The organism is Aliirhizobium sp. YIM B11859 (assembly GCF_057163345.1).
On record NZ_JBXHAY010000003.1, the window covers coordinates 273,715 to 729,226 of the forward strand.

The window sequence follows — 455,512 nt, forward strand, 5'->3', positions numbered from 1 at the left end:
ATGATGTCTGGCGTCGACGCGTTCGAATAGCCGGTATCGCATCAAACCGAAATCCCCAAATTCCTCGCCGCCAATGAGGATGTAACGCGAACACCAGCTTCATAGGCCCCGGTGTTCGTGAAAGCGAACCCCTGTGCGTTACCGGGCTTGGCGGGCCGGGCGCCTATGGAGAACCATCATGGCCATCGCCAAAAAGGAAGAAGTAGGAATAACTCTGCCGCGTCTCGATCTGCGGCTCATGGAAGTCACTGTCATGGGCGACAGCCCGTTGATCGTTCACGCTTGGTCGGCAAAGGCTAAGCGTGAAATGCTCGACAAGCAGATGAAGAAGGCAAAGCCGGCCAAGGAGGCGAAAGACCCTAAGGCCGATTTCGAAAGTTCGCTCTACCGCCTCGGCGACGGTTTTGGTTTCCCGTCAATCGGCTTCAAGGCTGCGGCTGTCACGGCCTGCACGTCCGTTGCCGGGATCACGAAGGTTGCCGCCCGTCAAGCCTTTCACATCCTTGGCGAGGATATCGACGTGAACGGCGCCTTTGAAGGAACCAAGGCTCGCGTCAACCTCGTCCGCATCGAGGGTGGCCAGCCTTCAATGCGCGAGGATATGGTGCGCGTCGGCATGGGCACTGCTGATCTTCGGTATCGCGGTGAATTCGCTGACTGGCACGCCAAGCTTCTGGTTCGGTTCAACGCCAACGTCTTGTCGGAGGAGCAGCTCCTCAACATCATCAACGTCGCCGGCTTTGCGGTCGGCGTGGGTGAGTGGCGCCCCGAGAAGGACGGCATGAGCGGCATGTTTCACGTCGCCGACGAAAGCGACATGAAGAAACTGGAGGCTGCGTGATGCGGATCGCGGGTTTTGAATTTGCCGATGGCGCCCGCTTCCAGGCTGGCGCAAACGCTGACGCAAACCTTGTCGGCAACCATATCGAGATGCTGCGCAAGAAGTTCAAAGGCGAACTGACACCGCAAGACATCCTCGATGATGCCCGCAACAACAATTCGCCGCTGCATTCCTTTTTCGAATGGGATGACAGCGCGGCGGCCGAACATTACCGGCTGCAGCAGGCGAGGGGACTGATAAGGGCTGTCGTTGCGATCTACACGCAGCCGGAAAAGCCGGCGGTGAGGACAAGGGCATATGTCCATGTTCCTGAACCATCAGCCCCGCATTATCGCGAGGCGTCGCATGCCATGTCGCAAACCAAGACCAGAAAGTTGGTCTTGGACCGCGCGATGAACGAACTGAAGGCGTGGCGCTCTCGGTATCGGGATCTCGAAGAGTTTGCGTCCTTTATTGAGATCATCGACAAGATCGATGCGAACTTCCCCCGATCACTCCAGAAGATCGGGGACTAAGTGCGGAGCCGGATGCCCGTCCGGCTGGCAGGGATCATGGTAGGGCAGGCGAGGCTAGGTACGGCTTGGCGAGGCTTGTTGCGGTGAGGTGCGTTTCGGCAGGCACGGCGCGGCTAGGCAAGTTCAGGTCTGGCGAGCTGCGGTTCTCTCTGGCTGGCGAGGCTAGGCGAGTTCTGGCACGTTTTGGCTCGGTCTGGCTGGTTAATTTATCTGAAAAAGCTCGCTTCGGCGGGCTTTTTCTATGGGTACAACTTTACGGCAGTACCTGTCGTGGCGACAAACAGAATGCTTCCACCAGACCCGCCAGAAGTGCTGACTTGATTATAATCGATATCGATTGATACCACCGCATCAGCTCCGACAAGGAAAGCTTCGCGCTTAAGTTCTCTCATCGCTATCTCGCGCGCGTCTTTGATCATCTTTTGAACTGAACCACTTCGGCCACCTAGCGTGTCCACCCAATTGTTCGCGATATCGCGGAAAACGTTCATGCCAACGGCGGCTTCTGCTCCAATAATAGAGATGATGGAGCTCACTTCACGTCCAGGAACACCAAGTCCGGTGGTCAAAATCACATGAGCGGATTTTTCATCCAAAATTCGAGGTGAGACGCCTGCAGTAAGCCCAGCGTCCACCAGCCGACGTTCTTTATCATCCTCGTCACGCTTTATGCGGTCTTGCGCCTCATCCCGACAAGGACGGCACATACCGTCTCTCAATTCAATTAGGCCGAACCGGCCGTTGCAAACTTTACATGTTGGCATCGTTGATCCTCGCGAAACATCGCGAAGATAGCTGCCACTTCCATCAAAGGTAAAGCCCTTGACCATCGCAAAGCTCGGCTATGAGATAGATAGCTCGCCTATGGCGGCTGCGACCGAAAGCCATGAGAAATTCGTCTCTTCAGGTGCGAAGGTCGAGCAAGCGGCTAGCCGCATTAGCGGCGCAGCAACGCGTGCTCAGCGAGGCTTTGCCGATCTCAACCCGGCGTTGGACAAAATCATTGGCTCGCTCGGTCGTCTCGAAGGTATCGCAACCTCGATCGACAAACGCCTCGACATGATGTCCTCAGCGGCTACTCGTGCTGCGAAAGCGAACGGTGTTCTCGACCAATCGGCCGTAGAAGCCAGCGCTTCGTACAAGCAGTTGGAAGCAAGCTTGAATGCTGTAACGGCAGCTCAAAAGAAGGCTGACGCAGCACAAGCTGGCTCACTGGCAATGATCCAAAAGCAAAAAGACGCGATTGCGCAGTTGAACGCCGAGATGGCGAAACTGCGCAATAATCCGATGCATGGCCAACCCAGCAACCCGGGACGCCCGGCACCAGCGAACAGCAACTTCCAGACATCAAACGTTGCTGCTCAGTTGTTTGATACGTTCTCGACGGCTCCGTTTATGAGCCCAACCACTGTTGGCCTCCAGCAGGGACCACAGCTTGCACAGGCGTTCGCCGGCCAGTCAGGGAAGCAGGCATTAACAGGCCTAGCCGCCGGCTTCGCAGCTATTCTGAGCCCGGTCTCGCTCGCTGCGATTGGTCTCACCACAGCCGCAGCCGCAGCCATTCAGTTCGGATCGGGCTTGATATCGGCTGCCACCCAGACAGTGAAGTTGGATGATGCACTTGAACGCCACGATGCTTTGCTTAAGCGGATCGATGATCGCTATGGGTCGCTGACGGAAAAGGCTCGCGGGTTCGCGATCGAAAGTGCAAGCGTTCTGGGATACCAATCTTCTTCTGACAGCCGCGCTCTCAGAAAGGCGACTAGCCAAGCTCAGTATGATTTGTTCGACCAGACCGGCTCCGTCTTGAGCCGCGTGCGTGGCGGCACGGACGGTGGCAACGATATCTCTGTGGACAGCGCTTATAGGCCGATCGAGGATGCGTTGCGCCGCCTTCGGGCCGAAGCGAAAAAGGGCAAGCCAGATTTCGATGCTTTCTACAAGAGCCTTGATCAAGCTGCCGATCTCGATTTGAAGTTTGCCAAAAAGGCAGATGACCTAGCGCCCTTCGTAGAGAAGTTTCGTCAAGGTACACTGGCGATCCAAGAGCGGGATCGCATCGAAAGAGCGATCTTCAATGATCGAGGTCCGGGCGATAATGGAAGATTGCTGTCGCAGGGGCCGTCGTCGCGGGCCGATCAAGCCAACCTGACGCTGTTCGAATCGCAGCAGCGCGTTGCAGCCCAGCGCCAGCGTCAGAGCTTCGATGCGCAGGTAACAGGCATCAATTCACGGTCGCCACAGGAACGCGCAGCCGCCGCGCGTGCTTCCGCAGCCGCTCAGTATAACAATGATGAGACCGCGCCTCAGCGCCGCACCCGAATAGAGCAGGCTGGCTTGCTAGCTTTGGCGCAGGCTGAAAAGCAGCTTTCTGACGCCCGTCGTGATCGGGCGATGAACCTTGACAAGACCTTGCAGGATCAGCAGTCGGAAATCGACCTGATCGGCAAGACCGGCGGCGCTGCCGCTGCCCTCCGCAAAGAATATGAGTTGAGCAGCGCTTTGCGTCTCGACGCTGCTCGTCAGGGCATCGATGTCGACCAGAAGGAACTCGATCTCATCCACCAGCGGGCTGAGGCCCTTGGCCAGCTTACCGACCAATACAATCAGGCTCGGTTCAGTTTCGAGATGGGGCAGCAGTCATCTGACGCGCGCCTTTCGCCTCGCGATCGGCAGATCACCACCACGCTTCGCCAGTATGGCCTGCCCGAAGATCTCGGCGGCGCCAATGCCCAGCGGATCGGCCAGCAGTATGACTGGCAGCAGGCGAAAGACATGGCCAAGGGTTTTGGCTCGGCTTTCAGCAATGAGCTTGTCTCCGGGAGCCATGACATCGGGAAATCGTTCCTGAAGGGCTTCCAGTCGTCGTTTGAGAACGAAGCCAACAAGCTGTGGGAGAAATTCTTCGACGGCTTCGGCAATCTGTTTGCGGATTGGCTCACCGGCAAGTCTGGATCTGGCTCGGGTGGCATCGTCAGTTCTATCGCTTCAGCGATCGGCGGAAAGGCTGCGAACGATAACTCTGCGGGCGCGTTCTCGGGCCTTGGTAAAGTCGCATCTGTCGCGAGGTCTTCCATCCCGAATGTGTCGGCGACCGGGGATATCGCGTCTTACATCCGAGACGCAGCGGTAAAGCGGGGTATCGACCCGAATACCGCCCTCAAGGTTGCTCAGTCCGAAGGCGGCTTGAATAGCTGGAACCTGCAATCCAGCTTCGTTAAGAACGGCGTGCGCGAGCAGTCATACGGCCCGTTCCAGCTCTATAAGGGTGGCGGTCTCGGCAACTCGTTCATGGATAAGACCGGTCTCGACCCGGCTCTCGCTGCCAATGGACCGGCCGCAACCGACTTCGCCCTCGATCATGCCGCAAAGAACGGCTGGGGTGCTTGGTACGGGGCTGCAAAGGTTGGCGTCGGCAAGTGGGACGGCATAGGAACCGGTGGTGGAGCCACAGCGACTGATGCGGTCAATAAACTGGCGGATGCGGCTGGATCGGCAACCAAGGGCCTCGATACGTTCGGCGGCGGTCTCGGCAAGATCGGAGAGGGTCTGTCGACGAGCTTCTTCCCGTCTGCGCCATCGTCTCCATCGGGGGGTGGCGGTGGTGGGTTGTTTTCGTGGATCGGCGGTCTCTTCGGGCCGAACCTTTCTAAGTATCAGGGTCTAACCGGTCTCTTCGCTGATGGAACGAACTATGCACCGGGCGGCATGGCGATCGTTGGCGAGAAGGGGCCGGAGCTGGTCAACCTTCCTCAAGGCTCGCAGGTCTTCGACACGAACCGTAGCGCCCGCATGATGGGCGGCAGTGGCGGCGGTGGTGGCAATCAAAGGCCACAACTGCACGTCAACGTCTATGGCGGCAGTGGCGACGATCATATCCGTGAACTGTCCAGGCAGGGCGCTCAAGAAGCCATTCACCAGTACAACGATCAGCAGATCAACGGTGGCTTTGGCGACAACCAGAAGCAATACACATCGCGGGTGGCTTAAGCATGGGCGATCTTACCAATCAGCCGGATTTTCCGGTCGATTTCCTTCGGCCTACACGCACCCGCTTCGACAATGTCGGGAACTCCATCGACGGCGGCGTGAACGGGGTAGGCGAGGCCATAAGCATCGAGACATCTGGCGGCGGCATGATGACGGCAACCATGGAAAACATGGTGCTGGAAGGGCCTGATGAGCGCTTCGAGGTGCTCTCATGGTTGGGGGCTCGCCTGAATGGCGGGTTTCGCAACATCGTCGTGCCTTTGGTCAATGACAAGGTAGGCCCGTTCCCTGTCATCGGCGGTGCTGTTCGGCCAATCATCAAAGGTATCCCGCATTCGGATGGCTCGCTGTTCACCGATGGCTCTGGCTACTCGCAGGCAACGGTTTATGGCGAATTGTCGGCTGATGCTGGTCTGAACGCCGGCGTCATCAATGTCCGGGTCTACGGCGGGGCGCGTAAAGTTTTCCGATGGTCAGATTGGTTCTCGATCTACCACGAGACGAAGGGTTGGCGGATTTATCGGTCGTGGGAACTGATCAGTCAGACGGATGAAGAAAACCCGATCTCGCAAATCGCTATATCGCCGCCTTTGCGTGAACCGGTGACATCTGGAACAAGGATCGAACTTGCACGCCCGCGCTGCGTCATGAAGATTGCCAGAGGCCAGACGGTGCCTTTCGAATATTCAGGCTGGTATTCTTCCCGTCCTTCGATCTCATTCGTAGAGGCTTTCTGATATGGCCTATTCGGCGCAGTACGTGCCGCAAGCCGTCACGGAATCCCTTCGGACCAGCACGAGCCTGGCCATATTCCTCCGGGTCGAGACAGACCCAGCGCTGCATCTCTATTTCGGTGTCAACGATATGCCGATCGGTTTTGACAGCATCGACCCCGATGGAACGGTCTACATGGGTGGAGGAAGGCTGCAGGGAATTCCTTCGCTTGAAGTTCTGGTAAACGGCAAGTCGAGTGCCATCAACTTTTCTGTCTCCGGCATTGAGCCGGGTACGGGGGCGAAGGTCATCGACAGCATCCCGGCCGTGCGCGGCAAGCTGGTTCAGGTCGGGTTGACCACTCTCGATAAGTATCACCAGCCGGTGAGCAATATTATCCCGATTTGGACCGGTACTGCATCACACCTTGAAGATGCCCAAGCGCCGGTCAAGGAAGGCGAAAGCGCGACGATCTCTCTCAGCCTGGCAGTTGTCGGTGGGGAGAATACGCGATCACGACCGTCTCGATCCCTTTGGTCCGATGCGATGCAGAGATCGATTTATCCGACGGATGCCTTCTGTGGAAATACAGGCGCCTACGCCCGCGGCATCCAGCCGAAATGGCCAATCTACTGAGGCTTCATGAACATCTTCGAATTTCTCGCACTCCCGCACCGCTTCCGGTGGGGCGGGGTGGGTGGCGATGACTGCATGACCTTCCCTGCATCGTGGGCAGAGCGGAGCATCGGCATCGATCCCGCGGAAGAGCTTCGCGGAACCTATCGCGACCGTGAAGGGGCAGAGGCGATCATTGCTCGCTTCGGTGGCATGATACCTATGATGAGCCACCAACTTACCCAGATCGGCGCCAAGCGGGTTCAGCAGTTGCAGGACGGCGATATCGGTCTAGTCCGCGCCATGACGGCGGAAACACCTACGGAAGCAGTCAAAGCAGAGATCGGAGCGGTTCGCTTCGGTCCTCTTTGGGCTGCCATCCATCCAGGCGGGGTTCGTGCTGTGAAAGCCGAAGTCATCGCCGCATGGAGAATGCCTGCATGAGCCTCAAGGCGATCTATGAGAACGTGCCAAGCGATGCGCAGCACTATTTCCGTGACGCCAACCGGGATTGGCTGCTTCGCTCGACGACCGCTCTCTATGACCCGATCTTCACGCCGCTTCTCACTGCTGCCTTCGGCGCATCTTTTGCAGCCACGCAGATCGGGGGGCTCGTAATCGCTGGCCTGTCAGCGATCGCGACAACCGCCATTTCTATCGGCATACAGATGCTTCTGGCCCCAAAACCGCCAAAGCCAGAAGACGGAAAAGTCCCGAAGGTTCAGTCCATCCCGTACCGTCAGTGGTGCGTCGGGCGCAACCGCCTTGGCGGCGCATTCATGCTCTGGGAGGCCAAAGGCAAGACGCTGTTCTCGGTTCAGGCGCTTGCTGGCCACAAGATCAAGTCGTTCAATAGGTACTGGCTGCATGACGACGAGGTGACGCTTGATTCCGGCGGGGTTATCCAGTCGGGGACCAATTACGGCAACCAAGTCCAGATCTATAGTCGTCGCGGGCTTGTTCCTGAGACGGCATACTCTCAGATTGTTTCAGTTTTGTCGGCTGAAGGCGTCTGGACCAACAATCACCGCGGCGATGGGCAGGCTTCCGTTGCCATGGTGTGCCAAAGCACCAAAGCCGAAAAGCAGAACAAGACCTTCCCATACGGCCCCCCACAGTTGTCTGTGGAAGTCGATGGCGCCCTATGCTGGGATTTCCGTGATCCGTTGCAGGACCCAGAAGACCCGACGACATGGGCATGGACGCGAAACTCGGCCGTCATCATGGCTTGGCACCAGTGTTTCAATGAATTCGGCCACAAGCGCGACTATCGCAAGGCGATCCTTCCTGTCCTTGATATGTGGCAGGAAGAGGCTGACGTCTGCGATGAGCTTGTTCCGCTCAAAGGCGGCGGCTTGGAGCGGCGCTACGAATGCAACGGATTCGACACGACCGAGAACGATCCGAAGGCGGCCACGAATGCCATCCTTGCCTCCTGCGACGGCTGGATATGTGAGCGGGGCGACGGCGCGCTGCTCTACATCGTCGGCAAGTTCCGCGAGAAATATGTCACTACACTGACCGACAGCGACATCGCGGGCCGCAACATCAAATATGATGTTCTGCCGGAGGACGAGGTCAACAGGCTAGTCCCAAAGTTCTGCTATCCAGAAATCGGCTATGCCACCTCTGACACGGATTTCTTCGAAGATACGGGGGCTCAGATCACCGCCGGCCGTGTCCTGGCGCAGGACGCAAATTACCAGTGGGTCCAGCAATGGAGACAGGCACGCCGGCTCGGAAAGCGTGACTGGCTTCGTCTTCAGGAGAAGGTTAGCGGGCAGATCAACGTACGGCTTTCCGGCATAAACTCGGTCTACAGCCGATGGGTACGCATCAATGCACCGATCATGCTGCCGAAGCTTAATGGCAAGCTGATCGAAAATCGAAAGTCAGTGCTATCTCTTCTGGCTGGCGGCTTCACCATGGATATCATGAGGCACCCGGAAAACATCGACGCATGGACGCCTGCGACCGATGAAGGACAGATGCCGCCCGTCCCGCCGAAAACCGGGAAGGGTGATGTGGTTGTGCCCGTTATCAACCTTGTGCAGGCGAAGGCTAGGGGCGATAGCGTCTACATCAGGGTCGTCATCATCGATCCCGTCGACGACTCTCTCATCCCTGTCGTCAGATATCGCGTCACCGATGACGGGTCTGGAAACCCTGGCGCATGGGTGGAACAAAGGTTCCCGAACGCAACCCCGTCTGCGGGCTTCATCAACATGAGCACGAATGTCGTGCCATCCGATGCACAACTTGACCTGCAGGTAGCATTCATCGCGTCTGACGGAGACTATGGCGACTGGTCAGTCACAGCAAACATCACTGCTACGGTTGACGGCACGGCTCCGGCTTCCCCGCAGGCCCTCGCATTCTCGGCTCCGACATTCAGCGCACGGGCCGCGAATACGACTTCGACCGTGGGGCGCACCGCTTATCTGACGTTCAAGATCGGCACCACGGCGCAAAGCTTCGCTGCCGCAACGCTGATCGACAAGCTGGCAGCATCGCCGGGCGACGTTCGCTATGTCACTCCTCCATCTGCCGCCGGTGCAACCATGAGGCTGTGGGCTCAGGCTGAGAATATCTCAGGTCTCACGAGCGCCGCAGTCTATATCGATGTGGCGGTGCCATGACGCAGACCGATGAAAGAGGCCTGATATCTGCCGCAAACGCTATCGCGCAGACGGCGTCCAACGGCGTCATCGCATCCGCCATCGCATGGATCGCTGACGTTCAAATCAGCTACAGCGGTTTGTTGGCACTCAATCTGGCTCCTAGGACGGCAACGTTCTCGATCACCGGTTCAAAGGTCGGAGACCGCATCTATGCTCATCGTCGCGCATATCCGACCCTCGCTGGCGTGAATGTCCTTGCCGGCATCATGATCGAAGGGACCGGATACGTCCCAACCAATGGTTCTGTTGAGATTTATCACGTCATCCCGGCGATCGGCGTCGGGCAAACCCTGCTGATCCCACTTCGCCTCGTGGCTTACCGCGCGGCAACTTAATCGAAACAAACGAAACTATACCCGCCTCTGGCTGCTGCCGGAGCGCTTTCGCATGGAGACACCATGGTAGAAACCGCCGCAATCATCTGGGCTGACGGTCCTTCCGGCACCCCTTACGAGCCGTCAAAGAGCCTTATTCGGGCCTGGGGTACATGGCTTGAAAACATCTCCAGCGCGCTCGGTATCGCCGTCACCGCAGCTTATGTCCGCGGATCGAAGGCCCAATTAGATTCCGTGACAGGAGCGGAAGAAGGAGAAGTGGGGATTGTCGTCGCTGACGATGATGACGAACAACGTGGCATCTATGTATACAGCGGGTCAATCTGGGTGAAGAAACTCGATCTTCCCGTGGATGCTGCTCAGGTCGTCCTGAAGATGGCAGAAGATGCTCGCGATCTGGCGCTGGATTATCGTAACCAGTCGAGAGATGCGCGCGACACGGCGCTCAACTATCGCGACCAGGCTGCCGGATACGTCAATGACATTGCCTCTGAAAAGGAGGTGCCGATCTATGGGACGGTAGAGGGCATGTCCCTTGTCGCCGTGCCTTCGGGTGTTCTGACGATCAATGTCCTCGGGCGATCGGCCATGCTGGACAGCGCTATGTCCACTTGGCAACGCGTAGTCTCCGATCCCGATGTAGCCCCTAAGCTGAAGTTTCGGACGACTGATCGGTATCTGCCGGATGGCTCAACGAGCTCGGCTAACGGAGGATGGTGGCAATTTGTCGTTTCCCGTCCCAGTACAGACCAGCTTACCGGCCAGTTTTCTATCCAGGAGCGACTTGAATATCTTCAGGCGCGCATGAGCGCCGGGGAAGTCGTCAATGTGGCTTGCTTTGGCGACAGCACCACCGATGGGCGGGGCACAACTGGGTGGACTGCAAACCCCACGGCTGGCGGCGCCGCCGTGGGGACCATTGATCATGAAGCAACTGCACCAAATGCTTGGCCGGCAAAGCTCAAGGCAATCCTGCGGGCGATGCATAGCAACAATAACATAAACGTTTGGAATGCTGGCTACACCGGCCAGAAACTCACTGATGGATGGGCCTACGAAAACTTCGAGGCAGCAATCGTCAATAACCCCGAATATGGCGTCCCTGATGTTGTGATCATCGGGTTTGGTCTAAACGACCAGCCGGAAAGTGGTTCTGAGAATGCGGCTATGTTGTACGAGTTACGGCGTCTCATGCTCAAGGTCATGGCTTATGGCGCAGTTCCGCTCATCCTAACATGTGATCCGGCGCCCTTGCGGACCGGCGGCAGAGACAATCGTGAGGTCTCCCGTCAAATCGACGCTGTGAAGGTTGCGCTCACCGCAGAATTGAGCGTTCCCGTTCTCGATGTAGATAAGGCAATTCGGGATTGGCTGTCACTGAACACTGACGGCTATAGGTGGGTTGGGCAGCAACCTGACTATCTCCACCTCGGTGATGCCGGCCATGCATTCAAGGCTGGATTTATTGCAAAATTTTTCTTTCGAGACATTGTCGAGGTAAAGTCGGGGAGACGATCGATTGCGTCGCCGTTCTCGGCAGAATCTGGAACTGGCCATGGCTTAGTCTCGGCTTTCGCTGGTTCGAATGGAAAGTTCGGCGGCAACTGGGTCTACGATTATGGGGCGTATGCGTATACCGACAGGATCATTGACATATGGGCCTGGAACGAAGCGTCGGAAGCCGCGGTCGTTTATCGATCGATTGACGGCGACGCATCGGCCGCCTTTGCCAACGGTCTGTCGGACGGATCTCTTGTGCAGATCTACTCGACTGTGTCCGAGCAGACCGTGGCGAGGGTTCCGTCGTCAGCGGGGTTCAACTTCCCTTCATCTGGCTATCGCAGATCCGATATGCCTTCGGTGATTGGAAAATTGCCGTGGGGATTGTCGCGTGTACAATATCGGGTTGGACTCGTTCAGGCTTCCGGCGCGCAAGATGGGTATATCGGATGGATGGAATTCATGCCCTTCGACCCGTCCGTCCCGAGGTCGGCATTGAAAAACCATGGGCGGGCTGCCAAACAAGCGTCCGCAGGGTCGGGCTTCAGCATTAGCCTCCTCGGTGAGGACAGCGATGGAAGCAACCTTTGGGGGTTGGCGGGTTCGGACGCGATTGACATCTTGGCGAACGTAGTCTTGCCCGTAGGATCTGGTTTCATATACGGATGGACCGCTGGCTGGGGCGATGCCGGTCAGGTCAAGGGTGATAAGTCGTTTTCATTCCTGTATCGCCACGCCAACAATACTCTGCGCCTCATAAACGGCAGGACGATTAATGGCGTAGTATCCTTCGCCACTCAGGCCGGGACCGGGACGGTGACGACCTCGGACGATCTCAAGCTCCGCATCAACATGCGGAGAAGTGGAGACAACCAAATCATCACCGTGTACGAAGGCTTTGCTTCGACCACGCCGGTGATGACAGTAACGATACCTTACACGGGCATACCGATGCTCTTCGGGGGGTACTGCGGTGGTTTCTTCTTCAATAACTCGGTCCTGACCGGTACAATCGCTGCCGAGATCATATCTGCGACGATAGCGCCTGCTTAACTCGTTGATCTATAAGTCGTTGGAGGAGCGCGCCGAGCTCGTCGGCGGATTCGTTCAGATCATGCTCATCCAGCCCTGAAAGCTCATCGTGCAAACAGTTGTGCCTTACCTCTTGCGCCTCATCTATCACACGCAAAAGCACTTGCTGTAAGCGTGGGAGGATATCTGGCTCCACTGACGTAGTTGGAGCCGGCCTATCCCATCCCGGATTGTCGGTTATCCGATCAATTATGTATGTGCGGAGAAATTCCTGGCTTGAGGCTTGGGCCAATCGCCCCGAAGCGGTTTCCATCGCTGTGAACACCTGCTGCTTCGACAGCACTCCGCCTCCGTATAGGATGGCAATAAGGGACAGCGTCATCTCGGTAATCGCTTCGATTCCGTCACGTTCGTTCATGGCTGTTCTCACCTCAGATCTCTATTCGGATGAGCTTTAAACCCTGCCCTCATCCTGCGCGCAAGTGCGAGTCGTAACCTGCCCACCATCACAATCGGAGAAACCCATGAACCGGGAAGAACCCGCGCCTGTAAAGGCAGCGGTGAAGCGGAGCTTTGTCTCCTCACTGGATGTGTTCGGTTTGGAGCCCGTCGAACACTTTGGCCGCGTCTTCAAGCGAGCGTGGTCATAACCTAGCGAACTCACCGTGGAGCTCTCTAGCCCTTTGGCAATAAGCCTCGTATGCGGACTCTTTTGTCGCGTAAGAACCAAGGTTGAAGGCCTTATCCTTGATATAGATCGTGGCTCTCCACTTTCGTCTAGAAGGAACATACCTGACCCCTTTCAGTCCGCACTTATTGGTGCTGAGGGGCCGTGTATTAGCCATGTTCTGAGAGCGTGAAGCCTGCCGTAAATTGTCCCAACGGTTGTCCATCGGGCACATGTTTATGTGATCAATCTGATGCTCAGGCCAAGAACCAGTCATATAAAAGTGCGCTAGCCGGTGGGCCAAATAGTTTCGCCGGTGAATCCTCACCTCAACGTACTTTTTTCCATGGAAGCCTGCCATTTTTCCGATTAGCTGCCTGCTTCGGCAAAGGTTGACAAGCCAGTAAAAATGGCCGCTCGCGGGCTCGTACCGCAATAGACTCAACAGTTCACTGTGGGTAATTGTAGCTTCAGCCATCTGACACCTCATTCGTGTTGGCTTGGTTAGAGCGCGTCGTCGGCCTGCCAGCCTTCGGCGCGTTCGCATTTTGTACCACAAAATCAAAACAGCTCATAGGATTTCTATCATGCTCGTCACAAACTGGCGCGCCGTGCTTCGTCACGCTTGGAGCGTCCGACTGATCCTGCTGGCAGGCCTGTTCTCGGGGTTGGAGATCGCGCTGCCGATCCTTGACCAGTGGCTGTACCTCCCACGCGGGCTTTTCGCCGGCCTGTCCGGCTTCACGTCGATGGCGGCTCTCGTCTCGCGCCTTGTTGCCCAGCAATCCGTATCGACCTCATCGAAGGACAATCCGAATGCCGATCAATAAAATCACCAGCAGCAAGCGGGGCAAGGCGGCGATCGTCGCGGCATTCATCGCGGCGGCGGGCGGGACGTGGGGCGCCTATCAGGCCACCCAGCCGCCGGTCTCAGTCGTCCTTGCCGTCGACAGCCTGATCAAGCCATGGGAGGGGCTGGTGCTCAAGTCCCATTGGGATCCGTTCGCGAAGATATGGGACATCTGCTACGGCGAAACCCGGATCAACGGCAAGCCCGTCCCGGCTGGGCTGACCCGCACACCTGAGCAGTGCGAAAGCATGCTCATCGAGCGCGTCCAGCGCGACTATTACGCCCCGCTCACCCGATGCATCGCAGACTTCGACAAGAAGCCGGTGAGCGTGCAGGCCTCGGCCATCAGTGGCGCCTATAACTTCGGCGTCAACGGCATGTGCAACTCGACGGCAGCTCGCTTCATCCGCATCGGCAAGTACCGTGAGGCCTGCGAGGCCCAGACGGCTTGGAACCGTGCAGGTGGTCAAGTGGTCACCGGTCTGGTTCGCCGCCGCGAGATGGGCGATGCCCAGCGCATGGGTGAAGCTGAGCTTTGCGTGTCCGGTATCTGACCATGGCCAATCTCTCCGACATCATCAAAATCCCGCTGGCGGTATTCGCCGGCATCATCATCTCTGTCCTGCTCTATGAGGGCATCCGCCTTCCATGGGTGGGGCAGATCGTACCGGGCATTGTCTGGTACCGAGTGGACGCCGCTACCTCCAACATGGTCACGACGTTCGAACGCGACGCTCTCGCAGCACAGTTGGCCAAGGAGCGCCGCGACAGACAGAGCGCGGAGATTGCAGCAACAGAGGCAAAGAAGCGCGCTGACGCCACGCAGCGGGCGAAAGACGTGGCTGACGCGAAGGTCGAAGCGCTCGAGGCGGAAGCTCGTAAAGCAAATCTCCCCGGATGGACGCAGGAGGAACTGGAATGGTTCGGAAAGCACTGATGCTTTTCCCGCTGGCCTTGATGCTGATGAGCAACAAGGGATGTCAGACAATCGAGGAGCGATCCCAAGCCGCGGCGGTGGTTCAAGGTGAGGCGAAAGCTCAGACACCCTTGCCGGCGCTGGACGCCTCCTGCGATGCCAAGATGGGCCGCGTCGTGCCGAAGGCCGATGAACCTCGCGTGGTCACACTGAAGCGTTGGGAAGTGGTTGCCGATAATCGAGATCGCCAGTCTGTCGATTGCGATGCTTGGTGGGCGGATCTCAGGGCGGGGAGGGCACAATGAAATTCCTCCATTTGCATCCGGTCGTCGTTATCGCGGCCGTCGTTGTCGGCGCCATCGTCGGCTTCACGGTTATTTCATATTGGATGCTCGGCTGAGGCCCCAACGATGCGCATACTTATTGCAGGAGCAGAATGAATGTCACCAGAGCGCATAGATCTGCTCGAGCGAGATGTGCAATCGCATTCCAAAACCATATCGGAATTCACTCTCGTGCTTGCCGGGGTGAAGGATGACCTCAACGATTTCGAGAAGGCGCAAGCCGTTCAGGAGATCAAGGATGGATACCTCGATAAAAGACTTACTGGCATCGATGCACGAATCGATGCCATCTATAAGCTCGGTCTTTGGATCCTCGCAGCCTTCGGAAGCACCGCCGTGGCTCTCATCGCCAACTTCATGTTCAAGGGAGGGTTCTCCGTTGGGCCATAAGTTCGGACATTACCTTGCTGTTCTGGTGAAGATGTTTTGTGGCGTCGTGGCGTTCTTCGGTATGGTCTTCACCGTCTATGCGATCGGGCCAACCATCGAGACAAAGTTCTTCCCGGTCGTAAGTAAGCTCGAGATATTGTCGATCACGCCAACCGATAATGGGCAGACGGAAGTGAGGGCCGCGTTCAGAAAGCTTCGGGAATGCGAATACGTCGGCATAGCATGGTATGTCGGCAGGGCGCCGGATGATATGGAGCGGGTGACTATTCAGACGATGCGCGATCCAAACGACACATCCAGCCCCAACCGGCCGGTCGGCTACCAAAGGGCCGGGCCGTGGGTGATAGGACTCCCCCCGTACGAGGTGAGAAGCAACAGCTTCGCCAGGCTAACTCACCGCTGCCATCCGTTCTGGACGACAACGACGGACTTCTTCCCTTAGCCGATACCCACGAACCCCAGCACCTCCCGCGCCACGCTTGCCACCCCGAGAACCAGCGCCGCGAACATCATGGCGAGGAAGATATAGCCGCCTATCTCGAAGTCCCAGCGCTTCATCTTGGATCCAACCCGTTCCGCTCCCTCATCGCATCATACCAGTCTTCGACTGCCTTCGCAGCTTGCCAGTGCTCCGGCTGCCAACCGTTGTGAGGCATGACGGTATGTCTGAAATCTCTACCGCGCGGGCCCCTGACCAGAGGAACGATCCGGCCCTACCGTGGGTGGTCTTATCTCGCATGATCCGGCCGATGTAGAGATCGCCGTCATAGCCGCTCCAGTCCTCATGCCCTTCACCGGGCCACGTGACCGCCCAGCGGTATTTCTTCTGCCATGTCATGGGCGAAATCCTGAACGCAGCGCCACACCTGATCCTAGTGTGGCGGAACGGTTCAAGCCCAGACTGCCACACCTGAAAAATAATCTAGGCATTGCAGGTGGTTAAAAAGAGCTTTGGAAAGGGATGGAGGCCTCGCCCGGAATTGAACCGGGGTACGAGGATTTGCAGTCCTCTGCGTCACCACTCCGCCACGAGGCCATCCGTGCAGTAAATTGCGGTGTGTGGAGGCGCGTTTAGAACGAATCGAATTGCTGCGCAAGCACCTTGATCGCTAACGCGCGGATTTTTCTTGTCGCATGCCTTGTCGCGAAAAAATCACACGGGTGCCAAAGCATGGCCGTTCAACATGGTTAATTTTTAACTTCTTTCGGTCAGCCTGGAACCGAAAGGCGCTTCGGGCGCTTTAAGCGTCGCAATACCGTGAATGGAGGTTCGCAATCGTGCTCAGCAAATTCGTCAATGCTCTTCGCCCGTCCGTCGTCGACTTCGATGGAACAGGGACTTATCCCGACGGTCTGTTTGCCGCTGCCGCCCGCCAGGCCGATCTGCAGGCGAGCGGAAGTCTTCGTACATCCTACGGCCAGGATTACCTTGTGGCGAAGAAATCCAACGAACCGCAGCGTTCGCATTCCTGATATCCGGCAACCTGCCATCGAGTTTCGTGGTCACCAGGACCAATAGAAAAAGGCCACCCGAAAGGTGGCCTTTTCCGTATCCGTTCCATGCCTGGCCGGAGCGCTCAGAGCGCCTGCAGCAGCGCCAGGGTCGGCCAGCCATCTGCAGGCATGCCGAGGCGCAGCTGTTCGGCCTGTACGGCTTGGCGGGTGCCTGAGCCGAGAATGCCGTCGATCTTGCCGACATCATGGCCGTGCGCGTCGAGCTTTTCCTGCAGCTGCTTCATCGCATCGACATCCAGGCCCGGCTCCGGGTTGCCCTTCTGATAAGGCGGTGCGCCGGAGAGGCGCGTGGCGAAATAGGCGGCCGACGTCGTGTAGATGAACGACTGGTTCCATTGCAGATAGATGTTGAAATTCGGATAGGTGAGGAAGGCCGGCCCCTTGCGGCCCTGTGGCAGGATGAGAGCCGCCTGCAGGTTGCCGAAGTTCTGATTGCCGTCACGCGGCGTCACGCCCCAGGAAAACCACTGGCTGGCAGGGATTTCATTGCCGAGCCCCGATTTTTCGAACGGCAGGCTTTCCGGCAGCGTTACTTCCTGGATCCACGGCTGGCCGGGCTTGAAGCCCATGCTCTGGATGAATTTTGCAGCGGTCAGGATCGCGTCGGGCGAACTGCTCTTGACGTCGATATGGCCGCTATTGTCGCCATCGACGCCATGCGCGATGATGTCTTCCGGCAGCATCTGCACCTGGCCGATTTCACCGGCCCAGGCGCCGGTATTGGTCGCCGGATTGAGGTCGCCGTGCTGCACCATCTCGATCAGCGCGGTCAGCTGCGGCTGGAAGAGCTGCGGACGGCGGCAGTCATGCGACAGGGTGACGAGGGCGTTGCGGGTATTGAAATCGCCCTGCACGGCGCCGAAATCGGTTTCCATCGCCCAGAAGGCGGTGATCACCCCGGCCGGCACACCGAATTCGCTCTCCGCACGGGAAAACACGTCCGCATACTGCTTCAGCTTCTGGCGGCCGATATCGAGCCTGGCCTGGCTGACGGTGCGCTGCGAAAATTCGAGGAAAGTCTGGCGGAAGACGCCCTGGGCGCGGTCGCGGGAAAGCACCTTGGGGTCGATCTGGGCACCGGCCAGCGCTTCGTCGACAGCATTTGCCGGAATACCCTTGGAAATGGCCTCCTTCTTCACTCCGTCGAGGAATGTCGAAAGCTCACCACCGCAAGCGACGGCGGGAGGCGTTGCGGCCGGTGCCGTCGGGGAGGTTTGGGCAAGGGCAGGGGCCGTCAGGCCCCCGGCGATAAGTGCTGCAATGGCAAGGCGGCTGTCGAGGAATGGCATAGGCGATCCTGAGGTGATCTGGCGACAATCTGGGCGTGATGTCGATCTGCGTGATGTCGATTGAAAATGAGCAAGACCCGCGCCTTTCCAGCGACCCATTGGCCCGCCGGAACGCCGCGACTGGCGGTTATTTAGCGCACTATAATTGACTTTGCCAGAATTGAGTTTGCCAGCGCCGCGGCGCCAGCACGCTCATTCGTTTGCGGCCGCGATAAAGGCGTTCCAGCTCTTCGTGGTGCCGGCAAACACGTTGAGGTCCGTCTCGCCCTTGATGCCGGGCACGATGCCGGTTGCGGTATATTGCCAGAAGGCCCATTTGCGGTCGGCGTAGATCTCCGTCGGATGGGCGGCGACCGAACGGACCCAGAATTGGTGGTCCTTGAAGGCACCGACGAGATTGTCGCGATGGAAATCGACAGACGTGTAGATGATCGGCCTCTTGCCGTAATGCGCCTCGATGCGATCCATGAAGCGGCGCATGACGTCGCGCACCGTCGCCTGATCGGGCTTCAGCTTGCAGGTCGGCGAGGCGGGGTTCCATTCCATGTCGACCACCGGCGGCAGCATGTTTGCTTCCTTCGGCACATTGGCGATGAACCAGTCGGCCTGATCCTCCGGCGTCGAGCAGAAATAGTAGAAATGATAAGCCGCATGCGGAATGCCGGCATTGGCGGCGTTGCGCCAATGGGTCATGAATGCCGGGTCGATCCTGTCCTTGCCTTCGGTACCCTTGATGAAGACGAAGGCGACGCCGGATTTTTTCACCGTCTGCCAGTCGATATCGGTGCCGTTCCACTTGGACACGTCGATGCCGTGCACGTCATGGCGGCCGGGATTGTTGCGGCCGAAATCCTGCGGGTCATTGTCGCGGAACTTGGTCTTGCCGATCGAGGCGGTGTCCATCAGATCGTAGCTGGTCGAGGTGCAACCGGTTGCCAAAAGGGCCGTCGCGACAAGAACAAGAAGAATGCGGTGCATGGACGATCCGAATTTGCCACGAACGGCATCGCAGTCTGTACGCGATGCACGGGAGATGTCTGAACATCCCGTTTACCATAACGCCGTAAACAATGCGTTAGGCAAGTCCGCGCGTCGTGATGCGCTTTTTCAGCTCTTCCTGACGATGATCGCGTGCCAGGCATAACCGCGGCCGATCGCTTCGAACACCATGTCGGCATTCGCTGCTTCAAGGCGGCTGTCCAGCGTTGCGCGAAGATCGGCCCGTGGCGTGACGTGAAAGCGGCGCAGCCAGGCCTGCAGCATCGTGCGAAACCAGGTCGGCAGCCTTTCCTGCTGGCCGAAATCGACGATATGCAGCGAACCGCCCGGCTTGAGCGCCGCAAGTGCTGCCGTCACGGCCTCATCCCAGGCCGGGATCATCGACAGCGCGTAGGAGATCATGATCCGGTCGAAACCATCGGTACCAAAGGCGCTGGCCGCAAAATTCGTCGCATCGGCCACCATCAGTACCGGCACGTCTCCATCGCCTGAAAGCTTGGCGCGCGCCGTCTGCAGCATCTCCTGGGAAATATCGAGGCCGTAAAGTTTCGCTGCCGGATACCGGCGACGGGTCAGTTCCAGATTGCGGCCGGTGCCGCAGCCGACTTCCAGAATGCTGGCGCCGGCTGGTGCTTCCAGCCGGGCAATCATCCGGTCCCGACCGAGGAGGTAATATTTGCGCGTCAGGTCATAGATGTGCCGCTGGTAGCGATACATCCGGTCCATATCGGCGGCATGGCCGTTTGCAGCGGTATCGGCGCTCACGGCGCGGCCTTCGCATAGATGTGGAAGCCGCCATAAATCGCCGAGCGATCCTGCAGGTTGAGCTCGCTGGAGCGCGCTTCGAGATAAGTCCATTCGCGCCGTACCGGGTCCGAAAGACGGCCCTCGATGACGCTCTTTTCAGCGGCGGTGCGGAAGATCACCCGCGCGCCGGCCGCGGCGGTGCGGTTGATCTCGCTCCACAATGCGTTCAGCTGTTCGTCCGTCATCCAGTCCTGGGCGTCGAGCAGCACGAAGCGGTCGACCGATCCGGCCGGCTTGCGTGCCAGCAACCCGGTGAAGCTCTCGTGATGGACCGTGACACGATCGGCATTCTGGCGGATCGCCTTGTAGTGTTCTGCGCGCAGATAGACCGGCAGATTGCCCTCTTCCGGGCGCGGATAACGGCGGGCGAAGGCCTGCCAGGCGAAATAGTTGTCGCGCAGCGGAAAATGGCAGGCGAGCTTTTCCAGCCGTTCGCGCAGGACCGGCGCGATCGAGCCGTTGGGCGCAAGGCTTGCCAGTTCGTCATATTGCTGCGGCGGGATGCCGAGGCCGAAAAGCGAACTCTTGCGGCTGGTGACGAAGCGGATCAGCGGACGATCGAAAAGCGGCGCGATATTGGTATCGAAATACTGGCGCTGTTCGCGGATCGACCGGGTCTTGGCAAATTCCTTCAGGTCGACCCCGTGCAGGCGCGCCACGACATGGCCGATCGTGATGAAGCGGCCAAGCAGGCCAGTGCGGTAGATATTGCGCTTGAACACGTCGACCCGGCGGCGCCCGGTGATCGAGCGTTTCTGCCAGTAGCTTTCTGTCGCCTCGTCGAGATTGCCGGCGATATGCTGGTCAAAAGTCCGGCTGTTGGTCTTCACCCCATCCATGCCGAAATAGCGCACGACATCCGCATGCGAAGGGAGATGTCTGAAGGCTGCAAGCTTCAGGCGGTTGAGCGCGACGTGATGACGGTTGAGGTCGACGACGTCGATCCGGCTCGGCGAACGCGACAGGTAGGCGAGCATGTTACAGCCGCCGGAACCTATGGTGACGATCGAGTGGCCTTCGGCAAGCTCCATCGCCTCCATGTCGACTGCCGGATCTTCCCAGATCTGCGGATAGACGAGACCGGAGAAAAGCAGCCCGAAAAGCCGCTCGGAAAACCCGTGGGCCGACAGCGCCTTGTGCTGCAGGAGGGCGTCTTTCAGCTTGCGGTTTTTCTGCAAGCCACGTTCTTCGACGATATCTGCCATGACTGAAATCCTGCCTCATCAAGAGTTCGAAGGCGTTTAGCCGCTTCGTGCAACAGCTTCGTGACGCGGGATGTGGGTTGCCGGCAATCCGGCAGGCTTGCCAGAAAGGAGCTTTCATTCATCGGTGGATTTTGCTTGCATGGCGAGCATGGCCCAAGGGGCCGGGTGGTCAGGATCGCAGATGACCGAGAGGATGAAGGTGTTCAAGCGGATAGTTCGTGGCCTTGCCACCCTGATCGTGGCGGGTATCGCCGTCATCGCCTTCTGGCTTTATTTTTCTCCTCCAGACCTTCTTCGGGTCGGCAGCGGTTATGCGGCCAAAATCGTCTGCTCCAATGTTTTTCTGGCCGGACGCGATGCCGATCAGGTCTTCGCGCAGGATGTCCAGGCGCCGGGCAATCCGCTTCTCCAGCTGATGCGGATCAAGGTCGACCGCAATGAAAACCGCGTCGATGCTGCGTTCCTGGGGAGGCTTGCGCCAAGCACCGCAGTTTATCGCGATGGAATAGGCTGTGCCACCGTGCCGCTGGGTGCAAAGCTTGCCGACGCCGCGCCGCCCGTTTCGGCAAAGTCGCAGCCTGTGGATGCTTTATGGCCGAAAGGTGAAAAGGTTGAGTTGGAAAGCCCTGTTGCAGATATTGTTTCAGACAAGGCTTTAACCGGACCCGGTATGCGCGGCATCGTCGTCGTCAGGGATGGCCGGCTCGTTGCCGAGACTTACGGTGACGGGTTTTCTTCCGGTACGCCGCTTCTCGGATGGTCGATGAGCAAGACCGTCACCGCCTCCCTGATCGGCCGACTGATCGCCGAGGGACGGCTCTCGCTCGAGGACAAGAACCTTTTCCCGCCATGGCGAAATGACGCTCGCCGGGACATCCGAATCGCCGATCTTCTGGCCATGGAAAGCGGCCTTGCCTTTAACGAGAATTACGGTGCGGTCGCCGACGTGACGCGCATGCTGTTTCTTGAACCGGACATGGCAGGCTTCGTCGAAACCCTGCCGCTCGAAGCAGCCATTGGCAGCCGCTTCAGCTATTCCTCCGGCACATCGGTTCTTCTGTCGAAAATCTGGATGCAGCATGCGGGCGATACGACAGTGGCGCTCGCTTATCCGCGACAGGCGCTGTTTGACCCGCTGGGCATGGGGTCTGCCGTCCTCGAGGTTGATGCCGCCGGCACCTATGTCGGAAGTTCCTACATGTATGCAACGGCGCGCGACTGGGCACGTTTCGGACTGTTCCTTGCGCAGGACGGAGTGTGGCACGGTGAGCGGTTGTTGCCCGACGGTTTCGTCCGCCTGATGCAGCAGGAAAACCACGCGTCTGGGGGGCGATATTCCAGGATGCAGACCTGGCTGCCGAAGCCGGAGGCGGGCCTTCCTCGCGACACGTTCATCCTCAGCGGCCACGACGGACAGAATATCTTCGTCATTCCATCGATGAATCTGGTGATCGTCAGATTGGGACTCACTCCGCGCGCCATGGGATATGACGCAACGCCGCTTGCGTCAGCGATAGTCAGACGGGTGAGGGGAGGCTGATATGCCGCCTACTTTTCGAGGACGTGCAGCATGTCCTTGCGCTTGGCATCGTAATAATAGCCGCGCGCATAAAGCCGGATGGCATTGTCGTTCTGGTTATCGGCCACCAGCCAGGCGCCGCGCAGATATTTGATCGCGTATTTGAGATTGGTTTCCGCATCGAGCAGGCCTTCCGGCGGCCCGTCGTAACCCATTGACTTCGCGGTCGAATATTTGATCTGCATGAGGCCCCAATAGCCGTTCTTGTGATAGGCGCGGGGATCATATTTGCTCTCGCGATGCACGACGCGGTGCACCAGCGATTCCGGCACGCCGTAAAGCCCGGCATAACGGTGAATCAGCTTCTTGAGATCGGCCGGAGCTTCCGCAGCGCTGCCGGGCATCGGTTCGCCGGGTGCCGGCGGAAACTCCATGCGGCTGTCGATCGCCGAAACTGCGGCGACGGCCTTCGGCTGGGCGGCATAGGCAAGCGTAGTTGTCGCAATCTGCGGCCGCGGGATCGGAATGACCGATTGCAGCGCCACCATGTCCGGTGTCGGTTCGGGTTCGTCGAGCGCGATCGCCTGGGCGGCGGCCGGCTGGATCTGTCCGGATTGAACGGCGGGTGCGACAGAGGGCGAAACCAGGCGGCTGCCCTTGGCAAGCCCGTGTGCCGGCTGTGCGGATGCAAGGAGCGCCGCTGACGAAGACGGAAGCGGCTGCGTATCCAGCGATGCGGGCGTGATCGGTTGCATGGCGACGAACGGTGCCATGGTCGGCGATGCCATCGCGGCATTCTGCACGGTTACGGCTTCCGAAACGGTCGGCACAGGCACCGGCAGGCGGCTGGTCTTGACGATGGTGACGTCGGTTTGCTGTGCGGTCTGGCCGGCGATAGTAATAACGCCGTTTGTCTGCTGGGCATCGGCGGTCTGCTGGACGGATTGATCCTGCGCCTCACCGGACGCGACTTTGCCGTCATGATCGACGCTGGAACATGCGGCCAGAGCAGAGGACATGGCAAGAACCATGGCCGCCTTCCGGCACACAAATCGCATTACCGCCATTGGGTCGCTTTCACCAAATCGTTGCCCAGAACGTTAACAAAAGCGCTCGCGCGCCGCTTAACGTGGATTCCAATTAACCTATTCGTAAGGGGTCGGCAAGCCGCCAGCGGATCGTTGAGGCTTATGCGGCAATCCGTCGGTATCCGGCGGTGACGGCGCGGCGTGCGATAAACAGCGTTCCGGGCTTGTAGAGAGCCTGGCGGGCGGCCGCGATACGGCGGCGTTTGCGGGTGAGGCGACGCGGGAAAAGCGCGTAGGCGAACATCGCAAGGCCGGCGGCGATAGCCAGCGCTGCAACGATCTGCACATATTGTTTTCCCGCCGGAAGCGCCGGATCGACGACCTGGATGGTCATCGCTGCAGCCAGAAGGAAATAGCGAAGTCTCTTGAACACGCCGAGAATGAAATATCCGAGAACGCGCATCGGCCGCGTCTCGGGCAGATTGTCGTTATCGGCAAGCCCGACCCGGATCTGTGGATCCTGATAGGCGTAGAGAACGTAGAGCATCAGATAGGCAAGGCCTGCCCAGGAGAATGCCTCGACCGAACTTGGCCAGTAGAAGGAAATCGCAAAGGCGATGGCGGTCGCAGGGATGGCGCCGACGACAATTGCCGTAATCGCTGCCGGCAAGGTGACGAACGCGCTTTTCCTCCCCCAGGACGCCGAGAACGCGGCCGTGATCGAGGCAAGCGGGTTCGGCACGAGGAGGAACGCCGTCGCGGTCGCGGCAAAAGCGAGCCATGCCTCTAAGGTCATCATCACCCTCCCAGACGCCACAGCGCCGGTCATTTTCCCATCACGCAGCCGAGAAAGGCTGGCCGATGAGGTCCATTACATCTGTGAACCATCTTGCCGACATATCGAAAGGTTTTCCACCCTTGATACGAGGAAATTCTATCGTCCTGAGCTTGCCGTTCTGGCCCTCGTCATGGCCGGTGACGCCAGAGACTTTGGCGAGAGCGCTCTCCACCGCCAGATCGACCATTCCCTGGATCAGTCTCAGGTCGTCGCCATTGGCCGGAGCCGACCGGGCGAAATAGCCGGATTTCTGCACAAGCGAACGTTCCGTCTCGAGAAGCGCCGCAAATTGCTTCTGGAACCAGCCGCCGACATTGATCGTGTCGAGTTTGACATGGCCGAAGGCATCGCGCTTGATATTGTCACCAGCGGCTTCCCGTTCGGCGACGATCGCATCGAGGCAGGCACCTTCCGAAACGAACAGCGTGACGAAACCGCGCTTGTCCATGATCGTTTTCAGCCGCGCGGCTTCCTTTTCCGCATCGAAGGTCATTTCGGGTAGATAAAGCCCGTCTATGCCCTTCATCTCGGCATTTGTCATGAAGCCGTCGACATACTCGTTGTCCCGGCTTTTCTGGATATAGGCGCGTGCGGTCGCAGCCGTCAGCCAGCCGCAATGGCGGCCCATCACCTCGTGGATGACCAGTGTCCTTGGAGCGGCCGTCTGTTCGTTCGAGACATTGTCGAAGAATGTGGCGCCCGCTTCCGCAGCCGTCCAGGCCCCGAGCGACTGGCGGATGGGAACGACATCGTTGTCGACCGTCTTCGGCAGGCCGACGACGGTGAGGTCGTAGCCGTTTGCGCCAAGATAGGCGGCAAGGTCCGCCGCCGTGATGTTGGTGTCGTCGCCACCGATCGTGTGGAGAATGGTCACCCCATCGGCCGCCAGTCTTTCGGCGGCAACCGCAAGCGGGTTCTGGCCTTCCTTGACGAGGCCCCGCTTGACGCAATCTGCGGCATTGGTCAGCTTGACGCGGCTGTTGCCGATCGGCGAGCCACCATAACGATGAAGGAGATGAGCTTTTTCCCGCATCGCCTGGCTGATCTCGATACGGTCACCTTGAAGCACGCCCTGGTAACCGGAGCGGTAAGCAATGATTTCGATCTCGGGAGCGACGTCCGTATAGCGTTGTATCAGTCCGCCGACGGCAGACGACAGGCATGGGGCAAGTCCCCCCGCGGTCAGCAACGCCACTTTCTGCTTGGCCATGGATCCTCCATCGCGTGTCTCACGCGTATCCTCGACAAACCGCGCAAATGGATGCGCCAGCAGACGATTCATGTAAAGTCATTTTCCTGTGCTGTTTTGTGTGTAGTTGAGCGTTTCCAGACGATGAAGAGGCAATATTGTCTCTCCATATCAATGCCTTGTGTAGTTCGCATTGTGCCGGTGCTAAATCCGGGCGGGACATTTTGCAGCGCAAATCTCCCAGGCGGTGCATCGCGTCCTGACCAGAGACATTGGTGTCTGATAGCGCCATGACGAAGCCGATCCGGCCGATTGTTCCAATAACATGAACATAGTTTAATCCGGCGGTGAACGCTGCCCGCGTTGCAATTTCCGGCATAATCTGGTCATTTAGCATCCATGATATTCGATTTTTCATGTCTGCAGATTGCCTCGCTCTGGGAGCGTCTGGTCAGCGCCGTTGGCGACGCTGCCGGAAATGCGCTGAACCGTTTCGTCGAGGCTATCCGCACGCTGTTCGAAGGCGATCCGGAAACCCGCCGTCAGGTTTCTTTCTCGGTCGCCATCATTGCGCTTTCGGCGAAGATGGCAAAGGCCGACGGGATCGTCAGCGAAGCCGAGGTCAAGGCCTTCCAGCAGATCTTCGATTTTCCCGACGAGGAAGCGCGCAACGTCGCGCGGCTCTATAATCTCGCCCGCCAGGACGTTGCCGGCTACGAGGCCTATGCGATGAAGCTCGCCGGTCTCTGCAGTTCCGGTGCGGCGGAAAACTGCCCGATGCTGGAAAGCGTCATCGACGGGCTGTTCCATATCGCCAAGGCGGATGGTCTGGTCCACGAAAAGGAACTTTCGTTCCTCGGCCGGATTGCCGAGATCTTCCGCATCGACGACGAACATTTCCGTCGGATCATGGCGCGCCATGTGCATCTCGATGGCCGCGATCCCTATCTTGTGCTCGGGGTTTCCCGCGAGGACGATTTCTCCGCGATACGTAAGCAATACCGCCTGCTGGTTTCCGAGCATCATCCCGATCGCCTGATTGCACGTGGTGTTCCAGCCACGTTGCATGCGGTGGCCAACGAGCGGATGGCGGCTCTCAATGCCGCCTATGAGGCAATCGAGAAAGAGCGCCGCGCAGCATGACCGATCTCGTTGCGGATTATGCGGCTGCATCGGTTCGTCCGTCGCCCAATCACGGCGAACGTGTGGGCGGACGCCGGCCCGATATGATCATCCTTCATTACACCGGCATGCCCGACGCCGATCAGGCGTTGAACTGGCTGTGCAATGTGGAAAGCCAGGTTTCCAGCCATTACTTCGTCCACCAGGATGGGCGGGTGCTTCAGCTTGTGCCGGAGGAGCGCCGCGCCTGGCATGCCGGCAAGAGCGCCTGGGCCGGCGAGGCGGATATCAATTCCTGTTCCATCGGCATCGAGATAGCCAATCCCGGCCATCCCGGCGGCCTGCCGCCATTCGCGCCGGCACAGATCGACGCGGTGGTTCAATTGTGTCGGGATTGCGGCGAACGGTGGTCGATTCGCCCCGAAAGGGTGCTCGGGCACTCGGATGTTGCCCCCATTCGGAAGGTTGATCCGGGTGAAAATTTCCCCTGGGCCATTCTGTCGCAGAACGGTGTTGGCCACTGGGTCGAGGCAGCCCCCGTCGCGGGTGGTCGTTTTTTTCAGCTGGGCGAGAACGGCCAGCCGATCGAGGCGCTTCAGTCGATGCTTTCGCTCTACGGCTACGATCTTGAGATCACAGGCGATTTCTGCGAGCGTACCAAGGGCGTCGTCGAAGCCTTCCAGCGGCATTTCAGGCCGGCCCTGGTGGACGGTATCGCCGATTTTTCGACCATAGATACCCTGCACCGGTTGTTAACTTCGCTGCCGAAATACAGCCAGGAAAATGCCTGAGCCTACCTCTCGTGCAGCGATTAAATATTAGACAATGCTGCATTGCCACATGTTTTCCGCAATATCCGGTTTTAACCAGTGGCTCGCGCAATCACCTTGTAGGCGGGGGTTGCAGAGAAAAACGATCAGGTTTCGTCAATAGACGCCCCGTCCTTCCGGCGGGCGTTCCAGTGATGCTGCGGCATCCGCGCGCCTGACAGGTCCTCGAGTTCCAGGACCTTATCCGGAGACTGAACTAATCCAATGAGAAGACTGGCTGTTGCAGCCGCAGCAAGCATTGCCATGCTCGCTGCGGGGACTGATTTCGTGCGCGCCGAAGACGGCGGAGAAACGACCACCTACGTAAAGAAACAGGCTGTTACCCCCTGGGAAAGCCGCGAAACAGACGCTGCAGCCGACACGCCGCAAGAAAAACTCTCCATCCGTCGGGCGCATTACGAAGGCCTGATCCGCCAATACGCCGCGGAATACGACGTGCCCGAGGAACTGGCGCTGGCGGTGGTGCAGATCGAAAGCAATTTCCGCCCGACTGCCAAGGGCAGTGCCGGCGAGATCGGCCTGATGCAGATCAAGCCGGCCACGGCGAAGCTGATGGGTTTCAAGGGCGCGCCCTTCGGCCTTTATGACCCCGAGACCAATATCCGCTACGGCATGAAATATCTGGCCGGTGCCCATGATCTCGGTGACGGCAAGCTGTGTCGCACCATCCTCAAATACAATGCCGGTCATGGTGCAAGACGGATGAATCCGGTATCGCAGCACTATTGCAACAGGGTCCAGACGGTGATCGCCTCCATCGAACTCCACAAGCCCCTTCTGGCCAAGCCCGTCCTCGCCGAGGCGCAGGCCGACACGCCGGTCATAGCAACGGTGGCGCTCGATTACGGCCGGACGTTCCCGCTGGCCTTTTGAGCCGAGCCTGCCGATAGTGCGATTCTGGAATCGGCCGGTTTGCCTCGTTTGACACAGGGCCGCCGGCCGCGAATCGAAAGGGCAGGGCATGGAACGGCGCTACAGATATATCGTCATTGGGCGGGGGATGATGGGGGCCGCCGCCGCCCGTCACCTGTCGCAATGGACCGATGGAGTGGCACTGATCGGCCCGGATGAACCCAAGGATCCGACACGCCACGAGGGCGTTTTTGCCAGCCATTACGATGAGGCCCGTATCACCAGGACCATCGATCCCGACCCCGTCTGGGCGCGCCTCGCCAATCGCTCGATCGCCCGATATCTCGATATCGAGGCCGAGAGCGGAATTCGTTTCTATCATCCTGTCGGCTGCCTGATGGTCGGTCCGGCCCGCGCAAGCGGTCACAGCTATATCGGCGGCATCTGCGATGCGGCGGCAGAGCTCGGCGTGACGATCGAGATGAAGGATGACGAAGACCTCACGGCTGCATTTCCCTATTTCGGCTTCGAGCCGGGCTGCGAGGGCGTCTACGAGGCGGACAATGCCGGCCACGTCAATCCACGGGCTCTGGTCGCGGCCCAATCCACGCTTGCACACCGCCAGGGCGTCGACCTGATCGACGAGATCGCGGTCTCGATCCGTGACAGCGATGGATATGCCGTGGTGACGACCTCTGCCGGCAATACCTATCATGCCGACAGGGTTCTTCTCGCCGCCGGCGGCTTTTCGATCGCCAGGGATCTGCTGCCGCAGCCCGTCGAAATGTCCGTTTACGGGCGTACGATTACGTTTTTCGAGATCCCGCAAGACGATCTGCCGAAATTCGCCGGCATGCCGTCCTTGATCTACGAGCCGCATGACCCTCGCGACCACATCTACATGCTGCCGCCGGTCCGTTATCCGGACGGCAGGACCTATCTCAAGATCGGTGGTGATCCGGACGATCTGCCGATCACCTCGGACCCCGATATGCGGGCATGGTTCCGGACCGGTGGGCGTCAGGTGGCACGCGACCATCACGCCCGCATCATCGCGACACTGGTGCCCGAGATCGACCGCAGCCGGATTTCCACAAGCGCCTGCGTCGTTTCCAAGACACCGACCGGATATCCGGCAATCGGGTTCACCCAGTCGTCGCGGATCGGCGTGCTGACCGGAGGATGTGGCGCTGCCGCCAAGTCATCCGACGAGATCGGACGTCTCGGTGCCGAGCTGATCTATCACGGGCAGATTGAGGACGATGCTTATGACGTGCAGTTCTCGGTGAGCTTTGCCTGACGGAATCTTTGCCGCGGGCAGTGGCCTTTGCTTTTCAAACCGTCTATGGAGCCGGTGCCAGTTGGCCGGGCAGCCGCGCTTTACCAATGCCGAAAGGCGGTAGGGTGAGGAAAGTCCGGGCTCCACGGAAATACGGTGCCGGATAACGTCCGGCGGGGGCGACCCTAGGGAAAGTGCCACAGAAAGCAGACCGCCTCGCATTTGCGGGGTAAGGGTGAAAGGGTGGGGTAAGAGCCCACCGCGCCTCTGGCAACAGAGGTGGCAAGGTAAACCCCACCGGGAGCAAGACCGAATAGGGATAACGCGGGGCGCCAAAAGCGCCTACAGCCCGTTTCCGGGCCAGTTATCCGGGTGGGTTGCGCGAGGCGATGTGCAAGCATCGTCCCAGATGAATGGCTGCCACGTTCCGGTGTTCGCGCCGGAGCCTTACAGAACCCGGCTTACAGGCCAACTGGCGAATCTCTTCAGGTTGCATTTCGGTTGCAATCTGTTTTTTGGAGTTGAAAAGTGTGCCGCTCTCCACGCTTGAAGGGGCCGGCATATTCTCTCGTGAAATCACCTCGTTTTCAACGGGTTGTGATCATCTCGAAGGCGCCTGACAGGCGGTCTTCGCGAGGTCTCGCAATGCTCTTGGTAACGCTTTGTTAAACTTAACCGCTCATAAATAAACGTTGACTGGGAAGGGCTAGCGGGGCTCGTCCCGCCGATATTCCTATGGTTCGATGTTGTTCCATTATCACTCTGCTTATGAGCGAGTTTTCGCCTCTCAATCGGACGTTTCGGTCGAACGGCGGTCCGTTCGGTCGGCGCTCCGGTTTTTGCTGGGTGATTTGAGGTTTGGAGGCGTCGCAGTCGACGGAACGGGGCGAGCGGTTTTGTGCTCCAAGGGTAGCAGGAGTGCGGTATGGTCATGAAGTCGGACAATGCTGAGGTTGAGGCCGAAGGCGGCGCGGCTCGTCATGTTCCGGTTCTGCTGGCCGAGGTTCTCGACGCGCTCCAGCCGGCAGCCGGAAAAGTCATTCTCGATGGCACTTTTGGTGCTGGCGGTTATACCTCCGCTATTCTTTCGGCTGGAAGCGCTGTCATTGCTCTCGATCGTGATCCGACCGCGATTTCGGCCGGTCAGGACATGGCCGAACGGCACAAGGGTCGCCTGACGCTTGTTCATTCCGAATTTTCCCGTCTCGCCGATCATGTTCCCGAAGGCGGGCTTGATGGTGTCGTCTTCGATATCGGTGTCTCCTCGATGCAGATCGACCAGGCCGAGCGCGGCTTCTCCTTCCAGAGAAATGGGCCGCTCGACATGCGCATGTCGGTCGCCGGTGTTTCCGCCGCAGATGTCGTCAATCGCGCCAAGGTCGGCGATCTGATCCGGATTTTCGGCTTTCTTGGCGAAGAAAAGCATCCCGGCCGTATTGCCCGCGCCATCGAAAAGCGCCGCGCCACACAGCCGTTCGAGACGACGCGTGATCTTGCCAATCTGATCGAGACGGTCAATCCGCGCCGTGCCAAGGACAAGATCCATCCCGCCACGCGCGTCTTCCAGGCGCTCAGGATTTTCGTCAATGACGAGTTGGGTGAACTTGCACGCGCGCTTTTCGCCGCCGAGCAGGCCCTGAAACCGGGCGGCCGCCTCGTGGTTGTTACCTTTCATTCGCTGGAAGACCGGATCGTCAAGCAGTTCTTCTCCGACCGTTCCGGCAAGGCGTCCGGCTCGCGGCACATGCCGGTTGTCGAGGTGCGCCAGGCCGCCTTCGATTTTCCCGGCAAGCAGATGGTCGCGGCAAGCGAAGCCGAGGCGGAAATCAATCCGCGGGCACGTTCCGCCAAGCTGCGCATGGGTGTGCGCACGACCGCTGCTCCCGGTGCCGCCGACATGTCGATTTTTGCATTGCCCGATCTTGCCAGCCTCAAGACGATGGGAGCCTGACGATGCTGAGAAGTTTCGATCTCGTCCTGATCGGGGTGATGACCACGATGGCGGTCGTCACCTACACCATCAAGCATCGCGCCGACGAGAAGCTGACGCAGGTGCGTCACCTCGAATCGGAAATCAAGCTTGAGCGCGACACGATCGACCTCCTTAAGGCTGACTGGGCCCTGGTAACTCAGCCGAATCGCCTACAACCGCTGATCAAGGTCTACGATACCGAGCTTGGTCTGGTGCCGACCGAGCCGACGCAGCTCTCCATGCCGCGTGAACTGCCGATGCAAAGGTCGAAACTGCCGCAGGCCGATACGACGATCGAGGACATCATCGCCGGCAAGAGCGGCGAAGTGGCTGCCGCCCTCAAGGGGGTCGCACAGGCAAAGGCGACGCCCGCTCCGAAAATCCCGTTGCCGCTGCCGCGCGGCTTCACTCCCGATGCAATCTCCACTGGTTCGGTGAAACGCTGATGAGCTTCTTGTCTCGGATAATGATGGTCAAGCGCCGGGCACATTTCTCGTCCGACCGAAAAGGGCGCTCGATTGCCCGTGGACCGGCATTCGAGGGCACGCGCAAACGCAAATCATCACAGGCCCGCAACCGTGTCGGTCTGTTGATCGCGGGCTTTGCGATGTTCTACGTGATGATCGGCGGACGCCTCGTCCAATACGGCGTGGCCCATCCAGAGACGACATCGAGCATTCTGCCGGCAGACCGCCTGATGGCGTCGCGCCCGGACATCGTCGACCGCAACGGCGCCGTGCTGGCGACCGACATCCGCACGGTTTCGCTGTTTGCCGAGCCGCACAAGGTCGTCGACGCCGATGAGGTGGTCGAGAAACTCTCCACCGTGCTGACCGATCTCGACGTCAAGTCGACCTATTCCAGGCTCAAGTCCAATTCGCGCTTCCAGTGGCTGCGCCGTCAGTTGACTCCGAAGCAGCAGAGCCAAATTCTGGCACTCGGTATTCCGGGCATCGGGTTTCGCCCCGAAAAGCGTCGCTTCTATCCTGGTGGGCGCACGGCAGCGCATATCGTCGGTTACGTGAATATCGACAACCGCGGCGTGGCCGGCATGGAGCGTTATATCGACAGCCAAGGTCTTGCCGATCTGGCATCCGTCGGCATGACCTCGAACCAGCCTCTGGAACCGGTCAAGCTGTCCATCGACCTTCGCGTCCAGGCGATCGTACAGGATGTCGTGTCGCAGTCGATCGGCAAATACAGCGCTATCGGTGCCGGCGCCGTGGTGCTCGATATTCATACGGGCGAGGTTCTCGGCATGGCGTCTGCTCCGGATTTCGATCCGAACGATCCCAATGCCGATGGCGACAAGGGCTGGTTCAACCGCATGTCGAACGGCACGTTCGAGATGGGCTCGACCTTCAAGTCCTTCACGCTTGCCATGGGCCTCGACGACGGCAAGATGAACCTCAACAGCACATTTGATGCGCGTTTCCCGATCCGCATCGGCGGCTTCACCATCAAGGACTTTCACGGCAAGGGCCGCTTCCTCAGCGTGCCGGAAATCTTCCAGTATTCGTCCAACATCGGCACCGCGAAGATCGCCGATGCGGTCGGCATCGAGAACCACAAGGACTTTTTGACGCGGCTTGGGCTGCTGTCGAAGATGAAGACCGAGTTGCCCGAAGTCGCCCAGCCGAGCCAGCCGCGCGAATGGAAGAAGATCAACTCGATCACCATTTCCTTCGGTCACGGTGTCTCGACGACGCCGCTGCAGACGGCGGTCGCCGGTGCGGCTCTGGTCAATGGCGGCGAACTGATCCAGCCGACCTTCCTGCCTCGAACCCGCGAACAGGCCGATTCGGTCGCCACCCAGGTCCTCAAGCCGTCGACCAGCAAGGACATGCGTTATCTGTTTGAGTGGAACGGCGCCAACGGCTCCGGCCGCAACGCCCGCGTCGCAGGCTTCGATGTCGGCGGCAAGACCGGTACGGCGGACAAGGTTGTCAACGGCCGTTATGCCCACGACAAGAACTTCAATGCCTTCCTTTCGGCCTTCCCGATGAGCAATCCGCAATATGTGGTCTTGAGCTTCAGCGACGAGCCGAAGACCGACAAAGGCAACGGTGCGGCCCTTGCTGCCATGTCGGCCGCCCCGATGGTCAAGGAGATCATCAGCCGCGCTGCGCCCATTCTCGGTGTGAAGCCGAAATTCGGCAATGACGGTTCTGCCCTGCTTGTGTCTTATTGAGCGACAACAACTCGGACGGCGATTCGTAAACGCCACTCGAAAGATGGAATGCAATCGATGAAACTGCGCGATCTTGTCGGCCCGGATGTTCCGGCCATCAACGACCTTCTTTCCGGCTCCTTCACGGATGCGGTGGGGGATATCGAGATTGGCGGCCTTTCCGCCGATAGCCGCAGGATAACGCCGGGCATGTTGTTCGTTGCACTTGCCGGCAACAAGGCTGACGGATCGGGTTTTGTCGGTGACGCGACCTCGCGTGGAGCGGCCGCGATCGTTGCCGGCCATCCGGTCGAAGCCGAGATCCCTGTCATCACCGTTTCCGATCCGAGACGGTTTCTTGCCCTTGCCGCAGCCCGTTTCTTCGGTCGGCAGCCGGAAACGATGGTCGCCGTGACAGGCACCGCCGGCAAGACCTCCGTCGCGTCATTCACCCGGCAGATCTGGGCCAAGGCCGGCCTCGATGCCGCCCAGGTCGGCACCACGGGCGTCATCTCGCCCAAGCGCAATGATTATGGTTCGCTGACGACGCCGGATCCGGTCGAACTGCAAAAGCTGCTCGCCGAACTTGCCGACGAGGGCGTGACACATGCCGTCATGGAAGCCTCCAGTCACGGTCTCGACCAGTCGCGCCTCGATGGCGTCAGGCTTGTCGCCGCCGCCTTCACCAATCTCGGGCGCGATCACATGGACTACCACCCGACGGTGGAGGACTATATGGCGGCCAAGATGCGCCTGTTCGACACGCTGATGCCGAAGGGCGCGCCGGCCGTGATCTTTGCCGACGACGAATGGTCGCAAGAGGCGATCCGCGTTGCCACGGCATCCGGCCTCGATGTCAGGACGGTGGGCCGTAGCGGCGACTATATCTGCATCAAGCGCGTCGAGCATTTCCGCCACAAGCAGATGGCCGAAATTCATCACGCTGGCCGCATCTACGAGATCGACATTCCGCTTGCGGGCGATTTCCAGCTCGCCAACGCGCTGGTAGCCGCCGGCCTTGCGATTTCCACCGGCGTTGCTGCAGGGACGGCCTTTGAAGCGCTCGAGACGCTGCAGGGCGCCTCGGGGCGCCTCGAGCTTGTCGGCCACACAAAGGACGGCGCGCTCGCTTATGTCGATTATGCGCACAAGCCGGATGCGCTGGAAAAGGTTCTGTCGGCCGTACGTCCCTTTACCAGCGGCAAGGTTCTGGTCGTGTTCGGCTGCGGCGGCGATCGTGACAGGGGCAAGCGGCCGATCATGGGCGAGATCGCCACCCGGCTGGCCGACGTCGTTGTCGTAACCGACGACAATCCGCGCTCAGAAGTGCCGGAAGTCATCCGCTCCGAGATCATGGCCACGGCATCGGGCGCGATCGAGATCGGCGACCGGGCAAAGGCGATCCGCCATGCCGTCAATATGCTTGGCTCGGGCGATACGCTGATCGTTGCCGGCAAGGGACATGAGGAAGGCCAGACGGTCGGGACGACGGTCCTGCCTTTCTCCGATCATGTGGAACTGCGCAAGGCGCTGGAGGAGCGGGCATCGTGAGCTTTCTTTGGACATCGGAAGAAATGACGGCCGTGATGGGCGGGCGCCCGGTCGGCGTGCTTCCTGAAGGCATCACGGGTATTTCCATCGACAGCCGTTCGATCGGTGCAGGTGAAGCCTTTTTCGCCATCAAGGGCGACCGCGTCGATGGTCATGACTATGCGAATATCGCCGTTGCCAATGGTGCGCCGCTGATCGTTGTCAGCGAAAGCAAGATCCCGGCGCTCGGCCGGCTGACCGTGCCGATGATCGTTGTCGAGGACGTGCTCGTCGCGCTCGGCAGGTTGGCGGTCGCCGCGCGTGCGCGCAGCCGCGCCCGCATCGTCGCGGTCACGGGCTCCGTCGGCAAGACCACCACCAAGGAGATGCTGCGTCACGTTCTGGCGCCTTCCGGCAAGGTGCATGCCGCCGTCGCCTCATTCAACAATCACTGGGGCGTGCCGCTGACGCTTGCCCGCATGCCGGCCGATACCGATTACGGCGTCTTCGAGATCGGCATGAACCATGCGGGCGAGATCACGCCGCTGGTGAAGATGGTCAAACCGCATGTGGCGATCATCACCACGATTGCGGCTGCCCATCTCGGTCATTTCAAGGATCTGGAAGAGATCGCGGCAGCCAAGGCCGAGATTTTCGACGGTGTCGTCGAAGGCGGTGTTGCGGTGGTCAACCGGGACATCAAACAATATGAATTCCTCGCCGAGCGCGCGCAGGAAGCCGGCGTTACTCGGATCTGCAGCTTCGGCCAGCATGCCAAGGCGGATTTCCGTCTTGCCGATTTCGAGGGCGACGGTGAAGGTTCGACGATCTGGGCCCTGCTCGACGGCGAGACCCGTGAAGTCAGGATCGGTGCACCCGGCCGCCATATTGCCGAAAATGCCATGGCGGCACTCGGCGCCTGCGATCTCCTCGGCGCCGATATCGAGCTTGGCATTGCAGCACTTGCCCAATTGCGGCCGGTCAAGGGCAGGGGTGAGCGTCATCGGCTCGGCATCGGCGAGGGGCATCTGACTCTGATCGACGAAAGCTACAACGCCAATCCGGCCTCCATGCGTGCCGCGATCGCACTGCTTGCCTCGACTGCGCCGGAACTCTCCGGCCGGCGGATCGCCGTTCTTGGCGACATGCTGGAAATGGGCGAGTTTTCTGAAACTGTGCATGAAGAGCTTGTCGGCCCGCTGCTGGCTGCCGGCATCGAACATGTCTGGCTGGCCGGCAAGGAAATGGCCGTGCTTCGCGACGCGCTGCCCGACAGCGTCGAGGTCGCCTACCACGAACAGACATCCGATCTGGTGGACCATGTTGTCCGCTCCGTCAGGCCCGGCGACGTGGTCATGGTGAAATCGTCACTTGGTCTCGGCTTCGGCAAGATCGTTTCGGCTTTGCTTGACAACTATCCGGCATTACCCGACACGGACCACCAACTTTGAATTTTAGCGGCTTCGCGAAAGGGCCCTCATGCTGATCTGGCTTGTCGAACTGTCGGACAAACTGCAGTTTTTCAATTTGTTCCGATACATCACCTTCCGGACTGGCGCAGCCCTGTTCACCTCGGCGCTAATCGTCTTCCTGTTCGGTCCGCGGATGATCGATTCGCTGCGCGTCCGGCAGGGCAAGGGTCAACCGATCCGCGCCGACGGTCCGCAGACCCATTTCAAGAAGGCCGGCACGCCGACCATGGGCGGACTGATGATTCTCGCCGGCATTGTCGGCGGATCGCTGCTCTGGGCAGACCTCTCCAACGTCTATGTCGTGGCCACACTGCTGGTGACGCTCGGTTTCGGTGCGATCGGCTTTTATGACGACTATCTCAAGGTCACCAAACAGTCGGACAAGGGTTTTTCCGGCAAGGCGCGCCTCGGCATCGAGTTTCTCGTTGCTGGCGTCGCGGTGTTTTTCATGATGCGCATGGCGATGCATTCGCAGACCGCCAATCCGGGGCTTGCCACCTCGATCGCCTTTCCCTTCGTCAAGGAATATGTCCTCAACGTCGGGATATTCTTCATCCTCTTCGGCGGTTTCGTCATCGTCGCGGCCGGCAACGCGGTGAACCTCACCGATGGTCTCGATGGTCTTGCCATCGTGCCGGTGATGATCGCGGCCGCATCCTTCGGCGTCATCGCCTATCTCGCCGGTAACGCCGTTTTCGCCAACTACCTGCAGATCAACTTCGTACCCGGTACCGGCGAACTCGCCGTCATTCTCGGCGCGGTGATCGGCGCGGGCCTTGGCTTCCTGTGGTTCAATGCGCCACCGGCCGCCATCTTCATGGGCGATACCGGATCGCTGGCGCTCGGGGGCCTGATCGGTTCGGTCGCGGTTGCCACCAAGCACGAGATCGTCATGGCGATCATCGGTGGGCTTTTTGTCATCGAGACGCTGTCGGTGATCATCCAGGTCGGTTTCTTCAAGATGACCGGCAAGCGGGTGTTCCTGATGGCGCCGATCCACCACCATTTCGAAAAACTCGGCTGGACGGAGAGCCAGGTGGTGATCCGTTTCTGGATCATAGCCGTTGGCCTGGCCATGCTCGGCCTATCCACCCTGAAACTTCGGTAATAGACAATGATCCCGGTCACGACCTTCAAAGGCAAAGACGTTGCGCTGTTCGGGCTCGGCGGCTCCGGACTTGCGACCGCTCAGGCGCTGGTTGCCGGCGGAGCGAGGGTGACGGCCTGGGATGACAATCCCGACAGCGTGGCGAAGGCGGCGCAGGCTGGCATCGAGGTCGCCGACCTGAGGGGGATCGACTGGGGCAGACAGGCAGCCTTCGTGTTGTCGCCGGGCGTGCCGCTCACTCATCCGAAACCGCACTGGACGGTCGATCTGGCGGGAGCCGCCGGTGTCGAGATCATTGGCGACGTCGAGCTTTTCGTCCGAGAACGCCGCGCGCATGCGCCGGACTGCCCGTTTATCGCCATCACCGGCACCAACGGCAAATCGACGACGACCGCACTGATTGCTCATATCCTCAGGGAAAATGGCCGCGATACCCAACTCGGCGGCAATATCGGCACGGCGGTGCTGACGCTTGATGCGCCGCAGGACGGTCGTTTCTACGTCGTTGAATGCTCGTCCTACCAGATTGATCTCGCCCCGACGCTCAACCCGACGGCCGGCATCCTGCTCAACCTGACACCCGACCATCTCGACCGGCACGGCACGATGCAGCATTATGCCGACGTCAAGGAACGTCTTGTTGCCGGCAGCGATACCGCCATTATCGGCGTCGACGACAGCTATTGCGCCCTGATCGCCGATCGTGTCGAGCGGGCTGGCGTCACGGTCAAGAGGATATCCAAGCGTAGCCCGGTTACCGACGGCATTTATGCCGATCGTGGCCGGCTGGTGCAGGTATGCGGTGGCGTGGCAGAAGAGATCGCCGATCTCGACGGCATCGAGACGCTGAAGGGTGCGCATAACGCCCAGAACGCTGCCGCCGCCGTTTCGGCCTGCCTCGCGGTTGGCCTTTCCGCCGATGAAATCCGCGGGGGCCTGAAGTCCTTCCCTGGGCTGAAACATCGGATGCAGCCTGTCGGGCGTCGCGGCCAGGTAGTTTTTGTCAACGATTCCAAGGCGACTAACGCGGAAGCGGCAGCTCCCGCTCTTTCGAGTTATGACCGAATCTACTGGATTGCCGGTGGTCTGCCGAAGCAGGGCGGCATCGCAAGCCTCGCACCACTCTTCTCGCATATCGTCAAAGCCTATCTGATCGGAGAGGCCGCGCCGGCATTTGCGGCCACCCTGGGCGACAGCGTGCGTTACGAGATCTCCGGCACGCTGGATCAAGCACTCGCCCATGCTGCAGCAGACGCCGATGGCGATGCCATCGCATCGGCGGTGATGCTCTCGCCGGCATGCGCAAGCTTCGATCAGTTCAGGAATTTCGAGGTCCGCGGCGATGCTTTTGTCGAGCTCGTGGCAGGCCTGGATGCCGTGACGATGCTGGTCGAGACCGGGAAAAGGAACTGAGACGATGGTAAGCCGCGCAGACCGAGGACCGCTCGCAGACTGGTTCTGGACCATTGACCGCTTTTTCCTGGCGGCCTTCATCCTGTTGATGGGGATCGGCTTCATGCTGTCCTTCGCCGCATCGCCGGCGGTGGCCGAGCGTATCGGCCTGCAGCCCTTCCACTTCGTCGAACGACATGCGCTGTTCATCATTCCCTCGCTGATCGTCATGTTCGGCCTGTCCTTCCTCTCGCCGAGGCAGGTGCGGCGCACCGCGATCGTCATCCTTGCCGTCTCGCTGATCCTGATGGTGCTGGCGCTGTTTTTCGGTGTCGAGGTCAAGGGCGCGCGGCGCTGGATCGGGGTCGGCGTCCTCTCCATCCAGCCGTCGGAATTCATGAAACCGGCTTTCGTCGTCGTCTGCGCCTGGCTGTTTTCCGAGCATGCGCGGCAACCGGAAATTCCCGGCAACCTCTTTGCGATCATCCTCTTCGGCATCGTCGGAGCGTTGCTGATCGCCCAGCCTGACCTTGGCCAGACGATCCTGACAAGCGTCGTGTGGGGCGGCATGTTTTTCATGGCCGGCATGCCGTGGCTGTGGATCGTGCTTCTCGGCGGCTTTGGTGTCGGCGGCCTGGTCGCGGCCTATTACATGCTGCCGCACGTGACGGCGCGTTTCGACAAGTTCCTCACCGGCGAAGGTGACCGTTTCCAGGTGGAGACTGCCCATGAGGCTATCGTCCGCGGCGGCTGGTTCGGCCAGGGCCCGGGCGAGGGGATCGTCAAGCGCATCCTGCCCGACAGCCATACCGACTTCGTTTTTTCCGTCGCGGCGGAAGAGTTCGGCATCGTCTTCTGCATGGCGCTGGTCCTGATCTTTGCCTTCATCGTGCTGCGCGGTCTGAACCATGCGTTCAAGGAGCGCAACGACTTCAACCGTTTTGCCGTCGCGGGCCTCGTTCTGCAGATCGGCATCCAGTCGATGATCAATATCGGCGTCAATCTCGAACTGATGCCTGCCAAGGGCATGACGTTGCCATTGATCTCCTACGGCGGCTCCTCGCAGGTCGCGATCTGCATCACCGCCGGGTTTATCCTTGCATTGACGCGTCACCGGCCCGAAAAGAGGGCGCAGGAGCGCAGCCTGTTCAGGGTCGCGCAGGGCGTGCCAGCCGAGTGACGGGCGGAGTATTCGAATGAGCAAGGGTATCATCGTGCTGGCCGCCGGAGGAACCGGTGGTCACCTGTTTCCGGCCGAAGCGCTTGGTCACGAATTGCGCCGGCAGGGCTACTCGGTACATCTGGTCACCGACAGCCGGGCAGAGCGCTTTGCCGGAAAGTTTCCGGCCGACGATGTCCATGTCGTGCCGTCCGCGACTTTCGCATCGAAGAACCCGTTTGCCATGGCAAAGACTGCGCTGACCCTGTGGAAGGGTCTTCGCACCGCCCGCAGGTTGATGACACGTCTGAGGCCCGTCGCAGTCGTCGGGTTTGGCGGTTATCCGACCGTGCCGCCGCTCCTGGCATCGACCGGGCTCGGCATTCCGACACTTATCCACGAACAGAATGCCGTCATGGGCCGCGCCAACAAGGCGCTTGCCAGACGGGTCGCGGCGATAGCCGGCGGTTTCCTGCCCGAAGGCAAGGGCGAATACGCTGCCAAGACGGTCGTCACCGGAAATCCGGTCCGCCCGCCGGTGCTCGACGCCGCCAGGATCCCCTATATCGCCTCCCGCGGCGATGCCCCATTCCGGCTGGTCGTGTTCGGCGGCAGCCAGGGCGCGCAGTTCTTTTCGTCCGCCGTGCCGACCGCCATCAGTCTTCTGGAGCCGGCTCTTCGAGAACGGCTCATCGTTACCCAGCAGGCCCGGCCCGAAGACAAGGATCGCGTCACCTCCTGTTTCGCCAAGTTGAAGGCGCCGGCCGACATCGCGCCATTCTTCTCCGATATGGCCGATCGACTGGCTGAGGCGCATCTCGTCATCTGCCGTTCCGGCGCATCGACGGTGAGCGAAATCGCCGTTATCGGCCGCCCGGCGATCCTTGTGCCTTACCCTTATGCGCTCGATCACGATCAGGCAGCCAATGCTGCAGCGCTGCTTGCCGAAGGCGGCGCTGAGGTCGTCCAGCAGTCGGACCTTTCGCCCGAAAAGCTTTCCGGCCTGATCGCTGCGGCGATGAACGAACCCGACAGGCTGGAGGCCGTAGCGGCGGCGGCCAGGAAGGCCGGCAGGCCGGACGCCACCGAGCGGCTGGCCGATCTCGTGATCGCTATTGCAGAAAAGCGTTCGATCGCCGAATACAAGAACAATAAGAATAAGAGTGGAGTTCAGGCATGAAGATGCCCCAGGCCATCGGCCTCGTACATTTCATCGGCATCGGCGGCATCGGCATGAGCGGCATTGCGGAAGTGCTGCACAATCTCGGCCATCGTGTTCAGGGTTCGGATCAGTCGGACAGCGCCAACGTCCAGCGCCTGCGCGACAAGGGCATCGAGGTGTTTGTCGGCCATCAGGCGGATAATCTCGGTGATGCCGAAGTGGTGGTTGTCTCGACCGCGATCAAGAAGACCAATCCGGAATTGATCGCCGCGCGCGAAAAATCGCTGCCGGTGGTGCGCCGCGCCGAGATGCTGGCCGAGCTGATGCGCTTCCGCAATGCGATCGCCATCGGCGGCACCCATGGCAAGACGACGACGACCTCGATGGTCGCGACGCTTCTCGATGCCGGCGGGCTCGATCCGACCGTCATCAATGGCGGCATCATCAACGCCTACGGCACCAATGCCCGCATGGGTGAGGGCGAGTGGATGGTGGTCGAGGCCGACGAATCGGACGGCACATTCCTGAAGCTTCCGGCCGAAGTCGCGGTCGTCACCAATATCGATCCCGAACATCTCGATCATTACGGCAATTTCGACGCGGTGCGGGCGGCCTTCCGCCAGTTCGTCGAGAACGTGCCGTTCTACGGTTTCGGCGTGCTCTGCATCGACCATCCGGAAGTCCAGGCGCTGGTCGGCAAGATCGAGGACCGCAAGATCGTCACCTATGGCGAGAACCCGCAAGCAGACGCACGTTTCTCCAATATCCGCATGGACGGTACAAGGGCGACCTTCGACGTCGAGATCCGCCGTCGTCGCACCGGCCGGGTCTTCAATTTCAAGGATCTGACCCTGCCCATGCCGGGTCGCCACAACATTTCCAACGCAACGGCGGCAATCGCGGTTGCCAACCGCCTGGGTATTTCCGAAGCCGATATCCGCAAGGGGCTTGCCGCCTTCGCTGGTGTCAAGCGGCGCTTCACCCTGACAGGCACCTGGAACGGCGTGTCGGTCTTCGATGACTACGGCCATCATCCGGTCGAGATCAAGGCCGTGCTGAAGGCGGCGCGCGAGGCCTGCAAGGGCCGGATCGTCGCCGTCCACCAGCCGCATCGCTTTTCGCGCCTGTCGAGCCTGTTCGAGGATTTCGCCACCTGCTTCAATGATGCCGACAGCATCATCCTGGCTCCGGTCTATGCCGCCGGCGAGGATCCGATCGAAGGAGCCAATTCCGAGGCGCTGGTTTCGCGCATCCGCGCCGGCGGACATCGCGACGCGCGCTTCATCGCTTCGCCGGGCGAACTGGCACCCATCGTTTCAGGCATTGCGAAACCGGGTGATTTCGTGGTTCTTCTGGGAGCAGGTAACATTACACAGTGGGCGGCATCCTTGCCGAAGGAACTGGAAAGCATAGCAGGACTGTAAGAATGAAGCAGGTAGATGGGGAAAAGCTGCTGGCCTCGCTCGGGGAGGGGGTCAACCAACTGCGCGGGCGTCTGACGCCGGACGCGCCGATGGATCGCGTGACCTGGTTCCAGGCGGGTGGTCTGGCGGAACTGATGTTCCAGCCGCATGACGTCGATGATCTTGTGGCGTTTTTGAAAATGCTGCCGCAGGAAATACCGCTGACGGTGATCGGCGTCGGTTCCAACCTGCTGGTCCGCGACGGCGGCATTCCGGGCGTCGTCGTGCGCCTGTCGGCCAAGGGGTTTGGACAGGTCGAGCTCGTCGGCGAAAACCGCATCAAGGCCGGCGCGATCTGCCCGGACAAGCACATTGCCGCCATGGCAATGGATAACGGTATCGGCGGCTTCGCTTTCTATTACGGCATCCCGGGCTCGATAGGCGGTGCGTTGCGGATGAATGCCGGCGCCAATGGCGGCGAGACGGCCGAACGTGTCGTCGAGGTCCATGCCGTCGACCGGCAGGGCAACAAGCACGTCCTCACCCGCGAAGAGATGGGCTACAGCTATCGCCATTCGGCCGTCTCCAGGGACATGATCTTCACCCATGCGGTTTTCGAAGGTTATCCCGAAGACCGAGCCAAGATCCGTGCCGACATGGATGCCGTTCGCCAGCATCGCGAGACCGTCCAGCCGATCAAGGAAAAGACCGGCGGTTCGACCTTCAAGAACCCACCTGGCCATTCAGCCTGGAAGGTGATCGACGATGCCGGTTGCCGCGGCCTGATGAATGGCGGCGCCCAGATGTCGTCGCTTCACTGCAACTTCATGATCAATATCGGCCACGCAACCGGATATGATCTCGAATATCTCGGCGAAATGGTGCGTCAGCGCGTCTTCGACGACAGCGGCATCAAGCTGGAATGGGAGATCAAGCGCCTCGGCATCTTCATGCCGGGACGTGAGGTAAAGCCGTTCCAGGGCGCCACGACCGAATAGGTCGATGGCTTGGTCCGCTTCGATTTATGGGGACCGTCTCGGCACTTCGGTGATACGCTCGGATAAATGAGCTGCACCGGAGGGCTGGATTGCCGTTATGCTCAACGAGCGCAGCTGTCGCCGCAGCGCAAAGGCCGGCGACGGCAAATAGCCGTTCGCATCTGCGAAAAGGCCGAGACATCGGGCTTCTCGCATGACATAAGGCAGGCCGAATTCGTCACGAGACCCGGCCGCCATGATCCGCATCGAAAATATCAGCAAGTCGAACAGCCATCGCATTCTCTATATCGAGGCATCGGCTGCGCTTAACCGGGGCGAAAAGATCGGCCTCGTTGGTCCGAACGGATCCGGCAAGACGACCCTGTTTCGCATGATCACCGGCCAGGAAATGCCGGATGAAGGCCAGGTCGGTGTCGAAAAACACGTCACCATCGGTTATTTCAATCAGGATGTCGGTGAAATGTCCGGCGTCAGCGCCGTCACCGAAGTGATGGATGGTGCCGGGCCGGTCAGCACGGTTGCCGCCGAACTGCGCGAACTCGAAGCCGCCATGGTCGATCCCGACCGTATGGACGAGATGGATCAGATCATCGAGCGTTACGGCGAGGTTCAGGCCCGTTACGAGGAACTCGACGGTTACGGTCTGGAAAGCCGCGCCCGCGAGGTTCTCGCGGGCCTCTCCTTCAGCCAGGAAATGATGGACGGCGATGTCGGCAAACTGTCGGGCGGCTGGAAGATGCGTGTGGCGCTTGCCCGCATCCTGCTGATGCGCCCCGACGTGATGCTGCTCGACGAACCGTCCAACCATCTCGATCTCGAAAGCCTGATCTGGCTTGAACAGTTCCTCAAAGGTTATGACGGCGCGCTGCTCATGACCTCGCACGACCGCGAGTTCATGAACCGGATCGTCAACAAGATCATCGAAATCGACGCCGGTTCGCTCAATACCTATGCCGGCGACTATGGCTTCTACGAGGGACAGCGCGCCCAGAACGAAAAGCAGCAGCAGGCGCAGTTCGAACGCCAGCAGGCCATGCTTGCCAAGGAAATCAAGTTCATCGAGCGTTTCAAGGCGCGCGCTTCCCATGCTGCCCAGGTGCAGAGCCGGGTGAAGAAACTCGACAAGATCGAGCGCGTCGAGCCGCCGAAGCGTCGCCAGTCGGTCGCTTTCGAATTCCAGTCGCCGCCGCGTTCCGGCGAAGACGTCGCCAACCTCAAGGGCATCCACAAGGCCTATGGCAGCCGCATCATCTACGAAGGGCTGGACTTTTCGATCCGCCGCAAGGAGCGCTGGTGCATCATGGGCGTCAACGGCGCCGGCAAGTCGACGTTGCTGAAGCTGATCGCCGGATCGGCCGAGCCGGATCAGGGGTCTGTCGCGATCGGCGCAAGCGTCAAGATGGGCTATTTCGCCCAGCATGCCATGGATCTTCTCGATGGCGAGCAGACCGTGTTCGAATGGCTGGAATCGGAATTCCCGCGCGCCGGCCAGGGCGCGCTTCGCACGCTCGCCGGCTGTTTCGGTTTCTCCGGTGATGACGTCGAGAAGAAGTGCCGTGTCCTGTCGGGTGGCGAAAAGGCCCGCCTCGTCATGGCGGCGATGTTGTTCGATCCGCCGAATTTCCTCGTTCTCGACGAGCCGACCAACCATCTCGACCTCGACACCAAGGAAATGCTGATCAACGCATTGTCCGAATACGAGGGCACGATGCTTTTCGTCAGCCACGATCGCCATTTCCTCTCCGAGCTTTCCAACCGCGTGCTGGAAGTTTCCGCAGACGGCGTCCATCGCTACGATGGTGGTTACCGCGAATATGTCGAGCGCACCGGCTACGAAGCGCCCGGCCTTGTTGCCTGATAGGAAACGTCTCTGAGACAGCACGTCTCTTGCGATGACCGGCGGTCGTTCACGATCCGCCGTCATCCGCAGTTTTTGCCTTGATCAAGAAGGCGTCGCCCCTAGCTAGACCCATTGGGTTTTGGGGCGGCTTTCTGAAGGCAGATAGGACGATGTTGATTTATGGCTTTTCAGACACTGGTTTTGCGGACGTTAGCCCGCTTGTCGATCATGGGCGTCACTCTGGCCGCCTGCTCCATCCCGCCGGATACATCGCGCGTCATTGGCGAAAATTCCACCGTCGCTGAGGCCCGCAAGGAACTGGTCGGCCTCGACGAGGATGATCTGCGCATGTGTGCCGGATTTCCGACCGCGACCAGCACCACCGCCGATGGCGGCTCGATCTGGGCCTACCGGCGCGACATGCCGCGTGGAAACTGGAATGTCGTCAATCCGTCCTTCACCCTGTTTGGTGCCATACCCGCGGTCAACACGTCGAGAAGCGGCTCTTCCGGCGGCAATTGCAGCACCCAGTTCCGCTTTGCCAAGAGTGGAAAGCTTGAGCAGGTGGAATATGCCGGCGACAACAACACCGCGACCGATATCAACGGCCTCTGCGTCAGCATGGTCGACAATTGCCTTGTTTATGCGCGCAAGAAGGCGTCGAGGTGACAGGCTCCCAACACCTGCGATGCGAACAAGCCGGCAGCCACGAAAAAAGCCGCGCAGGGCGCGGCTTTAAAGGGTGTCCACCGGGTTCGGGTGATTACTGGCAGATGCGGACGGTTTCCGTATGCCAGCCGCCGTCATAGGCATTGCCGACGCGACGGTCTTCGTACCAGCAACGCGGCGGCGGTGGTGGTGGCTCCACGTAACGCGGGCCGCCGCCATTGGCCAGGGCGCCGCCGATCAGGCCGCCGACCACGCCGGCTGCAAGACCTCCGGCAATCACGCCGCCGGTATTGTTGTGATGATGGTGCCGCGGCGGCGGAGGCGGCGGTCCGCGATGATCCCAGCGCGGCCGTCCGTCGTAATACTGCGCCATGGCACCGCTGGCGGGCAGCAATGCGCCGCTGACTGCGATTGCTGCAGAAAGTGCGGAAACAACGATCTTCTTCATAGACATAGTCCTCAAACGCCGATTTGTCCGGGCGCTTCGATACAAGACAATGCGCCCGTCAGCCTTAACGTATCTTGAACGAACCTATTCCCGTTCGGGCGAAAGGTTTGCCGCTCACCGCAGCCTATCTGCCGACAATATGTCCTATTGATGGATCGTATAGGAACCCATGGCGCAGAGATCCTGGGTGTCTTCCATGTCCTCGAAATTGGACTCTTCCGTGAACTCGAAGCGCATGTCGTATTTGCAGGTGCGGCGGCCGTCGGCGATGGTGATCTTCATGCTCTCTCCCGGCTCGAGCACGTCGTCGCCAAAGACATCATCTTCCCAATTGTCGACGCCGGTCGGCGATGTGTAGAAACGCTCGAGCGTGCCCTTGGTCTTGTTGATCAGCGTGAAGACGAGATCGTCTGCTGCCTGCGTTGCGCCGACAGAGAGCAGAAGTGTAGCAAAAGCACCGGCTGCGATGGAGGTGAACCTGGTCATTGAAGTAATCCCTGCCCATGATTGGGTGGTAGGTGATTACCATGTCCATATGGGCCCGCAACGGGACCTCGGATTCATGATGAATTTTGGATTTTTAATATTAGGATTATTGCATATTTACTGCTGCCAGATCGTCCTTTTCGGTGGCGCGCTGATAGGCGTCGCGCAATGCAAGTCGGCCGAAATACTGCTCGAAGGCGGGTCGTTTCTCGATCGAACCGAACTGCAGCCCCCAGCCGATCTGCGAACCGACATAGACGTCGGCAGCACTGAATTTTTCGCCGGCTATATAGGGATTTGTCCTGACCGCGGCCTCCAGGGCATCCATGACGTCGGCATGGCTGCCATAACCGATCATCCGCTCGCGATCCGCGGGAACCTCGAAGCCGAGCGCCCTGTTGCTGGCGGCGGCTTCCAGCGGACCGGCGGCAAAGAACATCCAGCGGTAATAATCGGCCCGATCAGCGGGCGAGGGCGCCAGTCCCGCGTCCGGAAAGGCATCGGCAAGATAGGCACAGATCGCGGCGCATTCCGTCACGGTTTTTTTGCCGTGAACGATCGTCGGCACCTTGCCCATCGGATTGACTGACCTGTAGCGTTCGTCCTTCATCGTGGCGCCGAACTGCAGGATTTCCGCCCGATAAGGCACGCCGACCTCCTCCAGCATCCAGCGGGCGATCCGCCCGCGCGACAAGGGGTTGGTGTAGAGCACCAGATCATCGGTCATGCGTTATCCTCCGGTCGTTCCCCATTGTTTGTGGGGCGGATGACGACACAATCAAGAGGTGGTCATGGGGGCGGGCAGGATGGCGGACGAGTATGCGGGCCTGGTTACAGCGGCTTGCGGTACTGGATGAAGCCGGGTGCCACAGCGACGCGATCATACAGACGACGGGCTGAATCATTGTGTTCCTGCGTCAGCCAGTAGAGCCGCCCGGCATTCTTGTCGCGTGCCAGAAGCGCCACCTTTTCGATCAGCGCCTCGCCAACGCCACGGCCGCGCTGGCTGCTGTCGACATAGAGATCCTGCAGGTAGCAGGTCATATCCGGCAGCCAGGTGGAGCGGTGAAAGAGCGCATGCACGATACCGACCAGCCTGCCGTCGTCGAATGCGCCGAGCGCGTGCATTGGTTCCGCTGGATCAAGGAAACGCGACCATGTCATGTCGTATTGTTCCTTCGGCAGTTCCGATTCGTAGAAGCGGATATAGGCCTCGAACAGCGGCTGCCACGCCTCGCGGTCGGATGGCGCCAGAGGACGGATTTCGACGGGACGGTGAACGGACATGCTTGAGCCTCCCAGCGCAAAAGAAAACGGCGGGGAAAACCCCGCCGCTCAAGTCTAATCCGAAGGTAAAGGCTTACGCCATCGCCTTCTGCAGGTTTTCGTCGATCTTGTCGAGGAAGGCGGTGGTCGACAGCCAGGGCTGATCCGGACCGATCAGAAGCGCCAGGTCCTTTGTCATGAAACCGGCTTCGACGGTGTCGATGCAAACCTTCTCGAGCGTCAGGGCGAATTTCGACAGTTCGGCATTGTCGTCGAGCTTGGCGCGGTGCGCGAGGCCACGGGTCCAGGCGAAGATCGAGGCGATCGAGTTGGTCGAGGTTTCCTGGCCCTTCTGGTGCTGGCGGTAGTGACGGGTCACGGTGCCATGGGCGGCTTCGGCTTCGACCGTCTTGCCGTCCGGCGTCATCAGAACCGAGGTCATCAGGCCGAGCGAACCAAAGCCCTGCGCGACGATATCCGACTGCACGTCGCCGTCGTAGTTCTTGCAGGCCCAGACGTAACCGCCGGACCACTTCAGAGCGGATGCGACCATGTCGTCGATCAGGCGGTGTTCGTACCAGATCTTGGCTTCGTCATACTGCGCCTTGAATTCGGCGTCGAAGATTTCCTGGAACAGGTCCTTGAAGCGGCCGTCATAGGCTTTCAGGATGGTGTTCTTGGTCGACAGGTAGCAGGGAACGCCGCGCTGCAGGGCGTAGTTGAACGAGGCGCGGGCGAAATCGCGGATCGAGTCGTCAAGATTGTACATCGCCATGGCAACGCCGGAGGACGGTGCGTTGAACACTTCGTGCTCGATTTCCTGGCCGTCGTCACCGACGAACTTGATCGACAGCTTGCCCTTGCCCGGGAACTTGAAGTCGGTTGCGCGATACTGGTCGCCGAAAGCGTGGCGGCCGACGATGATCGGCTTGGTCCAGCCGGGAACCAGACGTGGCACGTTCTGCATGATGATCGGTTCGCGGAAGATGACGCCGCCGAGAATGTTGCGGATCGTGCCGTTCGGGCTCTTCCACATCTTCTTCAGCTTGAATTCCTCGACGCGGGCTTCATCCGGCGTGATGGTGGCGCACTTGATGCCGACGCCGTGCTTATTGATGGCGTTGGCCGCATCGATCGTCACCTGGTCGTCGGTAGCGTCGCGGTTCTCGACGGACAGATCGTAATATTCGATGTCGAGATCCAGATAGGGCAGGATAAGCTTGTCCTTGATCAGCTGCCAGATGATGCGTGTCATCTCGTCGCCGTCGAGATCGACGACCGGGTTGGCTACCTTGATCTTCTGCATGGACTTCCTCTTGTCGTAAGCGGGCCGTGGGGCGGCCCCTGATTGATCAACGGGTTGCGCTATAGCATCGCAGTGCGGGAGTGCAAAGGCATGAGACCGGGATTCCGGGCTTGCGGGCGAGATTTCAGGAGCCGGCCGGCATGTCGCGCAAAAGCAGCAAGATTGGTCATTGCCAAATATCCGCTCAGGGGTAATGTCCGCGCAATATCGCCTCGAATCTGGATTGCCATCATGCGAACTCTGCCGCTCGCGCTTGCCTTCTCGCTCCTGTCCACGGCCTGCTTGTCCACGGTGTCGATGGCGGCCGACGTGCCCGCGCCGGTCAAGGAGGTGATGAAGATCACCGAAGACAACTGGAACAGTGCCGACAGCGACTGGAAGTTCATCTTCGACCCCGAGCCGCTGGCGCGTCTGTTCAGCAAGCATTTCCAGTCGGTCTATGCCGAAGCCGCAAAACATCCGGCCTACGACACGGAGAACAACCAGCCGGGTGACCCGTTCGGGTATGACGTGGTGACCGCCTCGCAGGATGGTTGCCCGCTGAAGGAGATCACCATGGTTCCGGCCGCGCCTGCCAACGGCAAGACGGACGTCAAGGTCACCTTCAAGCAATGGACCTGCGTCGACGATACCAATCTGAAGGACAGCGTTTCGGAAGTGCATTTCGATGTCATCGACGAAGCCGGCAACCCGGTGATCGACGACATCCACCGCGTCGCCGATGGCGAGAGCGATTCCGTCATCGAGGAAATGCAGTCTATCGCCAAGGGCGAATGATGCCGGACGCGAGCCTGACGGTCCCGGTGTTTCACTCGTCCCGCACCGGGAGCGTTCATGCCGGCCTTTAAGCCACCGGAATTTTTCATCCACAGTATGGCGACCTTTGCCGATCGGCTGCTGGCCCATGACCCGGCGCTGTCGCGGGTGAAGATGGGCGCGCGGGTGACGCTGACCATCGCCGCCTCGATCCTCTCGCTGATCGCCATCCACCTGCTTGTTTCGCCGCTGCCGCCGATATCCTATGCGCTTGCCATCGTGCTTTCGATCGAAGGCGGGGTGGCGGTCAAGGATCGCACGGCGAGCGAACAATTGAGGACGCGGCTGATCGGCTGCGCCGCCAGCCTTTTCTGCATCGCTCTTGCCGCGACGCTCGAGCCATACCGCCTGGTGGCAGATCTTGCCTTCCTGGCTGTCATTCTGGCGGCAAGTCTGGCGCGTGTTCTTGGGCCTCGCGGTTTTGCCGTCGGCATGTTCGCCTTCATCTCCTATTTCATCGGCGCCTACCTGAAGCCGACCATTGCCGAGCTTCCGCTGGCCGCACTCGGGCCGCTGTTTGCCGTCGCCTACGGGCACCTGATCCGCAAATATTTCCTCCGAGACGATTGGCGCGGCGATCTGGTCAAGACGCTGCGGGCAGTCCAGCGTCGCGTCTCGAATGTGCTTGTCCGTCTCGCATCCGTGTCTCTTGCCGGTGATGTGACGGATCGAGACCGGCTTGAATTGCGGCAGTTGGAAGAGCAGCTGAAGGATGTCGTGCTGATGGCGGAAGGCCTTCTGCCACGCAATCCCGATGGTACCCTGCCGTCGGATGGCCGGCCCGTCCAGGCTTTGTCGATGACCATATTCGACGTCCATCTGGCAGCCGAGAGCGTCATCATCCAGTCGCTGCAGGCACCTGTTCCGCTCGGCCTTGTCCGCGCCGTCCTCGAAGGCGATCCGGCCCGGGCAAAGACGCTTGTGGACACCATGGAGCACGCGGCAGACAGTACCGGGAGCGAGGCGGCGGCGGAGGGTGATCATGCCAGACGTCAGACCGCGCAGGCCTTTCTCTGGCTGCAGCGCTCGCTGGCGGATCTTGCCGCAGGCGTCGATGCGGTTGCCGCCGGCGATTTTCACGAGCTGGACGAACCGCCGCGTATGCCGGCGCCGACAAAACCCGATTTTTCCTGGAAGAACCCGCTTGTCCGGGCAGCGGTGCAGATCACCATCGCCTCGGGCATAGCGATGATCTTCGGCCTTGCTCTGTCGCGCGAGCGGTGGTTCTGGGCGGTGCTGACCGCTTTTCTGGTGTTCAGCAACACGCGCTCGCGCGGCGATCAGGCCATTCGCGCCGTCCAGCGTTCGGTCGGCACGCTGCTCGGGGTCGTGATCGGCCTCGCAGCGGCGACGCTGCTTGCAGGGCATGAGGCGGCAACCGTCATGCTTGCCGCGGTCTGTGTTTTCCTTGCCTTCTACTATCTGCAGGTGTCCTACGCGCTGTTGAGCTTCTTCGTCACCATCGTGCTGTGTCTCGTCTATGGCCTGATCGGCCAGCTGACACTGGACGTGCTGTTGTTGCGCCTGGAGGAGACGGTGATCGGCTCGGTCGCCGGCATGTTCGTCGCCTTCGTCATCTTTCCCTCGTCGACGCGTTCGACCGTCGAGCTGGCGCTCGCCCGCTGGTATGACAATCTCGGGCAGCTGCTGGATGCAGTCGGCGCCGGTGAAAGCCGTTACCGGTTGATCGAACTGTCGAACAAGCTTGATGAATCCTACCGCGACCTGACCGTCGCCGCCCGCCCTTTGGGAAGCCCCTGGTCGCTGGTGACCCGCCCGGGACCGATCCGCCAGACGCTGGCGGTGTTTCTCGCCTCGTCCTACTGGGCGCGCATATTTGCCCGCGATTTTTCGTCGACGGACAATCGCGGCGATCCGCAGATCGCACGCGCCATCGGCGACGCCCAAAAGGCACTCCGGAAGGCGGCGGCAAAAGGAGCGCAGTGCTTTTCCGCAAAGAGGCCGAGCCATGTCGCGACAGGCACGACGGCGCCGGCACCGGGGCAGGGCGTTGCAAAGGGGGCGGATATGGTCGCCAATCTGCTCACCCGGCTTTATCCGGCAGAGCCGGATGGCACAGCCCATCAGGCCTCCAGGCAGACGGTAAAACAATAAGCGGCTTGCCGTCGCCGGCTGACGGGTCTATTTCGCGCCTTCAAGAACAAGCGGAAACGAATATGTCGGGCACGAACAGCGAACGCGAACTCATTGCCGAAGGGCCAGCCATCATTCTGGTCGAGCCGCAGCTCGGCGAAAATATCGGCATGGTGGCGCGCGCCATGGCCAATTTCGGTCTGGCCGAGCTTCGTCTCGTCAACCCGCGCGACGGCTGGCCGAGCGAGAAGGCGCGCTCCGCCGCCTCCAAGGCCGATCATGTCATCGACGGCACGAAAGTCTACGAGACGCTGGAGGAGGCGATCGCCGACCTGAATTTCGTCTACGCCACCACGGCGCGCGAGCGTTACGGTTTCAAGCCGGTCCGCTCACCGGTCTTTGCCGCCACCACCTTGCGCGAAAAATTCAAGGCGGGTGAAAAGACCGGCATCCTTTTCGGCCGCGAACGCTGGGGCCTGAATAATGAGGAAGTGGCGCTTGCCGATGAGATCGTTACCTTCCCGGTCAATCCCGCCTTTGCCTCGCTGAACATCGCCCAGGCCGTGCTGCTGATGTCCTATGACTGGATGAAGTCGGGCATGGACGATCTCGAGGAAACGCGTTTCCAGCCGATCGAACAGCGTCCTTCGACCAAGGAGCAGGTTCTCGGCATGTTCGAACATGTCGAGGAGGCGCTCGATGCCCGTGGTTATTTTCATCCACCTGAAAAAAAGCCCAAAATGATCGACAATCTGCGTGCAGTCCTGTCGCGACGGGCGTTTTCGGAGCAGGAGATCAGCGTGTTTCGCGGTGTGATCCGTTCGCTCGACCGCTTTCAGCGGCAATGGCCGGAGAAGATTGTCCCAAGGCAGAAGAAGGCCGGCGAGGCAGGGGAGACAGAGGGGCATGACCTCGACGACTGAGCTGAAACCGGTCCTGGTGTTCGATTCGGGCATCGGTGGATTGACGGTGCTGCGCGAGGCCCGCGTCCTGATGCCGGAGCGCGGTTTTATCTATGTCGCCGACGACGCTGCCTTTCCTTATGGCGGATGGGAGGAGGGCGCTCTGCAGGAGCGTATCCTCTCGCTGTTTGAAAAGCTGCTCGCCGAATACCGGCCGGAAGTCTGCGTCATCGCCTGCAACACGGCTTTTACACTGGCCGGTGCTGCCCTTCGCGAAAAATTCCCTGCCATGACGTTTGTCGGCACCGTGCCGGCGATCAAGCCTGCTGCCGAGCGAACCCGCTCCGGCCTCGTTTCGGTGCTGGCGACGCCTGGCACCGTCAAGCGTGCCTATACGCGCGATCTCATCCAGTCCTTTGCCAGTCAATGCCATGTCCGGCTGGTGGGGTCGGAGAACCTTGCACGCATGGCGGAAAGCTACATCCGCGGTCAGTCGATATCGGATGAGGCGGTGCTGGCCGAAATCACCCCCTGCTTCGTCGAGAAGGATAACGACAAGACCGATATCGTCGTGCTGGCCTGCACCCATTATCCGTTCATGGCGAATGTCTTTCGGCGGCTGGCGCCATGGCCGGTCGACTGGCTCGATCCGGCCGAGGCGATTGCCAGACAGGCACGTCGCAAGGTGCCGCTGATCGACGGTGCCGAACATCCGGACGGTTATGATTTCGCCGTCTTCACCTCCGGCAATCCGGATTTCGCCACCCGCCGCCTGATGCAGGGTTTTGGCCTTCAGACCAACTAAACTGGCCGCAGGGCAGTGATTGTGGCGATTGCGCAACAGTCCCATCCTTGAATGCAATTTTCGATTGTGAGCGCTTGCGCCTCTTTGAAGCCCGTGTAATGTTCCAGCTGTCCGCAACTCCTAGAAAGGGAGCGCATTCATGACTGCATTTTTTGCCTATACGCGCCTTTCTGGCGGATCCGTCCGAACCATGCGAGTGAATAACCCGCGACATCTTCTCGGATTGGCTTTCTGCGGCTGATAACGCCCGGAGTCCGCCTTTTGGCATCTTTTTCTATCTAAACTCAATCTTGACGTAACCGGCTCGGCCGCCTGACGACCCTTGTCGTCTGCCTGTCCGCGCGCGTCTCCCCGAACCTTGAAAGGACCCGGCCGCTGTCGCGCGCCGGGGCGGAAAAGCTATGCGTGAAATGCACGTAATGGTTGCCGATGTTCTGTCGGCGGAATTGGACGCTCTGCATCGTCGTCATGGCCCCTGGCGTTTGCTGTGGGCGCTCGTCACCATCACTGTCCGGCGCTCTTTCTCCGGCAATCATATTGCCGATCTCAACGACCATATGCGCCGCGATATGGGTTTGCCGGATGTTCGCGATTTTGAGGATTTGCGTTTCCGCCAGCAGATGGAATGGAAGCGTTATCTCTAAAATCCTGAAGTAGGGCCCTGAGTCCATGGGATACCTCAGGCTCCACGATCCGGCGGTATGTCCCTCATGCCGCCGGACGAACTCCATCTCGCCGGCGGCTGGCAGGTTGCCGGAACGCCTCTCGCCCTGAAAACACCACTTGCCAGCCGTCTGAAACGGTGGCTTCGTCGTCTCCGACCGGAGGAAAACATCATGTCTATCGAACACTGGCTTGCATTCGCCGCCGCTTCTGCGGTGCTCCTGGCTATTCCGGGTCCAACGATCCTGCTCGTCATCTCCTATGCGCTGAGCCACGGCCGCAAGGTGGCAAGTGCCACCGTCGCCGGCGTGGCGCTCGGCGATTTTACCGCCATGACCGCATCGATGCTCGGCCTCGGTGCCTTGCTCGCAACTTCGGCCATGCTGTTCACCGTGCTGAAATGGATCGGCGCCGCTTATCTGATCTATCTCGGCATAAAGCTCTGGCGCGCTCCGGTGGGCAGCCAGCAGATCGCAGCCGAAGAGGCCGAGCAGCCGGTGATCAAGCCGGTCCGCATCTTCTTCCACACCTATGCGGTAACCGCGCTGAACCCGAAAAGCATGGTATTTTTTGTCGCCTTCCTGCCGCAGTTCCTCGACCTGACCAAGCCGCTCTTTTTCCAGATGGCGGTGTTCGAGATGACGTTCCTCGTGCTGGCGACGCTGAATGCCGCGCTTTACGGGCTTCTGGCCTCTATGGCGCGCGACACGATTCGCAAGCCGAAGGTCCAGAAGGTCGTCAACCGTACCGGCGGCACGCTGATGATCGGTGCCGGACTTCTGTCGCTCGGTTTCAAGCGCGCTGCGGCCTGATGCCGTGCTGATCGTAAAGCCTGTTGATTTTTCGCACTTGCCGGGCGAAACGAATCTCGATCTCTGTTAAAGGGAGGGGTCGGCGTCATGCGGTACCGCAAGCGACCGCCGATCGATCACCAAATTGCGGCATACGAGGTAGGACATTGCAGGTCGGCATCGATATGGGAACTGTGACCGGCGGCGAGCCGGCCAAGCTCGATATCGAGGAGCTTCTGGCAACGCGTCTGCTCGTGCAGGGCAATTCCGGTTCAGGAAAATCGCATCTTCTGCGCCGCCTTCTGGAACAGTCGGCCCCTTGGGTGCAGCAGGTCGTCATCGATCCCGAAGGTGATTTCGTCACGCTGTCCGACAAATACGGCCACGTCGTCGTTGATGGCGAACGCACCGAGGCGGAACTTGCCGGCATTGCCAACCGCATCCGCAAGAATCGCGTCTCCTGCGTTCTGACGCTCGAGGGCCTTGATCTCGAAGAGCAGATGCGCGCTGCGGCGGCCTTCCTCAATGGCATGTTCGATGCCGATCGCGATTACTGGTATCCGGTCCTCGTCGTTGTCGACGAAGCTCAGATGTTTGCCCCGTCGGTCGCCGGCGAGGTCTCCGAAGACGCCCGCAAAATGTCGCTCGGCGCGATGACCAACCTGATGTGCCGTGGCCGTAAGCGTGGCTTGGCCGGCGTCATCGCCACCCAGCGCCTGGCAAAGCTTGCCAAGAATGTTGCAGCCGAAGCCTCGAACTTCCTGATGGGCCGCACCTTTCTCGATATCGATATGGCGCGCGCTGCCGATCTTCTCGGCATGGACCGCCGCCAGGCGGAAATGTTCCGTGATCTCAAGCGCGGTAATTTTGTCGCCCTTGGTCCGGCTTTGTCACGCCGTCCGCTGCCGATCGTGATTGGCAATGTGGAAACTTCGGCCCGCTCGTCGAGCCCCAAGCTGATGCCGCTGCCGAATGCGCCGCAGGATGTCGAAGACCTTATCTTCACGCCCGATCCGGAAGAATTCGCCCGGCCGCTCACCGCCGTGCGCCGTCCGACCCAGGCGCCGCGCCCGACAACGGATATTCTTACAGAGCTTTCCCGCTCGACGCCTGCCGCAACGCAGTCGTCTTCGTCCGAGGCCCGCGTGCCGGTTCCGGAACTCTCTCCGGAAGAACGCGAGGAGCGGCTGATGGTCGTTCTCTCCGAAATTCTCGACGATCCGCAGTCGGCCTATCGTACCGACAGCGTCCTCTATCAGGACTTCCTGGTACGGGCGCGCATGCGCCGTCTCGCCGGGCCGCCGCTGTCTCTCGGCGATTTCCGCCGTCGCACGGCGATCGCCAGATCCGGTGTCGATGCGGCAACCGCTGCAAGCGATGCATGGGCGACCGTCCTCAGTCTTTCGAACGGTGTTTCGGATGATCTTCAGGGCGTTTTCCTGATGATGGCAAAGGCGGCGCTCGGGAGCGAACCTTGCCCGTCTGATGCCCGCATCGCCCGCGCTTACGGCACCCATTCGGCGCGCCGTGCGCGTCGTCTTCTCGGTTATTTCGAAGAGCAGGGGCTGATCGTCGTGCACGCCGATTTTTCCGGAAAACGCATCGTTGCCTTTCCCGATCTGCAGGCGGAGACGGCTCCGGGCAGTGCCGAAGCACAGGATGAAGGCGAGGCCCGCCACGCGGCCGAATAGCCTCATCACGAACGCGTGTTCGTGTCACATAAGCTACATGCCGTGGGCGTAGACCGGTCTCCGAAAACTTAGCCGTAAAGGAGATATGGTATGTTCAAGGTTCTTTTCCGCACCGGTCCGGCCGTTTTGGCCGCTCTGATCGCGACCTCGACCGTCATTCCGGCCCACGCGCAGGACAGCGCCGAGAAGCTGTTGCAGCGCGCAGCCCAGGGCGATCTCAGCCAGCCGGGCGGCGCCCGCCGCCTGACAGGCGACATTACCGAAGCCTTCAAAGCCTCGATCGTCGACGGCACGCCGAAAAACGTGATTCTCCTGATCGGCGATGGCATGGGTGATTCCGAAATCACCATTGCCCGCAACTATGCGCTCGGCGCCGGCCAGTTCTTCAAGGGCATCGACGCCCTGCCGATCACCGGCCAGTATACCCATTATTCGCTCGACAAGAAGACCGGCAAGCCGACCTACGTGACAGACTCAGCCGCCTCCGGCACCGCCTGGGCAACCGGCGTGAAGAGCTATAACGGCGCGATCGGCGTCGATATCCGCGAGCAGCCGCACCAGTCCCTGCTGGAAATGGCCAAGGCCGCAGGCCTTGCCACCGGCAATGTCTCCACCGCCGAGTTGCAGGATGCGACGCCGGCCGTGCAGATCGCCCATGTGACCGGCCGCAAATGCTATGCGCCATCCTCCACCACCGAAAAATGCCCGACCAACGCGCTTGAGAATGGCGGCCTCGGCTCGATCACCGAGCAGCTGATCAACGCCCGTGCCGACGTTACGCTCGGCGGCGGCGCCAAGAGTTTTGCCGAAACCGCCAAGGCCGGCGAGTGGAAGGACAAGACGCTGATGGACCAGGCCAAGGCCCGCGGCTACACGGTCGCCACCAATCTCGACGAGATGCAGGCCGTCACCAAGGCCGATGATTCGGCGCCGCTGCTCGGCCTGTTCTCGGAAGGCAATATGCCGGTTCGCTGGCAGGGTCCGCAGGCCAGCCATTACGGCAATATCGAAAAGGAACCGGTCACCTGCAAGCCGAACGAGAAGCGCAATGCTTCCGTGCCGACGCTCGCGCAGATGACCACCAAGGCGATCGATTTGTTGAAGACCAAGGAAAAGGGCTTTTTCCTGCAGGTTGAAGGCGCCTCCATCGACAAGCAGGACCATGCCGCCAACCCTTGCGGCCAGATCGGCGAAACGGTCGACCTCGACGAGGCCGTGCAGGAAGCGTTGAAATTTGCCATGGCCGATGGCCATACGCTGGTCATCGTCACTGCCGACCACGCCCATGCCAGCCAGATCATCGACGCAGCCGAAAAGGCTCCGGGCCTCACCGAAGCACTGATGACCAAGGACGGTGCCGTCATGGCGGTCAGCTACGGCAATTCGGACAATGCCGACGATCAGGGCCATACCGGTACGCAGCTGCGTATTGCCGCCTACGGCCCGCGTGCCGCAAACGTCACCGGCCTGACCGACCAGACGGACATGTTTTACACGATCAGCGACGCGCTCGGCCTCAAGCCGCAGAAAGCGGCCATGAAGTAAGGTCGCCATGGAGTAGGGCGGCCAGGATAAGCCGCTTTTACTCGCGTGATTGTCGTTGACTTTCATGCCGCGTGCCCCTAATGACCCCAGCAAGCACCGGGTGGCAACGCCCGGTGTTTCATTTGACATGTCCCGTGGCTTTCTCCGGTCGCTATCGTGAGAAGCCTGTCAGAGCTCTTAAATCAGGGTTCAGAGGAGGGCGTGTTTCCTTGATCCGGTTTGGCAACAAACCGGTGAAACCGTTTGAAAGGAAATGCGATGAGCAAGCGCGAATCGTCCAAGTACAAAATTGACCGCCGTATGGGCGAAAACATCTGGGGCCGTCCGAAGTCCCCGGTTAACCGCCGCGAATACGGCCCGGGCCAGCACGGCCAGCGCCGCAAGGGCAAGCTTTCCGACTTCGGTGTGCAGCTGCGCGCCAAGCAGAAGCTGAAGGGCTACTACGGCGACATCCGCGAGAAGCAGTTCCGCGCCACCTACGAAGAAGCAAACCGCCGCAAGGGCGACACCGGTGAAAACCTGATCGGTCTCTTGGAATCGCGTCTGGACGCCATCGTCTACCGCGCCAAGTTCGTACCGACGGTCTTTGCTGCCCGTCAGTTCGTCAACCACGGCCACGTCACGGTCAACGGCGTTCGCGTCAACATCGGTTCCTACCGTTGCAAGGCCGGCGACGTCATCGAAGTTCGTCAGAAGTCGAAGCAGATGGTTACGGTTCTCGAAGCCGTGTCGCTCGCTGAACGCGACGTTCCCGATTACATCGAAGCCGACCACAACAAGATGGTTGCAACCTTCGTTCGCATCCCGAACCTTGCTGACGTGCCTTACGCCGTCATCATGGAACCGTCGCTGGTCGTCGAATTCTACTCGCGTTAATCGCGACGAAAGTTCCGCAAATACGAATGGCCCCGCAAGGGGCCATTTTTGTATCTGCCGGTCACTCCGCAAATACAAAAAAAGCCGCTCCTTCCGGGGCGGCTTTTTCGTTTTAGATTGGTGTCTCGGTTTATTGGGCCGTCGTCTTCTTGGTGGACTTTGCGACGGTCGTCGGCGTCGCGTTATCCGTTTGCTCGACGATCTCGGGAGATGCCTCGTCCTTCGGCTTTTCGCCCATCCTGTTCCAGGCGTCGAGGCCGGCGATCTTGTAGGCTTCGGCAAGCGTCGGGTAGTTGAACGTGTTTTCGACGAAATACTCGACCGTGCCCTTGAGGTTGAGCACCGCCTGGCCGATGTGGACAAGTTCGGTCGCACCTTCGCCGACGACATGGACGCCGAGCAGGCGCCGTGTCTTCAGCGAGAAGATCAGTTTCAGAAGGCCGCTGTCGAGGCCCATGATATGGCCGCGCGAGGTCTCGCGGAAACGCGCGATGCCGCATTCATAAGGAATGCCGCGTTCCTTCATCTCTTCTTCGGTCAGGCCGCAGGTGGAAATTTCCGGCACGGCATAGATGCCGTAGGGGAAGTATTTCTGCGGCTCCATGGCGATTGCACCGACAGCGACGCGCGCAGCGATACGGCCCTGTTCCATCGAGGTCGAGGCAAGGCTCGGGAAGCCGACAACGTCGCCTGCGGCAAAAATGCCGGTAACCGCCGTCTCGAACGTCTCCGGGTTGACGCGAAGCCGCCCGCGGCTGTCAGCCTCAAGGCCGGCCGCGGCCAGATTGAGCGTATCGGTGGCGCCGACGCGGCCGGCTGCATAAAGCACCATGTCGGTGATGATCTTGCGGCCGGTGTCGACCAGCACGGAGATCTTGCCGTCCGGCAGCTTTTCCACCTTCTCGGCCTTCTGGCCGAGCAAGAGCTTCATGTTGCGGTCGCGCAGCTGGTAGGTGAAATCCTCGACGATCTCCTTGTCGATGAAGTCGAGCAGCGCCGGTTTGGGGTCGATCACCGTCACCGCCGCATCGAGCGCGGAAAAGATCGTCGCATATTCGATGCCGATGACGCCGGCGCCGATCACCACGATCGACCGGGGCAGGTTATGGACCTCAAGCAGCTCGTCGCTGTCGAGAACACTCTTGCCATCGAATGGAATGGAGCTTGGCCGATAGGGGCGGGTGCCGACAGCAAGCAGGATGCTTTTCCCGGTGACATGCAGAATGTCGTCATCATCCTTGACGATCTCGATCGTATCCTTCGACACGAAACTCGCCTTGCCACGGATATGCTGGACGCGGTTACGGGCAAACTGGTGTTCCAGCACGTCGACTTCATGGTCGAGCGTGATCAGCAGGCGCCGGCGCAGGTCTTCGGCGCTGATTTCCTGCTTGACCCTGTAGGAGCGGCCGTAAAAGCCGCGCTCGCGCCAGCCGGACAGATTGAGTGCCGTCTCGCGCAGCGTCTTGGACGGGATCGTGCCGGTATGCACGGAAACGCCACCGACCCTTCGCCCCTGTTCGACGACAAGAACCTTTTTGTCGAGCTTGGCTGCCTGAATGGCCGCGCGGCGCCCGGCCGGCCCGCTGCCAACCACTATGAGGTCGAACTGGTGCATGAAATTCTCCGCGTGAATGTCGCTGGCCCCGCCTGCGAGACAACCAGACCTGATCATAGATGGCTATTCTAAAATTTTGATTGCATGGAACAATGCATCAGAAAAAATCGCAAGTGGTCAAAACCTGGGCAAACGCAGGTGCTGCTGAAAAAATGACTTGACCTGACGTCTCTAATCGCTTTTTTGTTACCAATCACCAATTGGTTCAAGAATGGTACGCCACGAAGTGACGCCTGATAACTCCACTTATGCCCTCAGTCGTCTTAGGGCGATGATTGCCGCCAGCGAGTTCGGCAGTGAAGGCCGTTTGCCGACCGAGCGTGCCTTGACGGAAACGCTGGGCGTCAGCCGTCGTGCGGTTCGGCGGGCACTCGAAGTGCTGGAATCCGAAGGGCTGATCTGGCGTCGTCAGGGTGCTGGAACCTTTGTCGGCGAAAAGCCGGACAGTTGGGGCAACCATGTCGAGGCGCTGGTCGCCGGCACCGACATCATGGAGATCATGGAGGTCCGGCTGCGGATCGAGCCGCAACTGGCTCAACTGGCGGCCATGCGGGCCAAGCCGGCGGAGATCGAGCGCATGCGCGCGCTGGCCGACAAGACCGGCCAGAGTACCGACGCCGACAGCAAGGAACTCTGGGACGGTGCGCTGCACCGGCAGATCGCCCAGAGCGCCGGCAATCAGCTTTTCCTGTCGATCTTCGATGTCATCAACCGCATCCGCCAGGACGAAGCCTGGCAGTCGATCCGCGAGCGCGCCCGCCGCACCGGAACCAATGGCAGGACATCCTACGAGCAGCATATCGCCATCGTTGATGCCATCGCCGCCCGCGATCCGGGGCAGGCGGGGGAGGCGATGCGGCAGCATCTTCTCATGCATCAGGAACGGCTGATCCGCGCAACCTCGCTCGAATTCGTCGACGACATCGCAACTTCAGCACCGCGATCGGACAGGGCGGAAACCGACGATGACGCATTGAGCGCTGCGTCGTGATCCACCGCTTGAGACCGCCGGCCCGTTGGGTCGGCCAATAAGAATAATGCCCACCAGAGATAGTCAGACCAGAGGAACGCAAATGAAGAGATTTTCCACCCTGAGCGCCGCGCTGCTCGCCAGTGCCCTGATGGCCACTTCGGCCATGGCCAGCGAATTGCGCATCGGCCTGAACGACGATGCCGACGTGCTGGATCCGGCCCAGTCGCGCACCTTCGTCGGCCGCATCGTTTATACCGCGATGTGCGACAAGCTCGTCGACATCGACCAGAACATGAAGGTCGTCCCGCAGCTCGCCACCGAATGGGCCTGGTCCGAAGAGGGCAAGGTTCTGACGATGAAGATCCGTGATGGCGTCAAGTTCCATGACGGCGAGGTGCTCGATGCAGCCGCTGTTGTCGCCACCATCGTGCGCAACCAGACCCTGCCGGAATCACGCCGCAAGAGCGAATTGTCATCGGTCGAAAAGGTCGAGGCGACCGGTCCGCTCGAAGTCAAGTTCACGCTGAAGTCGCCGGATGTAACGCTTCTGGCACAGCTTTCCGACCGCGCCGGCATGATCGTCGCACCGAAGGCAGCCAAGGAACTCGGCGCCAATTTCGGCAGCCATCCGGTCTGCGCCGGTCCGTTCAAATTCGTCGAGCGCATCCAGCAGGATCGTATCGTTCTGGAGAAATTCGCCGACTATTGGGATAAGGACAAGGTGCTTCTCGACAAGGTGACCTTCCTGCCGATCCCCGATACGACGGTGAAGCTTGCCAACCTGCGTTCCGGCGATCTTGATATGGCCGAGCGCATTTCGGCCTCCGACGCCGAATCGGTGAAGAACGACCCGAAGCTGACTTATGCCGACGTCATCGGACCGGGCTACATGGCCATGTATGTCAATGTCGGAAACGGCGCGCGTGCCGACAACCCGCTCGGCAAGGACAAGCGCCTGCGCCAGGCGTTTTCGCTCGCCATCGACCGCGAAGCGATCGGCCAGATCGTTTTCGAAGGCACGTCCAAGGCCGGCAACCAGCCGTTCCCGCCGTCGAGCCCGTGGTTCGACAAGGATATCCCGGTTCCGGCCCGTGACATCGAAAAGGCCAAGCAGCTGATGAAGGAAGCGGGCTACGAAAAGCTCGACGTCGAACTTCAGCATGCCAACAACACCACCCAGACGCAGATGATGCAGGTCATCCAGTCGATGGTTGCCGAGGCCGGCTTCAACGTCACGCTGAAGGCGACCGAATTCGCCACGCTTCTCTCCGAACAGACCGCCGGCAACTACCAGCTGTCGCGTTCCGACTGGTCCGGCCGTATCGATCCGGACGGCAATATTCACCAGTTCGTCACCTGCAAGGGCGGCATCAACGACGTGAAATATTGCAACCCGGAAGTCGACAAGCTGCTTAATGCAGCCCGCGCCTCGACTGACGATGCCGTTCGCAAGGAAAAGTATGACGCCGCAATGGCGATCCTCAACGACGACATGCCGATCATCTATCTCGGCCACCAGCCTTATGCCTATGCCATCTCCAAGAAGGTCAAGGGCTGGGCTCCGTCGCCGGACGGCATGATCCGCCTGCTGGGCGTCTCCAAGGGCTGATCCTCGCATGAATGAAGGCCGTACGGGGGAAAACCTCGTGCGGCCCGCCAGAACGACCAGACCAAGCCTGATCCAAAACCAAGACTGACCCACAACGAGGGCAATGCCATGCCTGTCTATATCGGCAAGCGACTGCTGGTCGCGATCCCGACCCTGTTGATCATTTCGATCTTCGTCTTTTCGCTGCAGAAGCTTCTGCCCGGTGACCCCGTTCTGGCCATGGCCGGTGAGGAGCGCGACCAGGCAACCATCGAGTTCCTGCGCGAAAAGTACCATCTCAACGATCCCATGCCGGTCCAGTATCTCAACTGGGTGGGCGGTGTCGTGACAGGCGATTTCGGCGTCTCGCTGAGAACCAACCAGCCGGTATTGGAACTGATCGGCCAGAAGCTGCCGGTGACGATCCAGCTTGCCGTCATGGCGATGTTTTTTGCGATGATCATCGGCATTCCGATCGGCATCCTCGCCGCGGTCAAGAAGAACACCTGGATCGACTATACCGCCAATATCGTGGCGCTGTCGGGCCTGTCGATCCCGAATTTCTGGCTCGGCATCATGCTGATCCTGCTCGTCTCGGTGCAGCTCGGCTGGTTGCCGGCCTCCGGTTACGAATCGATCTTCGTCGATCCGGTCCGTTCCATCCAGACGATGATCATGCCGGCCTTCGTACTCGGCAACGCGCTTGCGGCAACCCTGATGCGCCATACCCGCTCGGCGATGGTCGCCGTGCTGAGCTCGGATTATATCCGCACCGCCCGTGCAAAGGGCCTGTCGCCGCGCGAGGTCGTGTTGTCGCACAGTTTCCGCAATGCGCTTCTGCCGGTGATCACGCTGCTGGCCCTGCTGTTCGGCGAGTTGCTCGCCGGCGCGGTCCTGACCGAACAGATCTTCACCATTCCGGGCTTCGGCAAGATGACCGTCGATGCCGTGTTCACCCGTGATTATGCCGTCGTCCAGGGCATCGTGCTCTGCACCGCCGTCGGCTTCATCCTGATGAACCTCATCGCCGATATCGCCTATGTCCTGCTCAATCCGCGCCTCAGGGCGACCATCTGAGGCCGATCATATGACCGCCATCAATTCCACCGTCCCTGTCCCGGTCAAGCGACAGGAAAACCGTGCCTGGAAGAAGATGAAGCGCAACAGGTCGGCCCTTGCCGGTCTGATCATTGTGCTGTTCTTCGCCATCCTCGCCATTGCTGCCCCGATCCTGCCGATCGCCGATCCGATCGCAACAAGCTGGGGCGCCATTCGCAAGGCGCCGTCCGCCGCCCACTGGCTCGGCACCGATGATCTCGGCCGCGACATCCTTTCGCGCATGATCTACGGCGCCCAGGCCTCGCTGATGGCCGGCGTGGTCTCGGTTATGATCGCCGTCGTGATCGGTGTGCCTTTCGGCCTGGTCGCCGGTTATTTCGGTGGTTGGGCGGATATGATCATCTCCCGTGTCACCGAAGCACTGCTCGCCATGCCGTTCCTCATCATGGCCATCGCGCTTGCCGCTTTCCTCGGCCCGAGCCTCACCAACGCGATGATCGCGATCGGGGTGTCCGCCACGCCGGCCTTCGTGCGGCTCACCCGTGGCCAGGTGCTGTCGGTCAAGACCGAGGATTATGTCGAGGGCGCCCGGTCGATCGGCCTCAACCACGTCGACATCATGACCCGCTACATCCTGCCGAATGTCTTTGCGCCGATCATCGTCCAGGCGACGCTGACGGTGGCGACCGCCATCATCGCCGAAGCGAGCCTGTCCTTCCTCGGCCTCGGCCAGCAGGCACCGGCGCCGAGCTGGGGTTCGATGCTCAACACCGCCAAGAACTTCCTCAGCCAGGCACCGTGGATGACCATGTGGCCGGGGATCGCCATCTTTCTCGTCGTCATCGGTTTCAATCTTCTCGGCGACGGCCTGCGCGATGCGCTCGACCCCCGCGAAGCCTAAGATTTCATAGGGAATTCCATTATGTCCGATTTTACCACACGCCCCGAAATTCTCGGCACATTCGGCGTCGTCACCTCCACCCACTGGATCGCGTCCGCCGTCGGCATGGCAATCCTCGAAAAGGGCGGCAATGCCTTTGACGCAGCGGTCGCCACCGGCTTCGTGCTGCAGATCGTCGAGCCGCATCTCTGCGGACCGGGCGGTGACATGCCGGCCGTCTTTTATTCGAAAAAGACCGACAAGGTCGAAGTCATCTGTGCCCAGGGTCCGGCGCCTGCCGGCGCCACGATCGAGCATTACACGTCCGAAGGCCTGAAGCTGATCCCCGGCGACGGTCTGCTGGCGACCGTCATCCCCGGCGCCTTCGACGGCTGGATGCTGATGCTGCGCGACTACGGCACGATGACGGTTCGCGAAGTGCTGGAGCCGGCGATCTACTACGCCGAATACGGCCATCCGACGCTGCCGCGTGTGTCCAACACCATCAAGGGTCTTGCCGACTTCTTCAAGAAGGAATGGCCGACCTCCTACGAGACGTGGCTGCCGGGCGGCGCGGCACCCGAACCGCATGCGAGTTTCAAGAACCCGGTTCTGGCCGAAACCTACAAGCGCATCATCGCCGAATCGGAAGCAAGATCCGGCCGCGAAAACCAGGTCGAGGCTGCCCGCGATGCCTTCTATCGCGGCTTCGTCGCCGAGACGATCGACACCTATCTGAAGACCGCCGAAGTCATGGATGCCAGCGGCTCGAAGCACAAGGGCGTGCTGACGGCCGAGGACATGGCGGGCTGGAGCGCCACCATCGAAGCGCCGCAGACGATGGACTATCAGGACTGGACGATCGCCAAGACGCCCGCATGGGGGCAGGGACCGGTACTGCTGCAGTCGCTGGCGCTGTTGAAGGGTTTCGATCTCGCCGCCATGGATCCGACCGGGCCGGATTTCGTCCACACCATCGTCGAAGCCATGAAGCTCGCCTATGCCGACCGCGAGGTCTATTACGGCGATCCGGAGTTCGGCCAGATCCCGGCCGAATATCTCCTTTCGGAAGGCTACAATTCCGAGCGCCGCAAGCTGATCGGCCAGACCGCTTCGATGGAGCTGCGCCCGGGCGTCGTGCCGGGTTATGAGCGGCAGGTCGATGCGACCATGGCCATGCTCGCCGAAGTGAGCGGCAAGGGCACTGTCTATGAACCGACCATGTCGCACCTGACCGAAAAGCGCGGCGACACCGTCCATATCGACGTCATCGACCGCTGGGGCAACATGGTCTCGACCACGCCGTCGGGCGGCTGGCTGCAATCGTCACCGATCGTGCCGGGCCTCGGTTTTGCACTGAATTCCCGCGCCCAGATGTTCTGGCTGAAGGACGGCCTGCCGACTTCGCTTGCACCGGGCAAACGTCCGCGCACGACGCTCACGCCTTCGCTGGCATTGCATCACGGCAAGCCGTCGATGGTATTCGGCACGCCGGGCGGCGACCAGCAGGACCAGTGGCAGCTGCCGTTCTTCCTGCGATATGCCCATCACGGCAAGAACCTGCAGGCGGCGATCGATATGCCGCTGTTTCACACGTCGCATTTCCCCGGCTCGTTTTACCCACGCACCAGCTCGCCGGGCGAGATCATGGTCGAAAGCACCATCGGCGAGGCAACGCTCGAAGAGCTTCGCCGCCGTGGCCATAAGGTCAAGGTTGCCGATGCATGGTCTGTCGGCCGTCTGACGGCCGCCCGCCGCGATGCCGATGGCCTGCTGCGTGCTGCTGCAACCCCGCGCCTGATGCAGGCCTACGCGATCGGACGATGATGCCATGACCACCCATCCCGTCCTGTCCGTCAAGAACCTCTCCACCTCCTTCATGGTCGATGGCGAATGGAAGAGCGTCGTGCGCAACATGTCCTTCGACGTTGCGCCGGGTGAAACCGTTGCCATCGTCGGCGAAAGCGGCTCCGGCAAGAGCGTTACCTCGCTGTCGCTGATGCGGCTGCTCGCACCGGCCACCAGCCGCATCGAGGGCGAAGTCATGCTCAACGGCCGCAACCTGCTGGCACTCTCCGAAAAGGGGATGCGGGCGGTGCGCGGCAACGAGGTCTCGATGATCTTCCAGGAGCCGATGACCTCGCTCAACCCGATCTTCACCATCGGGCGGCAGATTTCCGAAGTGCTGATCCGCCACAAGGGCTTGTCGAAGCAGGATGCGCGGGCGGAAACCGTCCGTCTGCTCGAAAAGGTCCGCATCCCGAATGCGTCCGGGCGTTTCGACGAGTACCCCCATCAATTCTCCGGCGGTATGCGCCAGCGCGTGATGATCGCCATGGCGCTCGCCTCGCGGCCAAAACTTCTGATCGCTGACGAACCGACCACCGCACTCGATGTCACTATCCAGGGACAGATCCTCGACCTGATCAAGATCCTGCAGGAAGAGGAGGGCATGTCGGTCCTGTTCATCACCCATGACATGGGTGTCGTCGCTGAAATTGCCGACCGCACCATCGTCATGTTCCGCGGCGACGAGGTGGAGACCGGTCCGACCGAAGAGATATTCCATCGCGGCAAGCACCCCTATACGCGGGCGCTTCTCTCCGCCGTGCCGAAACTCGGCTCGATGCAGGGGCATGCCTGGCCGACACGCTTCCCGGTTCTTGATGCAAATACCGGGCAACCCGCCGAACCGGTGGAAGTGGCAGATACCGTCGTGCTGTCGAAGCGGCCGGTTCTGGAAGTGAAGAACCTCGTCACCCGCTTTCCGATTCGCTCAGGCCTCTGGTCGCGCCAGACCGGTGCTGTCCACGCGGTGGAAAACGTCTCCTTCGATCTGTTTCAGGGGGAGACCCTGGCGCTGGTCGGCGAGTCCGGCTGCGGCAAGTCCACGACCGGTCGTTCGATCATGCGCCTTGTGGAGCCGACTGCCGGTGACGTGGCGCTTGACGGCTACGACGTCATGCGGCTGGATACGATCGGCCTTCGCCAGATGCGCAAATCCGTCCAGATGATATTCCAGGACCCTTTCTCCTCGCTCAACCCGCGCATGACGGTCGGTACCGCGATTTCGGAACCCTTCGTCAAACATCGCCTCGGCACGGCGAAGCAGGCGAGGGAAAAGACCGCCGACCTGCTCGAAAAGGTCGGCCTTTCGGCCGATATGGCGCGCCGCTATCCGCACGAATTTTCCGGTGGCCAGCGCCAGCGTATCGCCATTGCCCGCGCACTTGCCCTCGACCCGAAGGTTATCGTTGCCGATGAAAGCGTCTCGGCGCTCGACGTCTCGATCAAAGCGCAGGTCTGCAACCTGCTTCTCGACCTGCAGCAGAGCCTGAACCTCGCCTTCCTGTTCATTTCTCACGACATGGCGGTGGTCGAGCGTGTCAGCCATCGCGTCGCCGTTATGTATCTCGGGGAGATCGTCGAGATCGGCCCGCGTGCTGCCGTCTTCGACAACCCTCAGCATCCCTATACGAAAAAGCTGATGTCAGCCGTGCCGGTTCCCGATCCGGCCCGCCGTGGTATTCGCCGCGGCATTTCCAACGACGAGCTGAAAAGCCCGGTGCGTGGGATGGATTACGTGCCGCCGAAGCGTGAATATAGCGAGGTCTCTCCGGGGCATCTGGTGCAGTTGGGCTAGATTTCGTTTTCCGAAGCTGCTCGATATGACGGGAATTTCCGATCCCGAATCGACCCTCGGTTGTTTTTCTGCTAGCGTGCGGAAAGAGGTCGGGGGGCTTTTCCGTGGCAGCGATGACGCGTCAGTTGCAGGAGGCGGTTCGCAAGGCGAGATCGCGTGAGAGCGATCTCGGCGAGGATCTCGCATCGCTTTCCGCGACCATGCGAACCGCACCGCCGCAAGACGTGGCCAACGCCACCGAGAAGCGCCAGAGGCGCGACTTTCTCGATGCGCTTTACGATTCGCCGGTCGAGGCCGAAAAGGCTTTCGAGCGGATCGTCGCCGGAAACGAACTGCAGGATATCAACTATCTCGTTCGTGGCGCAGTTGCTGCCCGGGCAGTCCTGCGCATCGAGATCGGCAGGCAGGGCGGCGGGCTGGAAGGGTATGGTACCGGCTTCATGGTCGGTGCCGGTGTGCTGCTCACCAACAACCACGTTCTACCGAATGCACAGACTGCCGGCGCCTCTCAGGCCCATGCGTTTTTCGAGCGCTCGGCGCTTGGCGTCGATCTGAAGTTCTGGCGTTTTTCACTGCGCCCCGATCGGCTGTTCTATACATCGAAGGAACTGGATTTCACCCTTGTCGGCATAGCCGAGCGCGACCTGACCGGCGCATTCGAGGCCGCCTCGCTCGGATGGCTGCCGCTGATCGATGGCCCGGGTAAGGCACTGGAAGGGGAGTGGCTGTCGATCATCCAGCACCCCGAGGGCAATCGCAAGCAGGTGTGCGTACGCGAAAACCAGCTGTTGAAGCGTGACAAGGATGTGCTCTGGTATTCGACCGACACGCTCGGTGGCGCCTCCGGCTCACCGGTGATGAACAACGACTGGCTCGTCGTCGCACTCCATCACATGGGTGTCCCCGAGACGCGCGATGGCAAGTGGCAGACGGTCGACGGTCGCGATTACGATCCGGCGACCGATGGCGAGGACCGGATCAAATGGATTGCCAATGAAGGCATCCGCACCTCCCGTATCGTCGAGACGCTGATGGCCGATCCGAAGATCGCCTCTCATCCGCGTGTTGCACCGATCCTTGCGACCAATGTCCATGACGTCGACATACGCCTGCCGGTACGTTTTGCGGCAGGAGAGCCGCTGCCGGACCTGCTGATGGCATCGTCCTCGGATACTATCGCCGCCGGTCAGGCTGCCGGTGCGGCGATCGCAAAATTGCAGAACGCGCCATTGAAGCGCGGGCCGGGTATATCCTTCACGTCTTCCTCACCAGACCAGTTCCAGCACCGGGAGTTCAGTCCTATGGCAAGGCATCTCACGCTCAACCTTCTCGTTGAAGACGACGGCACCGTCTCGCTCCTGCAGGGCGGCGCAACGGAATCTGCACTGGTGGCGCTGGAACGCGCGACCACCAAACCGGAGAAGAAGCCGGTGATCGAGGCGCCCACCGACCCGACGCGCGACTGGGTAAGGGGATATGATGCGAATTTCCTCGGTACCAATGATCTGCGCGTCAATCTCCCAATTGTGACGCAGACAAATCTGATCGCCCCGTTAAAGCCCGCCTACGGACAGACCTTTACCGCACAGGAGAGCAAGGGCGGTGTTCTCAACTACGATGGTTATAGCGTGGTGATGAACAAGGAGCGGCGTTTCGCATTTTTCTCCGCGGCAAATGTCAGTGGTGGCATGCGCAGCAAAATCAGCGGGCGAACGGATGATTGGCTCTTCGATGACCGCATCGACCGCAGCTACCAGGTCGACAACAGCTATTATAGCTATAATCGCAATAAATTCGATCGCGGCCATCTGACAAGGCGGGAAGATATGGAATGGGGAACTGATCCCATCGATGCGGTCAGACGCGCCAACAGCACCTGCACTTGGACAAATTGCACGCCGCAGCACGCGATTTTCAATCGGGATCAGGATCCTGACAAGACCTTGCACCTCTGGCATGGATTGGAACTGTACGTACTGGAGGAGCGCGCCCGAGACAATTTCAACGTCCAGGTGATGACCGGCCCGATCTTCGGCGTGGCCGACCCGGTCTATCGCAATATTGCTTATCCGCTGGACTTCTGGAAGCTCGTTGTCGCGGTGGCGGAAAACGGTAAGCTTTTCGCCACCGCCTACATTCTCAGCCAGAAACGCACAATCGATACGCATGGTTTGGAAGCAGCACCCGCGGTACCATTCGGCGGTGGCATCTATGCCGCCTATCAGCGTTCGATCAAAGTGTTGGAGGACCTGACCGCCCTAAAATTTACCTACGGCCTACAAGGCCGGAGCCTAAGTGAATTCGATCCGCTGGCTGGACCGAAAGATCGCGCCTTGGGTACGCGTCGCCGACCAAGCACTTCCGAGAGCTTCGGTGGCGGTGGTGATGACGCTTTGTCCAGTCTCGATGATGTTGTCTTGTTCTAGATCAGCCTCAGCCCCTTGAGGCTGGCATGGCCGTCCTTGCCGATGATGATATGATCGTGCACGGTGATGCCGAGCGGCTTGGCCGTATCGACGATCGTCTTCGTCATGTCGATATCTGCCCGCGACGGCGTCGGGTCGCCGCTTGGATGGTTGTGGACGAGGATGATCGCGGTCGCCGAAAGCTCGAGCGCCCGCCGCACCACCTCGCGTGGATAGACCGGTGTGTGATCCACCGTTCCCTTGCCCTGGATTTCGTCGGCAATCAGCGCATTGCGCTTGTCGAGAAACAGGATGCGAAACTGCTCGCGGGCCTCATAGGCCATCACCGCGTGGCAATAGTCGATGACGGAGGACCAGGAGGAGAGAACCTGCTTTTCGCGGAGCTCGCTTTTCAGGCTGCGCTGCCCGACGGTCGCCACCAGTTTGAGGTCGAGCGCGACGCTCTCGCCGATCCCCTTCACCTCCTGCAGCAGCGCCAAGGGCGCACCGAAGACCCCGGCGAGTGTGCCGAACCGGGCAAGCAGTGATTTGGCAAGCGGTTTGGTATCGCGTCGCGGGATGGAGCGGAATAGGACGAGTTCGAGGATTTCGTAATCGGCAAGCGATGTATCGCCATGGTCGCGATATTTGTCCCGCAGCCGGTCGCGATGGCCGTGATAATGCTCGGCTGTCGCCGGTTCGGCCTTGAGCGGCGAACGCTTGGCCGCCTGTTCGGCAAAATGGCCGCGTTCGTCGGGGAACAGGTCGTCGCGCCCCAGATCATTGCGCTCCGCATCCTCGGCCGGTTCATTCGGTTCTTGCGAGGATGGGGAGCGCTTTGTCATGTATCAGCCCTGGAGCGGCGGCAGGCCCGGACGGTCGAACCCGCCCGGCGACAGGGTGAACACCTCGCAGCCCGTGGCGGTCACGCCGACCGCATGTTCGTATTGTGCCGAAAGCGAGCGGTCACGGGTTACTGCCGTCCAGCCGTCGGCCAGCACCTTCACATGCGGCTTGCCGAGATTGATCATCGGCTCGATGGTGAAGATCATCCCTTCCTTCATTTCTGGACCTTCGTCGGCCCGGCCGTAATGCAGGATGTTGGGCGAATCATGGAACAGCCGCCCGACGCCATGGCCGCAGAAGTCGCGGACCACCGAGCAGCGTTCTGCTTCGGCATAGGTCTGGATCGCTTCGCCGATGGCACCTGTACGGACACCGGGTTTGACCACCGCGATACCCCGCAACAGGCATTCATAGGTCACTTCCATCAGCCGTTCGGCAGCCCGCTTGATCTGGCCGACGGGATACATGCGGCTGGAATCGCCGTGCCATCCGTCAAGGATATAGGTCACGTCGATATTGACGATGTCTCCGTCACGCAGCGGCTTGTCGTCGGGCATGCCGTGGCAGACGACATGGTTGATCGAGGTGCAGACGGAATATTTGTAGCCGCGATAGTTCAGCGTCGCCGGCAGGGCGCCGTGATCCATGCCGAATTCGAATACGAAGCGGTCGATCGCGCTGGTGGTGACGCCCGGCTTGATGATCGATGCCAGTTCGTCGAGGCAGCGTGCCGTCAGAAGGCATGCCTTGCGCATCCCGGCGAAATCCTCGGTCGTGTTATACAGCCGGATTGCACCCGTGTTTTTAGGGGGGGCGGAAACCGCCTCGATGTAATTGACCATCATATTTCTCTCTCAACTCCCCCGTTCATAATGCACGGCCCCCGCCTTCGTCCATGCCGAACAGCGGTTTGCCGGTGCTTTCCTCACGTCAGATTTTCAATATTGACGAGGCTTGAAGGCTCGATCCCCTCGCTCGTAACCCTGCATCTGACGGCATAGGCTTCGACGCCGCGCCGTCTCGCACGGGCAAATGAGATCGCATAGAATGGGTCGAGATCGCCGCAGATCGAGAACCGGTCGCAATCCGCCCGCTGGATCAGATAGAGCATCACTGCCCGGTGACCGGCCTCGGCCATGTCGCCGAGTTCCTCCAGATGTTTGGCGCCGCGTTTCGTCACCGTGTCGGGAAATTCCGCAAGGCCGGAACTGCGACTGAAGTGGACGTTCTTCACCTCGACATAGGCATCGGGCAGAGCGTCGCCTTTCAGCAGAAAATCTATCCGTGAATTGCGGCCGTATTTTTGCTCCCGCAGGATCGTCGTGTAGCCGGAAAGGCTCGGCAATAGTCCGGCGCGGATCGCTTCCTCGGTCAGCCGGTTGGGCAGGCCGGTATTGACGCCGACCATTTCTCCCTCCGCTTCGATCATCTCGAAGGCATGACGGTATTTGCGGGTAGGGCTGTCGTGTTGGGAAAGCCAGATGCGCGATCCCGGTGTCGTCAGCCCGCGCATCGAGCCGGTATTGGGGCAGGAGCCGGTGATCGTCCTGCCATCCTCCAGAACGGCGTCGAACAGGAAGCGCTTGTAGCGCTGCAGCAGAGTTGCGGGAATGAGCGGGGGATCGAAACGCATGGCCAGTCCGTCAGGCGCGCGCCAGAACATAGGTGCCGGGAGCGTCTCCGAGCGGTGACAGACTTCCGCTGCCGGGCATCCGGGCAGGGACCAGCTGCGGATCTTTCTCCGTCACCCATTGCTGCCAGTTCTGCCACCAGGAGCCGGCGGTCTCTTCGGCCCCTTCCAGCCAACGGTCCAGCGTCGCAGCCTTGTGTCCCCCAGCCCAGTAACGGTATTTCCGGCGGCTTGGCGGATTGATCACCCCGGCGATGTGCCCCGAACCGGACAGCACGAATTGCACCGGCCCGCCAAAGAAGGCACTTCCCCGATAGACCGAAGGGGCGGGAGCGATATGGTCTTCCCGTGTTGCGAGATTGTAGATCGGAATGGTGATGTCCCCGAGACTGATCGTCCTGCCGTCGAGCTGCATCCGGCCGGCGCTGAGCGCGTTGTCCAGATAGCAGTTGCGCAGGTAATAGGCGTGGTTGGCGGCTGCCACACGTGTCGAATCGGCATTCCAGTAGAGAAGGTCGAAGGGCAGGGGCTCCTTGCCTCTCAGGTAATTGTTGACGACATAAGGCCAGATCAGCTCCGACGCGCGCAGCAGGTTGAAGGCCGCCGCCATCTGCGACGCCGCCAGATAACCGCTGACCTCCATCTGCTTTTCGATCACCGCAAGCTGGTCCTCGTCGACGAAGACCTTGAGGTCGCCGGCTTCGACGAAATCGACCTGCGCGGTCAAAAGGGTGGCGGATGCAATCCGCTCGTCGCCGGTCTGGGCATGCCACGCCATCGCCGCGGCAAGCAGCGTGCCGCCGACGCAATAGCCGATCGCGTTGACCTCTTTTTCGCCGGTTGCCTTCTCGGCAGTCTCGAGCGCGAAATCGATGCCTTCGCGAATATAGGCTTCCCAGTTCTTCCCGGCCTGAGCGCTGTCAGGATTGACCCAGGAGATGACGAACACCGTGTGACCCTGATCGACGCACCATTTGATGAAGCTTTTTTCCGGCGTCAGGTCGAGAATGTAGAACTTGTTGATCCACGGGGGCACGATGACCAGCGGCCGTTTCAGCACCGTCTCGGTCGACGGCTGATATTGAAGGATTTCGCAAAGCTCGTTGCGCGCCACGACCTTGCCGGGCGTCAGCGCCAGATTGCGGCCGACGGAGAACTGGCTGGCATCCGTCTGCCGCAATCTCAGATGCCCGCCGCCGGCGATCACGTCCTCGGCCAGCATCCGCATGCCGGTCACGAGGTTCATGCCATGGCTCTCGACCGTCTCGCGATAGACTTGCGGATTGGTGACGGCGAAATTTGCTGGCGAAATTGCCGCCATGATCTGCCTGACATAGAAGCGCGCTTTGTATTTGGTGATCTCGTCGAGGTCTTCGGCCTCGCTGACCAGCCTGTCGGCCCAGGACGCGCTGGCCTGGTAGACCTGCCGCAGGAACGAGAAGAACGGGGTCTTGAACCAGTCCTCGTCGGCAAAACGCCGGTCCTTGTTGGCGGCCCTGTCGGCCGTCATGTCGGCTTGCCCGCTTTTCTCACCATCCGCGCCGGCTTTCTGCAGGCTGCGCATCCAGATCTCGAAATAGGTGGACATCAGCATTGTCTGCGCCTCGAGCGATCGGCTCGGGTCGGACATCCAGTATTCGGCAAGCGCCGACATGGTCTTGATGAAATCGCCGATCGGTCCGGCGAACAGATCGTCCGAAGTCTCGCCGCGTTCGCGTGGACCAAGCCACTCGGACGCCGCGCGGCCGAGATTTTCCAGCGCGCGCGCTGCGTTCATCATCAGGGACTGGGGATCCTTGATCGCATAGGCTTCGAAAAAGCTGGCGTCGAAGCCCGGTATCTCCTCCCTGGCCGGCCCGTGATCGTCGGACTTGTGGGCCAATCGCAGCCTCCCGTGCATGACCATTGTTTTCGTTTGTACATCGTGCCCGAAACCGAATACAAGTGCCGCAAAGCATAGCGAGGGCGGACGGCCGCCTTCGACGAGGATCAGGCATATCCGCTGACGGGTATCGGTCCGGTCATGGTATCGATGGAGATGGGGCAGGCTTATGGGGATTGTAGGGCACGGGATCAGATGCTTTTCCGTCTTGGCGCTGTTGCCGCTGCTTGCCTCCTGCAACAGCAAGAGCTTCGCGCTCGATGACGGCATTCCGAACACGGCGCCGCCGGCGGTGATTGCGCAGGCGAATGCCGCACCGGCCCCGGGGCCTGTCACCAAGAAGGATACCGGCACCTATCCGACCTTCGACAGGACGCTCGTTGCCGCCAACGAACAGATTGAGGATGCCGACTACCAGAAGACCGAGCCGAGGATGGCCGCGCTTGCCCGCGCCCGCAAGTCCGGCTCGATCTCGGAAGCCGAATATCAAAGGCGTGTCACCGAATACCGCAAGCTTGCCGCCGATCACGGCAACGATGCTCTGGGCGCCATAACCAAGCAGCCCTGAAGGGGCTGACGAGGCCCCGAGGGGCATTCGGCTGCTTGGCGAATTTGCACTTGCCTTTCGTCCTTTTTGGTCGCAAAGCAGGCGGATGTATGTGACGCAACTGCGTCATGATGCCTGAGCCCCTGCGCCCGCGCAGCGCCCCAATGGGAAGAGAGATGGAAGAGTTTCATAAAGTCCGCCGACTGCCGCCCTATGTTTTCGAACAGGTCAACCGTTTGAAGGCCAGCGCGCGAGCGGGTGGTGCGGACATTATCGATCTCGGCATGGGCAATCCCGATCTTCCGACGCCGAAGTCGATCGTCGACAAGCTCTGCGAAGCGGTCCAGGACCCGCGCACTCACCGTTATTCCTCGTCCAAGGGCATTCCCGGTCTTCGCCGCGCCCAGGCCGGATATTACGCCCGTCGTTTCGGCGTGAAGCTCAATCCCGATACCCAGGTCGTTGCGACGCTCGGATCGAAGGAAGGTTTCGCCAACATGGCGCAGGCGATCACCGCGCCGGGCGACGTCATCCTCTGCCCGAACCCGACCTATCCGATCCACGCCTTCGGCTTCCTGATGGCAGGTGGCGTGATCCGCTCCATGTCGGTGGAACCGGACGAAAGTTTCTTCCCGCCGCTTGAACGCGCGGTGAAACATTCGATCCCCAAGCCTCTGGCACTGATCATCAACTATCCGTCCAATCCGACGGCGCATGTCGCCTCGCTGGATTTCTACAAGGACATCATCGCTTTCGCCAAGAAGCACGACCTGATCGTGCTGTCGGATCTGGCCTATTCCGAGATCTATTTCGACGACAACAGCCCGCCGCCGTCGGTCCTCGAAGTGCCGGGCGCGATGGATGTTTGCGTCGAGTTCACCTCCATGTCGAAGACATTTTCCATGCCCGGCTGGCGCATGGGCTTTGCCGTCGGCAACGAGCGGCTGATCGCGGCCCTGACGCGGGTGAAGTCCTATCTCGATTACGGCGCCTTCACGCCGATCCAGGTCGCCGCGACCCACGCGCTGAACGGCGACGGTTCCGACATCGCGGAAGTCCGCAATGTCTACAAGCGCCGCCGCGATGTCATGGTCGACACATTTGGCAAGGCCGGTTTTGAAGTGCCGCCACCGGCTGCCACCATGTTCGCCTGGGCAAAGATCCCGGAAAAGTTCCGCCATCTTGGCTCGCTCGAATTTTCCAAGCTGCTGGTCGAAAAGGCCGATGTCGCGGTTGCTCCGGGTATCGGCTTTGGCGAGATGGGCGACGATTACGTGCGTCTGGCACTTGTCGAAAACGAGCACCGGATCCGCCAGGCGGCCCGCAACATCAAGAAGTTCTTCTCGACTGCCGACGACACGATGCACAACGTTATCTCGTTGAACACGCGCCGCTGACGTCAGGCTTCGACCGTCAAGATCCTTTAAAGCGGCCCGTTCGCGGCCGCCCTTTCAAACATCGGGAATGCGAAATGGCAGACGCCCTCAAAGTCGGCATTGCGGGTCTTGGAACCGTGGGTGCTTCGCTGGTCAAGATCATCCACGCACGCGCCAACGAACTGGCGGTCACATGCGGCCGGGCGATCGAGATCACCGCCGTCACCGCTCGTGACCGCAACCGCGATCGCGGTTTCGACATGGCCGGCATGGCATGGTTCGACACGCCTGAAAAGCTTGCGGCAGAAGCCGATATCGACGTTTTCGTCGAGCTGATGGGCGGTGCCACCGGTTCTGCTGCCGATTCGGTGAGGCTCGCGCTCAAGCGTGGCCTGCATGTGGTGACCGCCAACAAGGCGCTTCTGGCGGCTTCCGGCGTCGAACTGGCGACGATCGCCGAGGAAAAGGGCGCGCTTCTGAATTTCGAGGCAGCCGTTGCCGGTGGCATCCCGGTCATCAAGGCATTGCGCGAAAGCCTGACGGGCAACACCGTCTCGCGCGTCTACGGCATCATGAACGGTACCTGCAACTACATCCTCACCAAGATGGAGAAGGAAGGCCTTTCCTTCGCAGACTGCCTCAAGGAAGCCCAGCGTCTCGGTTATGCCGAGGCCGACCCGGCCTTCGACATCGAGGGCAACGATACCGCCCACAAGCTTTCGATCCTGACGACGCTTGCCTTCGGCACCCAGATTGCTGCCGACGAGATCTATCTCGAAGGTATTACCAACATATCGATCGACGACATCCACGCCGCCTCTGATCTCGGTTACCGCATCAAGCTCCTGGGCGTTGCCCAGCGCACCGAAAGCGGCATCGAGCAGCGCGTTCACCCGACCATGGTGCCGCATGACAGCGTCATCGCCCAGGTCGATGGCGTCACCAATGCGGTGGCGATCGAATCCGATATTCTCGGCGAATTGCTGATGGTCGGCCCCGGCGCCGGCGGCAATGCGACGGCCTCTGCCGTGCTCGGCGACATCGCCGATATCGCCAAGAGCCGCCCGGGCGCCCAGCAGGTTCCGGTACTCGGAACGCCAGCTGTAGCGCTCGCGCCTTATAAGCGTGCCCGCATGAAGAGCCACGAGGGCGGCTATTTCATCCGCCTGACGGTTGCCGATCGCGCCGGCGTATTCGCCAGCGTTGCCACCCGCATGGCCGAAAACAGCATTTCGCTCGAATCGATCGTCCAGCGGCCGAAACCTGCCCAGACCGATAGTTCCAAGACGATCATCCTCGTCACCCATGCGACGACCGAAGCGTCGATTCGCAAGGCGGTCGAAGGGATCAAGCAGGAAACCTATCTTGTCGGCGAACCGCAGGTGATCCGTATCGAGCGCCCGAAGGCACTCTGAGGCAACGTTTTCGACGATATATCAGCAATCGCGCAGAAAAGTTGTTATGCGACGATTCGATGACTGGTCGGCGCCGGCAAATCACCCTACACTTCCTCCTGTTGGTCACCATCGCAGGAGGAGGCGTTTGCGTGATGTCTATTGAACTGACGGATGAAATCTACCGGGATCCCGAACGGCGGCATAACCGGTCCCATAGTGTGCCCTATCTGAAGCTTGTCTATTCTGCCAATGACGACTTGATTGACGATGATGGCGAACCGGAGAGCGCGGGCTCTTTTGTCGTCGCCATACTCGCCGTCGCATCGGTCTCGATGTTTGCGGCGATCTGGATGCTGATCTGAAACGTCCATAGATCGTCTTCCGTTTGAAAGCATTTCCGGTTCTGCCTGTCGTCGGTTATGGATAGCCGATGACAAGCAAGACCTTTACCGCCCTGACCCCTCCGGAACCCGCAGATCCCGTTCAGCGGGCGTTTTTGGGCGTAGAGCGGTCGGCGTCAGGACAGCGCTGGGTCTCGCGGCTCGATCAGGCGGCGCAGAACCGCGCGCTCGCCATGGCGCAGATCCACGGCATTCCGGAAATCGTTGCGCGGGTGCTCGCCGGCCGCGGGGTGCCGCTGGATGATGCGCCGGCCTTCCTCGATCCGACCATCCGTTCGCTGATGCCCGATCCGTTGACGCTGACCGATTGCGACAAGGCGGCAGCGCGCATCATGAGCGCCATTCGCAAGCGCGAGCGCGTCGCAATCTTCGGTGACTATGATGTCGACGGAGCATCCTCCTCGGCGCTGCTTTACCGTTTCCTCAAGCATTTCGATATCGACGCCGAAATCTATATTCCCGACCGCATTTTCGAAGGTTACGGCCCGAATGTCGCGGCCATGGAACAGTTGATCGAGCGCGGCGCCAACCTGATCGTAACCGTCGACTGCGGCTCCACCAGCCACGAATCGCTCAGTGCCGCAGCGGCGAGGGGTTGCGACGTGGTGGTCATCGACCATCACCAGATCGGAACGGAACTGCCGAAGGCGGTCGCCCTGGTCAATCCCAACCGCGAGGATGATCTCTCGGGCCAGGGGCATCTCTGTGCCGCCGGTGTGGTTTTCCTCGTGCTGGTCGCCACGGCGCGTGTTCTGCGCGAATCGGGAGATCGGCGTGCGGCAAATTTGGATCTGCTCTCCTGGATCGATCTCGTGGCGCTCGCCACCGTCTGTGATGTCGTGCCGCTCAAGGGGTTGAACCGTGCCTATGTGGTCAAGGGGCTGATTGCGGCCCGCCACATGACCAATGTCGGCCTTGCGGCGCTGTTCAGAAAGGCCGGCCTTTCGGGCCCGGTCACCCCCTATCATTTCGGCTTCCTCATCGGCCCGCGCATCAATGCCGGCGGACGCATTAGCGACGCGGCACTCGGCAGCCGGCTGCTGACGCTCGAGGACGACGTCAAGGCCGAGGAGATCGCAGCGAGGCTCGACGAACTCAACCGTGATCGGCAGACGATGGAAGCAGCGATGCTCGCCGAGGCAGAATCCGAGGTTCTCGCCGAATACGGCGACGGGGAGGGCGCCAGTGTCATCGTCACCGCCCGCGAAAGCTGGCATCCGGGTATTGTCGGCCTGATCGCGGCCCGGCTGAAGGAAAAGTTCAAGCGCCCAGCCTTCGCCATTGCTTTCGATTCGTCCGGCAAGGGAACCGGCTCGGGTCGTTCGATCAACGGTTTCGACATGGGCCACATGGTGCGTGCCGCTGTGGAGACAGGCCTGCTCGTCAAGGGCGGCGGCCATGCCATGGCGGCCGGCCTTACCGTCGAACGCGCCAGGCTCGGGGCGCTGAGAACCTTCTTTGAGGAAAGCGCATCGGCGCGTGTGCCGCAGCTCGTGTCGAATCACGCCCTCAAGATCGACGGTGCGCTTTCGGCTTCCGGCGCAACGCTCGACCTGTTCGATCAACTGGAAAAGGCCGGCCCCTATGGCTCGGGCCATCCGCAGCCGGTCTTTGCCATCCCCGCTCATCGTTTGAAGGATGTCAGGCCGGTTGGTACCGCCCATATCAAGATCACGCTGGAAGCGGTCGATGGCTCGCGCCTGGATGGCATCGCCTTCCGCGCCGCCGACACGCCTCTTGGAAACCTGCTCATGAATTCCCGCGGCACACAGATCCACGCGGCAGGCACGCTCAGCGCCGATTACTGGCAGGGAAACCGGCGCATGCAGATAAGGCTGCTCGATGCCGTAAAGGCGTCTTGATCGCTCGTTGGTGAGGAGAGAGAAGTGGTACGCCCTAGGGGAGTCGAACCCCTCTTACCAGAATGAAAATCTGGTGTCCTAACCGATAGACGAAGGGCGCATACGCTTCGTGGCGCCCTTATAGTCAGGGGTATCCCGACCCGCAAGCGCAAAATGCAATTTTTCCTGCCGTTTTCCGCGCAAAAAACGGTCGAAAAAATCCTATGNGTACGCCCTAGGGGAGTCGAACCCCTCTTACCAGAATGAAAATCTGGTGTCCTAACCGATAGACGAAGGGCGCATACGCTTCGTGGCGCCCTTATAGTCAGGGCCATTCCGACCCGCAAGCGCAAAATGCAATTTTTCTGTCATTTTTATTGCAGGAATCAGCCGCGGACCTGCTCTGGCAGAAACCCGAATACGGAAATGAAAACAGAGACTTGTGGGGAGAGAGAAGTGGTACGCCCTAGGGGAGTCGAACCCCTCTTACCAGAATGAAAATCTGGTGTCCTAACCGATAGACGAAGGGCGCATACGCTTCGTGGCGCCCTTATAGAGACGGGATTTATTTCCCGCAAGCTGCAAAACCACTTTTCTTGCAAAAAGATGACAGACCCGCGACACCTGTGGAAATCTCGCAAAATACGATCGTAATCAGCAGCTTATCATATTGCCGTTGGCGTCGTTTCCGCAGGCAACCGGGGTCCCGGTGCTGAAGACGCTGCGCGCCATGGCGTTGACGCCGGGAGCGGAAACCGTTGCCGCAGGCGCTGCGGGTGCGACCGGATAAGGCGAATCGAGTGCCGTGGTCGACCCGCTTCCGGCCGGCATTGGCGGAAGCGCCGGCGCGGGACCGGTGTTCGAAGAAAAGATGCTCGTGTTGCCCGCGCGAACCCCCGTCGGTTCGGTCACGACGCCTGCCATGGAGGCGGCCGTGGGGGAATATGTCTGGGTCAGCGCATTCTGCGCCAGTTTCCCGCCGGCCATCGTTTTGGCGGGCATGCCGTTCTGTGCGAGTTTGCGGCCATGGGCTGTCGTCACTGTCGGGTCGACATAACCTGTTGCGGCACCGGTCGTCGGGACAGCGGGGAAGCCGGCGAGCAGGCTCGTCGCATCCTCGGCAGTCTCTGCCTCGCCCGCCTTGTCCACTGACGCGACCTTCTTGAAGGTCGCGCAGCCACCAAGCAGCGCCATGCACATGCAGCCGATGGCAATCTGTCTGGCAATCATCACGGATTGAGGACGGGAAAGATGAAGGGAAATGGTCGTCAACGCTCTGGCCTTTCCGGCTGATGCTGCAGATTGAAGCCGCGATTCGCGTGGGCCTCAGCATCGTCCCGAAAGCTTGCGCGGAGCGGGACAGGTCGCCGGAAGGCGCAAGGCGGCGCGCGAGGCGCCGCCTTGAGAAGAAATTACCAGCTGCCGATATTCGGCATTGATGCCCAGGGCTCGGCGATCGGAAGATTGTCGCCCTTCTGCAGTATTTCGAACGAGATACCGTCGGGCGAGCGGACAAAGGCCATGCGCCCTTCGCGCGGCGGCCGGTTGATGGTCACGCCGTTCTTCTGCAGGTGTTCGCAATAGTCGTAGATATTGTCGACTTCATAGGCGAGGTGGCCGAAATTGCGCCCGCCGGTATAGTCTTCGGTATCCCAGTTATAGGTTAGTTCGAGGCAGGGAGCCTGGGTTCTCTCGGCCTGATCGCTATCCTCGCCGGCCGCGAGGAAGACGAGAGTGAATCGGCCCTTTTCGTTGTCGATCCGGCGGATCTCCTTGAGGCCCAACAGTGTTGTGTAGAAATGCAGCGATGCATCCAGGTCTTTCACCCGGACCATGGTATGGAGGTAACGCATATGAAGCCTCTGATCTAACCGGTTTTTCCACCGTCGATATGGGACAGGCGCCAGCTTGGAGCAAGCCTGCACGAATAGAAAAAGGCCGTGAATAAGAAGATGAACACGAGACTTGCGCTGGACGGTTGGCGCGATGTTAATCTATCTTCTAAGAATCAGTTAACCGTCATGTGCGACGCGTAACCGAGGGGCCGGTTGATATGGCAGACAGAATGTCATCGAAGGACATTGCCAGTTTCGAAGAGCTGGTGGGCGAACCGGTCGACCTGATCGAGATCACGGGCGTGGTCAAGTGGTTCGACGTCGCCAAGGGCTTTGGCTTCATCGTGCCGGATAATGGCATGCAGGACGTGCTTTTGCATGTCACCTGCCTGCGCCGCGATGGATACCAGACCATCCTCGAAGGCACCCGCATCGTTGCGATGATACAGCGGCGCGACCGCGGATATCAGGCTTTCCGAATCCTCTCGATGGACCAGTCGACGGCGGTCCATCCCTCGCAGCTGCCGCCGATCCGCACCCATGTGCAGGTCACCGCAACGAGCGGGCTGGAACGGGCGCTGGTCAAATGGTTCAACCGCACCAAGGGCTTCGGCTTCCTGACCCGCGGTGAGGGAACCGAAGACATCTTTGTCCATATGGAAACGCTGCGCCGTTTCGGTCTGACCGAGCTTCGTCCGGGCCAGGTCGTTCTGGTTCGCTTCGGACCCGGCGAGAAGGGCTTGATGGCAGCCGAGATTCACCCCGACAACGTCGCTCCGGCAAGCCGGTCGCACTGATGTCCGGCATGGTGTCGTCAATGGTCAGGATGAGTATGAGAGGCGCCGTCATGGCGCTTTTTGTTTTGTTCACCGCCGCCGCCGCACCGGCACAACAGCCTTCGGACAACATCGTCTTTCCGAAATCGGAACTGACCATCCGAACCGCTGCCGGCAAGGATTATCCCTTCACCATCGAACTCGCGCTCGACGATCCCCAGCGCGAATACGGCTTGATGTTCCGCAAGCAGATGGATCCGGATCACGGCATGCTGTTTGATTTCGGCGTTGCGCGACGTGTCTCGATGTGGATGGAAAATACCGTCCTGGCACTCGACATGGTCTTCATCCAGGCCGATGGCACGATTTCGCATATCAAGGAGAACGCCGTTCCCTTTTCCCGCGACATCATCGATTCGCACGGCGCGGTGAATTATGTGCTGGAGCTGAACGCCGGCCGCACCAAGGCGCTTGGCATCAAAGTCGGCGACAAGGTGATCGGCAAGCCCATCCACAACGGCGGCTGATAGGCCAACACCCGCGGATGCTCTGCATGCCGCGTGTCAAACTCACATTTTCAGGGAAAACAATGGTCGGAGTGGAGAGATTCGAACTCCCGACCCTCTGGTCCCAAACCAGATGCGCTACCAGACTGCGCTACACTCCGTGCCAAGGTGAAGGCGAGATACACGGTTCCCGTCTGTGCCGCAACAGCAAAAATCGACAATCGGCAAGACTGTTCATTCAGGATGGGGATAAGCCCGACTTTGCCGTGATTTGCGCCATTGATGATGTGGCACGTGTCTGCTGCGTGGTGACGGCGCCGTTACGGTGGATTTAACGTCCAGTCGCGATCTGGTCGGGGAAACGCAGGATTTGAAGGAAGTGACAGAATTCGCCTCGCCAGTCCCGGTCCGCCGCCTCGGTCCGGTGGGTGGTGAAGCGAATTCTGTTAGATAAAGCTAATATAAAATGCGACCAAATCCAAGCCGGTCCCTGGCAAAAATCTCGTCTATGAGATTTGGCTGACAGATCGGACTTGAAAATCGGACGGGCCTGACGCGGGGATGCGCAGAGAGGCCGTCAGATGAAAAATCTTGATGGCAGTCATATCTTGCGATTGGTGGCCTTCGCTTGCCGCATAATCTAAGAAGGACACGTCCTTACATCAGCGGATGCCCGTCATGCCCACCTTGCTTTCCGTCAATATCAATGCCGTCGCGATGCTGCGCAATCGCCGTGACCTGCCTTGGCCTAATCTCGAGGCGCTCGGGCGCATAGCGCTTGCCGCCGGCGCCTCGGGCCTGACCGTGCATCCACGGCCCGACCAGCGACATATCCGCTTTGCCGACCTGCCGGTGATCCGTGCTTTGATCGACGACGAGTTTCCGCAAGCGGAATTCAACATCGAAGGTTATCCGAGCGAGGACTTTCTTAAGCTTTGCGAGCGGATCGAGCCGGAACAGGTCACGCTGGTGCCGGACGATCCCTCCCAGGCGACCTCCGATCATGGCTTTGATTTCCGCCGTGATGGCGACATGCTGAAACCCGTCGTCGCACGCCTCAAGAAGGCCGGCATGCGGGTGTCGCTGTTTGCCGATGGCGACGGTGATGCCGAGGCGGTGGCGCTTGCAGGGGCGACAGGCGCCGACCGTATCGAACTTTATACGGGTCCCTATGGCGGTTGCTTCGACGATACGGTCAAAGGGGCTGAGATCCTCGAAAACCTCGGCAAGACCGCCGATGCGGCTTTGGCCGCGGGTCTCGGCGTCAATGCCGGTCACGACCTGACGGTCGCCAATCTGCCGGCTCTGGTGAAGCGCATTCCGCGGCTGGCCGAAGTCTCGATCGGCCATGGGTTGACGGCCGATGCCCTGGAATTCGGCATGGCCGAAACCGTGCGCCGTTTTCGTCGCGCCTGCGGCCAGCCCGTGTGAAGCCTGCTGATGCTTGCGACGAAACGTCCCGGTAATTGGAGCACTCCTATGCGCGCGGCGCATTTGTTCTTGACGATTATCAACTTATGTCACTGTCGACGCCGGCCCGCTATCTGAGGGCCGCGCCGGACCATCCCGTCTTTCAGGATGGTTTTGTCAGCTGCCAGCAGAAAGGGCGCCTAAGTGACCAAGCACAGGATCGTCGTCGTCGGGGGAGGTTTTGGAGGCATTCAGGCCGTTCACGGACTGAAGGGTGCGGGAGCGGACATAACGCTGATCGACCGGCGCAATCATCATCTTTTCCAGCCGCTCCTTTATCAGGTCGCAACCACAGTCCTTGCCACATCGGAAATTGCCTGGCCGATCCGCCGGCTCTATCGTGATCGGGAGGATGTCACCACCCTGCTCGACGAGGTGCTGGACGTCGATACCGAGACCCGGATCGTCAGGCTCAGCTCGGGTCACACCGTGCCCTACGACACGCTGATTCTTGCCACCGGTGCGCGGCATGCCTATTTCGGGCGCGACGAATGGGAAAGCGTGGCCCCCGGACTGAAGACGCTGGAGGACGCGACAACCCTGCGCCGGCGTATCCTTCTGGCCTTCGAACATGCCGAAATGGCCGAGATTGCCGGCGATACCGCCAATCTGGATGCGCAGCTCACGTTCGCCATCATCGGTGCCGGCCCGACGGGCGTCGAAATGGCCGGCATGATTGCCGAACTTGCACACAAGGTCCTGCCGAAGGAATTTCGCCGAATCAATACCACCCGCACTAGGGTGCTGCTGATTGAGGCCGGCCCGAGAGTTCTGCCGGCCTTCACCGACGATCTCTCCTCCTATGCGAAACAGGCGCTGGAAAAGCTCGGTGTCGAGGTGCGCACCGGCCAGCCGGTCACGGCGATCACCCAGGATGGCGTCACGGTCGGCGAGACCTTCATTCCCTGCAGGACGGTTGTCTGGGCAGCCGGCGTGCAGGCATCACCGGCCGCCCGCTGGGTCGGTGCGGCAGCCGACCGGGCAGGGCGGGCGATTGTCGGGCCGGATCTTTCGGTCGAAAGTCACCCCGAGATTTTCGTCGTCGGTGATACTGCCGCGGTCACTCAGCGGGATGGCAAACCGGTACCCGGTATCGCTCCCGCCGCCAAGCAGCAGGGCACCTATGTCGCAAAAGTCATCAAGGCGCGGCTGCAGGGCCGGCCGGCACCGGTGTCATTCCGCTATCTTCACCAGGGAAGCCTGGCGACGATCGGCAAGAGCGCGGCGGTCATCGATTTCGGCAGGTTCAAGCTGAAGGGCGGGCTTGCCTGGTGGATCTGGGGCCTTGCCCATATCTACTTCCTGATCGGCACCCGCTCGCGTTTTGCCGTCGCCTGGAGCTGGCTGTGGATCTTTTTGTCCGGCCAGCACAGCGCCCGGCTGATCACCCAGAAGGAAACGCTGAAGGACGAATCATAAACTGCGATGTGCCGTCATGCTCGGGCATCTACGACGTCTTGATCAATGGCTCTGGAATAGATCCTCGGGACAAGCCCGAGGATGACGGCGAGCGGCACCTGATGCCGCTCAGCCCTTAAACAACCACGCCGGTGCGGGACGTGTTGAGCGTCAGCTTGCGCTCTGCGCGTTCCTGCTGCGGCGAGCGATTATAGACCTCGCGGTAACATTTGGAAAAATGCGACGCCGAGACGAAGCCGCAGGCGACCGCCACCTCGACCACCGGCATCGACGACTGCACCAGAAGATGCCGCGCCCGATCCAGCCGGATTTCCAGATAATAGCGGGCAGGGGAACGACCCATTTCCTGGCGGAACAGTCGCTCGATCTGTCGGCGCGATAGCCCCGCATCGTCGGCGATCTCGATCAGCGACAGCGGCTCGGAGAGATTGTTCTCCATCAGTTCGATGATCGAGAGAACCTTGGAATTCTGCACGCCGAGACGAGCGCGTAGCGGCAGTCGCTGGCGATCATGCGGATTGCGTACCCGGTCGGTCAACTGCTGTTCGCAGACCCGGTTGACCAGGTTGTCGCCAAAATCCTGGCCGATCAGGTTGAGCATCATGTCGAGTGATGCGGTGCCGCCGGCACAGGTATAGAGATTGCCGTCGACCTCGTAGAGATCCGCATAAACCTCTGCCTGCGGAAAGGCTTCGGCAAAACCGGGCAGGTTTTCCCAATGGATGGCGCAGCGTTTGCCGTTCAGCAGTCCGGCCTGGGCCAGAACATGCGCGCCGGTGCACAGGCTGCCGACGGCGATGCCGCGATTATAGGTCTCGCGCAGCCAGGCATTGACGGATTTGTTGTTGAACTCTTCCACATAGACACCGGAGCAGACCAGCACCATGTTCGGCCGGTTCTCGCCGCCGAGATGGCGCCGCTCGTCGGCCAGCGACGAATTGACCTCTATGCCGATGCCGCTGGACGAATATACCTTCTGCCCGTCGGCGGAACAGAGCCGCCATGTATAGGCCGAATAGCCCAGCATGCGATTGGCGATCCTGAGCGTCTCGATCGCGGCCGAAAAAGGCAGCATGGTAAAATGCGGCACCAGGAAGAAGACGAGTGAGCGCTTCAGTCCAGGTGGCTTGCTGGTCAGATCCATTGTCGTCGTTCCCCTTGCTGCCGCTTGTTGCGGTCTTGCATTGCTTCAAAAGCGACACTCGCATGGACACAGGCGATTACAAGAGCCTTTGACGACAGGGGAATGGCATTTTTGCGACATCGATGCGTCGCTGCCGTGATAAATTCTCTCTTTTCTTGATATTTGGCAATTGCTCGAAATGCGACACGGCCCGGGACGATGACGCCTGCGGGCCGTGCCTATGATGTCGATAGTGTTATTGCCGGGTCGGCCTCGTTCCCGGATGGAGCGCGGGACGTGGTTGCCGTCACTTGCCGGCCGTCGTTGGCCAACCGATATCCTTGCGGATTTCCTGCGGCAGACCTTCGAGCATCCGCTCAGTCTTGCGCCGGTTCCAGCCGGCCGTGACCCGTTCGGTCAAGGTGGAAATCCAGCCCTGGCCGGCAGTCGGGGCGGAAGAGGAAGCCGGTATTCGGCTCTGGTCGAGATAGGTGATCGTGCTCATGTCGGGTTCTCCTTGGGTGTTGTGCTCTTGGTTCACGGGCAATTTCCGCGGGGAAGGCGGAAAATACCAATTCATCAATCGATCGAATGCCTTGTCAGCGTCTCATTCGTTTATGTGTTCTATAGATGCCTGCATTTGACGATTTGCAGTATCCTCCCGGTTTGACATTCAATCAAACGAAATGATATGGTGCTTAAGTTCAGAAAATTTGATAGGTGTCCCGATGACCGCACCCTTCCGCACACCGCTTCCGCTGCTCGACAATGATGTCCTGCGCACGTTTGTCGCCATTGCCGAGACGGGCAATTTTTCCACTGCCGCCGAGGTCGTCCTCAGGACGCCATCGGCGGTATCCATGCAGATCAAGAAACTGGAAGAGCAGCTGAAGACCGTGCTTTTTCTGCGCGACGCGCGCTCGGTGACGCTCACCCAGAGCGGCGAGATGCTGCTCTCCTATGCGCGGCGCATGCTGGCACTCTCCAACGAGGCCGTATCGCGCTTCGTTATGCCGGAGCTTTCCGGCGTCGTGCGCCTCGGCGCCCCGGATGATATCGCCGAAAGACTGCTGCCGAAGCTGCTGAAGGATTTCGGCGAGCATTTTCCCGGCATCATGGTCGATGTCACGGTCGACCAGAGCCTGCTCTTGCGCAAGCGCATGGAGGAGCAGCGGCTCGATCTCGCTCTGATCAACTGCGCCACACGGCCCTTCCCGACCGGTGGTGAGATCATCCATACCGAAAGGCTGGTCTGGGCCGGCGCCAAATGCGGCACCGCCTATCTGCGCGATCCGCTGCCGATCTCGGTCTGGGAAGAAGGCTGCGTCTGGCGCCAGGATGCGATTTCGCAACTGGACAAGCAGAAGCGGCCCTATCGTATCGCTTATGCCAGTGCCCACACGATGGCGCAGCGCGCAGCCGTCGTCTCCGATCTGGCAATCGCGCCGTTCCCGCTTTCCTATATTACCGAGGACATGCAGATCCTTGGGCCCAAGGAAGGCATGCCGGACCTGATCACCTTCGACATAAGGATCCTGACGGCGCCGAACCTCTCTGTCCCGGCTAAGGCCGTGGCTGAAGGGATACGCGACGCATTCAGTTCGCTGGATGCGGTCGCCGCCTGATCAAATGACGGGACGATGTTCGAAGGGCGTCGCTCACTCGCGTGAGCGGCGCCTTCTGCGTCCGCCGTCACCGCCGGCATCGGTCAGTGCTTTGCGCTCGGGCAGCGTCACGACATGGGCGAGATTGGGAAAGGCATCGACCTTGTTGGGCAATGCCATGGCGGCGACGAAATGATCCTGGAACTTCGGCTCCAGCGCCGTTTCGATCTTCTCGATCTGCTGCACGGTCTCTTCGATCTCGCGCCGATAGTCGCGGTTCAAGAGGCACATGCGCGCACCGGTCCCCGCCGCATTGCCGACTGCCTTCACATGATCGAGGTCGCAATCGGGAATGAGGCCGAGCACCATCGCGTATTTCGGATCGATGAACGTGCCGAAGGCGCCGGCAAGCCCGATCCTGTCCACATGCTTGACGCCCTGTTTGTCCATCAACAGCTTGACGCCGGCATAAAGCGCGGCCTTGGCAAGCTGGATGGCGCGCACGTCGTTCTGTGTCACCGTGATCCGCGGCGTGCCGTCATGCAAAAGATAGGAGAAGGTGCGGCCGTTTTCGAGAATGCGCGGGCTGCGGGCGGCCATCGCGCCATCCACCACGCCATCCTCGGAAATGATGCCGCAGAGATACATCTCGGCGATGACCTCGATAATCGCCGAGCCGCAAATACCCGTAACGCCGACCTGTGCTGCGGCCTCGGCAAAACCGGCCTCATCCGACCAAGGTTCGATGCCGATCACCCGGAAGCGCGGCTCCAGCGTGACCGGATCGATCCGCACCCGCTCGATGGCGCCGGGTGCCGCCCGCTGGCCCGACGAAATCTCGGCACCCTCGAAGGCAGGCCCGGTCGGCGACGATGCGGCGACGACCCGTGCACGATTGCCGAGTACGATTTCCGCATTGGTGCCGATATCGACCATCAGCATCATCTCGTCCTGCCGGTGCGGCCCTTCAGAAAGTGTCGCCGCCGCCGCATCCGCCCCGACATGCCCGGCAATGCAGGGCAGAAGATAGGTGCGCGTACCGGCATTCATCGGCAGACCGATCTCGGATGATTTCACCTCGACCGCGCCGGAAACGGCAAGCGCGAACGGCGCCCCGCCAAGCTCGGTCGGATCGATGCCGAGGAACAGGTGGTGCATGATCGGATTGCCGACGAAAACGCTGTCGAGAATGTCTTCGCGGGCAATCTCGCCATCCGTGCAGACCTTGTCGATCAGCCCGTTCAGCGCCTCGCGCACGGCATCCGTCATAGCCGCACGCCCATCCGGGTTCATCATCACATAGGAAACCCGGCTCATCAGGTCTTCGCCGAAGCGAATCTGCGGATTGGACGTGCCGGCGGATGCAACGGTACGCCCGGACAAGAGCGACGACAGATGCATGGCGATCGTCGTCGAGCCGATATCGCAGGCAATCCCGTAGGCCTCGTTTTTCAGCCCCGGATAAAGCGCGATCAGGCGAGGGCGCTCGTCGTCGCGGTCCTTGTGGATCGCCGCCGTCACCTTCCACTCGCCCTTGCGCAGGATCTGCTGAACCTGCGGAATGATATGGAAATCGACCTCGACATCATCGAAATGCCAGTCGGTCGACAGTGCAACCTTCAGCCGGTCGAGGTCACCGAGCGGTTTTTCCATGTCGGGTTCCTCGACCTCGACATAACACATGCGCACCGCCGGATTGCGGTCGAACACCCGCTCGTCGACCGCCTTGCGCACCACTTGCGCATTGATCACCGTATCCTGCGGCACGTCGATGACGAGATCGCCGAGGATCTGGGCGGAACAGGAAAGCCTGCGCCCCTCCGGCAGCCCGCGCACCCGATCGTAACGCTCCTCCTTCGGCCCCACCTGCGACAGGTGGCCGACCGACGAGGTAATCCCGTGTTTGGCGAAATTGCCTTCCTGCACCGAGACCTGACAGCGCCCGCAGGTCGCCCGCCCGCCGCACACGCTCTCGACATAAACCCCAAGCTGGCGCGCAGCCTCAAGCACCGGCGTACCCACCGCAAACCGGCCACGCTTGCCGGACGGCATGAACAGGACGAGGGGATCTTTTGACGACAAGTCAGCCACTTTGCACTCAGCGATTTCTTTCGAACAGGAATTTAAATGGCTGAAACTGCGATAGATCGTAGTGTGACAGATCAGCTGTTTCGACGAAACGCTCTGCTTCGTCATCCGATGTAATGACGGGCATGGGCAACAATATCGCATTCTTTTTCCGCACGGTTCTTTTATTCCGTACGGAGAGTGTCGTTAGCGGAATAGTTTGATGCGGCAGTTGAAGTTCCTTGAGCAGCAGTTCAGCCAAAACACCAACAAGCGTTTCGTATCTCTTGAACTTCGAGACAGGAATATCACGGTGCATGCTTCTCGACGGCTTTTTGCCATCGGCATCGGGCGTAGTACGCTTGGTTACTTTGAAGGCCGAGATATCGGGAAGGGGAAATCCCTCCTCCGAGGAAAATAGATAATACGGTCCAATCTCCAAACGATCATTGAGTTGGATGAAAAGGACGCAACCACTTGGCTTGTCGGCAAGAAGCATAGAAGCGGATACGGGTTTTAATTTTGTCCCAGACTTGAGTTGTACGTGACGGATGAGCTTGTCTGAGGTGATGACAAGATCGTAACCGTAAGCGTCAAATTCGGATCTCGAGATTTCAACGTTTGTAATCCCATTTTGCCAGAGCAATCGCAGAGCCGCCCCCACAAATAGATGCTCGACGATGTTTTCTCTCAGCGACGAATTAATATGGTGCTGATCTGACTTGAACATCGCCTACTCCGTCGCCGCCCCTGCGCCCGCCCGCGCGGCACGTCCGCCACGGCGACCACCGCTGGCCGATGGGGCAGGGATAGCCGTTGCTGCAGTACCGCCTTCGGTTGGTTTATAGTCGCGATAGGTCATGATCCAGTTGCCGCAATTCTGGTCGGTGCCGTTGAGCACATTGGCGGCGCGCACCGCTTCCATTTCCTGCGGCCTGCAGGGGTTCATGATCGCGCTCGTCATGCCAGCTCCGATCACCATCGGAATGAAGCCGGCATTGATGCCGTGGCGATGCGGCAGGCCGAAGGAGATGTTGGAAAGCCCGCAGGTCGTGTTGACCTTCAATTCCTCGCGCAGCCGGCGCAGAAGCGCAAACACCTGCAGCCCGGCCGAGCCCAGCGCCCCGATCGGCATCACCAGTGGGTCGACGACGATGTCATGCGGCTTGATGCCGTAATCGGCGGCGCGCTCAACGATCTTCTTGGCAACGGCGAAACGCACGTCCGGGTCCATCGAAATCCCGGTCTCGTCATTGGAGATCGCCACGACCGGCACGTCGTATTTCTTGCAGAGCGGCAGGATCGCCTCGAGCTTCTCTTCCTCGCCGGTCACCGAATTGACCAGCGGCCGGCCCTTGGCGACCTTGAGCGCCGCCTCGATCGCCGCCGTCACCGAACTGTCGATCGACAGCGGCACATCGACCAGCCCCTGGACGATCTCCAGCGTTTTCAACAGAAGGCCCGGTTCCGTCTCGTTTGGATTGACCGAGGTGACGCCGGCATTGACGTCGAGCATTGTCGCGCCCGCCGCCACTTGTTCCAGCGCATCCTTGATGACGGTATCGAAGTTGCCCTCGATCATCTCCGCCGCGAGCTTCTTGCGGCCGGTCGGGTTGATCCGCTCGCCGATGACGCAGAAAGGCTGGTCGAAGCCGATCACGACTTCCCTTGTGGCGGATGCGACGATGGTGCGTGTCATTGCGATCTCCGGCTATGAGGGGAGGTGGCGAGAATAAGGGATTTTCAGCTGTTGTCCCGGCCGCCGGCCTTCACCAGCGCCACGAGCTTTTCCTTGTCATAGGCAGCTTCCAGCTCGGCGGCGGCCTTGTCCGCCTCCATCTCCAGATCGTCGGAAACAGCAACGGGATCGGCCTTGCGCCATTCGGCGAGATAGTCGTTGGTTTCGGCCGCACCCGTGCGCATCGCACACATGTCGATTGCCTCTGTAAAGCGCAAGGAGAGTTCGCGCTTGGCCGTCTGTCGGCCCTTCTTGATGATGACCTGGGCGGGAATGTCCCGCCAGTAGACGACGATGCGATCCGCCATGAACTCCTCCAAAGACCAAGCCGAGCATGCACCGGCAAAGCGGCGCGGACTGCGCTTGGCACGACGTCGCAAGTGACCAAAAGCGACGTGTTACCAGATGTTTTTGGTCAGGCCGTGATAGAGCCAGGTCCAGACCGGCGGTGGAAACCGCAGGATGGACCGCCCGGCTGGCCGAAATGGCTGCAATTGGCCGGCGAGCGCGTCCCCGATCGCCTTGACGGCGATCCCGGTCGATGCCGCGGTGATCAGCAGCGGATAGGTGGCGATCGTATCCACCTTCTCTGGCCGGACGCGCTGTTCGTAAAGCGTCTCGCCGGTATCGACACCGGCATCGACCAGATGCACAGTGCCGCCGAAATTTTCATCGTCCCGTTCGACGCGTGCCCAGTAGCCGCCCATTTGCCCGCGATAGATCGGGTTGATGCCAGCATGGAAATTGATCACCGGGCAGCGGATCGTGGCAAGCGTCGACCTGGAAAGAATACGGCAGGAAATGCTGAAGACAACGGCCGGGTTCAAGGCAGTCACCGCCGTGTGACATTGGGAGCTGTTCAGCGAAGTAACCCGTGTCACCGGTATCGAAGCATTGTGCTCGCTGGAAAGTCCATAGTCGCGGATGATGTCTGCACCGCGTTTGGCCGAAACACGCTTGCCGAGCCGTGAGGCGATCATCGTCGCAAGCTGGCCCGCAGCATTCAGCCATCCAAGCCGGCGCGCCCGGCGTTTGAGGATTTCGCCCTTCGTCTCCGGTTCTTCCTCGATCACATGAAGATCGGGAAAATGTGTGGCAAGCGCATTGATCATCACCTGTGGGTTCTGCCCGCCGGCGGTCATCACGACGATTGTTGGGGAAGGCACTGGCTGCATCTGCCGCTCCGGGTCAGGCTGTTATTGGCGGCAACCCTTGCCGAAAAGCGAAGAAAAAACCGTTAAGCCGAATGCAGTGCCGCCCCAAGATCGCCATAACCGGTGAACCGGTATTCGTATTCCAGCCCGAGATACTCAGCCGCCTCGCGCGCCTTGTTCTGAAGCCCTTCGTCCTCCTCCTGGCTGAGATAGACGAGCTTGCGGTAATTGCCGAAATACATGTCCCTCAATTGTGGATGCCGGTCGAGCCCCAGCGGTTCGATGACGAACGCACGAAACTGCCGGGCGAGAAAATCCGTCAGGAAAAAGGACAGCAGATCCTCGTCCGCCCTCGCATTGAAGGCGTCATTGCCGGAAAAGAACGAATAACAATGCGGGCCTTCGATCCGGGCAATGCCTTCGCGTTCGCACAACCGATCGATCCCGCCGCCGGTGCCACAATCCGCATAGGCAAAGAAGATCCGCTCAAAACCGTTTTTTCGCGCCTCGGCGACAGCCGCTTCCAATCCGGGAACGATCTTTTGCGGATAGGCGTGCCAGATCGCCGGCAGGCAATTGAGGTCGATATGCTCAAGGCCCTGTTGCCGGGAAACCACAATGACTTCCCGTGCGATCGCTCCGCACGCAATTACGTGAACCTTTTCGGCTTTGGAACGTTCCATAGCCGGAAAATCACTTTCCGACACAATTTGATCCTTACCCATCGGAGTATTCTATCATGACGGCCAAGACAGTCACGGTTATCGCCGCACTTTTCGCTGCAACGGTTTCGCTTTCTTCCTGCGGCAACACGATCCGCGGAATGGGTCAGGACACGGCCAATACCGTCAATGCAACGCAGGACGCCGGCCATCGTGTAGGCAAGGCGGCTCAGTAATCGCCCATTAGTCAGAGCGGCGCTCGCGCCGGATCAGATGACATCACCGCGCGCCATCCATAGTGCGCGGTGATGAGATAAGAAATCAGGCCCCGGCAGCCAGCCTGTTGTGCCTGCGCGCCATATAATCCTTCGCGGTTTCGACCGCGACAGCCGCATCACGGCAATAGGCATCGGCACCAACGGCCTTGCCGAATTCTTCGTTGAGCGGCGCGCCGCCGACCAGCACGACATAATCGTCGCGAATGCCTTTTTCCTTCATCGTGTCGATCACGACCTTCATATAGGGCATGGTCGTTGTCAAAAGTGCCGACATGCCTAGAATATCCGGCTGTTCGCGCTCGATCGCATCGAGATAGTTCTCGACCGGATTGTTGATGCCGAGGTCGACGACGTCGAAACCGGCGCCTTCCATCATCATGCCGACAAGGTTCTTGCCGATGTCGTGGATATCGCCCTTCACCGTGCCGATCACCACCTTGCCGAGCTTCGGTGCGCCGGTTTCGGCCAGAAGCGGACGCAGGATGAACATGCCCGCCTTCATCGCATTGGCGGAAAGCAGCACTTCCGGCACGAAGAGAATGCCGTCGCGAAAATCAATGCCGACGATGCGCATGCCCTCGACAAGCGCCTGGGTCAGGACGTCATAGGGCGTCCAGCCGCGCTCGAGCAGGATATTCGTCGCTTCCTCGATCTCCTCCTTCAGACCGTCATAGAGATCGTCATGCATCTGTTGAACGAGTTCTTCGTCGGAAAGCTCCGAAAGAATGATATCGTCGTCGGACATGAATTCTCTTCCCTGGTTGGTTGCGATGTTTTCAGATCGTCCAAGTCGCCCAAATCGGATTGACATCTGCAACTATGTCTAGCGTCAATTTGTTTCGCAATTTCTTTCGTAAGCGACAGGAACGCGTCGGAAAGAGAATGGTCGTCGCAGATGTCTTGAAATGTCTGTCTCGTGCAAATGCGTGACGCAGAAAGGCAGGAGAGGGCGTCAACGCAGGCCTAGCATGGACATCAGCGAATAAGCCAACAAGCGGCAATGGGTGAGGAAAACATGGACGATATCAGTCAGCAGACGGATATGGGCGGCGGGGCCGGTCGGCGTGGTCGTGGCGAACGGGGGGCGGCCGGCAGGCGCGCGGCCCGCACCGGTGGCGGCCCCGGTGTTTCCTTGCCCTACATCACCCGCAAGATCGGTACCTATGAAGTGCTGGACGAGGCAGGCCTTCAACTGATCGAGCGTAATGCCGACCTCATCCTCGAAGAGATCGGCATCGAGTTCCGCGACGATGAAGAAGCGCTGGAACTCTGGGCCAAGGCCGGAGCCGATGTCCGCGGCAGCCGCGTGCATTTCCCCAAAGGTCTTTGCCGCGAACTGTTGAAGACGGCGCCAAAGGAGTTCACCTGGCATGCCCGCAATCCGGCCCGCAGCGTCCATATGGGCGGCAATGCGACGGTCTTTGCCCCGGTCTATGGTCCTCCCTTCGTCCGCGATCTGGAAGGCAATCGCCGTTATGCGACGATCGAGGATTTCCGCAATTTCGTCAAACTGTCCTACATGGCGCCGTCGATGCATTCGTCCGGCGGCACGGTGTGCGAGCCGGTCGACGTGCCGGTCAACAAGCGCCATCTCGACATGGTCTACAGCCATATCAAATATTCCGACAAGCCGTTCATGGGCTCGGTCACCGCGCCGGAACGCGCCGAAGATACGATCGCCATGGCCAAGCTCGTTTTCGGCGACGAATTCGTCGAGAACAATTGCGTCACACTCAACCTCATCAACGCCAATTCGCCGATGGTCTTCGACGGCACCATGCTCGGTGCGCTAAAAGTCTATGCGCGCCACAACCAGGCCTCGGTCGTTTCGCCCTTCATCCTGTCGGGCGCCATGAGCCCGGTCACCGTCGCCGGAACACTGACGCAGATCCTCGCCGAAGTGCTGGCGGGGGCCGCGACCACCCAGCTCATCCGTCCAGGCTCGCCGGTCCTGTTCGGCACGTTTGCCGCCTCGATCTCGATGCAGTCGGGTGCGCCCACGTTTGGCACGCCGGAACCTTCGCTCGTTTCCTATGGTGCCGCCCAGCTCGCCCGTCGTCTCGGCCTGCCGTTCCGTACCGGCGGCTCGCTTTGCGGCTCCAAGGTGCCGGACGCACAGGCGGCGCATGAATCGGCCAATACGCTGAACACGACACTGCTTGCCGGCACCAACTTCGTCCTGCATGCGGCCGGCTGGCTCGAAGGCGGACTGGTCTCCTCCTATGAAAAATTCATGATCGACCAGGATCAGCTTGGCATGATGCAGAAAATGGCCGAGGGCGTCGATCTCTCCGAGGAAGGCCAGGCGCTGGATGCGATCCGCGAAGTCGGCCCCGGTAGCCACTATCTTGGTTGCGCCCACACCCAGGCGCATTTCCAGACCGCCTTCTACCGCTCGGCGCTGATGGACAACAACTCCTTCGAACAATGGGAGATCGAGGGCGAAAAACGCATCGAGCAGCGCGCCAACGCATTGTGCCGATCCTGGCTCGACGCGTACGAAGCCCCGCCGCTGGATGCCGCGATCGACGAGGCGCTTCTCGCCCTCATCAAGGATCGCAAGGACAGCATGCCCGACGCCTTCACTTGAAGAGAGCCCGAGGCCGCCAGGGAGCAAGGCGGCGCAAAGCAGGTCGCCGACTTTATCCAGGGTAGCGTCTGGCGACCGCATTACGAGTACAAGGGGCCGCGCTGAGACGATGAGCGGCCCGTCATCCCTCTGTCGGCAGATCGGCGATGCCCTTTATCCAAGCGGCATCCTACTGCGTGGTGCCGTGAATTTCGTCGCGGGCGAGGGGCCTTTGCTGGCAGACGGCATCAAAGCCATTTCGATCGTTCTTCTCGGCAATGCCGGAGGTTCGATCTGGCCGGCGTTTTCCGCATGGAAACGGAATTACGACGGCCCGGATCCGCTCGACACATGGTCGAAGGAAATTATCCGTCCGCTGGCCGAAAAGTTCGGCGGTACGGCCTATTTCCCCTCCGATCCGCCATGGCAGCCGTTCCAGCAATGGGCAATGCGCGCCGAAGGCTTGAAGCCGTCACCCCTCGGCATTCTCATCCATCCGCAATATGGCCTCTGGCATGGCTATCGCGGCGCGATTGGCTTTGCTTCCGAGATCGGCCACGACCTCACCAAGGAGGTCACCGTAGAGAGACACGCCTGCGAAGACTGCGCCACGAAACCTTGTCTGACCACCTGTCCCGTCGCCGCCATCGATCCTGATCCGCGACGGTTCGCGGTCGCGGCCTGCCGCAGCCATCTCGAAACGCCGGCGGGGCAGGGCGGCTGCATGCTCTACGGCTGTCTCGCGCGCAATGCCTGTCCGGTTGGCACCGCCTTCCGCTACCCGCCGGAGCAGCTGAAATTCCACATGCGAGCGCTGGGAAAAGCCGCGTCATAATGGACGTTGCGTCTGGATAAGGACGCGCTACATTCATTAGGCAGACCTATAACACTACCTGGGAGGAGTGATTACATGAAACGCATGTGGCCCGAAGAGTATGACTACGTTCTGAGCGATGCCGAGGAGGTAACGCTGGATGCTCCGGCATCGGTGAACGAGGAAGGCCTGCAGCTTGACGCCATCCACCGGCAGGCTCTCAAAGTCCGCATGTCGCAACAGGATTTCGAGAGAATCTGGCCATTGGCCGAGGCACGTTATCGTCTGGATGGACGCATGGTCGGCAAGGCGATCACGCTGATCACCAACAATCCCCATTATCACAGCTGGCACCCGGCAGATGGCGGTTTCGTCGAAACCATCTCCGATAGCGGCGTAAAGCATTTGACGAAATACGTCACCGTTCACTTCCTGCTGGATGACGTGCGGGAAGATGCCGTTGCGGCCTGATGGGTGCGTGAGGCGTCAATACACTGCGAAGGTGCATGGCACCTTCGCTTTGTCGCCGCGTTCGAGGCGGGCTAAAATTTAAACCGGCGCCTTGGGATAGGCCCGTTCCAGACCGCCGGAGCGGGTCAAGCCGTCTTTGAACGCCAGATAGGCGGGATGCTGGCTGGATTTTGCCGCTTCCGTCAGCCGGATCTGCAGCCGGTCGGGGGCTGCATCTCCCAGCCACTCACCGCATTTCTGCAGCTTAAGTGTATTGAGGAAGCGCGCATCTGACGCCTGGTCCAGATAAAGATGGATGCCGGCAAGCAGCAGGTCGTCGCTTGCCGGATTTGCCATGATCAGCGTCAGCCAGTTCTGCTTGTCTTCCGACAGGCTGGTGAGCCCTTCGGCGACAGTCTCCCGGCTTCCGATCGGCGATACGCTGCTCATGCTTTTTCCCTCTTGGCCCTTACCCCCGGCGGCGACGGCGTTCCCGCCCTGAATCTCCACCGGACTCGTTGGCCGTCTTATTGCGGAGAGGGCCGCTCTTGTCGACGATTTCCTCGACAGTCGGGCGAGGACGCGGTGTATAACCGTCGAGTGCGGCGCGCATTGCCGCCAGATGCTCGCAGGACGTGCCGCAGCAGCCGCCGATGATCCTGGCGCCGGCATCGCGGGCCAACCGCGCATATTCGGCCATCAGCGGCGGCGTGCCGGAATAGTAGATCTCGGCACCGCGAAATTCCGGAATGCCGCAATTGCCCTTGACGATGGTGATCGCATTCGGATCGGCTTCCGTCATGTCGAGCAGCGAGGCGAGGATGTCGGATGCACCGACACCGCAATTGGCGCCAACCGCTTCCGGACCGCTGCCGATATCGCCTGCGACCTGATGGATGTCCTTCGGGCTGAGCCCCATCATCGTCCTGCCGGCCGTGTCGAACGATCCGGTATAGGTATAGGGCAGGCCGACCTTCGTGGCCGCCTCCGCCGCCGCACGAATTTCGTCGGTGGCCGACATGGTCTCGATCCAGGCAACATCGACGCCGCCGGCCTTCAGCCCTTCCATTTGTTCGACGAAGGCGGCGACCGCGTCCTCATAGCTCAGCGCACCGAGCGGGATCAAAAGCTCGCCCGTGGGGCCGACGGAACCCGCGACGATGACCTTGCGGCCGGCGCCGTCCGCTACCGCCCTGGCGATTTCGGCAGCCCGCTTGTTGAGCGCAAACACCCGGTCCTGCGCATGATGCAGCTTGAGGCGGTGGCGCGTGCCGCCGAACGTGTTGGTCAGGATGATGTCGGCGCCCGCATCGACGAAGTCCTGATGCAGCTTGGTGATCCGCTCCGGATGCGCCTCGTTCCACATTTCCGGCGCTTCGCCGGCTTCCAGCCCCGCGGAAAACAGATTGGTTCCCGTCGCGCCATCGGCCAGCAACACGCCTTTTTCGGCAAGCAGGTCGGTCAAGGGATTGGTCGTCGGCATGGCATCCTCCTGAAAACTGTAAGCTGGATATAAAGCTTCCTTTATATGCTTTCAACATCGCAGGATGCGCGCCGGCTGCGACGCCGGCACCTCATTTTCCGTCGCGAATCGCTCCAGCTTTATTCCGCCGCCATTTTCGAGGCGTCCGATCCGGCCGGCGTCACCATCGCGGCGACCATCGTCTGCAGGTCGATCGTGCCGATCGGTGCCCCAGTCGTGTCAACGATTGTCGCTTTCGGCTGGCCCGTCTCGGTCATTACCTTGGCGGCGCCCTCGAGCGTGGTGCTTGCCTCGATCCGGGCGCCGTCGGCCTGTCCGTCGAACGGTTTCATCACGGTTTTCGCCTGGATCACCCGACCCCGGTTCACTTCCTTGACGAAGGCGGTGATGTAGTCATCGGCCGGTGACAGCACGATTTCCTGACCGGTTCCCTGCTGCACCACCTGGCCATCGCGCAGGATGGTGATCTTGTCGCCGAGCCTCAGCGCCTCGTCGAGATCGTGGGTGATGAAGACGACGGTTTTCTTCAGCTCCGCCTGCAGATCGAGCAGCACGCTTTGCATATCGACGCGGATCAGCGGATCGAGCGCCGAATAGGCTTCGTCCATCAGCAGGATATCGGCATCGTTGGTGAGCGCTCTTGCAAGGCCGACGCGTTGCTGCATGCCGCCGGAAAGCTGGTTGGGATAATGGTTCTCGAAGCCCGCAAGCCCGACACGCTCGATCCAGTATTGGCCTTTTTTGGTGCTTTCCGAGCGCGAAATTCCCTGGATGTCGAGCCCGTAGACTGTATTTTCGATCACCGTGCGATGCGGTAGCAGCGCGAATTTCTGGAATACCATCGCCGTCTTGTGGCGACGGAATTCCCTCAGGTCCCGTTCGTTCATGCCGCAGACATTGACGCCGTCATAAACGACCTCGCCATAGGTCGGCTCGATCAACCGGTTGATATGGCGGATCAGCGTCGACTTGCCGGAGCCCGACAGCCCCATCACGACGGTAATGCCGCCCGCCGGCATTGAGATGTTGATGTCCTTCAATCCGAGCACATGCCCGTATCGCTCGTTGAGTTCGGCCTTGGACAGACCGTTCTTGACAGCCTCGACGTGCTCGCGGCCATTCGGGCCGAAGATCTTGTAGAGCCCTTTGATCTCGATGCCGTGACTAGCCATGGACCACCTCCGAATGGCGCTGGAGCCGTTTGCCGAAGGCCTGGCTGGTTCGGTCGAAGATGATGGCGATCGCCACCAATGCAAAACCGTTGAGGAAGCCGAAGGTGAAGAACTGGTTGGCAATCGCCTGCAGCGTGTTCTTGCCGAGTCCGCCGACGCCGACCATCGAGGCGACCACCACCATGGCAAGCGACATCATGATCGTCTGGTTGATGCCGGCCATGATCGTCGGCAAGGCGAGCGGCATCTGCACGTTCCACAATTTCTGGCTGGCCGAGGAGCCGAAGGCGTCGGCCGCTTCCAGCACTTCCTTGTCGACGAGCCGGATGCCGAGATTGGTGAGGCGGATCATCGGCGGCACCGCATAGATGACCACCGCGATCAGCCCGGGCACCTTGCCGATGCCGAAGATCACCACAACCGGGATCAGGTAGACGAAGCTCGGCATCGTCTGCATCACGTCGAGGATCGGGTTGATGACGCCCTGGATGCGGTCCGACCGCGCCATCAGAATGCCGATCGGCAGGCCGATGATGATGGCGATCAGCGTCGAGACCGTGACGATCGCAAGCGTCGTCATCGTATCTTCCCACAATCCGACCATGCCGATCAGCGTCATGCCGATCGCCGTGCCGACGGTGATACGGATACTGCGGCTGCCGAGATAGACGACCAGCATCATGACGATCAGCACGACAACCCAGGGAGAGGTGGTGAATAGCCTTTCGAGGTAGTTCAGGAACCATTGCAACGGCGCCTTCAGCGCGTCGATAATGTAGCCATATTCCCGCACAAGGCCCTTGAAGCCTTCGTCGATCACCTGGCGTGCCTGACGGATATAGCTGTCGCTGATCGCCGGAAACCTACAGAGGGCTCGCGGCAGGAACTCGCAGATCGCCATGCTTTTCCCCTTTTTTAGCTGTTCTTGTCTTGGCTGTCCGGGTGCCGCGCAATGACATGGCTTTCGGTCGCGCTTTTATTGTCCCGGGCAGGCATTGTTGCGTGGGATCATCGTCTCCACGCGGCTTGATGCGACATGCTTCGCGACGCGAAGAGAGGCGGTGGATGATCACCGCCTCCGTTTTCAGCGCGACATCAGAGCGATGCCTTGATCTTTTCCGCGACATCCGGAGCAACCCACTTGGTCCATACTTCCGGCATGGTTTCGAGGAAATGCTTGGCGGCATCCGCATTGGTGCCCTGGTTGTCGATCTGCCAGGCCAGAATGCTGTTGACCGTCGCATTGCCCCATTTGCGGGCCTTTATATAGTCCATCGCCACGCCGGCCTTGTCGGCGAACTGCTTGGTGACGACCGTGAAGGCCTGCGAGGTCGGATAGGAGTTGACCTTGGGATTGGCGCAATCGGGAACGGCCGTGCAGGCATCCCAGTCGGCCTTGTTATGCGGCACGTCGAAGGACAACTTCACCATTTCGTATTTGCCGAGAATGGCGGTCGGTGCCCAGTAATAACCGAGCCAGCCTGTCTTCTTTTCGAATGCGCTGGCAATCGAGCCGTCGAGGCCAGCAGCGGAACCGGTATCGACCAGATCGAAGCCCTTTTCCTTCGCGCCGATCGCTCTGTAGAGATTGGCGGTCGAAACCTGGCAGTTCCAGCCTGCCGGGCAGTTGGTCACCGCGGCCTTGGAAGGATCTTCCGGAGCCGGGAACAGGTCGGGATGCTTGAGTGCTTCCTGCACCGTCTTGATCTCGGGATGGGCATCGGCGAGGAATTTCGGGATCCACCAGCCTTCGACCGCGCCATCGGCGAGGATTTCGGCAGCTTCGATCAGCCGGCCTTCCTTGACCGCGGCATCGAGCGGCGTGCGAACGGCATTGATCCAGAATTCCGGCGCCATGTCCGGCTGCGCCTTTTCGTTCATCGAGGTGAATGTCGGCATCGTATCGCCGGTCACAAGCTCGACGGAGCAGCCGTAGCCTTCCTCGAGAATGATCTTGTCGACATTGGCAGCGACACCCGCCGAAGCCCAGTTCATTTCGGCAATCGAGACCGAACCGCAATCGGCATGAGCGGCACCGGCAAAGGCATAAAGACCGGCCGCGAAGGCAGCGGAAGCAAGGAGTTTTTTCATCGTAAGACCTCCCAGTCTTGTTTGTTGACAATCAATACATGGAGCCGGTGCAACCGAGATCCGTTGATGAAGCGCCTGGGAGCAGCAAGAGGCCGCGCCCTTGAGTATGGTCGCTGTCTGCATGCGTCTTTTTGCTACCTGAGCAATTGCCGCAGATAGGGCGCATTTTTTTGTCAGCAGGGATAGCGTACGGCCTAAATCAAATAAATCAACAGCTGCTGTCAGTGCGGCTTATCCGAGCAGTTCTCGTAACTTGTTGGAAAACTGTGATTTGTGCCTGACGCAAGGCCTAAAAACGATCAAATGCCGCCTATCTGCGCTGTCGGGCGTCCTGCAACCTCGGCGCGATCAGAAACAACGCGAAAGTCATCCCCGAAATTTGACGTTTTATAGCTGATTAGCGCCGCCTGCTGTGTCGCGCTTTTTTTCTCATTCCGTTGAAAAACATCATCGGCAGGCGAAAAATGCCGTCAGGCAGCCGATAATGCGGGGGCGACGAGGTGGTTACCGAACCTGTCGCACAGGGCTTTGGGACATCGACGCCGTTTTTGCGGGGAGGCGCTAACCATCCGGTAAGGATGTGACGCTAATGATCTGGGCGCGGACAGATCGTCTGCCTGTGGCGCCGGATCAGGTAATGCGTACCGGTTGCCCCATTGTTGTTGTTTTCCCCAAATACCCGCAAACGAAGAAGGGCCCTTCAGGCCCTGGCAAAAATCCTCGTCGCCGGTTTCTGGCGTCAGCCGGAATTCGACGTTCTGATGAAGCCGAACAGCGACGAACGCTTCTGGTTGTCGGAGGGACGGGCGTTGCGGAAAGCGCGCGGAGTTTCGGAATTCCAGGCGATCTGGACGCCGCTGTTGTTCCTGAAAATATAGAGCATCTGGGTGTTTCCTCGGTGGCCGCGACGACCTTCGCAAAGCCTTATGTTTTGTCGATCCAATACGCTTAGCCGGGGCGTCGCGCCACTCGTTAAATCGTCACGCGATGTCGCAAAAAGAATAGTGCGTCGAAATGCGCCGGGGCTGACGTGTCCGGGCGGTCAACTGCTGCCTGTTGACTTCATCGGCGTCCTGTCCGACCATGAAGCTGCAATGCGAATCCAGACAAACACCAACACGGGCCGGACGCCTCCGATATCTACGAATCGTCCGGTCTCGTCTGGCCTCGACGCGATGTTTTTCCCATGAACCTTTCCGGCAGGACGGGCCTTGTGCTCGGCGGCGCGCGCTCCGGCAAGTCGGCTTTTGCCGAACGGCTTGCCACGCAGACGGGGCTGGACCGGCACTACATTGCCACCGGCCGCGCCTATGACGACGAGATGCGCGAGCGCATAATCCGCCACCGCGACGACCGCGGTCCTTCCTGGATTACCCACGAGGAGCCGCTGAAGCTCGCTGAAACGCTTCAAGCACTTGATACGCCCGGCCACGTCGTGCTCGTCGATTGCCTGACGCTCTGGGTTACCAATCTGATGATGGAGGAGGCCGACATTCCGGCACAGGCGGCAGATCTTGTCGCCCGGATTTCGGCGTCCCGGTCCACCGTGATCCTCGTGTCGAACGAGGTCGGTCTTGGAATAGTGCCTGAGAACCGCATGGCCCGCGAATTTCGCGACCACGCCGGGCGGCTGCACCAGCAGATTGCCGCAGTCGCCGACGAGGTGTTTTTCATTGCCGCCGGCCTGCCTCTCAGGATGAAGGGCTGAAACCCCTCACAGCGCAAGCCCGAAGCGGTTTACGACAGACCGCAGGAGCCCGATCACCAGCCAAGCCAGAGGCGGGCAGGGTGGTTGGGATCGGCAAGCAGCTTCGTCGCCAGCGCCAGGCATGAAATCACCAGCAGCGGCTTGATCAGCCTTGCGCCCTTCTTCATCGCCAGACCGGAGCCGATCTGGGCGCCGATGAACTGGCCGACACCCATCATCAGCCCGACCTTCCAGAGAATGGAACCGGTCAGGGCAAACACCAGGAACGAGCCGAAATTCGAGCCGAAATTGATGAGCTTGGTATTTGCCGTCGCCTTCAGCAGGCCGAAGCCCGCCAGAAGCACGAAGCCCAGCATGTAGAACGAACCGGCACCCGGTCCGAAAACCCCGTCATAAAGGCCAACCAGCGGTACGACCGTGACGCCGAAAACGAAAGGTGTCACGCGCCGGTGACCGTCGACATCGGCAAGATTGGGTTTTAGCGCGAAGAACAGCGCGATCGCGATCAGCAGGAACGGGATCGCGGTGGCAAGCGCTGTCGCCGGAACAACGGAGGCGAGCAATGCCCCGCAGGCGCCGCCCGCCATCCCCATCAATGCCATCGGCATCTGGTCGCGCAGGTTGATATGACCCTTGCGGGCATAGGCGATTGTCGCCGAGGCCGAGGCGAATTGCGATTGCAGCTTGTTCGTCGCGATCGCCTCGAGCGGCGGAATGCCGGCAATCAGCAGCACCGGAATGGTGATCAGCCCGCCGCCCCCCGCAATCGAATCGACGAAACCGGCAAAGCAGGCGGCAAGGAACAGGATGAGGAGAAACTGGAAGGCGATATCGGGCACGGGATGAACTCGAAGGCAGCGGCGTGGAGGCACGCGGGGCAGGGTGGATTGGTCGTTTGGGCGGGAACAGCCTTGTGGCACCGAAGCCCTGTTCGGGCAAGACCTGCCGTGATCCCGGCGATCGGCCGGACGCAAACGGGATTGCGCCGCATCTCAATGCCGTTATGGTGCGCCGCTTCGCGCATATGAGCGCCAGAGAACAAGACATCACCAGAGAACAAGACATCAGCAGAAACGGACAACCGCATGCACAAGGTCATATTCGATACCGATCCCGGCGTGGATGACGCCATGGCGCTCCTTTATCTCCATCGCCATCCGGATATCGATCTTGTCGGCGTCACCACGGTGTTCGGCAATGCGCCGGTCGAGATCACCACGCGTAATGCACAATTCCTCCACAAGGCCTGGAACATCGCGGCTCCGATCGCCCGGGGAGCCGAGCGGCCCTATGACGATCGCCGTGGCTCCGGCCATTTCGCCACCACCGTTCATGGCGAGGACGGGCTCGGCAATATCGGCGTGCCGCTGGAAATCGAGCACCCGCTCGATACCCGCTCCGCCGCACAGTTCATCATCGACACGGTGAAGAGCGATCCGGGCAATGTGACGCTCGTTGCGGTCGGCCCGATGACCAATCTGGCGCTGGCGCTGAAATCCGACCCGCATATCGCTTCACTGGTCAAGGAAGTGGTGATCATGGGCGGCGCGTTCGATATCAACGGCAATGTCACGCCGGCCGCCGAAGCCAATATCTACAACGATCCGGAAGCAGCCGACGCGGTTTTCACCGCGTCGTGGAAAGTGACGCTGATCGGTCTCGACGTGACGATGAAGACCACCATGTCCTCGGATTATATGGCGGCCATGGTCCAGGCCGGTCCGCCGGAACTGAAGCTGCTGTCCGATCTTTCGCAGTTCTATATCGATTTCTATCGCCAGAGGGTCGGTCTTGATGGCATGGCGCTGCATGACAGCTGCGCCTGCGTCTATCTCACCGAGCCGCATCTCTTCGACATCAGGACCGGTCCGGTGCGTGTTGTCTGCGGCGGCATTGCCGATGGCGAGACCATTCAGGCACCCGATCAGGGCCGGAAATTTACCGGCAGCGCCTGGGACGGCGTGCCGAGCCAGGTCGTCTGCACCGGCATACGTGCCGATGGCGTGCTGGAGGCTATCCGGACCGTTCTCGTTGAAGCCCGCGCGCCGCAAAGCAGCAAGGATTAAAGATCCGTCACGCGGATCGGCCAACGGGGGCAGGCAAGGGGGATCGGTCAGGCGGCTCAGTCGCCGCCGGCGGCCATTCCCAGCCGGTCGAGATCCGGCACATAGACCTGCCGGTTGTTCTCGACATGGATGAGCCCGTCCTTGCGCAGCTTCGTCATTTGCCGGCTCACCGTCTCGATCGTCAGCCCGAGGAAATCGGCGATGTCTGCGCGCGACAGCGGAAGTTCGAAGGCGCAGGCGCCCAGCCGGTCGGTTTCGGCATGGGCGGCAACCAGCATGATCAGGCTCGCCACCTTCTCGCGCGCCGACTTGCGGCCAAGCGTCAGCATCCAGTCGCGCGCCTCGTCCAGTTCCGTCAGCGCCTGATTGTGCAGCCGGCTGCCGAGCTCGGCCGATTCGCAGATCATCCGTTCGAGGATCTTGCGCGGCAGGATACAGAGTTCGGCATCGGTCGCGGCTTCTGCCGCCATCAGGCTTTCGCCGAGGAAGGGGCGCCCCATGAAATCCGGGGCAAATTGCAGGCCGACGATCTGCTGGCGGCCGTCGGCCATGATCTTCGACAGTTTCACCACACCCTTCAGGATGTTGGAATAGGACGACACCTGTTCGCCCTGGCCGATCAGTTCTGTGCCTGCTTCCACCGCCCGGCGTTGGGAATGTTTGTTCAGTTCGGAAAGCTGCTGTGGCGTCAGCGTCGAACAGACGCCGCCATGACGAGCCTCGCAGGCCCGACAAACCAGCGGTATCTCGTGAATATCCACGATCTTCAGCTGTGCATCCATCCTCATACCCCCTCGCTGGCTCACCGCCCCGAAAACCGGACAGGATTTCCGGATGTCGCGATGCGCAGGTCTAAAAGCTGCAGCACTCTTCGCGCGCCTTGAGTGGCGGGCGGCGCTGCAGACGGCAATCATCGGCCAGACCTTGGTTCAGCAGAGGTTCTCGTGCTTGATCCAGGTCAAAGTCGCCTAAATATTCCGCAGGTAGCTCTAGATGCGCATGAAATGAGGTGCGCGATGAACGAAAGATTGCTTACGAAATATTCAGGCGCGGTGCCACGTTACACTAGCTATCCGACTGCGCCGCATTTTCACACTGGTGTAAATTGCGACATCTATTCGCAGTGGCTGTCTGAACTGGGTTCCAAGAGCAGCCTGTCGCTTTACCTTCACATTCCCTATTGCGACCGTCTCTGTTGGTTCTGTGCGTGCCACACCAAGCAGACGCTGCGGTATGAACCGATCACCGCCTATCTCGCAGCCCTGCGCCGCGAGATCGCAGCCGTTGGCGCAAGGCTGCCAGCCGGCGCAAGGGTCACCGCCATCCATTTCGGCGGCGGTTCGCCGACCATGCTGAGGCCTAAGCACATGATCGACCTGATGGCCTGTCTGCGTGCCTCGTTCGATGTCGCGGACGAGGCCGAGATCAGTGTCGAGATGGACCCCAATGATCTCGACGAACCGCGTTACGATGCGCTGGCCGAAATCGGCCTGACGCGCGCGAGCCTCGGTGTCCAGGATTTCGATCCGACCGTGCAGAAGGCGATCAACCGCATCCAGACTTTCGAACAGACCAGATCCGTCGTCGATGCGGTGCGGGCACGTGGTGTCGGCTCGGTCAATTGCGACGTCCTCTACGGCTTGCCGCATCAGACGCTTGCGGGCGTCGAGCGTACGTTGTCCGATATCCTCTCGCTGTCGCCGGACCGTGTGGCGCTTTTCGGTTACGCCCATGTACCGTGGATGAAGAAACATCAGACGATGATCCCCGACAGCGCCCTGCCGGATATCCCCGAGCGTTTCCGCCAAAGCGCCTTTGCCAGCCAGATGCTGGTCGACGCGGGTTACCAGTCGATCGGTATCGATCATTTCGCCAAACCGTCTGATTCGATGGCCGTTGCCGCAAGAACCGGGTGCCTGCGCCGCAATTTTCAGGGCTACACCACCGACAGCGCCGATGCGCTGATCGGGCTTGGGGCCTCGTCGATCAGCCAGTTGCCGCAAGGTTATGTGCAGAATATGCCGGCGACCGGCGAATACCAGCGCATGGTCGAAGGCGAGGGGCTGGCCGCCGTAAGAGGTGTGGAGCTCTCCGAAGACGACCGTATGCGCGCCTATGTCATTGAGCGGCTGATGTGCGATTTCGGCTTCGAGTTCATGCCCTTGCTGGCACGTTTTCCGACGGGCGCCCACGAACTGATTTCGGAGGCTCGCGCCTTTGCCCGCCGCAACCCGGACGACATCTGTCGTGTCGGCAACGCGTCCTTCACCATCACCCCGGAAGGCCGGCCTTTCACCCGCACCATCGCCGCGGTTTTCGACAGATATCTCGAGACCGGCCTTGGCCGGCACTCTATTGCGGTCTAGGTTTCAAGCCTCCATGATTGCAGTCCGGTCGATTGCTGTTTAGGCAACAGTTTCGGTGCAAATTTCGACCCCGAAAAACGAAGCCATTGGCATTTGGAACCGTTTTCCCTATGTGGGGCTCTGAATTACCTATTCTAAAAGGACATGGGCGTGACTGCTACATTCGACAAAGTTGCTGATATCATTGCTGAAACCAGCGAAATCGACCGGGAAACCATCACCCCGGAAAGCCACACGATCGACGATCTCGGCATCGACAGCCTCGATTTCCTCGACATCGTCTTCGCGATCGACAAGGAATTCAGCATCAAGATCCCGCTCGAGCAGTGGACCCAGGAAGTCAACGAGGGCAAGGCTTCGACGGAAGAATATTTCGTTCTGAAGAACCTCTGTGCCAAGATCGACGAGCTGAGGGCGGCAAAGGCCTGATCTGCCATGCTGCTTGAATATTTCCAGATGATCGATCGGGTGGAAACGCTCGATCTCCAGGCCAAAACGCTCACGGCGCGCTCCACCGTGCCGGCGAATAGCCCCGTATTCGAGGGCCATTTCCCCGGCATGCCGCTCGTGCCGGGCGTGCTTCTCATCGAAACCATGGCGCAGGCCTCCGGCATGCTGGTGCTTGCCGCGACCGACTTTGCCGCCATGCCGTTCCTGATGACCGTCGATGGCGCCAAGATGCGCACTTTCGTCGAGCCGGAAGCCGTGCTCGACATCGAGGCGTTTCTGGAGCATGAGGGCTCGGGTTATGCCGTCACCAAGGCGAAGATCACCTGCGGTGGCAAGAAGGTTTGCGACGCACAGTTGAAGCTGCGCACCATGCCGTTTTCCGAAATCCCGCTGGCGCCGATCGTGCGCAAGCGCGCCGAGGAAGTGGGCCTGGTCGCGGCGATGAAGGCCGGCGCCTGATCGTTTCTCCCGAACGCGAGAAGCGCCGCCCAAACGCGCAGGGTCCGCAAAGAGGACGAAGATGAAGTCTGACAATGATGTTGTGATCACCGGTATCGGTATCGTCACCGGCCAGGGCGTCGGCAAGGAAGCGCATGTCGCTCTCCTGTTGCAGCCATCGGCGGGTGAGCCGAAGGTGGAAACCGAACGGTTCGCGCCCTATCCGGTGCATCCCATGCCGGAGATCGACTGGTCGACGCAGATCGCCAAGCGTGGCGACCAGCGGCAGATGGAAAACTGGCAGCGGCTCGGCGTGTTTTCCGCCGGTCTCGCTCTCGATGATGCCGGCCTCAAGGACGATGCGGAAGCCTGTGCCTCGATGGACATGATCGTCGCGGCCGGCGGCGGCGAACGCGATATCAAGGTCGATTCGCTGATCGTCGAGGAAGCGCTGAAGCGCAACGACCGCGAGATCGTGCTCAACGAGAAGCTGACGACCGAGCTTCGTCCGACGCTTTTCCTCGCCCAGCTCTCCAACTTGATGGCCGGCAATATCTCGATCGTCCACAAGGTCACCGGTTCGTCGCGCACGTTCATGGGCGAGGAATCGGCCGGCATTTCCGCCGTCGAGACCGCTTTCCACCGCATCAAGGCCGGTCAGTCGACCCATAGCCTGGTCGGCGGCGCCTTCATCGCCGAGCGGGCGGACATCCTGCTTCTGGTCGAGGGCATCCGCGCCCATGCAACCGGCGAATGGCATCCTCTCTGGTCGCGTTCGACCGAAAATGGCGGCGGCATGATCATGGGCACGGTGGGTGCCTTCCTCGTTCTCGAATCCCGCAGCCGGGCGCAAGCCCGCGGGGCTCACATCTATGCCGTCATCGATGCCGTCGAAGGCGATCGCGGTGCCCGCGACGAAAGCCGGCTGGAAAAGCGCCTCTCGCGCCTCTCCGGCCTCGGTTCCGCTGCCAAGGGCGACGAGACGGTGGTCTTTTCCGGCGCAAGCGGCATGGTCGATCTTGCCGCGCGCGAAAAATCCGTTCTGGAAGAGCAGTTTCCAGGTGCGGCGATCCGCGGTTTCGGTGGCGTCACCGGACACGGCATGGAAGCCCAGTTCCCGCTTGGTCTGGCGCTTGCGGCCCTGTCGCTCGACGGCAAAAGCGTTGTTCCGGCTTTCGACAAAGACAATGAAACCGCCATGTCGAAGCCCGCGAAGCACGCAGTGGTGACGACGGTCGGTTATACGCGCGGCGAGGGCGTTGCCGTCCTCTCGGCCGACGCCTGAAGGAGTGTTGAAGATGAGTGACAATCGCTTCACCGATCATCTAGGACGCCCGCTCGTGGCTGTCACCGGCATGGGCGTCATCACCTCGCTGGGGCAGGGGCTGACCGATAATTGGTCGGCGCTGACCTCCGGCACCTCCGGCATCCACAAGATCACCCGTTTCCCGACCGATGGTCTCTCGACCCGCATCAGCGGCACGGTGGATTTCATCGCCGTGCCGGCAGCAAATTCCGTCGAACGCTCCTTCGCGTTTGCCCGCGAGACGACACGGGAAGCTTTGGCCCAGGCCGGGCTTTCGGGCGATTTCGACGGTCCGCTGTTCCTGGCCGCCCCTCCGGTCGAGCCCGAATGGCATGATCGTTTCGCACTTGCCGATCGTTCGCCGCCATCCAAGGCCGAAGGCGATGCCTATGAACGTTTTCTGACGGCCATGCGCGAAAGGCCGGATCCGGTCTTCCTCGAAGCCGTGCAGTTCGGTTCAATCTCGGAACGCCTGTCCGACATGTTCGGCACCCGCGGTCTGCCGGTGACCTTGTCGACCGCCTGCGCATCGGGTGCAACGGCGATCCAGCTCGGCGTCGAAGCGATCCGCCAGGGCCGCACCGACCGAGCCCTGGTCGCCGCGACCGACGGTTCCGTCAGCGTCGAGGCACTGGTGCGTTTCTCGCTTCTGTCGGCGCTGTCGACCCAGAACGACCCGCCGGAAAAGGCATCCAAGCCTTTCAGCAAGGACCGCGACGGTTTCGTCATCGCCGAAGGGGCCGCAACACTCGTGCTCGAATCGGTCGAGTCGGCGCTTGCCCGCGGCGCCAAAGTGCTCGGCATCATCAAGGGCCTTGGCGAAAAGGCCGACCATTTCCACCGCACCCGCTCGTCTCCGGACGGCGGGCCGGCGATCGCGACCATCCGCGCAGCGCTGGAAGATGCCGGTATGGACGAAAGCGGCATCGGCTATATCAATGCCCACGGCACATCGACGCCGGAAAACGACAAGATGGAATATGGCGCCATGCTTGCCGTCTTTGGTGAGCGCATGAAGAACATTCCGGCTTCGTCGAACAAGTCGATGATCGGTCACACGCTGACCGCGGCCGGTGCCGTCGAGGCGGTGTTCTCGATCCAGACCATGCTGACCGAGACCTTGCCGCCGACCATCAACCACACCAATCCCGATCCGACCATCGAGCTCGATGTGGTGCCGAATGTGAAGCGCAACGGTTCGCCCAGGGCGGTGCTGTCCAACTCCTTCGGTTTTGGCGGCCAGAACGCCAGCCTTGTCATGACGCTGGAACCGGTCTAAGGCCTGCGCCACAGAAAAATGACGTCATCCTCGAGTTTGTCCCGAGGACTAAAGGGCGTCGATACATAAATGAGTGCTGGCACATGCTCGGGACAAACCCGAGCATGACGCATATTTGAGCGTCGGTGTTCGCCTCATGCATCCGGAAGGAAACGAAAAACATGCGCGCGCTGCAACTGATCGATGACCGCAAGCTCGAAGCCGTCGACATTCCCGAGCCGGAAGCACCTGGTCCGGGCGAGGTGACGCTGCGCGTCAAGGCCGTCGCCTTGAACCATATCGACGTCTGGGGCTGGCGCGGCATGGCATTTGCCAAGCGCAAGATGCCGCTCACTATCGGCGCGGAAGCCGCCGGCGTCGTCGAGGCCATCGGACCGGGCGTAGCCAACGTTCTTCCCGGCCAGCTCGTGTCCATCTACGGTGCGCGCACCTGCGGTCTCTGCAAGCCTTGCCGTGAGAAGCGTGACAATCTCTGCGAAAACGTCTCCGGCGTTCACGGTTTCCATCTCGATGGTTTTGCCCAGGAAAAGGCGAACCTTCCCGCCCGCCTTCTGGTTCCGGCCCCTCCGGGCGTCGATGCGGTCGCGGCCGCTCTTGCCCCGGTCACCTTCGGTACCGTCGAACACATGCTGTTCGACAATGCCAAGCTGCAGCCGGGCGAAACCATCCTTGTCCACGCCGGCGGCTCCGGCATCGGTTCGGCAGCCATCCAGCTGGCCAAGAAGACCGGTTGCACCGTCATCACCACGGTCGGCTCAGACGACAAGATCGAGAAGGCCAAGGCGCTCGGCGCCGATCACGTCATCAACTACCGCACCGACCGCTTTGAAGGTGTTGTCCGCAAGCTCACCAAGAAGAAGGGCGTCGACGTCGTTTTCGAACATGTCGGCAAGGATACCTGGGCCGGCTCCATGCTCTGCATGAAGCGCGGCGGCCGCCTTGTCACCTGCGGATCGACCTCCGGTGTCTCGACCGACCTCAACCTGATGATGCTGTTCCAGCAGCAGCTCAAGCTGCTCGGCTCCTTCGGTTGCCGCATGGAGAACATGGCCGATGCCATGCAGAAGATGGCGCGCGGCATCGTCCATCCGGTGATCGACACCGAGGTGACCTTCGACGAGATCGACAAGGCGCTGGAGCGCATGGAAGGTCGCCAGATCTTCGGCAAGATCGTCCTGAGGATGGACTGAGGCCGATATCCATGAAAATGGCCATCACCCGGATCGTCCTGGCGCTGATGCACTTCCGGCAATGGCTGGTGGCGCAGGCGACGTTTGGCATGCTCAATGTACTGAAGATCCTGCCGGCCGATCCGGCCATCCGCTTTGCCGATCGCGCCGCTCGTTTCATCGGCCCGAAGATGTGGCGTCACAAGCTGATGATGACCAATCTGCGCAATGCCTTCCCAGAAAAGCCTAAGGAAGAGCTTGAACAGATCGCTGTCGCCAGCTGGGGACATATGGGCCGCATGGCCGCCGAATATGTCTTTCTCGACCGCCTGTTCGATTTCGATCCGCAACAGACCGAGCCGGGCAGGGTGGAAGTCTCGGGTATCCCGATCTTCCTCGACCTGCGTGACAATCCGCGACCGTTCATCGTTTTCACCGCCCATACCGGCAACTTCGAAATCCTGCCGGTCGCCGGCAAGTCGTTCGGCCTGGAAGTGATGGTTCTCTTCCGTCCGCCGAACAATCCCTATATCGCCGAAAAGGTGTTTTCCTTCCGCGCGGCCCGCATGGGCCAGCTGGTGCCGTCGCATGCCGGCTCATCATTCGCGCTTGCAAGGCGACTGGATGCCGGTGGTGGTGTGGGTGTTCTGGTCGACCAGAAATTCAAGAAGGGTCTTTCGACCTCCTTCTTCGACCAGCCGGTCAAGACCAATCCGCTGCTTGCCAAGCTGGTGCGCCAGTTCGATGCGGAAGTTTATCCGGCCCGTTGCATCCGCCTGCCTGACAACCGTTTCCGGCTCGAGATCGAACCGCGTATCGATCTGCCACGCGACGAAAAGGGCAATCTCGATGTCCAGGGCACGGCGCAGGTATTGAACGACAAGGTCGAAAGCTGGGTGCGCGAATATCCCGAGCAATGGCTCTGGTATCACGACCGCTGGGCGATCAAGAAGTCGGTCGAGCGCTGATATGCTCTTTGCTGTGACCTGACGCTTCTCAGGCCGCGTGATTCTATGGTAATTTGCGGGCCATTATTGGGGGGCTGCGCGGAATGAAAACATTAATTAGAATCATATCTTATCCGGGCTAATATAGCCTGAGGAAGAAACTGCCACTTCTCGCGTTGGTGGGAGAGGGGTTGAGTTGAAAGCATTGATTGATCTGTTCTGGTCGAAATATTCCGATCTTCGCCAGGCAGTTGAGAAAGAAGACGACGACGCGGTATCCCGGCTTGATCGGGAGATCGATCCGCTCGTCAAGGCGATCCTCGGAAGCCAGGGGCGGGATCAGGCTGCGATCGGCGTTCAGTTCCGCTTCGCCCTCGACCTGTTGAACGAGGAAGCAGATGATGGCGGCTGCGTAAGGCGCAACGGCCACCTGTTGCAGATGCTGGTCGAGCGCTACCTGGTCAGCGAGCAGTCGCTTCCGTCCAGTTCCGATCCCGTCGAAGACACGCAGCCACCTGTCGATGTCGCCCAGGCGATTGCCGACGGTTATCTCGACGACGCCCTGTTGAGCAAGCTCGCCGAGCGCGTCGTCGTGGTGGCGCCGGGCTACCGCATCTTCTACAGCAACGAAACGAATGCGCTGCGCATGGACATGCCGCGCGATACGCTGATCGGTCGCCATTTCGCCGAATTCGTCGGCCTTCACCATTTCCGCCATGACCTGCAACCCTGCCTCGATCGCTGTTTCGCCGGCGAAAGCCTCACCTTGACCTATGCCGAGAAGATGGACGGCCGCACGATGGTCATCCATTGCCGCATGTCGCCGATCAGTCGCTCGGGAACGCTGATCGGGGCGTTGGTGGTGATCCAGGAAACCGAAGACAGGCGCCGTCGCCCCGCCGGCTGATCACCAGTCGGTGGCGGCCGTGTTGAACAGCGGCTTATGCTGGATGATATGCGCCCTCTCGAAGGCGATGTGGCGGCGCAGGCCCTCAAAAAAGCCGCGGAGCATGTAACCGACAGCCTCGTTGTTCACCGGCTCGTCGCGACCGAGCCGCATCAGCGTCTCGCTCAATTCCTCGGCGTAACATTCGTCTTCCAGATGCTCGTATTTCAGCCGGTCCAGCGTCGTCGAAAGCGGCGTGTCGCCTGTCTGCAGGTCTACCAGATGCGGAAACAGCATCGTTTCCTCGTCGTGATGGGCGCGGCGGATCAGCGGACAGAGAACCTTGCCGGCATAAAGACATTTCTGCCGGTTGACGCTGGCCGGAAGTGAATCGGCAATCGTCTCCAGCGCATCACACAGGGCGAGCTTTTCGTCCTGGACCCGCCTTATCCGCGATATCGTTGCATCCTGACCCGACTGGCGGTCGGGCAGGTCGAAGAGAAGCGCGTTTCTCAAATCCGTATCGTGTCTCAAGTCCGACCTCCGGAACCTGTTCTCGCCCCCGCTTGGGCTCGCGTTTCTTGGCCCGTTCGGGCATCGACCCGCTGACGTTCCTTCATCGCGGGCTCGGTTGCGTTGATCCAAATCAAGGCATCCGGTCGGTCCTGCTGCCATCTGTCGCGGTGGTCGCGACGGAAAGTGGCAGGGGATTCGCTTCAGGGAACCGCTGTTCCTCCACCCTCGCGACGGCCAATCACGCCGTTGGGGGATACCAACAATGAACTACCCTTTAGAAACTGCAGCGCTGGTGGTGGGGACGTTCCTCGCACTGCTCGGCGCAGCCTTTGCGCATGACCAGCTGTTCGCCGCCCATATGTGGGTGCTGTTCGTCGTCCTCGGATTAAGCAGCATCGTCATGCTGCGTCGCGTTTATTTTGCTCCGGCCGGCGCGCCGCGCGCAGTGCCCGCCAAGACGGAATATTTCGACGAGGTCATCAAATACGGCACGATCGCGACGGTGTTCTGGGGCGTCGTCGGCTTTCTCGTCGGTGTCGTCATCGCGCTCCAGCTGGCATTCCCCGACCTGAATATCGAACCGTGGTTCAACTTCGGCCGGATGCGGCCGTTGCACACCTCCGCAGTCGTCTTCGCCTTCGGTGGCAACGCGCTTCTCTGTACCTCCTTTTATGTCGTGCAGCGGACCTCGCGGGCCCGGCTGTTCGGCGGCAATCTCGGCTGGTTCGTCTTCTGGGGCTATCAGCTGTTCATCATCATGGCCGCCACCGGCTACCTGCTCGGCATCACCCAGGGCAAGGAATATGCGGAACCGGAATGGTATGTCGACCTGTGGCTGACTGTCGTCTGGGTCGCCTATCTCATCGCCTTCCTCGGCACGATCATGACCCGCAAGGAGCCGCATATCTATGTGGCCAACTGGTTCTATCTGGCCTTCATCGTCACCATTGCCATGCTCCACATCGTCAACAATCTGGCGATGCCGGTCTCCTTCCTGGGCTACAAGAGCTATTCTGCCTTTTCCGGCGTACAGGATGCGCTGACCCAGTGGTGGTACGGCCATAACGCGGTCGGCTTCTTCCTGACCGCCGGCTTCCTCGGCATGATGTATTATTTCGTGCCCAAGCAGGCAGGCCGCCCGGTCTATTCCTACCGCCTGTCGATCATCCACTTCTGGGCGCTGATCTTCATGTATATCTGGGCCGGCCCCCATCATCTTCACTACACGGCTCTGCCCGACTGGGCGCAGACGCTCGGCATGGTCTTTTCGATCATGCTGTGGATGCCTTCCTGGGGCGGCATGATCAACGGCCTGATGACGCTTTCGGGCGCCTGGGACAAGATCCGTACCGACCCGATCATCCGCATGATGGTCATCGCGATCGCCTTTTACGGCATGTCGACCTTCGAAGGTCCGATGATGTCGATCAAGACGGTCAACTCGCTCAGCCACTATACCGACTGGACGATCGGCCATGTCCATTCCGGCGCACTCGGCTGGGTCGGCATGATTTCTTTCGGCGCCATCTATTTCCTCGTCCCGAAACTGTGGCATCGCAACCGGCTCTACAGCCTTGCCATGGTCAACTGGCACTTCTGGCTCGCAACCCTCGGCATCGTTGTTTACGCCGCCGTCATGTGGGTTGCCGGCGTCCAGCAGGGCCTGATGTGGCGCGAATATGATGACCAGGGTTTCCTCGTCTATTCCTTCGCCGAAACCGTGGCGGCCATGTTCCCCTACTACCTTCTGCGTGCAGTCGGTGGCGGCATGTATCTCCTGGGTGGCCTCATCATGGCCTTCAACATCACCATGACCATTCTCGGCCACGAGCGGCAGGAACGCACCCCCGGTGTCGCGCCCGCCAATCTTCAGCCTGCCGAATAAGGAGCTGACTTATGTCTCTTCTCGATAAACACCAATTCATCGAGCGCAATGCCACGCTCCTGCTGGTCGGCTCGCTGCTTGTCGTCTCCATCGGCGGCATCGTGGAAATCGCACCGCTTTTCTATCTCCAGAACACCATCGAGAAAGTCGAGGGGATGCGGCCCTATTCGCCGCTGGAGCTTGCCGGCCGCAATATCTACCTGCGGGAAGGCTGTTACGTCTGTCATAGCCAGATGATCCGCCCGTTCCGCGACGAGGTGGAGCGTTACGGTCATTACAGTCTTGCGGCGGAATCGATGTATGACCATCCGTTCCAGTGGGGATCGAAGCGGACCGGGCCGGATCTTGCCCGTGTCGGCGACCGTTATTCCAACGAATGGCATGTCCAGCATCTGAGCGAACCGCGCGACGTCGTGCCGGAATCGATCATGCCGAGCTATTCCTTCCTCAAGCAGACGCCGCTCAGGATCAACGAAGTCTCGATGGACCTGAAGGCCAACCGTGCCGTCGGCGTTCCCTATACGGACGAGATGATCGATCAGGCGGATGCCGACCTGAAGGCCCAGGCCGATCCGAATGCGGATACCAGCGCTCTGCTTGCCCGCTATCCCAAGGCCAAGGTTGGCGATTTCGACGGAAATCCGAAAGAGGTGACCGAGATGGATGCGCTCATCGCCTATCTCCAGATGCTCGGCACGCTTGTCGACTTCTCCACCTATGACGACACAACCGGTTATCGCTGAGGAGGCCTCCGATGGAACTCTATACGGCAATGCGCCACTTCGCCGACAGCTGGGGTCTTCTGGCGATGACCCTGTTCTTCATCGGCGTGCTGCTCTTCACGCTGCGGCCCGGCGGCAAAAGATCCGCCGACAGCGCCGCGCAAATCCCTCTGAAGGACGATTGAAATGGCTGACAAACATATCGATGAGTTGAGCGGCGTCGAAACAACCGGCCATGAATGGGATGGCATCCGCGAGCTGAACAACCCGCTGCCGCGCTGGTGGCTGTGGACCTTCTATGCCTGTATCGTCTGGGCGCTCGGTTATAGCGTGCTCTATCCGGCATGGCCGCTGATCAACAGCGCAACGCCCGGCCTGCTCGGGTATTCGACCCGTGGCGAGTTCGCCGCCGAAGTCGAGATTGCCAAGGCCGCCCAGGGTGCCATGCTGGAAAGGATCGCCGCCGCCACGCCCGACGAGATCATCGCCAGTCCCGAACTCAACCAGTTCGCCACGGCAGGCGGCGCCGCCGCCTTCCGCGTCAACTGCACGCCCTGCCACGGCACGGGTGCGGCGGGCGGGCAGGGGTATCCGAACCTCAACGACGACGACTGGTTGTGGGGCGGCAGCGCCGAGGCAATCTATGAAACGGTGTCGCACGGCATCCGCGATACGGTCGATCCGGAAACCCGCGTGTCGGAAATGCCGGCCTTCGGTGAAATCCTCCAGCCCGACGAGATCCGTCAGGTGGCAAGCTACGTGATCAGCCTCACCGGCAAGCCGCGCGATCCGTCGCTCGTCGAGTCCGGAAAACAGGTCTTTGCCGACAACTGTGCGTCCTGTCATGGCGAAAATGCCGAGGGCAATCGCGATATGGGCGCGCCCGATCTCGCCGATGCGATCTGGCTGAAGGTTCATGGCGAGGACGAGATCGCCGGCCAGGTTCGCCAGCCGAAACACGGCGTGATGCCCGCCTGGACTGCACGTCTCGGTGACGTCACGGTCAAGCAGCTCGCCGTTTATGTCCATTCCCTGGGAGGCGGGGAATAGAGCGTGGTCGCTGTTTTCAGGCCTCGGCCGAAAGATAGCGAAGCTCTAATCCGGCCGGGGCGCGAATGCCCCGGTCATTCGTCATGAAGGCACTGCATTCGAGTGCCTCGGCAGTCGCGACATGGATCGCATCGATGAGCCTCATGTTGAGCTGTGCACCGAGAATTGCGGCGCGTTCGATGATTGGGTGGGTGACGTCGGCCACGGATATGAAGTCTCTATCTCTGAATGCAGAATGGTAAGTTTCCTCAGTTGAGGGAACTTTCTTGTGAGCACCTATGAGGCATTCGCCAACCGCCAGCGCGCTTGTCCAAAACTGCGCGCCGTCTGATGTGTATCGCGTCAAAAGTCTGCGGACCTTCATCATGAGGTCCGGTTCTCCCTCGGCGCGATAGATGATTATATTGCTGTCTAGATAGACTCTAGCGGTCATAGGTGCGATCGGCACGGAATTCACGAACCTGACGATCTATATCTTCCTGCGACCGGCCTTCGCCTCTGACCGAATCGGCCAGTTTGAAAACTCGATCAAGTGCAGCTAACCTCCGGGCGATGGATGCCTCGCTGGTGTCATCGACTGTGGGCAAGTGGTTTCTGAGTGTCGAAACGATCACCTCCGATGGCGATGACTTCTGCTCAAGCGATAACCTGTCGATTTTTTCCATCAACTCATCACTCAGTTCGATTTCCAGCTTGTGTACGCCCATCGCCGTTCTCCATCGCGCAGGCGGAGAATAACATCTTCCGTCACGACCCGCCAGAATCGCCTTCCAGCAAGCCCTTCAGGGTTTCGAGATCCTGGGCGATTGCCGCCGCATCCGCTTCAAAGGCCGCGTCGTCAGTGCCCGGATGCCGCAGCAGCACGAACATCACTTCCGCGCCGTCGCCGTTCGGCACCACCCGCAGGGCGTTTTCGAAACTGGCACCGGTTTCCAGCGTGACGGAATGGTCGATCACGCCGAAATCATTCTCAGGGGCAAATTTGACCCTGATCTTGCCGATCGCCCCTCCATCGCCGATCCAGTCCGGTCCATCCGGTTTTAGTCCGGCGGCAAGCCCGGCCGCCCAGTGCGGCATGTTTTCGGGCCTGGAGGCGAAGGTGTAGACATCACGCCATGGCCTGTCGATCGTCGTGTGGATGATCTGTGCTGGCATCGTTTTCATGGCATCCTCACTTGTCGTTTCCGTTGGTTTCCTGCGAATTTGACACAGGCTCCGCGACCCTGCGCCACAGCGCTTGACTTAAGTCAAGGAAGCCCGGATCGCGTGGTGGGACAAGGCATCGGACAAAGGAAATGTTCCGATGAATCTCTACACCGCCGAAAGCGTCGCCCCGGGCGAGGCATCTGTCGAACGTATCGATGTCAAGGCGGTCCATGCGCCGGGCGAGAGTGGCAAGCCGCTTTACGAGAAGCGGAAGAAGATTTTTCCGAAACGGGCCGAGGGACGTTTTCGCAATCTCAAATGGTTCATCATGCTCGTCACCCTCGGCGTCTATTACCTGACGCCCTGGATCCGCTGGGACCGTGGCCCCTTCGCCCCGGATCAGGCGGTGCTGATCGACCTCTCCAGCCGCCGCTTCTATTTCTTCTTCATCGAGATCTGGCCGCAGGAGTTCTTCTTCGTCGCCGGCCTGCTGGTCATGGCGGGTTTCGGTCTCTTCCTGCTCACCTCCGCAGTCGGCCGTGCCTGGTGCGGTTATGCCTGTCCTCAGACGGTCTGGGTCGATCTCTTTCTCGCCGTCGAGCGGTTTATCGAAGGGGATCGCAATGCCCGCATCAAGCTCGATGCCGGTCCCTGGACCGCTGACAAGATTGGCAGGCGGGTGATCAAGCATACGGTCTGGATCGTCATTGCGGTCGCGACCGGCGGCGCCTGGATCTTCTATTTCGCCGATGCGCCGTCGCTCGCCTTTGATTTCGTCACCGGCCAGGCAGCCGTCGTTGCCTATTCCACCGTCGCCATCCTGACCGCCACGACCTATCTGCTCGGCGGCCTGATGCGCGAACAGGTCTGTATCTACATGTGCCCCTGGCCCCGTATCCAGGGCGCCATGCTCGACGAACATTCGCTCGTCGTCACCTATAACGACTGGCGCGGGGAACCTCGCAGCCGGCATGCGAAAAAGGCGGCGGCAAGCGGCCAGCAGGTCGGCGATTGTGTCGATTGCAATGCCTGTGTCGCAGTCTGTCCCATGGGCATAGACATTCGCGACGGCCAGCAGATGGCGTGTATCACCTGTGCGCTCTGCATCGACGCCTGCGACGGTGTGATGGACAAGGTCGGCCGTGAGCGCGGGCTGATCGCCTATGCGACGCTGGATGAATATGATGCCAACATGGCGCTTGCCACGGCCGGCGGGACGGCGCCGATCAGCCCTGTGAGAGTGCGAAAAGCCGAGGGCGGTTTCGTCGACGACGTCCGGCATTTCGACTGGACCATCCTGGCCCGGCCCCGCACGCTGCTCTACATGGGCATCTGGACGGCGGTCGGCCTCTGTCTTGTCTACGCGCTTCTGGCGCGTGACCGGCTGGAGATCAACGTGCTTCACGACCGCAACCCGCAATTCGTCATGGAATCCGACGGCTCGATCCGTAACGGCTACACCATCCGCCTGCTCAACATGATCCCCGAGCCGCGCACCATAATGCTGTCGCTCGATGGCGTGCCCGACGCGACGATGAAGATCATCGGCGTCAGCGACGTGCCCGGCCGGACATTCGCAATCGAGGTTCCGCCGGACAGGGCAACCGCGCTGAAGGTCTATGTGACCCTGCCGCGCGATGCTGCCCGAGGCGAAACATCCTTCCATTTCCTCGCCGAGGACCGCTCCAGCCACGAGCGCGACAGTTATTCGGCCAATTTCTTCACGCCGGGAGGCAATCGATGACGACCACTGCGCAAAAGGGCTTCGTATTTACCGGTTGGCATATGGCGGGCGTTGTCGTCCTGTTTTTCGGCACGATCATCACGGTGAATTTCTACATGGCCTATCAGGCCGTCACAAGCTGGAGCGGGCTGGTGGTCGAAAACACCTATGTCGCCAGCCAGCAGTTCAACGGCAAGGTTGCGCAGGCCAAGGCTCTGGCGGCATCCGGCATTCATGGCAGCTTCGCAATCACTGCCGACACGATCCGCTACGAACTTCTGGGGCCCGCCGGGCAACCCGTTGCGGCAGACCACTTGGTCGTCAATTTCAAACGGCCCGTCGGCGAACATCAGGATTTCTCCGTCGAATTGTCGCCGCAAGGTGAGGGCGTTTTTGTCGCCGCCCATCAGGTCCTGCCGGGCCACTGGATCGTCGAGGCGATCGCCGAGCGTAATGGCGCCCGCATCCTGCATCATGCAGAACGCATCGCCGTGCATGGAGCCCCGGTCAAATGAGCTGCTGCGCACCCGGATCTGAAGGCGAGATCGTCACCGCGGCACCGTCTTCGGAAGAATTGATGCTCGCCAGCCGGGATCTCGGCGAGGGCAGGCGGCAGATCGATCTCAGCGTTCCAGGCGTCCATTGCGGCGCCTGCATCGTCTCGATAGAAAATGCGCTGAAATCCATGCCGGCGGTCGAAAAAGCCCGCGTCAATCTCTCCACAAGGCGCGTCTCCGTGGTCTGGCGGCAGAAACCCGCAGCGGTCGTCGATCCGGCCGGTTTCGTCGAGGCGATCACCAAAGCGACCGGATATGACGCTTATCTCTTCGATACCTCGCTTGACGACGGCGACCGGCTGCAGCGCGATCTCCTGCGCGCCGTTGCCCTTTGCGGTTTTGCCGCCGCCAACATCATGCTGCTCTCGGTCTCCGTCTGGTCGGGAGCCGATGATGCGACGCGCGACCTGTTTCACTGGATTTCGGCTTTCATCGCCGCACCGGCGCTGATCTTCGGGGGGCGCTTTTTCTACATCTCCGCCTGGAATGTATTGAAACGCGGCCGCACCAACATGGATGTGCCGATCGCGCTGGCCATTACGCTTTCCTACGTGGTTTCATTGTGGGAGACGATGCATCACGGCGAACACGCCTGGTTCGATGCAACGGTCTCGCTTTTGTTCTTCCTTCTGATCGGCCGCACGCTCGACCATATCATGCGCGACCGGGCGAGGGCGGCGATCAGCGGTCTTGCACGCCTGTCACCGCGCGGCGCGATGGTTGTGTCGGATGACGGTTCCCGCGAATACCGTCCCGTCGGGGATGTCAGGCCCGGAGATCGGGTCGTGGTCGCCATGGGTGAACGCATCCCCGTTGACGGCGTGGTGGAATGGGGCACGAGCGATCTCGACGTCTCGATCGTCACCGGCGAAAGCCTGCCGCAGGCCGTCAGCCCCGGCGCCACCGTCCATGCCGGCACGCTCAGCCTTACCGGCGCGCTCACCATCAATGTCACGGCCACGGCAAGGGAATCCTTCCTCGCCGAAGTCATCTCGCTGATGGAAGTGGCCGAAGGCGCCAAGGCCGGTTATCGCCGCATCGCCGACCGCGCGGCGCAATATTATTCGCCGGCCGTCCATCTGCTCGCGCTGACCGCCTTTTTCTCATGGGGGCTTGCCGGCGGCGACTGGAAGCGCGCCATGCTGATTGCGATCGCGGTGCTGATCATCACTTGCCCCTGCGCGCTCGGTCTTGCCGTGCCGGTCGTGCAGGTGGTCGCCGCCGGTCGCCTGTTTAAAAACGGCATCATGGTCAAGGACGGGTCGGCGATGGAACGCCTCGCCCAGATCGACAGCGTGTTGTTCGACAAGACCGGCACGCTGACGCTTGGCCGCCCGCGCCTCATCAACGGTGACGATATTCCAGGACCCGTCCTGTCGCTTGCCGCAGGCCTCGCCGCTTATTCCCGTCATCCGCTGTCGCGGGCAATCTGCGCCGTTGCCGCCGGTCCGTTCCCCGTCTTCGACGATGTCATCGAAATTCCCGGAAGCGGGCTCGAGGCACGCCGGCCCGACGGGCTCTACAGACTGGGCAATCGTCGTTTTGCCTGCGGCAATCAGCGGTCAGGCGATGACACCGGTCTGGAAGTGGCTCTCTCCCGTGACGGCACCGAAATCGCCTGTATCCGCTTCGAGGATGCACTGCGTCAGGATGCCGCCGCAACGATTGGAGCGCTGCAGGGCGACGGCATGCATGTCGGCCTCGTCTCCGGCGATCGTATGGCTCCGGTCCAGGCGCTTGCCATGCAGCTCGGCATCACCCTCTGGAAGGCGGAGACCTCGCCCAGAGGCAAGGCCGATCATTGCACAGCGCTTGCAGAGGAGGGATACACGGTCCTGATGGTCGGCGACGGTATCAATGATGCGCCCGCACTCGCTGCAGCCCATGTCTCCATGGCGCCGGCAACTGCCGCCGATATCGGCCGTCAGGCCGCCGATTTCGTCTTCATGCATGAAAGCCTCAATTCCGTGCCGCTGGCGATGGAGATCTCGCGCCGCGCCGGCCGACTGATCCGCCAGAATTTCGCCCTCGCCATCGGCTACAACATCATTGCCGTGCCGATCGCCTTAGCCGGCTATGCAACGCCGCTGATTGCTGCCGTCGCGATGTCGACCTCGTCGATCATCGTCGTCGTCAACGCGCTCCGCCTGAACCGCCTGCGGACCGAAGGCTGGACGGTGGAGGTCCCTGTGGCCGTGCTCGACCCGGCCGAAGAGGTGCGCGCCGCATGAACATGCTGATCTATCTCATCCCGGTCGCGCTTTTTCTCGGCGGCCTCGGCCTTGCCGCCTTCCTCTGGTCGCTGAAGAACGGCCAGTACGAGGATCTCGATGGCGCCGCCTGGCGGATCATCGATGATGGCGACGACCGCCCGGGCTAGGCGCTTCGTTTCGCCGATGCGGAATTACAATGATTCGGACAATCGATCGCTTGCTCCCTGGCCGCTCGGATGCCAAAAGAAGGCGCAACAAAAATCGGAGGTTATCCCCGTGGAACAGGCAGAAATCGGCCTTATCGGTCTTGGCGTCATGGGCGCCAACCTTTCCCTCAATATCGCCGAAAAGGGCAACAAGATTGCGGTTTTCAACCGTACGCCCGAGGTGACCAAGAAATTTTACGCCGAAGCCGGCGACCTGCAGGGCCAGATCATCCCTTGCGAAACACTCGATGACTTCATCAAGTCGATCCGCCCGCCGCGCCCGATCATCATCATGATCAAGGCCGGTGATCCGGTCGACCAGCAGATGGAACTGCTGAAGCCCTACCTGTCGTCGGGCGACATCATGATCGACGCCGGCAATGCCAATTTCCGCGACACGATGCGCCGTTTCGAAAGCCTCGAAGGCAGCGACCTGACGTTTATCGGCATGGGCGTTTCGGGGGGCGAAGAAGGTGCACGTCACGGTCCGTCGATCATGGTCGGCGGCAAGGAAGAAAGCTGGAAGCGCGTCGAGAAGGTATTGACCTCCATCTCGGCCAAGTTCAACGGCGAGCCCTGCGTCGATTGGCTCGGCGAAAACGGCGCCGGCCACTTCGTCAAGACCATCCATAACGGCATCGAATATGCCGACATGCAGATGATCGCCGAAATCTACGGCATTCTGCGCGACGGCATGGGCATGAGCGCATCGGAGATCAGCGGCGTCTTCGGTCGCTGGAACGAGGGTCGCCTCAATTCCTACCTGATCGAGATTTCCGAAAAGGTGCTGAAGGCGATCGACCCGATCAGCCACAAGCCGATGGTCGACATGATCGTCGATTCCGCCGGCCAGAAGGGCACCGGAAAATGGTCGGTGATCGAGGCCCAGAACATGGGCGTCGCGGCGACCGCGATCGAGGCAGCCGTTGCCGGCCGGGTGATTTCCTCGCTGAAATCCGAGCGTGAAGCCGCCGAAAAGATCCTCGGCAAGCCGGCTCTGGTCGACCGGCCGAAGGACGGCATGGCCTTCCTCGCCGACCTGGAACTGGCACTGCTGGCCGCAAAGATCGGCGCCTATGCGCAAGGGTTCGCGGTCATGGCCGCAGCCTCGAAGGAATACGGCTGGAACCTGCCGATGCCGACGATCGCAAAGATCTGGCGCGCCGGCTGCATCATCCGCTCGGGCTTCCTCGACGAGATCACCTCGGCCTTCAGCAAGGACCCGAATGTCGCCAACCTGATCGTCACTCCGGCCTTTGCCCAGATGGTCAAGGAAACCGACGGGCCGCTGCGCCGCATCGTCTCCTATGCGGCACTGAACGGCCTGCCGGCTCCGGCGCTGACCTCGGCCCTGACCTATTTCGACGCCTATCGTCGGGGCAGGGGCACGGCCAACCTGATCCAGGCCCAGCGCGATTTCTTCGGCGCCCACGGTTTCGACCGCCTCGACGGCGTCGACAAGCACCACGGCCCTTGGGGCAGCGGTCTCGCCGACTTCGCCTGATAAAAGCTGATAAACGACATGAAAAAGCCCGGCCAAGCGCCGGGCTTTTTTCTATTTCAGTCCTTCGGTCCCATCATCGACCATGACGGGCCGTCCATGCTCTGCAACAGCTCCGGCGCCACGCCGTCGATCCGCGCCAGCACTGCCTTGGCAAGCTCCTGGCCTGCATGGCGGACATCCTCGGTGACCGTCAGGATTTCCGGCCTAATCCAGTTGAGAAAATCGGCCGACTGTTTCGACACCACATCGATATCGGTGCCGAGCTTGCGACCGCCCGCCTCGATACCGGCGATCAGCGCGATCGATGAGGAACCGCTCAGCGATACGATCCCGTCCGGCGGTTCGGGCAGCCGCGACAGGCGCTCGGCATAGGCGCGGATTTCATTGAGCGGCGTTTCGGTGGTCATCCGCCCCATGGAAACCTCGCTCAACTGGAAATCGGTCAGCCCCCGTTCGAAGCCGATCCGGCTATGGATGTGATAGGAGAACCGGCTGAGCGGCGCCAGCAGCGCGATGCGTCGGCGTCCGCGCTGCACCAGCCGTTCCACCGCCTGATAGGCATAGGCCTCGTTGTCGAAATCATGAAACGGATGGACGATGCCCATATCGGTGCGGCCATGGGTGACGAAGGGCAGGTTATGCTCCGCCATCAGCCGCACGCGCGGATCATCCGGTTCGATGCGGGAAATGATCACCCCGTCGGCCGATCCCGTGTCGAGAATATAGCGCACCGGCACCATCGGGTCCTTCTCGAAGGAATGCGGCGTCACCACGAGGTGATATTGCGTGCCGCCAAGCACTTCCGAAATGCCCTGGACCATCTGGTTGGTAAAACCCATCAACTCCTGCTCGATGCTCAGCACCAACGCAATGACATTGGTCTTGCCGGTTCTCAGCCGCACGCCGGCACGGTTGGGTTGGTAACCGAGCTGTCGGGCGACGAGCCGTACCCGTTCCTTGGTGTCGGCACCGATATCCGGCGCATCTTTCAGCGCCCGCGAAACGGTGGTGATGCCAAGCCCGGTCATATAGGCGATCGTCTTCAGCGTCGGGCGCTCGCCAGCCGCGGGACCAGTCATGGGTTTTTTCGTCTGTTCGTCCATCGCGCCACTCGCACCGGAAAGGCACCCGTCAGGGCAGCTACATTTTCAGAACCCCTAATACGGCAAAATACTGCAACGTTACAGGTAAATTTCAAGCCTCCTGTTCGAAGCCGATGTAATTTATGCAACCATACGGATGCACAACGCAACTGCACATCGATTTTGTGCAAATGCGAACGATTTTCGCTCTGGATCGATCCAATGTCTGAAATCGAGGGGAGATAGCGTTCGTCTCAGGTGGGCGTTATGGGTATTTTTGGTTGTGGTTTGCTCGTGTCGATCATTTATATTTCTATTCGGGGTTGCCACCCGTTGGCGATTGCCTTAGCTTTTTACTGCAACGTTTCAGTGAGGGAGGAGACTCATGCGTATTCGTGCATTCGCGGCCTTATTGGCTGCCACAGCTGCACTGCCATGCCTGGCCCAGGCGGCCGATCTTGAAGTGACCCATTGGTGGACATCGGGCGGCGAAGCCGCAGCCGTCAAGGAACTTGCCAAGGCATTCGATGCCACAGGCAACAAATGGGTGGATGGTGCCATTGCCGGGTCCGGCAGCACTGCCCGGCCGATCATGATCAGCCGCATCACCGGCGGCGACCCGATGGGCGCCACCCAGTTCAATCACGGGCGCCAGGCGGAGGAACTGGTCCAGGCCGGCCTGATGCGCGACCTCGACGATGTCGCCGAAAAGGGCAAGTGGAAGGACGTCATCAAGCCGGCAAGCCTGCTCGCCAGCTGCACATTCGAGGGCAAGATCTATTGTGCCCCGGTCAATATCCATTCCTGGCAATGGCTGTGGCTGTCCAATGCCGCTTTCGAAAAGGCCAGTGTGCCGGTTCCGAAGGACTGGAATGAATTTGTCGCAGCCGCTCCAGCTTTGAAGAAGGCCGGTATCCAGCCGCTGGCGCTCGGCGGTCAGCCCTGGCAGGCCAACGGTCTGTTCGATACGCTGGTCCTGTCTGTCGGCGGCACCGATCTCTACAACAAGGTCTACAAGGACAAGGACGAGGAAGCTGCGGCCGGTCCCGACATGGCGAAGATCTTCGCCGCCGCCGATACCGCCCGCCAGCTTGCCAAGGGTTCTAACGTCCAGGACTGGAACCAGGCGACCAATCTGGTCCTTACCGGCAAGGCCGGCGGCCAGGTCATGGGCGACTGGGCGCAGGGCGAGTTCCAGATCGCCAACAAGACGGCCGGCAAGGACTATTCCTGCTTGCCCGGCCTCGGTCTCAACCCGGTTCTGGCAACCGGCGGCGACGCCATCTATTTCCCGCTGCTGAAGGATGAGGCAAAGTCCAAGGCGCAGGAAGTGCTGGCCGAGACCATCGTTGACCCCAAGACCCAGGTTGCGTTCAACCTCAAGAAGGGTTCGGTGCCGATCCGCGGCGACGTTGATCTCGCAGCCGCCAACGACTGCATGAAGAAGGGCATCGACATCATCGCCAAGGGCGGTGTCGCGACCAGCACCGACCAGCTCGTTTCTGCCGACACGCAAAAGCAGAAGGAGGACCTGATGGCCGAATTCTTCGCCAATGCATCCATGACGCCGGCTGCCGCGCAGGAACGCTTCGCCGAGATCATCGGTTCGGCGGACTGAGACGTCCCATCACCGTCTTGACGCGCACCGGCCCCGCCCAGAACCACCTGGAGCGGGGCCGGGAGAGACGCTGCGCCCGGCATCGGCCCGAGGATCAGAATCGAGATCGATCTTCGACAACACGATGCCCGGATTGAAGAGCCTGGAGCGCCCGTTGTGCATCCGCAAGGATGTGCGGCGCCCCAGTGCATGCCGATCGAGGAGGAAACATGCCCCGCACCGTGCCGTCTGCCGCGCCGACAAGGCCGCTGCCAAAGCCGTCCGGCCGTCCCAACCAGCTCTTGCGCAATCTCAATTCCAAGATTGCCCTGACCCCGATGATATTGGTCGCCACCGTGATCTTTTTCGGCGGCACGATCTGGACCGTCGTTTATTCCTTCACCAATTCCAGGCTTCTGCCGCGCGCAAGCTTCGTCGGCCTCGATCAGTATGAGCGGCTCTGGGCCTCGTCCCGCTGGCTCGTCTCGATCCAGAATCTGGCGATCTACGGCATCCTGTCTTTGATCTTCTCGCTGGTCATCGGTTTTGTCCTGGCGGCCTTGATGGACCAGAAGATCCGTTTTGAAAGCGCCTTCCGCACCATCTTCCTTTATCCTTTCGCGCTGTCCTTCATCGTCACCGGCCTTGTCTGGCAATGGATCCTCAATCCGGAATTCGGCGTGCAGGGCATCGTCCGTTCGCTCGGCTGGGAAAGCTTCACCTTCGACCCGCTCTACAATCCCGACATCGTCATCTACGGCATCCTGATCGCCGGTCTCTGGCAGGGGACGGGGCTTGTCATGTGCCTGATGCTTGCCGGCCTGCGCGGCATCGACGAGGACATCTGGAAAGCCGCCCGTGTCGACGGCATCCCGATGTGGCGCACCTATATTTTCGTCGTCATCCCGATGATGCGCCCGGTCTTCATCACCACGCTGGTGATTATCGGCAGCGGCATCGTAAAACTCTACGACCTCGTTGTCGCCCAGACCTCAGGCGGCCCTGGCAATGCATCGGAAGTGCCGGCCAAATATGTCTATGACTACATGTTTCAGGCGCAGAACCTGGGGCAGGGCTTTGCCGCCTCCACGATGATGCTGCTCACTATCGGCATCATCATCATCCCCTGGGCCTATCTCGAATTCGGAGGGAAGAAGCGTGGCTGATATTTCTACTCTCAACACGACAGGCATCGGCGGTGGTTTTGTCGAAGGTTCACGCAGCCAGCCTCTCCAGTCCGGCCCGCGTGGAAAAAAGCCGAAACCGGCGATCTCCCGTCGCAATATTATCGTCTACGGCATTCTTGGCCTTGCGGCACTCTATTACCTTCTGCCGCTTTACGTGATGGTCGTCACCTCGCTCAAGGGCATGCCGGAAGTGCGCCTCGGCAACATCTTCTCGCCACCGATGGAAATAACCTTTGAACCCTGGGTGAAGGCATGGGCCGAGGCCTGCACCGGGCTGAATTGTGACGGTCTTTCGCGCGGCTTTTGGAATTCGGTGCGCATCCTCGTGCCCTCGGTGATTGTCTCGATCGCGGTCGCCTCGGTCAGCGGTTATGCGCTTGCCAACTGGCGCTTCAAGGGCTCCGAACTGTTTTTCGCCGTCCTCATCGTCGGCGCCTTCATCCCCTATCAGGTGATGATCTACCCGATCGTCATCATCCTGCGCGAGATCGGCATCTACGGCTCGCTGACCGGCCTCGTTTTGGTCCACACGATCTTCGGCATGCCGATCCTGACGCTTCTCTTCCGCAACTATTTCGCCGGCCTGCCGGAGGAATTGTTCAAGGCCGCCCGCATCGACGGCGCCGGCTTCTGGCAGATCTATGGCCGTATCATGCTGCCCATGTCGCTGCCGATCTTCGTCGTCGCGATCATCATCCAGGTCACCGGCATCTGGAACGACTTCCTGTTCGGCGTCGTCTTCACCCGGCCCGACACCTATCCGATGACCGTCCAGCTCAACAACATCGTCAACTCCGTCCAGGGGGTGAAGGAATACAACGTCAACATGGCGGCGACCCTGCTCACCGGCGCCGTCCCGCTGATCGTCTATTTCGTCTCCGGCCGGCTGTTCGTCCGTGGCATCGCCGCCGGCGCAGTAAAGGGGTAAGCCTTGATGACCGACCTCTCGCATTCCGTTTCCATCCGCGACCTGACGCTGTCCTTCGGGGCCGTCACGGTGCTCGAAAACCTCGACCTCGATATCCATGACGGCGAATTCCTCGTCCTGCTCGGCTCGTCCGGCTGTGGCAAGTCCACGCTTCTGAACTGCATAGCCGGCCTGCTGGAACCGACCGACGGACAGATCTTCATCAAGGACAAAAACGTCACCTGGGAAGAACCGAAGGACCGCGGCATCGGCATGGTTTTCCAGTCCTATGCGCTTTATCCGCAGATGACGGTGGAAAAGAACCTCTCCTTCGGGCTGCGCGTTGCCGGCATGCCGAAGGAGGAAATCGCCAAGCGCATCGCCCGCGCCGCCGGCATCCTGCAGATCGAACCGCTGCTGCAGCGCAAGCCGGCAGCATTGTCCGGTGGTCAGCGCCAGCGTGTCGCGATCGGTCGCGCTCTGGTGCGCGATGTCGATGTCTTCCTCTTCGACGAGCCGCTCTCCAACCTCGATGCAAAACTGCGCTCGGAATTGCGTGTGGAGATCAAGCGTCTGCATCAGTCGCTGAAGAACACGATGATCTACGTCACCCACGACCAGATCGAGGCGCTGACGCTCGCCGACCGTATCGCCATCATGAAGAGCGGCGTCATCCAGCAGCTCGACGACCCGATCACCATCTACAACCGCCCGAGAAACAAGTTCGTCGCCGGTTTCATCGGCTCGCCCTCGATGAATTTCCTCTCCGGCGAACTTGCCGAGGAGGGCGGTCAAAAAGTCTTCCGCACCAATGGCGTCAGCATCTCGCTTGCCGGCTACGATGCATCCGATGTGCTCACATCCGGACGCAAGGTCGTGCTTGGCCTGCGCCCCGAACATATCAAGGTCGATGGTGACCTGACGATGGAAGAGGTGCATGAGGCGATCGTCGATATCGAGGAACCGATGGGCGCCGACAACCTGATCTGGCTGAAACTTGCCGGCCACACGATCTCGGTCCGCGTCGGCGGCGCACGGCGTTACAAGGTCGGCGCAAAGGTCCGCCTCGGCTTCGACATGACCATGGCCTCGCTGTTCGATGCATCGACGGAGGAGCGGATCTGATGGATGTGTTTGCCGCTGCCCCTCATCCGGCTGCCGCCACCTTCTTACCGCAGGCGGGGAGAAGGGATATGCCTCGCCGTTTCGCTCTGGTCGCAACGTCGCGATTGGGCACGTTCCCTCTCCCCGCTTGCGGGGAGAGGGTTAGGGGTTGCAACGGTGGTTTTGCAACGCAAGGGAGCGCCTTATGACCACCATCCCGCTCGCTGGCCAATGGCATCTTACATCCCCCGACAGCCCGCACGCCACCGCCATCGCCATCCCAGGCGACATCCACACCGCACTGAAACTCGCCGGCATCATTCCCGATCCCTATCTCGGCCGCAACGAAAACGACGTCCAATGGGTCGCCCATCGCGACTGGCAGATCGAACGCAGCGTCTTTATCGATGATCCCGAAGGCTCCTGGTATCTAGACATTACCTATCTCGACACGGTGGCGATCGTCTTCGTCAACGATGTGCCGGTGCTTTCCGCCGACAACTGCTTTCGCCGCTACCGGCCGGATGTCTCGGCCGCGCTGAAGCCGGGTGAAAACACCATCCGCATCCTTTTCCATTCGAATATCGCAGCCGGCGCGGAGCGTCAGGCCCGCCAACCCTTCTACATCCCGTTTTCGAAAAACTGCCCGATCCCGGACGGCAACATGCTGCGCAAGCCGCAATGCCATTTCGGCTGGGACTGGAACCTTGCAGTCGCCCCCCTCGGCCTTTATGGCGAGATCGCCCTGAAGCGGCTCGATATCGCCCGTATCGAACATGTCGTCACCGAGCAGAGACATCATCACGACGGGTCCGTCGATCTCCATGTCACGGTCTCCTTCTATGCCGATGGCCAGGGCGTGATCCCTGTTCATCTGGCATTCGGTGATGATCGTCTTCGCCTCGACTGCGGCATGCGTCCCGGTGAAAACACCGTCACCCATGTCTTCCATGTCGAGAAACCAAACCTCTGGTGGCCGGCAGGCTCCGGCGCGCAGGCGCTTTATCCGCTCACCGTCGAAACGCCGTCCGAAACGATCACCCGGCAGATCGGCCTGCGCACCGTCGAACTCCTGACCGACAAGGACGAGACCGGCAGCCGTTTCGCCTTCCGCATCAACGGTCGCGAGATTTTCTGCCGCGGTGCCAACTGGATTCCCGCCGACGCGCTTTTCTCGCTCACCAGTCCCGAAAAGACGGCAGACCTTTTGCAATCCGCCGTCGATGCCAACATGAACATGATCCGCATCTGGGGTGGTGGTTTTTACGAGGACGATCATTTCTACGACCTCTGCGACCGTCTCGGCCTGATGGTCTGGCAGGATTTCCAGTTCGCCTGCAACATCTACCCCTCGACACCCGACTTCCTCGAAAATGTCGAACACGAGGTTGAGTACCAGACGAAGCGACTAATCTCGCATCCCTCGATCGTGCTCTGGTGCGGCGACAACGAACTGGTCGGCGCGCTCGGCTGGTACGAGGAGACCCGTACCAACCGCGACCGCTATCTCGTTTCCTATGATCGCCTCAACCACACGATCGAGCGGACGATGAAAAAGGCCGTGCCCCAGGCGATCTGGTGGCCGTCGAGCCCTGCCTCCGGTTATCTCGATTACGGGGATGCCTGGCACGCCGATGGCTCCGGCGACATGCATTTCTGGTCCGTCTGGCACGAGAACAGGTCGTTCGAACATTACCGCGACGTCAAACCGCGCTTCTGCTCCGAATTCGGTTTCCAGTCCTATACGTCGCTGCCGGTGATCCAAACCTATGCGGCGGAAAAGGATTTGAACATCGCCTCTCCGGTAATGGAACATCACCAGCGCAATGTCGGCGGCAACGAGCGGATCGCTGCCACCATGTTCCGCAATTTCCGCTTTCCGAAGGACTTTGCCAATTTCGTCTATCTGAGTCAGGTCCAGCAGGGCGTGGCGATCAGGACGGCGGTCGATTACTGGCGTTCGCTCAAACCCCATTGCATGGGCACGCTCTACTGGCAGCTCAACGACACCTGGCCGGTCGCCTCCTGGGCAAGTCTCGATTACGGCGGCGGCTGGAAAGTCCTGCATTACATGGCACGCCGTTTCTTCCAGCCGGTCGCGATCGCCGCCATCCCCTCGCAAGATGGCAGGGAGATCCGCTTCTCGCTGGTCAACGACACATTCGAAGACGTCACCGTCACGCTCAACATCTCGACCCTCAGTCTAACGGGAGAACGCCGCTCGCTCCGGAGCATCGACGCCGTCTGCTCGCCCGATGCTGCGGTGACTGTAGTGACCATCCCCGCAGACAGTATCCCGAGCGAAAACCTTCTCGCCTGGAGTTTTACCGCCTCGAATGGATCGGGTGGTGAGGGGCATCATGTGATGGAAAGCTACAAGGTGCTGGAACTCCAGCCGTCCGGTCTCGACTTATGGGTTTCGTCGGCTGCCGACGGCGCTTTCGATATCCTCATCCAGTCCGCCGGCCTCGCACTCTTCGTTACGATCGAGAGCGACACGCCCGGCCGTTATTCCGACAACGCTTTCGATCTTGCCGCCGGCGAAAACCGAAAGGTTCGCTTCACCCCGAGCGAGCCGGCGGCAAGTCCGCCAGGCTCCCCGCCGGTTTTCCGCATCTACGACCTTCAGTCCTGCCAGTCCGCGGGCTGACCTTTCATTTCAAGGAGGATGACATGACGAATTTTGGTTTCCAGCTTTACAGCGCCCGCAATTTCCCGCCGCTCTCCGATGTGCTGAAGCTCGTGGCGAAAAACGGCTACAGCCATGTGGAAGGTTACGGCGCGATGTATGCCACGCTTGACGAGGCGGCCCTCAAAGCCATGCGCGCCGAACTCGATGCCAACGGGCTTTCCATGCCGACAGGCCATTTCGGCATCGATCTTCTCGAAAAAGAGCCGGAACAGGCGCTGCTGATCGCCAAAACCCTGGGCGTCGATGCGATCTATTGCCCGCATCTGGTCGTCGAACAGCGACCGACCGACGCCAGCGGCTGGTTCGCCTTCGGCAAGCGGCTCGGTGAAGTCGGCAAGCGTTATCAGGATGCCGGTTATACATTCGGTTGGCACAATCATGATTTCGAGTTCAAGACGCTCGCCGATGGCTCCACCCCGCAGGAACAGATCTTTGCCGGCGGGCCGGATCTGACCTGGGAGGCGGATATCGCCTGGGTCATCCGCGGCGGTGCCGATCCCTTCGCCTGGATCGAAAGTTATGGTCGCAAGATTACCGCCGTCCACGTCAAGGACATTGCGCCTGCCGGTGAAAACACCGACGAGGATGGTTGGGCCGATGTCGGCCAGGGCACAGTTGCGTGGAAGGATCTCATGGTCGCCTTGAGGAACAGGACATCTGCGAAATATTATGTGCTGGAGCACGACAACCCGAAGGATATCGATCGTCTCGCGTCGCGCTCCATCGCAGCCTTCAAGACCTATTGAGCCCATATATTCATTCGGAGTTTCAACATGACCAAGGAACTTGGCGTCGGCATCCTCGGATGCGGCAACATTTCCACCACCTATTTCTCGCTCTCTCCTTTGTTCAAGGGAATCAAGGTGCTCGCCTGCGCCGACCTCAATCTCGATGCTGCCAAGGCGAAAGCCAAGGAGTATGGCGTCAAGGCACAGACGGTCGAGGAATTGCTCGCCAATGACGAGATCGACGTTATCGTCAACCTGACCATTCCCGATGCGCATTTCACCGTATCGAGGGCGATCCTCGAAGCCGGCAAACATGTCTATTCGGAAAAGCCGCTGACGGTGACGCTGGAGGAGGGCAAGGAGCTGCAGGCCCTGGCAAAGTCGAAGGGGCTCGCGGTCGGCTGCGCCCCTGATACCTTCCTCGGCGGCGCCCACCAGCTCGCGCGTGCCTATATCGATGGCGGCGGTGTCGGGCGCATCACTTCCGGAACCTGCCACGTGATGAGCCCCGGCATGGAAATGTGGCACCCCAACCCGGGCTTCTTTTTCCTGAACGGCGGCGGCCCGATCCTCGACCTCGGGCCCTATTATATCGCCAACCTGATCAATTTCCTCGGCCCGGTAAAGCGCGTTGCAGCACTCACATCGATGGCGAACCCGACCCGCACCATCACCAGTGAGCCGCTGAAGGGCACGGTCATCCCGGTCGAAACGCCGACCAATATCCAGGCGCTTCTGGAATTTGCCGAGGGCGCGACGATCACGCTGTCTGCCAGCTGGGATGTCTGGTCGCATCGCCATGCCAATATGGAACTCTATGGCACCGAAGGCTCGATCTACGTTCCCGACCCGAACTTCTTCGGTGGCGTGGTCGAGGCCAGCGGCCGTGACAAGGACATCAAGCCGCTGAAGGACTGGGATCACCCCTTCGGCAAGGCGAACCAGGAACACCCGCAGGGACCGCGCGCCAATTATCGCACGGCCGGGCTTGCCGACATGGCGATGGCGCTGATTGAGGGCCGCGATATCCGCTGCTCGATCGACCGCGCGCTGCATGGTGTCGATGTGATGACCTCGATCCTCAAATCCGGTGCCGAAGGCAAGTTCATCGCCACCACCACCACCTGCACCAAGCCTGCGGCACTTGGCATCGAGGAAGCGCTGGCACTTCTGGCGTGAGGCGCTAGAACTGTTTCCCGGCGCCGAAGAGAGGTTCGGCGCCGGTTTATTTGGAGGACTTTTCAATATGGCTTGGCTCCCGGCGGAAAACCGCTACGACAACATGACCTATAACCGCTGCGGCCGTTCCGGCCTCAAGCTGCCGGCAATCTCGCTCGGCCTCTGGCACAATTTCGGCGACGACACGCCGCATCAGCGCAAGGTCGATATCTGCAAGAAGGCCTTCGACCTCGGCATTACCCATTTCGATCTCGCCAACAATTACGGCCCGAAACCGGGCTCTGCCGAACTCGCCTTCGGCCAGATCCTGCGCGAGGAATTTCATGGCCTTCGCGACGAACTGATCATCTCGTCGAAAGCCGGCTACAACATGTGGCCGGGGCCATATGGCGAATGGGGCAGCCGTAAATACCTGATCGCCTCCTGCGACCAGAGCCTCAAGCGCATGGGCCTCGATTATGTCGATATATTCTATTCGCACCGTTTCGACCCCGACACGCCGCTCGAGGAAACCTGCGGTGCGCTGGACCATATCGTCCGCTCGGGCAGGGCGCTTTACGTCGGTCTCTCGTCCTACAATTCCAAGCGCACCCGCGAGGCCGTCGAGATCCTCAAGGCCATGGGCACGCCGGTCCTCATCCACCAGCCGAGTTATTCGATGATCAACCGCTGGGTCGAGGAGGATGGACTGCTCGATACGCTCGAAGATCTCGGCATCGGCTCGATTGTCTTTTCGCCGCTGGCGCAGGGCATGCTGACGTCCAAATATCTCGGCGGCATTCCCGATGACAGCCGCGCCGCCCAGGGCAAATCGCTGCGCCCGGCCTTCCTCAACGACAAGAATATCGAGAACCTCAAAGGCCTCAACGCGATTGCCGAACGCCGCGGCCAGACACTTGCGCAGATGGCGCTCGCCTGGGTATTGCGCGGCGACCATGTGACGACCGCGCTGATCGGCGCAAGCCGCCCCGAACAGGTCGAGGATTGCGTCAAGGCGCTGGAAAAGCGCGATTTCACCGCAGACGAATTGGCCGAGATCGACGGGTATGCCCGCGAAGCCGACATCAACATCTGGGCGGCGTCTGCCGAGCGGGAAGGGCCAGCAAGGAGCAAGTAGACCGCCGTCTCCGCGCGAGCATTTGTCCTCACGTTGGTCCAGGCATCTGCCCCTCACCCTAACCCTCTCCCCGTAAACGGGGCGAGGGGACGTGCCCTGCGAAATGTTGACGAGGGGAGGAAAGGGTCCGGCTTGTGTCCTTCTCCCCGCAAGCGGGGAGAAGGTGCCGGCAGGCGGATGAGGGGCAGCTCCGGTTGCTAACGCCGAAACACATATGCCGACAGGCGGTGGAGGAGCCGCCTCCACATTTCTCTGGGAGGAGACCACATCCATGATCCGCAACCCGATTCTGCCGGGCTTCAATGCCGATCCGTCCATCTGCCGCGTCGGCGAGGATTATTACATCGCCACCTCGACCTTCGAATGGTATCCGGGTGTGCAGATCCACCATTCCCGCGATCTGGTCAACTGGACGCTGATCCGCCGCCCGCTGGAACGAAAAGCCCAGCTCGACATGCGCGGCAATCCTGACAGCTGCGGCGTCTGGGCGCCGTGCCTGTCTTTTGCCGATGGCCTGTTCTTTCTCGTCTATACCGACGTCAAGCGTTACGACGGCAATTTCAAGGACGCCCATAACTACATCGTCACGTCACCGACGATCGAGGGCGACTGGTCCGATCCCGTCTATGTCAATTCTTCCGGCTTCGATCCCTCGCTGTTCCATGACGATGACCGCCGCAAATGGTTCGTCAATATGCAGTGGAACCACCGCACCGAAAGTTACGGCGGCGCGCCGAAACATCCGGCCTTCGATGGCATCCTGCTGCAGGAATGGGATCATGAGGCAGGATCGCTGAAAGGCCCGATCACCAACATATTCCCCGGCAGCCCGCTCGGCCTCGTCGAGGCGCCGCATCTCTTCAAACGCAACGGCTGGTATTATCTGACCACGGCCGAAGGCGGCACCGGTTACGACCATGCGGTGACGATGGCGCGATCCCGCACCATCGACGGCCAGTATCAGCTGCATCCCGATACCCATCTCATCACCTCGAAGGACAATCCGGAAGCCGTCTTGCAGCGGGCAGGGCATGGCCAATATGTCGAGACACCGGATGGTGACGTTTATCACACCCATCTCTGCAGCCGGCCTTTGGCACCCAATCGCCGCTCGCCGCTTGGCCGTGAAACGGGCCTGCAGAAATGTGTCTGGAGGGATGACGACTGGCTTTATCTGGCCGAGGGCGGCGTGGTGCCGGCCGTCGACGTTCCAGCCCCTGCCGATATCGAACCGGACCCAAGACCGGCCCGCATCGATTACACATTCGATGACGCCGTTCTTCCGATCGATTTCCAATGGCTGCGCACGCCCGAGCCGGCGCGCATATTCAGCCTCGCCAACCGGCCGGGTTGCCTGCGCCTGATCGGTCGCGAAAGCATCGGCTCATGGTTCGAGCAGGCGCTTGTCGCCCGTCGCCAGGAGCACCATAAATTTCGCGCCGAAACCACGGTGGAGACCTTCGAGCCGGATACTTACCAGCAGGCCTGCGGCCTGACCCATTATTACAACCGCCACAAGTTCCACGCTCTCGTCGTGACCCTGCATGAAAAGCTCGGCCGCGTGGTGACGATCTTTTCCTGCCCCGGCGATTTCCCGCATGGGCGTTTGCAGTTTCCGGCCGGCAGCGGCACCGCCATCCCCGATGGCGCCGTCGAGCTTGCAATGGAGATCCATGGCAACGACCTGCAATTTTCATGGCGGCCAAAAGGCGGCAATGACTGGCAGCCGATCGGCCCGGTTCTCGATGCGAGCGTCATCTCCGACGAAGGTGGCCGCGGCGAATACGGTTCGTTTACCGGCGCCTTTGCCGGCATGTTCGCCTTCGACACGTCCGGCAGGGCGAGGTCTGCGGATTTCAGCCGTTTCGCCTATGAGGCGATTCGCATCTGAGATGTCGAAGGTCTTGCGGAGGTGTTAATTTTCGTCGTGAGAAGGTTACCGCAAGTACATAAATTCGTTACGGATATTTAATCCGACATTCATATGGCATTCATCGCGCCCGCCCTAGTTTCAGGGTGTGTTCAACGCGAGGATCAAGTCATGAAGAAGTTCGCCATCGCCCTTGTCGCCGCCACCATTCTGGCCGGCCCGATCGCAACCACCGCTGCCCAGGCCCAGGATTGGCGCCAGGATAACGGCCGCCATGTCGAGCGTCGCGTCGACAAAAACGTCGACAAGCGTGTCAACAAGACGGTTCACGTCGACAAGAAGATTGTCGTCCACAAGCAGCGCTGGTCGAAGGGCCATCGTGCGAGTGCCGCCGAGCGCCGCCGCATGGCCGACGTTCGCGACTATCGCCGTTACCGCCTGTCGGCTCCGCCGCGCGGCTACAAGTGGGTGAAGGTCGATAACGATTACCTGATGATCGGCATCGCCACCGGCGTCATTTCCAGCATCATCGCTGCCCAATAAGCCGGGCGGCAGGCCGAGATTAAGCCGGCTCATGAAAACGGCGGAGATCGCAACCGATCTCCGCCGTCTTTCGTTTGTCCGGTTGCCGTCATGGCGCGCCGCGATCCCGCCGCGCGCCATTTTCCTGTCCTCGATTATTTGAGGCAGGTGACCAGCGAGGTTGCGATACCGCGCATCATGGTGAAATAGAGATCCGGACCTTCCGTCAGCGCGCCGGCTTCCGGGTCGAGTACGCCGGATTTCGCCTTGCTGCCTTCGCTTACTACTTTCACCAGTTTCGGCTCGAATTGCGGTTCGGCGAAGACGCAGGTTGCACCCAGATCCTCGACCTTCTGGTGGATTTCCTTGACCCGTTCCGCACCCGGCATGGTTTCGGGGCTGACGGTGATCGAACCGGCCACCTTCACCCCGTAACGATGCTCGAAATACTGATAGGCATCGTGGAAAACGATGAAAGGCTTTTCCTTGATCGGTGACAGCTCGGTCTTCAGTTCGGCATCCAGCGCATCGAGCTTGCCCATCAGTTCGGCGGCATTCTTCTGGTAGGTAGCGGCATGTTCCGCATCGGCCTGCACCAGCTGCTTTTCGATCTCGGCCGTCATCGCCTTGGCGTTCATCGGATCGAGCCACAGGTGAACGTCATTGCCCTCGTGATCGTGGTCGCCGTCGTCATGTGCTTCTTCGGCACCGGCGGCATGGTCGTGGTCTTCTTCCTCTGCTTCCGGCTCGAACACGCCGCCTTCGCGGAACTTGATCTTGGTCAGGCCCGGTGCCTCTTCCAGCGTCACCACGGTCGCTTTGGAACCCAAAGCCTCGAGCGGCTTTTCGAGGAAGGCCTCCATGCCATGGCCGATCCAGAAGATCAGGTCGGCATTCTGCAACGCCGCCGCATTCGAGGGCTTCATGTTGTAGGTATGCGGCGAGGCCGCGCCCTCGACGATCAGCTTCGGCTCGGCAACACCCTTCATCACCGAGGCGACCAGCGAATGGATCGGCTTGATCGACACAACGACATTCGGCGTGGCCGCAAAGGCGCTTGGCGCGGCAATCATCGCAGCCGAGGAGAGGAGGAGGGCGGCGGCAAATTTCATGGCATTCTTCCTTGTTTAGAGATGTAATGTTATTACATCAATTGCGTTATGCTATAACGTGTGCCAAGACGGTCGGCAAGAGGGCCGGTAACAGGAATTTTGAACCAGGATGCTGATGAGCAAGCGGGCCGCCCCGGCCGCAAACAACCGCCCGATCGAGAAGGAAACCCTGGTTTCTCTCTCCAATGCCGGCATCCGCCGTGATGGCCGCTGGCTGGTGCGCGGCGTCGAGTTCGATATCGCCCGCGGCGAGGTCGTCACCCTGATCGGCCCCAACGGCGCCGGCAAGTCGACCACCGCCAAGATGGCGATCGGCGTTTTGAAGACCGACGAAGGTTCGGTCACGCGAGCGAGAAACCTGCGCATCGGCTACGTGCCGCAGAAATTAGGCATCGACTGGACCATGCCGCTTTCCGTTCGCCGGCTGATGACGCTGACCGGTCCGCTGAAGGATGCCGACATTACCCAGGCGCTGGAAGCGACCGGCATTCCGCATCTCGTCAATTCCGAAGTTCGCCATCTCTCCGGCGGTGAATTCCAACGCGCCCTGCTGGCCCGTGCGATCGCCCGCAAGCCCGACCTGATGGTGCTCGACGAACCGGTCCAGGGCGTCGATTTCGCCGGCGAGGCCGCCCTTTACGATCTCATCCGCACCATCCGCAACACGACCGGCTGCGGCATCCTGATGATCTCGCATGATCTCCACATGGTCATGGCCGGCACCGATACGGTGATCTGCCTCAACGGCCATGTCTGCTGCCGCGGCACGCCGGAAGTGGTGAGCCAGAGTTCGGATTATGCGAAACTGTTCGGCGGCAATGCCCGATCGCTCGCCGTCTACAACCACCACCACGACCACACCCATCTGCCGGATGGCCGGGTGCGCCATTCGGACGGCTCGATTACCGAACATTGCCATCCCGACGATGGCCATCACCACGATCACCCAGCCGGCAGCCACGATCACGCCCACGGCGATCACAATCACGGGCATGATCATCATGACCACGCACATCCCCACAAGGTGACAGAGGGGGAGGGCCACCGCCATGCTTGACGACTTCTTCATCCGCGCCCTGATCGCCGGCATCGGTGTAGCGCTGACCGCCGGCCCGCTCGGCTGTTTCGTCGTCTGGCGGCGCATGGCCTATTTCGGCGATACGATGGCCCATTCGGCGCTGCTCGGCGTGGCTCTGTCACTGTTTTTCGAGGTCAATCTGCTGATTTCCGTCTTCGGCGTCGCCGTCCTCGTCTCGGCGATCCTGCTACTTTTGCAGCGCCGCCAGTCGCTGTCGGCCGATGCGCTGCTCGGCATCCTCTCCCATTCGGCGCTGGCAATCGGCCTTGTCCTCGTCGCCTTCATGACCTGGGTGCGGATCGATCTGATCGCTTTCCTCTTCGGCGATATCCTCGCCGTCACTCCGTCCGACATCGCCCTCATCTGGGGCGGCGGCGCCGTGGTCGTTGCTGCGATCGCTTACCTCTGGCGACCGCTTGTCGCCTCCACGGTCAGCGAGGACGTGGCCGAAGCCGAAGGCATGAACCCGGCGCGCACGAAACTGTTCTTCATGCTGTTGATGGCGCTGGTCATCGCCATCGCCATGAAGATCGTCGGCATCATGCTGATCACCTCGCTGCTGATCATTCCGGCCGCCACCGCAAGGCGCTTTTCGGCCAGCCCCGAATGGATGGCGGTTTTTGCCTCGCTGATCGGTGCGGCCGCCGTTATCGGCGGGCTTTTCGGCTCGCTCACCTATGATACGCCGTCCGGCCCTTCCATCGTGGTCGCCGCACTCCTACTTTTCATCATAAGTCTGATACCCGCCTTCGGCCGTACCACGACTGAGCGGCCCGCCAACAAGGGAGTGCAGGGATGAACGCCCCGATCGTCAATCCGGCCCTGACCAAGAACCAGACGCTGGTCTTCGAAGCGCTGAACCGCGCCGAAGGGCCGATGAGCGCCTATACGATCCTCGACAAGCTGCGCGACCACGGGTTCCGTGCGCCGCTGCAGGTCTATCGGGCGCTCGACAAGCTCACCGAATTCGGCATGGTCCACCGGCTGGAAAGCCTCAATGCCTTCGTCGCCTGCGCCCACCGGGAGCATGAATGCTGCGGTGGCGCCCATGGTCACGGCCAGGGCACGGTCGCTTTTGCCATTTGCGAAAGCTGCAATCAGGTCATCGAATTTCACGACCACCAGGTCGATCACCGGCTGGAGGACTGGGCGAAATCCAAGGGTTTCAAACCGGCCAAGACGACGATCGAAATCCGCGGCCTTTGCGAAAAATGCGCCGCTTGACGGCTAGATCTGTCTGAGATCGCGCGAAAACCGCTTCCAGTTTTCCACGTAACGTGCGGCTGAATCTTTCAGCCGTGCCGCTGCCGCCTCGTCCAGCACGCGGATGGCCTTGGCGGGAGAACCGACGATCAGCGAATTGTCGGGAAACTCCTTGCCCTCGGTCACCAGCGCATTGGCGCCGACCAGGCAGTTTTTGCCGATCTTCGCCCCGTTGAGGATCGTCGCCCCCATGCCGACCAGCGAATTGTCGCCGATCGAGCAGCCATGGATGATCGCATGGTGGCCGATCGTGCAATCGTCGCCGATGGTAACGGGGAAGGCGGGATCGGTATGCACCATCACGCCTTCCTGGATATTGGAGCGCGCCCCGATGGTGATCGGCTCGTTGTCGCCGCGCAAGGTCGCGCCGAACCAGATTCCCACGTCGTCGCCGAGCAGAACCTTGCCGATCACATTGGCATCCGGCGCCACCCAGTAGCGGTCAGGGGCGGGAAGGGAGGGTACGAAGTCTCCAAGCGCGTAGATTGGCATCCGTGCTCTCCCTGTCGTTCCCTTGGGCTTAGATCACCGACAGCGACAATTCGCCGACACCGGTGACGCCGCAGGTCACCATGTCGCCCTTGACGATGGCGCCGACACCGGCCGGCGTACCGGTCATGATCACGTCGCCGGGGGCCAGCACGAACAGCTTGGAGAGTTCGGCGATGATCTCCGGCAGTTTCCAGATCATCTGGTTGAGATCGCCGGTCTGCTTGCGGCTGCCATTGACATCGAGCCAGATCGCGCCGTCCTGCGGATGGCCAATCTTCGAGGCAGGGATGAGGGTGGAAACCGGCGCGGATTTTTCAAACGCCTTGGCCACTTCCCAGGAACGGCCCATCTTCTTCATCTGGTCCTGCAGGTCGCGGCGGGTGAAATCGATGCCGACGCCATACCCGTAAACCTTGGAGAGCGCATCCGCCTCGGCGATATCCGCACCGCCGCCCGAAAGCGCCATCACCAGCTCCACCTCGAAATGGACGTTGGAGGAAAGCGGCGGGTAGGGGAAGGTGTCGCCCTGATAGAGATTATCGGCGTTCTTCTGGAAGAAGAAGGGCGGCTCGCGCGACGGATCATGCCCCATCTCGATCGCATGGTCGGCATAGTTGCGGCCGACGCAATAGACCCGGCGCACCGGAAACTGTTCGGTCACGCCCTCGACATCGAGAAGCACGGGTTCGGGAGCGGGTATCACGGTAGCGCGCATGGAAAAATCCTCAAATCGCTGAAATGCTGGACGCTTTGTCCAACAATTTTGCGCCCAATCCTAGCCTGTTTCGAAAAGCCGGGTACGGCTCACGCAGAATTTTTCTCAAAGCCTGCTGCCGTCCCGGTGTACTGGAGCAATCCTGTTGGCGACCCCGCTGGCCGTTCGGCACCCGAACACGAAAGCCTGCTTGCCTTGGCCGGAAAATCCGGCCAATGACTATCACCTGAAGCAAGATGAAGGTTCGCATTCATGTCCAAGCCGCCGAAATCCGACAAGCCGAAGCCGTCGAAAGAACCCGTACTCGAACATTCCGAATTCGCCGGTGAATTCGAGGATGAAGGCGTCACCGTTCTCGTCGATATCTTCCGCAATGCCGGCACCAACGAGGACTGGGTTCTGGAAGTCATCAGCCAGACCGAAGTCGTCACCACCTGGGAAGAAAACTTCGCCACCGACAAGGATGCCTGGGAAGAATTCCTTGCCACCGCCGAAAAGGATGGCCTGAAGAGCTTTCTCGAGGAAGGCGACGACGATACCTCGGTGCATTGAGATTAATCGACGGGTCGCTCGCCAGCCTCGAGATCGATTGCGGACCGCTGTCAGTTGGTCGCCTGACTTCGGTCAGCCCCTATCCGACCCTGCCTTCGACAGCAGAAACGCGAAGGCCGCAGTCACCACCAGGGCACCGACCACGGCACCGGTCGTTGTGCCGGGATTGCGGCGCACGGCGTCTGTGAGGTCGTTGCCGCCGTGGCGAAACTGCCGGGCCACCTGTTTGGCACGGGGCAAAAGATAGGCGGATGCGTCTTCCGCCGAGGTGCTGGCCTGTTTGGCAAACGCCGAGCGAAGATCGGCGAGCTGGCTGGTCAGGCGGTCGATATCGGCGGAGAGATCACGGGACATGATGGTTCCTTGTTGATTTGATGCGCCGGTCAACGGGCGGGAGGCATTCGGGTTCCTCGGAAATGTAGAGGGCTTGAAAAAACTCCGCTGAGGTGCCCCATGGGGTCTCGGGTCAGGCACCCGGCCTTTCTTTTTTGGCGCTTGCGCTGTATAGCGCTGGCAACAGGCTGCCCGATCGCACATTCGCCTTTGGCATCGACGGCGGCGAAGATAGCGAAATTCCCCACTGCCGATTGCGCCACGATCCACCGGCCTCGATTGCCGGAATTTGAAGGCGTCCGGCGGCAATGACCATGCGGAGCGCGTGAATTGAGTTTCTACGACAAGGCCACAACCTCCGGCAAAAAGATCCTCGCCGTTGCCCCGATGATCGACTGGACGCCTCGTTTTTAAGTCATTGAAATAATTGGTTTATTTATTTTCAAATTTGCGATGGTGCAGTTTTGGTGCAGTTGACGCCAAGCGACAGGTGCAGATTCAACTGATGGTCGCCAGAGGCCGTGCGTGGTGGGGAATTTCTGAGGGTTAGCGGGCAGTGGCGGAAAACCTGCCCGCTGGAGGGGATGTCGCTGTGGGGTGTTACTCACGCTTCTGGGCTTGGTGCAGTTCAACCAGTTCGGGGTTGAGCCTTTTTACGGTGTCCAAACAGTCGTTCCATCCGTCCGCGTATCTCTCGTCATCACGGTGAACCGTCCGCTCTGCGTGTTCATCCGGAAGGTTCAGCCGTTGGACGACAGCGCCGGAGTTTTCTGGATCGTGCATCTGGGTGCTCAGGTCGCTTTCGCAAGTGTCTAGTTTCTCATATGCGGATGACAAGGCCTCTATCACTTCAGCTACCGATTTCGCATAGACCTCACTACCCATACCGTCGGCGCCTGGTACGATGTCGAGCAAGATGTTCGTCACGCTAAGTGTTCCCAGTCGCTCAACCTCAACGAGCAGCGGAGCGACATCGGATTGCCGGATGAGTGGGACCACATAACTGTTGCTGCTGTCCATAATGTGCTTCACAGGGAAATAGCCGCCATCGACGCCCAGGCAGGCCTCTTGAGCAAATGCAACTGCTTTGAACTCCAGGCCAATTGCGGCTGGAGTGTTCGTGATGCCGTAGCCTAGCGCCGACAGCATCATGCAGAAGTTGGCTACATCGATCGGGTCGCCCTTCTCGACATGTTCGCGCAACATCTGGCTTAGATATTCTTGAGAACAGTCCTGCCACCCACGGCGGCCTTTGCGTGCAGAGGCTTCAAGTTTGTGGGCCATCTGCTTGAAAAACACTTCCAATGCCAGTTCGTCCGTCAGTCGGAATTCGTCGCTCACTTTCCTTTCCTAGGCGGCTCACGGCCGCGTCTGTTGGTGTCAGCGACAAGTGTACACCGCTGGGATTCTGCTATTCAACAAACAGTTGAATAGACACGACAAATGGTGCAGTTGGGGAGAAATCCATGGTGCAGTTGTGGTGCAGTTGGGAAATTACCCGGAATCTACTTCCAATGGATTCAAATGGTTAGACGTGTTAGAGAATGGCCCAAAATGGCCGTGTTATAGCATGGCCCTGCGTGGTGCAGTTGTGGAAAACCATGAAAAATCAATATCTTAACCGCGAAAAAGTCTTCGCAGTTGCCCCGATGATCGACTGGACGGATCGTCATTGCCGATTCCTGCACCGGCAGCTGTCGTCGCATGCATTGCTCTATACCGAAATGGTGGTCGCCGACGCGATCATCCATGGACCGCGCGAGCGGCTTTTGTCCTTTTCGCCGGCCGAACATCCGGTTGCGCTGCAGCTCGGCGGTTCGGATGTCGGCAAGCTCTCCGAGGCGATCCGCATCGCCGCCGACTACGGTTATGACGAGATCGGCCTCAACGTCGGCTGCCCTTCCGACCGGGTCCAGTCCGGCACGTTCGGCGCCTGCCTGATGCGCGATGCCGGCCATGTCGCCGATATCGTCTCGGCAATGAAGAAGGTTTCGCCCGTGCCGGTCACGGTCAAGTGCCGCATCGGCGTCGACGACCAGGAGCCGAATGATGTCCTGCCGGATTTCCTCGCAAGGATGATCGGGGCAGGGGCTGACGCCATCTGGATCCATGCCCGCAAGGCCTGGCTGCAGGGACTGTCGCCGAAGGAGAACCGTGAGGTTCCGCCGCTCGACTATGATCTCGTCCATCGGATGAAACGCGAGAACCCGGATGTCTTTCTCGGCATCAATGGTGGCATTACCGATCTCGATCAGGCGAAAAGTCACCTGGCGGTGATGGATGGTGTGATGATCGGCCGTGCCGCTTATCAGAATACCGGTATCCTGGCCGGTGTCGACGCCATGCTCGAAGGCTCGATCACGGCTGGCACCGCTCCGTCCGACCCGGACTGGCTGGCCCTGCGTGACACGATGATCGCCTATACGGAAGAGGTGATCGCTTCCGGTGGTCGCCTTCATCATGTCACCCGCCACATGGTCGGCCTGTTTCAGGGGTTTGCCGGCGCCCGTCGTTTCCGCCAGATCCTGTCTTCCGAGGCAACCCGCTCCGGCGCCGGAACGGACATCATCACCGCCGCCTTTGCCGCCGTCGATTTCGGTACCGGTGCCGACCAGGCAGCCGCCCGTATTGCCGGATAACCCCCAGGGATTTATGGGGAAAATTGCACGTCCCGGAATGCGACACCTTTCCATCATTGTGCATTAGATATTTCTTAAATAACGTACACGTAATGTTCCATGGCTTAGACGGTGAAATCAATCGCCGCATGGATGTGGTAGCGTCGTATGTTCAAGGTTATCGAATGCGTCGCGGTTCAGCACGACCGCGCTCTTGTCGCACTCGCCGCCGGCATTTGCATTGTCGGCATGCTGGCCTTTTTCCTCATCCACCGGCGGGCGGTGGAATGCAGCGAGAAACGCCGGCGGTTCTGGCTGGCCGTCGCGGCGGTCACCGGCGGCCTGTCTGTCTGGGCCACCCATTTTGTCGCCATGCTGGCCTATGAGGGTTCGATCGCCATCGAATTCGAGCTGTTCCGCACGATCCTGTCGGCGGCCATTGCCGCAGCCGGCTTCTGGGTCAGCCTGCGTATCCTCGATGAAGGCACGCCGCGCGCCGAAATTCTCGCCGGGATCGCGGCAACCCTGACGGTCGCCGCCATGCATTTCACCGGCACCGGGGCGATCCGCGCCGCAGCCTCCATCCATTACGAGATGGGCATGATCCCGGTGGCGGTGCTTCTGTCCTGCATCCTCTTCACCGTCGGTTTCCGCAAGGCTGTCCATAGCAAGCGCCGTCGCGGCCTCTGGGCGGCGGTCGCAGCCGGCGTCGTATCGATCTGCCTGCTGCATTTTTCCGCCATGTCGGCAACCGAGCTGGTGCCCGATCCGTCGATGCCGCAGGCAGCGCTCGATGGCAGCGGCCGCATCTGGACCGTCTGGGCGGTGTCGATCGTCACCGGCCTGATCGTGCTGTCGGCCGTCACCGCCAGCTTCCTCGACCGTTACCTGACCGACCTTCGCGGTTTTGCCAATGCGACGCTCGAAGGCCTGGCCGTTGTCCGCGAAGGCACGATCATCGAGGCCAATGCCCGTTTCTCCGCCATGCTCGGCCTGCGTGACCGCGATGTCATCGGCCGCTCGCCCGACGCGCTGATGGTGGCGGCCGACGGCATATCGCTGATCGATGTCGAGCGCAGCCGTGCCGTCGAGGCTGCACCGCTGCGGAGCAGCCCGCTGAAGCCCGGCCGCCAGACCTTTCTCGAAGTCGCCGTCCACACGATCGAATATCGCGGCCGCTCCTGCCAGGTTCTGGCCGTCCGCGATCTGACCGAAAAGCGCATTGCCGAACTGCGCGTCGAGCATATGGCCCGCCACGATGCGCTGACCGACCTGCCCAACCGCACGCTGTTTTCCGAAAAGCTGGAAACGGCGATCGATCTTGCCGACAGCGCCAATGAGCGGCTGGCGGTGCTGGCGCTCGACCTCGATCGGTTCAAGGCGGTCAACGATGTCTTCGGCCATGCCGAGGGCGACCGGGTTCTCATCAAGGTCGCCGAGATCCTGCGTCGTTGCAGCGGCGAGGCCGATACGCCGGCAAGGATCGGCGGCGACGAGTTCATCATCCTCCAGCCCGGCCTCGACCAGCCGACCGCCGCCTATCTTCTGGCCGACCGCATTCTCGACACCTTCCGCCAGGAAATGAACGTCAATTTCGACCCCAAGGCGGTCGGTGTGTCGATCGGCGTGTCGATCTTCCCCGAGGACGGCCGCACCGCCGACGACCTGCGCAATGCCGCCGACATGGCGCTCTACAATGCCAAGTTCAACGGCCGCGGCACCGCCGCCTTTTATTCGGCGGACATGGATGCCGACCTGCGCCAGCGCCGCCTGGTCGAAAGCGAGCTGCGCCACGCCGCCCTGCGCGACCAGCTGTCGCTCGTTTTCCAACCGCTGTTTGACGCCTCGAACGGCATCTGCACCGGATACGAGGCGCTGATGCGCTGGAACCATCCGGATCTCGGCCAGGTCTCGCCGGCAGAATTCATTCCCGTCGCCGAAGAGACCGGCATTATCGTCACGCTCGGCGAATGGGCCTTGCGCGAGGCCTGCCGCACCGCCGCATCCTGGGATGACGGGCTGGCGGTGGCGGTCAATGTCTCGGCCGTGCAGTTCCGTTTCCCCGATCTCGTCGGCACGGTGGCTGCCGCCCTTCACGACAGCGGCCTGGAACCGCAGCGGCTGGAGCTCGAAATCACCGAAACCTCGCTGCTCGAAAACCGCGACGCGGTGCTTGCCATGCTGCAGAAGCTGAAGGCGCTCGGCGTCCATATCGTCATCGACGATTTCGGCACCGGATATTCGTCGCTCAGCAACCTGCAGACCTTTCCTTTCGACAAGATCAAGATCGATCGCAGCTTCATCTGGCAGATGGAGGAAAGCGAAAGCGCCCGCGCCATCGTCAAGGCGGTGATCGGCCTGGGCAAGAGCCTCAACCTGCCGGTCGTTGCCGAAGGCATCGAGACCTTCGGCCAGCACCGCATGGTGATCGAGGAAGGCATCGAGCAGCTGCAGGGTTTTCTGCTCGGCAAGCCGAAAAGTGCCGGCGAGGTGGAAGTCCTCTCCGGCCTGCGTCAGCTGCCGCCCTTCCGCAAGCGGGGCTGAAGCGCGGCAGGGGAAAGGCGCCGGCAGCGCCTCTCACCGGCCGGCATCGCCACCGTCGGCCGGATCGCCATGCCCGACCCGATCATCACGCCGGGCCGCATCGGCCCGTTTATCTGCCGCCGCCATCTCTTTTTCCCGCTGCCGTCGCGCGGGGTCCCATTGTTCGCGCCTGTAGCGATGCGCAACATTGCGGGCAATGTTGATCGCCAGATCGTCGAGCCGCCGTTTCGGTCCGGTGACGGTTTCGAAAAACGGCCTGTGGCTGCCGAGGAACCCCTTGGCGAAATGCGCTGCATGGTAAACATCGTCGAACAGCGCCCGCTGGCGGTTGTCGAGCCTGCTCAGGCAGCAGGGCTCGCCGGTCGTCCTGAAATACCATTTGCAGCTTTGGGCCCGCCGGCAGTCGCGATGGCGGCAGACCATGTGCGGCAGCGCCAGCGCCTCGGCGGTGCGGGCGGCGATATGGCGATCGAATGGCGGCATTTCACTGGACATGGATCCCCCTTGGCGATCTTGAGGCATTGTCTGATCGGACGGGGCGCTGAAAGCTGCCTCGCAAGTTAAATTATAAGTGGCACCTCTCAGCGCCCCGTTCGGCCGTTTTTATCCGCGACTCCGGTCTCTCTGCCTTGGCTTTTCGGGATGGTGTTCGTCTGGCTTGATGAAACACGGGCGGAACGACTTACCGCCAACCCTCCATCTCACCGCCGCCGGGCTATCCGTTGTCACGGACGGACTGTCAAAGCCCGGCGAAACCATCCATCAAGCCACCCTGTGTGCCGCACAGGCACGCCCGGCGCGCCATTCGGGCATCAGAAGCGGAAAGGCCGGTCGAAACCTTTGTCCGCTTCCCCCGTGTCGCCGGAGGGAGACCATTTTCCGCGAACCCCGATGGCAGAGATTTACGTCCTCTCTCCACCCCCGGAACCGATCCCACCTCGCCGACACGACTGCCGGTGTATCCGTGGCGGGACGAGTGGATTGTAGGCATGGGTGGGGAGGGCGGGGATGAAGGGGGATGAAGTTCTTCTGTCGTTCTTTCTCCCGCCTTGCGGGAGAGGAAGAAAAATCAAGATCTTAGCCTCAAGGTCCGCGGCTGGATTTTTCAGGAGAGCGGCAGGCTTCATCCCCGACAGCCGATCCCCTAATTGGCCTGCAGACTCGATCACCACCAGCAACCCGTCCCCATCCGGTGACTGTGCCCCCGAAAAACACCGGATTGCCGCAGAATGGATGATCATCCAGTGTGGCGCGGGAAGGGTGCGCCATGCGGCGGGCAAACAAAGGGGTGCGTGATGGAAGAGATCTTGATCGGTGGATTGACGCTGGAATTCCTGGAGGACAAGGATGGCGCCGGCGGCAGCCTCGACCTGTTCCGCATGACGGTTCTGCCCAATGCCAAAGTGCCGGCGGCACATTATCACGAAAGCTGGGAGGAGACGATCTACGGCCTCGACGGCACGCTGATGTTCCGCCTCAACGGCAGGGACACCGATATCGGCCCCGGCCAGTCCCTCTTCATCCCGCGCGGCGCGCCGCACTGGTTCGTCAACCGGACCCAACACCCGGCCACCTGCCTCTGCGTGCTGACCCCGGGCGTTCTGGGGCCAGGCTATTTTCGCGAACTGGCAGCGTTGCTTGTGGTGGGCGGTCCGCCGGATCCGGTGAAGGTGGGCGAGGTGATGAAGCGGTATGGGTTGGTGACGGTAGGGTGAGAACGATGATGCGCTATGATCGGAGGCTCTAAATACCTAGCAATAAAGAGATGGTTGTACTTGCAGGGGGAATCATGGTCTCTTTTTTTCATAACCTTTGAGGCACGCTTTGAATATTAAGATCTTTTCTAAGAACTATAGAGGGTTTCGCGACCTCGAGATAAATCTCGATGGGGTTACGTTTTTGGTAGGAGATAATAGTTCGGGAAAGAGTTCACTAGTACAATTGGTGAACTACGTAGTGTCATCCGAGTTGGAAGGGACGCCAACTCTACCTGATGTCCTACCGTCCGATAAACACGACTTTTTTTCTCCTTATTTCGCATTCAGCGACGTCACGATTGGATTTACGGCAGGTAGTGGAGAGGACAAGGTAACTAAGGTCCTGACGATGCGTAAGCGCAAGGACTTGATGGTGCCAGATATTCTCCGGTTCACGATAATAGCAGGAAAAAGAAGGCTCACACTAAGAGCCTCTGGAGACCGTAGATCTATAAAGACATCGAGTGTATTGTCAGACTTAAGTATAGATCAGATTTACAGTCTTCATGAAGAAGGTACGGACTTTAAAGTCCTTAAGTTGAAAGACAGCGCAGGCGGAAAATATCCGTTAAATAGCCCAACATTTTTGTTTGAGGTAGTTTCTCACGCGGATCTTAAAAGGGAGTTCAAGGAGGCACTCGTTAATTCGGTAGGTGTCTGCATTGACAGGATAACTGATCACATTGGACCATTGCGGGGTACGCCAGAGCCTTACTATGCGCTTGAAAGAGTCTATAGCCCGAAAGGTTCCCATTTCGCGGCTATGCTCCATGATATCAAGAAGTTAAAGAACTCCAAATATGTAGAATTAGTAAATAAGTTTGGGAAGGAAAGCCAGCTTTTCGAAGAGCTAAATGTCGAGAAGATGTCAAATAAGATTGCGCATTCTCCTTTGGTAGTTTCTGTTAAAAAGCATGGGATGAATTTTGCTATTTCTCAAGTTGGAGTGGGGATATCTCAAGTGCTTCCTGTTCTTGTGGATTCTTTGTTCAGAAAAGTTACTGGTAGCGAAGTAGTAATGTTACTTCAACAGCCTGAGCTTCACCTTCATCCCGTAGCACAGGCAGCATTAGGTGAGTTCATCTTTCATATGGCGGATGAACAAATGTGGTACTTTGTTGAAACCCATAGCGATTATTTAATGGATCGATTTCGTGCTGATTTAAGGGAAGAAGGGAAATCTATCCCGTCGCAGATAATATTTTGTGAAAACAAGGGTGATGGGAATTACGCTCGTAGCATTTCCATTGATCGCGAAGGAAATTTAATTGATCCGCCTGAAAGCTATCGAGAATTTCAAGTAAATGAACTGATGCGGACTTTCTTTTAATGTCTCGAGTATTGTTGGATGTCTCAGTAGCCTCGAAAAATTGGTTTCGAAGTGCTCTTCTAGAGCTTAAAAGCTCAAAGTCGGTATATTTTCTGTATTCTGATCAAAAGAAATATCGGGATGAGATTATTAAAGTCCCAGCGCTCGCTCGATTTCTCGTGGAGATGAGAGATCGCGGAAGAAGGATAGACGCTCCTTCAGGTGAAGTTCAGGCTATAGTTGACAGCCTAGAGAGTGACGCAACATGGATAAAGTATTCCAAGTATTGTGATGATCCGCACATATTTGCCATTATGGTGGTGGGTCAAGGGAAGTATGTAATTACGGATGAGAAGCGTCTGGCTCGTTGTCGTAATTGTATTTCTGAATCTCACAAAGATCTGTGCAAATTTAAGGCCATCCGAAATCATGCTGTTTACAAGAATTCGCGCGCCAAACTTTTGAAGCAATGATATTATTTAGATTGGTAGCTTGTAAGAAATGGTTTTTATTAAAATTACGGGTTGATATGGCGAAAAATACAGATTGGAAGACGAGTATTCTCATTTAATGCGTCTTAGCGTTGGGATTCTTACTTTTGAATATTAGCATTCAGAGCGCAATGCCTTCACTGCCCCGGCCGTCCCGTCTTACCCTTCGTCCGCCCCTTGCGCTTCTGCTCCCCCGCATCCTCGTAACTCCCCGCACCAATCTTGCCCCTTACCACCGGCCGTGGTTCGCCGCGTTCCGGCTGGCCTTCGAGCAGCGGTGAGAAACGTTTGCCGGGTTCGCTGTCCGGTTTCGGCGGCACCTTGCCTGTGACCGGTTTTTCGGTGCGGCCGACGGTCATTTCGTCGAGGCTGTTGCGGCGGAAAAGGGGGCGTGCGGTGTCTGTGCCCGGGCCCATGTCGTCCAGCGTGGGTTTGGCGAAATAGGAGGCTTGGCCTGAGGTACCATCCGGCCCTTCGCTTTCGCTCCGGGCGTTCGTCGCTGCAATCGATTCACCGGATCGATTGCTCCGTTGCGCGGACCGCTCCTCACCCTCTCCCACAAGCGGGAGGGAGCCGGTTGTGCCGGCGGCAGCCTTGCTTTTCTTGCCGCCGCCTTCCTGCGCCCGCGCCTCGTCCTTGGCGATCGGGTCGTCCATCGTTGCAAGCTCGACGGCCTTGAGGCGTTTGATTTCGTCGCGCAGGCGGGCGGCCTTTTCGAAGTCGAGATCGGCTGCGGCATCGCGCATGGATTTTTCCAGCGCGTTGAGATGGCTCTGCAGATTGTTGCCGACCAGATGGCCGCCATCGGCAAAACCCTTGCCGGAGGCGCCGGAAATGTCGGCGCGAACATGGTCGCGCTCGTAGACCGAGTCCAAAATGTCGGAAATCCGGGCCTTCACCGATTCCGGCGTGATGCCGTGTTCGGTATTGTAGGCGACCTGCTTTTCGCGGCGGCGGGCGGTTTCGTCCATCGCCCTTTGCATCGAGCCGGTGATCTTGTCGGCATACAGGATGACCTTGCCGTCGACGTTACGCGCCGCGCGGCCGATCGTCTGGATCAGCGATGTCTCCGAGCGGAGAAAACCTTCCTTGTCGGCGTCGAGAATGGCGACGAAACCGCATTCGGGAATGTCGAGGCCCTCGCGCAGCAAGTTGATGCCGACCAGCACGTCGAAGGCGCCGAGGCGAAGATCGCGGATGATCTCGATGCGCTCCAGCGTGTCGATGTCACTGTGCATGTAGCGGACGCGAACGCCCTGTTCGTGCAGATATTCGGTGAGGTCCTCGGCCATGCGTTTGGTCAGCACGGTGCAGAGCGTGCGATAACCCTTCTGCGCGGTCTCGCGGATTTCTCCGAGCACGTCGTCGACCTGCGAACGGGCCGAGCGCACTTCGACGGGCGGATCGATCAGGCCGGTCGGGCGGATCACCTGTTCGGCAAACACGCCGCCGGACTGTTCCATTTCCCAATTGCCGGGGGTGGCCGACACGGCGACGGTGAGCGGCCGCATCGCATCCCATTCCTCGAAACGCAGCGGCCGGTTGTCCATGCACGACGGCAGGCGAAAACCGTATTCGGCAAGCGTCGCCTTGCGGCGGAAGTCGCCCCGGTACATGCCGCCGATCTGGCTGACCGAGACATGGCTTTCGTCGATGAACAGCAGCGCATTGTCGGGAATATATTCGAACAGGGTCGGTGGCGGTTCGCCGGGATTGCGGCCGGTCAGATACCGCGAATAGTTCTCGATACCGGCGCAGGAACCGGTCGCCTCGAGCATTTCCACATCGTAACGGGTGCGCTGTTCCAGCCGCTGGGCTTCCAGAAGGCGGCCGCCCTTTTCCAGCTCGGCAAGCCGGATCTTCAGCTCGTCCTTGATCGACTTGATCGCGCCGTTGAGGGTCGGGCGGGGCGTGACATAATGCGAGTTGGCGTAGATTTTGACGCTTTTCAGGTCGCCGGTCTTCTGGCCGGTCAGCGGGTCGAACTCGGTAATGCTGTCGATCTCGTCGCCGAACATCGAGATCCGCCATGCGGCATCTTCCAGATGGGCGGGAAAGATCTCGATCGTGTCGCCCCTCACACGGAACGATCCGCGGATAAAATTGATGTCCTGGCGTTTGTATTGCTGGGCGACGAGGTCGGCGAGCAGCTGGCGCTGATCCAGCCGGTCGCCGACTTCCATCTGGAAGGTCATCGCCGTGTAGGTTTCGACCGAACCGATACCGTAGATGCAGGAGACCGAGGCGACGATGATGCAGTCGTCGCGCTCCAAGAGCGAGCGGGTGGCGGAATGGCGCATCCGGTCGATCTGTTCGTTGATCGACGATTCCTTCTCGATGAACGTGTCGGAGCGCGGGACGTAAGCTTCCGGCTGGTAATAATCGTAATAGGAAACGAAATATTCCACCGCATTGTCGGGGAAGAAGTTCTTGAACTCGGAATAGAGCTGCGCCGCCAGCGTCTTGTTCGGCGCAAGGATCACCGCCGGGCGCTGGGTTTCCTCGATCACCTTGGCCATGGTGAAGGTCTTGCCGGAACCGGTGACGCCGAGCAGGACCTGGCTGCGCTCGTTGTTGTTGATGCCTTCGACGAGATCCTTGATCGCGGTCGGCTGGTCGCCGGCGGGCGAATAGTCCGATGCCATGCGGATGGTGACGCCGCCCTCGGATTTTTCCGGGCGGTGCGGCCGGTGCGGCGTCCACAACTTGCCGTCCTTGAACAGCGGATTGCCCGATTCGATCAGCGCCGACAGTGCCTCGACCGTGGCGGTCACGGCGCCGGGGGCGAGCGAATCGCCCATTTTCTCGGCATCTTCCAGCGAGATATCGAGGCCGGCGACCGGGTTGAGACCGGCGGCGGCGCGGGTCTTCGGATCCGACGAGGCGCCGATCGACACGCCGCGCGCCGTTTTCGACGCGGTGGTGTTCTTCGCCGTCTTCTGGGCGGTTTTCGGTTTGTCCTTCGCGGCGGCCTTGATGGCTTCCTCGCGGGCGGCGATCTCGATCTTCTTGCGGTGTTTGCCGGCCTTCGAGGCGATCTCGCGCTGCGTCTCGACCCCCGACGCTTCCGCTTCCGCCTCGAGCTGCTTCACCCAGTCGGACACGCTGCCTTCCAGCGGCGCGCCTTCAAACGACGATTGGGGAGCTTCCTCGAAACCGTTGGCGGGTGAGGACGGGGATTTTTTCGGGGATCTGGCCATGCCCGGAATATGGAGAGAGTTTGCACCAATGTGAAGAGGGCTGGGGCGGAAAACGAGTACAAAAGGGAAACGTATTCATCTCGACGCCCGGCAGTCCGCTGCCCGCTCACGCCGCCGGCGTCAGCAGCCGTGTGACCAGCCAGCCGGCAATGGCGTCGACCGGCATCGGCCGGCCGAGGAAATAGCCCTGTGCGCCGGGGCAGCCGAGATTGCGCAGCGTTGCCGCTTCTTCGGCGGTCTCCACGCCCTCGGCGATGATATCCATCGACAGCGCCTTTCCGAGGCCGGCCATCGCCGCGACGATTTCCTGGTTCTGGAAACTCTTCTCGATGCCGGTGACGAAGCGGCGATCGAGTTTCAGCCGGTCGACTTTCAGCGTCACCAGATAGGCGAGCGACGAGTGGCCGGCACCGAAATCGTCGACCGCCAGCTTGTAGCCGGAACGCTCGATATGCTTCAGCTGCTCGCCGGCGACCAGCGTGTCGAGGATTGCCTCCTCGGTGATCTCGATCTCGAACAGCGCCGGATCTATGCCATAGGCATGGGTGATGCGGTCAAGCGTCTCGGCCACCGAATAGAGGTCGAATTCGCGCGGCGAGACATTCACCGATACGGTTGCCTGCGGCAGGCCAAGTGACGGAAGCGTGGTCAGCAGCCGGCATGCGCCGGCCGCGATACTGGCCGTCAGCGCCTCGGAAAGATTGGCGGAATGGGCCGCGGCGACGATTTCCGGCGGTGCGATCGCGCCGAGCGACGGGTGTTGCCAGCGCACCAGCGTCTCGAAGCCGATCACCGTGCCGCCGGCAAGCTCGACCTGCGGCTGGAAGAACACGGTGACGGCACCGCTCGATATCGCGGCTGCAAGGTCCTGCTCGATCCGGCGCTGCCGGTCGGCACGGGCCTTGAGGGACGGATCGAACTCCCGCCACAACCCGCGGCCTTCGTCCTTGGCGCGGTAAAGCGCCATGTCGGCGCAGACGAACAGGTCGGTCGCCGTATCGGCATGTTCCGGCCAGATGCCGATGCCGACGGAGACGCCGGACACCACCGGGCGGCCCTGGATGAGGAAGGCCTCCCGGCAGCGCTCGATGATCCGGGCCGCCAGCCGGCGTGCCTCGCTCCCTGCCGACGGGCCGCCGATCACGACGGCAAATTCGTCGCCGCCGAGCCGGGCGATGAAACCATGCTCGCCGACCGCGTCGCGCAATCGGTGGCTTGCCTGCAGCAGAAGTTCGTCGCCGGCAAAATGGCCGAACGTGTCGTTGATCGTCTTGAACCGGTCGAGATCGAGGATCAGCAGCGCAGACCGCTCCTGGCGCGAGCGGGCGTGATCGATACCGTGTTGCAGCGAGGCATTGAAGGCGGCGCGGTTGGCAAGCCCCGTCAGCGGATCGCGATTGGCGAGGATTTCGAGGCTTTCATTGGCGTTGAGTATGTCGGCATTGGCCTGGCTCAGCGACTGCGCCAGCGCCGTCGCCCTGACCTGCGCCTCGATATTGCCGATGACGATGCTCTGTCCCTTCATGCTGCTTTTGTAGAGCACCAGCGTCAGCGCCACCACGTTGAGGGCGAGCAACTGCCCGCCGGTCTCCTCGCTCATCATCAGTGTCGTGACGACGGCGATGTGGACCGGAAAGGCGAAGGCAAGCGCCGTCACCGCCGAGCCCGTGCCGAGCAGCACCGCACCCGTCGCCATGCCGCACATCAGGATATAGATCCCGCCATCGACGCCGAGCGCATGAAAATCACTGAGAATGAACGGCAATGCGCCCCACGACAGGCCACTGAACAACGCGCCACCTGTCATCAGCCGCAGACAGAGATGCGGGTCGGCGAGATCCAGCCGGCGCCGTCGGGCGATCGTGCCGACGATGAAACGCCCCGCGATTGTCGACAGCGTGGCGGCAAACCAGATCAGCGCCGCACCGGTTATGCCACGGTTGATCGAGCTCATCAGAAAGGCCGAAAACGTCACGGCCGCATTGACCGTCAGCGTCGTCGGCAGGCGCTCAAGCGTTGCCGCGGCCTGCGCCTGCTTCACCGCAAGCGCCAGCCGTGTGGCATTCATGTTGCTTGTCGAATCTGCCTGCATTCAGTAAGTCGCCGGGTTCATGAACACGCATCCTAACATAAGGCAAAGCTAATAAAAAAGTCTTTCCGATAGTATGGCTGCTTGAGGGAGACGTTCGGCCAGCCTCTTTTATGCCAGTTCAGGCCGGGGACGGAGTGCTCGTGCCGCGTATTGCCTGCGCAATGCCGTAACTGTGACGTGTGCCGGCGGAACCGATATGGTCTGATGGGATTACAATCCGTCCATCTCTCCAAATCGCCACATTTTGCTGCCGTTTCCGCCCCAGTTGTCGGCGAGGATTCGAAGATCGAAAAGGAGGAGCGCATGGCTCTTGAAAGGCCCACGCTCGCAGCGATCCGTTATGGATATGGCCTCCGCCCCGGGCAGGACATGCCTGACGACGCCGATGGCCTGATCGCCCAGTTGCAGCGCGGGATCGCAGCCAGGCCGCGGTTTCCGCGCGAGGGCGTTGTCGGCCGTCGCGAGGCGGTGACGCGGGTGATGTCGCTCCGGGCTGCCGAAGCCAAGGCCGCGCGTGAGGGCAAGCCGAACGAGGCAATCCGCAAGGAAACCCAGCGGGAGGCGCAGCAGGTCTACCGGATGGATGCGATGGCGCGCCTTGCTCAGGTCGTACAATCCCGCCTCGGTTTCCATGAGCGGCTGGCGAGCTTCTGGATGAACCATTTTGCCGTCAGCGCGCTGAAATCCCTGCCGATGCGGATGATCGTGCCGATGTACGAGGCGGAAGCGATCCGTCCGCGTATGGGAGGATCGTTTTCCGATCTGCTGAGGGCGGGGATCCTGCACCCGGCCATGCTGATCTATCTCGACCAGAACCAGAGCGTCGGGCCGGATTCGACCGCCGGCCGTGAGACCGGACGCGGTCTCAACGAGAACCTCGGGCGCGAATTGCTGGAACTGCACACGCTCGGCGCCGGCAGCGGTTACAGTCAGGACGACGTGCGGGCGGCGGCGCTGATCCTGACGGGCCTCACGGTCGACAATCGCGCCCTCGAGGTCGCCTATCGTCCGCGTTTGGCGCAGACCGGACCGGTCAGCCTTCTCGGGCGCCAGTATCAGGATGACGAGGGTGGAAGCCAGGACCATATCCTGATGTTGCAGGATCTTGCCGCCCGGCCGGAGACGGCGCTTCATATTTCCCGCAAGCTTGCCGCCCATTTCATAAGCGACGAACCGCCTGCACAGGTGGTCGGTGACATGGTTGCGGCATGGCGGGCAAGCGACGGCAACCTCACCGAAGTCTACCGGGCCATGCTCGAGCATCCGCTCGCCTGGGAAAATCCGGGCCAGAAGATCAAGCAGCCTTTCGAATTCGTCGTGTCCGGTTTCCGGGCGCTGGACCTGCCCGATGCCAGCCTGACGGCGCTGCTCGCGGATATGGATGGCGACGAGGATGCCGGCCCGGTGGGCAAGGCGATGCAGATGGCGGGCGACGCCAAGGCCGCCGAAATCCGCAAGCGACGCTCGAGCCGGGCGCATGCGCTGACACTGAAGGCCCTGCAGCGGATGGGAGCGCCGGTCTGGCAGCCGCCGAGCCCTGCAGGTTTCGCCGATACGGCAAGCGCATGGCTGGCGCCGGGTCAGCTCGGCGAGCGGATCGCCTGGGCGCAGCTGGCGACCCGGGCGCTGGGTCAGAAGCTCGAGCCGTCGGCTTTCCTCGATGCGGCCCTTGGCGACGCCGCTTCGCCGGAGACCCGCAAGATCATCGCGCAGGCGCCGAGCCGGCTCCACGGCCTGACCATGGTTCTGGCATCAGCGGAATTCAACAGGAGATAGTCGATGAGTTCTGACGGAATGACCGGCAGCGGCGACCGTTTTCGCCTTTCCCGGCGGGGGTTCCTCGCCGGTGCCTGCTGTGCTGCCGCTGCACCGGTGATGACGCCGGTGAGTTTTGCCGCGGCACCCGGCGACAATCGCTTTGTCACCATCGTTCTGCGCGGCGCCATGGACGGGCTCGATCTCGTCCAGCCCTATGGCGACCCGGCCTTTGCGGCGCTGCGGCCGAAACTGGCGAAGACGCCCGATACCGGCCTCATCGATCTCGACGGTTTCTTCGGCCTGCATCCGGCGGCGTCGGCGCTGATGCCGCTGTGGAAGCGCGGTCAGCTTTCCTTCGTCCACGCGGTTTCGACGCCCTACCGCAATCAGCGCAGCCATTTCGACGGTCAGGACATCCTCGAATCCGGCGGTTCGGACAAAAGCCAGAAGACCGGCTGGCTGAACCGTGCGCTTGCCGTCATTCCCCGCTCGGATGCCCGCCGGGCAATCGACATCAGCACCTCGATGGAACTGATCCTGTCGGGCCCCAACCGCGCCGACAGCTGGTCGAGCCAGAGCAATTTCTCGCTGGCCGAAGACGAGATCGCCTTCCTCGACAGGCTTTACGCCGGCGATCCGGCCTTCGCCCGGGCCTTTGAAGAGGCACGCAAGACGGATATGGAAAGCGATCTCCTTTACGGCGATGAAAAGCGCGGCACCGGAATTGCCGACATGGCCAGGCTTGCCGGCGGCATGTTGCGCGAGGAATACCGCGTTGCCAGCTTCTCGATCAACGGCTGGGATACCCATGTCGGCCAGGCGGTAAATTTCCGCAAGGCGGCCGGCGATCTTGCAACCGCGATCGTCACGCTGAAGGACACGCTCGGCGACGAGGTGTGGAGCAAGACGGTGGTTCTGGCAATGACCGAATTCGGCCGCACGGCGCGCGAAAACGGCACCAACGGCACAGATCATGGTACCGGCGGCCTTGCCGTTCTGGCAGGCGGCGCGGTGCCGGGCGGCAAGGTGCTCGGCGAATGGCCGGGCCTCGGCGACGACCGGCTGCTCGACGAGCGCGACCTGATGCCGACCGGCGATGTCCGCGAAATCGCCGCCGCCATGCTCTACCGGCAATTCGACATCAAGCAGTCCAACCTGACCGCCAAGGTCTTTCCCGGCCTGAGCTTTGACGACAGCTCGGTGTTTCTCAAGGGGTAAACCGCGATCACAGCACGTTGTGATCGCGGCTGATAGCCCGGACAGATACTAGAGGAATTCCGCTTTTCTCCGAATCGCGAAATTTCTCTATCTCTGTGATTTGCCGCAGTTCCGGACGCAAAACCGCTACGCACTTTTGCTGGAACTGCTCTGGCGACAGAGCGTCATCATTCTGCCGGGACCGGTGTCGGTTTGCCGTTGGCGTCGAGCGCCACCATGATGAAGGTTGCAGCGGTGACCTTTTCGAGGTCGCGGTGTCGTGCGCGCTGCGCCCAGGCTTCGATGCCGATCGTGATCGAGGTCGTGCCGACGCGGGTGATTTCCGTATAGATGTTCAGCGTGTCGCCGATCTTGACCGGCAGCTGGAAGGCCATTTCCTTGACCGCGGCGGTCGCGACACGGCCACGGGCGCGCTCGGCGGCGCGGATCCCGCTTGCCAGATCCATCTGCGCCATGACCCAGCCACCGAAAATATCGCCGGCCGGATTGGCATCGGCCGGCATGGCCAATGTTCGAAGAGTCAGTTCACCGGCCGGTTTGGGAGCGTCGGTCATCGCGGAATCATCCTTGTTTTCTTTATGGCTTTGCGGGGATCGGGACATTAGCCTTGTTTCTGGCTATTGCCAGTTTCTTTTCGTCCGGGCGGTTGGCGGAAGGATTGCACCAAGAAAAGGCGAGGGAAATCCGAGAATAAAACCGCCGTTTATCTGGTCGTCGTGCCGGCTTTTGTATCTTCACCGACCGGTAACTTACGTTGTTTATAATTTAATGAGAATTGCAGGTAACGGGGGAGGTAACATGCAACGTCTCGCTATTTCGTGGCGCCTTTATTGTCTTGTGGCGCTGTCGCTGGTCATTCTGGCCGGTGCGCTGATCTTCAGTCTTTTCGAAAGTTATGCTTCGTCCGAGCGCGAACGCAAGGCGGGGCTTGCCCAGATGAACGACACGGCACTCTCCGTGTTGAAGAAATACCAGGCGCTGGAAACGGCTGGCACGATGTCGCGTGATCAGGCTCAGGCCGAGGCCAAGGGCATTATCGGCGCCATGCGTTACGACAACGGCTCGGGTTATTTCTGGATCAACGACATGCATCCGACCATGGTCATGCATGCGGTGAAGCCGGAAATGAACGGCTCCGATCTCAGCCAGAACAAGGATCCAAACGGCAAATTCCTTTTCGTCGAATTTGTCCAGGTGGTGAAGGCAAGCGGCAAGGGTTTCGTCGATTATTACTGGCCGAAGCCGGGCGCCAGCGAGCCGGTGGAGAAATTCTCTCACGTGGCCGGTTTCGCACCGTGGGGCTGGGTCGTCGGCACCGGCGTTTATGTTGACGACCTGCATGCGATGTTCCGCAAGGATGCGATCGATTTCGCCGTCATCTTCGCCGTTGGCGCGGCCTTTCTGGTCGGTGGCGCCTGGCTGGTGGTCAGAAGCGTCACCGGGCCGCTGTCCAAGGTCCGCCATGTGCTGCAGGCGATCGCCGGCGGCGCCTCGGGTGTTGCCGTGCCCTGTACCGGCGAGCGAAACGAGATCGGCGAGATGGCGCGGGCGCTCGTTGTGCTGCGCGACAATGTCGAGGAGCGGGCGGCCCTGCAGACCCGTGAGGCGGATCAGCAGCGGATGATCGCCACCGAACGTTCGGCGAGCGAGCGGACGATGGCGTCTGCCGCCGATCGTCAGTCGCACGCGATGGCCGAGCTCGGACGGGCGCTCGAAGGCCTAGCGCAGGGCGACCTTTCCGCGTCGCTCGGTGCGATCGGTGAGGATTATGCCAAGCTCAGGCAGGATTTCAACGATGCCGTCGGTTCGCTCAATGCGGCGATCCTGGCAATTTCCGAAACCGGCCTGATCGTCCGCGACAGCGCTTCGGATATTTCCGCTGCAACCGGCAATCTGGCGCGGCGCACCGAACAGCAGGCGGCGGCGCTGGAGGAGACTGCGGCCGCGCTCGACGAGATTACCGCGACCGTGCGCACCGCCTCGCAGCGCGCCGGCGAAGCTCGTCAGATGGTCAGCGAGACGAAAATCAGTGCCAGCCGCTCCGGCGAGATCGTCCGTAATGCCATCGACGCGATGGGCCGCATCGAGGCGTCTTCCGGCAAGATCAGCCAGATCATCTCGGTGATTGACGAGATCGCCTTCCAGACCAATCTTCTGGCCCTGAATGCCGGTGTCGAGGCGGCGCGTGCCGGCGAGGCGGGCAGGGGCTTTGCCGTGGTTGCCCAGGAAGTCCGCGAACTGGCGCAGCGTTCGGCCAATGCCGCCAAGGAAATCAAGACGCTGATCAGCACCTCGGTGCATGAGGTCGAAGGCGGTGTGGCGCTGGTGCGCTCGACCGGTGATGCTCTGGTCGAGATCGCCGCGCTGGTGGAGAAGGTCAATGCCCATGTGGAGACCATTGCCACCGCCGCCCAGGAACAGGCGAGCGGCCTGGCCGAGATCAATTCCTCGGTCAATCACATGGACCAGATGACCCAGCAGAATGCCGCCATGGTGGAGGAGACGACGGCAGCCAGCCAGACGCTTGCCGACCAGAGCATCCATTTGCAGCAGCTGCTCGGTGCCTTCCGCCTTGGTGAAGACGGGAACCGTTCCGAATGGCGGGCGGCGTAACGGCAGCGGATCCTCGCACGATCTCAGGGGTCGGAATGCGCAGGCATTCCGGCCTTTTTTCCGGTTTGGGGCGGTCGAGACCGCAGACGCGACCCGAAATGGCCCAGAAACGGTCATCCTTCATCAAGCTTTCGTTTACCCAATCTGCCTAAAATCCCGTCCTGTGTCATTTCGGCATCGAGAGAGCGGCAACTGGTATGGCGTATGCTTCCCTATCGACGCGGGTAATCGGCTCGCTGATGGTTTCGACCATGCTGGTCGCCTGTTCGGCTGACGGGCTTGTCCCCCCGGCCTCGATCGATAACGGCACCCAGGTAGGCTCCATCCAGCCGAGCCGCTCGCTTCCTCCCGCACCGATTTCCCAAGGCGTATCGCAGCAGCCCTACCAGATGGCCCGCGCCCCGGTTTCACAGGCGGGCAGCGGCGGTTATCTCACCGCTCCGTCAGCTGCCGCCGGGCAGCCGAATGACGGCGGCCATTATCTGCGCGCTCCCAACGGCGCATCCAGTGGCGTTGCGAACGGTGTCCAGCAGACCATCCCGTCGGGAGGCGTCAGCATGGACGAGGAGTTCGGCTTTGCTCCCGACGAAAGCGACGCGGTAGGCCTTGCCGAGGAAGAGGATACCGATATCGCCGAAGGCGTCGGTGACCAGCCGGTGGTCGACGGCATCGGCACGGATAATCCGGTGGCGCTCAAGTCCCGCCGCCAGGGCAGTGCTGCGGCGCGTGTTCAACCGATGTCCGCGTCACCTTCAGCCGACACCCCGTCCACAGATGAGCGCGTGATTGTGCCGCCCAAACGCCAAGGGGCGGGCCAGGGGAGCGGCCAGGGCGCCGGGATGACCTGGGGTGATAATTCTCCGGTCGTCGCACCCGGCCGCACCCCGGCGCAGAGCCAGGAAGTGGCAATGTTGCGGCCCAATAACCCGACCGCGGGTCCCATGTCGAACGACGGGCCGATGAGCATTCCCGAAGGCGCCTTTCCGCGAACCGTCATGCCGCAGTCGGAAGTCGCCTGCCGTGCCGAACTTCGCCGGATCGGTGTGGAGTTCCGCGACCTGCCGCGCATCTCGCAGGGCAATAGCTGCGGCATCGACTATCCGGTAAAACTCTCGGGTCTGTCCGGCGGCATCGACATCAAGCCGGCAGTGACGCTCAATTGCCAGGTGACGCTCGCCTTCGCCAAATGGGTGAAGAACGATCTCGCGGTCTCGGCCCGTACCCGTTACCTCACCGGCATCCGGAGTATCCAGCCTCTTGGCGGTTATTCCTGCCGCAAGATGAACAACAGCCGCCAGCGCTACAATCCGATGTCCGAACATGCCCGCGGCAATGCCATCGATATCGGCGCGATCGTGCTGAAGAACGGCCATGACATCGACGTGCGCAAGAAGGGCCTGTTTTCCTTCCGCGAGGGCGGCTTGCTGAAATCGGTGCGCAGCGACGGCTGCAAATATTTCTCCACGGTGCTCGGGCCGGGCAGCAATGCCGAACACTGGAACCATTTTCACTTCGACCTGCGCTCGCGCAGAGGCGGTCGCGCCTATTGCGACTGACGACAGGTTTTTAACGAAAGGCGAGCGGCGGTCGACCTGCTTGGCGGTCAGTTGATCCGCCGCGACGAGGGCGGCTGCAACGCGCTGACCTTGAGGTCATCCGTCTTGCCGCCATCCGCAGCTCCCGCATCGCGGAAATCCGCCGGCAGCGGTATCGTCAGGGCATCCACCATCATTGTTGCCAGATCGTCGAGCGAGCCGAAGTCGAAATCGTCCATGCCGGTATCCACGCTGACATCGGTGCCGCTCTGCGGTTCGGATGCGGTGTCCTCGGTAAAGCTCTTTTTCTTGGCGGTGTTCGGCATGATGATCGTCTTTCGTCTGCGGCAAAGAATTTCAACAATATGCGATCTGGTATCCTGACACCTCATATAGCGCAAGAAACCTGCACTGGCATTACGTCAAATGCCGGAGCCCGGATCACTGCCGCCAGTTCCTGTCCGTGGTGATGCGGCACCGTGGCTTTTGCCCTGGCGGGTTTCCCCGTCTGACGGCGCTGGCCTTGGCCATATTAGCGCGCCGATTACTACCGATTGTTGAATCTCGGCCTTGCGGTTCCGCTTCCGTCCAGGAGCGCAATCGAGCATGAAAGCTTAAGGCCGTCGCCACCAGTTTGGGTGATCGGCTTAAATTCTGCGGCAGATCGGTGAGGAAAGAGCCGGTCCCGCGACCTTTGCAGCAAGGCTGTGCCACGACACCAGGGCCACGAGACCGATGCCATGGAACAGAGGCCGCGCGGCAGGTCGGGGGACCGGCCGGACGAGCGGCGGGATGGCCGTCGCGCCGGGCGTCCTCATAAGCATTGCGGGCAAGCCATCTGTTGGCCCGATCAACGGGCGTTATGGCGGTGGCGCAGGTTGCGGCGGCAGTGCGCGACCGTGGCTTGCCTGACGCCGACAATGATGCCATTGGGTCACCACAAGATGACAATGCCACGCAGGCGACACGCTTGACCGGCTTCGGCCATCATCCGCGGACTTGCCCGGAGTATCTCGACCAAACCATTTCGCCCATCATTTCGGCTATGCCAATCCGCTCAAGCTCTTGAGGCCGGGTCTCCCCGATCCGGCAATCGGCATAACCGACGCCCTGCCGGAGACTGTCATGCCTTCCCTGATCGACATGTTGCCCTTCATCGTCGCGCTTCTTGCGGCAGGTGTTGCAGCCGGCCTTCTGGCGGGACTTTTCGGCATTGGCGGCGGGGCGATCCTGGTGCCGATCTTCTTCCATGTCTTCGGCCTGCTCGGCGTGGCGGATGCGGTGCGCATGCATCTGGCGCTCGGCACCTCGCTTGCCATCATCGTGCCCACCTCGATCCGCTCCTTCGCCGCCCATCGCCAGAGAGGCGCCGTCGACATCGACCTGTTGAAGAGCTGGATCGTTGCCGTTCCGCTCGGCACCATCCTGGCAACCGTGATCGCCGCATGGGCTTCGAGCACCGAGCTTCGGCTGATCTTTGCCGTCATCGCGCTTGTGCTGGCCTTGCGGATGATCCTCAACCGCAAGAGCTGGAAGCTTGGCGACGACCTGCCACAGAACCCACTGAAGTTTATCGTCGGCACCGGCATCGGTATCCTGTCGGGGCTGATGGGCATTGGCGGCGGGGTGATGAACAACACCTTCATGACGCTGTACGGCCGCACCATCCATCAGGCGGTGGCGACGTCGTCCGGCGTCGGGGTGCTGATCTCGATCCCGGGTCTCGTTGGTTACGTCTGGGGCGGCTGGGGCGAACCCGGCCTGCCGCCGTTTTCGACCGGTTACATCAACTGGCTGGCGGTCGCCTTGCTGATCCCGGTCACGCTGCTGACCGCGCCCTACGGCGCCCGCATCGCCCACGCCCTCAGCAAGCGCCAGCTGGAATTCGGTTTTGCCCTGTTCCTCGTCGCCGTATCGCTGCAGTTTTTTGCCAGCGTGATCTTTTAGGCCTGCGCGGGCGCAGCTGGGACAGACCGAGGGCGTATCGGCGTCCCTATCAAGATACCGTGCCAAAATGCCCTCTGCAGCACAGGTTGATCTATCCTGCTGCCGCCGTCGAGGCTGCGGATGACCATCAACGAGATCCCGCTACAATGTCTCGGGCAATGACATATTGCCATACGCAGCAATGGTTTCGACAAGATCGGGGGCGCTCGCGTGACCCAGTGTATTTAATGGTTAACGCGGCATATATACACTTTATGATTGCATGAAATGGTTGGTTGTATTACGATTGAGTGACGGAATTTCCTGCGTGGGCAAGCACGCCGGATTTGTTACTTCACCATGATTGCTTTTGAATAAGTGAAGGGGGAGTGCCATGCGTAACAAGATCCTCTCGACATTCATTTTTTATCTCGCCTTCTGTCTGGGGCTCGCATTTGTCGGGATTGTTCCTGCGGATATTGCGATGGCGCAATGTAATCCGTCCGTGAGTAAATGTTGATGCTTGACGGCATCGCCTCTTTTTACAACAGCGCGATCACGGCACTGCTGAGTGGTGACCGGTTTCTTATATCGATCATCATCGGTGCGGTTGCGATTGCGCTTCACGCGAAAAGCAGGCTCAAGATCACTGCGCCGCGCGCCCAGGAATATGATTTCATCAAGCTGATATCGCTTCCTGATCTGGTGGGCCGCAGGAAATACAGGAAACTGGCCATACTCTACACCGCATCCCTGGAGTTGGTGTATGCGCTGCTTTGCCTTTTGCAGCCGCTTTTTCCCCAGCAGATCGGTGTCGCCACGCCCGATCAGCTCGTTGGCGCAGGTTATGGCGGAGCAACCTGGCCGCTGGTTGCCGCATTGGGGGTGATCGGCCTGCTTCCCTCGGTGCCGGGTTTCGACAAGCTGGAAGAGGGAATCCGGAATTTTGCGCTCAGCCTGAACGATATTCCCGGCGAATTCTTTCGCCGGGTCGCCAGACTTTCGCAAGGGGAGATCAAGGAAGTTCTGGAGCGCGATCAGCGCTACAAGCCGGACCTTGCCAGATATTGGAAAGTTCACAACATGGCATTGGCGTCAGGCTGCGCGCCCGCCGAGGCCCATCAGGCCGCCCGGCGGGTCGTCGGCCTTTCATTGTTTTCCCGTTGGGTGCTGGAGAGTGGCTCCATCTGGTCCGAGGAGCATTATATCCCCCTGAAAGACGTCCTCGACATCTTCAGGCCGGGTGAAAAGGAAATGCGCGAGCAGGTCGATGGGCTTCTGGCCGAAACCTCCAGGTCGAAGGTCGTCACCTATGTGATGCAGAACACCAATATCGACGCATTCCGGTCGCTTTCGGCAACCGAGGCGCAGGCCGTGTCCGACTGGGCGCTGAAGCTTTTGACCGGCGGCGGGCCTCCTGCCGATGCCGCACTGACGCAATCCGAGATCGGCGATTATGCCGGTCTGGCGGAAAAATGGCGGAATAAATCCGAGGATGTCAGCGTCATGAACAAGCGCTTGTGCGGCCTGTTTTCGGTGCTGGCTCTGCGGGACGAAAAGGTGTCGAGCGAGTATATCGGCCAAAGATCCGCGGACCGCGATACCGTGTTGGGCGAGATGTTCAAGCTCATGGACAGGTCGAAAAACGATCGTGTGTCGCGGCTGTTCAATTCGTGGTTTACGGCCACCGTTTCCGGCTTCCTGTCCTGCCTCCTCATCCTCGTGCTGATCAGGATGGTGTTCCGATCGACGCCCAGTTCCGGGCAACTCACACCGTTTCAGAAGGATATGTTTACGGCTGCTACGTTCGGGCTGGCCGCATGGTTTTCCGGACGATGGGCGCTTTCGATCCGCAATTTTAATATAGAGCGTGGAAACTGGGTGGAGTTCGACCAGTTGCACCGCTTCCGGCCGAGCCAGTATGCGGGCATCTTTCTCTCGGCCTATGGCGTTGGCTTTCTGCTGATGACCTGCTCGACATTCATGTTCACCTTGCTGAATGGCGATGGCTTCAATCTGGCGAATGTGCAACTGCTGCTGTTCTTCATTTATCCGCTCGCCTGGGCATTGATCCCGGCAACCGCCGCCGTCGCATTGTGTTGCCTGGCCGACTGGGTTTCGCAGAAAGGCAAATCCGCCAATATCTACATCGCCAGTTTTGCGCTCTCCTTCGGTGTGGCATTCGTGGCCTTCCTCTCCGGCGCCATGACGGGAAGCTCGAACGACCTGTTGCGAACGCTATCATCGGAGCCGACGATCACCGCACTTGTGTTCACGGCTGTCGGTTTCCTTCTGTTTTCCGCCAGCCTTCGAGGTTACAGGCAGGATGAAGTCGTCGCCTGAGGGCAGGGTCCTGCATCCGGTGACCGACGCGCGGCAGACGACCTCATTACACCGGAATCCCGAACGCAATATTCTTCCATGAAGGGATGGCTTCGTGGGAACTCGCCCCTATATTGCGCCTTCCTCGGAAAACATCTTCCAATAGAAGCGTGATACCATGCCTCCCATCATATCCGTCCAGACGCTCACCAAGAAATACGGCAACGGCTTCGAGGCCCTCAAAGGCATCGATCTCGATATCGAGCGCGGCGAGATATTGGCTCTGCTCGGGCCGAACGGTGCCGGCAAGACGACGCTGATCTCGATCATCTGCGGCATCGTCAATCCATCCGGCGGCAAGGTTCTGGTCGGCGGTCATGATGTGGTCCGGGATTTTCGTCAGACCCGTTCGCTGATCGGGCTCGTACCGCAGGAACTGACCACCGACCAGTTCGAAACCGTCTGGAACACGGTGAGTTTTTCCCGCGGCGTCTACGGCAAGAAACCCAATCCGGCGCTGATCGAAAAGATCCTGCGCGAACTGTCGCTGTGGAAGAAGAAGGACAACATGCTGCGCGAATTGTCCGGCGGCATGAAGCGCCGCGTGCTGATCGCCAAGGCGCTGTCGCACGAGCCGGAAATCCTCTTCCTCGACGAACCGACCGCCGGCGTCGATGTCGGCCTGCGCCGCGACATGTGGGAAGTGGTCAAGAAGCTGCGCGAGGATGGCGTGACGATCATCCTCACCACCCATTATATCGAGGAGGCCGAGGAAATCGCCGACCGGGTCGGGGTGATCAACGGCGGCAAGCTGCTGCTGCTCGAAGACAAGGCGGCGCTGATGCAAAAGCTCGGCCGCAAGCAGCTGACGCTGGAGCTGACCGAGCCGCTTGGCGAACTGCCAAACAGTCTGTCGGGCTTCGACCTGAAACGCTCGGACGACGGTTTGTCGCTCACCCACGAATACGGCCATAACGAAGGGCAGGGCAGCATCGCATTGCTGCTGTCGGCGCTGACGCAGGCGGGCATTCAGTTCAAGGACATCTCGACGCGGCAGAGTTCGCTGGAGGACATTTTCGTCGCTCTGGTGGAGGAAAAGGCCCAGGTGGAGGAAAAGGCATGAATATCGAGGCGATCAAATCCATCTATTATTTCGAGATGGCCCGCATGCGCCGCACGCTGCTGCAGAGCGTCATCTCGCCGGTCATCACCACCTCGCTCTATTTCATCGTCTTCGGCACGGCGATCGGCTCGCGTATCCAGACGGTTGATGGCGTTGCCTATGGTTCTTTCATTACCCCCGGCCTGATCATGCTGACATTGCTGACACAATGCGTCGCCAACGGCTCGATCGGCATCTATTTCCCCAAATTCACCGGCACGATCTACGAGATCCTCTCGGCACCCGTCGCAATGACCGAGATCCTGGTCGGTTATGTCGGGGCGGCGGCCAGCAAGGGGCTGATCATCGGTCTGATCATCCTCGCCACGGCTTCGTTTTTCGTCGAGATCCGTATCGCCCACCCCTTCGTCATGGTGCTGTTCCTCGTCTTGACGGCGGTCACCTTCAGCCTGTTCGGTTTCATCATCGGTGTCTGGGCGAAAAATTTCGAACAGCTGAACGTGGTGCCGATGCTGGTCGTGCCGCCGCTGACCTTTCTCGGCGGCAGCTTTTATTCGATCGACATGTTGCCGCCCTTCTGGCAGGCGGTCAGCCACCTCAACCCGGTTCTTTATCTCGTTTCGGGTTTCCGCTGGAGCTTCTACGAAATCGCCGACGTCAACCCGATCATCAGCCTTGTCATGATCGGCGTCTTCCTGGCGGCCTGCCTGTCGGTGCTCGGCTGGATGTTCAGGACGGGATACCGGTTGCGGAGCTGAGGGGGAGGGGATGCCCGTGCGGTCCCATTGCTGTGCCAGCCACGCTGTGCTGAAATAACCCCTCAATCAAAGGGGGCAATATCGTGATCAGACCGGCAGTCTCGACCGACGAAAGCGACATCAAGGCCTGCGCCGAAAGCGCCTATGCCCGTTACATCGAGGCGATCGGCAGGCGACCGGCGCCGATGGATGCGGATTTTGCCGCCCAGATCGCCGCCGGCGAGGTCCATGTCGCGGCCGATGCCGATGGTTCTTTTCAGGGTTTCATCGTGTTTTTTGCCGACGAGGATAAGATGTTTCTCGAAAACGTCGCGGTCATGCCGTCGGCGGCCGGCAAGGGTGTCGGCAAGGCGTTGATCTCGTTTTGCGAGGATGAGGCAAGGCGGCTGGGGTTTTCCGCTATCGCGCTTTATACCAACGAGAAGATGATCGAGAACCTGTCGATCTATCCCCGCCTCGGTTATATCGAGACCGATCGCCGAAGCGAGAACGGCTTCAACCGGGTATTTTTCGAAAAGACGCTCGGGTGATCGTGCTGGGCCCGGCGGGGATGCTGTAGCCTCCAACGGTCGTGGCCTGTCAGAACACCTGCACCATCCACGCCTGAGACAGTGTGACATCCAAATTGTCTGCAGCCCAGCCATGGCCGGCATCGAGCGCGTGGTGGGTAACGATGGCGCCGGCGTGAGAAAGCTGTGTGGCAAGCCGGGTCGCGTGCTCCGGATTGCGTCGGTCGTCATGCCTGCCGGAAATGATCAGCAGCGGCTTGTCGCCAAGATCAGGGAAGACGAAATCGTCGGCGAGCGGTTGTGGCCGCAGGAGAATGGCACCGGAAAAGCGTTCGGGTGCAACGGCAAGCAGCGCGGTCGCCAGGATCGCGCCGCTGGAATAACCGACTGCGAGCATCGGCACATCGCCCAATGGGGCGATACATCCGGTCGGGGATAAGCAATCTCGTGCAAGGCCGAGCAGGGTTTCGACCGGGATGCTGAAATCCGGGTTGCGCCTGAAGAAGGTAAAGCCGTCGCCATCGGCAAACGAGCCTTGCGGGCAGTGGCAGACGGCTTCCGGCGCGAGCTTTTCGATGAAATCACCGATGAATGCCGGCTGCCCGTGCGATCCATGAAGGCCGAGAATGGAAAACATCGCCTTGCTCCGGATCGATCGCTCATCTGCCGATAGCATGTTTTCGAATGGCGGCAAGATATTGACGCAATTGCCGATGCCGGCTTATCCGCGTATGGGACCTTAATCCCGCCACAGGGTTGAGATTAGGCCGTTCGATCGCAGGACGCGCCGATCCGCGCGACTGGGCGAGAACCGGTGCGGGGTCCGGACAAAACCCTGCTCTATCTGAAAGAAACGGAAGTGCACGCAGACAATTCATCCGCAGGCGTCAAAAAACGTGTCGTGTTACATTTTCCCGGCTTCGAGCCTCTCGATGCTGCCCGCCACCGGCTGCGTTACGAGCGCGCGATGCAGAAGACCGCGGAGCTCTGGGGATTGACGGCGGAAGTCGGAGCCTTGGACGAAGATGGCGACTGTCCGCATTTCGATGTCGGGATGGCAAGGCCCGGAGCGGACTGGAGCATGTCGAGCCGGCTTTATGTCATCGATCATGACGCGATCGTCGCGCATCTGGCCAACCGGCCGCTTCTGACGCGGCTGACGCGCGGTTTCGCCAGCGCCGCAGCGGTGATCCTGGAAGGCGGCGCTTTCGGTTATTTCCGCCATGCCTGGCGTTTCGGCCTGTTCTTCATCTTTCCGTTCCTGCTGGTGGCTTTGGGGCTGGCGGTCAGCCTTGCGCTTGCAACCTATCCGTGGTGGCTGGGCCTCGGCGCCGATCTCGCCATCTGGCAATATCCGGTCGGCATCGTCCTCGGCCTGCTGTTTTTCCTCAAGCTGCTGATCCCGTGGTCGGAGCGGTTTCACACGCTGCATCTGTTTTCCGACTGGGAACTGGCTGTCGCCGTGTCGCGCCTCGACCATCAGATCGTCAACGACTGGATCGACGCTGCGGCGAAGATGGCGAGAGCGGCATTCGACGAGGAAGCGGACGAATATGTCGTCACCTCGCACAGCATGGGATCCAGCATGGCAGCCCACGCGATCGGCCTTCTTCTGCAGCGCGAGCCGGATCTGTTTGACGGCAAGCGGGTGGTGTTCGTCACGCTTGGCGGCGCCATCCTCCAATGCGCACTGCTGCGCTCCGCCGATATGCTTCGGACCCGCGTCGGCCAGATCGCCCGTGCCGGAAATCTGGCCTTTGTCGAGGTCCAGTGCCTGACGGATGTCATCAGCTTCTACAAATCCTCGGTGACCGATCTGACCGGCAATCCCGATGCACCGCAGCCGCGGCTGATCTTCCTGCGGCTGAGAAACATGCTCGATCGCCAGCGCTACAGCAAGATCAAGCGGGATTTCCTCAGGGTGCACCGGCAGTATGTGATGGGCTCCGACCGCAAGACGAATTTCGATTTCGGCCTGTTGACCGCCGGGCCGTTGCCGGCTGCATCCTTCGTCGGGTTTTCCCAATCCGGCGCTCTCGATCTGGCTCTCGACGAAGCGGGCAGGGTGACGCACGACTGATTGCAGCCTGTGATCAGGCTACCAACGAAAAACCGCCCGCAACGGTTTGTTGCGGGCGGTTCGATCTGAATGTCCGTTGAAAGACGATATGCGTCAGCCGAGCGACAGCTGGCGGCGTTCGCCGCGGGCACCCATCACCGAGGCGCCGGCCAGAGCCGCAATGGCGAGGACGAAGATCACCGAGACCGGTCCCTGCATCTCGATCAGCACGCCGCCGAGAATGGCACCGCTCGATATCGCGATCTGGAAGGCCGGGATGACCAGCGCGCCCGCACTTTCGGCCTCATCCGGCGCATGCCGCACGACAAAGCTCTGGATGCTGACCGGGAAGGCGCCGAATGCCAGACCCCAGAGCGCCACCGCCGTTGCAGCAACTGCAAGCGATGCACCGCCGATGGCAAGCACCACGGCAGAGGCGGCAACCAGCGTGGCAAACAGCGTCACCGACAGGCGCGGGCTGCGCTCGGAGACCAGTCCGCCGAGGAAATTGCCGATGAAACCGGCGACACCATAGGCAAGCAGGATCAGCGAGATGGTTTCGACATCAAGATGCGGGACCTGTTCGAGATAGGGCCGGATATAGGTGAAACCGGCAAAATGACCTGCGACGAACAGGAGAATGGTGATCAGCGCGGTGCGGATCGCCGGGCGACGCATCAGAGCCACCAGCGTTCCGAGACCGGCATGGCCACTTGGCGGCAGCGCCGGCAGAAGCGCGGCCTGAGCGGCAAATGCCACCACACCGACGCCGGCCGACAGATAAAAGGCGGCCCGCCAACCGAGTGTCGCGCCGATCCAGGCGCCGAGCGGTGCGGCACAGACGGTGGCAAGCGACACGCCCGCCATGATGATCGCCATTGCCCGCGGCATGCGGGCCGGCGGAACAAGCCGCATGGCAAGCGCTGCCGACATTGCCCAGAAGCCGCCAAGCCCGATCCCGAGCATGGCGCGCGCAACCAGAACCATCATGATGTTGGAGGCGGTTGCGGCGATCAGGCTGGAAATGACGAGCAACGCCGTCAGAACCAGTACTGTCAGGCGCCGGTCGATATTGCGGGTGCCGATGACGACGCCGGGACCGGCCAATGCCGCCATGACAGCCGTGGTGGTGATCGACTGGCCGGCGACGCCGGTGCTGACGCCGAGATCTTCCGAAAGTGGGGTCAAAAGGCTGACGGGAAGGAATTCGGCGGTGACAAGGCCGAAGACGCCGAGCGTCAGTGACGTGACCGCGCCCCAACGTGCGACATCCTGTCCGCCCCGCGCGCTGTCGTCAGATGGTATGGGGGTGCCGTGCATGGGATTCTCCTGAATTGCGAGCCGATTTGGCATTCGTCAGGAATAGACGTGACGTCGTGGCGTTTCCATGCTAGAAAATCCGACATGCTTGACAGATCGTCCAAATACACGACGACCGCTGCGGTCGATCCGCTCTCCGAAATGCTGCGTGGCCTGCGCCTCGATGGCGTTGAATATGGCCGCTGTCGGCTGTCCGAGCCCTGGGCGACGGCCTTTCCGGCCGAGGATGCGGCGCGCTTTCATTTCATTTCGTCCGGCCGGGCGCTGTTACAAGGGCCGTCCGGCGAATGGCTGGAATTAAATGCCGGCGATGCGGTGATCCTGCCGCGTGGCGATGCTCATGTCATCGCCAGTGCGGAAACCGTCGAGCCGCTGCCTTTCGGCCGTTACGGACGCAAGGAGGTCTGCCAGGGCGTGTTCGACCTGCAATGCGCCGACGACCGTTGCGGCACGGTGGCACTGACGGCCTCGATGCGCTTCAACATCGACAAGCTGCACCCGCTGCTGCAGATGATGCCCGAAACCATGCTGACCTCGGATCTTGCCACCAGCGAACCGGCCATTCCACATCTGCTCGATGCGATGGCCCGCGAAGTGGATATGGACCGTGTCGGCGCCGGTGGCATTCTGGCGCGACTGGCCGACGTGCTGACCGCGACGATCATCCGCACCTGGGTCGAACATGGTTGCGGCGATACGACCGGCTGGATCGCCGCCGTGCGCAACCCTGAAGTCGGCCGTGTTCTGGCAGCCATTCATCTGGAGCCGGATCGCGACTGGACCGTTGCAGAGCTCGCCCGGCTGATGGGCGCCTCACGCTCCGGCTTCGCCGAACGTTTCGCCCGTGTCGTCGGCGAGACGCCGGCCCGTTATGTCGCCCGCGTGCGCATGCATCAGGCGCGGCTCTGGCTGAAGGATGGCATGCGGGTGGCAACCGTCGCCGAAAAGCTCGGCTACGACGCCGAAGCCTCGTTCAGCCGCGCCTTCAAACGCATCATCGGCGACCCGCCCAGCCATTTTCGCGGGCGAGGGGAAACGGCATCTGCCGTGGTGGAACTGGCGGCTGCCGGATGACGACAATGCCGCATGAGCAGACATCGTCGCCCAATTGTTCTAACCTTCGATCAGCTCTTCCAGCACACGGGCAATACCCTCGAGCGTATAGGGCTTCTGTACGACCGTTCTGTGCAGATGAGCGTCCGGCAATACGGCCTGCTCGCCATATCCCGTTGCAAAGATGAAGGGTGTTCCCAGATCATCGAGCCGGTCAGCCACCGTAAAGCTCGTCTGATCGCCGAGGTTGATGTCGAGCACCGCCATGGTCGGCGGCTCGCTATCAATGACCTCAAGACCACTTTCCACGGAAGACGCCGTCATGACCTCGGCCCCCAACCGATCGAGTATATCCTCGGCGTCGAGCGCAATGATCAGGCTGTCCTCGACCAGAAGCACCTTCTGGCCGACAAGGAACTTCTCCTGAATCTTGTTCGTCGGATGGGCCGGGGAGTGTCTGGTATGCCTCAGCGGGGTCGGTGACTGTAGTCCTGTCTTCTCGGACACATGGCGCGCGGGAATTTGCAGCGTCGCCCTGACCCCGGTCGACGCGTATTCGATATTCGCCTGGCCGCCAAGGTCGTATGGAACCGAGCGGTTGATGATGGTGGTTCCAAATCCTTTGCGGGACGGGGGCTGGACAGGTGGACCGCCCCGTTCCTGCCATTCGAACCGCAATCCCCCGTCCTCCGTGCGATACCACGAAACATCGACTCGTCCGCCGTTCGACAAACTGCCGTATTTCGTCGAATTGGTCACGAGTTCGTGCACGACGAGCGCCATCGTGGAATAGGCTTGCGGATTGAGGAGCACATGCTCGCCCGAGACATGAATTCCATTGTCCCTTTCGTCGAGAAAGGCGCGTGCCTCCGCATCGATCAGGGCTCTGATCGGTGCCGGTCCCCAATGGTCGTCGGTTATCTGGTTGTGTGCCCTCGCCAGCGCATGAATGCGACCGTCGACCAGGTTTACGAAGTCCTCAATCTTCTCGGATGAAGGCTTGGCCTGCCGGATCAGGCCGCGGATCACACCAAGGATGTTGCGGACCCGGTGGTTCAGTTCGGCAATTAGGACCTCCTGCTTCCTGTTTGCCGCGTCGCGCTGGGCACTGGCTTCGCTGGCGAGCCGCAGAACCACTTCGATCAGCGTCGCCCGCAGGGTTTCCGCCACACGTTTCTCGGAGGCGGAGAATGGCTTGCTGTGACCTTTCACAAGTTGCTGCCATTCGGCAAAGCTTTCACGCGGGGTCAGGCGCGGTCCGTTGGGGCCGTATTCTACGGGCTTATGCGGGTCGCCCGCCCACCGCACCGAATGGACCAGTTCCTTGCGAAACAGGATGACGTAGTCTCGCGGGGAACGTGAGATGGGGATGGCGAGCATGCCCGCTGCGCTGTTGGCATATTCCTCCGCTTCGGGAATGAGCGAGGCGATTTCATCCGTGGCAAACACACGGGTCGCGGCCGCACTGTTCAGCGCCCTTACGATCCGCGCGAATTGCTCCGTCGACGGCGTCACGCCCCAGAAGGCATAATTGCCGTTGATCCATACACCGACCCCCTCGGCCGGAATGACATCTGTCAGAATGCCGGCATGCCATTCAGGGTCGTTGAGAAGCTGTTCATTGGTTGCGACCGCACCCAGGAGCTGGTCGGAAATGTCCCGCGCCCGACGCTCATATTCCATGATTTCCTTGCGCTCACGGCTTTCCAGCCGTAGCGAATACATCTGGGAAAAAAGCTCGCAGACGGAGCGCGCTTCAAAGCTTGGCGATTTAGCCGAGTAGTGATGGCATGCAAACAGGCCCCAGAGTTCTCCATCGACGATGATCGAGATCGACATGGACGCGCGGACGCCCATGTTTTTCAGGTATTCGATATGGATCGGCGAGACGGACCGAAGGATCGAATAGGAAAGATCGAGCAGCTGCCCTTTTTCGTCCCGCTGCGGATGGATCGCCACAGGCGCGGCATCCACGTCGCAGATGACACGCAGCAGGTTTCGCTTGTACAATTCCCGCGCCTGTACCGGGATGTCGCTCGCTGGATAATGAAGCCCCTTGAACGAACCGATACCGGGTTTGCAGGTTTCCGCGACGACCTCACCTGATCCATCCTCGGCAAACCGATAGACCATGACCCGATCGAAGCCCGTGAGGGCGCGAACCTGCCTGGCACCCTCCGTGTAGAAGGCCGCTGGTTCGCTCATCGTCTCGAGCCGGGCGATCATCGATCTCACCATGCTGGTAGCGTCGCCATGCCTTTTTGAGGATGGCTGCGCCTCGATGATGATCTGCCCGCTGGATGTGTGGACGGCCACGTCGAACAGGCAGTCCTGATTGTTGAGTTTTACATCGAAAACCTTGTCGACGGCGTTCGCGCCTCGCAGCGTCGCAAGCCTGTTTCGCAGGCTGTGAATGGCTTCGGGCAGGAATATCTCGTCAAGCGGACGACCGATGAGGTCGCGATCCACTGAGGGCAGAAACTCTGCCACATTGGCGGAGACCCTTGCAACGATCCAATCCAGGGTGAGAGCGAGCAGGAAGCCGATTGGCTGAATGGCACCGAGCAAATGGATCGGCTCGCGATCGCAATTCGTAAGGTCGACAGAATGACGGTTCATGGAGCCTTGTACATCATTGTTAAACGTAGCGATGGGATCGATAACCGGAAACCTGGGGGAAAGTTCCGTTAACATCGCCCGCATAAGTGCCCGAGCGCGCATATATTTCGCCACTCTTGCAAATCCATGGCCTTTTGGCATTCGGGGCCATGTGCCGACCATCGGGCACGACGAGGCAGAACCCGTCGGTCTTAGTCCCGCAGCCGCAATTCGTCCGTCTGCATGCTGAGGGAACTCAAGGTCGACAGAAAACTCATGCCGAGCAGGCTTTCGTCGAGCCTTCCGTCTTCGGCCACCATGGCGCGCAGATTGCGGCGCGAGATCGGGCCGATGGCGATCTCGTCAAGGCTGACCGGCGCGGCCATCGCCCGGCCGTTGGCGGTCATCACCGGGATCGTATAGGCAAGCCCGTTGGTATCGATGCCGATCGACTTGGCATCGTTGAAGGACAGCACGATGCTGCTGGCGCCGGTATCGATCAGCATCGGGATTGTCTTGCCGTCAACGACGACATTGGCCTTGAAATGCCCACCGAGCGCCTTTTGGATGATCACTTCCTGACCATCCCGGCCATCAACGACGATGGCGCGGCCGGGCATCAGGCCGGCCATCATCCGGCCGGCGAACTGGCTGGCGTCGCCCCGGTAAAGATAGGCGGCCACCAGTCCCATGATGATCACCAGCCAGATGGCAAGGTTGCACAGCGCCTCGCTTCGATTGCCACGGCGGCCGGCAACAATGCCGGCGCCGAGCAGGCCGGCGATCGGAATGAGATAGATCAGCTGGCCGAAGTCGCTGTTGTCGATACCGAAGGTACGGCCCGAATCATGGTTGAAGACAAGCAGCGCCAAACCAGCGCCCAGAACCAGAAGGACGAAGGTCAGGCCGTTCATGAACTCTGCGTCTCCCCGGCCTTTTCGTCTTTCGCCATCCGCTCGCCAGCCATCCGCTCGTCGGCCATGCGCCGGCGCCGCGTCTCGCGTCGCGGCTTGCGCTCTACCGTTTCCAGCCGGGCGGGCAGCGCCTCCATAATGGAGGATCGTTCTGCATCGGAATAATCGATCCAGCCCGCGATCTCGTCGCGCGTGCGGCCGCATCCGAAACAGTAGCCGGTCTTCACGTCGATCGAGCAGATCAGGATACAGGGCGAAATCATCACATCTATATCGTGGTTTCAGGCGATCAGGGCAAGGGTGGTCAGCACCGCGATCTCGCTGATCTGTTGGGTCGCGCCGATCGTATCGCCGGTATGGCCGCCGATCGTGCGGCGCACGAAGGCGGTGAACAGCTGCCCGAAGACCGCGGCAACCAGGGCGACGAACACGGCGACCCCCAGCCCAAGATGGGAGGCCACGAAGATCAGCCCCATTACGCCACCGATGACAAGCGCCACATTGCGGGCGGTGCGCTCCGGCGCGCCGATCGAGACCGCCACGCCATTGGTGCGGGCAGGTGGAAGCGCGCTCCAGTGCCAGATCATCACCGCCCGGCTGAGCGATGCGGCCGCCAGAATGGAAACCGCCGACAGGCTGGCATCGGCTTTTGCCAGCGCCGCAAGCGACGCGATCCTGAGGCCGAAGGCGAGGATCAGCGTGACGACGCCATAGGAGCCGATGCGGCTGTCCTTCATGATCGCAAGCGCATGTTCCTTGTCGCGGCCGCCGCCGAGACCATCGGCCGCATCCGCAAGTCCGTCCTCGTGCAGCGCCCCGGTCATCAATGTCATCACCGCAAGCGCGATCAGGCTCGAGACGAGCGGATCGCAGGCCTGCGACATCGCATACAGAAGCAGTGCCGGGACGAGCGCAATCAGCACGCCGGCAAGCGGAAATGCCCGCACTGCACGCGAAAACGAGCCGCTTTGCCCGAGGAAAAACCGGTCCGGAACAGGGATACGGCTGAGGAATGCCACCGAGCGGGCGAGGTCGGCGATAAAATCGGTCGCGTTTGGCAGTTGTCGCTCCATGCTTCGGCGATTAAGAGAAGCGCACACAAAGCGCGATTTGCCGGCAAACACAAGCGCGCCGGTCAATACGAGAGAGACTTGATCCATGAGCGTCAGCGGCCTGCCTTTCGACGATTTCCGCAACCTGATCGCCAACCTGCCGGGGCCTGACCCGCGGGCGCTGGTCGATGCCCGCGAGCGCGACGCGCAGCTGACCAAGCCGCCGGGTGCGCTCGGAAGGCTGGAGGAGATCGCCTTCTGGCTCGCTGCCTGGACGGGCAGGGCGCCGGCGATCAACCGCCCGCTGGTGGCGATCTTTGCCGGCAATCACGGCGTCACCCGCCACGGCATCACCCCTTATCCCTCTTCTGTCACCCAGCAGATGGTCGAGAATTTTGCGGCAGGCGGTGCGGCTATCAACCAGATCTGTGTCACCCACGATCTCGGTTTGAAGATATTCGATCTGGCGCTCGAATATCCGACCGGTGACATCGCCACAGAGGCGGCTCTTTCCGAGCGCGATTGCGCCGCCACCATGGCTTTCGGCATGGAAGCGATCGCCGGCGGCACGGATCTTCTCTGCCTCGGCGAAATGGGCATCGGCAACACCACCATCGCCGCCGCCATCCATCTGGCGCTTTATGGCGGCGAGGCCGAGGATTGGGTGGGCCCGGGTACCGGCTCGCATGGCGAGCTGATGGCCCGCAAGATCGCCGTCGTCAAACAGGCGGTCGAACTGCACAAGGATCATCTCGACGATCCGCTCGAAATCCTGCGCCGCCTCGGTGGCCGCGAGATCGCAGCGATTGCCGGTGCCATTCTCGCTGCCCGCATGGAAAAGATCCCGGTTCTGCTCGACGGTTATGTCGTGACGGCAGCGGCTGCCATCCTCAAGGCCGCCAACCCCTCCGCCATCGACCATTGCCTGATCGGCCACGTTTCGGCCGAACCGGGTCATCTGCGCTCGATCGAGAAGCTCGGCAAGACACCGCTTCTGGCACTCGGCATGCGGCTCGGCGAGGGCACGGGGGCAGCCCTTGCAGCCGGTATCGTCAAGTCGGCGGCTGCCTGCCATTCAGGCATGGCGACCTTCGGCCAGGCCGGCGTCTCCGACAAGGCATAGCGAGAGCCGATGAAAAAGACACCGCTCGACAACAGGATCGAAAAGGCGAGCGGTGTCCGTCGCATCCTGGCGGCGACCCGTTATTCGATGCAGGGCCTGCTGCGCTTGTGGAAGGAGGAAGCCTTCCGCCACGAGGTCATCGCCTTTGCACTGGGCCTCTTACTGTTTGCCGTCATCGGCGCCGGGGTGACCGACTATGTCGTCTTCCTCATCCTCATGCTGATCCTGTTTGCCGTAGAGGCGCTCAACACCGCGATCGAGGAACTGGTTGACCGTATCTCTCCCGAAATCTCGATCGTCGGCCGCCATGCCAAGGATCTCGGCTCGTTCGCCGTCTTCTGCCTGCTGGCCGCCAATGGACTTTACGCGCTCTACGTCGTGATCCGCGCGTTTTTCTGACCGGATAAATCCCGAATGTGATCGACGCGCTGGCATGTTGGTGCCGGCGTCAGGAAACCTGTGCTGCGTTGTTCCGGCCGCCAGTGCGACATCTTGGGGCTGGACACGGCAAGGCAGTAAAATTAGCATTTGTCATATTTTGAAGAATATGGATCGATCAACTTGCCCGATAACAAGGTCGAAGTTTTCGAAAATGACTTCAGGTGGATTGTCCGTGTGCGCGAAGACGGGCAGGTGACCGAACGCGTCTTTCACGTCGCCGAACACGCCCAATCCTGGGCGGCGGGCCAGGAAATCCGGATGAGGGAAAGCAGGCGCCGTTTCGAGGATCGTGGTCGGTAGATGTGTCGTGGGCCTTCGCATCGCCTGCGGGATATTCCAAACATCGCAGCAAGATTTTTCGCAAGGGAAAGTCGATACTCGGTCGCCAAATTAGGTCTGACTGGCATCAGGCATCGTGCCGGGATTTCGCGCGGCGTGTCGGAAACCAACAACAATGATCTCCATCTCGGAGACCAGATAATAGGTCAGATAGGGATAGGGGCTGATGGTTATGCGTCGCATGTCCCGATGGTTGGTCGTTGTGCCGGTCAAAGGGTATTCGCGCAAGCGGACAAGCACCTCCTGAATTCTCTTGGCGACACGTTCCGCCGCCAAGGGAGACTGGTCAGCCAGATATGCGAGGAGATGCTCCAGGTCATCGGCTGCTTCCGGCGTATAGCGCAGCTTCACTTCACGTATCTCGACCAGATGGATTCGATCCTGTCTGCCGATGCAAACTCGCCATTCGAGGCTTGCGTGAGCGACTTTTCGAAAGAAGATTTTTCCTCCGCCGTCAATTCATAAGCGTCCCGACCTTCGTTGACGAAGGTCAGCATGATGCGTGCAAGCTCGTCCTGCAGGTCGGCGGGAAGGTCACGGGAGGCTTCGATGGCCATGTCGAGAAGTGTGGTCATGGTGCCAATATGCACCTGAAACTCATAGCGTGAAAGGCCCCTTGGCGGCCCGGTCAGGCGAAGCTGCGGCGGCGCTTTTCGATCAGTGGGGCATCCTCGACGGCAGGCAGGCTCTGCATCACCCTTGTTGCCGGCAGGATGGCGATCACCTCGGTGCCTTCGCGCAGCTTCGAGCGCAGCACAAACTGCCCGTCATGTTTGGCAAGGATTGCCTGAACGATCGGCAGACCGAGACCGGTGCCCTGTTCGGCGCTCTTGATCGCGATCGATCCCTGGCCGAAAGCCGACAGCACGATCGGGATTTCCTCTTCCGGTATGCCCGGACCATTGTCCCTGATCGACACATATTGGCCGCCGCCGGCCGTCCAGCCGACCTTGACCGAAATCTCGCCCGCCTGCGAGGTGAATTTCACCGCATTGGAGAGCAGGTTGAGAATGACCTGCCGGATCGACTTTTCGTCGGCCCAGACCAGCGGCATCTCCGGTTCGAACTGCGACCTGATCGAGATGTTCTTTGCCCGGGCGCGCAATTGCACCATGCCGATACAATCTTCGGCCACTTCCAGCAGCGACAGCGATTCCTCGTTGAGATCGTAGCGGCCAGCCTCGATGCGCGACAGGTCGAGGATCTCGTTGATGAGGTTGAGCAGGTGCTCTCCGGAACTGTGGATGTCGCCGGCATATTCGCGGTAGGTCGGGTTGGGCAGCGGTCCGAGCACTTCCGAGCTCATCACCTCGGAAAATCCGAGGATGGCGTTGAGCGGTGTCCGCAACTCATGCGACATCGACGCCAGAAAGCGCGATTTAGCCAGATTGGCCTCTTCGGCCCGCCGGCGCGCTTCGTCGGACATCGACTTGGCCACTTCCAGCTCGGCAATCAGATCGTCCTTTTCCGACTGATAGGACATCAGCGTAAGATTGGTGCGGTAAAGCCTGTCGCCGACAAAGTGGAAGAACACGATGGCCGTGGCGCAGATCGCCAGCAGGCCGATATCGAGCAGGTGACTGGAGGTGACGGCGGAAAACAGCAGTACCGCAACCACCGGCAGAAAACCGATCAGCACGCCCTGGCGCAGCATGAAACTGCTCATCGCGGTGATCGAGATGGCAAACAGCAGCACCGCGCCCTTGTAGAAATAGAAGCCGTCGCCGCCGCAAGCGGGGCAGGACTGGTAGGCAAAGAGTGCCCAGCCGACGCCGAGCATCACCTGGGCGCAGAGCAGCCCGTGGCGCCATTTCGTCGCTTGCGTTGCAGCGACCTCCTTGCGGGAGAAACGGCGCGCCAGAAGAAGATTGAGCGCATGCAGGCTGAGCATAAGAAGCGCCCAGGCGAGAAGATTGGCGCTGGGCGACAGATACATGCCGATGCCGGCGACGATGGCGACGAACAGTGGAAAGACGGCAGCCGACTGGAGCACCGTATTGACATGCATGGACAGCATGTCCTTGTCGAAGGCCTGGTTGCCGCTGTCGGACAGCTGCAGACGTTCACGCGTTGCGCGAACGGCCTTCGATACCGCCTTGTTGCGATGGCCGCGCGATCGATCAACGATGATCTTGTCGGTCGAGGTACTGACGCCGCTACTCATTGGTTGTGAACTACTTCCTCGGATTATTGAGAGCTTATGTTCCAAACCTTAAGAAGATACTGCCTCGAAAGGTTTTGTTTGCCAATTTCCTGAAGCTTCCGTTTGTGATTGGGACCGGATTGTGACCCGTCTTGCCAAAATCCTGAAGGATGGCCTTTTCCTCGGCGCCTTCCTCATTCTAGCCTCGCTGATCGTCGCCAAGATCGACCTGAGCAACGATACCCGCATCACAGGACCGTTCTTCGCCATCGACGGCGACACGCTTGCGGCGGGCGCAGAGCGGCTGAGGTTGCTGGGCATAGATGCCCCGGAGGCGGACCAGACCTGCGGCGGCGATGGGGCCAATGCCTGGATGTGCGGTGATGCCGCGCGCAAGGCGTTGTCGAGATTTGCAGCGTCAGCGCAGGCCGAATGTTCCGGCTCGGCCAGAGACCGTTATGGCCGGGTGCTGGTTCACTGTCGGTCGGCGGAGGTGGATATCAATGCCGAACTGGTGCGGCAGGGAATGGCCGTTGCAACGGATGGCTATAGCGGCGAGGAGGCTGCGGCGAAAAACGAGGGGAAGGGCATCTGGTCCGGACCCTTCGATATGCCGAGGGCGTGGCGCAAGGCCAGAGGTCTCGCCGCTCGGGAGGAAGACGATAGCGCAAAGGCCAGCTCCGGCATCGACGCTATCTTCGAGCAGTTGAAGAGACTGCTGCCATGGTCGTGACCGGTCGGGATCTGACAGCCATCCTGAGCGCGTCGATCTCCGGCTGTCGCATTTGTCGCGACCAGCCGCAAAAGGGCGATCCGCTTCCCCATGAACCGCGTCCGGTTGCGGTTCTGTCTTCGACGGCGCGGTTGCTGATTGCCGGTCAGGCCCCGGGGCTGAAGGTTCATGAGAGCGGCCTGCCGTTCAACGACGCCTCGGGAAACCGGCTGCGTGACTGGATGGGGGTGACGCGTGAGGAATTCTACGACCAAAGCCGCATCGCCATTGTGCCGATGGGCTTCTGCTTTCCCGGTTATGATGCAAAGGGCAGCGATCTGCCGCCGAGACGGGAATGTGCGCCGGCCTGGCGACCCTCCGTCATGGCGGCCATGCCGCAGATCGACACGATCCTCGTTATCGGCCAATATGCCGCTGCCTGGCATCTCGGCGCGCGCCGCAGGCAGAGCATGACCGAAACGGTGAGATCCTGGCGTGATTATTTTCTGGTCAATCACGGCCCAAGGATCCTGCCGCTGCCACATCCGAGCTGGCGCAATAGCGGTTGGCTGAAGTCCAATCCCTGGTTTGAACAAGACGTGCTGCCGGTTCTGAGGCAGGCTGTGGATAGCTTGATAAGAGGAAAGAATTTCGGTTAACTGCTCAGAAATAGGTCTATAATGAAAAATCATTTCGAAAGGGAACGTTGATGGACCGCCTCGACCGCAAGATTCTGCGCATTCTGCAAGAAGACTCCACGCTCGCCGTTGCAGATCTCGCCAAGAAGGTCGGTCTCTCCACGACCCCTTGCTGGCGCCGTATCCAGAAGATGGAAGAGGATGGCGTCATCCGCCGCCGCGTCGCATTGCTCGACCCGGGCAAGGTCAACACGAAAGTCACCGTTTTCGTCTCGATCCGCACTGCAAGCCACTCGATCGAATGGCTGAAACGCTTTTCCGAAGTCGTGGTCGATTTCCCCGAAGTGGTCGAATTCTACCGCATGAGCGGCGACGTCGATTATCTTCTGCGCGTCGTGGTGCCGGATATCGCAGCCTATGACGCCTTCTACAAGCGCCTGATCGCCAAGATCGAGATCCGCGACGTCTCCTCGGTGTTCGCCATGGAGCAGATCAAATACACGACCGAGTTGCCGCTCGACTACATGATGATCGACAACCAGAAGGCAGGCGACGACTGAGGTCGCCCAATCTGGAATTTTCGGGCAACCGGGTGCCTAAGGCTGAGATGTCCGGTTATGAGGCCGAGTGTACGCCTGATCGTCGCATCATGCTCTGATGTGCGCATTGAGTTGATGCGCCGGTCAACCTGTATTGCCCGGGCACGGGTTGAGTTTCGTTGCGGAAGCCGGCTTTGGGCATCCATTTCTGCTCCAGTCTTGCAGTCAGCGGACGTGTCCCAGCAATTGCTGTCCATGGCCTGCACGTCGCCGTAGAACGGGTCGACAAGCGCGGTCAGTGGTAGCTTGGCGCCGTTGGCCGTGCTTCGGTGAGGACGATCTCACGATCCTTGCGCATACAATCGGCGGCAAAGCGAAAATCATATTTGCCCTGATCCATCGTCTTTTGGCGGTTTTCCATCTGCCAGGAGCCGGCTGGACCCTTGGCGATTTTTGTCACCGAACGGAGATCGTCGTCATTACCGGCACAGGTAAAGGCGAAGTCCTCATGCCTGGCCGCTTCGGCAGTCGTGGCTCCGGTCTTCCTTATGCCTTGGCCACCCGATTTCGCGGCCGCGTCGAGCGCCTTTGCGGCGCTGCGGTTATGGCCGGTGACGTCATGGCCACCTTTCCGGCTGAGATGTCCCGCCATCGGGAACCCCATCACATCGAAATTGGTGGATGCCGCTTTCGCCATGCCAACGTCCATGTTGTCCAAGCCCCGAGAACTGGAACAAAGCATGGCCGGCGGAAAGCGGGCAGGTCATGAAAATGATTTTCCGCAATTGGCCGCGGCTGCATCGACTAGCAGTTTTGCATTCCGATCCGCTCGAAATGGAGAAATGAAATCTCCTTTTAGCCGGTTTTTTTGAAACGCCGGAATGTCGACCAAGCCGCTAGAGTATGGGAGCCTTTGGTCATCGACGGATCGCGGTCATGGGGAGCATGGCCGATTGCGATCCAGGAGAGAGGAAAGGGCTCAATCCATGGTGACACTGACACAGACCCGCCGGCAGGCACTTGCCCTCATCGGTGCGGCAGCCGCCGCTGCAACATTGCCTCTTGCAGGCAGTGCGCGGGCCGCGACCAAGGAATTGCGCATCGGCTGGCAGAAAAACGGCGTGCTGGCGCTTGCCAAAAGCCAGGGCGCGCTGGAAAAGCGGTTTGCCGATCGCGGCATCAAGGTCAGCTGGTCGGAATTCACCTCGGGCCCGCCGCTTCTGGAAGCGCTCGGCGCCGGCGCACTGGATTTCGGCCCAACGGGCGACGTGCCGCCGCTGTTTGCCCAGGCGGCCCGCGGCAATCTCGTGTATGTCGGCACCTATCGCGGCAGTTCGGAAGGCTCCGCCATTCTCGTCCATAAGGACAGCTCGATTGAGAAGATCGAAGACCTGAAGGGGAAACGGCTCGCCTTCAAGCGGGGATCGAGCGCCCATAACGTCGCGGTCAAGGTACTGCGCAAGGGCGGACTGGCACCCACCGATGTCACGCTTGTCGATCTGGCTCCGCCGGATGCGGCGGCCGCCTTCAAGACCGGCTCGATCGACGCGTGGTCGATCTGGGATCCTTACACGGCAATTGCCGAGGCCGACCCGCAGACGCGGGTGCTGGTGACCGCCGATGGCATCGTCGACAGCTGGAGCTATTTCCTCGGCAATGGTGATTTTGCCGCCGCAAACGGCGAGCTGATCGTCGAGGTGATCGACGAGCTGAAGAAGGTCGGCGGCCAGGCACAGGCCAATTTCGATGATACGGTCAAGGCGATCGCCTCTATCACCGGCGTGCCGGAAAAGGTCACACAAGTGGTGCTGTCGCGCAAGGGCGCCGATCTCGGTGCTGTGTCGACCGTCTCGGATCAGGCCGTCGCCTATCAGCAGGCGCTGGCCGACGAATTTTACGATCTGAAGATCATTCCCCGCAAACTCGACGTCAGCGACATCGTCTGGCGCCCGAAGGCGAGCTGAACCGAATTCCGTCGCAAAGCCGATAGAGACCAAGGATTTTCAAAATGACCAAAGCAGCAAAACCGATCGATTTTCTCTGGTTCATTCCGACCGCTGGCGACGGCAGCTATCTCGGCGCAAGCGAGCTGAACCGCCCGCCCGAACACCGCTATCTGCGCGAGCTTGCACAGGCTGTGGACCGGCTCGGCTATTCCGGCGTGCTGTTGCCGACCGGCGTGTCATGCGAGGAATCCTTCGTCACGGCGGCAGCACTTGCGCCTTTCACCGAAAAGCTGAAATTCCTGGTTGCCATCCGTCCCGGCACCGCTGCACCCGCCTATTATGCACGTCTGGCGGCAGCTCTCGACCGGGTGTCGAACGGTCGTCTGCTGCTCAATATCGTCGTCGGCGGCAATCCGTCGGAACTTGCCGGCGACGGGATCTTTCTCGAGCATGACGAGCGTTATGCCCACGCGGAAGAATTCTTCCAGGTCTTCGAGGATCTGGTGACGACCGGCCATGCCGATCTCGACGGCAAGCACATCAAGGCGAAGGATGCCAAGCTCGGTTTCCCGACCATCCAGGCGCCGCGCCCGCCGCTTTATTTCGGCGGATCGTCGGATGCCGGCATCGAATTTTTTGCCGGTCGCGGTGACAAATATCTGACCTGGGGCGAACCGCCGGAACAGGTTGAACAGAAGATCAAGGCCGTGCGTGCCGCCGCCGAAAAGCGGGGCAGGGAGGTTTCCTTCGGCATTCGCCTCCACTTCATCGTGCGCGAGACCGACGAGGAAGCCTGGGAGGCGGCCGACAGGCTGATCTCGAAGCTTTCCGACGAAACGATTGCCAAGGCGCAGGCCCATTTCGCAAAAGATTCCGACAGTGTCGGCCAGAGCCGGATGGCAGCACTTCACAATGGACGCCGCGACAAGCTGGAGGTTTCGCCGAACCTGTGGGCCGGTATCGGGCTGGTGCGTTCGGGTGCCGGTACCGCCCTGGTCGGCTCGCCGAAGACGGTGGCGGCAAGGTTGCGCGAATATCAGGAACTCGGCATCGAGACGGTGATCGGTTCCGGTTATCCGCATCTCGAAGAAGCCTACCGCGTGGCGGAGCTGCTGTTTCCTGAATTGGGCATTACCCGCGAGGAGCAGCGTGCCGGTTTCGGCAACGAGTTCGGCGGTGAAAAGCATCTGTTCGGCGGCGGCGGCCACTCGACCATCCGCGCCGTCGCGGCATCCTGATCTCAACCGGCAAGAGGAAAACACGATGACGACGGTCGACACGTTTTCGGAAGGACGCCGGATCAGGCGACTGGTCGAAGAAGACAACAGGCCGGCCGCAAGGGCCGGCGCGACATCCCCTCCCAGGGCTGCGGTGGAGAAAGGTGCGCGAGCGGGCAATCGTTCGCGCACCCTCCCCAAAGGGGCGTTTTTGCCTTTTCTCCTGCCGGTGACATTGGTGCTGCTCTGGCAGGCCGGTTCGTCGGCCGGCATCATTGCCGACCGGATCATGCCGGCGCCGGTGGCGGTCGTTGCAGCTTTCTGGGAGCGTCTGCTGTCCGGGGAACTGGCGCAAAACATTGCAGTCAGCGGCGCGCGGGCATTGGCGGGGCTGCTACTCGGCGGCTTGATCGGTTTCCTGCTCGGCATTGCCAACGGCGTGTCAAAACTCTCCGAACAGCTGACCGACACGACCCTGCAGATGCTGCGCACCATTCCGCATCTGGCGATGATCCCGCTGGTCATCCTGTGGTTCGGCATCGGCGAGGAGGCAAAACTCTTCCTCACTTCGCTCGGCGTGCTTTTTCCGGTCTATCTCAACACCTATCACGGGGTGAGGAACGTCGATCGCGACCTGATCGAGATGGGCAGGATCTACGGCATGAGCGGCTGGTCGCTGTTCCGCAAGGTGATTTTCCCCGGGGCACTACCGTCGATTTTTGTCGGCCTCCGATATGCGCTCGGCATCATGTGGCTGACGCTGATCGTGTCTGAATCGATCGCCGCCAATTCCGGCATCGGCTACATGGCCAACACTGCCCGCGAATTCATGATGACCGACGTCGTCGTGCTGTCGCTGGTCATCTATGCGGCGCTCGGAAAACTCGCCGATGTCGTCGCCAGATCGCTGGAGCGCCGGGCACTCGCCTGGAACCCGGTTTACCAGACTTAAGGAGCAGGATATGCCGATCGGACCCTATCAGTCGCCGCTGGCCTTCATCTCCGACAGCGAGCTTGTCGAATACCTGAATTTTCAGCCGGTCGAAGCGCAGGTGGATGACGAAATCGAGGTCCGGCCGCAACCGGCAGGCCTGACATTGCGCGGCGTAGACAAAAGTTTCGGCGACAATCAGGTGCTGAAGGGCATCGATCTCGACGTGCCCGCTGGCCAGTTCATCGCCATTGTCGGCAAGAGTGGCTGCGGCAAGAGCACGCTGCTGCGTCTTCTGGTTGGCCTCGACGAGCCGACCGGCGGCGAGATCGCCTTCCATGACGGCAATGGCGAGGCGGTCGACGCCAATGCCCGCATCGTTTTCCAGGAGCCCCGGCTCCTGCCATGGTTCTCGGTCGCGGATAACGTCGCCGTCGGCCTCGGCGACGGCGTCACCAAGGCGAGGGAACGGCAGCAAGCCGAACGGGCGCTCTCAGCCGTGCAGCTTGCGGAAAAGGCAAGCGACTGGCCGTCCAAACTATCGGGCGGTCAGCGCCAGCGTGTGGCGCTGGCGCGCGCCCTCGTCAGCCGTCCGGGCCTTCTGGCGCTCGACGAACCGCTCGGCGCACTCGACGCGCTGACCCGTATCGGCATGCAGGATCTGGTGACCGATGTCTGGCGCGAACTCGGCTTTACCGCGGTCCTTGTCACCCATGATGTGGCCGAAGCGGTGCATCTGGCCGACCGGGTGATCGTGCTCGATGAGGGCCGTATCAGCCTCGACCTCGAAATTCCCCGGACCGGACTGCGGCGACACGGCGATCCGGTCCTGGCGGAACTGGAAGGCAAGCTGCTCGACACGATCCTTGGAAGAGGCTGAAGCCTCCCTTGTGTGCCGGGGCCGGTCGGCGCGCTGATCAGATCGATCGGCGTGCCCGCGAAAGCCCATGCACGACGAGGCGGTCTATGACCTGCGGATAGCTGACGCCGCTTGCTGCCATCACCTTGGAATACATGCTGATATTGGTGAAGCCGGGAATGGTGTTGAGTTCGTTGACGAGGATCCGTCCGTCTGCGGTGAGGAAGAAATCAGCACGTGCCATGCCGTCGCAACCAAGCGCCCGGAAGGCACGAATGGCCAGCGCCCGGATTTCGTCCTCGATCTGCGGCTCAAGGTTGGCCGGCACGATCAGGGCCGCGCCGTCCTCGTCGATATATTTGGCGTCGTAGGAATAGAAGCCGTGGCTTTCAGCCGGGGTGATTTCTCCGGTCTTCGAGACGAAAAGCGTGCCGTCCGCATCTTCCAGCACCGCACATTCGATCTCGCGTCCCTTGACGAACTCCTCGGCCAGCAGTTTGCTGTCGTGTCGAAAACCTTCCGATAAAGCCGCTTCGTAATCGGCCTCGGTCGACACCTTGCTGACCCCGACCGACGATCCCTGGCGGGCCGGCTTGATGAAGATGGGCAGACCGAGCGTATGGCTCAATGCGTCGAAGCCTGGCATGTCGTCACGATGGATCGTCACCGAGCGGGCCGCCGATATTCCTGCCTCGATGAACAGCCTTTTGGCGATATCCTTGTCCAGGGCATTGGCCGAACCGAGAATGCCGCATCCGGCAAGTGGCACGCGCGCCACCTCCGCCAGCCCCTGCACCGCGCCGTCTTCGCCATGCAGGCCGTGCAGGACGGGAAACAGGATGTCGATGCCCGGCAACTCGTATGATGCGCCACCGGCAGGGATTGCGACGATGCGGCCAAGACCTCCGGGCACCAGGCACAGCTGTGTCCCGCCTGACGGCTTTGCCAGCCTGCCACCTTCGAAGGCGCTCAGCAGCCATTGGCCCTGCCGATCGACGAAGATCGGCAGGGCGTCGTATCTGGCCGGATCGAGAGCATTCATCACATTGGTGGCCGAAAGCACGGACACGTCGTGTTCGGCCGATCGCCCGCCGAACAACACGGCAATGTGCACTCTCTCCCGATTTTCGCTCATCAAACCCTCTCCAGTCTGGATCTTAGCCAGATTCCGATTCTGCATCGGTTTTTCAACCACTCCTTGCGACAACCCAAAGCAGGCTGTTTTGCGGCGGAAGCGATTGGAGAGGGCCTGTGTAACGGCTCTGCAGCCGGAAAAGCGGCTCTGTTACCGATCAGAACGGCTTGATCACGGCAAGTGCCACGATCAGCACGAGACAGATCAGGATGATCGGCATGCCCAGCCGCACGAAGGCGTTCGGATCGAGCTTCGGGTCGGCGGCCATCTTGCGCATCGCCGCCTGCTGCATGCCATGAAGGGCCGACAGGATCACCACCAGCAGCAGCTTGCCGTGCAGCCAGCCATTGCCGGCAAAACCGGTGTAACCGAAGGCGAGCCAGAGACCGAAGATCCAGGCGCCGGCAAGTGCTGCCGTCGTCACCGTGCGATCGTATTTCCTCAACGCGACGATGACACCGACACGGATCGGCGCCGGCACCATGGAAATCACGAAGGCGTTGATCAGCATGCCGCCGATCAGCAGGAAGTCGGACAGAAGGTGCAGGGCCTTGATGACGAAATACAGCATTCTCATTCACTCCAGATGATGGATTCGGTAAGGCCGAGTTCTGCGAGATCTTGTGCTCGCAATGCCTGTTCGGCCGGATCTGCGGGAAAAAATTCGTCGAGCTGCGGCGGTTTGACCGACGTGCCGGACACCATCGCATGCACCTGGCCGCGATGGTGGGTCTGATGCTGGAAAAGATGCAGCAGGATGCGGTCCGCCGTCTCGACCTGCACATGGGTGTCGCGCGGGATACGAACCTCTGCCTCGAAATTCTCGACGGTCAAAAGACGACAGTAATCGATCAGCCGGCGGTCTGCCATGCGCTGCTCGCGGTCGAGATCGGCGAAGTCGGGAAACGGGATTTCCGGATCGAACGCCGCCTTGCCCGGACAGTCACCTTCCAGCGCGCCGATATAAAGCCAGTCGACGGTGAGAATGTGGTTCAGCGTGTGGATGATCGACGGAAAGAAGTTTTGGCGCGGTGCCACAAGTTCTGCCGGTGACAGCAGTGCGCAGGCCTTCGACAGCCGGTGATTGGCCCAGGCATTGTTATAGGCCTGGGCAATGAAATAGCGCTCCGGCGTCATCGGGCCGTTCTCCGTTGCGGCGAAGAAACTAGCCCTTCAGTCTCGCGATGACCAGATGGCCCGGGCTCGGGTTGCCGTCCTGCATGCGCACGTTGATATCGGTCATCTCGACAAGCTCGAATCCGGTATCGGCAAGCCGTGCCAGGATATAGGCGGGTGCATGGAGGAACCGCTGGTGTGGACCGACCGCATAGGTGGTCTTGGCATCGCCCTCGGGCAAGGCCTCGGAGGAGAAGATGAACAGCCCGCCGGCGACCATGTTTTCCGCCGTTCCGAAGAACAGCGGTTCGAGAGCGCCGAGATAGGGAAGTACGTCGGTGGCGGTGACGAGATCGAAGTCCTCGTCATCATTGTCTTCGAGAAAGTCCTCCACTTCGGCGACATAAAGCGTCTCGTAGAGATCCTTCTCATGGGCGATTTCGACCATGTTTTCGGAGATGTCGATGCCGGTAATGTCGTCAGCCATGTCGCGCAATGCGCCGCCGGTGAGCCCCGTGCCGCAACCAAGGTCGAGCATCCGTTTGAACGGGCCGAGCTTCAACTCCTGCAGCCGCTGGCGTACCATCACCGGCACGGCGTAACCGAGCTGGTCGACCAGAATGTCTTCGAAGCTTTCCGCATGCTGATCGAACAGCGTCTCGACATAGGCGTCCGGCGCCTTGGGCGGCGCTTCACCGAACCCCATCGAAGCGATCCGGACGGCCGCGCCGCCATGGTCCTCGGGATCGATTTCCAGAACCTGCCGGTAGGCCTTCACGGCCGCGTCCAGATCGCCCGCCTTTTCAAGCTCAAGCGCGCGGTTATAGGCTTCCGCCAATGCTTCTTCGTCGATCTTCGCCATAGCCTTCACCTCTTGATGTCGCGAGCGCTTTAAGCGTCATCAGGACGTTTGGCAATCGTGACGCCGGGGATTTGGCCGGACAGGGTCGTGGTCAGGTCGTCAGTGCAGGATGATCTCGCCGTTGACCGCGCGCCATTCGCTGGCCGAAATCAGCTTGCGATGCACGTAGCGCACCGAATGCAACGGCCCGTCGAGCGTTTCCTGCCAGAATTTCAGGAACCCGTTCATCTCGGGAAAATCGGGGGCGAGATCGTAGTTCTGCCAGACATAACTCTGCAGAAGAGCCGGGTGATCGGGCATGCGATAAAAGATCTCGGCAGTGGTGAGGCCGTAGCCTCTCAGCATCATTTCGAGGTCCGACATTTGCTGTTCCCTTTTTGGCGACGCATCGGATGCGTCACCATCAGGTGACCATGTCATGCTTAACGGAAGCTTGATGAATACCGTTTGTGGCGTTTTTATCTGTTGTATCAGAGGTTTAGCATCAATGCGTCGTGAGTGCTGCTAACTATCTCTCCGCAGCGGGGCATCGTTTTCGAAACAGGGATATGCTTCGAAAACAACGAGCCTAAGCAGGCAGCACGATCTGGAAGATCATGCTGCGCTTCAGCGCACCAGATGGCGCGTCAGCCGCCGCTCGATATAGGCCCAGATATGCCGCAGCGCCTCGACCATAGCCAGATAGAAGATCGCCGCCCACAGATAGGTCTGGTAGTCGAAGGTCCGCGAGAAGGCGTAACGTGTCTCGCCCATCAGGTCATAGACCGTGACGATCGAGACGACCGCCGATCCCTTGATCAGCAGAATGATCTCGTTGCCATAGGGCCTGAGCGCGACGATCAGGGCCTGCGGCAGGATCACCTTGCGGAAGGCGATCGTTTTCGAAAGTCCGAGTGCCGCTGCACCCTCTCTCTGGCCGTTGGGGACGCTTTCGATCGCGCCGCGCAGGATTTCCGCCTGATAGGCGGCGGTGTTGATCGTCAGCGAGAACAGGCCGCAATACCAGGCTTCGCGGAAGAACCACCAGAGACCGATGGATTCGAGCTGCGGCCTGAAACCGCCGAGCCCGTAATAGACGACAAACAGCTGGGCAAGCAGCGGTGTGCCGCGGAAGAAATAGACATAGGCATAAGCGAACCCGCCGATGATGCGGTTCTTCGACATGCGCGCGAATGCGAGCGGCAGGGCGATCACGGCCCCGAGCAGCACCGAGAGCCCGACCAGCGACACCGTTGTCCACAGCCCATGCAGATAACGCGGCCCGTAGCGTTCGATCTTGGCCATGTCCCAGCCGGTGACGACCATCGCAACGAGCGCGATGGCAATCAGCAGCCATACGGCCAGCAGGCCCAGGCCGAGAACGCGCGCACCGGTGAGCGGTCGATCGACCACCGCAGGGGCAGGGCGCGGACCGATAAGTTCGCTGATATGGCTCATCTGCCGACCTCCGAACGCCTGGCCCAGCGCTCGATGAAGCCGAGGCCGAAGGAGGAAATGATGGCAAGCGCCAGATAGATCAGGCAGGCGAGGCCGTAGAAGAAGAAGGCTTCCTTCGTCACCCGGACCGCGACATTCGTCTGGCGCAGGATATCGGCGAGCCCGATGATCGAGACATAGGACGTGTCCTTCAACAGGATCATCCACAGATTGCTCAGGCCCGGCAGCGCGATCCTTACCAACTGCGGCAGGATGATCAGGATCATCGTCCGCCAGCGCCGCAGGCCCAGCGCATCGCCGGCCTCGTATTGGCCATGCGGAATGGCGCGGAAGGCCGACAGCAGGACTTCCGAGCAATAGGCGGAAAACACGACCGACAAGGCAATCATGCCGGCGACGAAGGCGTTGATCTCCACCCGCTCGTCATAACCGAGGGAGGCGAGTACCGACTGGATGAGGATCTGCGCACCGTAATAGATGATGAACAGGGTCAGCAGTTCGGGCATGCCGCGGAAGATCGTCGTGTAGATGCCGGCCGCAAGTCTCAAAAGCCGGTCCTGTGACTGCTGCCCGAGCGCCACGATGAAGCCGATGATCAGACCGATCGGCAATGTGCACAGCGCAACCGTGATGGTGATCCGGATGCCGGCGGCAATCTCGTCACCCCAGCCGGTATCGCCGCAGGCAAGGATCGTCGCGTTGCCGAACAGGCTAAGAAGTCCGACGGGCCCGCAGAACGGATCGAACACGGTCGAGATCCAGGTCAAAACGTCGCCCAAAATGCTGCCGAGCGCGGAAAACAATCCGCCCATTCATCGTCCCCTTATCGCGGTCTCGGCCGCCTTGTTTTGGTTGTTGTCAAACAAAAATGGCGGAAGGGCAAGCCTTCCGCCATTTTTGGCCGGTTTCGGCAGTGGATTTCTTATTCGCCGTAAACGTCGAAGTCGAAATACTTGTCCTGGATCTTCTTGTAGGTGCCATCGGCGCGGATCGCCACGATCGCGGCATTGAGCTTGTCCTTCAGCGCGGCATGGCCCTTGCGGACGGCAATGCCGGCACCGATACCGTTGATTTCCGGATCGCTCTTCAGGGTCGTCAGGATCTTGCAGCAGGCGCCGGCATCCGACTTGACCCATTCCGACAGAACGACGACGTCGTCGATGACGGCATCGACGCGTCCATTGGTGATGTCGAGCTTGTATTCGTCGGCGGTCGGATAAAGCTTCAGCTCGGTATCGCCGAGGTGCTTTTCAGCATAGTTGGCATGGGTGGTCGAGCTCTGGGCACCGATCGTCTTGCCCTTGAGGTCCTCGATGGTCTTTGCCGTCGAATCCTTCGGCACGGCGATTGCCGGCGGGGTGTTGTAATACTTGTTCGTGAAGTCGACGAGTTCGGAACGTTCCGGCGTGATCGACATGGACGACAGGATCATGTCGAACTTCTTGGCCTGCAGGGCCGGAATGATGCCGTCCCAGTCATTGCTGACAAAGGTGCATTCGACCTTCATCTGGGTGCAGAGCGCACGGCCGATATCCATGTCGAAGCCGAGAAACTGACCGCTGGCATCGACATATTCGAAGGGCGGGTAGGTGGAATCGGTACCGATGACGAGCTTGTCGGCAGCCATTGCGGAGCCGGCGAAGATCGACATTGCAGCGATCGATGCGGCGGCAAGCACACGGGTGGAAATTTTCATGATGGTCCTCTCTGTTGGTAGCCCGGCGTCGTTTTCTAAGGGTTCTTCGCCGCAGGGACAGGGCGCAGCCACGCCTTGGTTTTTATAGATACCGGCTCCGGAAAAATTGCAACGGCATTTTGACCGGCAACCCCGGGCTTCACAACTCCTTGCTCCACAACTGGTGAACAGGCCGTTCAAGCGCCGTTCAGACTTTGGTCCCGATCATGGGCAAGCCTGCTGCTTCGCCTCGAATGGAACAAAATTCGGGCAAATGCAGTTGAGACGCCGCTAAAGTCCGCCCGTGTAAGGCACAAATGGACGATCGGGATGAAACGCCAAAAGAAGGAAATTGCCATGTCGATGAAAGTGTCGATGAGATCCAGACTGTTTGCCAGCGTGGCGGCCCCGGTCCTGTCCCTGCCGCTGATCATCCAGCCGGCCAGCGCCATGCCGTTGGGGCTTGATGTCGCACCGATTCAGGCCACTGCGGGTCAGATAGCCAATCCGGGCATTGTCCGCGTCCAGCAGCAGATCATCCCCGAGGATGGTCAGCCGGGCGAGGGCAAGAAGCGTCCCAAGCGCGACGATGGTCAACCGCAGCAGGGCGAACGCCCGCGCGCCGAGGGGCGCAACAAGGGTGGCGATCAGGCCGGAGAGCAGGGTGGCCAACAGGGCGGTCAGAAGCCCCAGAGGCGTGAACAGCAGGCAGATCAGGCGCCGGACGCCCAGCCGCCGAAAAGGCGGGACGCTCAGTCGGCCGAACAGCCGCAGGCCCCGAAGCCGCAGCGCCAGCAGAATGCCGAACAGGCACCCGATGCCCAGCCGCCGAAGAAGCGCGACGCCCAGCAGGCTGAACAACCGCAGCAGGCGCCGAAGCCTCAGCGCCAGCAGGCCGATCAGGGTGAACCCAAACAGCCGGCGAACCGCGCGGCCGAGCCGGATCAGGCCCAGCCGCAGCCGCCCAAGCCGCGCCAGCAGAATGCCGAGCAGGCACCTGATGCCCAGCCGCCGAAGAAGGGGGCAGCGCAGCAGGCCGAACAGCCGCAGCAGGCGCCGAAGCCACAGCGTCAGCAGGCCGATCAGGGTGAAACAAACCAGCCGGCGAACCGCGCGTCCCAGCCGGATCAGGCCCAGCCGCAGCCACCAAAGCCGCGCCAGCAGAATGCCGAACAGGCACCCGATGCCCAGCCGCCGAAGAAGGGGGCAACGCAGCAGGCCGAACAGCCGCAGCAGGCGCCGAAGCCACCGCGCCAGCAGGCCGATCAGGGTGAAACAAATCAGCCCGCAAACCCGGCTCGCCAGGCGGACCAGGCCCAGCAGCCGGCTCAGCCCGGTCAACCCAAGCCCGGCCAGCCCAGGCCCGCTCAGGTTCAGCCCGGCCAAGCCCAGCCAGCTCAGCAGCCGGCGAACCAGCAGGCCGGTCAGGGAGCCGATCAGCAACCCGGCAATGCGCGTCCGGCCCAGCCTCCGCAGACGGCAACGACACCTCAGCAGGTGGAGCGTGCCAAGGAGATCGCCAAGGATCCGAAGGCCGCAAAGCCCGGCGAACAGGCAGTGCTTCCGGTCGAAAACGGTGCGGCGGTGCTCGACAGCGCCAAGCAGCCGAGCCGGCGTCCGCCTGCAGACGGCCGCAATCAGCCCGGCCAGCCGGCGCAATCGGGTCAGCAGGCCGGCCAGCAGCCGGCCCAGCAGGGTCGTCCGCCGCGCAATCAGGTGCCCGATCAGCCGCCTGGTCCGCCGCCGCGCTCCGATGCCGATGCTCAAGGGCCCGGCATGTCGCGCCAGCAGGAGCAGCAGGCGGTACGCGACGCCGATCAGGAGCGTGGCAAGCGCCTCGACAAGCGTCCGAAATTCGAACGCCAGAACGGATGGGAAGTCCTTGGTGCGGCAGCTCTTGGTGCGGCAGTCGGTTATGCCGTCGGTCAGGGTCAGAACCAGGGCCAGCAGGGCAACCCGCCGCCGCCTCCCGGATATGGTGACCGCGACGATGGCCGCGTCTTCATGCGGATCGACGACCAGGAAGTCATTCGTCATGACGACAGCCGCCGTTTTTACGACGATCGTCGTCCGCCGGAATATGATCAGTTGAGCCAGGGCCGTGTCCGCGAAGTCATCGAGCGTGAGGACGGAACGCGCATCGTCACCATCCGCAACCGCTACGGCGAAGTCGTGCAGCGGTCGCGCGTCGCTCCCGATGGCCGGGAATATATCCTGTCCTACGCACCGCAGCTTGCCAACGAGACGCGTGATGCGAATTATGTCTGGCGTGACCCGGGCGACGATCTGCCGCCGATGCGCCTGCAGGTTCCGCTCGACGATTATATCGCCGACACTTCGGCCGAACCGGATCGCGACTACTACCGCTTCCTGGAAAAGCCGCCCGTCGAGCGGGTCGAGCGCGTCTATTCAATGGATGAAGTCCGTTATTCGGCCCGCCTGCGTGACAAGGTGCGCCGTATCGATCTCGATACGATCACCTTCGACACGGCCAGTGCGACGATCTCGATGAACCAGGCCGGTTCGCTGCGCAATGTCGCGGATGGCATCAAGCAGGTGCTCGACAAGGATCCGTCCGAGACCTTCCTGATCGAGGGCCATACCGATGCCGTCGGTTCGGATCAGGACAACCTCGTCCTCTCCGACCAGCGGGCGGAATCGGTGGCGCGCGTGCTGACCGATGTCTACGGCATCCCGCCGGAAAACATGGCGACGCAAGGATATGGCGAGCAGTTCCTGAAGGTCCGCACAACGGGTCCGAACCAGGAAAACCGCCGCGTCACCATCCGCCGTATCACGCCGCTGGTGAAGCCGGTCGCGTCGAACCAGTAAGGTTTGGTATCGGCTTGAAAAAGCAAAGCCGTCGGTCGAAGGGCCGGCGGCTTTTATCGTTTGGCAAGACCGGTCGTTTTGACGATGAAATCGGCGATCGAAACCGTGTCGTCGAGATGAAAGACGGGCAGGGTGGTCTCTTCGACCGGATGGTCCGCGGCGATGGCCATGACATGCGCATCGTTCGGATAAAACGGCTCACGGCTTTTGGACTCCAGCCGGCGCAGTTCGATCTTCGGGATCGGCTCGCGCTTGTAACCTTCGACCAGCACCAGATCGCAAGGCGCTATCCGTGACAGGATTTCGGCAAGCGTCGGTTCGGCGGCGCCTCTCAGCTCGTGCATGATGGCAAAGCGTGTGCCGGAGACGATCGCCACTTCCTCGGCTCCTGCCTCGCGGTGACGGAATGAATCGGCGCCGGGTTTGTCGATGTCGAAGTCGTGGTGGGCATGCTTGATCGTCGAAATGCGGTAGCCGCGCGCGGTGAGTTCGCTCACCAGCCGGACAGTCAGCCCCGTCTTGCCGGAGTTTTTCCAGCCGGAAATGCCGAATGCCGGTGTGGCCGATGTCGGGATCGATGTCATGCGAGCGTCTCCGCGAAGGCCTGCGCATGTGCGAGGTCCTCGGGTGTGTTGATGTTGAGGAACGGATCGAGCGGTCCAGCGCTGGTCTCGAATGACGCGAAATCGACGGTCACCGCGTGGTGATGGTCGAGAAAGGCGTTGATACGCCGGTTGTCGTCGACGATCAGCCACTGCTCCAACGCATCGGCAAGCGCAACCGGCCAGAGCCCGAAGACCGGATGCCGGCGGCCAAGCGATGAAGCGATAACGATGGTCTGCGGGCTATCGCAGGCTGCGATCAACCGTGCAGCGAGATCCGTCGGAAGAAAGGGACTGTCGCAGGGCGCGGTGAGGAAATGCGAGGTCTCGCGCAAAAGGCCCGCATGGTGGCGCATGCCGGTAAGGATGCCGGCCAGCGGGCCGAGCTGGCCGCTGGCGCTGTCCTCGATATGGCCGAGCGTCTCGAAACCGGGAAAGGCAGCTGGCGCATTGATGGCAATCTTTGAGACCTGCGGTGAGAGCCGGTCGACGACATGCGCAAGCACGCTTTTATCGCCGAGCGTCAGCAATGCCTTGTTGGTGCCCATCCGGCTCGATCTGCCGCCGGCGAGAATAAAACCCGGTGGCGTGGTCACAAGTGCCATATGCGTTCCCTGTACGGCCTTTCCCGCCTGCGACCTCATCCCTCGTTGGGTGATACGGCTGCGGTCTTTGCCGTATCGCTGGCGCGCCGGCTCTCGCGATAGAACGTGTAGAGGCCGGAGCAGATGACGATTGCGGCACCGACGAGCACGAATGTTCCCGGCTTTTCACCGAATGCCAGAATGCCGATGACCAGTGCCCAGATCAGGCTCGTATAACGGAACGGCGCGACGAAGGATATGTCGCCGGCGCGCATCGCCAGGATCACCGTCTGGTAGCCGCAGAAAACCGCGACCGCCGTCAGCGCCAGCACCGCCCAGTTGGAACCGGAGATCGGTTGCCAGCCTCCGGTCGGCACGATCAGGATAAAGCCGACGACCATGATGATGAACGAGGTGAACAGAGTGACATGCAGCGTCGGGATCTCCGCCGACATCCGCCGTGTCGTCAGGTCACGGGCGGCGGTGAAAAAAACGGCGCAGAGCGGAAACAGCGCATCCGTCGAGAACCCCTCCGGTCCCGGCTGGATGATCAGCAGCACGCCGAGGAACCCGACGATGATGGCACTCCAGCGCCGCCAGCCGACCGGCTCGCGAAACAGCAATGCGGCGCCGAGCGTGACAGCCAGCGGCAGCGATTGCATGATCGACGCGGCAGCGGCGAAATCGATCCGCGCCAATGCGTTGAAATAGGTGAGCGTCGCGCCCAGTTCGAAGCCCGTTCGCAACAGGACCAGCGGATGGGTGAGGGTGCGAAGCGACAGCTTTACCCCCATGAAAACCGAGACGGCGAAGACGAGGGCGGTGGTCATAACGCCGCGCACCGCCATGATCTGCGGGATGCTCAGATCATGGGTCAGCGCCTTGACCAATGCGTCATTGCAGGCAAACACCGCCATCGCGGTCGCCATAAAAAGCGCCCCGCGCGTGTTTTCCGACAATGCCATGGTGATTCCTCCGCCGCCTGCGGGCTCGTGTTTACGAGATCGGCATGGTTGCCGCCAGCAATTTTGCACCGCCATACGCGGCGCGAGCAATTCGTTGCTGATGCCATTAACGGTTGCTCAACCAGATGTAGACATGGTTGCACGACTATTCCCGCATGACGCTGGAATCGCTTCGCTTCGCACGGATGTCGCCGTGCCTTGCCGCGCAGCCAATTACGGGGATGAAATTGTTCGTAGATCGCCTTCTGCAGGGCCGCAAGATTGTTACCAAGGTTCTTCTTTTTGTTATTCCTCTCATCTTACTGATCGCAGGCGTCGGACTTGCCGGTTATTACACGGCAAGCACCCTCAACGGCCACATGACGGTCACCCGCGCCACGATCGAAAACATCAGCGACTTCGAAAGGCTTCAGGCCAGCCTGCAGGAGTTTTCGGCAAGCCCCAATGACCGCACCATGTCTGCCCTGAAGGCGGATATCGACAAGCAGCAGGCGGGCGTCGCAACGCTTGAGGGCCTGCTCGTGTCCAACGACGATCGTGCCCGCATCGCGCCGGTTGAGGGGCTGGCCGCCGCCATGCGCGCCCATGTCGATGGCCTCTGGGCCGTCAAGACATCGCGCGACCAGACCGATACGGCGATTGCCACCGCGATGTCCGAGATCGGCGCGCTCGGTGACGGTGTTGCAAAACAAGTCGGCACGTTGCGCAAGCAGACCGAGGGCAAGGAAAAATTCGCCAAGGGCATGCTGCTCGAAGCTTATGCCTATAACGCCATTGCCGGCCGCATCGCCAATCTGCGCGATGCCATGCGCCGTGCCGATAGCGATGATGGCGCCGTCAATACCGCGAAACTTTATCTCAATGCGCTCGACGGCGAATTTGCCAATATCAAGGGCCTGGTCTCCGAAAAGACCGACAAGATTTTTGACCCGACCCGCCAGGCCGCGGCCGACATCGAAACCGCCCTTGCAGGGGATGCCCCTGTCGCCGACAAGGCGCGCGCCGCACGCCTCGGCGCCAGCGCCTTCATGCGCATCCAGGCCGATCTCGACAGCCTGACGACGAAAAAGGCGGTCACCGCGGCCGAGCGTTTCGTCGGGCTGGAAGGCGATGTCGCGGCACAGCGCGAACTGCTGGCACAGACGGAGGATTCGCTGCGGCGGATCGGCGAATTGAAACTGCTCGTCGAGCGGCTGCGTACCACGGTGAGCGACGACGCTCGCAAGCCGCTGATCGCCGGCACCGCCGATTTGCGTGCCGTCAGCGCCCGCGTCTCCGAACTTGCCAAGACCAATGTCACCATGGCCGAATTTTCCGCCAAGGTCGACGCGCATCTGGCCGCGATCGATGCGGCCTCGGCCAAGCTGATCGCCATTGCCGCCGACTGGCAGAACAGGAAGGCAGCCGCATCCTCGACGCTGACCGCCGGCATGGCAGGTCTCAAGGATTTCGTCGCCCAGGCCCAGGAAGTCGGCAAGCAGGACAGCGAGCGTTCGGCAACGCTGTCGGTCGCCGCCATGGTGATCGGCACGGTTCTGGCGATCGCCGGCGGCCTGATGTTGGTCGAGACCCTGCGCGGTCCTCTGCGCCGTGTCACCGAAGTGATGAAGCGGCTCGCCGATGGCGATCTGGAGGTTGCGATCGAGGGTCGTGAACGCGGCGACGAGATCGGTGAAATGGTTCGCTCGGTGACCGTTTTCCGCGATGCCGCCAAGGAAAATATCCGGCTGGAACAGGAGGCTGCTGCTGCCCGCGAGCTATCCACTGCCGCGGCACAACGTCAGGCATCTGAACGCGCAAGGGTCGCGGCCGAACAGGAACATGCATTGACGGCGCTTTCGGGTGTTCTCGGCAACCTTGCCGAAGGCGATCTCGCCACCGGCATGGACGAAAACCTGCCTGAGGATTTCGTCGTCATGGCACGGACCTATAACCAGGCCGTCGAAGCCCTGCGTGCGACGCTTTCGGAAGTCGGTTTCGCTGCCCATGAGATCAATGGCGGCACCGCCAACCTGTCGTCCTCCGCCGACGATCTTGCCCGCCGCACCGAACAGCAGGCTGCTGCACTGGAAGAAAGCTCGAGGGCACTCCGCCACCTCAGCGATGTCGTGCGCGGCACGGCGGCCAATGCGAAGGAAACCTCGCAGTCGGTCAACGAGACGGAGGAATTTGCCGTTCGCTCGGGCGAGGTTGTCGCCCGCGCCGTCGGTGCCATGGCCGAGATCAGCCGGTCGTCCAACAAGATCGCCACGATTATCGGCGTCATCGACGAGATCGCCTTCCAGACCAATCTTCTCGCGCTCAACGCCGGCGTCGAGGCCGCCCGTGCCGGCGAGGCGGGTCGCGGTTTCGCCGTCGTCGCCCAGGAAGTCCGCGAGCTGGCTCAGCGTTGTGCCGGTGCTGCCCGCGAGATCAAACAGCTGATCTCCGCAAGCGCCACCCAGGTCGAAAGCGGCGTCAATCTGGTAGAGGAGACCGGTGAGGCGCTGACGAAGATCATCGCCCATGTCAGTGACGTGCGCAAACTCGTGGCACAGATCTCGTCGGCCGCCGCCGAACAGTCGACCGGCATCACCCAGGTCACCCAAGCTGTCCACGATGTCGAGCTGATCACCCAGCAGAATGCCGCCATGGTCGAGGAAAACAATGCCGAGATCCGCGGTCTTCGCCATCGCGTCGAGGATCTGACGCAGAAGATCGGCCGTTTCCGCACCGGCGCCTATGGGCAAGAAGCGCAGTCCGGCCAGCGTCATTATCGCCGCAGTGATGCGGCCTGAACGGCATACCGATCAGGATGAAGGCCGCAGGCACACGTCTGCGGCCTTTGCCGTTGTAACTCGTGGATGCGGAAAGTTTGATGGAGAAAGCGTGATGGAGTCGGGCCATGCCCTTGCTGTTTCCTGACATCGCCAGCGACGAGGCTTTTGCAGCCTGGCGGCAGCAATCGTCCGGCTGGCTTGCAGCGGTGCGCGCCATTGCTGGCCGTCACGGCTTGCGGAGCGCGACCTGTCGGCCGTTTGCCACCGGCACCAACCTTGTCGTCGAGATCGATGACGGGATCATCCTGAAACTCTATCCGCCGCTCTATCGACGCCAATACGAGGTCGAGCACCGGACGCTGGCAGAGCTTGCCGGCAAGCTCCGCGTTGCCATCCCGCAGATCGTTGCCGCCGATGACATCGACGGCTGGGCTTATATCCTGATGACGAGGCTTGAAGGCGTGGTCGGGTCGGCCGTCTGGCCGGGGCTTGGCGAGAGCGACAAGGAGCTCGTGCTGGCTGGTATCGGCGAGACGATCGCCGAAGTGCAGTCGGTAGCGCCCGGTCCGATCGCCGATATTCCGCCGGCATGGCCCGACCTCATCACCCGTCGGATTGCCGAATGCCGTTCCTGGCATGCCGGCCGCGGGCTCGAAACGCGGTTCCTGGACGATCTGGACGGCATGCTGGAGCGCGCCGATGCGCTGGCAAGGATCGATAGGCCGGCCACAATCCTGACCGGCGAATACATCCCGGAGAATTTCCTTCTGGCCGAGGATAACGGGCGGTGGCGGATTGCCGGCCTGTTCGACTTCGGTGACGTGATGACCGGACCTGCCGAATACGATCTTCTCGGTCCGAGCGCCTTCATGGCGGCGGGGCGGCCGAGGCGGATGGCACACCTTCTTGAAGGTTATGGTTACGCTCTTTCAGCCATCAACTCCGAATGGAGACAGCGTCTCTTCCTACTGATGTTGTTGCACCGCGCCAGCGACCTCAGAAACGTCGCCCTGACCGGCTGGCAACAGAAAATCGGCCATTTGCGCGATCTGGCAGATCTGATCTGGGAGCTCGATTGACCGCATCGACCAGCCGCCGCAAGTCCATTGCGTCACCCCCCGGTGACGCTCATATGGCGGGCGACGGCGGGGCGTTTGTGGGTGCGGTCGATGATGAAATCGTGGCCCTTCGGCTTGCGCGTGATCGCCTCGTCGATCGCCGCCGCCAGATAGTCGTCATCTGGCGAGGCGCGCAGCGCGCTTCTAAGGTCGGCGGCATCGTTCTGGCCGAGGCACATATAGAGCGTGCCTGTGCAGGTGAGACGGACGCGATTGCAGCTCTCGCAGAAATTATGCGTCATCGGCGTGATGAAACCGAGCCGTCCGCCGGTTTCCTTCACCTCGACGTAACGGGCAGGGCCGCCGGTCATGTAAGGGATGTCGGCAAGCGTGAACTGTTCCTGCAGCCCGGCGCGCACCTGCGACAGCGGCAGATACCGGTCGGTGCGGTCCTCTTCGATCTCGCCCATCGGCATGGTCTCGATCAGCGTCAGATCCATGCCGCGGTCGTGCGCGAACCGGATCATCTCCGGAATTTCCAGCTCGTTGAAGTCTTTCAGCGCAACCGCATTGAGCTTGACATGGATGCCGGCCTTCTGCGCCGCATCGATACCCTCCATCACCCGTGAAAAATCGCCCCATCGGGTGATCGTCTTGAACTTCACCGGATCGAGTGTATCGAGCGACACGTTGATGCGGCGCACGCCATTGTCATGCAATTGCTGGGCATAACGGGCAAGCTGCGACCCGTTGGTGGTCAAAGTCAGTTCATCCAGCCGTCCGGCTTCGACATGTTTGCCGAGTGCCTCGACCAGGAACATGATATTCTTGCGCACCAGCGGCTCGCCGCCGGTGAGACGCAGCTTGCGCACGCCCTTGGTGATGAAGGCGGAACAGAGCCGGTCGAGCTCTTCCAGCGTAAGGAGATCCTTTTTCGGCAGGAACGTCATGTTCTCCGCCATGCAATAGGTGCATCGGAAATCGCAGCGGTCTGTCACCGAGACACGCAGATAGCTGACCGCGCGGCCGAACGGATCGATCATCGGCGCCTGCTTCGAGGCCGGACTGACTGCCAATGGCGGCGTGACTAAGGAATTCAAATCAACTTACTCCTGATCCCCGGAATCTGGTGATCAACGTGATCGTCGTCAAGCTTTACCTCTGGAAAGCGGGCTGTACTTGGATCAAATCAGCGCGACGGACAGGGTTGCAGCGAATTGACGAAATCCATAATCCTGGACCGGTGAAATTGAAAGAGCGGATATGAGTGAGCTTATTGACGAAAGCTGGCCGACGGAACTGCGCCTCTCCGAGGACAAGCGGACACTGACCGTGTCATTCGACGACGGCAGAAGTTTCGCGCTGCCGGCCGAGACCTTGCGGGTGCTTTCACCCTCGGCGGAAGTGCAGGGCCATGGTCCCGGCCAGAAGGTGACGGTTCCCGGCAAGCGCATGGTGACGATCGGCAATATTGTTGCCGCCGGAAACTATGCCGTCCGCATCGCCTTCGACGACGGCCATGACAGCGGTATCTATACCTGGCGTTATCTGCGAGAGCTCGGCATCGATGGCGACAATCTGTTTCGACAATACGAGCAGGAACTGGACGCTAAGGGCTTAAGTCGCGACAGTGTCATGCGCGCGCGCTAACGAAACAATCTGAAGGGGAAAAACCGGGTGGCAGCAGAATCAAACGCGAGTGAACTGGTCCAGGTCGTGGCGCTTCTGGGGGCAGGGGTTATTGCCGCTCCGCTGTTCAAGAAGATCGGGCTGGGTTCCGTCCTCGGTTATCTGGCCGCCGGCCTCGTCATCGGCCCGTTCGGGCTGAAGCTTGTTTCCGACCCGCAGGCCATCCTCCATATCGCCGAAATGGGCGTGGTGATGTTCCTGTTCATCATCGGACTGGAAATGCAGCCATCGCGGCTGTGGAACATGCGCAAGGATATTTTCGGCCTCGGCGCCTTTCAGGTGATTGCCTGTATCGTTGCGCTGATGGCGGTCGGCATGGCGTTTGGCCAGGTCGCGCCGGTTGCCTTCGTCGCCGGAACCGGTTTCGTGCTGACCTCGACGGCGATCGTCATGCAGATGCTGCAGGAGCGCAATCATCTCCACACGCCGAAGGGCCAGCATATCGTCTCCATTCTGCTGTTCGAAGATTTGGCCATCGTGCCGCTTCTGGCGATCGTCGCGCTGCTTGCCTCGCATGGCGAAACCGTTTCGCTGATCGAGCGGCTGCAATCGGTCGGCATCGGGTTTGCCGCGCTGGTGGCGCTGGTTGTTGCCGGGCGTTACCTGCTCAATCCATTTTTCCGCCTGCTTGCCAATTCAGGCGCCCGCGAGGTGATGACGGCAGCAGCACTACTCGTTGTCCTCGGTTCGGCTTTGCTGATGGAGTTTGCCGGGCTGTCGATGGCCATGGGCGCATTTCTGGCAGGTGTGCTGCTGTCGGAATCATCCTTCCGGCATCAACTGGAGGCCGATATCGAACCTTTCCGCGGCATCCTTCTCGGCCTGTTCTTCCTCGGCGTCGGCATGGCGGTGGATCTCGCCGTCATCGCCGCCAACTGGCAGCACGTCATCCTTGCCGTGATCGCCTATATGATCGTCAAGGCGCTGGTGATCTACGCGGTCGCAAGGTTGATGGGGGCGCCGCAGGCCGAAAGCGTCGGACGGGCGATCCTGATGGCCCAGGGCGGTGAATTCGCCTTCGTGCTTTACGCTGCCGCCACTTCGGCCGGCATTCTCGACGCCGAGACGAATGCGCTTTTGACGGCGACGATCGTTCTGTCGATGGTCGTCACGCCGCTGGTGGTTGCCGTCTACGTTCGCATCGCGCCCAAACCGCAGGTCGACACGAGCGGCCTCGATGCGCCGGAAAATATAGAGGGAACGGTGCTGATGATCGGCTTTGGCCGCTTCGGCCAAATCGTCAGCCAGCCGGTTCTGGCGCGCGGTTATACATTGTCGATCATCGACAAGGATGCCGAGGCCATCCGCGATATCGGCGATTTCGGTTTCAAGGTCTATTATGGCGACGGGTCCCGTCCAGAAATCCTCCATGCGGCAGGTGCCGCAACCGCCAAGGCGATCCTTCTGTGTATCGACGACAAGGACGCGGCGGTGAAGACTGCCGAGATCGTCAAGGAGGAGTTTCCGATGGTTCCGCTGCTGGCCCGCGCCTATGACCGCGGCCATGCGATCGATCTGCTCAAGGCCGGTGTCGATTACCAGATCCGCGAAACCTACGAATCGGCGCTCGATTTCGGCAGCGAGGTGCTGAACGTGCTGGGCGAGGAAGAGGAACTGGTGGCGCAGATCATCGAGGAATTCCGCGAAACCGACCGCGAGCGCTTCGCATTGGAACAGGTCGGCGGCATTTATGCCGGGCGCTCCTTGATCAAGGGCAATGCCCAGCCTGCCGACGTCATTGCCGCCCGCACCGGCCGGGCACGGGAAAGACGCGCAGCGGAACAGGCTGGTGCACAGGAGGCTGCAACTTGAGTGGATTGAGCGGGATCATCACTTCGGTCGAGCAACTGAGGGAGATCTATGATGGGGTCAGCGAGGCGTCCACGGCCAAGGTGACGCAGACCCTGACGTGCGAATACCGGCAGATGATCGAGGTCTCGCCCTTCGTGGCGCTGGCGACCGTCGGTCCCGAAGGACTGGACTGTTCGCCGCGCGGCGATCTCGGTGGTGTCGTGCGAGTGAGGGACGAGGCGACCCTTCTCCTGCCGGACTGGCGCGGCAATAACCGCGTCGATTCGCTGCTCAATATCGTCCGCGATCCGCGGGTGGCGCTGATGTTCCTGATCCCCGGTTCCAACACGGCGATGCGGGTCAACGGCCGGGCGGTGGTTTCCGCCGAATCGTCGCTGCTTGAGAGTTTCGAGATAGACGGCCGGCATCCGCGCACGGTGACGGTGGTAACGATCGATGAAGTCTATTTCCAGTGTGCCCGTGCCTTGATGCGTTCCGAACTCTGGAATGCCGAGCGTTTCGTCGATCCGAAAAGCCTGCCGACGCCCGGTCAGTTGCTGCAGGCAGCGAAGGCGGATTTCGACCGCGACACCTACGATCGCGAATGGCCGGCGCGGGCTGCCAAGACCATGTGGTAGGAAGACGGGCGGTCAAGGGAGGAAGGCGGCCCGAAGGCCTGACCCTATTTCTTGTAGATCAGCCAGTTCTTGCTGATGTAGTGGTTCTTCATGCTTTCTTCGAAGAACACACTGCGGTTGCGCCCGCTGTTTTTCGCATAATAGAGCGCCGCATCCGACTGCGCATAAAGTTCGCCCGGATCGGCGGCTTGCACGGCCATCGAATAACCGAGCGAGATCGTCACCGGCCCGTAATTCACGCCCGAGCGGGAATTGCGGAACAGACGGGTTTCCAGTGCCCGCCGCACCCGCTCACAGATCACCATCACTTCATCCGGCGTATTGCCCTCGACGATGATGGCGAATTCCTCGCCGCCTGTGCGGGCGACGAACACGTCCTTGCGGACATTGGCGCGCAGCACCGAGGCGACCGTCGCCAAAATCTTGTCACCGACCGGATGGCCGTAATTGTCGTTGATCTTCTTGAAATTATCGATATCGGCCAGCACCAGTGCGGTGAGCGGTAGCGCCGTCTGGCTGTCGAAGGATTGCGCCAGCCGTTCATCGAAGGCGCGGCGATTGGCAAGCCGCGTCAAGGAATCGGTATTGGCGATGCGCTTGTACTCGTCGAGCTCGCGCCGCACCTGATCCATCTCGTTGGAGCGCTGTACCATGTCGTCGACGGTGCGCTCGCCATGCGCCACCTTGTCGTCGGTTGCCTGGTGCAGCAGACTGATCGCACTGCGGATGATATCTGTCGAAAAGCTGTTCTTGGAGTTGATCCGGGTAGCCGTCTCGCTGAGCAGCTTGCCATAGCTTTCGAGCGAATTCTGTTCCTGCCGAAGCAGCTTCAGCAGCGCGTCGAGCTCGCTAAGTATCCGGTCATTGGCCTTTTCGATCACGGCCGCTTGAGGAGCGCCGAGATACTGCTCGGAGATTTTGTCCAGATCCTCCTGGGTCGCACGGCTGCCGAGCGCCGCAAGATCCCGAGTCAGATCTGGATTGGATCCGATATAGGCTTCATAAAATAGCTGATAGTTACGCGGAATGGGCGATGCGCCCATCGACCGTACCGCATAAACAATCTGCCCCATCAGATCACCGGCATGCGGCTTCGATGCAGATACCGTCGTCATCGACGACCCCCAGTTTGACCCCACAACACTGAATATTTCGAATTCTTAGATTAAAAGTGTTCGAAAAGAATTAAATCTTTGTTTTTGAATTCTTCACTGACGCAACCGCAAAAAGATTTTGAATGTTCTAAAAATCTTTATATAACAATATGATGGCAGATAAAATACTATTATATTGAAAATTTGAATTTTAGCATAAAATACGCTCTATGCGCGTATTTTGCGGTATTCCAGAACCGCATGCCGGCATTGCGCCGGAATGCGGTCTTGATCGCGCGGAGCTTTTACTTCGGGCCGATCATGTTTTCCGGGCGGACATACTGGTCGAATTCTTCATTCGTCAGGTAACCGCCGCCGACCGCCTCGTCGCGCAAGGTCGTGCCGTTCTTGTGAGCGGTCTTGGCGATCTTGGCGCAGATATCATAGCCGAGCTTCGAATTGAGTGCCGTCACCAGCATCAGCGAATTTTCGACGCCCTTCTTGATATTGTCTTCGCGGGCTTCGATGCCGACGACGCAATTGTCGGTGAAGGAAACGGCGGCGTCTCCGAGCAGCTGAACCGACTGCAGGAAGTTGTAGGCCATCATCGGATTGTAGACGTTGAGCTCGAAATGGCCTTGGCTGCCGGCAAAGGTCAAGGCAGCATTGTTGCCGAAGATATGGGCGCAGACCTGGGTCAGCGCTTCGGACTGGGTCGGATTGACCTTGCCCGGCATGATCGACGAACCCGGCTCGTTTTCCGGCAGCGACAGTTCGCCGAGGCCGGCACGCGGACCTGAGCCGAGAAAACGGATGTCGTTGGCGATCTTGAACAGCGCGGTTGCGGCAGCATTGATGGCGCCGTGGGCGAATACCATGGAATCATGCGAGGCGAGCGCCTCGAACTTGTTCGGCGCGGTAACGAAGGGCAGGCCGGTGATTTTCGAGATTTCCTCGGCCACCTTTTCGGCAAAACCGATCGGTGCATTGAGGCCGGTACCGACTGCAGTGCCGCCTTGGGCAAGCTTGGAAAGGGCCGGCAGCGTCAGTTCGATATTGGCGATCGCCGAGGCGACCTGTGCGGCATAACCGGAGAATTCCTGGCCGAGCGTCAGCGGCGTCGCATCCTGCGTATGGGTGCGGCCGATCTTGATGATGTGCGAGAACGCCTTGACCTTGGCTTCCAGGGCTTCGTGCAGATGCTTGAGCGACGGGATCAGGTGGCGGACGATTGTCTCGACGCAGGCGATATGCATGGCCGTCGGATAGGTGTCGTTCGACGACTGGCTCATGTTGACGTGGTCGTTCGGGTGAACCGGCTTTTTGGAGCCCATCACGCCGCCGAGCACTTCGATCGCCCGGTTGGAGATCACCTCATTGGCATTCATGTTCGACTGCGTGCCGGAACCGGTCTGCCAGACGACGAGCGGGAAATGATCGTTGAGCTTGCCGTCGATGACTTCCTGGGCAGCGTCGATGATCGCCTTGCCGGTGGTCTTGTCGAGACCTGCAAGCTGCATGTTGGCAACGGCTGCCGCCTGCTTGACGATGCCGAGCGCGCGCACGACGGCGAGCGGCTGCTTTTCCCAGCCGATCTTGAAATTGCCGAGCGAACGCTGTGCCTGTGCGCCCCAATAACGGTCGCTGGCGACCTCGATCGGGCCAAATGTATCGGTTTCGGTGCGGGTCGATGCCATTGTCGCTGCCTTTTCTCCCTGATGCTCCCGCCGGCGGTACGCCCTTGAAGTATATGAGGGCCGCAGACTGCGCCGGCGCGGCGCATTACTATACGATTGCCGGACGTCCGCAAGCTGCCGTTTGGGCTTTTTGCAAGCGCGCCAGCGTGTCCTCAATGACACGCCGGACCGTTTTATGCACTGCACCGACTGTGATCAATGACGCTCGAATGCGACTCGTCAGTAAAAAATTAACCAATAATTTCTTAACCTTTGCTCTATTCGGTGCGTCGCTTATTTCTGTTCGCTGGAACCGAGATGTGAACGACCGTTTTCTTTTCATCTCTCACGCGATCGGCTAGATGGCGTGATATTGAATTCGAGCCCGCAAATGAGACGCGGACGCAAGGTCACGGGGACTACATTGCAGCACACATACAGGAAGACGTCGGTCGCGGTTGCGCTCATGTCGGGTATCTCCATCTTCGCCGGGACGTCCGCGCCCGCCCATGCCATCACGCTGATGGATCTTCTGCGCGGTGGCCCCGGCAAGGGTGGCACGGCCCAGGCCAGCGCCAAGGCTCAGGAAAATCTGCCGAGCGAGCGGTCGCTTGCCGATCCGGAGCCTTTGCCCAAGGTCGCCGGTCCGCGTTATTACACCTACAAGGCCGATAGCGAACGCCTGGTAAGAACGGCTGGTTTTGCCAATACTCCGATGCATGCGCTGGTTTCCGCCAAGGTGGCTGCACCGACCGATATCGCCGCAGCGCTCGAAACCTATTACGCCAAGGCCCAGCAGCCGCTCTGGATGGCGCAGGACGATATCAACGACAAGGCGAGGGGCGTACTGGCCCTGCTTGCCAAGGCCGATGAATACGGCCTCGACCCGGCCGATTACCTCGTCTCCGCACCGTCTTTGACCACGGCAAGCGTCGCGCCGGTCGCTGCACCGGTTTCCGCCGAGGCCGCATCCACGGGTGCAACCACCGCTGATGGCACGACCGAAACGGCCGCCGCCGATGTCGCCGCTCAGCCGGTTGCCGCCGAAGCAAGCCCGGCGCCGAACCACGAACAGGCGCTGATGCAGTTCGAGCTGGCGCTTTCGGCCAAGGTGATGATGTTCGCGCAGGACATGGTCCGCGGTCGCATCGATCCCAACGCGATTTCCGGTTATCACGACTTCAAGCGCAAGGACGTGAACCTGCAGCAGGTTCTGGCCTCCGCCGCCAACGGCACCGATGCCTCGGCCTATCTCGGCGGTCTTGCGCCCAAGGGTCCGAATTTCATCGCGCTCAAGGCGGAGCTTGCCAAGCTCAAGGCCGAAGCCATCGATGCCGGCGAGCAGATCGCCCTGCCGGATACCATGCTGCTGAAGCCGGGCAACAGCAGCGCCGATCTTCCGAGCATCATCGCCGTCATCCAGAAGCGCGGTTCCGAGGCACTCAAGACCGCGCATGCCGCAACACTTGCCGCCTATCAGCAGACGCCGGAATACACGCCGGAACTCGTTGAACTGGTCAAATCCTTCCAGGGACAGATGGGCCTGAAGGCCGATGGCGTGATCGGAAACGCGACGCTTCGCCGGATGGCCGGCCATACGCCGCAGGACAAGATCCAGAAGGTCGTCGTGGCGATGGAACAGGCCCGCTGGCTACCGGACGATCTCGGCCAGCGCTACGTCTTCATCAACCAGCCGGCCTTCCGTGTCTATTACCACGATCAAGGCGCCGAGCAGTTCTCGATGCGTGCGGTGGTCGGTGCCAAGGCCCATCAGACCTTCTTCTTCCAGGACCAGATCCAGACGGTCGAATTCAACCCCTATTGGGGCGTGCCGCAGTCGATCATCGTCAACGAGATGCTGCCGAAGCTGCGTCAGGATCCGAGCTATCTCGATCGCACGGGGTATGAAGTCGCCGTCAACGGCCGGGTCATGCCGTCGTCCAGCGTCGACTGGTTCGGCTCGACCCAGAACATCTCGGTGCGCCAGCCGCCGTCGAGCGACAATGCTCTCGGCGACCTGAAGATCCTCTTCCCCAACGCCCATGCGATCTACATGCATGACACGCCGTCGAAGAGCTTCTTCCAGCGCGACATGCGTGCGCTCAGCCATGGTTGCGTGCGCCTGCAGGAGCCGCGCAAGATGGCGGCCGCAGTGCTTGGCATATCCGAGCAGCAGGTCGATGCGGAAATTGCTGCCGGTAAAAATGTTGCCGAAAAGGTGACCGCAAAGATTCCGGTCTATGTCGCCTATTTCACCGCCTGGCCGAACAAGGACGGCGCGGTGGAATATTTTGACGACGTCTATGACCGCGACGCGGCGACGCTGAAGGCGATCGACACGACGACCAAGGCGCGTTCGAGCAATATCTGACCTGTGGTCAGCCGACAGGATTAATGAGGAGGCGGCCTTGTGGCCGCCTCTTCTGTTTCGGGATCAGGACGAAACCCTGGCGGAAAACAGTTCGTTCGCCATGTCGACGGTGAACTCGTCGAAATGGCTGATCACCCGGCTCGGCGAAAGGCTTGCCACCGGAACGTCCGAATAGCCGAAATCGACGGCGATCGACGGAATTCCGGCATTTTTCGCAGCAAGGATGTCGTTGATGCTGTCGCCGACCATCAGCGAACGGCTTTTATCGCCGCCGGCCCGTTCGATCGTGCCGAAGATATGTTCCGCATCAGGCTTGCGCACCGCAAACGTGTCGCCGCCGGTGGTGGCGACGAAATGCCGGGAGATGCCGATCTTGTCGAGCAGCGGCACGGCCAGTCCCTCGGCCTTGTTGGTGCAGACGGCAAGCCGCATGCCGGCGGCCGACAGCCGCTCCAGGCAGGCGACGACACCGTCGAACACCTGGCTCTTGCCGGGCATGTGATCGTGATAATGGCTGACAAAATGTTGAAACAGCGTCTCCGCCTGCTGGTCGCTGAGTGCGGCCTTGCGCAGTTCGAAGGCGCGCTTGATCATCACGCGCGCCCCTTGGCCGACGAGATGGGTCAGGTCATCGAATGTGACGGGTGCCAGGTCGGCGGTGGCGATCGTGTGGTTGAGACTGTCGATCAGGTCCGGGGCGGTATCGATCAGAGTGCCGTCGAGGTCGAAGATGACGAGGGGAGAACTCACGGGAGGGTACCTCACTGCTGCTGCTTCGGGTGGGGCTTCCGGTTAAGCATGCCGGAGACATGTTGGAAACCCCATGAGACGACGCATGCCGCCGGTTGGAAGCAGCCGGTGAGAAACCGCCCAGGGGGACTTCCTCTTGCCCGGCGAGGCGTGTAAACAGCGGATCGGCTGAAACAGCGGGGAGATTGAGGCGCATGGACGCCCGCGAAATGAAGGTCAAGGCTGCGGCTGCAGCACTTGCCCATGTCGAAGACGGGATGCGGCTTGGCATCGGCACAGGCTCGACCGCTGAGGAATTCGTTCGTCTGCTGGCGGAAAAGGTGCATGGCGGGCTGCGTGTCCAGGGGGTTCCGACCTCCGAGCGGACGGCACGGCTTTGCCTCGAGCTCGGCGTATCGCTGAAATCGCTCGACGAACTGCCGGAACTCGACCTCACCATTGACGGTGCCGACGAACTCGACGCCAATCTGACCCTGGTAAAGGGTGGCGGCGGTGCGCTTTTGCGCGAAAAGATCGTTGCGGCGGCCTCCGAGCGGGTGATCGTCATCGCCGACGAAAGCAAGCTCGTCGAGACCCTCGGTGCCTTCCCCCTGCCGATCGAGATCAATCCCTTCGGCCAGATCGCCACGCGCATCGCCATCGAGAAGGCAGCTTCGAAGCTTGGGCTGACAGGAGCTTTATCGGTGCGAAAGAGCGGCGACGAGCTATTCACGACCGACGGCGGCCACTATATCGTCGACGCATCTTTTGGCCGCATTCCTGATGCACAGGCACTTTCGGCCGAACTGCATTCCATTCCAGGTGTCGTGGAACACGGACTTTTCATTCATATGGCGTCCCTTGCGATCATTGCCGGACCGGCAGGAGCGCGGACGCTGCAAGCCAAATAGAAGTAGGAGCATTAATCCATGATCAAATCCGCGGTTTTCGGCCGAGCCTTCGTTCTGGCAGTTCTTCTGTCAAGCTCCGTGGCAGTCCAGGTACGCGCCCAGGAAGTTCCGGCCGACCAGCTGGCGGCAGCCCGGGAAGCGATCAAGGCGCTCAGCGTCACCGACCGTTACGACGATATTCTGCCGACGCTGGCCGAGCGCCTGAAGGCGCAGTTCATCCAGTCCTCGCCGAACTTCCAGAGCCAGATTTCCGCGATCGTCGATCAGCAGGCGCTGGCACTGGCGCCGCGTCGTGCCGATCTCGAAAAGGAAGCCGCGACGATCTACGCAAAAAGCTTCTCGGTTGACGAACTGAAGTCGATCTCGACCTTCTTCAACACCGAAGCTGGCAAGAAGCTGATGTCGAGCACGCCGCTCGTTGCCCGCGAACTCGGCCGCGCTGCCGAAATCTGGAGCAACGGCATTTCGCGCGACCTGGCAGCCCAGAGCACGGAAAAGCTGCGTGGCGTGATCGACGCCAACCCGATTCAGATGCCGACCGCCGAGGCAGCTCCTGCTGCGCCGGCCGCATCCGCGCCGGCACCGGCGCTCAACCTGCCGAAGCCGTAATCCGGCCGGTCAGGACAGAGAAGGTTGATTGAGAGCCCGGAGCAATCCGGGCTTTTTCTTGTCGCGCAGAATGCCTATATGCGGCGTCCATACCGCATTGCCGAAGGAGATTCGAATGGCCACCTATGACTACGACCTGTTTGTGATTGGTGGAGGATCCGGCGGCGTCCGGGCCGGGCGCGTTGCCGCCGGCCTCGGCAAGAAGGTCGGCATCGCCGAGGAATACCGTTACGGCGGCACATGCGTGATCCGCGGCTGCGTGCCGAAGAAGCTGTTTGTCTACGCCTCCCAGTTTCACGAGCATTTCGAGGATGCCGCAGGCTTCGGCTGGACGGTTGGCGAGAGCACTTTCGACTGGAAGAAGCTGGTGGCCGCCAAGGACAAGGAAATCGCCAGGCTCGAAGCCATCTATCGCCGCGGCCTCGATAACAACGGCGTTGCAATCTTCGACAGCCGGGCCGAACTCGTCGATGCTCATACGGTGCGCCTGATGAAGACCGGCGAGACGGTCACCGCCGAACGTATCGTCATCGCCACCGGCGGCGTCGCCAATCCGCATTCGGCACTTCCGGGCCATGATCTCTGCATCACCTCCAACGAGGCCTTCGATCTTGAGGAATTGCCGAAGTCGATCCTGATCGCCGGCGGCGGTTACATCGCCGTCGAGTTCGCCAATATCTTCCACGGCCTCGGTGTCGAGGTGACGCTGATCTATCGCGGCAAGGAAATCCTCTCGCGCTTCGACCATGACATGCGCCAGGGCCTGCACAAGGCGATGGTCGAAAAGGGTATCAAGGTCATCCTCACCGACGTCATCGAGAACGTGGTCAGGGCACCGGCAGGCGGGCTGACCGCACGCACCAAATGCGGCGAGACGATCGCCGTCGATGCCGTTATGCTGGCGCTTGGCCGTGACCCCTATACCCGTGGCCTCGGTCTGGAAGCCGCAGGCGTCAAGACCGACGAGCGCGGCGCGATCATCGTCGACGACTATTCGCGCACCAATGTCGAAAACATCTATGCGCTCGGCGATGTCACCGACCGGGTGCAACTGACGCCGGTCGCCATCCATGAGGCGATGTGCTTCATCGAGACGGTCTACAAGGGCAACCCGACCTCGCCTGATTACGACCTGATCCCGACGGCCGTCTTCTCCCAGCCGGAGATCGGTACGGTCGGCCTGTCGGAGGAAGACGCAGCAAGGCGTTATGCCGAACTGGACGTTTACCGGGCTGAATTCCGCCCGATGAAGGCGACGCTGTCGGGTCGTTCGGAGCGGATGATCATGAAGCTTCTGGTCGATGCGGAAAGCCGCAAGGTTGTCGGTGCCCATATCCTTGGCCACGAAGCCGGCGAAATGGCGCAGATCATCGGCATCTGCCTCAAGGCCGGCGCCACTAAGGACGATTTCGACCGCACCATGGCGCTTCATCCGTCCGCGTCGGAAGAGCTGGTGACCATGTATAACCCCAGCTACCGGGTCAAGAACGGCGAGCGGGTTTAAGGGGCAGGAACGGGCGGACAGCAATGTCCGCCCGTCTTCAGTTGTTGAAACTGTCGGTCAATTGGTAAGGCGCAGGCCCGTCGTTCCACCGGTCGCCTGAATGAACAGCTTGACCATAGCTGCCTCCATGTCGTCATCCGGCCCAACTTCGAAGAACAGCTCCTCGGAAGCGCATTCCTCCAGCTTGGAAGCGATCTTGTTGGCAAAGACGTTCTTGATGTGAGCGTCCCAGGTGCCGTCGCCATCGAGTGGAATATAGGTCGTGTAGAGAACCGCGATCTTGATGTTGCGATCCTTCAGCGCCTTGCAATAGGCGGTGTTGATCGGCTCGTGACAGCGCCCCTTGCTTCCTTCCCAGCTGCCGCCGCATGTTGCGCCGGGTATCAGATGGTCCGCCACTCCATCGGTGACGAAGTAGACAATCTTCTCCGGATCGGCAGCGCTTGAACCGCTTCCGCCGCTCCCGACGATCTGCTTGCCGATATCGGTCAGTGCAACGTCGAAGCTCGTCAATGCATTATCGTTGAACCAGTCGTGGTCGGTGGTCATCAGGGCAACGTCTTCGGTGGCGTTGGCGGCGCTGTTCATGTCGAGTGTCAGCCCGGCGAGTTTGTCGATTCGATAGCCGGGCTCCAGCGCGTATTTGCCGAAAGAATAGGATGCGACGCGATATTGCTCGTTGACCGCCGCGGTAGTGACGATTTTGTCGATGAGCGCCTTGGCAGCTTTTGCCACCACATCGATGCGAAGCGTTACATTGTTGGACCTTGCAACCTGGTAGGTATTCTGGCTCTCGTTGAACTTGCCATTGCTGCTATACCAGCCGACATGGCAGGCGAAAGCGCATTCGCGACCGTTATAGGCGCGAGTAAGCTTCTTCATCCTGGCCATTTCCGACGTCGTCGCGGCGATGCCCATCGACGGCGTGTTGTCGAGCAGCATGAAGAAGTCCGTATAGGATTTTCCCTGGGCACCGTAACCGGCCTCGGCCACTCCGGATATCGCCATCTGATCCCTGCCGAAGAGACCCATGAAGGTTGTCGGCATCTGCGCTGTGAAGGTTACGTTTGATGTGATCAGGCCGTTCTGACGTCTGACCGTGACCGCCACCTCTATCGGCAGATCCGAGGTGTTGCCGCCGCTGCGTTGGCTGAGAAAGATTTTTCGGCCTTCTTCCTGGCCGATACTCACCACGCCGTCGCCGCTCATTTTCTGGAGCGCCTTGTAACTTGCCGATCCTTCGCTGATCACCCCCAGTGCTGCGGCATCGGCGGCTCCCATCAGGTCGCCCTTTAACTCAAGTGACCGACCATAATCTATTGCCATGCCCGCGGCACCAATAAGCGGTACGATCGCAAGCGCCGTCATCAGGCCGAAATTGCCGGATTCGTCCCTTATAAGATCTCTGAAAAATCGCATTTGCTGCCCCCAGCCAACGATTAAGTCCCCATGGGTAAGCTGCTACCACACCGATCGCTAAAAGCCGGTTTAATGCGCACGGGCGATCGTCAAATATGATTAAGGCAAGCTTTCAAGGATGCGCTTCGGCGACGGATCGTTCACACGGACGCGGTGTCCGAAGCAGCTAGGCAAATGCCGCGTTACGGTCTATAAGCCGCGCTCTATTACGAAGAGGAACGGCCGGACCCGGTGGTCCGGACGCACAGGTGAGACATATGGCAAAGAATTGGACCCCGAGCAGCTGGCGGCAGAAACCCATCCAGCAGGTTCCGGCATATCCCGATCAGGCCGCTCTGGCGGCGACAGAAGCCCAGCTTGCGAAGTTTCCCCCGCTCGTGTTTGCCGGCGAGGCACGTCGCCTCAAGGCGCAGCTTGCCAAGGTGGCGGAAGGCGATGCCTTCCTGCTCCAGGGTGGCGACTGCGCCGAAAGCTTCGCCGAACACGGTGCGGACAACATTCGCGACTTCTTCCGTTCGTTCCTGCAGATGGCCGTCGTGCTGACCTATGGCGCGCAGTTGCCCGTCGTCAAGGTCGGCCGCATTGCCGGCCAGTTCGCCAAGCCGCGTTCCTCGAATTTTGAGAAGCAGGGCGATATCGAACTGCCGTCCTATCGTGGTGACATCATCAACGGCATCGACTTCACGCTGGAGAGCCGCATCCCCAACCCGGAACGCCAGCTCGACGCCTATCGTCAGTCGGCAGCGACGCTGAACCTTCTGCGCGCCTTCGCCATGGGTGGTTATGCCAACCTGGAGAATGTCCACAAGTGGATGCTCGGCTTCGTCAAGGATAGCCCGCAGGGTGAACGTTACCGCAAGCTCGCTGATCGCATCAGCGAGACGATGGACTTCATGCGCGCGATCGGGATCACTGCCGACAACCAGCCGAGCCTGCGTGAGACGGATTTCTTCACCAGCCACGAAGCGCTGCTTCTGGGTTATGAGGAAGCCTTCACCCGCGTCGATTCCACCTCGGGCGACTGGTACGCGACCTCCGGCCACATGTTGTGGATCGGCGACCGCACCCGCCAGCTCGACCATGCGCATGTGGAATATTTCCGCGGTATCAAGAACCCGATCGGCCTGAAATGCGGTCCTTCGCTGCAGCCGGACAACCTGATCGAGCTGATCGATGCGCTGAACCCGGCAAACGAGGCCGGTCGCCTGACGCTGATCTGCCGTTTCGGTCACGACAAGGTGGCGGAACACCTGCCAAAGCTCATCCGCGCGGTCGAGCGGGAGGGCAAGAAAGTGGTCTGGTCCTGCGATCCGATGCATGGCAACACGATCACGCTCAACAACTACAAGACCCGGCCGTTCGAGCGGATCCTGTCGGAAGTCGAAAGCTTCTTCCAGATTCACCGGGCGGAAGGCACCCATCCGGGCGGCATCCATGTCGAGATGACCGGCAAGGACGTCACCGAATGCACCGGTGGCGCCCGCGCCGTTACAGGCGCCGACCTGCAGGATCGTTACCACACCCATTGCGATCCGCGTCTCAACGCCGATCAGGCCCTGGAACTGGCCTTCCTGCTGGCTGAGCGGATGAAGACCGGCCGCGACGAAAAGCGGATGGTCGTCAACGGCTGATCCATCCCGGACGGGCATGATGCAGAACTGAACAAGGCCGGCTCATCGCCGGCCTTGTTCGTTTCTCATCCAACTGCTGAACATTACTGGACGAGAACAGGGTTACGGCAGGAGGCACCACCGACACGGACGTCGACCTCGCCGATCTTGACGCCGACGGTGGTCAGCACGCTGTAGAGCACCTGATCGAGCGGCGTGGTGAGAAGTCTCAACGTATCGGCAAGCCCACCGAGCAGGGCCTGCGGAACCACGACCTTTATGCCGAGCAGTTCCACTTCAAGCTGCAGGTTGCCGATCAGCGAATCCATCAGTGTCGAGACGGTATTTTTCGTCGACGCCTGCTTCACCTTCTGGCTCGAAATGTCGGAGGGCGAGAAGGAAAGCTGGGTTGTGTTGACATTCGTCGCGTTGGCATAGGCAAGCGCCGTCAGGTTGAGCGCCGGCGTCGCGACCATCTTGGTCTTCGTCACCCGCGGATCCTTGCCGAAATTGGCAAAGGCGGTCGTATCGACATCGCCGAGCGACAGTTCCAGAACGCCCGGAATAGCTTCGACATTCACCGTCGCGCCGGTTTGTCCGCTGGGGCAGGTGATCGACGACATGCGCCCCTCGGCATTGGCGACCTCGATGTAAAGCGGCACTTTGATCTTGATGCCCAGCAGGCCGGTAATGCCGTCGACGCTCGTGGTAAGCGCGATGCGGGTCTGGGCGGTGCGCACGATGGAACCCGTTCGGCCGATCCCGAGTGCCTTGGAGCCGACCGGGGGCTCGCCGACGGCAACCGACAATGTCAAGCCGCCGAGGCCGGGGATGGTGGCCCCGAGATTGACGTCGATCTGTTTGGCTCCGCCATTGGCGGCATTGGCCGTGGCGCTGATCAGGTTGAATATATCGGTCTGGACGGTCAGGCCGTCGCTTTTGCCAATCAGCCGCGAACCGAGCGGGCCGATGTCCATGATGTCCTTGAGCTTGACGGTGAGCTTCGTGTTGCCGAGCGTCCTTTCCAGCGATTTTACGATTGCAGCGACAGCCGGCGTCACGCCCGTCGTCTGGCCGATCGCATTAAGCAGTGTGCCGTAATTGATGTCGGTATTGAGCAGATCCGTATAGGTGCCCGCTGTCAGGTTGAGCTTGATCGCCAGCTGGTCGAAGACCTTGAGTAGATCGATATTGGCATTGGCCAGCGACTGGTAATCCATTACCGACAGCGACACGGTTGTGCCGAGAAGGCTGCCGAGCAGAGCGTTGACCACGCCGCCATTGAGGCTGGCGAGCCGCGATCCGACCGAAAACGATGCCATCTTGTCGATTGATGCCGTACCGCTGGCACTGAGTGTCGGCGCTTTGGCGATACTCCCGGCGAAGAACAGGCCGCCCCGCTGGCGAACCGTCACCTGCACCGTGTCATAGGGCGCGACCCCCTGTTGGAAGCGCGAGGCGACGGCGACCGCTGGATCCGCCTGGTAATGACCGTTGACCACCTCGGCATAGGCCTCGAATTTGTCGAACACCGTATCAGGATTGAAGGCGACGGACGTTCCCTTGTTCAGGAGGACACCGTTCTTCAAGACCGCGATATTGCGGCCATTGAGCGTCATATAGTCCAGTACGCCGCTTTCGGGACTGGTCGGCGTGGCCGCCGCCGAGATCGCCGAAAGGTCGGCCGTCGTCTGTAATTCGCGCTGCTGCAGGGTGAGATAGCCGTAATCGACGCCGAGCGCGAGTGCACTGATCATCACCGGCAGGCAGAGCGCTGCCGTGATGGCGACATTGCCGCCTCGGTTGGTGAGCCATCGCCTGATTTGTGGCATTCAGATGCCTCCGACGCGCACGGTGGCGAACCGTTTGATCTGGCTGCTCGGCATGGCGTAGGTGAAGAGATTGAAAACCGGCAGAGTGCTGGCGTCATAGGTGAGCGCCACGGTGAACTGGTTGGGATTGTTCGGGTCCGCCTGTGCGGTCATCGTCAGCTTCGACTTGTCGAGAAAGGCGCTGTCGATCGTCGACCGGCTGACGAAATCCGCCACCAGGCTTTTGCGTTCGGTATCGCTCATGCCGGCAACGGCGGTGCGGGCCGCATCGGCCGCCAGCTGCTGAACCGAATGAGCCGCCGAAAGATAGATGCCGTAGGCGATCATGCTGAGCAGGGCGAGGAAGAAGAGCGGCGAGACGATGGCGAATTCCACCGCCGCCGCGCCTGAAGTGTGTTGGACATATCGCCGGATAGGCATGTGTCTCCTCCGATCTTTTTCGGAGGAGTATCTGCGTCATAAATTAAGGAGTCTCTAAAATAGATATTGTGAATATAGATAAGTGGTTCGAGCTATGCCGTCGTCACTGAAAATTCGCATGCCGAGACCGTTGCGGCAACCGCGCCGTGGCATTAAATCTCGTTGCCATGACCCAGAATGATCCCAACACCTTGCGCATTGCTGTAGCCCAGCTCAATCCCACGGTCGGCGATGTCACCGGCAACCTCGCTCTGGCGCGCGAGGCGCGCAAGGACGCCGCCCGCGAGGGCGCCGATCTGCTGATGCTGACCGAGCTGTTCATCTCCGGTTATCCGCCGGAGGATCTGGTCCTCAAGCCGTCTTTCCTGAAAGCATGCCTGAAGGCTGTCGAGACGCTGGCGGCAGATACTGCAGATGGCGGGCCGGGAATTCTGGTAGGTTTCCCGCGCGAGGGAGAAACTGGGCGGCACAATGCGGTGGCGCTTCTCGACGCCGGCAGGATCATCGCCATCCGTGACAAGATCGATCTGCCGAATTACGGCGAATTCGACGAGAAGCGGGTGTTCACCGAAGGATCCATTTCCGGCCCCTATAATTTCAGGGGCGTGAGGGTCGGCATTCCGATCTGCGAGGAAATCTGGAACGACATGGGCGTCTGCGAGACACTGGCCGAAAGCGGCGCCGAGATCCTGCTCGTGCCGAACGGTTCACCCTATTATCGCGGCAAGCTCGATGTCCGTTACCAGGTTGCCCTCCGGCAGGTGATCGAGACCGGCCTGCCGCTGCTTTTCGCCAACCAGCTCGGCGGACAGGACGAACTCGTCTTCGATGGCGCAAGCTTCGCCTTTAATGCCGACAAGTCGCTGGCTTTCCAGCTGTCGCAGTTCGAGACGGCCTTCACCGTCACCGACTGGAGACGCGAGGAGGGCGGGTGGCGCTGCATGCCCGGTCCGATGGCCCGCATCCCGGAAAAGGAAGAGGCCGATTATCATGCCTGCATGCTCGGCTTCCGCGACTATGTGAACAAAAACGGTTTCAAGTCTGTCGTGCTTGGCCTGTCCGGTGGCATTGATTCGGCCGTCTGCGCCGCAATCGCCGTCGACGCATTGGGCGAGGAGAGGGTGCGCAGCATCATGCTGCCCTATCGTTATACTTCGGAAGGTTCGTTCAAGGATGCCGCCGATTGCGCCAGAGCGCTGGGCTGCCGTTACGACATCGTGCCGATTTCCGAACCGGTCGAAGGGTTTCTGACCTCGCTCTCCGACATGTTCGAAGGCACAGACGAGGGCATTACCGAAGAGAACCTGCAGAGCCGTACCCGCGGTACGATCCTGATGGCGATTTCCAACAAGTTCGGCTCGATGGTCGTGACCACCGGCAACAAGTCGGAAATGTCGGTCGGTTACGCGACACTTTACGGCGACATGAATGGCGGCTTCAACCCGATCAAGGACCTGTACAAGATGCAGGTCTATGCGCTCGCCGAATGGCGCAACGGGCATGTGCCGCCGGATGCGCTTGGACCGTCGGGCGAAGTGATCCCGAAGAACATCATCTCCAAGGCGCCATCGGCCGAACTCCGCCCTGACCAGACGGACCAGGATTCGCTGCCGCCCTATCCGGCGCTGGACGACATTCTCGAATGCCTCGTCGAACTGGAAATGGGCACCGAAGAAATCGTCGCCCGCGGCCACGATCTGGCGACCGTCCACCGCATCGAGCACCTGCTCTATCTTGCCGAATACAAGCGCCGGCAATCGGCGCCGGGCGTCAAGATCACCAAAAAGAATTTCGGCCGCGACCGCCGTTACCCGATCACCAACCGTTTTCGGGATCGGTAACCGCCATGGCGTTTCGAAGCTCCGTCGAGATCTACAATATCCGAAACCGTCAGAGCCGTGTCCTGTGGCAGACGGAAGACCTATTCGAAGCGCCGAACTGGTCGCCCGATGGGCGTTATCTGATGCTCAATGCGGATGGTCTGATGTATAGGCTGTCTCTGGAGGGTGACGTTGCGCCGGAAAAGATCGAGACCGGTTTTGCGACCTTGTGCAACAATGACCACGGCATTTCGCCGGACGGCACACTGATCGCCGTGTCCGACAAGGTCGAGTTCGGCAAGTCGGCGATTTACGTGCTGCCGGCTGAAGGCGGGACACCGCGCCTGGTGACGCCCGAGCTGCCATCCTACTGGCACGGCTGGTCGCCGGACGGCAGGACGTTTACCTATTGCGGCATCCGCGATCAGGTCTTCGACATCTATACGATCGGCATCGATGGCGGCGAGGAGATGCGGCTGACCTTCGGGGAGGGCCGCAATGACGGTCCGGATTATTCCCCGGACGGCAAGTGGATCTACTTCAATTCCAGCCGAACCGGACAGATGCAGATCTGGCGCGCACCGTCTTTAGGCGGTGAGGCGCAACGCATGACCGACAGCATCTATGGCGACTGGTTTCCGCATCCGTCACCGAAGGGTGACAAGGTGGTTTTCGTCTCCTATGACGGCGATGTCTTCGATCATCCGCGCGACCTTGACGTGCGGGTCCGGCTGATGGACATGAATGGCGGCAATGTCGAAACCCTGTTTGAGCTTTTCGGCGGGCAGGGCACGATGAACTCGCCGAACTGGTCGCCCGATGGCGACGAATTCGCCTATGTCCGGTATTCACCTTCGACGTGAACGGGCTTGCGCCAATCCGGTCCAGCCAGCATAACAGGCCCGTCAGGTGCCCGTCTGTGACGGGAGAATCGGGAAGCCGGCGCAATTCCGGCACGTGCCCAACGCTGTGAGGCGGATGGTCATCGCATCAGGGGCAAACCCTGGCCACTGGATTACTTCCGGGAAGGCTGCGATGGTCGGATGAAGCCAAGTCAGAAGACCGGCCTGGCGTGATGGACCGATCCGCGCGGACGGCGGACAGGTTGCGGGGCTTGTCGTGATCGCCTCATCCGGCGACATGTGGGCTCCAGGCATTGTTGGGGAAAAACGATGCGACCTGAATTGCTGCCCGATCCTCCGGGCGACGGCCTTGTTGCGGCCGGACCATTTTCCGCAGGCGAGCGTGCCGCCGTTTACCGCGCCATAGAAACGCGGCGTGACGTGCGCGACCAGTTCCTCGCCGATCCGATAGACGACGACACGCTTCGGCGCGTTCTGGACGCAGCCCATGCGGCGCCTTCTGTCGGTTTCATGCAGCCGTGGAATTTCATTCTTGTCCGTGACGAAAAGGTCAGGCAGGCGGCCTGGGAAGCGTTTTCGACGGCCAATGACGAGGCCGAGGCAATGTTTCCCGAGGAGAAACGCAGCACTTACCGGAGCCTGAAGCTCGAAGGCATCCGCAAGGCCCCGTTATCGATCTGCGTCACCTGCGATCCTGACCGGGCAGGGCCGGTCGTGCTCGGACGCACCCATAATGCGCGCATGGACAGCTATTCCACCGTCTGCGCCATCCAGAACCTCTGGCTGGCCGCGCGGGCGGAAGGCATCGGCGTCGGCTGGGTCAGTATTTTTCGCGACGGGGACATGCGGGCGCTTCTGGGCATCCCGGAGCGCGTTGAAATCGTCGCCTGGCTCTGCCTCGGTTATGTGGATGCGCTCTACCAGGAACCCGAACTGGCGCTCAAGGGATGGCGCCAGCGCCTGCCTCTTGAAGACCTGGTCTATCAGGACGGCTGGGGCGTCAAATAATTACTGCTGTTGCTGCGGGCCGCTCGATTTGGGATTGGCGAGATCGATATTCTCGTCCGGGAAAAATTGCGGCCCGATTGCCCGCACCTTCCTGTCCGGATCGTAGGGACGGTCCGGCGGAAACTGGACCGGCGCTTCCTTCTGCGCCGTCACCGGGCGGGGACTGCCGATATGGGTGATACTGGAATTGGCGGTATCGCTTTGCGGAGCGCGCGGAGATGCCTCATAGAAGCCTGCGCCGGTCTGCGGTTCGTCAGGGCCGGGCAGTGCTATGCCGCGGATCTTGACGCGTTCCTTGTCCTCAAGCTCCGTCTGCGTATCGAGATCGGTCGGTGTGCAGCTATTGGCGCGGATCGCCGACAGAATCGCTACCCGCTCCTCGGATGGCTGTAGAAGCGAGCGGCTGTTATTGCGTTGTTCGGCCAGGCCCGCCCGCTCATCCTCGATCCGCTGCAGCGTTTCCTGCATGCGGTCGCATTCATCGCCATTGGCATTCTCGCCCAGCGTCACGACGCTGCCGCCGCAGCCCTGACGGCGCATGTCGATGCGCAATTGGCGGATATCCGCATTCATGGCGCTGAGATCCTGCGCGTAGCGGCGGATATTGCTGCTGGTGCCGATGATCTGCGGTGTGCTGTTGAGGCGCCTGTAGAGATTGGCACATATTTCGACATCACGCGAAAATGCCGCCTGCGGCAATACCGAACAGGCAATCAGCAGCGATGTCAGTGTCCGAACCTTGACGGAAATCATGTTTCACCTGTCGCATCGTATTGATGGCAGATCAACAATGTCATGCTCAGCATGCGGGAGGCTTGCCTTATCCCGCATGCTGGTTTGTTTCAGCCGCTCGGCTATTGTGCCGGCGCGAACGGCACCGGCTGCGAAGCTTCCGCGACAGCCAGTGCTGCCATGTTGACGACGCCGCGCGAGGTGACGGTCGTCGACAGGATATGTGCCGGCATCTTGGTCCCCAGCAGGATCGGGCCGACATGCAGCGCGTCCATCATCATCCGAACGATGCCGAGCGAAATATTCGCCGCGTCGAGGCTTGGGTAGACCAGCAGATTGGCTTCGCCATGCAACGGGCTGTCCGGCATGGCGCGTTTGCGCAGGATTTCGTTGAGCGCCGAACCGCCCTGCATTTCGCCGTCCACCTCAAGCTCCGGCGCGTTGCTGCGAATGATGGCGAGCGCGGCGCGCATCTTGCGGGCGCTTTCGGAATCGCGCGAGCCAAAGTTGGAATGGCACATCAGCGCCGCCTTCGGTTCGATGCCGAAGCGGCGGACTTCCTGGGCAGCAAGGATGGTGATCTCGGCGATCTCTTCCGCCGTCGGATTGTAGTTGACGAACGTATCCGTGAGGAAGATCGCGCCGCGCTGGGTGATCAGCAGGCTCAGGCCGGCATTCGTGCAGGAGCCTTCGCGTTTGCCGATGATCTGGTTGACGTCGCGCAGATGCCGGTCATAACGCCCTTCGAGGCCGCAGATCAGGGCATCGGCTTCGCCGCGCTTGACCGAAAGCGCGCCGATTACGGTCGTATTTGTGCGCACGACCGTGCGTGCCGCCTCCGGGTTGACCCCGGCGCGACCAACGAGCGCGAAATAGTCGTCGACATAATCACGGTAACGCGGATCGTCTTCCGGATTGACGACGCCGAAATCGACATTCGGGCGGATACGGATGCCGAAACGCTTCAACCTTGCCTCGATCACCGACGGGCGACCGATCAGGATCGGCCTTGCGATCTCCTCCTCGAGAAGAACCTGGGCTGCGCGCAGCACCCGTTCATCCTCGCCCTCGGCGAAGATGACGCGCTTCTTTTCGGCAGCCTTGGCAGCGGCAAAGATCGGCTTCATGACGAAGCCGGAGCGCCAGACGAAGCGGTTGAGCTCGTCCATATAGGCGTCGAAATCCTGGATCGGGCGGGCGGCCACACCGGTCTCGGCAGCAGCGCGGGCAACGGCCGGTGCAATGCGCAGGATGAGGCGCGGATCGAACGGCGAGGGGATCAGGTAGTCAGGACCGAAGATCGGCGTTTCGCCGCTATAGGCCTTGGCGGCAACGTCGGAGACTTCCTCGCGGGCAAGTGCTGCGATCGCCTTGACCGCAGCCATCTTCATGTCCTCGTTGATCGTGCTGGCACCGCAATCGAGCGCGCCGCGGAAGATATACGGGAAGCAAAGGACGTTGTTGACCTGGTTGGCGAAGTCGGAGCGGCCGGTGCAGATCATCGCATCGGGACGCGCCTGGCGGGCGAGTTCCGGCATGATTTCCGGTGTCGGATTGGCAAGCGCCATGATCAGCGGCTTGTCCGCCATGCGCACCAGAAGTTCCGGCTTCAGCACGCCCGGCGCGGAAAGGCCGAGGAAGACGTCGGCGCCGTCGATGCTGTCGGCCAGTACCCGCTTGTCGCTCTTCTGCACATAGACGGCTTTCCATTCGTCCATCAGCTCGACACGGCCCTCATACACGAGGCCTTCGATGTCGTGGACCCAGATGTTTTCCTTCTTCGCGCCGAGCGACACGAGAAGGTTGAGACAGGCCAGTGCCGCAGCGCCGGCGCCCGAGGTGACGATCTTGACATTGGTGATCGACTTGCCGGCGAGTTCCAGGCCGTTGAGGATCGCCGCTGCGACGATGATCGCCGTGCCGTGCTGGTCGTCGTGGAAGACCGGGATGTTCATCTTCTCGCGCAGCTGACGCTCGACTTCGAAACATTCCGGCGCCTTGATGTCTTCGAGATTGATGCCGCCGAAAGTCGGCTCCAGAGCCGCGACGGTCGAGACCATCGCATCGATGCCGGGCGCGTCGATCTCGATATCGAACACGTCGATACCGGCGAATTTCTTGAACAGGACGGCCTTGCCTTCCATCACCGGCTTGGATGCCAGCGGGCCGATATTGCCGAGCCCGAGCACGGCCGAGCCGTTGGAGACGACTGCGACGAGATTGGCGCGCGCGGTATATTCGGCGGCCATATCCGGATTGTCGCGGATCGCAAGACAGGGGGCTGCGACGCCCGGAGAATAGGCAAGCGCCAGATCGCGCTGGTTGCCGAGCGGCTTGGTCGCCTGGATCTCCAGCTTGCCGGGACGCGGATGCCGGTGGAAGAACAGTGCCTGTTCGTCGAGGTCGGCGCTGGTCGGCGGTGCCGATTTGGGGTTCTCGTGGGCGTCCATACTCACTCCTGCCTTAGTCTTAAATCTCAGTCCATGTAGGGAGATGCGGTTTCTCATACATCAATACTATCGGCGGAACAGCAGCTAATTTTATGTCCTCGCGGAAATCGGGACACAGGCCCCAAAGCCCGAAAACCGGCCCCTGTCATCATCCTGAAACACGAGTCTGGTTTTCAGGGCACGAGGCGCAAGACGAAAGGATGGCTTCCGTGACTGGCACATATGAGACGCGGCATTTCAGGACCCTGTTCATATCGGATGTGCATCTCGGTTCGAAGGCCGCACGCACAGAACTGCTCCTGGATTTCCTCAAATATCATGAAGCGGATACGGTCTTCCTCGTCGGCGACATCGTCGATGGCTGGCGGCTGAAGCGCAGCTGGTTCTGGCCGCAGGGCTGCAACGACGTGGTGCAGAAGGTGCTGCGCAAGGCACGCAAGGGCACCCGCATCGTCTACATTCCCGGCAATCACGACGAGTTCCTGCGCGATTTCCCCGGCACCCATTTCGGCGGTATCGAGGTCGCCGACCGCGCCATCTACGAAATGGCTGACGGCAAGAAATATCTGATCCTGCACGGCGATGAATTTGACGTCGTGGTCCGCAATGCCCGCCTTCTCGCCTATCTCGGCGACTGGGCCTATGATGCGGCGATTGCCATCAATGTCGTGCTCGCAGCCGTGCGCCGCCGCCTCGGCATGCCCTACTGGTCGTTCTCGGCCTGGGCCAAGCTGCAGGTCAAGCACGCGGTCAACTTCATCGGCGAGTTCCAGAAAGTGGTTGCCGACGAGGCCCGCCGCAACAAGGTTGATGGCGTCATCTGCGGCCATATCCATCATGCCGTCATGACCGACATCGAAGGCATCCACTACGTCAATACCGGCGACTGGGTGGAAAGCTGCACGGCGATCGCCGAAAATATGAACGGTGAGCTGGAACTGATCACCTGGCGCGAAATCCGCTCGACCGCCGAACTGCACGCACTTCCGGCACCATCCGAGACCAAGGACATGCAGGCCGCCTGACCCCCTGGAATATCCGTCTCCAAAGCGCTGCAGCGTCGGTCATAGGCGACGCTGTCGGCCGTGAGGAGATGCATGACAGGGGCGGAATCCGGCTTCATGAGACGGGCGCTGGTTGTTGCTGACGGTTTTCACAATTCTGCTTTGCATGATGTCGGGCCGTGATAGCTTTCGGATATCGTCACCGACATCCGTGATTCCGTGTCTACGCCAACATCAGCAACCCTGCCTGCCGCGCCAGTCAAATTCCAGTTTCGTTGCTCCCTTGCTTATGCAGCGCCGCTGTCGCTGAACGGGATACTGGTGCCTTATTTGCCGGTCTGGCTCGCCAGTTGCGGTTTCAGCCCGTTCCAGATTGCGGCGGTTCTGTCGGTCCAGGTGATCTGCAAGGTCGCCGTGGCGACCAGCACCGGAACGCTGGCCGGCATTGCCCGCCAGCCCTACCAAATTCTGGTCTGGTCCTCGGCGCTTTCGCTTCTCTCCGTCGTCGGACTTTTCACCGGCAGCGATTTCTGGCTGGTTCTGGCGATCGTCGGCCTTCAGGCTGCACTGTTTGCACCTTATGCGCCGATGGTGGAAGCGATTGCCATTTCCGGCGTGAGGCTTTGGGGCTTCCAATATGGCCGCATGCGCGTCTGGGGCTCGGTGGGTTTCGTTGCGATGACGCTTGCCGCCGGCAATCTGTCCTCGGTGATCGGCACCGATACCGTGCCGCTGATGGCGGCGCTGGTGCTTGTCGCGTCGCTCGCCGTCGCCTTCGTCGTGCCGCGGCTGGGGCCAGAGATCATGAACCGTCCCGCAGGCCGTAGCGTGGAAACCCGCGCTCTGCCATTCAGGCAGGTGCACCTGCTTCTGATCGGCGCTTCGTTGATCCAGTCGAGCCATGGCATGTTTTATGGATTCAGTACGATCCAGTGGCAGTCGATGGGCTTTTCCAATGGCGTGATCGCCGGGCTGTGGTGCATCGGTGTGATGGCGGAAATCTGCGTCTTTTTCGTTTCCGGACGTCTGGCGCGGCGCGTGTCACCCTGGGGGCTGTTGAGGATCGGCTGCCTGATCGCCATTTTGCGCTGGTCGCTTTTCCCCTTCGGCTGGAGCGAATTGGGCTATGCCGTCCTTCAACTCGGCCACGCCTTCAGCTTCGCCTTCGTGCATCTCGGCCTGCAATACCGGCTTGCGGAAGTTGTCGGCGAAGATCGGCAGGCATCGGCCCAAGGCGCTTATGTCGCCTATAACGGCGCCTTTCTTGCGCTGTCGACGCTGCTCTCCGGCATCATCTACCGGCAAATGGAGATCTACGGCTATTTCGCCATGGTGTTGCTGGCACTGGCCGGGCTTGCCATCCTCGCTGTCGCCTTTCGCCGTTACCCCCAGAGATCGGGCTCGGGCGGATAAACCAGCGAACCATCGTAACGAAGTCCGCCCGGCCGGTCGCGGGAAAGCAGCAGCGGTCCGTCGAGATCCGCATAGTCGGTATCCTGCGCCAGAAGCACGGCCGGCGCCATGGCAAGCGACGTGCCGACCATGCAGCCGACCATGATGCGGAAGCCGAGCCGCTGCGCCTCGGCCTTCATCAGCAATGCCTCGGTCAGCCCGCCGGTCTTGTCCAGCTTGATGTTGACCGCATCGTAACGATCACGCAGCGATGCAAGGTCGCCGGTCGAATGGACGCTTTCGTCGGCGCAGACCGGCACCGGGCGTGCGATCTTCGCTAACAGCGCGTCGTGGCCGGCCGGCAGCGGCTGTTCGATCAGGCTGATGTCGAGCGACTTGGCGATCGCCAGATGGCGTTCGAGATTGTCAATCGTCCAGCCTTCGTTCGCATCGACGATAATCCGCGCGTTTGGCGCCGAATCACGGACGGCGCGCATGCGTTCCTCGTCGTCTTCCGTTCCGAGTTTGATCTTCAGCAGCGGCCTGTCGCTGTTCTTTTTTGCGTCGGCGGACATGCTTGCGGCATCCGCCAACGACAATGTGAACGCCGTAATGATTGGCTGGTCGCCGGTGGCGCCGATCAACGCGCCGACGCGGCGGCCCATGCGTTTCGCTTCCATGTCCCAGAGTGCGCAGTCGATCGCGTTGCGGGCAGCCCCCGGTTTCATCTGCGACTGCAGCCGATCGCGGGTCAGGCCGGCCCCGATTGCCTGCGAAACGGCCTTTATCTCTGCCAGTACGCCTTCCATCGTCTCGCCGTAGCGGCGGTAGGGAACACATTCCCCGCGGCCGGATACGTCGCCTTCGAAAATCGTGCAGACGATGACATCGGCTTCCGTCTTCGATCCCCGCGAAATGGTGAAGCTGCCGGCGATCGGGAATGCCTCGATTGTTGCTTCAAGGTGACGGGGCATGGTTTTAAGCGTCCTGTTGTGGCAAATCCGGCCGATGTCGCTATATTGCGTTTTCCCGGAATGCAATCAATGCATTGCGGCGACGACCCAAAAGCGAGCACCTGCCACCCGTGAGTTCCAGTCAGGCCAAAATCGAAGCGCAAGAGCTGCCGGATGGCGCCGAGCGCTATATTCTGACGGGCGAATGGCGCAATCATTCCATCTCGCCGGTGCTGAAGACGCTTGATCATCTGGCCAAGACTGGTGGCGACGGCGCCATTGAAATCGACGTGTCCGGCATATCCGGCATAGACACGGCCGGCGCCTGGCTGATTCGCCGGCTGATGACCGCCAAGAGCCACGAAGGCCGCGAGCCGAAGCTCTCCGGCGGCAATGACACGATCGAGGAATTGATCGGCGCCCTGCCGCAAACATCGCCGGCTCCACCCGCGCCCGGCCCGGACACGCGCAGCCGCTTCGAGCGGTTCTTCACGCCCCCCGGCAAGCTCGTATCCGAAGTCGGCAGTGACTTTTATGCGGCGATGAACATTCTCGGTTCGGCGGTGCGTGGCGCGCAGCTGAAATTCGGCCGCGGATCCGGCGTATCGCCGGCATCGGTCGTCACCCATATCGATCGGATGGGGGTGAGGGCGGTTCCGATCATCGTGCTGATGTCCTTCCTGATCGGTGCGATCATTGCCCAGCAGGGCGCCTTCCAGCTTCGGTATTTCGGCGCAGAGATCTTTGTCGTCGATCTTGTCGGCATTCTCCAGTTGCGTGAAATCGGCGTGCTTTTGACCGCGATCATGATCGCCGGCCGTTCGGGCAGCGCCATCACGGCCGAAATCGGCTCGATGAAGATGCGCGAGGAGATCGACGCACTCACCGTCATCGGCCTCAACCCGATCGGTGTGCTGATCTTCCCGCGACTCGTGGCGCTGACGATCGCGCTGCCGCTTCTGACCATCATCGCCAATTTTGCCGCACTTTACGGTGCAGCCGTCGTCGCCTGGGCCTATTCCGGCATAACCTTCGATACCTTCCTGTCGCGCCTGCATGAGGCGATCGACCATACCTCGGTGGCGTCCGGCATGATCAAGGCGCCGTTCATGGCGCTGGCGATCGGCATCGTCGCGGCCGTCGAGGGCATGAAGGTCGGCGGCAGTGCCGAATCGCTCGGCCAGCATGTGACTGCCGCGGTGGTGAAATCCATCTTCGCCGTCATTCTTATGGATTCGCTTTTCGCCATCTTCTACTCCGCGATCGATTTCTGAGGGATATGGCTGTGGCAGAAGAAGAGCGTGAGATCGACAACAAGGCAGAGGACGGAAACGGCGACCGTAAGGTCGTGCTGTCGGTTCGTGGCCTGAATGTGGGTTTCGGCGACAAGCTGGTTCTGGAAAACCTCAATCTCGATATCTATCGCGGCGAAATCCTCGGTTTCGTCGGCGCATCGGGTACCGGCAAGTCCGTGCTGATGCGTACCGTCCTCAAGCTGCTGCCGCTCCGCTCAGGAACGATCGACATCCTGGGCGTCAATTACGAGAAGGCGACCGAGGAGGAGCGCGTCGCGCTCGACACGCGGCTCGGTGTACTTTTCCAGCACGGCGCGCTGTTTTCGGCGCTGACGGTGAAGGAAAATATCCAGTTGCCGATGCGCGAATATCTCGATCTGCCACAGTCGCTGATGGACGAGCTCGCCTATCTGAAGCTCGAAATGGTTGGCCTGCCGCCGGATGCGGCCGACAAATATCCGTCCGAACTGTCTGGCGGGATGATCAAACGCGCAGCCCTTGCGCGCGCGCTCGCCCTCGATCCGGACCTTGTTTTTCTCGACGAGCCGACCTCCGGCCTTGATCCGATCGGTGCTGCCGATTTTGACGCGCTGATCGCCAAGCTGCGCGACACGCTGGGGCTGACCGTCTACATGGTGACCCACGATCTCGACAGCCTGTTTTCCGTCTGTGACCGTATTGCCGTGCTCGGACAGAAACGGGTATTGGTGGAGGGTACGCTGCAGGATATGTTCGCCTTCGATGATCCGTGGGTTCAATCCTATTTCCGAGGAAAGCGGGCGCGCTCCGTCGTGACCAATGAAAACCAGCCGCCGGCAGACGTGAGGAAGTGAACTAATCCATGGAAACCAAAGCCAATTACGCCCTTGTCGGTTTCTTCACGCTGCTCGTGATCGCGGCTGCCTTCGGCTTCGTCTACTGGATGGCGCAGTCGGGCCGCGGTGGGCCGACGGCCGAACTCGCAATCCGCATTCCAGGCTCCGCCAACGGTCTTTCGGTCGGCTCGCCGGTTCGCTTCAACGGCATTCCCGTCGGTTCCGTGCGCGGGCTGACTATCGATCCGGATGATCCGCGTTTTTCGATCGCCTTTACCGAAGTGCGCGCCGATGCGCCGGTCTATCAATCGACCAAGGCAGTTCTTGAAGTGCAGGGCCTGACGGGCGCTGCCTATATCGAGCTTTCCGGCGGTGCCAAGGGTGAGGAGAACATTCTCCAGAAAGCAACCGAAGCCGGCCGGCCGGCCGTGCTGATCGCCGACCAGTCGAGTGTCACCAATCTTCTGGCGACAGCTGACAAGATCCTCGAAAAGGCCGATACGGCAATTGGCGACATTCAGGGTTTTGTCGGAGACGCGCGCGGACCATTGACGCAGACGATCCGCAATGTCGAAACCTTTACCTCGGCGCTCTCCAACAATTCGGACAGTATCGACAAGTTCCTGAACAGTCTCTCGACCCTGTCGGCCACCGTCGACCGCGTCTCCGGCACCCTCAATTCGACACTTCAAGCCGCCGAACAGCTTGTCCGCGCCATCGATGCGGAACGGGTCAATCAGGTCGTCACCAATGCCGAGCGGCTGACTCGTAACGCCGCCAACGCCTCCGACAATCTCGGGCCGGTCATCGACAATGTCCGCGATGCGGCCGCAAGCTTCGCCAAGGCCGGTGTCGACGCGCAGAGCGTGCTGAAACGCGCCGACAGCCTGATGGCAGCCGTCGACCCAAGCCAGATCGGCAAGACGATCCAGAACATCTCGGCCGCCTCCGAGGATGCGCGGCAAACACTGTCATCCGCCCGCGGCGTGGTCGACGACGTCGCCCACCGTTCCGACGACATCAACAAGGCGATCACCGATTTCACCGATCTGGCAAAGAAGCTCAACACCGCCTCGACCCAGGTCAACGGTATTCTCGCCAAGGTCGACGGCATGGTCTCCGGCAGCGATTCACAAGGCCTGTTCGCCGAAGCCCGCCAGACGCTGCAATCGTTCAAGACGGTTGCCGACAACATCAATGCCCGCGTCGGACCGATTGCCGACAGCCTGCAGCGCTTCTCCAACAGCGGCCTGAACAATATCCAGACGCTGGTCACCGATACGCGCCGCACGGTCGACAACCTCAATCAGACGATCACCAATTTCGACGACAATCCGCAGCGGTTGCTGTTCGGGGGTGAGAACGTCAAGGAATTTGACGGCAGGACGAGGCGCTAGAGACATTCCGGAAAAACTGCACAGCGGTTTTTCGTTCGGAACGACGTAAACAAGGAGCTGGATCATTTCATCGTTTCCGAGAAGGCACGAGATGATCGACAGGCAGGGGTTCAAGAGTTCATGAGCGTATTGAAATTTTCGAAAACGCCCGCCGGCCGCCGCCTGTTGCTGCTGACGCTGCCGGTCGTCGCAGCGCTGTCCGGTTGCGGCACCAAGGCCAATAACGACACGTTCGACCTGCACATGACGCCGGTCGCCGCGGGGCCGGTCTTCAAGGCCCGCCAGATCCTTGTGCCGGAACCAACGGCGGTGAAGATGCTCGACAGCGAACAGGTCGTCGTGCGCGTCTCGCCGTCGGAACTGCAATACCTCTCCAATTCCCGCTGGGGGGACCGCCTGCCGCGGCTCATCCAGTCGAAGCTTGTCCAGTCGTTTGAAAACACCGGCCGTATCGGCGGTGTCGGCAAACCGGGGCAGGGACTGGCGATCGACTACCAGATCGTCACCGACATCCGCTCCTTCGAGGTCACGACCACCGGCAGCCGCGTCGCCAATGTCGAGATTTCGGCCAAGATCCTCAACGACCGCAACGGCTCGGTCAAAGCTCAGTCGGTGTTCAAGGCGACCTCGCCGGTGCGCGGGACTGAAAACAGCGACTTCGTCGAAGCCCTCGACCGCGCCTTCGCCAAGGTCGGCGGCGATATCGTCGATTGGTCGCTGAAGTCGATGTGAGGCTGCTTGTCTGCCGGTAAGGCTGAGACCATCTTTGATGGCTGCCGCGTCATCGGCCGTTCTGCCCCGGTAACTGTGTGACGCGAAAACCGTCGAATAGGTCTATGACCTTATCTGCCGCCGCTTTCCAGTTCGCCAGCTCCTCCAGCGGCAGATCGAACGAATAGGTTTCCGTCGACGTGGTGACGGTTACATCGCAATTGCGGTTGGCATAGACGCCCATCAGGCATTGCAATACGATTTGGTGCCCCGTTTCGGCATCTGTGCCGGCGAAGTCGAGGCTGTGGTCGTTGAGCCGGGAGCCGATGTCCGTTTCGATTGCCGCAGGTATGGCGGCAAGAGCACTTGCTCCCTCTATGGACTTTTGCCTCGGGCGGCTGAAATCGACGCTGACGCGATCGGCGGATCGAGGAAAGGGTTCGTGCTCGCCCACCAGCATCGTGGTACGGATGCTGAGGCTCCGCAGCGAGGCGATCGGTTCGAACGTGGCTGGAACGGTGAAGATGTGGGGACCGACGGCATAGGATCCCGGTTCCAGAGAGCCGTCGGCGAGCGCGGCGGCATAATCCTGCCGGGGTAGGCAGGTTGGGGCAGCGGGCAATTTCAGTTCGTCAAACCGCTGCATGCGGATTGACCATTGTGCGAGCCGAAAGCCGTTGTCCTCCCGTATCAGGAGGAAAAGATGCGGATGTCCGCCTCTTTTGGGGAGCGAGTAGAAACCGAGCCTTTGCGCCGTCAGCACCGGCACCCCAGTTCCGGGCAGTACCAGGCACCAGCCACGACCATTCGCGAAACCTTCCGCCGACTGAATGATACGCCGCGGTTGTTCTGATCCGATAAGAGACACGGCAGCCACGACCAAAGCAGCCGACGCCAGCCAAAGCTGAATGAGCCTGATGCCGCGCAAAAGCAGAATGATGCCGACCACACCGGCCACCGCTGCGATCCAGATGTCGAGCGCTCGCCCGCCGGAATGACGACCCCAATGGCCACCAAGTACAAAAGCCAGCTGGATTGCCGCCGCCAGGCCGATCGTGGCGCCCGAAAACACAACCATGCTCCGATCGAACCAACGGAGGAATACCGAACCTGTACCGACCTGTAGCGCCTTTGCCGTAATGCCTGCGGTAAGGGCGTGTATCAGCAACCTGCCTGCCACCGATATCAGAATAATGGCAATAAACATGCCCAGGAAAGCACGGCTGAGCACATAGCCAACTTCTTGTTTGGAAAAGGCAACCGGCTGATCCAGCAGCCAATAGGCGATGTAGGCGACGATCGCGAAGAGCCCGACGCGCCACAAGAGCGGCAGTGGCATGAACGGCGCGACGAGTGCCGAAAAAAAGAAGCAGATGAATGCCGTGTCCGCCAGGAGTAATGTCACGGCAACTGCCTTCGTCTCTGTGTTTACGATTAATATGGACGATTGCCACCCCTGAAGGCACCCGGACATCAACCTTGCAGACCATCGTGTCGGCGCCAAGCAAAAAGGCCACCTCAGCGGTGGCCTTTCTCATTCTCATTCCCTGCCTTTACTCTCAGCCGAAGCGGCCGGCGGCGTGGGCGAGCATCGTGTAGACCTTGCCCGTATCGGAGGTCAGGTAGCTCTGCGTCACGCTGCGGTCGCGGTCGGTGCGAGCGACATCGGCCAGCAGCTTTTCGAAATCCGCGATGTAGCGGTCGACGGCGGTGCGGAATTCCGGCTCGCGATCGTACTTGCGCTTGATGTCGTCGAACGTCTGCTGCCCCTTCAGCGTATAGAGACGGCGGGTAAAGACGTCGCGCTCGCCGCGCTGGTAACGGCGCCACAGATCGACCGAGGCGTCATGGTCGATGGCCCGGGCGATATCGACGGACAGCGAATTCAGCGATTCCACCATGTGGCGTGGATTGCGGTTGTCGCCGTTGGTGGCGCGAGGGGCCGGCGCAGGTTCGGCCGGACGCGGTGCTGCCGGACGGGCAGGTGCCGGGCCCGAAGTTTCGTCACGCGAGGCGCCACGCAGGAGATCGCTGATCCAGCCGCCACCCTGCTGACCACCGGTCGCAGCGCTCGTGGCCGCAGGACGGATCGGGCTTTGTGCCGGCTGAGCCGGATCGGCCGGCAGGCTGCCGCGCAGCATGCCGGCGGAGTATGGATCGTTGCGCGGAGCGACCGGAGCAGGGATCGGCGCTGGTGCTGGCTGCTGGGCGATCTGCGGCGTCTGGCGAACCGGAGCGACAGGTGCTGCGGCTGCCCGCGGCTGGCTGGCCTCGGCCACTTCCAGCTGCTGAGACGAACGGCCGACCAGCTGGGAGATTTCCTGCAGCGCCTTGATCTGTTCGGAAACGGCGCGGCGCATGGCGGCAGCGCTTTCCTTGGCTTCTTCCGGCAGGTCGAATGCACCGCGCTTGAGTTCCGAGCGGGTCGCGTCGAGTTCCTGGCGGATGTCCTGGGCCGAGCGACGGATTTCGTCGGTCGCCCCGGAGAACCGGCCGACTGCTTCCTCGACCGACTGGCGAAGCGTTTCGCGCAGATGCTGGGCAGCGGTATCCGAACGCTGCGAAGCTTCGCCCATCAGACGCTCAACATCCGAAAGCGAGCCGGAAATGTTGCCGCGCATCTGCTCGGCAAGGCTACGGGCGCGCTTTTCTGCTTCGGAAAGCGTCGTTTCGATCGTGCGGTTGGCCTCTTCGCCGGCATCGAGCAGGGAAGCACGCATGACCTGAGCGGTATGTTCTGCGCGCTGCTGGGTCTCGCCGAGACGGCGGCCGATATCGGCAAACGAGGCACTCAACCCGTCACGCAGCTTGTCGCCGACATGTGCTGTGCGTTCTTCTGCCCGCTCGAAGGCGCCGTCGACCAGGGCCGTGAGGTTCTTGAGCGTTGCCTCGATTTCGTCGGAGCGCTTGACCAGGCCGACCGACAGGCTGCGCAGGGCATCCTGACGTTCGTCCAGCGTGCTGACGAGGTTCGACTGGGCGGCGTTGAGAAGCTCGGATGCCTGCGCGAGAACCTTGGAATGATCCTCGAAACGTCCGACGATACCGCCGACCTGACTGAGTGTCTGGCCGGAAATATTGACCAGCCGGTCGATATTGTTTTCCAGGAGACGGCTCGACCCCGCCACCAGATCGGCAGCCGATCCGGCGGAATGGGCAAAGCGCGATGCGGTCTCGTCGAGCTTCTGGTCGGTTGCTGCGAGCTGTCCGGCAGCATGTTCGACAAGCGTCGCGATATTCATGTTGCTGCTCGACAGCCGCTCGATAATGCCGTCGACATTGGCAAGCAGGCTCTGCTCGGCGCCGCGCACCATGTGGGCGGCAGCCTCCGTGCGCTGGTTGAGCGCGGCAAGCGTTTCATTGGTACGGGCAGCGATCGCATCGACCAGGGCGGCATTTTCCTCACGGATGCGGGCGCTGGTTTCCTTGGCGGTGAATGCCAGGCGTTCGGCGCTCTGCTGGGCGGCAGAGGTCAGGCCTTCGGCGCTTTGCTGGCTGGCGGCGTTGAGGCGTTCGGCACCCTGGCGGGCGGCAACTTCCATACGCTCGGCGGCAGTCCGGCCGGTCTCGGCATAGGCCTCGACCATCGGTTTTGCCTTTTCGTCGAGCAGGCGCGACAGTTCTTCCGATCGGCTGGAAAGCATCGAGTTGAGATCGCGCGAACGGCTGTCCAGTGCCGAGCGGATGGCATCGCCGCGGGCAGCCAGAGACCGGTCGACGGCATCGAGCGCCACATCGAGTTCGCTGGCGGCATCCGAAAGCGTCGAGCGGATCGATTGGCCACGATTGTCGAGTGCCTTTTCGGCGTCGCCGAGGGCCACCGATATCGCGTCCACCTGCTGCTTGACCAGCTTGTCGGCTTCCGCGACCTTGCTGACGATCACGCTGCCCGCCTCGGAGAAAGCCTGGGCGACGGTCGCAGCCTGGCCGGCGAGACGGTTCTGCGTCTCGGAAATGCGGCCGACGATCTCGTTCGAACGATCCTCGATGGCGCGGGTGAATTCACCGTTGCGGGAGTTGAGTTCCTCGGTGAATTCCGAACCGGCGCGCGCCAGCGTCTCGGCCGAGCGGCCAGCTTCGTCGTTCATGCTCTGGCCGGCAGTGGCAACCGCGTCGCGCAGCGACGAGGCGAAACCGACGGCCTTGCCTTCGATCGTCTTGGCGACGTTTTCAAGACCGAAGGACAAGGCCTTGTCCATGGTGCCGAAACGTTCCTCGATATGCGCGGTGCGGCCTTCAAGGGTTTCGGCGATGCGGGAGGCTGCCTCCGCGGTGCTGCGCTCAAGGGCGCCGGTGCGCTCGTCGATCGTACGGGCAATGTGCTCCGCCGCTTCGCCGGTCGCAAGTTCGATGCCGACGCTGCTGCTGGTGACGGCCTCGGCGATCCGATCGGCCGCAGCATTCGACACCCTTTCGAGCTCGGACGTGCGGGAGCCGAGCGCTGCTGAAAGGCTGGTGCCGGCATTGTCGACCAGAGAGCTGACATTTCCGATTTCATTGCGGATACGGTCTTCCAGGCCGCCGAAGGTGACTTCGATGCGGTTGCCGGCATTGTCGAGGGCGGTCGATACGCCGCCGACCGTCTTTTCGACGCGCGATGTGAAGGCGTCGGTCGATTGGGTAATGTCGCGGGCCGCGTCGCTAATCTGACCGGCAATCGTGCCGACATTGTCGCGAAGGCGGGTCTCGAGCATTTCGCCGGCGCCGTCGATCGTCGCCCGCAGCTGTTCCTGCTGGCCTTCGAGCGACATTTCCAGCATGCCGGCGCTGGTGGCGATCGTGGTGCCGATCGTCGTCGCCTGATCCATCAGCAGGTTGCCGAGCTGGTCATGGGCCTCCGTCAATGTGCCGGAAATCGTGGCAGCGCGTTCGTCCAGCGTCGAGCGCAGGCGCTGATGGCCGCTGTCCAGCGTTTCGGACATGTCGAGATTGGCCTGGCCGAGGACGTCGGCCATCTTGAGATGTGCCGTACCGACGACATCGCCAAGCTGCTCGCCGCTGGTCGACAGCGTTTCGGCAATCTGGCGGCCCGCCGTACCGAGCGTATCGGCGATGCGCTCATGGCCGGCACCCAGCGACGATGCGAACTGTTCGTGAGAAGAGCCGAGCGTGGCGTCCATCCGCTGCAATCCGCCGCTCATCGTCGCGTCGAAACGCTCGGTGCCTTCGGAAAGCGCAGTCTCGATCCTGCCGGCAGCACCGCCGACCGTCTGTTCCAGACGATCACTGCCGTTGCGCAACAGGTCGGCCAATTCCGACGTGCGGCTTTCGAGCGAAATGTCGAGATTGAGCTGGTTGTCGGAAAATGCCTCGCGAATGGCATCGGCACGTTTCGAAAATGCCTCTTCGACACGAGCATCGGCATCGGCGACGGTGTTGACGAGGCTTGTCGTGTGATCGGAAAGCGCGCTGCTCAGGCGATCTTCATGCAACGCGAACGACGTGCTGATTTCCATCGACTTGTCGTCGAGGATTTCCGCAAGACGGTCGCGGTTGGAGGCAAGCGTCGTGTCGAGCGCGGTGGCGCGCTTGTCCATCTCGTCGGTAAGGCGGATTTCGCTTTCCGACAGGGCACGGGAAATCGCCTCGCTCTTCTGCTCGAGGATCGACGCGAGACGGTCCGGCGTCTCCGCCATCAGCGATTGCAGGGCGCCAGCCTTCTCGTCAACTGCCCCGGCGAAGCGCTCGTGGCTCTCCGTGACCGAGGTGATGATCGCCGAGGTGCGGCTCGATATGCTGTCTTCGAAACGCTTCTGGCTGTCGGCAAGGCTTGCAGAAATCTCGCCGCCGCGGGCCGCCATGATCGTGTCGATCTTGTTGTGGGCGTCGCCGAAAGCACCGCTGATCTCGCTGGAACGTGCCGAAAGCGCGTCGGAGAATTCCTTCGAGCGGCTTTCCAGCATCGAATCCAGCACTTCCTGGCCGGTCCCGAGCGTGGTGGCGATTGCGAACTGCTGGTCGGTCAGGGCATTGCCGATGCGCTCGATGCTCGAGGACAGGATGCCGTCGATCGCTTCCGAACCACCGGCAACGGTTTCGTTGATCCGTGCGAGGCTGTCCATCAGCTTGCTGTCGAGGCTGCCGGCGCGCTTGTCGAAGGCGGTGGTGAACTGCGACAGGCCTTCGTCGAATGTCGTGCCAAGCTGGCCGATCGTCGTCGTCAGGCGTTCCTCGAAGAAGCCCGAACGCAGGTCGAGATCCATAACCGCGTCGTCTGCGGCCGATTGCAGGCTCTGGCGGAACGACGCGCTCTTGTCGTCGAGCGAGCGGTTGAGGGCAGACAGCACGCCGTCGAGCGAGCCGGTGATGCTCTTTTCGCTGCTCGACAAGCCCTCCGTGATTTCCCGCGTACGGGCGATCAGGGTTTCGTTCAGCTGACGGGTACGGTCGGCAAGCGCCGCATTGAGCTTCTCGGTATTGGCATCGAGGCTCGAAGCGCGGGTCTCGAAAGCGGAAAGAATGGCGTCGCCACGTTCCGACATCGACATGCCGAGCATTTCCAGCCGGATGTCGAATTCCGTCGAAAGCGCCATGCCGGATGAGGTCAGTGTGTCGATCAGGCTTTCCGTCTTGGTGGAAAGCAGCGAGGCAAGCGCTTCGCCAGCCGCATCGGATTTCTCCATCAGTGCTGCAGCGCGGGTGTCGATCATCGATGCGAAGGCTTCGCCCGATGTTGCAAGGCGGATCGAGATTTCCTCGGTCGCCAGCGACAGCTCTTCCTTCAACTGGTCATGCGCACCAACCATCGACGAACGGATGCGTTCGGCGTGATTGACGATTGCCTCGCGTTCCGAGCCAAGTTCCTGCACCAGACCGCGCACGCGCATCTCGTTATCCGAATAGCTGCGCTCCAGCGCATTGACTTCCGAATGCACAAGGACTTCCAGTTCGGTGGCGCGGGCGATGGTGCGCTCGATGCCTTCGTTCATCGCCGAAACTTCGCGGCGCACGGCCTGGCCGACGCTCATGATGCGTTCCGAGGCGATCGTTTCCGGCTCCGACAGGCGCAAGGCCACTTCCGCCATCGAGCGGGCAGCGTTCCTCAGATCCTGCGCCCGTGCCATCATAATGGCGAAAGCGAAGAACAGGAGGATAGGCACGAGGATGCCGACGGCGAGTGCCACGATGCCGGGTGCTGCAAGCACGCCGGCAACCGAGGTGATCTGCCAGAGTTCACCGCCATAGATCAATTGGCCGAGGCCGACACCGGCGACTGCCCACAGAATGGAGACGATCAGCGCATTGCGCACGGCGCCACGCATCGAGCCGCCGTCCAACGCCCGCATGATCGAGGCTGTATTTCGGCGACCGGCGTCGTTGGCAGGTTCGAAGGCCGGGGAGCGGGGCGCAGGCTCGGCTGCAGCAGCCCGCGGTGCATCGGCCTGATTTTCGTGGCGTGCTCGCGGCGATTGGTTTGCTTCAGCTTGCGCAGGGCGGGATCGTGGCGTGTCGGACACTCTGGCCTCCGAGGCAGCGGGCGTTTCGCGGGGCGGGTCGTCGTTGAAATCGATCTTCAGGGCATCTTCCAATGCCTGGAAAGCGGTTTCGTCGATCGACTCATTGGTGGTGTTCTTCGCCATGCGGTTACGCCTCGTTACATACACGCCCGGCATCCTGCTCGATCTGCTGCCGCCTGCAGTCGAATGAGCGGGATACTCATGCCGGAAATCCTCGAGCCTTGAAGCCTCGGATGACCCATTTCAATTCTCTTCGACGGCCGTTCTTTCAAATGGATGATAATGAAAGCTTACCGGCCGACCGATACCGGCTGGAGGACAGGTCCATTGGCCGATTAAACCGTATTGTAGTGGCACATCCGCGGTTTTGGCACAAACGAAACGCACCATCATGATACCGCCTGCGCAATCTTGTTAACAGGATTTAAACCATGCTGGGGGCCAAAAGCGCTGCGATCACGGCACTTTAATGGAAATTAACCATTCGCGAAGATTTGCGCCCCGATTGTGCCGAAATTTAACGGGATAGCCATGGCCGGGGCGGACAATCCGGAGTTGAGATGTCAGTAAAGCAAGGAAACAGGCAGATGGCAATGGCAGCCCGTATCGCGTTCGAATCTCCAGACAACAGCCGCACGCCGAGCCCGTCCAGGGACCGCCCGGTCGATCTCGTCCATCTTGCAACGCAGACGATGGGGGACAAGGCGCTCGAAGCCGAAATCCTGCAGATGTTCGCCCGCCAGACACGTTGCCTGGTGCAGGAAATGGCGACCGCGCAGGCGCCGGCGGTAGCTGCCCTTGCTCACCGGTTGAAGGGATCGGCCAAGGCGGTCGGCGCCTTCAAGGTTTCGGCTGCGGCAGAACGTCTTGAAGCCGACGCCGGCGATGCCGGCGCGATGGCATCGCTTCACGCAGCCACGATCGAGGCGGAAAACTTCATTACCGGCCTTTGCCGCTGATATATCCGTTGGGCTGAGTTTCTTGCAGCTTGATTGAAGCCGGACGCCGGAAGCAAAGCCGGCGTCGCCCCTGCGATTGACGGGACCGGCGTTTTGGTGGCAGACACGTCCTCTTGAGATACGTCGCCCCAACCCCGGATTTCCCAACATGACGAAATTGACCATCGTAGCCTTCGACGGAACCCGCTTCGAGATCGACGCGGACAACGGTTCGACGGTGATGGAGAATGCGGTCCGCAATTCCGTTCCCGGCATCGATGCCGAATGCGGCGGCGCCTGTGCCTGTGCCACCTGTCATGTCTATGTCGACGAGACGTGGAGCGACAAGGTCGGTCCGCCAGCGCCGATGGAAGAAGACATGCTCGACTTCGCTTTCGAAGTCAGACCGAATTCCAGGCTTTCCTGTCAGATCAAGATGAAGGCCGATTTCGACGGCCTCATCGTCAACATACCCGAGCGCCAGGCTTGATCCAAAGCCGTCGCAGCTGCGCGAAGGCCTGTCGGTTTTCGCCCAGCCACGATGCGACGCGTGGCCCTCGGTTTGCTGATGTCTCCGCTTGCGAAAAAAAGCCCCGCTCGCCGATGCGAGCGAGGCCAGGTGGGCGCATAGCGGCAGGCGAGGGAGGAACACCTGCGGCCTTCTAACGCGCCGGGGGGAACACAACGAACAGAAAATCGCGGGCGAATTTGCTCGCCGGTGACCGAGGCCGACGGAGTTTGAAAACACTCCACGCCGACCGGGATCCATGCTGAAGCCCGGCGGTTGCGCTGCGGGCTCGTTGAATCAGATGTATAATTTATAGCTAATGTATAGGCGAGTGCACGCAACGCGGCTATCGCGACAAATTACCCGTTATTCACAGCTAAGCACGAAAGCTTCGCGCAAGATTGGGGAATGGCGCTGATCCGGGGGAGGTTAGTCCTGCCGCTGGTCGATGCGGTATTTGAGCAGCCGTGTCATGCGGGCATCGAAATTCGCGGCCTCGACCTGATCAAAGCGCAATTGCTGCTGGTCGTGCTCGGAAAGCACCCTGTGGGTCGCTTCGGTCACAAGTGCCTCGACGTCGTCGCATGTGCGGCGGGATGGCAGGTCGAGCAACTCTCTTTCCAGCATCCGCGCATGGTTGCGGGCGATTTCGGCATGGCGTTCCTCATGCCGTTTGATGTCCGAGGAAAGCGTCGCCCAGATGAAGCGGAGATCGTTCGGCGCCTTGCCGCTATTGCTCCAGCGAGGCAGGATGATGTGGGTGCGTAACGTCACCTTGGCACCGCCGACGGAGCAGCGACCGCCTTTTTCCACATAGGTGACCTCGCCGCCGAACTTGATTTCGGTGGCTCCGGGATGGCGATGGCCGGATGTCTTGGTCAGCGGGCCGTGGCGTTCGAGCGCCTTGTCGAGTTCCTCGGCCGTGCGGCCGCCGATACGGAAATAGGAATAGGTCTTCGTGATGACCGGCTCGGCCTGCGCCGGAACCTCGATCACGCAGAGCAGGAAAGCTGCACCGAAAAGCCGGTGGACTCTGCGCATCAAAAACATTCTCTGGCCTGGTACGTTGATGTTGGACCGAGCTTGGGGCATAGCCTGAGCAAGTGCAACACGAAGGCATGAAAATTTGCGTTACTTTCAAAAAGATGGGCAGGCTGTGACATCGCCGCGCAACAGCGTGTGGCAGCTTGCCCACGGCCGCTGCATGACGCTCGGCGCGGTCGGCCACATCATGGCGATCGTCAACGTGACGCCCGACAGCTTTTCCGATGGTGGCCGGTATTCCGACGTCGACAAGGCCGTTGCGCATGGTCTCGACTGTGTCGCCCAAGGCGCAGTCATTCTCGACATCGGCGGCGAGTCGACGAGGCCGGGAGCGGCCCCCGTGAGCGCGGCCGACGAACAGGACCGCATATTGCCCGTTATCGCAAGGCTTGCGGCGGAAACCGACGCGCTGATTTCCGTCGATACCTATCGGGCCGAAACCGCAAGGCTTGCAATCGCGGCCGGCGCCCATATCGTCAACGATGTCTACGGCCTGCGGCACGATGCGGCGATGGCCGATGTCGTTTCTGAAAGCGGCGCCGGCGTCTGCATCATGTATACCGCCCGCGGCCGCGACGACCTCCGCGCGGATATTATCGAGGACGAGATGATGTTTTTCGGCCGGTCGCTTGAAATGGCGAGGACGGCGGGTGTCAGGGACGATGCGATCGTCCTCGATCCGGGCTTCGGTTTCGTCCGCGAACGGGGGCAGGATGCCGAACTCATGGCGCGATGCGCGGAGCTGCACCGGCTGGGTTTGCCATTGCTGGTTGGCACGTCGAGGAAACGGTTCGTCGGCACGATCGCGTCACGCGACATGCCGGCAGAGCGTGATTTCGCCACCGCCGCCACGACCGCCATGCTGCGGCTTGCCGGCGCATCGATATTCCGGGTGCATAACGTTGCCGGCAATCTCGACGCGCTGCGTATGGCGGATGCCGTGCTCGACGCCGCGCAGACAATGGAACACGCAGGAGAAATGTGATGGCGGTCTATCAGATCACCCTGAAGAATTGTGCCTTCTATGCCAGGCACGGCGTGTTCGAGCAGGAGGCGGCACTCGGCCAGCGATTCTTCGTCGACGTGCTGATGGATGTCGAAGCCGGAAATGCGCTGATCTCCGACGATGTCGAGCAGACGGTTCATTACGGGCTCGCCTATGAACTGGTCGAGAAGGTCGTTACCGGCAGCCGCCGCAACCTGATCGAGGCGCTGGCCAACGATATCGCTCTCGGCCTCACCGCCTGGTCGCCGCTCATTCGCCGCGTCGAGGTGGCGATCCGCAAGCCGAGCGTGCCGATTGCCGGCATTCTTGACCACGTCGAGGTGCGTCTTGAACACCGGGCCTGATCATCATCCGTGGGAAACAGCTGTGCTTGGGCTCGGCGGCAATATCGGCGATCCGGCGGTCGCGATGGCTCGGGCGCTGCAGGCGCTCGACCTGCGCAAGGATTGCCGTGTTCTTGCCGTGTCGCGGCTCTACCTGACGCCGCCCTGGGGCAAGACCGACCAAGCGGACTTTCTCAATTGCTGCGCCCTGGTGGAGACCGAACTGCATCCCGAGGAACTGCTTGATCTCTGCCTCGCACTTGAGCATGAAATGAAAAGGGTTCGCAGCGAGCGCTGGGGCCCACGCACGCTCGATATCGATATTCTCGCCTATGGCGATCTGGAGCAGAAGACCCAAACGCTGGAACTGCCGCATCCGCGCATGACGGAGCGTGCATTCGTGATGCTGCCGCTTGCTGATATCGCGCCGCAGATGATGATCAGCGGCCGCAAGGCTGAAAGCTGGGCAGGGGGGCTCAATTCAACCGGGATCAAGATGGCAAAGCCGGATGGTCTTTGGTGGCGGCAGGTCACGGCCACAAACTAAGTACCCGGAAATAATCCGGTGAAGCCGTTCTCAGGCAAGAGGTTGCAAGCAGATTTTCAAGCGGCGCATTAGCGTGAAGAAAGTGTCAGGGCGCCGTGGCGCCCTTATTCCTTGATCGAGCCAACAGCGATCGAATCAAGATCGCGGTCGAGCGACAGGCCGATGACGGGAACCATCTGCTCTTCGACTTTCACCGAAATGGTGATGTTCATCTTGTTGTCGCCGCGCAGGCTCGCCACCATTGCGCCGTTGAGCTTGGCGCGGTTGATGCCCATCACCACCTTGTCGCCGCTGACGGTTCCAGAAACGATATCGAGCCCTTTGCCTTCCGCGCCATCGAGGAACTTGCCGCTGTAACCACGGCCGCTCTGGGTGATGGTGGCCGACATCGGCTGCTGGAAGACGCCCACGCGGCAGGTGCCGTCGAGCTTGATGCCGGTATCGCCGTCCGGTGACGGCGAGCCGGTGAGGTTGCAGCTGAACTTGGTGCCTTTGTATTTTCCGGCAACGATTTCGCCCGGTCCTTTCCAGACGCCCGCGACGGACTGGAAAAAGGCCTGGTCGCGCGAAGCGGCTTCGGCCTGCGGGGCAAGTGCGGGTGCTGCAGTGGCAAGCGCCAAAGCGGAAAGCCCGCCGAGGAGCGAAAAGAAGCGCGAATACATGGACTTTCCCCTTGGGCGTTCCGCGGGCAGCGGCAATGTTCAGTAGTGCTGAAATTAAGCGAGAATGGTTAATCGTTCGTATATTTCGATGCCCGTAGAGTACCCGGAGACGGTCTAATCCTTGTCGTCAGTGCGTCCGGCAGCCACGATATCGGACAGAAAATCGCCGATACCGGGACGGGGCAGGGCGCGGAACGGCAGAGGCCGGCAGAGGTCCATCGCAGCAATGCCGATTCGCGCCGTCAGCAAGCCGTTGATCACCCCTTCGCCGAGCCTGCGAGACAGTCGCGACGCCAGCCCATGGCCGAGAACCTGCTGGGCAAGCCCGTCGCCGACAGCAATGGAGCCGGTCACCGCCAAATGGGCAATGACATCACGGATCAGCCGCAGCAGCCCGAGCTTGCCGGGCCTTGCGCCATAAAGTTCGGCCATGGCGCGGACCAGGCGGGTGACTTCGAACAGCACATAGGCGAGGTCGACGACGGCGCGCGGGCTGATGGCCGTAACGACGGCTACCCGTTTTGAGCTGTTCATGATCAGGTTGCGAGCCTTGCGATCGAGTGGCGTCAGCAGTTCGCGCTCGGCCAGATCGAGAAGGTGCGGGCCGTCGATTATGTCGTCCTTCGTTCCATCGAGAACGCTCCGCCCTTTGGCAGTCTCTGCCCTATGACTGAGAAGCAGGCTCAGCCGGCCGACAACCTTTCGCGCCGGTTCGGCACTTACCGATGATGCCGCTTCTTCGGCCTCGTTTTTCAGGTTCTGCACGGCGGCAAGCTTGGCGATGCCCATGATCTCGCGACCGACGATCACCAGAAGGCCGAACGCGGCCAGTGCGAGCGCGGTCACGGCCGCATAACCGAGCCAGTCGGCCCTGGCGAAGAGGTCGCGGATGATCTGATCGGCCCAAAGGCCGAAGGCAAGCGACAGGAATGTGCCAAGTGCCGTGGCAGCAAGTCCGGCAAAGGAGAACCGTTTGCGCCTTCGTGGCGCGGCAACCGGCAGAGCCGAGGCCGCGAGTGCCTCGTCACCGTCGAACGGATCATCGTCTTCGGGTATGACGGCGACGGGCTGGTCAAAACTCTTCGGGCTACGCGGCGGCGCTGGTCCGGCACGCTGCTGTTTTGTCTCCTCCTCGATCTCGAAGGAGGCGGGACGGCGACTGTTCGGGTCCCTCGGATTGGTCGGTCTCATGCGAGGCGGTCTCCAAGCAGGAACTGCAGGGCGCGGTCGAGCCGGATATGCGGCAGCGAAAGCTTGAGTTCGCCGGCCCCTCCTTCCAGTGTCGGCGGACGGAATCGGACGAAATTGATATCGGGCAGCTCCGGCTGATCGCTGTCGAGCGTGCTGAACATCCGGTCCGGGTCCTGCGGCAGGTCGCCGGGGAAGATCGCCGTCGTCTTGACCCCGTCAAAACGCTCGCCGTTGATCGTCTCGCCGGCAATCGGCGTGCCGACGATGACCGGCAGCATATGGCCGTCTTCCTTCACTCTTGCTTCGCGCGTTGCACGGATAGAGGCGATCGCCATTACCTCGAACCCGGCACCCGAAAGCCCGATCCGGCGGATCGCCCGGTCGACGAGGCGGCCGGTCAACCGCTCCAGCCGGTCATGGCTCTCGTGGTGCAGATGATCGGCCTTGGTGGCCGCAATCAGCACCTTGTCGATCCGGCGGCCGACCAGCGACGAGAAGAAGCTGTTGTGGCCGGGCCGAAAACAACCGAGTACATCGGCGAGCGCACGCTCCAGATCCTGCAGCGCTTCCGGACCACGATTGATCGCCTGCAGCGCGTCGATCAGCACGATCTGCCGGTCGAGCCTGGCGAAGTGGTTGCGGAAGAAAGGTTTGACGACAACGCTTTTATAGGCCTCGTAACGCCGCTCCATCATCGCCCGCAGCGACCCTTTGGGTGCTGGCGTATCAGGAAGGCCGGGCAGGGGCGCAAAGGTTAGGGCAGGCGAGCCTTCAAGGTCGCCCGGCATCAGAAAGCGGCCGGGGGGCAGTGTCGACAGCGATCGCTCGTCGGACTTGCAGGCTTTGAGATAGCCCGAGAATGCCTCGAACAGGCGCCGCGCCGTCATCTCGTCGGCCGGTTCGTCCATGTCGATGCTGGCCGAAAGCTGCATCCAGTCGCGGGCAAGCTCCTGCCGGACGCCGGTGCCTGCAAGTTCGACGGTTGCATTGCTGAAGGTGCGATAATCCTGCGTCAGCAGGGGCAGATCAAGCAGCCATTCGCCCGGATAGTCGACGATGTCGAGCGACAGTCGTCCCGGCGAAAACAGCCGGTTCCAGCCGCTGGCGCTCTGATAGTCAATCGTCAGCCTGAGCTCGGAGACGGCACGGGTCGAATCCGGCCAGATACGCTCGCGCACGAGCGCCTGGATGTGATCCTCGTATTGAAAACGGGGCACCGCATCGTCCGGCTGCTCTTCCAGCCTGACCTTCGAGACCCGGCCGGATTGCAGCGCCTCGAACAACGGCAGGCGTCCGCCGTTCAACAGATTGTGGACGATCGACGAAATCAGCACCGTCTTTCCGGCACGCGACAGGCCGGTCACGCCCAACCGGATGGTCGGATGAACGAGGCCGGAGGCCCGGTCCGCGAGATTGTCGAATGCGATCAGGGCATCGTCAGTAAAACGTGTCAGCGAAGGCGCCAAGGCAGGATCCCGAAAGAGTGTTTCCCCTCCTATATAGGCGCAGGCCGGACGCTCGCAACGCCGTGATCAGGGCTTGATGAGATCGACCAGCGCCCAGTTCTTTTCAGTCGCCGGCTCTTTCGTGTAGTCGAGTACGGCGATTGCGGCTGTCGGATATCCGCCCGGCATAGCCGAGCGTCGTGCCGCGCTGCCGATTAGTCCCTCCAGCAACAGGTCGATCGACGGGTTGTGGCCGATCAGCAGGACGGAGCGGGCCGGTCTTTGCCCGGCGATCACCGTCGCGTAAATCTCCGGCGTGCCGTTGTAAAGTTCGTCGACGAACTGCACTTCCAGCGTTTCACCGAGTGTTCTCCTGACAATTTCCGCTGTTTGCCGGCAGCGGTTCGCAGTCGAGCTGATGATGCATTCGGGGATGTAGCGAAGGTCGGAAGCCCTGTCGGCGATCATTTCCGCCTGGGCGTAACCGGTACCATCGATCTCCCGGTCGAAGTCCCGTCCGCCTTGCGGTGCGGATGCCGCCTGTGCATGGCGCATCAGATAAATTCGGAATGGTTCGGGTTCGATCATCTTCGGCTCGCCAAAATGAAACGCTGAGTAAAACGCCTAACGTTGCTTGGGGCGTGTGGTCAACCGCGCTCTATGCCTGTGGTTGAGAAATTCGGAAGCCGGCTATCCGTGGCGTTTCAGGTTAAGCATAAAAAATAGTCACTTAGCCGAATTTTGTGACATTTTTAAAACTGCTGCAAATGTGGGCGACAGGCTTGAATGAGGACTGGGTAATGGAGTATAGGGGCCCCAAGAGATGTTCTTCAGGAGAATCGCGTTGAGTGAGAAGATCGATCTTAGTAACTATGTGCTGTCGGAAAACGACGAGTTCATGAATGCAAATCAAAAGGCCTATTTCAGGGCCAAGCTGATTGCATGGAAGAATGACATCCTCAGGGAAGCCCGTGAGACATTGGGCCATCTCGCCGAGGAAAGTGCCAATCACCCAGACCTTGCCGACCGCGCGTCTTCCGAGACGGACAGGGCGATCGAACTGCGAGCCCGGGATCGCCAGCGAAAGCTTATTTCCAAGATCGATGCCGCCATGCAACGCATCGATGACGGAACCTATGGCTATTGCGAGGAAACCGGTGAGCCTATCGGACTGAAAAGGCTCGATGCACGTCCGATCGCGACCCTGTCGATCGAAGCGCAGGAACGTCACGAGCGGCGTGAAAAAGTCTACCGCGACGAGTGATCCTGGAGCAGGCTTATCGAAAGCGGTTACCGGTTTCGGCAGGCCTGCGCCAAACCAGGCAACTGAAGCACGGCAAGCGTATCTGAAAGATGGTGACGCGCTTTAGGTCAGGTCTCTGCATTCGCAAAACAAAAGGCACGGTCCACGGACCGTGCCTTTTTGCTGTGTGTGATTTGCGATCGGCAGCTCCGCGCGCGCTGAACGGCTTACTTGTCGCGGTTCGCCGACATTTCGCCGAAGATCCGCGCGACTTCCGACTGAAGTGTCGGATCGTTTTTGACTGTGCCGGGAACGGCGCCCGGGCCGGGCAAGGCTGGTCCGGCCTGTGTCACCGGCCGGTTGGCGCGGGCCGCGGGTACGGAATTGCGCTCAGCCATATTGTTCGCCATCTCCTGCTCGAGAATCTTGTCGAAATCGCTCCCGAACGGCGCGGCCCTGTCTATCATCACCGATGCCGATGTCTGTACCGGAGCAGCTGCCGGCCTCGCTGTGGGCGTAGGCGCCGGAGCACCGCGCTCGGCAAACACACGGTCCCGCTGGCTATCGAGCAATCGCGCCGCGTCATCGATCATCGGCTGCCTCGGCGTTGGTGATACGACTGGAGGCGCGGAAGGCGTAACCCGAAGATCTGTCCCGAGAGGTTCTGCTCGGGATGGTTCGACGCGGGCCGGCACGGCAGCGACGCTTGCCGCCAAGGGGGGGGCGTTTGATGGCTGCTGGGCCGGCAAACGCGCTTCGCGCACAGCAGTCTCCCGTGCGGAAAGCTCTCTTGCAGCATCCCGTGCAGATTCCGGGCGCGGCTGAGCCGGCTGGGCGATCGGCCTCGTCGTTTCATGGGCGATTGATCGCGGCGCTTGAGCCGGTACCGGAGAAGCTATTGCCGTTTGCTCGGGCGCGCGCTCTTCGGTGCTTCGCGAGGCTGAGGCTATGCCGCTCTCGATAACGATATCGGTTGGTCCGCCGATCATGATCAGATGTTCGACCTCGTCGCGACGAACGAGAACCAGGCGCCGACGGCTGTCGACGGCGGCGGCATCGAGAACCTGCAGCCGGGGCTGCCGATTGCGGCCGCCGCGCACGAACGGCGAGGGCCCGCGGCGGCCACGCACTATCCACAGGATTCCGATGAGGCAGATGAATGCAAGGCCGACGCCGAGCACTGCCACGATGAGCCGGTTCCCATAGGTGCCCATCATTTCTGCGAACATCTCATCACTCCTAATGCCAACTATCCCGCTGAACAGACTATTTTTTCCCGGTCGGGGCAAGACTTGGGACCATCCATCAACGCTAAAATGTGTCTCGCCTGCATCTCACATAGAGCAGCTCGACACACTGTCCCGCCTTTTATGGCCTTGTGGAGCTTTTTGCTTCATCTTCAAATTGCTAAGAGAGAATCGCGGACGCCGGATTGGCCGTTCGCGGCGCCCGCGGAGGCGCCACGGAACGTGAGGTATTGATGACGAGTTCGCCGAAGGCCGGCAACGACGAAGCGCCACTGGTCAATCGCGGGGCCCGCGGCGGCACTGTCGTGCGGATCATCCTCTTGGCCGTGGTCCTGCTCGGCGTCGCCGTGGCATTCGTGGTGTTCCAGCAGGCGCTCGACAACGAGGTCGTGCTGGGTCTTCTCGGCGTGCTCGCCATGGTCGGGATATTCTTCATCGTCTCCTCGCTTATCGGCCTTGTCGAGGTCATGCCGCAATCGCGATCCGACGAGCTTGCCCGCAGTTTTCTGGCCGGACACCCCGATGGCATCGTCGTGACCGACGCAAAAGGTCGCGTGGTCTATGCCAATGCGGCCTACGGACGCATGACCGGCGCGGCAGGCGGGCGGGGCGTTCAGTCGCTCGAAACGCTTCTCTCCAAGACGCGCGAATCGACGGAGGCGCTCTACCGGCTGACGGCGGCACTTCGCGAAGGCCGCGAGGGCCATGAGGAATTTCGTCTGCTGCAGCCGCTCGGCCGCGCCGCCGGCAATGGATCAGACGCCCACTGGTACCGGTTGAAGGCGAGGCTGATGGGGGCTGCCGGCCGCAGCGCGCTCGATATCTGGGAAATCACCGACATCACCTCCGAGCGCGACGACCAGGAGCGCTTCTTCCGCGAACTTCAGAATGCCATCGATTATCTCGATCATGCGCCCGTCGGTTTCTTCTCGGCCGGTCGCAAGGGCGAGATCTTCTATATGAATGCGACATTGGCGGAGTGGCTGGGGCTCGACCTGACCAAATTCATGCCGCAGTCGATGACCGTGTCTGATCTTGTTGCCGGCGAGGGCATGGCGCTGATCCAGTCGGTTCAGCCCGGCCCGGGGCTTAGACGCACCGAGACGCTGGAACTTGATCTGCGCCGCACCAATGGCCAAAGCTTGCCGGCAAGGCTCGTCCACAGCGTCAGCGCCACGCGCGACGGCGCGCCGGGCGAAAGCCGCACCGTCGTTCTGATGCGGGCGAAGGGCACCGAAGAGGACCAGTCGGCCTCTGCCATGCGCTTCACGCGTTTCTTCAACAACACGCCGATGGCCATCGCCTCCGTTGATGGTAATGGCAAGATCCTGCGCATCAACGCGCCCTTCCTGCGGCTTTTCGCCGGTGTCGTCTCGCGTGATGAAGTCGAGGCGGGCGGCGCCCAGCTGGAACGCATCGTCTACGAAGGCTCCGCCCATTCGATGATGGAGGCGCTTGCCGCCGCCAAGGACCGGCAGGGCGACATCGCCCCGATCGAAACCCGCCACCCGGGTGACGAGAACCGTTATGTGCGTTTCTACGTGCATGCGGTAATCGACGAAAGCGACGAGGCGCCGGAAGAGGTGGCAATCGTTTATGCCGTCGAGACGACCGAGCAGAAGGCGCTCGAAACGCAGATGGCGCAGACCCAGAAGCTCAATGCCGTGGGCACGCTGGCGGGTGGCATCGCCCATGACTTCAACAATGTCCTGACGGCGATCCTGCTTTCTTCCGATCATCTTCTTTTGCAGGCACGGCCATCCGATGCGAGCTTCGCCGATCTGATGGAGATCAAGCGCAACGCCAATCGCGCCGCCGTCCTGGTGCGCCAGCTGCTGGCGTTTTCGCGCAAGCAGACGATGCGTCCGGCCGTGTTGAACCTGACGGATGTCGTCGGCGATCTGCGCATGCTTGTCGACCGGTTGATATCGGGGACCAATGTCAAGCTGGAGGTCGATTATGGCCGCGACCTCTGGCCGGTGCGCACCGATCTTTCGCAATTCGAGCAGGTGCTGATCAATCTCTGCGTCAATGCCCGCGATGCCATGCCCCAGGGCGGAACGATCCTGATCAAGACCCGCAATGTGACGGACGTGGAGGCTGGCGGTTTCCAGCAGGCGGATCTGCCCTCGGAAGATTTCGTCATGGTCGAAGTCTCCGACAACGGTACCGGTATTCCGCCGGAAATCATGGACAAGATCTTCGAGCCCTTCTTCACCACCAAGGAAGTCGGAAAGGGGACCGGTCTCGGTCTCTCGATGGTCTACGGTATCGTCAAGCAGTCCGGAGGTTATATCTATCCGGAATCGGAAATCGGCAGAGGCACAAGCTTCCGCATCTTCCTGCCACGCCATGTGCCGGACGTGCAGCCCGTGTCGCCGGAGCCTGTCGACACGGCTCCGAAGGCGGTGACGCTGGCGCTGGCATCGGCTGCCGAGCCGATCGATCTTACCGGCAAATCGGCCGTCGTCCTCCTCGTCGAGGATGAAGAGGCGGTCCGCCGCGGTGGCAAGCGCATGCTGGAGACGCGCGGATATACCGTCCATGAGGCGGGCTCCGGTACCGAGGCGCTCGAAATCATGGAAGAGCTCGAGGGCAAGGTGGACATCGTCGTCTCCGACGTCGTCATGCCTGAAATGGACGGGCCGACATTGCTGACCGAATTGCGCAAGAACTATCCCGACATGAAGTTCATCTTCGTTTCCGGCTACGCGGAGGATGCGTTTGCCCGCAATCTGCCGGCCGACGCCAAGTTCGGTTTCCTGCCAAAGCCGTTCTCGCTGAAGCAACTGGCCGTGGCCGTTCGTGAAATGCTCGATTCGGAATGATTCCTCCGGCTTGACCGGTGGTTGCAGCCTTCCGGCTAGAGATGCCGAAATTCTTGATTTCAATGAATATTTCCACAAGCTTTCCGCTGCGGAACATTGATCGAACAAAGCTGAAATAACGTTTTTGATGCAAGCACTTAAATGGCGCTTGCAAAATGAGAACAAAATGAGTACGAATATCTCATCGGCTGCTTCATTGCTTGCGCGGCGGCAATAACCTAAAGGTGGGATCCAATGGCACAGAATAGTTTGCGGCTGGTAGAGGATAAAGGCGTGGATAAGAGCAAGGCGCTCGAAGCAGCACTTTCACAGATCGAACGATCCTTCGGTAAGGGATCGATCATGAAGCTCGGTTCGAACGATAGCATCGTCGAGATCGAGACGGTTTCGACCGGCTCTCTCAGCCTCGATATCGCACTCGGCATCGGCGGCCTTCCGAAGGGCCGCATCATCGAGATTTACGGCCCGGAAAGCTCGGGCAAGACGACACTGGCGCTGCAGACGATCGCGGAAGCCCAGAAGAAGGGTGGCATCTGCGCCTTCGTCGATGCTGAACACGCGCTTGATCCGGTCTATGCCCGCAAGCTTGGCGTCGATCTGCAGAACCTGCTGATCTCGCAGCCGGATACCGGTGAACAGGCGCTGGAAATCACCGACACGCTGGTTCGCTCCGGCGCCGTCGACGTTCTCGTCGTTGATTCGGTTGCGGCTCTTACGCCACGCGCCGAAATCGAAGGCGAGATGGGCGACAGCCTTCCCGGCCTCCAGGCTCGTCTGATGAGCCAGGCGTTGCGCAAGCTGACTGCGTCGATCTCCAAGTCGAATACGATGGTCATCTTCATCAACCAGATCCGCATGAAGATCGGTGTGATGTTCGGTTCGCCGGAAACCACGACAGGTGGCAATGCGCTGAAATTCTACGCCTCCGTCCGCCTCGACATCCGCCGTATCGGCCAGGTGAAGGAGCGCGAGGAAGTGGTCGGCAACCAGACCCGCGTCAAGGTCGTCAAGAACAAGATGGCGCCTCCCTTCAAGCAGGTTGAATTCGACATCATGTATGGCGAAGGCGTATCCAAGACCGGCGAACTGGTCGATCTCGGCGTCAAGGCCGGCATCGTCGAGAAGTCCGGTGCATGGTTCTCCTATAACAGCCAGCGGCTCGGGCAGGGGCGTGAGAACGCCAAGACCTTCCTGCGGGAAAACCCCGAGCTTGCCCGCGAGATCGAGACATCGCTGCGTCAGAATGCCGGCCTGATCGCCGACCGCTTCCTGCAAAACGGTGGTCCTGATGCCAATGACGGCGATGAGGCCGCAGAGACGTAATCGGAATTGAGGCATAGGCGGTTCCGCCGCACTCGGGAAGCCTTAGGGTTCATCACCGCCTATGTTTGCCGGCCGCCATCGAAAGATGTGCGGCCGGTTTTTTGTTCGGCTGGACAGTCGGGAAGGTCGGCGATAAAAGCCTCTGGACTTCAAAATACTGGTACCGCATCGGCGGTTGAAAAGGGCCTAGCATGAGCGGCGTGAGTGACATCCGGTCGACCTTCCTCGACTACTTCAAGAAGAATGGCCACCAGGTCGTCGATTCGAGCCCCCTGGTGCCGCGCAACGACCCGACGCTGATGTTCACCAATGCCGGCATGGTGCAGTTCAAGAACGTCTTCACCGGTCTTGAAAAACGCCCCTATACGACCGCGACGACATCGCAGAAATGCGTGCGTGCCGGCGGCAAGCACAACGATCTCGACAATGTCGGCTACACTGCCCGGCACCTGACCTTCTTCGAGATGCTCGGAAACTTTTCCTTCGGCGATTATTTCAAGGAGCAGGCGATCGAGCTTGCCTGGAAGCTCGTCACCGAAGGTTTCGATCTGCCGAAGAACCGGCTGCTGGTCACTGTCTATTCCGAGGACGAGGAAGCGGCGACACTCTGGAAGAAGATCGCCGGTTTCTCCGACGACAAGATCATCCGCATTCCGACCTCCGACAATTTCTGGCAGATGGGCGATACCGGTCCGTGCGGTCCCTGCTCGGAAATCTTCATCGACCAGGGCGAAAATGTCTGGGGTGGCCCTCCCGGCTCGCCGGAAGAGGATGGCGACCGTTTCCTCGAATTCTGGAACCTCGTTTTTATGCAGTTCGAACAGACGGCTCCGGGCGAACGCTCGTTGTTGCCGCGCCCGTCCATCGACACCGGCATGGGCCTTGAACGCATGGCCTGCGTCCTGCAGGGCAAGCAGAGCGTCTTCGACACCGACCTGTTCCAGACCCTGATCGGCACGATCGAGGACGTCATGGGTGTCAAGGCCGAAGGCAGTGCCAGCCACCGCGTCATTGCCGATCACCTGCGCTCGTCCGCCTTCCTGATCGCCGACGGCGTTCTGCCGTCGAACGAAGGTCGCGGTTATGTCCTTCGCCGCATCATGCGCCGCGCCATGCGCCATGCGCAGCTGCTCGGCGCCAAAGAACCGGTCATGTACAAGCTCCTGCCGACTCTGGTTCAGGAAATGGGCCGAGCCTATCCTGAACTGGTGCGCGCTGAAGCCTTGACCTCGGAGACGCTGAAGCTGGAAGAAACTCGCTTCCGCAAGACGCTGGAACGTGGCCTTTCGCTGCTTTCGGATGCGACGACCGACCTCGACAAGGGCGACATGCTGGATGGCGAGACCGCCTTCAAGCTCTACGACACCTACGGTTTCCCGCTCGACCTGACCCAGGACGCACTCCGCGCCCGCGAGATCGGTGTCGATATTGCCGGCTTTACCGATGCCATGCAGCGCCAGAAGGCCGAAGCCCGTTCGCATTGGGCAGGCTCCGGCGACAAGGCCACCGAAACTATCTGGTTCGAGCTGAAGGAAAAGTTCGGTGCCACCGAATTCCTGGGATACGACACCGAAAAGGCCGAGGGCGTTGTCCAGGCGATCGTCAAGGACGGCAAGACGGTCGACAGTGCAGCGGCCGGCGAGGAAGTCCAGATCGTTGTCAGTCAGACGCCGTTCTACGGTGAATCCGGCGGTCAGATGGGCGATACCGGCATCATCGCGACCGACAATGCCAAGGTTGAAGTCTCCGACACGCAGAAGAAGGGTGAGGGACTGTTCGTCCATGTTGCCAAGCTGACGGACGGGACGCTGAAGGTCGGCGATGCGGTCATCCTGACCGTCGATCATGCCCGTCGCTCGCGGCTGCGCTCCAATCATTCGGCAACTCATCTCCTCCATGAGGCGATGCGCGAAGTGCTCGGCACCCACGTTGCCCAGAAGGGATCGCTGGTTGCGCCGGAGCGTCTGCGTTTCGACGTCTCGCATCCGAAGCCGATGTCGGCCGAAGAACTGCAACGCGTCGAGGACATGGCCAATGCCATCATCATCCAGAATTCGCAGGTGACGACACGTCTGATGAGTGTCGACGACGCAATTGCCGAAGGGGCGATGGCCTTGTTCGGTGAAAAATACGGCGATGAGGTTCGCGTCGTTTCGATGGGCACGGCGATTGACGGGACCAAGGCCGGAAAGCCCTATTCGATCGAACTTTGCGGCGGCACGCATGTCAACGCCACCGGCGATATCGGCCTTGTGCGGGTGCTTTCCGAAAGTGCCGTCGGCGCGGGTGTGCGCCGCCTCGAGGCCGTCACTGGTGATGCGGCCCGCGTCTACCTGTCCGAACAGGACGAACGGGTAAAGACGCTTTCCGCTGCGCTCAAGGTTCAGCCGACCGAGCTGGTCTCGCGCGTCGAGGCTTTGATCGACGAACGCCGCAAGCTTGAGAAGGAACTGGCGGATGCCAAGCGCCGTCTCGCCATGGGCGGCGGCCAGGCCGGCGCCCCGACCGATATCCGCGAGATTGCCGGCATCAAGTTCATGGGCCGCGCATTGCCGGGCATCGATGCCAAGGATCTGAAGGGCCTGGCCGACGAGGCCAAGGCATCGCTCGGGTCGGGCGTCGTGATCCTGATCGGCGTCTCCGAGGATGGCAAGGCAAGCGCCGTCGCCGCCGTTACGCCTGATCTGGTGACGCGTTTCAGCGCTGTCGATCTCGTCCGCATTGCCTCTGTCGCACTCGGCGGAAAGGGCGGCGGCGGTCGCCCGGACATGGCCCAGGCCGGTGGCCCGGATGGGTCAAAGGCCGATGAGGCGATCGAGGCGGTGGCCACCGCACTGAGCGCCTGATCGCAATAAGCAAAAGCGGGCTCTGCCCGCTTTTCATTTTCAGAGATGATGCAAAGGGTTGGGCGCATGGGCATGAATGCCGTCATGGCGGATGAACTGGACGAGGCCGTCGATGGTCTCGCGCCGGCATTGTTTCGCGATGCGCCGAGTTCCGTCTCGTTCAACAAGCTGCGCAAGCGGTTGCTGCGTCAGGTGCGTCAGGCCTTCGAGGATTTCGGCATGCTGAAGGGCCAGGAGCGCTGGCTCGTCGGTCTTTCCGGCGGCAAGGACAGCTATTCGCTGCTCGCCGTGTTGCTTGACCTGCAGTGGCGCGGGCTTTTGCCGATCGAACTGATCGCCTGCAATCTCGATCAGGGCCAGCCGAATTTCCCCAAGCACATCCTGCCGGATTACCTGACCTCGATCGGGGTCAGGCATCGCATCGAATATCGCGACACCTATTCGATCGTGAAGGAAAAGGTTCCCGAGGGCGCCACCTATTGCGCCCTCTGTTCGAGGCTCCGCCGCGGCAATCTTTACCGTGTGGCGCGGGAGGAAGGCTGTCAGGCCCTCGTGCTCGGCCATCACCGCGAGGATATTCTCGAAACCTTTTTCATGAATTTTTTCCATGGTGGACGCCTTGCCGGCATGCCAGCCAAGCTCTTGAACGACGAGGGCGACGTCATGGTGCTGCGGCCGCTCGCCTATTGCGCCGAGGACGATCTGGCGAAATTTGCCGCTGCAATGGAATTTCCGATCATCCCCTGCGATCTCTGTGGTTCGCAGGATGGTCTCCAGCGCAACCTGATGAAGCAGATGCTTGCCGATATCGAGACCCGCATGCCGGGCCGCAAGGACACGATGCTGCGCGCATTGGCGCATGTGAATCCCTCCCATCTTCTCGACCCGAAACTTTTCGATTTCTCCGGATTGTCGGCCAGATCCGATACAGGGGCCGACGCCTGATCTTCCCATCTTCAAAGAGCAGATTGGATTTCAAATGACTTTGCCGCTCGACGTCACCAAGCTTGCCGATCTGTTGAAACATGCCGCCAAGGTGGAAATCTTGCCGCGTTTTCGCCGGCTCGGCGGCGATGATGTTCGCTCCAAGAGCGAGCCTTCCGATCTGGTGACCGAAGCGGACGAGGCAGCTGAGCGGTTGATCCGTCGTGAGATCGAGGCACTGGCGCCGGATGCGCTGTTTATCGGCGAAGAATCCGTTGCTGCCGACCCGTCGCTGCTCGACCGGTTGGCTGATGCGGATTTTGCCGTCGTTGTTGATCCGATCGATGGCACCTTCAATTTTGCCTCCGGCATTCCCGCCTTTGGTGTCATGGCCTCGGTCGTCTACAAGGGCGAAACGGTTGCCGGTATCATCTATGATCCGATGGGCGACGATTGGGTCATGGCCGAAAAGGGCGCGGGCGCCTTCCTCCGCCGGCCTGACGGCGATGTGGTGAAACTGTCGGTAGCTGCGCCGCAACCGCTCGGTGACATGGTGGGCATGGCGTCTGCCGGTTATTTCTACGGCGAGACGCGCGAGCGTATCCTTGCCAATCTCGCCAAGGTCAGGCTGTTTGCCAGCTATCGCTGCGCGGCCCATGAGTACCGCACCTATGCCAGCGGTCACGTCCAGTTCGCGCTCTATAACAAGCTGATGCCCTGGGATCACCTGGCGGGGACATTGATCGGCACCGAGGCTGGAGGCTATATCCGCAGGCTGGATGGCTCGCTTTATCTGCCGCACCATGTCGAAGGCGGGCTTCTGGCTGCGACCGACGAGGACAGCTGGCAGACATTGCGTCGTGAGATCATCGGCTGAGCCGGCTGGCAGGAAAAAGCCCGGCAATGCCGGGCTTGGGTCTGAGCGATCCGTGCGTGCTTAATGCGCCAGGATTGCCTTGGGCCTGAACTGTCCGCCATCGCGCGGCTCGAAGATCTGGTAGACCTGTGGATTGCGAAGCGGCTCTTCGTTCTCGTCATGCTCCAGGTTCTGTTCCGAAACATAGGCGACATATTCGCTGTCGTCATTTTCGGCCAGCAAGTGGTAGAAGGGCTGATCCCTGCTGGGCCGGATTTCCATCGGGATCGAATTCCACCATTCCTCGGTATTGGCAAATTCCGGATCGACGTCGAATATGACGCCACGGAACGGGAATACCTTGTGACGGACGACTTCCCCGATCATGAATTTTGCATTCTTCTGTTTCATGGTGCGATGTCCTTTCGCAACATCATGTGGGAATGAAAGCCGCAGACATCAAGATGTGGATGTCTGCAGTCCGCTCTCGTCTATTTGCACCGCTATGCATTCCGGCGCTTTTTCAGTGATGCAAGAACCACGCCACCAAGCACCAGAACGATGCCGACCGCGTGATAGGCTTCGAAGCTCTCGTCGAGAAACACCACAGCCATGACGATCGACACCGGTGGCATCAGGTACAGCGTCACCCCGCCGGTTGAGGGGCCGAAGACACGCACCACATGCTGGAAGCAAAAAAAAGCGGCAAGCGATGCAAATGCAATCATCCCGGCGATCTTCCACCAGTCCGACGCGGAGTCGGGCAGCGGACCATTGTTCAGAAACTCGATAACGGTCGGCGGAAGTAGAACGATTGCACCGGAAAGCGCGATAATGCCGAACAGAGCCAGCGGCCTTAATTGCTGTAACGATGAGTTCTTCAATAGGATCGAATAGACGGCAAAGGAGATTGCCGCCGCGAGTATGCCGAGATCGCCGATATTGAACCTCAGATGCAGAAGCGCCGCCGGATCGCCATGCACGACGATCGCGATCACCCCGGCAAAGGCGACGGCCATGCCTGCAATCTCACGCCCGCCGATCGTTCGGCCACCGAACATCCACTGGAACAGGATAATGAACAGCGGCGAGGTGGTATAGATCAGCGTGCCGTTGGCGGCGCTCGTATAGGTCAGCGACCAGTAGACCAGCCCGCCGCAGACCCCCATGCCGAGCCCGCCGAGCAACAGCCAAAGCCAGAAATGGCCGCGCACGAAGGCGATGGCGGGGCGCCGATCGATATAGATGAACGGTAGCATGACAAGGGTCGATCCTGCCCAACGCAGGAAGGCGGTCGTGTAGGGCGCGACGTCGCCGATAATGCCGCGGCCGAAAATGATGTTGCTGGCAAAGAAGATGGGGACGAGGGAAAAAATCAGCCAGTCGACCGGGCCGACCGGTCTTTCAATGGAAGTCGAGGGCATGGCGCACCGAAAATGAAAGGAACTGCGTCGAGGGCATGGATTTGACAACAAAAAACGGCGGGAAAGCCCGCCGTTTTCGAATGCGGAGAAGACCGCATGGCAATATCGAATGCGGCCGGTCAGGCCGAATAATACATATCGAATTCGACAGGGTGAGGCGTCATTTCGTAGCGCATCACTTCGGTCATCTTGAGTTCGATATAGGCATCGATCTGGTCGTCGTCGAACACGCCGCCGGCAGTCAGGAACTTGCGGTCGCGATCAAGGCTTTCGAGCGCTTCGCGAAGGCTTGCGCAGACGGTCGGGATCTTCTTCAACTCCTTCGGCGGAAGGTCATAAAGATCCTTGTCCATCGCCTTTCCGGGATGGATCTTGTTCTTGATACCGTCGAGGCCGGCCATCAGCATGGCGGCAAAACCCAGATAGGGGTTCTGTGCCGGATCGGGGAAACGCACTTCGACGCGCTTTGCCTTCGGGCTGGAGCCGAATGGAATACGGCAGGATGCCGAACGGTTGCGCGCCGAATAGGCGAGCAGAACCGGAGCTTCGTAGCCGGGCACGAGGCGCTTGTAGGAATTCGTCGTTGGGTTGGTGAAGGCGTTGATCGCCTTGGCATGTTTGATGATGCCGCCGATGTAGAAGAGGCAGCTTTCCGACAGGCCTGCATATTCGTCGCCGGCAAAGGTCGGCTTGCCGTCCTTCCAGATCGACTGGTGCACATGCATGCCCGAGCCGTTATCGCCGTAAACCGGCTTCGGCATGAAGGTTGCCGTCTTGCCATAGGCATTGGCGACCTGATGCACGACATATTTATAGATCTGCATCTTGTCGGCGTTGCGCACCAAGGTATCGAACTTGACACCGAGCTCGTGCTGGGCGGAGGCCACCTCGTGGTGATGCTTTTCGACGACGACGCCCATTTCGGTAAGCACGGTCAGCATTTCGGAGCGCATGTCCTGCAGGCTGTCGACCGGCGGAACCGGAAAATAGCCGCCCTTGACGCGCGGACGGTGACCGAGGTTGCCGGTTTCGTAATCGGTGTCGTCGTTGGACGGCAGCTCTGAAGAATCGAGCTTGAAACCGGTATTATACGGGTCGGCCTTGTACTTCACGTCGTCGAACACGAAGAATTCCGGCTCCGGGCCGACAAACACCGTGTCGCCGATACCCGACGCCTTCAGGTAGGCTTCCGCCTTCTTGGCCGTACCGCGAGGGTCGCGGTTATAGGCTTCGCCCGAAATCGGATCGAGGATGTCGCAGAAGACCACCATGGTCGACTGCGCAAAAAACGGGTCCATGTGGACGGTCGCAGGATCCGGCATGAGCACCATGTCGGACTCGTTGATCGCCTTCCAGCCGGCAATCGAGGAACCATCGAACATCACGCCGTCTGCAAACATGTCTTCGTCGACGGCGGAAATATCCATCGTCACGTGCTGCAGCTTGCCGCGTGGGTCGGTAAAGCGAAGGTCAACGAACTTGACGTCGTTTTCCTTGATTTGTTTCATGATTTCGCTTGCGCTCGTCATAACAAGTTCCTCGATTTGAGTGACGATATAAATTGTCACGCCGAGCTGGCTTAGATCGCGTCTACACCCGTTTCGCCTGTGCGGATACGGATGACCTCCTCGACGTTCGACACGAATATCTTGCCGTCGCCAATCCGTCCAGTCTGTGCCGCATTTCGAATGGCTTCGATGACGGCTTCTGCATTCTCGTCTGCAAGAACCACCTCGACCTTTACCTTCGGCAGGAAGTCCACGACATATTCCGCGCCACGATAAAGTTCGGTATGGCCCTTTTGGCGACCAAAGCCCTTGGCTTCGGTAACCGTAATGCCCTGCAGGCCGACTTCCTGAAGGGCTTCCTTCACTTCGTCCAGCTTGAAGGGTTTAATGATCGCTTCGATCTTCTTCATGAGAAACTATCTCTCCGCTTCTCCCCATGCGCGGGTATGAAACCCGCTCGCCCATGCCAATGCAGATATCGTGCCAAACTAATGTTGGACCTTCAAAAGCATATTCTCACTTTGCACGGATTCGCCCCCGTTTCCATGCTCCATCATCGCATTCGGGCCAAGTGTTAAAGGAATTCGATGCGAGATGACGCCGCAGTGCCTAGTTTTATGACAAAAATGCGAAAATTCAGCCAACTGTCTGGCTTGTATTGCGTCGATCAATAAATGTGCAAATGAGCAATATATAGGCTTAATCATTGTTTTGTCTCGGCTTGCGTTTTAGTCCGCCCTGGGCTCAATTGTGCCATGCTTCCTGATCCATCCCCCACCTTGCTGACGCCGGAAGAAATGGCGCATGCCGATCGACTGTCGGTCGAGTCCGGGCTTGTCTCTTTCGATCTGATGATCCGGGCCGGAACAGCCGTCGCGGGCGAAGCGCTGGCCCGCTTCCCAGGCGCTCTACGGTTTGCCGTGTTTTGCGGACCGGGAAACAATGGCGGCGACGGCTATATCGCCGCTGGGGTATTGGCCGAGGCGGGCGCGAATGTCGAGATTTTCGTGCTTGGTGATCCGCTTGCTCTCAAGGACGATGCCGGGTTGGCCTACAAGACATGGGGACAGCGGACGCAACCGCTCGAAAACTATCGGCCAAGCCGGGGCGATGTCGTTGTCGACGCGCTTTTTGGCGCGGGCCTGTCCCGCACGGTCTCCGAAGAGGTGATCCAGGTGATTGCCGTGGTCACCGAGGCGGCATTGCCCGTCCTGGCCGTGGACCTGCCATCGGGCCTTTGCGGGCGAAGCGGCACACCGCTTGGCGCGGCCTTCCATGCCGTCTGCTCCGTCACGTTCATGGCGAGGAAACCCGGTCATCTGCTTTTGCCGGGCCGGTCTCTTTGCGGTGACATCCGCGTCATCGATATCGGCATTCCACAGCGGATCATCAGCACCGCCGCCGGCAAGCTTTGCGAAAACCTGCCAGGTGTCTGGCGCGCGGCACTGCCAAGGGCGGGCGCCGATACGCATAAATACAGGCGGGGCCACCTGGCCGTCTTTTCCGGCGAAGCGACGAAGACCGGGGCAGCAAGGCTTGCGGCATTTGCCGGGCTGAAAAGCGGGGCAGGGCTGGTGACCCTGGCCGCTCCCGCCGATGCCATGGATGAAAATGCCACGCATCTGACCGCCGTGATGCTGAAGGCGGTTGATGTCGGGACGGATCTGGAAGCATGGCTGGAGGACGCGCGTCTATCCGCCTTCGTGCTTGGCCCCGGATTTGGAATTGGCGAGAAAGCCCGGCAGTTCGCGTTCGCTTTGCGCAACCGGGCGCTCGTTCTCGATGCCGATGGCATATCCTCCTTCAAGGCTGACCCGGCAGCGCTGTTTGACGCCTTCTCGCAGGGCGAGACACATCTGGTGCTGACACCGCACGAGGGGGAGTTCGCGCGCCTCTTCCCGGATCTGGCCGCAGACAGCCGCCTGGGCAAGGTTGAAAAGGCAGTGAGGGCGGCCGAACGGGCACATGCCGCGATCGTCTACAAGGGTGCGGACACGGTGATTGCGTCCCCCGATGGCCGAGCCGCTATTAACACCAACGGTCCGCCATGGCTGGCGACCGCCGGTTCGGGAGACGTTCTGGCAGGGATGATCGGCGCGTTGCTGGCACAGGGCATGCCCGCCTTCGAGGCCGCATCAGCCGGCGTCTATCTCCACGGAGAAGCGGCAAATCTTGCGGGCCCGGGCATGACGGCGGAAGACCTTGCAGGATATGCCGGCAAGGCAATGGCGAGAGTTATGGCCAAACAGAGCTAGCGCATGTCTCCCGAATGTGGTCACCGGTTTCGGGATAAGGACATGCGCAAGAACAAGGCGCCAAAGCACGGAAAGCAAATCTGAACGATCGCGACGTGCTTTTGTTTTAGCGCCCGCCGACCAGTTCCTGCATGGCGATGGCGCCCTGCGGCGCATTGACCTTGCCTTCATGGATAAAGAAGGCAAAGACGTCACGCGGTACCTTTTCGACCTTGCGGCCATCATCGAGCAGCGGCAGGTCATCGACAACCTTGCCTTCGGCCCAGGTCTTGAGCCGCCTCGCCCATGACGTCATATCGTCATCGGCATAACAGGTCGCGATATCGTCCGACCCTTTTTGCAGCCGGGCATAGACGAAATCAGCCGTCACATCCGCGATCATCGGATAGTCGAAATGTTCGGCGCAAACCGGAGCGACCTTGTACTTCTCAAGCAGCGCCACGAATTCCGGCACCTTGAAACTGTCATGGCGGACCTCCACCACATGACGGAGCAGCAGGCCTTCCAGTTTTTCCGGCAAGAGCCTGAGAAATGCTTCGAAATCCTCCGGTTCGAATTTCTTCGTCGGAGCGAACTGCCAGAGCAAAGGGCCAAGATGCGGCCCGAGCTCGGTGATCCCCTGAGCGAGGAACTTGTCGATGGATTCGCCCGCATCCGCCAGAACCTTGCGGTTGGTGGTGTACCGGCTGGCCTTCAGCGAGAAGATGAAGCCCTCCGGAACCTCGGAAGCCCATTTGGCGAAAGTCTCGGGCTTTTGCGAACCGTAATAGGTGCCGTTGACCTCTATGACGGAAAGCTTGCCGGCCGCATATTCGAGCTGCCGCTTTTTCGCGAGCTTGTCGGGATAGAACGTGCCTTCCCAGGGCTCGAAGGTCCAGCCGCCTATGCCGGTGCGGATCGTGCCACTCATGCTCATCTTGCCCTCCAATAAAACGAGCCGCGGCCTTATTCCGCCGCTTCCACCTTCTTCACCGGCCGCCGTTCCAGAAGCTCCTTGAGGAAATGTCCGGTATAGGACCGCTTTTCCTTGACGATCTGCTCCGGCGTGCCTTGGGCGACGATCTCGCCGCCGCCCGTGCCGCCCTCAGGACCGATATCGATGACCCAGTCAGCCGTCTTGATGACTTCCAGATTGTGCTCAATGACAACGACGGAATTACCCTGGTTGACCAGTTCGTGCAGCATTTCGAGAAGTTTTGCGACGTCGTGGAAATGCAGGCCGGTGGTCGGCTCGTCGAGGATGTAAAGCGTTCGTCCGGTCGCGCGCTTCGACAATTCCTTGGCGAGCTTGACGCGCTGGGCCTCGCCGCCGGACAGCGTATTGGCCTGCTGGCCGACCTTGATATACCCGAGACCGACATCGAACAGCGACTGCAGCTTGTCGCGTACGGCCGGCACGGCCGAGAAGAACTCGACGCCTTCCTCGACCGTCATGTCCAGCACGTCGGCGATCGACTTGCCCTTGAAATGCACGTCGAGCGTCTCGCGGTTGTAGCGCTTGCCGTGGCAGACGTCGCAGGTGACATAGACATCCGGCAGAAAGTGCATCTCGATCTTGATGACGCCGTCGCCCTGACAGGCCTCGCAACGGCCGCCCTTGACGTTGAACGAGAAGCGGCCGGGCGCATAACCCCGCGCCTTGGCTTCTGGCAGGCCGGCGAACCAGTCGCGGATCGGCGTGAAGGCGCCGGTATAGGTGGCCGGGTTGGAACGCGGCGTGCGGCCGATCGGCGACTGGTCGATATCGATCACCTTGTCGATATGCTCGAAACCGTCGATCCGGTCGTGTTCCGCCGGGATCTCGCGGGCGCCCATGACGCGCCGCGCTGCAGACTTGTAGAGCGTCTCGATCAGGAAGGTCGACTTGCCGCCACCCGATACGCCGGTGACGGCCGTGAACACGCCGAGCGGCACTGCCGCCGTGACATTCTTCAGGTTGTTGCCCCGCGCGCCGAAAACCTTGATTTCCTTGCCCTTCTTCGGCTTGCGGCGCTCAGAAGGCACGGCGACGCCAAGCTCGCCCGACAGGTATTTACCAGTTAGTGACTTCGGGTTGGCCATGACCTGTTGCGGCGTACCCTCTGCCACGACGGTGCCGCCATGGATGCCCGCGGCCGGGCCGATGTCGACAACATAGTCGGCGGTCAGGATCGCATCCTCGTCATGTTCGACGACAATCACGGTATTGCCGATGTCGCGCAGGTGTTTGAGCGTCTCCAGCAGGCGGGCATTGTCGCGCTGGTGCAGGCCGATCGACGGTTCGTCGAGCACATAAAGAACCCCGGTGAGACCGGAGCCGATCTGCGAGGCGAGCCGGATACGCTGGCTTTCGCCGCCCGACAGGGTGCCGGAATTGCGCGACAGGCTGAGATAATCGAGCCCGACATCGTTGAGGAACTGCAGACGCTCGCGGATTTCCTTGAGAATCCGGACGGCAATCTCGTTCTGCTTGGCATTCAGGTGTTCCGGCAGGGCCGAAAACCAGTCACGCGCCAACTTGATCGACATCTCGGTGGTCTGGCCGATATGCAGCTTGTTGATCTTGACGGCCAGCGCCTCGGGCTTCAGCCGGTAACCGGCGCAGGCGGGGCAGGGGGCGGCCGACATGTAACGCTCTATTTCCTCGCGCGCCCATGCACTGTCGGTTTCCTTCCAGCGCCGTTCGAGATTGGGCACGATGCCCTCGAACGTCTTCACCGTCTTGTAGGAGCGGGCGCCATCCGCGTAGTTGAACTCGATCTTTTCCTCGGTGCCTTGAAGGATCGCGGTTTGGGCATCGCTGGAAAGCTTGTCCCAGCGATCGGACAGCTTGAACCCGAACACGTTGCCAAGCCCTTCTAGCGTCTGGTTGTAATAGGGCGACGAGGACTTGGCCCAGGGCGCGATCGCGCCGTCGCGCAGCGTGCGCTGGGGCTCGGGGATGATCAGGTTCTGGTCAACCTTCTGCTGCGAGCCGAGACCGTCGCAGGTCGGGCAGGCGCCGAACGGATTGTTGAACGAAAAGAGCCGCGGCTCGATTTCCGGAATGGTGAAGCCGGAGACAGGGCAGGCGAATTTTTCCGAAAACAGCACCCGCTCGTGGGTTTCGTTGAGCGACTTGTTGGCCGAGCCACCGGCCGCCGTTTCGTTGGCGGGCAGCGGCTTGTCGGCGAATTCGGCAACGGCGAGGCCATCGGCAAGTTTCAGCGATGTCTCGAGACTGTCTGCAAGGCGCGCACCGATATCGGAACGCACCACCAGACGGTCGACCACCACATCGATGTCATGCTTGTATTTCTTGTCGAGCGCCGGCACGTCGGCGATCTCGTAGAACTGGCCATCAACCTTGACGCGCTGAAAGCCCTTTTTCATCAGTTCTGCGAGTTCCTTCTTGTACTCGCCCTTGCGGCCGCGGATCATCGGCGCGAGGATATAGAGACGCGTGCCTTCCTCGAAGGCGAGCACCCGGTCGACCATCTGGCTGACCGTCTGGCTTTCGATCGGCAGTCCGGTGGCTGGCGAGTAGGGAACGCCGACACGCGCAAACAGCAGGCGCATGTAATCATAAATCTCGGTAACCGTGCCCACCGTCGAGCGCGGATTACGCGACGTCGTTTTCTGCTCGATCGAGATCGCCGGCGACAGGCCGTCGATCTGGTCTACATCGGGCTTCTGCATCATCTCCAGGAACTGCCGGGCATAAGCCGACAGGCTCTCGACATAACGCCGCTGGCCTTCCGCATAGATCGTGTCGAAGGCAAGCGACGACTTGCCCGATCCGGAAAGGCCGGTCATCACGATCAGCGAATTGCGGGGCAGGTCGAGATCGATGCCCTTCAAATTGTGCTCGCGCGCACCACGTATGGAAATGGTCTTGAGTTCGCTCATCGTCATGCCTTTGGAGGCCCGTTTGGGAGGGTTGAAGGCCCTTATGTAGTCATTGATGTCAGCCTGTCGAGGCGAAACTGCCACGATTGCCAGTCGTTCCGACTCCGTTGACAGCACTATAGGAATAAAATAGAACAAATAAAGAACAAAATGAATGAAAGCCGATTGTCGGTCGGATTGGGGATTTTTTGCCTGTGGATTAATGGCGGCGAGGTCGCGTCCGGCCCGGCCTATGGTCTAAGGTGCGCCCACAGTTTTTGCAGCTGCCGGACAGGCGGCCCAGTAAGGTGAGAAGATTATGGCAGGTAGCGTCAACAAGGTCATCCTGGTCGGCAACGTCGGAGCGGATCCGGAAATCCGCCGCACCCAGGATGGTCGCCCGATTGCCAACCTTCGCATTGCCACGTCTGAAAGCTGGCGCGACCGCAATTCCGGCGAGCGCCGCGAAAAGACCGAATGGCACACGGTCGTGGTTTTCAACGAAGGCCTCTGCAAGGTCGTCGAACAATATGTGAAGAAGGGCGCCAAGCTCTATATCGAAGGTGCGTTGCAGACCCGCAAGTGGCAGGACCAGACCGGCAACGACCGTTATTCGACGGAAATCGTGCTGCAGGGCTTCAACTCGACGCTGACCATGCTTGATGGACGCGGCGAGGGCGGCGGTGCCTCTGGCGGCCGTGGCGGTTCGAGCGATTTCGGCGGTGGCGGTGACGATTATGGTAGCGGCGGCGACTACGACCGTCCGCGCGGCAATCAGGGTGGCGACAGGGCGGGCGGTCAGTCCGGACGTGGTGGCAGCCAGACATCGGGCGGAAACTTCTCCCGCGACCTCGATGACGACATCCCGTTCTGATCCGAAAGGCGCCGTGAGGCGCCTTTTTCATATCTATAGCGGATTGTCACGATGAGGAATTTCCATGAGCGAACCTGTCGGCGACCAGAAGCAACCCGCCACCTGGCGGATCGTGCTGGCAGCGATCCTCGATTTTTTCACCATCTTCTGGGCAGCAGGGTTTTTCGTCGCGTCGATTTTCGGGGGACGCACCGAAAACGGTTTTGCGCTGAATGGCGCCCCCGCATTGTTGTTCTTCGTGTTGATCGTCGCCTATTTCATCGTCTTCAACAAATTTCTCGGCGGCACGATCTGGAAGCGGATCCTGAAGGCCAAGCGCACTGATCGCTAGCTCAGATCGGGCTTAATTCGTCACTTCTCGTCGGCATCGGCAAGCATGGCGACCATGACATCCGACTGGGAAAGAATACCCGCCATTTGATTGCTGGCGTCGACGACTGGCAGATAGTGCAGGTTCTGTTCCGCAAACATGATGATCGCCTCGACCAACGGCGCTTCGGGGCGGATCGTCTTGACCGGCGTCGTCATGATATTCTCGACCGTATCGGACGGTGCAGCGGCACCGCGAAGGGCAAGGCGCAGCCGTTGACGAAAACCGATACCAGGTCGACCTCTGGTCCATAGGGGCTTGTCGAGAAAATCCGTCTGGGTGACGATACCGACAATTTCTGCGGCATCGTTGGTTACGGGCAGGGCCTTCACGTGATGGCTGCGCATGAGTTGAAGCGCTTGGCTGAGCGACTGATGGGGCGAGGCGGCAATCACATCGCGCGACATGATATCGGCGCAGGTCAGGTGACCGGCCCGGCGCCGGTATGAACGCAATTCGGTGCGCCGCAGGATTGTTTCCAGATCGTCGCGGTCGATGTCGAGCACCTGATCATATTCCTTCAGGACATCGTCGAGGTCCTCGGAACGGAAACTGATACGCTGTATCGGAGCGGCATCACTGGTGCCGTGGTCGACAGTCGCCGGCTTCGTGCGATGCGGATAGGCGCGGCCCGTCGTGTTGTTGAAGATCAGCGCAAGAGCAAGCAACGCCAGCGAATTTCCCAGCACGGGCCACAGGACAAAGCCGTAGCCGAGATCGTGAATTGCCGACCCTCCGAGCACCGCAGTGAGCGCAATGGCACCGCTTGGCGGATGCAGGCAGCGAAACGTCATCATCAATCCGATGGCAATCCCGATGGAAAGGGCGGCCGCGATGAACGGATCGGGGATGAACAGCAGAACCGTAACGCCGACAATCGCCGAGATCGTGTTGCCACCAAGGATCGACCAGGGCTGGGCAAGCGGGCTGGCGGGCACGGCAAAAAGCAGCACTGCCGAAGCGCCCATCGGCGCGATGAGTGCGGGCAGGGCAGGCGTAGCGCCCACCGCAAGGCTGCCGATGAAGCCGGTCAGCAGAATACCGGCAAGCGCACCGATCGAAGCGCGCACACGCTCCTTCGCACTGACCGGCGGAGTATCCGGAACAAGCCGGCGCAGCACAGATCGCATCGATATCCCTCCGGTTCACGGATCGCCGCGCTCGACTGAATGAGCGCATACCGCGCGCTTCTAGCAGGATGCGCTGATTTGTCTTTCATCAAAATACGTACGGGGCATAGGATTGTTTTCCCGGCCATCATGCCGCGATGAGTTCATATCCGCTGCTGCCTGGAGGGCCGGCACTTTCCGGCCTGCGCTCTGTGATTTTTACAGATTGAATGCCGAGCGAACGCCATCGACGACGAACTGGACGGAAAGCGCCGCCAGAAGCACCCCAAGAAGCCGTGTGAGGATGGCGCGGCCGGTAACGCCCAGGAACCGGTCCAGCTTTTCCGCCAGGAGCAGTGTCAGATAGAGCAGAACCATCATCAGTACCAGGATGCCGATCAGCAAGACGCGGTCGAAAGCGGTAGTGAAGCTGCCGGCGAGCAGTACGGTGGCCGAGATCGCGCCCGGCCCGGCAATCAGCGGTATCGCCAGCGGGAAGACGGCAAGGTCTCGCAGATGGTCGATGGTGATTGCCGTTTTCGACGTTTTCTCCTTGCGCTCCTGCCGCCGCTCGAAAACCATCTCGAAGGATATCCAGAACAGCAGCAACCCTCCGGCGATGCGGAAGGCACCCATCGATATGCCGAGAAGGCCAAGCACGCCCGCGCCGAAAAGCGCAAACACCGCCAGAATGCCGAAGGCGATCACCGAACCGCGCAGAGCCACCTGGCGACGCTGCGCCGCCGTCATTCCGACTGTCAGCCCGAGAAAGACCGGCGCAAGACCAGGCGGGTCGAGCGTCACCAGCATCGTGGTCATCGCGTTGATCAGCGCATCGGCAGTCGCCATATTGTGGTCTCCGGCTGCCGGGTTCCTTGCGAACTCGACGGATGATTGTTAGGACGGTGCACCATACAGAGCGCATGAGCATGCTCTAGCACTTTAAACGGGCAAGCGAAGTCGGCAAAAGTCGGGGTCGCGGACCTGATGCACGGCTATCGACAAAATATTGCCGGGAACGGCGTCAAAAGCTGTTCACAACCCTTGGCGAAATTGGCGTACGGAACCGCTATCCGCTATAAAAAAGCAACTGATTCCGTTGAGAGATCGTGATCCGTTTTGACTGAGCAAAGCACACCCGGCGGCGGAAAGCTGCCTCCCGGCATCGAACCTATTTCCATCGTCGAAGAGATGCAGCGGTCCTACCTCGATTACGCCATGAGCGTGATCGTCAGCCGCGCCCTTCCCGATGTTCGCGACGGCCTGAAGCCGGTGCATCGTCGCATCCTGTACGGCATGTCGGAACTTGGCATCGACTGGAACAAGAAATACGTCAAATGCGCCCGTGTTACCGGGGACGTGATGGGTAAATACCATCCGCACGGCAACTCCGCGATTTACGATGCGCTGGCGCGCATGGCGCAGGATTGGTCGCTGAGACTGCCCTTGATCGATGGTCAGGGCAATTTCGGCTCGATCGACGGCGATCCGCCGGCGGCCGAGCGTTATACCGAATGTCGCCTTGAAAAAGCTGCACATTCGCTGCTCGACGACCTCGACAAGGAAACTGTCGATTTCCGCGACAACTACGACGGCACGCTGTCGGAGCCGGTCGTTGTTCCGGCAAAATTCCCAAACCTGCTGGTCAACGGCGCAGGCGGCATCGCCGTCGGTATGGCGACCAATATTCCGCCGCACAACCTCATCGAAGTCATCAACGGTTGCATCGCGCTGATCGACAATCCGGCGATCGATCTGCCGGAAATGATGGAGATCATTCCCGGTCCGGACTTTCCGACCGGCGCCATGATCCTTGGCAAGAACGGCATCCGCACGGCCTATGAGACCGGCCGAGGTTCGGTCATGATGCGTGGCGTTGCCACTGTCGAGCCGATGCGCGGCGACCGCGAGCAGATCATCGTCACCGAAGTTCCCTATCAGGTGAACAAGGCAACGATGATCGAGAAGATGGCTGAACTGGTCAAGGAAAAGCGAATCGAGGGCATTTCCGACCTGCGCGACGAGAGTGACCGACAGGGCTATCGCGTCGTCATCGAGCTGAAGCGCGATGCCAATGCCGATGTCATCCTCAACCAGCTTTACCGTTACACGCCATTGCAGACGTCCTTCGGCTGCAACATGGTGGCGCTGAACGGCGGTAAACCGGAACAGCTGACGCTGCTCGACATGCTGCGCGCCTTCGTGTCTTTCCGCGAGGAAGTCATCAGCCGCCGCACGAAATACCTGCTGCGCAAGGCCCGTGATCGTGCCCATGTGTTGGTTGGTCTTGCTATTGCCGTCGCCAATATCGACGAAGTCATCGCCCTGATCCGCCGTGCGCCCGATCCGGCGACTGCCCGCGAGCAGTTGATGACCCGTCGCTGGCCGGCCCACGACGTCGAGACGCTGATCCGCCTGATCGACGATCCGCGCCACAAGATCAACGAGGACGCCACCTACAATCTTTCCGAAGAGCAGGCGCGCGCCATCCTTGAACTGCGTCTTGCCCGCCTGACGGCACTCGGCCGCGATGAAATCGCCGACGAGTTGAACAAGATCGGTGCCGAGATTTCGGATTACCTCGACATCCTGTCGTCGCGCCTCCGTATCCAGACGCTGGTCAAGGAAGAACTCGCTGCCGTTCGCGACGAGTTCGGCACGCCGCGCCGCACCGTCATCATGGATGCCGGCCTCGACATGGACGACGAGGACCTCATCGCCCGCGAGGACATGGTCGTCACGGTCTCGCATCTCGGTTACATCAAGCGCGTGCCGCTCGCCACCTATCGCGCCCAGCGTCGCGGCGGCAAGGGCCGGTCCGGCATGGCGACACGCGACGAGGATTTCGTCTCCCGCCTGTTCGTCGTCAACACCCACACACCGGTGCTGTTCTTCTCCTCGCGTGGCATCGTCTACAAGGAAAAGGTCTGGCGCCTGCCGATCGGCACGCCGCAATCGCGCGGCAAGGCACTGATCAACATGCTGCCGCTGGAAGCCGGCGAGCGGATTACCACCATCATGCCGCTGCCCGAGGATGAAAACTCCTGGGAAAACCTCGATGTGATGTTCGCAACGACCCGCGGTACGGTTCGCCGCAACAAGCTGTCGGACTTCGTTCAGGTCAACCGCAACGGCAAGATCGCCATGAAGCTTGAGGAAGAGGGTGACGAAATCCTCTCCGTCGAGACCTGCACGGCACCGAACCCGGATATCGGCATCCCCGGCGACGACGTACTTCTGACCACGGCACTCGGGCAGGCGATCCGCTTCCCGGTCGATGAGGTCCGCGTTTTTGCCGGCCGCAACTCGATCGGCGTGCGCGGCATCAATCTCGGCGACGGCGACCGCATCATCTCGATGACGATCGTCAGCCATGTCGATGCCGAGCCATGGGAACGCGCCGCCTATCTGAAGCGCTCTGCCACCGAGCGGCGCGCTGCCGGCGTCGATGAAGAGGATATCGCTCTCGTCGGCGAGGAAGTCACCGAAGAGGGACAGCTGACAGACGAGCGTTACGAGGATCTGAAGGCACGCGAGCAGTTTGTCCTGACGGTCTCTGAAAAGGGCTACGGGAAGCGGTCCTCTTCCTACGACTTCCGTACATCCGGTCGAGGCGGCAAGGGCATCCGTGCCACCGATACCTCGAAAACGGCGGAGATCGGCGAACTGGTTGCCGCTTTCCCGATCGACGAAGCCGACCAGATCATGCTCGTCTCCAATGGTGGCGTGCTGATCCGTGTTCCGGTCGGCGGTATTCGCATCGCCAGCCGCGCCACCAAGGGCGTGACCATCTTCTCAACCGCCAAGGACGAAAAGGTCGTGTCTGTCGAACGGATCAGCGAGCCGGAAAATGACGACGAGAGCGGCGTCGAGGGTGAGGACATCACCACGACCGAAAACGGTGCGGCTGCACCGGATCAGGGCGAGGCGCCGGAAGGTGACGATAGCGGCGCGTAAGGCGCGCCGCTTATCTTTCCTACCCACCGGCCATAAACGATGGCCGGAAAAAATTGATCCTGCTCGACGCGGCATCCATGCAATACGAAAAAAGCCCGGAGAACTTTGTTCTCCGGGCTTTTGAATTTTGTTCAATCTGCCGTTTTTATTTGCCACCTGAACCTTAGGGGTTCTGCGACCGGACGGAAACCGGATGCGGTCCCGGCTTAGCCGATCACTGGGAACGACCTAGACTGTGGGAAAATTATCTAACCATACGCTGACTGCGGATTGTCGAAAAAACGGTCGCCAATCTTGCCGAGTGTCGCGCTGCCTATAAAAGCTGCGCGCAAATTAGTCATGCGTGAACGGGCATTCGCTGGGTGGCGAACCTGATCCTAGTAGTAGGAAACGTCCTGGTAACGGCCGGTAACCTGCTGATAGTTGTTTGACGCTTCGTGGGTGTTGGACCTGTCCTGATAAAGGGTGACCGTTGCCGTCAGCATCACGGCGATCATCGACGTCCAGACGAGATTGATCATCGTGACCTTGTCGAGCATCATCGGGTTCCGCTTGGAAAACATATCCACATTCCTTCTCGTTTGCCTGAATGCGCCGGGCGCTCACAGGTTTTCACCGCATGTTGAGAGAAATTTAACTGAACGGCTCTGAAGCGACCCTGAAGGGCTCGTTCATCTGGCGTTCAGGTTTCTCCGCCTCAGAGATCGTCCTGGCCAAGGGCGCAGAGCAGTCCTTCAAGCATGAGCGATGCGAAAACGGCTGCAATGACCATAAGAACCAGCATTTCGTCTCTCCATCTCCGGACAGGACATCCTGCCACTGTCTGCAGTTAAGCAAAGCGCGGCTGAAACGACCTTGAATGGACCGTTCATATTGCATTCACGGCCTTGGAAAGTGGCTCGACCCTTGCGAAAAAAGGGCCGACGTGACAAAAGGCGCAGGAATTTCAACCGGCCGGCTAACGTATGACGACTGCTTTTTATCCCGGTTCCTTCGATCCGATGACCAACGGGCATCTCGACGTGCTCGTGCAGGCGCTTAATGTCGCCGACCATGTGATCGTTGCGATCGGCGTGCATCCGGGCAAGACGCCGCTCTTTTCCTTCGAGGAGCGCGCCGAACTGATCCGTGCCTCCCTCAGCCAAGTGCTGCCGGAAAAGGCTGCCGATATCGATGTTGTTTCCTTCGACAAGCTTGTGGTCGACGCTGCACGCGCCAATGGCGCAAGGCTTTTGATCCGCGGGCTTCGTGATGGCACCGATCTCGATTATGAAATGCAGATGGCCGGCATGAACCGACAGATGGCGCCGGATGTGCAGACGGTGTTCCTGCCGGCGGGTACCGCGTCGCGGCCCATAACCGCCACATTGGTCCGGCAGATCGCAGCCATGGGCGGAGACGTTTCGGCCTTCGTGCCGGCCCCGGTGCTTGCCGCCCTGAAAACGAGATTCGACCGTTGATCCGGTCAGAAAAACGGAGTTTCAAAATGAAGTTGCTTCACCTTGCCTTTGCCGGTCTTACGGCCTTCGCCTCGATGGCGGTCTCGGCCCATGCCGACGATCTCCTGACCATCCAGTTGAAGGACGGCCCGGTCGTCATCAAGCTCGCGCCGGAAGTCGCCCCGAAGCACGTCGCTCAGATTGAGGCGCTGGCCGCCAAGGGCGAGTATGACAACGTCGTCTTCCACCGCGTCATCGACGGCTTCATGGCCCAGACCGGAGATGTCGAATTCGGCAAGCAGGGCGGCGCGAAGTTCAACCCGCAGCGCGCCGGCATGGGTGGCTCGGAAATGCCCGATATTCCGGCCGAGTTTTCCAAGACACCGTTCGAGCGTGGTGTGGTCGGCATGGCTCGGTCCAGCGATCCGAATTCCGCCAACTCGCAATTTTTCATCATGTTCACCAAATATCCAAGCCTCGACGGCCAGTACACGGTCGTCGGCAAGGTCGTGTCCGGCATGGAATTCGTCGACAAGATCAAGCGCGGTAGCGGTGGTAATGGCGAAGTCAGCAATCCCGACAAGATGATCAAGGTCACCGCCACGAAGAAGTGACGGCCAGCAAGACGTAAAGGCGCCTCGGCGCCGATTTTTCGAACCAAAGAAGAGCCTTACAAAGGCGCCAACCAGGAGAGACGCACATGGCGGAGATCAAGGATCCCGAGAACACCCTCATCATGGAAACCACCAAGGGCAAGGTCGTGATCTCGCTTCTGCCGGACCTCGCTCCGGGCCACGTTGCCCGCATCAAGGAACTGGCTCGCGAAGAAGCCTATGACGGTGTGGTCTTCCACCGTGTCATCCCCGATTTCATGGCACAGACCGGCGACGTCAAGTTCGGCAAGAAGGGTGGCGACAGCTTCAACCCGTCGCGTGCCGGCATGGGCGGTTCCGACAAGCCGGACCTGAAGGCTGAGTTCTCGGCAGTACCGCACGTTCGCGGCACCTGCTCCATGGCCCGTTCGCAGAACCCGAACTCGGCCAACTCGCAGTTCTTCATCTGCTTCACCGATTCTCCCTGGCTCAACAAACAGTATTCTGTCTGGGGCCAGGTTATCGAAGGCATGGAAATTATCGACCTGATCAAGAAGGGCGAACCGGTCCAGGATCCGGATTCGATCGTTTCGGTCCGCGTCGCAGCCGACGTCTGATCAGACCGTCTGCCTTTGGCCCGCTCCGTCCTTTAAAAGGCGGGGCGGGCTTACGCATTTCAAGAACAGGCCTTTAAATTACGCCATGCGTGTCGAACTTTTCGATTTTGATCTGCCGGAAGAAAACATCGCGCTGCGGCCGGCAAACCCGCGCGACAGCGCGCGCTTTCTCGTCGTGCGCCCGCAGGCCGATCCGCGGCTTGCCGATCATCGCGTTTCGGAACTGGCGGATTTTCTGAAACCCGGCGATGCGCTGGTGTTCAACGACACCAAGGTCATTCCGGCGCAACTCGAGGGCATTCGTCATCGCGACGGGGCGGGCGAGGGAGCGAAGGGACAGCAGGTCTCGGCGACGCTGCATATGCGCACGGCAGCCGACGTCTGGAAGGCCTTTGCCAAGCCCGGCAAGCGTATCAAGATCGGCGATCGCATCGAATTTGGTCACTCATCGGAGACATGCGAGCTCGGTTCGCTGATGGCAACCGTCGAGGAAAAAGGCGAGGTCGGTGAAGTGACGCTCCGCTTCGACCTCTCCGGTCCCGTGCTCGACGAGGCGATCATGTCCGTCGGCCATATCCCGCTGCCGCCTTACATCGCCGCCAAGCGCGCCGAGGACGAGCATGACCGGCAGGACTACCAGACCATTTATGCCCGCGAGGACGGTGCTGTCGCCGCCCCGACCGCCGGCCTGCATTTCACGCCCGATCTTTTTGCAAAACTCGATGCCGCCGGCATCGAACGGCATTTCGTCACCCTGCATGTCGGCGCGGGAACATTCCTGCCGATGAAGGTGGACGACACAGTCGATCACAAGATGCATCAGGAGATCGGTCACGTCAGCGCCGAAACGGCCGAAAGGCTCAACGCGGTAAAGGCGAGGGGCGGGCGCATAATCTGCGTCGGCACGACCTCGCTGAGGCTGATCGAAAGCGCCTCATCGGATGACGGCCAGATCCAGCCCTGGAGCGGTGCCACCGGCATCTTCATCACGCCCGGCTATCGCTTCAAGGCGGTGGACATGCTGATGACCAATTTCCACCTGCCGAAATCCACACTGTTCATGCTCGTCTCGGCCTTTTGCGGCCTTGAGGTGATGCAGGACGCCTATAGCCATGCCATTCAGACGGGCTATCGCTTTTATTCCTACGGCGATTCCAGCCTGCTTTTCCGGAAAGACTAAATGAGCACCGAGACATTCCAGTTCACCCTGAAAAAGACCGATGGCGGCGCCCGTCTTGGCGAAGTCTCGATGCCCAGAGGCACGATCCGCACCCCGGCCTTCATGCCGGTCGGCACGGTCGGTACCGTCAAGGCCATGTATCTCGATCAGGTGCGTGATACCGGCGCCGACATCATCCTCGGCAATACCTATCACCTGATGTTGCGCCCTGGTGCCGAACGCGTCGCCCGCCTCGGCGGACTACACAAGCTGATCCGCTGGGAACACCCGATCCTAACGGATTCGGGCGGTTTCCAGGTCATGTCGCTGTCGGGCCTGCGCAAGCTCGACGAAAAGGGCGTCACCTTCAAGAGCCATATCGACGGCTCGTTGCACCACATGTCGCCGGAACGCTCGATCGAGATCCAGGGGCTTCTGGGATCGGACATCCAGATGCAGCTCGACGAATGCGTGGCGCTGCCTGCTGAACCGCGGGAAATCGAGCGCGCCATGGAAATGTCGCTGCGTTGGGCCGAGCGCTGCCGCGTCGCTTTCGGCGAACAGCCGGGCAAGGCGATGTTCGGAATCGTCCAGGGCGGCGACCAGCCGGCCTTGCGCATCCGCTCGGCGGAAGGGCTGAAACAGCTGGATCTCAAGGGTTATGCGGTCGGCGGTCTGGCGGTCGGCGAGCCGCAGGATGTCATGCTCTCCATGCTCGACACGACCCTGCCGGTCCTGCCGACGGAAAAGCCGCGTTACCTGATGGGCGTCGGCACGCCGGACGACATGCTCAAATCGGTTGCCCGCGGCATCGACATGTTCGACTGCGTCATGCCGACCCGCTCGGGCCGTCACGGTCTGGCCTTCACCCGTCGCGGCAAGGTAAACCTGCGCAATGCCCGCCATGCGGAGGATATGCGCCCCCTGGACGAGGAATCGGATTGCCCGGCCGCCCGCGATTATTCGCGCGCTTACCTGCACCACCTCTGCCGTGCCGACGAAGCCTTGGGCGGCATGTTGCTGTCGTGGAACAACCTGCACTATTATCAGGACCTGATGAAGGGCATCCGCAAGGCGATCGAGGAAGGTCGTTTCGCCGATTTCTACGCCGAAACCCAGGAAGCCTGGGCAAAGGGCGATATCGACAAGCTCTGAGGCGTTTACACGGTTATGAGCGGAGACGGCGGAGAGGAGCAGGCGGGGGATCTGGGTGCCGGCGTGACCGCTCGCATGCTGAACTGGGCGCGCAATTCCACCCTCTACCGGCTGTCGCGCCGGATGATGTCGGAACGTGAACTGGCCGATGCCATCAGGCGCAAGGCGAAACAGAAGTTCGAGGATATTTCCGAAGACGAACTGCAGGTGCTGGTGACGACCGCACTCGAATGCGGTCGTGGTCTCGGCTGCCTGGACGACAGGAATTATGCCGAAACCAAGGTTCGCTCCGGCGTCAGGACCGGCCGCTCGCGGCGGATGCTGCAACGCAAGCTGCATGAGAAGGGTATCGATGCGGAGACAGCTGCAACAGCCCTTGAGGATGTCGACGATATCCAAGCTGCGCTCGCTTATGCGAGGCGGCGTGGTTTTGGCCCCTATCGGCGCGAGACGGCCGACGACAAGAGAATGATCCGGGAGTTATCGTCACTGGCCCGCAATGGCTTCAGCCACGATGTCTCCCGCCGGGTCATCTCACTGGGCCGGGACGAGGCGGACGAGATGATGTCGAATTCAGCTATGCTTCCTTGAATGCAAAGGTTCGTCAGATCCCCTGGCTCGCGGTATTTGGCATCATCCGCACGCCGTTGACCTTGTAGGAACCGTCATTCATCAGCCGCATCTCGTAGATGGCGGTCCAGTCCTTGCCCTCTTTGGCGCTGATCATCACCTCCTGCAGCACCATCTCGCCGCCGCCGACCAGTTTTGAACGGCCGAATGCATAATTGCCGGCGTGATAGACCGGCTCGTAGTTCTTCTGCACCATCGTCAAAAAGGTATTCTTGTCGGGGAAAAGACTGCGGATATCGGGCGATGCATAGGAATAGGCCTTATCCGCATCGTCGGACATCATCGCCTCGATCTGGCCGGAAATCACGGCCTGCGCTTGCGCAACAGGATCCTCGGCATGGAGGAGAGGGGGAGATACAAGCACCAGGGAAGCAACAAGGGAGGCAAAGCGAGCGGCCATCAGACGTTCTCCAGCGAGGAAATAGAATGGTAGCGCAATTATTTCTGCTGAAAAGATGGGCGCGTCGATTTTTTCGGCAATGTCTGCCCGCGCGCTTCCCGTCACGGATCATGCAGGGCAGGGTCCCGCCATTGCCGCTTGTGGCGACGGAAGCCTTTTGCGACCAATGGAAAACCCGATTCGCCCGGATGCCCCAGATGACACTGCTGCCACCGGCTTTGCTCTATTTCAGCAATGCCATCCTCTTCATTTCGCTGTTCACCCGTCTTCCCTCCATCCAGGAGGCGATGCAGATCGACAAGGCGGTGCTTGGTCTGACCCTGCTGAGCGCTCCCGCGGGCACTTTTCTGGCGCTGCCGCTTGCCGGGCGGATCACGGATCGCCTGACGCCGCGGTTGACCGCCGTGATCATGCTGCCGGTCTGTGCCCTGCTGACCCCGCTTCTAACCGTCCTGCCGCTAACGGGTTTCGTTGTTTGCTTTTTCCTTTTCGGTTTTTTCCGCACGATTTTCGACGTTTCCGCCAACATGATTTCGGCGGGCATCGAAAACCGCACCGGGGTAAAGGTTCTGTCGCGCAGTCACGGATTTTGGTCCGTCGGTCTTCTGGTGGGCTCGCTGGCATCCGGCTTCTTGGCGCAGGAGGGGATCTCGCCGACGGTCCAGCAGGTTCTGGCGGCGGGGCTTGCAATCCTTGCCTGCCTGACGGTCTTCCTGCTGACCCCGGCAGACCCGCCGGCGGTGCCGGTGGTCAAACGGCACTCAGCCTATGTCATGCCCGACCGGACCATCATTCTGATCTGTGTCATGGTTCTGGGCCTCTGCGTCGTCGAAGGCGCGGTTTATGACTGGGGCATCTTCTTCCTGCGCGAGGAGCTGGGTGCCGATCCGGCGCTGGCTGGCATGTTGTACGCAGCCTTCACCATCGGCATGGGCGCCACCCGCATGGCAGGCGACACATTGCGCGACCGTCTCGGCGCGGTGGCGCTTATCCGCATCTCGGCGGTGGTCGTCGCCTTTGGCATCGTCCTGTTGATCTCCACGCCGTCCTATATGTTGGCAGGCACCGCGCTTTTCCTTATCGGTTGCGGCATAGCACTCGCATTTCCTCTTGCAGTCGCCACAACGATCGCGCTCGGCAAGGGGCAGCCGTCGGAAAATCTTGCCGCACTGGCGCTGACGCTGATGTTGTCGACGATCGGCGTGCCACCGCTTCTCGGTTTCGTCGCCGAACATGTAAGCCTTGCCGCCACCTTCCTGGTGCTGTTGCCCTGCGTGCTCGTCAGCTTCCTGATGGCGCCGGTCGCCGAGGGAAAACGGCCGTTCCGGCTGGACCGACGATAGTTGTGTGAAACGGGGCGAGGGGCCGGCAACGCGTCGCCGTTTGCCCCCAATTGGCCATAAGAATGCGTCAGGTCTTGGACCTTCGGGGTTGAGCCTCGCGGCCTTAGCCTTTACCACTAGCGATGACATGCCGAAGACAGGTGACGCTCCTTGATCGACCCCTATGAAATCCTGGGCCTTTCGCGCGACGCGGACAGCGCGGCCATCAAATCCGCCTATCGCAAGCGCGTGAAATCCGCCCATCCCGATGCCGGTGGCGATGCGGAGCTTTTCGGTGATCTGAAACTCGCCTACGAATTGCTGGTCGATCCGGTGCGCCGCAAGGTATTCGACGATACCGGCTATGATCCGGACATCGCCGATACCAAGGATCTGCAGGGCCTGGTCATTCTGGAAATGCTGGTCAACGAGATGATCCTCGACGAGCGCGAGCCAGGTTCGTTCGATCCCGTTGCCTCGATGCGCCGCAAGCTGACCGATCGTATCGTTACCGCTCGCTTTCATATTCTCGAGATGGAGCGGCACCGCGCCCGCATCCGCAACCACATGGACCGCATGGGCCGCAAGCCAGGAACCGACGTGCTAGGCCGGATGCTCAAGGCGCGCTGTGACACGATCGGCGAGGCGATCTCCAAATCCGAAACGGAGATCAAGACGATCGAACAGGCCTATGTCATGCTCGAAGGCTATGCCTATGAACTGGAGATCGCCGACGTGAAGGATGCGGCCGAGTAGCACGCCGCAACCAGACCCAGCGGCCGTCTTCAGGCCGCTTCCTGTATGTATTCCGGAGATCATTGATGTCGCTCACTATTCGCCCGGCGGTCCGCGAGGATTCCGCCACGCTGCTCGGTTTCATCCGCGAATTGGCGATCTATGAAAACGCCGAGCATGAGGTTGCCGCCACCATCGAAACCATCGAGATATCGATCTTCGGTCCCCAGTCGGTGACCAGCGCTCTGGTCTGCGAACGCGACGGGCAGGCGATCGGCATGGCGATCTGGTTCTTCAACTATTCTACCTGGCAGGCCCGCAACGGGCTTTACCTCGAGGACCTTTATGTGACGCCAAACGCTCGCGGCGCCGGCGCTGGCAAGGCCTTGCTGAAACGGCTCGCCCAAATCGCACTGGAAAATGGCTGCGGCCGTTTCGAATGGAGCGTGCTCGACTGGAACGAGCCTGCGATCAAGGTTTACGACGCGATCGGCGCCGAACCGCAGAACGAATGGATCAGGTATCGGCTCACCGGTGACGCGCTGCGGGAATTCGCCGAAGGATGAGGGTGACGATGTTGATGCGTCCTGACATCGTCTTTGTTGCATTCGAAAATAGACCCCACTTCGGCTACATACAAAGATCGCATAAGATAGATTATGGAACTTACGGATGACCGCAATCATTAGCTGATTGGCAGGATCGGGTTGCGGCGCGTCGGAACCGCTTTATTCTGTTGAAAGTTCTCTTGATGCGGTTTCGATCCTTATTGGCTTGGAAGTCCCAAGGCAGGCGGATTGTTCCGCTTGACCTCTGGGCAGATTGGGAAGCGGCCGCAGGGCTAAATAAATGGCGAAACGAATTGGCAAAGATACCCCGGCCATCGCCGGCGGACCGCTCGACGTGGACCGCAATTGAGATCCATAGCCAGGCCATCTTGTCGAAATGACTTAAAACTCTTGATTTCGCGCCAGCGCATCAAGCAATTGGCTCGTATTGTCGATCGAAAACTGCACTCTCTCTCCCGGCCAGATCGTCTCCGAATAGGCGATCGGCGTTCCCTTCATGTCGACATCGACCTTTTTCAGCGCAATCACCGGCAGCGACATGGCCTGGTCGAGCTGCCGCGCCTCCTCGGCGGTCGGCATACGCACGATGATATCCGTCCTCAGGCGGATATAGTCGGGAACCCCATATTCAGCGAAAATCACCGAAATGCTGCGGCCGTCGCGCCGCGCATCATCGAAGCCGGGAAAGCGACGGACGGGGTAAAAGGCATTCGAAAAATTGATCGGCTCATCGTCGGCAAAACCGCGACGAACGATGTGATAGACGGGTTCCCCTTGCGGCAGGCGCAAGGCCTCTGCAACCATATTGGGCGCAGCAATCAATTCCTCACGTACCGCCTGCCCTAGAGGCTCGCGCCCCTGCTCCAGCAGGTTCTGTGAAAATCGTGTGCGTTCCGACAGTCGGTAATCGAGGCGGCCTTCACGGACGAACGTGCCACGCCCCTGCTCCACCTGCACCAGGCCGCGGCTTTCCAGATTGGAGATCGCCCTGCGGATCGAATGACGACCGACGCCGAAGCGCTCCATCAGATCCGCCTCCTTGGGGAGCTGGGTTTTCGGAGACAGGCGGCCGGTCAGGATATCACCGGCGAGATCCTCCTCAACCTGCTGCCACTGTCCGTGTACCGATTTTCCCGTCATTCCCATCATCCGATTCTTTTTATGTGATCTTTGGATCATTCGAATGTCCGAAACCTACCCGGCTATGGTGTCGCAATCAAGTGATACACCCAGATACCTGTCATAAACCCGTCAGATAACACGCTTATCGCTGACCCGGACCGAGACGCGCAGAACGACATTCACACGCCTGTCACTGACGCCTCCTAAGAAAACATCCGAATATTTTTACTTTCATCCGAATATCTGGAGTGACAGATGGTGAATATCAATCGTCGGCAATTCGTGGCCGGAGCAACAGTGGCGATCGGCGCGAGCATGGCCTTCACGGATTCTGCTCGCTCCGCCGATGCGACAATCGAGGTCTCGAGCACCTGGGGTTCGGACAAGCCGTTCCAGAAGGTCGTCGACGCCTTCAACGCCAGGAAAACTGGCGTGACCGTCGTCAACCGCTTCGACGGCGACTACGAAACCGCGACGGCCAAGGCTGTCGCCAGCGTGGCCGCCGGCCGCCCGCCGGCGATGATGATCACCGGCTGGAAGTTCGGCTATTTTGCCAAGCGCACGCTCGGCGCCCGCGATCTGCGCGAGATCAATGCCGCCAAGGCGGACGCAATCATCGGCAACTTCCGGTCGTCTGTGCATCCGCTGGTGACGATCGACGGTTCGCTAATCGGCCTTCCCTGGGCGATGTCCACGCCGATCACCTTCATCAACAGCGAATTGTGGAAGGCTGCCGGCCTCGATCCCAATCTTCCCGAGACGATCGACAGTGCATGGCTGTACGAGAATGCCCGCAAGCTCGACGCGGCGCTGAAGGGCAAGCATCCGACGTATCGCTCGGCGCTGGCGCTATCCAACAACGAATGGACCAGCCAGTCCTTCATCCAGAATGCCGGTGGTTACATCATCGACCCGGCCGGCAAGCTCGCACTCAACAGCGCCGAATCGATCGCCGGCATGACGGAATATTGCAAGCCGGCTTTCGATGGCCTGTGGACGCCGGTTAGCGCCAAGGAACAGGATGCCGCATTCGAGGCCGGTGCCCTCGCCATCTGCACGACCAGTTCGACCCGTGCCGTCACCTTCCCGCTTGGTGCCGCCAAGGCGATCACCACCAAGTTCCCGGGCATGCCGGGCCACGCCCGCAACATGAACAGCGGCGGCAACTTCCTCGCCGTCTACACGAAGAACAAGGAACAGGCCGAAGCCTCGCTCGCCTTCCTGGAATTCTGCGCATCGAAAGAAGGCCAGACGATCTGGTCGCAGGTCGGTTACCTCAACACCTCGGTCCATGATGTGCCGCTGATCAACGACTTCATGAAACCGGCGGCTGCCCAGCTCGCAGACGGCCTGACGGCGGAAACCATCTGGCCCGGCAAGCGTGGCCTCGAAGGTCAGGATGTCTGGCGCAAGTGGGTTTCGCGCATGCTGCTCAAGGAAGCCACCGTTGCCGATGGTATCAAGGGCGCGCATGACGAACTGGCGGCGCTGGTCGCGGCCTGATCCGATGTATTCCCGTCTCCGACTGCTGGCCCCCTACCTGTTCGTGGGGCCAGCCGTTCTGTCCGTCGCGATTTTCCTCTACGGCCCGCTCATCGCTTCCGCGATGCTATCGGTGCTCGACTGGAATCTCCTGTCTTCCGATATCAGCTTCGTTGGAACGGCCAATTACACGGCGGCTTTCGGCAATGCCGACTTCCGCCTGGCCGCCTGGAACACGGTCCTCTACTGTGCGATCCTCATTCCCGCCGAGATCGTCCTGCCGCTTATCCTGGCGCTGATGATCCATTCGGTGCGCAAGAGCCCCCTGCAGGGCCTTTATCGCGGTAGCCTTTTCCTGCCGACGATCGTCGCTTATTCGGTCGCCAGCATTGCCTGGTCCTGGCTGTTCAACCCGGTCAACGGCCTGTTCAACGAGATGCTCGGATTTTTCGGCTTTCCGCCGTCCCGTTGGCACACGGATCCGAACCTCGCACTTCTCTGCGTCTGCCTCGTCACCTTCTGGAAGACGTTCGGGCTCAACATGCTGCTGTGGCTCGCCGCACTCACCAACCTGCCGCATGAGCTGCGTGAAGCCTCACAGCTGGACGGCGCAGGCCCGCGGCGGCATTTCTTCACGATCAGCCTGCCGCTGATGGCACCGACCGCCTTCTTCATCAGCGTCACCACCTTCTTCCATGTTCTCGACGATATCGTCGGCGTCATCGACGTGCTGACCCATGGCGGTCCGGCCGGGCGAAGCTCGAGCGTGCTTTATTTCCTCTGGCAGCAGGGCCTGCGCTTCTTCCAGTTCGGGCCGGCCAGCGCCATTGCGATGATCATCATTGTCCTGGTCCTCGCGATCACCTGGCTGCAGTTCCGCGTAGCCGAAAGAGAGACGCATAAGGCATGAGCACTCCGATTTCCCTGCATCGGCTTTTCATCCATGCCGTCCTGCTGGTTACCTGTTTCGTCACCGTGTTTCCGCTCGTCTGGATGGTGTCTTCCGCCTTCACGCCCGACGATCTGATTGCCGGCAAGGCCATCCGTTTCTGGCCGGAACATCCGACGCTCGCGAACTTCACCTTGGCCGCCGAGCGTCATCCGATCTGGCTGTGGTTGTGGAACTCTATCCTCACGGCCACGCTGATTACCCTCGGCAAGCTTCTGCTTGCCGTCCCGGCCGGTTTCGCCTTCGGGCGGATGGAGTTTCGCGGCAGACAGGCGCTTTTCTGGTTCGTCATCGCCACCATGTCCTTCCCGACTGTACTGGCCATCATCCCGACCTATATCGGTGTGGTGAAACTGCAGGCTTTCGACACCTATGGGGCGATGATCATCCCTTCCATTCCCTATATCGGCTTCTATGTCTTTTACATGCGGCAGGCGTTTCGTTCACTCCCGGGGGCAATGTTCGAGGCGGCTCGGATCGACGGTGCGGGCCTGTGGCGGCAGTTTGCCGGCATCGGCATCCCCAATGTCATCCCGTCGATCGCCGCACTTTCGGTGATTTCCTTCATGGGTGCCTGGAACATCTACCTTTGGGGTCAGCTTGTGCTTGAGGACACCTCGAAAAAGACCCTGACGACCGGCATCGCAGTCTTTGCCGATCTCGACGGGACAGGCCAGGCCTGGGGGCCGCTGATGGCGACCAGCCTGCTTTCGATCCTGCCCGTGCTGGTAATCTTCCTGTTTGCCCAACGCTACATCGTCGATGCGCTGGCGCCGGGCATGGACGAGAGATAACCGGTCATGCATCGTGTCATCGTTATCGGCAGCGTCAACCATGACCGCATCTGGCGGCTCACCGACCCGTTGGTGCGAGGCGGCCGCCTGCATGTGGCGTCGCAAGAGATCCAGCTTGGCGGCGGTGGCTTCTTCACCGGCAGCCAGCTTCTCGATCTCGGCGCCGAAGTTTCGATGGTCACCTGGCTGAGAAGCGACGCGCAGGGTTATGCGGCCCTCGATACGCTCAAGGAGATGGGCTTCTACACGCGCGAGGTGGCGATGGAGGCCGGGGAAACGTCGCTGCTCGAAATCCTGCTTGAGCCGAATGGCGAACGCACGATCATGGGGCTATCCCAGCCATGCCCGTCCGCCGTTTACGATTGCAGCACCACTGACCGGCGACGCCGCCTATATCAACGCGCTGAGCCTTGATGCAGGCCTCTTGCATGCGCTCGATGACATTCCGATCGTCGTCACACAATTGCCGCTGCGGCCGGCGACGCCCCGCCCGGCAGATTATGTCATCTCCTCCCGCGACGACGTCGATGGCGATCTCGACACCGCCTGGCAGCGGGCCAGAGCCATTGCCGGATCACGGCTGAAAATGCTGGTGCTGACGGACGGCCCCGAACCGATCACCCTTTTCGACGGCAAGGACGAAATGAAGGTCGTGCCGCAGCAACGGATCGAGGTCAAAAGCGCCATCGGTGCCGGCGACCGTTTCAGCGGCGCCCTGCTGTTCGCGCTTCTGGAAGGAAAGACCGTAACCGCGGCAGCGGCCTTCGCCAGCACGCTGACTGCCGACTGGCTGCGCCAGCGCGACGGCCTTTAATCCACGCTGGCGACCTCGCTCATCTCCCTGCGTCACACAAACATCACGAAACTGCCGTGGACATATTCATTCGCATATCATAGTAATTCATCCGAATGAATATGATTGAGTCACCTACGCGGCTCCCGAGCCGGGAGGCGTGACCCATGCCGCAGGACATCCGCAACTCAGACGCGGGCGCGCGACTGCGGGATCGTAAGAAAGGAAGACGCATGAGTGAGCTTGCGACCGGCGAACCGGTCATCGGCACCTACTCTCACGAGCAGGCGCTCGATATCCTTGCAGGCAGCGATGCCGGGGCACTCAAGGCCTGTGCGGAACAGGTCCTGACCGGGCTCGGTGACGTTACCGTGCTGAACAACCGGACCGGGCTCGTCATGTTGCCCTTCGAGGACACGGTCAAGGGAACGGCCTTTCATCTTGGTGAAGTGCTCGTGGCTGAAGCCCATATCCGCCTGCCGGCAAGCGGCGTGGAGGGTTTTGGCGCGGTGACCGGCCGCGATCTGGAACAGGCAATGGCAATGGCCGTCGTCGATGCCGCAATCGCGACTGGCCACGACAGCGGGCCGATCCTCGTCTTCATCGAGGCCGAGGACGCCCGTCAGCAGCAGGCCGACCGGGAGCGGCTATGCAAGGTCGAGGCCACCCGCGTCCAGATGGAGACGTTTTGATCATGTCGCTTTCCATCCTCCCGACCACAGATGATAGCCGCACCAATGCAGTTTTCGAGGAGCTGATATGGGCGCTTTCGCGGCCCGGCCTGCACCGCACCCTGCCCGCCGGTGGTTTTGCCGCCATCGCGGAAAGTCTGCTCGACCGCGAATGCACGTTTCACGTTCTCGGCGACCGCGTGCTTGATGCCGAAAGTGCCGGTGACCTCGACCGCGATCTCGCCGCAACCGGCGCACGCCGTGCCGATCTTGCGCAGGCGGACTATGTGTTTGCGGCGCTCGGCTCGGCACAGGCGGTTGATGGCCTCTCGCGTCTTCGCATAGGCACGCTCGCTTATCCCGACGAGGCCGCGACGGTCTTCGCGCCGGCAGATCTCGGTACCGGTCAGAAGCTTCGGCTCTCGGGCCCCGGTATTCGTGACAGCCTGACGATCACGGTCGGCGGCATCGATGCCTCCTTCTGGCAAATGCGTGCCAAGGCGATCCGTTATCCGCTGGGCTTTGATCTTTACCTTGTCGATGGCGGCGATGTTGTCGGCATTCCCCGTTCCACAAAAGTCGAGGTGCTCTGATGGCCTATGTGGCAACCCGTGGCGGCGAGCACGCCATCGAACAGGCCGAGCGGCTTTATCGAAACGATCTCGGTGCAATCGGCAAGGACAGGGTCGATGCGATCCGCACCGGCCTTCCCTATCTCATCGATCGGCTGATGGGCGAGGCCTCGCTTTACGAACCGGATCTGGCGGCGCTTGCCCTGGCGCAAACCGGCGGCGACCTCTACGAGGCCGTTCTTTTGTTGCGCGCCTATCGCACGACACAGCCGCGCATCGCGGTGGCCGAACCGGTGAAGCAGACGGATCTGTTTACGCTGCGCCGCATCTCTGCCGCCTTCAAGGATATTCCGGGCGGCCAGATTCTTGGCCCGACACTCGATTATTCCCATCGCCTACTGCAGGTCGGCGTCCTCATGGGAGAGGATTATGTGCCGGCCCCGGTGGCCGCAGCTGCCGAGCCTGCGCCGGCAACCCAGCCCTCGCTCGCCGCTTGGCAGAAGGCACAGGGGTTGATCGCCGATCACAAGCCGGAGGCGGTCGCCCCAGACGACATACCGGACCTTACCCGCGAGCCGCTGCTCTTTCCGGCACCGCGCGCCCACAAGCTGCAAAGCCTTGCCCGCGCCGATACCGGCGGAACACTGGCACTGGGTTACTCGACCATGCGCGGTTATGGTTCGGTGCACCCGACAGTCAACGAACTGCGCCTCGCCGAGGCGCCGGTCCGGATCCGCCATCCGCACGGCACGCTTTTCAGCGCCGGCCGCGTCCGCGTCAGCCAGGCGGAAATCATCTCCAAGGCGGCGGTGCTCGAACTCGGCTTTTCGGCCACTTTCGGCTGGAACGAGGTGAAGGTTATCGCCGCCGCCTCGCTCGATCTGGCCTCAAGCCAGCCCGACGCACACGCGGCCTCGACGGAGGAATTCGTGCTCTATCATACGGAACCGGTCGAAAGCTCCGGCTTCTGCATTCACTTCAAGCTTCCGCATTATGTCACCTTCCAGTCGACGCTGGACGCCTTTCGTGGCGTCAAGGCGGATCGTGCGGCTGCCGCCGCGGCGAAGGCGGCCGAACCGCAGACCAAGCAGGAAGAGGCACCACTGTGACACTCAAGGATCTCACAAAGCCCTGGGCGGCCTTCAACTACGGATTCCTGGATGAATCGGCCAAGCGCGAACTGCGCCGCAAGATGCTGAAGGCGGTCGCGGTACCCGGCTATCAGGTGCCCTATGCCAGCCGCGAAGTGCCGATGGCGCGCGGATGGGGAACCGGCGGCCTCCAGGCAACTTTGACGCTGCTGAAGCCGACCTCCGTCGTCAAGGTGATCGATCAGGGTGCCGATGATTCCGTCAACGCCGTCAGCATCCGCAAATTCTTCGCCCGCGTCGGTGGCGCGGTCGAAACCGAGGATACGCAGAAGGCGACGATCATCCAGTCGCGCCATCGCATTCCTGAAGAGAAGCTGCGCGAGGACCAGATCCTCGTCCTGCAGGTGCCGGATCCCGAGCCGTTGCGCGCCGTGCAGCCGGATATGTCGATCACCCGCGACATGCATGGCGATGCCGATTACGGCCAGCTCTGGCTGGTGCTTTACGAGCAGCTGGTGAAGTCCGGCCGCATCATACAGGGATCGAGCTATCCCAGCATGGTCAACGGCCGCTACGTCATCTCGCCATCACCGATCCCTCGCTGGGATGTGAAGAAGCTGCATCAGGCAGACCATCTGACCATTCTTTCGGCCGGACGCGAAAAGCGCATCTATGCCGTGCCGCCCTATACGAATGTCGAGCCGCTGGTTTTCGACGACGTGCCCTACCGGGTCGAGGATCATCAGGACAAGACCTGCTATCGCAGCAATGTCACCGGATTTTTCATGAACGAACTGCCGCAGGACGACGGCTCCTCGCGCTACGAACTCTCCGACAGCCATTTCGGCGTCAAGCAGATCCGCAGACAGGACGGCGAGGCGGTCGAGATCGCAGATACCTGGTACAAGAATGGAAGGATGGACTGATGATAGCTCCCTCCAACACCGTGACCCGCGAGCAGCCGCGCCTGATGCTGGCCACGCCGATGCTGTCCATGCGCGGCATCTCCAAGAGCTTTGGCGAGGTCAAGGCGGTCATCGATGTCGATGTCACCGTCTACCCGGGCGAGGTCCTCGGCATTGTCGGCGAATCTGGTTCAGGCAAGTCCACCCTGCTACGGATGATGAATCTCGAAGATACGCCGGAGACGGGCAGCTATCATCTTTCCCTGACCGACCACGAACAGCGCAACCTCTTCACGCTCGACCGGTTCGAACGGCGCATGTTGCGCGCTCGCCATATCGGCATCGTTTATCAGAACCCGCATCTGGGTCTCCTGATGGGCCATACCAGCAGCGGCAATGTTGCCGAACGCTTGCTGATTGCCGGAAATCGCAATTTCGCCGATCTGCGTTCGCGGGCAAGAGAAGCCCTGCAGGCCTCGGAATTCCCTCTGGAGCGTATCGACGCCCGGCCACGCGAGCTTTCGGGCGGCATGCAGCAGCGCGTCCAGCTGGCCAAGGCAATCGCCCTCGAACCGGCCGTGCTTCTCCTCGACGAGCCGACCACCGGCCTCGATGTCAGCGTCCAGGCGCTGGTTCTCGACACGCTGAAACGGCTCCAGCAGGAGCGCGCCATCACCATGGTTCTGGTGTCGCATGATCTCGGCGTCATCCGCACCATGGCCGACCGGGTCATGGTCATGCGGCGCGGCCGGGTCGTGGAACAGGGACTGGCGGACCAGATCTTCCAAGACCCGCAGCACGAATATACCCAGCAACTCGTTCATGCGAAGCTTTGAGGACGACCGGACAATGGACATGCAAGTTTCCAAGTCGGGAGCGAGCCCCGTGCTGCGCGTCGAGGGTCTTTCGAAACAGTTCGAAATGCACCATCTACGCCGGACGCTCTACGCTTTCGAGGATCTGAATTTCGAACTTGGGGAAGGAGAATTCATCCTGCTGAAGGGTGAAAACGGGGCGGGCAAGTCTACGCTGCTGCGGACCCTCTACCGCTCCTATCTGCCGCAGGCCGGACACGCCTTCTATTACACAAAGGAAGGTGTGATCGACCTTGCCGCCGCCGCGGATGTCGACATTGCCGTTCTGCGCCGTCGCGAGATCGGCTTCGTCACCCAGTTCCTCAATGCCCGCCCCCGTGTCGCGGCAGAGGAGGTCGTCGCCGAACCGCTACGGCTCGCCGGAATGCCGCATGCCGAAGCCCTGATAGAAGCGCGCCGCTGGCTTGCCGCTTTCGGCGTCAAGAAACAGCTCTGGCCCGCCTACCCTTCCACCTTCTCCGGCGGCGAACAGCAGAAGGTCAATCTGGCCCGCGCCTTGATCCTGCCGCAACGTCTGCTGCTGCTCGACGAGCCGACCGCCTCGCTTGACCATTCTGCCCGGCAGGCGCTCGTTGATCGGCTCACAGAACTGAAGGCCTCAGGGGTTGCAATGATCGGCGTCTTCCATCATCCCGAGGACGTTGAAGGTCTGATCGACCGGGAGATCCATCTCAAGGCCATCAAGATCGAGGACGAGGCAGACAATGTGGCTCAATAATTTCGAGATCGTCCTGTCGGACCGTGTCATCAAGCGCGGCGCCGTTCGTGTCGAGGACGGATTGATCGTGGAAATCCGCGAAACACCCGGCGATGTTACGGATGTCGATGGCGAGGGCAGGCTGCTGCTGCCGGGCTTTGTCGATATCCATGGCGACATGATCGAGAAGGAAGTCGAGCCGCGCGCCAACGTCCGCATGCCGCTCGAACTGGGGCTCTACGACCTCGACAAGAAGCTCGCCGCCAATGGCATCACCACCGCCTATGCGGCGCTTGCCTTCACGCCGGCCACCTACGGCCATCTCCGCTCGGTGGAAAACACGACGGCGATCATCGGTGCCCTCGCCTCGATGCGACACGAACTGCTCGTTGACCATCGCGTCCATGCCCGTTTCGAAATCACCTTTCCCTCGGCCATCGAGGTAGCCGAAAAGCTGATGCGGGACGGAGCACTGGGACTGATCTCGCTGATGGATCATACGCCGGGACAGGGACAATATCGCGACCTCGAAATCCATACCCGCAACATGGCGAAGACGAAAAAGATCGACTACGCCACAGCGTTGGAGATGGTGAAGGATCGGATCGCCCAGCGCGAAGCCCATGGCGATGCCATGCATGTCGTCACCGGCCTGGCTGAACTGGCCAGGGAACAAGGCATCGCCATTGCCTCACATGACGACGACAGCCTCGAAAAGGCGGCACTGATGCACGGGCTCGGTGTCAGGATCAGCGAGTTTCCGATCACGCTGGAGGTTGCTGCAGAGGCGCGGCGTCTAGGCATGGCAACGGCCATGGGGGCACCGAACGCGCTGCGCGGCCAGTCCTATTCCGGCAATCTCTCGGCACGCGAAGCCTATGAGGCCGGTGTACTGGATATTCTTGCCAGCGATTATCATCCTTCCGCTATCCTGCCGGCCGTGATCGCCTTGGGCGATACGATCTCGGTCGGCGGCGAGAGCGGGCTTGCCAGCGCCGTGGCGCTTGCCAGCGCCAATCCGGCAAGAGCACTCGGTCTCGATGATCGCGGCATGATCGCAGAAGGCCGCCGCGCCGATTTGGTCGTCGCCGAGCGCGGACAAATGCCGCGCATGCGCGCTACGCTGCGCGGCGGCAAAATGGTGTGGTCAGATGGGACGATATCTTTCCCACCATTTTCAAGCGCGGCTGCAAGCCTGCACGATACTTCATCGCGATCGGAGGCATCCCGTCGAACCCGCTGATTTGGCGCGGTTCGTCAGCGCCCTGCCCGAGTTCGACCAAGACCACCCGCTGAAAGTCTCTCTAGGAGATCACGGCAGACGATCGCGGAATTGTATTTGAAAACATCGCGACCATCGAGAAATTCGACCATCTCGGACGAAGGCACGAGCAGACTCTCGATGAGTTCACCGTCGTGGAGAACGGGAATAAACGCTTCTGGAAGCCAAAGATCAAAGATCACCAGACGCTCCAGGTGATGCCCCTCCGACGAGGTGTAGGAAATGTCCATACGCTTCACCTCCTCGATACCAGCGAGATCCGTCGGGCTCAGTCCCGCTTCCTCGCCCGCCTCCATGACGACCGTTTCCAGTACAGTCTTCCCATGGGGCTGGCCACCCGCGACCATGGTGTCGAGATGGAGGGGAGACGCCCGTCGATCGGCTGCGCGGCGGGCGAGCCAGATCTTGGGCTCTGCACTCGATCGGACCAGCCCGTTGATGTGCACCTTCACGCCGCGAAAACCAAAAGTTCTAAGCAGGCTCCGGTCGACTGTGCCAATCACCGCTCCGTCGAAATCGGTTAGGATGGGCATGGTTTCGTTGCGTATCGGCGCAACAAGGTCCATCGGAGCAAGCGTTTCATGCGCGGCCGCGAAAGATCGCTCGAGACTGGTGGGATCACCGGGCAACAGAAGTCGATCGTCATGAACTTCGATGCCTGGCGACTTCTCGAGCAGGTTGGCTGTTCCGGAAAGGATCGAACCGACAGGGGCGGCGACAGAACTGATGAAGACCGGGAGCAGATGAGCTGAAGACATGTCGTTACTATCTATTCGAATAATTTCGGGAATTTGGACTCATTGCGATGCGAACGCCGCGGCATCCTTGCTTGAGAAGGAGAACGACAGTTCATCGCCGACAGCGCAGCGGAACGGCACAAGTACTGAGAACCGGCTCTGGCCAACGCGGAGCGAAATCCGCCACTGGCGACCTTCATAGAGCGTGCTTGCGACCGTCCCGGAAAGATGGTTGTCCAGATCGGTCTTTTCGCTATTGAAACGGATCGATGTCGGATGGAGCATCAGCAGAACCTCGGCATCCGTTGCGATCGAGTGGTGCGAGGGGAGATCAAAGCGTATCGCCTGCCCGCCTATGTCACCGACGTATCCCGCCTCATCCCTCCGAGGGTTGGCCACCTCAAGGCGGACATCATATCCGGCGAGCATGGCGACCCATTGCGAGGAAGGCGAGGAGAACAAGGCCTCGGGATGGCCCTGCTGCTCGATCCTTCCGGCGCGCATGACAATCAGACGATCGGCAAAGGAACTTGCTTCGAGAGGATCATGCGTGACGTAAAGCACGGTCGTGTCCAGCGTCCGGAACAGTTCTGCGAACTCGAGCCTCATCTCAGTCCTAAGCTGCACGTCGAGGTTCGAAAGCGGCTCATCGAGAAGCAAGATTCGAGGATCGGTGGCCAATGCTCGGGCGATTGCAACACGCTGCTGCTGGCCACCGGATAACTGAGATGGCAGCCTGTCCACCAATGCCTCGATCCGCATCAGGTGAAGAAGGCCGTCAACCTTCTTTTCGCGATCGGCGCGGTTCAACCTCGACAGACCGTATCCGACAATGTTGCCGACCCGCATGTGAGGCCAAAGCGCGTAATCCTGGAAGACCATGTTTATCGAGCGCCGATGGGTCGGTACCACGTGGCTCCTCGACGAGACGGTTTCTCCGTCTATCGATATTTCACCGCCATCGGGCCCATCCAGGCCCGCCACCAGACGAAGCAGGGTCGATTTCCCACACCCGGATGGGCCGACGATCGACGCCACCTCCCCTCGCTGTTGGCGGATCGTCAGATCGTCGAGGACGGTGTTGTCGCCAATGCGCCGGACGAGGTTCGTGATTTCAAGCATTCTGCGGTTCCTCGGACTTTCTGGACGGCCTGTCGAATGCCAAAACCGGTGTCGCGACCGATTTCAAGAAAAAGATGATCACCACCGTGGCGCCACCTGCGACAAAGGTCGCAGCGGTGGACACGCCGAAATCGCCCTGCTCGAACGCACGGTTGACGTAGACGGGAAGGACGCTGAGCCTCGGCGGTCGCAGGATGGCGTTGATGGCAAGATCGAAGACGGCGGATCCGAAGGCGGCAAGTGTTGCCGATATCAGAGCGATCGCCGTCAACGGGATCACGATCGTCATCAGGCGACGCGCCATGCCGGCGCCATTCGTCGCCGCTGCGTGGAGCATTGTTGAAGGGAGTTGGGCGAAGGAGCCGAGCATGATCCTGATCGCATAGGGGATTGCCCCCGCGGTCCCCGCAAGGATCAGGATCGAGGGATGTCCATAAAGGTTCATGCCCAGTCGATCGAGAGCCGGGGAGTTCCAGATGAAGATGTAGCCTATACCCAGCACCACCCCTGGAACGGCAAGGCTCAAGGTGCAAGTCAGGTCGATCAGCCTGTTGAGACCGAAGTTCGAGAATGTAAGGACATAGGCCGCCAGAAAGGCCACGACGGCGCTGCAGATCGCGGCCCCTGCAGCAATCCAGAGCGAGTTCCCGAGTGCATCCAGGAAACGGCTGGTGTCGTTGAACACGGAGACATAGTTCTCGGTCGTCCATGATATCGATCCGTCCGCAGAAACCGTTCCATTCGAGATCGAGACGATGAAGCTGGCGCCGAGCGGGATGACGATCGCCAGGCAGATGATTGATAATGCATAGAGATCGGCGATCCAACCCCACTTGGAGTGGCTTGCCTGCGATTGCTTGGCACGGGCCGTCAGGAAATCGAAACGCCGACGGCGGATCAAATAGAAGTAGAGGCAGACGGCCAGCAGGAGCAGCGCGGTCACATAGAATGCGAGGATGCCCGCCTGATCGAACCGGATCGGCGACTGGTTGATCGCCACGTAGATCGCGTAGGTCAGCGTCGGAAACCTGTATGTCGTCGCCAGGGCCGCAGGAAGCCCGAAGTCCCCGATCACGTCGATGAAGATCAGAACGCAGCCGGACAGGACGGCAGGCATCAGCAGCGGCAGATGGATCGTGCGAAACACCCGAGCGGGCCCTGCCCCTGACAGGCTGGCAGCATGGCCGAGATCATCAAGTCGCCACTGGAGCCCTGCCGATACCGCGAGATAGGCCAGCGGGAACGCTTTCAAGCTCATCACGATGGCAAGCCCTATCGGATTGAATACCGCATCGGTAACGAAACCCATGCCAAACCACTGGTTCGCGATCCCCGCCCGACCGGCGAACAGCATCCAGCCTTGAGCAATCACGAAGGATGGAAGGATCAGAATGAGCCAGGCGGAAATGTCGATCAGACCCGCAGTCACCATTCGGATACGGTGCCTTAAGAAAGCCAGGGCCGTCCCGATAGCACCACCGAGAACGGCTGCAAACAGACTGAGCTTGAGAGAGTTCAGCAGTGCCTGCTTCCAGAGAGGCCTCGTGAAAATATCCAGCAGGCTGGCGGGTGCAGAAGATCGAACCCCGGCCGTGAGCGCGCCGGGCATGAACGCCTGCAGCAGAACGGCTCCCAATGGGCCGAGGATCAAAACGAAGAGCGTCACAACAACGATACTTCCAAGAGCGGTCTCCGCCTTTGGAAATGCAAATGAACGCGGACGGCGCTTGCCCGTCGGCATCGGCCGCGCGGTGATAATCGACATTGAAAGGTTCCGGATGTTTCAATCGTGAACGCGGGCCGCCATCGAGTGAAGACGGCCCGCTTGCACTAAAATCCTCAGCGAACGGCCTGATCTGCGAACCAGGTCTTGATCGTTTCTTCGTTCGATGCGGCGAATGCCGGCGGAGCGACCTTGTAGATGGAGCCTTCCGGCGGACCGTCGGCACGGCGGCCCGCACCCGTCACGGTCGGTTCGAACAGACCGTCTGCTCCTGCGCTGTCCTGCAGATGCTTCTGAGTGCCGGGCTCGAGGAGCCACTCCACGAATGCCTGGGAGCCTTCCGGCCGCTTGGTCTTGGCCTGAACGCCGACGCCGCGTACGGAGGCAGGTGCGCCATCCTTGGGCCAGACGATGCTGATCGGTGCACCGCCCGCTTTCAACGAATAGGCGACCTGCGACGTGAGAAGGGCGACTGAGATGTCACCGGACGTCAGCGCCTTGCCGACCGGGCCGTTGGTCCGGAACACGCGCATGCCGTTTTCGAACAGCCCAGAGAACATCTGGCGGGCCTTGTCGTCCCCCATCGAATAGAAGAGCTGTGCAACGCAGGGGTATGCCGGGGCGGCAACGGCCGGGTCGGCCATGCCCATCTTGCCGGTATATGCGGCGTCGAGCAGGTCCTCGAAGCCCGCAGGCGCGGAACTGACGAGATCGCTCCGGTAAGCAAGAACGCATGATGCAGCCATGCCAATCGGGAACCACGACTTGTCCTCCGGCATCTGCGTCTTGCCGAGATCATTGAGATTGCCGAGATTGCGCGGCTCGATCATGCGCTTGAGCTGTCCCTGCTGGGCAAGGGAGAAGAGCGCGTTGGATCCGTTGAAGATCACGGCATCCCATTGCGGATTTCCAGCTTCCGCGGCAATGCGGGCCAGAAGCTCGCCGCCGCTCATCTGAACGACATCGACGTCACGGCCGGTATCAGCCTTGAAGCGATCCTTGAGCACGTTTTCGAAGTCGTTTGTATAAAGAACGATGGGGCCTGGCGTATCGTCCGCGTGGGCGGGCATAGAGAACAGGCTGGCCGCACCGAGGATGGCTGCGCCTGCAGCCTGGAATATGGGATTCATCAAAACCTCTCCTTCCGGGTCGATCGAGGCATCACGCCGAGGGCGAATGCCTTCGTACGATCCGACCTTAGGAGCCGTATATGACGGCTGGAGTCTGATGTCGGGATGCAATATCGGAACCGTCGGTTCCAGTTCTGGAACGTCTGCGAGATTGAAATGGGACTTCGATGTGTTGAAACTGTCTCGGACCATGACCTCCAGCGATTTCGCAACCTCACGAACCGCGGCGCTGGGAAAACTCACCGATTGGGTCAGCAGGCTGATCGCCACCTCGTCAGCCGTCCAGCCGGGAAGCACATCGACAAGCCGACCCGCCGCGATCAATGGCGCGCACACGAAGTCGGGCACGATTCCGATCCCGGCTTCGGCACGGACTGCATCAAGGATCACGTCGAGATCATGCGACCGGATTCTCGGGCTGTGAACGACTTCGGTTGCCGTTCTCCCGGTGCAGCGGAAGCGCAGGTTCTTCCAGTCCCGTGCCGGATCGAATGCGACCAGATCGAAATGCACGAGCGAATCCGGGCAGGATGGAAGCCCCTTTCGCCTCACCCATTGCGGTACGGCAACGGCTCGCAACGCCGTCGCCCCAACCCGTCTCTGCTTGAGCAACGAGTCCTGGAGTTGCCCGCGATGCAGGCGGATGGTGACGTCGAAACCGTCACGCGCCTGATCGTCGTCGCGATCGGCAATTTCCAGAGAGATGTTCATGCCCGCGTGCCGGCGGGCAATGTCGCAGGCGAATTTTCCAGCGCAAGCGCGGAACGCAGACGACAGACTGACCCGCACATGTCCGGCGGGTTCCCTGTTGTCATGATGGAAGCTTGCTTCGGCAGCATACCCTGCCGCCGAGATCTCCTGGCAGTGCAGAAGGAAACGTCGTCCGACATCGGTCAGTGCGAAAGCTTCGCCGTTCCTTTCCACGAGCATCGATTTGAGTTGGGCTTCGAGGCCGGACAGCCTGCGGCTCAGCGTCGACTTGGGCAGGTTCAGCGCGCGGCTGGCGCGGGCAATTCCACCGTGTTCGGCAATCAGTGCGAATAAGCGGAGGTCGTTGAGGTCGAGCATATGGGCCGTCTTCTTGCATGACAGCTCACATTACGAACGTTGCATGACAGCCGCTTGTCACACAGGATGGATAAGTGCAGATCAATCAGAGTTTTCCCGCAAGGGGCAAAAATCGATCATTTCGATATGGTGACGCAGGTCCGACAGGACCGGGCCGATCGACGCAGCCGGCCGCGGCCCGCGGAATGTCCGGATCCAGGTTGTCAGGTATGAGGGCGAGCCGCAGGCCTACTCGCAACGGCACCAGAACGGCGGAAACACGAGCCGATCGAATTCTTCGACTGAGAACTGAAAACCAGCCGAGCTTTTCTGGCTTGGCTGGTTACTCACCCAGGCCTGTCATCGATTTGGCCGGGATCGGCAAGCCAGGACGGGTCGTGGAAATACCCGCCCAGCTAAAGTCACGTATAGATCGATCTCGCCTAGGCGACTGACCCCGCTTGGCAGTCTGCTCAGTCGATAAAATCGCAACCAGCTTCCAAGAGTGCTTTGTCAACCCATGCGCGCTCCAGCGTGCCGGCCTCTGTCTCGGCCATCTGCTTTGTTTCAGCCTCATTTTTTTTAAGCGTAGCCGCAAGTATATTGGCCGCCTCCGCCTTCGGCACACTCACCACGCCATCGAGATCGCCGAGAATGAGATCACCCGGCTCGATGACGGTGCCGTTGATTGCGATTGGCAGTCCGATTTCCCCCGGTCCCGTGCGATAGGGGCCGCGGTGGGTGACACCGACGGCAAATGTCGGGACATTGCGCTCAAGAAAGGCCTCGGCATCCCGAATTGCGCCATTCAGAACAAATCCGGCAACGCCGCGCCGCAGGGCATGCGCCAGCATCAGTTCGCCCATAAGAGAATTCGCCATGTCGGCGGCGGCGTCAACGACGATCACGTCGCCGGGCTTTGCCATGTCTATCGCCTTATGAAGCATCAGGTTGTCACCTGGACGTGTGCGTACCGTGAGCGCAGGGCCGGCCAGAACGCCGGACCGATGCATCGGTCGCATACCAGTGCCGAGCGCGCAGATGCGCGACATGGAATCGCTGACATTGGCAACCGGAAGGCTGCGGAAGGCATCCACGAGAGCAGGCTCGATACGATCCCAGTTCAGTTTGACGCGAAATCCGTAGGTCATGAAATCCTCAGGCAGAAAGTTCGGTTGGACGGGCGATGGAGCGTTCGTCGGGCGCATTGCCATCGAGAACGCTGATGATGTGCTGGGCGGCAATGACCGCCATCGCATCGGCGGAGCCATAGGTGACGCCACCGATATGTGGCGTCGCGATCAGCGTGTTGAGGGCCCAGAGCGGGCTGTCGGCGGCCGGCGGCTCGGTGGCGAAACTGTCGAGCGCCGCCCCGGCAATCGTGCCGGCTGCAAGCGCTTGTGCCAGATCTGCCTCGTTGATGATGCCGCCGCGGGCGGTGTTCACCAGAACCGCAGACTTCTTCATCAACACCAGACGACGCGCGTCGATCAGATCGCGGGTAGCAGCCGTCAGCGGGCAATGGATGCTGAGAATATCGAGCGCCGGCAACATGGCATCGATGTCATTGGCGGACGCGAACCCGTCAGCCTCGGCGGCACCTGGCGCGAAGGGATCGTAGACCACCACCTCCATACCGAGCGCTTCGGCCATGCGGCCAGCCTCGCGGCCGATCCCGCCATAACCGACGAGACCGATCGTGGCGCCGAGAAAATCCTTGCCTGTGAATGTCGGCTTCGGCCATTCACCACTCTTCACCGCCCGGTCAAGTGGCAGCACTTCCTTGATCAGGCTGAGGGCGAGCGCGATCGTATGCTCGGCAACGGCACGAGAGTTCGAGCCCATTGCCCGAAGCACGGGGATACCCAGCTTTGCAGCCGCGGCGATATCGACATTGTCGACGCCGACGCCGTGTTTGGCGATCACCCGAAGATTGGGCGAAGCCGAAATCACCTCTTGCGTGATGCGCCCCTGGCGCACCATCAGCCCGTCGATTTTGAGATCGGCAGCGCGCTTGGCCACCACATCCGAGGGGTCGTAGGGCGGCGAAAAGAAGACGTCGATATCATGCGCGTTCAACAAGCGGATCGCCTTTTCGGCAATCTTGTTGTGGCTGACGAGGATGCGTCGACCACGCGTGCCGTGCTCGGCCCCTTGGATGATGTCATGGGTCATCAGTTGGCCCGTCCTTTCTCAAATCGCTCAAGTAGCTTTTCGGCGCGCGTCACGATCGGCGCGTCGACGAACCTGCCATCCAGCATGAACGCCCCTCGCCCGGCAGCCGCCTCTTCCGCGTTGGCGGCGACGACCTTCTGCGCCCAGGCGATCTCTTCCGGGCTCGCAGCGAAACATTCGTTGAGGATGGGCACGACGGAGGGGTGGATGCAGGTCGCTCCGTCGAAACCGAAGTCACGCGCCTCGATCGCGGCAGAGCGGAGAGAATCCTTGTCGGCGAAATCGACCGTGGTCCTCAGCATGCCGAAGGAAAGCACTCCGGCTTCCTTGGCGGCATAATGGATCATCAGCTTGGGATAACGCAGCACATCCGGGGTCGGCTTGGCGCCCATCGCAGTGGCCAGATCCTCGCCGCCGGAGGTGATCGCCATAACGCGTGGCCCGTGCGCGATCGCACGAACCTCGAACAGGCCCTTCATATCCTCGATAAGCGGTACAAAGGCGATCGGCTGACGATCCGTCTCATGGGACCTCAGGCTTTCATCGAGACGCACGAGAACGTCCGCACTGTCGACCTTTGGGACATAAAGTGCATCGGCCCCGGCAAGGGTTGCCGCCACCGCATCCTCGACGAGGCGATCCGACTGGTTGACACGGACGAAGACCTGGCACCCGGCCTGCCGGATCTCCGGCACCCAACTCGCCAGCCCGTCGCGCGCCTCGGTCTTGGCATTTTCCGGCACGGCATCCTCGAGATCGATGATGACGACATCGGCACCGCGCTGTCCCGCCTTCTCCAGAAAGCGGGGAGCATTGCCGGGAACGTAAAGAAGCGAGGAAATCATTCCTTCACCTCCAGGTCTGCCGGAGCCATGCCGATTTCCGCGAGGATGGCCTCGGTCTGCTCACCGACATCCGGCGCCGGATGGCGGAAGACGCCGGGCGTCGCAGACAGGCGCGGAAAGATGTTGTGCTGTGGGATGCTGCCGAGATCGGCATCCTCCACATCGACGACGATCTCCCGCTCGGCAAAATGCCGGTCGGTGCTGATATCAGCAATGTCGTAGACCGGGCCGACGGTTGCGCCGGCCGCACGCATCACTGCGAGAGCGTCGTCGCGGGTGCGGGTGAGGAACCATGCACCGAGTGCTTCATCCACCAGTTCGCGATGTCTGACGCGTTCCATATTTGTCGAAAAGCGCGGATCGTCCTTCATCTCCGGCCGACCGACGATGTCGAAGATGCGCATTGCGATCACCTGCGTGGAGCCGGACAGCGCCACGTATTTCCCGTCGCTGCACAGATAGACGTTGCGTGGCGAAACCGTGTTGGAGCCGGAGCCGGACCTCTGTTTGACCTTGCCGGTCACGTGGTAGATCGAGGCCTCCGGTCCAAGCGATGCGAAGATCGGCTCCAGCAGTGACAGGTCGATGACCTGGCCCTTGGCATCGCCGCGTTCACGGGCGAACAGCGCCATCATCACCGCATTGGCACCCGTGAGGCCCGAGATCATGTCGGCCAGAGCCAGCGGCGGTAATACCGGCTCTCGATCCGGAAAACCGGTACGTGAGGCAAAACCGCTCATCGCCTCGACCAGCGTGCCAAAACCCGGAAGCTTGGCGTAAGGTCCTGTCTGGCCAAATCCAGAAATCCGCACGATGATCAGCTTCGGATTGAGCTCAAGCAGGCTTTCCGGTGAAAGCCCCATCTCCTCCAGCGTCCCCGGCCGAAAGTTTTCGATGAAAACGTCTGCCTTCTCGAGCAGCTTCATCAGTGCCGCCAGCGCCTTCGGTTGGCGCAGGTTGAGCGCGATCGAGCGCTTGTTGCGGCCATAGGTCTTCCAGTGCAGCGAATGGCCGTTGTCGCGCCATTCCCTAAGTGCATCCCCCTGTGGCGGCTCCACTTTGACGACATCGGCGCCAAAGTCGCCAAGCTGCAAGGACAGCATGTTGCCGGCGACGACGCGGCTCAGGTCGACGACACGGATGCCGTGCAACGGCCCTTTTTGCTCGGGCTGAAAGCGGACAGTTTTCTTTGTCTCTGCCATGGGGACCTCAATTCGCGCCGGGCTTGTCGGGGAAGACAGCGCAATGTTCCTGAGGGATGCGTACGAGGATAGAATCCTCCTTCAGCTCGGAAGGGGTCTGGATGCGAAACTCGATCGGGCCGGAACGGACGGCATATTGCCAGACCGAACCCAGATAGGTGCGCTGATCGATCGACACCCGCATCGTGTTCGGTCCAGTCGAGCTGGAAAGCTCGATCTTTTCCGGACGGATGGCGACGACGACGGAACCATCCTTACCGGCCGGACCGGGTGGGGTGACAATCTCGCTGCCGTCGGCAAGACGGATACGTGCCCTGTCCGTGCCGCCTTCGATCATCGTGCCGTCGAAGAAGTTGGACGATCCGATAAAGTCCGCGACGAAGCTGTCGGCTGGACGCTCGTATATCTCTCGCGGCGTGCCGAGCTGGCGCATCCGGCCCATGCTCATCACGGCGATCCGGTCGGAAACGGCAAGTGCTTCCGCCTGGTCATGGGTGACGTAAATGGTGGTGACGTTCAGTCGTTCCTGCAATTCGCGCAGCCAGACGCGGGCACGTTCACGCAGTTTCGCGTCGAGGTTCGACAATGGCTCGTCGAGCAGCAGAAGCGGTGGGCGATAGACGAGCGCACGGGCGAGCGCGACACGCTGCTGCTGGCCGCCCGAGAGCTCGAACGGATAACGGTCCGCATAGGGCAGCATTTCGACGAGGCCGAGGGCTTCCCTGATGCGCTCGTCGCGCTCCGCCCTGCCGATCTTGCGAAGCGTCAGCGGGAAGGCCAGGTTTTCCGCCACCGTCTTGTGCGGCCAGAGCGCATAGGACTGGAAGACCAGACCGATATTGCGCTTTTCCGGTGGCACCGTGTTGTTCGGGTTACCGTCGAACAGCACCCGGTCGCCGACGCGGATCGTACCCGAAGTCGCATGATTGAGGCCGGCGACCGCAAACAGCGAGGTCGACTTGCCGCAACCGGAAGGCCCGAGCAGCGTCAGGAATTCGCCCGACGCGACATGAATGTTGAGATTGTCGACGGCCGTGACGGCGCCGTACTTGATGGTGAGATTTTCGAGAACGAGATCAGCCATAGATTTTGGCTCCCATGACGCGGCGTGCGATGATGACGAACGCGGCGGTAATGACGACTTGGATGGTTGCGAGGGCGGAGACCGGTCCGTTATCGCCTTGGGCGACAAGCTGCAGCATGGTGGTGCCGATGATTTCGGACCCCGGCTGGTAGAGGAAGGCCGCCGTCACATACTCCTTGAAAAAGTGGATGAAGAGCAGCGCGTAACAGCTGAACAGAGCAGGCTTCAGGATCGGTACGATGATACGCGTCACCGTCGTCCACCAGTCTGCACCCGAGATGCGTGCACCACGATCGAGTTCCTCGCCGACCTGGGCCAGCGCCGGCGCAATCGCACCGAAACCGACCGGAATGTAGCGGATCATGAAGGCGAGGATCAGCACGGCGATCGTGCCGCGGATAACGTCTGCTCCGGGCAGCCAGATCACCGCGTAGAAAAAGCCGAGACCCGCGATGATCCCCGGCAGCGCGCGGGGGAAGAGCGCGATATATTCGAGCGACCGGCTGTGCTTGAAGTCGGAGCGACGGGCAACCAGCGCGATGACCAGAATGAAGAACGTACCGATTGCCGCACCGATTGTTGCAACCAACACGGAATTGACGATCGAGCGCACATAGTTGGCCGATCCGAGAACATGCTCGAAATTCGCAGTCGTCAGCACCTTCCAGAAGGGAATGAGCGGCGTGAGAAAACTCACCGCCGAGCGCATGAAGATGCCACCGAAGATCGAGATGATCGTCAGGAATGCGAAGGCAAAGACGAACACGAAGGCCGGCCAGCGCCAGGCGCCAAGGTCGAGCGTCGAAGGCCGGCTCGCCTTACCGCGTACGGTGACGAAGCGGCCAGCACCCTTCATCAGAAAACCCTGCAGCCAAACGAGGAAGGCGACGACGACCAAAAGGATGACGGCAGCTGCACCGACAATGCCGTATTCTGGCCGCACGGCAGCATTGATGCCGGCGTTGTAGAGAAAGGTCGTGACTGTCTGGATGCCGGACGGGCCGCCGAAGAGCAGCGGGATTGCCAGCATCTCGATGCCGACGACGAAGTTCAGCACCGCCGAATAGATGATCGCCGGACGGATCATCGGGATTGTGACCGAAAACAGAGCCCGGAAGGGACCGGCACCGGTCGAACGCGCCGCATCTTCCAGCAGCGGATCAGCCTTGGTGACGGCCGCCAGACACATGAGATAAGTGAGCGGCGCCTGGCTGAGGCCCGCGACGATGCCCATGCCGGTCACGCTGTAGAGGTTCCACGGCGCGCCGCCGAGATAGGTTTTGGCAGCAAGCGTCATGAAGCCCGACGGGCCATACATGGTGAACCAGCCGAAGGCTATGACGAGGTTCGAAACGAACAGCGGCCAGATGAAGATCTCGCCCAGCCACTTGCGGCCCGGCAGGTTGGTGCGGCCGACAAGCACGGCCATGACTGCACCGAAGACCTGCGCGACCACCATCGTCAAGGCGCCGAAATAGAGCGTGTTGAAGAAAACGCCGGCCATGCCCGGCTCGCTGAACAGGCGGGTGAAATTGCCGACCGTCATTACGGCCGTATCGTCATAAAGCGGCTTGTCGAGGAAAGCCTGGAAGATAATCGGGGTGATCGGACCGAATACGAGGATCGTCGTCAGCGCCGCAACGCCCCAGTAGATCGCACGCGATCGGTCTATCCCCCGTCCGGCCGTGCCGGGGTGGCTGATATCCGTCATCGAATTTTCCTGTCAGGGTTGGTGGAAGGGCCGGCGGTATAGGGGTGCTGGCGGCCGGCCCTTCGGCTCGGCCTATTTGCCGGCGATTGCAGCGTTCCACTTCTCGACGAAGGGACCCGCCTCGGTGATCAGGCGCTGGTCGAAACCGGCTGTGATCACATTATCCTTGCCGACGATTTCGCTGATCTTCTGGAAAGTGTAGCGGACCTGGTCTTCCGGCACATCTTCACGATAGGGCACAAGACCGCCCTTGCCGACCTGCGTCTGTCCATCCTGGCTGAGCGCATAATCGAGAAAAAGTTTTGCCGAATTCGGGTTGGCGGCGCCCTTTGGAATGCCCATTCCACGCAGCATCATGATCGTGCCGTCGTCGGGAAAAGCAAAGCCAAGGATTTCGCCGCCCGGCTGTTCCAGGCGCGGGAAGATGGTGATGCCGGAAACGGCAATCCCCATCAGGTATTCACCAGTGGCGATCTTCTCATTCATCGGGCCGCCCGAGGTTTCTCCACGGATCATCGGGCCGATCTTGCGAAGTCCATCCCAGCCGGCTTCCCCCTTCTTGTCCATATAGGCCCACCAGGCCGCGAGGCCGAAGCTGTTGCGGGCGGCATCATAGGTCGTAATCTTGCCTTTAAACGTATCCGGCTCGGCGACAGCATCCTCGACCAGCGATGCAAATCCCTTCGGACGCTGATCCTCCGGCAGCAATGCTGCATTGTATGTGATGACCAACGGGTCGGTAGAAAGCACGTTCACACCCGGATAAGGATGTGCAAATTCCGGAAGCTTGGCAAGTTCCGGGCTTTTGTAGTCCTCCATCAGGCCGTCTTTGCCATACGACGCCCAACGATCGTTAGCGCCGGATACCAGCACGTCGGCGGTGCGAGCGCTCGATCCCTTTTCGGCCTCCCAGCGGGAATGCACGGTGCCGGAGCCAAGATCGACTGTCTCGATCTTCACCCAGGGATACTTGGCATTGAAGCCCTTGATGAGCGGCTGCCAGTTGTTGTCGGCCATGTTGGAATAGACCATCAGGCCCTTCTCGGAACGCGACCCCTCGATGATCTTGGAATAATCGGCGGGATAACCAGCCGGGACGTCTTGTGCCTGGGCGAAACCGGCGATGCCGGCAACCAGGCCGGTGACGACCGAAAGCATTACGAATTTCATTATTACCTCCCTTTGGATAGACGACGGCTGCGACGCGCCAGCTCCTCACTGATCGCGACTGCAGTTTCACGGACCACGTCACTGATGCGGTCGGAATTTGAGACGAACCGGACCTGTGGACCGGAAATATTGAGTGCGGCGATAGCCTTGCCGTCGACGCCGACAATCGGTGCAGCAGCGCCGGCGGCGCCTTCGACCACGCCCATGGCGTTCAAATAGAACCCCGACGCCCGCGCAATCGAGACGGCTTCACGAAGCTTTGAATGTTCTTCCGGGGAAAGCGATGCTTCAGCCGCATAGTCGTCGACCTGGGCATCGCTGCTGGCGGCAAGCAGAACAATCCCGCTGGCAACCTTGTGTGCGGGCCGTGTCGGGCCGATGTCTCGATCATAAAGAATCTCGCGCTTCGGCAGCACCTTGTTCAAGTATCGGATGGATGGGCCTTCCAGCACTGCGATGAAGCCGCTCTCACCCGTTCCATGCACCGCCTCCTGAAGGTAAGGCGACACCAGCGCGATCAGGGCACCGTAATTGCGTCCTTCAGGGGAGATTTCGCCGGGCAGCCTCAAAAGCTGATACTCGCCGCTTTCTGCTCGGCGGATATAACCGCGCTCCGTCAGCGACTGCAGCATCAGGAGCGCGCTCGACTTTGGCATGGCAAGCGCAGCAGCGATTTCCGACAGGCTTGCGCCTCCCGGTGAGGCTGCAAACCACTCGATCATATCCAAGACACGCTCCACACCGCGTCCACTCACGATCACTCCTCCTTTGATCGAATGTTCAGTATATTGAACATATACAGAGTATTGAACTTCTTGCCGAACGTCAATCCGTTTCCGGCGCTTTTAGGCCCGGTCCTTGGCTGTATGGGAATTTTGCGGGAGGTTTTCGAATGACGGAACAGGTTCCGCGTCGGGAAGCCAAAGTTCCACTGCGACGATTTTGGCACCGCGGCAAAGGCGTCATTCAGAAACGCCAGCTGTGCCGCCAGCGGATTGCAAGAGGTCCCGCCGAATCAACTATCAAGCCCGGCACCTTCTTCCAAAGCCCAGGCACGGACATCGGGATGATGGAGGTCGAACGAAGTCAGCCGCTGCTGCCATAGCTTGCGGCCTGCCGCCCGCCGGGCTTGCCCGGTTCTATGATGGTGACGTGGTGACAGTACCTCGGAAGGTCGGCGGCTGTTGCCGCACCGACGATGCCGGTACCTATAACCACGACATGGCTGCTCATTCCTGAAACGCCTCCTGACGGACCGCGCAAAATCTCGGCAGGATCATGAGAACCAGCACGATGCCCGCCGGAAATTCTCCTCCAGCATGAGGCCGAGGATCAGCCCCATGACCGGCAGCGTGGCATCACGGTCGAGCTTGGCGAAGATATGCCGACGCTGGCAACCTTGAGCTTGTAAATCGGATACCAGGCGGATCAGGAATGACGGCGGGGATCTTCGCAGGCTGGTCGAGATAGTCGTCCGAGCCACGATTCGACGTTGGAAATTCAACCTTGTTCTTGCGTGCCTAAAATACTGGACCAAACTACCTTCGTTTCTTGCAGTACCGACAAACCCGGGCATTCCGCCCATTCAAAGGACACATCAAAATCCGCATTTATATCCATGACGTCGCGCATGGAACTTGAATTGATGCAATTTGGTCGCGAGACTGGCAGCTGCGGTTTGGATCGTCTGATCCATTCGTCGTCTGAAATAGCGTATTCCATTTTGCATCAAGGATTTGTCGACAATGAAACTCACTGACTTCAAGGCTTTGACATTCGACTGCTACGGGACGCTCATCGACTGGGAAACCGGCATGGTCGAAGGCTTGAAGCCTCTCACGGACCGCGCTGCCGCACCGCTTTCCCGCAATGATATTCTCGAAGCCCATGCGCGCCATGAATCGGCCCAGCAGCTGCAGACACCCGGCAAGATCTATCGCGACCTGCTTCCGATCGTCTACAAGCGTCTCGCCGAGGAATGGGCGATCCCGGTCAGCTGGGCCGAATGCATCACTTACGGTCAGTCGGTGAAGAACTGGCCGGCATTTGCCGATTCCGTCGAGGCGCTCGGATATCTCAAGCAGCATTATAAGCTGATCATCCTGTCGAATGTCGACAATGAGAGCTTTGCGGCGAGCAACGAAAAGCTCGGCGTAGCTTTCGACGCGATCTACACGGCTGAGGATGTCGGCGCCTACAAGCCCGCCGACCGCAATTTCGATTACATGCTGGCAAATCTGAAGACGCTCGATCTCGACAGACATGAGATCCTGCATACCGCCGAAAGCATGTTTCACGATCACGGCCCGGCAAACCGTCACGGCCTCCCATCCTGCTGGACCTATCGGCGTTATGACCAGGACGGTTTCGGCGCGACGATGAATCCGGGCGGCATGCCGAAATACGATTTCCGCTTCAACAGTATGGCGGATCTGGCAGAAGCCCATAAGCGGGCTTTGCTCGGCTGACCGACATGAAACAGGCTGTGGTCTTGAATGGGGGGACGTGTAGGGAGAGGATGCCTCGGCCCTCCCTGTGCCTCCTCATGGCTCAGTGAGCGGCGTCCGGCATGTCGATCTCGAAACTCAGCCCGTCATAAGCCGGCTCGATATGTGCCGGCGTTTCTTCCATGACCGTCCGATAGTCGAGCGGGATATGCATATGGGTGAGAATGGCGCGCTTGGCGCCCAGGCGTGAAATCCAGTCCTGCGCCTGTTCGAGCGACAGATGGCTCGGATGGCGCGTATATTGCAGCGCGTCGATGATCAGCATGTCGAGCCCCGAAAGCCGTTCGATACTGCCGTCCGGAAAGTCGCTGACATCGGTGCAATAAGCGACATCACCGATCCTGAAACCCAGTGAATGCGTATCGCCATGCACCTGCATATGCGGCCGAAAACGGATCGATCCGCCGGCTCCTTTGACGATGATGTCGTCATCGAGATCTTCGATCAACGTTGGCGTCACGATCGGCGGATAGTTGCTGCCCGCGGGCGATTGAAGGCAGTAACCGAAACCCTGGCGGATACGCTCCATCGTCAGAGGATCGGCATGGATCGGAATGCGTGACCGCTGGCTGTGGAAATAGCCGCGCAGATCGTCGATCCCGTGCAGATGGTCGGCATGCGCATGAGTGTAGAGCACCGCATCGACATGGCTGACCTTGGCCGTGATCATCTGCTCGCGAAAATCCGGGCCGGTATCGATCACCACCACCGTGCGTCCGCCATCCGGAGCGATCTGCTCGACGAGAAAGGCCGTGCGCATACGCCGGTTTTTTGGCTCCTCCGGATCGCAGGCGCCCCAGTCACCGTTCAGCCGCGGCACGCCGGGAGACGACGAGCAGCCGAGAATGGTGAACCGGCGCCGGTATCCTGTTGCCACCCTCAGAGCCTCGGCATTTTCGAGAAGCAGCGGAACGCGTTTTCGGTGGTGATCGCCGCCATCTCGGCATAACTTACGCCATGCACCTCGGCCAACACCTCGGCAGTATTGACGACATAAGAGGGCTCGTTGCGCTTGCCGCGCCAGCGCTTCGGCGCCAGATACGGCGCGTCTGTCTCGACCAGCAACCGGTCCAGCGGCACGGTCTTTGCGATATCGCGGATATCCTGCGACTTCGGAAAAGTCAGGATGCCGGAAAAGGATATATACCCGCCGAGTTCGGCGCCAACCCGCGCAAGCTCCGGCCCGGCAGAGAAACAATGCAGGATGAAGGGGAAGGCTCCCTTCCCGCTTTCAGACGTCAGGATCCCGATCATGTCTTCGTCGGCGCTACGGCTGTGAATGACGAGCGGCAGCTGGGTGACGCGTGCGGCCTCGATATGGCGCAGCAATCCCGTCTTCTGGTCGGCCGGCGTCTGTGTGTCATAGAAATAGTCGAGACCGACCTCGCCGATTGCGACGATCTTGCCATGGGCGTTGGCAAGCCGGATCAGGTCTTCGGCGGTCACATCGAGTTCTTCGCCGGCATTGTTCGGATGGGTGCCGACAGAGCAGAACACCGACGGATATTTTTCGGTAATCGCCAGAAGAGTGTCGAGCTTTTTGACCCGCGTCGAGATCGTCACCATCTGTTTGACGCCCGCCTGGTGGGCGCGTTCGATCAGCTCGTCGCGCTCGGCGTCGAATTCGGCAAAGTCCAGATGGCAATGGGTATCGATCAGCATGAACGTCATTCAAACCTTGGCTTCAATACATATAGGACGGCCCGGTAAATATTACCCGGGCCATCTCCTGAAAAGTCGTCCCTCAGGCCGCAGTTTCCGGCGCCACGTAGCGCGGGAAGACCGGCTTCGGCGCTTCGAGCGGCGTGCCGGGAACGAGACGGCCGGCTTCGCCGAGAGCGGCGAAATCGCGGGCATCCGGGCCGGCTGCGACCAGATCGAGCAGCTTGGCCGACGATTCCGGCATGAACGGCTGCAGCAGGATGGCGATCTGGCGCACCACTTCCGCCGTCACGTAAAGCACGGTAGCCATCCGTTCGGGATCGGTCTTCTTCAGCGCCCACGGTTCCTGGCCGGCGAAATAACGGTCCGTTTCGGAGACGACGGCGATGATCGCGGCCAGCGCCTTGTGGAGCATCTGCTTGCCGATTTCCTCGCGGCAGATCGCAATCAGCGCATCGGCTGAGGCGAGCATGTCGCGATCGGATTGAGTCAGTTCGCCGGGCGTCGGGATCTGGCCGTCGCAATTCTTGACGATCATCGACAGCGACCGGCTGGCAAGGTTGCCGATGCCGTTGGCGAGATCCGCATTGATGCGGATGCCGATGGCCTCTTCACTGCAAAAGCCGTCCTGGCCGAAGGAGATTTCGCGCATCAGGTAATAACGGATCGCGTCCAGACCGAAATGTTCGATCAGTTCGAACGGATCAAGCACGTTGCCGAGCGACTTCGACATTTTCTCGCCGCCCTTGGCGAGCACGAATCCATGGGCATAAACCCGCTTCGGCAGGGGCAGATTTGCCGACATCAGGAAGGCTGGCCAGTACACAGTGTGGAAGCGGATAATGTCCTTGCCGATGATATGCGCATCCGCCGGCCAGTATCTCGCCCGTGGACCGTTCTCATCCGTCAGCAAACCGGTCGCGGTGACGTAATTCGTCAGCGCGTCGACCCAGACATACATGACATGCGCCGAATCGTTCGGCACCTTGACACCCCAGTCGAAGGTCGTCCGCGAGATCGACAGATCCCTCAGTCCCGACTTCACGAAGGAGATGATCTCGTTGCGCCGTTCCGCCGGACCGATGAAGTCAGGCTGATCTTCAAAGAGCTTCAGCAACCTGTCCTGATAGGCCGACAGCTTGAAGAAATAGCTCGATTCCTCGACCCATTCGACAGGCGTGCCCTGCGGCCCGTAGCGCACGCCATCCGCACGGACCTCGGTCTCGTCCTCGGCGTAATAGGCCTCGTCACGCACCGAATACCAGCCCGCATAGCTGTCCTTGTAAATGTCGCCATTGTCGGCCATCCGATTCCACATCACCTGGCATGCCTCGTGGTGGCGCGCCTCGGTGGTGCGGATGAAATCGTCGTTTGAAGCGTTGAGCAGCTTGCCCATCGCGCGGAACTCGTTGGAATTACGCTCAGCAAGTTCCTCTGGCGAAATGCCTTCCTTGCGCGCCGTCTGCTGCATTTTCTGGCCGTGTTCGTCGGTGCCGGTCAGAAAGAATACGTCCTTTCCATCGAGGCGCTGGAAACGCGCCATCGCATCGGTCGCGATCAGTTCGTAGGCATGGCCGATATGTGGCCTGCCGTTCGGATAGGAGATCGCAGTCGTGATGTAGAAAGGCGTCTTGTCGGACATCGAAATACTCGGAAACATGGGCCGAAAAATTGGGCCAAGAACAAGGGGAAGCCGCGCCACAGCGCGGGTCATGCCGCTCTTAGCGCATGTTGCGCCGATGCGAAACCCAAACTTAGCTCGGCGACGTCAGGTCAGGCGGCCCGCGCGGCTTCCAGAATCGAGAGCAGCGTCTGTTTGCGGTCGAGATTGTAGGCTGTCGACACGGTGATCTTTTCGCCGATCTCGCTGACCAGTCGTGCCCGCCGGTCGGCCAACGGCAACTGGCCCTGCCGGGCAGCCAGACGCGCCTGCTCGACCAGATGTTCGCTCAGGTGTTCGAGGAAGAAGGTGAAGATCACCTCGCTGTCCTTGCCCGACAGGACGTCGGAAAGGCGGTGCATGGCCCGTCGCGCCGAAGGTCCCTGGCCGGTGACGATCTCGTTGAAGGCGGCGATGATGTCGATCCCGCCGTAATTCATCAGCTTCAAGGCGCGCGAAACGCTGCCCTTGGCGAGCGCCATCACAGTCGCCTCGCTCTGGCCACCGTCCAGGCCCTGCCCGAGTGCGTTCAGCGCCGCGTGCAGTTCAGTGTCGGTGAGTGGTGACAAGCTCAGCGCCTGGCAGCGCGACCGGATGGTCGGCAGAAGTTTTCCGGGCGCATGCGACAGGACGAGGAACATCGCACCGCGCGGCGGTTCCTCGAGGATTTTCAGGATCGCGTTGGCGGCATTGCGGTTCAGGTCGTCGGCCGGGTCGATCACCACGATGCGACGATTGCCGGTACCCGAGGTCTGTGAAAAGAAACGCCCTGCCCGCCTCACTTCGTCGACGGTGATGGCGCTCTTCACCTTGCCGGTCTTTTCGTCGACCGGTCGTGAAAGATGCAGGAGATTGTGCGAGGCGCCGGAAAGGATCTGCCGGCTGATCGGCGTCGACGGATCGGGGTCGGGGATCGTCACCGGCGCAAGGCCGGGCTCGGGATTGGCAAGCACGTAATTGGCGAAGCGGAAGGCGAGCGTCGCCTTGCCGATCCCTTCCGGACCTTCGATCAGGATGGCATGGTGCGACTTGCCGGTGCGGTAGCTGCGTGCCAGAAATTCGAGTGCCGGCCCATGGCCGAAAAGCTTCGTATTGGCCGCCGGCGCCACGGCTCCGTCGAGAACCTGCGGATCGTTATCGCTCATGCCGCCGGCTCCCCGGCAACGCCGTGATCGACGGCGGTTTCGACCAGCATCAGGATCTCGTCGGCGATCGCGTCTTCGGATCTGTCGGCATCGATGACCATGCACCGTGCGGGCTCCGCAACGGCTATGTCGAGATAGGCCTGGCGCCGCTTCTCGTGCGTCTCGATCTCTTCCTTCTCGAAACGGTCCGGCGCCTCGTCACCACCGCGATGACGCGCCCGTCCAAGGCCGATTTTTGCCGGCAGGTCGAGAATGAAGGTCAGGTCGGGCATCACCCCGTTTGTGGCGATCCGCTGCAGCGCTTCGATGAAACCCGGTTCAAGATTGCCGGTCACGCCCTGGTAGACACGAGACGAATCGACAAACCTGTCGCAGAGCACCACGGCGCCGGTTTCGATCGCCGGCCGGATGATTTCTTCGACGTGATCATTGCGTGCGGCGGCAAACAGGATCGCCTCCATTCGCACGCCGAACTCCTCCGCCGCACCGCTCAGGAGAACGTGGCGGACGGCCTCCGCGCCCGGCGAGCCGCCCGGTTCGCGGGTGACCAGAACGTCAAGTCCTGCCCGACGCAGGCTGTCAGCCAGACGGCGAATTTGCGTCGATTTGCCGACCCCCTCGCCGCCTTCGAAGGTGATGAATATGCCCGAACGATCTGCCACGCGTGTCTTGTTACCCGTTGTCGAGACCGCCCTATAGTGCATCCGCCGCTCTTGCGAAACAATCTCAGAGCCAGAAGAACATCAATTCCACCAAAGCGTCGCTCGCCTGCGCCCTCAAGCCGCCAACCTCCACCGGCGAGGCCGCCATCAGCGGCACGTCGCGAATCACCCGGTTACCCGAGGATATCTTCAGCACGGCAATCTCGCTGCCTGCCGCCACCGGCGCTCTGAGCGGCCAGTGATAGACGATCCGGCCGGACAGACGCTCGGGATTGAGCCTTGGCACGAAAACTTCGACAGGCTCCTTCGTCACAAGGTCAACCTTGCCCTCCGCGCCGCCATAAACGCTCGCCTGGCCGATCACTTCATTGGCCTTGAACAGAATTTTGGTCTGGAACGACCCTAGTCCCCATTCGAGTATCCGCTTGGCTTCGTCCGTCCGGTCCTTGTCGGAGGAAAGTCCTCCGAGTGCCAGAAAGAGCCGCGTGCCGTCGCGTGCAACGGAAGCGGCAAGCGCATAGCCGGTACCATCGGCAAAACCGGCGCCGAGCCCGTCGACACCGATATTGAGCGACAGGAGCGGGTTCTTGTTGCGCTGGAAAATCTTGTTCCACTGGAAATCGGGCTGTGCGTAGAGCGGATAATAATCCGGATAATCACGGTAGAGATGTCGCGACAATTCGACGAGATCGCGTGCCGTCGTCCAGCTCTCGGCATAGGGCAGACCCGTGGCATTGCCGAATGTCGAACGCGACAGGCCGAGATCCTTTGCCCGCGCGGTCATGCGGGCGGCAAACTCGCCCTCTGTGCGTGCAATCCCTTCGGCCAGCACGATACAGGCGTCATTGGCATTCTGGATCACCACGCCGCGCAAAAGGTCGGCGACCGGCACCTGCGATTTGAGCGCCGCAAACATCGTGGTCGTGCCGGACGGCGCGCCGCCGGTGCGCCAGGCATATTCACTGACCGGATAGAGCGTCTCCGGCGTAATCGTGCCCGCTTTCAACGCCTCGAAGACGAGGTTCATCGTCATCAGCTTGGCAAGCGAGGCCGCCGGAAAGGATTGATTCTCGTTGACGGCGAGAAGAACCGTTCCGGTCTTCTCTTCGACGAGATAGGCCTGCTTGGCCTTGGTCTCGAATAGCGCTTGGCTCTCCTGCGCCACCGCAGGATTCGCTGCCTGCTGTGCGATCACGGCCAGCACCAAACCGAGAAGCAGAAAACGTCGCATCATTCCCCCGCACGTCCGCCCGGCATCATGCGTAGCAGCAGGGTGCCGGGGCGGCAACCACCGCTGGTATCAATACTTCCTGCCCGGCTTTGGCGGTTCAAGCAGCATATTGCCGAACATTACCCGGGCAACCTTGCCCTGCGGAGGCTCGGCCGCGTAGGCGGTTTCGGTTGTCTCCATCGGGGCGGCTCGTTGAACCGGCTGAGCCTGGGCAACGACACGTGGCGCCGGCTGGACGCGAGCAGACGGCTGAGCCTTCTGCTGGATCGGCGCCGGAGAATAGGTCGAGGCGACGACCCCCTCCTGTCGCACCGGCCGTGCGGAAGCCACAGTCTTGCGTTCTGCAGGAACAGGAGCCGCACGCGGCAGCGCTGCGACCTGTGCAGTCTGCTGCTCGAACTGTTCGGCGACCGGATGTCTGCTCGGCGACGCATTTGAGCCGCGCGGAACCGGCATGGAAGAACCATAGTTCTGCAACTGCTCGCGCAGCGGCTGGTTGGACGCCACCATCACGCCACTTGCCACCTGCCCGCCCGGATTGAACGACGGCATGCGATCGCCCTTGCGGACATAGGACGCCATCAGGAACGGCATGTCTTCACCGTCCATGCGGGCACGGCCCACATATTGCACGTTGACGCGGGCGGTGCCGGTGCGCTTCATGTCGAGCATTTCCGCCGTCTTGCCGGAAACGTCGAGGATGCGACCTTCATGATACGGCCCGCGATCATTGACGCGAACGACGATCGAGGTGCCGTTTTCGAGGTTGGTCACGCGGGCATAGCTCGGCAGCGGGAAAGTCGGAGACGCAGCAGTCAGCGCCGCGCTGTCGTAGATTTCGCCATTGGCGGTGTAGCGACCATGAAAGGCCGAACCGTACCAGGACGCAAGACCGGACTTGTTGTAGCCCGTATCTTCCTTCGGCACGTAGGTCTTGCCCTTGACCTGATAGGGGTCGCCGATCATGAAGCGGCCGCCGCCCTTCGGGACGGGCTGCCCCTCCTGCACAACGCGCGGGCTGGCCTTCACGCCATATTCCGCTTCCGAAAAATACTCTTTTCCATGACCCTTCTTTTTCGGGGCCTCGGCCGTATTCGTCGTGGCACAGGATGCCATCGTCGCACACATTGCACTGATCCCTAGCCATTTCGACCAGAGGGGAAGTTTGCCGCCACTCAAACTCAAAACTCGTCCGCCCTACGCTTGCTTTTCGCAGTCCAGGTAAGGATTCCGTAACCTTAACAAGTCCGCCGCCGATATAGTGTCCCGGTACAAATCACCAAAACATGCTTGGCATCGATCTTTGCTTGCTTCGCGGCGAAAATACGAATGAATTCTGTGGAGTAGACGAAATTCGAAATGTTATGGTTAATGTATGGTTAATCGATGCCGGAACTATACTGTTTTCAGCCGATACAAGCCGCTTGCCTATACTATTTGTTAAACGTTCACAAATGAGACGATAACGCGATCGGTCTTGGGACGCCGTCCGTTGAGCGCACAGAATCGGTGTAGAATGCCAGGGCAAATGGGAAATTGCTTTGTTGCCGGCAGACTGCCCGGGTGATGCCGTCAGGCACGATTGCCTTGAAGTCGGCTGAGGTGAAGGTCTTCCGCGGCTTTCTGGTCGGTTTTCTGCCGAAGGAAATGATCCTCCAGTGCTTCCCAGCTCACATCCATTGCCCAGGCGCGCGAGACAAGCGGTATGCCGACATGGCCGTAATAAAACGAGATCTGGCCTTCGGCAGTCTCTTCATCCTGCGCCGCGACCTGAAGACTGTAGATCGCCGCCACCAGTCCCGTACGGTCCGATCCAGCCTTACAGTGAATGAGTATCGGCTTGGGCGCGCTTTTCATTATCCGTGCGATCTCGTCGGCCCGTTCGGGAGAAAGGACAACTGCGTCACTCATGCCGAAATCGATATGTTCGATCCCGAGTTCCTTGGCCGCCTTGATCTCGGATTTGTACCAGCCGGCATTGGATGGCCCGCGCAGATTGATGATCGTCTTTATTCCATGAGCATCGGCATAACGCGCCAACTGCGACGGAGAGGGTTGCGCGGAACGGTAAAGTTCACCATCGACTGCTGTGTGGAAATTTCCCACGACCTGCAAATAGGCGACATATCCGCCCAGACTTGCGACCGAGGTCAGCAATGCTGCAGCGATCAGAGCGAGTTTCTTTCGTAGGCGCATGCATCACTCGACACGTTGATTGGGTCAAGTGGAGATGAAGCTTCAGTCTGACAGGCACCTGAACGAAACCGGATGAGTGACACCGCGTGCGCCGCTCACCTTTTAAGGGTCTTCATCCGATGCTTCAGCTCGTTTCCGAGCCTGGTACGATGAAATGGCGACAGCTTGCGCCATGCCCTGATCTCATCGGGGGTGCGTCCGCAACCGACGCACCATTTGTTGCGCGGATCGAACTGACAGATTTCAGTGCAGGGCGTTTCGACCTTCATTCCGAATTCCTACTTCATGTAGGCGCGAAGAACCTCGATCAGTTCGGCGGCTCCCTCGTCGCGCTCCTTCTGCGTCAGCCCTTCTGCCGCAACATGCTCCCGAACGTGATCCTCGATGACTTCGCCCATAAGGCCGTTGACCGCACCTCGGACCCCGGCGATCACCTGCATGACCTCAGCACAGCCCTTCTCTTCGACGAGCATCCGCTCGACACCTTCCATCTGCCCGCGAATGCGGCGGACACGGTTGATGAGCTTCTGCTTCTCTCTGATGGTGTGCGACATTCGGGCTCCTGGTCGAAACGGGCTTTGTGGTTGGCGACCAACTACCACAGATGACCACGAAACTTCAAAATTGACAACATTTAACATACCCCCCTATACTATCTGAAATTCCTGCTTCGCGAAAGACTCCCCCATGACTTCTTTCACAGACCTGCTCCAGCAGGGCACGGCCCATGCATGGCTGTTCATCCCGACGGCAATCCTGCTGGGCGCCCTGCACGGCCTCGAGCCAGGGCATTCAAAGACCATGATGGCGGCTTTCATCGTTGCGGTTCGCGGCACGGTCAGCCAGGCGGTCATGCTTGGACTGGCGGCGGCGATCTCTCATACTGCAGTCGTGTGGCTCGTCGCCCTGGGAGGTCAGTATCTCGGGCAAGGCATGGACGCCGAAGCGAGCGAACCGTATTTCCAGCTCGCGTCGGCAGCGATCGTCATCGGTATCGCGTTATGGATGATATGGCGAACATGGCGCGAGCAGCAGCTTGAGGCCGCACACAAACATTCTCACCATCACCACGGCGGTCATGATCATGGTGCCCAGGAAGAAGCGCGACGCATTGATACTGGCCATGGCGTCATGGCGCTGGAAGTCTTTGAGGACGGCGTTCCGCCGCGTTTCAGGATCAGGTTCGAAACCGGTCATGGCTGGGCGGCCAGGGATGTAACGGTCGTAACCGAGCGCTTCGACGGTGCAAGACAGGAATTCACCTTCGTCGACAGGCAGGGCTATCTCGAGAGTATTGCGGAAATTGCCGAACCACATGAGTTCAACGCCCGTATCAGCCTGGGTCATGGAAACCACACCCATGATTACGATGTCGTTTTCAGCGAGGCGGATCATCAACACGCGGACGAAAGCCTCGGCACAGGCGGCGGCGAATACATGGATGCGCATGCGAGAGCCCATGCCAACGAGATCACCAGACGGTTCAACGGCCGGAACGTCACCACCTGGCAGATCATCATGTTTGGCCTGACGGGCGGCCTCATCCCCTGCCCGGCAGCGATCACCGTGCTTTTGTTATGTCTGCAGCTCAAGCAATTATCGCTTGGCGCGGTACTCGTCGTCTGCTTCAGCATCGGACTGGCGGTGACGATGGTTTCGGCCGGCGTGCTGGCCTCCCTGAGCATTCGCCACGTCCAGAAGCGCTGGTCCGGTTTCAGCAAATTCGCCAGCCGTGCCCCTTACGCCTCCGGCATCCTGATGCTGCTGATCGCTCTCTATATGGGATATTCGGGATATACGGGCCTCAAGGTTGGACATACGGCACAATCGGCGAGCCTCGCTTCCCCCGTAAATCCATAGAAGCAAGTAATCGCGCCCACCTTGGGATGGCAGACTTGATGCTGAGGCCTGGGCGGACAATCGACCTAAAAAGCGGCCGCACTTCGCCAAAGCACATAAAGGCTGACGCAGAAAACAACCCAGCGAAAGATGTTGGCAAGAATATTTCGGCGGGGAGCCAAACGGGTCGCAGCAATGGTCCCGACGATCCCGCCGCCGACACCGCCTGCGATGAAACAGCCGGCGGTCGGCCAGTCGACATAACCTGAAGCGGCATAGTTTACGGCGGTCGTCAGGCCGAAGGTCCCGACCGCAAGCAGCGATGTCCCAACCGCATTGATCAACGGCATGCTGGTCGACAGCAGCAGGCCGGGCACGATCAGAAAACCACCGCCGATACCAAAGAAACCGGATCCTACGCCTGTGCAAAGAGCGACGACACCGGTCTTTCCGTGGGTCCGCATTGTCAGCGATTGTGCTGTCACACCCGACTGACACGCAGACTTGCGCATCATGAAGCTGACGAACATCATCAGCAGGCCGAACATGAAGAGAAGGCTCTGTCCGTTGATGAGCTTGCCGAGGCTCGACCCCAGATAAGCGCCGACGGCGCCGGTAATTGCAAAGATCCATGCACAGCGCCACCAAACATGCCCTCTGATCGCATGGCCGACGAGGTTGAGATAGGCATTGACGGATACCGCAAGTGCGCCGGTGCCGATCGCCATATGGACGTCGCGCATTCCCACACCGTAGATCAGAAGCGGTGTCGCAAGGATCGACCCACCGCCGCCGATCAGGCCGAGCGTGCAGCCGATCAGCGAGCCTGAGCCGATCGTCAGCAGCAATTGCGGCAGGGAGCCGTCCACCGCGTCAGGATCCCCACACCGCGCCCGGCAGCGCATCAAGCGGGATCTTCAGGTAACGCCGCCCGTTGTCTTCTGCAGGCGGCAGCTCGCCGCCGCGAATATTCACCTGCAGCGCGTGCAGGATCAGTTTTGGCATCGGCAATGTCCGATCACGGGCCTCCCGTAATGTCACGAAATCCTCTTCCGTTTGACTTGCCAGATGCGGGTTTTCCGCCTTTTGCAGCGCTATGCTGCTTTCCCAGAGTGCAGCACGCCCACCCGGCCGGTAGTCATGGCCGGTAAACAGTCGGGTGTCGTCGGGAAGGTTCAGGATGTCTTGGATGGAGTGCCAAAGGCTGGCAGCACTGCCGCCGGGAAAATCCGCGCGAGCCGAGCCGCTGTCGGGCATGAACAGCGTATCGTGGATAAAGGCCGCATCGCCGACGACATAGGTGATCGACGCCAATGTATGGCCGGGCGAATGCATGACCCGGACATCCATTTCGCCAAGGGTGAATGTCTCCCCATGGTGAAACAGCCGGTCCCATTGCGATCCGTCACAGGCAAGATCGGGCCAGTTATAGATCTTGCGCCAGATTTCCTGCACCTGCCGGACATGCGCGCCGATCGCCGTTGGTGCACCCGTTTTCTTCTTGAGATACGCTGCCGCCGAGAAATGATCCGCATGCGGATGTGTATCGAGTATCCATTCCACCGTCAGGCCGCAGGCATTGACGTAATCGAGAATGCCGTCGGCATTTGTCGTTGCCGTCGATCCGGACTTCTCGTCGAAATCGAGAACCGGGTCGATGATGGCGCATTTTCGCGTCGCCGGGCAAGCGACGACGTATTGAATGCTGCCGGTACGGGCATCGTGGAAACCGGCGACATCAGGCTTATGCATCGGCCATATCCTCCCTCGTATTGATCCTGGGAGAAAAGATAGCACGGCTCGGATCAACCTCGTATTCGCCCGCGAAACCGGCTGCGTCCTCGGCAATCTGTGCAACAGCATCAAGAATGAACTGGACCTTCTCGTCCGTCAGCAGGACGCTGAAGTTGAGGCGAATAAAGCCGGGCTTCCTGATTTCGTCACCGGAGAGGATTGCCCGCCGGATCGCCTCTGACTGATCGTCATCGATCGACAGCAGCCGATGGACGTAAGGCCCGGCGCAGGCGCAGCCGCCACGTGCCTGGATGCCGAACCGGTCGCTCAGCATCCGCGTTACAAGCTGCTGGTGCACATGACCGCGTTTGCCGTCCGCAATCCGGAACGAGAAGATCGGCAGCCGCTCCGGCTGGCAAAGTCCCAGGATTTCCATCTGCGGCAGATCCTTCCAGGCTCTGAAGGCGCGTTCGGCGAGTTCGCGATTGCGCGCTGCCATCGCGTCCCGACCGATCGCCTCCTTGACGATGAAGGCGAGCGCTGCGCGGATGTCGCCGACGACATTGGGCGTGCCGGCCTCCTCGCGGGCCTCCAGGCTGTCGGAATAGTCGTGGTTCTGCGGCGAGACGAACTTGACCGTTCCCCCACCCGGCCAGGATGGCTTGGCCGTCGTGACCGCATCGCGACGAAGGATCAGGATGCCGGAGGCACCAGGCCCGCCGATGAACTTGTGTGGCGACACGACGATCGCGTCGATTTCCGCATCCCGCGCCGGGCTCATGGCAATCGGCATATAAGGGCCGGCACCTGCATAATCCCAGATCATCCTGGCACCGGCAGCCTTCACCAATCGGGTGATCGCCGTCACGTCACTGGTAATGCCGGTAATGTTCGAGGCGGCTGACAGCGTGCAGATCATCAGATCGACGCGTGCATCGAGCGCTTCCTGTAGAAGAGCGAGGTCCGGGCCGCCTGCCGGCTCTTCGGCAATCTCGATGATTTCCGCTCCGCTCTCGCGCCAGGGCAGAATGTTGGAATGGTGCTCATAGGGACCGACGATGACCCGCACCCGTTTTCCGGCCGCCACCGCATCCGCCACACCGAACAGCTTGACGAGACGATTGATCCCTGACGTCGCGCCCGAACCGGCAAAGATCACCGCATGCCGGTCGCTGGCGCCGCAGAATTCTCCGATCAGGGTGCGTGCCTCGCGCCGCAGGCGTGTCATGAAGCCCCCGCAATAAGAGGCCTCCGTATGGCTGTTGGCATAATAGGGAAGGACCTCCTCGAGGATAAACCGCTCGACCTGATGCAGTGCCCTGCCCGAAGCGACATAGTCCGCATAGACCAGCGGCTTTTCCCCATAAGGCCCTGCGATCTTGGCATTTGCTCCAACCAGCCCATCGCGAAGACGTGCGATCACGTCGGCCCGGTCCAGGCTGCGGCGAAATTGAGCCAGCGGCGTCTCGATCGGTGACGGGTGATGTCGGGAAGCGTCCAAGGTCGTTCTCCTGTATCGGATATTGACCTCGATCATAATCTACATCACGATCACAAAACTCACCTATTTCCCCGCATAATTCTTCAAGGTTGGGTCAAATGATCGGCGAAAATAAAAAAATAGACGATTTTGATATGAAAATTCTCCGTGCGATGCAAATCGACGCCAACCTGTCGCAGCGCGATCTCGCCGACAAGGTCGGGCTGTCGCAGAATGCCTGCTGGCGGCGTCTGCAGCGCCTGCACTCCCTCGGTCTCATTCGCGGTTCACACAGCGAAATCGACCTGCAGGCCTTGGGCCTGGATCTGACCGTCTTCGTCATGATCCGGACGCGTCATCATTCGAAGGAATGGATTGAAGAGTTCCGGGCGCATGTCGACCGGCTGCCCGAGGTAATCGATTTCTACCGCATCGGTGGCGACTGGGATTATCTGATCAAGGTCGTGACGAGAGGCATGGCCGGCTATGACGCCTTCTATCAGAAGCTGATCACGAATTTCGATCTTGCGACGGTGACCGGCTTTTTCTCGATGGAGGCGATCATCAACAATCGCCCGGTGGATCTGGGCAGGTTGCGATAAGCCTTAAAGGCCATCCCGTCGCGCCTATAGGAACGCCCCCGAAAATGACCTGAACGGAAAAGGGTGCGGCGTCCTGAGGATACCGCACCCTTTTCGGATGCCTGCTGAATGAGTGTCGACGTTCAGGTCCGCAACCTGAATGCCTTCTCCGTCTTGTCCGCGATTTGCGTGACGATATAGGCGATGACCATGTAGATCACCACGGCGAGGATGAAGGCTTCGAGATAATAGAAATTCAGGGCGGCGGTAAGCTGCGACTGGGCAAAGATGTCGACGACCTCGATGGCAAATCCGAGCGACAAGGCCTTCATGATGACCATGATGGAATTTGCAAGATCGGGGATTGCCGCAACAACCGCCTGAGGAAAGAGAACCCTCCGGAACAGCTGCATGCCTGTATAGCCGAGGGAATGGGCGGCATCGGCCTGACCGGTGTCGAACGAGTTGAGCGCACCCTTGACGACCTCCGCCTGGAATGCGGCGACACAGAAGATCAGTGCGACGACCAGAATGACCCAATTGGGGGTCCAGTAGCCGTTGATCGAGTAACCGACCAGGGACGCCAGAGACTGCAGGATCGTCGGCAGGCTGTAATAGACGAGGAAGATCACGACGACCATCGGCACACCCTTGAAGATCACCTTATAGGCAACGACAAGTTCGCGCAGAACCGGAATCCGGCGGTATTCGACGAGGGCAAACAGGCTGCCGATGATCGTCGAGAAGATGAACACCAGAATTGCCATGCCGATCGTCGCCGGCACCGCGCCGAGGAGCTCCCACAGGTCCGGGAGTAGGACTTCAGAATTGAACATGACTTTCCTCTCTCCGTCAGACGCTTGCCATCAGTGGCTTTTTTACCTGCACCGTCTTCGTTGAATAACGCGACGAACGGAGTTCGAAGGCACGCACGATGAGCCAGGCGATCAGGCACATGATCGAATAGATCACCGCCAGCACGAGATAGGTCTCAAACTGATACTGGTTATAGTCGCGTTCCATGACGAGATGCGCGGTCGCCATGACATCGGCGGCACCGATATACATGACCAATGCGACGTTGTGGATCAGGTAGATAATGGAGTTGCCGTAGCCCGGCAGGCCGATATGGATGGCCTGCGGACCCACGACGCGAAGGATCTTCTGCCGGAATGTGTATCCAAGACTGTCGCAGGCATCATGCTGGCCACGGTCGACCGCCAGATATGCGGGCCGCATGACTTCCGACAGATACCCGCCGTGATACAGGCTGAGACCGATCATCGAGGCGAAGGTGGCATCCAGCACGTCGGGTATCCCGAACAGCCCACCGATCAGCGGAAGGCCGTAGAAGGTGACGAACAACTGCAGGACGACGGGAACGCTTCTTGCGTAGGAGACGTAGAGATCGGCCAACTGGCTGATCACGATGATCCTGCGAATGCGGAACGTCGTCGCAATGACAGCCAGACAGAAACCGACGATCATGGCCACGAACATGATCGCGAGCGTCAGCGGCATCGCCGACAAGAGCTCGGGAATCATTGCAGAAAGATCCACTTTGGAACACTCCCTTTAGCGGGTTCACCCTGGAACCGCTGCACCGGCAGCGGTTCCCTGGAGAGGGGCTTCGATCACTTCATGTAGCTGGAGATCTTTTCGCCAAACCACTTCTGGGAAAGCGTGTCGATCGTGCCGTCATCCTTCAGTTCCTTGAGGACCTTGTTGACGTCGTCTGCAAAGACCTTGTTTTCATCCGACTTGTGAATGAGCACGTAGGTATTGTTGATGACCACCGGCTCGGAGGCCACGATATCGAGCTTCTGGTTGTCGATGACGGTCTGTTCGCCGAGGTTCGACGGCAGGATCATCGCATCATACTTGCCCTGCTGGATCTCGTTCAGGCGGTTCGGATAGGGAACGCCCGCGCTCGATGCGGTGATGTTGAGCTTGAAGCCGGGGTTCTGCTCCTGCCAGCCCATGACGAACTTGTAGACACCGCCACCGGCAGTGACCGGCACGATCGTCTTGCCGACGAGATCCTTCACGTCCTTGATGCCGCTGTCTTTTTTGCTGTAGATCTTCATCAGGCTGGCGCCTTCCGGATTTTCCGGAACGAGGAACTGCTTGAGGCGGGTTTCGGACTTGTAGTAGCCACCGACTGCCATGTCGTATTTGCCCGTCGCCAGGCCGGTTTCCTGAGCGATGTCGGCGACGCCTTCCATCTCGAACTTGTATTGCGGCAGCTTGGCGTTGATGGCACGCAGCAGATCAGGTTCATAACCCTGCGGTTCCACGCCAATGGCACCCCAGGCCAGCGGCTTGGATTCCGCCGACGTGGCGATCTTGATTGTGCGAACCGACTGGGCGTGGCTTGCGCCCGCCGTCGACATGGCGATCGCAATCCCGCCGGCAACGGCAAGGGCGAACTGACGGCGGAATATCGAATGGATGGCAGACATTTCTGAGGTCCCTTTTGTTAGTGCACAAGTTCAGAGTTGAGGAATTGGGCAAGGCGTGGGTTGGAGGGGTGATCGAAGATTTCGGCAGGGCTTCCGTCAGCGGCGACGACACCCTTTTCCATGAAGATGATGCGGTTAGAGATGTTCTTGGCGAACTGCATCTCGTGGGTCACGAGCAGCGAGGTGATCCCCGACGACGCGACGTCCTTGATGACTTTCAGCACTTCGCCGACAAGTTCCGGATCGAGCGACGAAGTCGGCTCGTCGAAAAGCATCATGTCCGGCTTGACGGCCAGCGCCCGTGCGATGCCGGTTCTCTGTAGCTGACCACCGGAAAGCTGGGATGGATAATGGTCCTTGCGGGTGGAGAGGCCGACGCGATCGATTTCCTGCAGAGCGATCTCGCGCGCCTCGTCCTTCGACTTGCGCTGAACCACGACAAGCGGGTCCATCACGTTTTCCAGAACCGTCATGTTCTTGAAGACGTTGAACTGCTGGAACACCATCGCGGTCCGCAGCCGGATCGCCTGGATCGCGGCCTTGTCGGCACGCTGATAATCCATGTGGATCTTGTCGAACGTGATGGCTCCCGATGCCGGTTTTGCCAGGTAGTTGATGCATTTCAACAATGTCGTCTTGCCGGTCCCGCTCGGACCGATGATCGACACCACATCGCCGCGTTTTACCGAGAGGTTGACACCGTTGAGGATCTGGGTCGATCCGTAGGACAGCTTTAGATCTTTGATTTCCAGCATGTTACTTCTCGCTATCTGCGTGGCCAAGAACGTGCATCAGCCGGTTCGCCCAGCCGAAAATCGAAATTGCATGGATCAGATCGATGATCTCGACGTCGGACATTCCGACCGTTCGCAGCAATGCGATGTCTTCTTCCGTCGCTTCCGACGGGGTAACCGACAGCCGCTTGGCAAATGTGTAGATCGCCGCATCGCGTTGCCCGAGCTCGTCCGATTTGTTCAGATAGAGCGCGGTGACGACGTCATCGCTTTTTGTCAGTTCGGCATGCCGCCGTGCATGGGTCACGGCACAGAACGTGCAGCCGTTGACCAGCGATGCGCCCAGCGCCCCCAGTTCACGAGCCGGACGATCAAGGCCTCCCTCGACATACATGATCGCGTTGAACAGAACGGTGCGTGCCTTGTAACTCTCCGGATCATGGACAAGTGTGCGAACATATTCCGAAACCTTCTTGGCCGATGGCGTCACCTTCATCGCGTCGAGCTGTTCGGGTGTCGCATCGGACAAATCGACAGGCTCGATATGCGGATGCCAGTGAAGCGGCTTTAGTTTGACTGCGGAAATCATGCGGACCTCATCAATCTCAGGCCGGTCGCGACCCGCGTCTGGAAGTTTACGAATGCGATCAGTTCCGAGAGCGCGACGATCTGCGGATTGTTGAGGCCGGCTTCCGCCAGGCGGGTAATGTCGCTCGCTTCTGCCTTGATCGGAGACAGGGTGATCAGATCGACATGCCGGGCGATCGTCGCCAGCGGTTCGGCAAGGTCGCCCGCACCCTCAGAAAGCGCCAGCAGCTCATCGGACGGATCAAGGGCCGCCAGTTGCGCCTCGTAATCGGAGACCAGAACCGCGTCGGCATTGAGCTTCGCCATGCGGCGCGCCAGCGCCAGCCGGAGCACGGGTGACAGTCCAAGCCCGTCTTTCGGTGTCAGCACCGAAAGACGGCACAGCTCGGCCCCTTCCACGAATTCCGGCCGAAACCGGCGTGCCTGGTAAACGCTATCTTCGGGAGAAAGGCCGGCGGCCTTGTCCATGGCATCGATCACAACGCGATCTCCTTCTTGAGCAATGGTGTTGAATCCGTCCACTCGTCACCCTGAAGCTCCGGGATATCGAAGGCAACGAGGCTGGCGAAATGCGCGTCCACATCTTCGGCAAAGAGCGACGCGGTGATGCCACGAACCAGGCGATCCGCCCCGGCGCTGACCGCCGGAATGTCGCCCGATACCTTGCCATGCGTCAGCATCGCGGCATCGTTGAAGCAGTGGATATGCGCGAGCAGTGGGCAGGAGCCTGGAACCTTCTCGCGAAACTCGAAAGCCGGGCCAAGATCGGGTGCGTCGGACATGCCTCGGCGCGACGGCCCCATATCCGCTGTCTGCCGTCCGTCCGACCAGCTTTTGATGTCGCCAGCAATGGCCGAAAATTCAGGGCGACCGCTGAAATCATTGGCAAAGCCGGTTGCAGCGATCAGAAAATCATATTGCATCGGCCCTTGTGTGGTCTCGATCACAAGGCCGCCGGCATCCTGTTTCACCGAGACGATGCCGCAATCGAGGAAAAAACGCGCATTGTCGTGTTGCGATACGCGTAGTGTCGACGAGCGCGGTGGTGGCGTCTGGGTCGTTGCGGTGTAATCGACGAACTTCCATTTCCACGCATCGGGCAGTTGGTGCATGCCATGCACCACGCCCTGGCTGCCGATACCGGTCATCTTGTTGATGCGCGGCATTTCCTTTCGGCGGATCAGAAGATCGACCGTCTTGGCTCCGGCCTCCAGAGCCGTCGCGGCATTGTCCATCGACGAGGCGCCGGCGCCGATCACGGCAACGCGCTTTCCGGCGAGCTTTTCGAAATCAATCTCGTCGGCGGAATGTGCCCAATATTTGCGATCGATGCCGTCGAGGAAGTCGGGCACGGCAAAGCCGCCAAGCCCGGACCGGCCGGTCGCCAGCACCAGACGCCGGGTCAGAACCCGGCCTGTCTCGGCACCGTCGACATCGACCGCAATCAGGTCGCCGACAAAGGAAATACCGGTCATCCGCACGTTATTGCGCACCGGAAGGTCTAGCACCTTGCGATACCAGACGAGATAATCCATCCACTGATCCTTGGGGATCTTGTCCAGCAGCTGCCACGCCTCGACGCCCCATTGCGCGGTAAACCACGCGCGAAACGTCAGCTGCGCCAGTCCAAGCGCCGGGCCGTGCAAGGTCTTCGGCGAGCGAAGCGTCTGCATGCGGGCGAAAGTGACCCACGGACCTTCCGTCCCCTGCGGGGCGGCATCATAGGCGACAACGTTGGTGATGCCCGTCAGAACGAGTTTTGCGATCGCAGCGAGCCCGCACATTCCAGCACCGATGACGACGACGTCACGGACGGGCGTGCCGTGATGATCCTGCGCCGGTACCCAAGGCTTTGATGGCATTTCGAGGAAGTCGAGATCCTGCGCCAGCTGCGCTTCAAGCGCGGCAAGACCGATCGGCATGGGTTGAGCGGCTGTATGCTTCATATGTCAGTTCCGTCATCTGGGCCCGATGGACGGCCGGTCACCAATTGACCTGCGGTGGCCGGATCGAGTTTCTTGAAACCTGAGATCGAGTGTTCCGCGACCTTTTCCACGGCCTCCATCATCGCCAGTGCAGCGGGACGAACCGGCGTCTTGGCGGCAGCGAGCACACCCCAATAGAAAGGGACTTCCACGTCGATCGGTCGAATGACCACGTCCGGCGTGCTGACACCGAAGGACGTGACTGGGTCGATGACCGCCATGCAGCCCGGAACCTGACGCACGAACTGCAATGCTCCATAAGAAACATTTGTCCGGATGACCTGCCCGGTCTCGATGCCCTGTGCGGCGAGCGCCCGGGCAACGCGAAGCTGAAAGCGCAGCGGGTTGAGCATCGTTGCAAGTCGACGACCGCCAAAAGCCGTCAACGGGACAACGTCCAGCGACGCAAGCGGATCATCCTCGCGCAGCGCAACCACGGTCGGCGCTGAATAAAGCCTCAGAACGTCAAGGCCCGGAATATCGAGAGGCATGCTGCTGAAGCCGATATCGGCGCGGCCGCTGCGCACTTCCTGGGCAACGATCGACGCCAGGAACTGGCCGACATGGGTTTCATGCGGCAATCCGGCAACGTCCAGCTCGGCCATCGCCTTCGGGATCAGCCCGGTACCTATCGCCGATGTCGTGGCGATCTGAAGGATCCGACCTTTCCCGGCGGCGATCACCTTGGCGCGTGCCGCAAGTTCGGTGAAGGACATCAGCAGGCGTCGGGCCTCCTCCTCGAACGCGACCCCCTCTTCCGACAACTGCACCCGTCGACCAACGCGATGAAGCAGTTCGAAACCGAGCTCTGCCTCAAGGTCCTGAACCGTGCGTGTCACGGACGGTTGAGAACGTCCGAGCACTTCCGCAGCCTTGGTAATGCTGCCGCTGGCCGCCACTGCGAGGAATGTCTGAAGGTCTCGAGTTTCCATGATCGCCTACATGCGAATTTCGTATGAGTTCGATCATCTCATTCATTTTTGATATTTGTCAATAATGAATGACTACTTTGTAAGCGCTTTAATTTTGGGCTATTTTTTGAGCATTTCAGGCGCGACTAACCATCGGCGGGAGCTGTGCTCTCTCCACCGGATGAAGGCCTGAATACTTTTTGCGCAGATTGCAAAAGGAGCCGGCGACGGGCTCGCCTCTATCTAGTCCACTCGTCTCGCGCGTCGAAGAAATAGACTTCTACAATTTTCGCAGAACGGAGAAATATTTCACATAATCTGGGCGCTCGTAGAACCTTGACTACAGGCGGTCCCGATCAGTGCTCATGGCCGGTCATGAATCCAGCTCATCTCTGCTTGCGCGACGACGGGTATAATCACAGCCCCCGAACCACCCATATTATCGCTGCGCTCTGCTGTTCACGCAGGGTCGAAACGACAATCAGGTTCCACGCAGTATCGAAAGGCAATCCATGAAAACGTCTCTGCCCCTTGCCCTGCTGGCGGCAAGCATCGGAACCGCCGCTATGGCGCAGTCGGTGGAAATTTCGCGATCGGGTCAACGTGCCGGGCTCATCGGCTCATCCGAGACTTTTGTCGGGACAGTGCATGTGGAGCCGCTGTTCGATGCGAACACGCATCGCGGCTTCAGCGCCGGCGAAGTGACCTTCTTGCCCGGCGCCCGGTCCAACTGGCACACCCACCCGCATGGCCAGACATTGATGATCACCAAGGGAACCGGCTGGACCCAGGAGCGCGGCCAGCCCCGACAGGAGATCAAGGCGGGCGATGTCGTGTGGTGCCCGCCGGGCATCGAACATTGGCATGGCGCGACGGCGACCACCTCCGTCAATCACATTGCGCTGCAGCAATTGGAAAACGGCAGCGCAGTCGCATGGGGTGAGCCAGTCTCCGATGAAGATTATGGCGGTTAAGGCTCTGGCCGTGGGCACGGCAATTATCGGCATGGCGACTGTCGTATCCGCCCGGGTGAGATCATAGTGGAGTTATCAGCTGAATGAACGACCGAACCAAAATCGTGACATCCGTTGCTCTAGCTTTCTGCCTGATACCGGTCGCCGTCTCGGCACAGACCCGGATCGAAACGGTCGTCGATGGTCTGGATTATCCATGGGATATCGCGGCGCAGGGCGACAGCCTGATGCTCACCGAAAAAGCCGGAGCGATTGTTCGGGTCGAGCCTGACGGTCGCAGGGTCCGCCAAAAAGTCGAAACCTCCGTCCCGATTCACAACGATCGCGGACGTGGCCTCTTGGGCATGGCGATTGCGCCAAACGGCAGCGATACGCTGTATCTCTACCATAGCGTCCTTGAAGACGGCATTCTTTCCAACCGCATCATTATCGTGCGGCTGGATGGCGATGTCTGGCGCGAGACCGGCGAAATCATCGCGGGCATACCGGGTCACCCGCTCTATAACGGCGGCCGCATCGCCTTTGGACCGGACGGTATGCTCTATGTCACCACAGGCTGGGTCGAGCGGCCGGAATTGCCGCAAGACCGTGAAAGCCTTGCCGGCAAGATCCTGCGCCTGACGCCCGATGGAGATGTGCCTGCCGACAATCCGTTCCCCGGATCACCGGTTTGGTCGATGGGGCATCGTAATCCTCAGGGGCTTGCCTGGGACGACCATGGCCAACTGTTCGTGGCGGAACATGGCGGTGGCGGGCATGACGAGATCAACCGCATCACCCCAGGAGCAAATTACGGATGGCCGGACTATCAGGGCGATGCGAGTGCCGACGACATCACTCCGCCCGAAATTCATTCAGGCGGCAGCACCTGGGCACCGTCCGGTCTGGCGTTTCATGATGGTAATCTTCTGGTCCCAGCCCTGCGAAGTGAGGGCCTGCTGCGCTGGACACCCGGAGACAGCCAGATCGATACCTTTGCTGATACCGGCATCCGTATGCGGGATCTGGTCGTGCACGACGGCGTGATCTACGCAATCACCACTGAGCGTTCGCCACGTGGCGACGGCCCCTCGCGGGACCGTCTGCTGCGCATCGTCCCCTGACGGGATCAGCCCTCATTGCGCGCCTCGAATACCGCGCGCGCGACGGGCATTGCGGAAAAAACATTCGGCCAGCCGGCATAATAAGCCAGATGGTTCAGCATCCCGGCGGCCTGCTCCTGGGTGAGCCCGTTATCCATCGCCCGGTTAAGATGATAGGTTATCTGCTGATGCATGCCGCCGGCGATCAGGGCAGCAACGGTCACCAAGCTGCGGTCTCGCGGCTGGAGGCTCGGTCGCAGCCAGAGATCGTTGAAAAGAACGTCACGCGTATCGGCGACGACACTAGGCGCCACCGTTGCAAAATTGGCCTGAACGCCGGCTTCACGGGTCGCCTCAGCCTCTTCATCGAGCGGCAGGCGCCCTACATCTACACCCGGAAGATCGCTTGCGGAAATATTCCGTGCGGCGAAGATCGGTGCCGCAGCCGCCACGGCGGCGCTGGCATTGCCCCATCCCGAATAAAAGGCAAGGTGCGTGATCGTCTCGGAAATCTCTGCCGGCGTTACCCCGTTTTCCAGCGCCCGCGTGATCTGGTAGGGCATTTCCTCCGCCTGCGTGCGGGCAATAAGCGCCGCAAGCGTCACAAGGCTGCGGTCGCGAGGTGAAAGTTCGGCGCGCTGCCAGACATCGCCGTTGACAAGGCTTTTGGCATAGGCGTCGAGCGCCGGCGCCACGGCCCGGCGTGCCTCACTCAGAGGATCCGCGTCCTGAGCAAAAGCACCGAATGGGGCTGCAAGTGTGATGAGGATGGCGGATGCATGGATCGTTTTCATGGATGTCTCCCGGCGATGATAGGGTCTGAGCGGATGCGGACCCGCCATGTCGATGACAGGTCCGACTTGCCTTATTCCGTCACGACCACGGTTTCCGACGCACCGCGCTCTGCGCTTGCGACGGTCGTGGTTTCAGACACGCGTTCCAGCCTTGCTTCAGTCGTAGAGGCAGCAGGTAGCTGCTCCGCCGCCGAGGCGTTTATCTGGCTGCCGCATGCCAAGGCCGAGGCAGAACCTGCGGCCACAAGCGAGAGGGCAATGAGAGTTGTCTTCACAATCGTCATATCAGTCTCCTCTTGGTTGAATCGACCGAAGTCGACCAGCTCAATCTAGGTGGAGATGACCGGATGATTATGGGTGGATATCCGCTAGGAGTTATGAGCGACACTCATTGTTCAAGTTAAAGCCACCTTACGATCACGCCTTGGTGATGGGTAATTCATGATCAGAACTCATTAAAGCGCGACGGCGCTCAAGCGCTAGGATATTCTCGGCCATGCTTCGACAAAACATGAACGACCTGATTGCATTCGCCATTGTGGCCAGGGAACGCAGCTTCACGCGCGCAGCGGGACAACTTGGCGTTTCGCAATCCGCATTGAGCCACACCATCAAGGATCTCGAGGCGCGTCTGGGTCTTAGGCTTCTCACGCGGACCACACGCAGCGTCTCGCCGACGTCAGCGGGAGAACGTCTTCTCGAAACACTGGCGCCACGCCTTGCCGAGATCGAGGCCGAACTGGTCGCGCTGAGCGAGATGCGTGACACACCCGCCGGGACGATCCGGCTGACCGTGCCGGATTTTGCCGTCGAGACGCTTTTGTGGCCGCGCCTTCTGCCGCTGATCCGCAGTTATCCGGACATCAAGCTGGAGCTGGTCGTCGACTATGCCCTGACCGACATCGCCGCTGAACAGTTCGATGGCGGCGTGCGTTATGGCGGCACGGTGTCGGAAGGCATGATCGCGATGCGGATCGGCCCCGATGTGCGCCTGCTCTGCGTCGGGACGCCTGGGTATTTCGCCGCTTATGGCCGTCCGCGTGTGCCGCAAGATCTGATGACTCACAATTGCATCAACGTAAGGCTTCCCTCTCATGGTGGTCTTTGGGCATGGGAATTTGAACAGAATGGGCGGGAACTACGAATCCGTACGCCGGGTCAGCTCATTTTCAATTCCTTCGCGCCGATGCTGACGGCGGTCCTCGACGGGGTCGGGACCGCGCTGATGCCGGATTTCCTGATCGACGACCATCTCGCGTCGGGACGACTTGAAGCCGTGCTCGAGGATTGGTCGCAGCCCTTCAAGGGGCTGCACCTCTTCTATCCGAGCCGACGCCATGCATCGCCGGCCTTCACGCTGGTGCTGGATGCCCTGCGTTATCGGGAATAAGGCTCAGCGCGATGCGCGCAAAGCCTTGCCGGACCCGACAAGCAATGCAGCAAGCGTAAGCAGGAAACTGCTCCCGACGAAGGTTGCGGAGATTCCGACTTGGTCGAGCAGGGTCCCCCCGATTGCAGCGCCCATGAGGATCGCGAACTGGATGGCCGCGACCATCAATCCGCCAGCAGCTTCCGCTTGATCGCCAACCTCTTGGGTGACCCAGGCCATCCAGCTGATCGGCAGCGCGGTATTGATGATGCCCCACAGAGCCAGAAGCAACGCAACAGCAGCAACGACGTGACCAAAGCCCAGCAGCGCCAACGTCACGGCCGCCATTGCAAGCGGCAGGACCCGAAGAAGTGCCATGACGTGGCTTTGCGATAAACGCCCGCCGCCCCAGGTTCCGATGAAGCCGGCGCAACCCAGTGCCAGCAGCAGGAGGGAGAGCGTCTGCGCGTCGACGCCGGTCACGGTTTCCAGAAATGGACGAAGGTAGGTAAACATCGAGAAGGCACCGCTAAATGACGCCAGAACGGCGAGTAGCGCCTTGGTGAAATGGGGCATGCCGGCGACGGCAACAAGCTTGCGGAACGAAAGTCCCTCGCGCGCCGGCAGTGACGGCAGCGCAAATGCCTGCCAGATCAGGTTCACGAGCACGATCGGAACGAGAAGCCAGAATACGCCGCGCCAGCCAATGATCTCGCCCAGATAGCTGCCGATCGGGGCTGCGAAGGCGACCGCGCTCGCCTGCCCTGCAAACATCATCGCGAGCGCCTTCGGTACCTCGTTTGCCGGCACCAGCCGCATGATGACGGCCGTCGAGAGCGACCAGAAGCCACCGATGGCGATGCCGAGACAGGCGCGTGCCATCATCAGAACCGGAAAGTTCGGTGCTGCGGCAATCAGGATCAGTGAGGCCAGCATCAGCCCCGTCATCGCCAGCAGGACACGTTTGCGGTCGATCCGGCCGGCGAGTGTGGTGATGAGAAGGCTGGCGGCGACAGCAAAAATCCCGCTGATGCCAATCGCCTGCCCAGCCTGGCCTTCCGTTGCATCGAGACCATGGGCGATTGGCGTCAAAAGGCTGACAGGCATGAATTCCGCAGCAATCAGCATCGCAACGCATAGTGACATGGAAAGAACGGCGGAACGCGCCGAGGGCGCGGCCGCGAGGTCGGCTGTTGGATCGGGTGTCATCGTAAAAGTCCTTGGCTGGGCTGGGTCGCAACAGCATTGCGACAGACATTGCGCCCGTCGCGAGATGTTGAGATCGGATGCAGGGGTGCATTTCCCGGGACGAAGCTACGGCTGCGGCCCACCGGTTTCCGATATGGTCGTCGCCTATTTACCGCGACCTGCCAGGCCTGATTAGTCATCGACAATCGAAATCTGTCATGAGCAGAGATTATCAATCAAGGAGGCCGGGTATCGGCGGAGATCTGCGCTCCAACCTCCCAATGCACACGACCAAGTCGTTGGCGCTCAAAGGCGCCGGAATTGGACACGAGATTGATGAGCCGCAATCATGACAGCTTGCAAACGCAAACGGATAATCCGGCGATCTGCAACGTCGTATCGTTTTGACGATAAAGAACGGAGAGAGCCTGATGACAACGGATATCCACACCAAACTGCACGAAAGCGACATCGACAACGGTCGCCGCAATCTGCTCAAGCTGACGGGGGCTGGCGCGGTCGCGGTCGGCGCACTTTCATTGGGAACGACATCGGCAAAAGCCCAATATGCCGGCACCTGGGACAAAACATTCCCGCAGAAACCAGCGGTCCTTCAACGCAAGGTTACCTATACCAACCGGTTAGGCATCAACCTCGTTGCTGACCTTTATATGCCCCGCGAGATCGACAGATCACGCCGTTACGCCGCATTGGTCATCGGTCACCCTTATGGTGGCGTGAAGGAGCAGAGTTCTGGTCTTTACGCGCAGGCGCTCGCCGAGCGTGGTTTTATTACGCTTGCTCACGATGCCTCCTATAATGGCGAAAGCGGTGGACAGCCGCATTTCATCTCGTCACCCGAAGCTCTGGTCGAGGATTTCAGCGCCGGCGTCGATTTCCTCGGCATGCATGATTCTGTCGATCGCAATCGTATCGGCATCATCGGCATATGCGGAAGTGGCGGCTTTGCGCTGGCTGCGGCACAGATCGATCCGCGCATGAAGGCCGTCGCCACCGTCAGCATGTACGACATGGGCGGCGCCAAATGGGCTTGGGGCGGCACACCGCTCGATGCGGAAAGCCGCATCAAGGCGCTGACTGCGATGACCCAACAACGCTGGGCGGAGCTTGCCGGCGGCGAAGTCCGCTATGCAGGACTGCCGGAAACACTGACACCTGAAACCGATGCGATCACCCGAGAGTTCTTCGATTATTATCGCACGCCGCGCGGCCGGCATCCCCGCGCAACCACCGCCATCACCGTGTCGAGCGATCCCGCCTATTTCCACTTCCGGCCATTCGAACAGATGGATGCGATCTCGCCGCGCCCGGTTCTGCTGGTCGCCGGCGAAAGTGCCCATTCGCTGTTCTTCAGTCAACAGGCCTATGAACGGGCCGCAGAACCGCGGGAACTGTTCCGCGTTGCCGGAGCGGGGCATGTCGATCTCTACGACAACATGGATCTTATTCCGTTCGACAAACTCCAGTCGTTCTTTGAAGCCAATCTGGCCTAGTCGCGTCGAGGCTGCTCCCGAACCGCCGAGCGGCCTCACCTTTCTCTTTCGCCATCGGCTTATGGAGGCTCATAAAAAGGCGAACCTGTCATGACCTCCCTCTGCCAGGCGTGAAATTTCATCCACGCTGGTTTCAAACGTCAAGAAATCAGTCGGGGCCGGAAACACGTTGGCGATGAATGCCAACGCCGCGATGACCGATAGGAGCGCGACAAGGAACGGCTTCTGCCCCGCGCCGGCCGAAGCCGAATATAAAGCGTCGCAGAGGACTGCCTTGGAAATGACAGAAGCCAAATTTTAATGAAAAAGATGCCATGGCGGATGGGGTGGGATTCGAACCCACGGTACGGTTCCCCGCACGACGGTTTTCAAGACCGTTGCCTTAAACCACTCGGCCACCCATCCGGACAGGTCGGCTTTATAGGCCAATCGCCCTGCCGTCAACGCCGCGCTTTGTCAGCTTGGCGTCAATGCCTGCCAGACCTAGATGAGCAGCCCTGGCAGGAAGTTCAGGCGGGAAATATCAGGCGTGCGCTTCCGCTTCGCGCTGTTTGGCGAGCGCTGCCAGATCGGCAGGCTTGAGTTCGACCGATTCGCCGCAACCGCAGGCGGATGTCTGGTTCGGGTTCACGAAGACGAAACCGGAGCGCATCTTGGTCGTTTCGAAATCCATCTGCGTGCCGAGGAGATAGAGCACGGCCGAGGGTTCGATCCACACCTTCGCGCCCTGATACTCGATCACGTCGTCCTTGGCATTGGCTTCGGTAACGAGGTCGATCGTATATTCCATGCCGGCGCAGCCGCCCTTCTTGATCCCGACGCGAATGCCCTTTGCATCGGCACCGGAACCCGAAACGATCTGCTTGACGCGGTTCGCTGCCGCATCGGTCATGGTCATCACTGCAAAGCCCATCGGCTCATTCCTCTTCCACAACCGGGTTCAAGGCCCGGTGTTTCTGGATTCTATTACCACATGCCAGTCTAGTGCCGGCAGCTTAACCGATCAATACCGGCAGATGCCGCACGGCTGTCCAGCGTTCGCCGGACTTGGGTCAATACCAGCCGACGGCCACCTGCGCTTCTTCCGACATGCGCTCCGGTGTCCACGGCGGATCGAAGGTCATTTCGACTTCGACACCCGACACACCCTCGACCGAACCGACGGCATTTTCGACCCAGCCCGGCATTTCGCCGGCGACCGGGCAGCCGGGTGCCGTCAATGTCATGGCGATCTTCACCATCTTGTCGTCTTCGATATCGATCTTGTAGATCAGCCCGAGTTCGAAGATATCGGCCGGGATTTCCGGGTCATAAACGGTCTTCAGCGCGGCGATGATATCATCCGACAACCGCTCCAGCTCGTCCGCGGGGATGGCAGACACGACGATCCCCTCGCGGGCATCCCATTTGGGTATTTCTTGATCCATGGCCATCAACCAGTCCTCAGGCAAAGAAATTACGCGCATAATCGAGCGCATCGGCAAGCGCATCGACTTCGGCGCGGGTATTGTACATGCCGAACGATGCCCGGCATGTGGAGGTGACGCCGAAGCGTTTCAAGAGCGGCATGGCGCAATGGGTACCGGCCCTGACAGCCACGCCGCGGCGATCGATCACCATCGATACGTCATGCGCATGGATACCGGCAAGCTCGAACGAAAAAATGCCGCCCTTGCCCGGCGCATTGCCGATGATCCTGAGCGAATTGATCGCAGACAGCCGCTCTGTTGCATAGGCGGTGAGATCGGCCTCATGCGCCGCAATCGCCGCGCGTCCGACCTTGTCCATGTAGTCGAGCGCATAGCCCAACCCGATCGCCTGCACGATCGGCGGTGTGCCGGCCTCGAACCGGTGCGGCGGGTCATTGTAGGTAACGACATCTTCGGACACCTCGACGATCATCTCGCCGCCGCCCTGAAACGGTCGCATCTCTTTCAGCCGATCCATCTTGCCGTAGAGCACGCCAATGCCGGAAGGCCCGTAGAGCTTGTGGCCGGTCATCACGAACCAGTCGCAATCGATATCGCGAACATCGATCGGCATATGCACGGCGCTCTGGCTGCCGTCGACCAGCACCGGAATGCCGCGTTCATGGGCGATGCGGCAGATTTCCTTGACCGGCACCACGGTGCCGAGCGCATTCGACATATGGGTGACGGCGACCATCTTGGTCTTGTCCGTCAGCGCGCGCTCGAAATCCTCGATATGGAAGGCGCCGTCGTCATCGACAGGCACCCAGTTGATCCTGGCGCCCTGGCGTTCGCGGATGAAATGCCATGGCACGATATTGGAATGGTGTTCCATGATCGTGATGACGATCTCGTCGCCCTCACCGATATGCGGCATGCCGTAGCCATAAGCGACCGTGTTGATCGCGGCCGTCGAATTGCTGGTGAAGACGATCTCGTCGACAGATCCGGCATTGAGGAACCGCCGCACCTTTTCACGCGCTGCTTCATAGGCATCGGTCGCCGCATTCGAAAGGAAGTGCAGGCCGCGATGCACATTGGCATATTCGTTCGAATAGGCATGGCTGATCGCATCGATCACCACCTGCGGTTTCTGCGCTGAGGCGCCATTGTCCAGATAGACCAGCGGCTTGTTGCCATGCACCATGGTCGACAGGATTGGAAAGTCCCGCCTTATGGCGTCAACGTCATAGGCGGCTGGTATAATCTGGTCCATTGCAGACCCTTTCGATTGTTGCTTGCGGACATATGTCCTCACCTGAGCCCCTCGAGGTAGCGCGAGCCACCGTAACCACAGCGTCATCCTCGGGCTTGTGCCGAGGATCTACACACGTTGCAGCCCGCTTGACCGTCGCGGATGCTCGGGACAAGCCCGAGCATGACGGAGGAAAAGGTATCCCTCCGCCCCTCACCTCAGGCGTGCTTCTCGAGCCAGTCGGCAATCACCTTTTCCAGCGGCTCGACCAGCTTGTCGTCTTCCAGTTCCTCGACGATCTCGGCGACGAAGGCATTGACCAGCATGGCACGCGCCTTGTTTTCCGGAACGCCGCGGGCCATCAGGTAGAACAGGTGGTTGCGGTCGATATCGGCAACCGTCGCACCATGGCCGCAGATCACGTCGTCGGCGAAGATTTCGAGCTCGGGCTTGACCGAGAAATCCCCGTCATCGGACATCAGCAGCGTGTTGCAGGCCATCTTGGCATCGGTCTTCTGGGCATCGGGAGCAACCCGGATCATGCCCTGGAAAACGCCGCTTGCCTTGTCGAACACAACATTGCGGAAGGTTTCCGTCGAGTTGGTGTGCGGCACGTTATGGCCGAGTACCAAAGTCACGTCCGTATGCGTATCGCCGCCGAGCAGGTTGACGCCGCGCAGCGTCAGCTCCGCGCCTTCGCCTGCAACTTCGATGCGAAGCTCCTGGCGCACCAGCTTGCCACCGGCATTGATCACATAAAGACGAAGCTTGGCGTCGGTGCCGAGCCTTGCGCGGATCTGCGCCAGATGCGTATCGGCCGGACCCTGTTTCTGCAGGATGATCCAGGTGATCTCCGCACCATCTTCCAGAGTGATGTCACTGATTGAGGACACCAGCGCCGCATCCTCGCTCACCGCCTGGTGACGCTCGACGATGATGGCCTTGGAGCCTGCACCAAAGGACACCGGGAAACGGGTATGGATCTGGCCGGCGCCGTGCAGCGCCTGCAATTCGATGACGTCGTCGATTTCGGCATTGGCCGGGATGGCCAGCGCCAGACCGTCACGCACGAAGCTGCCGTTCAGGCGGCCGATCGCATCATCCTTGTCCACTGCGGTAAGGCCTGTTACGGCCGAACCATCGGCCAGCTGGTCGCGAAACGCCGTGACCGTCACGCCGTCTATCGAGCCATCGGCATCCGCCACGCCCTGCAGGATCGAAAGCACCGCTGATCCCTTCACCAGCGGATCGATTGCATCGACGGCCGCGCCGGCAGCACGGTCAGGCACCGCACGAAGCAGGTTCTTGAGGTCCGTATAGTGCCAGGATTCGATCCTGCGGGTCGGAAGGCCGGCCTTTTTCAGATCGTCGAGCAGCCGGTCGCGTGTGCCGGTGACGGCGCCGTTGCCGGGCAGTTCGCCGATCTGCGCCGCGAAAGCTTCGACAATAGCCGTCTCAGCGGCCGTAAGCCGGCTTGCGAGCTGGTTTGTTTGTACGTTCATACCAAAATCCCTCCCGGCTCAGGCCGCGGTACCGATCACGTCGGCATAACCGTTGGCTTCCAGCTCCAGGGCCAGTTCCTTGTCGCCGGTGCGGATGATCTGGCCCTTGTAGAGAACATGGACCGTATCCGGCACGATGTAGTCGAGCAGGCGCTGGTAGTGGGTGATGACGATGACGGCGCGGTCCGGCGAACGCAGCGCGTTGACGCCGTCGGCGACGATCTTCAACGCGTCGATATCGAGGCCCGAATCCGTCTCGTCGAGAATGCACAGCGTCGGCTCGAGCAGCGCCATCTGCAGGATTTCCGCGCGCTTCTTCTCACCGCCGGAAAAACCGACATTCAGCGGACGGCGCAGCATGGCCGGGTCGATCTTCAGCTGCTCGGCGGCTTCCTTGACCTTGCGCATGAAATCAGGGGTCGTCAGTTCCGCTTCGCCGCGTGCCTTGCGCTGCTCGTTCATCGCCACCTTGAGAAACTGCATCGTGGCGACGCCGGGAATTTCGACCGGATACTGGAAGGCGAGGAAGATACCCTTGGAGGCGCGCTCGGCCGGGTCGAGTTCGAGAATGCTCTCGCCGTTATAGGTGATGTCACCCTCGGTGACTTCATAGTCTTCGCGGCCCGAAAGGATGTAGGAAAGCGTCGACTTGCCCGAGCCGTTCGGGCCCATGATGGCGGCGATCTCGCCCGGCTTCACCGTCAGGTTCAGGCCACGGATGATCTCGGTGCCGTCTTCGGCGATGCGGGCGTGCAGGTTCTTGATCTCAAGCATCTTTTTCATCTCTTGATTTGTTTTTTCTTCCGTAAAGGAAGCGATCCATCATTTTTTCGCCGACAAGCTCGGGCGCAGCCCAGATGATTGTGACGACAACGACAAGTGAAACAGCTCCAATGGATTTGGCCAAAGCCCAATCCGCTATCAGACCTGCCAGTCCGACGAACAGTCCGATGCCGCAGATGAAGATGGTCAAAGCCATGACCTTCATACCCACAGTCATATCGGACCGGTCATCCTTATTCATTTGTTACCCCACACTGCCCTCAAGCGAGATGCCGATAAGCTTCTGGGCTTCCACGGCAAATTCCATCGGCAGCTGCTGGATGACGTCCTTGACGAAGCCGTTGACGATCAGCGCGATCGCCTCTTCTTCCGGGATGCCGCGCTGCATGGCATAGAACTTCTGGTCGTCCGAAATCTTCGAGGTGGTCGCCTCGTGTTCGATCTGGGCCGAGGAATTCTTCACCTCGATATAAGGCACGGTATGCGCACCGCACTTGTCGCCGATCAGCAGCGAATCGCAGTTGGTGAAGTTGCGGGCATTTTCCGCCCGGCGATTGATCGCCACCTGGCCGCGATAGGTATTCTGCGACACGCCGGCGGAAATGCCCTTGGAGATGATGCGGCTCGACGTGTTCTTGCCGAGATGGATCATCTTCGTGCCCGAGTCGATCTGCTGGTGGCCGTTCGACACGGCGATCGAATAGAACTCGCCGCGGCTGTCGTCGCCGCGCAGAATGCAGGACGGGTATTTCCAGGTGATCGCCGAACCGGTCTCGACCTGGGTCCAGGAAATCTTGGAACGATCGCCACGGCAGTCGCCGCGCTTGGTGACGAAATTGTAGATGCCACCCTTGCCCTGGGAATCGCCCGGGTACCAGTTCTGCACCGTCGAATATTTGATCTCGGCATCATCCAGAGCAACGAGTTCCACAACGGCCGCATGAAGCTGGTTTTCGTCCCGCTGCGGTGCTGTGCAGCCTTCGAGATAGGACACATAGGCGCCCTCTTCTGCAATGATCAGCGTCCGTTCGAACTGGCCGGTATTCTTCTCGTTGATGCGGAAGTATGTGGACAGTTCCATCGGGCAGCGAACGCCCTTCGGCACGAAGACGAACGAACCATCGGTGAAGACGGCGGCGTTCAATGTCGCATAATAATTATCCGTCGTCGGCACGACCGAACCGAGATATTGCTTGATGAGTTCCGGATGCTCGCGAATGGCTTCCGAGATCGACATGAAGATCACGCCGGCCTTCTGCAGCTCTTTCTTGAAGGTGGTGACGACCGAAACCGAATCGAACACGGCGTCCACAGCAACGCGCGGCTTGTCGACGCCGGCAAGGATTTCCTGTTCGCGCAGCGGAATGCCGAGCTTCTCATAGACCTTCAAAAGCTCCGGATCGACTTCATCCAGCGACTTCGGGCCGGTCACGTTTTTCGGTGCGGCATAATAGTAGATGTCGTTGAAGTCGATCTTCGGATAGTCCACACGTGCCCAGGTCGGCTCTTCCATCGTCAGCCAGCGCTTGTAGGCATCCAGACGCCATTCCAGCATCCAGTCCGGCTCCTGCTTCTTGGCCGAGATAAAACGGACGATCTCTTCCGAAAGCCCCTTCGGAGCTTTGTCCACTTCGATAATGGTCTCGAAGCCGTATTTGTACTGGTCGATATCGATCCCACGGACCTGATCGATTGTTTCCTGGACAGCAGGCATCTTCAGTCTCCAAACTTTGCCGGTTCAAATTCCGGCAATTCCGTCATTCTTGCGGGGAAAAGCAATGCCTCCCCCATGTAGGCGCCACAAGGCGATTTTCCCACCTTTTGGCAAGCGGAAATTCGCATTCCGCCAATTCTGACAGCCGCCTTAAGCGGCCTGTTCCGGCGCCTTTCGGCGTCCGGCGATTTTCCGGAAGGCGAGGATAGCCTTCTCGATATCGGCTTCGGTCGTTCCAGGCCCCAGCGAAATGCGCAGGCCTCCGACATCCGCATCCTGTCCCATGGCCGTCAGGACATGGCTCTGCCCGACCTTGCCGGAGGAGCAGGCAGAACCTGCCGATAGCGAAACACCTTCAAGATCGAAGGCGATCTGCCCCGTCTCGGCCTTGAGCCCGGGAAGCGTGAAAAAACTGGTATTGGCAACGCGCTGCCCAACCTCGCCATAGATGACGACATCGGGGGCCGCCTGCCTCATGCCAAGCTCAAACGTGTCGCGCAATGCCCCGATCCGGTCGTTGCGAGCCGCTAAATCCTTAGACATCACTTCAGCCGCCGCGCCGAAACCTATGATCGCGTGAAAATTCTCTGTCCCCGACCGGTGACCCTTCTCCTGCCCCCCACCGCGGATCAGCGGCTTAGGCATCAGCACCTCGCCGCGGGAAACCAGCGCGCCGACGCCTTTCGGACCACCGATCTTGTGCGATGAGACGAATATGAAATCGGCATCCAGAGCGTTGATATCGAGTGAGATACGCCCGGCCGCCTGCACCGCATCGATAACCATCAGGCCGCGATATTTATGTGCAAGTGCGGCTGCTTCCGCGACCGGCTGGATGATGCCGGTCTCGTTATTCACCAGCATAACAGCGACCATCGGCAGACCGGATGCGCTATCATGGGCATCGAGCACCGTTTCAAGAGCCTCAAGATCGAGAATGCCGGCCGGTGTCACCGGGACTTCCGTCACCTGATCGACCGCAAACCTGCCGCCTTCGCGCACCGCCGGGTGCTCTATCGCAGAAACGTAGAGATGAGATACGGCAACCGGCGACCGACCCATGCGGTAATCCGGCGTCAGCACGTGATTGGCAGCTTCGGTCGCGCCGCTGGTGAAGGTCACATGCGCCGGCTCGGCCCCGACCAGAGCCGCCACCTGTCGCCGCGCCTTTTCAACGGCAGACCGCGCCGCCCTGCCTTCGGAATGAACAGAGGACGCGTTGCCGGGCAGCGAAAGCGCGTCGAGCATGGAAAGACGCGCCGCTTCCGAGAGCGGTGCCGTCGCATTCCAGTCGAGATATGTCCGCTTCAACGCCATTCTTCGTCCGCGCCCGCCTTGTTAAAATAACATTGACTTCCACTCTCGCAGTGAAAATCCTCATTTTAGTTGAAATCTCAATTGCGCTTGCCTTATGAGACTTCGCAACGGGCATTGCTGTCGCAGGCCCAAGTTTCGAATGGTTCTAAACTGAGTTCTAGAAAAGCTGAGCGCCTTCGTCAAGTCAAACTCGACCGAATGCTTTAAGTTTGGAACCAAACAGGATTGACCGGAGTACCCATGCCCGAAGTGATTTTCAACGGCCCTGCTGGCCGCCTGGAAGGACGCTACCAGCCGTCCAAGGAAAAGAGTGCGCCGATCGCAATCATCCTGCATCCGCACCCGCAGTTCGGCGGCACGATGAACAACCAGATCGTCTACCAGCTGTTCTACATGTTCCAGAAGCGCGGGTTCACGACCCTGCGCTTCAACTTCCGCAGCATTGGCCGCAGCCAGGGCGAATTCGATCATGGCGCCGGCGAATTGTCGGATGCGGCTTCCGCACTCGACTGGGTGCAGAGCCTGCATCCCGATTCCAAGAGCTGTTGGGTCGCAGGTTATTCCTTCGGCGCCTGGATCGGCATGCAGCTTTTGATGCGCCGGCCGGAGATCGAGGGCTTCATGTCGATCGCGCCGCAGCCGAACACCTATGATTTCTCCTTCCTCGCCCCCTGCCCGTCGTCCGGCCTGATCATCAACGGCGACAATGACAAGGTGGCACCGGAAAAGGATATCAACGGACTGGTCGAGAAGCTGAAGACCCAGAAGGGCATCCTGATCACCCATCGCACGCTGGAAGGCGCCAACCACTTCTTCAACGGACAGGTGGACACGCTGATGGGCGAATGCGAGGATTATCTCGATCGTCGCCTGAACGGCGAACTGGTGCCTGAACCGGCTGCCAAGCGTATCCGCTGATGTTGCCGGGCCTCTTCGGAGGCCCGTCTTGTTATCCGGCATTTTGCTGATCGGCTCTTTGTGTTGGCCAGCCCATCTTGTTGACCGGCCCATTTTGTTGACCGGAAAGGCGCAGTCCATTAGAACGCGCCTCATTCGGAGAAATTCCGAATCCCTAATATCCGGAGCAGGTGCGGATGGCGGTATTTCCGCTGCGAAATCGGAACAAGGCCAAGCGTGCGCAGATTGATCTTGCGCGCCTCCCCGTGCTTGCTGCCGCATTTCTCATCGCCCTTTTCGGCCTTCTGGCAGGCACTCCGCGCAATGGTGACATCGCCGCATCGGCAAGGCCGATGGATGATCGTTCCGACCGCGCCCCCGCCCTGACAAAACGCGAGCCTTTGCGCGCCGTCACTGTGTCCGATCGCAAGGATGGCGCAAACAGCCATGTTTCCGGCATCGACGGCCTTCCGGCTCCGGCATTCTTCATTCTGCCGGCGCATCTCTACTCGGAGCTAAAGGCACCCATAGGGCAGGCTTCGCTGCTTGACCCGGTCCGCTGGCCGGGCGCCCTGCCCCGTGCGCCGCCCGTTGCAGCCTGATCACGGCACCTGCCGCACAGCATGAAATTTGACGGCCCGTCGACACCTATAGTGGTCGAGGCCAAACAGGATCTAGACAATGAGAAATTCACCGTGGTTGGTGGGCAGCTATGCTCTCATCATCATCATCGGCATTCTGATCGCGTTGCCGAACGCCATTCCGCAATCGGCACTCGACCGCATGCCTGCCTGGCTTCCCCATAGCCGCGTGGCCCTCGGCCTCGACCTTCGCGGCGGCTCGCATCTCGTGCTTGAAGTCGACCGCGCCGACCTGATCAACGAACGTGTTCAGGCGCTCACCCAGGATGCCCGCCGCGTGCTGCGCGACAAGACCATCAACACCTCGGCCATTCGCCGCGCCGGTGATGCGGTTCTTATCACGTTGCGCGATCCGGCCCAGCGTGACCAGGCCGTCACCGAACTGCAGACGCTTGCCAACCCCGTGGGTGGCGTCAATGCCGTCGGCGCCACCGATATCGCCATCACGACCCCGAACGAGAACACCATCTCGATCGCCCAGACGGATGCGGGCATCAACGCCCATATCACCGGCGCCATCGAGCAGAGCCTCGAGATCATCCGCCAGCGCGTCGACCAGGTCGGCGTCGCCGAACCGACGATCCAGCGCGTCGGTGCCGATCGCGTCCTCGTCCAGCTTCCGGGCGAACAGGATCCGTCGCGCCTTCGCCAGCTTCTCGGCTCGACAGCCAAGATGAGCTTCCATCTTCTCGGCAATCAGGGTGAGCCGGGCGTTACAATGATCCCCGACGAGCGTGGCCAGCAGTATCCGGTGCTTGACCGCGTCGAACTCTCCGGCGACCGCCTGACCGATGCCCGCGCAGCCTTCGAGCAGCAGACCCAGCGACCGATCGTCACCTTCCGTTTCGACAGCGCCGGTGCCACCCGCTTTGCCCAGATAACCCAGCAGAATGTCGGCAAGCCGTTTGCCATCGTTCTCGATAACAAGGTGCTGAGCGCCCCGGTCATCCAGACGCCGATCACCGGCGGCTCGGGCCAGATTTCGGGCTCCTTCACGCCGCAGGAAACCACGACGCTTGCAGCCCTGCTGCGTGCCGGCTCGCTGCCGGCCAAGCTCACCGTGATCGAAGAACGCACCGTCGGTGCCGATCTTGGTGCGGACGCGATCCAGATGGGCATCTATACCGGCCTTATCGGTCTCGTCCTGGTCATTGCCTTCATCTTCCTTCTCTACGGCACATGGGGCATTCTCGCCAACGTAGCGCTGGTGATCCACACCATCCTGACCCTTTCAGCACTGACGCTGGTCGGCGCGACACTGACGCTTCCCGGCATTGCCGGTATTGTCCTCGGCATCGGTCTTGCCGTTGATGCCAACGTTCTGATCAACGAACGTATCCGTGAAGAATCGCGCAAGGGCAAAAGCGCCTTTGCCGCCATCGATACGGGCTTCAATCGCGCCTATTCCACCATTATCGACGGCAACATGACCGCGCTCATCGCAGCCGCCGTTCTCTTCTACTTCGGTTCCGGCCCGGTTCGCGGCTTTGCCGTCACCATGGCGCTCGGCCTGATCATCTCGATGTTCACCTCGGTTGCCTTCGTGCGCGTCGCAATGGTCTCGCTCGCCCGCCGTCGCAAGTTGAAGACCGTCGTCATCAAGCCACTGATTCCCTTCAACCCCTACGACAAGCACATCCACTTCATGAAGGCCCGCTTCTTCGGCATCGGCGTTTCCGCCATCCTGTCGCTGGCGTCGGTCGTGCTGTTCTTCCATCCGGGCCTCAATTACGGCGTCGATTTCCGCGGCGGCATCCAGATGTCCGTCAAGACGGAAGGCACGGCTGACCTGGCCAAATTCCGCGAAGGTCTCAACACGCTCGGCCTTGGCGAAATCACGCTGCAGTCATTCGGCGATGCCAACAGCCTTCTGGTGCGCGCACAGCGCCAGGAAGGCGGCGAAGAAGCCCAGACGGCTGCCGTGACCAAGCTGAAGGACGAAGTCGCCAAGATTGATCCGAGCGCGATCGTCCAGGGTACCGATGTCATCGGCCCCAAGGTCTCCGGAGAACTTGCCGTCGCCGGCTTCCTCTCCGTCTTCATCGCCAGCGTGGCGATGCTGATCTATATCTGGGTCCGGTTCGAATGGCCGTTTGCGGTCGGTGCCATCATCACCCTGGTGCTGGATACGACCAAGGTGATCGGCTTCTTCGCCATCACCGGCCTCGACTTCAACCTGACGGCAATCGCCGCGGTCCTGACACTGGTCGGCTATTCGGTAAACGACAAGGTCGTCGTGTATGACCGCATGCGCGAAAACATGCGGCTCTACAAGTCGATGCCGCTGCGCGAGCTGATCGACAAGTCGATCAACGAAACGCTCGCACGAAGCCTCTACACCAATGCGACAGCCTTCCTTGCCCTGGTACCCATGGCAATCTGGGGCGGCAGCGCGGTCTCCAGCTTCGCGATCCCGATGGTTTTCGGCATACTTGTCGCCGGCGCATCGTCGATCTTCATCGCGGCTCCGATCCTGCTCTTCCTCGGCGACTGGCGTACCCGTTACCGTAAGTCGCATCCGACAGCCGAGGAACCGAAGGGCACCAGCAAGGCCTGAGGATCGGGTTTCGAAGAAAATCGGAAAAGGGCGGATCAACATCCGCCCTTTTTTAGTGAGCGACGTTTAATCGGAGGGTGCTTGAGGCGATGTTCGATCTTGCCGCCTATGCGGGACTGTTTTCGGCAGCATTCATTGCCGCCACGATCCTTCCCATGCAGTCGGAAGCGATCCTCGTCGGATTGATCCTGACGGGAGATTATTCGCTGACTGCCTTGCTGCTCACGGCTTCAGTCGGAAATACGCTGGGGGCCGCCGCCAACTGGCTACTTGGTCTCGGTGTCGAACGGTTCCGGGAACGGCGTTGGTTCCCGGTCAAACCGGCACAACTCGACAGAGCCCAGCGCTGGTATCGGCGTTACGGAAAATGGTCGTTATTGTTCAGCTGGCTGCCGATAGGCGGGGACGCGCTGACAGTTGCGGCCGGCATCCTGCGCGAACCGCTGCCGACATTCCTCGCACTGGTCTTCATCGGCAAGGCGGCGCGTTATTGTGTGCTGGCCTGGATCACTCTGCGCCTGAGCTGAAATCGAACGGCCGGCGTCGCGAAATCCGGTAGACTGCAGCCGGGGGAATATTGCGTACGGTTCCGCCGACGCGCACCGCCTTCAGCCCGAGCCTATCGAGGATCCGCCGCGGCACCGGGCAGCGTGGCCCATAGGTGAACTGGTAAAGCGAGGCACCCGGGCGCAGATAGGTGAACACGCCGGCAAGGATCGCCGTCTGCTTGCGCGGTGACATGGAGAGAAGAGGAAGTCCACTGACCGCGGCACCCACCACCGGTTCGTCGAAAATATGCGCCTTGCGCAATCGCGAGGCATCCATCTGCAGAACGCGGGCCTGGGGAAAACGGCGTTGCAGGCGCGGCAGGAATTCGTCGCCATATTCGATCAGCGTCAGATTGTCCTCGATCACCCCGCGCGCCAGAAGCGCCCGCGTGAACACGCCCGTGCCCGGTCCAAGTTCCACGACATGGCCGGCATCTGCATCGATTTCCCGTGTCATCAATCGGGCAAGTGTTTCTCCCGATGCAGCGACCGCACCGACACGCAGAGGATTGCTCACCCAGGACCGAAGGAAGTGCCAGAATTCCGAAAGCGGCGCGTCTGAAAATGCCGTGTCGGCGGTGATGACCTCTGAGGTCTCAGCCAGTGCCGCTCTTTCGCAATGGGAGGGAAACCAGCGCATCGAGAACATCTCCGTCGTAAGGCCGCAATCGACAAGGTGGTGAGTCCGTGCCGCCAGCGCAATGTCAGACCCGAATTATTGCAAAATGATGGCCGGCTATGCTTAACCGGCGCGGGAAACGGAACAATGCGGCCTTTGTCGCCATTAACGCCTTCAATATCGATAGATATGGAGGAGGCAGTCGATGGAAAGCAAGGTAGAGCCGGCCGGCGCGGACAAACAACAGGACGGAGAATTGAAGCGGGTGATGGGCCCTGGCCTGTTGCTGCTCTTCATCGTCGGCGACATTCTTGGAACCGGCATCTATGCGTTGACGGGGCAAGTTGCGGCTGAAGTCGGCGGTGTCGTCTGGCTTCCCTTCCTGATCGCCTTCATCGTCGCATTGCTCACCGCCTGCAGTTATCTCGAACTGGTGACCAAATACCCACAGGCGGCAGGCGCTGCCCTTTATACCCACAAGGCCTTCGGCATCCACTTCATCACCTTCCTCGTCGCCTTCGCGGTCATGTCGTCTGGTATCACCTCGGCATCGACCGCCTCGCGTGCCTTTGCCGCCAATTTCACCACTTCGCTCGGGCTCGATCTGGGCGGCTGGGGCGTGACACTCATTGCCGTCGGATTCATCGGGCTGGTGGCTGCCGTCAATTTTCGCGGCGTCGGCGAAAGCGTAAAACTGAATGTGCTGCTCACGATGGTCGAACTGACCGGCCTGCTGATCATCATCGGCATCGGCATGTGGGCCATCGTCGGCGGCCAGGGTGACGTCTCGCGCGCCTGGACCTTCGCGACACCGGAGGGATCCGGTACATTCTGGCCGGTCGTTGCCGCGACCACGCTCGCCTTTTTCGCCATGGTCGGCTTCGAGGACTCGGTCAACATGGCGGAAGAATGCAAGCAGCCGAGCCGCATCTTCCCGAAGGTCCTGCTCGGTGGCCTCGCGATCACCGGTGTCATCTACATTCTCGTGGCAATCTCGGCCATTACCCTCGTGCCTGCCAGCGAACTGGGCGAAGGTGAAACACCCCTGCTCAAGGTCATCCAGACCGGCGCCCCGGGATTCCCGATCGGCATTTTCGCAGTCATCACCATGTTTGCCGTCGCAAACTCGGCGCTGATCAACATGATGATGGCAAGCCGCCTGATCTACGGCATGAGCCGGCAGGGCGTATTGCCCGACGTGCTGGGCAAGGTGCATGCCGGACGTCGCACGCCTTATGTGGCGATCGTCTTCACGTCGCTGCTTGCCGTCGCGCTGATCGTTTTTGCCGGTGGCGTCAAAGCGCTGGGAGGCACGACCGCTCTTCTGCTGCTCTGCGTTTTTGCCATCGTCAACGTCGCTGTCCTGGTGTTGCGCAAGGACAAGGTCGACCACAAGCATTTTCGCACGCCGACCATCCTGCCGGTGCTCGGCGCCATCACCTGCGCCTTCCTGGCGGGACCGTGGACCGGCCGTGATCCGATACAATATATCATCGCCGGCGCGCTGATCGTGCTCGGAACGGTGCTTTGGTTCGCAACGGTCCAGTTCATGCGCACGTCGCGCCAGACGGCCTGATCCGGATTATCTGGGACGAATGGATAACCGGCCGTCGCCTGCCACATGCGCAGCGACGGCCCCATAATCGCGCATCCGGTATTGTCCGCCTTCGATCGCATGGCTGTGGGTGGTGGTGATAACCATCACCTCGGCCCCGGCCGCCTCCCCCGCCTTGATGCCTGCCAGCACGTCCTCGAAGACAAGAACATCGTCCGGGCTGACCCCGAGGCGCTCCGCACCCATTATGTAGCCCTGCGGATTGGGCTTGCCGACCGTCACGTCTTCGGCCGAAACAAGATATTTGGGGATCGGAATGCCGGCAGCGGAAAGCCTCGCCTTGGCAAGCTCCAATGGCGACGACGTAACGATCGCCCAGCGTTCGGACGGCAGCGACGCCAGAAATTCGGCAGCTCCCTCGAGTGCCACGACACCCTCGACATCATCGATTTCGCCCTGCAGGACCTTGGCCGCCTCGACCTTCGGGTCGACACCGGGAAGGTTGAGATCGGTAATCGTGTCGATGCCGCGCCGGCCATGCATGATCGGCAGGAATTTTTCGACGTCGAGCCCCATTCCCTTCGCCCAGCGTCCCCAGACCCGCTCCGCCGAAGCCGTCGAACTGAGGATCGTTCCGTCCATGTCGAACAGGAAGGCGGCATAGTCGCGCGTCGGCAGGATGGCGGTCTCGGAAGTGGTGGAAGGCATGGAAGACAAGGGGAATTCCTCTCGGAAGCGAGTGGCGGTCGGTGGGAACCCATGAGTAACCCGCAAGCACAACCGGCGCAAACCTCAGGGTGCATTTTTCACAAAGAAGCATAAGTTTGCCGCGGGATGAAAACAGCAGGAGGAATATTTGACACACCCATCCGTAAGACATCCGGATCTTGAAGGGCGCGGCGTGCTGGTCACCGGCGGCGGATCCGGCATAGGTGCCGCCCTCGTCGAAGGCTTTGCGCGACAGGGCGCTCGAGTCGCCTTTATCGATATAGCCGAAGAACCGAGCCGGGAATTGATCGCGGACCTCGCCGGACAGACGGCCTATGAGCCGTATTTCGTCCGTGCTGATCTGACCGACGTTTCGTCGACACAAGCGGCGGTCCGCGATGCCGCAGCCCGCCTCGGCACGCTGTCGGTGCTGGTCAACAATGCCGGCTGGGACGATCGGCATGACCTGGAGGACGTGACGGAGGCCTATTGGGACAGGAGCCAGGCGATCAATCTCAAGCAGATGTTCTTCACCGCCCAGGCCGCCATTCCCTTTATCAGGGATGCAGGCGGCGGGGCGATCATCAATTTCTCCTCGATCTCGTACCTGCTCAACATGGGCGGCATGCCGGCCTATACGACGGCCAAGGCCGGCATCATCGGCCTGACCAAAAGCCTGGCCGGAAAACTTGGCCGCGACGGCATCAGGGCGAATGCCATCCTGCCCGGCATGATCGTCACCGAGCGGCAGAAGCGCCTCTGGCTGAGCGATGACAGCATCACTGCAATGATCGACCGCCAGTGCCTCAAGCGCAGCCTTGACGCCATCGATCTCATCGGCCCCTGCCTTTTCCTCGCCTCCGACGCCTCCGCGGCCATCACCGCCCAGACGCTGGTCGTTGACGGCGGGGCGCTCTGAACATGAAAAAGCCGCGCGGGCGTCGCGAGCCCGCGCGGCTTATGGGCCGGCCGCACTTTGCGTTTACGGCCGGCCCATGCGCTTACTCTGCTGGAGATAGAGTGGGCGCAATCTCGGTCCCGTGTTGGCGCAGCGGGCGGTTGCCCGTCAAAAGCCTTGCCAGCACATAGAAGACGGGTGTCATGAAGATGCCGAAGAAGGTCACCCCGATCATTCCGGAGAACACCGCGACACCCATGGCGGCGCGCATCTCGGCACCGGCTCCGGTCGAAACGACCAGCGGCACGACACCCATGATGAATGCCATCGACGTCATCAGGATAGGCCGCAGACGCAGTCGGCTCGCCTCGATCGCCGCCTGCAGAGGCTTGCGCCCTGCCATCTCGAGTTCGCGGGCGAACTCGACGATCAGGATCGCGTTCTTCGCCGACAGTCCGACAAGCACCACCAACCCGATCTGGGTGAAGATGTTGTTGTCGCCTCCCGTCAGCCAGACGCCTACCAGAGCAGCAAGCACGCCCATCGGCACGATCATCACGATCGCGATCGGCAGGGTCAGGCTTTCATACTGGGCAGCCAGCACGAGGTAGACGAGCAGCAGCGCCAGCGGGAAGACGATGAAGCTCGAATTGCCGGCAAGGATCTGCTGGTAGGTCAGGTCCGTCCATTCGAAGTCGATCCCCTGCGGCAGCGTTTCGGCGAGGATCTTGGTGATCGCAGCCTCCGCCTGTCCGGACGAATAGCCCGGTGCAGGCGCGCCGTTGATCTCGGCGGCCAGGAAGCCGTTGTAACGGGTCGTCCGTTCCGGACCGGCCGAGGCATCGACCTTCAACAGTGCCGACAGCGGGATCATCTCGCCCGACTGCGACCGGACCTTCAGCTGGCCGATATCCTCGGCCTTGGCGCGATATTGCGCATCCGCCTGGACCCGGACGCTGTAAGTGCGGCCGAAGGCGTTGAAGTCGTTCACATAAAGCGAACCGAGATAGATCTGCAGCGTTTCGAACACGTCGGTCACGGAAACGCCGAGCTGTTCGGCACGCGCGCGGTCGAGATCCGCATAAAGCTGCGGCACGTTGATCTGGAAGCTCGAGAAGATCCCCGTCAGCTCCGTTGCCTGCGCAGCCTTGGCCAGAACCTCCTTGGTCGCCTTGTCGAGTGCCTCGTAGCCGTAGCCCGCCTTGTCCTCGATCTGCAGCTTGAAGCCGCCCGTCGTGCCGAGGCCGTTGACCGGCGGCGGCGGGAACATGGCGATGAACGCTTCCTGGATGCCGGCATATTTCTGGTTCAGTGCCATGGCGATGGCACCACCGGAAAGCTCCGGTGTCGTGCGCTTGTCGAAATCATCGAGCACGGCGAACACGATCCCCGAATTCGAACCGATAGTGAAGCCGTTGATCGACAGGCCCGGGAAAGCGATCGCGTGCTCGACGCCTGGCTGTTCCATGGCGATCTCGCTCATGCGCTTGATCACGTCTTCCGTACGGTCGAGGGTCGCACCATCGGGCAGCTGGGCAAAGCCGATCAGGTACTGCTTGTCCTGCGCCGGCACGAAACCGCCCGGCACGACCGTGAACATGCCGTAGGTCGCACCGACCAGCGCGAGATAGAGCACCATGACGAAGCTCTTGCGCGACAGCAGTCCGCCGACGGTACGGCCATAACCATTGGCCGCCGAACCGAAGGCGCGATTGAAGCCACGGAAGAACCAGCCGAACACCTTGTCCATGCCTCGCGTCAGCCAGTCCTTCGGCGCATGATGGTCCTTCAGGAGAAGGGCCGCCAAGGCCGGCGACAGCGTCAGCGAGTTGATCGCCGAAATGACCGTCGAGATGGCGATCGTCAGCGCGAACTGCCGGTAGAACTGCCCGGACAGGCCGGTGATGAAGGCAAGTGGCACGAAGACCGCCACGAGCACGAGCGCAATCGCGATGATCGGACCCGACACTTCGCTCATCGCCTTGTAAGTCGCCTCGCGGGGACTTAGGCCATTTTCGATGTTTCTTTCGACATTCTCCACCACCACGATCGCGTCGTCGACGACGATGCCGATTGCAAGCACGAGGCCGAACAGCGTCAGCGCGTTGATCGAGAACCCGAAGGCATACATGACCGCAAACGTACCGATCACCGAGACAGGCACGGCGATCAGCGGAATGATCGAGGCGCGCCATGTCTGCAGGAACACGATAACGACGAGAACCACCAGTGCGATCGCTTCGAGAAGAGTGTCGAGGACCTTTTCGATCGACGAGCGCACAAACTTCGTCGTGTCATAGACGATCTCGTATTTGACGCCTTCCGGCATCGCCTTCTGCAGCTCGTCCATCGTCGAGCGAACCTCGTCGGCAATCTCGATCGCATTCGAACCGGGAGCCTGTAGAACCGGAATGGCCACGGCTGGCTCGCCGTCGAGCAGCGAGCGCAACGCATAGTCGGCCGCGCCGAGTTCAACGCGGGCGACATCGCGCAGGCGGGTGATCTCGCCGTTAGTGCCGGTCTTGACGATGATGTTGCCGAACTGCTCCGGTGTCGTCAGACGACCTTGCGCGTTGACGTTGAGCTGCAGGTCTACGCCCGGAACCGACGGCGATGCACCGATGATGCCAGCCGCCGCCTGGACGTTCTGGCCACGGATCGCGTCGGTGATGTCGCTTGCGGCAAGCGACAAGGCAGCCGCCTTCTGCGGATCGATCCACACACGCATCGAATAGTCGCCGGCACCGAAGATCTGCACCTGGCCGACGCCTTCGATCCGGGCGAGCCGATCCTTGACATTCAGGGTCGCGTAATTGCGCAGGTATGTCAGATCATAACGGTCGGTGCTGGATACCAGATTGACCACCATGATGAAGTCCGGCGAACTTTTGACCGTGGTGACGCCGAGTGCACGCACTTCCGTCGGCAGCCGCGGTTCGGCCTGGCTGACGCGGTTCTGCACCAGCTGCTGCGCCTTGTCGGGATCGGTGCCGAGCTTGAAGGTGACGGTCAGCGTCATCACGCCGTCAGAGGTCGCCTGGCTGGACATGTAGAGCATGTCCTCGACGCCGTTGATCTGTTCTTCAAGCGGCGTGGCCACCGTTTCGGCGATCACCTTGGGATTGGCCCCCGGATAGGTCGCCTTGACGACCACCGAAGGCGGCACGACGTTCGGATATTCCGAGATCGGCAGCGACCGCAGTCCCAGCAGGCCGGACACCACGATGAGAACGGACAGGACCGCCGCAAACACCGGCCGGTCGATAAAAAAGCGAGATATGTTCATCTCTTGAGCCCTCTCCTGAGCGACTTTTTAGGCGAACAGGGCCCTTGCGCCCGCAGTGTCTCACCACGGGCGACCAAAGGGTCCATTTCGTTGAAAGGCCGGTTCCGGCCTGTTGGTTACTTTGCTGCGACCTTTGCCTCGTCCTGCGGATCGACAGTGGCGCCGGGGCGCACGCGCTGCAATCCGTTGACGATCACACGATCACCGGCGTTGAGGCCCTTTTCGACGATCCTCATGCCATCGATGACGTCACCGAGCTGGACCGGACGGTAGGCAACAGTGTTCTTGCCATCCACCACCAGCACGAATTTCTTGTCCTGATCGTTGCCGAGGGCCCGTTCGCTGACAAGGACACGTTCCATCGGTTCAGGTTCGCCCATGCGCACGCGCACGAACTGGCCGGGGATCAGCCTGCCGCCCGGATTTCCGAACACCGCCCTCACCCGGATCGTGCCTGTACCGGCATTGACCTGGTTGTCGATCAGCTGCAGATGCCCCTTGATAGGATCGGCTCCCGGCGCAAGCGTGGCAATCTCTACCGGCACGTGGTCGATGGCAGGCTGGCCATCGACGAGTGGCAGTTCGGCGAGCGTGCGCGTTACCAGCTCTTCGCCGGCATCGAAGCTCGCATAGATCGGATCGGCCGAAACCAGCGTCGTCAGTGGCGTCGAGGAAGAACCGCCGGCCACGAGATTGCCGATGGTCACCTCGATTTTGCCGACACGACCTGCAATCGGTGCGCGGATTTCGGTATAACCGAGGTTCAGGTCCGCCACCTTAAGACTGGCCTGCGCCGATTGCAGGGTTGCAACGGCCTCGCGCTGGGTGCTTTCGCGCTGCGCCAGGTCGCTCTGCGAAATCGTGTTGCGGGCGAGAAGCGTCTTGCCGCGCTCAAGCTCGGTATTGGCATAATCGAGCTTCGCCTGGGCCGAGGCGACCTGCCCCTGCGCTTCGGCAAGCGCTGCCTTGAAAGGCTCCGGATCAATCGTCACCAGAAGATCGCCCGCCTTGACCAGTCCTCCCTCGCGGAAATGCACCGACTGAACGGCGCCCGCCACGCGAGGCCGAACATCGACGCGATCGACAGCTTCGAGGCGGCCGGAGAAATCCTGCCAGGTGCCGATCCGGCGCGGCTCGATTGTCGCTACCGTCACCGGTATGGCAACCGGAGCAGCGGCAGCCGCCGGAGAGGCCGCATTGGCGCCCTGTGGCATATCGAGATAGAAGGCTGCGCCTGCGATGAGCACAGAAGTGGTTAGGCCGGCGCCCAAAAGGGCCCAGCGGGTTGTCTTCATTGTCATTGTGAACTCCTTCAGCCTTGGGTGGGGCTGTTATCGATTCTCGGATCTTTCAGAAAATGCGGGCCCTTAAGACGCCACCTGGCGGACAAAGGCCGAAAACTCGAGGCAGAGGCTGGCGAGCCAGACACCGCCGATACCGTGATACAAGCCCGTCCAGCCGCTGCCGGCGGGAAGGATGCGTTTGGTAACCTTGACGCCCGAGCCTGCCAGTTTGTCGGCATAACCTAGCGATTCATCGCGCAGCGGGTCGTCTTCGGAGGTCATCACCAGCGCCGGCGCCACACCGGACAGTCTCGAACAGAGACACGGCGCGGCGTAAGGATGCTGCAGCGAACAGGCGGACCCCAGATAATGGCTCCATCCATCCGACCAGCGCTCGCGCATGCCCAGTTCATCGGCGCCGCGGATCGAGGCCGACGTCATCATCGGGTCGATCATCGGTGACAAAAGCACCTGGCCGGAAAGCCGGCCCGGCATCTGGTCTCTCGCCTTCAACGCAGCACCGGCAGCGACATTGCCGCCGGCCTCGTCTCCGGCGATCAGCAATGGCGACCTACCCTTACCGTGTCTGTTGAGCTTTTCGTTGAGCCCGTAGAGGGCAAGGAATGCGCATTCCATCGCCTTCGGAAAAACATTGCCCGATACGCTGCCGTAATCGGCCTCGACGACCACCGCCCCCGCATCCTCCAGGGCGCCGACCACAGGGCTCGGTGCCGCGTCCGGCTTCGGCTGCCGGAAGGCGTCGCCCTTGAGATACAAAACGATCGGTGGCCTGGCACCCTGCACATTACCCTTGTGGATACGCACGGGAACGGAGGCCTTCCACGGCCCATCGATTTCCAGTGTTTCCCATTGCGGTGACATGACGTTTGCTTTCGTTTTAGCCACAGGTCTTGCGGCGAATTCGTATTCAGATATTATTGTTCGGGAACGAAAGTGCAATCCGCATGGATCGGCAACACTTTTCCAAATTCATGGACAATCGCATCGCAAGGAACCTGTCATGGATCAGCTGTCAGCAATGCGCGTCTTCGTCAGGGTCGTCGAGACCGGCAACTTCACCCGTGCCGCGACCACGCTCGACATCCCGAAGACGACGGTGACGAATATGGTGCAGGCGCTTGAGGCGCATCTGCAGACCACACTGCTCAACCGCACCACGCGACGGGTGATGGTGACCAATGACGGCGCGCTCTATTACGAGCGTGCCATCCAGATTCTGGCGGACGTGGCAGAACTCGACGGCAGCCTGTCGAACTCCCAGACCCAGCCGAGCGGCCGCGTGCGGATCGAGATGGCAGGGGCTTTTGCAGATCTCCTCGTCATCCCGCATCTTTGCGAATTTCACGAACGCTACCCGCTGATCAAGCTTGATATCGGCGTCGGCGACCGCCTGGTGGATTATATCGCAGAGAATGTCGATTGCGCCTTGCGCGGCGGCACGCCCACCGACCAGTCACTGATCGTCCGCAAGGTCGGCGAGATCGGCATGCAGGCCTATGCCTCGCCCATCTATCTGGAAAAAATTGGCAAACCCGTTCATCCGAACGACTTGAACAGCGGCCATCGCTGCGTCGGTTACCTTCAGGCGCCATCTGGTCGCATCATGCAGCTGAGCTTCAGCCAGGGTGACGAGAAGATCGAGATCGATCCCAACTACATCGTCTCCGTCAACGACGCCCGCTCCTATGTAGATGCGGCGATTGCCGGTGTCGGCATTGCGCAGATACCACGTTTCATGGCCCAGAAACACGTTCAGGATGGCAAGCTTGTTCCGGTCCTGAGCGAGTGGATTTGCGAGAGCTTTCCGCTCTACATCGTTTACCCGCAGACCCGTCACCTCAGCAACAAGGTGCGCGTCGTGGTCGACTGGCTGGCCAAGCGCGTCCAGGCGCTTAAGGTTGATGAAAATCGCCAGTTGATGCGCGAAGCGAGCTGACGCAAGACAGAATTTGCGGCGAAAATGCAATCGCCTTCAAAATCCATCTGTTTGTTTTCATAAGGTTTCAGCCGGAAAAATCGATTCGTGCATCCGTTGGAAACGGCTCCAGAACCATACCTCAGCCGAAGGGTGAGGCACATGCCTTTCGAGGCCCGCCGTCGAAGGGCTGGTAGCTGTTATCGTCGCTGCGATAGGAGCGATAGCGATCGCGGCACCACTCGTCATGCGTACCGCTCACGGCAGCACCCATGGCCGTCTTCCGGCTGACAGATGCATCTGCCGTCAGGCCGTTGGCCGACGATGCCGCAGAAACGGGCATGCCCCGATCTTGAGCGCCGGCGCCAAACGTCACCGTCGCCCGATCGCGGGCCTGACCGAAACCGGAGGATTGACTAGACGGATCTTCGCATTGCGCGCGCGGGCCGCCGCTGATCGGCTGATAGCTGTTGTCTTCGACACGGTAGGAACGATAGCGGGCAAGGCACCAGTCGGCGTGGCCTGTGTCTGCGACCGCACTGCTGTTCGTCGCAACGACAGTGGTATCGACCGACGGCGTATCACCCGACGTAGAAGAATCCGATTGTGCGGCGACGGCCGGCACATCGGCGGCAGCAGTCCCACGCTCCTCTGTATGCGCCAGAGCCGCAGTTTCAACATCTCCGTCCGTCGGCGCGAGATAGGCAATCACAGGCACAGCCTCGAGCCGCTGATAGGACTGCCTGTCGGGGTCGATTACGACCGGTTCGGATGTCCATAGATCCGGTGTGTCCATATGGTCGAAATGGTGCGGAGCAGGGTCGGAGACCAGACGGACCGTCAGGGCAAGGCCGGAAACAAAAAGTGCGACGACACAGGTGACGCTGGCAAGAAGAAGGACAATCGCGCGCACGTTGAACATACCGGTTTGGTTTGAATTGCCAGAGAAATGCGCCGGTCATCGAGAAGTTCCAAGCGCCGGAGAATTTTCTTCTCTGCACCTAAACTACTGTCACATCTACTGTTTAAGAGGAGATGGTGGGTGATGTAGGGCTCGAACCTACGACCCGCTGATTAAGAGTCAGCTGCTCTACCAACTGAGCTAATCACCCGTAACCGACTGCCTCAGTGGCCTGCGCCGTCGGTGTGAAGGGGCGTATAAAGAGCTTCCTTTGGCTTGTCTAGCGGCCTGAATGATTTTCTTTGTGCAACTGCTCAAAAAAATTCCGGCGCCGGCCGAAAGCCCTTGTTCCTCGGGCTTTCCCGCTTTTCGATTTTTTTCAGATCTCCAGCATGCCCTCGGCCATCTTCACCGCCTGCCCGCCGATCCGCGCCTTGAAAATTTCCCCACCCTTGGAATCGATATGCAGGTGGATGAACGACGGTCGGCCGATTTCCAGTCCCTGTTCGATGATCATCGGATGATGTCCATCGGGCAGCGCATCGAACTGCTGGATGGCGCCGGCCAGTGCCGCCACGGCCGCACCCGTCGCCGGGTCCTCCCATATCCGCATGTCGGGCGAAAACATCCGTGCATGGAATTTTGCCTGATGATGCACCCCGCCGCGGCAATAGACATAAGCCGATGCCAGCGAACCGTCGACGAACGGCGCCACCCGTTCCCACAGAGTCGATTCGAATTCGAGGTTCTGCACCGTTGCAAGGTTTCTGAGCGGAATGAGCACGAACGGCACAGCTGCCGTCCAGATCGAAAGCACATGGTTTTCGAAGGCCATATCGGTGGACTTCACCGTCAGCGCATCGGCGATCCCTTGCCGGTCCAGCGGGATGTCGACCCGGACAGGCCGCTTCGGCAGGTCGAATTCTGCAAATGTCGCCTCCCCCTTGCGCATCCGGATCGCGCAGCGCACCGGTCCGACCGTCTCTTCCAGAACCGACATCAGGTCGAGTTCCGTGTCCCCCGGCTGGTGTTCCCGTTCTGCAAGTGCGATCGCCGATCCGACGGTCGGATGTCCGGCAAACGGCAATTCCTTCGCAGGCGTGAAAATCCGCAGCCTCGCTGCGTGGCCTGCCGCTTCCGGAGGCAGGATGAAAGCGGTTTCCGATAGGTTCATCTCGCGTGCAATCGACTGCATCGCATCACCCGACAATCCGTCCGTATCGAAGACGACGGCGAGCGGATTTCCGGCAAGTCTCTGGCCGGTGAAAACGTCATATATGGCATAACGTCGTGCCACTTTATCCCCTCCCATGAATATGGGGGTAACCTGCCTCACCCGGCGAACATGCGCAAGACCGCCTGGCTCAGAGCCGCGCAGCGCCGAAATGCCAGTCGAGAATCGGCAACATCAGCGGATTGTAGTTATGCGCGACCGGATCCGCGGACCGGATGACGACCACGCCATCGATCTCCTGCTCTTCGTCCTGCAGCATATGCGCCTTGACGCGGGCAACGAGTTCGGCAGCTGTCACCGCGAAGTGATAAAAGCGGAAAACCACGATACGGTTGTCGGCATGGCTGGCATAAAACTGCGGTTCGGCCCTCGCCTCGCCCAGATCGAGCCCGGTTTCCTCGCGCACTTCACGGCGCATATTGCCGGCCACATCCAGCTTGCCGTCGACGATGTCGCTGAGATCGAGCGAACCCGCAGCGCAATAGACCTGGCCCGGATTGGCGGTGCGTTCGCTCATCCGGATCGCAACGATCGCATTGTCTGACGAGACGATGACCGCGAAACCGAAAAGATGCAGCGCACCTTCAGGATTGGCCTGCTTGCGCCACCACAGAAGCGTCGAATAGGGGATCTTGTGGGCAATGCCGCGAATGACGCCATGGTCGAAACTCAGCTGCCGCTGCAGCACCATGTCGCCATTGAACAGATGCGGGTTGGCTTTGGACTCCAGCGCCCAGTTCGCTTCGATCTCCGTCGCATGTTCAAGGTGAAGCGGATGCGGACCATCAATCACGGCAAGGTCGAAGGCGTCGACCCGGAACGGGTTTTCCGATGGCGGCCAGATGCCGTCGAGCATGATCGTCATGTAAGGTCGAACTCCACAACAACCGGGCAATGATCCGACGCTTTCGGCCGGTCCCAGCCGATCCGCGGAAACCGCTCCACCTCCTGTCCCGGTGGAAATACGGTACGGAACGGCTGGCCATTGCGGATGATGTCGGGCACGGCTGCCGGATTGGCGCCTGCAAGCGCCGGAGACAGCCAGATATAGTCGAGCTGGCAAAGATGCTGCTCCTGCGGTCCGCGGGCATGATAGAGCGTCCAGCGATCCATCACGTCGCGCCGCTTCGTCACGTTCTCGGCAAAACCGTCATGGCTGAACACGTCGAGCGCACTCGTCTCTTCCCGCACCGGCTCGAACCGGTAGCCGCTGCGGCGTGTGCCGATCACCTTCACCCGTTCCTGATAGTCATTCATGTCGCCGCAGATGGCGAAATTGGCCCGATCGCGACCATCCGCCCCAAACTGCCGTTCGATGATCTGCCGCACCGCCTTGGCCTCGGCGGTCCTGATTGCCATCGTGCCTAGGCGGCCATCCCTGTTGTCGCGCGCATTGCCCATCGATTTGAAATGCACGACATAGAGAAACAACGGCTTGCCGCCGATCTTCAGCTCCAGTTCCAGGCAGTCGCGCTTGAAGATCTTGTCGGTCGGCCGGTTGGTCAGCGCCAGTTCGTCGTTGAAGAGATCGAGGTCCTGATAGGTCAGCATCGCATGGCTGCGCACGTCGATGACCTCGATCCGTTCGCCGCCGCGCGTTTCCTCGCGCATCAGCACGGCAACATCTATGCCGCGTCCGTCATTCCCCTCGACCAGGAATTTCTGCAGATAGCCATTGCTGACCATGCGGTAGAGATAACCGTATTCGAAAGCCTGCAGCGCCGGCATGTTGTCGACCTCCTGCAGGCAGAGAATGTCGGCATCCGCATCGGCTATGGCAAGTGCCGACAGCTGGCGCGTGTCATCAGTTTCGGCGATCAATCGAGCCTGTTCCAATTGCTCGTATGTCTCCTTGCTGCCGACCTCGAACAGCCTGATCACTCTGTCCTGGCGCAACTGGTTGCGCCAGCCGGAGAAATCGAACCGCGTCATCAGGTTTTCGATATTGAACGTGCCAAGGCGCAGAGACATCCATGATTCCCGATTGCGGTGTCACCTTAACATCCGAAATTTGGCTGGCTACCCGTCAGAGCCGCCAGGCCGAGCGGATGACGATCGACACCTGATCTCCCACCTTGACCGGCCGGCGGCTATAGGCACGCAGGCCCTGCTCGTCGCCGAGCGAAAGTTTCAGCGCATAACGCTCGCCTTCGAACAGCACCGAAGTGACCGTTGCCGCCATGCCGTCGCCGGCGATCTCGACATCCTGCGGCCGCACCAGAATATCGGCGAAATTGCCGTCATGCGAATGCGCCAGTCCCTGCTGCAGCATTTCCCAGTCCAGCAGGCGGCCGGCCGAAGACGCAGGCCAGCTGAGAATGGCCCCCTGCCCGACCAGACCGCCGACCAGCCGGCCCTCCGGCCGCGCATAGATTTCCTGCGGGCTTGCCACTTGCAGCAGTCTGCCTTCCGACATCACGGCGACATCCGTCGCCAGCGCCATCGCCTCGGCCTGATCGTGGGTCACGTAGATCATCGTCGCACCGGAGCGGGCATGAAACTCGCGGAACGTCTCTTCCATCTCCTGGCGCAGGTGCCGGTCGAGATTGGCGAGCGGCTCGTCGAGCAGCACGACGTCGGGTTCAGTCACGAGGCAGCGGGCGAGCGCGACGCGCTGCCGTTCGCCGCCGGAAAGATCGGCCGGGCGACGATCCGCATAGGCTTCGAGACGCACGGCCGCGAGTGCCTCCGCGATTTTCTTGCGACGTCTCTCACCGGTGACACCCCGAACCTTGAGCGGATAACCGACATTGTCGGCGACGCTCATATGCGGCCACAGCGCATAGGACTGGAATACCATCGCCATGTTGCGATGTTCCGGCGCCACCATGTCGCCCGCATCGGCCAGCACCCGGTCACCGAGCAGGATCGAGCCGTCGGTCGGCTGTTCGAAGCCGGCGATCATTCTGAGCACCGTCGTCTTGCCGCAGCCGGACGGCCCGAGAAGCGCCAGAAAGCCGCCGTCGCGTACGGTCAGCGACACGTCGTTGACGGCAGGACGCCCGCCGGTTTCGAATGTCTTGGAAAGACGGTTGAGGATCAGCTGCGCCACGGTACCACACCTTTCGGCAGTCTGTTCGCCATCAGCTCCAGCATCAGCATCATCGCGATCACCATGATGACCACGAGAACGGAAAGTGCGGAGGCAAGGTTAAAGCTGCCGCTATCATCGAGATTGTAGATCGCCACACCGAGTGTCTGGGTTCCGGCCGACCAGAGAATGGCCGAGACGGTGAGCTCGTTGCAGGCAATGAGAAAGACGAGAATGACGGACGCCCCCGCCGCCGGCGCCACCAGCGGCACGACGATATCGACCATCCGGCGACCGAACCCGGCGCCCGAAAGCCGCGCCGCCTCTTCGAGCGACGGATCGAGCTGCCGGAACGCACTCACCACCGGCTTCAGGCTGACGGCGAAAAAGCTGGAGAAATAGGCAAGCAGGATGATCCAGATCGTGCCGTAGATGGAAACCCCGATGATCGGGATCGGTGCGGCAAAAACGAGGATCAGCGCAACGGCAAGCACGATGCCGGGGAGCGCGTAGGGAATTTCCGCCAGAGCCGATAGAACCGGCACAAGCCGGCTTTTCGACCGCACCAGATAATAACCGGTCAACACGGTCACCACCAGGAGACCGAGTGCCGTCGCAAGCGATAGCGACACGGAGTTGAAGAAGGCCGTGCGGGTGATCGCCTGCCGGAACAGGACTTCGCGATAGGCATCGAGCGTTGCCGTCGCTGTTGTGAGCGGTACGCCATAGGCGGGCGCCAGAGAGCTGGCGATCAGCGCTGTCAGCGGCATGACCAAAGTGATGAGGATCGCCAGCCACAGAACCAGTTCGCCCACCGGCCGCCAGGTGCCGAGCCTGAACATCGCCACTTGCCCCGAAAGCCCGATGACGCGGTAGTCTCGGCCACGCAGCACACGTTCCTCGACGGTCAGGCCGATGACCGACAGGATGGCGATCAGACCCGACAGAAGCGAGACGTCGGCGAAGGTGCCGGGTCCGAAGGCAGCGAATTTCGCATAGATCAGCGTCGGCAGCGTGTAGATCGAAGCCGGAATGCCAAGGATCGCAGGAATACCGAAATTGCCGACGCAGGAGACGAAGGCGATCGCGGCACCGGCGACGAAACCGGGTAGCGACAAAGGCAGGATGATATCTTTCAGCACCTGCCAAGAGGAAGCACCGGACAATCTTGCCGCCTCGACGCCATCACGCGGCAGAGCCAGCAGGCCGGCGCGCAGCGACAGGAAGACCAGCGGCGCATTCTGTACGCCATAAAGAAGCGCGATACCGCCGATCGAATAGAGCGGCTGCGGCGAACCCAGCGGCGGCGCCATGCCGATCGCCTTCAGAAGCGCACTCGACGGACCGGTCATGCCGATCCACGAGAGCGCCGTCACCTGGGGCGGGATCATCGTCGGCAGCATGAACAGGAAGCCGAGTGCAGTCTTGCCGCGAACATCGAAAAGCGTCAGCAGCAGCGCGAACCCGCCGCCGAGCACGACGGCCGCGATCATGCCGAGAAACGACGTGCTGAGCGTATCGCCGACGGCCTGCCAGACCATCGGGTCGGAGAGCAGTTCGCGCGCGCCACCCTTGAAGGCAGAGGCAATGCCGGTGACCGCAAGCCGCCCGAGCGGCAAGACGCTCAGGAGGAAGATCACCAGGATGACAAAGGAAAACAGCCAGCGGGGCTGGCTGTTTCCTCGATTGAGAGATCGGGACATGAAGCTCTTATATCAGCCCTTGGTGCCGAAGATGTCGGAGAACGTCTTGACGTCCTTTTCCGAATTCTTCAGCGCTTCCGAAGCATTGATTGGCAGAACCTTGATCGTGTCGCGTGCCGGAAAACCTTCCGGGACAGCCATGCCGTTGCGTGCCGGGATGTAACCCAGCTTCAGGAAGCCGTCCTGGCCCTTTTCGGACAGGACGTAATCGATGAACTTCTTGGCATTGTCCTGATGCTTGGTGGAGGCGAGGATCGCCGCCGGCTCGGTGACGGCCGATACGCCTTCCTTCGGGAAGACGAACTCCACCGGCGCGCCCTTGGCCTTTTCGCGGATCGGCATGTAGTCGACGACGACGCCATAGGCCTTCTCGCCGGATGCGACGGCCTTCAGCACGCCACCGTTACCGCCGGCAGCAACCGCACCGTTTTCCTTGAGCTTTTTGTAATAATCCCAGCCGAGGCCGTCGACGGCAGCAAGCGTCTGCGCATGGATCAGCGCTGCACCCGAAGCGACCGGGCTCGGCATGGTGACGAGACCCTTGGCTTCCGGCTTGGCAAGATCGGCCCAGCTGGTCGGCTTCATCGCGGCCTGGGTATTGTACATGATGCCGGTGGTGATCAGCTTGGTCGAGTAGTAATAGCCGTCTGCGTCATAAAGCGAGGCATCGTAATTCTTGGCTTCCGGCGACTTGTAGGCGAGCAGCTGGCCGGCCTGCTTCATCCGCTCGAGCGTGACCGTGTCGGCAATCAAAAGCACGTCGGCGACCGGGTTGCCGGCCGCGATCTCGGCGTTCAGCTTGGCCATGATCTGCGGGGTTCCGTCACGGACCCACTCGACATCGACGCCCGGATTGGCGGCCTTGAAACCATCCACGGTCGCCTGTGCGTCGGCATTCGGCTGGCTCGTATAGATGATCAGATCGGCGGCATTGGCAACGCCGGAAAGACCAAGCGCAACAAGCGCCGTGAAGGTGGACAGAAGCTTTTTCATCGAGGTCATCCTGTTTGAGATGACGCCGCTCAAACCACACGTCAGCGACACTCATGTGACAGCGTTTGACGTAGAGGGAAGGAATTCTGCAAAAAGGGCGAAACCCTTTGGATATCGCCCTTTTTGCGAGTATCAATCAGATAATCGGCAGGCTTTCGTGCTCGCTTGCGGACGCGCCCGCAATCAGCCGTCCGAGCCGTTTGATGCCCTCGTCGATCATCTCGTCATTGGCGCAGGAGAAGCTGACCCGCAGCGTATTGGCATTGCTGCCATCCGCATAAAAGGCCTTGCCCGGCACGAAGGCGACCCGTTCCGTCGCCAGCGATTTGGCCAGCAGTTCGGCGCCGTCCATGCCGTCAGGCAGCGTCACCCAGACAAACATCCCGCCCTGCGGTTTTGTCCATGAGGTGCCTTTCGGCATGTATTTTTCGAGCGCCGTCAGCATCGCGTCCCGTCGTCCACCATAAACCCGCTTGATCTTGGCGACCTGCTCGGCAAATCCGCGCGAGGCGACATGTTCGACGGCGATCTGGTTGATCGTCGACGAATGCAGGTCGGCCGCCTGTTTCATCAGCACCAGCTTGCGGATGACCGGCATGGCGGCGATGACGAACCCGACGCGCAACCCCGGCGCCAGCGTTTTGGAAAAACTGCCGCTATAGATCGTCCTCGTATTCTCGATACCGCCCTTTGCGGCAATATCGAGCGACAGGATCGGCGCGATCGCCTCGCCGTCGAAACGCAGGTTCTGATAGGCAGCATCTTCGAGAACGGCGATATCCAGCTCGTCGGCGAGCGCCAGCAGTCTCTTGCGGCCATCCAGATCGATCGTCTCGCCGGTCGGATTGGAAAAGTCGGCCGAAAGATAGGCGAACTTGACCGCGCCACCTGCCTTGGCTGCGGTATCGCGATAGGCGTCCGGGGTGCGGTTGCCGTTCACCGACAGCTGGTCATAATTCGGCTCGTAGGCATTGAAGGCCGACAGCGCCCCGAGATAGGTCGGCCAGGTGACCAGCGCCGTGTCTTTCGGCGACAGGAACAGCTTGCCGAGATAATCCAGCGCCTGCTGCGATCCCGAGGTAATGAAAACGTTGTCGGCGGTACAGTCGATGCCGATCTTGGCAACGTCCTCGACGATCCAGTCGCGCAGCGGCTTGTAGCCTTCGCTGACGGAATATTGCAGCGCCGAGTTCACCTGCGCGCCTGAAAAGATGTCCGCATAGGCCGCCTGGAAGGCCTCCGCCGGAAACAGTGCCGGATCCGGAATGCCGCCGGCAAACGAAATGATGTCGGGCTGTTCCAGCAGTTTGAGCAGTTCGCGAATTTCCGACGCCTTCATCCGGCTGGAACGGCTGGCGAAGATATGTTCCCAATCAAGCACGGGATGTTTCCTCTTGTTTCAATTTTGTTGCTCGTGCTTTACAAAAGTTTCGATAGGTCAGCAATGCTGACTTATCGATTTTCGGTACGCCGCGATCACGATTTATGTTTCCGAACGCTGGAATTTGTGACGCCATCGGACGAAAAAGGCCGGAGCTTTCGCCCCGGCCTTCCGATTTCCGTCATGTTGCAACTGGATCAGTTGACGGCCTTGTCGACCAGCTTGTTGTTGCCGATCCATGGCATCATTGCACGCAGCCTGGTGCCGACCTCTTCGATCTGGTGGGCGTCGTTGTTGCGGCGGATGCCCTTGAAGCGGGCAGCACCGGCACGGTATTCCTGCATCCAGTCCGAGGTGAACTTGCCGGTCTGGATGTCGGTCAGAACGCGCTTCATTTCAGCCTTTGTTTCAGCCGTGATGATGCGCGGACCGGTGACGTATTCGCCCCACTCGGCCGTGTTGGAGATCGAGTAGTTCATGTTGGCGATGCCGCCTTCATAGATCAGGTCGACGATCAGCTTCACTTCGTGCAGGCATTCGAAATAGGCCATTTCCGGCGCATAACCGCCTTCGACCAGCGTTTCGAAACCGGCGCGGATCAGTTCGACGAGACCGCCGCACAGAACGGCCTGTTCGCCGAACAGGTCGGTTTCGCACTCTTCCTTGAACGTGGTCTCGATGATGCCCGAACGACCGCCGCCGACGCCACAGGCGTAGGAAAGCGCCAGTTCGAGCGCATTGCCCGAAGCGTTCTGATGGATGGCAACGAGGCAGGGAACGCCGCCGCCCTTCTGGTATTCGCCGCGAACCGTGTGGCCCGGGCCCTTCGGTGCGATCATAACAACGTCGATCGATGCATTCGGCTCGATCAGGCCGAAATGGACATTGAGGCCGTGGGCAAACGCGATGGCGGCGCCGTCACGGATGTTGCCGGCGATCTCGGCCTTGTAGATGTCGGCCTGCAGCTCGTCAGGCGTCGCCATCATCATCAGGTCGGCCCATGCGGCAGCTTCGGCGACCGTCATGACCTTGAAGCCGTCGGCCTCGGCCTTCTTGATGGTCGCGGAACCGGCCTTGAGAGCGATGACCATGTTCTGGGCACCGCTGTCCTTCAGGTTCAGCGCGTGAGCGCGACCCTGGGAACCGTAGCCGATAATGGCGACCTTCTTCGACTTGATGAGATTGATGTCGGCATCCCGATCATAATAAACGCGCATCGTATGTTCCTTCCCTAGTGTTTGCTTCGTTTGCTGTTGTCATCGTCCGGCAGCAAGGCGAAATGCGTCTGCCGGTATTTGTTGTACGCCGTGAAGCGAGAGGAAGGCCTCGACCGCCCTCTCCGCCTGGCGTGCATTGTCCTTGAGGCCCGGCTCGCCAAGCAGCATGCGCACATGCAGGTCGGAGACGATCAGGCCGTAAAATGTGTGATAGGCGGCATCCGCATTGTCGAAACGCAAGAGCCCTGCCCTTTTTCCCGCATCGATCAGCGCCATGGCACGCCGATCGATCTGGCGCCGTCCATGCTCGACCAGAAGCTTGCCGAGCTTGGAACCGTCACGGCTCGTCTGGCCGATCGCCAGCCGGTTCAGCGCCAGCGAAACATCACCGGCCAGAACCTCGAGAAGATCGCGACCGAACTGTTCAAGCCGCTGCTTCAACACGTCGTCCGTCAGCTTCTCGCCCGAACGGTCCGCGGTGCGCACCTTGCTCGCCTGATAGGCGATCATCGCCGCCAGCAAACCGTCGCGATCGCCGAACCACTTGTAGAGGCTTTCCTTCGAACAGCTTGCCGCCCGCGCCAGTCCCGACGTCGTCAGCGCCTTGTCACCGCCTTCGACCAGAAGACGAAGCGCCTGCTCCAGAACTTCTGTCTGGCGCGGCGAAAATTGCGGTGCATCGGCACTATCGGGTCTCACGGGAACTTGCTCCTCTCATGTACCGTACGGTACGGTTCTGTCGTATAAAGCAATTCTGCTTTCCGTCAAGCGCTGACTTGGCCGGCCAATCAGAATAGGCAAATCATAAATGCGGATGTGAGAACTCAGGCCTGCGCAGAATCGCGCACGGCCTCCATGTCGCGCGCCGGCGACAGGCCGTAGAGCCGGCTGTATTCGCGGCTGAACTGCGACGGGCTCTGGTAACCGACACGATGCCCGGCATTGCCGACATCGAGCCCCTCCACCAGCATCAGCCGACGTGCCTCATGCAGCCTCAGGTGCTTCTGGTACTGCACCGGCGTCATCGCGGTGATCGACTTGAAGTGATGATGGAAGGACGAGACACTCATGCTGACATGGTCTGCAAGATCCTCGATCCTGAGCGAACTGGCGAAATTTTCCTTCAGCCAGGCGATCGCCCGGGCGATCCGGTTGCCGTGACTGTCGGCGACCGCAATGTTGATCAGCTGCGCTCCGGCTGGCCCGGTAAGAATGCGATAGAGGATCTCCCGCTCGATCAGCGGCGCTAAAGCGGCAATATCCCTTGGACGATCAAGCAAGCGCATCAGACGCACCGATGCATCAAGGAGTTCCGGCGTTGCGCCGTTGACGACGATACCGCGCTGCCCCTTCGTTGTTTCTGCCGGCTTGGAAAGACCGGTCTCGCCCATCAGATCGAGCACCTTGTCACTGCTGATCGCAAGCGTGATGCAGAAATGCGGAACCTCGGCGCTCGCCTCGACCACCCGCCATGCGACCGGCAGATCAAGCGATGTCAAAAGATAGTCGCCGGACCCGTAATCGATCCTATCACTGCCCAGCTGCACGCTTTTTGCCCCCTGGATCACCATGGCGAAACAAGGGCGGTAACTGCCGTGACAAGGCGCGCTCGGCGATGTCCGGCGGCTGATCCCCAGCCCCTCTATGCCGGTCACCGTCTCGCCATCGCCGCTCGAGAAACGGGCGGCAATCGAGGCAATCTCCTGATAGGGATTGAAAGGCAGCGTCATGGGACCATTTCTCCGGGGCAGGCAGGTTTGCGTCCCCCACTCTATAATGCACCGCCGTCTTGGCAACGAGCGGCAGATCGAAATTTTGCAGGATCGGGCAAGAAGCGTGGAGGATCGATCTAACGCCTGTCCCTCTTGCCGACGCATAGTCCGCCCGTTGATTTTCAACCCCATGAATGAATGGAGTTCTCCATGCCCATCGCCAGAGGCTATGCCGCGACCGACGCAACGAGCCCGTTGACGCCCTTCACCTTCGAGCGCCGCGAACCCAATGATGACGACGTCGTCATCGACATCAAGTTTGCCGGCATCTGCCATTCGGACATCCACACCGTCCGCAACGAATGGAAAAATGCCGTCTATCCGATCGTGCCCGGCCACGAGATCGCCGGCATCGTCAAGGCCGTCGGCTCCAAGGTCACCAAATTCAGGGTCGGCGACCGTGTCGGCGTAGGCTGCTTCGTCGACAGTTGCGTCGGCTGCGCCACCCGCGACCTCGACAACGAACATTACCTGCCGGGCCTTGTGCAGACCTATAACGACGTCGACACCCTGAACGGCAACGCTGCCACCCAGGGCGGTTATTCCGACTCGATCGTCGTCAAGGAAGGTTACGTCCTGTCGATCCCGGACAACCTGCCGCTCGACGCCGCAGCCCCGCTGCTTTGCGCCGGCATCACGCTTTATTCGCCGCTGCATCGCTGGCAGGCCGGCCCCGGCAAGAAGGTTGCCATCGTCGGCATGGGTGGCCTCGGCCATATGGGCGTCAAGATCGGCGCTGCCATGGGTGCGGACGTCACCGTCCTCTCCCAGACCCTGTCGAAGAAGGAAGACGGCCTCAAGCTCGGCGCCAAGGACTATTACGCCACCAGCGACGAGGAAACCTTCAAGAAGCTCGCCGGTTATTTCGACCTGATCATCTGCACCGCGGGTGTTGCGATCGACTGGAACGCCTATCTCGGCCTGATCAAGCCGAAGGGCGCCATGGTCGTTGTCGGCGCGCCGGAACATCCGATCCCGGTCCATGCCTTCTCGCTGATCTTCGGCGCCAAGGAACTTTCCGGCTCGATGATCGGCTCGATCAAGGAAACCCAGGAAATGCTGGATTTCTGCGGCGAGAAGGGCATCGTCTCGGAAATCGAAAAGATCAATATCCAGCAGGTCAACGAAGCTTACGAACGCGTCCTGAAAAGCGACGTCCGTTACCGCTTCGTCATCGACATGGAATCGCTCGACGCCTGATCGGCTCGGCAAATTCAGATGAGGCAAGGGCGGCTTCGGCCGCCCTTCGTCGTTCCAGCACACCGTTCATATTAATTTGCCAGGACCAGCTTGCTTAAGGCAAACTCGGTTCAGCCGAGTTCGCTTGCGTCGAATTTCACCCGCGCCGCTTTCACAGCGGCGTGATTGTTTCCGGCCCAGGCCAGCACTTTCGACAGCGGCTCGAACAGCGAGCGGCCAAGCTCGGTCATGCTGTATTCGACACTTGGCGGCTTGGTCGGAAACACCTGACGGTCGATATAGCCGTCGCGCTGGAGATCTCGCAAAGTCTGGGTTAGCATGCGCTGGGAGATATCCGGCACCAACCGACGAAGTTCACCGAATCGATACGGCCGCTGCGCCAACGCCTCAAGCAGAAGTGTCGACCATTTGCCGGCAATCTGGTTCATCACATCGCGAACCGGACAATTGCCGGCATCCCAGTTGGACATGTCGCAAGGCTCACTGGCCAGAATTGGCATACGCGCCCTGTTGTCCATAGTGGTGGTTCCCTTTTGGTAACGATCTCCCGGAAATGTGCCTCCTTTACAGGAGCCAGTCAATTCCTATTCTAGCGCTAGTCTCTTTTTGAGACCAACAATCATGCCGGGACGTTCAGCCGGCATTGCAAGAGGAAACGACATGACCAAACTTCTCGTCACCGGTGCCGCAGGTCAGCTCGGCCGCGCAGTCCTCCATCACCTCCTGGAGACATCCAGGGTCGCCGCAGGCGACATCATCGCCGCAAGCCGCGACACGTCCAAGCTTGCCGATCTGGCAGCAAAGGGTGTCGAGACCCGCAAGGCCGACTTTAGCGATGAGGCAGGGCTTGCCGAGTCTTTTGCCGGCGTTGACCGCGTCCTGATCATCTCGACCGATGATCTCGTAACACCCGGCGGGCGCCTCAAGCAGCACAAGACGGCGGTTGCCGCCGCGGCAAAGGCCGGCGTCAGGCATATCCTCTACACCTCGATGCCGAACCCGGACAAATCTCTGGTGTCGTTTGCGCCCGACCATCTCGGCACCGAAGAGGCGATCAAGGCGACCGGCATCCCCTACACCATCCTCCGCAATGCCTGGTATGACGACAATTACCTGATGTCCATGCCGCATAATCTGGAGACCGGCACCTGGTACACCGCGATGGGCGCCGGCAAGGTTTCCAATATCAGCCGTGACGACTGCGCCCGTGGCGCGGCCGCAGCGCTTGCCAATCCGCCGGCCGGCAGCGTCACCCTCACGCTGACGGGCGCAGAAAGCCTTGGCGCCGAAGAGATTGCAGCCCTCGTATCGAAGGCAGCCGGCAAGCCGCTCGCCGTCGTATCCCTGACCGACGAGCAGCTGGCGGGCGGCATGACCTCCGCCGGTCTTCCCGACTTCCTGGTGAAGATGCTGGTTTCGGCCGACGCCAATATCCGCGCCGGTAATTTCGACCTGGTCACCGGCGATTTCGAGGCTCTCACCGGCGCAAAACCGCAGTCGCTTTCAGCCTATTTCGACAGCCGGAAAAGCGCCCTGCTCGGCGCCCATTGAATGGATGAATGATACATGCCGGCGGAGGCAATTGCGCTCCGTCGGCACCGTTAGTGGATGGCGGCGAAGGTGTGGTCGGAAACCACCTGATTGCGCCCCGCCGTCTTCGCCATGAACAGGAATTGTTCGGCCGCATTGAGATAATTGTCGAAAGTCTCCGGCCCATGAATGTCGGCAAGGCCGATAGAGACCGTCACCCCGATCATCTCGCCTTTCCAGCCGAACGGTCGCGATCCGAGTTCCTGCCGCAGCCGGTCGAAATTTTCGGTCGCCGCCGCACCATCCTGCCCCACCAGCAACAGTCCGAACTGGTCGAAACCAAGATGCGCCACGGACATGTTTCGCGATGATGCCGCATGCAGAAGATTGGCACCGAACTCGGAAAGCACGTGGTCGGCGCATTCTGTTCCATGCACCTCGGAAATGCGGAAAAGCCGATCGATATCGATGATGGCGATGCTGCATGGCTCACCGCCATCGAGACAATCCGTGACGATGGGCTCTCCCACCAGGTAGAATTCCTCGATGGACAGCAGCCGGCCGTCAGTTGACCTGCCGGCCGGCTGTCCGGCGGCCTGCCCGGCAAATTCGGCCGGGCTCGGCTGCTCGCGCTTCTGGCTCACGATATAGGGCATGGCTTCACCTGGACTGCGATTAGGCGACGTTCTTGACGCCGTCCAGGCCACGAACCGAGCGCATCGAACGGATCTGGATCAGCGTGTCGAGGTTCTGGTTCACGCGGCAATAGAATTCTTCATCGATGAAGGGCCGCAGCATGAAGTCGTTGCCGCCTGCCTTGAGAAAGCGGGCAGACAGATGCCGGTCCGAAGATGACGAAACGCCGATAATGCGCAATTCGTGCGAACCGCGCACGGAGCGTACCCGCCGGGTCAGCTCGAACCCGTCGATATCGGGCATGTTATAGTCGGTGATCATCAAACCGATATCGTTGTTTTTCTTCAGCACATCGATCGCCTTGGCACCGTTGTCAGCCGTGCTGACACGGAAATTGTAACGCTTGAGGCGGCTCGAAAGCAGCGCTCTTGCGGTCGGGCTGTCATCGACGATCAGCACATGATGGCGGTGATTTGTAAGGAACCGGCAGACAGATTCCGCCAGCATTTCCACCGCGAACACATTGTCCTTGAGAATGTAGTCGACAATGTCCTTGGTCAGCAGTTTGTCGCGGGTTTCCTGATGGAATGTGCCGGTGAACACGATCGTCGGGATCGACAGATCGATCAGGTATTCCAGCGCTTCTCCGTTTTCAGCCCCCGGCAGATTGATATTGGAGATCGCCAGCATGATCGGGTCGGTCGACCTGTCATAGGCAAGCTGCAGATCCTCGAAATTGCGGCAGATCTCCACATCGATGTCGAACAGCTCCTTGAACCGCGTGCCGATCATCGATGTGAACACGTTGGAATCCTCGGCGAGCAGAATACGCGCCTTACCGAGAGTTTCACCGGAATACTGCATTCCGGAAATGCCAAGGAATGTCATGTCGACCCTTACGAACAATAATTAAGCCCCGAGCATTTTTTACTTGGAGCAATTTGCGGAACAGTTAATCCGCCGGGTCATTTCAGGACAATCTGTCTCTCAATGCTGCAGGCACTGCAGATTAGGTCAACAATTGGTACGGACCTATGCTTAATGATTTCATATGTATTGAAGTAAAATCAGAAGTAGCAATCACGATGCCCGGCAACGGCTGGGCCCACTCGGATCCAGCCGTTGCACCAGGAAAGCTCATGCGCCGCCGCGCACATCCACCTCTTCGGCCAGCACCGGCGAACCGCGATGGAAGACGACCTCTGAACGAGGAAACGGGATCTCCACCCCTTGTGCCTTGAACTGCTTCAATATCTCGACCCGCACGGCGTTGCGGACCCGCAACCCGTCCGACATGTCGGCAAGGTGAAAGCGCAGTTCGAAGTCGAGAGACGATCCGCCGAAGGCAAGGAAATCGACATGCGGTTCGGGGTTTCTCAGAACCTCCGGAACCTCCGAAACGATTGCCAGCAGGATTGCCATCACCTTTTCCGGATCGCTGTCATAGCTGACCGAAATCTTGATTTCCGATCGCTGGATACGGTTCTTGAGCGTCCAGTTGCCGACAGCCGCGTTGATCAGGTCCGAGTTCGGAACGATGATGGCCTGCTGCCGGAAGGTTTCGATCTCGGTGGCGCGCACCGAGATGCGCTTGACGATGCCCTCCGTTGCACCCGTCACCACATAGTCGCCGACCTTGAACGGACGCTCGACCAAAAGGATGAGGCCCGAGACGAAGTTCGACACGATATTCTGCAACCCGAAACCGATACCGACGGAAAGGGCAGACGCAACCAGCGCCAGGTTGGAGAGGTTGATTCCGGCCGCCGAGACGCCGACGATGACCGCGAGGCCGACGCCGAGATAACCGATGCCCGTCTTGACCGAATTGCGCACCCCGATGTCGACATGGCTTCTGGCAAGCACATTCCCGTCGATCCACTTCTGGGTCCAGTGGGTGACGACATATCCGAGGGCAAACAGCAGTACACCGCCGAGAATTCCGACGATCGAAATCGAGATGCTGCCGATGCGGAATTCGGTGAAGAAGCTGACGACCCAGGATTCGATGTCGGCGATCTGGAAACCCCAGGTGATCAGGATCAGCGGAATTCCAAGCGCCAGCGCGACGATATAGATCCCGAGGCCGACGAACAGCCCAGCCTGATCGACGCCGACCTCCCCGAACCGGTACCGATCCGCAAGCCGCCGGCCCAGAAGCGTATCGTTGAAGGCGCCGCGTTTCGATATCGCCTTGCCCGACAAAAGGCCGATATAGATCAGCACGATCACGGCCCCGGTCAGCACGATCTGGGTCGAGGCAAAGCGCGCCAGCCCGACATAACCGGCAATCACGCTGAGAAGCAGAAGACCACCCATCACCCGCAGCATCAGCGAGAAGGAACGAGGCCACGGCCTCCCCTGCCCGGTCGTATCCTCGCCCTCCCCGATCACCGGCCGGATCAGCGAAATGGCGATCAGGATCAATCCGATGATCACCGAGGCGAGCAAGCTCTTTGCAATCGTCAGGACGAGCGGCGAATTGAGTGCTTCGCTGACGGCGCCGAACAGGTAATCCAGCCCGTTGACGACCGCCATGGCGATGATCGCCAGGCTGAGAAGGCGCGCGCCCCTGTCCGTGATCTTGACCAGACGCCAGCCGGGATCGTTCGGTGCCAGCGCCGCATAGGTAAGCTTCCAGACGAAATGGACGAACCAGATGAAACCGAAGAAAGTAGCAACGATCGGCGCCACATCGGGCCTCAGCACATTGAACCCTTCGAGGAAAAGGTAGGAAGTCATCACGAAGGCAGCAAAAGTCACGCTCTGCAGCACGGTCGACCAGAACGTATAGGACAGCCTTTTGATATAGGCAGCATCTTCGCCGCCGCTTCGTTTCACGAACCGCCCGAAAAGCCGGTATCCCCCGGCAAGAAAAAGAATGGCGGCACCGACGGACAGCGCGATTGCCCCCATCAGCGACAAGGCCTTGAACCGCCAGACGAAGCTCAGCCAGCTACCGATCGTCGAATTGAAATTGCGCACTTCCGTGACGAAGGCGTTGCCGGCCTCGACGAACAGGTCCGGGGTCAGGTCGGTATGCCGGAACAGGGTCTGCGCAAACAGCGTCCGGCGCAGGTTGGTGATCGTGTTGGCAAGCTGTGTGGCGCTGTTCGAAAGACTGCCCGCGTCATCGACGATGAGATTGAGCTGGGATCGTTCGTTCTGCAGCTTGCCCCGCTCTTCACTGACAGCCGGCGCCTCCGCCGGCTGTCCCGCCGCCGGAACATCGCCGAGGCTCGTCAACCGGTTCTGGATCTGCTCGACACGAGCCTTCATGGCATCCGAGGCGGCCTGCATTTCGCCGACGATGTTTTCAGCCTTCACCCTGATTTCGGCAAGCTTCGCATCGTCGTCGGAAACCGTCTCGACATTCTGGCGAAACGAATTCAGCTGCTGGCGCATTCCGTCCAGCTTGTCCTTCATCTCGACATTGATCGAATCGGCCGTAACGTCGCTGGCGACCGGTTGCCCCGTTGGTGCCTTTGCCGGAGACGCAGGCACCGGTGGATCCTGCGCCACAGGTTGGGCCGACGGCTGCGTCTCGGTCGCCGGCTGCGGTTGAGCCTGGGCAACGGCTTCATGGATCACGGCCGATGACGCGGCCAATGTCACCAGCAGGACAACCGGCAGGCGCCGGAGGCTGGCCAACGTGTGGAGGGAGGAGCCGAGGAAGGAGGATCGTTTCACAGGTCTCTCATCTTTCTAACCGAATCGGCCCGGAACGTAGGGCTTGTTCAAGGCGAAGAAAAGGAAAGCCGCAATTCTCGTGTCGTCGAATGGAACTCTGGAACATTTTGGAACGTTACCCGCCGCATTTGACGAAATTCATCATGGAAAGGGTAAGGCCATGGAAGAAGCAGGAATCGGCTGGATCGCAGCAATCATCATCGGCGGCATCGCCGGCTGGCTGGCTGAAAAATTCATGAAGAGCGACATGGGCATCTTCATGAACATTATCCTCGGCATAGTCGGCGCGATAATCGCCAATGCCATCCTCGGCGTCTTCGGCGTCGTTCTCGGCGGATGGATTGGATATCTGATTGCCGGCTTTATCGGTGCCTGCATCCTGATCGCCGTGGCGCGAATGTTCAAGCGCTAACGATTGCCATCAGGGCGTGAGGGCGATCATCTTGCCATCACGCCCGATCATTTCGGCGATCACCGACACGACCAGATTGTGATCGTCGCGTTGCGGCAGGCCGGAAACGGTCACCGCGCCGATGCAGCCTGTGCCGAAAACCGTGATCGGGAAACTGCCGCCATGCGCCGCATAATCGGCATCCGCCAATCCGAAACGGGACTGAAGCGTTGTCTCGTCACGCGAAAGCTCCCGGCCGATAACATAGCTCGAGCGGAAAAAATTCAGCACCACGTTGCGCTTGCGGCGAACCCAGCGGGTATTGTCCGCCGTCGAACCCGGCATCGCGCAGTAGAACAACGGCATGGCATGGGACGTGATGTCGATCGCCACAGGCAGGCGCCTTTCATCGGCAACAGCCCTCAGCCGCATTCCGAGCGACCAAGCCGTTTGCGCATCGAAATTTTCGAATGCCAGCACCCGCTCCTGCTCGGTGATTGCCGCGATATCTTGCTCGAATGACATTGCCTGGTCCCCTGTCATATCCTGCCGCGTCCCATCGAAACGAAAGCCTGCAGCTCGTCGACGGCAAAGCCGATCCGCTCCCGAAGTGCAGGAGACGTGATCTCCTGTCCGGTGAAATCGTGGTTGGATGCATAGATCGCCGTCGGGATCGTATGCGCCATGAAGAACCCGAAAAGCGGCCGCAACTGATGTTCGACCATCAGCGCATGCCGCTCGCCACCGCCTGTCGCCGTGATCAGCACAGGTTTGCCGCGCAATTGTTCCGGATCGATGAGATCGATAAAATGCTTGAACATGCCCGGATAGCTGCCCTTGTAGGTCGGCGAGCCGATGACGAGAAGATCGGCTTCGACAACCGCGGACATCACCGCTGCACCCGCCGGATCGAGATCGGCGCGGGTCTTGGCGAGCCCCAGAGATTGGCCGACATCGGTCAGGTCGTAGATGGCTTTGCCGAGGTCGTAACGGGCGCAGGCGATTTCGGCGACATGCGCGACCAGCGCGGATGTCTTTGACGGCTGACCATAGCTTCCCGAAAAACCCACCAGTTTCAACTGCATTATCCCATCATCAATTCGCCGACGCGGCGCCATGTCCCGACCGGCGTAGCATTTCATCGCGGGCGGGAAAAGGCGGGCCCATCCTGTCCGTTGCGCAATGATGCACAAGCCATTGCGTCTTCCGCCACCACAAAAACAACCACGGCGTGCGGCAAACGGCAGCAATCATCCATTTGCCGCCGGATATCGCGTGTATTCGGCTTGCCTTGCACCTTTTTGCGGAATAATTGCCGAATGTCGTCTGCTGCCGATCCAGGGCGCGCAACGATTTTCGGGGGAAATCTGTTCACCTTCCACGTCGGCAAGAACAACGGATACAAAGGTCACTCTTCATGATGGAATTGTTCACGGCTGCCGGCTTTGCCGCACTCGTTGAGGTCATCGCAATCAACCTCGTCCTGTCTGGCGACAACGCGATCGTCATCGGTCTCGCGGCCGCAGGCCTGCCGGCACATATGCGCCAGAAGGCTATCCTGTTCGGCATCGCCGCGGCCACTGTGCTGCGGCTCGTTTTCGCCGTCATCACCACCTATCTCCTGGGCATTGTCGGCTTGCAGCTCGTCGGCGGCCTTCTGCTGGCCTGGGTCTGCTGGAAAATGTGGAGCGAGCTTCGCGAAGGGCCTGATGCCGCGGCCCATGATCTGGAGGCCGAGGGCGCCAAGGGCAAGGAAAAGACCTTCTTCCAGGCCGCCACCCAGATCGTTCTGGCCGATGTCTCCATGTCGCTCGACAACGTTCTCGCCGTCGCCGGCGCCGCAAAGGAGCATTCGACGGTTCTGATCATCGGCCTGATCGTGTCCATCGCGCTGATGGGCGTAGCAGCCAACTTTGTTGCAAAACTGCTCGGTCGCTTCCGCTGGATCGCCTATCTGGGTCTGATCATCATCGTCTATGTCGCGCTGAGCATGATCTATCACGGCTTCACCGAAGTGCTGCCGCTGATTGCTTCGACCTGAATGGCAGAGCCTTGAGCTCGAGAGCCCGGTGACTGTCCGGTCACCGGGATTTTTTGTTTTTACAGGCCGCGAACGGCCGCAAGCACATCCTCGGCATGTCCGGCGACCTTCACCTTCGGCCAAATGCGCGCGACGCGCCCCTTGGCGTCGATCAGGAAGGTCGTACGCTCGATCCCCATATAGGTCTTGCCATACATGCTCTTTTCCTTCCACACGCCATAAAGCTGCGACACGGCGGTATCTTCATCCGAACCGAGCGCCACGGTCAGCTCCCGCTTGCGGACGAAATTATCGTGTTTCTTGACGCTGTCGGCCGAGATGCCGACGATCGCCGCGCCGGCCTTCTCGAACTCGGGCAGCAGTTCTGAAAATGAGATCGCCTCGGTGGTGCACGCCGTCGTGTCGTCTTTCGGATAGAAATAAAGAACGAGCGCCTTGCCGCTGTAATCGCCAAGGGAAATGGTCCGCTCGCCGTTTCCAGGCAGGGTAAAATCGGGGGCGGCATCGCCGATCGTCAGGTTCGCCATGGATTTCCTTTCTTTCGCCAGTATCTTGAGTGACTGTCCTCATCATGGGTATATACAGGCAGACGAAGCGTCCAGATCAGCGGTGGATGCGAAAAGGACGAGTTCTTCACTGAATGGCGGAAATACGGGGCGAAAAGGTCAGTTTCGGCAAGCAGGATATCGTTCCTCTGCATGAACTTCCGTCCGCACAGACCGAAGACCCGATCATCGTCCACTGCCCTCCCCACACGACCAGGACCTGGCGTTTCTGCAAGACGATGGTGCTCTTCGTCACGCTCATCGCGGTTGCCATCGGCAGTGCCATCTTTGCCATCGAAAGCGGCATCATAGACGGCACCCTGACGAGCCGCGCCCAGTCCGCCCTCAACAATGCCATCGGCCCGCGTTACGTCTCGACGGTCGGCTCGACCGCCATCCGTTTCGATTCCGACTTTCGCATTGCCATCGAGGCGCGCGATGTCGACATCGTCGAACGTGCAACCGGCCAGCATCTCAGCCGCGCCGGCGCGCTGCGTATGGCGGTCGATCCGCTCGCTCTTCTCGGTGGCCGGATATCGATCAACAGCATCGCGGCCCAGGACATCCGCCTGGAGACCGCCCAATTGCCCGAAGGCGATCCGATCGCGCTCGCCAAGGTTCGCGTGGATGCCGTGCCACTCCTGCTTGAACAGGCGTTCCAGCGGCTTGACGAGGCCCGTGGCCTGATCGAGCGCACCGGCACCGCGTCCATTCGCCTTGCCGGCATCGAGATCGTCCTGCCCGCCCCCCCGGGACGGAAGGCCAACGTTTTGCGGGTCAACGATCTGGAATTGGCGCGCACGGAAACGGGTGAGATCGGTGTCGATGGCTCGGTCAGCGTCAATGGCAAACCGGCCTCGCTGACGGCCGCCTCCAAAACGATCGATGGCGTCACCGCCGCCCTTTCGGCCCATCTTTCCGGTCTGGAAGTAACCTCCTTCCTGTTGCAGCGAACGGAAGACGGATTGCCGCGCGAAGGGCTGGAAAGCACCGTCAACTTCGACATGTCCGCCGAACGTTCACGTGGCGACGCGCAGAAACCGGCAATGTCGGCAACCCTGACCAATTCGCCCGGTAATTTCTATTTCGACGGCATCCAGCAGACATTCAGCGGTGCGACGATCAATGTCGCCTATGATTTCGCCAAGAATTCCATCGAGATCCTGAAGTCGCAAGCCCGTTTCGGACCAACCGTGCTGCCCTTCACCGGCGCCGTCATCGACCTGAACACCCTCGATTCGTCGGACAAGCGGCTCGGTTTCGGCCTGGACCTGCTTGTCAGCGGCGGCACGGCAGTCGGCGCCTCACCGGGAGAGGAACCCGGCCAATTCGACCTCAAGGCCACCGGCCGTTATCTTTTGGCGGATCGTCAGCTCGAATTCGACAATATGGGACTGTCGAGCCCGCTCGGCCGCATGGCCGCAGCGCTCAAGGTGCGTTTTGGCACCAAATCGCCGGAAATCAGCTTCGGTGGCCAGATCCCGCAGATGCAGGTGACCGGGGTCAAGCAGTTCTGGCCGTTCTGGATGGCACGCAAGCCGCGGGACTGGGTGCTGCAGAACATGTTCGGCGGCAGCGTGTCGAACGGTTCGATCGCCGTCTTCATCCCGGCCGGCCGGATGAAAGGCCCGGGCATCCCGATGGATCTCGATGCCAACGAATTGCAGATCAGCTTCGGGCTAGCCGATTCACGCCTCAACCTGCCGGGTGACGTCCCTCCCCTGCGCAACCTCGACGGCACATTCTCGCTAAAGGGCGAAGCTTTGGTGGTCGATGTCGCCAAGGCGGCGACCTATGGTCCATCCGGGCGGATCGTGACGGTCCAGAGCGGCAAGTTTGCCATCCCGTCCACCTATGCCAAGCCCCTGATGGCGGACCTGACGCTTCACATTGCCGGCCATGCGGATGCGATCACCGAGCTTGCCAATTTCGCCCCGATGAATGCCTTGAAAGGCACCAATTTCAAGCCGGAGGACTTTTCCGGAGATGCAGAGGCCGACATTCAGGCCCGTTTCGGCCTGATCTCGGACCATCATCCGCCGAAGCCCGTCTGGAACGCCCAGGTGCAGTTGCAGGGCGTCAGCCTCGGCCCGCAGATGGAAGGCCACAAGGTTGCCGGTCTTACCGGCCTTCTGGCCGTCGACAACAAGGCGGCCCGGCTGACAGCCAATGGTACGATCGACGATGTCTCGGCAGAGCTGTCCGTTGTCGAGCCGGTCGACCAGAATGCAGGCATCAAGCGCGAACGCATCATCAAGGCGACGCTCAACAATGCCCAGCGCGAAAAGCTGGTGCCGGGATTGTCGGATTTGATCGACGGCCAGATTGGCGTCGAACTGACGAGGCTGGATGACAAACGTCAAGGCGTAACGCTCGATCTTAACCGTGCGGCACTGACCGTTCCGGGGATCGGCTGGACCAAGGGCAGCGGCATCGGCGCCAAGGCGCAGTTCGAGGTCACGGCGAGCGACGCCAAGGAACAAAACATCCAGAATTTCCAGCTGACGGGCGAAACCTTCGGCGCCAAGGGCGAGTTCCAGCTCTCCAACGGCTCGCTGAGTTCGGCCTCGTTCTCCCATGTCCAGCTTTCCCCGGCCGACGACTACAGCGTCAGCATAAAGCGCGCCAAGGGTGCCTATGACATATCCGTCGGCGGATCGAGCATCGACGTGAGGCCCGTCATCACCCATCTGCGTGCCAGCGCTACAGGCAGCGGCGGCAGTTCAGGCGGCAGCGACGGCACCAGCACCAGCCTGAGTGCCAAGATCGACCAGGCCGTCGGTTTCAACGACGAACATCTTTCCAACCTCTCGCTGAATTTCTCCACCCGTGGATCGACGATTTCTCGCGCCGACCTGACGGCGGTCACCAGCAGCGGTCAGGCATTGGTGAGCCAGATGAACCGTGGCGACACGATCTCGGTCACCAGCGGTGATGCAGGCGCCGTCGCACGTTTCGCCGATCTTTACGACAACATGCGGGCCGGGCTCCTCAACCTCAAGCTCAAGGCACGTGGCAATGACTGGCTCGGGTCCATCGACATCCGCAACTTCCAGCTCGTCAACGAACAGCGCCTGCAGTCGCTTGTCTCGACGCCGGTCGGTGACGATGGGCAAAGCCTGACCTCCGCCACAAAACGCGATATCGATGTCAGCGCCGCACGTTTCCAGCGCGGTTTCGCCGCGCTGGTCTATCAGAATGGCGCGCTCTCCGTCGCCAATGGCGTGGTGCGTGGCGACCAGATCGGCGCCACGTTCCAGGGCAAACTGCGTGACGCCAACGGCAATACCGAACTGACCGGCACCTTCATGCCCGCTTATGGTCTCAACCGGTTGTTCGGCGAATTGCCGCTGATCGGTGCGATCCTCGGCAACGGTCGCGATCGTGGCCTGCTCGGCATCACCTTCAAGCTCGACGGCCCATTCGACAAGCCGCGGCTGATCGTCAACCCGCTGTCGCTGATCGCCCCCGGCGTCTTCCGCCAGATCTTCGAGTTCCAGTAGTCTCCGGCCAAACAAAAAGGCCACCGGAATTTCTCCCGGCGGCCCGATGGCATGTGCGCCTGGTTCGGCTGTTGTTAGGCAGGCCGCACCAGAATGTGCTTCTTCTTGCCGAGCGACAGCTTGATCACGCCGTCAGCGGTGACCTCGCCGGTGCCGATCGTCCGGCGCTCGTCAGAGACCGCCGTGTCGTTGATGCGCACCGCACCTCCCTGCACATGGCGACGGGCCTCGCCGTTGGAAGCGGCAAGCCCGGCTTTGACGATCAGCGCCAGAAGCCCGATTCCTGCCTCCAGTTCTGACGCGGGAATGTCGATCGAAGGCAGGTCGTCGGCGAGAGCACCTTCCTCAAAGGTCTTGCGCGCGGTCTCGGCCGCCTGTTCAGCCGCCGGGCGGCCATGCAGCATGGCAGTCACTTCCGTCGCGAGGATCTTCTTCACCTCGTTGATTTCGACACCGCCAAGCGCCGAAAGTCGGGCGATCTCGTCCATCGGCAATGCCGTGTAGAGCTTCAGGAAGCGCGACACGTCGGCATCCTCGGTATTGCGCCAGTATTGCCAGAAGTCATAAGCCGACAGCATGTCCGGGTTGAGCCAGACGGCACCGTTCATCGACTTGCCCATCTTGGCGCCCGACGAGGTCGTCAGAAGCGGCGATGTGAGCGCGTAAAGTTGCGGCGTTCCCATGCGGTGACCAAGGTCGATACCGTTGACGATATTGCCCCACTGGTCGGAACCGCCCATCTGCAGCCTCACGTCATAACGCTTGTTCAGCTCGACGAAGTCATAGGCCTGCAGGATCATGTAGTTGAATTCGAGGAAGGACAAAGACTGCTCGCGGTCGAGACGCGTCTTGACGCTGTCGAAGGACAACATCCGGTTGACCGAGAAATGCCGGCCGACATCGCGCAGGAATTCCAGATAGTTGAGGCCGCGCAGCCAGTCGGCGTTGTTGATCATCAACGCGTCCTTCGGCCCTTCGCCGTAAGTCAGGTAGCTGGAGAAAACCCGCTTGATCGAGGCAATGTTGCTCTCGATCGTTTCGACCGTCATCAGCTGACGGGCATCGTCCTTGAACGACGGGTCGCCGACCATGCCGGTACCACCGCCCATCAGCGAGATCGGGCGATGACCGGTCTGCTGCATCCAGTGCAGCATCATGATCTGGATCAGTCCGCCGGCATGCAGGCTCGGCGCCGTCGGATCGAAGCCGATATAGGCGGTCACGATTTCCTTGGCGAACAACGCGTCGAGACCTGCCTCGTCGGAGATCTGGTGAATGAAGCCGCGCTCGTCGAGCGTATGGAGGAAATCGGACTTGAACCTGGACATCTTTGCTCTCTGCGGATGTGTCTTGATGTGTGCGACGGCCGTCTAGCACCGTTTGGCGCGATAATCACTCCAAAAGTGATACCGTATTCCCCCCGCTGTCCGCGCAGGTAATCCTCGACACCTACCCCCTCCTAAGAGTTCATTAACCTTAAGGATGTGTAATCGCGCCACACAAGCATCGGATTTGACTCAGCTTTTCATGGAGCAGGACGTGGCCCACCACGCCGAAAACAAGGTTTTTGGAAAACGGTCACAGAATCACGTCCTGATTCTCGCAAGCGGCGAGAACATTCGCCACATGACGATCCGCCCCTGGATGATCGCGCTTGGCCTTTGCTTCGCCTGTATGGCGCTCGTCGGTTATCTCGGGGCAACCTCCTACCTCGTCATCCGCGACGACCTGATCGGCGCCACCATTGCCCGCCAGGCCCGCATGCAGCACGATTACGAGGATCGCATCGCGGCGCTCAGAGCCCAGCTCGACCGCATCACGTCAAGACAGCTGCTTGACCAGCAGGTCGTCGAGAAGAAGGTCGAGAAATTGCTGGAGCAGCAGGACGCGATCTTCTCGCGCCACGGCAAGCTCGGATCGCTGCTCGACCGCGCTCACGACTCGGGCCTCGAACCGCCGGTGTCCGACATCCCGGCTTTCGCCCCCCAGGCGGACGGGCAGCGCACTGATGGACGCCGTGCCGCAACCAAAGGCGGTTCGACCGCCATTGCAAGGCTGCTTGCCCATGGCGAAGCAGCCTCACCCTCGGACATCGCCTCAAACCTTGCGACCACATCCTTGCGTGAAGGTGCGGCAGACCGAGCCGACCGGATGTTTTCCAAGGTCACCTTGTCGCTCAAGACGCTGGAAAGCCAGCAGTTGAGCAGGATCGCAAGCCTGACTGCCGGCGCATCGACAACGGCCGATGCGATAAATTCCATCCTGCAGCGCAGCGGCGTCGATGTCGACGAAACCGCGTCGGAAGACAAGCAGGGTGGCGTCGGCGGACCCTATGTCGCACCACGACTGGCCGGCGACCGTTTCGACCAATCACTCGACGACCTCGACGCGGCACTCACGCGGCTTGAGAACATTCGCGGCACGGCCCGCGCCCTGCCCTTCACCAACCCTGCGCCCGGCGAACCGATCACCAGCCCGTTCGGCAATCGCGTTGATCCGTTCCTCGGCCGTCTCGCCCTGCATTCGGGCATCGACTTTGCCGCCCAGACAGGTGATGCGGTCAAGACGACCGGCGCCGGCAAGGTGATCGCCGCCGGCGTTTCGAGCGGCTATGGCAACATGGTCGAAGTCGATCACGGCTACGGCATTTCCACCCGTTACGGCCACCTTTCCCGAATACTCGTCAGCGTCGGCGACGAAGTGCAGGCCGGCGATATTCTCGGCCGCGCCGGGTCGACCGGTCGAGCCACCGGCCCGCACATTCACTACGAGGTACGCCGCAACGGTCAGGCGGTCGATCCCATGCATTTCCTCAATGCCGGGATGAAACTCACCACCTACCTCGAGTAGCAAACGGGCCCCTGGACGCGTCCTATCGCCGCGAGGTTGCTTTCGTTCACCAAAAGCACTGTGCGCGTGCCCGGTTTTCTTGACTTTCCCGCGTTTTGGTCATATGCCGCGCCGTGTTGTCGCCCCAATTGAGCGTAGCGACGGATCATGTTCTTCTTGAACGGAATGGAATCGTATTTCCTTTGACCACTTTTGCTGATCTTGGCCTGAGCCAGAAAGTTCTCGATGCCGTCACCGATGCCGGCTACACAATACCTACGCCGATCCAAGCCGGAGCCATTCCGCACGCACTGCAGCGGCGCGACATCTGTGGCATAGCGCAGACGGGCACGGGCAAGACCGCGTCCTTCGTTCTTCCCATGCTGACGCTTCTGGAAAAGGGCCGAGCGCGCGCACGCATGCCGCGGACGCTGATCCTCGAACCGACCCGTGAACTCGCAGCGCAGGTTGCCGAGAACTTTGAGAAATACGGCAAGAATCACAAGCTCAACGTGGCGCTGCTGATCGGCGGCGTTTCCTTCGAAGACCAGGAGCGCAAGCTGGAGCGCGGCGCCGACGTGCTGATCTGCACCCCCGGCCGCCTGCTCGACCATTGCGAGCGTGGCAAGCTGCTGATGACCGGGGTCGAAATCCTGGTCATCGACGAGGCCGACCGCATGCTCGACATGGGCTTCATCCCGGATATCGAGCGGATCGCCAAGATGATCCCGTTTACTCGCCAGACGCTGTTCTTCTCGGCAACCATGCCGCCGGAAATCCAGAAACTGGCCGACCGCTTCCTACAGAACCCGGAACGCGTCGAAGTCGCCAAGCCGTCCTCGACGGCAAAGACCGTCACGCAGCGCATCGTCGCAGCCCACGGCAAGGATTACGAGAAGCGCGCCATCCTGCGCGACCTGATCAAGTCCCAGGAAGACCTGAAGAACGCCATCATCTTCTGCAATCGCAAGAAGGATGTCGCCGACCTGTTCCGCTCATTGGAGCGCCACGGTTTCTCGGTCGGCGCCCTGCACGGCGACATGGACCAGCGCTCGCGCACGACCATGCTGGCAGGTTTCAAGGAAAACCAGATCACCCTGCTCGTCGCATCGGACGTGGCCGCACGCGGTCTGGACATTCCCGATGTCAGCCACGTCTTCAATTTCGACGTGCCGATCCATGCGGAAGACTATGTCCACCGCATCGGCCGCACCGGCCGTGCCGGTCGCTCCGGCAAGGCCTTCACCATCGTCACCAAATCGGATTCGAAATATCTCGACGCGATCGAAAAGCTGATCGGCGAAAAGATCGAATGGCAGAATGGCGATCTCGCAGCCCTGCCCGCTCCCATGGAAAGCCATGACAGCGAGCGTGGTGGACGCAGCAAGGGCGGCCGCGAACGCGGCGGCAGGGACGGTGGTCGAGACCGCAATCGCGGCAACCGGCAGGAACAGCCGGTCGCAGCACAGCCGGCGGCAGCACCGCAGGAAAAACCAGTCGTTACGGAAGAGGCAATCGTGGAAGCAGTTCTGGAGAATTCGAAGTCGGAGCGTCGTTCCGACAGGAAAAATCAGCCTGCAAACAACCGGAACCGCGATCGCGACCGGCGCCCCAACCCCGCCAACGACGACAGCCGTGACCGTCGTCGCTACCGCGATCACGACGACGGCCCGACACCGGTCGGTTTCGGTGACGATATCCCCGCATTCATGCTGATCGTCGCCAACGCGGCCAAGTGACGGTGTCGGCAAGACCCGGACTGGATTTTCCCGGTCTGGGCGTCGGCCTGGTGATCCGCCGGGCCGATGGCAAGGTGCTGGTCTGTCGCAGGCTTAAGGCACCTGAGGCCGGCAGCTGGAACATCGTCGGCGGCAAGATCGACAAGATGGAGCCGGCAGCAGAGGCTGCCCGCCGCGAAGCTGAGGAAGAGACCGGTCTAAAGATCGGCGAGATCCGGTTTCTTTGCCATATCGAAGGCATCCTGGCTGACGAGGGCCAGCACTGGATCTCCTTGATCTACGTCACCGATGATTTTGAAGGCGAGCCGGTTCTAACCGAACCCGAGAAACACGCCGACCTGATGTGGATCGATATAAACGATCCTCCAGGCTCGCTTTCGGTTTTCTCCCAGCAGGCCTTTCCATATCTCAAGGCATGAAAAAGCCGTCCTGGTTGCCCAGGACGGCTTCGCCTTAATGAAAAAGCGCGCAATATTATCGGATGCTGTCGTCGGCCCGGCAGGTTACCGGGCCACATCCCCCATTACGCACCGACAATAACGGTGGCGCGGCCGATTTCGCAATACCTGAAATCTGGTAGTTGCGCAAAAAAGCGATTACGTATCGCGACTGATCCGCAACGCCGCCTCGAAAGCCATGACGATCCATTGTTTCAGCTCGTCCGGGTCGTCCAGAGCCGAATCGGGAATGGACCAGTAGGGCATCAGCACCGGCTTGCCCTTTTTGCCTTCATAGGCCCATTGCGTCGCGCCGGCAGCAGCAAATTCCGGAGCACTGGTTTTGTCGGCCTTCAGGATGATCTCGTCCCGGAGATCGAGCGCGATGATCAGCCCCTGATGGTAGATGCCCTTGCCGCCGAACATGCGCCGGATCGACACCGGGCCCAGCCCTTCGAACATCTCCTCGATCGACGCATTGTCCATCAGGCCCCTCGCCTTATCGCTTCAGAATACCGCCCGCAGCCACCACAGCCTCGGGCGTATCGACATCTATATGCGCGGCCGGTCCGATGTCGACATCGATGATCGTCAGGCCGCAGCTTTCGATGATCGCCCTTGCGCCGATATCGCCTTCCAGCCGCAGCACCGCCGCATAAGTCTCGCGCGGCAGGATGATCGGATTGCCCCTTTTTCCGTCAAATACCGATCGCACCACCGACCGGCCGCCCGCCGCCCGAAAACGTTCCACCAGCAGGTTGACCTGATCGCTGCCAACGGCCGGCATGTCGGCCAGCATCACCAATATGCCATCCGCGGATGAAATCTCCGGCCGGCAAAAGCCGCTGACGAGCGAACTCGCCATGCCCGACGCATAATCGGGATTGAACGCCATCACCACATCAAGGCCCGACAAGGCCTGCCCCACCTCATCGTGACGATGACCGGTCACGGCAACGACGGTCTGCAGATCCGACATCAACAGCATCTGTGCCGAGCGTCTCACCAACGGCGTGCCATCGAATTCCGCCAGAAGCTTGTGTGGACCGTCAGGTCCCATGCGGCGCGCCTGCCCTGCCGCAAGGAGCACACAGGCAACGTTGATCGTCCGGCCATCGCGGGGCTTGGCGTCCCGCGGACGCGGCCGGCTTTGAATTTCCATCAGCAGTCCTCCCACACCCATGCCGGTAAGATCAGCCCATTCAGGCGTCTCCCCGGCCATGATCCGGTCGATCACCCAGTCGAAACCGTTTTCTTTCGGCGAGCGGGCGCAACCAGGAGCGCCGATCACCGGCACCGCACCGATATGTCCCAGCACGATCAGATTGCCTGGATCGACCGGCATGCCGATATGATCGACGCTACCACCCGCCGCTTTGATGGCAGCAGGGATAACGTCCTCAGGATCGGTAACTGCCGATGCACCGAACACGATCACCATAGCCGGCTCACGATTGCAGTCCAGACCAAGCCCTTGCAAAGCCTCGGCAACTGCATGCCGGTCATGCCTCACCCGGATCTCCTTGATAAGCCGGCTACCGGAAATCGCCAGTCGCTGCGCCAGGATCTTGGCGGTCCGGTCCATCACCGACGTCTTGAGCGATGGCAACTCGGTCGCAATCAAAGTCACCGAACGGGGACTGAACGGTTTGACCGCAAACGGCGCGTTTGCTGCGATCACCTGCCTTGCCTCGGCAACCTTGGCGCCCGACACGGCGAGCGGGATGATCTTGATCGTCGCCACCATGTCGCCGGCGCGTACCGGGACGTGATCGGCGAGACAGGCAAGCGTGATGGCAGGATCGACCCGGTTCAGCGCATCGACCACAACCTTGTCTGCTGTGAACAGGCCGTTGACCGTCGAATAGACGTTGACCCTCCCCGTCGACGCTTCGGAAAAACGCAAGCGATCGCCGCCGATGGCATTCACGATGTAATCTGCAGCTTCGTCTTCGCCGAGATCGCCGCGTTCGAGGCGGATACCGGTGACGGAGGTTATCCCCTCCGCCGCCAGTCGATCCACATCGCGACTGGAGAGAAGCGTCCCCTTGCCGATACGCCCATCCCTGAGCCTCACCGCATGGGCAAGCACCACGCCATCGGCCTCTCCGATTTCGAAATCGCCATATCTCATGCGGCAGATGTCTCCAGCCGGTGACGCAGGCGAAACGACCGAATGATCTCCCCAAGAATGGCGACGGCGATCTCCGCCGGTGTCGCAGCCCCGATATCGAGGCCGATCGGCGCTGCGATGCGACACATCTCTTCGTCGCCATGTCCCATTGCCTTCAGACGCTCGATCCGCTTGGCATGAGTTTTCCGGCTGCCGAGGGCGCCGACATAGAAACAATTGGCCTTCAATGCCGCAGACAGGGGAAAATCGTCGATCTTCGGATCGTGAGTGACGACCGCAAGAGCCGTATAGCTGTCGAGCGGTTCGCCCGCCAGCACGTCCTCCGGCCAGTCGGCCAACAGCCGGACGCCATCGAAACGCTCTTCCGTGGCAAATGCCGTGCGCGGATCGATAATCGACAGATCATAACCGGCAATGTCGGCCATGCGGGCGAGTGCCTGGCTGATATGCACCGCCCCGATCACCACGATCCGTGGCGGGGGAACATGCGGATTGATGAAGACCGCGCCGTCGGCGGTCTCGACACTTGCAGCCTTGCCGGTTCCGAGCGCCGCCGCAATCTGGACGGAAAGCGGGCTCGAGGCGATATCCTCCTCGAGGACGAGCTCCACATCACCGGTTGAAAGATACGTCACCAGCGCCGCTCCCCTTCGGGACGCACGCGCCGCATTGAGCCCGGCAAGCGTTTCGGCCCGCATCAGACGAGCCTCTCGACATAAACGCGAATACGGCCGCCGCAGGATAGCCCGACCTGCCAGGCGGTCTCGTCAGCCACACCGAACTCCAGCATTTTCGGCGCTCCGGATCCGATCACGTCCAGCGCTTCGGTAATCACCGCACCCTCCACGCAGCCGCCGGAAACGGAGCCTTCGAAATTGCCCTGCGCATCGATCACCAGATTGCTGCCGGCAGGCCGTGGCGCAGAGCCCCAGGTCTCGATCACAGTGGCAATGGCGACATCACGGCCATCTTCTCGCCAGCGTTGGGCCGTCAGCAGCGGGTCCAGAGGTTCGGCTGAGCGCATGGGCAAGGTCCTTTCGCAGGTGAAGCGGGCTGTTTCCAACAGATGGTGTTTGATGCCGGCCTTCGCCAGATGCGAGGTGCAGAGATGATCGCCCGAAGCGGCATCACAGCACAATCATGAAAAAGCCGGGAAAAAGCTTTGACGCGTCGACCTCGCCGGTTAAATGTGGCGCAAACGCCGCCCCTTAAGGAAAAGCATGCCGTCCCTGCGCTCCAGTCTCGCCGTTATGATGACCGCCGCTTTCGCCTGTACGGTCCCGGCGATTGCGGCCTCGGCCGGGGTGATCGGCGTCGTTGCACCGAAATCGGGCCCCTATGCATTGCTTGGTGCCCAGATTTTTGCCGGCGCAAAAGCGGCGGCCGGCACGACCGGGGACAAGATCGTCGAAGTGGACGAAAGCTGCGACGAGGCCGGCGGAGCCAAAGCGGCCAAGGCATTGGCGGATGGCGGCGCCTCGATCGCGATCGGCTTTCTCTGCGTCGAGACGCTGACCGCCGCCATGCCGACCCTCTCAAATCGCAACATTCCAGCCATCACCATATCTGTCCGCTCCCACATCCTCATGGAGGACGCTCTGCGCAACGGCTGGCCGCTGTTCCGCATGGCGCCGTCCGAGACGGCCGAAGCAGACAAGATCGCTGAAGTCATCGTTGCCCGGTGGAAGGCAGATCCGATCGCCTTTGTCGACGACGGCACGATCTACGGTCGCGAACTGATCAGCGCGGTGCGCCAGAAGCTCGAGCCGATCGGCATTTCTCCGGTCTTCACCGATACGATGCGTCCAGGTCAGGAACAGCAGATCGCCCTCGTCCGGCGCCTGCAGAAGGCAGGCGCAACCCACGTCCTCGTCGGCGCGGAACGCAATGACATCACCATCATTGTTCGCGACGCGGCGGCTGAAAACATTCCCCTCACCGTGCTTGGCGGCGATGTCATGCAGGCCGCCAATCGACCGGTTCCGCTTGCCGACGGCACGCTTGCCGTGTCGCTGCCACCCTATCAGGCGGCACCGGTCGCAAGCGAGATCGTCACCGGATTACGAAGGCAGGGGATAGAACCGGAAGGCGATGTTCTGCCGGCCTATGCCGCCGTCCAGCTGGCAAGCCAGGCTATCGCCTCGGCCGGCCGGCAGCCGGGGGCGCTTGCCCGCAGCTTGGCCGACCAGCGGTTCGCAACAGTCATCGGCGAAATCGCCTTCTCGACCGGTCATGAACTGCAGACCAACCCCTATCATCTGCTCGAATGGCGCGGCAGTGATTTCGTATCGTCAGCCCCCGAAGGCGAGTAGCAATCCGCGGCAGACGCCCGACCGATTGCCGTCGCCGGCAGACAATGGTACTCGGCAGCCCAAACAGGAGATCAGCCCATCATGACCTTGCCGCTTCGCATCGCTCCCTCCATTCTCGCCGCGGACTTTTCGAAGCTCGGACAGGAGGTGAAAGATGTCGTCGATGCCGGTGCCGACTGGGTGCATCTCGATGTCATGGACGGTCATTTCGTTCCCAACATCTCCTTCGGTCCGGACGTCATCAAGTCGCTGCGCCCCTATACCGATGCCTTCTTCGATTGCCACCTGATGATCGCCCCGGTCGATCCTTATCTCGAAGCATTCGCCAAGGCAGGCTGCGACAGCATTACCGTCCATGCCGAGGCAGGTCCGCATCTGCACCGCTCGTTGCAGACGATCCGCCAGCTCGGCAAGAAGGTCGGCGTCACACTCAACCCGGCCACGCCGGTCTCCGTGCTCGAAGAGGTCCTGGATGACGTCGACCTGATCCTTGTCATGAGCGTCAATCCCGGCTTCGGCGGACAGAAGCTCATTCCCGCAGCGCTCGACAAGATCTCCCGCATCAAGTCCCTGATCGGCGACAGGCCGATCGAACTGGAAGTCGATGGCGGCATCACCGCGGAAACCATTGGCGCCGCCCATAAAGCCGGCGCCAATGTCATCGTTGCCGGTTCCGCGATCTTCAAGGGCGGCAGCCAGGACGCCTACCGTGAAAATATCGCGGCGCTGGTTTCAGCCGCCAAGGCCTGAGACATCAGCACCCGAGATTGCCGAAACAGGCCCGTTGAGAGTGCCGTTTGTCGGCACATCGCATCCACCCCTCCTAAAACATTGAGCTTTGCTGCCGTTCTTGATAGAGCGGCGGCAATTCTATCCAAGCAAGCGAGCTGCCCATGATCCCCCGTTATTCCCGACCGGAAATGGTCGCCATCTGGTCGCCGGAAACAAAGTTCCGCATCTGGTTCGAAATCGAGGCACATGCCTGCGACGCACTGGCCGCGATCGGCGTCATTCCGAAGTCGGCAGCCGAGACGATCTGGGAAAAGGGCGGCAAGGCCGAATTCGACGTTGCCCGCATCGACGAGATCGAGGCCGTCACCAAGCATGACGTCATCGCCTTCCTGACCCATCTCGCCGAATTTGTCGGCCCGGATAGCCGCTTCATCCATCAGGGCATGACCTCGTCGGACGTTCTCGACACCACGCTCAACGTCCAGCTGGTGCGCGCTACCGACATCCTGCTCGCAGACATCGACCGCGTTCTGGCCGCCCTCAAGGCCCGCGCCTTCGAACACAAGGACACGGTCCGCATCGGCCGCAGCCACGGCATCCATGCCGAGCCGACGACGATGGGCCTCACCTTCGCCCGTTTCTACGCCGAAATGGACCGCAACAAGACCCGCCTGCTCGAAGCCCGCGAAGAGATCGCCACCTGCGCCATTTCCGGTGCCGTCGGCACGTTCGCCAATATCGACCCGCGCGTCGAGGAACATGTCGCGGCAGCACTGGGCCTGAAGCCCGAGCCGGTCTCGACCCAGGTCATCCCGCGCGACCGCCACGCGATGTATTTCGCCATCCTCGGCGTTATCGCCTCGTCGATCGAAAACGTCGCGATCGAGATCCGCCACATGCAGCGCACCGAAGTTCTCGAAGCGGAAGAATTCTTCTCGCCGGGCCAGAAGGGCTCGTCCGCGATGCCGCACAAGCGCAACCCGGTTCTGACCGAAAATCTGACCGGCCTTGCCCGCCTGGTGCGCATGTCGGTTGTCCCGGCGATGGAAAATGTGGCCCTCTGGCACGAGCGTGACATCAGCCATTCGAGCGTCGAGCGCGCCATTGGTCCCGATACCACCGTCACCCTCGATTTCGCGCTGAACCGCCTTGCCGGCGTCATCGAGAAACTGGTGATCTATCCCGAGAACATGTTGAAGAACATGAACAAGTTCAAGGGTCTGGTGATGAGCCAGCGGGTTCTCCTAGCGCTCACCCAGGCTGGCGTTTCCCGCGAGGACAGCTACCGCCTCGTGCAGCGCAATGCCATGAAGGTCTGGGAACAGGGCAAGGATTTCCTTGAGGAGCTTCTGGGTGACCAGGAAGTCCTTGCAGCCTTGTCTGAAGCAGAGATCCGCGAAAAGTTCGATCTCGGTTATCACACCAAACATGTCGACACGATCTTCGCCCGCGTCTTCGGCGAAGCTTGATATCGACACAGAGAGGGCACAGATAGGCGTCATGAAAGCGTCAGAAGCCGATATCCTCATCGTCCCCGGTTATACCAATTCCGGCCCGACCCACTGGCAGACCCGTTGGGAGCAGAAGCTCGAGACGGCCCGCCGGGTGGAGCAGGCCGAATGGGCAAAGCCGGTAAAGGAAGACTGGGTGCAGCGTCTCGTCGAGGAGGTCAACGCCTCGACGAAGCCCGTTGTTCTGGTTGCCCACTCGCTCGGCGTGCCGACGGTAATCCACGCCATCCCGTTCTTCAAGAAGCCGATCGCCGGTGCATTCTTCGTCGCGCCGCCGGAGGTGGAAAACCCGAAGATCCGGCCAAAACATCTGATGACCTTTGGCCCTTATCCGCGCGATCCCCTTCCCTTCCCGTCCCTGACGGTCGCCAGCCGCAACGATCCGTTCGGTTCCTACGATCATGCCGGCGACATTACCAATGCCTGGGGATCACTGCTGGTGGACGCCGGTGAATCCGGCCACATCAATGCGGAATCCGGCCATGGTCCATGGCCCGAGGGCACGATGGTCTTTGCCCAGTTCCTCAGCAAATTGAAGGCCTGACGTTCGCCACGGTGTTGCGGCCCGGTGAGCAAGCTCTTCACGCTCGCCGATGCCACTCATCTTATTCCTCCCACATTCATATTAGAATATTCGGATGGTGAGGTTTGCGATATGTCCAGATCCCGGCCGCCAGCGCAGACGGCAAGCCCGATCGCCGCTATGGAAAGGCTCCATCCGCGACCCTATCTGTTATAAGCAATTGCGGCCGCTCGAAAAAAGTCTCAACCTCGACATGGCCGTCCACACCGATTCTTCGCATCAGGAACACTGGGCAATTTGCCTGTCGAGAAACGCCCGCATTGTGAAAACGAAACTTTTCCGATATGGGACCGCTTCAAAGAAGACCGCAGCGGCTCTGCCCGCCTACAACGAGATAAGAACATCATGAATCGTCGCCGCCGTATTTACGAAGGCAAGGCCAAGATCCTTTACGAGGGACCCGAGCCAGGCACGCTGATCCAATTCTTCAAGGATGACGCCACGGCCTTCAACAAGAAGAAGCATGACGTCATCGACGGCAAGGGCGTGCTCAACAATCGTATCTCCGAATACCTCTTCACCCAATTGAACAGGATCGGCATCCCGACCCACTTCATCCGTCGGCTTAACATGCGCGAGCAGCTGATCAAGGAAGTCGAGATCATCCCGCTCGAGATCGTCGTGCGCAATGTTGCTGCCGGCTCCCTTTCGGAGCGCCTCGGCATCGAGGAAGGCACCGTCCTGCCGCGTTCGATCATCGAATTTTATTACAAGTCCGATCAGCTTGCCGACCCGATGGTCTCCGAAGAGCACATCACCGCCTTCGGCTGGGCCAATCCGGCCGAGCTTGACGACATCATGGCCCTTGCCATCCGCGTCAACGACTTCCTCACCGGCCTCTTCCTCGGCGTCGGCATCCAGCTCGTCGATTTCAAGATCGAGTGCGGTCGCCTCTATGAAGGCGACATGATGCGTATCATCCTCGCCGACGAGATCTCGCCCGACAGCTGCCGCCTGTGGGATATCGAGACCAAGGAAAAGATGGATAAGGACCGTTTCCGCCGCGATCTCGGCGGTCTGCTGGAAGCCTATTCCGAAGTCGCCCGCCGTCTCGGCATCATCAATGAAAACGAACCGATCCGCGGAACGGGTCCGGTTCTGGTCAAGTAATCAGGGGTATTTTGAAGTGATCAAGGCACGCGTGACCGTCACGCTGAAAAACGGCGTTCTCGACCCGCAGGGCAAGGCGATCGAAGGCGCCCTCGGCAGCCTCGGCTTCGCAGGCGTCCACCAGGCCCGCCAGGGCAAGGTGTTCGACCTCGAACTCGATACCGCCGACAGGGCCAAGGCCGAAACTGACCTGAAAGCCATGTGCGAGAAGCTTCTGGCAAACACGGTGATTGAGAATTACACTATCGCAATCGACTAAAGGTTGCAGAGCGCGTGTGATGGCTGAAGTTACAAACGAGTTGATTTACGAACTGCTCAAGAAGATGCAGAGCGACATCTCGTCCCTGAAATTCGACATGACGAGCACAAAGAACGAGTTGAGTAGCCTGCGCGGTTCGGTCGCCGCGATGCAGATGGATATTCATCAGATTTATACACGGTTGGATCGCGTCGACCAGCGCCTCGACCGTATCGAAACCCGCCTCGAACTGCGCGAGCTTTCGGAGGCCCAGGCAAGGTTTGACCCACACCCATGAAGTCCGCCGTCGTCCAGCTCCCAGGCCTCAACCGCGATCGCGACATGATCGCCGCCCTTACAAAGATTTCCGGCAAGGCGCCGATCACCGTCTGGCAGACGGAGACGAGCATTCCCGATGACGTCGACCTGATCGTCATTCCGGGCGGCTTCTCCTATGGCGATTACCTGCGCTGCGGCGCAATTGCCGCCCGCATGCCGGTCATGCAGGCGATCAAGGAAAAGGCAGAAAAAGGCGTCAAGGTTCTTGGCGTTTGCAACGGCTTCCAGATCCTCGTCGAGGCCGGCATGCTGCCGGGCGCCCTGATGATGAACGCCTCGCTGAAATTCGTCTGCAAGGAAGTCAAGCTCGAGGTGGTCAATGCCGAGACCGACTTCACCCGCGCCTACGGCAAGGGCCAGATCATCCGTTGCCCCGTCGCCCATCACGAAGGCAATTATTTCGTCGATGCCGAGACGTTGAAGACGATGAACGGCGAAGGCCAGGTGGTCTTCCGTTATGCCGAGGGCACCAACCCGAACGGCGCGATGGACGACATTGCCGGCATCGTCAATGCCCGCGGCAACGTCCTCGGCATGATGCCGCATCCGGAAAATCTGATCGAAGCGGCCCATGGCGGCAACGACGGCCGCGGCATCTTCGCCTCGGCGCTGGATGTTATCGCAGCTTAGAGCCTTAACGAGCGCCGGGATCGCCACGGGCCGACCGGCGCCCGAAATCTCATTCAATTCGGAAACGACCAGCAGATGTCCTGCCGCATTAAGACTGCTCTCTCCGTCACCCTTCTTGCAGCGCTTCTCGCAGCCTGCCAGTCAAAGCCCGTCGCCCGGACGAACCCGTCTGCGCTGGATGTCATGGAGAGGGTTGCAGTCGCCGCAAACCGCTGCTGGTTCAAGTCGGGCGATGCGGCCTTCAAGACCTACGCATTTGCCCCGGAACTCACCTCGTTTTCGGACCGGCCGCGTATTCTCCTGACCCGCAAGGGCTCGTCGGACATTCGTCCGCTTCTGGTGGTGCAGGCAGAAGGCAGGCCCGCGCGCCTGAGCGCCTTCGGCCCGATGATGAACGAACAGATTTCCGGCCGCATTAATACCGACGTCAAGCGCTGGGTCGCCGGCAACAGCAACTGCTGATCCGGACAAGGCCGTCGAAGCCGGCTCACAGCTTTTGCAGCCAGCAACGCCGAGAACAAAAGAGACGGCCCGCCCGGCGGTTGGGACTGCCGAACGGGCCGCTTTCATCTGCCGAGGCAGACAATTGATGTCTTATGCGAGGAACCGCGACCGTGCGGCTTCCCGGTTCGCGGCAGTCCGCGTCACGCCGATATCCCGCAACTGATCATCGTCCATGTCGCGCAGCATCTGCCGGCCTTTGCGACGCGCGGTCCAGTTCACCAGAATATCAAACATTGCAGCAATCAATCCGACACGCACCGGCATCGATGCCGGCGGCAGGAGATCTCCCGCGGCGTAGAACGCGGTTTCGCGCTCGTAGCGGTCGGGATACATTGTATCGATTGTACTGAGGTATTCGTCATACTTGCGCATATTGCACCTATCGGCGTTCGCGTGCATTTGGTGCAATCCAGATACATTGACTCCAAAAGCGTCACAATGTAATCATTGTCACCATGACAAATTGGCTACCCAATCTGAGCGAAGGCTCCGGCCCGCTTTACATCCGCCTCGCAGACGAGATGGAAAAGGCAATCGGTGCAGGCGATCTGACCGCCGGCGGCAAGCTGCCGCCGCAGCGCAATCTCGCCTTCGATATCGGCGTGACAATCGGTACGATCAGCCGCGCCTACTCGCTGCTGCATGAACGTGGTCTTGTCAGCGGCGAGGTCGGCCGCGGCACCTATGTACTTGCCCGCGGCGAAACTGCACCGCATTCCAGCCATGACCCGGTGACCACCAGCCTTGCCGGTACACGCCCGCTGCAGACGCCACCCGGCAAAATCCGCTTCGACAGCACCGCGGCGCCCGAGATCGGTCAGAGCAACACGATCTCGGCAATCGTTTCCGAAATTCTCGCCGACTGTCCGCAGGATGTCGTCAGCTATACGCGCGGGTTTCCCGATCACTGGCAGCAGGCCGGCCAGCGCTGGCTGAGCTACGGCGACTGGACACCGCAGACCGATGCCATCGTGCCGACGCTCGGCGCCCATGCCGGCATCATGGCGATCATCAGCGTACTCACCAATCCGGGCGACCGGATCGTCTTCGAACACCTTACCTATTCGCAGGTCAGCCGCGCCGTCGGGCTGATTGGCCGTCGCATCTCGCTGGTCAATTCCGACGACAAGGGCGTGTCCCCGGATGATTTCGAACGGGTCTGCGTTCAGGAACATCCGAAGATCGCCTTCTTCATGTCCTCGGCGCAGAACCCGACGCTCGCCACCATGCCGCTCGAACATCGCAAGGCGATTGCCGAAATCGCCCGCCGGCACAATGTCTGGCTGATTGAGGACAATCTCTACGGGGCGATGAACAAGAAGGAAATTCCGCTCATCGCCGCCTTCGCGCCGGAGCGGACCTTCGTCATCGATGGCCTGTCGAAATCGGTTTCGGCCGGCATCCGCGGCGGCTGGGTCGCCTGCCCCCCTCATTTTGCCCAGCGGGTGCGCATTGCCCACAAGATGATGACCGGTGGCCTGCCCTTCATGCTCGCCGAATTGGCCGCACGGCTCGTTCTGAGCGGCGAGGCCGACGCCATCTGGCAGCGATGCAAGGCGGAGATCAACGCGCGCGAAGCCCTGGCGCGCGACATTCTGTCGGGCTACGATTTCAATTCCAATCCCGATATCCCCTTCCTTTGGCTGAAGCTGCCGGAACCGTGGCTGTCCGCGGCATTCAAGAATGCCGTTTATGCCGATGGCGTGCTGCTGGACGACGAAGACGAGTTCAAGGCAGGACGTTCCGAAAAGATCAGCCACAGGGTCCGCCTCGGCTTCTCCTCGCCCGGCCAGAGACAGGAAGTGGCCGAAGGCCTCAGGATCGTCAGGAGCCTGCTCGACAGCGGCTCGACCGGTTACGACACGGTCGCCTGAACGGCACGACGCTCCGGCCGCGGCCTATCCCCCGGCCATTGCCTACAATGGCTGATTTTCCTGTCGCACTCACGGGATAGTTAGGCTAAAGAGGCGCAAAAGCCCAAACCGGCAGCCATCCCAGGATAAAAGATGACGATCTCCAATTCCCGCCAGATCACCCCGGAACTCATCGCTTCGCACGGCCTCAAGCCGGACGAATACCAGCGTATTCTGGACCTGATCGGACGCGAGCCGAGCTTCACCGAGCTTGGCATCTTCTCCGCCATGTGGAACGAGCACTGCTCCTACAAGTCTTCCAAGAAGTGGCTGCGCACGCTGCCCACCAAGGGCCGCCGCGTCATCCAGGGTCCGGGCGAAAATGCCGGCGTGGTCGACATCGATGATGGCGACGTCGTCGTCTTCAAGATGGAAAGCCACAATCACCCGTCCTATATCGAACCCTATCAGGGGGCTGCGACCGGCGTCGGCGGCATTCTCCGCGACGTCTTCACCATGGGCGCCCGCCCGATCGCGGCGATGAACGCGTTGCGTTTCGGCGCGCCTGACCATGCCAAGACCAAGCACCTCGTTTCCGGCGTCGTTGCCGGTGTCGGCGGCTACGGTAATTCCTTCGGCGTGCCGACCGTTGGCGGTGAAGTCGAGTTCGACGCCCGTTACAACGGCAATATCCTCGTCAACGCATTCGCAGCCGGCCTTGCCAAGTCCGACGGCATTTTCCTGTCGGAAGCCAAGGGCGTCGGCCTGCCGGTCGTTTATCTCGGTGCCAAGACCGGCCGTGACGGCGTCGGCGGCGCCACCATGGCATCTGCCGAATTCGACGAATCGATCGAGGAAAAGCGCCCGACCGTTCAGGTCGGCGACCCCTTCACCGAAAAGTGCCTGCTCGAAGCCTGCCTCGAACTGATGAAGACCGGCGCCGTCATCGCCATCCAGGACATGGGTGCCGCCGGTCTCACCTGCTCGGCGGTAGAAATGGGCGCCAAGGGCGACCTCGGCATCGAACTCGAGCTCGACAAGGTGCCGGTCCGCGAAGAGCGCATGACGGCCTATGAAATGATGCTGTCGGAAAGCCAGGAGCGCATGCTCATGGTTCTCGAACCCTCCAAGGAAGAAGTCGCCAAGGCGATCTTCGTCAAGTGGGGCCTCGACTTCGCCATCGTCGGCAAGACCACTGACGACCTGCGTTTCCGCGTCCTGCATCAGGGCGAGGAAGTCGCCGACCTGCCGATCAAGGATCTCGGCGATCAGGCGCCGGAATACGACCGTCCCTGGATCCAGCATAACGGCCGTGCGCCGCTGCCGGCCAGCCAGGTCGCGGAACCCGCCGATTACAACGATGCACTCCTCAAGCTCGTCGGTTCGCCGAACCAGTCCAGCCGCCGCTGGGTCTGGGAACAGTATGACACGCTGATCCAGGGCAATTCGCTGCAGCTTCCAGGCGGCGACGCCGGCGTCGTCCGCGTCGAAGGCCACGCCTCCAAGGCGCTTGCCTTCTCCTCCGACGTCACGCCGCGTTACGTCGAAGCAGACCCGTATGAAGGCGGCAAGCAGGCGGTTGCCGAATGCTGGCGCAATATCGTCGCCACCGGCGCAGAACCGCTCGCCGCCACCGACAACCTCAATTTCGGCAATCCGGAAAAGCCGGAAATCATGGGCCAGCTGGTCGGCGCCATCAAGGGCATCGGCGAGGCCTGCACCGCGCTCGACTTCCCGATCGTCTCCGGCAATGTCTCGCTCTACAACGAGACCAACGGTGTCGCCATCCTGCCGACACCCACCATTGCCGGTGTCGGCCTTCTGACCGACTGGCAGAAAATGGCAAGGATCGGCACCGCCAACGACGGCGACGTGCTGATCATGATCGGCACCGATGGCAGCCACCTCGGCTCCTCCGTTTACCTGCGTGACGTGCTCGACACGATCGACGGCCCTGCACCGACGGTCGACCTCGTCGCCGAACGCCGCAATGGCGAATTCGTCCGCGCCGTCATCCGCAACGCCCAGGTCACCGCCTGCCACGACATTTCCTCGGGCGGCCTCGGCGTCGCGCTTGCCGAAATGGCCATGTCGTCCGGCAAGGGGCTGACGGTAAGCCTCGCCAGCCAGCAGGGCCCCGCCCACGCACTCCTCTTCGGTGAGGACCAGGCCCGTTACGTCATCGCCGTTCCGGCCGATCTCGCCAATTTTGTCGAGGCAAGCGCCGAAAGCGCCGGCGTTCCATTCCGCACGCTCGGCAAGGTCGGCGGTGAAGCGGTCGTCGTCGACGGCGTCATCGACGTCACGATCAGCAAACTGACCGCAGCTCACGAGAGCTGGTTCCCGACCTTCATGGCGTGATCGTCCCGCGACAAGAGCTGAATTGATGGCAATGCCGGCAAGAGTGATCTGCGCCGGCATTGTCGCTTTGACCGCAAGCCCGGTTTGAGGCAGTGTTGACGAGAACAAGCCCCGGGACGAATCCGGGAGAGACAAAAGGACGAAAACTGCATGCCCATGCGACCCGGCGAAATCGAAGACATGATCAAGGCGGGGCTTCCCGGTGCAAAGGTCACCATCCGTGACCTCGCCGGCGACGGCGATCATTATGCCGCCGAAGTCGTGGCCGAACAGTTCCGCGGCAAGAGCCGGGTACAGCAGCACCAGATGGTCTACGAGGCACTGAAGGGAAACATGGGCGGCGTGCTCCATGCCCTCGCATTGCAGACATCCGCACCTGCGGAATGATGCCGTGAACAGTCTCGTCAACCAGATCGTTGCCGGCGTGATCGAAAGTGTCGTCAAGGAACTGCTCGGCAAGTCGCATGGCAGGACGCCGAGCAAGCGCAAAAGGCGCCAGACGAAATCGGCGAAGCCTGTAACCGCCACCCTCACCCGGGCCGCGGCAAAACCTGCGAAGCGGCAGGTCAGCAAGCGGCGCACCACGGCGAGCCGCAGCAAACAGCGCGGCCTGTAGCGGAGACGACGCCAATTTGTCGCCGCATGAGGCCAAAGAACGCCGTCGCATCACCGATAGCGCTGGAATTAATAAGGCTGCCTTGCTATTTAAGGACAACGCAGCGCAGCGGTCCTTGAAGCCGCATGTGAAAGGATGAAGATTATGAGCGGTATTAACGAACTGATCGCCAACGAGATCAAGACCAACGACGTCGTGCTTTTCATGAAGGGCACCCCGCAGTTTCCGCAATGTGGTTTCTCCGGCCAGGTCGTCCAGATCCTGGATTACCTCGGCGTCGACTATAAGGGCGTCAACGTTCTGGCCGACGCGGAAATCCGCCAGGGCATCAAGGACTATTCCAACTGGCCGACCATCCCGCAACTCTACGTCAAGGGCGAGTTCGTCGGCGGTTGCGATATCGTCCGTGAAATGTTCCAGTCGGGCGAGCTCAAGAGCCATTTCGAAGGCCAGGGCGTCGGCGTACGCGCCGCCTGATCTTTTCGCGAAGCTTCCCGCTATCGCACGTTTTTGAAGGCGCCGCCCCCCGCGGCGCCTTTCCCATTGTTCAGGAAATAGCTGTGACAAATTCTTCACAAACGGCGCCGGTCGGCCTCAAGAGCGTCAGCAAATTCGAATTCATCGGCATGATGGCTGCCTTGATGGCATGCAACGCGCTCGCGATCGACATCATGCTGCCCGCTCTCCAGCAGATCGGCGAATCGCTCGGCGTCGAAAACCCGAATCACCGCCAATACGTGATTTCCACCTATCTGTTCGGTTTCGGTCTCGCCCAGCTGCTCTACGGTCCGCTTTCCGACCGCTTTGGCCGACGCAAGCCGCTTCTGATCGGGCTTGGCATCTACATTCTCTCCGCCATCGCGGTCCTGTTCGTCCCGAGCTTCGCAGGCCTGCTTCTGCTTCGCTTCATCATGGGCCTGGGCTCGGCAGCCACCCGGGTGATCTCGGTCTCCATCGTCCGCGACGTCTATGGCGGCCGCGCCATGGCAGAGGTCATGTCGCTGATCATGATGGTCTTCATGATCGTGCCGGTCATCGCGCCAGGCACCGGCCAGCTGGTCCTGCTGTTCGGCAACTGGCACCTGATCTTCGCCTTCATCGCGATCGTCGGCATTGTCGTGACGTGGTGGGTCGCAAGACGCCTCCCCGAGACGCTGGCGCCGGATGATGTCCGCCCGTTCACCGCCTCATCGGTGCTGGCCGGTTTCGTCATCGTCCTCACCAACAGGGTAGCCCTTTGCTACACGCTGGCCAGTACCTTCATCCTCGGCGCCCTGTTCGGCTTCATCAATTCCGCCCAGCAGGTCTATGTCGGCATCTATAAGCTCGGCGCGATGTTCCCGGTCGCCTTCGCCGCCGTCGCGCTTTTCATGTCTCTATCGGCCTTCGTCAATTCGCGCCTCGTCGGTCGCTTCGGCATGCGCCGCCTGTCGCATGGTGCGCTTCTCGGCTTCATCACCATCACCCTGATCTGGCTGCTGGTGCAGGTCTTCACCCCGCAGCCGATGCCTTTCCTGCTTTTCCTCGCCTTCTTCGCACTGACCATGTTTCAGTTCGGCTGGATCGCATCCAACTTCAACTCGCTCGCCATGGAGCCGCTCGGCCATGTCGCCGGCACGGCGTCTTCGGTTCTCGGTTTTCTCGGAACGGTCGGCGGCGCGGCAATCGGCGCAATGATCGGTCAGTCCTTCGACGGCACCGCACTGCCGATGGTTGCCGGCTTTTTCTCCGTCTCGATCATCGGCCTGGCCTTCGTACTGATCGGCGAAAAGGGAAAGCTCTTCCACCCGCATAACCCCAAGGTCTGACGACAGGCCAAAGGTCTGCGGGGAGCGGCCACCATCACACGACCGAAGCCCACTCAAGGCTTCCCGATCACGAAAAAAGCCGCAACGCTGATCGCGTTGCGGCTTTTTTGTTTGCGCGCGTTGTCACGCGGCGCCCTCAAGATTTCAGACGGCACAAACAGAAGGGGCGCGCCACAGGCACGCCCCTTCTTTTGGAAATGATGTCAGGCAGAAAGGTCTTACTGACCCTGCTTGGCAGCCGACTGGGCTTCTTCAAGCTTCTTGCGGGCTTCTTCTGCCTTCTTCTGCATGCCTTCTTCCAGCGTACGCTGGCTTTCGGCAAGCTGCGACTGCGAGATCGCCGGGCCGTCGAAGGCGCCGGTGAAGCCGGTCAGTGCGACCTTGATCGGGTTCGGCGCGCGACGGAAGTTCATCGAGGTGAACACAACCTCGCCACCCTTCTTCAGGCTTGCGATCATCGGGTCGGTCAGCGGAACTTCAGCCGTGCACTTGTCCGGCAGGCAGACGGTGTAATCGAGCTTCTGGCCCTTGCCGCCGTCGATCTGCATGACGATGCCCGGAGGAACCAGACGTGCGGTCGGAACCGAAACCTGCAGGATCTTGCGGTTGATCTTGCCTTCCAGCGTGATCAGGCCGACAGCGGTGATCAGCTGGCCGTTCTGCGCCAGGATGACATTCTGCACGACGCAGAGATCGCTGTCTTCCTGCTTCGTGCAGGTCTTGAACCAGCCAAGCGGAGGAGCGCCCGGCGCTGCCGCCTGCTGTGCAGATGCCGTAACCGGCAGAGCTGCCGCGCCTACGGTAAGAGCCAGAGCGGACATGGCAGTCCGCAGAACGTTGGTAGCCTTGAGATTCATAACGAGATCCGTCTCCTGAAAACGCTCGGACGCGGGCGATAATTTCGATGCCTCCGGTGTCCTGTTAATGTGTCACCTGAGGTTTAAATGAGGCTTTTGAATGACCCCATGTCTGGTGCATCTGTTACATCGCGAAGGCCGCGATATCCAGCCCCGTTTTCGAAATTTGAACGCTGAAAGGCCATCACCAGGGCCCTTTTGTCGAATAGCGGAGGTTGGTCGCAAGGCCGGACTGGTCTATTTTGCGGCGAATCGTCGGTACCTGTCGGGGCTCTTATGTGGCGTCTTCTTATATTGTTGATCGCGATCGCAGCACCGCTGCCGTCTGTAGCCGCGCCGCTTCATGGTATTGCCATGCACGGCACGCCGGATCTGCCTGCCGATTACCGCCATTTCGACTACGTCAATCCGTCTGTCAGGAAGGGCGGCGGCATCCGCTACGGTGTCGTCGGCACCTTCGACAATCTCAATCCCTTCATCGTCAAAAGCATCGGCACCACGGCACGCGGCGTCTGGGATACGATCTTCGGCAATCTCGTCTACGAAACCCTGATGGCGCGCTCCGCCAACGAGCCGTTTTCCGTCTATGGCCTCTTGGCGCAAAGCGTCGAGTGGGACGATGACCGCAGCTACATCCAGTTCAACCTGAACCCGGCCGCAAAATGGTCCGACGGCCAGCCGGTCACCCCGGATGACGTCATCTTCAGCCTCGAACTCCTGAAGGAAAAGGCACGCCCACCCTATTCCAGGCGCCTCGACCGTATCGAGAAGATGGAAAAGATCGGCGATCACGGTGTCCGCTTCACCTTCAAGGAAAGCGCCGACCGGGAATTCCCGCTGATCCTTGCCACCGGCACACCGATCCTGCCCAAACATGCCATCGATCCGGCGACTTTCGACCAGACGACACTGAAGCCGCCGATCGGATCCGGCCCATACCGGATCAGGTCCGTGTCTCCGGGCGAGCGGATCGTCTACGAGCGCAATCCCGATTATTGGGGCAAGGACATTCCCGCCAAAATCGGCCTCGACAATTACGACCGCATCTCGATCGAATATTTCCTCCAGGAAAACACCATGTTCGAGGCTTTCAAGAAGGGCGCGCTCGACATTTATCTCGACGGCAGCCCGACCCATTGGGCCCGCGCCTATGATTTTCCGGCGGTGAGCAAGGGTGACGTCATCAAGGATGCGTTCAAGCCGCAACTGCCGACCGGCATGCTCGGTTTCGTCTTCAACACCCGCCGACAGATCTTTTCCGACATTCATGTCCGCGCCGGACTGTCGCTCGCCTTCGATTTCGAATGGGCAAACAGGAACCTGTTCGAAAATGCCTATACCCGCACCGAAAGCTTCTGGCAGGGCTCGCCGCTCACGGCGCTCGGCAATGCGGCGGACGAGCGTGAAATACGCCTCCTTGGCGATGCCAAGGGCCGCATCGAACCGGATATCCTCGATGGAACCTACCATCTGCCGAAGACCGACGGCTCCGGCGCTGACCGCAGGATATTGAAGGAGGCGGTCGATCTGCTTGCCAAAGGCGGCTACCGGATCGAGAACGGCGTCATGGCCGATGCCGCCGGCCGGCCGCTTTCCTTCGAACTGATGACCCAGACGGTCGATCAGGAAAAACTGGCGATCACCTACCAGCGGACATTACGGCTGATCGGCGTCGACATGCGCATCCGCACCGTCGACGATTCGCAATATCAGTCGCGTGCGTTCAAATACGACTACGACATGATCATCAAATCCTATCCGTCGTCATTGTCGCCAGGCACAGAACAGCTCGGCCGTTGGGGCTCGGCCTCACGCGACGCGCCGGGCAGTTTCAATTTTGCCGGTACCGCCGATCCCGATATCGACCGGATGATCGAAGCGATGCTGACCTCGCGTTCGCAGGAGGATTTCCAGGCCTCCGTGCGCGCCTATGACCGGCTGCTGCTTTCCGGTCACTATCTCGTGCCGCTCTACCATGTCCCCGATCAGTGGGTGGCGCGCCGCAGCTATATAAGTTATCCCGAAACCCTGCCGCTCTATGGCTACCAGCTCAACGCCTGGTGGGACAAGCGAGCGCAGTAAGGACACCCCCGTCCCCGTTTTATCAAGCGAAGGAGCCGCCATGGAGCGCGTCACCATCGATCTCGTCTCGGACGTCGTCTGCCCCTGGTGTTATCTCGGCAAGGCGAGGCTGGAACTCGCCATTGCCGAAGTGCAGGACGAGGTCGGCGTCATCGTCAACTGGCGTCCCTACCGGCTGAACCCGGATATCCCGCCGGAAGGCGTCGACCAGAAATCCTATCTCGAGGAAAAGCTCGGCGGGCCGGAAGCGGTCGCCCGCGGCCACGAAATGCTGGAGAAGCTCGGCGCCGAAGTCGGAATCAAATTCGATTTCGCCGCGATCAAGATCGGTCCGAACACGCTGGATGCCCACCGTCTGCTGCACTGGGCGTCGCTGGAAGGTCACGAGGTCCAGGACCGCGTCGTGACCGCCCTGTTCAAGGCGAATTTCGAACAGGGCCGCAATCTTGGCGACCATGCGGTCCTTCTCGAGATCGCCGCGCAAGCCGGCATGGACAGCAAGCTCGTCGAAAACCTGCTGACGACCGATGCCGACAAGGACACGATTCTCGGCGAGATCGACGCGGCACAGAAGATGGGTGTCAACGGCGTGCCCTTCTTCATCATCGACGGCCAATATGCCGTCTCAGGCGCCCAGGAGCCTGACGTGCTCGCCGGCGCCTTTCGCGACATTGCCAAACTCAAGGCCGAAGCCCGTAAGGGCATGCTCTGATTTCTGAGAAAGACACGTCCGTGCAGAAAGACCAGACCCTCAAGGGGCTTATTCTCGCCTTTGCAGCCTTTGCTGCCTATTCGTGGAGCGATGCGAGCGTCAAGCTTTTGCATGGCACGATGAGCACCTATCAGGCGGCCTGTCTGGGCGCCGTATTCGGCCTGATCGGCCTGCCCTTCCTGATGAAGTCGGGCGATCGCTGGACCGATGTGTTTGCCACCACCAACCGGCCGCTCTGGCTGCTGCGTTTCGCCTCGCAGGCTTTCGGCACCGTCGGCAGCGTCACCGCCTTCACCCATCTGTCGATGGCCGAAGCCTTCGCACTGATCTTCCTGCTCCCCTCCTTCGTCACCATCATGTCGGTGATTTTTCTCAAGGAGAAGGTCGGCATCAACCGCTGGGCAGCCGTCGTCATCGGCTTCGTCGGCGTCCTGGTGGTCCTCAGGCCGGGGTTTCGCGAACTGTCCATCGGCCATCTCGGCGCGGTTTTCGGCGGCCTGAGCGGCGCAATCTCGATCGTCGTTTTCCGCGCCATGGGACCGACGGAAAAGAACATCTCGCTTTACGGCGCCGGCATGCTGGGAACGGTGCTTCTCTGCGGCCTGCTGGCGATACCCGAAATGACCGTTCCGGACGCCACGCAATGGCTCTATGTGGCAGGTTACGGCATATTCGCAGCGCTTGCCGCCATCTTCCTGATGTATGCCGCAGCCTATGTGCCGGCGACCGCCATCGGGCCGATCCAGTACAGCCAGATGCTCTGGGCGGTGCTGTTCGGTTACCTGATCTTCGGCGACCATATCGACCTGCCGATGGTCGTCGGCATCATCCTGATCTGCGGCTCTGGCCTCTTGACGCTCCGCCGCGAAAAGGTCCGCGGCACCCCGCTGCCGCCCGCCGTCGCCCCCAACGCCCAGGCCGCCGCGATCATCGCGCCGGATGGCGGAGAACAAAAATCCTGACCGGATGCGGGGACGACTCTGCCCCTATCCCGAAAAATCCGGCATCGGCGTCTTTAAGCTAAGACGCTGATTTTCTTTCGTCGCCTGCCGTGAGTGACGAAAAAATGCGGAAAAAACGCCGCCCTTTCATCCCCGTCTTCCTCGCTCGTGTCTACAATCTTGCCGTTCCGTCACGGATACACCTGCAGGCGTGCTGGCGAGACGGGACCGGTTCTGGTGGTGAAGGGACGACGTGAACCGTCACCATCGGGGTCCGCGGAAAATGGTCTCCCTCCGGCGACACGGGGAGAGGCGACGGGTTCCGGATCGGCTTGTCGTCTCTTGATGCCCGAATAGCGCGCCGGGCGTGCCTGTGCGGCACACATGGTGGCCTCAGGAATGGTTTCGCCGGGCTTTGAAAGTCCGTCCGTGAAAGCGGAAAACCCGGCGGCGGTGACATGGTGGGTTGGCGATAAGTCGTTTCGCCCGTTTTCCATCAAGCCAGACGAACACCATCCCGAAAGGCCAAGACAGAGAGACCGGAGTCGCGGATAAAAACGGCCGAACGGGGCGCTGAGAGGTGCCACTTATTTCTATTCATGCGAGGCAGCTTTCAGCGCCCCGTCCGAACTCGGGTTGATCCTCGGATTTCACCCGAGGACCAGGATGAAATGCCCGAGATCGCCAAGGGGGACCCATGTCCGAAAGGAACCCGGCCTCCCACCTGACCGGCTTACCCCTTTGCCAGCTCCGCAAACTGCGTCATGATCTGTGCCGCGGCCGTCAGGCGTTTGGTCGGCGTCGGCAAATCGCGGTTCAGGAAAATGCTTTGGTCCGGACGGATCTTGGCGAGCGAACCCTGCTTGGCGATATAACCGACGAGATTGGCCGGATTGGGGAACTGCTTGTCGCGGAAGACGATGACGACACCCTTCGGACCGGCATCGACCTTCTCGACATTCGCCTTGCGGCAGAGCGTCTTGATATAGACGACCTTGAGCAGGTTCTGCACTTCCGGCGGCATCGGCCCGAACCGGTCGATCATTTCCGCACCGAAACCATCGATCTCCGACAGTTCCTGCACCTCGCCGAGACGGCGATAAAGGCCCATGCGCAGATGCAGGTCCGGCACGTAAGTCTCCGGGATCATCGTGGTGATGCCGACGGAAATCTGCGGCGACCAGCCGGTATCGATCACCTCGTCCTCGCCCTTCACTTCTGCCACGGCCTCCTCCAGCATCTGCTGGTAAAGTTCGAAACCGACTTCCTTGATATGGCCGGACTGTTCCTCGCCGAGCAGATTGCCGGCGCCACGGATATCCAGGTCGTGGCTCGCCAGCTGGAAACCGGCGCCGAGCGTGTCGAGCGACTGCAGCACCTTGAGGCGGCGGTCGGCCATCTGGGTCAGCGTCTTGTTGACCGGCAGGGTGAACAGCGCAAACGCCCTCACCTTCGATCGGCCGACGCGGCCGCGCAGCTGGTAGAGCTGGGCGAGACCGAACATGTCGGCACGGTGGACGATCAGCGTATTGGCGGTCGGCACGTCGAGACCCGATTCGACGATCGTCGTCGACAGAAGCACATCATATTTGCCGTCATAAAAGGCATTCATGATGTCTTCCAGCTCGCCCGCCGCCATCTGGCCATGCGCGACCGCGACCTTCAGTTCCGGCACGTCCGACTGGAGGAAAGCCTGGATATCGGCGAGATCCGCCAGTCGCGGGCAGACGTAAAAACTCTGGCCGCCGCGGTAATGCTCGCGCATCAGCGTTTCGCGAATGACCAGCGGATCGAACGGCGAGATGAAGGTGCGAACTGCCATGCGGTCCACCGGCGGCGTGGTGATCAGCGACAGTTCGCGCACACCGGTCATCGCCAGCTGCAGCGTGCGCGGGATCGGCGTTGCCGAAAGCGTCAGAACGTGAACGTCGGTTTTCAGGTCCTTCAGCCGTTCCTTGTGCTTGACGCCGAAATGCTGCTCCTCGTCGATGATGAGGAGAGAGAGATTGGCAAACTGGATGCCGGCGCCCAAGAGCGCATGGGTGCCAACGACGATATCGACCTTGCCCTCGGCAATATCCTTCTTCGTCTGCGCCAGTTCCTTGGCCGTCACCAGCCGGGATGCCTGCGCGATCTTGATCGGCAATCCGCGGAACCGTTCGGTAAACGTCTTGAAATGCTGGCGCGACAGAAGCGTCGTCGGCACGACGACCGCCACCTGCGCCCCGTTCATCGCCGCGAAGAAGGCCGCGCGCAAGGCGACTTCCGTCTTGCCGAACCCGACATCGCCGCAGACGAGGCGGTCCATCGGCCGGCCGGCGGCGAGATCCTCGCGCACCGATTCGATCGCGGTTTCCTGGTCTTCCGTCTCGTCATAGGGGAAACGGGCGGCGAACTCGTCGTAAAGCCCTTCCGGTGTCGCCAGAACCGGCGCCTTGCGCACCATGCGGGTGGCGGCGATGCGGATCAGGTCGCCGGCCATGTCGAGCAGACGCTTCTTCAGTTTGGCCTTGCGGGCCTGCCATGCGCCGCCGCCGAGACGGTCGAGATTGGCTTCCGCCGCATCCGAGCCGTAGCGCGAAAGCAGATCGATGTTTTCGACTGGCAGGAACAGTTTTGCCTGATCGGCATAATGCAGTTCGAGACAGGCACGCGGCGCACCGGCCGCCTCGATGGTGATCAGGCCGACGAACTTGCCGATACCATGCTCGGCATGAACAACCAGCGATCCTTCGTCGAGACCCGCCACCTCGGTGAGGAAATCGGCCCCGCGCTTGCGCCTCTTGCCGCGGCGTACCATCCGGTCGCCGAGAATATCCTGTTCGCCGATGACGACGATATTGCCGGTCTCGAAGCCTGCCTCGAGGCTCATCACGGCAGACGCCGCCTCGCCTTTTTCCAGCTTGTCGAGATCGGCCAGCTTGTCGATCGGCTTGATCCGTTTGAGCCCGCGCTCGTCCAGCACCTGCAGAAGACGATCGAGCGAACCGGCAGACCAGCCGGTGACGAGAACCTTGGCACCCTCTGCCCGCTTGTCGGCAATATGTTTGACGACGAGATCGAAGACATTCACCCGCTCGTCGCGGTCCTGCGTTTCGGCGCCCGATTCCGCCTGGCTTTTCGCCCAGCGCGGACCGGTATGTGCATCGAGCGTCACCACCGGGCGACCCGATGCATCCATTTCGTTGAACGGCGTCAAGCGCAGCGCGACCGCCTCGTCCAGTGCAGAAGCAAAGGCCTTGCCGTCGAGATAGAGTTGGCCGGGAGAGACAGGCTTATAGGGCGTCGAATGCGCGGCGGCACCCTTGCCGGCGCTGCCCTGATCGCGGCGCGCCTCGAAATAGTCGATGACCAGCTTGGAACGTTCGTTCGCCGCCTCGCGGGCAGTATGGTCGGTGACGATCTTGAAGCCTGCAAGATAATCGAAGGCCGTTTCCAGCCTTTCGTAAAACAGCGGCAGCCAGTGTTCCATGCCGGCATAACGACGACCTTCGGAGACCGCCTGATAAAGCGCGTCGTCGCGGGTGGCTGCGCCGAACAGCGACAGGTAATTGGTGCGGAACCGGCTGATCGTATCCGGTGTCAGCGTCACCTCGCTCATCGGATTGAGATCGAGCGACCGCGCCTGCCCAGTGGTACGCTGGCTGGCCGGATCGAACGAGCGGATCGTTTCCAGCGTATCGCCGAAGAAATCGAGCCGCACCGGCTCTTCCGAGCCCGGCACGAAGACATCCAGAATACCGCCGCGCACGGCAAATTCACCGACCTCGCGCACCGTCGACACACGATCGAAACCGTTGCGCTCCAGCCGGGCCGCAATATCGTCCATGCGGATCACGTTTCCGGGGCGGGCAGAAAAAGCAAGGCTTTCGATGATCTCCGCCGGCGCGATCTTCTGCAGCATCGCGTTGACGGTGACGAGCACGATTGACGGATGCGGTTTTTTCGCATGCGCGATCAGGCCGGACAAAGCCGCCAGTCTGCGGGCGGAGACATCGGCACTCGGCGACACGCGGTCGTAAGGAAGGCAGTCCCAGGCCGGCAGCGACAGGACCGGGATTTCCGGCGCGACGAAGGACAGCATCTGCTCCAGATCCGGCATCCGCTGGCCATCGGACAGAACATAGGCGACCGACTGGCCGGAGCGGGCCAGCTCCGCCAACAGCATGGGCTCCATGCCGGGCGGCACATTGCCGATCGTCAGCGGCGTCGAGGCGCTCGCGATCTTCTTCGCGTCAAATCCGGAAATCATTGGCCGAGTTTCTCTTTCAGCGATTCTTTGGTGACGATATCGAAATCCGGCTTGTAGGCTGCGACACGGGCGAACATCGGCGTATCGCGATCCTCGGGCAGCGGCTGTGCGCCGGTGATCCAGGCATGCAGGTCGTGATCATCCTCGGCCATGATAGCCTCGAACTCGTCGAGCTCCTCATCGGAGAGTTTTGCGATCTCCGCCTCGGCAAACGAGCCGAAGACGAGATCCATCTCGCGAATGCCGCGATGCCAGCAGCGATAGAGGATGCGCCTGCGGCGCGGGTCGAGGTCGGCGCTGGTGCGTGCCAATCCGGTCATGTCCGAAACCTTTTTGTTGCGCGCCCTCTATAAAGCATGGCTTCGGCATGTGGAAACCGCTTTTTCGGTGAAAAGCAGTGTTGCTCCCGCATCCGGTGCCTCGCCGGCATCGCCCAATCCAAAGCGACCGACATCCGTTCAAAAACATCCCCCACCGCGCAAAATACGATACAATGTCGCAAAATTTCACTGACTTGGTGCGACACGGAATAGGAGCCTGACTTGCTGCGGATATTCAGCCTTTTATGTCTTTTGTTGATGCTGCCTTCATTGGCTGTCGGCGACGGCAATGCGTCATCGTCCGCACGCCATGGTGCAGGCTATGCACGGATATCGGTCGGCGATCGGGACGGCGCCTTCGATACGATGATCTGGTATCCGATCGCCGGCAGTGAAAAGACCTGGCAGGCAGGCCCATTCACGATTTCCGCGACACCGAATGCAAACATAGTGCAGGGAGAGCGCTTCCCCGTCCTCCTCCTCTCCCATGGCAGCGGCGGAACGCCAATGGGACATCGCCAATTGGCGGCAAGCCTGGCACGCGACGGCTTTGTCGTCGTCGCCCCCATGCATCTCGGCGATGCCGCGGGGCGGCCAAGGATGAAGCAGCAGGCCGGCATCCTGATGGCGCGCCCGCGCCAGGCGCAGAAGGCTTTGACCGCTGTCCTCGCAGACCCGCGTTTTGCCGGCGGCATAGATGCGGATCGACTGGGCATGATCGGCTATTCGGCCGGCGGTTATACCGCCCTCGTTCTGGCAGGCGCCCGCCCCGATTTTCCGCTGGCCTCGGCCTATTGCGCCGGAGAAGGACGAAATGACATCGGCTCATGCCGCGGCGCCGCCGAAAACAGCGAGCCGGAGGCCGTCAGCCTGCTGAAGGACTGGCAAGCACCGCGCGAACCGCGCCTCAAGGCACTGGTGCTGATGGATCCGTTGAGCATGCTGTTCGATCAGGCCGGTCTTTCGAGCGTAAACGTTCCGACACTGCTGCTGCGGCCGGAGGACGATAGCGACCTCAAGGCGGCCCGGAATGCGCTAGCCCTGTCGCGCAATCTCCCGTCGCCACCCCGGATGATCGTCGTGCCGGGCCGGCATTTCGTTTTCATCGATCCTTGCCCTGAAAGCCTGATGGCGGAAGCTGCCCTTATATGCCAGGACGCCGAAGGCATCGACCGACCGGAGATCCATCGCCGGATCGAGGCCGATGTCGCAAGATTTCTCCACCAGAACCTCTGACATCAGCACCAGTCGGGGCCATCTGGGGCGAACGGTTTGCCCTGCTGATTTTGTTGGGTTCTGGCAGGCAAAAATACCGGACTGGCATTGCCAATCCTGCGCGGTCATCGCATCTATCGGCCATGCGCCCAGCCATACTCGATCCGCTATTCGCTTCCGCCTCGTCGCTGCCCGGTGTCGGGCCGAAGATCGCCGACCTGATCGCCAAGGTGACCGGCCGCGAGGATGCCGAGGACTGCCGTGTCGTCGATCTTCTCTTCCATGCCCCCTTCTCGCTGATCGACCGGCGCAACCGGCCGGGCATTGCGCTGGCACCTCAAGGGACGATTGTCACCATCGAGGGACGTGTAGACCGCCACCAGCCGCCGGCGCGCGGCACCAACCAGCCCTACCGGGTTTTCCTGCATGACGAGACCGGCGAACTGGCGCTCACCTTTTTCCGCGCCAAGGGCGACTGGCTCACAAAATCCTTGCCGCTCGACGAGCAGGTCATGGTCAGCGGCAAGGTCGACTGGTTCAACGGCCGGGCCTCCATGGTCCATCCCGATTTCATGGTGAAGGTCGCGGAAGCGCAGAACCTTGCCCTGGTCGAGCCGGTCTATCCGCTGACCGCCGGCCTGTCGCCGAAAACGCTGCGCAAGGTCATCGAAGGCGCCGTCGAGCGTCTGCCGGATTTTCCCGAATGGGCCGATGCGGCGCTGACGCAGAAGCAGAATTTCCCGTCGGTCAGCGATGCCTTCCGGCACCTGCACGAACCGGAGGACGAAAAGGACATCGATCCCAACGCGCCGGCACGGCGCAGGCTCGCCTATGACGAGTTTCTCGCCGGCCAGGTGTCGCTGGCGCTGGTGCGCCAGAAGATCCGCAAGGTGCCGGGCCAGCCGATCCGGGTGAAGGGCGATCTCGCAGCAAAGATCGTCCACGCCCTGCCCTTTTCGCTGACCCCCAGCCAGAAGGTCGCGGTCGAGGACATCACCAAAGATATGCAGGGCGAAGACCGCATGCTGCGGCTGTTGCAGGGCGATGTCGGCGCCGGCAAGACCTTGGTGGCGCTGCTCTCGATGGCGGCCGCCGTCGAGGCAGGCGGACAGGCGGTGCTGATGGCCCCGACCGAAATCCTCGCCCGCCAGCATTTTTCGACCATTTCGAAACTCGCAGGTGCTGTCGGCGTCACCGTCGAGCTCCTGACCGGCCGCACCAAGGGCCGCGAACGCGAGGCGATCGTCGAGCGGATCGCGTCGGGCGAAGCGCAGATCGTCATCGGCACCCATGCGCTGTTCCAGGATACGGTCAGCTACAAGAACCTGATGATGGCCGTGGTCGACGAACAGCACCGTTTCGGCGTCCACCAGCGCCTGCGGCTGACCGCGAAGGGCATCTCGCCGCATATGCTGGTGATGACGGCCACGCCCATCCCGCGCACGCTCGTTCTCGCCGCTTTCGGTGACATGGACGTCTCGAAACTCACCGAGAAACCCGCCGGCCGCAAACCGATCCAGACCGTCACCGTGCCGACGGAACGCATCGGCGACATCGTCGCCCGCCTGAAAAGCGCGATCGCCGAAGGCAAGAAAGCCTACTGGATCTGCCCGTTGGTGGAAGAATCCGACGTCTCCGAACTGATGTCGGCGGAAGAGCGCTCTGCAGTTCTCGCCCGCGAACTCGGTGCGAAAAACGTCGGCCTCGTGCATGGTCGCATGGCCGGTCCGGAGAAGGATGCGGTGATGGCCGCCTTCAAGTCCGGCGAGATCCGCATGCTGGTGGCGACCACCGTCGTCGAAGTCGGTGTCGATGTGCCGGATGCGACGATCATGGTGATTGAACATGCCGAACGCTTCGGCCTTGCCCAGCTCCATCAGTTGCGCGGCCGCGTCGGTCGTGGCGACGAGGCCTCGACGTGCATCCTGCTCTACAAGGGGCCTTTAAGCGAAACCGGCCATGCCCGCCTGTCCATCCTGCGCGACAGCGAGGACGGGTTCCTGATTGCCGAGGAAGACCTGAAATTGCGCGGCGAAGGCGAACTTCTCGGCACCCGTCAGTCCGGCACGCCCGGCTTCAGGATCGCCAGCCTTGCCGCCCATGCCGATCTTCTTGAGATCGCCCGCAAGGACGCGACCTATCTCTTGGACCGTGACCCGGATCTGACCAGCGAGCGCGGCGAAGCCGTGCGGGTATTGCTATACCTGCACCGCCGCGACGAGGCGATCAGGTTTCTGCGGGCGGGATGATCGTTGCATCTTCACCGGCCTTGCGGCGCGCCTTGGTGGCCTTCTTGCGCGGCGCAGGCAAAGCCGGGATGGCGGGGCCGTCCGGATTGTAGTCCGGCGCGATCAGACCACCGGAGATCAACAGCTTGGCGCCCTCTTCCGGCGTCATGTCGAGCAAAACGATCTTGCTTTTCGGCACGAACATCAGGAATCCTGCCGTCGGTACCGGCGTCGGCGGCATGAACACCGCGACCATTTCCTCGCCATCGGCATTCAGCTTCGCGGCAATCTCGCCCTGCGCGTCGCCGGCAATGAACACCAGCGCCCACATGCCCGGAGACGGAAATTCGACAAGCCCGCATTTCTTGAACGAGGTCGACTGTTCCTTCAGCACCGTCTCGAAAATCTGCTTGATGCTTTTGTAGACGCTGCGGATCAGCGGCATGCGCTGCAGGATCGACTCGCCGAAATTGACGATCGTCCGGCCGATCAGGTTCTTGCCGAGAAAACCGATAATGGTGATGAACACCACCGCGATCAGCAGCCCTGTACCGGGGATCGTCACGTCGAAATAATATTGCGGATCGTAACGCTGCGGAATGTAGGGCGTCACCCAGCTGTCGGCCCAGTCGATGAAGGTGAAGGTCAGCCAGACGGTAATTGCCAGCGGCGCGCAGATGATCAGGCCGGTGAGGAAATTGTTCCTCAGCCGACCAGCCATGGAAAGGCGCTCGGGGCTGTCACTCATCTGATCTTCCTGGGGAATTCTGTTTCGAATCGGTCATGTACACTGCCGCATTCATGAGATGCGACAATGAAGGATGCTTTGCTGCGATGCAAGGAAAAGCCTTAACCGCCAAACATCACTCTACGGTGACGGACTTGGCCAGATTGCGTGGCTGGTCGACGTCCGTGCCCATGAAGACCGCAGTGTGATAGGCGAGCAGCTGGATCGGCAGCGAAAAAATCATCGGCGCGATGATCTCGTCGACATTCGGCAGCGTGATCGTCGCCATGGTTTCCAGCTTGGAAGCGGCCGCTCCCTTCTCGTCGGTGATGAAGATGATCTTGCCGCCGCGGGCCGCCACTTCCTGCATGTTCGAGACGGTTTTTTCGAAGAACCGGTCATAGGGCGCAATGACGATCACCGGCATATGTTCGTCGATCAACGCGATCGGCCCGTGCTTCAACTCGCCGGCGGCATACCCTTCGGCGTGGATATAGGAGATTTCCTTGAGCTTCAGCGCCCCTTCCATGGCGAGCGGATAGCTGGTGCCGCGGCCGAGATAGAGCACGTCCTTGAACCGCGAAAGGTCGCGCGACAGGGTTTCGATCTGCGGCTGGATGTCGTTCAGCACCCGGCTCATGATCCGCGGCATTTCGGCGAGATGTTTGACCATCGCCTTCTCTTCGGCCTCGCTCACCGTACCGCGGGCACGGCCGGCGGCTATCGACAGCGATGCGAGAACCGCCAGCTGGCAGGTAAACGCCTTGGTCGAGGCAACCCCGATTTCCGGGCCTGCAAGGATTGGAAAGATCGCGTCGGATTCACGCGCAATCGTCGATTCGCGCACATTGACGATGGCGCCGATCTTCAGCCCCTGATCCTTGGAATAACGCAGCGAGGCAAGTGTGTCCGCCGTCTCGCCGGACTGCGAGATGAACAGCGCCGCCTGTGTCGGCGAAAGCGGCAGTTCGCGGTAGCGGAACTCGGACGCGACGTCGATCTCGACCGGCAGGCGCGCATAGCGCTCGAACCAGTATTTGCCGACGAGGCCGGCGAGATAGGCGGTACCGCAGGCGGAAATCGCAAGGCCGGAAAGCTTGGAGAAATCGATCGCCTGATCGGTCGCCTTCACCGTATGGCTGGCGAAATCGACATAATGGCCGAGCGCATGGGAAATGATCTCCGGCTGCTCGTAGATTTCCTTTTCCATGAAATGGCGATGGTTGCCCTTGTCGACCATGAAGGCGGTCGCCTGGGAAATCTGGCTTTTGCGAGTGACCGGCCGGCCCTGGTAATCCATCACCTCGAGACCCTTGTGGCTGATAATGGCCACGTCGCCATCGACAAGATAGGTGATCTCGTTGGTGAACGGCGACAGGGCGATCGCGTCGGAGCCCAGAAACATTTCGCCCTTGCCATGGCCGATGGCGAGCGGCGGCCCGAAACGGGCCGAGAGAATCGTGCCCGGATCGTCCTGAAACATCACCACCAGCGCATAGGCGCCGGAAACGCGGTTCAGCATGGCGAGCATCGCCTCGCGATGGCTTTTGCCCTCGCGTGTATATTTGGCCAGAAGATGGGCGACGACTTCGGTATCCGTCTGGCTGGTAAACACCGCACCCTCGGCGATCAGCTCGTCCTTAAGCTCGGAAAAATTCTCGATGATGCCGTTATGGACGACGGCGACGCCATCGACGAAATGCGGATGGGCATTGGCCTCGTTCGGCACGCCATGGGTTGCCCAGCGGGTATGGGCGATGCCGATCGTGCCCGGCAGCGGCTCGCCGTCGAGCTTCTTTTCCAGATTGAACAGTTTGCCTTCGGCGCGGCGGCGGTCGAGCCGGCCCTCGTGGATAGTGGCAACACCGGCGGAATCATAACCGCGATATTCAAGCCGCCGCAGCGCATCGACCAGACGCGCCGCCACCGGCTCTTGCCCTACGATCCCGACAATTCCGCACATGAAGACTTCTCCGAATGATTCATTCCGCGCGAATTCCTAGCGGATCGCGCCGACCACGCAATCGCCTACACGGTCACTTTCAATGTCGAAACGTAACGCGAAATCCTTAATTCCTTGGCGAGCGCCTGGGACCCGGGAAATGCGCCGACGAAAAAGGGAGGCGGATCGCTCCGCCTCCCTTCCAATGTCACCCTGGAGTGACGCCTTGGCCTTACTTGCGCAAACGATAGGCGACCACATAGTCGCCGCGCTGCGGGCTCTGGCGGGCGCCACCGGCTGCGATCAGCACATACTGATTGCCGTCCTTGCCCATATAGGTCATCGGCGTCGCCTGGGCGCCGATCGGCATCCGGCCCTTCCATTTTTCGTCACCGGTCGCGGTGTCGATGGCGCGCAGATAGAAATCCTGCGTGCCGGCATAGAAGGTTAGACCACCGGCGGTCGTCAAAGGACCACCGAGCGTCGGCATGCCGATCTGCATGCCGAGCGGAACCTTGAGGCCGTTCGGCAACACGCTGTCTTCGACCGAACCCAGCGGACGCTGCCAGACGAGCTTGCCGGTTTCCAGATCGACGGCAGAAAGCGTACCCCATGGCGGCATGTGGCACGGAACGCCGAGCGGCGAATAGAAGCCGCCACGAAGGGCCGCAAACGGCGTACCTTCCTGCGGATGAACGCCGGCGTCATGGCTCATGTTGGCCGACATGGCAGGCGTTGCCTCTTCGCGCAGGATCAGTTCTGCGAGCTGCGGCATGCGGATATCGTTGATGATGCCGAGGCCACGGCTTTCGTCGATCGCCATCGAACCCCAGTTCATGCCACCATAGAAGCCGGGATAGATCAGCGTGCGCGCACCCTGGATCATCGGCGTGTAACGGCCTTCATAACGGAGCTTCTTGAAGGCAATACGGCATGCCAGCTGGTCGAACGGCGTTGCACCCCACATGTCGGCTTCCGTCAGGACGGCACCGCCGAGATGCGGCATCTCCACCGAGAACGGCTGGGTCGGGGAAACGGCGTCGCCTTCCTGATGCGTCTGGGTGACCGGACGCTCCTCGACCTTCTTCACCGGGTCGCCGGTGCGGCGGTCGAGAACGTAGATGTCGCCCTGCTTGGTGGTCTGGACGACGACCGGCGTACCGTCTGCCATGTCGTAGAGAGCCGGCTGCGAAGCGGTGTCATAGTCCCAGACGTCGTGATGGACGAACTGGAAGTGCCAACGCTCGCGGCCGGTGGCAATGTCGAGGGCAACCAGCGACGCGCCATATTTGTTGGACGCTTCGTTGCGGTGGCCGCTCCAGAAGTCCGGTGTCGCATTGCCCATCGGCAGATAGATCAGGCCGAGCTTGGCATCGAAGGCTGGCGTCGACCACATGTTCGGCGTGCCGCGCGTATAGGTCTCGCCTTCCGGCGGCAGCTTGGTGATCGCCGGATTGCCGAGATCCCAGGCCCAGACCAGTTCGCCGTTTTCGGCGCTGTAGGCACGGATGACACCCGACGGCTCATTGGTGTCGCGACCATCGCGCACCCAGCCGCCGATGATGACGAGACCGTTGGTGACGGTCGGCATCGAGGTCGGGAAATAGTAGGTTTCCTTCACATCGCCGAGGCCGTCCTTGAGGTTGGCCGCACCGTTTGCACCGAACTGACCGCAGGTCTCGCCGGTATTGGCATCGAGCGCGATCATCTGCGCGTCGATCGTCGTCAGGATCAGGCGTGCATGGCACTGCTGGCCCTCGGGCACGACGGCGCTTTCATAATAACCGACGCCGCGGCAACGGTTCCAGAAGGTGTTGCTCTTCGCCTTCGGGTCGAAGCGCCACTTTTCCTGACCTGTCGTCGCATCGAGCGAGATCACCTTGTTGAGCGGCGTGCAGACATAGATGTTGTCGCCGATCTGGGTGGGGGTGTTCTGGAATTCCGACCCCTTGACCGGCTCTTCGCCGGTACGGAAGGTCCAGGCGACTTCCAGGTTGGAGACATTGTCCGCGGTGATCTGGTTATAGGGGGCAAAGCGTGTGCCGGCGCCGCTATAACCGTAATACTGCCAGTTCGAGCCCTTTTCAGACGGCTGAGCCGCTGCGCGGGCGGTAACCGGAGCGTCGGGACGAAGAACGCCCTGCGGCTGGAAGGCACCCCATACGCCATAGGCGACGATGGCGAGAAGAACCACGGCGAGACCGAAACCCGGCAGCTTGGCACGGCTGCCAGCCATGGCCGGCAGAAGAAGAGCCGCCAGGATGCCGATGACGACGAACGGCGCCAGACGCGGCACGAGGCCCCAGAAGGCGAAGCCGACTTCATAGACGCCCCAGATGGCCGTCGCGACACCGATCGCGAGGAACAGCGCGAGGCCGGACGCGCTGCCGCGTACCAGAAGCCAGGCCGAAACCAGCAATGCGATACCGGCGATCAGGTAATACCAGGACCCGCCAAGTGTGATCAGATAACCGCCCCCGGCCACGAAGGCCGCTCCGAAGAGGAAGAGGACGACGGCGAGTGCAATCACAAGCCATCTGAACGGCTTGTGGGATGTGAGCTCCGCCACGGAAATTCTCCATAACAATTAAAGGGAAGCCGCCCTCCTGAACGGACAGCGACAGCTGCGCCAATTTGCGCACTTGACAGAAGCGCACCGCAAGCTTGCCCCGGAATTGCCGTTAAAAAACCACAGAGTCAACGATTTTGCCCCTAATTTTATGGGGGTTAAACAGATAACATGATTTTTATAGTCATGTTATTCAATGCAGGCAAGCGCATTGGCGCATGCTGGGCAGGTGCGACCAATCGCCATACCTCGCTAAAGCACCGATAAATCAGCGTCCAGTTGTAAATTCACGGCGGATCCAAAGGACGGGCATCAGCTTCCCGCAGGGCGCGCAAATGCGCGCGGCCCATCATTCACATTTTCGTGATTTCGCCTGAAGTCAACTCTTCTGGCGGCTTTTCTTCAAGACAAGTGCCCGCTCGCGAATCGCCAGGGCACGATCCGGCTTGACCTCCTGCCGCGCCCGCCCGAAAGCCAGCGCATCGGCAGGCACATCCTCGGTGATCACGCTGCCCGAAGCGATATATGCGCCATCGCCGATCGACACGGGGGCAACCAGCGACGAGTTCGAACCGACAAACGAGTTCGCTCCGATGCGGGTTTCGAACTTGTTCACCCCGTCATAATTGCAGGTGATCGTGCCGGCACCGATATTGGCATGGGCGCCGATCACGGCGTCGCCGATATAGGTCAGGTGATTGACCTTGGCGCCCTCGCCCACCTTGCCGTTCTTCACCTCGCAGAAATTGCCGACCTTGGAGCCTTGCGCCAGATCCGCGCCCGGACGAAGCCGCGCAAAAGGCCCGACTGTCGCACCGGCACTCACATGCGCGCCTTCGATATGCGAAAACGCATGGATGACGGCGCCGCCATCGATCGAAACGCCGGGACCAAAGACGACGTTAGGCTCGATCAGCGCGTCCTGACCGATCTCGGTATCAAACGACAGGAACACGGTTTCCGGCGCGATCATCGACACGCCCGACACCATCAGTTCGTGGCGCCGGCGCTCCTGCCACAGCCTTTCGATATAAGCGAGTTCGGCGCGGTTGTTGCAGCCGGTCAGTTCCGTCTCCGGCGCATCGACCGCCACAACCTTGCCGCCTTCGGCGCGGGCGATCTCGACGAGGTCGGTGAGGTAATATTCGCCCTTGGCATTGCTGTTGCCGATCTTGTCAAGCAGCGCCAGCGCCTTGCGGCCATTGATCGCCATCAGCCCGCTATTGCACCAGGTAACCTTGCGTTCCTCGTCCGTCGCATCCTTCTCCTCACGGATGGCGACGAGCTCACCATTTTCGACCAGCAACCGCCCGTAACCGGCCGGCTTGTCGGTGTGGAAACCGATGACGACGACGTCAGCGCCTTCGGCAAGCTTTTCGCGGGCAGCGGTAAACGGCGCGGCGGTGATCAACGGCACGTCGCCATAGGCAACCAGCACGTCGTCGAAACCTTCGGCGATCGCCGCGCGGGCCGCCAGCACCGCATGCCCGGTCCCCAGCCTTTCGGTCTGCAGAAAACTCTTCACCGAGATCCCGTCGATCGCACCGGCCTTGGCGACCTTTTCCGCATCACGCCCGACGACCAGCGCCGCATCGGTCATCCCGGCAGAGGCGACCGCCGCCATCACATGCGCGATCATCGGGCGGTTGGCGACCGGATGCAGCACCTTCGACATCAACGATTTCATGCGGGTGCTGTCGCCGGCGGCGAGGATGACGGCAAGGCAGGAACGGCTCATATGGGGAATCTCCTTCGGCAATCCGTCGCTGTTTAGCAGCATGTGTGTTGAGGCGCGATAAACGGCTTGTGTCCTGCCGAAACAAAAAGGGCGCCTCGCGGCGCCCTTTCAACATCTCGATCAGCGGCCGATCACTTCGGCAGCTTGTCGTCCACGCCTTCGATGTAGAAGTTCATGCCGAGCAGCACGCCGTCCTCGGCCTTTTCGCCGGCCTTCAGCCACGCGGTGCCGTCCTGCTTGTTGATCGGGCCGGTAAACGGATGCAGCTCGCCGGACTTGATCTTGGCTTCGGTCTCTTCGGCCATCGCCTTCACGTCGTCAGGCATGTTGGTGTAAGGAGCCATGGTCAGGATGCCGTCCTTCAGACCGTCCCAGATCTGCTCCGACTTCCAGGTGCCGTCGAGCAGCGCCTTGGTACGCTTGATGTAATAGGCGCCCCAGGTGTCGACGATCGCCGTTAGCTGCGTCTTCGGGCCGGCCGCGATCATGTCGGATGCCTGGCCGAAGGCGAGGATGCCGCGCTCGGAAGCGACCTGCATCGGCGCCGTCGTGTCGGTGTGCTGCGTCAGGATATCGACGCCCTGGTCGATCAGCGCCTTGGCCGCATCGGCTTCCTTGCCCGGGTCGAACCAGGTATTGGCCCAGACGACCTTGAGCTTGAAGTTCGGGTTGACCGACTTCGCACCGAGTTCGAAGGCGTTTATGCCCATCACCACTTCCGGGATCGGGAAGGACGCGATGTAACCGGCGACACCCTTCTTCGACATCTTGGCCGCGATCTGGCCCTGGATGTAGCGGCCTTCATAAAAGCGCGAATTGTAGGTTGCGAGGTTGGCAGCGGACTTGAAGCCGGTCGCATGTTCGAACTTCACATCCGGGAATTTCTGGGCAACCTTGACGGTCGCGTCCATGAAGCCGAACGAGGTGGTGAAGACGATCGCGCAGCCCGAGCGAGCCATGCGCTCGATGGCGCGCTCGGCATCCGGGCCTTCCGGCACGTTTTCAAGGAAAGGCGTCTCGATCTTGTCGCCCAGAGCTTTGTCGAGCTCCATGCGTCCACGGTCATGCGCCTGGGTCCAGCCGCCATCGGTTTTCGAACCGACATAGATGAAGCAGACCTTCTTTTTTTCCTGTGCTGACGCACTGCCGGAAAAGCCGCCGAGCATGGCAGCCGTCGCGGCCAGAGCAATTATGAGTTTCTTCATTTTCCAACCTCTGATGGAGTATGACATGGACGTTAACGCGGTCACCGGTCGGGGACAAATGGTTTTCCGAGCGAAGCCGGCGTATTGATGAGTGTCGTGCGTCGATTATGCGAAATGATGATCAGCACGACAATAGTTGCCGCATAGGGAAGTGCGGATAAGAACTGCGACGGAATGGCGATCCCGACATTCTGGGCAAGCAGCTGGGCATGCAACTGCCCGATGCCGACCGCGCCGAACAGATAACCGCCGGCCAGCACCCGCCACGGCCGCCAGGAGGCGAAGACCACCAGCGCCAGCGCGATCCAGCCGCGCCCGGCCGACATGTTTTCCACCCATTGCGGTGTGTAGACGAGCGATAGCTGCGCGCCGGCGAGACCGGCGCAGGCGCCGCCGAACAGGACGGCGAGATAACGGGTCCTCACGACATTGATGCCGAGCGCATGCGCCGATCCGTGGCTGTCGCCGATCGCCCGCATCTTCAGGCCCGTCCGGCTCTTGAACAGGAACCAGCTGATGCCGAAGACCAGGATTATCGACAGATAGAAGGTCAGGTCCTGGGAAAACAGCACGCGGCCGAGGAACGGAATGTCGGACAGAACCGGAATGACGATCGCCGGCAAGCGGACACCCGGCATGCCGACAAAGGCCTCGCCGATCTGGCCGGAAAGACCCAGTCCAAGGATCGTCAGCGCCAGACCGGTTGCCACCTGGTTTGCCACCAGCGTCAGCGTCAGGAAACCGAACAGCAGCGAAAACAGCCCACCGCCGACAATCCCGCCGACAATGCCGAGATAAGGTGAACCGGTCAGCTGCGCCGTCGCAAACGCCGCAACCGCGCCCATGATCATCATCCCCTCGACACCGAGGTTGAGCACGCCGGACCGTTCCGTCACCAGTTCGCCGAGTGCCGCGATCACCAGCGGGGTCGATGCGGTAATCACCGTCAGAAGGATCGCTTCGAACATCAGCCTTTCACCTCCGACGCGCTGGAACGGCTAAAGACCATGCGGATCCGGTAATGGATCAGCGTATCGCAGGAGAGCACGAAAAACAGGATTAGCCCCTGGAAGACACGGCTCACCTTGTCGGAAATCCCCAGCGACAGCTGCGCCGCCTCACCGCCGAGGTATGTCAGCGCCAGCACGAAACCGGACGCGATGATGCCGAGCGGATTGAGCCGTCCGAGGAAGGCGACGATGATCGCGGTAAAGCCGTAGCCTGGCGAAATCACCGGCTGCACATGACCGATCGAGCCCGACACTTCCGAGATCCCGGCAAGCCCGGCAAGTGCGCCCGATAGCAGCATCGAGAACCACACCATGTTGCGCGCAGAAAAGCCGGCAAACCGCCCTGCCCGCTCCGACTGGCCGAGCACCGAAACCTGGAACCCCTTGAGCATGAAGCGCATCATGAACCACAAGGCCACCGCCACGACGATTGCGAAAACGATTTCCAGATGCGCACGTCCGGACGCCATGATCTCCGGCAGCACCGCTTCCGGCTGGAAACTCTTCGTCTGCGGGAAGTTATAGCCCTGCGGATCGCGCCACGGACCACGCACCAGCCAGTCGAGGAAAAGCTGGGCGATATAGACCAGCATCAGGCTGGTGAGGATCTCGTTGGTGTTGAACCGCGTCTTCAACAGCGCAGGGATGCCGGCATAAAGCGCCCCACCGAGCATCCCCATGACCAGCATCAACGGCAGGATCAGCGGCGAATGCCATTCCGGATAGAGCACCGGCAGGATCGAACCGGTGATCGCGCCGATGGTGAACTGGCCCTCGGCGCCGATATTCCAGTTGTTGGAGCGGTAACACACGGACAAGCCCACCGCGATCAGGATCAGCGGCGCCGCCTTGACCGCCAGCTCATGCAGCGACCAGACATCGAGCAGCGGTTCGACGAAATAGATGTAGAGCGAACCGAGAGGGCTTTTGCCCAGAAGCCCGAACATGATCGCACCGGATACCAGCGTCAGCACCAGCGCCAGCAACGGCGACAGGATGGAAAACAGCGTCGAGGTGCCGGCCCGTTTCTGCAGTTCAATGCGCATGTCTGCCCTCCGCCACGGATGGTGCGGTCCCTTCCGCAGAGTGGCTTTCGTGAATTCCGCCCATCAGAAGGCCGATCTGCTCCAGCGAAAGCTCGCCCGCCGGATACGGATCGGACAACCTGCCATCGGAAATCACCGCGATCGTCGTGGCGATCTCGAAAATCTCGTCGAGATCCTGGCTGATGACGATGACGGCCGAACCCGCCTTCGCAAGATCGACAAGCGCCTGCCGGATACGGCTCGCCGCTCCCGCATCGACACCCCAGGTCGGCTGGTTGACCACCAGCACCGCCGGCTGGCGGTCGAGCTCGCGGCCGACGATGAATTTCTGCAGGTTTCCGCCCGACAGCGATCCGGCTGCCGGGTCGTCGCCGCTCTTGCGCACATCCATGACCGAACAGATCCGCCGCGAGGCCGACAGGATCGCGTCGCGCTTGAGGATTGATAGCAGCCCGCCCGCCAGAAACGCCTTCCTGTCGGAAACGCTGCGGGCAAGAAGCAGGTTGTCGGAAAGCGGCAGCGCCGAGACGGCCGCATGACCATGCCGTTCCTCCGGAACGAAGCCTGCGCCGATCAGCCGTCGACCGTTGATGCGGATACGCCCGACCGGCTTGCCGCGCAGTTTGATGCCGTCATTGTCGGCGATCGGATATTCGCCGGACAGCGCATCGAAAAGCTCCGACTGGCCATTGCCGGCAATACCTGCCACCGCCAGCACTTCACCGGCCCTGACCTTGAGCGAGATATCCTTCAGCGACACCGCAAACGGCGTACGCGACGACACCGACACATGATCGACCTCGACCAGCACATCGCCGGCCTGCGAAAGTCCTTCGCGCTTCACCTCGGCGACTTCGCTGCCCACCATCATCCGCGCCAGCGATGCCGGTGTTTCCTGTTTGGGATCGCAGGCACCGGTCACCTTGCCATGGCGCAGCACGGTTGCGCGGTCGCAAATGCGCCGCACCTCCTCCAGCCGATGGCTGATATAAAGTACAGAGCGGCCCTCCGCCTTGAGGCGCATCAGCGTCTCGAACAGCCGTTCGGCCTCCTGCGGTGTCAGCACGGAGGTCGGCTCGTCGAGAATGATCAGCTTGGGGTTCTGCAAGAGCGCCCGGATGATCTCGATGCGCTGGCGTTCGCCGACCGAAAGATCGGCGACATGCGCCGATGGATCGAGCGGCAGACCGTAGGCTTTCGACAGGGTCGCCGTCTCTTCGGCGATCTTGGCAAGCGGGGTTCTCGGATCGAGCGACAGGGCGATGTTTTCCGCCACCGTCAGCGCCTCGAAAAGCGAGAAGTGCTGGAACACCATGCCGACACCGAGCCGCCTTGCCGCACCCGGAGAGGCGATCTGCACTGGCAAACCTTGCCAAATAATCGCCCCGGACGTCGGTTGCAGCACCCCGAACAGCATCTTGACGAGCGTCGACTTGCCGGCGCCGTTTTCGCCAAGCAGCGCATGGATCTCGCCCTGGCCGATATCGAGATCGATCTCGTTGCAAGCCGCGAAACTGCCGAAGAGCTTGGTTACCCCCCGGACAGAGAGAAGCGGGCTCGCCTCAACGCCCTCGGAAAACGTCACGGAACCCCCTTTTATATGCAGCACCGTCCGTTCCAGCGCTGCATCTGCTTTCGTTTTTTAAAATGAATGCGCCGCCATCGTCACGCCCGAAGACAGCCGCTTGATATTGATACCGTTTTTATAGAGTTCCACAACATGAAACAGCAGCGGAGAAAACCCCGCGCACCTATTTTCCAAGGCTTGGAAAAAGCTGCAATATTCCACCGATGCAATAGAGGTAAATGCCGCTGATCACCACACCCCAGACGACCCAGTCGGGCGACTGGAAATGCAACAGAAGCGAGTAGCCCCCGAGCACGCACCAGATCAGCCCGACCCCCAGATTGAGCGGTCTCAGCCGCTTGACGCGAACAGGATGCAGAAAATTGATCGGCAGGAATGTCAGTACCACCGAGACCGAGACGACGATCAATGCGGTCGTGGCGGTCGCGTCGATGACGAACAGCGTAAACACCACCATGTTCCACACGACCGGGAAACCGGAGAAGAAATATTCGTCCGTTTTCATCCCCGTATCGGCATAATAGACGGCGCTCGACACGACGATGGCGCCGGCGGCGACGAATGACCAGGGCTCGCCGATCATGCCGCTCTGATAAAGCGCAAAAGCCGGCAGAAGCACATAGGTCACATAGTCGATAATGTTGTCGAGCGTGTCGCCCGACCAGTTCGGCAGCACTTCCTTGACCTTCACCTTGCGGGCGATCGGGCCGTCGATTCCGTCGACGAGAAGCGCAAGACCCAGCCACCAGAACATGTCGACAAACCGGTGTTCAGCAGCGGCGACAACGCCGAGAAATGCGAGAAACGATCCCGAAGCGGTGAGAAGATGAACAGAGAACGCACGGATTTCCGCATAGGGAACTGCACGATAATTGAAGATCCGTCTGAACACGCCCACGTCCCGTTTTTATTTTGGCCTTCGGGTATGCGGCCAATTCGGCCATATTGCAACCGGCGGCGGGCAGCGCTTCGCCGCGCCACCTCATGTTATGCACTGCTTACGCAGGCAGATCTCGGTTTACCCGATTACCCCATGGATCGAAACCGCCGGACGCATTACATAGTCGCCAGACTATGATGGGAATTTTGATATGCAGCATTACGAGATCGCGATCGTCGGTGGCGGACTGGCAGGCTCGGTGGCGGCTCTGGCACTTGGCAGGGCCGGACGCAAGGTCTGCCTCATCGCCGCCCCGCTCAACCAGGATGACGGGCGCACCACCGCCCTGATGGATCAGTCGGTACGGTATCTCGAGCGGCTCGGCATCTGGGAAAAGATCCTCCCCTCGACCGCCGGCCTGCAGATCATGCAGATCCTTGACGGCACGACCCGCCTCCTGCGGGCTCCACCGGCACAGTTCCGCGCCAGCGATATCGACCTTGCCGCCTTCGGCTACAACATCCCCAACAAGGCGCTCTCCGAAGTGCTGGATGGCGCACTCGCCTCCGAACCCAACATTTCTCGGCTCCAGAAGAATGCTGCAAGCATCGCCGTCCAGACCGACAAGGTGGTCGTTTCGCTTGCCGACGGTGAAGTCGTCGAAGCCGATTTCGTCATCGGCGCCGATGGCCGCAAGTCGATCACCCGCGAGGCGGCCGGCATCGACGTCAAGAGATGGTCCTACCCGCAATCCGCAGTCGTGCTGAATTTCAGCCATGCCCTTCCGCATGGCAATGTCTCGACCGAATTCCACACCGAAAGCGGCCCCTTCACCCAGGTGCCCCTGCCCGGCGCACGTTCCTCGCTCGTCTGGGTCGTACGCCCTGAAGAGGCCGCACGCCTCGTCGCCCTGCCAACGGAAGAGCTTTCGTCGGTCGTCGAGACCCGCATGCAGTCGATCCTCGGCAAGGTCACCGTCGAGGGACAGGCGCAGAGCTGGCCGCTGTCGAGCATGATGGCCGAACGTTTCGGCGCCGGCCGGGTGGCGCTGATCGGCGAGGCCGCCCATGCCTTCCCGCCGATCGGAGCCCAGGGCCTCAATCTTTCGCTGCGAGACAGCATGACGCTCGCCGACCTGCTGTCCGCAGTCCGCGACAGGCCGATACCGGCAGACGCCGGTGACCGCTATAACCGCCGCCGCCGCATCGACGTGATGAGCCGCACGTTCAGCGTCGACATCCTGAACCGGTCTCTGCTTTCCGATTTCCTGCCTGTCCAGATGGTTCGCACCGCCGGCATTCATGTGCTGAACGCCGTCTCGCCGTTACGCAACGTGCTGATGCAGGAAGGCGTAGAGCCCGGCCGCGGGCTGAAAAACCTCGTCAAGGGTCTCGGCGAGACCCTGAAACAGCAGATCCGGCGGTAGGGCGCCGCCTCAAGCCGGACCTCAGCCGATCTGCATCAGGATCGGAAACGTCTCCTGGAACCAGATCGCCGCCGAACTGACAAAGCCGAAGATGAACGCAAGTCCGGTGACGATCAGGAAACAGCCCATGATCTTCTCGACCGTGCCGAGATGGCGGCGAAAACGCGTCAGGAACCGCATGAACACGCCCGAGAACCCGGCCGCGATCCAGAACGGCACGGCCAGACCCAGCGAATAGATGGCAAGCAGCGCCGCCCCCTCGCCCACCGTGTCGCGCGATGCGGCAACGCCGAGGATAGCGCCGAGCACCGGCCCGATGCAGGGCGTCCAGCCGAAGGCGAAGGCAAGTCCCATGAGATAGGCGCCAGACAGCGTCGCCGGCCGCCCGGAAGACTGGAATCGCGCCTCGCGCGACAGGAAACCGATCCGCAGCAGACCGAGAAAATTCAGCCCCATGACGATGATGATCAGCCCGCCGATCTTCGACAAGAGATCGAGATGCTGGCGAAGCAGGACGCCGATCGTCGACGCGCCGGCTCCCAGCATGATGAACACCGTGGCAAAGCCGAGCGTGAAGAAGACCGCCGAACGCAGCACTGCGCTGCGCGCCGGCGACACGATTTCACCCGCCTGCCCCTCACCCGCCATCTCATTTGGCTGGCCACGGAACTGGTCGACCGAAATCCCCGCCATGTAACAGAGATAGGGCGGCACCAGCGGCAAAACGCAGGGCGACAGGAAGGACAGCGTGCCGGCGATCAGCGCGGTGAAGATGGAAATTTCGGCAATCGACACGCATTCACTCCGATCGTGGCACTCCGGTCAAACCGACCAGGCCCCTTGCGGCCTCGCCTTTCCTTGGCAAGGCTCCGGGCACGGCGCTGTAGCGCCGAAAGGCATCCGACGCCAATCACCTTTTGCAGATCGGTCATAAAAGCGTCTGACGATGGCTTTTTTGCTCTTGTAGCGGGTTGACCGCAAGATGTGACCTGCATATGTATCGCGCACTTTCGAGAGGCGCTTCGGCGTTTTGGTGGGAGAGCATAGCTCAGCCGGTAGAGCAACTGACTTTTAATCAGTAGGTCCAGGGTTCGAATCCCTGTGCTCTCACCAAAAAAGTGATTGATTTCATTGAGAAAACCGGAATATAAGCTAGCCGAGATATTGGTCTCGGTTTGCTCAGTTTGCACGTAGTTTGCAAAATTCGTTCCGGCGACGTTCTTGCTGTCGCAACTTTAAGTCGACCATATTATATATTGCGCCACGGTCCAGAAGTCGCAGCGCCATGGGCCGTGCACAATATGCTCTCTGGATCACCGGGCAGGCCTATGGCCGGCCTTATCGGGTCATCGCGGCGGCGATGCTGGCCTAGAACCAGAAAGGGCGGCTCAAAGCCGCCCCTCCCTGTCTCACCCATACCGCCTCAAAGCCTCATCAACCTTCCCGAACAGCGCCTCCTGCGAATTGTCGTTGGCGATCGTCAGATCCTCATCACCGCAGCCGCGCTCTGATTCGTGGTGCCCGGCAATGCCGCCGCGCCCCGTCAGCTTAAAGATGTCACCCCCTAGTCGGCGGATCGCAGCCGCCTCGTTTGCAAAGCGCAGATCATCGACGACGACGCGGCCAGCTTGGGCGAGAATGTCGACGGTGCGCTCTCGCCAGAGGTTGATCCAGAAACCGTCACCAATGCAGTTGCGGCCCCACTCTGTGCCCAGTGTCTGCATGGCGTGGCGAGGCGTCTTGCCGGCGAGCAGGTTGCATGGCTTTTCTTTGAGCGAGCCTTCGATCTCGTCCTCAGTCAGACCAATCAGGCGCATCATGTCCTTGAGCGGCCCAGCGAACTTCACGAGTGTGTAGCCGTGCCGCTCGACAAGGTACTTCGTCGCCGTGGACTTGCCGCTGCCCGCCTGGCCAGTGAATGCGACGACGGGCGGAAGGTTGTCGTTGGCGGCAGTGATGCGAGGCGTGCCTTGCGGGTAGAGGCCGATGGCCGCAGCCAATGCGCCGAGTTCTGTCGGCACTGCGGTGATGCAGCCCGTGTCTTTGGATGCAATTGTCATAGCTTCCTGTCTCCTCTTCTCGTCTTGTTCTCGACAAAAGTCTTCCCACCTCTGACGTGCTTTTCGTTGAGCCTCTGCCCACATGAGCGGCAGCTCCCAAATGTGGATTTCAGGCTCCCGTGGTGGCTTTCGATTGAATGGCCACCACATCAGGCATCCTCCTCCACTTTCTTCCCGATCTTCTCCCGCGTCGGATCATCCATCGACGGCGCCGGATCGTTGCCAGCCAGGATAGACCGGAGCGAAGACAATCGATCGCGAACCAAAGGCCGGAACCGCGTGGCTCGGAAGGGCGGATTGAGATCGCCGAACTGCGGGCAGATCCCGCGGTCTATGCCAACTAGGCGCACGCCGAGATATTCGCCGGCGATGTAGTTTTCATGCATGCCGACCCACGATAGCGTGTAGACCTCGCCTGCCTTGATCTCGAGATACTGCTCTGGAAGCATGCCGTCGTCGACGCAGACGACCTGCATGCCGACGTGGAATTGCCAGGTTCCGTTGGTGGTCATACCGCCTCCTGTCCGAATGAGAACGTGACGATGGCGTGAGGTTCGCCAGTTGCTCGACGCAGCCGGAGCTGCATTTCCTGCCGCAGGTTTTCCCAGAGCCGAGGCTCCAAGCGCTCACCTGTGTGTGAATAGGCGGGGCGAAGCGACATTTGCACCTTGGCGTCGTCGCCTAACGCCATTAGCTCTTCGATGGTCATGCTAGCCACGTTCCCAACCAGATTAATCCCGATGCGGGCCAGAAGGCGGCAACGCCAATCCCAACGATCATTACCACCGGCCCTTTGGCGATGAATGTCTTCACGAAGAAGCCGAACACTACGAACGCCACGGCAACATAGGAAAGGCCGGCTAGGCAGCCAATGTCATCCCTACTCACGCTGCCGACCTCCCCAGCTTCGGCTCCGCGACGCCAAGTTCCGACGGCTCGACGTAGACGATCGGCTTGCCAGCCTTGAGAAAGCTCTCGAACTCGTACTTAAGGCCGACCGAATCCCACCAGCCCCGCATCTCCAAAACGATGAGCGCCGACGCGGCATCGATTAAAGGCTGGTCCTGATCCTTCCAGAAGTCCCACGTGCGCGGCAACTCCTGATAGCGCGTGACGGCGTGACCATGGGCAATCGGGCAGTATATCCGCATGCCTCGCGACATCAGCCTGCCTGCGCACTCGGTGACGACGCGGGCCGCCTCGATCATGCCGGCGTCGTACTTGGCGTAAGGAGAGCCGAGATAGATATAGCCGTGAAGCTTAGACAAGTGGTCCAGAGTGTGCAGCGGCTCGGTTTCCCGGTCGCGTGCCGCCAGATATTTGGCACTGTAGAGGTATGGCTTACCGCTGCCTGTTTCGCCTCGAAGTGCGTCTATGCCGAAACCAGCCGACGCGCCGCTCTCATCGATCGGTTGCGGAACATTGTCATTGGCGGCGACGTACTTGTCGAGCTGGCCGAACGTGGTTGTAGCAACATCGGCGCTATATCGTTTTTGCGAATAAGGTATAACTAGTTCGACCGGCGCTGGCCGTTCTGTTCGCATCAGCATCATGCGGCCTCCTTTTCGACGGCGTCCGCAGCCCTGCGCAGGCAAGCGGCCAGTCCCTCACTACGGATATGATTGAATCGCGCGATCACTGGATCGTTGTTGATGCGCACCTCGTACTGATTGAGGCCGCGCAGATCGCCGTGGCGCGAGATATTACTGATGACTACTGACATCAGAAACCCTTCCCGCCAGCCTTAAGCCGGTTCTCGATCTTGTGGTCGGGACGATTGTCGTTGAAAGCCTGCTTTTCGACGATCGCTCCGCCGAGGTCGTAGCCCATGAACGCAGCCAGGTCGCCGATCCGAATCATGGCGTCGGCAAGCTCGACCTCCATCATCGGCCGATGCGGCAGCTTGTCGTCCATGAGAACCTTGCCGGGCTTGGACTTGCGGAAGCCCTCCATGGCTTCGCTGATCTCGCTGTGGATCAGGCAGAGCATTTCCGGCACGTTGCGATCGAGCGCCTTGCCTGTGGCGAGGTCGGTGTACCAGCCTGCCTTGCGGCTGCGGGCGTGGCAGTCGGCTGCGAAGATGTTGATGGCTGCTGCGTGGGTGTAGGCGGGCGCCGGGTTGTTGTCGTTGGCGGCCTTGCCGATATGTTCAGCAAGTTTTGTCGACACTTCTCTGGATGCGGATTCCATCAGCATTATAATCTCCTCTGTGGTGGTGGTTGCCGCCGGTTGGTGGCCGGCGACCGGTTTGGTTGTTTGGGAATATTGACAACCGTAGAGGGCATACATACGTTTGAGCACGCAGCCTGCATTTACGGGATTTGCTTGATCCCCGATCGTCTAGTGGTAGGACGCCTAGCTAACACCTAGGAAAGACTGGTTCGAATCCAGAGCGGGCTGCCTTTATCGCTCATGCAGCCATCTTCACTCCTCGAACTCGTCCCAAACGGCACTTACCGGCTGGACTTCCGATTCACGATTTCCGGCGAACGTTTCGCCTGTGCCGCAGTAGCCTTGCGCGCCGTATTCGCTTTTGAGAAACAGATCTCCATGGAGGACAAAGAAGCCGGGACGGCATTCTGCGTAACTGCAAGGCCAGCCATCTGGCTGCATCAAGAGCCGTTTCATGCCGCTACCATTGCCGGCACATTGTCATTCGCCGCTGCATACTTTCCGGCAACCATCTCGGGCCGCAGCGTAGACCGGCCGACCTCGCCGTACTGCCGGGAATAGGTGATGACCTTTGCCGACCGTCCCGACAGCCAGCCGCCGCCAGCAGCATAGGCATCAGGCGCGGCGAGCGTCTCATGGCGCTCGACATACATCAGGCCGGACTTGCGGCCTTCGTCGCTGTGCAAGTGTCCGATGTGGGCATAGGCGAACTTGCTGCGACCATAGAGCTCGCGGAACATGCCGGCTAGCGTCGCGTCGACATTGTTGACTCCGCGCTTGTGGCCGTGATGCCAGAACAGCGCCGTGGCTCCCCACTCATAGGCATAGTAGAGGCTCGGCGAATTATCGACCGAGATACGAGGCTCATTCTCGTACATCGCGGCCAGCATCTCGCGTAGCCAGGCAGATGATGCCGGATCATGATTGCCAGACGCCATGATGACGTGGACGTGCTGGTGCTTTTGCAAGAGCATGTCGATGATCCGTCGGATGGTCCGGATGACGACGCGGATTACTTTCTGCAGTCGGCTGTCGGCGTCTAGGACGTGCCTGTGCGCTGGCGTAACGCTCTCAAGCGCGTCGTGGTGCATAAGGTCGCCAATCTGTGCAAGGACAGCAGTGTGAGCATGTGGAGCGTTGGCGATCGCTGCGGCAAACCAGTCGAGGATGAGCTGCTCCGCAATCCGCAGATCGTAGTCGGATCCTGTCTCTTCACGCCACGACAGCATCCCGAAGTGATTGTCGGTGACCGTGAACTGATTGAGGAGGTCCGCTTCTACCGCAGCCGGCGGCAGCATCATAGAGACGCGCGGCAGGTCTTCCTTAAGAGCCTCGACCGTGGCGGCAAAGATCGCCGCGGCATTGTCGCCGTCCGTCGTGGTCTTAATCCACTTGGCGACCTCCCTGCCATGCCCGTCGACGAGAGCCGACACGCCTTTGACGATCTGCCCCCGCGGAAGCGCGAACACCTCACCGGGCGCCTTCGTCTGCTTCACCCAAGCATCGCCCTGCTTGCTGGCGATCGACTTAATGGCGAAGCCCGGCAAAACCGGCTCGGTCCCGAGCTTGCCTTGCTCAGCGGCTCGATGCACGTACTTGTGTGCCGTGCCATAACCAACACCCATCAGCTTGGCGACGACGCGGATGCTGTTGTGCTCGGCGTACAGTCTGCCGGCCTGTTCGATGTTCTCTGGCGGAATGGGGTGGCTCAAGCGGTTGCCTCCTGTCCGGCGTAAGCGCTAAATGCAGCGGAGACAGGCCTCGCTGCTATCTGAGCCGCAGACACCCATTCCCACGCCTCCTCGTTCTGCCCATCCTCGAATAGGTCGGCCGATTTTTCCAAGTTGCCGAGTACCACAGTTAGAGCCGCTCCAAGCTGCATGATTAGCGCCTCTCGCTGTGCAAGCTGATCAGCGACAATCTTGCCGAACACCAACTCGTTCATCTTCGCAGCGAGATCCGGATTGGCCTCGAGCGTCTGCATTGCGGCGCCGATGTCGACGACGATCTTTGGCTGTTCTGCCATCATGTCTCCTGTGGTGTGGTGATAATTGGTGGCCGCATTTGCGCGGCTTGGTGGTTAAGGCAGTTTGCCGAGATATTTGACCCTTTGACCTGTCGCGTAGTCCAAAGCCCACTGCTCGGCAGCCTTCATCGTGGAGTGCGTGTTGGTCCTCGGCTGTCGCCAAAATGGCCACCATTTTGTGCGGATCTGGACTTCGAACCCAGCCCACCTGTCTTCTACGACGCGGTACTCAGCCATCACGCAGCCCGCCCCAACAGCGAGCAAACATCTGAGGATGGCACGACGAAACCGAAGCGAACCGTCATTGGCACAAGGCCAGTTGGATCGGTAAGGATGCCGACGGTGATGCCGACCAGATCTCCATTTGATCCAAAGACAGGGCCACCACTCATGCCCTTCACCGTCGTGATGTCGGTGACGTAGACCGACTTCCACGGCCCGGCCTCGCGCGGCTCTCCTGAGATCTTGCCGTAAGCCGAGACGAAGTCGATAAGCAGCGGATTGCCAAATGCCTCGATAGGCGCCCCAACATCCACTCGGTGGCAGTTGAGGCGAGCGGATGGCAGCGTTGCCGACGACGTGCGCAGCAGTGCGATGTCGTAGGTCTTATTGATCCATAGAACGTCTGACTGCCTGATCTGTCCGTCCTTGGTATTCAACTGCACGCTCTTGGCGTTGCCGACGACGTGCGCAGCAGTCAGGACAAAACCATCTCCGATGTGGACGCCGGAGCCGTGTCCGGTCGGCAACACGACTTTAACTGTGGCGGCGTCGGTGGCCGGAGCCGCGGTGTATGCCGCGACAGTCGGGGCGGCGAAATAGACGACGGCCGAAGCGGCGATAACGAGGGATGCGAATGCGATGCGTCTGAGCTTCATGTGCGGTCTCCTCTGTATGGTGGTGGATGGTGACCGGAAGTTGCTGTTCACATTCAGGGTTGTCAAAAACAAAAAAAGCGCCCTCCGCGGCAAAGCAGAGGGCGCTTGACAGTCCAACAGAAAGAGAACAAAAGAAGAACTAAACGGAGGCAACACATGGCCAGCGAAAAATTTATCGTTCTGCAGTTCAAGAAGAACCGCGGGCAGATCGTGCCGGGCGAAATGCGTCAGGCCTCCAACGCGGCATCGGCAGAGAAGATCGCAGCAGCGATGGCCTCGCGCGTCATCGGCGTCGCTGCGTACTCAGTCATGGTCGACGAAGAAACAGGCGACATGGCGTCTCCTCGCCTGATCTCGCAGTACGGTGAAACAGCGGATATTGCGGCATGAGCCTAAGGATGGCGGCCAGGCCATGAGCAGACATGAGAAAAAACCAAATTGCCTTTGATAACTGGTGGTCCTGCTTAGCCCCTGCCGAGCAGAACGCTCTAGATAAAGCTGCAGCGCGCAAACTGTTCAACGCTGGTTTCCGCTACGGCGTAGACACCAACAAGCAGAAATTCGTTTTCATGATTGGTCGCCGCCGTATCACCG

Annotated in this window: 424 protein-coding genes, 8 tRNA genes, 1 other RNA gene, 2 pseudogenes and 1 riboswitch (2 of these 436 running past the window's edge); of the genes and pseudogenes, 226 read left to right on the forward strand and 209 right to left on the reverse strand. The window is 60.6% G+C overall.

Annotation, left to right across the window (positions count from 1 at the left end):
* From AC2GXZ_RS13585 to AC2GXZ_RS13595, 3 genes are all read left to right on the forward strand, one after another.
* Nucleotides 1-30 carry the final stretch of a hypothetical protein gene (locus AC2GXZ_RS13585; protein ID WP_483759698.1) on the forward strand. Its footprint begins 381 nt before the window's first position, so the window shows 30 of its 411 coding nt (coding positions 382-411); its start codon lies beyond the left edge, outside the window; its stop codon occupies nt 28-30.
* 148 nt (nt 31-178) lie between these two features.
* Complete coding sequence (locus AC2GXZ_RS13590) at nt 179-841, forward strand: hypothetical protein (RefSeq protein ID WP_483759699.1); 663 nt, start codon at nt 179-181, stop codon at nt 839-841.
* Entirely contained in the window at nt 838-1,356 is a 519-nt protein-coding gene (locus tag AC2GXZ_RS13595; RefSeq protein WP_483759700.1) for a hypothetical protein, read from the forward strand. Before AC2GXZ_RS13590 ends, AC2GXZ_RS13595 begins: the two co-directional genes overlap by 4 nt.
* A 239-nt stretch (nt 1,357-1,595) precedes the next feature.
* On the opposite strand, the gene AC2GXZ_RS13600 is transcribed toward AC2GXZ_RS13595, so the two are convergent.
* Nucleotides 1,596-2,186, reverse strand: a complete 591-nt coding sequence (locus AC2GXZ_RS13600) for a YbjQ family protein (protein ID WP_483759701.1) — start codon at nt 2,184-2,186, stop codon at nt 1,596-1,598.
* Here AC2GXZ_RS13600 and AC2GXZ_RS13605 point away from each other — a divergent pair.
* From AC2GXZ_RS13605 to AC2GXZ_RS13635, 7 genes are all read left to right on the forward strand, one after another.
* A complete protein-coding gene (locus AC2GXZ_RS13605; RefSeq protein WP_483759702.1) occupies nt 2,179-5,346 on the forward strand; it encodes a hypothetical protein in 3,168 nt (1,055 codons plus the stop codon). The two genes, AC2GXZ_RS13600 and AC2GXZ_RS13605, sit on opposite strands and share 8 nt — an antisense overlap.
* Before the next feature lie 2 nt (nt 5,347-5,348).
* Nucleotides 5,349-6,083, forward strand: coding sequence for a hypothetical protein (locus tag AC2GXZ_RS13610; protein ID WP_483759703.1), 735 nt, complete (start codon nt 5,349-5,351; stop codon nt 6,081-6,083).
* Between the two features lies 1 nt (nt 6,084).
* Nucleotides 6,085-6,696 (forward strand): hypothetical protein, encoded by a 612-nt coding sequence (locus tag AC2GXZ_RS13615; RefSeq protein ID WP_483759704.1) that lies wholly within the window; start codon nt 6,085-6,087, stop codon nt 6,694-6,696.
* 6 nt (nt 6,697-6,702) lie between these two features.
* The gene (locus tag AC2GXZ_RS13620; RefSeq protein ID WP_483759705.1) at nt 6,703-7,119 is read left to right on the forward strand and encodes a DUF6950 family protein; all 417 of its coding nucleotides are present in this window, start codon (nt 6,703-6,705) and stop codon (nt 7,117-7,119) included.
* The gene (locus AC2GXZ_RS13625; protein WP_483759706.1) at nt 7,116-9,314 is read left to right on the forward strand and encodes a phage tail protein; all 2,199 of its coding nucleotides are present in this window, start codon (nt 7,116-7,118) and stop codon (nt 9,312-9,314) included. Before AC2GXZ_RS13620 ends, AC2GXZ_RS13625 begins: the two co-directional genes overlap by 4 nt.
* Nucleotides 9,311-9,691, forward strand: a complete 381-nt coding sequence (locus AC2GXZ_RS13630) for a hypothetical protein (protein ID WP_483759707.1) — start codon at nt 9,311-9,313, stop codon at nt 9,689-9,691. The genes AC2GXZ_RS13625 and AC2GXZ_RS13630 overlap by 4 nt, the downstream gene beginning before the upstream one ends.
* Nucleotides 9,692-9,754: 63 nt before the next feature.
* Nucleotides 9,755-12,244: an SGNH/GDSL hydrolase family protein gene (locus tag AC2GXZ_RS13635; protein ID WP_483759708.1), complete on the forward strand. Its 2,490-nt coding sequence runs from the start codon at nt 9,755-9,757 to the stop codon at nt 12,242-12,244.
* Here the strand turns inward: AC2GXZ_RS13635 and AC2GXZ_RS13640 are convergent.
* Together AC2GXZ_RS13640 and AC2GXZ_RS13645 are read right to left on the reverse strand one after the other, a co-directional pair.
* Nucleotides 12,216-12,641, reverse strand: a complete 426-nt coding sequence (locus AC2GXZ_RS13640) for a hypothetical protein (protein WP_483759709.1) — start codon at nt 12,639-12,641, stop codon at nt 12,216-12,218. The genes AC2GXZ_RS13635 and AC2GXZ_RS13640 overlap by 29 nt on opposite strands.
* A gap of 226 nt (nt 12,642-12,867) precedes the next feature.
* Nucleotides 12,868-13,437: an HNH endonuclease gene (locus AC2GXZ_RS13645; RefSeq protein WP_483759710.1), complete on the reverse strand. Its 570-nt coding sequence runs from the start codon at nt 13,435-13,437 to the stop codon at nt 12,868-12,870.
* A gap of 40 nt (nt 13,438-13,477) precedes the next feature.
* On the opposite strand from AC2GXZ_RS13645, the gene AC2GXZ_RS13650 reads away from it, so the two are divergent.
* The 6 genes from AC2GXZ_RS13650 to AC2GXZ_RS13675 all read left to right on the forward strand — a co-directional run bounded on the left by AC2GXZ_RS13650 (nt 13,478) and on the right by AC2GXZ_RS13675 (nt 15,832).
* Entirely contained in the window at nt 13,478-13,720 is a 243-nt protein-coding gene (locus AC2GXZ_RS13650; protein WP_483759711.1) for a DUF7940 domain-containing protein, read from the forward strand.
* Complete coding sequence (locus tag AC2GXZ_RS13655; protein ID WP_483759712.1) at nt 13,707-14,294, forward strand: lysozyme; 588 nt, start codon at nt 13,707-13,709, stop codon at nt 14,292-14,294. Before AC2GXZ_RS13650 ends, AC2GXZ_RS13655 begins: the two co-directional genes overlap by 14 nt.
* 2 nt (nt 14,295-14,296) lie before the next feature.
* On the forward strand, nt 14,297-14,677 hold the full coding sequence (locus AC2GXZ_RS13660; protein WP_483759713.1) for a hypothetical protein: 381 nt from the start codon (nt 14,297-14,299) through the stop codon (nt 14,675-14,677).
* The gene (locus tag AC2GXZ_RS13665; RefSeq protein ID WP_483759714.1) at nt 14,659-14,961 is read left to right on the forward strand and encodes a hypothetical protein; all 303 of its coding nucleotides are present in this window, start codon (nt 14,659-14,661) and stop codon (nt 14,959-14,961) included. The genes AC2GXZ_RS13660 and AC2GXZ_RS13665 overlap by 19 nt, the downstream gene beginning before the upstream one ends.
* Nucleotides 14,962-15,096: 135 nt before the next feature.
* Entirely contained in the window at nt 15,097-15,390 is a 294-nt protein-coding gene (locus AC2GXZ_RS13670; protein WP_483759715.1) for a hypothetical protein, read from the forward strand.
* The gene (locus AC2GXZ_RS13675) at nt 15,380-15,832 is read left to right on the forward strand and encodes a hypothetical protein (RefSeq protein WP_483759716.1); all 453 of its coding nucleotides are present in this window, start codon (nt 15,380-15,382) and stop codon (nt 15,830-15,832) included. The genes AC2GXZ_RS13670 and AC2GXZ_RS13675 overlap by 11 nt, the downstream gene beginning before the upstream one ends.
* 520 nt (nt 15,833-16,352) lie before the next feature.
* Here the strand turns inward: AC2GXZ_RS13675 and AC2GXZ_RS13680 are convergent.
* Nucleotides 16,353-16,426 (reverse strand) — tRNA-Cys (locus AC2GXZ_RS13680).
* A gap of 242 nt (nt 16,427-16,668) precedes the next feature.
* On the opposite strand from AC2GXZ_RS13680, the gene AC2GXZ_RS13685 reads away from it, so the two are divergent.
* Nucleotides 16,669-16,863: a hypothetical protein gene (locus AC2GXZ_RS13685; RefSeq protein WP_483759717.1), complete on the forward strand. Its 195-nt coding sequence runs from the start codon at nt 16,669-16,671 to the stop codon at nt 16,861-16,863.
* A gap of 104 nt (nt 16,864-16,967) precedes the next feature.
* Here AC2GXZ_RS13685 and AC2GXZ_RS13690 read toward each other — a convergent pair whose 3' ends face one another.
* The 4 genes from AC2GXZ_RS13690 to AC2GXZ_RS13705 all read right to left on the reverse strand — a co-directional run bounded on the left by AC2GXZ_RS13690 (nt 16,968) and on the right by AC2GXZ_RS13705 (nt 21,205).
* Complete coding sequence (locus AC2GXZ_RS13690) at nt 16,968-18,194, reverse strand: lytic murein transglycosylase (protein ID WP_483759718.1); 1,227 nt, start codon at nt 18,192-18,194, stop codon at nt 16,968-16,970.
* A 192-nt stretch (nt 18,195-18,386) separates the two neighbouring features.
* The gene (locus tag AC2GXZ_RS13695; RefSeq protein ID WP_483759719.1) at nt 18,387-19,172 is read right to left on the reverse strand and encodes a glycoside hydrolase family 25 protein; all 786 of its coding nucleotides are present in this window, start codon (nt 19,170-19,172) and stop codon (nt 18,387-18,389) included.
* Between the two features lie 129 nt (nt 19,173-19,301).
* A complete protein-coding gene (locus AC2GXZ_RS13700) occupies nt 19,302-19,919 on the reverse strand; it encodes a class I SAM-dependent methyltransferase (RefSeq protein WP_483760251.1) in 618 nt (205 codons plus the stop codon).
* Between the two features lie 35 nt (nt 19,920-19,954).
* Nucleotides 19,955-21,205: a BtaA family protein gene (locus AC2GXZ_RS13705; RefSeq protein ID WP_483759720.1), complete on the reverse strand. Its 1,251-nt coding sequence runs from the start codon at nt 21,203-21,205 to the stop codon at nt 19,955-19,957.
* A gap of 181 nt (nt 21,206-21,386) precedes the next feature.
* Between AC2GXZ_RS13705 and AC2GXZ_RS13710 the strand changes: the two genes are divergently transcribed.
* Nucleotides 21,387-22,745, forward strand: a complete 1,359-nt coding sequence (locus tag AC2GXZ_RS13710) for a serine hydrolase domain-containing protein (protein WP_483759721.1) — start codon at nt 21,387-21,389, stop codon at nt 22,743-22,745.
* Nucleotides 22,746-22,753: 8 nt separating this feature from the next.
* Here AC2GXZ_RS13710 and AC2GXZ_RS13715 read toward each other — a convergent pair whose 3' ends face one another.
* The 3 genes from AC2GXZ_RS13715 to AC2GXZ_RS13725 all read right to left on the reverse strand — a co-directional run bounded on the left by AC2GXZ_RS13715 (nt 22,754) and on the right by AC2GXZ_RS13725 (nt 25,800).
* A complete protein-coding gene (locus AC2GXZ_RS13715) occupies nt 22,754-23,755 on the reverse strand; it encodes a transglycosylase SLT domain-containing protein (RefSeq protein ID WP_483759722.1) in 1,002 nt (333 codons plus the stop codon).
* Between the two features lie 157 nt (nt 23,756-23,912).
* Nucleotides 23,913-24,548 (reverse strand): hypothetical protein, encoded by a 636-nt coding sequence (locus tag AC2GXZ_RS13720; protein ID WP_483759723.1) that lies wholly within the window; start codon nt 24,546-24,548, stop codon nt 23,913-23,915.
* 40 nt (nt 24,549-24,588) lie between these two features.
* Nucleotides 24,589-25,800 carry a pyrophosphate--fructose-6-phosphate 1-phosphotransferase gene (locus tag AC2GXZ_RS13725; RefSeq protein ID WP_483760252.1) on the reverse strand — a complete coding sequence of 404 codons (1,212 nt, stop codon included), beginning with the start codon at nt 25,798-25,800 and terminating at the stop codon, nt 24,589-24,591.
* A 378-nt stretch (nt 25,801-26,178) separates the two neighbouring features.
* Between AC2GXZ_RS13725 and AC2GXZ_RS13730 the strand changes: the two genes are divergently transcribed.
* The 18 genes and pseudogenes from AC2GXZ_RS13730 to AC2GXZ_RS13815 all read left to right on the forward strand — a co-directional run bounded on the left by AC2GXZ_RS13730 (nt 26,179) and on the right by AC2GXZ_RS13815 (nt 46,737).
* The gene (locus AC2GXZ_RS13730) at nt 26,179-26,922 is read left to right on the forward strand and encodes a TerB family tellurite resistance protein (RefSeq protein ID WP_483759724.1); all 744 of its coding nucleotides are present in this window, start codon (nt 26,179-26,181) and stop codon (nt 26,920-26,922) included.
* Nucleotides 26,919-27,692 carry an N-acetylmuramoyl-L-alanine amidase gene (locus AC2GXZ_RS13735; RefSeq protein ID WP_483759725.1) on the forward strand — a complete coding sequence of 258 codons (774 nt, stop codon included), beginning with the start codon at nt 26,919-26,921 and terminating at the stop codon, nt 27,690-27,692. The genes AC2GXZ_RS13730 and AC2GXZ_RS13735 overlap by 4 nt, the downstream gene beginning before the upstream one ends.
* Before the next feature lie 243 nt (nt 27,693-27,935).
* Nucleotides 27,936-28,481: pseudogene (locus tag AC2GXZ_RS13740) on the forward strand (lytic transglycosylase domain-containing protein); the annotation flags it as partial.
* A 211-nt stretch (nt 28,482-28,692) separates the two neighbouring features.
* Nucleotides 28,693-29,883 carry an NAD(P)/FAD-dependent oxidoreductase gene (locus AC2GXZ_RS13745; protein ID WP_483759726.1) on the forward strand — a complete coding sequence of 397 codons (1,191 nt, stop codon included), beginning with the start codon at nt 28,693-28,695 and terminating at the stop codon, nt 29,881-29,883.
* 57 nt (nt 29,884-29,940) lie between these two features.
* Nucleotides 29,941-30,342, forward strand: an RNA gene (gene rnpB, locus AC2GXZ_RS13750) — RNase P RNA component class A.
* Nucleotides 30,343-30,787: 445 nt separating this feature from the next.
* Nucleotides 30,788-31,813 (forward strand): 16S rRNA (cytosine(1402)-N(4))-methyltransferase RsmH, encoded by a 1,026-nt coding sequence (gene rsmH, locus AC2GXZ_RS13755; RefSeq protein ID WP_483759727.1) that lies wholly within the window; start codon nt 30,788-30,790, stop codon nt 31,811-31,813.
* 2 nt (nt 31,814-31,815) lie between these two features.
* Nucleotides 31,816-32,280, forward strand: a complete 465-nt coding sequence (ftsL, locus tag AC2GXZ_RS13760) for a cell division protein FtsL (RefSeq protein ID WP_483759728.1) — start codon at nt 31,816-31,818, stop codon at nt 32,278-32,280.
* Nucleotides 32,280-34,025, forward strand: coding sequence for a peptidoglycan D,D-transpeptidase FtsI family protein (locus AC2GXZ_RS13765; protein ID WP_483759729.1), 1,746 nt, complete (start codon nt 32,280-32,282; stop codon nt 34,023-34,025). The genes ftsL and AC2GXZ_RS13765 overlap by 1 nt, the downstream gene beginning before the upstream one ends.
* Before the next feature lie 57 nt (nt 34,026-34,082).
* Complete coding sequence (locus AC2GXZ_RS13770) at nt 34,083-35,555, forward strand: UDP-N-acetylmuramoyl-L-alanyl-D-glutamate--2,6-diaminopimelate ligase (protein WP_483759730.1); 1,473 nt, start codon at nt 34,083-34,085, stop codon at nt 35,553-35,555.
* On the forward strand, nt 35,552-36,985 hold the full coding sequence (locus AC2GXZ_RS13775) for a UDP-N-acetylmuramoylalanyl-D-glutamyl-2,6-diaminopimelate--D-alanyl-D-alanine ligase (RefSeq protein ID WP_483759731.1): 1,434 nt from the start codon (nt 35,552-35,554) through the stop codon (nt 36,983-36,985). The genes AC2GXZ_RS13770 and AC2GXZ_RS13775 overlap by 4 nt, the downstream gene beginning before the upstream one ends.
* Before the next feature lie 28 nt (nt 36,986-37,013).
* Nucleotides 37,014-38,114 carry a phospho-N-acetylmuramoyl-pentapeptide-transferase gene (mraY, locus tag AC2GXZ_RS13780; protein WP_483759732.1) on the forward strand — a complete coding sequence of 367 codons (1,101 nt, stop codon included), beginning with the start codon at nt 37,014-37,016 and terminating at the stop codon, nt 38,112-38,114.
* Nucleotides 38,115-38,120: 6 nt separating this feature from the next.
* On the forward strand, nt 38,121-39,527 hold the full coding sequence (gene murD, locus AC2GXZ_RS13785) for a UDP-N-acetylmuramoyl-L-alanine--D-glutamate ligase (protein WP_483759733.1): 1,407 nt from the start codon (nt 38,121-38,123) through the stop codon (nt 39,525-39,527).
* Nucleotides 39,528-39,531: 4 nt separating this feature from the next.
* Complete coding sequence (gene ftsW, locus AC2GXZ_RS13790; protein ID WP_483759734.1) at nt 39,532-40,686, forward strand: putative lipid II flippase FtsW; 1,155 nt, start codon at nt 39,532-39,534, stop codon at nt 40,684-40,686.
* Between the two features lie 16 nt (nt 40,687-40,702).
* Nucleotides 40,703-41,845: an undecaprenyldiphospho-muramoylpentapeptide beta-N-acetylglucosaminyltransferase gene (murG, locus tag AC2GXZ_RS13795; protein WP_483759735.1), complete on the forward strand. Its 1,143-nt coding sequence runs from the start codon at nt 40,703-40,705 to the stop codon at nt 41,843-41,845.
* Complete coding sequence (murC, locus tag AC2GXZ_RS13800; protein ID WP_483759736.1) at nt 41,842-43,251, forward strand: UDP-N-acetylmuramate--L-alanine ligase; 1,410 nt, start codon at nt 41,842-41,844, stop codon at nt 43,249-43,251. Before murG ends, murC begins: the two co-directional genes overlap by 4 nt.
* Before the next feature lie 2 nt (nt 43,252-43,253).
* The gene (gene murB, locus AC2GXZ_RS13805; RefSeq protein ID WP_483759737.1) at nt 43,254-44,228 is read left to right on the forward strand and encodes a UDP-N-acetylmuramate dehydrogenase; all 975 of its coding nucleotides are present in this window, start codon (nt 43,254-43,256) and stop codon (nt 44,226-44,228) included.
* A gap of 235 nt (nt 44,229-44,463) precedes the next feature.
* Complete coding sequence (locus AC2GXZ_RS13810; protein ID WP_483759738.1) at nt 44,464-46,086, forward strand: ABC-F family ATP-binding cassette domain-containing protein; 1,623 nt, start codon at nt 44,464-44,466, stop codon at nt 46,084-46,086.
* A 162-nt stretch (nt 46,087-46,248) separates the two neighbouring features.
* On the forward strand, nt 46,249-46,737 hold the full coding sequence (locus tag AC2GXZ_RS13815) for a hypothetical protein (RefSeq protein WP_483759739.1): 489 nt from the start codon (nt 46,249-46,251) through the stop codon (nt 46,735-46,737).
* A 94-nt stretch (nt 46,738-46,831) separates the two neighbouring features.
* On the opposite strand, the gene AC2GXZ_RS13820 is transcribed toward AC2GXZ_RS13815, so the two are convergent.
* The 5 genes from AC2GXZ_RS13820 to AC2GXZ_RS13840 form a co-directional block, all read right to left on the reverse strand.
* Entirely contained in the window at nt 46,832-47,185 is a 354-nt protein-coding gene (locus AC2GXZ_RS13820) for a hypothetical protein (protein ID WP_483759740.1), read from the reverse strand.
* 144 nt (nt 47,186-47,329) lie between these two features.
* The gene (locus tag AC2GXZ_RS13825; protein ID WP_483759741.1) at nt 47,330-47,671 is read right to left on the reverse strand and encodes a hypothetical protein; all 342 of its coding nucleotides are present in this window, start codon (nt 47,669-47,671) and stop codon (nt 47,330-47,332) included.
* A 106-nt stretch (nt 47,672-47,777) separates the two neighbouring features.
* A complete protein-coding gene (locus tag AC2GXZ_RS13830) occupies nt 47,778-48,398 on the reverse strand; it encodes a glutathione S-transferase family protein (RefSeq protein ID WP_483759742.1) in 621 nt (206 codons plus the stop codon).
* A 104-nt stretch (nt 48,399-48,502) separates the two neighbouring features.
* A complete protein-coding gene (locus AC2GXZ_RS13835) occupies nt 48,503-48,958 on the reverse strand; it encodes an N-acetyltransferase family protein (protein WP_483759743.1) in 456 nt (151 codons plus the stop codon).
* Between the two features lie 73 nt (nt 48,959-49,031).
* Entirely contained in the window at nt 49,032-50,243 is a 1,212-nt protein-coding gene (locus AC2GXZ_RS13840) for an NADP-dependent isocitrate dehydrogenase (protein ID WP_483759744.1), read from the reverse strand.
* Nucleotides 50,244-50,474: 231 nt separating this feature from the next.
* Here AC2GXZ_RS13840 and AC2GXZ_RS13845 point away from each other — a divergent pair, with 231 nt between their 5' ends.
* The 9 genes from AC2GXZ_RS13845 to rpsD all read left to right on the forward strand — a co-directional run bounded on the left by AC2GXZ_RS13845 (nt 50,475) and on the right by rpsD (nt 60,426).
* Nucleotides 50,475-51,020, forward strand: coding sequence for a hypothetical protein (locus AC2GXZ_RS13845; RefSeq protein WP_483759745.1), 546 nt, complete (start codon nt 50,475-50,477; stop codon nt 51,018-51,020).
* A 57-nt stretch (nt 51,021-51,077) separates the two neighbouring features.
* Entirely contained in the window at nt 51,078-53,174 is a 2,097-nt protein-coding gene (locus tag AC2GXZ_RS13850) for an FUSC family protein (protein WP_483759746.1), read from the forward strand.
* A 62-nt stretch (nt 53,175-53,236) separates the two neighbouring features.
* Nucleotides 53,237-54,076 (forward strand): RNA methyltransferase, encoded by an 840-nt coding sequence (locus AC2GXZ_RS13855; protein WP_483759747.1) that lies wholly within the window; start codon nt 53,237-53,239, stop codon nt 54,074-54,076.
* Complete coding sequence (gene murI / locus AC2GXZ_RS13860) at nt 54,060-54,860, forward strand: glutamate racemase (RefSeq protein WP_483759748.1); 801 nt, start codon at nt 54,060-54,062, stop codon at nt 54,858-54,860. Before AC2GXZ_RS13855 ends, murI begins: the two co-directional genes overlap by 17 nt.
* A gap of 401 nt (nt 54,861-55,261) precedes the next feature.
* Nucleotides 55,262-55,504, forward strand: coding sequence for a hypothetical protein (locus AC2GXZ_RS13865; protein WP_483759749.1), 243 nt, complete (start codon nt 55,262-55,264; stop codon nt 55,502-55,504).
* Nucleotides 55,505-55,696: 192 nt separating this feature from the next.
* The gene (locus AC2GXZ_RS13870; RefSeq protein ID WP_483759750.1) at nt 55,697-56,335 is read left to right on the forward strand and encodes a LysE family translocator; all 639 of its coding nucleotides are present in this window, start codon (nt 55,697-55,699) and stop codon (nt 56,333-56,335) included.
* 146 nt (nt 56,336-56,481) lie between these two features.
* Complete coding sequence (locus AC2GXZ_RS13875; protein WP_483759751.1) at nt 56,482-58,005, forward strand: helicase HerA domain-containing protein; 1,524 nt, start codon at nt 56,482-56,484, stop codon at nt 58,003-58,005.
* A gap of 90 nt (nt 58,006-58,095) precedes the next feature.
* Entirely contained in the window at nt 58,096-59,550 is a 1,455-nt protein-coding gene (gene phoA / locus AC2GXZ_RS13880) for an alkaline phosphatase (RefSeq protein ID WP_483759752.1), read from the forward strand.
* 258 nt (nt 59,551-59,808) lie between these two features.
* The gene (gene rpsD, locus AC2GXZ_RS13885; protein ID WP_483759753.1) at nt 59,809-60,426 is read left to right on the forward strand and encodes a 30S ribosomal protein S4; all 618 of its coding nucleotides are present in this window, start codon (nt 59,809-59,811) and stop codon (nt 60,424-60,426) included.
* 130 nt (nt 60,427-60,556) lie between these two features.
* Here the strand turns inward: rpsD and sthA are convergent, their stop codons facing one another.
* The gene (sthA, locus tag AC2GXZ_RS13890; RefSeq protein ID WP_483759754.1) at nt 60,557-62,044 is read right to left on the reverse strand and encodes a Si-specific NAD(P)(+) transhydrogenase; all 1,488 of its coding nucleotides are present in this window, start codon (nt 62,042-62,044) and stop codon (nt 60,557-60,559) included.
* Nucleotides 62,045-62,255: 211 nt separating this feature from the next.
* Here sthA and AC2GXZ_RS13895 point away from each other — a divergent pair, with 211 nt between their 5' ends.
* From AC2GXZ_RS13895 to AC2GXZ_RS13925, 7 genes are all read left to right on the forward strand, one after another.
* Nucleotides 62,256-63,035 (forward strand): FadR/GntR family transcriptional regulator, encoded by a 780-nt coding sequence (locus AC2GXZ_RS13895; protein ID WP_483759755.1) that lies wholly within the window; start codon nt 62,256-62,258, stop codon nt 63,033-63,035.
* An 82-nt stretch (nt 63,036-63,117) separates the two neighbouring features.
* Nucleotides 63,118-64,626 carry an ABC transporter substrate-binding protein gene (locus AC2GXZ_RS13900; protein WP_483759756.1) on the forward strand — a complete coding sequence of 503 codons (1,509 nt, stop codon included), beginning with the start codon at nt 63,118-63,120 and terminating at the stop codon, nt 64,624-64,626.
* 108 nt (nt 64,627-64,734) lie between these two features.
* Complete coding sequence (locus AC2GXZ_RS13905) at nt 64,735-65,682, forward strand: ABC transporter permease (protein WP_483759757.1); 948 nt, start codon at nt 64,735-64,737, stop codon at nt 65,680-65,682.
* Nucleotides 65,683-65,692: 10 nt separating this feature from the next.
* On the forward strand, nt 65,693-66,565 hold the full coding sequence (locus tag AC2GXZ_RS13910) for an ABC transporter permease (protein ID WP_483759758.1): 873 nt from the start codon (nt 65,693-65,695) through the stop codon (nt 66,563-66,565).
* Nucleotides 66,566-66,586: 21 nt separating this feature from the next.
* Nucleotides 66,587-68,371 (forward strand): gamma-glutamyltransferase family protein, encoded by a 1,785-nt coding sequence (locus tag AC2GXZ_RS13915; protein ID WP_483759759.1) that lies wholly within the window; start codon nt 66,587-66,589, stop codon nt 68,369-68,371.
* A gap of 4 nt (nt 68,372-68,375) precedes the next feature.
* Nucleotides 68,376-70,187: an ABC transporter ATP-binding protein gene (locus tag AC2GXZ_RS13920; protein ID WP_483759760.1), complete on the forward strand. Its 1,812-nt coding sequence runs from the start codon at nt 68,376-68,378 to the stop codon at nt 70,185-70,187.
* A gap of 113 nt (nt 70,188-70,300) precedes the next feature.
* Nucleotides 70,301-72,613 carry a DNA/RNA non-specific endonuclease gene (locus AC2GXZ_RS13925; RefSeq protein WP_483760253.1) on the forward strand — a complete coding sequence of 771 codons (2,313 nt, stop codon included), beginning with the start codon at nt 70,301-70,303 and terminating at the stop codon, nt 72,611-72,613.
* Here the strand turns inward: AC2GXZ_RS13925 and radC are convergent.
* The 4 genes from radC to AC2GXZ_RS13945 all read right to left on the reverse strand — a co-directional run bounded on the left by radC (nt 72,610) and on the right by AC2GXZ_RS13945 (nt 76,974).
* The gene (radC, locus tag AC2GXZ_RS13930) at nt 72,610-73,437 is read right to left on the reverse strand and encodes a RadC family protein (protein WP_483759761.1); all 828 of its coding nucleotides are present in this window, start codon (nt 73,435-73,437) and stop codon (nt 72,610-72,612) included. The genes AC2GXZ_RS13925 and radC overlap by 4 nt on opposite strands.
* Before the next feature lie 3 nt (nt 73,438-73,440).
* Nucleotides 73,441-74,280: a type I methionyl aminopeptidase gene (map, locus tag AC2GXZ_RS13935; RefSeq protein WP_483760254.1), complete on the reverse strand. Its 840-nt coding sequence runs from the start codon at nt 74,278-74,280 to the stop codon at nt 73,441-73,443.
* An 83-nt stretch (nt 74,281-74,363) separates the two neighbouring features.
* Entirely contained in the window at nt 74,364-75,071 is a 708-nt protein-coding gene (sfsA, locus tag AC2GXZ_RS13940) for a DNA/RNA nuclease SfsA (RefSeq protein WP_483759762.1), read from the reverse strand.
* 10 nt (nt 75,072-75,081) lie between these two features.
* Complete coding sequence (locus tag AC2GXZ_RS13945; RefSeq protein WP_483759763.1) at nt 75,082-76,974, reverse strand: PHA/PHB synthase family protein; 1,893 nt, start codon at nt 76,972-76,974, stop codon at nt 75,082-75,084.
* Between the two features lie 184 nt (nt 76,975-77,158).
* Here AC2GXZ_RS13945 and AC2GXZ_RS13950 point away from each other — a divergent pair, with 184 nt between their 5' ends.
* The 5 genes from AC2GXZ_RS13950 (at nt 77,159) to recJ (ending at nt 82,533) form a co-directional block, all read left to right on the forward strand.
* Complete coding sequence (locus AC2GXZ_RS13950) at nt 77,159-77,518, forward strand: hypothetical protein (protein WP_483759764.1); 360 nt, start codon at nt 77,159-77,161, stop codon at nt 77,516-77,518.
* 155 nt (nt 77,519-77,673) lie between these two features.
* Nucleotides 77,674-78,894, forward strand: coding sequence for an LL-diaminopimelate aminotransferase (locus AC2GXZ_RS13955; RefSeq protein WP_483759765.1), 1,221 nt, complete (start codon nt 77,674-77,676; stop codon nt 78,892-78,894).
* A gap of 74 nt (nt 78,895-78,968) precedes the next feature.
* Nucleotides 78,969-80,288 (forward strand): homoserine dehydrogenase, encoded by a 1,320-nt coding sequence (locus AC2GXZ_RS13960; RefSeq protein ID WP_483759766.1) that lies wholly within the window; start codon nt 78,969-78,971, stop codon nt 80,286-80,288.
* A 134-nt stretch (nt 80,289-80,422) separates the two neighbouring features.
* A complete protein-coding gene (locus AC2GXZ_RS13965; RefSeq protein WP_483759767.1) occupies nt 80,423-80,632 on the forward strand; it encodes a hypothetical protein in 210 nt (69 codons plus the stop codon).
* Between the two features lie 68 nt (nt 80,633-80,700).
* On the forward strand, nt 80,701-82,533 hold the full coding sequence (recJ, locus tag AC2GXZ_RS13970) for a single-stranded-DNA-specific exonuclease RecJ (RefSeq protein WP_483759768.1): 1,833 nt from the start codon (nt 80,701-80,703) through the stop codon (nt 82,531-82,533).
* A gap of 25 nt (nt 82,534-82,558) precedes the next feature.
* Here the strand turns inward: recJ and AC2GXZ_RS13975 are convergent.
* The 5 genes from AC2GXZ_RS13975 to gloA all read right to left on the reverse strand — a co-directional run bounded on the left by AC2GXZ_RS13975 (nt 82,559) and on the right by gloA (nt 84,365).
* Nucleotides 82,559-82,633 (reverse strand) — tRNA-Glu (locus tag AC2GXZ_RS13975).
* A gap of 108 nt (nt 82,634-82,741) precedes the next feature.
* Nucleotides 82,742-82,813: transfer RNA gene (locus AC2GXZ_RS13980), tRNA-Glu, on the reverse strand.
* Between the two features lie 156 nt (nt 82,814-82,969).
* Nucleotides 82,970-83,044, reverse strand: a tRNA-Glu gene (locus AC2GXZ_RS13985).
* 122 nt (nt 83,045-83,166) lie between these two features.
* Nucleotides 83,167-83,784 carry a hypothetical protein gene (locus tag AC2GXZ_RS13990; protein ID WP_483759769.1) on the reverse strand — a complete coding sequence of 206 codons (618 nt, stop codon included), beginning with the start codon at nt 83,782-83,784 and terminating at the stop codon, nt 83,167-83,169.
* A gap of 140 nt (nt 83,785-83,924) precedes the next feature.
* Nucleotides 83,925-84,365, reverse strand: coding sequence for a lactoylglutathione lyase (gene gloA, locus AC2GXZ_RS13995; RefSeq protein WP_483759770.1), 441 nt, complete (start codon nt 84,363-84,365; stop codon nt 83,925-83,927).
* A 200-nt stretch (nt 84,366-84,565) separates the two neighbouring features.
* Between gloA and AC2GXZ_RS14000 the strand changes: the two genes are divergently transcribed.
* Together AC2GXZ_RS14000 and AC2GXZ_RS14005 are read left to right on the forward strand one after the other, a co-directional pair.
* Complete coding sequence (locus AC2GXZ_RS14000) at nt 84,566-85,144, forward strand: cold-shock protein (protein ID WP_483759771.1); 579 nt, start codon at nt 84,566-84,568, stop codon at nt 85,142-85,144.
* Between the two features lie 50 nt (nt 85,145-85,194).
* On the forward strand, nt 85,195-85,650 hold the full coding sequence (locus AC2GXZ_RS14005; protein WP_483759772.1) for a DUF192 domain-containing protein: 456 nt from the start codon (nt 85,195-85,197) through the stop codon (nt 85,648-85,650).
* A gap of 63 nt (nt 85,651-85,713) precedes the next feature.
* On the opposite strand, the gene AC2GXZ_RS14010 is transcribed toward AC2GXZ_RS14005, so the two are convergent.
* Nucleotides 85,714-85,790, reverse strand: a tRNA-Pro gene (locus AC2GXZ_RS14010).
* Nucleotides 85,791-86,307: 517 nt separating this feature from the next.
* Between AC2GXZ_RS14010 and AC2GXZ_RS14015 the strand changes: the two genes are divergently transcribed.
* Nucleotides 86,308-87,060, forward strand: coding sequence for a pyridoxine 5'-phosphate synthase (locus tag AC2GXZ_RS14015; protein WP_483759773.1), 753 nt, complete (start codon nt 86,308-86,310; stop codon nt 87,058-87,060).
* Between the two features lie 183 nt (nt 87,061-87,243).
* Nucleotides 87,244-88,518, forward strand: coding sequence for an NAD(P)/FAD-dependent oxidoreductase (locus AC2GXZ_RS14020; protein ID WP_483759774.1), 1,275 nt, complete (start codon nt 87,244-87,246; stop codon nt 88,516-88,518).
* A 115-nt stretch (nt 88,519-88,633) separates the two neighbouring features.
* Here the strand turns inward: AC2GXZ_RS14020 and AC2GXZ_RS14025 are convergent, their stop codons facing one another.
* Complete coding sequence (locus tag AC2GXZ_RS14025; RefSeq protein WP_483759775.1) at nt 88,634-89,662, reverse strand: GlxA family transcriptional regulator; 1,029 nt, start codon at nt 89,660-89,662, stop codon at nt 88,634-88,636.
* A 286-nt stretch (nt 89,663-89,948) separates the two neighbouring features.
* On the reverse strand, nt 89,949-90,146 hold the full coding sequence (locus AC2GXZ_RS14030) for a hypothetical protein (RefSeq protein ID WP_483759776.1): 198 nt from the start codon (nt 90,144-90,146) through the stop codon (nt 89,949-89,951).
* Between the two features lie 181 nt (nt 90,147-90,327).
* On the opposite strand from AC2GXZ_RS14030, the gene AC2GXZ_RS14035 reads away from it, so the two are divergent.
* Nucleotides 90,328-91,266 carry a LysR family transcriptional regulator gene (locus tag AC2GXZ_RS14035; RefSeq protein WP_483759777.1) on the forward strand — a complete coding sequence of 313 codons (939 nt, stop codon included), beginning with the start codon at nt 90,328-90,330 and terminating at the stop codon, nt 91,264-91,266.
* A gap of 33 nt (nt 91,267-91,299) precedes the next feature.
* Here AC2GXZ_RS14035 and AC2GXZ_RS14040 read toward each other — a convergent pair whose 3' ends face one another.
* The 6 genes from AC2GXZ_RS14040 to AC2GXZ_RS14065 form a co-directional block, all read right to left on the reverse strand.
* Entirely contained in the window at nt 91,300-93,297 is a 1,998-nt protein-coding gene (locus AC2GXZ_RS14040; protein ID WP_483760255.1) for an ASKHA domain-containing protein, read from the reverse strand.
* A gap of 46 nt (nt 93,298-93,343) precedes the next feature.
* Nucleotides 93,344-94,042: a CopG family antitoxin gene (locus AC2GXZ_RS14045; RefSeq protein WP_483759778.1), complete on the reverse strand. Its 699-nt coding sequence runs from the start codon at nt 94,040-94,042 to the stop codon at nt 93,344-93,346.
* Nucleotides 94,043-94,045: 3 nt separating this feature from the next.
* Entirely contained in the window at nt 94,046-95,011 is a 966-nt protein-coding gene (locus tag AC2GXZ_RS14050; protein WP_483759779.1) for a methyltetrahydrofolate cobalamin methyltransferase, read from the reverse strand.
* A gap of 44 nt (nt 95,012-95,055) precedes the next feature.
* Complete coding sequence (locus AC2GXZ_RS14055; RefSeq protein WP_483759780.1) at nt 95,056-95,358, reverse strand: virulence factor; 303 nt, start codon at nt 95,356-95,358, stop codon at nt 95,056-95,058.
* A gap of 90 nt (nt 95,359-95,448) precedes the next feature.
* Nucleotides 95,449-96,225 carry a formyl transferase gene (locus AC2GXZ_RS14060; RefSeq protein WP_483759781.1) on the reverse strand — a complete coding sequence of 259 codons (777 nt, stop codon included), beginning with the start codon at nt 96,223-96,225 and terminating at the stop codon, nt 95,449-95,451.
* A gap of 62 nt (nt 96,226-96,287) precedes the next feature.
* Nucleotides 96,288-96,929 carry a DUF1638 domain-containing protein gene (locus tag AC2GXZ_RS14065; RefSeq protein WP_483759782.1) on the reverse strand — a complete coding sequence of 214 codons (642 nt, stop codon included), beginning with the start codon at nt 96,927-96,929 and terminating at the stop codon, nt 96,288-96,290.
* Nucleotides 96,930-96,943: 14 nt separating this feature from the next.
* Between AC2GXZ_RS14065 and AC2GXZ_RS14070 the strand changes: the two genes are divergently transcribed.
* Complete coding sequence (locus tag AC2GXZ_RS14070; RefSeq protein WP_483759783.1) at nt 96,944-97,102, forward strand: entericidin domain-containing protein; 159 nt, start codon at nt 96,944-96,946, stop codon at nt 97,100-97,102.
* An 85-nt stretch (nt 97,103-97,187) separates the two neighbouring features.
* Here AC2GXZ_RS14070 and AC2GXZ_RS14075 read toward each other — a convergent pair whose 3' ends face one another.
* The gene (locus AC2GXZ_RS14075; protein ID WP_483759784.1) at nt 97,188-97,889 is read right to left on the reverse strand and encodes a corrinoid protein; all 702 of its coding nucleotides are present in this window, start codon (nt 97,887-97,889) and stop codon (nt 97,188-97,190) included.
* 270 nt (nt 97,890-98,159) lie between these two features.
* Between AC2GXZ_RS14075 and AC2GXZ_RS14080 the strand changes: the two genes are divergently transcribed.
* The 3 genes from AC2GXZ_RS14080 (at nt 98,160) to AC2GXZ_RS14090 (ending at nt 100,998) form a co-directional block, all read left to right on the forward strand.
* Nucleotides 98,160-99,734, forward strand: a complete 1,575-nt coding sequence (locus AC2GXZ_RS14080; RefSeq protein ID WP_483759785.1) for a trimethylamine methyltransferase family protein — start codon at nt 98,160-98,162, stop codon at nt 99,732-99,734.
* A 109-nt stretch (nt 99,735-99,843) separates the two neighbouring features.
* A complete protein-coding gene (locus AC2GXZ_RS14085) occupies nt 99,844-100,548 on the forward strand; it encodes a ferredoxin (RefSeq protein WP_483759786.1) in 705 nt (234 codons plus the stop codon).
* A gap of 84 nt (nt 100,549-100,632) precedes the next feature.
* Nucleotides 100,633-100,998, forward strand: coding sequence for a hypothetical protein (locus tag AC2GXZ_RS14090; protein WP_483760256.1), 366 nt, complete (start codon nt 100,633-100,635; stop codon nt 100,996-100,998).
* A gap of 78 nt (nt 100,999-101,076) precedes the next feature.
* Here the strand turns inward: AC2GXZ_RS14090 and AC2GXZ_RS14095 are convergent, their stop codons facing one another.
* The 6 genes from AC2GXZ_RS14095 to AC2GXZ_RS14120 form a co-directional block, all read right to left on the reverse strand.
* On the reverse strand, nt 101,077-101,427 hold the full coding sequence (locus AC2GXZ_RS14095) for a hypothetical protein (RefSeq protein ID WP_483759787.1): 351 nt from the start codon (nt 101,425-101,427) through the stop codon (nt 101,077-101,079).
* Nucleotides 101,428-101,446: 19 nt separating this feature from the next.
* Nucleotides 101,447-102,460 (reverse strand): betaine--homocysteine S-methyltransferase, encoded by a 1,014-nt coding sequence (bmt, locus tag AC2GXZ_RS14100; protein WP_483759788.1) that lies wholly within the window; start codon nt 102,458-102,460, stop codon nt 101,447-101,449.
* A gap of 119 nt (nt 102,461-102,579) precedes the next feature.
* The gene (locus AC2GXZ_RS14105) at nt 102,580-103,632 is read right to left on the reverse strand and encodes a quaternary amine ABC transporter ATP-binding protein (protein ID WP_483759789.1); all 1,053 of its coding nucleotides are present in this window, start codon (nt 103,630-103,632) and stop codon (nt 102,580-102,582) included.
* On the reverse strand, nt 103,625-104,533 hold the full coding sequence (locus AC2GXZ_RS14110) for an ABC transporter permease (protein WP_483759790.1): 909 nt from the start codon (nt 104,531-104,533) through the stop codon (nt 103,625-103,627). The genes AC2GXZ_RS14105 and AC2GXZ_RS14110 overlap by 8 nt, the downstream gene beginning before the upstream one ends.
* Before the next feature lie 194 nt (nt 104,534-104,727).
* The gene (locus tag AC2GXZ_RS14115) at nt 104,728-105,723 is read right to left on the reverse strand and encodes a glycine betaine ABC transporter substrate-binding protein (RefSeq protein ID WP_483759791.1); all 996 of its coding nucleotides are present in this window, start codon (nt 105,721-105,723) and stop codon (nt 104,728-104,730) included.
* Between the two features lie 739 nt (nt 105,724-106,462).
* Complete coding sequence (locus tag AC2GXZ_RS14120; protein ID WP_483759792.1) at nt 106,463-106,606, reverse strand: hypothetical protein; 144 nt, start codon at nt 106,604-106,606, stop codon at nt 106,463-106,465.
* 303 nt (nt 106,607-106,909) lie between these two features.
* Here AC2GXZ_RS14120 and cobU point away from each other — a divergent pair, with 303 nt between their 5' ends.
* Nucleotides 106,910-107,431, forward strand: a complete 522-nt coding sequence (gene cobU / locus AC2GXZ_RS14125; protein WP_483759793.1) for a bifunctional adenosylcobinamide kinase/adenosylcobinamide-phosphate guanylyltransferase — start codon at nt 106,910-106,912, stop codon at nt 107,429-107,431.
* Nucleotides 107,432-107,484: 53 nt separating this feature from the next.
* Here cobU and AC2GXZ_RS14130 read toward each other — a convergent pair whose 3' ends face one another.
* Nucleotides 107,485-108,270: a TSUP family transporter gene (locus tag AC2GXZ_RS14130; RefSeq protein ID WP_483759794.1), complete on the reverse strand. Its 786-nt coding sequence runs from the start codon at nt 108,268-108,270 to the stop codon at nt 107,485-107,487.
* Between the two features lie 246 nt (nt 108,271-108,516).
* On the opposite strand from AC2GXZ_RS14130, the gene AC2GXZ_RS14135 reads away from it, so the two are divergent.
* Nucleotides 108,517-109,497, forward strand: coding sequence for a nucleoside hydrolase (locus tag AC2GXZ_RS14135; protein ID WP_483759795.1), 981 nt, complete (start codon nt 108,517-108,519; stop codon nt 109,495-109,497).
* Nucleotides 109,498-109,553: 56 nt separating this feature from the next.
* On the opposite strand, the gene AC2GXZ_RS14140 is transcribed toward AC2GXZ_RS14135, so the two are convergent.
* Entirely contained in the window at nt 109,554-110,279 is a 726-nt protein-coding gene (locus AC2GXZ_RS14140) for a Crp/Fnr family transcriptional regulator (RefSeq protein ID WP_483759796.1), read from the reverse strand.
* Nucleotides 110,280-110,513: 234 nt separating this feature from the next.
* On the opposite strand from AC2GXZ_RS14140, the gene hemN reads away from it, so the two are divergent.
* The 8 genes from hemN to AC2GXZ_RS14180 all read left to right on the forward strand — a co-directional run bounded on the left by hemN (nt 110,514) and on the right by AC2GXZ_RS14180 (nt 118,359).
* Nucleotides 110,514-111,863 (forward strand): oxygen-independent coproporphyrinogen III oxidase, encoded by a 1,350-nt coding sequence (gene hemN / locus AC2GXZ_RS14145; RefSeq protein ID WP_483759797.1) that lies wholly within the window; start codon nt 110,514-110,516, stop codon nt 111,861-111,863.
* Between the two features lie 144 nt (nt 111,864-112,007).
* Complete coding sequence (locus AC2GXZ_RS14150; RefSeq protein WP_483759798.1) at nt 112,008-112,292, forward strand: acyl carrier protein; 285 nt, start codon at nt 112,008-112,010, stop codon at nt 112,290-112,292.
* A 6-nt stretch (nt 112,293-112,298) separates the two neighbouring features.
* The gene (locus AC2GXZ_RS14155; protein ID WP_483759799.1) at nt 112,299-112,772 is read left to right on the forward strand and encodes a 3-hydroxyacyl-ACP dehydratase FabZ family protein; all 474 of its coding nucleotides are present in this window, start codon (nt 112,299-112,301) and stop codon (nt 112,770-112,772) included.
* A 61-nt stretch (nt 112,773-112,833) separates the two neighbouring features.
* Nucleotides 112,834-114,036, forward strand: a complete 1,203-nt coding sequence (locus AC2GXZ_RS14160; protein ID WP_483759800.1) for a beta-ketoacyl-ACP synthase — start codon at nt 112,834-112,836, stop codon at nt 114,034-114,036.
* Nucleotides 114,037-114,049: 13 nt separating this feature from the next.
* Nucleotides 114,050-115,336, forward strand: a complete 1,287-nt coding sequence (locus AC2GXZ_RS14165) for a beta-ketoacyl-ACP synthase (protein ID WP_483759801.1) — start codon at nt 114,050-114,052, stop codon at nt 115,334-115,336.
* A gap of 161 nt (nt 115,337-115,497) precedes the next feature.
* Entirely contained in the window at nt 115,498-116,526 is a 1,029-nt protein-coding gene (locus tag AC2GXZ_RS14170) for a zinc-binding dehydrogenase (protein ID WP_483759802.1), read from the forward strand.
* Nucleotides 116,527-116,537: 11 nt separating this feature from the next.
* Nucleotides 116,538-117,473 carry a lipid A biosynthesis lauroyl acyltransferase gene (locus tag AC2GXZ_RS14175; RefSeq protein ID WP_483759803.1) on the forward strand — a complete coding sequence of 312 codons (936 nt, stop codon included), beginning with the start codon at nt 116,538-116,540 and terminating at the stop codon, nt 117,471-117,473.
* 175 nt (nt 117,474-117,648) lie between these two features.
* A complete protein-coding gene (locus AC2GXZ_RS14180) occupies nt 117,649-118,359 on the forward strand; it encodes a PAS domain-containing protein (RefSeq protein ID WP_483759804.1) in 711 nt (236 codons plus the stop codon).
* Here AC2GXZ_RS14180 and AC2GXZ_RS14185 read toward each other — a convergent pair whose 3' ends face one another.
* Nucleotides 118,360-118,872, reverse strand: a complete 513-nt coding sequence (locus AC2GXZ_RS14185) for a hemerythrin domain-containing protein (protein WP_483759805.1) — start codon at nt 118,870-118,872, stop codon at nt 118,360-118,362. It lies immediately after the preceding gene.
* 244 nt (nt 118,873-119,116) lie between these two features.
* Here AC2GXZ_RS14185 and ccoN point away from each other — a divergent pair, with 244 nt between their 5' ends.
* The 4 genes from ccoN to ccoP are packed head-to-tail and all read left to right on the forward strand — an operon-like array spanning nt 119,117 to nt 122,511.
* Nucleotides 119,117-120,739, forward strand: a complete 1,623-nt coding sequence (gene ccoN / locus AC2GXZ_RS14190; RefSeq protein WP_483759806.1) for a cytochrome-c oxidase, cbb3-type subunit I — start codon at nt 119,117-119,119, stop codon at nt 120,737-120,739.
* Between the two features lie 11 nt (nt 120,740-120,750).
* Nucleotides 120,751-121,482 (forward strand): cytochrome-c oxidase, cbb3-type subunit II, encoded by a 732-nt coding sequence (ccoO, locus tag AC2GXZ_RS14195; RefSeq protein ID WP_483759807.1) that lies wholly within the window; start codon nt 120,751-120,753, stop codon nt 121,480-121,482.
* A gap of 11 nt (nt 121,483-121,493) precedes the next feature.
* Nucleotides 121,494-121,646, forward strand: coding sequence for a cbb3-type cytochrome c oxidase subunit 3 (locus AC2GXZ_RS14200; protein WP_483759808.1), 153 nt, complete (start codon nt 121,494-121,496; stop codon nt 121,644-121,646).
* Between the two features lies 1 nt (nt 121,647).
* Nucleotides 121,648-122,511 (forward strand): cytochrome-c oxidase, cbb3-type subunit III, encoded by an 864-nt coding sequence (gene ccoP / locus AC2GXZ_RS14205; RefSeq protein WP_483759809.1) that lies wholly within the window; start codon nt 121,648-121,650, stop codon nt 122,509-122,511.
* A 16-nt stretch (nt 122,512-122,527) separates the two neighbouring features.
* Here ccoP and AC2GXZ_RS14210 read toward each other — a convergent pair whose 3' ends face one another.
* The 3 genes from AC2GXZ_RS14210 to AC2GXZ_RS14220 are packed head-to-tail and all read right to left on the reverse strand — an operon-like array spanning nt 122,528 to nt 123,675.
* On the reverse strand, nt 122,528-122,944 hold the full coding sequence (locus AC2GXZ_RS14210; protein WP_483759810.1) for a type II toxin-antitoxin system VapC family toxin: 417 nt from the start codon (nt 122,942-122,944) through the stop codon (nt 122,528-122,530).
* A complete protein-coding gene (locus AC2GXZ_RS14215; protein ID WP_483759811.1) occupies nt 122,934-123,218 on the reverse strand; it encodes a hypothetical protein in 285 nt (94 codons plus the stop codon). Before AC2GXZ_RS14215 ends, AC2GXZ_RS14210 begins: the two co-directional genes overlap by 11 nt.
* Nucleotides 123,219-123,258: 40 nt before the next feature.
* Nucleotides 123,259-123,675 (reverse strand): SRPBCC family protein, encoded by a 417-nt coding sequence (locus AC2GXZ_RS14220; protein WP_483759812.1) that lies wholly within the window; start codon nt 123,673-123,675, stop codon nt 123,259-123,261.
* Between the two features lie 139 nt (nt 123,676-123,814).
* On the opposite strand from AC2GXZ_RS14220, the gene ccoG reads away from it, so the two are divergent.
* From ccoG to gndA, 5 genes are all read left to right on the forward strand, one after another.
* A complete protein-coding gene (ccoG, locus tag AC2GXZ_RS14225; protein WP_483759813.1) occupies nt 123,815-125,401 on the forward strand; it encodes a cytochrome c oxidase accessory protein CcoG in 1,587 nt (528 codons plus the stop codon).
* The gene (locus AC2GXZ_RS14230; protein WP_483759814.1) at nt 125,398-125,895 is read left to right on the forward strand and encodes a FixH family protein; all 498 of its coding nucleotides are present in this window, start codon (nt 125,398-125,400) and stop codon (nt 125,893-125,895) included. Before ccoG ends, AC2GXZ_RS14230 begins: the two co-directional genes overlap by 4 nt.
* On the forward strand, nt 125,892-128,168 hold the full coding sequence (locus tag AC2GXZ_RS14235) for a cation-translocating P-type ATPase (protein ID WP_483759815.1): 2,277 nt from the start codon (nt 125,892-125,894) through the stop codon (nt 128,166-128,168). The genes AC2GXZ_RS14230 and AC2GXZ_RS14235 overlap by 4 nt, the downstream gene beginning before the upstream one ends.
* Nucleotides 128,165-128,317 carry a cbb3-type cytochrome oxidase assembly protein CcoS gene (gene ccoS, locus AC2GXZ_RS14240; RefSeq protein ID WP_483759816.1) on the forward strand — a complete coding sequence of 51 codons (153 nt, stop codon included), beginning with the start codon at nt 128,165-128,167 and terminating at the stop codon, nt 128,315-128,317. The genes AC2GXZ_RS14235 and ccoS overlap by 4 nt, the downstream gene beginning before the upstream one ends.
* A gap of 109 nt (nt 128,318-128,426) precedes the next feature.
* Nucleotides 128,427-129,860 (forward strand): NADP-dependent phosphogluconate dehydrogenase, encoded by a 1,434-nt coding sequence (gene gndA, locus AC2GXZ_RS14245; RefSeq protein ID WP_483759817.1) that lies wholly within the window; start codon nt 128,427-128,429, stop codon nt 129,858-129,860.
* Nucleotides 129,861-129,916: 56 nt separating this feature from the next.
* On the opposite strand, the gene AC2GXZ_RS14250 is transcribed toward gndA, so the two are convergent.
* Nucleotides 129,917-130,939 (reverse strand): LacI family transcriptional regulator, encoded by a 1,023-nt coding sequence (locus AC2GXZ_RS14250; RefSeq protein ID WP_483759818.1) that lies wholly within the window; start codon nt 130,937-130,939, stop codon nt 129,917-129,919.
* Between the two features lie 388 nt (nt 130,940-131,327).
* On the opposite strand from AC2GXZ_RS14250, the gene AC2GXZ_RS14255 reads away from it, so the two are divergent.
* The 10 genes from AC2GXZ_RS14255 (at nt 131,328) to AC2GXZ_RS14300 (ending at nt 143,866) form a co-directional block, all read left to right on the forward strand.
* A complete protein-coding gene (locus AC2GXZ_RS14255) occupies nt 131,328-132,560 on the forward strand; it encodes an ABC transporter substrate-binding protein (RefSeq protein ID WP_483759819.1) in 1,233 nt (410 codons plus the stop codon).
* A 209-nt stretch (nt 132,561-132,769) separates the two neighbouring features.
* A complete protein-coding gene (locus AC2GXZ_RS14260) occupies nt 132,770-133,705 on the forward strand; it encodes a carbohydrate ABC transporter permease (protein WP_483759820.1) in 936 nt (311 codons plus the stop codon).
* Complete coding sequence (locus AC2GXZ_RS14265; RefSeq protein WP_483759821.1) at nt 133,698-134,654, forward strand: carbohydrate ABC transporter permease; 957 nt, start codon at nt 133,698-133,700, stop codon at nt 134,652-134,654. Before AC2GXZ_RS14260 ends, AC2GXZ_RS14265 begins: the two co-directional genes overlap by 8 nt.
* Nucleotides 134,655-134,660: 6 nt before the next feature.
* Complete coding sequence (locus tag AC2GXZ_RS14270) at nt 134,661-135,758, forward strand: ABC transporter ATP-binding protein (protein WP_483759822.1); 1,098 nt, start codon at nt 134,661-134,663, stop codon at nt 135,756-135,758.
* A 184-nt stretch (nt 135,759-135,942) separates the two neighbouring features.
* Nucleotides 135,943-138,387 carry a beta-mannosidase gene (locus AC2GXZ_RS14275; protein ID WP_483759823.1) on the forward strand — a complete coding sequence of 815 codons (2,445 nt, stop codon included), beginning with the start codon at nt 135,943-135,945 and terminating at the stop codon, nt 138,385-138,387.
* A gap of 23 nt (nt 138,388-138,410) precedes the next feature.
* Nucleotides 138,411-139,175 (forward strand): sugar phosphate isomerase/epimerase family protein, encoded by a 765-nt coding sequence (locus AC2GXZ_RS14280; protein WP_483759824.1) that lies wholly within the window; start codon nt 138,411-138,413, stop codon nt 139,173-139,175.
* A 27-nt stretch (nt 139,176-139,202) separates the two neighbouring features.
* Complete coding sequence (locus AC2GXZ_RS14285) at nt 139,203-140,336, forward strand: Gfo/Idh/MocA family protein (protein ID WP_483759825.1); 1,134 nt, start codon at nt 139,203-139,205, stop codon at nt 140,334-140,336.
* Nucleotides 140,337-140,403: 67 nt separating this feature from the next.
* Nucleotides 140,404-141,453 carry an L-glyceraldehyde 3-phosphate reductase gene (mgrA, locus tag AC2GXZ_RS14290; protein WP_483759826.1) on the forward strand — a complete coding sequence of 350 codons (1,050 nt, stop codon included), beginning with the start codon at nt 140,404-140,406 and terminating at the stop codon, nt 141,451-141,453.
* A gap of 271 nt (nt 141,454-141,724) precedes the next feature.
* Nucleotides 141,725-143,344 (forward strand): glycoside hydrolase family 43 protein, encoded by a 1,620-nt coding sequence (locus tag AC2GXZ_RS14295; RefSeq protein ID WP_483759827.1) that lies wholly within the window; start codon nt 141,725-141,727, stop codon nt 143,342-143,344.
* Nucleotides 143,345-143,494: 150 nt separating this feature from the next.
* Nucleotides 143,495-143,866: an RcnB family protein gene (locus AC2GXZ_RS14300; RefSeq protein ID WP_483759828.1), complete on the forward strand. Its 372-nt coding sequence runs from the start codon at nt 143,495-143,497 to the stop codon at nt 143,864-143,866.
* A 134-nt stretch (nt 143,867-144,000) separates the two neighbouring features.
* On the opposite strand, the gene AC2GXZ_RS14305 is transcribed toward AC2GXZ_RS14300, so the two are convergent.
* The gene (locus AC2GXZ_RS14305) at nt 144,001-144,957 is read right to left on the reverse strand and encodes a zinc ABC transporter substrate-binding protein (protein WP_483759829.1); all 957 of its coding nucleotides are present in this window, start codon (nt 144,955-144,957) and stop codon (nt 144,001-144,003) included.
* Between the two features lie 109 nt (nt 144,958-145,066).
* Between AC2GXZ_RS14305 and AC2GXZ_RS14310 the strand changes: the two genes are divergently transcribed.
* The 3 genes from AC2GXZ_RS14310 to AC2GXZ_RS14320 are packed head-to-tail and all read left to right on the forward strand — an operon-like array spanning nt 145,067 to nt 147,259.
* Nucleotides 145,067-146,014, forward strand: a complete 948-nt coding sequence (locus AC2GXZ_RS14310) for an ATP-binding cassette domain-containing protein (protein ID WP_483759830.1) — start codon at nt 145,067-145,069, stop codon at nt 146,012-146,014.
* Nucleotides 146,007-146,834, forward strand: coding sequence for a zinc ABC transporter permease subunit ZnuB (gene znuB / locus AC2GXZ_RS14315; protein ID WP_483759831.1), 828 nt, complete (start codon nt 146,007-146,009; stop codon nt 146,832-146,834). The genes AC2GXZ_RS14310 and znuB overlap by 8 nt, the downstream gene beginning before the upstream one ends.
* Nucleotides 146,831-147,259, forward strand: a complete 429-nt coding sequence (locus AC2GXZ_RS14320) for a Fur family transcriptional regulator (protein WP_483759832.1) — start codon at nt 146,831-146,833, stop codon at nt 147,257-147,259. Before znuB ends, AC2GXZ_RS14320 begins: the two co-directional genes overlap by 4 nt.
* A 3-nt stretch (nt 147,260-147,262) precedes the next feature.
* Here AC2GXZ_RS14320 and AC2GXZ_RS14325 read toward each other — a convergent pair whose 3' ends face one another.
* Nucleotides 147,263-147,790: a gamma carbonic anhydrase family protein gene (locus AC2GXZ_RS14325; protein WP_483759833.1), complete on the reverse strand. Its 528-nt coding sequence runs from the start codon at nt 147,788-147,790 to the stop codon at nt 147,263-147,265.
* A gap of 28 nt (nt 147,791-147,818) precedes the next feature.
* On the reverse strand, nt 147,819-148,505 hold the full coding sequence (locus AC2GXZ_RS14330; RefSeq protein WP_483759834.1) for a fumarylacetoacetate hydrolase family protein: 687 nt from the start codon (nt 148,503-148,505) through the stop codon (nt 147,819-147,821).
* Nucleotides 148,506-148,757: 252 nt separating this feature from the next.
* Here AC2GXZ_RS14330 and AC2GXZ_RS14335 point away from each other — a divergent pair, with 252 nt between their 5' ends.
* Complete coding sequence (locus tag AC2GXZ_RS14335; protein WP_483759835.1) at nt 148,758-149,057, forward strand: hypothetical protein; 300 nt, start codon at nt 148,758-148,760, stop codon at nt 149,055-149,057.
* Nucleotides 149,058-149,129: 72 nt separating this feature from the next.
* On the opposite strand, the gene AC2GXZ_RS14340 is transcribed toward AC2GXZ_RS14335, so the two are convergent.
* Both AC2GXZ_RS14340 and AC2GXZ_RS14345 read right to left on the reverse strand, forming a co-directional pair.
* Nucleotides 149,130-149,411 carry a baseplate tail-tube junction protein gene (locus tag AC2GXZ_RS14340; protein WP_483759836.1) on the reverse strand — a complete coding sequence of 94 codons (282 nt, stop codon included), beginning with the start codon at nt 149,409-149,411 and terminating at the stop codon, nt 149,130-149,132.
* Between the two features lie 579 nt (nt 149,412-149,990).
* Nucleotides 149,991-150,731, reverse strand: coding sequence for a hypothetical protein (locus AC2GXZ_RS14345; protein WP_483759837.1), 741 nt, complete (start codon nt 150,729-150,731; stop codon nt 149,991-149,993).
* Between the two features lie 260 nt (nt 150,732-150,991).
* On the opposite strand from AC2GXZ_RS14345, the gene dusA reads away from it, so the two are divergent.
* Together dusA and AC2GXZ_RS14355 are read left to right on the forward strand one after the other, a co-directional pair.
* Nucleotides 150,992-152,029 carry a tRNA dihydrouridine(20/20a) synthase DusA gene (gene dusA / locus AC2GXZ_RS14350; RefSeq protein ID WP_483759838.1) on the forward strand — a complete coding sequence of 346 codons (1,038 nt, stop codon included), beginning with the start codon at nt 150,992-150,994 and terminating at the stop codon, nt 152,027-152,029.
* Nucleotides 152,030-152,176: 147 nt separating this feature from the next.
* Complete coding sequence (locus AC2GXZ_RS14355; protein WP_483759839.1) at nt 152,177-154,552, forward strand: bifunctional diguanylate cyclase/phosphodiesterase; 2,376 nt, start codon at nt 152,177-152,179, stop codon at nt 154,550-154,552.
* A gap of 33 nt (nt 154,553-154,585) precedes the next feature.
* On the opposite strand, the gene AC2GXZ_RS14360 is transcribed toward AC2GXZ_RS14355, so the two are convergent.
* The gene (locus AC2GXZ_RS14360) at nt 154,586-155,047 is read right to left on the reverse strand and encodes a hypothetical protein (protein ID WP_483759840.1); all 462 of its coding nucleotides are present in this window, start codon (nt 155,045-155,047) and stop codon (nt 154,586-154,588) included.
* Nucleotides 155,048-155,847: 800 nt separating this feature from the next.
* On the opposite strand from AC2GXZ_RS14360, the gene AC2GXZ_RS14365 reads away from it, so the two are divergent.
* Nucleotides 155,848-156,267: a cupin domain-containing protein gene (locus AC2GXZ_RS14365; protein ID WP_483759841.1), complete on the forward strand. Its 420-nt coding sequence runs from the start codon at nt 155,848-155,850 to the stop codon at nt 156,265-156,267.
* 109 nt (nt 156,268-156,376) lie between these two features.
* Nucleotides 156,377-157,639: an AAA family ATPase gene (locus tag AC2GXZ_RS14370; protein WP_483759842.1), complete on the forward strand. Its 1,263-nt coding sequence runs from the start codon at nt 156,377-156,379 to the stop codon at nt 157,637-157,639.
* Nucleotides 157,640-158,246: 607 nt separating this feature from the next.
* Here the strand turns inward: AC2GXZ_RS14370 and uvrB are convergent.
* Both uvrB and AC2GXZ_RS14380 read right to left on the reverse strand, forming a co-directional pair.
* Nucleotides 158,247-161,309 (reverse strand): excinuclease ABC subunit UvrB, encoded by a 3,063-nt coding sequence (uvrB, locus tag AC2GXZ_RS14375; protein ID WP_483759843.1) that lies wholly within the window; start codon nt 161,307-161,309, stop codon nt 158,247-158,249.
* 106 nt (nt 161,310-161,415) lie between these two features.
* Nucleotides 161,416-163,401: a putative bifunctional diguanylate cyclase/phosphodiesterase gene (locus AC2GXZ_RS14380; RefSeq protein WP_483759844.1), complete on the reverse strand. Its 1,986-nt coding sequence runs from the start codon at nt 163,399-163,401 to the stop codon at nt 161,416-161,418.
* A gap of 303 nt (nt 163,402-163,704) precedes the next feature.
* Between AC2GXZ_RS14380 and AC2GXZ_RS14385 the strand changes: the two genes are divergently transcribed.
* Nucleotides 163,705-165,177, forward strand: coding sequence for a DUF1800 domain-containing protein (locus AC2GXZ_RS14385; protein WP_483759845.1), 1,473 nt, complete (start codon nt 163,705-163,707; stop codon nt 165,175-165,177).
* An 18-nt stretch (nt 165,178-165,195) separates the two neighbouring features.
* Complete coding sequence (locus tag AC2GXZ_RS14390; protein ID WP_483760257.1) at nt 165,196-166,377, forward strand: DUF1501 domain-containing protein; 1,182 nt, start codon at nt 165,196-165,198, stop codon at nt 166,375-166,377.
* Nucleotides 166,378-166,544: 167 nt separating this feature from the next.
* On the opposite strand, the gene AC2GXZ_RS14395 is transcribed toward AC2GXZ_RS14390, so the two are convergent.
* Entirely contained in the window at nt 166,545-166,931 is a 387-nt protein-coding gene (locus AC2GXZ_RS14395) for an acyl-CoA thioesterase (protein ID WP_483759846.1), read from the reverse strand.
* Nucleotides 166,932-167,175: 244 nt separating this feature from the next.
* Here AC2GXZ_RS14395 and AC2GXZ_RS14400 point away from each other — a divergent pair, with 244 nt between their 5' ends.
* Nucleotides 167,176-168,990: a methyl-accepting chemotaxis protein gene (locus AC2GXZ_RS14400; RefSeq protein WP_483759847.1), complete on the forward strand. Its 1,815-nt coding sequence runs from the start codon at nt 167,176-167,178 to the stop codon at nt 168,988-168,990.
* A 197-nt stretch (nt 168,991-169,187) separates the two neighbouring features.
* A complete protein-coding gene (locus AC2GXZ_RS14405; RefSeq protein WP_483759848.1) occupies nt 169,188-170,546 on the forward strand; it encodes an extensin-like domain-containing protein in 1,359 nt (452 codons plus the stop codon).
* Between the two features lie 47 nt (nt 170,547-170,593).
* Here AC2GXZ_RS14405 and AC2GXZ_RS14410 read toward each other — a convergent pair whose 3' ends face one another.
* Nucleotides 170,594-170,851: a hypothetical protein gene (locus AC2GXZ_RS14410; RefSeq protein WP_483759849.1), complete on the reverse strand. Its 258-nt coding sequence runs from the start codon at nt 170,849-170,851 to the stop codon at nt 170,594-170,596.
* 799 nt (nt 170,852-171,650) lie between these two features.
* On the opposite strand from AC2GXZ_RS14410, the gene AC2GXZ_RS14415 reads away from it, so the two are divergent.
* The 5 genes from AC2GXZ_RS14415 to AC2GXZ_RS14435 all read left to right on the forward strand — a co-directional run bounded on the left by AC2GXZ_RS14415 (nt 171,651) and on the right by AC2GXZ_RS14435 (nt 177,184).
* Nucleotides 171,651-172,472, forward strand: coding sequence for a sulfite exporter TauE/SafE family protein (locus tag AC2GXZ_RS14415; RefSeq protein ID WP_483759850.1), 822 nt, complete (start codon nt 171,651-171,653; stop codon nt 172,470-172,472).
* Between the two features lie 492 nt (nt 172,473-172,964).
* Nucleotides 172,965-174,794 carry a hypothetical protein gene (locus AC2GXZ_RS14420; RefSeq protein WP_483759851.1) on the forward strand — a complete coding sequence of 610 codons (1,830 nt, stop codon included), beginning with the start codon at nt 172,965-172,967 and terminating at the stop codon, nt 174,792-174,794.
* 157 nt (nt 174,795-174,951) lie between these two features.
* Complete coding sequence (locus tag AC2GXZ_RS14425; protein WP_483759852.1) at nt 174,952-175,896, forward strand: ABC transporter ATP-binding protein; 945 nt, start codon at nt 174,952-174,954, stop codon at nt 175,894-175,896.
* The gene (locus AC2GXZ_RS14430) at nt 175,893-176,654 is read left to right on the forward strand and encodes an ABC transporter permease (RefSeq protein WP_483759853.1); all 762 of its coding nucleotides are present in this window, start codon (nt 175,893-175,895) and stop codon (nt 176,652-176,654) included. The genes AC2GXZ_RS14425 and AC2GXZ_RS14430 overlap by 4 nt, the downstream gene beginning before the upstream one ends.
* An 83-nt stretch (nt 176,655-176,737) precedes the next feature.
* Nucleotides 176,738-177,184 (forward strand): GNAT family N-acetyltransferase, encoded by a 447-nt coding sequence (locus tag AC2GXZ_RS14435; RefSeq protein ID WP_483759854.1) that lies wholly within the window; start codon nt 176,738-176,740, stop codon nt 177,182-177,184.
* Nucleotides 177,185-177,233: 49 nt separating this feature from the next.
* On the opposite strand, the gene AC2GXZ_RS14440 is transcribed toward AC2GXZ_RS14435, so the two are convergent.
* Nucleotides 177,234-177,800, reverse strand: a complete 567-nt coding sequence (locus AC2GXZ_RS14440) for an alpha/beta hydrolase (protein WP_483759855.1) — start codon at nt 177,798-177,800, stop codon at nt 177,234-177,236.
* A 264-nt stretch (nt 177,801-178,064) separates the two neighbouring features.
* Here AC2GXZ_RS14440 and AC2GXZ_RS14445 point away from each other — a divergent pair, with 264 nt between their 5' ends.
* Nucleotides 178,065-179,243 carry a hypothetical protein gene (locus AC2GXZ_RS14445; protein WP_483759856.1) on the forward strand — a complete coding sequence of 393 codons (1,179 nt, stop codon included), beginning with the start codon at nt 178,065-178,067 and terminating at the stop codon, nt 179,241-179,243.
* 93 nt (nt 179,244-179,336) lie between these two features.
* Here the strand turns inward: AC2GXZ_RS14445 and AC2GXZ_RS14450 are convergent, their stop codons facing one another.
* Nucleotides 179,337-180,542, reverse strand: coding sequence for an MFS transporter (locus AC2GXZ_RS14450; RefSeq protein ID WP_483759857.1), 1,206 nt, complete (start codon nt 180,540-180,542; stop codon nt 179,337-179,339).
* Nucleotides 180,543-180,626: 84 nt separating this feature from the next.
* Between AC2GXZ_RS14450 and AC2GXZ_RS14455 the strand changes: the two genes are divergently transcribed.
* Nucleotides 180,627-181,616: an AraC family transcriptional regulator gene (locus tag AC2GXZ_RS14455; protein ID WP_483759858.1), complete on the forward strand. Its 990-nt coding sequence runs from the start codon at nt 180,627-180,629 to the stop codon at nt 181,614-181,616.
* A 39-nt stretch (nt 181,617-181,655) separates the two neighbouring features.
* On the opposite strand, the gene AC2GXZ_RS14460 is transcribed toward AC2GXZ_RS14455, so the two are convergent.
* The 4 genes from AC2GXZ_RS14460 to cobS form a co-directional block, all read right to left on the reverse strand.
* A complete protein-coding gene (locus AC2GXZ_RS14460) occupies nt 181,656-184,214 on the reverse strand; it encodes an HWE histidine kinase domain-containing protein (RefSeq protein WP_483759859.1) in 2,559 nt (852 codons plus the stop codon).
* Nucleotides 184,215-184,405: 191 nt separating this feature from the next.
* Complete coding sequence (locus tag AC2GXZ_RS14465) at nt 184,406-185,107, reverse strand: retropepsin-like aspartic protease family protein (protein ID WP_483759860.1); 702 nt, start codon at nt 185,105-185,107, stop codon at nt 184,406-184,408.
* On the reverse strand, nt 185,104-185,370 hold the full coding sequence (locus AC2GXZ_RS14470; RefSeq protein ID WP_483759861.1) for a DUF1289 domain-containing protein: 267 nt from the start codon (nt 185,368-185,370) through the stop codon (nt 185,104-185,106). The genes AC2GXZ_RS14465 and AC2GXZ_RS14470 overlap by 4 nt, the downstream gene beginning before the upstream one ends.
* 18 nt (nt 185,371-185,388) lie before the next feature.
* Entirely contained in the window at nt 185,389-186,180 is a 792-nt protein-coding gene (gene cobS / locus AC2GXZ_RS14475; protein ID WP_483760258.1) for an adenosylcobinamide-GDP ribazoletransferase, read from the reverse strand.
* A gap of 85 nt (nt 186,181-186,265) precedes the next feature.
* Here cobS and cobT point away from each other — a divergent pair, with 85 nt between their 5' ends.
* The 3 genes from cobT to AC2GXZ_RS14490 all read left to right on the forward strand — a co-directional run bounded on the left by cobT (nt 186,266) and on the right by AC2GXZ_RS14490 (nt 188,023).
* Nucleotides 186,266-187,282, forward strand: a complete 1,017-nt coding sequence (gene cobT / locus AC2GXZ_RS14480; RefSeq protein ID WP_483759862.1) for a nicotinate-nucleotide--dimethylbenzimidazole phosphoribosyltransferase — start codon at nt 186,266-186,268, stop codon at nt 187,280-187,282.
* A gap of 9 nt (nt 187,283-187,291) precedes the next feature.
* Complete coding sequence (locus AC2GXZ_RS14485) at nt 187,292-187,681, forward strand: diacylglycerol kinase (RefSeq protein ID WP_483759863.1); 390 nt, start codon at nt 187,292-187,294, stop codon at nt 187,679-187,681.
* 162 nt (nt 187,682-187,843) lie between these two features.
* Nucleotides 187,844-188,023 carry a hypothetical protein gene (locus AC2GXZ_RS14490; protein ID WP_483759864.1) on the forward strand — a complete coding sequence of 60 codons (180 nt, stop codon included), beginning with the start codon at nt 187,844-187,846 and terminating at the stop codon, nt 188,021-188,023.
* Nucleotides 188,024-188,113: 90 nt separating this feature from the next.
* Here AC2GXZ_RS14490 and AC2GXZ_RS14495 read toward each other — a convergent pair whose 3' ends face one another.
* Genes AC2GXZ_RS14495 through AC2GXZ_RS14505 form a run of 3 tightly spaced genes read right to left on the reverse strand, consistent with a single transcriptional unit; the run spans nt 188,114 to nt 190,226 of the window.
* Entirely contained in the window at nt 188,114-188,413 is a 300-nt protein-coding gene (locus tag AC2GXZ_RS14495; protein ID WP_483759865.1) for a type II toxin-antitoxin system RelE/ParE family toxin, read from the reverse strand.
* Nucleotides 188,410-188,637: a hypothetical protein gene (locus AC2GXZ_RS14500; RefSeq protein ID WP_483759866.1), complete on the reverse strand. Its 228-nt coding sequence runs from the start codon at nt 188,635-188,637 to the stop codon at nt 188,410-188,412. The genes AC2GXZ_RS14495 and AC2GXZ_RS14500 overlap by 4 nt, the downstream gene beginning before the upstream one ends.
* A 53-nt stretch (nt 188,638-188,690) precedes the next feature.
* Nucleotides 188,691-190,226: a sensor histidine kinase gene (locus AC2GXZ_RS14505; protein WP_483759867.1), complete on the reverse strand. Its 1,536-nt coding sequence runs from the start codon at nt 190,224-190,226 to the stop codon at nt 188,691-188,693.
* A 121-nt stretch (nt 190,227-190,347) separates the two neighbouring features.
* Between AC2GXZ_RS14505 and AC2GXZ_RS14510 the strand changes: the two genes are divergently transcribed.
* Genes AC2GXZ_RS14510 through AC2GXZ_RS14520 form a run of 3 tightly spaced genes read left to right on the forward strand, consistent with a single transcriptional unit; the run spans nt 190,348 to nt 192,115 of the window.
* Complete coding sequence (locus tag AC2GXZ_RS14510; protein ID WP_483759868.1) at nt 190,348-190,938, forward strand: thermonuclease family protein; 591 nt, start codon at nt 190,348-190,350, stop codon at nt 190,936-190,938.
* Entirely contained in the window at nt 190,929-191,576 is a 648-nt protein-coding gene (locus AC2GXZ_RS14515; RefSeq protein ID WP_483759869.1) for a uracil-DNA glycosylase family protein, read from the forward strand. Before AC2GXZ_RS14510 ends, AC2GXZ_RS14515 begins: the two co-directional genes overlap by 10 nt.
* Nucleotides 191,577-191,626: 50 nt before the next feature.
* On the forward strand, nt 191,627-192,115 hold the full coding sequence (locus AC2GXZ_RS14520) for an Lrp/AsnC family transcriptional regulator (RefSeq protein ID WP_483759870.1): 489 nt from the start codon (nt 191,627-191,629) through the stop codon (nt 192,113-192,115).
* A 206-nt stretch (nt 192,116-192,321) separates the two neighbouring features.
* Here the strand turns inward: AC2GXZ_RS14520 and AC2GXZ_RS14525 are convergent.
* Nucleotides 192,322-192,791, reverse strand: a pseudogene (locus AC2GXZ_RS14525) (NAD-binding protein); the annotation flags it as partial.
* 289 nt (nt 192,792-193,080) lie between these two features.
* Here AC2GXZ_RS14525 and AC2GXZ_RS14530 point away from each other — a divergent pair.
* From AC2GXZ_RS14530 to AC2GXZ_RS14545, 4 genes are read left to right on the forward strand one after another with little or no spacing between them, the layout of a single operon-like run.
* Entirely contained in the window at nt 193,081-194,058 is a 978-nt protein-coding gene (locus AC2GXZ_RS14530) for an aliphatic sulfonate ABC transporter substrate-binding protein (protein WP_483759871.1), read from the forward strand.
* Nucleotides 194,059-194,102: 44 nt separating this feature from the next.
* Nucleotides 194,103-195,278: an FMNH2-dependent alkanesulfonate monooxygenase gene (gene ssuD, locus AC2GXZ_RS14535; protein WP_483759872.1), complete on the forward strand. Its 1,176-nt coding sequence runs from the start codon at nt 194,103-194,105 to the stop codon at nt 195,276-195,278.
* A gap of 25 nt (nt 195,279-195,303) precedes the next feature.
* Nucleotides 195,304-196,209: an ABC transporter permease subunit gene (locus AC2GXZ_RS14540; RefSeq protein ID WP_483759873.1), complete on the forward strand. Its 906-nt coding sequence runs from the start codon at nt 195,304-195,306 to the stop codon at nt 196,207-196,209.
* 10 nt (nt 196,210-196,219) lie between these two features.
* Nucleotides 196,220-197,068: an ATP-binding cassette domain-containing protein gene (locus AC2GXZ_RS14545; protein ID WP_483759874.1), complete on the forward strand. Its 849-nt coding sequence runs from the start codon at nt 196,220-196,222 to the stop codon at nt 197,066-197,068.
* A gap of 37 nt (nt 197,069-197,105) precedes the next feature.
* On the opposite strand, the gene AC2GXZ_RS14550 is transcribed toward AC2GXZ_RS14545, so the two are convergent.
* The 8 genes from AC2GXZ_RS14550 to AC2GXZ_RS14585 form a co-directional block, all read right to left on the reverse strand.
* The gene (locus tag AC2GXZ_RS14550) at nt 197,106-198,182 is read right to left on the reverse strand and encodes a D-alanine--D-alanine ligase family protein (protein WP_483759875.1); all 1,077 of its coding nucleotides are present in this window, start codon (nt 198,180-198,182) and stop codon (nt 197,106-197,108) included.
* A 157-nt stretch (nt 198,183-198,339) separates the two neighbouring features.
* On the reverse strand, nt 198,340-198,753 hold the full coding sequence (locus AC2GXZ_RS14555; RefSeq protein ID WP_483759876.1) for a CopD family protein: 414 nt from the start codon (nt 198,751-198,753) through the stop codon (nt 198,340-198,342).
* A gap of 2 nt (nt 198,754-198,755) precedes the next feature.
* Nucleotides 198,756-199,319 (reverse strand): DinB family protein, encoded by a 564-nt coding sequence (locus AC2GXZ_RS14560; RefSeq protein ID WP_483759877.1) that lies wholly within the window; start codon nt 199,317-199,319, stop codon nt 198,756-198,758.
* A gap of 28 nt (nt 199,320-199,347) precedes the next feature.
* Nucleotides 199,348-200,160: a class I SAM-dependent methyltransferase gene (locus tag AC2GXZ_RS14565; RefSeq protein ID WP_483759878.1), complete on the reverse strand. Its 813-nt coding sequence runs from the start codon at nt 200,158-200,160 to the stop codon at nt 199,348-199,350.
* Nucleotides 200,161-200,259: 99 nt separating this feature from the next.
* On the reverse strand, nt 200,260-200,523 hold the full coding sequence (locus AC2GXZ_RS14570; protein ID WP_483759879.1) for an usg protein: 264 nt from the start codon (nt 200,521-200,523) through the stop codon (nt 200,260-200,262).
* Between the two features lie 243 nt (nt 200,524-200,766).
* Nucleotides 200,767-201,597, reverse strand: a complete 831-nt coding sequence (locus tag AC2GXZ_RS14575; protein WP_483759880.1) for an ABC transporter permease — start codon at nt 201,595-201,597, stop codon at nt 200,767-200,769.
* Nucleotides 201,594-202,409, reverse strand: coding sequence for an ABC transporter permease (locus AC2GXZ_RS14580; RefSeq protein WP_483759881.1), 816 nt, complete (start codon nt 202,407-202,409; stop codon nt 201,594-201,596). The genes AC2GXZ_RS14575 and AC2GXZ_RS14580 overlap by 4 nt, the downstream gene beginning before the upstream one ends.
* 110 nt (nt 202,410-202,519) lie before the next feature.
* Nucleotides 202,520-203,293 (reverse strand): transporter substrate-binding domain-containing protein, encoded by a 774-nt coding sequence (locus AC2GXZ_RS14585; protein WP_483759882.1) that lies wholly within the window; start codon nt 203,291-203,293, stop codon nt 202,520-202,522.
* 309 nt (nt 203,294-203,602) lie between these two features.
* Between AC2GXZ_RS14585 and AC2GXZ_RS14590 the strand changes: the two genes are divergently transcribed.
* The gene (locus AC2GXZ_RS14590) at nt 203,603-206,104 is read left to right on the forward strand and encodes an OmpA family protein (RefSeq protein WP_483759883.1); all 2,502 of its coding nucleotides are present in this window, start codon (nt 203,603-203,605) and stop codon (nt 206,102-206,104) included.
* 53 nt (nt 206,105-206,157) lie between these two features.
* Here the strand turns inward: AC2GXZ_RS14590 and mobB are convergent, their stop codons facing one another.
* Genes mobB through AC2GXZ_RS14605 form a run of 3 tightly spaced genes read right to left on the reverse strand, consistent with a single transcriptional unit; the run spans nt 206,158 to nt 208,255 of the window.
* Nucleotides 206,158-206,688 (reverse strand): molybdopterin-guanine dinucleotide biosynthesis protein B, encoded by a 531-nt coding sequence (gene mobB / locus AC2GXZ_RS14595; protein ID WP_483759884.1) that lies wholly within the window; start codon nt 206,686-206,688, stop codon nt 206,158-206,160.
* On the reverse strand, nt 206,685-207,311 hold the full coding sequence (mobA, locus tag AC2GXZ_RS14600; RefSeq protein ID WP_483759885.1) for a molybdenum cofactor guanylyltransferase MobA: 627 nt from the start codon (nt 207,309-207,311) through the stop codon (nt 206,685-206,687). The genes mobB and mobA overlap by 4 nt, the downstream gene beginning before the upstream one ends.
* Before the next feature lie 35 nt (nt 207,312-207,346).
* On the reverse strand, nt 207,347-208,255 hold the full coding sequence (locus AC2GXZ_RS14605; protein WP_483759886.1) for a DMT family transporter: 909 nt from the start codon (nt 208,253-208,255) through the stop codon (nt 207,347-207,349).
* Between the two features lie 221 nt (nt 208,256-208,476).
* On the opposite strand from AC2GXZ_RS14605, the gene AC2GXZ_RS14610 reads away from it, so the two are divergent.
* Together AC2GXZ_RS14610 and AC2GXZ_RS14615 are read left to right on the forward strand one after the other, a co-directional pair.
* Entirely contained in the window at nt 208,477-211,032 is a 2,556-nt protein-coding gene (locus tag AC2GXZ_RS14610) for a methyl-accepting chemotaxis protein (RefSeq protein WP_483759887.1), read from the forward strand.
* 107 nt (nt 211,033-211,139) lie between these two features.
* Entirely contained in the window at nt 211,140-212,093 is a 954-nt protein-coding gene (locus AC2GXZ_RS14615) for a phosphotransferase family protein (protein ID WP_483759888.1), read from the forward strand.
* A 32-nt stretch (nt 212,094-212,125) separates the two neighbouring features.
* Here AC2GXZ_RS14615 and moaA read toward each other — a convergent pair whose 3' ends face one another.
* Complete coding sequence (gene moaA / locus AC2GXZ_RS14620; RefSeq protein ID WP_483760259.1) at nt 212,126-213,115, reverse strand: GTP 3',8-cyclase MoaA; 990 nt, start codon at nt 213,113-213,115, stop codon at nt 212,126-212,128.
* A gap of 232 nt (nt 213,116-213,347) precedes the next feature.
* Between moaA and AC2GXZ_RS14625 the strand changes: the two genes are divergently transcribed.
* The 3 genes from AC2GXZ_RS14625 to AC2GXZ_RS14635 are packed head-to-tail and all read left to right on the forward strand — an operon-like array spanning nt 213,348 to nt 216,190.
* Complete coding sequence (locus AC2GXZ_RS14625) at nt 213,348-213,722, forward strand: gamma-butyrobetaine hydroxylase family protein (protein WP_483760260.1); 375 nt, start codon at nt 213,348-213,350, stop codon at nt 213,720-213,722.
* Between the two features lie 27 nt (nt 213,723-213,749).
* Nucleotides 213,750-215,573 carry a monovalent cation:proton antiporter-2 (CPA2) family protein gene (locus AC2GXZ_RS14630; protein ID WP_483759889.1) on the forward strand — a complete coding sequence of 608 codons (1,824 nt, stop codon included), beginning with the start codon at nt 213,750-213,752 and terminating at the stop codon, nt 215,571-215,573.
* Nucleotides 215,574-215,578: 5 nt separating this feature from the next.
* Complete coding sequence (locus tag AC2GXZ_RS14635) at nt 215,579-216,190, forward strand: pyridoxamine 5'-phosphate oxidase family protein (RefSeq protein ID WP_483760261.1); 612 nt, start codon at nt 215,579-215,581, stop codon at nt 216,188-216,190.
* A gap of 44 nt (nt 216,191-216,234) precedes the next feature.
* Here AC2GXZ_RS14635 and AC2GXZ_RS14640 read toward each other — a convergent pair whose 3' ends face one another.
* Both AC2GXZ_RS14640 and fumC read right to left on the reverse strand, forming a co-directional pair.
* Nucleotides 216,235-217,305 (reverse strand): GGDEF domain-containing protein, encoded by a 1,071-nt coding sequence (locus tag AC2GXZ_RS14640; RefSeq protein ID WP_483759890.1) that lies wholly within the window; start codon nt 217,303-217,305, stop codon nt 216,235-216,237.
* A 284-nt stretch (nt 217,306-217,589) separates the two neighbouring features.
* Entirely contained in the window at nt 217,590-218,981 is a 1,392-nt protein-coding gene (gene fumC, locus AC2GXZ_RS14645) for a class II fumarate hydratase (protein ID WP_483759891.1), read from the reverse strand.
* A gap of 445 nt (nt 218,982-219,426) precedes the next feature.
* Between fumC and AC2GXZ_RS14650 the strand changes: the two genes are divergently transcribed.
* The gene (locus tag AC2GXZ_RS14650) at nt 219,427-221,331 is read left to right on the forward strand and encodes a L,D-transpeptidase family protein (RefSeq protein WP_483759892.1); all 1,905 of its coding nucleotides are present in this window, start codon (nt 219,427-219,429) and stop codon (nt 221,329-221,331) included.
* Between the two features lie 63 nt (nt 221,332-221,394).
* Here the strand turns inward: AC2GXZ_RS14650 and AC2GXZ_RS14655 are convergent, their stop codons facing one another.
* On the reverse strand, nt 221,395-222,081 hold the full coding sequence (locus tag AC2GXZ_RS14655) for an HAD family hydrolase (RefSeq protein WP_483759893.1): 687 nt from the start codon (nt 222,079-222,081) through the stop codon (nt 221,395-221,397).
* 194 nt (nt 222,082-222,275) lie between these two features.
* Here AC2GXZ_RS14655 and rpiA point away from each other — a divergent pair, with 194 nt between their 5' ends.
* From rpiA to gor, 3 genes are all read left to right on the forward strand, one after another.
* Nucleotides 222,276-222,971, forward strand: coding sequence for a ribose-5-phosphate isomerase RpiA (gene rpiA / locus AC2GXZ_RS14660; protein ID WP_483759894.1), 696 nt, complete (start codon nt 222,276-222,278; stop codon nt 222,969-222,971).
* Between the two features lie 18 nt (nt 222,972-222,989).
* Complete coding sequence (locus AC2GXZ_RS14665) at nt 222,990-223,580, forward strand: DUF2059 domain-containing protein (RefSeq protein ID WP_483759895.1); 591 nt, start codon at nt 222,990-222,992, stop codon at nt 223,578-223,580.
* A 115-nt stretch (nt 223,581-223,695) separates the two neighbouring features.
* The gene (gene gor, locus AC2GXZ_RS14670) at nt 223,696-225,084 is read left to right on the forward strand and encodes a glutathione-disulfide reductase (RefSeq protein WP_483759896.1); all 1,389 of its coding nucleotides are present in this window, start codon (nt 223,696-223,698) and stop codon (nt 225,082-225,084) included.
* 57 nt (nt 225,085-225,141) lie between these two features.
* Here the strand turns inward: gor and AC2GXZ_RS14675 are convergent, their stop codons facing one another.
* Entirely contained in the window at nt 225,142-226,503 is a 1,362-nt protein-coding gene (locus AC2GXZ_RS14675) for a TadE/TadG family type IV pilus assembly protein (protein ID WP_483759897.1), read from the reverse strand.
* Nucleotides 226,504-226,760: 257 nt separating this feature from the next.
* Here AC2GXZ_RS14675 and AC2GXZ_RS14680 point away from each other — a divergent pair, with 257 nt between their 5' ends.
* A complete protein-coding gene (locus tag AC2GXZ_RS14680) occupies nt 226,761-228,134 on the forward strand; it encodes a class II 3-deoxy-7-phosphoheptulonate synthase (RefSeq protein WP_483759898.1) in 1,374 nt (457 codons plus the stop codon).
* 83 nt (nt 228,135-228,217) lie between these two features.
* Here the strand turns inward: AC2GXZ_RS14680 and AC2GXZ_RS14685 are convergent, their stop codons facing one another.
* Together AC2GXZ_RS14685 and AC2GXZ_RS14690 are read right to left on the reverse strand one after the other, a co-directional pair.
* Nucleotides 228,218-229,945 carry a pilus assembly protein TadG-related protein gene (locus AC2GXZ_RS14685; protein ID WP_483759899.1) on the reverse strand — a complete coding sequence of 576 codons (1,728 nt, stop codon included), beginning with the start codon at nt 229,943-229,945 and terminating at the stop codon, nt 228,218-228,220.
* Complete coding sequence (locus tag AC2GXZ_RS14690) at nt 229,946-230,365, reverse strand: TadE family protein (protein ID WP_483759900.1); 420 nt, start codon at nt 230,363-230,365, stop codon at nt 229,946-229,948.
* A 167-nt stretch (nt 230,366-230,532) separates the two neighbouring features.
* On the opposite strand from AC2GXZ_RS14690, the gene AC2GXZ_RS14695 reads away from it, so the two are divergent.
* From AC2GXZ_RS14695 to bluB, 3 genes are all read left to right on the forward strand, one after another.
* Nucleotides 230,533-232,206, forward strand: coding sequence for an NAD+ synthase (locus AC2GXZ_RS14695; RefSeq protein ID WP_483760262.1), 1,674 nt, complete (start codon nt 230,533-230,535; stop codon nt 232,204-232,206).
* A 5-nt stretch (nt 232,207-232,211) separates the two neighbouring features.
* Nucleotides 232,212-233,048, forward strand: a complete 837-nt coding sequence (locus tag AC2GXZ_RS14700) for a TolB family protein (protein WP_483759901.1) — start codon at nt 232,212-232,214, stop codon at nt 233,046-233,048.
* A 27-nt stretch (nt 233,049-233,075) separates the two neighbouring features.
* A riboswitch (cobalamin riboswitch) is annotated at nt 233,076-233,270 on the forward strand.
* A gap of 99 nt (nt 233,271-233,369) precedes the next feature.
* Complete coding sequence (gene bluB / locus AC2GXZ_RS14705; protein ID WP_483760263.1) at nt 233,370-234,056, forward strand: 5,6-dimethylbenzimidazole synthase; 687 nt, start codon at nt 233,370-233,372, stop codon at nt 234,054-234,056.
* On the opposite strand, the gene AC2GXZ_RS14710 is transcribed toward bluB, so the two are convergent.
* Nucleotides 234,057-234,809 carry a hypothetical protein gene (locus AC2GXZ_RS14710; protein ID WP_483759902.1) on the reverse strand — a complete coding sequence of 251 codons (753 nt, stop codon included), beginning with the start codon at nt 234,807-234,809 and terminating at the stop codon, nt 234,057-234,059.
* Nucleotides 234,810-234,910: 101 nt separating this feature from the next.
* Entirely contained in the window at nt 234,911-237,238 is a 2,328-nt protein-coding gene (locus AC2GXZ_RS14715) for an NADP-dependent malic enzyme (protein WP_483759903.1), read from the reverse strand.
* A gap of 200 nt (nt 237,239-237,438) precedes the next feature.
* On the opposite strand from AC2GXZ_RS14715, the gene AC2GXZ_RS14720 reads away from it, so the two are divergent.
* Nucleotides 237,439-238,263, forward strand: a complete 825-nt coding sequence (locus AC2GXZ_RS14720; RefSeq protein WP_483759904.1) for a UDP-2,3-diacylglucosamine diphosphatase — start codon at nt 237,439-237,441, stop codon at nt 238,261-238,263.
* A gap of 198 nt (nt 238,264-238,461) precedes the next feature.
* Complete coding sequence (locus AC2GXZ_RS14725) at nt 238,462-239,655, forward strand: MFS transporter (RefSeq protein WP_483759905.1); 1,194 nt, start codon at nt 238,462-238,464, stop codon at nt 239,653-239,655.
* On the opposite strand, the gene dgcA is transcribed toward AC2GXZ_RS14725, so the two are convergent.
* Complete coding sequence (dgcA, locus tag AC2GXZ_RS14730; RefSeq protein ID WP_483759906.1) at nt 239,625-240,608, reverse strand: N-acetyl-D-Glu racemase DgcA; 984 nt, start codon at nt 240,606-240,608, stop codon at nt 239,625-239,627. The genes AC2GXZ_RS14725 and dgcA overlap by 31 nt on opposite strands.
* A gap of 101 nt (nt 240,609-240,709) precedes the next feature.
* On the opposite strand from dgcA, the gene AC2GXZ_RS14735 reads away from it, so the two are divergent.
* From AC2GXZ_RS14735 to AC2GXZ_RS14750, 4 genes are all read left to right on the forward strand, one after another.
* Entirely contained in the window at nt 240,710-241,861 is a 1,152-nt protein-coding gene (locus tag AC2GXZ_RS14735; RefSeq protein WP_483760264.1) for an ABC transporter permease, read from the forward strand.
* Nucleotides 241,862-241,893: 32 nt separating this feature from the next.
* Entirely contained in the window at nt 241,894-242,715 is an 822-nt protein-coding gene (locus AC2GXZ_RS14740; RefSeq protein ID WP_483760265.1) for an ABC transporter ATP-binding protein, read from the forward strand.
* An 8-nt stretch (nt 242,716-242,723) separates the two neighbouring features.
* Nucleotides 242,724-244,094: an MlaD family protein gene (locus AC2GXZ_RS14745; RefSeq protein WP_483759907.1), complete on the forward strand. Its 1,371-nt coding sequence runs from the start codon at nt 242,724-242,726 to the stop codon at nt 244,092-244,094.
* A 120-nt stretch (nt 244,095-244,214) separates the two neighbouring features.
* Complete coding sequence (locus AC2GXZ_RS14750; protein ID WP_483759908.1) at nt 244,215-244,826, forward strand: ABC-type transport auxiliary lipoprotein family protein; 612 nt, start codon at nt 244,215-244,217, stop codon at nt 244,824-244,826.
* 49 nt (nt 244,827-244,875) lie between these two features.
* Here the strand turns inward: AC2GXZ_RS14750 and AC2GXZ_RS14755 are convergent, their stop codons facing one another.
* Complete coding sequence (locus AC2GXZ_RS14755) at nt 244,876-246,210, reverse strand: hypothetical protein (protein WP_483759909.1); 1,335 nt, start codon at nt 246,208-246,210, stop codon at nt 244,876-244,878.
* Nucleotides 246,211-246,364: 154 nt separating this feature from the next.
* Nucleotides 246,365-252,385, reverse strand: a complete 6,021-nt coding sequence (locus tag AC2GXZ_RS14760) for an apolipoprotein A-IV repeat region-like domain-containing protein (protein ID WP_483759910.1) — start codon at nt 252,383-252,385, stop codon at nt 246,365-246,367.
* A 464-nt stretch (nt 252,386-252,849) separates the two neighbouring features.
* Here AC2GXZ_RS14760 and AC2GXZ_RS14765 point away from each other — a divergent pair, with 464 nt between their 5' ends.
* Both AC2GXZ_RS14765 and AC2GXZ_RS14770 read left to right on the forward strand, forming a co-directional pair.
* Nucleotides 252,850-253,221 (forward strand): Hpt domain-containing protein, encoded by a 372-nt coding sequence (locus AC2GXZ_RS14765; RefSeq protein WP_483759911.1) that lies wholly within the window; start codon nt 252,850-252,852, stop codon nt 253,219-253,221.
* A 148-nt stretch (nt 253,222-253,369) separates the two neighbouring features.
* Nucleotides 253,370-253,690: a 2Fe-2S iron-sulfur cluster-binding protein gene (locus AC2GXZ_RS14770; RefSeq protein WP_483759912.1), complete on the forward strand. Its 321-nt coding sequence runs from the start codon at nt 253,370-253,372 to the stop codon at nt 253,688-253,690.
* A 447-nt stretch (nt 253,691-254,137) separates the two neighbouring features.
* On the opposite strand, the gene AC2GXZ_RS14775 is transcribed toward AC2GXZ_RS14770, so the two are convergent.
* Nucleotides 254,138-254,749: a DUF922 domain-containing Zn-dependent protease gene (locus AC2GXZ_RS14775; RefSeq protein ID WP_483759913.1), complete on the reverse strand. Its 612-nt coding sequence runs from the start codon at nt 254,747-254,749 to the stop codon at nt 254,138-254,140.
* A 163-nt stretch (nt 254,750-254,912) separates the two neighbouring features.
* Here AC2GXZ_RS14775 and folP point away from each other — a divergent pair, with 163 nt between their 5' ends.
* The 3 genes from folP (at nt 254,913) to folK (ending at nt 256,628) form a co-directional block, all read left to right on the forward strand.
* Nucleotides 254,913-255,737 (forward strand): dihydropteroate synthase, encoded by an 825-nt coding sequence (gene folP / locus AC2GXZ_RS14780; RefSeq protein WP_483760266.1) that lies wholly within the window; start codon nt 254,913-254,915, stop codon nt 255,735-255,737.
* On the forward strand, nt 255,737-256,102 hold the full coding sequence (gene folB, locus AC2GXZ_RS14785) for a dihydroneopterin aldolase (protein WP_483759914.1): 366 nt from the start codon (nt 255,737-255,739) through the stop codon (nt 256,100-256,102). The genes folP and folB overlap by 1 nt, the downstream gene beginning before the upstream one ends.
* A 64-nt stretch (nt 256,103-256,166) precedes the next feature.
* Nucleotides 256,167-256,628, forward strand: a complete 462-nt coding sequence (gene folK / locus AC2GXZ_RS14790) for a 2-amino-4-hydroxy-6-hydroxymethyldihydropteridine diphosphokinase (RefSeq protein WP_483760267.1) — start codon at nt 256,167-256,169, stop codon at nt 256,626-256,628.
* Between the two features lie 104 nt (nt 256,629-256,732).
* On the opposite strand, the gene AC2GXZ_RS14795 is transcribed toward folK, so the two are convergent.
* The 4 genes from AC2GXZ_RS14795 to AC2GXZ_RS14810 form a co-directional block, all read right to left on the reverse strand.
* On the reverse strand, nt 256,733-257,290 hold the full coding sequence (locus AC2GXZ_RS14795; RefSeq protein ID WP_483759915.1) for a hypothetical protein: 558 nt from the start codon (nt 257,288-257,290) through the stop codon (nt 256,733-256,735).
* 114 nt (nt 257,291-257,404) lie between these two features.
* Complete coding sequence (locus AC2GXZ_RS14800) at nt 257,405-258,481, reverse strand: YcjF family protein (RefSeq protein WP_483759916.1); 1,077 nt, start codon at nt 258,479-258,481, stop codon at nt 257,405-257,407.
* Nucleotides 258,478-259,947 (reverse strand): YcjX family GTP-binding protein, encoded by a 1,470-nt coding sequence (locus tag AC2GXZ_RS14805; RefSeq protein ID WP_483759917.1) that lies wholly within the window; start codon nt 259,945-259,947, stop codon nt 258,478-258,480. Before AC2GXZ_RS14805 ends, AC2GXZ_RS14800 begins: the two co-directional genes overlap by 4 nt.
* A 66-nt stretch (nt 259,948-260,013) precedes the next feature.
* Nucleotides 260,014-260,514: a SixA phosphatase family protein gene (locus tag AC2GXZ_RS14810; protein ID WP_483759918.1), complete on the reverse strand. Its 501-nt coding sequence runs from the start codon at nt 260,512-260,514 to the stop codon at nt 260,014-260,016.
* A 256-nt stretch (nt 260,515-260,770) separates the two neighbouring features.
* Here AC2GXZ_RS14810 and dksA point away from each other — a divergent pair, with 256 nt between their 5' ends.
* Complete coding sequence (gene dksA, locus AC2GXZ_RS14815) at nt 260,771-261,190, forward strand: RNA polymerase-binding protein DksA (RefSeq protein WP_112508098.1); 420 nt, start codon at nt 260,771-260,773, stop codon at nt 261,188-261,190.
* A 206-nt stretch (nt 261,191-261,396) separates the two neighbouring features.
* Here the strand turns inward: dksA and AC2GXZ_RS14820 are convergent, their stop codons facing one another.
* A complete protein-coding gene (locus AC2GXZ_RS14820) occupies nt 261,397-262,398 on the reverse strand; it encodes a flagellar biosynthetic protein FliO (RefSeq protein ID WP_483759919.1) in 1,002 nt (333 codons plus the stop codon).
* Nucleotides 262,399-262,649: 251 nt separating this feature from the next.
* On the opposite strand from AC2GXZ_RS14820, the gene cckA reads away from it, so the two are divergent.
* From cckA to AC2GXZ_RS14845, 5 genes are all read left to right on the forward strand, one after another.
* Nucleotides 262,650-265,244, forward strand: coding sequence for a cell cycle histidine kinase CckA (gene cckA / locus AC2GXZ_RS14825; RefSeq protein WP_483759920.1), 2,595 nt, complete (start codon nt 262,650-262,652; stop codon nt 265,242-265,244).
* A 234-nt stretch (nt 265,245-265,478) separates the two neighbouring features.
* The gene (recA, locus tag AC2GXZ_RS14830) at nt 265,479-266,567 is read left to right on the forward strand and encodes a recombinase RecA (protein WP_483759921.1); all 1,089 of its coding nucleotides are present in this window, start codon (nt 265,479-265,481) and stop codon (nt 266,565-266,567) included.
* Between the two features lie 191 nt (nt 266,568-266,758).
* The gene (gene alaS / locus AC2GXZ_RS14835) at nt 266,759-269,413 is read left to right on the forward strand and encodes an alanine--tRNA ligase (protein ID WP_483759922.1); all 2,655 of its coding nucleotides are present in this window, start codon (nt 266,759-266,761) and stop codon (nt 269,411-269,413) included.
* 66 nt (nt 269,414-269,479) lie between these two features.
* A complete protein-coding gene (gene ttcA / locus AC2GXZ_RS14840; protein WP_483759923.1) occupies nt 269,480-270,358 on the forward strand; it encodes a tRNA 2-thiocytidine(32) synthetase TtcA in 879 nt (292 codons plus the stop codon).
* A 34-nt stretch (nt 270,359-270,392) separates the two neighbouring features.
* Complete coding sequence (locus AC2GXZ_RS14845) at nt 270,393-271,214, forward strand: inositol monophosphatase family protein (RefSeq protein WP_483759924.1); 822 nt, start codon at nt 270,393-270,395, stop codon at nt 271,212-271,214.
* A 60-nt stretch (nt 271,215-271,274) separates the two neighbouring features.
* Here AC2GXZ_RS14845 and hspQ read toward each other — a convergent pair whose 3' ends face one another.
* From hspQ to AC2GXZ_RS14865, 4 genes are all read right to left on the reverse strand, one after another.
* Nucleotides 271,275-271,604, reverse strand: a complete 330-nt coding sequence (gene hspQ / locus AC2GXZ_RS14850; RefSeq protein ID WP_483759925.1) for a heat shock protein HspQ — start codon at nt 271,602-271,604, stop codon at nt 271,275-271,277.
* A 92-nt stretch (nt 271,605-271,696) separates the two neighbouring features.
* Complete coding sequence (locus AC2GXZ_RS14855) at nt 271,697-272,617, reverse strand: DMT family transporter (RefSeq protein WP_483759926.1); 921 nt, start codon at nt 272,615-272,617, stop codon at nt 271,697-271,699.
* Nucleotides 272,618-272,736: 119 nt separating this feature from the next.
* Nucleotides 272,737-274,146: a type I glutamate--ammonia ligase gene (gene glnA / locus AC2GXZ_RS14860; RefSeq protein WP_483759927.1), complete on the reverse strand. Its 1,410-nt coding sequence runs from the start codon at nt 274,144-274,146 to the stop codon at nt 272,737-272,739.
* Nucleotides 274,147-274,196: 50 nt separating this feature from the next.
* Complete coding sequence (locus AC2GXZ_RS14865) at nt 274,197-274,535, reverse strand: P-II family nitrogen regulator (protein WP_003515720.1); 339 nt, start codon at nt 274,533-274,535, stop codon at nt 274,197-274,199.
* Between the two features lie 345 nt (nt 274,536-274,880).
* Here AC2GXZ_RS14865 and AC2GXZ_RS14870 point away from each other — a divergent pair, with 345 nt between their 5' ends.
* Complete coding sequence (locus AC2GXZ_RS14870; protein ID WP_483759928.1) at nt 274,881-276,380, forward strand: NAD(P)H-hydrate dehydratase; 1,500 nt, start codon at nt 274,881-274,883, stop codon at nt 276,378-276,380.
* A 106-nt stretch (nt 276,381-276,486) separates the two neighbouring features.
* On the opposite strand, the gene AC2GXZ_RS14875 is transcribed toward AC2GXZ_RS14870, so the two are convergent.
* Both AC2GXZ_RS14875 and uvrA read right to left on the reverse strand, forming a co-directional pair.
* Nucleotides 276,487-277,296, reverse strand: coding sequence for a DUF72 domain-containing protein (locus AC2GXZ_RS14875; protein ID WP_483759929.1), 810 nt, complete (start codon nt 277,294-277,296; stop codon nt 276,487-276,489).
* A gap of 29 nt (nt 277,297-277,325) precedes the next feature.
* On the reverse strand, nt 277,326-280,247 hold the full coding sequence (uvrA, locus tag AC2GXZ_RS14880) for an excinuclease ABC subunit UvrA (protein WP_483759930.1): 2,922 nt from the start codon (nt 280,245-280,247) through the stop codon (nt 277,326-277,328).
* Between the two features lie 298 nt (nt 280,248-280,545).
* Between uvrA and AC2GXZ_RS14885 the strand changes: the two genes are divergently transcribed.
* Together AC2GXZ_RS14885 and AC2GXZ_RS14890 are read left to right on the forward strand one after the other, a co-directional pair.
* A complete protein-coding gene (locus AC2GXZ_RS14885; RefSeq protein WP_483759931.1) occupies nt 280,546-281,100 on the forward strand; it encodes a single-stranded DNA-binding protein in 555 nt (184 codons plus the stop codon).
* Between the two features lie 64 nt (nt 281,101-281,164).
* Entirely contained in the window at nt 281,165-281,431 is a 267-nt protein-coding gene (locus AC2GXZ_RS14890) for a hypothetical protein (RefSeq protein ID WP_483759932.1), read from the forward strand.
* A gap of 20 nt (nt 281,432-281,451) precedes the next feature.
* Here AC2GXZ_RS14890 and AC2GXZ_RS14895 read toward each other — a convergent pair whose 3' ends face one another.
* Both AC2GXZ_RS14895 and AC2GXZ_RS14900 read right to left on the reverse strand, forming a co-directional pair.
* Nucleotides 281,452-282,600, reverse strand: a complete 1,149-nt coding sequence (locus tag AC2GXZ_RS14895) for an HPP family protein (RefSeq protein ID WP_483759933.1) — start codon at nt 282,598-282,600, stop codon at nt 281,452-281,454.
* A 198-nt stretch (nt 282,601-282,798) separates the two neighbouring features.
* Nucleotides 282,799-283,428 (reverse strand): MarC family protein, encoded by a 630-nt coding sequence (locus tag AC2GXZ_RS14900; RefSeq protein WP_483759934.1) that lies wholly within the window; start codon nt 283,426-283,428, stop codon nt 282,799-282,801.
* A 270-nt stretch (nt 283,429-283,698) separates the two neighbouring features.
* Between AC2GXZ_RS14900 and gyrA the strand changes: the two genes are divergently transcribed.
* On the forward strand, nt 283,699-286,536 hold the full coding sequence (gene gyrA / locus AC2GXZ_RS14905; RefSeq protein WP_483759935.1) for a DNA gyrase subunit A: 2,838 nt from the start codon (nt 283,699-283,701) through the stop codon (nt 286,534-286,536).
* 377 nt (nt 286,537-286,913) lie between these two features.
* Here gyrA and AC2GXZ_RS14910 read toward each other — a convergent pair whose 3' ends face one another.
* Nucleotides 286,914-287,099, reverse strand: coding sequence for a hypothetical protein (locus tag AC2GXZ_RS14910; protein WP_483759936.1), 186 nt, complete (start codon nt 287,097-287,099; stop codon nt 286,914-286,916).
* 402 nt (nt 287,100-287,501) lie between these two features.
* Between AC2GXZ_RS14910 and coaD the strand changes: the two genes are divergently transcribed.
* The 6 genes from coaD to AC2GXZ_RS14940 all read left to right on the forward strand — a co-directional run bounded on the left by coaD (nt 287,502) and on the right by AC2GXZ_RS14940 (nt 292,090).
* Nucleotides 287,502-287,996, forward strand: a complete 495-nt coding sequence (gene coaD / locus AC2GXZ_RS14915; RefSeq protein ID WP_483759937.1) for a pantetheine-phosphate adenylyltransferase — start codon at nt 287,502-287,504, stop codon at nt 287,994-287,996.
* 26 nt (nt 287,997-288,022) lie between these two features.
* Entirely contained in the window at nt 288,023-288,589 is a 567-nt protein-coding gene (locus tag AC2GXZ_RS14920) for a peptidylprolyl isomerase (RefSeq protein WP_483759938.1), read from the forward strand.
* A gap of 86 nt (nt 288,590-288,675) precedes the next feature.
* Nucleotides 288,676-289,185 carry a peptidylprolyl isomerase gene (locus AC2GXZ_RS14925; protein WP_483759939.1) on the forward strand — a complete coding sequence of 170 codons (510 nt, stop codon included), beginning with the start codon at nt 288,676-288,678 and terminating at the stop codon, nt 289,183-289,185.
* 85 nt (nt 289,186-289,270) lie between these two features.
* Complete coding sequence (queA, locus tag AC2GXZ_RS14930) at nt 289,271-290,365, forward strand: tRNA preQ1(34) S-adenosylmethionine ribosyltransferase-isomerase QueA (RefSeq protein ID WP_483759940.1); 1,095 nt, start codon at nt 289,271-289,273, stop codon at nt 290,363-290,365.
* Nucleotides 290,366-291,499: a tRNA guanosine(34) transglycosylase Tgt gene (gene tgt / locus AC2GXZ_RS14935; RefSeq protein WP_483759941.1), complete on the forward strand. Its 1,134-nt coding sequence runs from the start codon at nt 290,366-290,368 to the stop codon at nt 291,497-291,499.
* A gap of 15 nt (nt 291,500-291,514) precedes the next feature.
* The gene (locus AC2GXZ_RS14940; protein ID WP_483759942.1) at nt 291,515-292,090 is read left to right on the forward strand and encodes a regulatory protein RecX; all 576 of its coding nucleotides are present in this window, start codon (nt 291,515-291,517) and stop codon (nt 292,088-292,090) included.
* 13 nt (nt 292,091-292,103) lie between these two features.
* On the opposite strand, the gene AC2GXZ_RS14945 is transcribed toward AC2GXZ_RS14940, so the two are convergent.
* Nucleotides 292,104-292,529 (reverse strand): DUF4864 domain-containing protein, encoded by a 426-nt coding sequence (locus AC2GXZ_RS14945; RefSeq protein ID WP_483759943.1) that lies wholly within the window; start codon nt 292,527-292,529, stop codon nt 292,104-292,106.
* A gap of 197 nt (nt 292,530-292,726) precedes the next feature.
* Here AC2GXZ_RS14945 and AC2GXZ_RS14950 point away from each other — a divergent pair, with 197 nt between their 5' ends.
* The 3 genes from AC2GXZ_RS14950 to AC2GXZ_RS14960 all read left to right on the forward strand — a co-directional run bounded on the left by AC2GXZ_RS14950 (nt 292,727) and on the right by AC2GXZ_RS14960 (nt 295,152).
* On the forward strand, nt 292,727-293,872 hold the full coding sequence (locus AC2GXZ_RS14950; RefSeq protein ID WP_483759944.1) for an MFS transporter: 1,146 nt from the start codon (nt 292,727-292,729) through the stop codon (nt 293,870-293,872).
* A gap of 150 nt (nt 293,873-294,022) precedes the next feature.
* The gene (locus tag AC2GXZ_RS14955; protein WP_483759945.1) at nt 294,023-294,607 is read left to right on the forward strand and encodes a J domain-containing protein; all 585 of its coding nucleotides are present in this window, start codon (nt 294,023-294,025) and stop codon (nt 294,605-294,607) included.
* Between the two features lie 65 nt (nt 294,608-294,672).
* Entirely contained in the window at nt 294,673-295,152 is a 480-nt protein-coding gene (locus AC2GXZ_RS14960; protein WP_483759946.1) for an N-acetyltransferase family protein, read from the forward strand.
* Nucleotides 295,153-295,536: 384 nt separating this feature from the next.
* Here the strand turns inward: AC2GXZ_RS14960 and phnF are convergent, their stop codons facing one another.
* Nucleotides 295,537-296,295, reverse strand: a complete 759-nt coding sequence (phnF, locus tag AC2GXZ_RS14965; protein ID WP_483759947.1) for a phosphonate metabolism transcriptional regulator PhnF — start codon at nt 296,293-296,295, stop codon at nt 295,537-295,539.
* Nucleotides 296,296-296,532: 237 nt separating this feature from the next.
* Here phnF and AC2GXZ_RS14970 point away from each other — a divergent pair, with 237 nt between their 5' ends.
* From AC2GXZ_RS14970 to AC2GXZ_RS15025, 12 genes are all read left to right on the forward strand, one after another.
* The gene (locus AC2GXZ_RS14970; RefSeq protein WP_483759948.1) at nt 296,533-297,780 is read left to right on the forward strand and encodes an extracellular solute-binding protein; all 1,248 of its coding nucleotides are present in this window, start codon (nt 296,533-296,535) and stop codon (nt 297,778-297,780) included.
* A 4-nt stretch (nt 297,781-297,784) separates the two neighbouring features.
* Nucleotides 297,785-298,669 (forward strand): carbohydrate ABC transporter permease, encoded by an 885-nt coding sequence (locus AC2GXZ_RS14975; protein WP_483759949.1) that lies wholly within the window; start codon nt 297,785-297,787, stop codon nt 298,667-298,669.
* The gene (locus AC2GXZ_RS14980; RefSeq protein ID WP_483759950.1) at nt 298,666-299,502 is read left to right on the forward strand and encodes a carbohydrate ABC transporter permease; all 837 of its coding nucleotides are present in this window, start codon (nt 298,666-298,668) and stop codon (nt 299,500-299,502) included. Before AC2GXZ_RS14975 ends, AC2GXZ_RS14980 begins: the two co-directional genes overlap by 4 nt.
* A gap of 6 nt (nt 299,503-299,508) precedes the next feature.
* Nucleotides 299,509-299,916, forward strand: coding sequence for a carbohydrate kinase family protein (locus AC2GXZ_RS14985; RefSeq protein WP_483759951.1), 408 nt, complete (start codon nt 299,509-299,511; stop codon nt 299,914-299,916).
* Nucleotides 299,810-300,316 carry a PfkB family carbohydrate kinase gene (locus tag AC2GXZ_RS14990; protein WP_483759952.1) on the forward strand — a complete coding sequence of 169 codons (507 nt, stop codon included), beginning with the start codon at nt 299,810-299,812 and terminating at the stop codon, nt 300,314-300,316. Before AC2GXZ_RS14985 ends, AC2GXZ_RS14990 begins: the two co-directional genes overlap by 107 nt.
* Nucleotides 300,317-300,528: 212 nt before the next feature.
* On the forward strand, nt 300,529-300,987 hold the full coding sequence (locus AC2GXZ_RS14995) for a phosphonate C-P lyase system protein PhnG (RefSeq protein WP_483759953.1): 459 nt from the start codon (nt 300,529-300,531) through the stop codon (nt 300,985-300,987).
* Nucleotides 300,988-300,989: 2 nt separating this feature from the next.
* Nucleotides 300,990-301,559 (forward strand): phosphonate C-P lyase system protein PhnH, encoded by a 570-nt coding sequence (gene phnH / locus AC2GXZ_RS15000; protein WP_483759954.1) that lies wholly within the window; start codon nt 300,990-300,992, stop codon nt 301,557-301,559.
* Nucleotides 301,559-302,647 carry a carbon-phosphorus lyase complex subunit PhnI gene (locus AC2GXZ_RS15005; protein ID WP_483759955.1) on the forward strand — a complete coding sequence of 363 codons (1,089 nt, stop codon included), beginning with the start codon at nt 301,559-301,561 and terminating at the stop codon, nt 302,645-302,647. The genes phnH and AC2GXZ_RS15005 overlap by 1 nt, the downstream gene beginning before the upstream one ends.
* Complete coding sequence (locus AC2GXZ_RS15010) at nt 302,644-303,555, forward strand: alpha-D-ribose 1-methylphosphonate 5-phosphate C-P-lyase PhnJ (protein WP_483759956.1); 912 nt, start codon at nt 302,644-302,646, stop codon at nt 303,553-303,555. The genes AC2GXZ_RS15005 and AC2GXZ_RS15010 overlap by 4 nt, the downstream gene beginning before the upstream one ends.
* Entirely contained in the window at nt 303,555-304,370 is an 816-nt protein-coding gene (locus AC2GXZ_RS15015; protein WP_483759957.1) for an ATP-binding cassette domain-containing protein, read from the forward strand. Before AC2GXZ_RS15010 ends, AC2GXZ_RS15015 begins: the two co-directional genes overlap by 1 nt.
* 19 nt (nt 304,371-304,389) lie before the next feature.
* The gene (locus AC2GXZ_RS15020; RefSeq protein WP_483759958.1) at nt 304,390-305,127 is read left to right on the forward strand and encodes a phosphonate C-P lyase system protein PhnL; all 738 of its coding nucleotides are present in this window, start codon (nt 304,390-304,392) and stop codon (nt 305,125-305,127) included.
* Nucleotides 305,114-306,349: an alpha-D-ribose 1-methylphosphonate 5-triphosphate diphosphatase gene (locus AC2GXZ_RS15025; protein ID WP_483759959.1), complete on the forward strand. Its 1,236-nt coding sequence runs from the start codon at nt 305,114-305,116 to the stop codon at nt 306,347-306,349. The genes AC2GXZ_RS15020 and AC2GXZ_RS15025 overlap by 14 nt, the downstream gene beginning before the upstream one ends.
* A gap of 14 nt (nt 306,350-306,363) precedes the next feature.
* Here the strand turns inward: AC2GXZ_RS15025 and AC2GXZ_RS15030 are convergent, their stop codons facing one another.
* The 14 genes from AC2GXZ_RS15030 to AC2GXZ_RS15095 form a co-directional block, all read right to left on the reverse strand.
* Complete coding sequence (locus tag AC2GXZ_RS15030; RefSeq protein ID WP_483759960.1) at nt 306,364-307,146, reverse strand: NUDIX hydrolase; 783 nt, start codon at nt 307,144-307,146, stop codon at nt 306,364-306,366.
* Nucleotides 307,147-307,185: 39 nt separating this feature from the next.
* Nucleotides 307,186-308,247 (reverse strand): ABC transporter ATP-binding protein, encoded by a 1,062-nt coding sequence (locus tag AC2GXZ_RS15035; RefSeq protein WP_483759961.1) that lies wholly within the window; start codon nt 308,245-308,247, stop codon nt 307,186-307,188.
* On the reverse strand, nt 308,240-310,012 hold the full coding sequence (locus AC2GXZ_RS15040; RefSeq protein WP_483759962.1) for an ABC transporter permease: 1,773 nt from the start codon (nt 310,010-310,012) through the stop codon (nt 308,240-308,242). Before AC2GXZ_RS15040 ends, AC2GXZ_RS15035 begins: the two co-directional genes overlap by 8 nt.
* A gap of 74 nt (nt 310,013-310,086) precedes the next feature.
* Nucleotides 310,087-312,168: an extracellular solute-binding protein gene (locus AC2GXZ_RS15045; RefSeq protein ID WP_483759963.1), complete on the reverse strand. Its 2,082-nt coding sequence runs from the start codon at nt 312,166-312,168 to the stop codon at nt 310,087-310,089.
* 452 nt (nt 312,169-312,620) lie between these two features.
* The gene (locus AC2GXZ_RS15050; protein WP_483759964.1) at nt 312,621-313,298 is read right to left on the reverse strand and encodes an RraA family protein; all 678 of its coding nucleotides are present in this window, start codon (nt 313,296-313,298) and stop codon (nt 312,621-312,623) included.
* 7 nt (nt 313,299-313,305) lie between these two features.
* Nucleotides 313,306-314,322, reverse strand: a complete 1,017-nt coding sequence (locus tag AC2GXZ_RS15055) for a hydroxyacid dehydrogenase (protein WP_483759965.1) — start codon at nt 314,320-314,322, stop codon at nt 313,306-313,308.
* Entirely contained in the window at nt 314,322-315,167 is an 846-nt protein-coding gene (locus AC2GXZ_RS15060) for an HpcH/HpaI aldolase/citrate lyase family protein (RefSeq protein WP_483759966.1), read from the reverse strand. Before AC2GXZ_RS15060 ends, AC2GXZ_RS15055 begins: the two co-directional genes overlap by 1 nt.
* Nucleotides 315,164-316,369, reverse strand: a complete 1,206-nt coding sequence (locus tag AC2GXZ_RS15065; protein WP_483759967.1) for a CaiB/BaiF CoA transferase family protein — start codon at nt 316,367-316,369, stop codon at nt 315,164-315,166. Before AC2GXZ_RS15065 ends, AC2GXZ_RS15060 begins: the two co-directional genes overlap by 4 nt.
* Nucleotides 316,370-316,376: 7 nt before the next feature.
* Complete coding sequence (locus tag AC2GXZ_RS15070; protein WP_483759968.1) at nt 316,377-317,453, reverse strand: ABC transporter ATP-binding protein; 1,077 nt, start codon at nt 317,451-317,453, stop codon at nt 316,377-316,379.
* A complete protein-coding gene (locus AC2GXZ_RS15075; protein WP_483759969.1) occupies nt 317,446-319,164 on the reverse strand; it encodes an ABC transporter permease in 1,719 nt (572 codons plus the stop codon). The genes AC2GXZ_RS15070 and AC2GXZ_RS15075 overlap by 8 nt, the downstream gene beginning before the upstream one ends.
* A gap of 72 nt (nt 319,165-319,236) precedes the next feature.
* Nucleotides 319,237-320,334: an ABC transporter substrate-binding protein gene (locus tag AC2GXZ_RS15080; protein WP_483759970.1), complete on the reverse strand. Its 1,098-nt coding sequence runs from the start codon at nt 320,332-320,334 to the stop codon at nt 319,237-319,239.
* 2 nt (nt 320,335-320,336) lie between these two features.
* Nucleotides 320,337-321,089 (reverse strand): IclR family transcriptional regulator, encoded by a 753-nt coding sequence (locus tag AC2GXZ_RS15085; RefSeq protein ID WP_483759971.1) that lies wholly within the window; start codon nt 321,087-321,089, stop codon nt 320,337-320,339.
* Nucleotides 321,090-321,420: 331 nt separating this feature from the next.
* Nucleotides 321,421-321,567: an FAD-dependent oxidoreductase gene (locus AC2GXZ_RS15090; RefSeq protein ID WP_483759972.1), complete on the reverse strand. Its 147-nt coding sequence runs from the start codon at nt 321,565-321,567 to the stop codon at nt 321,421-321,423.
* Nucleotides 321,568-321,610: 43 nt separating this feature from the next.
* Nucleotides 321,611-321,838 (reverse strand): hypothetical protein, encoded by a 228-nt coding sequence (locus tag AC2GXZ_RS15095; protein WP_483759973.1) that lies wholly within the window; start codon nt 321,836-321,838, stop codon nt 321,611-321,613.
* 241 nt (nt 321,839-322,079) lie between these two features.
* On the opposite strand from AC2GXZ_RS15095, the gene AC2GXZ_RS15100 reads away from it, so the two are divergent.
* Entirely contained in the window at nt 322,080-322,802 is a 723-nt protein-coding gene (locus AC2GXZ_RS15100; RefSeq protein WP_483759974.1) for a haloacid dehalogenase type II, read from the forward strand.
* Nucleotides 322,803-322,884: 82 nt separating this feature from the next.
* Here AC2GXZ_RS15100 and AC2GXZ_RS15105 read toward each other — a convergent pair whose 3' ends face one another.
* From AC2GXZ_RS15105 to AC2GXZ_RS15150, 10 genes are all read right to left on the reverse strand, one after another.
* Complete coding sequence (locus AC2GXZ_RS15105; protein WP_483759975.1) at nt 322,885-323,718, reverse strand: MBL fold metallo-hydrolase; 834 nt, start codon at nt 323,716-323,718, stop codon at nt 322,885-322,887.
* A gap of 2 nt (nt 323,719-323,720) precedes the next feature.
* Nucleotides 323,721-324,503: a TatD family hydrolase gene (locus AC2GXZ_RS15110; protein ID WP_483760268.1), complete on the reverse strand. Its 783-nt coding sequence runs from the start codon at nt 324,501-324,503 to the stop codon at nt 323,721-323,723.
* 82 nt (nt 324,504-324,585) lie between these two features.
* Entirely contained in the window at nt 324,586-326,145 is a 1,560-nt protein-coding gene (metG, locus tag AC2GXZ_RS15115; protein WP_483759976.1) for a methionine--tRNA ligase, read from the reverse strand.
* 131 nt (nt 326,146-326,276) lie between these two features.
* Nucleotides 326,277-327,308 carry a DNA polymerase III subunit delta' gene (locus AC2GXZ_RS15120; RefSeq protein WP_483759977.1) on the reverse strand — a complete coding sequence of 344 codons (1,032 nt, stop codon included), beginning with the start codon at nt 327,306-327,308 and terminating at the stop codon, nt 326,277-326,279.
* Nucleotides 327,305-328,012: a dTMP kinase gene (tmk, locus tag AC2GXZ_RS15125; RefSeq protein ID WP_483759978.1), complete on the reverse strand. Its 708-nt coding sequence runs from the start codon at nt 328,010-328,012 to the stop codon at nt 327,305-327,307. Before tmk ends, AC2GXZ_RS15120 begins: the two co-directional genes overlap by 4 nt.
* 22 nt (nt 328,013-328,034) lie before the next feature.
* Complete coding sequence (locus AC2GXZ_RS15130) at nt 328,035-329,204, reverse strand: D-alanyl-D-alanine carboxypeptidase family protein (RefSeq protein WP_483759979.1); 1,170 nt, start codon at nt 329,202-329,204, stop codon at nt 328,035-328,037.
* Nucleotides 329,205-329,270: 66 nt separating this feature from the next.
* Complete coding sequence (locus AC2GXZ_RS15135) at nt 329,271-330,329, reverse strand: septal ring lytic transglycosylase RlpA family protein (protein ID WP_483759980.1); 1,059 nt, start codon at nt 330,327-330,329, stop codon at nt 329,271-329,273.
* 444 nt (nt 330,330-330,773) lie between these two features.
* On the reverse strand, nt 330,774-331,397 hold the full coding sequence (locus AC2GXZ_RS15140) for a dual specificity protein phosphatase family protein (RefSeq protein WP_483759981.1): 624 nt from the start codon (nt 331,395-331,397) through the stop codon (nt 330,774-330,776).
* A gap of 95 nt (nt 331,398-331,492) precedes the next feature.
* Entirely contained in the window at nt 331,493-331,666 is a 174-nt protein-coding gene (locus AC2GXZ_RS15145) for a DUF1289 domain-containing protein (RefSeq protein WP_483759982.1), read from the reverse strand.
* Nucleotides 331,667-331,675: 9 nt separating this feature from the next.
* Nucleotides 331,676-331,951 (reverse strand): metal/formaldehyde-sensitive transcriptional repressor, encoded by a 276-nt coding sequence (locus AC2GXZ_RS15150; RefSeq protein WP_483759983.1) that lies wholly within the window; start codon nt 331,949-331,951, stop codon nt 331,676-331,678.
* Between the two features lie 133 nt (nt 331,952-332,084).
* Here AC2GXZ_RS15150 and AC2GXZ_RS15155 point away from each other — a divergent pair, with 133 nt between their 5' ends.
* Nucleotides 332,085-333,257 carry a nickel/cobalt efflux transporter gene (locus tag AC2GXZ_RS15155; RefSeq protein WP_483759984.1) on the forward strand — a complete coding sequence of 391 codons (1,173 nt, stop codon included), beginning with the start codon at nt 332,085-332,087 and terminating at the stop codon, nt 333,255-333,257.
* A gap of 65 nt (nt 333,258-333,322) precedes the next feature.
* On the opposite strand, the gene AC2GXZ_RS15160 is transcribed toward AC2GXZ_RS15155, so the two are convergent.
* From AC2GXZ_RS15160 to AC2GXZ_RS15170, 3 genes are read right to left on the reverse strand one after another with little or no spacing between them, the layout of a single operon-like run.
* Entirely contained in the window at nt 333,323-334,105 is a 783-nt protein-coding gene (locus AC2GXZ_RS15160) for a sulfite exporter TauE/SafE family protein (RefSeq protein WP_483759985.1), read from the reverse strand.
* A 4-nt stretch (nt 334,106-334,109) separates the two neighbouring features.
* The gene (locus tag AC2GXZ_RS15165) at nt 334,110-334,988 is read right to left on the reverse strand and encodes an MBL fold metallo-hydrolase (RefSeq protein ID WP_483759986.1); all 879 of its coding nucleotides are present in this window, start codon (nt 334,986-334,988) and stop codon (nt 334,110-334,112) included.
* The gene (locus AC2GXZ_RS15170) at nt 334,981-336,507 is read right to left on the reverse strand and encodes an aminotransferase class V-fold PLP-dependent enzyme (RefSeq protein ID WP_483759987.1); all 1,527 of its coding nucleotides are present in this window, start codon (nt 336,505-336,507) and stop codon (nt 334,981-334,983) included. The genes AC2GXZ_RS15165 and AC2GXZ_RS15170 overlap by 8 nt, the downstream gene beginning before the upstream one ends.
* 62 nt (nt 336,508-336,569) lie before the next feature.
* On the opposite strand from AC2GXZ_RS15170, the gene AC2GXZ_RS15175 reads away from it, so the two are divergent.
* Entirely contained in the window at nt 336,570-337,052 is a 483-nt protein-coding gene (locus AC2GXZ_RS15175; protein WP_483759988.1) for an Lrp/AsnC family transcriptional regulator, read from the forward strand.
* Nucleotides 337,053-337,174: 122 nt separating this feature from the next.
* Here the strand turns inward: AC2GXZ_RS15175 and AC2GXZ_RS15180 are convergent, their stop codons facing one another.
* The 8 genes from AC2GXZ_RS15180 to AC2GXZ_RS15215 all read right to left on the reverse strand — a co-directional run bounded on the left by AC2GXZ_RS15180 (nt 337,175) and on the right by AC2GXZ_RS15215 (nt 343,732).
* Nucleotides 337,175-337,867 carry an amino acid ABC transporter permease gene (locus tag AC2GXZ_RS15180; RefSeq protein ID WP_483759989.1) on the reverse strand — a complete coding sequence of 231 codons (693 nt, stop codon included), beginning with the start codon at nt 337,865-337,867 and terminating at the stop codon, nt 337,175-337,177.
* A 16-nt stretch (nt 337,868-337,883) separates the two neighbouring features.
* On the reverse strand, nt 337,884-338,591 hold the full coding sequence (locus tag AC2GXZ_RS15185; RefSeq protein WP_483759990.1) for an amino acid ABC transporter permease: 708 nt from the start codon (nt 338,589-338,591) through the stop codon (nt 337,884-337,886).
* A gap of 74 nt (nt 338,592-338,665) precedes the next feature.
* Complete coding sequence (locus AC2GXZ_RS15190) at nt 338,666-339,493, reverse strand: transporter substrate-binding domain-containing protein (protein ID WP_483759991.1); 828 nt, start codon at nt 339,491-339,493, stop codon at nt 338,666-338,668.
* A gap of 17 nt (nt 339,494-339,510) precedes the next feature.
* Nucleotides 339,511-340,248, reverse strand: a complete 738-nt coding sequence (locus tag AC2GXZ_RS15195; protein ID WP_483759992.1) for an amino acid ABC transporter ATP-binding protein — start codon at nt 340,246-340,248, stop codon at nt 339,511-339,513.
* Nucleotide 340,249: 1 nt separating this feature from the next.
* Entirely contained in the window at nt 340,250-340,816 is a 567-nt protein-coding gene (locus AC2GXZ_RS15200) for a peroxidase-related enzyme (RefSeq protein ID WP_483759993.1), read from the reverse strand.
* Nucleotides 340,813-341,295 carry a CMD domain-containing protein gene (locus AC2GXZ_RS15205; RefSeq protein WP_483759994.1) on the reverse strand — a complete coding sequence of 161 codons (483 nt, stop codon included), beginning with the start codon at nt 341,293-341,295 and terminating at the stop codon, nt 340,813-340,815. The genes AC2GXZ_RS15200 and AC2GXZ_RS15205 overlap by 4 nt, the downstream gene beginning before the upstream one ends.
* A complete protein-coding gene (locus AC2GXZ_RS15210) occupies nt 341,292-342,761 on the reverse strand; it encodes an NAD(P)-binding domain-containing protein (protein ID WP_483759995.1) in 1,470 nt (489 codons plus the stop codon). Before AC2GXZ_RS15210 ends, AC2GXZ_RS15205 begins: the two co-directional genes overlap by 4 nt.
* On the reverse strand, nt 342,758-343,732 hold the full coding sequence (locus tag AC2GXZ_RS15215; RefSeq protein ID WP_483759996.1) for a LysR family transcriptional regulator: 975 nt from the start codon (nt 343,730-343,732) through the stop codon (nt 342,758-342,760). The genes AC2GXZ_RS15210 and AC2GXZ_RS15215 overlap by 4 nt, the downstream gene beginning before the upstream one ends.
* A gap of 491 nt (nt 343,733-344,223) precedes the next feature.
* Between AC2GXZ_RS15215 and AC2GXZ_RS15220 the strand changes: the two genes are divergently transcribed.
* Both AC2GXZ_RS15220 and AC2GXZ_RS15225 read left to right on the forward strand, forming a co-directional pair.
* Nucleotides 344,224-344,685 carry a (R)-mandelonitrile lyase gene (locus AC2GXZ_RS15220; RefSeq protein ID WP_483759997.1) on the forward strand — a complete coding sequence of 154 codons (462 nt, stop codon included), beginning with the start codon at nt 344,224-344,226 and terminating at the stop codon, nt 344,683-344,685.
* 83 nt (nt 344,686-344,768) lie between these two features.
* Nucleotides 344,769-345,788: a PQQ-dependent sugar dehydrogenase gene (locus tag AC2GXZ_RS15225; protein ID WP_483759998.1), complete on the forward strand. Its 1,020-nt coding sequence runs from the start codon at nt 344,769-344,771 to the stop codon at nt 345,786-345,788.
* A 5-nt stretch (nt 345,789-345,793) separates the two neighbouring features.
* Here the strand turns inward: AC2GXZ_RS15225 and AC2GXZ_RS15230 are convergent, their stop codons facing one another.
* Both AC2GXZ_RS15230 and AC2GXZ_RS15235 read right to left on the reverse strand, forming a co-directional pair.
* Nucleotides 345,794-346,561, reverse strand: coding sequence for a carboxymuconolactone decarboxylase family protein (locus AC2GXZ_RS15230; RefSeq protein ID WP_483759999.1), 768 nt, complete (start codon nt 346,559-346,561; stop codon nt 345,794-345,796).
* A gap of 71 nt (nt 346,562-346,632) precedes the next feature.
* Nucleotides 346,633-346,845: a hypothetical protein gene (locus tag AC2GXZ_RS15235; protein WP_483760000.1), complete on the reverse strand. Its 213-nt coding sequence runs from the start codon at nt 346,843-346,845 to the stop codon at nt 346,633-346,635.
* 212 nt (nt 346,846-347,057) lie between these two features.
* Here AC2GXZ_RS15235 and AC2GXZ_RS15240 point away from each other — a divergent pair, with 212 nt between their 5' ends.
* Nucleotides 347,058-347,951, forward strand: coding sequence for a LysR family transcriptional regulator (locus AC2GXZ_RS15240; protein WP_483760001.1), 894 nt, complete (start codon nt 347,058-347,060; stop codon nt 347,949-347,951).
* 3 nt (nt 347,952-347,954) lie between these two features.
* Here AC2GXZ_RS15240 and AC2GXZ_RS15245 read toward each other — a convergent pair whose 3' ends face one another.
* Entirely contained in the window at nt 347,955-349,139 is a 1,185-nt protein-coding gene (locus AC2GXZ_RS15245; protein ID WP_483760002.1) for an MFS transporter, read from the reverse strand.
* 410 nt (nt 349,140-349,549) lie between these two features.
* Here AC2GXZ_RS15245 and AC2GXZ_RS15250 point away from each other — a divergent pair, with 410 nt between their 5' ends.
* Nucleotides 349,550-350,632 (forward strand): alpha/beta hydrolase, encoded by a 1,083-nt coding sequence (locus AC2GXZ_RS15250; RefSeq protein WP_483760003.1) that lies wholly within the window; start codon nt 349,550-349,552, stop codon nt 350,630-350,632.
* Nucleotides 350,633-350,947: 315 nt separating this feature from the next.
* On the opposite strand, the gene AC2GXZ_RS15255 is transcribed toward AC2GXZ_RS15250, so the two are convergent.
* The 9 genes from AC2GXZ_RS15255 to AC2GXZ_RS15295 all read right to left on the reverse strand — a co-directional run bounded on the left by AC2GXZ_RS15255 (nt 350,948) and on the right by AC2GXZ_RS15295 (nt 358,612).
* Nucleotides 350,948-351,037 (reverse strand) — tRNA-Ser (locus AC2GXZ_RS15255).
* 118 nt (nt 351,038-351,155) lie between these two features.
* On the reverse strand, nt 351,156-351,545 hold the full coding sequence (gene sufA, locus AC2GXZ_RS15260; protein WP_483760004.1) for a Fe-S cluster assembly scaffold SufA: 390 nt from the start codon (nt 351,543-351,545) through the stop codon (nt 351,156-351,158).
* Nucleotides 351,546-351,684: 139 nt separating this feature from the next.
* The gene (locus AC2GXZ_RS15265; RefSeq protein WP_483760005.1) at nt 351,685-352,065 is read right to left on the reverse strand and encodes an SUF system Fe-S cluster assembly protein; all 381 of its coding nucleotides are present in this window, start codon (nt 352,063-352,065) and stop codon (nt 351,685-351,687) included.
* Nucleotides 352,066-352,075: 10 nt separating this feature from the next.
* Nucleotides 352,076-353,317, reverse strand: a complete 1,242-nt coding sequence (locus AC2GXZ_RS15270) for a cysteine desulfurase (RefSeq protein ID WP_483760006.1) — start codon at nt 353,315-353,317, stop codon at nt 352,076-352,078.
* 197 nt (nt 353,318-353,514) lie between these two features.
* Nucleotides 353,515-354,798: a Fe-S cluster assembly protein SufD gene (gene sufD / locus AC2GXZ_RS15275; RefSeq protein WP_483760007.1), complete on the reverse strand. Its 1,284-nt coding sequence runs from the start codon at nt 354,796-354,798 to the stop codon at nt 353,515-353,517.
* Nucleotides 354,799-354,816: 18 nt separating this feature from the next.
* Nucleotides 354,817-355,572, reverse strand: coding sequence for a Fe-S cluster assembly ATPase SufC (gene sufC, locus AC2GXZ_RS15280; protein WP_483760008.1), 756 nt, complete (start codon nt 355,570-355,572; stop codon nt 354,817-354,819).
* Nucleotides 355,565-355,822, reverse strand: a complete 258-nt coding sequence (locus tag AC2GXZ_RS15285) for a hypothetical protein (protein ID WP_483760009.1) — start codon at nt 355,820-355,822, stop codon at nt 355,565-355,567. The genes sufC and AC2GXZ_RS15285 overlap by 8 nt, the downstream gene beginning before the upstream one ends.
* Nucleotides 355,823-355,825: 3 nt before the next feature.
* Complete coding sequence (sufB, locus tag AC2GXZ_RS15290) at nt 355,826-357,295, reverse strand: Fe-S cluster assembly protein SufB (protein ID WP_483760010.1); 1,470 nt, start codon at nt 357,293-357,295, stop codon at nt 355,826-355,828.
* Nucleotides 357,296-357,445: 150 nt separating this feature from the next.
* Nucleotides 357,446-358,612, reverse strand: a complete 1,167-nt coding sequence (locus AC2GXZ_RS15295) for a cysteine desulfurase family protein (protein WP_483760011.1) — start codon at nt 358,610-358,612, stop codon at nt 357,446-357,448.
* Between the two features lie 240 nt (nt 358,613-358,852).
* Between AC2GXZ_RS15295 and AC2GXZ_RS15300 the strand changes: the two genes are divergently transcribed.
* From AC2GXZ_RS15300 to AC2GXZ_RS15315, 4 genes are all read left to right on the forward strand, one after another.
* Nucleotides 358,853-359,530 carry an alpha/beta hydrolase gene (locus AC2GXZ_RS15300; RefSeq protein WP_483760012.1) on the forward strand — a complete coding sequence of 226 codons (678 nt, stop codon included), beginning with the start codon at nt 358,853-358,855 and terminating at the stop codon, nt 359,528-359,530.
* Between the two features lie 176 nt (nt 359,531-359,706).
* Nucleotides 359,707-360,111 (forward strand): hypothetical protein, encoded by a 405-nt coding sequence (locus tag AC2GXZ_RS15305; RefSeq protein ID WP_483760013.1) that lies wholly within the window; start codon nt 359,707-359,709, stop codon nt 360,109-360,111.
* A gap of 79 nt (nt 360,112-360,190) precedes the next feature.
* Nucleotides 360,191-362,707, forward strand: a complete 2,517-nt coding sequence (gene secD / locus AC2GXZ_RS15310) for a protein translocase subunit SecD (RefSeq protein WP_483760014.1) — start codon at nt 360,191-360,193, stop codon at nt 362,705-362,707.
* Nucleotides 362,708-362,796: 89 nt separating this feature from the next.
* Nucleotides 362,797-363,234, forward strand: a complete 438-nt coding sequence (locus AC2GXZ_RS15315) for a YqaA family protein (protein WP_483760015.1) — start codon at nt 362,797-362,799, stop codon at nt 363,232-363,234.
* Here AC2GXZ_RS15315 and AC2GXZ_RS15320 read toward each other — a convergent pair.
* Complete coding sequence (locus AC2GXZ_RS15320; protein ID WP_483760016.1) at nt 363,215-363,895, reverse strand: class I SAM-dependent methyltransferase; 681 nt, start codon at nt 363,893-363,895, stop codon at nt 363,215-363,217. The genes AC2GXZ_RS15315 and AC2GXZ_RS15320 overlap by 20 nt on opposite strands.
* Nucleotides 363,896-364,079: 184 nt before the next feature.
* Between AC2GXZ_RS15320 and AC2GXZ_RS15325 the strand changes: the two genes are divergently transcribed.
* Nucleotides 364,080-365,450 (forward strand): APC family permease, encoded by a 1,371-nt coding sequence (locus AC2GXZ_RS15325; protein WP_483760017.1) that lies wholly within the window; start codon nt 364,080-364,082, stop codon nt 365,448-365,450.
* A 6-nt stretch (nt 365,451-365,456) separates the two neighbouring features.
* Here the strand turns inward: AC2GXZ_RS15325 and AC2GXZ_RS15330 are convergent, their stop codons facing one another.
* Complete coding sequence (locus tag AC2GXZ_RS15330) at nt 365,457-366,137, reverse strand: HAD-IA family hydrolase (protein WP_483760269.1); 681 nt, start codon at nt 366,135-366,137, stop codon at nt 365,457-365,459.
* 148 nt (nt 366,138-366,285) lie between these two features.
* Here AC2GXZ_RS15330 and AC2GXZ_RS15335 point away from each other — a divergent pair, with 148 nt between their 5' ends.
* Nucleotides 366,286-367,056 carry an SDR family NAD(P)-dependent oxidoreductase gene (locus AC2GXZ_RS15335; RefSeq protein ID WP_483760018.1) on the forward strand — a complete coding sequence of 257 codons (771 nt, stop codon included), beginning with the start codon at nt 366,286-366,288 and terminating at the stop codon, nt 367,054-367,056.
* Between the two features lie 82 nt (nt 367,057-367,138).
* Here AC2GXZ_RS15335 and AC2GXZ_RS15340 read toward each other — a convergent pair whose 3' ends face one another.
* From AC2GXZ_RS15340 to AC2GXZ_RS15350, 3 genes are all read right to left on the reverse strand, one after another.
* Entirely contained in the window at nt 367,139-370,321 is a 3,183-nt protein-coding gene (locus tag AC2GXZ_RS15340; RefSeq protein WP_483760019.1) for an efflux RND transporter permease subunit, read from the reverse strand.
* A gap of 116 nt (nt 370,322-370,437) precedes the next feature.
* Nucleotides 370,438-371,622 (reverse strand): efflux RND transporter periplasmic adaptor subunit, encoded by a 1,185-nt coding sequence (locus AC2GXZ_RS15345; RefSeq protein ID WP_483760020.1) that lies wholly within the window; start codon nt 371,620-371,622, stop codon nt 370,438-370,440.
* 66 nt (nt 371,623-371,688) lie between these two features.
* Nucleotides 371,689-372,486 carry an alpha/beta hydrolase fold domain-containing protein gene (locus AC2GXZ_RS15350; RefSeq protein ID WP_483760021.1) on the reverse strand — a complete coding sequence of 266 codons (798 nt, stop codon included), beginning with the start codon at nt 372,484-372,486 and terminating at the stop codon, nt 371,689-371,691.
* A gap of 139 nt (nt 372,487-372,625) precedes the next feature.
* Here AC2GXZ_RS15350 and AC2GXZ_RS15355 point away from each other — a divergent pair, with 139 nt between their 5' ends.
* Entirely contained in the window at nt 372,626-373,561 is a 936-nt protein-coding gene (locus tag AC2GXZ_RS15355; RefSeq protein WP_483760022.1) for a LysR family transcriptional regulator, read from the forward strand.
* A 121-nt stretch (nt 373,562-373,682) separates the two neighbouring features.
* On the opposite strand, the gene AC2GXZ_RS15360 is transcribed toward AC2GXZ_RS15355, so the two are convergent.
* From AC2GXZ_RS15360 to AC2GXZ_RS15415, 12 genes are all read right to left on the reverse strand, one after another.
* A complete protein-coding gene (locus AC2GXZ_RS15360; protein ID WP_483760023.1) occupies nt 373,683-374,453 on the reverse strand; it encodes a BA14K family protein in 771 nt (256 codons plus the stop codon).
* A gap of 123 nt (nt 374,454-374,576) precedes the next feature.
* Nucleotides 374,577-374,652: transfer RNA gene (locus tag AC2GXZ_RS15365), tRNA-Lys, on the reverse strand.
* A 168-nt stretch (nt 374,653-374,820) separates the two neighbouring features.
* The gene (locus tag AC2GXZ_RS15370) at nt 374,821-375,738 is read right to left on the reverse strand and encodes a PhzF family phenazine biosynthesis protein (RefSeq protein WP_483760024.1); all 918 of its coding nucleotides are present in this window, start codon (nt 375,736-375,738) and stop codon (nt 374,821-374,823) included.
* A gap of 67 nt (nt 375,739-375,805) precedes the next feature.
* On the reverse strand, nt 375,806-376,540 hold the full coding sequence (locus tag AC2GXZ_RS15375; protein WP_483760025.1) for an NUDIX hydrolase: 735 nt from the start codon (nt 376,538-376,540) through the stop codon (nt 375,806-375,808).
* A complete protein-coding gene (locus AC2GXZ_RS15380; RefSeq protein ID WP_483760026.1) occupies nt 376,537-377,646 on the reverse strand; it encodes an endonuclease/exonuclease/phosphatase family protein in 1,110 nt (369 codons plus the stop codon). The genes AC2GXZ_RS15375 and AC2GXZ_RS15380 overlap by 4 nt, the downstream gene beginning before the upstream one ends.
* Before the next feature lie 55 nt (nt 377,647-377,701).
* Nucleotides 377,702-378,727 (reverse strand): ABC transporter ATP-binding protein, encoded by a 1,026-nt coding sequence (locus tag AC2GXZ_RS15385; protein ID WP_483760027.1) that lies wholly within the window; start codon nt 378,725-378,727, stop codon nt 377,702-377,704.
* Nucleotides 378,715-380,409, reverse strand: coding sequence for an ABC transporter permease (locus AC2GXZ_RS15390; RefSeq protein ID WP_483760028.1), 1,695 nt, complete (start codon nt 380,407-380,409; stop codon nt 378,715-378,717). The genes AC2GXZ_RS15385 and AC2GXZ_RS15390 overlap by 13 nt, the downstream gene beginning before the upstream one ends.
* Before the next feature lie 12 nt (nt 380,410-380,421).
* Nucleotides 380,422-381,402, reverse strand: coding sequence for an ABC transporter substrate-binding protein (locus tag AC2GXZ_RS15395; RefSeq protein ID WP_483760029.1), 981 nt, complete (start codon nt 381,400-381,402; stop codon nt 380,422-380,424).
* Nucleotides 381,403-381,538: 136 nt separating this feature from the next.
* Nucleotides 381,539-382,783, reverse strand: coding sequence for an aminotransferase-like domain-containing protein (locus AC2GXZ_RS15400; protein WP_483760030.1), 1,245 nt, complete (start codon nt 382,781-382,783; stop codon nt 381,539-381,541).
* 197 nt (nt 382,784-382,980) lie between these two features.
* Nucleotides 382,981-384,000: a ketol-acid reductoisomerase gene (ilvC, locus tag AC2GXZ_RS15405; RefSeq protein WP_483760031.1), complete on the reverse strand. Its 1,020-nt coding sequence runs from the start codon at nt 383,998-384,000 to the stop codon at nt 382,981-382,983.
* A 39-nt stretch (nt 384,001-384,039) separates the two neighbouring features.
* The gene (locus tag AC2GXZ_RS15410) at nt 384,040-384,699 is read right to left on the reverse strand and encodes a TetR/AcrR family transcriptional regulator C-terminal domain-containing protein (protein WP_483760032.1); all 660 of its coding nucleotides are present in this window, start codon (nt 384,697-384,699) and stop codon (nt 384,040-384,042) included.
* A gap of 125 nt (nt 384,700-384,824) precedes the next feature.
* Complete coding sequence (locus tag AC2GXZ_RS15415) at nt 384,825-385,730, reverse strand: AraC family transcriptional regulator (protein WP_483760033.1); 906 nt, start codon at nt 385,728-385,730, stop codon at nt 384,825-384,827.
* Nucleotides 385,731-385,922: 192 nt separating this feature from the next.
* Here AC2GXZ_RS15415 and AC2GXZ_RS15420 point away from each other — a divergent pair, with 192 nt between their 5' ends.
* A complete protein-coding gene (locus AC2GXZ_RS15420; RefSeq protein WP_483760034.1) occupies nt 385,923-386,972 on the forward strand; it encodes an NAD(P)-dependent alcohol dehydrogenase in 1,050 nt (349 codons plus the stop codon).
* A gap of 110 nt (nt 386,973-387,082) precedes the next feature.
* Here AC2GXZ_RS15420 and AC2GXZ_RS15425 read toward each other — a convergent pair whose 3' ends face one another.
* Entirely contained in the window at nt 387,083-387,490 is a 408-nt protein-coding gene (locus AC2GXZ_RS15425; protein ID WP_483760035.1) for a winged helix-turn-helix transcriptional regulator, read from the reverse strand.
* A 142-nt stretch (nt 387,491-387,632) separates the two neighbouring features.
* Between AC2GXZ_RS15425 and AC2GXZ_RS15430 the strand changes: the two genes are divergently transcribed.
* On the forward strand, nt 387,633-388,523 hold the full coding sequence (locus AC2GXZ_RS15430; protein WP_483760036.1) for an SDR family oxidoreductase: 891 nt from the start codon (nt 387,633-387,635) through the stop codon (nt 388,521-388,523).
* A gap of 50 nt (nt 388,524-388,573) precedes the next feature.
* On the opposite strand, the gene AC2GXZ_RS15435 is transcribed toward AC2GXZ_RS15430, so the two are convergent.
* The 3 genes from AC2GXZ_RS15435 to AC2GXZ_RS15445 form a co-directional block, all read right to left on the reverse strand.
* Complete coding sequence (locus AC2GXZ_RS15435) at nt 388,574-389,158, reverse strand: GGDEF domain-containing protein (protein WP_483760037.1); 585 nt, start codon at nt 389,156-389,158, stop codon at nt 388,574-388,576.
* A 19-nt stretch (nt 389,159-389,177) separates the two neighbouring features.
* Complete coding sequence (locus tag AC2GXZ_RS15440) at nt 389,178-390,026, reverse strand: response regulator (RefSeq protein WP_483760038.1); 849 nt, start codon at nt 390,024-390,026, stop codon at nt 389,178-389,180.
* Nucleotides 390,027-390,275: 249 nt separating this feature from the next.
* Nucleotides 390,276-392,828, reverse strand: a complete 2,553-nt coding sequence (locus AC2GXZ_RS15445) for a mechanosensitive ion channel family protein (RefSeq protein WP_483760039.1) — start codon at nt 392,826-392,828, stop codon at nt 390,276-390,278.
* 160 nt (nt 392,829-392,988) lie between these two features.
* Between AC2GXZ_RS15445 and AC2GXZ_RS15450 the strand changes: the two genes are divergently transcribed.
* The gene (locus AC2GXZ_RS15450; RefSeq protein WP_483760040.1) at nt 392,989-393,240 is read left to right on the forward strand and encodes a GlsB/YeaQ/YmgE family stress response membrane protein; all 252 of its coding nucleotides are present in this window, start codon (nt 392,989-392,991) and stop codon (nt 393,238-393,240) included.
* Between the two features lie 9 nt (nt 393,241-393,249).
* Here AC2GXZ_RS15450 and AC2GXZ_RS15455 read toward each other — a convergent pair whose 3' ends face one another.
* Both AC2GXZ_RS15455 and msuE read right to left on the reverse strand, forming a co-directional pair.
* Complete coding sequence (locus tag AC2GXZ_RS15455; protein WP_483760041.1) at nt 393,250-393,744, reverse strand: heme-degrading domain-containing protein; 495 nt, start codon at nt 393,742-393,744, stop codon at nt 393,250-393,252.
* A gap of 14 nt (nt 393,745-393,758) precedes the next feature.
* Nucleotides 393,759-394,304: an FMN reductase gene (gene msuE / locus AC2GXZ_RS15460; RefSeq protein ID WP_483760042.1), complete on the reverse strand. Its 546-nt coding sequence runs from the start codon at nt 394,302-394,304 to the stop codon at nt 393,759-393,761.
* A gap of 335 nt (nt 394,305-394,639) precedes the next feature.
* On the opposite strand from msuE, the gene AC2GXZ_RS15465 reads away from it, so the two are divergent.
* Nucleotides 394,640-395,260: a TerC family protein gene (locus tag AC2GXZ_RS15465; RefSeq protein WP_483760270.1), complete on the forward strand. Its 621-nt coding sequence runs from the start codon at nt 394,640-394,642 to the stop codon at nt 395,258-395,260.
* A gap of 59 nt (nt 395,261-395,319) precedes the next feature.
* On the opposite strand, the gene bcp is transcribed toward AC2GXZ_RS15465, so the two are convergent.
* Complete coding sequence (bcp, locus tag AC2GXZ_RS15470; RefSeq protein ID WP_483760043.1) at nt 395,320-395,787, reverse strand: thioredoxin-dependent thiol peroxidase; 468 nt, start codon at nt 395,785-395,787, stop codon at nt 395,320-395,322.
* A 113-nt stretch (nt 395,788-395,900) separates the two neighbouring features.
* Between bcp and AC2GXZ_RS15475 the strand changes: the two genes are divergently transcribed.
* Complete coding sequence (locus tag AC2GXZ_RS15475; protein WP_483760044.1) at nt 395,901-399,308, forward strand: hypothetical protein; 3,408 nt, start codon at nt 395,901-395,903, stop codon at nt 399,306-399,308.
* 74 nt (nt 399,309-399,382) lie between these two features.
* Here AC2GXZ_RS15475 and tyrS read toward each other — a convergent pair whose 3' ends face one another.
* Nucleotides 399,383-400,636, reverse strand: coding sequence for a tyrosine--tRNA ligase (gene tyrS, locus AC2GXZ_RS15480; protein WP_483760045.1), 1,254 nt, complete (start codon nt 400,634-400,636; stop codon nt 399,383-399,385).
* 199 nt (nt 400,637-400,835) lie between these two features.
* Here tyrS and AC2GXZ_RS15485 point away from each other — a divergent pair, with 199 nt between their 5' ends.
* The 3 genes from AC2GXZ_RS15485 (at nt 400,836) to AC2GXZ_RS15495 (ending at nt 404,295) form a co-directional block, all read left to right on the forward strand.
* A complete protein-coding gene (locus tag AC2GXZ_RS15485) occupies nt 400,836-402,158 on the forward strand; it encodes a M23 family metallopeptidase (RefSeq protein ID WP_483760271.1) in 1,323 nt (440 codons plus the stop codon).
* A 182-nt stretch (nt 402,159-402,340) separates the two neighbouring features.
* On the forward strand, nt 402,341-403,876 hold the full coding sequence (locus AC2GXZ_RS15490; RefSeq protein ID WP_483760046.1) for a DEAD/DEAH box helicase: 1,536 nt from the start codon (nt 402,341-402,343) through the stop codon (nt 403,874-403,876).
* The gene (locus tag AC2GXZ_RS15495; RefSeq protein WP_483760047.1) at nt 403,873-404,295 is read left to right on the forward strand and encodes an NUDIX domain-containing protein; all 423 of its coding nucleotides are present in this window, start codon (nt 403,873-403,875) and stop codon (nt 404,293-404,295) included. The genes AC2GXZ_RS15490 and AC2GXZ_RS15495 overlap by 4 nt, the downstream gene beginning before the upstream one ends.
* Before the next feature lie 177 nt (nt 404,296-404,472).
* On the opposite strand, the gene AC2GXZ_RS15500 is transcribed toward AC2GXZ_RS15495, so the two are convergent.
* From AC2GXZ_RS15500 to AC2GXZ_RS15515, 4 genes are read right to left on the reverse strand one after another with little or no spacing between them, the layout of a single operon-like run.
* A complete protein-coding gene (locus AC2GXZ_RS15500) occupies nt 404,473-404,799 on the reverse strand; it encodes a TfoX/Sxy family protein (RefSeq protein WP_483760048.1) in 327 nt (108 codons plus the stop codon).
* Between the two features lie 13 nt (nt 404,800-404,812).
* Entirely contained in the window at nt 404,813-406,447 is a 1,635-nt protein-coding gene (locus tag AC2GXZ_RS15505; protein ID WP_483760049.1) for an NTP transferase domain-containing protein, read from the reverse strand.
* Nucleotides 406,444-407,145 (reverse strand): XdhC family protein, encoded by a 702-nt coding sequence (locus AC2GXZ_RS15510; RefSeq protein ID WP_483760050.1) that lies wholly within the window; start codon nt 407,143-407,145, stop codon nt 406,444-406,446. The genes AC2GXZ_RS15505 and AC2GXZ_RS15510 overlap by 4 nt, the downstream gene beginning before the upstream one ends.
* A complete protein-coding gene (locus AC2GXZ_RS15515) occupies nt 407,145-407,471 on the reverse strand; it encodes an XdhC family protein (protein WP_483760051.1) in 327 nt (108 codons plus the stop codon). Before AC2GXZ_RS15515 ends, AC2GXZ_RS15510 begins: the two co-directional genes overlap by 1 nt.
* 196 nt (nt 407,472-407,667) lie before the next feature.
* Here AC2GXZ_RS15515 and AC2GXZ_RS15520 point away from each other — a divergent pair, with 196 nt between their 5' ends.
* The 9 genes from AC2GXZ_RS15520 (at nt 407,668) to AC2GXZ_RS15560 (ending at nt 414,364) form a co-directional block, all read left to right on the forward strand.
* Complete coding sequence (locus AC2GXZ_RS15520) at nt 407,668-408,759, forward strand: ABC transporter substrate-binding protein (protein WP_483760052.1); 1,092 nt, start codon at nt 407,668-407,670, stop codon at nt 408,757-408,759.
* 81 nt (nt 408,760-408,840) lie between these two features.
* A complete protein-coding gene (gene rpe, locus AC2GXZ_RS15525) occupies nt 408,841-409,509 on the forward strand; it encodes a ribulose-phosphate 3-epimerase (RefSeq protein WP_483760053.1) in 669 nt (222 codons plus the stop codon).
* 143 nt (nt 409,510-409,652) lie between these two features.
* Entirely contained in the window at nt 409,653-410,960 is a 1,308-nt protein-coding gene (gene purB, locus AC2GXZ_RS15530) for an adenylosuccinate lyase (protein ID WP_483760054.1), read from the forward strand.
* A 31-nt stretch (nt 410,961-410,991) separates the two neighbouring features.
* Nucleotides 410,992-411,546 (forward strand): RBBP9/YdeN family alpha/beta hydrolase, encoded by a 555-nt coding sequence (locus tag AC2GXZ_RS15535; protein ID WP_483760055.1) that lies wholly within the window; start codon nt 410,992-410,994, stop codon nt 411,544-411,546.
* 384 nt (nt 411,547-411,930) lie between these two features.
* Nucleotides 411,931-412,695 carry a phosphoribosylaminoimidazolesuccinocarboxamide synthase gene (purC, locus tag AC2GXZ_RS15540; RefSeq protein ID WP_483760056.1) on the forward strand — a complete coding sequence of 255 codons (765 nt, stop codon included), beginning with the start codon at nt 411,931-411,933 and terminating at the stop codon, nt 412,693-412,695.
* A gap of 16 nt (nt 412,696-412,711) precedes the next feature.
* Nucleotides 412,712-412,954: a phosphoribosylformylglycinamidine synthase subunit PurS gene (purS, locus tag AC2GXZ_RS15545; protein ID WP_483760057.1), complete on the forward strand. Its 243-nt coding sequence runs from the start codon at nt 412,712-412,714 to the stop codon at nt 412,952-412,954.
* A gap of 19 nt (nt 412,955-412,973) precedes the next feature.
* Nucleotides 412,974-413,231 carry a hypothetical protein gene (locus tag AC2GXZ_RS15550; RefSeq protein WP_483760058.1) on the forward strand — a complete coding sequence of 86 codons (258 nt, stop codon included), beginning with the start codon at nt 412,974-412,976 and terminating at the stop codon, nt 413,229-413,231.
* The gene (gene purQ, locus AC2GXZ_RS15555; protein WP_483760059.1) at nt 413,228-413,902 is read left to right on the forward strand and encodes a phosphoribosylformylglycinamidine synthase subunit PurQ; all 675 of its coding nucleotides are present in this window, start codon (nt 413,228-413,230) and stop codon (nt 413,900-413,902) included. Before AC2GXZ_RS15550 ends, purQ begins: the two co-directional genes overlap by 4 nt.
* A gap of 75 nt (nt 413,903-413,977) precedes the next feature.
* Nucleotides 413,978-414,364 (forward strand): hypothetical protein, encoded by a 387-nt coding sequence (locus AC2GXZ_RS15560; RefSeq protein ID WP_483760060.1) that lies wholly within the window; start codon nt 413,978-413,980, stop codon nt 414,362-414,364.
* A 132-nt stretch (nt 414,365-414,496) separates the two neighbouring features.
* Here the strand turns inward: AC2GXZ_RS15560 and AC2GXZ_RS15565 are convergent, their stop codons facing one another.
* A complete protein-coding gene (locus AC2GXZ_RS15565) occupies nt 414,497-414,778 on the reverse strand; it encodes a DUF1127 domain-containing protein (protein WP_483760061.1) in 282 nt (93 codons plus the stop codon).
* A gap of 83 nt (nt 414,779-414,861) precedes the next feature.
* Here AC2GXZ_RS15565 and AC2GXZ_RS15570 point away from each other — a divergent pair, with 83 nt between their 5' ends.
* From AC2GXZ_RS15570 to AC2GXZ_RS15595, 6 genes are all read left to right on the forward strand, one after another.
* A complete protein-coding gene (locus AC2GXZ_RS15570; RefSeq protein WP_483760062.1) occupies nt 414,862-416,280 on the forward strand; it encodes an aminotransferase-like domain-containing protein in 1,419 nt (472 codons plus the stop codon).
* Nucleotides 416,281-416,412: 132 nt separating this feature from the next.
* Entirely contained in the window at nt 416,413-418,620 is a 2,208-nt protein-coding gene (purL, locus tag AC2GXZ_RS15575) for a phosphoribosylformylglycinamidine synthase subunit PurL (protein ID WP_483760063.1), read from the forward strand.
* 150 nt (nt 418,621-418,770) lie between these two features.
* Entirely contained in the window at nt 418,771-419,007 is a 237-nt protein-coding gene (locus AC2GXZ_RS15580) for a BolA family protein (protein WP_219740504.1), read from the forward strand.
* Nucleotides 418,970-419,236: a hypothetical protein gene (locus AC2GXZ_RS15585; protein ID WP_483760064.1), complete on the forward strand. Its 267-nt coding sequence runs from the start codon at nt 418,970-418,972 to the stop codon at nt 419,234-419,236. Before AC2GXZ_RS15580 ends, AC2GXZ_RS15585 begins: the two co-directional genes overlap by 38 nt.
* Nucleotides 419,237-419,380: 144 nt before the next feature.
* On the forward strand, nt 419,381-419,713 hold the full coding sequence (gene grxD / locus AC2GXZ_RS15590) for a Grx4 family monothiol glutaredoxin (protein ID WP_483760065.1): 333 nt from the start codon (nt 419,381-419,383) through the stop codon (nt 419,711-419,713).
* A gap of 83 nt (nt 419,714-419,796) precedes the next feature.
* Nucleotides 419,797-421,044: a multidrug effflux MFS transporter gene (locus AC2GXZ_RS15595; RefSeq protein WP_483760066.1), complete on the forward strand. Its 1,248-nt coding sequence runs from the start codon at nt 419,797-419,799 to the stop codon at nt 421,042-421,044.
* 218 nt (nt 421,045-421,262) lie between these two features.
* Here the strand turns inward: AC2GXZ_RS15595 and AC2GXZ_RS15600 are convergent, their stop codons facing one another.
* Nucleotides 421,263-421,901, reverse strand: a complete 639-nt coding sequence (locus AC2GXZ_RS15600) for an invasion associated locus B family protein (protein WP_483760067.1) — start codon at nt 421,899-421,901, stop codon at nt 421,263-421,265.
* A gap of 276 nt (nt 421,902-422,177) precedes the next feature.
* On the opposite strand from AC2GXZ_RS15600, the gene AC2GXZ_RS15605 reads away from it, so the two are divergent.
* Genes AC2GXZ_RS15605 through AC2GXZ_RS15615 form a run of 3 tightly spaced genes read left to right on the forward strand, consistent with a single transcriptional unit; the run spans nt 422,178 to nt 425,657 of the window.
* Nucleotides 422,178-423,983: an extracellular solute-binding protein gene (locus AC2GXZ_RS15605; protein ID WP_483760068.1), complete on the forward strand. Its 1,806-nt coding sequence runs from the start codon at nt 422,178-422,180 to the stop codon at nt 423,981-423,983.
* A 40-nt stretch (nt 423,984-424,023) separates the two neighbouring features.
* Nucleotides 424,024-424,695: a DsbA family oxidoreductase gene (locus tag AC2GXZ_RS15610; protein WP_483760069.1), complete on the forward strand. Its 672-nt coding sequence runs from the start codon at nt 424,024-424,026 to the stop codon at nt 424,693-424,695.
* A gap of 20 nt (nt 424,696-424,715) precedes the next feature.
* Nucleotides 424,716-425,657, forward strand: coding sequence for a DMT family transporter (locus AC2GXZ_RS15615; RefSeq protein WP_483760070.1), 942 nt, complete (start codon nt 424,716-424,718; stop codon nt 425,655-425,657).
* 712 nt (nt 425,658-426,369) lie between these two features.
* Here AC2GXZ_RS15615 and mfd read toward each other — a convergent pair.
* Both mfd and AC2GXZ_RS15625 read right to left on the reverse strand, forming a co-directional pair.
* A complete protein-coding gene (gene mfd / locus AC2GXZ_RS15620; RefSeq protein ID WP_483760071.1) occupies nt 426,370-429,888 on the reverse strand; it encodes a transcription-repair coupling factor in 3,519 nt (1,172 codons plus the stop codon).
* On the reverse strand, nt 429,885-430,208 hold the full coding sequence (locus AC2GXZ_RS15625; protein ID WP_483760072.1) for a succinate dehydrogenase assembly factor 2: 324 nt from the start codon (nt 430,206-430,208) through the stop codon (nt 429,885-429,887). Before AC2GXZ_RS15625 ends, mfd begins: the two co-directional genes overlap by 4 nt.
* 222 nt (nt 430,209-430,430) lie before the next feature.
* Between AC2GXZ_RS15625 and AC2GXZ_RS15630 the strand changes: the two genes are divergently transcribed.
* Together AC2GXZ_RS15630 and recG are read left to right on the forward strand one after the other, a co-directional pair.
* Nucleotides 430,431-431,444, forward strand: a complete 1,014-nt coding sequence (locus tag AC2GXZ_RS15630) for an alpha/beta hydrolase family protein (RefSeq protein ID WP_483760073.1) — start codon at nt 430,431-430,433, stop codon at nt 431,442-431,444.
* Nucleotides 431,445-431,566: 122 nt separating this feature from the next.
* Nucleotides 431,567-433,672 carry an ATP-dependent DNA helicase RecG gene (gene recG, locus AC2GXZ_RS15635; protein WP_483760074.1) on the forward strand — a complete coding sequence of 702 codons (2,106 nt, stop codon included), beginning with the start codon at nt 431,567-431,569 and terminating at the stop codon, nt 433,670-433,672.
* Here recG and AC2GXZ_RS15640 read toward each other — a convergent pair.
* The 9 genes from AC2GXZ_RS15640 to pcsA form a co-directional block, all read right to left on the reverse strand.
* Nucleotides 433,650-434,399: a DUF502 domain-containing protein gene (locus AC2GXZ_RS15640; protein ID WP_483760075.1), complete on the reverse strand. Its 750-nt coding sequence runs from the start codon at nt 434,397-434,399 to the stop codon at nt 433,650-433,652. The genes recG and AC2GXZ_RS15640 overlap by 23 nt on opposite strands.
* 115 nt (nt 434,400-434,514) lie before the next feature.
* On the reverse strand, nt 434,515-436,341 hold the full coding sequence (gene glmS / locus AC2GXZ_RS15645; RefSeq protein ID WP_483760076.1) for a glutamine--fructose-6-phosphate transaminase (isomerizing): 1,827 nt from the start codon (nt 436,339-436,341) through the stop codon (nt 434,515-434,517).
* A gap of 211 nt (nt 436,342-436,552) precedes the next feature.
* Nucleotides 436,553-438,889, reverse strand: coding sequence for a membrane-bound PQQ-dependent dehydrogenase, glucose/quinate/shikimate family (locus tag AC2GXZ_RS15650; RefSeq protein ID WP_483760077.1), 2,337 nt, complete (start codon nt 438,887-438,889; stop codon nt 436,553-436,555).
* Between the two features lie 379 nt (nt 438,890-439,268).
* Nucleotides 439,269-440,627 (reverse strand): bifunctional UDP-N-acetylglucosamine diphosphorylase/glucosamine-1-phosphate N-acetyltransferase GlmU, encoded by a 1,359-nt coding sequence (gene glmU, locus AC2GXZ_RS15655; RefSeq protein WP_483760078.1) that lies wholly within the window; start codon nt 440,625-440,627, stop codon nt 439,269-439,271.
* A gap of 131 nt (nt 440,628-440,758) precedes the next feature.
* Complete coding sequence (locus AC2GXZ_RS15660) at nt 440,759-441,832, reverse strand: BMP family ABC transporter substrate-binding protein (RefSeq protein WP_483760079.1); 1,074 nt, start codon at nt 441,830-441,832, stop codon at nt 440,759-440,761.
* A gap of 41 nt (nt 441,833-441,873) precedes the next feature.
* Entirely contained in the window at nt 441,874-442,800 is a 927-nt protein-coding gene (locus AC2GXZ_RS15665; protein ID WP_483760080.1) for an ABC transporter permease, read from the reverse strand.
* Nucleotides 442,800-443,888, reverse strand: coding sequence for an ABC transporter permease (locus AC2GXZ_RS15670; protein WP_483760081.1), 1,089 nt, complete (start codon nt 443,886-443,888; stop codon nt 442,800-442,802). Before AC2GXZ_RS15670 ends, AC2GXZ_RS15665 begins: the two co-directional genes overlap by 1 nt.
* Nucleotides 443,878-445,473: an ABC transporter ATP-binding protein gene (locus tag AC2GXZ_RS15675; RefSeq protein ID WP_483760082.1), complete on the reverse strand. Its 1,596-nt coding sequence runs from the start codon at nt 445,471-445,473 to the stop codon at nt 443,878-443,880. Before AC2GXZ_RS15675 ends, AC2GXZ_RS15670 begins: the two co-directional genes overlap by 11 nt.
* Before the next feature lie 166 nt (nt 445,474-445,639).
* Nucleotides 445,640-446,368, reverse strand: coding sequence for a phosphatidylcholine synthase (gene pcsA / locus AC2GXZ_RS15680; RefSeq protein ID WP_483760083.1), 729 nt, complete (start codon nt 446,366-446,368; stop codon nt 445,640-445,642).
* A gap of 199 nt (nt 446,369-446,567) precedes the next feature.
* Between pcsA and AC2GXZ_RS15685 the strand changes: the two genes are divergently transcribed.
* Nucleotides 446,568-447,782, forward strand: a complete 1,215-nt coding sequence (locus AC2GXZ_RS15685) for a UbiH/UbiF family hydroxylase (protein WP_483760084.1) — start codon at nt 446,568-446,570, stop codon at nt 447,780-447,782.
* Nucleotides 447,783-447,803: 21 nt separating this feature from the next.
* On the opposite strand, the gene AC2GXZ_RS15690 is transcribed toward AC2GXZ_RS15685, so the two are convergent.
* Complete coding sequence (locus AC2GXZ_RS15690; protein WP_483760085.1) at nt 447,804-448,577, reverse strand: cytochrome c biogenesis CcdA family protein; 774 nt, start codon at nt 448,575-448,577, stop codon at nt 447,804-447,806.
* Nucleotides 448,578-448,819: 242 nt separating this feature from the next.
* Here AC2GXZ_RS15690 and AC2GXZ_RS15695 point away from each other — a divergent pair.
* Nucleotides 448,820-448,895: transfer RNA gene (locus AC2GXZ_RS15695), tRNA-Lys, on the forward strand.
* Nucleotides 448,896-449,191: 296 nt separating this feature from the next.
* On the opposite strand, the gene AC2GXZ_RS15700 is transcribed toward AC2GXZ_RS15695, so the two are convergent.
* From AC2GXZ_RS15700 to AC2GXZ_RS15745, 10 genes are all read right to left on the reverse strand, one after another.
* On the reverse strand, nt 449,192-449,842 hold the full coding sequence (locus AC2GXZ_RS15700) for a deoxynucleotide monophosphate kinase family protein (protein ID WP_483760086.1): 651 nt from the start codon (nt 449,840-449,842) through the stop codon (nt 449,192-449,194).
* A gap of 149 nt (nt 449,843-449,991) precedes the next feature.
* Entirely contained in the window at nt 449,992-450,354 is a 363-nt protein-coding gene (locus tag AC2GXZ_RS15705; RefSeq protein ID WP_483760087.1) for a hypothetical protein, read from the reverse strand.
* Nucleotides 450,351-450,551 (reverse strand): hypothetical protein, encoded by a 201-nt coding sequence (locus AC2GXZ_RS15710; RefSeq protein ID WP_483760088.1) that lies wholly within the window; start codon nt 450,549-450,551, stop codon nt 450,351-450,353. Before AC2GXZ_RS15710 ends, AC2GXZ_RS15705 begins: the two co-directional genes overlap by 4 nt.
* Before the next feature lie 175 nt (nt 450,552-450,726).
* Complete coding sequence (locus AC2GXZ_RS15715; RefSeq protein ID WP_483760089.1) at nt 450,727-451,395, reverse strand: DUF1937 family protein; 669 nt, start codon at nt 451,393-451,395, stop codon at nt 450,727-450,729.
* Entirely contained in the window at nt 451,392-451,565 is a 174-nt protein-coding gene (locus AC2GXZ_RS15720) for a hypothetical protein (RefSeq protein ID WP_483760090.1), read from the reverse strand. The genes AC2GXZ_RS15715 and AC2GXZ_RS15720 overlap by 4 nt, the downstream gene beginning before the upstream one ends.
* Complete coding sequence (locus AC2GXZ_RS15725; protein WP_483760091.1) at nt 451,565-452,038, reverse strand: nucleoside triphosphate pyrophosphohydrolase family protein; 474 nt, start codon at nt 452,036-452,038, stop codon at nt 451,565-451,567. Before AC2GXZ_RS15725 ends, AC2GXZ_RS15720 begins: the two co-directional genes overlap by 1 nt.
* A gap of 228 nt (nt 452,039-452,266) precedes the next feature.
* Nucleotides 452,267-452,470: a hypothetical protein gene (locus AC2GXZ_RS15730; protein ID WP_483760092.1), complete on the reverse strand. Its 204-nt coding sequence runs from the start codon at nt 452,468-452,470 to the stop codon at nt 452,267-452,269.
* A complete protein-coding gene (locus AC2GXZ_RS15735) occupies nt 452,467-453,726 on the reverse strand; it encodes an oxidoreductase (RefSeq protein WP_483760093.1) in 1,260 nt (419 codons plus the stop codon). Before AC2GXZ_RS15735 ends, AC2GXZ_RS15730 begins: the two co-directional genes overlap by 4 nt.
* Nucleotides 453,723-454,040 (reverse strand): hypothetical protein, encoded by a 318-nt coding sequence (locus tag AC2GXZ_RS15740; protein ID WP_483760094.1) that lies wholly within the window; start codon nt 454,038-454,040, stop codon nt 453,723-453,725. Before AC2GXZ_RS15740 ends, AC2GXZ_RS15735 begins: the two co-directional genes overlap by 4 nt.
* Before the next feature lie 236 nt (nt 454,041-454,276).
* The gene (locus AC2GXZ_RS15745) at nt 454,277-454,918 is read right to left on the reverse strand and encodes a S1C family serine protease (RefSeq protein ID WP_483760095.1); all 642 of its coding nucleotides are present in this window, start codon (nt 454,916-454,918) and stop codon (nt 454,277-454,279) included.
* 156 nt (nt 454,919-455,074) lie between these two features.
* Here AC2GXZ_RS15745 and AC2GXZ_RS15750 point away from each other — a divergent pair, with 156 nt between their 5' ends.
* Both AC2GXZ_RS15750 and AC2GXZ_RS15755 read left to right on the forward strand, forming a co-directional pair.
* Nucleotides 455,075-455,308, forward strand: a complete 234-nt coding sequence (locus tag AC2GXZ_RS15750) for a hypothetical protein (RefSeq protein WP_483760096.1) — start codon at nt 455,075-455,077, stop codon at nt 455,306-455,308.
* Nucleotides 455,309-455,340: 32 nt separating this feature from the next.
* Nucleotides 455,341-455,512, forward strand: the 5' portion of a protein-coding gene (locus tag AC2GXZ_RS15755) for a hypothetical protein (protein ID WP_483760097.1). It continues 137 nt past the right edge of the window; 172 of the gene's 309 nt are visible here — the first part of the coding sequence; its start codon is at nt 455,341-455,343; its stop codon lies beyond the right edge, outside the window.

Excerpts from the sequence above, each read along its gene's own strand:
- ilvC (WP_483760031.1), bottom strand. The coding sequence starts at position 384,000 with ATGCGCGTTTATTATGATCGGGATGCCGACATCAATCTCATCAAGTCG.
- AC2GXZ_RS14365 (WP_483759841.1), top strand. The coding sequence starts at position 155,848 with ATGGAAGAGATCTTGATCGGTGGATTGACGCTGGAATTCCTGGAGGAC.
- AC2GXZ_RS13670 (WP_483759715.1), top strand. The coding sequence starts at position 15,097 with ATGTCACCAGAGCGCATAGATCTGCTCGAGCGAGATGTGCAATCGCAT.
- AC2GXZ_RS15550 (WP_483760058.1), top strand. The coding sequence starts at position 412,974 with ATGGCTGAAGTTACAAACGAGTTGATTTACGAACTGCTCAAGAAGATG.
- znuB (WP_483759831.1), top strand. The coding sequence starts at position 146,007 with ATGCTTGACGACTTCTTCATCCGCGCCCTGATCGCCGGCATCGGTGTA.
- AC2GXZ_RS14810 (WP_483759918.1), bottom strand. The coding sequence starts at position 260,514 with ATGATCGAACCCGAACCATTCCGAATTTATCTGATGCGCCATGCACAG.
- AC2GXZ_RS14285 (WP_483759825.1), top strand. The coding sequence starts at position 139,203 with ATGACCAAGGAACTTGGCGTCGGCATCCTCGGATGCGGCAACATTTCC.
- AC2GXZ_RS14855 (WP_483759926.1), bottom strand. The coding sequence starts at position 272,617 with ATGCCCTCGACTTCCATTGAAAGACCGGTCGGCCCGGTCGACTGGCTG.
- grxD (WP_483760065.1), top strand. The coding sequence starts at position 419,381 with ATGAGCGGTATTAACGAACTGATCGCCAACGAGATCAAGACCAACGAC.
- murG (WP_483759735.1), top strand. The coding sequence starts at position 40,703 with ATGAGCAAGGGTATCATCGTGCTGGCCGCCGGAGGAACCGGTGGTCAC.
- AC2GXZ_RS14105 (WP_483759789.1), bottom strand. The coding sequence starts at position 103,632 with ATGGCTAGTCACGGCATCGAGATCAAAGGGCTCTACAAGATCTTCGGC.
- AC2GXZ_RS14590 (WP_483759883.1), top strand. The coding sequence starts at position 203,603 with ATGAAACGCCAAAAGAAGGAAATTGCCATGTCGATGAAAGTGTCGATG.
- AC2GXZ_RS14875 (WP_483759929.1), bottom strand. The coding sequence starts at position 277,296 with ATGAGCATGAGTGGCACGATCCGCACCGGCATAGGCGGCTGGACCTTC.
- AC2GXZ_RS13715 (WP_483759722.1), bottom strand. The coding sequence starts at position 23,755 with ATGGTTCTTGCCATGTCCTCTGCTCTGGCCGCATGTTCCAGCGTCGAT.
- AC2GXZ_RS15345 (WP_483760020.1), bottom strand. The coding sequence starts at position 371,622 with ATGACAATGAAGACAACCCGCTGGGCCCTTTTGGGCGCCGGCCTAACC.
- AC2GXZ_RS15030 (WP_483759960.1), bottom strand. The coding sequence starts at position 307,146 with ATGTCTTCAGCTCATCTGCTCCCGGTCTTCATCAGTTCTGTCGCCGCC.
- purQ (WP_483760059.1), top strand. The coding sequence starts at position 413,228 with ATGAAGTCCGCCGTCGTCCAGCTCCCAGGCCTCAACCGCGATCGCGAC.
- murD (WP_483759733.1), top strand. The coding sequence starts at position 38,121 with ATGATCCCGGTCACGACCTTCAAAGGCAAAGACGTTGCGCTGTTCGGG.
- AC2GXZ_RS14040 (WP_483760255.1), bottom strand. The coding sequence starts at position 93,297 with ATGCCGTCCGGCAAGCGTGGCCGGTTTGCGGTGGGTACGCCGGTGCTT.
- AC2GXZ_RS15220 (WP_483759997.1), top strand. The coding sequence starts at position 344,224 with ATGAAAACGTCTCTGCCCCTTGCCCTGCTGGCGGCAAGCATCGGAACC.
- AC2GXZ_RS14520 (WP_483759870.1), top strand. The coding sequence starts at position 191,627 with ATGGACCGCCTCGACCGCAAGATTCTGCGCATTCTGCAAGAAGACTCC.
- mobB (WP_483759884.1), bottom strand. The coding sequence starts at position 206,688 with ATGACATCGATCCCGACATCGGCCACACCGGCATTCGGCATTTCCGGC.
- AC2GXZ_RS13650 (WP_483759711.1), top strand. The coding sequence starts at position 13,478 with ATGCTCGTCACAAACTGGCGCGCCGTGCTTCGTCACGCTTGGAGCGTC.
- AC2GXZ_RS13730 (WP_483759724.1), top strand. The coding sequence starts at position 26,179 with ATGATATTCGATTTTTCATGTCTGCAGATTGCCTCGCTCTGGGAGCGT.
- AC2GXZ_RS13895 (WP_483759755.1), top strand. The coding sequence starts at position 62,256 with ATGGTACGCCACGAAGTGACGCCTGATAACTCCACTTATGCCCTCAGT.
- AC2GXZ_RS15380 (WP_483760026.1), bottom strand. The coding sequence starts at position 377,646 with ATGTCTCTGCGCCTTGGCACGTTCAATATCGAAAACCTGATGACGCGG.
- AC2GXZ_RS14355 (WP_483759839.1), top strand. The coding sequence starts at position 152,177 with ATGTTCAAGGTTATCGAATGCGTCGCGGTTCAGCACGACCGCGCTCTT.
- moaA (WP_483760259.1), bottom strand. The coding sequence starts at position 213,115 with ATGATCGATCCGTTCGGCCGCGCGGTCAGCTATCTGCGTGTCTCGGTG.
- AC2GXZ_RS14605 (WP_483759886.1), bottom strand. The coding sequence starts at position 208,255 with ATGGCATTGTCGGAAAACACGCGCGGGGCGCTTTTTATGGCGACCGCG.
- AC2GXZ_RS15440 (WP_483760038.1), bottom strand. The coding sequence starts at position 390,026 with ATGACATTCCTTGGCATTTCCGGAATGCAGTATTCCGGTGAAACTCTC.
- AC2GXZ_RS15720 (WP_483760090.1), bottom strand. The coding sequence starts at position 451,565 with ATGTCAGTAGTCATCAGTAATATCTCGCGCCACGGCGATCTGCGCGGC.
- AC2GXZ_RS15145 (WP_483759982.1), bottom strand. The coding sequence starts at position 331,666 with ATGAAGGTCGAAACGCCCTGCACTGAAATCTGTCAGTTCGATCCGCGC.
- AC2GXZ_RS14210 (WP_483759810.1), bottom strand. The coding sequence starts at position 122,944 with ATGACCGCTAGAGTCTATCTAGACAGCAATATAATCATCTATCGCGCC.
- metG (WP_483759976.1), bottom strand. The coding sequence starts at position 326,145 with ATGTCCGACAAGACGCCTTTCTACATCACGACTGCGATCTCCTATCCG.
- glmS (WP_483760076.1), bottom strand. The coding sequence starts at position 436,341 with ATGTGCGGAATTGTCGGGATCGTAGGGCAAGAGCCGGTGGCGGCGCGT.
- AC2GXZ_RS13960 (WP_483759766.1), top strand. The coding sequence starts at position 78,969 with ATGGCAGACGCCCTCAAAGTCGGCATTGCGGGTCTTGGAACCGTGGGT.
- phoA (WP_483759752.1), top strand. The coding sequence starts at position 58,096 with ATGTTCAAGGTTCTTTTCCGCACCGGTCCGGCCGTTTTGGCCGCTCTG.
- queA (WP_483759940.1), top strand. The coding sequence starts at position 289,271 with ATGCGTGTCGAACTTTTCGATTTTGATCTGCCGGAAGAAAACATCGCG.
- AC2GXZ_RS15155 (WP_483759984.1), top strand. The coding sequence starts at position 332,085 with ATGACTTCTTTCACAGACCTGCTCCAGCAGGGCACGGCCCATGCATGG.
- cobS (WP_483760258.1), bottom strand. The coding sequence starts at position 186,180 with ATGGAGCGACAACTGCCAAACGCGACCGATTTTATCGCCGACCTCGCC.
- AC2GXZ_RS15015 (WP_483759957.1), top strand. The coding sequence starts at position 303,555 with ATGATAGCTCCCTCCAACACCGTGACCCGCGAGCAGCCGCGCCTGATG.
- AC2GXZ_RS13925 (WP_483760253.1), top strand. The coding sequence starts at position 70,301 with ATGACGCGTCAGTTGCAGGAGGCGGTTCGCAAGGCGAGATCGCGTGAG.
- map (WP_483760254.1), bottom strand. The coding sequence starts at position 74,280 with ATGGTCAATTACATCGAGGCGGTTTCCGCCCCCCCTAAAAACACGGGT.
- AC2GXZ_RS14030 (WP_483759776.1), bottom strand. The coding sequence starts at position 90,146 with ATGAGCACGATCACCTATCTCGACCAGAGCCGAATACCGGCTTCCTCT.
- AC2GXZ_RS13640 (WP_483759709.1), bottom strand. The coding sequence starts at position 12,641 with ATGAACGAACGTGACGGAATCGAAGCGATTACCGAGATGACGCTGTCC.
- AC2GXZ_RS14715 (WP_483759903.1), bottom strand. The coding sequence starts at position 237,238 with ATGGACGCCCACGAGAACCCCAAATCGGCACCGCCGACCAGCGCCGAC.
- AC2GXZ_RS14395 (WP_483759846.1), bottom strand. The coding sequence starts at position 166,931 with ATGACCGACGCTCCCAAACCGGCCGGTGAACTGACTCTTCGAACATTG.
- ccoO (WP_483759807.1), top strand. The coding sequence starts at position 120,751 with ATGTCTCTTCTCGATAAACACCAATTCATCGAGCGCAATGCCACGCTC.
- bmt (WP_483759788.1), bottom strand. The coding sequence starts at position 102,460 with ATGCCGACGACCAATCCCTTGACCGACCTGCTTGCCGAAAAAGGCGTG.
- AC2GXZ_RS15190 (WP_483759991.1), bottom strand. The coding sequence starts at position 339,493 with ATGTCTGCCATCCATTCGATATTCCGCCGTCAGTTCGCCCTTGCCGTT.
- AC2GXZ_RS14080 (WP_483759785.1), top strand. The coding sequence starts at position 98,160 with ATGGACGATATCAGTCAGCAGACGGATATGGGCGGCGGGGCCGGTCGG.
- AC2GXZ_RS14820 (WP_483759919.1), bottom strand. The coding sequence starts at position 262,398 with ATGTTCGCAGAAATGATGGGCACCTATGGGAACCGGCTCATCGTGGCA.
- AC2GXZ_RS14700 (WP_483759901.1), top strand. The coding sequence starts at position 232,212 with ATGGCGTTTCGAAGCTCCGTCGAGATCTACAATATCCGAAACCGTCAG.
- AC2GXZ_RS15180 (WP_483759989.1), bottom strand. The coding sequence starts at position 337,867 with ATGTTCAATTCTGAAGTCCTACTCCCGGACCTGTGGGAGCTCCTCGGC.
- alaS (WP_483759922.1), top strand. The coding sequence starts at position 266,759 with ATGAGCGGCGTGAGTGACATCCGGTCGACCTTCCTCGACTACTTCAAG.
- AC2GXZ_RS14995 (WP_483759953.1), top strand. The coding sequence starts at position 300,529 with ATGAGTGAGCTTGCGACCGGCGAACCGGTCATCGGCACCTACTCTCAC.
- AC2GXZ_RS15080 (WP_483759970.1), bottom strand. The coding sequence starts at position 320,334 with ATGAAATTCGTAATGCTTTCGGTCGTCACCGGCCTGGTTGCCGGCATC.
- AC2GXZ_RS14865 (WP_003515720.1), bottom strand. The coding sequence starts at position 274,535 with ATGAAGAAGATCGAAGCGATCATTAAACCCTTCAAGCTGGACGAAGTG.
- phnF (WP_483759947.1), bottom strand. The coding sequence starts at position 296,295 with ATGACGGGAAAATCGGTACACGGACAGTGGCAGCAGGTTGAGGAGGAT.
- AC2GXZ_RS14455 (WP_483759858.1), top strand. The coding sequence starts at position 180,627 with ATGCTTGACAGATCGTCCAAATACACGACGACCGCTGCGGTCGATCCG.
- AC2GXZ_RS13665 (WP_483759714.1), top strand. The coding sequence starts at position 14,659 with ATGGTTCGGAAAGCACTGATGCTTTTCCCGCTGGCCTTGATGCTGATG.
- AC2GXZ_RS14260 (WP_483759820.1), top strand. The coding sequence starts at position 132,770 with ATGCCCCGCACCGTGCCGTCTGCCGCGCCGACAAGGCCGCTGCCAAAG.
- AC2GXZ_RS15585 (WP_483760064.1), top strand. The coding sequence starts at position 418,970 with ATGCCCTCGCATTGCAGACATCCGCACCTGCGGAATGATGCCGTGAAC.
- AC2GXZ_RS15295 (WP_483760011.1), bottom strand. The coding sequence starts at position 358,612 with ATGGCGTTGAAGCGGACATATCTCGACTGGAATGCGACGGCACCGCTC.
- AC2GXZ_RS15110 (WP_483760268.1), bottom strand. The coding sequence starts at position 324,503 with ATGCTGATCGATACCCATTGCCATCTGGACTTTGCCGAATTCGACGCC.
- AC2GXZ_RS14005 (WP_483759772.1), top strand. The coding sequence starts at position 85,195 with ATGGCGCTTTTTGTTTTGTTCACCGCCGCCGCCGCACCGGCACAACAG.
- AC2GXZ_RS15560 (WP_483760060.1), top strand. The coding sequence starts at position 413,978 with ATGTCCTGCCGCATTAAGACTGCTCTCTCCGTCACCCTTCTTGCAGCG.
- AC2GXZ_RS15515 (WP_483760051.1), bottom strand. The coding sequence starts at position 407,471 with ATGCGCTCAGCCGAACCTCTGGACCCGCTGCTGACGGCCCAACGCTGG.
- AC2GXZ_RS15265 (WP_483760005.1), bottom strand. The coding sequence starts at position 352,065 with ATGGCCATGGATCAAGAAATACCCAAATGGGATGCCCGCGAGGGGATC.
- AC2GXZ_RS14470 (WP_483759861.1), bottom strand. The coding sequence starts at position 185,370 with ATGATTTCGCCCTGTATCCTGATCTGCTCGATCGACGTGAAGACCGGC.
- AC2GXZ_RS15375 (WP_483760025.1), bottom strand. The coding sequence starts at position 376,540 with ATGACGATCATGCTCGACGGCATCTGGCCGCCATCGGAAAACCCGTTC.
- AC2GXZ_RS15415 (WP_483760033.1), bottom strand. The coding sequence starts at position 385,730 with ATGACGCTGCCTTTCAATCCCTATCAGGAGATTGCCTCGATTGCCGCC.
- AC2GXZ_RS15035 (WP_483759961.1), bottom strand. The coding sequence starts at position 308,247 with ATGCTTGAAATCACGAACCTCGTCCGGCGCATTGGCGACAACACCGTC.
- AC2GXZ_RS14000 (WP_483759771.1), top strand. The coding sequence starts at position 84,566 with ATGGCAGACAGAATGTCATCGAAGGACATTGCCAGTTTCGAAGAGCTG.
- AC2GXZ_RS14760 (WP_483759910.1), bottom strand. The coding sequence starts at position 252,385 with ATGGCGAAGAACACCACCAATGAGTCGATCGACGAAACCGCTTTCCAG.
- AC2GXZ_RS15465 (WP_483760270.1), top strand. The coding sequence starts at position 394,640 with ATGGAATTGTTCACGGCTGCCGGCTTTGCCGCACTCGTTGAGGTCATC.
- AC2GXZ_RS14215 (WP_483759811.1), bottom strand. The coding sequence starts at position 123,218 with ATGGGCGTACACAAGCTGGAAATCGAACTGAGTGATGAGTTGATGGAA.
- AC2GXZ_RS14675 (WP_483759897.1), bottom strand. The coding sequence starts at position 226,503 with ATGCGATTTTTCAGAGATCTTATAAGGGACGAATCCGGCAATTTCGGC.
- AC2GXZ_RS14360 (WP_483759840.1), bottom strand. The coding sequence starts at position 155,047 with ATGTCCAGTGAAATGCCGCCATTCGATCGCCATATCGCCGCCCGCACC.
- AC2GXZ_RS15700 (WP_483760086.1), bottom strand. The coding sequence starts at position 449,842 with ATGACAATTGCATCCAAAGACACGGGCTGCATCACCGCAGTGCCGACA.
- radC (WP_483759761.1), bottom strand. The coding sequence starts at position 73,437 with ATGACAAAGCGCTCCCCATCCTCGCAAGAACCGAATGAACCGGCCGAG.
- AC2GXZ_RS14385 (WP_483759845.1), top strand. The coding sequence starts at position 163,705 with ATGGCTCTTGAAAGGCCCACGCTCGCAGCGATCCGTTATGGATATGGC.
- AC2GXZ_RS15065 (WP_483759967.1), bottom strand. The coding sequence starts at position 316,369 with ATGGCAGAGACAAAGAAAACTGTCCGCTTTCAGCCCGAGCAAAAAGGG.
- AC2GXZ_RS13620 (WP_483759705.1), top strand. The coding sequence starts at position 6,703 with ATGAACATCTTCGAATTTCTCGCACTCCCGCACCGCTTCCGGTGGGGC.
- AC2GXZ_RS14275 (WP_483759823.1), top strand. The coding sequence starts at position 135,943 with ATGACCACCATCCCGCTCGCTGGCCAATGGCATCTTACATCCCCCGAC.
- AC2GXZ_RS15430 (WP_483760036.1), top strand. The coding sequence starts at position 387,633 with ATGACCAAACTTCTCGTCACCGGTGCCGCAGGTCAGCTCGGCCGCGCA.
- ftsW (WP_483759734.1), top strand. The coding sequence starts at position 39,532 with ATGGTAAGCCGCGCAGACCGAGGACCGCTCGCAGACTGGTTCTGGACC.
- AC2GXZ_RS14120 (WP_483759792.1), bottom strand. The coding sequence starts at position 106,606 with ATGCTCTATATTTTCAGGAACAACAGCGGCGTCCAGATCGCCTGGAAT.
- AC2GXZ_RS15500 (WP_483760048.1), bottom strand. The coding sequence starts at position 404,799 with ATGGACAATGCGTCGATCGAGGAGATGTTCGAAGGGCTGGGCCCGGTG.
- sufD (WP_483760007.1), bottom strand. The coding sequence starts at position 354,798 with ATGAACGTACAAACAAACCAGCTCGCAAGCCGGCTTACGGCCGCTGAG.
- AC2GXZ_RS13735 (WP_483759725.1), top strand. The coding sequence starts at position 26,919 with ATGACCGATCTCGTTGCGGATTATGCGGCTGCATCGGTTCGTCCGTCG.
- cobU (WP_483759793.1), top strand. The coding sequence starts at position 106,910 with ATGAACCTTTCCGGCAGGACGGGCCTTGTGCTCGGCGGCGCGCGCTCC.
- AC2GXZ_RS15610 (WP_483760069.1), top strand. The coding sequence starts at position 424,024 with ATGGAGCGCGTCACCATCGATCTCGTCTCGGACGTCGTCTGCCCCTGG.
- AC2GXZ_RS13705 (WP_483759720.1), bottom strand. The coding sequence starts at position 21,205 with ATGGCAGATATCGTCGAAGAACGTGGCTTGCAGAAAAACCGCAAGCTG.
- AC2GXZ_RS15075 (WP_483759969.1), bottom strand. The coding sequence starts at position 319,164 with ATGACGGATATCAGCCACCCCGGCACGGCCGGACGGGGGATAGACCGA.
- AC2GXZ_RS14555 (WP_483759876.1), bottom strand. The coding sequence starts at position 198,753 with ATGCTGTATTTCGTCATCAAGGCCCTGCACCTTCTGTCCGACTTCCTG.
- AC2GXZ_RS14175 (WP_483759803.1), top strand. The coding sequence starts at position 116,538 with ATGAAAATGGCCATCACCCGGATCGTCCTGGCGCTGATGCACTTCCGG.
- AC2GXZ_RS15270 (WP_483760006.1), bottom strand. The coding sequence starts at position 353,317 with ATGGACCAGATTATACCAGCCGCCTATGACGTTGACGCCATAAGGCGG.
- AC2GXZ_RS13905 (WP_483759757.1), top strand. The coding sequence starts at position 64,735 with ATGCCTGTCTATATCGGCAAGCGACTGCTGGTCGCGATCCCGACCCTG.
- AC2GXZ_RS14695 (WP_483760262.1), top strand. The coding sequence starts at position 230,533 with ATGACCCAGAATGATCCCAACACCTTGCGCATTGCTGTAGCCCAGCTC.
- AC2GXZ_RS14170 (WP_483759802.1), top strand. The coding sequence starts at position 115,498 with ATGCGCGCGCTGCAACTGATCGATGACCGCAAGCTCGAAGCCGTCGAC.
- AC2GXZ_RS14440 (WP_483759855.1), bottom strand. The coding sequence starts at position 177,800 with ATGTTTTCCATTCTCGGCCTTCATGGATCGCACGGGCAGCCGGCATTC.
- AC2GXZ_RS14895 (WP_483759933.1), bottom strand. The coding sequence starts at position 282,600 with ATGCGATCTGTGCTGCGCCGGCTTGTTCCGGATACTCCGCCGGTCAGT.
- AC2GXZ_RS14515 (WP_483759869.1), top strand. The coding sequence starts at position 190,929 with ATGGTCGTGACCGGTCGGGATCTGACAGCCATCCTGAGCGCGTCGATC.
- AC2GXZ_RS13655 (WP_483759712.1), top strand. The coding sequence starts at position 13,707 with ATGCCGATCAATAAAATCACCAGCAGCAAGCGGGGCAAGGCGGCGATC.
- AC2GXZ_RS14970 (WP_483759948.1), top strand. The coding sequence starts at position 296,533 with ATGGTGAATATCAATCGTCGGCAATTCGTGGCCGGAGCAACAGTGGCG.
- AC2GXZ_RS14405 (WP_483759848.1), top strand. The coding sequence starts at position 169,188 with ATGGCGTATGCTTCCCTATCGACGCGGGTAATCGGCTCGCTGATGGTT.
- AC2GXZ_RS14710 (WP_483759902.1), bottom strand. The coding sequence starts at position 234,809 with ATGATTTCCGTCAAGGTTCGGACACTGACATCGCTGCTGATTGCCTGT.
- mraY (WP_483759732.1), top strand. The coding sequence starts at position 37,014 with ATGCTGATCTGGCTTGTCGAACTGTCGGACAAACTGCAGTTTTTCAAT.
- dgcA (WP_483759906.1), bottom strand. The coding sequence starts at position 240,608 with ATGCCCCGTCACCTTGAAGCAACAATCGAGGCATTCCCGATCGCCGGC.
- AC2GXZ_RS14530 (WP_483759871.1), top strand. The coding sequence starts at position 193,081 with ATGGTGACACTGACACAGACCCGCCGGCAGGCACTTGCCCTCATCGGT.
- mfd (WP_483760071.1), bottom strand. The coding sequence starts at position 429,888 with ATGATTTCCGGATTTGACGCGAAGAAGATCGCGAGCGCCTCGACGCCG.
- AC2GXZ_RS15600 (WP_483760067.1), bottom strand. The coding sequence starts at position 421,901 with ATGAATCTCAAGGCTACCAACGTTCTGCGGACTGCCATGTCCGCTCTG.
- AC2GXZ_RS14300 (WP_483759828.1), top strand. The coding sequence starts at position 143,495 with ATGAAGAAGTTCGCCATCGCCCTTGTCGCCGCCACCATTCTGGCCGGC.
- gloA (WP_483759770.1), bottom strand. The coding sequence starts at position 84,365 with ATGCGTTACCTCCATACCATGGTCCGGGTGAAAGACCTGGATGCATCG.
- AC2GXZ_RS13660 (WP_483759713.1), top strand. The coding sequence starts at position 14,297 with ATGGCCAATCTCTCCGACATCATCAAAATCCCGCTGGCGGTATTCGCC.
- AC2GXZ_RS13700 (WP_483760251.1), bottom strand. The coding sequence starts at position 19,919 with ATGGACCGGATGTATCGCTACCAGCGGCACATCTATGACCTGACGCGC.
- tmk (WP_483759978.1), bottom strand. The coding sequence starts at position 328,012 with ATGCACTATAGGGCGGTCTCGACAACGGGTAACAAGACACGCGTGGCA.
- AC2GXZ_RS15750 (WP_483760096.1), top strand. The coding sequence starts at position 455,075 with ATGGCCAGCGAAAAATTTATCGTTCTGCAGTTCAAGAAGAACCGCGGG.
- AC2GXZ_RS15570 (WP_483760062.1), top strand. The coding sequence starts at position 414,862 with ATGACAAATTGGCTACCCAATCTGAGCGAAGGCTCCGGCCCGCTTTAC.
- AC2GXZ_RS15070 (WP_483759968.1), bottom strand. The coding sequence starts at position 317,453 with ATGGCTGATCTCGTTCTCGAAAATCTCACCATCAAGTACGGCGCCGTC.
- AC2GXZ_RS14045 (WP_483759778.1), bottom strand. The coding sequence starts at position 94,042 with ATGTTCAAGTCAGATCAGCACCATATTAATTCGTCGCTGAGAGAAAAC.
- AC2GXZ_RS15740 (WP_483760094.1), bottom strand. The coding sequence starts at position 454,040 with ATGGCAGAACAGCCAAAGATCGTCGTCGACATCGGCGCCGCAATGCAG.
- AC2GXZ_RS14560 (WP_483759877.1), bottom strand. The coding sequence starts at position 199,319 with ATGACGCCGGAGCGCTATTTCATTGCCCAGGCCTATAACAATGCCTGG.
- AC2GXZ_RS14450 (WP_483759857.1), bottom strand. The coding sequence starts at position 180,542 with ATGCACGGCACCCCCATACCATCTGACGACAGCGCGCGGGGCGGACAG.
- AC2GXZ_RS14460 (WP_483759859.1), bottom strand. The coding sequence starts at position 184,214 with ATGAACCGTCATTCTGTCGACCTTACGAATTGCGATCGCGAGCCGATC.
- AC2GXZ_RS14885 (WP_483759931.1), top strand. The coding sequence starts at position 280,546 with ATGGCAGGTAGCGTCAACAAGGTCATCCTGGTCGGCAACGTCGGAGCG.
- AC2GXZ_RS13820 (WP_483759740.1), bottom strand. The coding sequence starts at position 47,185 with ATGAAGAAGATCGTTGTTTCCGCACTTTCTGCAGCAATCGCAGTCAGC.
- folP (WP_483760266.1), top strand. The coding sequence starts at position 254,913 with ATGACGCTCGGCGCGGTCGGCCACATCATGGCGATCGTCAACGTGACG.
- AC2GXZ_RS15175 (WP_483759988.1), top strand. The coding sequence starts at position 336,570 with ATGATCGGCGAAAATAAAAAAATAGACGATTTTGATATGAAAATTCTC.
- AC2GXZ_RS13695 (WP_483759719.1), bottom strand. The coding sequence starts at position 19,172 with ATGCACCGCATTCTTCTTGTTCTTGTCGCGACGGCCCTTTTGGCAACC.
- AC2GXZ_RS15195 (WP_483759992.1), bottom strand. The coding sequence starts at position 340,248 with ATGCTGGAAATCAAAGATCTAAAGCTGTCCTACGGATCGACCCAGATC.
- AC2GXZ_RS15245 (WP_483760002.1), bottom strand. The coding sequence starts at position 349,139 with ATGACACCCGATCCAACAGCCGACCTCGCGGCCGCGCCCTCGGCGCGT.
- AC2GXZ_RS13765 (WP_483759729.1), top strand. The coding sequence starts at position 32,280 with ATGAGCTTCTTGTCTCGGATAATGATGGTCAAGCGCCGGGCACATTTC.
- AC2GXZ_RS15625 (WP_483760072.1), bottom strand. The coding sequence starts at position 430,208 with ATGACCGGATTGGCACGCACCAGCGCCGACCTCGACCCGCGCCGCAGG.
- AC2GXZ_RS15130 (WP_483759979.1), bottom strand. The coding sequence starts at position 329,204 with ATGATGCGACGTTTTCTGCTTCTCGGTTTGGTGCTGGCCGTGATCGCA.
- AC2GXZ_RS13870 (WP_483759750.1), top strand. The coding sequence starts at position 55,697 with ATGTCTATCGAACACTGGCTTGCATTCGCCGCCGCTTCTGCGGTGCTC.
- AC2GXZ_RS15315 (WP_483760015.1), top strand. The coding sequence starts at position 362,797 with ATGTTCGATCTTGCCGCCTATGCGGGACTGTTTTCGGCAGCATTCATT.
- AC2GXZ_RS13865 (WP_483759749.1), top strand. The coding sequence starts at position 55,262 with ATGCGTGAAATGCACGTAATGGTTGCCGATGTTCTGTCGGCGGAATTG.
- AC2GXZ_RS14650 (WP_483759892.1), top strand. The coding sequence starts at position 219,427 with ATGTCGGGTATCTCCATCTTCGCCGGGACGTCCGCGCCCGCCCATGCC.
- AC2GXZ_RS14925 (WP_483759939.1), top strand. The coding sequence starts at position 288,676 with ATGGCGGAGATCAAGGATCCCGAGAACACCCTCATCATGGAAACCACC.
- AC2GXZ_RS13610 (WP_483759703.1), top strand. The coding sequence starts at position 5,349 with ATGGGCGATCTTACCAATCAGCCGGATTTTCCGGTCGATTTCCTTCGG.
- rpiA (WP_483759894.1), top strand. The coding sequence starts at position 222,276 with ATGGACGCCCGCGAAATGAAGGTCAAGGCTGCGGCTGCAGCACTTGCC.
- glmU (WP_483760078.1), bottom strand. The coding sequence starts at position 440,627 with ATGAGCCGTTCCTGCCTTGCCGTCATCCTCGCCGCCGGCGACAGCACC.
- AC2GXZ_RS14665 (WP_483759895.1), top strand. The coding sequence starts at position 222,990 with ATGATCAAATCCGCGGTTTTCGGCCGAGCCTTCGTTCTGGCAGTTCTT.
- AC2GXZ_RS15580 (WP_219740504.1), top strand. The coding sequence starts at position 418,771 with ATGCCCATGCGACCCGGCGAAATCGAAGACATGATCAAGGCGGGGCTT.
- sufA (WP_483760004.1), bottom strand. The coding sequence starts at position 351,545 with ATGGGCTTTGCAGTGATGACCATGACCGATGCGGCAGCGAACCGCGTC.
- tgt (WP_483759941.1), top strand. The coding sequence starts at position 290,366 with ATGAGCACCGAGACATTCCAGTTCACCCTGAAAAAGACCGATGGCGGC.
- ssuD (WP_483759872.1), top strand. The coding sequence starts at position 194,103 with ATGACCAAAGCAGCAAAACCGATCGATTTTCTCTGGTTCATTCCGACC.
- AC2GXZ_RS14770 (WP_483759912.1), top strand. The coding sequence starts at position 253,370 with ATGACGAAATTGACCATCGTAGCCTTCGACGGAACCCGCTTCGAGATC.
- AC2GXZ_RS14615 (WP_483759888.1), top strand. The coding sequence starts at position 211,140 with ATGCCCTTGCTGTTTCCTGACATCGCCAGCGACGAGGCTTTTGCAGCC.
- recA (WP_483759921.1), top strand. The coding sequence starts at position 265,479 with ATGGCACAGAATAGTTTGCGGCTGGTAGAGGATAAAGGCGTGGATAAG.
- sfsA (WP_483759762.1), bottom strand. The coding sequence starts at position 75,071 with ATGCGTTTCGATCCCCCGCTCATTCCCGCAACTCTGCTGCAGCGCTAC.
- AC2GXZ_RS14545 (WP_483759874.1), top strand. The coding sequence starts at position 196,220 with ATGCCGATCGGACCCTATCAGTCGCCGCTGGCCTTCATCTCCGACAGC.
- AC2GXZ_RS15605 (WP_483760068.1), top strand. The coding sequence starts at position 422,178 with ATGTGGCGTCTTCTTATATTGTTGATCGCGATCGCAGCACCGCTGCCG.
- AC2GXZ_RS14090 (WP_483760256.1), top strand. The coding sequence starts at position 100,633 with ATGTGGCCCGAAGAGTATGACTACGTTCTGAGCGATGCCGAGGAGGTA.
- AC2GXZ_RS13855 (WP_483759747.1), top strand. The coding sequence starts at position 53,237 with ATGTCGGGCACGAACAGCGAACGCGAACTCATTGCCGAAGGGCCAGCC.
- AC2GXZ_RS14305 (WP_483759829.1), bottom strand. The coding sequence starts at position 144,957 with ATGAAATTTGCCGCCGCCCTCCTCCTCTCCTCGGCTGCGATGATTGCC.
- AC2GXZ_RS13965 (WP_483759767.1), top strand. The coding sequence starts at position 80,423 with ATGTCTATTGAACTGACGGATGAAATCTACCGGGATCCCGAACGGCGG.
- AC2GXZ_RS14415 (WP_483759850.1), top strand. The coding sequence starts at position 171,651 with ATGCCTTCCCTGATCGACATGTTGCCCTTCATCGTCGCGCTTCTTGCG.
- AC2GXZ_RS15520 (WP_483760052.1), top strand. The coding sequence starts at position 407,668 with ATGCCGTCCCTGCGCTCCAGTCTCGCCGTTATGATGACCGCCGCTTTC.
- AC2GXZ_RS15225 (WP_483759998.1), top strand. The coding sequence starts at position 344,769 with ATGAACGACCGAACCAAAATCGTGACATCCGTTGCTCTAGCTTTCTGC.
- AC2GXZ_RS14800 (WP_483759916.1), bottom strand. The coding sequence starts at position 258,481 with ATGAGACCGACCAATCCGAGGGACCCGAACAGTCGCCGTCCCGCCTCC.
- AC2GXZ_RS13645 (WP_483759710.1), bottom strand. The coding sequence starts at position 13,437 with ATGCGAACGCGCCGAAGGCTGGCAGGCCGACGACGCGCTCTAACCAAG.
- AC2GXZ_RS15320 (WP_483760016.1), bottom strand. The coding sequence starts at position 363,895 with ATGCGCTGGTTTCCCTCCCATTGCGAAAGAGCGGCACTGGCTGAGACC.
- AC2GXZ_RS15450 (WP_483760040.1), top strand. The coding sequence starts at position 392,989 with ATGGAAGAAGCAGGAATCGGCTGGATCGCAGCAATCATCATCGGCGGC.
- AC2GXZ_RS15235 (WP_483760000.1), bottom strand. The coding sequence starts at position 346,845 with ATGACGATTGTGAAGACAACTCTCATTGCCCTCTCGCTTGTGGCCGCA.
- AC2GXZ_RS13910 (WP_483759758.1), top strand. The coding sequence starts at position 65,693 with ATGACCGCCATCAATTCCACCGTCCCTGTCCCGGTCAAGCGACAGGAA.
- AC2GXZ_RS15005 (WP_483759955.1), top strand. The coding sequence starts at position 301,559 with ATGGCCTATGTGGCAACCCGTGGCGGCGAGCACGCCATCGAACAGGCC.
- AC2GXZ_RS14575 (WP_483759880.1), bottom strand. The coding sequence starts at position 201,597 with ATGAGCCATATCAGCGAACTTATCGGTCCGCGCCCTGCCCCTGCGGTG.
- AC2GXZ_RS13850 (WP_483759746.1), top strand. The coding sequence starts at position 51,078 with ATGCCGGCCTTTAAGCCACCGGAATTTTTCATCCACAGTATGGCGACC.
- AC2GXZ_RS15435 (WP_483760037.1), bottom strand. The coding sequence starts at position 389,158 with ATGCCCTATATCGTGAGCCAGAAGCGCGAGCAGCCGAGCCCGGCCGAA.
- AC2GXZ_RS14985 (WP_483759951.1), top strand. The coding sequence starts at position 299,509 with ATGCATCGTGTCATCGTTATCGGCAGCGTCAACCATGACCGCATCTGG.
- uvrB (WP_483759843.1), bottom strand. The coding sequence starts at position 161,309 with ATGGCCAGATCCCCGAAAAAATCCCCGTCCTCACCCGCCAACGGTTTC.
- AC2GXZ_RS13720 (WP_483759723.1), bottom strand. The coding sequence starts at position 24,548 with ATGACCTTAGAGGCATGGCTCGCTTTTGCCGCGACCGCGACGGCGTTC.
- AC2GXZ_RS13690 (WP_483759718.1), bottom strand. The coding sequence starts at position 18,194 with ATGCCATTCCTCGACAGCCGCCTTGCCATTGCAGCACTTATCGCCGGG.
- murC (WP_483759736.1), top strand. The coding sequence starts at position 41,842 with ATGAAGATGCCCCAGGCCATCGGCCTCGTACATTTCATCGGCATCGGC.
- AC2GXZ_RS15420 (WP_483760034.1), top strand. The coding sequence starts at position 385,923 with ATGCCCATCGCCAGAGGCTATGCCGCGACCGACGCAACGAGCCCGTTG.
- AC2GXZ_RS14980 (WP_483759950.1), top strand. The coding sequence starts at position 298,666 with ATGAGCACTCCGATTTCCCTGCATCGGCTTTTCATCCATGCCGTCCTG.
- ftsL (WP_483759728.1), top strand. The coding sequence starts at position 31,816 with ATGCTGAGAAGTTTCGATCTCGTCCTGATCGGGGTGATGACCACGATG.
- AC2GXZ_RS14230 (WP_483759814.1), top strand. The coding sequence starts at position 125,398 with ATGACGACCACTGCGCAAAAGGGCTTCGTATTTACCGGTTGGCATATG.
- AC2GXZ_RS14900 (WP_483759934.1), bottom strand. The coding sequence starts at position 283,428 with ATGGCGACTGCCGATGCGCTGATCAACGCGATGACCACGATGCTGGTG.
- AC2GXZ_RS14890 (WP_483759932.1), top strand. The coding sequence starts at position 281,165 with ATGAGCGAACCTGTCGGCGACCAGAAGCAACCCGCCACCTGGCGGATC.
- AC2GXZ_RS15340 (WP_483760019.1), bottom strand. The coding sequence starts at position 370,321 with ATGAACATATCTCGCTTTTTTATCGACCGGCCGGTGTTTGCGGCGGTC.
- AC2GXZ_RS15685 (WP_483760084.1), top strand. The coding sequence starts at position 446,568 with ATGCAGCATTACGAGATCGCGATCGTCGGTGGCGGACTGGCAGGCTCG.
- AC2GXZ_RS14110 (WP_483759790.1), bottom strand. The coding sequence starts at position 104,533 with ATGGCGATCTGCGAGTTCCTGCCGCGAGCCCTCTGTAGGTTTCCGGCG.
- AC2GXZ_RS14565 (WP_483759878.1), bottom strand. The coding sequence starts at position 200,160 with ATGGCGAAGATCGACGAAGAAGCATTGGCGGAAGCCTATAACCGCGCG.
- AC2GXZ_RS14075 (WP_483759784.1), bottom strand. The coding sequence starts at position 97,889 with ATGTCCGACGACGATATCATTCTTTCGGAGCTTTCCGACGAAGAACTC.
- gor (WP_483759896.1), top strand. The coding sequence starts at position 223,696 with ATGGCCACCTATGACTACGACCTGTTTGTGATTGGTGGAGGATCCGGC.
- ccoG (WP_483759813.1), top strand. The coding sequence starts at position 123,815 with ATGAATCTCTACACCGCCGAAAGCGTCGCCCCGGGCGAGGCATCTGTC.
- AC2GXZ_RS14250 (WP_483759818.1), bottom strand. The coding sequence starts at position 130,939 with ATGACTGGTCCCGCGGCTGGCGAGCGCCCGACGCTGAAGACGATCGCC.
- AC2GXZ_RS14055 (WP_483759780.1), bottom strand. The coding sequence starts at position 95,358 with ATGGCGGATCGCATCGTCGTCTACTGGCGGGACATTCCCGCCCAGGTC.
- AC2GXZ_RS14160 (WP_483759800.1), top strand. The coding sequence starts at position 112,834 with ATGAAGTCTGACAATGATGTTGTGATCACCGGTATCGGTATCGTCACC.
- AC2GXZ_RS13815 (WP_483759739.1), top strand. The coding sequence starts at position 46,249 with ATGGCTTTTCAGACACTGGTTTTGCGGACGTTAGCCCGCTTGTCGATC.
- AC2GXZ_RS15305 (WP_483760013.1), top strand. The coding sequence starts at position 359,707 with ATGGCGGTATTTCCGCTGCGAAATCGGAACAAGGCCAAGCGTGCGCAG.
- AC2GXZ_RS14745 (WP_483759907.1), top strand. The coding sequence starts at position 242,724 with ATGGAAACCAAAGCCAATTACGCCCTTGTCGGTTTCTTCACGCTGCTC.
- AC2GXZ_RS14795 (WP_483759915.1), bottom strand. The coding sequence starts at position 257,290 with ATGTATTCGCGCTTCTTTTCGCTCCTCGGCGGGCTTTCCGCTTTGGCG.
- hspQ (WP_483759925.1), bottom strand. The coding sequence starts at position 271,604 with ATGAAACAGAAGAATGCAAAATTCATGATCGGGGAAGTCGTCCGTCAC.
- AC2GXZ_RS14680 (WP_483759898.1), top strand. The coding sequence starts at position 226,761 with ATGGCAAAGAATTGGACCCCGAGCAGCTGGCGGCAGAAACCCATCCAG.
- AC2GXZ_RS14310 (WP_483759830.1), top strand. The coding sequence starts at position 145,067 with ATGCTGATGAGCAAGCGGGCCGCCCCGGCCGCAAACAACCGCCCGATC.
- tyrS (WP_483760045.1), bottom strand. The coding sequence starts at position 400,636 with ATGTCCAGGTTCAAGTCCGATTTCCTCCATACGCTCGACGAGCGCGGC.
- AC2GXZ_RS15040 (WP_483759962.1), bottom strand. The coding sequence starts at position 310,012 with ATGTCGATTATCACCGCGCGGCCGATGCCGACGGGCAAGCGCCGTCCG.
- AC2GXZ_RS14485 (WP_483759863.1), top strand. The coding sequence starts at position 187,292 with ATGAAAAAGACACCGCTCGACAACAGGATCGAAAAGGCGAGCGGTGTC.
- AC2GXZ_RS13830 (WP_483759742.1), bottom strand. The coding sequence starts at position 48,398 with ATGACCGATGATCTGGTGCTCTACACCAACCCCTTGTCGCGCGGGCGG.
- AC2GXZ_RS15425 (WP_483760035.1), bottom strand. The coding sequence starts at position 387,490 with ATGGACAACAGGGCGCGTATGCCAATTCTGGCCAGTGAGCCTTGCGAC.
- secD (WP_483760014.1), top strand. The coding sequence starts at position 360,191 with ATGAGAAATTCACCGTGGTTGGTGGGCAGCTATGCTCTCATCATCATC.
- AC2GXZ_RS15050 (WP_483759964.1), bottom strand. The coding sequence starts at position 313,298 with ATGACCTACGGATTTCGCGTCAAACTGAACTGGGATCGTATCGAGCCT.
- hemN (WP_483759797.1), top strand. The coding sequence starts at position 110,514 with ATGAACGAAAGATTGCTTACGAAATATTCAGGCGCGGTGCCACGTTAC.
- AC2GXZ_RS14580 (WP_483759881.1), bottom strand. The coding sequence starts at position 202,409 with ATGGGCGGATTGTTTTCCGCGCTCGGCAGCATTTTGGGCGACGTTTTG.
- AC2GXZ_RS14505 (WP_483759867.1), bottom strand. The coding sequence starts at position 190,226 with ATGAGTAGCGGCGTCAGTACCTCGACCGACAAGATCATCGTTGATCGA.
- AC2GXZ_RS14465 (WP_483759860.1), bottom strand. The coding sequence starts at position 185,107 with ATGAACGGCCTGACCTTCGTCCTTCTGGTTCTGGGCGCTGGTTTGGCG.
- AC2GXZ_RS14025 (WP_483759775.1), bottom strand. The coding sequence starts at position 89,662 with ATGGATCTGACCAGCAAGCCACCTGGACTGAAGCGCTCACTCGTCTTC.
- AC2GXZ_RS14910 (WP_483759936.1), bottom strand. The coding sequence starts at position 287,099 with ATGTTTTCCAAGCGGAACCCGATGATGCTCGACAAGGTCACGATGATC.
- coaD (WP_483759937.1), top strand. The coding sequence starts at position 287,502 with ATGACGACTGCTTTTTATCCCGGTTCCTTCGATCCGATGACCAACGGG.
- AC2GXZ_RS14585 (WP_483759882.1), bottom strand. The coding sequence starts at position 203,293 with ATGAAAATTTCCACCCGTGTGCTTGCCGCCGCATCGATCGCTGCAATG.
- AC2GXZ_RS15710 (WP_483760088.1), bottom strand. The coding sequence starts at position 450,551 with ATGACCATCGAAGAGCTAATGGCGTTAGGCGACGACGCCAAGGTGCAA.
- AC2GXZ_RS14775 (WP_483759913.1), bottom strand. The coding sequence starts at position 254,749 with ATGCGCAGAGTCCACCGGCTTTTCGGTGCAGCTTTCCTGCTCTGCGTG.
- AC2GXZ_RS15745 (WP_483760095.1), bottom strand. The coding sequence starts at position 454,918 with ATGAAGCTCAGACGCATCGCATTCGCATCCCTCGTTATCGCCGCTTCG.
- AC2GXZ_RS15135 (WP_483759980.1), bottom strand. The coding sequence starts at position 330,329 with ATGTGTGCGACGATGGCATCCTGTGCCACGACGAATACGGCCGAGGCC.
- AC2GXZ_RS13625 (WP_483759706.1), top strand. The coding sequence starts at position 7,116 with ATGAGCCTCAAGGCGATCTATGAGAACGTGCCAAGCGATGCGCAGCAC.
- AC2GXZ_RS13845 (WP_483759745.1), top strand. The coding sequence starts at position 50,475 with ATGCGAACTCTGCCGCTCGCGCTTGCCTTCTCGCTCCTGTCCACGGCC.
- AC2GXZ_RS15100 (WP_483759974.1), top strand. The coding sequence starts at position 322,080 with ATGAAACTCACTGACTTCAAGGCTTTGACATTCGACTGCTACGGGACG.
- AC2GXZ_RS15045 (WP_483759963.1), bottom strand. The coding sequence starts at position 312,168 with ATGCTCGACCTCAACGACCTCCGCTTATTCGCACTGATTGCCGAACAC.
- AC2GXZ_RS15230 (WP_483759999.1), bottom strand. The coding sequence starts at position 346,561 with ATGAAAACGATCCATGCATCCGCCATCCTCATCACACTTGCAGCCCCA.
- mgrA (WP_483759826.1), top strand. The coding sequence starts at position 140,404 with ATGGCTTGGCTCCCGGCGGAAAACCGCTACGACAACATGACCTATAAC.
- AC2GXZ_RS14155 (WP_483759799.1), top strand. The coding sequence starts at position 112,299 with ATGCTGCTTGAATATTTCCAGATGATCGATCGGGTGGAAACGCTCGAT.
- AC2GXZ_RS15165 (WP_483759986.1), bottom strand. The coding sequence starts at position 334,988 with ATGCATAAGCCTGATGTCGCCGGTTTCCACGATGCCCGTACCGGCAGC.
- AC2GXZ_RS13835 (WP_483759743.1), bottom strand. The coding sequence starts at position 48,958 with ATGTCCGTTCACCGTCCCGTCGAAATCCGTCCTCTGGCGCCATCCGAC.
- AC2GXZ_RS14035 (WP_483759777.1), top strand. The coding sequence starts at position 90,328 with ATGATATGGTGCTTAAGTTCAGAAAATTTGATAGGTGTCCCGATGACC.
- AC2GXZ_RS14410 (WP_483759849.1), bottom strand. The coding sequence starts at position 170,851 with ATGCCGAACACCGCCAAGAAAAAGAGCTTTACCGAGGACACCGCATCC.
- AC2GXZ_RS14335 (WP_483759835.1), top strand. The coding sequence starts at position 148,758 with ATGTCCAAGCCGCCGAAATCCGACAAGCCGAAGCCGTCGAAAGAACCC.
- AC2GXZ_RS14295 (WP_483759827.1), top strand. The coding sequence starts at position 141,725 with ATGATCCGCAACCCGATTCTGCCGGGCTTCAATGCCGATCCGTCCATC.
- recG (WP_483760074.1), top strand. The coding sequence starts at position 431,567 with ATGCGCCCAGCCATACTCGATCCGCTATTCGCTTCCGCCTCGTCGCTG.
- AC2GXZ_RS15300 (WP_483760012.1), top strand. The coding sequence starts at position 358,853 with ATGCCCGAAGTGATTTTCAACGGCCCTGCTGGCCGCCTGGAAGGACGC.
- purL (WP_483760063.1), top strand. The coding sequence starts at position 416,413 with ATGACGATCTCCAATTCCCGCCAGATCACCCCGGAACTCATCGCTTCG.
- AC2GXZ_RS15535 (WP_483760055.1), top strand. The coding sequence starts at position 410,992 with ATGAAAGCGTCAGAAGCCGATATCCTCATCGTCCCCGGTTATACCAAT.
- AC2GXZ_RS15505 (WP_483760049.1), bottom strand. The coding sequence starts at position 406,447 with ATGAGATATGGCGATTTCGAAATCGGAGAGGCCGATGGCGTGGTGCTT.
- AC2GXZ_RS14070 (WP_483759783.1), top strand. The coding sequence starts at position 96,944 with ATGACGGCCAAGACAGTCACGGTTATCGCCGCACTTTTCGCTGCAACG.
- AC2GXZ_RS15665 (WP_483760080.1), bottom strand. The coding sequence starts at position 442,800 with ATGTTCGAAGCGATCCTTCTGACGGTGATTACCGCATCGACCCCGCTG.
- AC2GXZ_RS13745 (WP_483759726.1), top strand. The coding sequence starts at position 28,693 with ATGGAACGGCGCTACAGATATATCGTCATTGGGCGGGGGATGATGGGG.
- AC2GXZ_RS13630 (WP_483759707.1), top strand. The coding sequence starts at position 9,311 with ATGACGCAGACCGATGAAAGAGGCCTGATATCTGCCGCAAACGCTATC.
- AC2GXZ_RS14270 (WP_483759822.1), top strand. The coding sequence starts at position 134,661 with ATGACCGACCTCTCGCATTCCGTTTCCATCCGCGACCTGACGCTGTCC.
- glnA (WP_483759927.1), bottom strand. The coding sequence starts at position 274,146 with ATGACGAGCGCAAGCGAAATCATGAAACAAATCAAGGAAAACGACGTC.
- AC2GXZ_RS14750 (WP_483759908.1), top strand. The coding sequence starts at position 244,215 with ATGAGCGTATTGAAATTTTCGAAAACGCCCGCCGGCCGCCGCCTGTTG.
- AC2GXZ_RS13710 (WP_483759721.1), top strand. The coding sequence starts at position 21,387 with ATGACCGAGAGGATGAAGGTGTTCAAGCGGATAGTTCGTGGCCTTGCC.
- AC2GXZ_RS15725 (WP_483760091.1), bottom strand. The coding sequence starts at position 452,038 with ATGCTGATGGAATCCGCATCCAGAGAAGTGTCGACAAAACTTGCTGAA.
- AC2GXZ_RS14420 (WP_483759851.1), top strand. The coding sequence starts at position 172,965 with ATGTTGATGCTTGACGGCATCGCCTCTTTTTACAACAGCGCGATCACG.
- AC2GXZ_RS15730 (WP_483760092.1), bottom strand. The coding sequence starts at position 452,470 with ATGAAACGGCTCTTGATGCAGCCAGATGGCTGGCCTTGCAGTTACGCA.
- AC2GXZ_RS14975 (WP_483759949.1), top strand. The coding sequence starts at position 297,785 with ATGTATTCCCGTCTCCGACTGCTGGCCCCCTACCTGTTCGTGGGGCCA.
- fumC (WP_483759891.1), bottom strand. The coding sequence starts at position 218,981 with ATGGCATCGACCCGCACCGAAACCGATACATTTGGCCCGATCGAGGTC.
- AC2GXZ_RS13920 (WP_483759760.1), top strand. The coding sequence starts at position 68,376 with ATGACCACCCATCCCGTCCTGTCCGTCAAGAACCTCTCCACCTCCTTC.
- AC2GXZ_RS15210 (WP_483759995.1), bottom strand. The coding sequence starts at position 342,761 with ATGAAGCATACAGCCGCTCAACCCATGCCGATCGGTCTTGCCGCGCTT.
- AC2GXZ_RS14870 (WP_483759928.1), top strand. The coding sequence starts at position 274,881 with ATGCTTCCTGATCCATCCCCCACCTTGCTGACGCCGGAAGAAATGGCG.
- AC2GXZ_RS15025 (WP_483759959.1), top strand. The coding sequence starts at position 305,114 with ATGTGGCTCAATAATTTCGAGATCGTCCTGTCGGACCGTGTCATCAAG.
- AC2GXZ_RS13590 (WP_483759699.1), top strand. The coding sequence starts at position 179 with ATGGCCATCGCCAAAAAGGAAGAAGTAGGAATAACTCTGCCGCGTCTC.
- AC2GXZ_RS15705 (WP_483760087.1), bottom strand. The coding sequence starts at position 450,354 with ATGACCACCAACGGAACCTGGCAATTCCACGTCGGCATGCAGGTCGTC.
- ccoP (WP_483759809.1), top strand. The coding sequence starts at position 121,648 with ATGGCTGACAAACATATCGATGAGTTGAGCGGCGTCGAAACAACCGGC.
- AC2GXZ_RS15200 (WP_483759993.1), bottom strand. The coding sequence starts at position 340,816 with ATGATTTCCGCAGTCAAACTAAAGCCGCTTCACTGGCATCCGCATATC.
- AC2GXZ_RS14945 (WP_483759943.1), bottom strand. The coding sequence starts at position 292,529 with ATGGCCGCTCGCTTTGCCTCCCTTGTTGCTTCCCTGGTGCTTGTATCT.
- AC2GXZ_RS14380 (WP_483759844.1), bottom strand. The coding sequence starts at position 163,401 with ATGCAGGCAGATTCGACAAGCAACATGAATGCCACACGGCTGGCGCTT.
- rpe (WP_483760053.1), top strand. The coding sequence starts at position 408,841 with ATGACCTTGCCGCTTCGCATCGCTCCCTCCATTCTCGCCGCGGACTTT.
- AC2GXZ_RS14690 (WP_483759900.1), bottom strand. The coding sequence starts at position 230,365 with ATGCCTATCCGGCGATATGTCCAACACACTTCAGGCGCGGCGGCGGTG.
- recJ (WP_483759768.1), top strand. The coding sequence starts at position 80,701 with ATGACAAGCAAGACCTTTACCGCCCTGACCCCTCCGGAACCCGCAGAT.
- sthA (WP_483759754.1), bottom strand. The coding sequence starts at position 62,044 with ATGCACCAGTTCGACCTCATAGTGGTTGGCAGCGGGCCGGCCGGGCGC.
- AC2GXZ_RS15510 (WP_483760050.1), bottom strand. The coding sequence starts at position 407,145 with ATGCGGGCCGAAACGCTTGCCGGGCTCAATGCGGCGCGTGCGTCCCGA.
- AC2GXZ_RS14685 (WP_483759899.1), bottom strand. The coding sequence starts at position 229,945 with ATGCCACAAATCAGGCGATGGCTCACCAACCGAGGCGGCAATGTCGCC.
- AC2GXZ_RS14845 (WP_483759924.1), top strand. The coding sequence starts at position 270,393 with ATGACTTTGCCGCTCGACGTCACCAAGCTTGCCGATCTGTTGAAACAT.
- AC2GXZ_RS15660 (WP_483760079.1), bottom strand. The coding sequence starts at position 441,832 with ATGAAGAAACTCATAATTGCTCTGGCCGCGACGGCTGCCATGCTCGGC.
- mobA (WP_483759885.1), bottom strand. The coding sequence starts at position 207,311 with ATGGCACTTGTGACCACGCCACCGGGTTTTATTCTCGCCGGCGGCAGA.
- AC2GXZ_RS14325 (WP_483759833.1), bottom strand. The coding sequence starts at position 147,790 with ATGCCAATCTACGCGCTTGGAGACTTCGTACCCTCCCTTCCCGCCCCT.
- AC2GXZ_RS14430 (WP_483759853.1), top strand. The coding sequence starts at position 175,893 with ATGAATATCGAGGCGATCAAATCCATCTATTATTTCGAGATGGCCCGC.
- AC2GXZ_RS15090 (WP_483759972.1), bottom strand. The coding sequence starts at position 321,567 with ATGAGCAGCCATGTCGTGGTTATAGGTACCGGCATCGTCGGTGCGGCA.
- AC2GXZ_RS14990 (WP_483759952.1), top strand. The coding sequence starts at position 299,810 with ATGGCGAACGCACGATCATGGGGCTATCCCAGCCATGCCCGTCCGCCG.
- AC2GXZ_RS14960 (WP_483759946.1), top strand. The coding sequence starts at position 294,673 with ATGTCGCTCACTATTCGCCCGGCGGTCCGCGAGGATTCCGCCACGCTG.
- AC2GXZ_RS13635 (WP_483759708.1), top strand. The coding sequence starts at position 9,755 with ATGGTAGAAACCGCCGCAATCATCTGGGCTGACGGTCCTTCCGGCACC.
- AC2GXZ_RS14115 (WP_483759791.1), bottom strand. The coding sequence starts at position 105,723 with ATGAAAAAACTCCTTGCTTCCGCTGCCTTCGCGGCCGGTCTTTATGCC.
- AC2GXZ_RS15170 (WP_483759987.1), bottom strand. The coding sequence starts at position 336,507 with ATGATCGAGGTCAATATCCGATACAGGAGAACGACCTTGGACGCTTCC.
- AC2GXZ_RS15475 (WP_483760044.1), top strand. The coding sequence starts at position 395,901 with ATGGCGGAAATACGGGGCGAAAAGGTCAGTTTCGGCAAGCAGGATATC.
- AC2GXZ_RS14280 (WP_483759824.1), top strand. The coding sequence starts at position 138,411 with ATGACGAATTTTGGTTTCCAGCTTTACAGCGCCCGCAATTTCCCGCCG.
- ccoN (WP_483759806.1), top strand. The coding sequence starts at position 119,117 with ATGAACTACCCTTTAGAAACTGCAGCGCTGGTGGTGGGGACGTTCCTC.
- folB (WP_483759914.1), top strand. The coding sequence starts at position 255,737 with ATGGCGGTCTATCAGATCACCCTGAAGAATTGTGCCTTCTATGCCAGG.
- AC2GXZ_RS15330 (WP_483760269.1), bottom strand. The coding sequence starts at position 366,137 with ATGCCTTCCACCACTTCCGAGACCGCCATCCTGCCGACGCGCGACTAT.
- AC2GXZ_RS15120 (WP_483759977.1), bottom strand. The coding sequence starts at position 327,308 with ATGAGCGATAACGATCCGCAGGTTCTCGACGGAGCCGTGGCGCCGGCG.
- AC2GXZ_RS14085 (WP_483759786.1), top strand. The coding sequence starts at position 99,844 with ATGAGCGGCCCGTCATCCCTCTGTCGGCAGATCGGCGATGCCCTTTAT.
- AC2GXZ_RS15455 (WP_483760041.1), bottom strand. The coding sequence starts at position 393,744 with ATGTCATTCGAGCAAGATATCGCGGCAATCACCGAGCAGGAGCGGGTG.
- AC2GXZ_RS15060 (WP_483759966.1), bottom strand. The coding sequence starts at position 315,167 with ATGATTTCCTCGCTTCTTTACGTTCCCGGCAATGCTCCCCGCTTTCTG.
- AC2GXZ_RS13945 (WP_483759763.1), bottom strand. The coding sequence starts at position 76,974 with ATGGTCATGCACGGGAGGCTGCGATTGGCCCACAAGTCCGACGATCAC.
- cckA (WP_483759920.1), top strand. The coding sequence starts at position 262,650 with ATGACGAGTTCGCCGAAGGCCGGCAACGACGAAGCGCCACTGGTCAAT.
- AC2GXZ_RS15020 (WP_483759958.1), top strand. The coding sequence starts at position 304,390 with ATGCAAGTTTCCAAGTCGGGAGCGAGCCCCGTGCTGCGCGTCGAGGGT.
- AC2GXZ_RS13840 (WP_483759744.1), bottom strand. The coding sequence starts at position 50,243 with ATGCAGAAGATCAAGGTAGCCAACCCGGTCGTCGATCTCGACGGCGAC.
- murI (WP_483759748.1), top strand. The coding sequence starts at position 54,060 with ATGACCTCGACGACTGAGCTGAAACCGGTCCTGGTGTTCGATTCGGGC.
- AC2GXZ_RS14500 (WP_483759866.1), bottom strand. The coding sequence starts at position 188,637 with ATGACCACACTTCTCGACATGGCCATCGAAGCCTCCCGTGACCTTCCC.
- AC2GXZ_RS15215 (WP_483759996.1), bottom strand. The coding sequence starts at position 343,732 with ATGGAAACTCGAGACCTTCAGACATTCCTCGCAGTGGCGGCCAGCGGC.
- AC2GXZ_RS14220 (WP_483759812.1), bottom strand. The coding sequence starts at position 123,675 with ATGAAAACGATGCCAGCACAGATCATCCACACGACGATCGACAGGCCA.
- AC2GXZ_RS14135 (WP_483759795.1), top strand. The coding sequence starts at position 108,517 with ATGCACAAGGTCATATTCGATACCGATCCCGGCGTGGATGACGCCATG.
- murB (WP_483759737.1), top strand. The coding sequence starts at position 43,254 with ATGAAGCAGGTAGATGGGGAAAAGCTGCTGGCCTCGCTCGGGGAGGGG.
- dusA (WP_483759838.1), top strand. The coding sequence starts at position 150,992 with ATGAAAAATCAATATCTTAACCGCGAAAAAGTCTTCGCAGTTGCCCCG.
- AC2GXZ_RS15325 (WP_483760017.1), top strand. The coding sequence starts at position 364,080 with ATGGAAAGCAAGGTAGAGCCGGCCGGCGCGGACAAACAACAGGACGGA.
- purB (WP_483760054.1), top strand. The coding sequence starts at position 409,653 with ATGATCCCCCGTTATTCCCGACCGGAAATGGTCGCCATCTGGTCGCCG.
- AC2GXZ_RS13615 (WP_483759704.1), top strand. The coding sequence starts at position 6,085 with ATGGCCTATTCGGCGCAGTACGTGCCGCAAGCCGTCACGGAATCCCTT.
- AC2GXZ_RS13600 (WP_483759701.1), bottom strand. The coding sequence starts at position 2,186 with ATGGTCAAGGGCTTTACCTTTGATGGAAGTGGCAGCTATCTTCGCGAT.
- AC2GXZ_RS14150 (WP_483759798.1), top strand. The coding sequence starts at position 112,008 with ATGGGCGTGACTGCTACATTCGACAAAGTTGCTGATATCATTGCTGAA.
- ccoS (WP_483759816.1), top strand. The coding sequence starts at position 128,165 with ATGAACATGCTGATCTATCTCATCCCGGTCGCGCTTTTTCTCGGCGGC.
- uvrA (WP_483759930.1), bottom strand. The coding sequence starts at position 280,247 with ATGAGCGAACTCAAGACCATTTCCATACGTGGTGCGCGCGAGCACAAT.
- AC2GXZ_RS13900 (WP_483759756.1), top strand. The coding sequence starts at position 63,118 with ATGAAGAGATTTTCCACCCTGAGCGCCGCGCTGCTCGCCAGTGCCCTG.
- AC2GXZ_RS15240 (WP_483760001.1), top strand. The coding sequence starts at position 347,058 with ATGCTTCGACAAAACATGAACGACCTGATTGCATTCGCCATTGTGGCC.
- AC2GXZ_RS15250 (WP_483760003.1), top strand. The coding sequence starts at position 349,550 with ATGACAACGGATATCCACACCAAACTGCACGAAAGCGACATCGACAAC.
- AC2GXZ_RS13825 (WP_483759741.1), bottom strand. The coding sequence starts at position 47,671 with ATGACCAGGTTCACCTCCATCGCAGCCGGTGCTTTTGCTACACTTCTG.
- AC2GXZ_RS14050 (WP_483759779.1), bottom strand. The coding sequence starts at position 95,011 with ATGACACGCACCATCGTCGCATCCGCCACAAGGGAAGTCGTGATCGGC.
- AC2GXZ_RS15565 (WP_483760061.1), bottom strand. The coding sequence starts at position 414,778 with ATGCGCAAGTATGACGAATACCTCAGTACAATCGATACAATGTATCCC.
- AC2GXZ_RS15390 (WP_483760028.1), bottom strand. The coding sequence starts at position 380,409 with ATGTCCCGATCTCTCAATCGAGGAAACAGCCAGCCCCGCTGGCTGTTT.
- AC2GXZ_RS14765 (WP_483759911.1), top strand. The coding sequence starts at position 252,850 with ATGGCAATGGCAGCCCGTATCGCGTTCGAATCTCCAGACAACAGCCGC.
- AC2GXZ_RS14165 (WP_483759801.1), top strand. The coding sequence starts at position 114,050 with ATGAGTGACAATCGCTTCACCGATCATCTAGGACGCCCGCTCGTGGCT.
- AC2GXZ_RS14550 (WP_483759875.1), bottom strand. The coding sequence starts at position 198,182 with ATGAGCGAAAATCGGGAGAGAGTGCACATTGCCGTGTTGTTCGGCGGG.
- AC2GXZ_RS15715 (WP_483760089.1), bottom strand. The coding sequence starts at position 451,395 with ATGATGCTGATGCGAACAGAACGGCCAGCGCCGGTCGAACTAGTTATA.
- AC2GXZ_RS14235 (WP_483759815.1), top strand. The coding sequence starts at position 125,892 with ATGAGCTGCTGCGCACCCGGATCTGAAGGCGAGATCGTCACCGCGGCA.
- AC2GXZ_RS14015 (WP_483759773.1), top strand. The coding sequence starts at position 86,308 with ATGCCCACCTTGCTTTCCGTCAATATCAATGCCGTCGCGATGCTGCGC.
- AC2GXZ_RS15640 (WP_483760075.1), bottom strand. The coding sequence starts at position 434,399 with ATGAGTGACAGCCCCGAGCGCCTTTCCATGGCTGGTCGGCTGAGGAAC.
- rpsD (WP_483759753.1), top strand. The coding sequence starts at position 59,809 with ATGAGCAAGCGCGAATCGTCCAAGTACAAAATTGACCGCCGTATGGGC.
- rsmH (WP_483759727.1), top strand. The coding sequence starts at position 30,788 with ATGGTCATGAAGTCGGACAATGCTGAGGTTGAGGCCGAAGGCGGCGCG.
- AC2GXZ_RS14200 (WP_483759808.1), top strand. The coding sequence starts at position 121,494 with ATGGAACTCTATACGGCAATGCGCCACTTCGCCGACAGCTGGGGTCTT.
- AC2GXZ_RS13810 (WP_483759738.1), top strand. The coding sequence starts at position 44,464 with ATGATCCGCATCGAAAATATCAGCAAGTCGAACAGCCATCGCATTCTC.
- AC2GXZ_RS15150 (WP_483759983.1), bottom strand. The coding sequence starts at position 331,951 with ATGTCGCACACCATCAGAGAGAAGCAGAAGCTCATCAACCGTGTCCGC.
- AC2GXZ_RS14540 (WP_483759873.1), top strand. The coding sequence starts at position 195,304 with ATGACGACGGTCGACACGTTTTCGGAAGGACGCCGGATCAGGCGACTG.
- AC2GXZ_RS15350 (WP_483760021.1), bottom strand. The coding sequence starts at position 372,486 with ATGTCACCGCAATGGGAAACACTGGAAATCGATGGGCCGTGGAAGGCC.
- AC2GXZ_RS14720 (WP_483759904.1), top strand. The coding sequence starts at position 237,439 with ATGGCTTCCGTGACTGGCACATATGAGACGCGGCATTTCAGGACCCTG.
- AC2GXZ_RS14330 (WP_483759834.1), bottom strand. The coding sequence starts at position 148,505 with ATGCGCGCTACCGTGATACCCGCTCCCGAACCCGTGCTTCTCGATGTC.
- AC2GXZ_RS13770 (WP_483759730.1), top strand. The coding sequence starts at position 34,083 with ATGAAACTGCGCGATCTTGTCGGCCCGGATGTTCCGGCCATCAACGAC.
- folK (WP_483760267.1), top strand. The coding sequence starts at position 256,167 with ATGGCTCGGGCGCTGCAGGCGCTCGACCTGCGCAAGGATTGCCGTGTT.
- ttcA (WP_483759923.1), top strand. The coding sequence starts at position 269,480 with ATGGGCATGAATGCCGTCATGGCGGATGAACTGGACGAGGCCGTCGAT.
- AC2GXZ_RS14940 (WP_483759942.1), top strand. The coding sequence starts at position 291,515 with ATGAGCGGAGACGGCGGAGAGGAGCAGGCGGGGGATCTGGGTGCCGGC.
- purC (WP_483760056.1), top strand. The coding sequence starts at position 411,931 with ATGAATCGTCGCCGCCGTATTTACGAAGGCAAGGCCAAGATCCTTTAC.
- AC2GXZ_RS15285 (WP_483760009.1), bottom strand. The coding sequence starts at position 355,822 with ATGAATAAGGATGACCGGTCCGATATGACTGTGGGTATGAAGGTCATG.
- AC2GXZ_RS15670 (WP_483760081.1), bottom strand. The coding sequence starts at position 443,888 with ATGCGCATTGAACTGCAGAAACGGGCCGGCACCTCGACGCTGTTTTCC.
- AC2GXZ_RS14255 (WP_483759819.1), top strand. The coding sequence starts at position 131,328 with ATGCGTATTCGTGCATTCGCGGCCTTATTGGCTGCCACAGCTGCACTG.
- AC2GXZ_RS15485 (WP_483760271.1), top strand. The coding sequence starts at position 400,836 with ATGGAGCAGGACGTGGCCCACCACGCCGAAAACAAGGTTTTTGGAAAA.
- phnH (WP_483759954.1), top strand. The coding sequence starts at position 300,990 with ATGTCGCTTTCCATCCTCCCGACCACAGATGATAGCCGCACCAATGCA.
- AC2GXZ_RS14570 (WP_483759879.1), bottom strand. The coding sequence starts at position 200,523 with ATGTCGGACCTCGAAATGATGCTGAGAGGCTACGGCCTCACCACTGCC.
- AC2GXZ_RS14950 (WP_483759944.1), top strand. The coding sequence starts at position 292,727 with ATGACACTGCTGCCACCGGCTTTGCTCTATTTCAGCAATGCCATCCTC.
- msuE (WP_483760042.1), bottom strand. The coding sequence starts at position 394,304 with ATGCAGTTGAAACTGGTGGGTTTTTCGGGAAGCTATGGTCAGCCGTCA.
- AC2GXZ_RS15055 (WP_483759965.1), bottom strand. The coding sequence starts at position 314,322 with ATGACCCATGACATCATCCAAGGGGCCGAGCACGGCACGCGTGGTCGA.
- AC2GXZ_RS15395 (WP_483760029.1), bottom strand. The coding sequence starts at position 381,402 with ATGAAAAAGCTTCTGTCCACCTTCACGGCGCTTGTTGCGCTTGGTCTT.
- cobT (WP_483759862.1), top strand. The coding sequence starts at position 186,266 with ATGAGCGTCAGCGGCCTGCCTTTCGACGATTTCCGCAACCTGATCGCC.
- AC2GXZ_RS14140 (WP_483759796.1), bottom strand. The coding sequence starts at position 110,279 with ATGGATGCACAGCTGAAGATCGTGGATATTCACGAGATACCGCTGGTT.
- AC2GXZ_RS14400 (WP_483759847.1), top strand. The coding sequence starts at position 167,176 with ATGCAACGTCTCGCTATTTCGTGGCGCCTTTATTGTCTTGTGGCGCTG.
- AC2GXZ_RS14065 (WP_483759782.1), bottom strand. The coding sequence starts at position 96,929 with ATGGGTAAGGATCAAATTGTGTCGGAAAGTGATTTTCCGGCTATGGAA.
- AC2GXZ_RS14095 (WP_483759787.1), bottom strand. The coding sequence starts at position 101,427 with ATGAGCAGCGTATCGCCGATCGGAAGCCGGGAGACTGTCGCCGAAGGG.
- AC2GXZ_RS14610 (WP_483759887.1), top strand. The coding sequence starts at position 208,477 with ATGAAATTGTTCGTAGATCGCCTTCTGCAGGGCCGCAAGATTGTTACC.
- AC2GXZ_RS14320 (WP_483759832.1), top strand. The coding sequence starts at position 146,831 with ATGAACGCCCCGATCGTCAATCCGGCCCTGACCAAGAACCAGACGCTG.
- bcp (WP_483760043.1), bottom strand. The coding sequence starts at position 395,787 with ATGGCGAACCTGACGATCGGCGATGCCGCCCCCGATTTTACCCTGCCT.
- sufB (WP_483760010.1), bottom strand. The coding sequence starts at position 357,295 with ATGCCTGCTGTCCAGGAAACAATCGATCAGGTCCGTGGGATCGATATC.
- AC2GXZ_RS14920 (WP_483759938.1), top strand. The coding sequence starts at position 288,023 with ATGAAGTTGCTTCACCTTGCCTTTGCCGGTCTTACGGCCTTCGCCTCG.
- AC2GXZ_RS15355 (WP_483760022.1), top strand. The coding sequence starts at position 372,626 with ATGGATCAGCTGTCAGCAATGCGCGTCTTCGTCAGGGTCGTCGAGACC.
- AC2GXZ_RS15140 (WP_483759981.1), bottom strand. The coding sequence starts at position 331,397 with ATGCGCCTACGAAAGAAACTCGCTCTGATCGCTGCAGCATTGCTGACC.
- AC2GXZ_RS14390 (WP_483760257.1), top strand. The coding sequence starts at position 165,196 with ATGACCGGCAGCGGCGACCGTTTTCGCCTTTCCCGGCGGGGGTTCCTC.
- AC2GXZ_RS14340 (WP_483759836.1), bottom strand. The coding sequence starts at position 149,411 with ATGTCCCGTGATCTCTCCGCCGATATCGACCGCCTGACCAGCCAGCTC.
- AC2GXZ_RS14640 (WP_483759890.1), bottom strand. The coding sequence starts at position 217,305 with ATGACGACGGTATCTGCATCGAAGCCGCATGCCGGTGATCTGATGGGG.
- sufC (WP_483760008.1), bottom strand. The coding sequence starts at position 355,572 with ATGCTTGAGATCAAGAACCTGCACGCCCGCATCGCCGAAGACGGCACC.
- AC2GXZ_RS14425 (WP_483759852.1), top strand. The coding sequence starts at position 174,952 with ATGCCTCCCATCATATCCGTCCAGACGCTCACCAAGAAATACGGCAAC.
- AC2GXZ_RS13725 (WP_483760252.1), bottom strand. The coding sequence starts at position 25,800 with ATGGCCAAGCAGAAAGTGGCGTTGCTGACCGCGGGGGGACTTGCCCCA.
- AC2GXZ_RS13915 (WP_483759759.1), top strand. The coding sequence starts at position 66,587 with ATGTCCGATTTTACCACACGCCCCGAAATTCTCGGCACATTCGGCGTC.
- AC2GXZ_RS14060 (WP_483759781.1), bottom strand. The coding sequence starts at position 96,225 with ATGCAGCCAGTGCCTTCCCCAACAATCGTCGTGATGACCGCCGGCGGG.
- AC2GXZ_RS13955 (WP_483759765.1), top strand. The coding sequence starts at position 77,674 with ATGGAAGAGTTTCATAAAGTCCGCCGACTGCCGCCCTATGTTTTCGAA.